Source organism: Pseudomonas sp. LBUM1673, assembly GCF_059695645.1.
In genome coordinates, this window is the sequence record NZ_CP166780.1 from 3,259,261 (window position 1) to 3,719,364 (window position 460,104).

Annotated in this window: 397 protein-coding genes, 2 tRNA genes and 13 pseudogenes (2 of these 412 cut by a window edge); 209 read left to right on the top strand and 203 right to left on the bottom strand. The window is 59.4% G+C overall.

Annotated features, from left to right (window positions below):
* The 13 genes from ACA044_RS14990 to ACA044_RS15050 form a co-directional block, all read left to right on the top strand.
* Window positions 1–1,197 carry the 3' portion of an aldehyde dehydrogenase family protein gene (locus ACA044_RS14990; RefSeq protein ID WP_497447042.1) on the top strand. 276 nt of this gene lie to the left of the window's left edge, so only the last 1,197 of its 1,473 coding nucleotides appear in the window; the start codon falls outside the window, past its left edge; the stop codon is at window positions 1,195–1,197.
* Between the two features lie 515 nt (window positions 1,198–1,712).
* On the top strand, window positions 1,713–2,381 hold the full coding sequence (locus ACA044_RS14995; protein ID WP_497447043.1) for a haloacid dehalogenase type II: 669 nt from the start codon (window positions 1,713–1,715) through the stop codon (window positions 2,379–2,381).
* A 54-nt stretch (window positions 2,382–2,435) separates the two neighbouring features.
* Window positions 2,436–3,710: an NAD(P)/FAD-dependent oxidoreductase gene (locus tag ACA044_RS15000; RefSeq protein ID WP_497447044.1), complete on the top strand. Its 1,275-nt coding sequence runs from the start codon at window positions 2,436–2,438 to the stop codon at window positions 3,708–3,710.
* Window positions 3,711–3,804: 94 nt separating this feature from the next.
* On the top strand, window positions 3,805–5,442 hold the full coding sequence (locus ACA044_RS15005) for an ABC transporter substrate-binding protein (protein ID WP_497447045.1): 1,638 nt from the start codon (window positions 3,805–3,807) through the stop codon (window positions 5,440–5,442).
* 47 nt (window positions 5,443–5,489) lie between these two features.
* A complete protein-coding gene (locus tag ACA044_RS15010) occupies window positions 5,490–6,446 on the top strand; it encodes an ABC transporter permease (RefSeq protein WP_123359465.1) in 957 nt (318 codons plus the stop codon).
* Window positions 6,443–7,318 (top strand): ABC transporter permease, encoded by an 876-nt coding sequence (locus ACA044_RS15015; RefSeq protein ID WP_497447046.1) that lies wholly within the window; start codon window positions 6,443–6,445, stop codon window positions 7,316–7,318. The genes ACA044_RS15010 and ACA044_RS15015 overlap by 4 nt, the downstream gene beginning before the upstream one ends.
* A gap of 1 nt (window position 7,319) precedes the next feature.
* The gene (locus ACA044_RS15020) at window positions 7,320–9,161 is read left to right on the top strand and encodes an ABC transporter ATP-binding protein (RefSeq protein WP_497447047.1); all 1,842 of its coding nucleotides are present in this window, start codon (window positions 7,320–7,322) and stop codon (window positions 9,159–9,161) included.
* A complete protein-coding gene (locus ACA044_RS15025; protein WP_018925981.1) occupies window positions 9,158–9,466 on the top strand; it encodes a (2Fe-2S)-binding protein in 309 nt (102 codons plus the stop codon). The genes ACA044_RS15020 and ACA044_RS15025 overlap by 4 nt, the downstream gene beginning before the upstream one ends.
* On the top strand, window positions 9,448–10,839 hold the full coding sequence (locus tag ACA044_RS15030) for an FAD/NAD(P)-dependent oxidoreductase (RefSeq protein WP_497447048.1): 1,392 nt from the start codon (window positions 9,448–9,450) through the stop codon (window positions 10,837–10,839). The genes ACA044_RS15025 and ACA044_RS15030 overlap by 19 nt, the downstream gene beginning before the upstream one ends.
* Window positions 10,836–12,005 carry an NAD(P)/FAD-dependent oxidoreductase gene (locus ACA044_RS15035; RefSeq protein ID WP_497447049.1) on the top strand — a complete coding sequence of 390 codons (1,170 nt, stop codon included), beginning with the start codon at window positions 10,836–10,838 and terminating at the stop codon, window positions 12,003–12,005. Before ACA044_RS15030 ends, ACA044_RS15035 begins: the two co-directional genes overlap by 4 nt.
* The gene (argE, locus tag ACA044_RS15040) at window positions 12,002–13,159 is read left to right on the top strand and encodes an acetylornithine deacetylase (protein WP_497447050.1); all 1,158 of its coding nucleotides are present in this window, start codon (window positions 12,002–12,004) and stop codon (window positions 13,157–13,159) included. Before ACA044_RS15035 ends, argE begins: the two co-directional genes overlap by 4 nt.
* A gap of 254 nt (window positions 13,160–13,413) precedes the next feature.
* Entirely contained in the window at window positions 13,414–14,871 is a 1,458-nt protein-coding gene (locus ACA044_RS15045) for an NAD-dependent succinate-semialdehyde dehydrogenase (RefSeq protein WP_497447051.1), read from the top strand.
* A 25-nt stretch (window positions 14,872–14,896) separates the two neighbouring features.
* Complete coding sequence (locus tag ACA044_RS15050) at window positions 14,897–15,976, top strand: tartrate dehydrogenase (RefSeq protein ID WP_497447052.1); 1,080 nt, start codon at window positions 14,897–14,899, stop codon at window positions 15,974–15,976.
* A gap of 124 nt (window positions 15,977–16,100) precedes the next feature.
* Here ACA044_RS15050 and ACA044_RS15055 read toward each other — a convergent pair whose 3' ends face one another.
* The gene (locus ACA044_RS15055; RefSeq protein WP_497447053.1) at window positions 16,101–16,325 is read right to left on the bottom strand and encodes a YgdI/YgdR family lipoprotein; all 225 of its coding nucleotides are present in this window, start codon (window positions 16,323–16,325) and stop codon (window positions 16,101–16,103) included.
* A 209-nt stretch (window positions 16,326–16,534) separates the two neighbouring features.
* On the opposite strand from ACA044_RS15055, the gene ACA044_RS15060 reads away from it, so the two are divergent.
* The 4 genes from ACA044_RS15060 (at window position 16,535) to ACA044_RS15075 (ending at window position 23,538) form a co-directional block, all read left to right on the top strand.
* Entirely contained in the window at window positions 16,535–18,202 is a 1,668-nt protein-coding gene (locus tag ACA044_RS15060; protein WP_497447054.1) for a VRR-NUC domain-containing protein, read from the top strand.
* On the top strand, window positions 18,199–20,478 hold the full coding sequence (locus ACA044_RS15065; protein WP_497447055.1) for an ATP-dependent DNA helicase: 2,280 nt from the start codon (window positions 18,199–18,201) through the stop codon (window positions 20,476–20,478). Before ACA044_RS15060 ends, ACA044_RS15065 begins: the two co-directional genes overlap by 4 nt.
* A 128-nt stretch (window positions 20,479–20,606) precedes the next feature.
* Window positions 20,607–21,515 (top strand): zeta toxin family protein, encoded by a 909-nt coding sequence (locus tag ACA044_RS15070; RefSeq protein ID WP_497447056.1) that lies wholly within the window; start codon window positions 20,607–20,609, stop codon window positions 21,513–21,515.
* A gap of 100 nt (window positions 21,516–21,615) precedes the next feature.
* Window positions 21,616–23,538, top strand: coding sequence for a hybrid sensor histidine kinase/response regulator (locus ACA044_RS15075; protein ID WP_497447057.1), 1,923 nt, complete (start codon window positions 21,616–21,618; stop codon window positions 23,536–23,538).
* Window positions 23,539–23,668: 130 nt separating this feature from the next.
* On the opposite strand, the gene ACA044_RS15080 is transcribed toward ACA044_RS15075, so the two are convergent.
* Both ACA044_RS15080 and ACA044_RS15085 read right to left on the bottom strand, forming a co-directional pair.
* Window positions 23,669–24,145, bottom strand: coding sequence for a PA2171 family ribosome-binding persister protein (locus ACA044_RS15080; protein WP_497447058.1), 477 nt, complete (start codon window positions 24,143–24,145; stop codon window positions 23,669–23,671).
* 225 nt (window positions 24,146–24,370) lie between these two features.
* A complete protein-coding gene (locus ACA044_RS15085; RefSeq protein ID WP_497447059.1) occupies window positions 24,371–25,717 on the bottom strand; it encodes a cation:proton antiporter in 1,347 nt (448 codons plus the stop codon).
* 183 nt (window positions 25,718–25,900) lie between these two features.
* Here ACA044_RS15085 and ACA044_RS15090 point away from each other — a divergent pair.
* Window positions 25,901–26,185: pseudogene (locus ACA044_RS15090) on the top strand (CinA family protein); the annotation flags it as partial.
* Window positions 26,186–26,284: 99 nt separating this feature from the next.
* On the opposite strand, the gene ACA044_RS15095 reads toward ACA044_RS15090, so the two are convergent.
* Both ACA044_RS15095 and ACA044_RS15100 read right to left on the bottom strand, forming a co-directional pair.
* Window positions 26,285–27,142 carry an SDR family oxidoreductase gene (locus ACA044_RS15095; protein ID WP_497447060.1) on the bottom strand — a complete coding sequence of 286 codons (858 nt, stop codon included), beginning with the start codon at window positions 27,140–27,142 and terminating at the stop codon, window positions 26,285–26,287.
* Between the two features lie 256 nt (window positions 27,143–27,398).
* On the bottom strand, window positions 27,399–28,553 hold the full coding sequence (locus ACA044_RS15100; protein ID WP_497447061.1) for a MalY/PatB family protein: 1,155 nt from the start codon (window positions 28,551–28,553) through the stop codon (window positions 27,399–27,401).
* A gap of 368 nt (window positions 28,554–28,921) precedes the next feature.
* Between ACA044_RS15100 and ACA044_RS15105 the strand changes: the two are divergent.
* The 5 genes and pseudogenes from ACA044_RS15105 to ACA044_RS15125 form a co-directional block, all read left to right on the top strand.
* Window positions 28,922–29,649 (top strand): annotated as a pseudogene (locus ACA044_RS15105) (molybdopterin-dependent oxidoreductase); the annotation flags it as partial.
* Window positions 29,630–29,821: pseudogene (locus tag ACA044_RS15110) on the top strand (selenocysteine-specific translation elongation factor); the annotation flags it as partial. The pseudogenes ACA044_RS15105 and ACA044_RS15110, both read left to right, overlap by 20 nt.
* Before the next feature lie 270 nt (window positions 29,822–30,091).
* Window positions 30,092–31,057, top strand: coding sequence for a tripartite tricarboxylate transporter substrate binding protein (locus ACA044_RS15115; RefSeq protein WP_497447062.1), 966 nt, complete (start codon window positions 30,092–30,094; stop codon window positions 31,055–31,057).
* 1 nt (window position 31,058) lies between these two features.
* On the top strand, window positions 31,059–31,550 hold the full coding sequence (locus ACA044_RS15120) for a tripartite tricarboxylate transporter TctB family protein (RefSeq protein WP_497447063.1): 492 nt from the start codon (window positions 31,059–31,061) through the stop codon (window positions 31,548–31,550).
* Window positions 31,551–31,574: 24 nt separating this feature from the next.
* Window positions 31,575–33,083 carry a tripartite tricarboxylate transporter permease gene (locus ACA044_RS15125; protein ID WP_497447064.1) on the top strand — a complete coding sequence of 503 codons (1,509 nt, stop codon included), beginning with the start codon at window positions 31,575–31,577 and terminating at the stop codon, window positions 33,081–33,083.
* 366 nt (window positions 33,084–33,449) lie between these two features.
* On the opposite strand, the pseudogene ACA044_RS15130 reads toward ACA044_RS15125, so the two are convergent.
* A pseudogene (locus tag ACA044_RS15130) lies at window positions 33,450–33,880 on the bottom strand (nuclear transport factor 2 family protein).
* Window positions 33,881–34,095: 215 nt separating this feature from the next.
* Here ACA044_RS15130 and ACA044_RS15135 point away from each other — a divergent pair.
* The gene (locus tag ACA044_RS15135) at window positions 34,096–35,598 is read left to right on the top strand and encodes a sensor domain-containing diguanylate cyclase (RefSeq protein WP_497447065.1); all 1,503 of its coding nucleotides are present in this window, start codon (window positions 34,096–34,098) and stop codon (window positions 35,596–35,598) included.
* Between the two features lie 122 nt (window positions 35,599–35,720).
* A complete protein-coding gene (locus ACA044_RS15140) occupies window positions 35,721–36,287 on the top strand; it encodes a hypothetical protein (protein WP_497447066.1) in 567 nt (188 codons plus the stop codon).
* Between the two features lie 91 nt (window positions 36,288–36,378).
* Here the strand turns inward: ACA044_RS15140 and ACA044_RS15145 are convergent, their stop codons facing one another.
* Window positions 36,379–37,038: an MliC family protein gene (locus tag ACA044_RS15145; RefSeq protein ID WP_497447067.1), complete on the bottom strand. Its 660-nt coding sequence runs from the start codon at window positions 37,036–37,038 to the stop codon at window positions 36,379–36,381.
* Between the two features lie 291 nt (window positions 37,039–37,329).
* On the opposite strand from ACA044_RS15145, the gene ACA044_RS15150 reads away from it, so the two are divergent.
* Window positions 37,330–38,730, top strand: a complete 1,401-nt coding sequence (locus ACA044_RS15150) for an XAC2610-related protein (RefSeq protein WP_497447068.1) — start codon at window positions 37,330–37,332, stop codon at window positions 38,728–38,730.
* An 18-nt stretch (window positions 38,731–38,748) separates the two neighbouring features.
* On the opposite strand, the pseudogene ACA044_RS15155 reads toward ACA044_RS15150, so the two are convergent.
* Window positions 38,749–38,850: pseudogene (locus tag ACA044_RS15155) on the bottom strand (DUF7693 family protein); the annotation flags it as partial.
* Window positions 38,843–39,298: pseudogene (locus ACA044_RS15160) on the bottom strand (MFS transporter); the annotation flags it as partial. The pseudogenes ACA044_RS15155 and ACA044_RS15160, both read right to left, overlap by 8 nt.
* A 678-nt stretch (window positions 39,299–39,976) precedes the next feature.
* Between ACA044_RS15160 and ACA044_RS15165 the strand changes: the two are divergent.
* Window positions 39,977–40,600, top strand: coding sequence for a dTMP kinase (locus ACA044_RS15165; protein ID WP_497447069.1), 624 nt, complete (start codon window positions 39,977–39,979; stop codon window positions 40,598–40,600).
* 310 nt (window positions 40,601–40,910) lie between these two features.
* The gene (locus ACA044_RS15170; protein ID WP_497447070.1) at window positions 40,911–41,309 is read left to right on the top strand and encodes a hypothetical protein; all 399 of its coding nucleotides are present in this window, start codon (window positions 40,911–40,913) and stop codon (window positions 41,307–41,309) included.
* 260 nt (window positions 41,310–41,569) lie between these two features.
* On the opposite strand, the gene ACA044_RS15175 is transcribed toward ACA044_RS15170, so the two are convergent.
* From ACA044_RS15175 to ACA044_RS15190, 4 genes are all read right to left on the bottom strand, one after another.
* On the bottom strand, window positions 41,570–41,752 hold the full coding sequence (locus ACA044_RS15175; protein WP_497447071.1) for a helix-turn-helix domain-containing protein: 183 nt from the start codon (window positions 41,750–41,752) through the stop codon (window positions 41,570–41,572).
* Complete coding sequence (locus ACA044_RS15180; RefSeq protein WP_497447072.1) at window positions 41,749–42,138, bottom strand: hypothetical protein; 390 nt, start codon at window positions 42,136–42,138, stop codon at window positions 41,749–41,751. Before ACA044_RS15180 ends, ACA044_RS15175 begins: the two co-directional genes overlap by 4 nt.
* Before the next feature lie 327 nt (window positions 42,139–42,465).
* Complete coding sequence (locus tag ACA044_RS15185) at window positions 42,466–43,686, bottom strand: type II secretion system protein GspD (protein WP_497447073.1); 1,221 nt, start codon at window positions 43,684–43,686, stop codon at window positions 42,466–42,468.
* 207 nt (window positions 43,687–43,893) lie between these two features.
* Entirely contained in the window at window positions 43,894–44,295 is a 402-nt protein-coding gene (locus ACA044_RS15190) for a zonular occludens toxin domain-containing protein (protein WP_497447074.1), read from the bottom strand.
* A 69-nt stretch (window positions 44,296–44,364) separates the two neighbouring features.
* On the opposite strand from ACA044_RS15190, the pseudogene ACA044_RS15195 reads away from it, so the two are divergent.
* Window positions 44,365–44,619 (top strand): annotated as a pseudogene (locus ACA044_RS15195) (ATP-binding cassette domain-containing protein); the annotation flags it as partial.
* Here ACA044_RS15195 and ACA044_RS15200 read toward each other — a convergent pair.
* From ACA044_RS15200 to ACA044_RS15280, 17 genes and pseudogenes are all read right to left on the bottom strand, one after another.
* Window positions 44,582–45,259: pseudogene (locus ACA044_RS15200) on the bottom strand (IS630 family transposase); the annotation flags it as partial. The pseudogenes ACA044_RS15195 and ACA044_RS15200 sit on opposite strands and share 38 nt — an antisense overlap.
* 238 nt (window positions 45,260–45,497) lie before the next feature.
* Window positions 45,498–46,373, bottom strand: coding sequence for a DUF6282 family protein (locus tag ACA044_RS15205; RefSeq protein WP_497447075.1), 876 nt, complete (start codon window positions 46,371–46,373; stop codon window positions 45,498–45,500).
* Entirely contained in the window at window positions 46,370–47,146 is a 777-nt protein-coding gene (locus tag ACA044_RS15210) for an alpha/beta fold hydrolase (RefSeq protein ID WP_497447076.1), read from the bottom strand. Before ACA044_RS15210 ends, ACA044_RS15205 begins: the two co-directional genes overlap by 4 nt.
* Window positions 47,147–47,182: 36 nt before the next feature.
* The gene (locus ACA044_RS15215; RefSeq protein ID WP_497447077.1) at window positions 47,183–48,157 is read right to left on the bottom strand and encodes an NAD(P)H-dependent flavin oxidoreductase; all 975 of its coding nucleotides are present in this window, start codon (window positions 48,155–48,157) and stop codon (window positions 47,183–47,185) included.
* A gap of 83 nt (window positions 48,158–48,240) precedes the next feature.
* Window positions 48,241–48,612, bottom strand: a complete 372-nt coding sequence (locus ACA044_RS15220) for an antibiotic biosynthesis monooxygenase (protein WP_109633036.1) — start codon at window positions 48,610–48,612, stop codon at window positions 48,241–48,243.
* Between the two features lie 41 nt (window positions 48,613–48,653).
* Complete coding sequence (locus ACA044_RS15225) at window positions 48,654–49,193, bottom strand: flavin reductase family protein (RefSeq protein ID WP_497447078.1); 540 nt, start codon at window positions 49,191–49,193, stop codon at window positions 48,654–48,656.
* Window positions 49,190–50,359, bottom strand: a complete 1,170-nt coding sequence (locus ACA044_RS15230) for an LLM class flavin-dependent oxidoreductase (RefSeq protein WP_497447079.1) — start codon at window positions 50,357–50,359, stop codon at window positions 49,190–49,192. Before ACA044_RS15230 ends, ACA044_RS15225 begins: the two co-directional genes overlap by 4 nt.
* A 71-nt stretch (window positions 50,360–50,430) precedes the next feature.
* Window positions 50,431–51,135, bottom strand: coding sequence for an RraA family protein (locus ACA044_RS15235; RefSeq protein ID WP_497447080.1), 705 nt, complete (start codon window positions 51,133–51,135; stop codon window positions 50,431–50,433).
* Window positions 51,132–52,337 carry an isocitrate/isopropylmalate dehydrogenase family protein gene (locus ACA044_RS15240; RefSeq protein WP_497447081.1) on the bottom strand — a complete coding sequence of 402 codons (1,206 nt, stop codon included), beginning with the start codon at window positions 52,335–52,337 and terminating at the stop codon, window positions 51,132–51,134. Before ACA044_RS15240 ends, ACA044_RS15235 begins: the two co-directional genes overlap by 4 nt.
* The gene (locus ACA044_RS15245; RefSeq protein ID WP_497447082.1) at window positions 52,337–53,365 is read right to left on the bottom strand and encodes a hydroxymethylglutaryl-CoA lyase-like TIM-barrel protein; all 1,029 of its coding nucleotides are present in this window, start codon (window positions 53,363–53,365) and stop codon (window positions 52,337–52,339) included. The genes ACA044_RS15240 and ACA044_RS15245 overlap by 1 nt, the downstream gene beginning before the upstream one ends.
* A 459-nt stretch (window positions 53,366–53,824) precedes the next feature.
* The gene (locus tag ACA044_RS15250) at window positions 53,825–54,691 is read right to left on the bottom strand and encodes a LysR family transcriptional regulator (protein ID WP_497447083.1); all 867 of its coding nucleotides are present in this window, start codon (window positions 54,689–54,691) and stop codon (window positions 53,825–53,827) included.
* A 218-nt stretch (window positions 54,692–54,909) separates the two neighbouring features.
* Window positions 54,910–56,094 (bottom strand): MFS transporter, encoded by a 1,185-nt coding sequence (locus ACA044_RS15255; protein WP_497447084.1) that lies wholly within the window; start codon window positions 56,092–56,094, stop codon window positions 54,910–54,912.
* Entirely contained in the window at window positions 56,091–57,092 is a 1,002-nt protein-coding gene (locus ACA044_RS15260; protein ID WP_497447085.1) for a zinc-dependent alcohol dehydrogenase family protein, read from the bottom strand. Before ACA044_RS15260 ends, ACA044_RS15255 begins: the two co-directional genes overlap by 4 nt.
* Before the next feature lie 79 nt (window positions 57,093–57,171).
* The gene (locus tag ACA044_RS15265; protein ID WP_497447086.1) at window positions 57,172–60,357 is read right to left on the bottom strand and encodes an efflux RND transporter permease subunit; all 3,186 of its coding nucleotides are present in this window, start codon (window positions 60,355–60,357) and stop codon (window positions 57,172–57,174) included.
* Complete coding sequence (locus tag ACA044_RS15270) at window positions 60,354–61,532, bottom strand: efflux RND transporter periplasmic adaptor subunit (RefSeq protein WP_497447087.1); 1,179 nt, start codon at window positions 61,530–61,532, stop codon at window positions 60,354–60,356. Before ACA044_RS15270 ends, ACA044_RS15265 begins: the two co-directional genes overlap by 4 nt.
* 56 nt (window positions 61,533–61,588) lie before the next feature.
* The gene (locus ACA044_RS15275) at window positions 61,589–62,752 is read right to left on the bottom strand and encodes an acyltransferase family protein (protein ID WP_497447088.1); all 1,164 of its coding nucleotides are present in this window, start codon (window positions 62,750–62,752) and stop codon (window positions 61,589–61,591) included.
* 237 nt (window positions 62,753–62,989) lie between these two features.
* Complete coding sequence (locus ACA044_RS15280; protein WP_497447089.1) at window positions 62,990–64,180, bottom strand: serine hydrolase domain-containing protein; 1,191 nt, start codon at window positions 64,178–64,180, stop codon at window positions 62,990–62,992.
* Between the two features lie 125 nt (window positions 64,181–64,305).
* Here ACA044_RS15280 and ACA044_RS15285 point away from each other — a divergent pair, with 125 nt between their 5' ends.
* Window positions 64,306–65,199: a LysR family transcriptional regulator gene (locus ACA044_RS15285; RefSeq protein ID WP_497447090.1), complete on the top strand. Its 894-nt coding sequence runs from the start codon at window positions 64,306–64,308 to the stop codon at window positions 65,197–65,199.
* Window positions 65,200–65,507: 308 nt separating this feature from the next.
* Here the strand turns inward: ACA044_RS15285 and ACA044_RS15290 are convergent, their stop codons facing one another.
* From ACA044_RS15290 to ACA044_RS15310, 5 genes are all read right to left on the bottom strand, one after another.
* Window positions 65,508–65,900, bottom strand: a complete 393-nt coding sequence (locus tag ACA044_RS15290) for a hypothetical protein (RefSeq protein ID WP_497447091.1) — start codon at window positions 65,898–65,900, stop codon at window positions 65,508–65,510.
* A gap of 369 nt (window positions 65,901–66,269) precedes the next feature.
* The gene (locus ACA044_RS15295; RefSeq protein WP_497447228.1) at window positions 66,270–67,019 is read right to left on the bottom strand and encodes a hydroxypyruvate isomerase family protein; all 750 of its coding nucleotides are present in this window, start codon (window positions 67,017–67,019) and stop codon (window positions 66,270–66,272) included.
* A gap of 274 nt (window positions 67,020–67,293) precedes the next feature.
* Window positions 67,294–68,580, bottom strand: coding sequence for a salicylate 1-monooxygenase (gene salA / locus ACA044_RS15300; protein ID WP_497447092.1), 1,287 nt, complete (start codon window positions 68,578–68,580; stop codon window positions 67,294–67,296).
* A 241-nt stretch (window positions 68,581–68,821) separates the two neighbouring features.
* Window positions 68,822–69,400, bottom strand: coding sequence for an S-(hydroxymethyl)glutathione synthase (gene gfa / locus ACA044_RS15305; protein ID WP_497447093.1), 579 nt, complete (start codon window positions 69,398–69,400; stop codon window positions 68,822–68,824).
* Between the two features lie 115 nt (window positions 69,401–69,515).
* Window positions 69,516–70,856, bottom strand: a complete 1,341-nt coding sequence (locus ACA044_RS15310; protein WP_497447094.1) for an MFS transporter — start codon at window positions 70,854–70,856, stop codon at window positions 69,516–69,518.
* A gap of 352 nt (window positions 70,857–71,208) precedes the next feature.
* Here ACA044_RS15310 and ACA044_RS15315 point away from each other — a divergent pair, with 352 nt between their 5' ends.
* The gene (locus tag ACA044_RS15315) at window positions 71,209–72,111 is read left to right on the top strand and encodes a LysR family transcriptional regulator (protein ID WP_497447095.1); all 903 of its coding nucleotides are present in this window, start codon (window positions 71,209–71,211) and stop codon (window positions 72,109–72,111) included.
* Between the two features lie 107 nt (window positions 72,112–72,218).
* Window positions 72,219–72,494 (top strand): annotated as a pseudogene (locus ACA044_RS15320) (hypothetical protein); the annotation flags it as partial.
* 62 nt (window positions 72,495–72,556) lie between these two features.
* On the opposite strand, the gene ACA044_RS15325 reads toward ACA044_RS15320, so the two are convergent.
* Entirely contained in the window at window positions 72,557–72,754 is a 198-nt protein-coding gene (locus tag ACA044_RS15325) for a YbdD/YjiX family protein (RefSeq protein ID WP_497447096.1), read from the bottom strand.
* A 14-nt stretch (window positions 72,755–72,768) separates the two neighbouring features.
* Entirely contained in the window at window positions 72,769–74,826 is a 2,058-nt protein-coding gene (locus ACA044_RS15330) for a carbon starvation CstA family protein (protein WP_497447097.1), read from the bottom strand.
* A 374-nt stretch (window positions 74,827–75,200) separates the two neighbouring features.
* Between ACA044_RS15330 and ACA044_RS15335 the strand changes: the two genes are divergently transcribed.
* Together ACA044_RS15335 and ACA044_RS15340 are read left to right on the top strand one after the other, a co-directional pair.
* Window positions 75,201–76,562 (top strand): cache domain-containing protein, encoded by a 1,362-nt coding sequence (locus tag ACA044_RS15335; protein ID WP_497447098.1) that lies wholly within the window; start codon window positions 75,201–75,203, stop codon window positions 76,560–76,562.
* Between the two features lie 33 nt (window positions 76,563–76,595).
* Window positions 76,596–77,228 carry a response regulator gene (locus tag ACA044_RS15340; protein WP_018925859.1) on the top strand — a complete coding sequence of 211 codons (633 nt, stop codon included), beginning with the start codon at window positions 76,596–76,598 and terminating at the stop codon, window positions 77,226–77,228.
* 7 nt (window positions 77,229–77,235) lie between these two features.
* On the opposite strand, the gene ACA044_RS15345 is transcribed toward ACA044_RS15340, so the two are convergent.
* A complete protein-coding gene (locus ACA044_RS15345) occupies window positions 77,236–77,760 on the bottom strand; it encodes a transporter suffix domain-containing protein (protein WP_497447099.1) in 525 nt (174 codons plus the stop codon).
* A 193-nt stretch (window positions 77,761–77,953) separates the two neighbouring features.
* On the opposite strand from ACA044_RS15345, the gene ACA044_RS15350 reads away from it, so the two are divergent.
* Genes ACA044_RS15350 through ACA044_RS15360 form a run of 3 tightly spaced genes read left to right on the top strand, consistent with a single transcriptional unit; the run spans window position 77,954 to window position 81,658 of the window.
* A complete protein-coding gene (locus ACA044_RS15350; protein ID WP_497447100.1) occupies window positions 77,954–79,486 on the top strand; it encodes an efflux transporter outer membrane subunit in 1,533 nt (510 codons plus the stop codon).
* Window positions 79,483–80,622, top strand: a complete 1,140-nt coding sequence (locus tag ACA044_RS15355) for an HlyD family secretion protein (protein WP_497447101.1) — start codon at window positions 79,483–79,485, stop codon at window positions 80,620–80,622. Before ACA044_RS15350 ends, ACA044_RS15355 begins: the two co-directional genes overlap by 4 nt.
* On the top strand, window positions 80,612–81,658 hold the full coding sequence (locus tag ACA044_RS15360) for a DUF2955 domain-containing protein (protein ID WP_497447102.1): 1,047 nt from the start codon (window positions 80,612–80,614) through the stop codon (window positions 81,656–81,658). Before ACA044_RS15355 ends, ACA044_RS15360 begins: the two co-directional genes overlap by 11 nt.
* A gap of 3 nt (window positions 81,659–81,661) precedes the next feature.
* Here the strand turns inward: ACA044_RS15360 and ACA044_RS15365 are convergent, their stop codons facing one another.
* Both ACA044_RS15365 and ACA044_RS15370 read right to left on the bottom strand, forming a co-directional pair.
* Window positions 81,662–82,114: a hypothetical protein gene (locus ACA044_RS15365; RefSeq protein WP_497447103.1), complete on the bottom strand. Its 453-nt coding sequence runs from the start codon at window positions 82,112–82,114 to the stop codon at window positions 81,662–81,664.
* The gene (locus tag ACA044_RS15370) at window positions 82,092–83,027 is read right to left on the bottom strand and encodes a helix-turn-helix domain-containing protein (RefSeq protein ID WP_497447104.1); all 936 of its coding nucleotides are present in this window, start codon (window positions 83,025–83,027) and stop codon (window positions 82,092–82,094) included. Before ACA044_RS15370 ends, ACA044_RS15365 begins: the two co-directional genes overlap by 23 nt.
* Before the next feature lie 162 nt (window positions 83,028–83,189).
* Between ACA044_RS15370 and ACA044_RS15375 the strand changes: the two genes are divergently transcribed.
* The 17 genes from ACA044_RS15375 (at window position 83,190) to ACA044_RS15455 (ending at window position 102,696) form a co-directional block, all read left to right on the top strand.
* Entirely contained in the window at window positions 83,190–84,548 is a 1,359-nt protein-coding gene (locus ACA044_RS15375; protein ID WP_497447105.1) for a glutamine synthetase family protein, read from the top strand.
* Window positions 84,549–84,689: 141 nt separating this feature from the next.
* On the top strand, window positions 84,690–85,778 hold the full coding sequence (locus ACA044_RS15380) for a polyamine ABC transporter substrate-binding protein (protein WP_497447106.1): 1,089 nt from the start codon (window positions 84,690–84,692) through the stop codon (window positions 85,776–85,778).
* Window positions 85,775–87,076 (top strand): NAD(P)/FAD-dependent oxidoreductase, encoded by a 1,302-nt coding sequence (locus ACA044_RS15385; RefSeq protein ID WP_497447107.1) that lies wholly within the window; start codon window positions 85,775–85,777, stop codon window positions 87,074–87,076. The genes ACA044_RS15380 and ACA044_RS15385 overlap by 4 nt, the downstream gene beginning before the upstream one ends.
* Window positions 87,077–87,392: 316 nt before the next feature.
* The gene (locus ACA044_RS15390) at window positions 87,393–87,986 is read left to right on the top strand and encodes a paraquat-inducible protein A (protein WP_497447108.1); all 594 of its coding nucleotides are present in this window, start codon (window positions 87,393–87,395) and stop codon (window positions 87,984–87,986) included.
* Entirely contained in the window at window positions 87,986–88,636 is a 651-nt protein-coding gene (locus ACA044_RS15395) for a paraquat-inducible protein A (RefSeq protein ID WP_497447109.1), read from the top strand. Before ACA044_RS15390 ends, ACA044_RS15395 begins: the two co-directional genes overlap by 1 nt.
* Entirely contained in the window at window positions 88,633–90,288 is a 1,656-nt protein-coding gene (locus tag ACA044_RS15400; protein WP_497447110.1) for a PqiB family protein, read from the top strand. The genes ACA044_RS15395 and ACA044_RS15400 overlap by 4 nt, the downstream gene beginning before the upstream one ends.
* Before the next feature lie 16 nt (window positions 90,289–90,304).
* Window positions 90,305–90,859 carry a PqiC family protein gene (locus ACA044_RS15405; protein WP_497447111.1) on the top strand — a complete coding sequence of 185 codons (555 nt, stop codon included), beginning with the start codon at window positions 90,305–90,307 and terminating at the stop codon, window positions 90,857–90,859.
* Between the two features lie 309 nt (window positions 90,860–91,168).
* Entirely contained in the window at window positions 91,169–92,317 is a 1,149-nt protein-coding gene (arnB, locus tag ACA044_RS15410; RefSeq protein ID WP_497447112.1) for a UDP-4-amino-4-deoxy-L-arabinose aminotransferase, read from the top strand.
* Window positions 92,314–93,333 (top strand): undecaprenyl-phosphate 4-deoxy-4-formamido-L-arabinose transferase, encoded by a 1,020-nt coding sequence (gene arnC, locus ACA044_RS15415; protein WP_497447113.1) that lies wholly within the window; start codon window positions 92,314–92,316, stop codon window positions 93,331–93,333. The genes arnB and arnC overlap by 4 nt, the downstream gene beginning before the upstream one ends.
* On the top strand, window positions 93,330–95,348 hold the full coding sequence (gene arnA / locus ACA044_RS15420) for a bifunctional UDP-4-amino-4-deoxy-L-arabinose formyltransferase/UDP-glucuronic acid oxidase ArnA (RefSeq protein ID WP_497447114.1): 2,019 nt from the start codon (window positions 93,330–93,332) through the stop codon (window positions 95,346–95,348). The genes arnC and arnA overlap by 4 nt, the downstream gene beginning before the upstream one ends.
* Window positions 95,348–96,232: a 4-deoxy-4-formamido-L-arabinose-phosphoundecaprenol deformylase gene (gene arnD / locus ACA044_RS15425; RefSeq protein WP_497447115.1), complete on the top strand. Its 885-nt coding sequence runs from the start codon at window positions 95,348–95,350 to the stop codon at window positions 96,230–96,232. Before arnA ends, arnD begins: the two co-directional genes overlap by 1 nt.
* Window positions 96,229–97,878, top strand: coding sequence for a lipid IV(A) 4-amino-4-deoxy-L-arabinosyltransferase (arnT, locus tag ACA044_RS15430; protein WP_497447116.1), 1,650 nt, complete (start codon window positions 96,229–96,231; stop codon window positions 97,876–97,878). The genes arnD and arnT overlap by 4 nt, the downstream gene beginning before the upstream one ends.
* Window positions 97,875–98,219 (top strand): 4-amino-4-deoxy-L-arabinose-phosphoundecaprenol flippase subunit ArnE, encoded by a 345-nt coding sequence (arnE, locus tag ACA044_RS15435; protein WP_497447117.1) that lies wholly within the window; start codon window positions 97,875–97,877, stop codon window positions 98,217–98,219. The genes arnT and arnE overlap by 4 nt, the downstream gene beginning before the upstream one ends.
* Window positions 98,216–98,629, top strand: coding sequence for a 4-amino-4-deoxy-L-arabinose-phosphoundecaprenol flippase subunit ArnF (arnF, locus tag ACA044_RS15440; RefSeq protein ID WP_497447118.1), 414 nt, complete (start codon window positions 98,216–98,218; stop codon window positions 98,627–98,629). Before arnE ends, arnF begins: the two co-directional genes overlap by 4 nt.
* The gene (locus ACA044_RS15445) at window positions 98,626–100,005 is read left to right on the top strand and encodes a UDP-glucose dehydrogenase family protein (protein ID WP_497447119.1); all 1,380 of its coding nucleotides are present in this window, start codon (window positions 98,626–98,628) and stop codon (window positions 100,003–100,005) included. Before arnF ends, ACA044_RS15445 begins: the two co-directional genes overlap by 4 nt.
* Entirely contained in the window at window positions 99,978–101,606 is a 1,629-nt protein-coding gene (locus ACA044_RS15450) for an ArnT family glycosyltransferase (protein ID WP_497447120.1), read from the top strand. Before ACA044_RS15445 ends, ACA044_RS15450 begins: the two co-directional genes overlap by 28 nt.
* Window positions 101,607–102,000: 394 nt before the next feature.
* Window positions 102,001–102,696, top strand: a complete 696-nt coding sequence (locus tag ACA044_RS15455; protein WP_497447121.1) for an HPP family protein — start codon at window positions 102,001–102,003, stop codon at window positions 102,694–102,696.
* Between the two features lie 165 nt (window positions 102,697–102,861).
* On the opposite strand, the gene astA (ACA044_RS15460) is transcribed toward ACA044_RS15455, so the two are convergent.
* The 7 genes from astA (ACA044_RS15460) to ACA044_RS15490 all read right to left on the bottom strand — a co-directional run bounded on the left by astA (ACA044_RS15460) (window position 102,862) and on the right by ACA044_RS15490 (window position 108,586).
* Complete coding sequence (gene astA, locus ACA044_RS15460) at window positions 102,862–103,896, bottom strand: arginine N-succinyltransferase (protein WP_497447122.1); 1,035 nt, start codon at window positions 103,894–103,896, stop codon at window positions 102,862–102,864.
* Window positions 103,893–104,855 carry a citrulline utilization hydrolase CtlX gene (gene ctlX / locus ACA044_RS15465; RefSeq protein WP_497447123.1) on the bottom strand — a complete coding sequence of 321 codons (963 nt, stop codon included), beginning with the start codon at window positions 104,853–104,855 and terminating at the stop codon, window positions 103,893–103,895. The genes astA (ACA044_RS15460) and ctlX overlap by 4 nt, the downstream gene beginning before the upstream one ends.
* A gap of 132 nt (window positions 104,856–104,987) precedes the next feature.
* Entirely contained in the window at window positions 104,988–105,467 is a 480-nt protein-coding gene (locus ACA044_RS15470; protein ID WP_007900194.1) for an Lrp/AsnC family transcriptional regulator, read from the bottom strand.
* Between the two features lie 12 nt (window positions 105,468–105,479).
* On the bottom strand, window positions 105,480–106,241 hold the full coding sequence (locus ACA044_RS15475) for an ABC transporter ATP-binding protein (RefSeq protein WP_497447124.1): 762 nt from the start codon (window positions 106,239–106,241) through the stop codon (window positions 105,480–105,482).
* Window positions 106,242–106,297: 56 nt separating this feature from the next.
* A complete protein-coding gene (locus ACA044_RS15480; RefSeq protein ID WP_497447125.1) occupies window positions 106,298–107,008 on the bottom strand; it encodes an ABC transporter permease in 711 nt (236 codons plus the stop codon).
* Window positions 107,005–107,730 (bottom strand): ABC transporter permease, encoded by a 726-nt coding sequence (locus ACA044_RS15485; protein WP_497447126.1) that lies wholly within the window; start codon window positions 107,728–107,730, stop codon window positions 107,005–107,007. Before ACA044_RS15485 ends, ACA044_RS15480 begins: the two co-directional genes overlap by 4 nt.
* Before the next feature lie 76 nt (window positions 107,731–107,806).
* On the bottom strand, window positions 107,807–108,586 hold the full coding sequence (locus tag ACA044_RS15490) for a transporter substrate-binding domain-containing protein (protein WP_497447127.1): 780 nt from the start codon (window positions 108,584–108,586) through the stop codon (window positions 107,807–107,809).
* 471 nt (window positions 108,587–109,057) lie between these two features.
* Between ACA044_RS15490 and ACA044_RS15495 the strand changes: the two genes are divergently transcribed.
* Together ACA044_RS15495 and ACA044_RS15500 are read left to right on the top strand one after the other, a co-directional pair.
* Window positions 109,058–110,164: an enoyl-CoA hydratase/isomerase family protein gene (locus ACA044_RS15495; protein WP_497447128.1), complete on the top strand. Its 1,107-nt coding sequence runs from the start codon at window positions 109,058–109,060 to the stop codon at window positions 110,162–110,164.
* A 3-nt stretch (window positions 110,165–110,167) separates the two neighbouring features.
* A complete protein-coding gene (locus tag ACA044_RS15500; RefSeq protein WP_497447129.1) occupies window positions 110,168–111,319 on the top strand; it encodes an acyl-CoA dehydrogenase family protein in 1,152 nt (383 codons plus the stop codon).
* 111 nt (window positions 111,320–111,430) lie between these two features.
* On the opposite strand, the gene ACA044_RS15505 is transcribed toward ACA044_RS15500, so the two are convergent.
* The 7 genes from ACA044_RS15505 to pssA form a co-directional block, all read right to left on the bottom strand.
* On the bottom strand, window positions 111,431–112,204 hold the full coding sequence (locus ACA044_RS15505; protein ID WP_497447130.1) for an enoyl-CoA hydratase: 774 nt from the start codon (window positions 112,202–112,204) through the stop codon (window positions 111,431–111,433).
* Between the two features lie 14 nt (window positions 112,205–112,218).
* A complete protein-coding gene (locus ACA044_RS15510) occupies window positions 112,219–113,346 on the bottom strand; it encodes an acyl-CoA dehydrogenase (RefSeq protein WP_448724205.1) in 1,128 nt (375 codons plus the stop codon).
* A gap of 214 nt (window positions 113,347–113,560) precedes the next feature.
* Window positions 113,561–114,754 (bottom strand): acetyl-CoA C-acyltransferase, encoded by a 1,194-nt coding sequence (locus ACA044_RS15515; RefSeq protein WP_497447131.1) that lies wholly within the window; start codon window positions 114,752–114,754, stop codon window positions 113,561–113,563.
* A gap of 12 nt (window positions 114,755–114,766) precedes the next feature.
* On the bottom strand, window positions 114,767–115,528 hold the full coding sequence (locus ACA044_RS15520; protein ID WP_497447229.1) for an SDR family NAD(P)-dependent oxidoreductase: 762 nt from the start codon (window positions 115,526–115,528) through the stop codon (window positions 114,767–114,769).
* A 23-nt stretch (window positions 115,529–115,551) separates the two neighbouring features.
* Complete coding sequence (locus ACA044_RS15525) at window positions 115,552–117,210, bottom strand: AMP-binding protein (protein WP_497447132.1); 1,659 nt, start codon at window positions 117,208–117,210, stop codon at window positions 115,552–115,554.
* Window positions 117,211–117,486: 276 nt separating this feature from the next.
* A complete protein-coding gene (locus ACA044_RS15530; RefSeq protein WP_497447230.1) occupies window positions 117,487–118,503 on the bottom strand; it encodes an AraC family transcriptional regulator in 1,017 nt (338 codons plus the stop codon).
* A gap of 255 nt (window positions 118,504–118,758) precedes the next feature.
* Entirely contained in the window at window positions 118,759–120,102 is a 1,344-nt protein-coding gene (gene pssA / locus ACA044_RS15535; RefSeq protein WP_497447133.1) for a CDP-diacylglycerol--serine O-phosphatidyltransferase, read from the bottom strand.
* A 216-nt stretch (window positions 120,103–120,318) separates the two neighbouring features.
* Between pssA and ACA044_RS15540 the strand changes: the two genes are divergently transcribed.
* Together ACA044_RS15540 and ACA044_RS15545 are read left to right on the top strand one after the other, a co-directional pair.
* The gene (locus tag ACA044_RS15540; RefSeq protein ID WP_497447134.1) at window positions 120,319–120,882 is read left to right on the top strand and encodes a TetR/AcrR family transcriptional regulator; all 564 of its coding nucleotides are present in this window, start codon (window positions 120,319–120,321) and stop codon (window positions 120,880–120,882) included.
* A gap of 56 nt (window positions 120,883–120,938) precedes the next feature.
* The gene (locus ACA044_RS15545; RefSeq protein WP_497447135.1) at window positions 120,939–121,415 is read left to right on the top strand and encodes a nuclear transport factor 2 family protein; all 477 of its coding nucleotides are present in this window, start codon (window positions 120,939–120,941) and stop codon (window positions 121,413–121,415) included.
* Window positions 121,416–121,473: 58 nt separating this feature from the next.
* On the opposite strand, the gene sfnG is transcribed toward ACA044_RS15545, so the two are convergent.
* Entirely contained in the window at window positions 121,474–122,568 is a 1,095-nt protein-coding gene (gene sfnG / locus ACA044_RS15550) for a dimethylsulfone monooxygenase SfnG (protein ID WP_497447136.1), read from the bottom strand.
* A gap of 381 nt (window positions 122,569–122,949) precedes the next feature.
* Here sfnG and ACA044_RS15555 point away from each other — a divergent pair, with 381 nt between their 5' ends.
* Both ACA044_RS15555 and ACA044_RS15560 read left to right on the top strand, forming a co-directional pair.
* On the top strand, window positions 122,950–124,188 hold the full coding sequence (locus tag ACA044_RS15555) for an acyl-CoA dehydrogenase family protein (protein WP_497447137.1): 1,239 nt from the start codon (window positions 122,950–122,952) through the stop codon (window positions 124,186–124,188).
* Between the two features lie 181 nt (window positions 124,189–124,369).
* Window positions 124,370–125,149, top strand: coding sequence for a TSUP family transporter (locus ACA044_RS15560; RefSeq protein ID WP_497447138.1), 780 nt, complete (start codon window positions 124,370–124,372; stop codon window positions 125,147–125,149).
* Here ACA044_RS15560 and nudC read toward each other — a convergent pair.
* Window positions 125,117–125,947: an NAD(+) diphosphatase gene (gene nudC / locus ACA044_RS15565; RefSeq protein WP_497447139.1), complete on the bottom strand. Its 831-nt coding sequence runs from the start codon at window positions 125,945–125,947 to the stop codon at window positions 125,117–125,119. The two genes, ACA044_RS15560 and nudC, sit on opposite strands and share 33 nt — an antisense overlap.
* 6 nt (window positions 125,948–125,953) lie before the next feature.
* Entirely contained in the window at window positions 125,954–126,766 is an 813-nt protein-coding gene (locus ACA044_RS15570; RefSeq protein ID WP_497447140.1) for a crotonase/enoyl-CoA hydratase family protein, read from the bottom strand.
* A gap of 329 nt (window positions 126,767–127,095) precedes the next feature.
* On the opposite strand from ACA044_RS15570, the gene pncA reads away from it, so the two are divergent.
* Complete coding sequence (pncA, locus tag ACA044_RS15575; protein ID WP_497447141.1) at window positions 127,096–127,725, top strand: bifunctional nicotinamidase/pyrazinamidase; 630 nt, start codon at window positions 127,096–127,098, stop codon at window positions 127,723–127,725.
* A 196-nt stretch (window positions 127,726–127,921) separates the two neighbouring features.
* Here pncA and ACA044_RS15580 read toward each other — a convergent pair whose 3' ends face one another.
* Together ACA044_RS15580 and ACA044_RS15585 are read right to left on the bottom strand one after the other, a co-directional pair.
* Window positions 127,922–129,223 carry an ATP-binding protein gene (locus ACA044_RS15580; protein ID WP_497447142.1) on the bottom strand — a complete coding sequence of 434 codons (1,302 nt, stop codon included), beginning with the start codon at window positions 129,221–129,223 and terminating at the stop codon, window positions 127,922–127,924.
* Window positions 129,224–129,227: 4 nt separating this feature from the next.
* Entirely contained in the window at window positions 129,228–129,929 is a 702-nt protein-coding gene (locus ACA044_RS15585) for a response regulator (protein ID WP_497447143.1), read from the bottom strand.
* A 270-nt stretch (window positions 129,930–130,199) separates the two neighbouring features.
* Here ACA044_RS15585 and ACA044_RS15590 point away from each other — a divergent pair, with 270 nt between their 5' ends.
* From ACA044_RS15590 to ACA044_RS15600, 3 genes are all read left to right on the top strand, one after another.
* The gene (locus tag ACA044_RS15590) at window positions 130,200–131,357 is read left to right on the top strand and encodes an efflux RND transporter periplasmic adaptor subunit (RefSeq protein ID WP_497442219.1); all 1,158 of its coding nucleotides are present in this window, start codon (window positions 130,200–130,202) and stop codon (window positions 131,355–131,357) included.
* 14 nt (window positions 131,358–131,371) lie between these two features.
* The gene (locus tag ACA044_RS15595) at window positions 131,372–134,470 is read left to right on the top strand and encodes a multidrug efflux RND transporter permease subunit (protein ID WP_497442220.1); all 3,099 of its coding nucleotides are present in this window, start codon (window positions 131,372–131,374) and stop codon (window positions 134,468–134,470) included.
* Window positions 134,471–134,657: 187 nt separating this feature from the next.
* Window positions 134,658–135,299, top strand: coding sequence for a DUF1345 domain-containing protein (locus ACA044_RS15600; protein ID WP_497442221.1), 642 nt, complete (start codon window positions 134,658–134,660; stop codon window positions 135,297–135,299).
* Window positions 135,300–135,398: 99 nt separating this feature from the next.
* On the opposite strand, the gene ACA044_RS15605 is transcribed toward ACA044_RS15600, so the two are convergent.
* Both ACA044_RS15605 and ACA044_RS15610 read right to left on the bottom strand, forming a co-directional pair.
* Entirely contained in the window at window positions 135,399–137,936 is a 2,538-nt protein-coding gene (locus ACA044_RS15605; RefSeq protein WP_497447231.1) for an autotransporter outer membrane beta-barrel domain-containing protein, read from the bottom strand.
* Between the two features lie 240 nt (window positions 137,937–138,176).
* Window positions 138,177–141,020 (bottom strand): hypothetical protein, encoded by a 2,844-nt coding sequence (locus tag ACA044_RS15610; RefSeq protein ID WP_497442222.1) that lies wholly within the window; start codon window positions 141,018–141,020, stop codon window positions 138,177–138,179.
* Between the two features lie 187 nt (window positions 141,021–141,207).
* On the opposite strand from ACA044_RS15610, the pseudogene ACA044_RS15615 reads away from it, so the two are divergent.
* Window positions 141,208–141,497 (top strand): annotated as a pseudogene (locus ACA044_RS15615) (substrate-binding domain-containing protein); the annotation flags it as partial.
* Window positions 141,498–141,682: 185 nt separating this feature from the next.
* Here the strand turns inward: ACA044_RS15615 and ACA044_RS15620 are convergent.
* The 5 genes from ACA044_RS15620 to ACA044_RS15640 form a co-directional block, all read right to left on the bottom strand.
* Entirely contained in the window at window positions 141,683–143,836 is a 2,154-nt protein-coding gene (locus ACA044_RS15620; RefSeq protein ID WP_497447232.1) for a WG repeat-containing protein, read from the bottom strand.
* A gap of 251 nt (window positions 143,837–144,087) precedes the next feature.
* On the bottom strand, window positions 144,088–145,275 hold the full coding sequence (locus ACA044_RS15625) for a pyridoxal phosphate-dependent aminotransferase (RefSeq protein ID WP_497442223.1): 1,188 nt from the start codon (window positions 145,273–145,275) through the stop codon (window positions 144,088–144,090).
* 40 nt (window positions 145,276–145,315) lie between these two features.
* Window positions 145,316–146,941, bottom strand: coding sequence for a methyl-accepting chemotaxis protein (locus ACA044_RS15630; protein ID WP_497442224.1), 1,626 nt, complete (start codon window positions 146,939–146,941; stop codon window positions 145,316–145,318).
* 392 nt (window positions 146,942–147,333) lie between these two features.
* The gene (locus tag ACA044_RS15635) at window positions 147,334–148,476 is read right to left on the bottom strand and encodes a glycerate kinase (RefSeq protein ID WP_497442225.1); all 1,143 of its coding nucleotides are present in this window, start codon (window positions 148,474–148,476) and stop codon (window positions 147,334–147,336) included.
* A 248-nt stretch (window positions 148,477–148,724) separates the two neighbouring features.
* Window positions 148,725–149,855 (bottom strand): sugar diacid recognition domain-containing protein, encoded by a 1,131-nt coding sequence (locus tag ACA044_RS15640; RefSeq protein WP_497442226.1) that lies wholly within the window; start codon window positions 149,853–149,855, stop codon window positions 148,725–148,727.
* Window positions 149,856–150,024: 169 nt separating this feature from the next.
* On the opposite strand from ACA044_RS15640, the gene ACA044_RS15645 reads away from it, so the two are divergent.
* Entirely contained in the window at window positions 150,025–151,335 is a 1,311-nt protein-coding gene (locus ACA044_RS15645; RefSeq protein ID WP_497442227.1) for an MFS transporter, read from the top strand.
* Window positions 151,336–151,552: 217 nt separating this feature from the next.
* On the opposite strand, the gene ACA044_RS15650 is transcribed toward ACA044_RS15645, so the two are convergent.
* Window positions 151,553–151,912 carry a DUF6124 family protein gene (locus tag ACA044_RS15650; RefSeq protein WP_497442228.1) on the bottom strand — a complete coding sequence of 120 codons (360 nt, stop codon included), beginning with the start codon at window positions 151,910–151,912 and terminating at the stop codon, window positions 151,553–151,555.
* Between the two features lie 605 nt (window positions 151,913–152,517).
* Between ACA044_RS15650 and ACA044_RS15655 the strand changes: the two genes are divergently transcribed.
* Window positions 152,518–153,531, top strand: coding sequence for an aldo/keto reductase (locus ACA044_RS15655; RefSeq protein WP_497442229.1), 1,014 nt, complete (start codon window positions 152,518–152,520; stop codon window positions 153,529–153,531).
* 211 nt (window positions 153,532–153,742) lie between these two features.
* Entirely contained in the window at window positions 153,743–154,630 is an 888-nt protein-coding gene (gene rarD, locus ACA044_RS15660) for an EamA family transporter RarD (protein ID WP_497442230.1), read from the top strand.
* Between the two features lie 189 nt (window positions 154,631–154,819).
* Here the strand turns inward: rarD and hppD are convergent, their stop codons facing one another.
* On the bottom strand, window positions 154,820–155,896 hold the full coding sequence (hppD, locus tag ACA044_RS15665; protein ID WP_497442231.1) for a 4-hydroxyphenylpyruvate dioxygenase: 1,077 nt from the start codon (window positions 155,894–155,896) through the stop codon (window positions 154,820–154,822).
* 244 nt (window positions 155,897–156,140) lie between these two features.
* Window positions 156,141–157,088, bottom strand: coding sequence for a DMT family transporter (locus tag ACA044_RS15670; protein ID WP_497442232.1), 948 nt, complete (start codon window positions 157,086–157,088; stop codon window positions 156,141–156,143).
* 268 nt (window positions 157,089–157,356) lie between these two features.
* Here ACA044_RS15670 and ACA044_RS15675 point away from each other — a divergent pair, with 268 nt between their 5' ends.
* Both ACA044_RS15675 and ACA044_RS15680 read left to right on the top strand, forming a co-directional pair.
* Window positions 157,357–158,241, top strand: a complete 885-nt coding sequence (locus tag ACA044_RS15675; protein WP_497442233.1) for a LysR family transcriptional regulator — start codon at window positions 157,357–157,359, stop codon at window positions 158,239–158,241.
* A gap of 245 nt (window positions 158,242–158,486) precedes the next feature.
* Window positions 158,487–158,852: a histone-like nucleoid-structuring protein, MvaT/MvaU family gene (locus ACA044_RS15680; RefSeq protein ID WP_497442234.1), complete on the top strand. Its 366-nt coding sequence runs from the start codon at window positions 158,487–158,489 to the stop codon at window positions 158,850–158,852.
* 174 nt (window positions 158,853–159,026) lie between these two features.
* On the opposite strand, the gene ACA044_RS15685 is transcribed toward ACA044_RS15680, so the two are convergent.
* A complete protein-coding gene (locus ACA044_RS15685; RefSeq protein ID WP_497442235.1) occupies window positions 159,027–159,551 on the bottom strand; it encodes a DUF4946 domain-containing protein in 525 nt (174 codons plus the stop codon).
* A gap of 197 nt (window positions 159,552–159,748) precedes the next feature.
* Here ACA044_RS15685 and gloA point away from each other — a divergent pair, with 197 nt between their 5' ends.
* Complete coding sequence (gene gloA, locus ACA044_RS15690) at window positions 159,749–160,270, top strand: lactoylglutathione lyase (RefSeq protein WP_497442236.1); 522 nt, start codon at window positions 159,749–159,751, stop codon at window positions 160,268–160,270.
* A gap of 177 nt (window positions 160,271–160,447) precedes the next feature.
* On the opposite strand, the gene ahpF is transcribed toward gloA, so the two are convergent.
* The 3 genes from ahpF to ACA044_RS15705 form a co-directional block, all read right to left on the bottom strand.
* Window positions 160,448–162,010 (bottom strand): alkyl hydroperoxide reductase subunit F, encoded by a 1,563-nt coding sequence (ahpF, locus tag ACA044_RS15695; protein ID WP_497442237.1) that lies wholly within the window; start codon window positions 162,008–162,010, stop codon window positions 160,448–160,450.
* A 130-nt stretch (window positions 162,011–162,140) separates the two neighbouring features.
* Complete coding sequence (ahpC, locus tag ACA044_RS15700; RefSeq protein ID WP_095079203.1) at window positions 162,141–162,704, bottom strand: alkyl hydroperoxide reductase subunit C; 564 nt, start codon at window positions 162,702–162,704, stop codon at window positions 162,141–162,143.
* Window positions 162,705–162,842: 138 nt separating this feature from the next.
* The gene (locus ACA044_RS15705) at window positions 162,843–163,781 is read right to left on the bottom strand and encodes a site-specific integrase (RefSeq protein WP_497442238.1); all 939 of its coding nucleotides are present in this window, start codon (window positions 163,779–163,781) and stop codon (window positions 162,843–162,845) included.
* A 178-nt stretch (window positions 163,782–163,959) separates the two neighbouring features.
* Between ACA044_RS15705 and ACA044_RS15710 the strand changes: the two genes are divergently transcribed.
* On the top strand, window positions 163,960–164,979 hold the full coding sequence (locus ACA044_RS15710; RefSeq protein ID WP_497442239.1) for a DNA-binding protein: 1,020 nt from the start codon (window positions 163,960–163,962) through the stop codon (window positions 164,977–164,979).
* Here the strand turns inward: ACA044_RS15710 and gorA are convergent.
* From gorA to galU, 4 genes are all read right to left on the bottom strand, one after another.
* Complete coding sequence (gorA, locus tag ACA044_RS15715; protein WP_497442240.1) at window positions 164,976–166,334, bottom strand: glutathione-disulfide reductase; 1,359 nt, start codon at window positions 166,332–166,334, stop codon at window positions 164,976–164,978. The two genes, ACA044_RS15710 and gorA, sit on opposite strands and share 4 nt — an antisense overlap.
* 106 nt (window positions 166,335–166,440) lie before the next feature.
* Window positions 166,441–167,307 (bottom strand): MFS transporter, encoded by an 867-nt coding sequence (locus ACA044_RS15720; RefSeq protein ID WP_497442241.1) that lies wholly within the window; start codon window positions 167,305–167,307, stop codon window positions 166,441–166,443.
* Window positions 167,297–167,959 carry an MFS transporter gene (locus ACA044_RS15725; protein ID WP_497442242.1) on the bottom strand — a complete coding sequence of 221 codons (663 nt, stop codon included), beginning with the start codon at window positions 167,957–167,959 and terminating at the stop codon, window positions 167,297–167,299. The genes ACA044_RS15720 and ACA044_RS15725 overlap by 11 nt, the downstream gene beginning before the upstream one ends.
* A gap of 373 nt (window positions 167,960–168,332) precedes the next feature.
* Window positions 168,333–169,172 (bottom strand): UTP--glucose-1-phosphate uridylyltransferase GalU, encoded by an 840-nt coding sequence (galU, locus tag ACA044_RS15730; RefSeq protein ID WP_007900040.1) that lies wholly within the window; start codon window positions 169,170–169,172, stop codon window positions 168,333–168,335.
* 281 nt (window positions 169,173–169,453) lie between these two features.
* Here galU and ACA044_RS15735 point away from each other — a divergent pair, with 281 nt between their 5' ends.
* Window positions 169,454–169,642 carry a hypothetical protein gene (locus ACA044_RS15735; protein WP_008012859.1) on the top strand — a complete coding sequence of 63 codons (189 nt, stop codon included), beginning with the start codon at window positions 169,454–169,456 and terminating at the stop codon, window positions 169,640–169,642.
* Between the two features lie 140 nt (window positions 169,643–169,782).
* Window positions 169,783–170,064, top strand: coding sequence for a hypothetical protein (locus tag ACA044_RS15740; RefSeq protein WP_497442243.1), 282 nt, complete (start codon window positions 169,783–169,785; stop codon window positions 170,062–170,064).
* A 177-nt stretch (window positions 170,065–170,241) separates the two neighbouring features.
* On the opposite strand, the gene ACA044_RS15745 is transcribed toward ACA044_RS15740, so the two are convergent.
* Both ACA044_RS15745 and ACA044_RS15750 read right to left on the bottom strand, forming a co-directional pair.
* The gene (locus tag ACA044_RS15745; RefSeq protein WP_027922990.1) at window positions 170,242–170,472 is read right to left on the bottom strand and encodes a hypothetical protein; all 231 of its coding nucleotides are present in this window, start codon (window positions 170,470–170,472) and stop codon (window positions 170,242–170,244) included.
* Between the two features lie 72 nt (window positions 170,473–170,544).
* Window positions 170,545–170,901, bottom strand: coding sequence for a hypothetical protein (locus ACA044_RS15750; RefSeq protein ID WP_497442244.1), 357 nt, complete (start codon window positions 170,899–170,901; stop codon window positions 170,545–170,547).
* Window positions 170,902–171,113: 212 nt separating this feature from the next.
* Here ACA044_RS15750 and ACA044_RS15755 point away from each other — a divergent pair, with 212 nt between their 5' ends.
* From ACA044_RS15755 to ada, 5 genes are all read left to right on the top strand, one after another.
* The gene (locus ACA044_RS15755; protein ID WP_007900033.1) at window positions 171,114–171,416 is read left to right on the top strand and encodes a DUF1883 domain-containing protein; all 303 of its coding nucleotides are present in this window, start codon (window positions 171,114–171,116) and stop codon (window positions 171,414–171,416) included.
* 22 nt (window positions 171,417–171,438) lie between these two features.
* Entirely contained in the window at window positions 171,439–171,615 is a 177-nt protein-coding gene (locus ACA044_RS15760; protein ID WP_497442245.1) for a hypothetical protein, read from the top strand.
* 130 nt (window positions 171,616–171,745) lie between these two features.
* Complete coding sequence (locus tag ACA044_RS15765; RefSeq protein WP_497442246.1) at window positions 171,746–172,456, top strand: 2OG-Fe(II) oxygenase; 711 nt, start codon at window positions 171,746–171,748, stop codon at window positions 172,454–172,456.
* Entirely contained in the window at window positions 172,446–173,126 is a 681-nt protein-coding gene (gene alkB, locus ACA044_RS15770; RefSeq protein WP_497442247.1) for a DNA oxidative demethylase AlkB, read from the top strand. The genes ACA044_RS15765 and alkB overlap by 11 nt, the downstream gene beginning before the upstream one ends.
* A gap of 87 nt (window positions 173,127–173,213) precedes the next feature.
* Window positions 173,214–174,287 carry a bifunctional DNA-binding transcriptional regulator/O6-methylguanine-DNA methyltransferase Ada gene (gene ada, locus ACA044_RS15775; RefSeq protein ID WP_497442248.1) on the top strand — a complete coding sequence of 358 codons (1,074 nt, stop codon included), beginning with the start codon at window positions 173,214–173,216 and terminating at the stop codon, window positions 174,285–174,287.
* On the opposite strand, the gene ACA044_RS15780 is transcribed toward ada, so the two are convergent.
* Together ACA044_RS15780 and acuI are read right to left on the bottom strand one after the other, a co-directional pair.
* Entirely contained in the window at window positions 174,251–174,739 is a 489-nt protein-coding gene (locus tag ACA044_RS15780) for a GyrI-like domain-containing protein (protein WP_497442249.1), read from the bottom strand. The two genes, ada and ACA044_RS15780, sit on opposite strands and share 37 nt — an antisense overlap.
* 53 nt (window positions 174,740–174,792) lie before the next feature.
* Window positions 174,793–175,776, bottom strand: coding sequence for an acrylyl-CoA reductase (NADPH) (acuI, locus tag ACA044_RS15785; RefSeq protein WP_497442250.1), 984 nt, complete (start codon window positions 175,774–175,776; stop codon window positions 174,793–174,795).
* Window positions 175,777–175,998: 222 nt separating this feature from the next.
* Here acuI and ACA044_RS15790 point away from each other — a divergent pair, with 222 nt between their 5' ends.
* The 9 genes from ACA044_RS15790 to ACA044_RS15830 all read left to right on the top strand — a co-directional run bounded on the left by ACA044_RS15790 (window position 175,999) and on the right by ACA044_RS15830 (window position 182,715).
* Complete coding sequence (locus ACA044_RS15790; protein WP_497442251.1) at window positions 175,999–177,063, top strand: NAD(P)H-dependent flavin oxidoreductase; 1,065 nt, start codon at window positions 175,999–176,001, stop codon at window positions 177,061–177,063.
* Window positions 177,064–177,314: 251 nt separating this feature from the next.
* On the top strand, window positions 177,315–178,073 hold the full coding sequence (modA, locus tag ACA044_RS15795) for a molybdate ABC transporter substrate-binding protein (protein ID WP_497442252.1): 759 nt from the start codon (window positions 177,315–177,317) through the stop codon (window positions 178,071–178,073).
* The gene (gene modB / locus ACA044_RS15800) at window positions 178,074–178,754 is read left to right on the top strand and encodes a molybdate ABC transporter permease subunit (RefSeq protein WP_497442253.1); all 681 of its coding nucleotides are present in this window, start codon (window positions 178,074–178,076) and stop codon (window positions 178,752–178,754) included.
* 3 nt (window positions 178,755–178,757) lie between these two features.
* Window positions 178,758–179,837: a molybdenum ABC transporter ATP-binding protein gene (gene modC / locus ACA044_RS15805; RefSeq protein WP_497442254.1), complete on the top strand. Its 1,080-nt coding sequence runs from the start codon at window positions 178,758–178,760 to the stop codon at window positions 179,835–179,837.
* Between the two features lie 75 nt (window positions 179,838–179,912).
* Window positions 179,913–180,950 carry a DNA topoisomerase IB gene (locus ACA044_RS15810; protein WP_497442255.1) on the top strand — a complete coding sequence of 346 codons (1,038 nt, stop codon included), beginning with the start codon at window positions 179,913–179,915 and terminating at the stop codon, window positions 180,948–180,950.
* A 70-nt stretch (window positions 180,951–181,020) separates the two neighbouring features.
* Window positions 181,021–181,281 carry a hypothetical protein gene (locus ACA044_RS15815; RefSeq protein ID WP_497442256.1) on the top strand — a complete coding sequence of 87 codons (261 nt, stop codon included), beginning with the start codon at window positions 181,021–181,023 and terminating at the stop codon, window positions 181,279–181,281.
* Window positions 181,282–181,412: 131 nt separating this feature from the next.
* Entirely contained in the window at window positions 181,413–181,643 is a 231-nt protein-coding gene (locus ACA044_RS15820; protein ID WP_008012835.1) for a hypothetical protein, read from the top strand.
* Between the two features lie 312 nt (window positions 181,644–181,955).
* A complete protein-coding gene (locus ACA044_RS15825; protein WP_497442257.1) occupies window positions 181,956–182,240 on the top strand; it encodes a hypothetical protein in 285 nt (94 codons plus the stop codon).
* A gap of 46 nt (window positions 182,241–182,286) precedes the next feature.
* Complete coding sequence (locus ACA044_RS15830) at window positions 182,287–182,715, top strand: hypothetical protein (RefSeq protein WP_497442258.1); 429 nt, start codon at window positions 182,287–182,289, stop codon at window positions 182,713–182,715.
* A 28-nt stretch (window positions 182,716–182,743) separates the two neighbouring features.
* On the opposite strand, the pseudogene ACA044_RS15835 reads toward ACA044_RS15830, so the two are convergent.
* Window positions 182,744–183,061: pseudogene (locus ACA044_RS15835) on the bottom strand (TetR/AcrR family transcriptional regulator); the annotation flags it as partial.
* Window positions 183,062–184,068: 1,007 nt separating this feature from the next.
* Here ACA044_RS15835 and ACA044_RS15840 point away from each other — a divergent pair.
* From ACA044_RS15840 to ACA044_RS15855, 4 genes are all read left to right on the top strand, one after another.
* Window positions 184,069–185,343 carry a metallophosphoesterase family protein gene (locus ACA044_RS15840; protein ID WP_497442259.1) on the top strand — a complete coding sequence of 425 codons (1,275 nt, stop codon included), beginning with the start codon at window positions 184,069–184,071 and terminating at the stop codon, window positions 185,341–185,343.
* Entirely contained in the window at window positions 185,340–188,840 is a 3,501-nt protein-coding gene (locus tag ACA044_RS15845; RefSeq protein WP_497442260.1) for an ATP-binding protein, read from the top strand. The genes ACA044_RS15840 and ACA044_RS15845 overlap by 4 nt, the downstream gene beginning before the upstream one ends.
* Before the next feature lie 358 nt (window positions 188,841–189,198).
* Window positions 189,199–189,738, top strand: coding sequence for a hypothetical protein (locus ACA044_RS15850; RefSeq protein ID WP_497442261.1), 540 nt, complete (start codon window positions 189,199–189,201; stop codon window positions 189,736–189,738).
* Between the two features lie 124 nt (window positions 189,739–189,862).
* Window positions 189,863–190,216: a hypothetical protein gene (locus ACA044_RS15855; protein WP_493176541.1), complete on the top strand. Its 354-nt coding sequence runs from the start codon at window positions 189,863–189,865 to the stop codon at window positions 190,214–190,216.
* A gap of 73 nt (window positions 190,217–190,289) precedes the next feature.
* Here ACA044_RS15855 and ACA044_RS15860 read toward each other — a convergent pair whose 3' ends face one another.
* The 13 genes from ACA044_RS15860 to ACA044_RS15920 form a co-directional block, all read right to left on the bottom strand.
* Window positions 190,290–190,658, bottom strand: coding sequence for a hypothetical protein (locus ACA044_RS15860; protein ID WP_497442262.1), 369 nt, complete (start codon window positions 190,656–190,658; stop codon window positions 190,290–190,292).
* 310 nt (window positions 190,659–190,968) lie between these two features.
* Window positions 190,969–192,771, bottom strand: a complete 1,803-nt coding sequence (locus tag ACA044_RS15865; RefSeq protein WP_497442263.1) for a hypothetical protein — start codon at window positions 192,769–192,771, stop codon at window positions 190,969–190,971.
* Window positions 192,772–193,252: 481 nt separating this feature from the next.
* Window positions 193,253–194,113, bottom strand: a complete 861-nt coding sequence (locus tag ACA044_RS15870) for an OST-HTH/LOTUS domain-containing protein (RefSeq protein WP_497442264.1) — start codon at window positions 194,111–194,113, stop codon at window positions 193,253–193,255.
* A gap of 361 nt (window positions 194,114–194,474) precedes the next feature.
* Window positions 194,475–196,670 carry an SEC-C metal-binding domain-containing protein gene (locus ACA044_RS15875; RefSeq protein WP_497442265.1) on the bottom strand — a complete coding sequence of 732 codons (2,196 nt, stop codon included), beginning with the start codon at window positions 196,668–196,670 and terminating at the stop codon, window positions 194,475–194,477.
* A gap of 356 nt (window positions 196,671–197,026) precedes the next feature.
* Window positions 197,027–198,139: an AAA family ATPase gene (locus ACA044_RS15880; RefSeq protein ID WP_497442266.1), complete on the bottom strand. Its 1,113-nt coding sequence runs from the start codon at window positions 198,137–198,139 to the stop codon at window positions 197,027–197,029.
* A complete protein-coding gene (locus tag ACA044_RS15885) occupies window positions 198,136–198,528 on the bottom strand; it encodes a virulence-associated protein E (protein ID WP_052963759.1) in 393 nt (130 codons plus the stop codon). Before ACA044_RS15885 ends, ACA044_RS15880 begins: the two co-directional genes overlap by 4 nt.
* An 81-nt stretch (window positions 198,529–198,609) precedes the next feature.
* Window positions 198,610–198,831, bottom strand: coding sequence for a hypothetical protein (locus tag ACA044_RS15890; RefSeq protein WP_497447339.1), 222 nt, complete (start codon window positions 198,829–198,831; stop codon window positions 198,610–198,612).
* Window positions 198,792–199,013, bottom strand: a complete 222-nt coding sequence (locus ACA044_RS15895; RefSeq protein ID WP_497442267.1) for a helix-turn-helix transcriptional regulator — start codon at window positions 199,011–199,013, stop codon at window positions 198,792–198,794. The genes ACA044_RS15890 and ACA044_RS15895 overlap by 40 nt, the downstream gene beginning before the upstream one ends.
* Window positions 199,014–199,072: 59 nt before the next feature.
* The gene (locus ACA044_RS15900) at window positions 199,073–199,786 is read right to left on the bottom strand and encodes a hypothetical protein (RefSeq protein ID WP_497442268.1); all 714 of its coding nucleotides are present in this window, start codon (window positions 199,784–199,786) and stop codon (window positions 199,073–199,075) included.
* Entirely contained in the window at window positions 199,783–201,099 is a 1,317-nt protein-coding gene (locus ACA044_RS15905; protein ID WP_497442269.1) for a tyrosine-type recombinase/integrase, read from the bottom strand. The genes ACA044_RS15900 and ACA044_RS15905 overlap by 4 nt, the downstream gene beginning before the upstream one ends.
* A gap of 160 nt (window positions 201,100–201,259) precedes the next feature.
* Window positions 201,260–201,346: transfer RNA gene (locus tag ACA044_RS15910), tRNA-Leu, on the bottom strand.
* A gap of 195 nt (window positions 201,347–201,541) precedes the next feature.
* Window positions 201,542–201,615, bottom strand: a tRNA-Cys gene (locus ACA044_RS15915).
* 299 nt (window positions 201,616–201,914) lie between these two features.
* Complete coding sequence (locus tag ACA044_RS15920) at window positions 201,915–202,820, bottom strand: helix-turn-helix domain-containing protein (protein WP_497442270.1); 906 nt, start codon at window positions 202,818–202,820, stop codon at window positions 201,915–201,917.
* Between the two features lie 312 nt (window positions 202,821–203,132).
* On the opposite strand from ACA044_RS15920, the gene ACA044_RS15925 reads away from it, so the two are divergent.
* Window positions 203,133–204,443 (top strand): ABC transporter substrate-binding protein, encoded by a 1,311-nt coding sequence (locus tag ACA044_RS15925; protein ID WP_497442271.1) that lies wholly within the window; start codon window positions 203,133–203,135, stop codon window positions 204,441–204,443.
* Between the two features lie 190 nt (window positions 204,444–204,633).
* The gene (locus ACA044_RS15930) at window positions 204,634–205,407 is read left to right on the top strand and encodes an L-iditol 2-dehydrogenase (RefSeq protein WP_497442272.1); all 774 of its coding nucleotides are present in this window, start codon (window positions 204,634–204,636) and stop codon (window positions 205,405–205,407) included.
* Between the two features lie 30 nt (window positions 205,408–205,437).
* On the opposite strand, the gene ACA044_RS15935 is transcribed toward ACA044_RS15930, so the two are convergent.
* From ACA044_RS15935 to nirB, 5 genes and pseudogenes are all read right to left on the bottom strand, one after another.
* Window positions 205,438–206,301: a methyl-accepting chemotaxis protein gene (locus ACA044_RS15935; protein ID WP_497447233.1), complete on the bottom strand. Its 864-nt coding sequence runs from the start codon at window positions 206,299–206,301 to the stop codon at window positions 205,438–205,440.
* Window positions 206,296–207,072 (bottom strand): annotated as a pseudogene (locus tag ACA044_RS15940) (MCP four helix bundle domain-containing protein); the annotation flags it as partial. The pseudogene ACA044_RS15940 and the gene ACA044_RS15935, both read right to left, overlap by 6 nt.
* A gap of 144 nt (window positions 207,073–207,216) precedes the next feature.
* Complete coding sequence (locus ACA044_RS15945; RefSeq protein WP_497442273.1) at window positions 207,217–207,657, bottom strand: CBS domain-containing protein; 441 nt, start codon at window positions 207,655–207,657, stop codon at window positions 207,217–207,219.
* 31 nt (window positions 207,658–207,688) lie between these two features.
* Window positions 207,689–208,075: a nitrite reductase small subunit NirD gene (gene nirD / locus ACA044_RS15950; protein ID WP_497442274.1), complete on the bottom strand. Its 387-nt coding sequence runs from the start codon at window positions 208,073–208,075 to the stop codon at window positions 207,689–207,691.
* A complete protein-coding gene (gene nirB, locus ACA044_RS15955; RefSeq protein ID WP_497442275.1) occupies window positions 208,075–210,636 on the bottom strand; it encodes a nitrite reductase large subunit NirB in 2,562 nt (853 codons plus the stop codon). Before nirB ends, nirD begins: the two co-directional genes overlap by 1 nt.
* Before the next feature lie 870 nt (window positions 210,637–211,506).
* Here nirB and ACA044_RS15960 point away from each other — a divergent pair.
* The 3 genes from ACA044_RS15960 (at window position 211,507) to ACA044_RS15970 (ending at window position 214,286) form a co-directional block, all read left to right on the top strand.
* Window positions 211,507–211,866 carry a DUF6124 family protein gene (locus tag ACA044_RS15960; RefSeq protein WP_497447234.1) on the top strand — a complete coding sequence of 120 codons (360 nt, stop codon included), beginning with the start codon at window positions 211,507–211,509 and terminating at the stop codon, window positions 211,864–211,866.
* A 447-nt stretch (window positions 211,867–212,313) separates the two neighbouring features.
* Entirely contained in the window at window positions 212,314–213,255 is a 942-nt protein-coding gene (locus tag ACA044_RS15965) for a TerC family protein (RefSeq protein WP_497442276.1), read from the top strand.
* Between the two features lie 104 nt (window positions 213,256–213,359).
* Window positions 213,360–214,286, top strand: coding sequence for a bifunctional 5,10-methylenetetrahydrofolate dehydrogenase/5,10-methenyltetrahydrofolate cyclohydrolase (locus ACA044_RS15970; RefSeq protein WP_497442277.1), 927 nt, complete (start codon window positions 213,360–213,362; stop codon window positions 214,284–214,286).
* Window positions 214,287–214,377: 91 nt separating this feature from the next.
* Here the strand turns inward: ACA044_RS15970 and ACA044_RS15975 are convergent, their stop codons facing one another.
* Together ACA044_RS15975 and ACA044_RS15980 are read right to left on the bottom strand one after the other, a co-directional pair.
* Window positions 214,378–215,325: an IS110 family RNA-guided transposase gene (locus ACA044_RS15975; RefSeq protein ID WP_497442278.1), complete on the bottom strand. Its 948-nt coding sequence runs from the start codon at window positions 215,323–215,325 to the stop codon at window positions 214,378–214,380.
* A gap of 379 nt (window positions 215,326–215,704) precedes the next feature.
* A complete protein-coding gene (locus ACA044_RS15980) occupies window positions 215,705–216,223 on the bottom strand; it encodes an SgcJ/EcaC family oxidoreductase (protein ID WP_497442279.1) in 519 nt (172 codons plus the stop codon).
* A gap of 170 nt (window positions 216,224–216,393) precedes the next feature.
* Here ACA044_RS15980 and ACA044_RS15985 point away from each other — a divergent pair, with 170 nt between their 5' ends.
* The 4 genes from ACA044_RS15985 to ACA044_RS16000 are packed head-to-tail and all read left to right on the top strand — an operon-like array spanning window position 216,394 to window position 221,013.
* On the top strand, window positions 216,394–217,578 hold the full coding sequence (locus ACA044_RS15985) for a sensor histidine kinase (protein WP_497442280.1): 1,185 nt from the start codon (window positions 216,394–216,396) through the stop codon (window positions 217,576–217,578).
* Complete coding sequence (locus ACA044_RS15990; RefSeq protein ID WP_497442281.1) at window positions 217,575–218,228, top strand: response regulator; 654 nt, start codon at window positions 217,575–217,577, stop codon at window positions 218,226–218,228. The genes ACA044_RS15985 and ACA044_RS15990 overlap by 4 nt, the downstream gene beginning before the upstream one ends.
* On the top strand, window positions 218,225–220,552 hold the full coding sequence (locus ACA044_RS15995; protein ID WP_497442282.1) for an ATP-binding protein: 2,328 nt from the start codon (window positions 218,225–218,227) through the stop codon (window positions 220,550–220,552). The genes ACA044_RS15990 and ACA044_RS15995 overlap by 4 nt, the downstream gene beginning before the upstream one ends.
* A complete protein-coding gene (locus ACA044_RS16000; protein WP_497442283.1) occupies window positions 220,549–221,013 on the top strand; it encodes a response regulator in 465 nt (154 codons plus the stop codon). Before ACA044_RS15995 ends, ACA044_RS16000 begins: the two co-directional genes overlap by 4 nt.
* Here the strand turns inward: ACA044_RS16000 and ACA044_RS16005 are convergent.
* The gene (locus ACA044_RS16005) at window positions 220,990–221,907 is read right to left on the bottom strand and encodes an alpha/beta fold hydrolase (protein ID WP_497442284.1); all 918 of its coding nucleotides are present in this window, start codon (window positions 221,905–221,907) and stop codon (window positions 220,990–220,992) included. The genes ACA044_RS16000 and ACA044_RS16005 overlap by 24 nt on opposite strands.
* A 320-nt stretch (window positions 221,908–222,227) precedes the next feature.
* On the opposite strand from ACA044_RS16005, the gene ACA044_RS16010 reads away from it, so the two are divergent.
* Window positions 222,228–222,908 carry a glutathione S-transferase family protein gene (locus tag ACA044_RS16010; RefSeq protein ID WP_497442285.1) on the top strand — a complete coding sequence of 227 codons (681 nt, stop codon included), beginning with the start codon at window positions 222,228–222,230 and terminating at the stop codon, window positions 222,906–222,908.
* Window positions 222,909–223,660: 752 nt separating this feature from the next.
* Here the strand turns inward: ACA044_RS16010 and ACA044_RS16015 are convergent.
* The 3 genes from ACA044_RS16015 to ACA044_RS16025 all read right to left on the bottom strand — a co-directional run bounded on the left by ACA044_RS16015 (window position 223,661) and on the right by ACA044_RS16025 (window position 225,823).
* Window positions 223,661–223,990: a hypothetical protein gene (locus ACA044_RS16015; protein ID WP_497442286.1), complete on the bottom strand. Its 330-nt coding sequence runs from the start codon at window positions 223,988–223,990 to the stop codon at window positions 223,661–223,663.
* Window positions 223,991–224,149: 159 nt separating this feature from the next.
* Complete coding sequence (locus ACA044_RS16020; protein ID WP_497442287.1) at window positions 224,150–224,854, bottom strand: phosphoribosyltransferase; 705 nt, start codon at window positions 224,852–224,854, stop codon at window positions 224,150–224,152.
* An 81-nt stretch (window positions 224,855–224,935) separates the two neighbouring features.
* Window positions 224,936–225,823: a universal stress protein gene (locus ACA044_RS16025; protein WP_497442288.1), complete on the bottom strand. Its 888-nt coding sequence runs from the start codon at window positions 225,821–225,823 to the stop codon at window positions 224,936–224,938.
* A gap of 338 nt (window positions 225,824–226,161) precedes the next feature.
* Here ACA044_RS16025 and ACA044_RS16030 point away from each other — a divergent pair, with 338 nt between their 5' ends.
* Complete coding sequence (locus tag ACA044_RS16030; RefSeq protein ID WP_497442289.1) at window positions 226,162–227,385, top strand: DUF3422 domain-containing protein; 1,224 nt, start codon at window positions 226,162–226,164, stop codon at window positions 227,383–227,385.
* Window position 227,386: 1 nt separating this feature from the next.
* Here ACA044_RS16030 and cobF read toward each other — a convergent pair whose 3' ends face one another.
* The gene (cobF, locus tag ACA044_RS16035; protein WP_497442290.1) at window positions 227,387–228,142 is read right to left on the bottom strand and encodes a precorrin-6A synthase (deacetylating); all 756 of its coding nucleotides are present in this window, start codon (window positions 228,140–228,142) and stop codon (window positions 227,387–227,389) included.
* Window positions 228,142–228,714 carry a histidine phosphatase family protein gene (locus tag ACA044_RS16040; protein WP_497442291.1) on the bottom strand — a complete coding sequence of 191 codons (573 nt, stop codon included), beginning with the start codon at window positions 228,712–228,714 and terminating at the stop codon, window positions 228,142–228,144. The genes cobF and ACA044_RS16040 overlap by 1 nt, the downstream gene beginning before the upstream one ends.
* Before the next feature lie 504 nt (window positions 228,715–229,218).
* Between ACA044_RS16040 and ACA044_RS16045 the strand changes: the two genes are divergently transcribed.
* The 8 genes from ACA044_RS16045 (at window position 229,219) to ACA044_RS16080 (ending at window position 237,603) form a co-directional block, all read left to right on the top strand.
* Window positions 229,219–230,073 carry a MurR/RpiR family transcriptional regulator gene (locus ACA044_RS16045; RefSeq protein WP_497442292.1) on the top strand — a complete coding sequence of 285 codons (855 nt, stop codon included), beginning with the start codon at window positions 229,219–229,221 and terminating at the stop codon, window positions 230,071–230,073.
* 2 nt (window positions 230,074–230,075) lie between these two features.
* A complete protein-coding gene (locus ACA044_RS16050) occupies window positions 230,076–230,720 on the top strand; it encodes a cysteine hydrolase family protein (protein ID WP_497442293.1) in 645 nt (214 codons plus the stop codon).
* Window positions 230,717–232,048 (top strand): type I glutamate--ammonia ligase, encoded by a 1,332-nt coding sequence (locus ACA044_RS16055; RefSeq protein ID WP_497442294.1) that lies wholly within the window; start codon window positions 230,717–230,719, stop codon window positions 232,046–232,048. Before ACA044_RS16050 ends, ACA044_RS16055 begins: the two co-directional genes overlap by 4 nt.
* Entirely contained in the window at window positions 232,032–232,784 is a 753-nt protein-coding gene (locus tag ACA044_RS16060; protein WP_497442295.1) for an N-formylglutamate amidohydrolase, read from the top strand. The genes ACA044_RS16055 and ACA044_RS16060 overlap by 17 nt, the downstream gene beginning before the upstream one ends.
* 57 nt (window positions 232,785–232,841) lie before the next feature.
* Complete coding sequence (locus ACA044_RS16065) at window positions 232,842–234,191, top strand: APC family permease (protein WP_497442296.1); 1,350 nt, start codon at window positions 232,842–232,844, stop codon at window positions 234,189–234,191.
* 119 nt (window positions 234,192–234,310) lie between these two features.
* Entirely contained in the window at window positions 234,311–235,327 is a 1,017-nt protein-coding gene (locus tag ACA044_RS16070; protein WP_497442297.1) for an arginine N-succinyltransferase, read from the top strand.
* A gap of 61 nt (window positions 235,328–235,388) precedes the next feature.
* Window positions 235,389–236,423 carry an arginine N-succinyltransferase gene (gene astA / locus ACA044_RS16075; protein ID WP_497442298.1) on the top strand — a complete coding sequence of 345 codons (1,035 nt, stop codon included), beginning with the start codon at window positions 235,389–235,391 and terminating at the stop codon, window positions 236,421–236,423.
* Window positions 236,424–236,733: 310 nt separating this feature from the next.
* Window positions 236,734–237,603, top strand: a complete 870-nt coding sequence (locus ACA044_RS16080; protein WP_497442299.1) for an isocitrate lyase/PEP mutase family protein — start codon at window positions 236,734–236,736, stop codon at window positions 237,601–237,603.
* Between the two features lie 59 nt (window positions 237,604–237,662).
* On the opposite strand, the gene ACA044_RS16085 is transcribed toward ACA044_RS16080, so the two are convergent.
* The 3 genes from ACA044_RS16085 to ACA044_RS16095 form a co-directional block, all read right to left on the bottom strand.
* A complete protein-coding gene (locus ACA044_RS16085) occupies window positions 237,663–238,202 on the bottom strand; it encodes a hypothetical protein (RefSeq protein WP_497442300.1) in 540 nt (179 codons plus the stop codon).
* 359 nt (window positions 238,203–238,561) lie between these two features.
* A complete protein-coding gene (locus ACA044_RS16090; RefSeq protein ID WP_497442301.1) occupies window positions 238,562–239,500 on the bottom strand; it encodes a hypothetical protein in 939 nt (312 codons plus the stop codon).
* Window positions 239,501–239,693: 193 nt separating this feature from the next.
* Window positions 239,694–240,017, bottom strand: coding sequence for a YdcA family protein (locus tag ACA044_RS16095; protein ID WP_497447235.1), 324 nt, complete (start codon window positions 240,015–240,017; stop codon window positions 239,694–239,696).
* 161 nt (window positions 240,018–240,178) lie between these two features.
* Between ACA044_RS16095 and ACA044_RS16100 the strand changes: the two genes are divergently transcribed.
* Together ACA044_RS16100 and ACA044_RS16105 are read left to right on the top strand one after the other, a co-directional pair.
* Entirely contained in the window at window positions 240,179–240,862 is a 684-nt protein-coding gene (locus tag ACA044_RS16100) for a response regulator transcription factor (protein WP_052966859.1), read from the top strand.
* Window positions 240,840–242,234, top strand: coding sequence for a sensor histidine kinase (locus ACA044_RS16105; RefSeq protein WP_497442302.1), 1,395 nt, complete (start codon window positions 240,840–240,842; stop codon window positions 242,232–242,234). Before ACA044_RS16100 ends, ACA044_RS16105 begins: the two co-directional genes overlap by 23 nt.
* A gap of 147 nt (window positions 242,235–242,381) precedes the next feature.
* Here the strand turns inward: ACA044_RS16105 and ACA044_RS16110 are convergent, their stop codons facing one another.
* Both ACA044_RS16110 and ACA044_RS16115 read right to left on the bottom strand, forming a co-directional pair.
* Entirely contained in the window at window positions 242,382–242,888 is a 507-nt protein-coding gene (locus ACA044_RS16110) for a DinB family protein (protein ID WP_497442303.1), read from the bottom strand.
* A 277-nt stretch (window positions 242,889–243,165) separates the two neighbouring features.
* Complete coding sequence (locus tag ACA044_RS16115; RefSeq protein ID WP_497442304.1) at window positions 243,166–244,275, bottom strand: NAD(P)/FAD-dependent oxidoreductase; 1,110 nt, start codon at window positions 244,273–244,275, stop codon at window positions 243,166–243,168.
* A gap of 237 nt (window positions 244,276–244,512) precedes the next feature.
* Here ACA044_RS16115 and ACA044_RS16120 point away from each other — a divergent pair, with 237 nt between their 5' ends.
* Entirely contained in the window at window positions 244,513–244,932 is a 420-nt protein-coding gene (locus ACA044_RS16120) for a cupin domain-containing protein (RefSeq protein ID WP_497442305.1), read from the top strand.
* Between the two features lie 203 nt (window positions 244,933–245,135).
* Here ACA044_RS16120 and ACA044_RS16125 read toward each other — a convergent pair whose 3' ends face one another.
* Window positions 245,136–250,055, bottom strand: coding sequence for an NAD-glutamate dehydrogenase (locus ACA044_RS16125; RefSeq protein ID WP_497442306.1), 4,920 nt, complete (start codon window positions 250,053–250,055; stop codon window positions 245,136–245,138).
* 555 nt (window positions 250,056–250,610) lie between these two features.
* Between ACA044_RS16125 and ACA044_RS16130 the strand changes: the two genes are divergently transcribed.
* The 10 genes from ACA044_RS16130 to ACA044_RS16175 all read left to right on the top strand — a co-directional run bounded on the left by ACA044_RS16130 (window position 250,611) and on the right by ACA044_RS16175 (window position 263,897).
* A complete protein-coding gene (locus tag ACA044_RS16130; protein WP_497442307.1) occupies window positions 250,611–250,964 on the top strand; it encodes a hypothetical protein in 354 nt (117 codons plus the stop codon).
* 316 nt (window positions 250,965–251,280) lie between these two features.
* Window positions 251,281–252,240: an AAA family ATPase gene (locus tag ACA044_RS16135; protein ID WP_007901181.1), complete on the top strand. Its 960-nt coding sequence runs from the start codon at window positions 251,281–251,283 to the stop codon at window positions 252,238–252,240.
* 5 nt (window positions 252,241–252,245) lie between these two features.
* Entirely contained in the window at window positions 252,246–253,190 is a 945-nt protein-coding gene (locus tag ACA044_RS16140; RefSeq protein ID WP_497442308.1) for a DUF58 domain-containing protein, read from the top strand.
* On the top strand, window positions 253,187–253,681 hold the full coding sequence (locus ACA044_RS16145; RefSeq protein WP_497442309.1) for a DUF4381 domain-containing protein: 495 nt from the start codon (window positions 253,187–253,189) through the stop codon (window positions 253,679–253,681). Before ACA044_RS16140 ends, ACA044_RS16145 begins: the two co-directional genes overlap by 4 nt.
* On the top strand, window positions 253,674–254,768 hold the full coding sequence (locus ACA044_RS16150; RefSeq protein ID WP_497442310.1) for a vWA domain-containing protein: 1,095 nt from the start codon (window positions 253,674–253,676) through the stop codon (window positions 254,766–254,768). Before ACA044_RS16145 ends, ACA044_RS16150 begins: the two co-directional genes overlap by 8 nt.
* On the top strand, window positions 254,765–256,498 hold the full coding sequence (locus ACA044_RS16155; protein WP_497442311.1) for a tetratricopeptide repeat protein: 1,734 nt from the start codon (window positions 254,765–254,767) through the stop codon (window positions 256,496–256,498). The genes ACA044_RS16150 and ACA044_RS16155 overlap by 4 nt, the downstream gene beginning before the upstream one ends.
* Window positions 256,495–258,147, top strand: coding sequence for a BatD family protein (locus ACA044_RS16160; RefSeq protein WP_497442312.1), 1,653 nt, complete (start codon window positions 256,495–256,497; stop codon window positions 258,145–258,147). The genes ACA044_RS16155 and ACA044_RS16160 overlap by 4 nt, the downstream gene beginning before the upstream one ends.
* Before the next feature lie 274 nt (window positions 258,148–258,421).
* Window positions 258,422–259,666 carry an exonuclease SbcCD subunit D C-terminal domain-containing protein gene (locus ACA044_RS16165; RefSeq protein ID WP_497442313.1) on the top strand — a complete coding sequence of 415 codons (1,245 nt, stop codon included), beginning with the start codon at window positions 258,422–258,424 and terminating at the stop codon, window positions 259,664–259,666.
* Window positions 259,663–263,304: an AAA family ATPase gene (locus ACA044_RS16170; RefSeq protein WP_497442314.1), complete on the top strand. Its 3,642-nt coding sequence runs from the start codon at window positions 259,663–259,665 to the stop codon at window positions 263,302–263,304. Before ACA044_RS16165 ends, ACA044_RS16170 begins: the two co-directional genes overlap by 4 nt.
* The gene (locus ACA044_RS16175; RefSeq protein ID WP_497442315.1) at window positions 263,301–263,897 is read left to right on the top strand and encodes a glutathione S-transferase; all 597 of its coding nucleotides are present in this window, start codon (window positions 263,301–263,303) and stop codon (window positions 263,895–263,897) included. Before ACA044_RS16170 ends, ACA044_RS16175 begins: the two co-directional genes overlap by 4 nt.
* 156 nt (window positions 263,898–264,053) lie before the next feature.
* On the opposite strand, the gene ACA044_RS16180 is transcribed toward ACA044_RS16175, so the two are convergent.
* The 9 genes from ACA044_RS16180 to ACA044_RS16220 all read right to left on the bottom strand — a co-directional run bounded on the left by ACA044_RS16180 (window position 264,054) and on the right by ACA044_RS16220 (window position 271,025).
* Window positions 264,054–264,311: a hypothetical protein gene (locus ACA044_RS16180; protein WP_497442316.1), complete on the bottom strand. Its 258-nt coding sequence runs from the start codon at window positions 264,309–264,311 to the stop codon at window positions 264,054–264,056.
* Window positions 264,308–264,520, bottom strand: a complete 213-nt coding sequence (locus tag ACA044_RS16185; protein ID WP_497442317.1) for a hypothetical protein — start codon at window positions 264,518–264,520, stop codon at window positions 264,308–264,310. Before ACA044_RS16185 ends, ACA044_RS16180 begins: the two co-directional genes overlap by 4 nt.
* 115 nt (window positions 264,521–264,635) lie before the next feature.
* Complete coding sequence (locus ACA044_RS16190) at window positions 264,636–264,761, bottom strand: hypothetical protein (RefSeq protein WP_497442318.1); 126 nt, start codon at window positions 264,759–264,761, stop codon at window positions 264,636–264,638.
* A 207-nt stretch (window positions 264,762–264,968) separates the two neighbouring features.
* Window positions 264,969–265,148: a hypothetical protein gene (locus tag ACA044_RS16195; protein ID WP_019650041.1), complete on the bottom strand. Its 180-nt coding sequence runs from the start codon at window positions 265,146–265,148 to the stop codon at window positions 264,969–264,971.
* A gap of 156 nt (window positions 265,149–265,304) precedes the next feature.
* A complete protein-coding gene (locus tag ACA044_RS16200; protein WP_497447236.1) occupies window positions 265,305–266,474 on the bottom strand; it encodes a lactonase family protein in 1,170 nt (389 codons plus the stop codon).
* Window positions 266,467–266,763: a DUF5629 family protein gene (locus ACA044_RS16205; protein WP_497442319.1), complete on the bottom strand. Its 297-nt coding sequence runs from the start codon at window positions 266,761–266,763 to the stop codon at window positions 266,467–266,469. The genes ACA044_RS16200 and ACA044_RS16205 overlap by 8 nt, the downstream gene beginning before the upstream one ends.
* A gap of 199 nt (window positions 266,764–266,962) precedes the next feature.
* Window positions 266,963–268,543 carry an aldehyde dehydrogenase (NADP(+)) gene (locus tag ACA044_RS16210; RefSeq protein WP_497442320.1) on the bottom strand — a complete coding sequence of 527 codons (1,581 nt, stop codon included), beginning with the start codon at window positions 268,541–268,543 and terminating at the stop codon, window positions 266,963–266,965.
* Window positions 268,544–268,553: 10 nt separating this feature from the next.
* On the bottom strand, window positions 268,554–269,546 hold the full coding sequence (araD1, locus tag ACA044_RS16215) for an AraD1 family protein (protein WP_497442321.1): 993 nt from the start codon (window positions 269,544–269,546) through the stop codon (window positions 268,554–268,556).
* A gap of 156 nt (window positions 269,547–269,702) precedes the next feature.
* Complete coding sequence (locus tag ACA044_RS16220; protein ID WP_497442322.1) at window positions 269,703–271,025, bottom strand: MFS transporter; 1,323 nt, start codon at window positions 271,023–271,025, stop codon at window positions 269,703–269,705.
* A gap of 195 nt (window positions 271,026–271,220) precedes the next feature.
* On the opposite strand from ACA044_RS16220, the gene ACA044_RS16225 reads away from it, so the two are divergent.
* Window positions 271,221–272,957 carry an IlvD/Edd family dehydratase gene (locus tag ACA044_RS16225; protein ID WP_497442323.1) on the top strand — a complete coding sequence of 579 codons (1,737 nt, stop codon included), beginning with the start codon at window positions 271,221–271,223 and terminating at the stop codon, window positions 272,955–272,957.
* 208 nt (window positions 272,958–273,165) lie between these two features.
* Entirely contained in the window at window positions 273,166–273,885 is a 720-nt protein-coding gene (locus ACA044_RS16230; protein ID WP_032835696.1) for a FadR/GntR family transcriptional regulator, read from the top strand.
* A gap of 177 nt (window positions 273,886–274,062) precedes the next feature.
* On the opposite strand, the gene ACA044_RS16235 is transcribed toward ACA044_RS16230, so the two are convergent.
* The 8 genes from ACA044_RS16235 to ACA044_RS16270 form a co-directional block, all read right to left on the bottom strand.
* Window positions 274,063–276,447 carry an efflux RND transporter permease subunit gene (locus tag ACA044_RS16235; protein ID WP_497442324.1) on the bottom strand — a complete coding sequence of 795 codons (2,385 nt, stop codon included), beginning with the start codon at window positions 276,445–276,447 and terminating at the stop codon, window positions 274,063–274,065.
* Window positions 276,448–276,475: 28 nt separating this feature from the next.
* Window positions 276,476–277,543, bottom strand: a complete 1,068-nt coding sequence (locus ACA044_RS16240) for a WD40/YVTN/BNR-like repeat-containing protein (RefSeq protein ID WP_497442325.1) — start codon at window positions 277,541–277,543, stop codon at window positions 276,476–276,478.
* A 1,076-nt stretch (window positions 277,544–278,619) separates the two neighbouring features.
* Window positions 278,620–281,277, bottom strand: coding sequence for an aminopeptidase N (pepN, locus tag ACA044_RS16245; RefSeq protein ID WP_497442326.1), 2,658 nt, complete (start codon window positions 281,275–281,277; stop codon window positions 278,620–278,622).
* Window positions 281,278–281,287: 10 nt separating this feature from the next.
* On the bottom strand, window positions 281,288–282,118 hold the full coding sequence (locus ACA044_RS16250) for a DUF2797 domain-containing protein (protein ID WP_497442327.1): 831 nt from the start codon (window positions 282,116–282,118) through the stop codon (window positions 281,288–281,290).
* Entirely contained in the window at window positions 282,115–282,375 is a 261-nt protein-coding gene (locus ACA044_RS16255; RefSeq protein WP_497442328.1) for a YeaC family protein, read from the bottom strand. Before ACA044_RS16255 ends, ACA044_RS16250 begins: the two co-directional genes overlap by 4 nt.
* A 32-nt stretch (window positions 282,376–282,407) precedes the next feature.
* Window positions 282,408–283,277 (bottom strand): rhomboid family intramembrane serine protease, encoded by an 870-nt coding sequence (locus ACA044_RS16260; protein ID WP_497442329.1) that lies wholly within the window; start codon window positions 283,275–283,277, stop codon window positions 282,408–282,410.
* Entirely contained in the window at window positions 283,274–284,248 is a 975-nt protein-coding gene (locus ACA044_RS16265) for a metallophosphoesterase (protein ID WP_497447237.1), read from the bottom strand. Before ACA044_RS16265 ends, ACA044_RS16260 begins: the two co-directional genes overlap by 4 nt.
* Window positions 284,245–285,135: an NAD(+) kinase gene (locus ACA044_RS16270; protein WP_007906781.1), complete on the bottom strand. Its 891-nt coding sequence runs from the start codon at window positions 285,133–285,135 to the stop codon at window positions 284,245–284,247. The genes ACA044_RS16265 and ACA044_RS16270 overlap by 4 nt, the downstream gene beginning before the upstream one ends.
* A gap of 123 nt (window positions 285,136–285,258) precedes the next feature.
* On the opposite strand from ACA044_RS16270, the gene ACA044_RS16275 reads away from it, so the two are divergent.
* On the top strand, window positions 285,259–286,209 hold the full coding sequence (locus ACA044_RS16275) for a DUF1853 family protein (RefSeq protein WP_497442330.1): 951 nt from the start codon (window positions 285,259–285,261) through the stop codon (window positions 286,207–286,209).
* Window positions 286,210–286,418: 209 nt separating this feature from the next.
* On the opposite strand, the gene ACA044_RS16280 is transcribed toward ACA044_RS16275, so the two are convergent.
* A complete protein-coding gene (locus ACA044_RS16280) occupies window positions 286,419–286,979 on the bottom strand; it encodes an NADPH-dependent FMN reductase (RefSeq protein ID WP_497442331.1) in 561 nt (186 codons plus the stop codon).
* Between the two features lie 184 nt (window positions 286,980–287,163).
* On the opposite strand from ACA044_RS16280, the gene ACA044_RS16285 reads away from it, so the two are divergent.
* Window positions 287,164–287,400, top strand: coding sequence for a hypothetical protein (locus ACA044_RS16285; protein ID WP_497442332.1), 237 nt, complete (start codon window positions 287,164–287,166; stop codon window positions 287,398–287,400).
* An 88-nt stretch (window positions 287,401–287,488) separates the two neighbouring features.
* The gene (locus ACA044_RS16290) at window positions 287,489–288,382 is read left to right on the top strand and encodes a LysR family transcriptional regulator (protein WP_497442333.1); all 894 of its coding nucleotides are present in this window, start codon (window positions 287,489–287,491) and stop codon (window positions 288,380–288,382) included.
* Here ACA044_RS16290 and ACA044_RS16295 read toward each other — a convergent pair.
* The 5 genes from ACA044_RS16295 to ACA044_RS16315 all read right to left on the bottom strand — a co-directional run bounded on the left by ACA044_RS16295 (window position 288,348) and on the right by ACA044_RS16315 (window position 293,841).
* Window positions 288,348–288,962 carry a GNAT family N-acetyltransferase gene (locus tag ACA044_RS16295; RefSeq protein ID WP_497442334.1) on the bottom strand — a complete coding sequence of 205 codons (615 nt, stop codon included), beginning with the start codon at window positions 288,960–288,962 and terminating at the stop codon, window positions 288,348–288,350. The two genes, ACA044_RS16290 and ACA044_RS16295, sit on opposite strands and share 35 nt — an antisense overlap.
* Before the next feature lie 14 nt (window positions 288,963–288,976).
* The gene (locus tag ACA044_RS16300; RefSeq protein WP_497442335.1) at window positions 288,977–291,232 is read right to left on the bottom strand and encodes an Orn/Lys/Arg family decarboxylase; all 2,256 of its coding nucleotides are present in this window, start codon (window positions 291,230–291,232) and stop codon (window positions 288,977–288,979) included.
* Between the two features lie 328 nt (window positions 291,233–291,560).
* Complete coding sequence (gene dnaQ, locus ACA044_RS16305) at window positions 291,561–292,319, bottom strand: DNA polymerase III subunit epsilon (RefSeq protein WP_497442336.1); 759 nt, start codon at window positions 292,317–292,319, stop codon at window positions 291,561–291,563.
* Between the two features lie 217 nt (window positions 292,320–292,536).
* Window positions 292,537–292,989, bottom strand: coding sequence for a ribonuclease HI (gene rnhA, locus ACA044_RS16310; RefSeq protein WP_003180633.1), 453 nt, complete (start codon window positions 292,987–292,989; stop codon window positions 292,537–292,539).
* 93 nt (window positions 292,990–293,082) lie between these two features.
* Window positions 293,083–293,841, bottom strand: a complete 759-nt coding sequence (locus ACA044_RS16315) for a methyltransferase domain-containing protein (RefSeq protein ID WP_497442337.1) — start codon at window positions 293,839–293,841, stop codon at window positions 293,083–293,085.
* Between the two features lie 65 nt (window positions 293,842–293,906).
* Here ACA044_RS16315 and gloB point away from each other — a divergent pair, with 65 nt between their 5' ends.
* From gloB to fabI, 8 genes are all read left to right on the top strand, one after another.
* Window positions 293,907–294,674, top strand: a complete 768-nt coding sequence (gene gloB / locus ACA044_RS16320; protein WP_497447238.1) for a hydroxyacylglutathione hydrolase — start codon at window positions 293,907–293,909, stop codon at window positions 294,672–294,674.
* A 99-nt stretch (window positions 294,675–294,773) separates the two neighbouring features.
* On the top strand, window positions 294,774–296,228 hold the full coding sequence (locus tag ACA044_RS16325; protein ID WP_497442338.1) for a transglycosylase SLT domain-containing protein: 1,455 nt from the start codon (window positions 294,774–294,776) through the stop codon (window positions 296,226–296,228).
* 293 nt (window positions 296,229–296,521) lie between these two features.
* Window positions 296,522–298,336 carry an extracellular solute-binding protein gene (locus ACA044_RS16330; protein ID WP_497447239.1) on the top strand — a complete coding sequence of 605 codons (1,815 nt, stop codon included), beginning with the start codon at window positions 296,522–296,524 and terminating at the stop codon, window positions 298,334–298,336.
* Window positions 298,333–300,174: an extracellular solute-binding protein gene (locus tag ACA044_RS16335; protein WP_497442339.1), complete on the top strand. Its 1,842-nt coding sequence runs from the start codon at window positions 298,333–298,335 to the stop codon at window positions 300,172–300,174. The genes ACA044_RS16330 and ACA044_RS16335 overlap by 4 nt, the downstream gene beginning before the upstream one ends.
* Before the next feature lie 4 nt (window positions 300,175–300,178).
* A complete protein-coding gene (locus ACA044_RS16340; RefSeq protein WP_497442340.1) occupies window positions 300,179–301,252 on the top strand; it encodes a microcin C ABC transporter permease YejB in 1,074 nt (357 codons plus the stop codon).
* A 1-nt stretch (window position 301,253) separates the two neighbouring features.
* Window positions 301,254–302,273, top strand: coding sequence for an ABC transporter permease (locus tag ACA044_RS16345; protein ID WP_497442341.1), 1,020 nt, complete (start codon window positions 301,254–301,256; stop codon window positions 302,271–302,273).
* 1 nt (window position 302,274) lies between these two features.
* Window positions 302,275–303,885 (top strand): ABC transporter ATP-binding protein, encoded by a 1,611-nt coding sequence (locus ACA044_RS16350; protein WP_497442342.1) that lies wholly within the window; start codon window positions 302,275–302,277, stop codon window positions 303,883–303,885.
* 22 nt (window positions 303,886–303,907) lie between these two features.
* Window positions 303,908–304,702: an enoyl-ACP reductase FabI gene (gene fabI / locus ACA044_RS16355; protein WP_003202751.1), complete on the top strand. Its 795-nt coding sequence runs from the start codon at window positions 303,908–303,910 to the stop codon at window positions 304,700–304,702.
* A gap of 221 nt (window positions 304,703–304,923) precedes the next feature.
* On the opposite strand, the gene ACA044_RS16360 is transcribed toward fabI, so the two are convergent.
* A complete protein-coding gene (locus tag ACA044_RS16360) occupies window positions 304,924–305,790 on the bottom strand; it encodes a LysR family transcriptional regulator (RefSeq protein ID WP_497442343.1) in 867 nt (288 codons plus the stop codon).
* A 113-nt stretch (window positions 305,791–305,903) separates the two neighbouring features.
* Here ACA044_RS16360 and ACA044_RS16365 point away from each other — a divergent pair, with 113 nt between their 5' ends.
* Window positions 305,904–306,329, top strand: a complete 426-nt coding sequence (locus ACA044_RS16365; protein WP_497442344.1) for a VOC family protein — start codon at window positions 305,904–305,906, stop codon at window positions 306,327–306,329.
* On the top strand, window positions 306,326–307,615 hold the full coding sequence (locus ACA044_RS16370) for an amidase (RefSeq protein ID WP_497442345.1): 1,290 nt from the start codon (window positions 306,326–306,328) through the stop codon (window positions 307,613–307,615). The genes ACA044_RS16365 and ACA044_RS16370 overlap by 4 nt, the downstream gene beginning before the upstream one ends.
* Here ACA044_RS16370 and ACA044_RS16375 read toward each other — a convergent pair.
* From ACA044_RS16375 to ACA044_RS16390, 4 genes are all read right to left on the bottom strand, one after another.
* Window positions 307,594–308,208 carry a GGDEF domain-containing protein gene (locus ACA044_RS16375; protein ID WP_497442346.1) on the bottom strand — a complete coding sequence of 205 codons (615 nt, stop codon included), beginning with the start codon at window positions 308,206–308,208 and terminating at the stop codon, window positions 307,594–307,596. The genes ACA044_RS16370 and ACA044_RS16375 overlap by 22 nt on opposite strands.
* Before the next feature lie 73 nt (window positions 308,209–308,281).
* Window positions 308,282–308,860, bottom strand: coding sequence for a hypothetical protein (locus ACA044_RS16380; protein ID WP_497442347.1), 579 nt, complete (start codon window positions 308,858–308,860; stop codon window positions 308,282–308,284).
* A 1-nt stretch (window position 308,861) separates the two neighbouring features.
* A complete protein-coding gene (locus tag ACA044_RS16385) occupies window positions 308,862–311,030 on the bottom strand; it encodes a xanthine dehydrogenase family protein molybdopterin-binding subunit (RefSeq protein ID WP_497442348.1) in 2,169 nt (722 codons plus the stop codon).
* A gap of 24 nt (window positions 311,031–311,054) precedes the next feature.
* The gene (locus ACA044_RS16390) at window positions 311,055–311,510 is read right to left on the bottom strand and encodes a (2Fe-2S)-binding protein (protein ID WP_497442349.1); all 456 of its coding nucleotides are present in this window, start codon (window positions 311,508–311,510) and stop codon (window positions 311,055–311,057) included.
* A gap of 578 nt (window positions 311,511–312,088) precedes the next feature.
* Between ACA044_RS16390 and ACA044_RS16395 the strand changes: the two genes are divergently transcribed.
* From ACA044_RS16395 to ACA044_RS16420, 6 genes are all read left to right on the top strand, one after another.
* Window positions 312,089–312,613, top strand: coding sequence for a sigma-70 family RNA polymerase sigma factor (locus ACA044_RS16395; RefSeq protein ID WP_497442350.1), 525 nt, complete (start codon window positions 312,089–312,091; stop codon window positions 312,611–312,613).
* Window positions 312,606–313,604, top strand: a complete 999-nt coding sequence (locus ACA044_RS16400) for a FecR domain-containing protein (protein ID WP_497442351.1) — start codon at window positions 312,606–312,608, stop codon at window positions 313,602–313,604. The genes ACA044_RS16395 and ACA044_RS16400 overlap by 8 nt, the downstream gene beginning before the upstream one ends.
* Window positions 313,605–313,708: 104 nt before the next feature.
* The gene (locus ACA044_RS16405) at window positions 313,709–316,198 is read left to right on the top strand and encodes a TonB-dependent siderophore receptor (RefSeq protein ID WP_497442352.1); all 2,490 of its coding nucleotides are present in this window, start codon (window positions 313,709–313,711) and stop codon (window positions 316,196–316,198) included.
* 131 nt (window positions 316,199–316,329) lie between these two features.
* Complete coding sequence (locus tag ACA044_RS16410; protein ID WP_497442353.1) at window positions 316,330–316,833, top strand: VOC family protein; 504 nt, start codon at window positions 316,330–316,332, stop codon at window positions 316,831–316,833.
* Between the two features lie 34 nt (window positions 316,834–316,867).
* Entirely contained in the window at window positions 316,868–317,701 is an 834-nt protein-coding gene (locus ACA044_RS16415; RefSeq protein WP_497442354.1) for an AraC family ligand binding domain-containing protein, read from the top strand.
* Window positions 317,702–318,201: 500 nt separating this feature from the next.
* Window positions 318,202–321,864, top strand: coding sequence for a hypothetical protein (locus tag ACA044_RS16420; RefSeq protein ID WP_497442355.1), 3,663 nt, complete (start codon window positions 318,202–318,204; stop codon window positions 321,862–321,864).
* A gap of 108 nt (window positions 321,865–321,972) precedes the next feature.
* On the opposite strand, the gene ACA044_RS16425 is transcribed toward ACA044_RS16420, so the two are convergent.
* Window positions 321,973–322,560 (bottom strand): LysE family translocator, encoded by a 588-nt coding sequence (locus tag ACA044_RS16425; RefSeq protein ID WP_497442356.1) that lies wholly within the window; start codon window positions 322,558–322,560, stop codon window positions 321,973–321,975.
* A 240-nt stretch (window positions 322,561–322,800) separates the two neighbouring features.
* On the opposite strand from ACA044_RS16425, the gene ACA044_RS16430 reads away from it, so the two are divergent.
* On the top strand, window positions 322,801–323,013 hold the full coding sequence (locus ACA044_RS16430; protein ID WP_008074349.1) for a DUF1059 domain-containing protein: 213 nt from the start codon (window positions 322,801–322,803) through the stop codon (window positions 323,011–323,013).
* A 92-nt stretch (window positions 323,014–323,105) separates the two neighbouring features.
* On the opposite strand, the gene ACA044_RS16435 is transcribed toward ACA044_RS16430, so the two are convergent.
* The 10 genes from ACA044_RS16435 to ACA044_RS16480 form a co-directional block, all read right to left on the bottom strand.
* Complete coding sequence (locus ACA044_RS16435) at window positions 323,106–323,603, bottom strand: hypothetical protein (RefSeq protein WP_497442357.1); 498 nt, start codon at window positions 323,601–323,603, stop codon at window positions 323,106–323,108.
* An 83-nt stretch (window positions 323,604–323,686) separates the two neighbouring features.
* On the bottom strand, window positions 323,687–324,457 hold the full coding sequence (locus ACA044_RS16440) for a DUF2092 domain-containing protein (RefSeq protein WP_497442358.1): 771 nt from the start codon (window positions 324,455–324,457) through the stop codon (window positions 323,687–323,689).
* Window positions 324,458–324,559: 102 nt separating this feature from the next.
* Window positions 324,560–325,507, bottom strand: coding sequence for a Csu type fimbrial protein (locus ACA044_RS16445; RefSeq protein WP_497447240.1), 948 nt, complete (start codon window positions 325,505–325,507; stop codon window positions 324,560–324,562).
* A gap of 74 nt (window positions 325,508–325,581) precedes the next feature.
* Window positions 325,582–327,939, bottom strand: a complete 2,358-nt coding sequence (locus ACA044_RS16450; RefSeq protein ID WP_497447241.1) for a fimbria/pilus outer membrane usher protein — start codon at window positions 327,937–327,939, stop codon at window positions 325,582–325,584.
* 121 nt (window positions 327,940–328,060) lie between these two features.
* The gene (locus tag ACA044_RS16455) at window positions 328,061–328,849 is read right to left on the bottom strand and encodes a fimbrial biogenesis chaperone (protein ID WP_497442359.1); all 789 of its coding nucleotides are present in this window, start codon (window positions 328,847–328,849) and stop codon (window positions 328,061–328,063) included.
* A 30-nt stretch (window positions 328,850–328,879) separates the two neighbouring features.
* Window positions 328,880–329,380 carry a Csu type fimbrial protein gene (locus ACA044_RS16460; protein WP_497442360.1) on the bottom strand — a complete coding sequence of 167 codons (501 nt, stop codon included), beginning with the start codon at window positions 329,378–329,380 and terminating at the stop codon, window positions 328,880–328,882.
* Window positions 329,381–329,384: 4 nt separating this feature from the next.
* On the bottom strand, window positions 329,385–329,921 hold the full coding sequence (locus ACA044_RS16465) for a Csu type fimbrial protein (protein WP_497442361.1): 537 nt from the start codon (window positions 329,919–329,921) through the stop codon (window positions 329,385–329,387).
* Window positions 329,922–329,940: 19 nt separating this feature from the next.
* A complete protein-coding gene (locus ACA044_RS16470) occupies window positions 329,941–330,474 on the bottom strand; it encodes a Csu type fimbrial protein (protein ID WP_497442362.1) in 534 nt (177 codons plus the stop codon).
* A gap of 111 nt (window positions 330,475–330,585) precedes the next feature.
* The gene (locus ACA044_RS16475; protein WP_497442363.1) at window positions 330,586–331,086 is read right to left on the bottom strand and encodes a Csu type fimbrial protein; all 501 of its coding nucleotides are present in this window, start codon (window positions 331,084–331,086) and stop codon (window positions 330,586–330,588) included.
* A 191-nt stretch (window positions 331,087–331,277) separates the two neighbouring features.
* A complete protein-coding gene (locus tag ACA044_RS16480) occupies window positions 331,278–331,775 on the bottom strand; it encodes a Csu type fimbrial protein (protein ID WP_497442364.1) in 498 nt (165 codons plus the stop codon).
* Between the two features lie 405 nt (window positions 331,776–332,180).
* On the opposite strand from ACA044_RS16480, the gene ACA044_RS16485 reads away from it, so the two are divergent.
* Window positions 332,181–332,471, top strand: a complete 291-nt coding sequence (locus ACA044_RS16485; RefSeq protein WP_497442365.1) for a hypothetical protein — start codon at window positions 332,181–332,183, stop codon at window positions 332,469–332,471.
* Window positions 332,472–332,573: 102 nt separating this feature from the next.
* Here the strand turns inward: ACA044_RS16485 and arsN2 are convergent, their stop codons facing one another.
* Window positions 332,574–333,020, bottom strand: a complete 447-nt coding sequence (gene arsN2 / locus ACA044_RS16490) for an arsenic resistance N-acetyltransferase ArsN2 (protein WP_497442366.1) — start codon at window positions 333,018–333,020, stop codon at window positions 332,574–332,576.
* Between the two features lie 432 nt (window positions 333,021–333,452).
* Between arsN2 and ACA044_RS16495 the strand changes: the two genes are divergently transcribed.
* A complete protein-coding gene (locus ACA044_RS16495) occupies window positions 333,453–334,073 on the top strand; it encodes a LysE family translocator (protein ID WP_497442367.1) in 621 nt (206 codons plus the stop codon).
* Window positions 334,074–334,222: 149 nt separating this feature from the next.
* On the opposite strand, the gene ACA044_RS16500 is transcribed toward ACA044_RS16495, so the two are convergent.
* Entirely contained in the window at window positions 334,223–334,636 is a 414-nt protein-coding gene (locus tag ACA044_RS16500) for a VOC family protein (RefSeq protein WP_497442368.1), read from the bottom strand.
* A gap of 126 nt (window positions 334,637–334,762) precedes the next feature.
* Between ACA044_RS16500 and ACA044_RS16505 the strand changes: the two genes are divergently transcribed.
* From ACA044_RS16505 to ACA044_RS16525, 5 genes are all read left to right on the top strand, one after another.
* Window positions 334,763–335,845 carry a bifunctional transcriptional activator/DNA repair enzyme AdaA gene (locus ACA044_RS16505; protein ID WP_497442369.1) on the top strand — a complete coding sequence of 361 codons (1,083 nt, stop codon included), beginning with the start codon at window positions 334,763–334,765 and terminating at the stop codon, window positions 335,843–335,845.
* 45 nt (window positions 335,846–335,890) lie between these two features.
* Entirely contained in the window at window positions 335,891–336,703 is an 813-nt protein-coding gene (locus ACA044_RS16510; protein ID WP_497442370.1) for an isocitrate lyase/PEP mutase family protein, read from the top strand.
* Between the two features lie 74 nt (window positions 336,704–336,777).
* Window positions 336,778–337,395 (top strand): DNA-3-methyladenine glycosylase family protein, encoded by a 618-nt coding sequence (locus ACA044_RS16515; RefSeq protein WP_497442371.1) that lies wholly within the window; start codon window positions 336,778–336,780, stop codon window positions 337,393–337,395.
* Window positions 337,396–337,594: 199 nt separating this feature from the next.
* Window positions 337,595–338,083, top strand: a complete 489-nt coding sequence (locus ACA044_RS16520) for a GFA family protein (protein ID WP_497442372.1) — start codon at window positions 337,595–337,597, stop codon at window positions 338,081–338,083.
* A 101-nt stretch (window positions 338,084–338,184) separates the two neighbouring features.
* Window positions 338,185–338,973: a MipA/OmpV family protein gene (locus tag ACA044_RS16525; RefSeq protein WP_497442373.1), complete on the top strand. Its 789-nt coding sequence runs from the start codon at window positions 338,185–338,187 to the stop codon at window positions 338,971–338,973.
* 122 nt (window positions 338,974–339,095) lie between these two features.
* Here the strand turns inward: ACA044_RS16525 and ACA044_RS16530 are convergent, their stop codons facing one another.
* The 3 genes from ACA044_RS16530 to ACA044_RS16540 all read right to left on the bottom strand — a co-directional run bounded on the left by ACA044_RS16530 (window position 339,096) and on the right by ACA044_RS16540 (window position 341,946).
* Window positions 339,096–340,382, bottom strand: coding sequence for an ATP-binding protein (locus ACA044_RS16530; protein ID WP_497442374.1), 1,287 nt, complete (start codon window positions 340,380–340,382; stop codon window positions 339,096–339,098).
* Entirely contained in the window at window positions 340,383–341,090 is a 708-nt protein-coding gene (locus tag ACA044_RS16535) for a winged helix-turn-helix domain-containing protein (RefSeq protein WP_497447242.1), read from the bottom strand.
* Window positions 341,091–341,337: 247 nt separating this feature from the next.
* Window positions 341,338–341,946 carry a MiaE family protein gene (locus ACA044_RS16540; RefSeq protein WP_007906324.1) on the bottom strand — a complete coding sequence of 203 codons (609 nt, stop codon included), beginning with the start codon at window positions 341,944–341,946 and terminating at the stop codon, window positions 341,338–341,340.
* A gap of 163 nt (window positions 341,947–342,109) precedes the next feature.
* On the opposite strand from ACA044_RS16540, the gene uspL reads away from it, so the two are divergent.
* Entirely contained in the window at window positions 342,110–342,973 is an 864-nt protein-coding gene (gene uspL, locus ACA044_RS16545; protein ID WP_497442375.1) for a universal stress protein UspL, read from the top strand.
* A 104-nt stretch (window positions 342,974–343,077) separates the two neighbouring features.
* On the opposite strand, the gene ACA044_RS16550 is transcribed toward uspL, so the two are convergent.
* Window positions 343,078–343,548 carry a DUF1289 domain-containing protein gene (locus tag ACA044_RS16550; protein WP_497442376.1) on the bottom strand — a complete coding sequence of 157 codons (471 nt, stop codon included), beginning with the start codon at window positions 343,546–343,548 and terminating at the stop codon, window positions 343,078–343,080.
* 409 nt (window positions 343,549–343,957) lie between these two features.
* Here ACA044_RS16550 and acnB point away from each other — a divergent pair, with 409 nt between their 5' ends.
* Window positions 343,958–346,567 (top strand): bifunctional aconitate hydratase 2/2-methylisocitrate dehydratase, encoded by a 2,610-nt coding sequence (gene acnB, locus ACA044_RS16555; protein WP_497447243.1) that lies wholly within the window; start codon window positions 343,958–343,960, stop codon window positions 346,565–346,567.
* 186 nt (window positions 346,568–346,753) lie between these two features.
* On the opposite strand, the gene ACA044_RS16560 is transcribed toward acnB, so the two are convergent.
* Window positions 346,754–348,034 carry a serine/threonine transporter gene (locus tag ACA044_RS16560; protein ID WP_497442377.1) on the bottom strand — a complete coding sequence of 427 codons (1,281 nt, stop codon included), beginning with the start codon at window positions 348,032–348,034 and terminating at the stop codon, window positions 346,754–346,756.
* A gap of 529 nt (window positions 348,035–348,563) precedes the next feature.
* On the opposite strand from ACA044_RS16560, the gene ACA044_RS16565 reads away from it, so the two are divergent.
* The gene (locus ACA044_RS16565) at window positions 348,564–349,535 is read left to right on the top strand and encodes a 2-hydroxyacid dehydrogenase (RefSeq protein WP_497442378.1); all 972 of its coding nucleotides are present in this window, start codon (window positions 348,564–348,566) and stop codon (window positions 349,533–349,535) included.
* Here the strand turns inward: ACA044_RS16565 and tssA are convergent.
* The 5 genes from tssA to ACA044_RS16590 form a co-directional block, all read right to left on the bottom strand.
* On the bottom strand, window positions 349,532–350,617 hold the full coding sequence (gene tssA, locus ACA044_RS16570; protein ID WP_497442379.1) for a type VI secretion system protein TssA: 1,086 nt from the start codon (window positions 350,615–350,617) through the stop codon (window positions 349,532–349,534). The genes ACA044_RS16565 and tssA overlap by 4 nt on opposite strands.
* Window positions 350,614–354,444: a type VI secretion system protein gene (locus ACA044_RS16575; RefSeq protein WP_497442380.1), complete on the bottom strand. Its 3,831-nt coding sequence runs from the start codon at window positions 354,442–354,444 to the stop codon at window positions 350,614–350,616. The genes tssA and ACA044_RS16575 overlap by 4 nt, the downstream gene beginning before the upstream one ends.
* Window positions 354,441–355,208, bottom strand: a complete 768-nt coding sequence (locus tag ACA044_RS16580; RefSeq protein WP_497442381.1) for a DotU family type IV/VI secretion system protein — start codon at window positions 355,206–355,208, stop codon at window positions 354,441–354,443. Before ACA044_RS16580 ends, ACA044_RS16575 begins: the two co-directional genes overlap by 4 nt.
* 18 nt (window positions 355,209–355,226) lie before the next feature.
* Window positions 355,227–356,558: a type VI secretion system baseplate subunit TssK gene (gene tssK / locus ACA044_RS16585; protein ID WP_497442382.1), complete on the bottom strand. Its 1,332-nt coding sequence runs from the start codon at window positions 356,556–356,558 to the stop codon at window positions 355,227–355,229.
* Between the two features lie 239 nt (window positions 356,559–356,797).
* A complete protein-coding gene (locus ACA044_RS16590) occupies window positions 356,798–357,247 on the bottom strand; it encodes a type VI secretion protein (protein ID WP_497442383.1) in 450 nt (149 codons plus the stop codon).
* 228 nt (window positions 357,248–357,475) lie between these two features.
* On the opposite strand from ACA044_RS16590, the gene tssB reads away from it, so the two are divergent.
* The 12 genes from tssB (at window position 357,476) to ACA044_RS16650 (ending at window position 370,483) form a co-directional block, all read left to right on the top strand.
* A complete protein-coding gene (tssB, locus tag ACA044_RS16595; protein WP_007906307.1) occupies window positions 357,476–358,024 on the top strand; it encodes a type VI secretion system contractile sheath small subunit in 549 nt (182 codons plus the stop codon).
* Between the two features lie 28 nt (window positions 358,025–358,052).
* Window positions 358,053–359,540 carry a type VI secretion system contractile sheath large subunit gene (gene tssC / locus ACA044_RS16600; protein WP_497442384.1) on the top strand — a complete coding sequence of 496 codons (1,488 nt, stop codon included), beginning with the start codon at window positions 358,053–358,055 and terminating at the stop codon, window positions 359,538–359,540.
* A gap of 168 nt (window positions 359,541–359,708) precedes the next feature.
* Window positions 359,709–360,212 (top strand): Hcp family type VI secretion system effector, encoded by a 504-nt coding sequence (locus tag ACA044_RS16605; RefSeq protein ID WP_038984147.1) that lies wholly within the window; start codon window positions 359,709–359,711, stop codon window positions 360,210–360,212.
* 15 nt (window positions 360,213–360,227) lie between these two features.
* Window positions 360,228–360,671 (top strand): type VI secretion system baseplate subunit TssE, encoded by a 444-nt coding sequence (tssE, locus tag ACA044_RS16610; protein WP_497442385.1) that lies wholly within the window; start codon window positions 360,228–360,230, stop codon window positions 360,669–360,671.
* Window positions 360,655–362,448, top strand: a complete 1,794-nt coding sequence (tssF, locus tag ACA044_RS16615) for a type VI secretion system baseplate subunit TssF (RefSeq protein WP_497442386.1) — start codon at window positions 360,655–360,657, stop codon at window positions 362,446–362,448. Before tssE ends, tssF begins: the two co-directional genes overlap by 17 nt.
* Window positions 362,412–363,437 carry a type VI secretion system baseplate subunit TssG gene (gene tssG, locus ACA044_RS16620; RefSeq protein WP_497442387.1) on the top strand — a complete coding sequence of 342 codons (1,026 nt, stop codon included), beginning with the start codon at window positions 362,412–362,414 and terminating at the stop codon, window positions 363,435–363,437. The genes tssF and tssG overlap by 37 nt, the downstream gene beginning before the upstream one ends.
* A 2-nt stretch (window positions 363,438–363,439) precedes the next feature.
* Entirely contained in the window at window positions 363,440–365,983 is a 2,544-nt protein-coding gene (gene tssH / locus ACA044_RS16625) for a type VI secretion system ATPase TssH (protein WP_497442388.1), read from the top strand.
* A 66-nt stretch (window positions 365,984–366,049) separates the two neighbouring features.
* A complete protein-coding gene (locus tag ACA044_RS16630) occupies window positions 366,050–366,412 on the top strand; it encodes a hypothetical protein (RefSeq protein ID WP_497442389.1) in 363 nt (120 codons plus the stop codon).
* 165 nt (window positions 366,413–366,577) lie between these two features.
* Window positions 366,578–367,285, top strand: coding sequence for a YopT-type cysteine protease domain-containing protein (locus tag ACA044_RS16635; protein WP_497442390.1), 708 nt, complete (start codon window positions 366,578–366,580; stop codon window positions 367,283–367,285).
* Window positions 367,286–367,303: 18 nt separating this feature from the next.
* Window positions 367,304–367,885 (top strand): hypothetical protein, encoded by a 582-nt coding sequence (locus ACA044_RS16640; protein ID WP_497442391.1) that lies wholly within the window; start codon window positions 367,304–367,306, stop codon window positions 367,883–367,885.
* A gap of 33 nt (window positions 367,886–367,918) precedes the next feature.
* The gene (gene tssI / locus ACA044_RS16645) at window positions 367,919–369,928 is read left to right on the top strand and encodes a type VI secretion system tip protein TssI/VgrG (protein ID WP_497442392.1); all 2,010 of its coding nucleotides are present in this window, start codon (window positions 367,919–367,921) and stop codon (window positions 369,926–369,928) included.
* 12 nt (window positions 369,929–369,940) lie between these two features.
* Window positions 369,941–370,483 carry a toxin-antitoxin system YwqK family antitoxin gene (locus ACA044_RS16650; protein WP_497442393.1) on the top strand — a complete coding sequence of 181 codons (543 nt, stop codon included), beginning with the start codon at window positions 369,941–369,943 and terminating at the stop codon, window positions 370,481–370,483.
* A gap of 66 nt (window positions 370,484–370,549) precedes the next feature.
* On the opposite strand, the gene ACA044_RS16655 is transcribed toward ACA044_RS16650, so the two are convergent.
* On the bottom strand, window positions 370,550–370,945 hold the full coding sequence (locus tag ACA044_RS16655; RefSeq protein ID WP_497442394.1) for a DUF4280 domain-containing protein: 396 nt from the start codon (window positions 370,943–370,945) through the stop codon (window positions 370,550–370,552).
* A gap of 189 nt (window positions 370,946–371,134) precedes the next feature.
* On the opposite strand from ACA044_RS16655, the gene ACA044_RS16660 reads away from it, so the two are divergent.
* The 3 genes from ACA044_RS16660 (at window position 371,135) to ACA044_RS16670 (ending at window position 374,471) form a co-directional block, all read left to right on the top strand.
* The gene (locus ACA044_RS16660) at window positions 371,135–372,202 is read left to right on the top strand and encodes a phosphotransferase family protein (RefSeq protein ID WP_497442395.1); all 1,068 of its coding nucleotides are present in this window, start codon (window positions 371,135–371,137) and stop codon (window positions 372,200–372,202) included.
* A 38-nt stretch (window positions 372,203–372,240) separates the two neighbouring features.
* The gene (locus ACA044_RS16665) at window positions 372,241–373,008 is read left to right on the top strand and encodes an SDR family oxidoreductase (RefSeq protein WP_030130434.1); all 768 of its coding nucleotides are present in this window, start codon (window positions 372,241–372,243) and stop codon (window positions 373,006–373,008) included.
* A gap of 347 nt (window positions 373,009–373,355) precedes the next feature.
* A complete protein-coding gene (locus tag ACA044_RS16670; RefSeq protein WP_497442396.1) occupies window positions 373,356–374,471 on the top strand; it encodes a Gfo/Idh/MocA family protein in 1,116 nt (371 codons plus the stop codon).
* A gap of 73 nt (window positions 374,472–374,544) precedes the next feature.
* Here the strand turns inward: ACA044_RS16670 and ACA044_RS16675 are convergent, their stop codons facing one another.
* Together ACA044_RS16675 and ACA044_RS16680 are read right to left on the bottom strand one after the other, a co-directional pair.
* Window positions 374,545–374,766, bottom strand: coding sequence for a hypothetical protein (locus tag ACA044_RS16675; RefSeq protein ID WP_497442397.1), 222 nt, complete (start codon window positions 374,764–374,766; stop codon window positions 374,545–374,547).
* Window positions 374,767–375,091: 325 nt separating this feature from the next.
* Window positions 375,092–376,657 (bottom strand): carbohydrate porin, encoded by a 1,566-nt coding sequence (locus ACA044_RS16680; RefSeq protein WP_497442398.1) that lies wholly within the window; start codon window positions 376,655–376,657, stop codon window positions 375,092–375,094.
* A 168-nt stretch (window positions 376,658–376,825) separates the two neighbouring features.
* Between ACA044_RS16680 and ACA044_RS16685 the strand changes: the two genes are divergently transcribed.
* The 6 genes from ACA044_RS16685 (at window position 376,826) to ACA044_RS16710 (ending at window position 383,663) form a co-directional block, all read left to right on the top strand.
* Window positions 376,826–378,100 carry an ABC transporter substrate-binding protein gene (locus tag ACA044_RS16685; RefSeq protein ID WP_497447244.1) on the top strand — a complete coding sequence of 425 codons (1,275 nt, stop codon included), beginning with the start codon at window positions 376,826–376,828 and terminating at the stop codon, window positions 378,098–378,100.
* A 21-nt stretch (window positions 378,101–378,121) separates the two neighbouring features.
* Window positions 378,122–379,084, top strand: a complete 963-nt coding sequence (locus tag ACA044_RS16690; protein ID WP_497442399.1) for a carbohydrate ABC transporter permease — start codon at window positions 378,122–378,124, stop codon at window positions 379,082–379,084.
* Entirely contained in the window at window positions 379,081–379,923 is an 843-nt protein-coding gene (locus tag ACA044_RS16695) for a carbohydrate ABC transporter permease (RefSeq protein ID WP_497442400.1), read from the top strand. Before ACA044_RS16690 ends, ACA044_RS16695 begins: the two co-directional genes overlap by 4 nt.
* Window positions 379,924–379,952: 29 nt before the next feature.
* Window positions 379,953–381,095: an ABC transporter ATP-binding protein gene (locus ACA044_RS16700; protein ID WP_497442401.1), complete on the top strand. Its 1,143-nt coding sequence runs from the start codon at window positions 379,953–379,955 to the stop codon at window positions 381,093–381,095.
* Window positions 381,092–382,594: a glycoside hydrolase family 32 protein gene (locus ACA044_RS16705; RefSeq protein WP_497442402.1), complete on the top strand. Its 1,503-nt coding sequence runs from the start codon at window positions 381,092–381,094 to the stop codon at window positions 382,592–382,594. The genes ACA044_RS16700 and ACA044_RS16705 overlap by 4 nt, the downstream gene beginning before the upstream one ends.
* 76 nt (window positions 382,595–382,670) lie before the next feature.
* Window positions 382,671–383,663, top strand: coding sequence for a LacI family DNA-binding transcriptional regulator (locus ACA044_RS16710; protein WP_497442403.1), 993 nt, complete (start codon window positions 382,671–382,673; stop codon window positions 383,661–383,663).
* Window positions 383,664–383,693: 30 nt separating this feature from the next.
* On the opposite strand, the gene ACA044_RS16715 is transcribed toward ACA044_RS16710, so the two are convergent.
* The 13 genes from ACA044_RS16715 to ACA044_RS16775 form a co-directional block, all read right to left on the bottom strand.
* Window positions 383,694–384,773, bottom strand: a complete 1,080-nt coding sequence (locus ACA044_RS16715) for a glucuronyl hydrolase (protein WP_497442404.1) — start codon at window positions 384,771–384,773, stop codon at window positions 383,694–383,696.
* Window positions 384,770–385,978: an MFS transporter gene (locus ACA044_RS16720; protein WP_497442405.1), complete on the bottom strand. Its 1,209-nt coding sequence runs from the start codon at window positions 385,976–385,978 to the stop codon at window positions 384,770–384,772. Before ACA044_RS16720 ends, ACA044_RS16715 begins: the two co-directional genes overlap by 4 nt.
* Window positions 385,975–387,195, bottom strand: coding sequence for an acyl-CoA dehydrogenase family protein (locus ACA044_RS16725; protein WP_497442406.1), 1,221 nt, complete (start codon window positions 387,193–387,195; stop codon window positions 385,975–385,977). The genes ACA044_RS16720 and ACA044_RS16725 overlap by 4 nt, the downstream gene beginning before the upstream one ends.
* Window positions 387,189–388,838 carry a class I adenylate-forming enzyme family protein gene (locus tag ACA044_RS16730; RefSeq protein ID WP_497442407.1) on the bottom strand — a complete coding sequence of 550 codons (1,650 nt, stop codon included), beginning with the start codon at window positions 388,836–388,838 and terminating at the stop codon, window positions 387,189–387,191. Before ACA044_RS16730 ends, ACA044_RS16725 begins: the two co-directional genes overlap by 7 nt.
* Window positions 388,835–390,688 carry a CoA transferase gene (locus tag ACA044_RS16735; RefSeq protein ID WP_497442408.1) on the bottom strand — a complete coding sequence of 618 codons (1,854 nt, stop codon included), beginning with the start codon at window positions 390,686–390,688 and terminating at the stop codon, window positions 388,835–388,837. The genes ACA044_RS16730 and ACA044_RS16735 overlap by 4 nt, the downstream gene beginning before the upstream one ends.
* A gap of 87 nt (window positions 390,689–390,775) precedes the next feature.
* Complete coding sequence (locus tag ACA044_RS16740; protein WP_205888366.1) at window positions 390,776–391,048, bottom strand: MoaD family protein; 273 nt, start codon at window positions 391,046–391,048, stop codon at window positions 390,776–390,778.
* A gap of 79 nt (window positions 391,049–391,127) precedes the next feature.
* Entirely contained in the window at window positions 391,128–391,535 is a 408-nt protein-coding gene (locus ACA044_RS16745) for a M67 family metallopeptidase (RefSeq protein ID WP_497442409.1), read from the bottom strand.
* A gap of 16 nt (window positions 391,536–391,551) precedes the next feature.
* A complete protein-coding gene (gene moeB, locus ACA044_RS16750) occupies window positions 391,552–392,724 on the bottom strand; it encodes a molybdopterin-synthase adenylyltransferase MoeB (RefSeq protein WP_497442410.1) in 1,173 nt (390 codons plus the stop codon).
* Window positions 392,725–392,904: 180 nt separating this feature from the next.
* Window positions 392,905–395,415 carry a prodigiosin MAP biosynthesis aminotransferase PigE gene (pigE, locus tag ACA044_RS16755; protein ID WP_497442411.1) on the bottom strand — a complete coding sequence of 837 codons (2,511 nt, stop codon included), beginning with the start codon at window positions 395,413–395,415 and terminating at the stop codon, window positions 392,905–392,907.
* 23 nt (window positions 395,416–395,438) lie between these two features.
* Window positions 395,439–397,853 (bottom strand): decarboxylase, encoded by a 2,415-nt coding sequence (locus ACA044_RS16760; protein ID WP_497442412.1) that lies wholly within the window; start codon window positions 397,851–397,853, stop codon window positions 395,439–395,441.
* A 25-nt stretch (window positions 397,854–397,878) separates the two neighbouring features.
* Complete coding sequence (locus tag ACA044_RS16765; RefSeq protein WP_497442413.1) at window positions 397,879–399,189, bottom strand: MFS transporter; 1,311 nt, start codon at window positions 399,187–399,189, stop codon at window positions 397,879–397,881.
* A complete protein-coding gene (locus ACA044_RS16770; protein ID WP_497442414.1) occupies window positions 399,186–400,226 on the bottom strand; it encodes a methyltransferase in 1,041 nt (346 codons plus the stop codon). Before ACA044_RS16770 ends, ACA044_RS16765 begins: the two co-directional genes overlap by 4 nt.
* A 26-nt stretch (window positions 400,227–400,252) precedes the next feature.
* Window positions 400,253–402,244 (bottom strand): TonB-dependent receptor, encoded by a 1,992-nt coding sequence (locus ACA044_RS16775; RefSeq protein ID WP_497442415.1) that lies wholly within the window; start codon window positions 402,242–402,244, stop codon window positions 400,253–400,255.
* Between the two features lie 159 nt (window positions 402,245–402,403).
* Between ACA044_RS16775 and ACA044_RS16780 the strand changes: the two genes are divergently transcribed.
* Window positions 402,404–403,369 carry a helix-turn-helix domain-containing protein gene (locus tag ACA044_RS16780; protein WP_497442416.1) on the top strand — a complete coding sequence of 322 codons (966 nt, stop codon included), beginning with the start codon at window positions 402,404–402,406 and terminating at the stop codon, window positions 403,367–403,369.
* 50 nt (window positions 403,370–403,419) lie between these two features.
* Here ACA044_RS16780 and ACA044_RS16785 read toward each other — a convergent pair whose 3' ends face one another.
* Window positions 403,420–404,145 carry a transporter substrate-binding domain-containing protein gene (locus tag ACA044_RS16785; RefSeq protein WP_497447245.1) on the bottom strand — a complete coding sequence of 242 codons (726 nt, stop codon included), beginning with the start codon at window positions 404,143–404,145 and terminating at the stop codon, window positions 403,420–403,422.
* A 439-nt stretch (window positions 404,146–404,584) separates the two neighbouring features.
* Between ACA044_RS16785 and ACA044_RS16790 the strand changes: the two genes are divergently transcribed.
* Together ACA044_RS16790 and ACA044_RS16795 are read left to right on the top strand one after the other, a co-directional pair.
* Window positions 404,585–405,643 (top strand): Rieske 2Fe-2S domain-containing protein, encoded by a 1,059-nt coding sequence (locus ACA044_RS16790; RefSeq protein WP_497442417.1) that lies wholly within the window; start codon window positions 404,585–404,587, stop codon window positions 405,641–405,643.
* Window positions 405,644–405,758: 115 nt separating this feature from the next.
* Window positions 405,759–406,709, top strand: a complete 951-nt coding sequence (locus tag ACA044_RS16795) for a PDR/VanB family oxidoreductase (RefSeq protein ID WP_497442418.1) — start codon at window positions 405,759–405,761, stop codon at window positions 406,707–406,709.
* Between the two features lie 6 nt (window positions 406,710–406,715).
* On the opposite strand, the gene ACA044_RS16800 is transcribed toward ACA044_RS16795, so the two are convergent.
* From ACA044_RS16800 to ACA044_RS16820, 5 genes are all read right to left on the bottom strand, one after another.
* A complete protein-coding gene (locus ACA044_RS16800) occupies window positions 406,716–407,429 on the bottom strand; it encodes a GntR family transcriptional regulator (protein WP_497442419.1) in 714 nt (237 codons plus the stop codon).
* An 82-nt stretch (window positions 407,430–407,511) separates the two neighbouring features.
* A complete protein-coding gene (locus ACA044_RS16805) occupies window positions 407,512–408,753 on the bottom strand; it encodes a thiolase family protein (RefSeq protein WP_497442420.1) in 1,242 nt (413 codons plus the stop codon).
* Window positions 408,750–410,633 carry a feruloyl-CoA synthase gene (locus ACA044_RS16810; protein ID WP_497442421.1) on the bottom strand — a complete coding sequence of 628 codons (1,884 nt, stop codon included), beginning with the start codon at window positions 410,631–410,633 and terminating at the stop codon, window positions 408,750–408,752. Before ACA044_RS16810 ends, ACA044_RS16805 begins: the two co-directional genes overlap by 4 nt.
* A 156-nt stretch (window positions 410,634–410,789) precedes the next feature.
* The gene (locus ACA044_RS16815) at window positions 410,790–412,238 is read right to left on the bottom strand and encodes an aldehyde dehydrogenase (RefSeq protein ID WP_497442422.1); all 1,449 of its coding nucleotides are present in this window, start codon (window positions 412,236–412,238) and stop codon (window positions 410,790–410,792) included.
* A 129-nt stretch (window positions 412,239–412,367) separates the two neighbouring features.
* On the bottom strand, window positions 412,368–413,198 hold the full coding sequence (locus ACA044_RS16820) for a p-hydroxycinnamoyl CoA hydratase/lyase (protein WP_497442423.1): 831 nt from the start codon (window positions 413,196–413,198) through the stop codon (window positions 412,368–412,370).
* A 213-nt stretch (window positions 413,199–413,411) separates the two neighbouring features.
* On the opposite strand from ACA044_RS16820, the gene ACA044_RS16825 reads away from it, so the two are divergent.
* Complete coding sequence (locus ACA044_RS16825; protein ID WP_497442424.1) at window positions 413,412–413,900, top strand: MarR family winged helix-turn-helix transcriptional regulator; 489 nt, start codon at window positions 413,412–413,414, stop codon at window positions 413,898–413,900.
* A gap of 56 nt (window positions 413,901–413,956) precedes the next feature.
* Here the strand turns inward: ACA044_RS16825 and ACA044_RS16830 are convergent, their stop codons facing one another.
* Complete coding sequence (locus ACA044_RS16830; protein WP_497442425.1) at window positions 413,957–415,267, bottom strand: OprD family porin; 1,311 nt, start codon at window positions 415,265–415,267, stop codon at window positions 413,957–413,959.
* Window positions 415,268–415,602: 335 nt separating this feature from the next.
* On the opposite strand from ACA044_RS16830, the gene mhpT reads away from it, so the two are divergent.
* On the top strand, window positions 415,603–416,838 hold the full coding sequence (gene mhpT / locus ACA044_RS16835) for a 3-(3-hydroxy-phenyl)propionate transporter MhpT (RefSeq protein ID WP_497442426.1): 1,236 nt from the start codon (window positions 415,603–415,605) through the stop codon (window positions 416,836–416,838).
* A 51-nt stretch (window positions 416,839–416,889) separates the two neighbouring features.
* On the opposite strand, the pseudogene ACA044_RS16840 reads toward mhpT, so the two are convergent.
* The 3 genes and pseudogenes from ACA044_RS16840 to ACA044_RS16850 form a co-directional block, all read right to left on the bottom strand.
* Window positions 416,890–417,053 (bottom strand): annotated as a pseudogene (locus tag ACA044_RS16840) (amidase); the annotation flags it as partial.
* The gene (locus ACA044_RS16845; protein ID WP_497442427.1) at window positions 417,052–418,536 is read right to left on the bottom strand and encodes a hypothetical protein; all 1,485 of its coding nucleotides are present in this window, start codon (window positions 418,534–418,536) and stop codon (window positions 417,052–417,054) included. The gene ACA044_RS16845 and the pseudogene ACA044_RS16840, both read right to left, overlap by 2 nt.
* Before the next feature lie 206 nt (window positions 418,537–418,742).
* The gene (locus ACA044_RS16850; protein ID WP_497442428.1) at window positions 418,743–419,174 is read right to left on the bottom strand and encodes an Lrp/AsnC family transcriptional regulator; all 432 of its coding nucleotides are present in this window, start codon (window positions 419,172–419,174) and stop codon (window positions 418,743–418,745) included.
* A gap of 201 nt (window positions 419,175–419,375) precedes the next feature.
* On the opposite strand from ACA044_RS16850, the gene ACA044_RS16855 reads away from it, so the two are divergent.
* The 4 genes from ACA044_RS16855 (at window position 419,376) to ACA044_RS16870 (ending at window position 424,139) form a co-directional block, all read left to right on the top strand.
* A complete protein-coding gene (locus ACA044_RS16855) occupies window positions 419,376–420,095 on the top strand; it encodes a YczE/YyaS/YitT family protein (protein WP_497442429.1) in 720 nt (239 codons plus the stop codon).
* A 98-nt stretch (window positions 420,096–420,193) separates the two neighbouring features.
* Entirely contained in the window at window positions 420,194–421,678 is a 1,485-nt protein-coding gene (gene amrS / locus ACA044_RS16860) for an AmmeMemoRadiSam system radical SAM enzyme (protein WP_497442430.1), read from the top strand.
* Window positions 421,675–422,820 carry a trans-sulfuration enzyme family protein gene (locus ACA044_RS16865; RefSeq protein ID WP_497442431.1) on the top strand — a complete coding sequence of 382 codons (1,146 nt, stop codon included), beginning with the start codon at window positions 421,675–421,677 and terminating at the stop codon, window positions 422,818–422,820. The genes amrS and ACA044_RS16865 overlap by 4 nt, the downstream gene beginning before the upstream one ends.
* 62 nt (window positions 422,821–422,882) lie before the next feature.
* On the top strand, window positions 422,883–424,139 hold the full coding sequence (locus ACA044_RS16870) for an aminotransferase-like domain-containing protein (RefSeq protein WP_497442432.1): 1,257 nt from the start codon (window positions 422,883–422,885) through the stop codon (window positions 424,137–424,139).
* An 84-nt stretch (window positions 424,140–424,223) separates the two neighbouring features.
* On the opposite strand, the gene ACA044_RS16875 is transcribed toward ACA044_RS16870, so the two are convergent.
* The 3 genes from ACA044_RS16875 to ACA044_RS16885 all read right to left on the bottom strand — a co-directional run bounded on the left by ACA044_RS16875 (window position 424,224) and on the right by ACA044_RS16885 (window position 426,456).
* Complete coding sequence (locus tag ACA044_RS16875; protein ID WP_497442433.1) at window positions 424,224–424,856, bottom strand: LysE family translocator; 633 nt, start codon at window positions 424,854–424,856, stop codon at window positions 424,224–424,226.
* A 236-nt stretch (window positions 424,857–425,092) separates the two neighbouring features.
* Window positions 425,093–425,911: a helix-turn-helix transcriptional regulator gene (locus tag ACA044_RS16880; RefSeq protein WP_497442434.1), complete on the bottom strand. Its 819-nt coding sequence runs from the start codon at window positions 425,909–425,911 to the stop codon at window positions 425,093–425,095.
* A 5-nt stretch (window positions 425,912–425,916) separates the two neighbouring features.
* Window positions 425,917–426,456: a kinase inhibitor gene (locus ACA044_RS16885; RefSeq protein WP_497442435.1), complete on the bottom strand. Its 540-nt coding sequence runs from the start codon at window positions 426,454–426,456 to the stop codon at window positions 425,917–425,919.
* A 385-nt stretch (window positions 426,457–426,841) separates the two neighbouring features.
* Here ACA044_RS16885 and ACA044_RS16890 point away from each other — a divergent pair, with 385 nt between their 5' ends.
* The 8 genes from ACA044_RS16890 to ACA044_RS16925 all read left to right on the top strand — a co-directional run bounded on the left by ACA044_RS16890 (window position 426,842) and on the right by ACA044_RS16925 (window position 433,705).
* Window positions 426,842–427,432, top strand: a complete 591-nt coding sequence (locus ACA044_RS16890; RefSeq protein WP_497442436.1) for an amino acid synthesis family protein — start codon at window positions 426,842–426,844, stop codon at window positions 427,430–427,432.
* 43 nt (window positions 427,433–427,475) lie between these two features.
* Window positions 427,476–428,309 (top strand): alpha/beta fold hydrolase, encoded by an 834-nt coding sequence (locus tag ACA044_RS16895; RefSeq protein ID WP_018927717.1) that lies wholly within the window; start codon window positions 427,476–427,478, stop codon window positions 428,307–428,309.
* The gene (locus ACA044_RS16900) at window positions 428,306–429,787 is read left to right on the top strand and encodes an aldehyde dehydrogenase (protein ID WP_497442437.1); all 1,482 of its coding nucleotides are present in this window, start codon (window positions 428,306–428,308) and stop codon (window positions 429,785–429,787) included. The genes ACA044_RS16895 and ACA044_RS16900 overlap by 4 nt, the downstream gene beginning before the upstream one ends.
* Window positions 429,788–429,799: 12 nt before the next feature.
* Window positions 429,800–430,285, top strand: a complete 486-nt coding sequence (locus tag ACA044_RS16905; protein ID WP_095129273.1) for a flavin reductase family protein — start codon at window positions 429,800–429,802, stop codon at window positions 430,283–430,285.
* A gap of 71 nt (window positions 430,286–430,356) precedes the next feature.
* Complete coding sequence (locus ACA044_RS16910; protein ID WP_497442438.1) at window positions 430,357–431,808, top strand: NAD-dependent succinate-semialdehyde dehydrogenase; 1,452 nt, start codon at window positions 430,357–430,359, stop codon at window positions 431,806–431,808.
* A gap of 102 nt (window positions 431,809–431,910) precedes the next feature.
* The gene (locus tag ACA044_RS16915) at window positions 431,911–432,300 is read left to right on the top strand and encodes a carboxymuconolactone decarboxylase family protein (RefSeq protein ID WP_007991919.1); all 390 of its coding nucleotides are present in this window, start codon (window positions 431,911–431,913) and stop codon (window positions 432,298–432,300) included.
* Between the two features lie 86 nt (window positions 432,301–432,386).
* Window positions 432,387–433,139 carry a GntR family transcriptional regulator gene (locus tag ACA044_RS16920; RefSeq protein WP_497442439.1) on the top strand — a complete coding sequence of 251 codons (753 nt, stop codon included), beginning with the start codon at window positions 432,387–432,389 and terminating at the stop codon, window positions 433,137–433,139.
* A 2-nt stretch (window positions 433,140–433,141) separates the two neighbouring features.
* Window positions 433,142–433,705: an NUDIX hydrolase gene (locus ACA044_RS16925; protein ID WP_497442440.1), complete on the top strand. Its 564-nt coding sequence runs from the start codon at window positions 433,142–433,144 to the stop codon at window positions 433,703–433,705.
* Window positions 433,706–433,711: 6 nt separating this feature from the next.
* Here the strand turns inward: ACA044_RS16925 and ACA044_RS16930 are convergent, their stop codons facing one another.
* Window positions 433,712–434,005 (bottom strand): DUF1330 domain-containing protein, encoded by a 294-nt coding sequence (locus ACA044_RS16930; RefSeq protein ID WP_497442441.1) that lies wholly within the window; start codon window positions 434,003–434,005, stop codon window positions 433,712–433,714.
* Between the two features lie 71 nt (window positions 434,006–434,076).
* Between ACA044_RS16930 and ribBA the strand changes: the two genes are divergently transcribed.
* The 7 genes from ribBA (at window position 434,077) to ACA044_RS16965 (ending at window position 441,387) form a co-directional block, all read left to right on the top strand.
* Window positions 434,077–435,186: a bifunctional 3,4-dihydroxy-2-butanone-4-phosphate synthase/GTP cyclohydrolase II gene (gene ribBA, locus ACA044_RS16935; protein WP_497442442.1), complete on the top strand. Its 1,110-nt coding sequence runs from the start codon at window positions 434,077–434,079 to the stop codon at window positions 435,184–435,186.
* A gap of 281 nt (window positions 435,187–435,467) precedes the next feature.
* Window positions 435,468–436,493, top strand: coding sequence for an ABC transporter substrate-binding protein (locus ACA044_RS16940; RefSeq protein ID WP_497442443.1), 1,026 nt, complete (start codon window positions 435,468–435,470; stop codon window positions 436,491–436,493).
* Window positions 436,490–437,431, top strand: coding sequence for an ABC transporter permease (locus tag ACA044_RS16945; RefSeq protein ID WP_497447246.1), 942 nt, complete (start codon window positions 436,490–436,492; stop codon window positions 437,429–437,431). Before ACA044_RS16940 ends, ACA044_RS16945 begins: the two co-directional genes overlap by 4 nt.
* 6 nt (window positions 437,432–437,437) lie before the next feature.
* Entirely contained in the window at window positions 437,438–438,247 is an 810-nt protein-coding gene (locus ACA044_RS16950) for an ABC transporter permease (RefSeq protein WP_497442444.1), read from the top strand.
* Between the two features lie 17 nt (window positions 438,248–438,264).
* A complete protein-coding gene (locus tag ACA044_RS16955; protein WP_497442445.1) occupies window positions 438,265–439,419 on the top strand; it encodes an ABC transporter ATP-binding protein in 1,155 nt (384 codons plus the stop codon).
* 336 nt (window positions 439,420–439,755) lie between these two features.
* Window positions 439,756–440,241 (top strand): flavin reductase family protein, encoded by a 486-nt coding sequence (locus ACA044_RS16960; protein WP_497442446.1) that lies wholly within the window; start codon window positions 439,756–439,758, stop codon window positions 440,239–440,241.
* Between the two features lie 102 nt (window positions 440,242–440,343).
* Window positions 440,344–441,387 (top strand): LLM class flavin-dependent oxidoreductase, encoded by a 1,044-nt coding sequence (locus ACA044_RS16965; RefSeq protein WP_497442447.1) that lies wholly within the window; start codon window positions 440,344–440,346, stop codon window positions 441,385–441,387.
* Window positions 441,388–441,440: 53 nt separating this feature from the next.
* Here the strand turns inward: ACA044_RS16965 and ACA044_RS16970 are convergent, their stop codons facing one another.
* From ACA044_RS16970 to glnT, 5 genes are all read right to left on the bottom strand, one after another.
* Window positions 441,441–442,766, bottom strand: a complete 1,326-nt coding sequence (locus tag ACA044_RS16970; RefSeq protein WP_497442448.1) for an ammonium transporter — start codon at window positions 442,764–442,766, stop codon at window positions 441,441–441,443.
* A gap of 186 nt (window positions 442,767–442,952) precedes the next feature.
* On the bottom strand, window positions 442,953–444,293 hold the full coding sequence (locus ACA044_RS16975) for an FMN-binding glutamate synthase family protein (RefSeq protein WP_489078866.1): 1,341 nt from the start codon (window positions 444,291–444,293) through the stop codon (window positions 442,953–442,955).
* A gap of 20 nt (window positions 444,294–444,313) precedes the next feature.
* Complete coding sequence (locus tag ACA044_RS16980; protein WP_201180157.1) at window positions 444,314–444,997, bottom strand: GltB/FmdC/FwdC-like GXGXG domain-containing protein; 684 nt, start codon at window positions 444,995–444,997, stop codon at window positions 444,314–444,316.
* Between the two features lie 11 nt (window positions 444,998–445,008).
* Window positions 445,009–445,914, bottom strand: coding sequence for a class II glutamine amidotransferase (locus tag ACA044_RS16985; protein WP_497442449.1), 906 nt, complete (start codon window positions 445,912–445,914; stop codon window positions 445,009–445,011).
* 72 nt (window positions 445,915–445,986) lie between these two features.
* The gene (glnT, locus tag ACA044_RS16990) at window positions 445,987–447,321 is read right to left on the bottom strand and encodes a type III glutamate--ammonia ligase (RefSeq protein ID WP_497442450.1); all 1,335 of its coding nucleotides are present in this window, start codon (window positions 447,319–447,321) and stop codon (window positions 445,987–445,989) included.
* 282 nt (window positions 447,322–447,603) lie between these two features.
* Between glnT and ACA044_RS16995 the strand changes: the two genes are divergently transcribed.
* The 8 genes from ACA044_RS16995 to ACA044_RS17030 all read left to right on the top strand — a co-directional run bounded on the left by ACA044_RS16995 (window position 447,604) and on the right by ACA044_RS17030 (window position 456,332).
* Complete coding sequence (locus ACA044_RS16995; RefSeq protein ID WP_046052997.1) at window positions 447,604–448,203, top strand: helix-turn-helix domain-containing protein; 600 nt, start codon at window positions 447,604–447,606, stop codon at window positions 448,201–448,203.
* Window positions 448,204–448,442: 239 nt separating this feature from the next.
* Window positions 448,443–449,309: a formyltetrahydrofolate deformylase gene (gene purU, locus ACA044_RS17000; RefSeq protein ID WP_454247727.1), complete on the top strand. Its 867-nt coding sequence runs from the start codon at window positions 448,443–448,445 to the stop codon at window positions 449,307–449,309.
* On the top strand, window positions 449,306–450,211 hold the full coding sequence (gene folD, locus ACA044_RS17005) for a bifunctional methylenetetrahydrofolate dehydrogenase/methenyltetrahydrofolate cyclohydrolase FolD (protein ID WP_497442451.1): 906 nt from the start codon (window positions 449,306–449,308) through the stop codon (window positions 450,209–450,211). The genes purU and folD overlap by 4 nt, the downstream gene beginning before the upstream one ends.
* Entirely contained in the window at window positions 450,193–451,434 is a 1,242-nt protein-coding gene (locus ACA044_RS17010) for an FAD-dependent oxidoreductase (protein ID WP_429379101.1), read from the top strand. Before folD ends, ACA044_RS17010 begins: the two co-directional genes overlap by 19 nt.
* A 13-nt stretch (window positions 451,435–451,447) precedes the next feature.
* Entirely contained in the window at window positions 451,448–451,750 is a 303-nt protein-coding gene (locus ACA044_RS17015; RefSeq protein WP_497442452.1) for a sarcosine oxidase subunit delta, read from the top strand.
* Window positions 451,747–454,644 (top strand): 2Fe-2S iron-sulfur cluster-binding protein, encoded by a 2,898-nt coding sequence (locus ACA044_RS17020; protein ID WP_497442453.1) that lies wholly within the window; start codon window positions 451,747–451,749, stop codon window positions 454,642–454,644. Before ACA044_RS17015 ends, ACA044_RS17020 begins: the two co-directional genes overlap by 4 nt.
* Before the next feature lie 3 nt (window positions 454,645–454,647).
* The gene (locus tag ACA044_RS17025) at window positions 454,648–455,244 is read left to right on the top strand and encodes a sarcosine oxidase subunit gamma (RefSeq protein WP_497442454.1); all 597 of its coding nucleotides are present in this window, start codon (window positions 454,648–454,650) and stop codon (window positions 455,242–455,244) included.
* 353 nt (window positions 455,245–455,597) lie between these two features.
* Window positions 455,598–456,332 carry an EthD domain-containing protein gene (locus tag ACA044_RS17030; protein ID WP_497442455.1) on the top strand — a complete coding sequence of 245 codons (735 nt, stop codon included), beginning with the start codon at window positions 455,598–455,600 and terminating at the stop codon, window positions 456,330–456,332.
* 123 nt (window positions 456,333–456,455) lie between these two features.
* Here ACA044_RS17030 and ACA044_RS17035 read toward each other — a convergent pair whose 3' ends face one another.
* From ACA044_RS17035 to ACA044_RS17045, 3 genes are all read right to left on the bottom strand, one after another.
* Window positions 456,456–457,589: an FAD-dependent oxidoreductase gene (locus ACA044_RS17035; protein ID WP_497442456.1), complete on the bottom strand. Its 1,134-nt coding sequence runs from the start codon at window positions 457,587–457,589 to the stop codon at window positions 456,456–456,458.
* A gap of 357 nt (window positions 457,590–457,946) precedes the next feature.
* On the bottom strand, window positions 457,947–459,416 hold the full coding sequence (locus ACA044_RS17040) for an NAD-dependent succinate-semialdehyde dehydrogenase (protein ID WP_497442457.1): 1,470 nt from the start codon (window positions 459,414–459,416) through the stop codon (window positions 457,947–457,949).
* Between the two features lie 16 nt (window positions 459,417–459,432).
* Window positions 459,433–460,104, bottom strand: partial view of a dihydrodipicolinate synthase family protein gene (locus ACA044_RS17045; protein ID WP_497442458.1) — the 3' portion only. The gene runs 345 nt beyond the window's last position; only the last 672 of its 1,017 coding nucleotides appear in the window; its start codon lies off the right edge, out of view; the stop codon is at window positions 459,433–459,435.

Sequence of the window (460,104 nt, forward strand, 5' to 3'; positions counted from 1 at the left end):
GCGCCGCTGGAAGCGGTGGGTTCGACCCGTCCGCATAAAGATGTGATCGCCTGGGACATTCCTTATGTCGCCGAGGGCATTCGCTTCTTTGCCGAACTGGCGGACAAGCACGGCGGCCATGTCGCCGCGACCCAGACCGATCGGCTGGGTATGCAGATCGCCGAACCCTACGGCGTGATCGCGGCCATCGCGCCGTGGAATTTCCCGTTGAGCATGGCTTCGTGGAAAGTCGCCCCGGCGCTGGCCGCAGGCAATGCCGTGGTGCTCAAACCGTCGGAGCTGACGCCGTTCTCCAGCCTGCGTTTCGCCGAACTGGCGGTGCAGGCGGGTATCCCGGCGGGAATCTTCAACGTGGTTCAGGGCGATGGGCGTATCACTGGCGACGCCTTATGCCGTCATCCACGGGTGGGCAAGGTGACCTTCACCGGGTCCACGGCGACCGGGTCGAGCATCATGTCCACGTGCGCGCTGGTGGGGCCGAAACCGGTGACGCTGGAGCTGGGCGGCAAGAGCCCGCAACTGGTGTTTGCCGACGTGCCGGACATCGCGAAAACCGCTCGCACCGTGGCGCTGGCCATTACCGGCAACGCCGGGCAGGTGTGTGTGTCCGGTTCGCGGCTGTTGATTCAGCGCTCGATCATGGAACCGTTCATTGCGCACTTGCAGGCCTATTTCGAGGAACTGCGCCCGGGGCCGACCTGGTCGTCCGAGAGCACGCTGTCACCGATCATTTCCCGGTTGCAGGCCAGCCGCATCGACGGCATCGTCCAGCGTTCGCGCCAGGCCGGGGCCGAGGTGTTGGCCGGAGGTGGCTTGTTCGAAGGGCTGGGCGGGGCTTATTACCAACCGACTTTGTTGGTGGGTCTGGACAATCAGAACCCGGCAGTCTGCGAAGAGATCTTCGGCCCGGTATTGACGGTGCAAGCGTTCGATGACGAAGAGCAGGCCTTGAGCCTGGCCGCGCATGCCACCTACGGCCTGGCGGCAGGCGTGCACACCGCTGACATCAATCGTGCCTTGCGGCTGGTCCGGCGTCTGGAGGCAGGCACGGTGTGGGTCAACCGTTACGGGCGCAGCAACGACTACATCCTGCCGACCGGCGGCTACAAACGCTCCGGCATCGGCAAGGACCTGGGGCGCGAAGCCTTCGAAGCCAACCTGCGCTTCAAGAGTGTGCTGATTGATATCGTGCAATAACGCCTGACACATAACCCTGTGGTGAGGCGGCCTGTGGCGAGGGAGCTTGCTCCCGTTGGGCCGCGCAGCGGCCCCAAAACCATTCACCGCAATCCTTCAGGTAAAACGCGTCAGCCGGTTTTGCGACTGCTTCGCAGCCGAACGGGAGCAAGCTCCCTCGCCACAGGGATCCGCTGACCGCTGATCGTCGACAGGTTTCAAACCGCATCCAAACGGGCGCTTCCTCACCGAAGCGCCCGTTTTCGTTCGGCCCGGCGCAGGTTCTGCCGTGAATGGGGGCGTTTTTTAGCCTCGCTCGGCCATGAAGTTCCATAAAAGCGCACAAATACGGGGTTTGCCCAAGGCTGGAGCGAGCCGCAAAGTCTGCTGAGGGGGGTGGCTAAAACGGTGGTTTGTATCAAGCAGAGGTCGCTTTTAACGCCATCTGCTGGTTTCACGGTGTTGTAATGACGGTGTGCTGCAGCGTTGCATCGCCTGTCGCGCCATGACCTCAACGAACTTCAGGACCGCACTCAATGAGCTTTCTTCGCCCCAAATTCATTACGTTCGACTGCTACGGTACGCTGACCAATTTCCGCATGGGTACGATGACTCGCGAACTGTTCGCCGATCGCGTGGTGCCCGAGCAGATGGATCAGTTCGTCAAGGATTTCTCCGCCTATCGTCTGGATCAGGTGATGGGCGACTGGATGCCGTATGACGAAATCCTCAAGACCTCACTGGCGCGGGTCTGCAAGCGTTGGGGCATCGAATGCCGTGACGAAGGCCAGCTGTATTACGACGCCGTGCCGACTTGGGGCCCGCACCCGGACGTGCCGGCCGGTCTGTCGAAAATCGCCGACAAAATCCCGCTGGTGATTTTCTCCAACGCCAGCAACAGCCAGATCATGTCCAACGTCGACAAACTCGGCGCACCGTTTCACAAGGTCTTCACCGCCGAACAGGCCCAGGCCTACAAACCGCGCCTGGCGGCGTTCGAGTTCATGCTCGACAACCTCAACTGCGGCCCGGAAGACATCTTGCATGTGTCTTCCAGTTTCCGTTACGACCTGATGCCGGCCCACGACATGAAGATCAAGAACAAGGCCTTCGTCGCCCGTGGTCACGAGGTCCCGGCCAATGCCTTCTACGGCTACCAGCAGATCACCGACATCGGTGGGCTGGCGGCGCTGGTCGGCCTCTGAGTCGAACGGTAACGGCACGTTTGCACGCACTCTTTCGGTATAGGCGGGTTAGACATGGGCAGTGAATCCTACTGGCTCGACACCGCACCGGCCTTCACCGGTGCTCAGCTCGGCGGGTTGCCCGGGCAGGTCGACGTGGCCATCGTCGGTGGCGGTTTCACAGGCCTGGCGGCGGCTCGCGCGCTGGCGCTGAAGGGCGCCAGTGTGGTGGTGCTGGACGCCGGAAGGGTGATCGGCGAAGCCTCCGGGCGCAACGGCGGCCAATGCAACACCGGCGTTGCCCAGGACTACGCGGGGCTTAGCGCCAGCCTCGGCGCCGACAAGGCCCGGGCCTATTACCAGGCGTATGAAAGCGCGGTACAGAGCGTCGTGTCCCTGGTGGAGCAGGAGCAGATCGCCTGCGACCTCAAGCGCAACGGCAAGCTCAAACTGGCGGCCAAACCGCTGCACTACGAAGGCCTGGCGCGTACCTGCGAATTGATTCGCAAGGAAGTCGATGCCGAGGTCGAGCTGCTGTCTGCCGAACAGACCCGTGCGGAAGTGAATTCGGCCCAGTTCCATGGCGGTTTGCTGCAGCGCAACGGAGTGCAGATGCACGTCGGACGCTTCGGCGTCGGTTTGGCCGAGGCCGCGGCACGTCACGGCGCGTTGATCTATCAAGGCACGCCGGTGACGGACTGGAAGGCCCAGGCCGGCGGCTACCGGGTCAACACCGCCAAGGGGTCGTTGCACGCCGGGCAAGTGTTGCTGGCGACCGGCGCCTGTCAGCACGGCGGCTTGGGTTGGTATCGGCGGCGGATCGTACCGGTCGGCAGTTTCGTGATCGCCACCGAGGTGCTGCCGCAGTTTCTGATCGATCAGTTGCTACCCGGTCGGCGTGCCTATGTCACCAGCCGCATGATCGGTAACTACTTTCGCCTGACCCCGGACAACCGCTTGCTGTTCGGCGGGCGTGCGCGGTTTGCGATGTCCGACAGCGTGTCCGACGCCAAGAGCGGCAAGGTGCTGCAAGCGGCGATGGTGCAGATGTTCCCGCAGTTGGCCAACGTGAAGATCGACTATTGCTGGGGCGGGCTGGTGGACATGACCTCCGATCGCTTGCCCCGCGCCGGTCAGCATGGCGGGGTTTATCACTCCATGGGCTACAGCGGCCATGGGGTGCAGATGTCGGTGCACATGGGCCAGGTCATGGCTGAGGTGATGGCCGGCAAGGTCGAGGCCAACCCCTGGCGCGAACTCGACTGGCCGGCGATTCCCGGGCATTTCGGCAAACCGTGGTTCTTGCCGTTCGTAGGCGCTTATTACCGCCTCCAGGACTATTTGCATTGAGTTGATGTTGTGGCGTCACCGTCGTTTGCGTTTCCAGGACGCCCCGGATATCCGAGGGCACTCGAGCCTCATTTTTTCGACAGGTACAACTGATATGACTGACAACAAGATCGACTCCCAACTGATCTCCGGCCAGGAAAGCCTGCGGGTATTCGAAGGCCTCAATCGCGGCATGTCGCGCCGCAATGCCTTGCAGATGCTCGGCGTGGCAGGCGTTGCCGCAGCGGGTGCCGGTAGCCTGTTCGGTACCGCCGGCAAGCTCTTTGCCGAAGAAGCCGCGACCCCGGGTAAAGGCAAACCGGGTGGGCGGATTCGCGTCGCTGGCATGTCCAGCTCCACCGCCGACACCCTTGACCCGGCCAAGGGCGCGTTGTCTACCGACTACGTGCGCCACTTCATGTTCTACAACGGCCTGACCCGTTTCGACAGCCACCTGGTGCCGCAACTGGAACTGGCCGAGCGCATCGACAACACCGACGCGACGCTGTGGATCATCACCCTGCGCAAGGACGTGACCTTCCACAATGGCAAGACCCTGAGCGCCGCCGACGTGGTGTACTCGCTGTCGCGCCACAAGGACCCACTGACCGGTTCCAAGGTCATGCCGCTGATGGCGCAGTTCGAAGAGATCAAGGCCACCGGCACCCACGAAGTGCAGATCCGCCTGAGCGCGCCGAACGCCGAGTTGCCGTCGATCCTCGCCGTGTCGCACCTGATGATCGTTCCCGAAGGCACCACCGACTTCAATCAGGGCATCGGCACCGGGCCGTTCAAGGTCAAGGAATTCAAACCGGGCGTGCGCTCGATTGCCGCGCGCAACACCGGCTACTGGAAACCGGGCCTGCCGTACCTGGACGAGATCGAGTTCATCGCGATTGCCGACGAACCATCACGGATCAATGCGTTGCTGTCGGGCGACGTACACATCATCAACGAGGTCAACCCGCGCTCGACCACGCGGATCAAGGCCAGCACCACCCACCGCGTCGTCGATGCGCCGTCGGGCAACTACACGGACCTGATCATCCGTCAGGATCAGATGCCGGGTAAAAGTGCCGAATTCACTCAGGCCATGAAGTACCTGCTGGACCGTGAACAGGTCAAATCCGCGGTGTTCCGTGGCTTTGCCGTGGTCGGTAACGACCATCCGATTTCCCCAGGTTCGCGTTACTACAACGCCGACCTGCCGCAGCGGGTCTACGACCCGGAAAAGGCCAAATTCCTGCTGAAGAAGGCCGGCATGGAAAGTATCAGCATGCCGCTGATGTGCTCACCGGCCGCGACCGGTTCGGTGGACATCGCCGTGCTGTTGCAGCAATCGGCGAAACAGGCCGGGCTCAAGCTCGACGTCAACCGCCTGCCCAGCGATGGCTATTGGTCCAACCACTGGATGAAGCACCCGCTGAGCTTCGGCAACATCAACCCGCGGCCGAACGCCGACGTGATGTTCTCGCAGTTCTTCCAGTCCAGCGCGCCCTGGAACGAATCGGGCTGGAAGAACGATCAGTTCGACCAGTTGCTGATGCTTGCCCGCGGTGAAACCGATGACGCCAAGCGCAGCAAGATGTACGCCGACATGCAGGCCCTGGTGCACGACCACAGCGGCATCGGTGTGCCGGTGTTCATCAGCAACATCGATGGCGTCGACCAGCGCATCAAAGGCTACGGCAGCAACCCGCTGGGCGGCTTCATGGGCTACATGTTTGCCGAGCAGATCTGGCTGGATGCTTGATCGGCCGCACACGCGTGTAAGCGGGGATATTGCATGAGGGTAGGGCGATGAATAGCAACACACTGTGGTTGATCGGTCGGCGCCTGGGCGCGGCGGTCGTGACCTTGTTGATCGTGTCCATGGTGGTGTTCGCCATCACGGCGGTATTGCCAGGGGACGCGGCGCAACAGGCTCTGGGGCAGTTCGCCACGCCGGAACAGGTGGCGGCCTTGCGCCTGAAACTGGGGTTGGATCAACCCGGTGTGGTGCGTTACCTGCATTGGTTGATGAACCTGCTCAGCGGTGACATGGGGCAGTCGGTATCCAATGCCATGCCGGTCAGCGACCTGATGGCCGGGCGGGTGCCCAACACCTTGATGCTGGCGGCCGTCACGGCGCTGGTGTCGGTACCGGTGGCGCTGATCCTCGGCATCGGTTCGGCCATGGGCCGGGGCGGGCGCATCGACAGTTTCCTCAGCTTTGTCACCCTGGCCCTGGTCGCGGTGCCGGAGTTTCTGGTGGCGACCCTGGCGGTACTGATCTTTGCGGTAAACCTGGGCTGGCTGTCGGCGTTGTCCTATGCCAGCGACATCACCTCACCCCTGCAATTTCTGCGCACCTACGCCTTGCCGGTGATGACGCTGTGCTGCGTGATTGTCGCGCAAATGGCGCGCATGACCCGGGCGGCGGTGATCGATCAACTCGACAGCGCCTACGTGGAAATGGCCCGCCTCAAAGGTGTGAGCCCAATGCGGATCGTCCTGCGCCATGCCTTGCCCAACGCCATCGGGCCGATTGCCAATGCCATCGCCCTGAGCCTGTCCTACCTGCTGGGCGGGGTGGTGATCGTCGAGACGATCTTCAACTACCCCGGCATCGCCAGCCTGATGGTCGATGCGGTGACCAACCGTGACATGGCGCTGGTTCAGGCCTGCACCATGCTGTTTTGCACGGCGTACCTGGGGTTGGTGCTGATTGCCGACCTGTGCGCGATTCTTTCCAATCCGAGGCTGAGAAACCAATGAACGATCTCATTGCGAAATCGGCGCCTGCCGGACCCGAGCTGGCGCTGGGCAAGGTCTCCCATGGGCCGTCGTGGCTCGGCCTGGTCGGGGCGGCGATGTGTGTGATCTGGTTGCTGGTGGCCATCTTCGGTCCGTGGCTGGCGCCGCACCCGGTGGGTGAAGTGATCTCCGACAATGTCTTCGACAGCCTCAGCGCGGCCTACCCGTTGGGCACCGATTACCTGGGGCGTGACATGCTCAGCCGGATCCTGGTCGGCGCGCGGTTCACCGTTGGCCTGGCGCTGATTTCGGCGATATTGGCCAGCACGCTGGGCACCGGTTGTGCGCTGCTGTCGGTGGTGTCGCCGAAGTGGCTGGACGAGGTGATCAGCCGTTTGATGGATGCCTTTATTTCCATCCCGAGCAAGATGCTGGCGCTGATCATGGTCTCGGCTTTCGGTTCGTCGGTGTTGTTGCTGATCTGCACCGCGGTGCTGAGTTTCACCCCCGGTGCATTCCGTATCGCCCGCAGCATGGCGGTGAACATCGAAGCGCTGGAATATGTGCAAGTGGCCCGCACCCGTGGCGAGCGCCGGCTGTACATCGCGTGTGTGGAAATCCTGCCGAACATGCTCAACCCGGTGCTGACGGATCTGGGTCTGCGCTTCGGTTTCATCGTGCTGCTGCTCAGTGGCATGAGCTTCCTTGGCCTGGGCGTGCAACCGCCGGACGCCGACCTTGGTTCGCTGGTGCGGGAAAACATCGGTGGCCTCAATCAGGGCGCGCCGGCCATCGTGATTCCGGCGCTGGCCATCGGCACCCTGACCATCGGCGTGAATCTGTTCATCGACCGACTGTCGTCACGGCGTAGTCGACGTGCGGGAGGTCATTGAAATGAGTGAATTGATTCGAGTCGAAGACCTGCGCGTGGTCGCCTGTGGTGAGCGCGGCGAGGTAGAAATCGTCAAGGGCGTGAGCTTTTCCCTGGCCAAAGGGGAAGTGCTGGCGCTGATCGGTGAGTCCGGCTCCGGCAAGACCACCATCGCCCTGGCGCTGCTCGGCTATGCCCGGCGCGGCTGCCGGTTGGCGGGTGGGGTGGTGCAGGTCGGCGAACACGACATGCTGGCGTTGAGCGAAAACCAACTGCAAGGCCTGCGCGGCAACCGTGTTTCGTACATCGCCCAGAGTGCCGCCGCCGCGTTCAACCCGGCGAAAAAACTGATCGACCAAGTGGTGGAGGGCGCATTGATTCACGGCCTGGGCAGCCGGGCGGTGCTGGAAGCCAAGGCCATCGAGTTGTTCCGCGATTTGGCCCTGCCGGACCCTGATCACATCGGTCAACGTTATCCGCATCAGGTGTCGGGCGGCCAACTGCAACGGGTGATGGCGGCCATGGCGCTGATCAGCGATCCATTGCTGGTGGTGCTCGACGAGCCGACCACCGCCCTCGACGTAACCACCCAGATCGATGTGCTGCGCGCCTTCAAACGCGTGGTTCGCGAGCGTGGCGCGACGGCGGTCTATGTGTCCCACGACTTGGCGGTGGTGGCGCAAATGGCCGATCAAATCGTCGTGCTCAACGGCGGACAGATCTTCGAACAGAGCGCCACCGCGCCGCTGCTCAAAGCCCCGACCCATGAATACACCCGCAGCCTGCTGCTGGCGGCCCGCCCAGACACGACAATCCGCCCGCCCTGCGGCATCGCCGAAGAGACACCGCTGCTGACCATCCAAGGGCTGACCGCCGGTTACGGCAACAAAAACCTGCAAGGCATGCCGTCGATTCGGGTGTTGGAAGACATCGACCTGACCGTGCGCCGGGGCCAGGCCATCGGCGTGATCGGTGAGTCGGGCTCGGGCAAGTCGACCCTGGCGCGGGTGGTGGCCGGGTTGCTGACACCGGCATTGGGCGGCCTGACCTTCGATGGCCAGCCACTGGGCGGCAGCCTGTCCGAGCGCACTGACGAACAGTTCCGGCGGATTCAGATGGTGTTCCAGAATGCCGACACCGCGCTCAACCCGATGCACAGCGTCGGTACCATTCTGAGCCGTCCGCTGAAAATGTACTTCGGCCTCAAGGGCGCCGCACTGCGCGAGCGTATTGGCGAACTGCTGGACCTGGTGCGCCTGCCGCGAGACATGGCCGAACGCCGCCCGAATGAGCTCTCCGGTGGGCAAAAGCAGCGGGTCAACCTGGCGCGGGCCCTGGCGGCCAAACCGGACTTGATCCTTTGCGATGAAGTGACCTCGGCGCTGGACACCGTGGTCGGCGCGGCGATTCTTGAATTGCTGCGCGACCTGCGTCAGCAACTGGGGGTGTCGTATCTGTTCATCAGCCATGACATCTCCACCGTGCGGGCGCTGTGCGACGACATTGTGGTGATGTACAGCGGCCACAAGGTTCAGGCCGGCAGTCGACAGTCGTTCGCCCAGGCACCGTTCCATCCCTACACCGACCTGTTGATCCATTCAGTGCCGGAGATGCGTCAGGGCTGGCTGGAAACCTGCGGCACCACCTGCGGCACGCTGCCGCCAATCGGCGCCAAGGCCAATGTGCCAGAGCTGTGCACCTTCCTCAGTCGCTGCCCGGTGCGGGTCGACGGCCTGTGCAATCGCACTGCGCCGAACCGTCGGATCATCGACGGCGGCAGTGAAATCCTTTGCCATCACGACAGTGCCGAGTTGCTCAAGACTCAACAGGATTTGGAAAACATGACCGCGGGAGCCTATGCATGAAGGGGCGTTTTGTGAGGCTGGCCGAGCAGGGCCGGCCGACCGTCAAACTGACGGTGGACGGTTCGCCCATCGAGGCCTTGCAGGGCGATACCCTGATGGTCGCGTTACTGACCCAGGGCAGCGCGTTGCGCCAATCGGAATTCGACTCGGGCCGCCGCGCCGGTTTCTGCCTGATGGGTGCCTGCCAGGATTGCTGGGTCTGGACCCGTAGCGGCGAACGCCTGCGTGCCTGTTCCAATGAAGTCCGCGAAGGGCTGGACATCGTCACCACACAACCGGAGGCGATATGGCCATTGCACGGCTGAGCGCTCATCGAGTCGTCATCGTCGGCGCCGGGCCAGCCGGCATTCGCTGTGCCGAAACGTTGTTGGCGGCGGGCTTGAAACCGATCCTGATCGACGAGAATCGCCGGGATGGCGGGCAGATCTACCGTCGCCAGCCCGAAGGCTTTACCCGGGATTACGTCACCTTGTACGGCACCGAAGCGGCCAAGGCCAAAGACCTGCACCAGAGCTTCGACCGTTTGCGTGGGCAGATCGACTACCGCCCGGACACGCTGGTGTGGAACCTGACGCCTGGGCAATTGTGCTGCGTCAGCCAGGGCAAGCACTCGACGGTGGATTATGACGCACTGATCCTCTGCACTGGCGCCACCGACCGCTTGATGCCGCTCGAAGGCTGGCAATTGGCGGGCACCTACAGCCTGGGCGGGGCGCAGATCGCACTGAAATCCCAGGCGGTTTCCATCGGCCACCGCGTGGTGTTCATGGGCAGCGGGCCGTTGCTGTATCTGGTTGCCAGCCAATACGTCAAAGCCGGGGCCAAGGTCGCGGCGGTGCTCGACACTTCACCCATCAGCAAGCGTATCGCGGCACTGCCCAAGCTGATGGCGCGTCCGGGGTTGCTGTTCACCGGGATGAAACTGCTGGCGCAGCTATACCGGGCGAAGATCCCGGTGCACTTGGGGATCAAACCCCTGCAAGTGCTGGGTGACGCCGCCAGTGGGGTCAGTGGTGTGCGGATCAGCACGGCGAAAGGTGAACCTCTTACGATCGATTGCGATGCCGTGGCCCTGGGGTATCACTTGCGTCCGGAAACTCAATTGGCCGACCTGGCCGGTTGCCGCATGGGCTTTGACGAGGCCTCCAGCCAATGGTGGCTGGCCGTCGATGAAGCGGGCCGCACCTCGGTCAGCGGTGTGTATGCCGCCGGGGACGGTTCGAAGATTCGCGGCGCCGATGCCGCCGAGCACGCCGGGCGACTGGTGGCAATGGCGTTGCTGGAAGATTTGCAGCAACCGGTGAACATCGGGTTGCGCGACGAACAACGGCACGCGCTGGCGGTGATGGATCAGTTTCGCCTCGGCCTGGCCCAGGCGTTCCCCTGGCCTGCGGCACAAGCCAAAGCCTTGCCGGATTCAGCCATCGTCTGCCGCTGCGAGATGATCAGCGCCGGCGAGTTACGCCGCACCGTGAGTGAGAAGGGTGCCTGTGAGGTCAATCGAGCCAAGGCCTTCAGTCGGGTCGGCATGGGCCGCTGTCAGGGGCGTTATTGCTCTCAGGCGGGCGCCGAAGTGATTGCTGCCGCTGCGGGCGTCGGTGTGCAGCAGGTCGGCCGGCAGCGCGGTCAGGCGCCGGTCAAACCCCTTTCGATGCTCACCGAGGAGGTATCGCCATGACGCTACACAAAGCCGATGTGGTGATTGTCGGCGGCGGCCTGATGGGCTCGGCGGCGGCGTTTTTCCTGCGTCAGCGCGGGCAGTCGGTGATTCTGCTGGAGCGCGATCAGATTGGTCAGTACGCCAGCGGGGTGAACTTCGGCAATGTCCGGCGTCAGGGGCGCTTCCTCGGGCAACTGGAGTTGGCCAACCGTTCCTGGGCGCTGTGGAAGCGCTTACCGGAATTGATCGACGACGACCTCGAGTTCATCGCCAGCGGGCACATGCGCGTGTGTTACCGCGATGACGAAATCCCTGAGCTGGAAGCCTACGCAGCGGCGCCCGAGGCGGCGCAACTGGACTTGAAGATCTATCGCGGCGCCGAGCTGCACGAGCGCTTTCCATTCCTCGGGCCGGATGTGAAGGGCGGTTCTTATGCGCCCCACGATGGCCACGCCAACCCGCGCCTGGCGGCACCGGCGTTTGCCCGTGCGGCACGCCGCCTCGGGGCGCGGATCGAGGAACAGACCGAAGTCGCCGACGTGCAGAAAGTCGGCGGCGAATTCACGGTGACCAGCACCGACGGCCGCCAGTTCAGCGCCGAGCGTTTGCTGATCACTGCCGGAGCCTGGGGCCAGAAACTCTCGGCGCAGTTCGGCGAACCGGTGCCGCTGGACACCCATGGCCCGCAAATGGCCGTGACCGAACCGGTGCCCTACGCCTTGCCGACGGTGATTGGTGTGTACACCAAAATTCCCGAGGAAGTGATCTACTTCCGCCAGATCCCCCGTGGCAACATCATCATCGGCGGCGGTTACCGGAGCAAACCGGACATGCTCAACCGCCGCGCCTATGTCGAGCCGCGCAGTATTCTCAATCAGATGGACCAGATGCGTCGCCTGCTGCCGGGTGTCGGCAATCTGAACATCATCCGCGTGTGGAGTGGCATCGAAGGCTATCTGCCCGATTCCCTGCCGGTGATGGGGCCGAGCGGCAACGTTGACGGCTTGTACTACGCGTTCGGCTTCTGCGGTCACGGCTTCCAGCTCGGCCCCGGCGTCGGTGACGTGATGGCTGAACTGATCAGCACCGGCAGCACTAGCACCTCGATTGAGCCGTTCTCCATCCGCCGGTTCGCCCCTTCAGCCGAGCAACGGACAACTGAGCAACGGAGCAGGGCCTCATGAAACCCCGTGTACTGGACATTCTCAAACGCCTGATGGCCTTCGACACCGTATCGTCGGAGTCGAACATGGCCCTGATCGAGTACGTGCGTGATCTGCTGCTGAGCAAAGGCATCGAGTCGCTGATCGTCAAGGACGAAACAGGCAAAAAGGCCAACCTGTTCGCCAGCACCGGCCCCAAGGAATTGCCGGGGGTTTTGCTGTCCGGGCACACGGACGTGGTGCCGGCAGCGGGGCAGGCCTGGACCTTTCCGGCGTTTCAGGCGACGGTGCAGGACGGGCGGATTTACGGTCGTGGCAGTTGCGACATGAAGGGGTTTATCGCGTTGGCGATCGACGCCATGCTCGATGCTGCCGACCATTCATTGAACCGACCGCTGCAAATCGCCCTGTCCCATGACGAAGAAATCGGCTGCGTGGGGGTACGACGTTTGCTCGACGTGTTGCATCTGGCGCCGGTGCGGCCGTTTTTGTGCCTGATCGGTGAGCCGACCAACATGCAGTTCGTGCTGGGGCACAAGGGCAAGGGTTCCTACCGCACCTACTGTCGTGGCCTGGAAGCACACTCGTCGCTGGCACCGCGTTCGGTCAATGCGATTCACGTGGCCTGCGATTTCATCGCGGCACTGCGCCAGAGCCAGCAGCAACTGCAAGCGCAGGGCGCCCAGGATGCCGACTACGACGTGCCTTATAGCACCGTGCATGTCGGGCAGATTGTCGGCGGCAAGGCACTGAACATCGTGCCCAACCTGTGCACCCTGGATTTCGAAGTGCGCAACTTGCCGGCGGATGATCTGGATCAGTTCCTGGAACAGATGCGCGAACGTGCCGAAGTGATTGTGCGCGAGGCCAAAAAACTGTCCAGCGTGGCGGACATCGAGATCGAAACCCTCAACGTCTATCCGGGTCTCGATACCCATCCGAGCGTCGAAGCCGTGCGCTTCCTGAAAAACTTCGCCGCCCCGGACACCGGGACCGCCAAGGTGTCGTTCGGCACCGAGGGCGGGCTGTTCAAGCAGCGTCTGGACGTACCGGTGGTGGTCTGCGGCCCGGGCTCGATCGAACAGGCGCACAAGCCGGACGAGTTCATCGAGATCAGCCAGATGCAGGCTGGGGCGCGGTTTCTGGAAGGGTTGCTCGGTTCTCTGAAGTTGTAAAAAATCAAATGTGGGAGCGAGCCTGCTCGCGATTGCAATTTATCAATCAACATCAATGTTGCCTGATCCACCGCTATCGCGAGCAGGCTCGCTCCCACAGGGTTTTGTGTTTGTCTGACGAACCCTGAATCCCCTCGGTAGAGCCTGCCGTCCCACCGCAAATTTCAGCATCCAACACTGCCCATCAGACGCTTTCAGCATCCTCATCCGCGGCATCTCCCTAGACTGGAAATGTCTCGGATCAGGACTCGACCATGCTCAAGAATCGTTTGAAAGACCCCGGCCTTTTGGCAGAACTCGCTTATGTGGACGGGCAGTGGATCGGCGCCGATAACGCCGCGACCCTGGACGTCATTGACCCGGCCACCGGCCAATTGCTCGCCCGAGTCCCGGCCATGCAAGGCGCGCAAACCCGGCGTGCCATCGAAGCCGCCGAACGTGCCTGGCCCGCATGGCGCGCACGCCCGGCGGCGGAACGTGCGGCGTTGCTGGAGCGCTGGTATCAGGCGATGATCGACAACCTCGACGATCTCGCCTTGATCATGACCTGCGAGCAGGGCAAACCGTTGAACGAGGCCAAGGGCGAAATCCGCTACGGCGCCGGTTTCGTCAAATGGTTCGCCGAAGAGGCCCGCCGGGTCTACGGCGAAACCATGCCGGCCCCCAGTGGCGACCGCCGCCTGCTGACCCTCAAACAACCGGTGGGCGTGTGCGCCGCGATCACCCCGTGGAATTTCCCCAACGCGATGATCACCCGCAAGTGCGCGCCGGCCTTGGCCGCCGGGTGCCCGATCATCGTCAAGCCTTCGGACCTGACCCCGCTGTCGGCCCTGGCCCTGGCGGTACTCGCTGAGCGCGTGGGCATTCCGGCCGGGGTGTTCAACGTGTTGACCGGAATGCCCACCGGCATTGGCGAAGAGCTGACCGGCAACCCGGCGGTACGCAAAATCTCCTTCACCGGCTCCACCGCTGTCGGCCGGCTGCTGATGCGTCAGAGCGCCGAACACATCAAACGCTTGAGCCTGGAACTGGGCGGCAACGCGCCGTTCATCGTATTCGACGACGCCGACCTGGAGCAGGCCGTGGCCGGCATCATGCTCAGCAAGTTCCGCAACGCCGGCCAGACCTGCGTCTGCGCCAACCGCATTCTGGTGCAGGACGGTATCTACGAGCGGTTCGCCCAACGCCTGGTGGAGGAGGTGGGCAAACTCAAAGTCGGCAATGGCCTGGACGCCGACGTCACCATCGGCCCGCTGATCAACCCGGCGGCGGTGAGCAAGGTCGCCCGGCACATCGACGATGCCTTGAGTCAGGGGGCGCGTTTGCTCTGCGGCGGTATTCCCGAGGGCGACAGCCAGTTCGTTCAGCCGACAGTCCTGGGCGACACCCACGCCGGCATGCTGCTGGCCAATGAAGAAACCTTCGGCCCGGTGGCGCCGTTGATGCGTTTTACCTTTGAGGCCGAAGCGCTTGCGTTGGCCAATGCCACGCCTTATGGGCTGGGTGCCTACTATTTCACTCAGGACTTGCGCCGTTCCTGGCGGTTCGGCGAGGCGCTGGAGTTCGGCATGGTCGGCCTCAACACCGGGATCATTTCCATGGAAGTCGCGCCGTTCGGCGGCATCAAGCAGTCGGGTCTGGGCCGTGAGGGCAGCAAGTACGGCCTGGACGAATACCTTGAAGTCAAAGCCTTCCATATCGGTGGGCTGTAATTCACAGATACGGGGGCCACGATTGATGAGCAAGACATTCAGAATCGCCGCGATTGCCGGCGATGGCATCGGCAAGGAAGTCCTGCCGGAAGGGTTGCGGGTACTGGAGCAAGCGGCGAAGAAGTGGCAATTGGCGTTGAGCATCGAAGTGCTCGACTGGGCTCATTGCGATTATTACCTGGAACACGGGCAGATGATGCCCGACGACTGGTTCGAGCAGCTCAAGGGCTTCGACGCGATCTATTTCGGCGCCGTGGGCTGGCCAGACAAGGTGCCGGATCACATTTCCCTGTGGGGCTCGCTGCTGAAGTTTCGCCGGGATTTCGACCAGTACGTGAACATTCGCCCGGTGCGCTTGTTTCCCGGCGTGCCGTGCCCGCTGGCCGGGCGTAAACCGGGAGACATCGATTTCGTGGTGATCCGCGAGAACACCGAGGGCGAGTATTCCTCGGTCGGCGGCAAGATGTTCGAAGGCACCGAGCATGAGTTCGTGCTGCAAGAGTCGGTATTCACCCGGCGTGGCGTAGACCGGATTCTCAAGTTCGCCTTCGACCTGGCCCAGACCCGACCGCGCAAACGCCTGACGGCGGCGACCAAGTCCAACGGGATTTCCATCAGCATGCCGTACTGGGACGAGCGCACGGCGTTGATGGCCGCGCAGTACCCGGACATCACCTGGGACAAGCAGCACATCGATATCCTGTGCGCGCGTTTTGTGTTGCAACCGGACCGGTTCGACGTGGTGGTGGCGTCGAACCTGTTCGGCGACATTCTGTCCGACCTGGGACCTGCCTGCGCCGGCACCATCGGCATCGCGCCATCGGCCAACCTTGATCCCGAGCGGCGTTTTCCGTCGCTGTTCGAACCGGTGCATGGTTCGGCCCCGGACATCTACGGGCGCAACATCGCCAACCCGATCGCAATGATCTGGTCCGGTGCGTTGATGCTGGATTTTCTGGGGGCCGGTGATGAGCGTTATCGCGCCGCCCACGACGGGATTGTGCAAGCGATCGAACGGGTGATTGCCGAGGGGCCGATTACGCCGGACCTGGGTGGGCAGGGCTCGACCCAGGAGGTCGGCAAGGCGATTGCACAGGCGCTTTAAAGCACTGTAGGAGCGAGGCTTGCCCGCGAAGAACGATGACGCGTAATACCTGAAAAACCGCGGTGCATTCTTCGCGGGCAAGCCTCGCTCCTACAGGATCTTCGTCGCTTTCCCGTTCAGGGGCTCAGTCTTCCTTGCGAACCGTGGCCACGTCGTCGGCCCGGACTTTCACCTTGGCCCCGGAAATATCTTCGAACTCGTAGAAGCCATCCTTGGTTTTGGTGTTCGGCACGTCCTTGGTCAAATACTGGGTGCCGTTCTGCAGGGTCACGACCGTTGGCGTCGAGCAACCGGCCAGGGCCAACAAGGCCGCTACCGCCAGGCGCAGGCCCAGAGTCTTGATATTCATAAACACCTCACATCACTCAATAAAAACAGCGCGAACACCTCGCTCGAGATCAATCGTCACTGTGTCTCTACCGCGGTTGGTGCGATGGAATGGCAGAAAGTTCGACGGTCACCCGAAAATTTCCGAATAGCGTCGCCACTGATCTTTTTCCATTTGCACCGGGCGGGGCATAGCTGGTATCTGTACGCATAACCAGTATTTACTTGCCAATGGCCCTTTTGCCCGTGACTGTAAACCCTCTCGATGACCCGTTCTATTACTTGAAAAACTTCATGCAAGTGATTGATTGGCTTGAGCATCGCTATGCCGATGTACTCAGTATCGAAGAACAGGACTTCATCCGCGATTTCAATCGACTGCCCCGCGAGTCCCAGGCCCTGCTGGTCAGAATGGTGATGCGCAAGGGCGTGCATTTCAGGGCTGGCAAACTGAGTTACATCGAGATCGGCGACATCGCCAGCGCTGCGGCGCCGCTATTGGCATCGGGCTGGATCGACGAGCAGGCGCCATTGCACATCGAGGACGTGTTCGAGGTGTTGCTCAAGGCCGAGATTCTCCAGTGTTTTGGCGGCGCCATCGATCAGCCGAAAGGTAAAAAGAGCGATTGGCTGCCGGCCCTGAGCGAGCAATTTCCCGAAGCGCAAAGTTTTGCCCAGTGGTGTCCGTCACTCAATGACCGGTTGTTCAGCCTGACCGTCATGGGCCTGTGCGACCGGCTGCGGTTGATGTTCTTCGGCAACCTTTACCAGGACTGGTCGGAATTCGTGCTGGCTGACCTGGGTATCTTTACCTACGAAAAAGTCGAGTTCTGCGCCGAGTCCCGAGGCTTGCGCAGGCGCGAGGACGTCGACGCCTGCCTGTTCCTGTACACCTGCCAGCAGCGTTTCGAGGCCGGTGAAGACGTGGCGGCGATTGTGGAGCAGATCAACGGGCTGGAACTCGACAATCCCTGGCTGCAAAGACGCCGGGGCAAGTTGCTGTTCCAGATCGCTCAGCATTGCGAGCGCCTCGCGGATTTTTCCACCGCCCTGAGCCTCTACCGCGCTTGCGCCTACCCTGGTGCGCGTCTGCGGTTGATTCGCGTGCTGGAGCGCTGTGGTGAATACCCACTGGCCATGGACCTGGCCGCCCACGCCGAGCAGGCCCCTGAAAGCGCCACCGAGCATCAGCATTTGTTGCGTGTGCTGCCCAGACTGCGGCGCAAACTGGGCGGGCCGCCGATCAAGCGGCCAGCCCCTCGGGCCATGCAGCGCCTGGACCTGCAACTGCCCAGGCACGATCCGGCGTTATCAGTGGAGTATTACGTTCAGGCTCACCTGACGGACGACTCGGCACCGGTGCATTACGTCGAGAACAGCCTGATCAACTCACTGTTCGGGTTGCTGTGCTGGCCGGCGATCTTCGCGCCGTTGCCGGGGGCGTTTTTTCACCCGTTCCAGCGCGGGCCGGTAGACCTGCTCAACGAAGATTTTCATGCGCGGCGCGCGGAACTGTTCCAGGCCTGCCTCGCTGAACTCGATGACGGGCGTTATGTGCAAACAGTCCGCGAGCGTTACATCGCCAAGTGGGGCGTGCAGTCGCCGTTCGTATTCTGGGGGGCGCTGAGCGAGGAGCTGCTGGAGCAGGCGCTCGCCTGCCTGCCCGCCGAACACCTCAAACACTGGTTCAATCGACTGTTGCTCGACATCAAGGCCAATCGCGCCGGCATGCCGGACTTGATCCAGTTCTGGCCGCAACACAAAACCTACCGGATGATCGAAGTCAAAGGCCCCGGCGATCGCCTGCAAGACAATCAGGTGCGCTGGCTGGAGTTCTGTCACGAGCACCAGATGCCGATCGCCGTCTGCTACGTGCAATGGGCGGAGCAGGGCGCGTGAGCTACAGCATTGCGGTGCGGGCGCTGTGTGAATTCACCGCCAAGGTCGGTGATCTCGACCTGCGTTTCACGCCGTCGCCGACCGCACTGGAAGGCATCGTCGGCCATCGTACCGTAGCGTCACGGCGTAGCGAGGGTTACCAGAATGAAGTCGCGCTTGAGGGCCAGTATCGAACCTTGACCGTTAAAGGTCGGGCGGATGGCTACGATCCGGCGCAAAACTGCCTCGAAGAAGTCAAAACCTACCGTGGCGACCTGAGCAAACAACCGGCCAACCACCGGCAGCTGCATTGGGCTCAGGCGAAGATCTACGGCGGGTTGATGTGCCAGAAATTGCAGCTGGAACGCATCAATCTGGCGCTGGTGTACTTCGACATCGTCAGCGAAAAGGAAACCTGTCTGGTCGAGGCCTTCAGCGCCGCCGAATTACAGCTGTTTTTCGAACACCATTGCGGGTTGTTCCTGCACTGGGCCGAGCAGGAAATGGCCCATCGCGAAGGGCGCAATCTGGCGGCACAACAGCTGGCATTTCCCCATGCCGATTTTCGCCCGGGGCAACGGTATCTGGCCGAATCGGTGTTCAAGGCTGTGAGCACCGGTCGCTGCCTGATGGCCCAGGCGCCGACGGGTATCGGCAAGACCGTTGGCACACTGTTCCCGATGCTCAAGGCCCTGGCGCCGCAGCAACTGGACAAGGTGTTTTTCCTCACGGCGAAAACCCCGGGGCGAAAGTTGGCGCTGGACGCGGCTCAGGTCATCCTCGACAGCGCCGATGCTCCACCCCTGCGAATCCTCGAGATGATCGCCCGGGACAAGGCTTGCGAGCACCCGGACAAGGCCTGTCATGGCGAGTCTTGTCCGTTGGCCCAGGGGTTTTATGATCGTCTGCCGGCCGCGCGTCAGGCCGCCAGCGAACTGAATCTGCTGAACCAGAGTGCATTGCGCGAGGTTGCCCTGCAGCATGAGGTTTGTCCCTATTACCTGAGCCAGGAAATGGCCCGTTGGGCGGACGTGGTGGTTGCCGACTACAACTACTATTTCGACTTCAGTGCGTTGCTGTTCGGGCTGGCTCAGGCCAACAACTGGAAAGTCGCGGTGCTGGTGGACGAAGCCCACAATCTGGTGGAGCGTGGCCGGCAGATGTACAGCGCCAGCCTTGACCAGGTGACATTGAACAGCGTGCGAAAAACCGCGCCTGAGGCGTTGAAGAAATCCTTGCAGCGGGTCAATCGTGAATGGAATGCCCTGCATGATCAGCAATCCGCCCCGTATCAAGCCTACGACAAAGCCCCGGAAAAACTGCTTCAGGCGCTGTCCTTATGCTGCGCGAGCATCGGCGACTATCTGAACGATCATCCCCAAGGCCTGGACAGCGGGTTGCAGAATTTTTACTTCGACATGCTGCAATTCGGCCGCGTGGCTGAACTGTTCGATGAGCACTTCCTGTTCGATATCAGCAAACGCGACCTCGAGCGCAAGCGCAACTTGTCGCAGCTGTGCCTGCGTAACGTGGTGCCCGCCGGTTTCATTCGCCCGCGCCTGACTGCTGCGCGCAGCACCGTGCTGTTTTCCGCTACCTTGAGCCCTCGGCATTACTACACCGATTTGCTGGGAACGCCGGCGAACACGGTGTGGATAGATGTGGAATCGCCGTTTCACGCCAATCAGTTGCAAGTGCACATCGTTAGCCAGATCTCGACCCGCTATGTCCACCGTCAGGCCTCCCTTGAGCCCATCGTCGAGTTGATCGCCAAACAGTTCACCCAGCGCCCCGGCAACTACCTGGCGTTTTTCAGCAGCTTCGACTATTTGCAGCAAGTGGCGCAGTTGCTGGCCGAGCGGCATCCGACTATCACGCTGTGGTCGCAGTCCCGGGGAATGGGAGAAGCGCAGCGTCAGGATTTTCTCGATCAATTCACCGCCGACAGTCAGGGCATCGGGTTTGCGGTGCTGGGTGGAGCATTTGGCGAAGGAATCGATTTGCCCGGCGCACGGCTCATTGGCGCATTTATTGCCACTTTAGGGCTGGCGCAACTCAATCCGGTCAACGAACAGCTGAAACAGCGCATGGCGGCGATTTTCGGGGCTGGTTATGACTACACCTATCTGTTTCCGGGTGTGCAGAAAGTGGTGCAAGCGGCAGGGCGGGTGATTCGTACCCGGCAGGATCAAGGGGTGGTGATGCTGATCGATGACCGGTTTGGCGAGAGCAAGGTCAAGCAATTGCTGCCGCGCTGGTGGTCAGTTGAGTCGACGCATTTTCCCTCTGTTGTGTAGGAGTTTTTACCTTATAAAACAGCAACATATCTTGAAATACACGCCCGTTTGAACAAACAACGAAACACCGCTTTATTCAAAGGGCAGCAATCAACTTCCAAGCAAATCTTTGATAAGGAAATCAAGGTATGTCACAAGCGCCGAATTACGCTTACACCCCAGAGCAGGTCACTGCAGCATTCACTGGAATCACTGCGACGCTGTTCACCAACATCACCGCCGAGACAACCCCAAAAATGCTCATCGTTGCCGGACTGCAAGGGTCCGGTAAAACTTATCTGCTGGAAAAAAACTTTCTGCCCTCCAAACGCTACGACAATTATGTTCGTCTGTACCTGCCCGACTACCGAAAAAAGCACCCTCAATACGCAGAGATGATCAAACTCGGTGTCTTGCACGCTTATGAGCATACGGAGGCTTTTGTCCGGGATGTCTGCACGAAAATCTTCGTCGAGGCGTTTAAATGCAAATACAACATCATCATGGAGTGTGCCTTCGACAGCATCGACTTCGCTGCTTTTCCACCGACGGCGACGGCAGCCGGGTACCAGTTCGAGACCCATATCGTCGCCTGCAATCAAGAGTTCGCTCATGCATCGAGCATCAAAAGGGCACTCCAGAGCCTGGGAAAACAGGAAATGGAAAGGTTTGTCACTGTGTCGATGCTGGATGCCAGCATGAGTAACGCGCAGGCGATCATTCTGGCGTGCGAGACAGCTGCCAAAGCGGTCAGCGGCTCGCAAATTACTTTGTATGAACGCGGGCTCGGGGCATTGAAGGAGCGGACCTTGCGCGCTCAAAGCACTTATACCAAAGCCGCCGATGGGACATTGACCATCACAGGAACAACGGCGCTTTATACATACAGTGCTTATGGGACCATCACCAACAATCACATCTACACCATGAGTGATCGTGACGAAATGATAAAAGAGTGTCACCTGGCACTGCTCAAGACCCAAACCGACGCTGAACATGTCCCTGACTTTGTCTACAACGATCTGTACGCCTATATCGTCAAATACGTGTATCGATAATCCGTCGCGCCATGCGGCACACCAACGTATTGGTTTTTTGAATTTCCAGGCGTGCGGTTTGTCGCATATTCCAGAAGAACGACAATAAGGACAGGGATCCATGAGCGATGACCGGACCAAGGACAATGCCATTGAAGAGATGCGCTTTCGTCTGCTGATTGATGCGGTGGTCGACTACGCGATCTACATGATTGACCCCGACGGCATCATCACCAGTTGGAACTCTGGCGCCAAGCGTTTCAAAGGGTATGAGGAGGCAGAAATTCTCGGCCAGCATTTCTCGCGGTTCTATACCGAAGAGGATCGCAAGGCCGGTCTGCCCCGGCGAGCCCTTGACACCGCCATTCGCGAAGGGCGTTTCGAGGGCGAAGGCTGGCGGGTTCGCAAGGATGGCACGCATTTCTGGTCCCACGTCATCATCGACCCCATTATGGATCCATCGGGAAACTTGCTGGGTTTTGCCAAGATCACCCGGGATTTGACCGACCGCAAAATGGCCGAAGAAACCCTCAAACAAAGCGAGCAGCAGTTTCGGCTGTTGGTGCAAAGCGTCACCGACTATGCCATTTACATGCTCGCCCCGGATGGATGCCTGACCAACTGGAATCTGGGGGCTCAGCGGATCAAGGGCTACCGGCCCGAAGAAGTCATCGGCCAACATTTCTCGATGTTTTACACCCCCGAAGATCGTGAAGCCGGTGAACCCCAGCGTGCGCTGGAGATCGCTACACGCGAGGGGCGATTCGAAAACAAGGCCTGGCGTGTGCGCAAGGACGGTACGCGGTTTCTGGCACATGTCGTGGTCGACCCGATTTGGGGAGAAACCGGCACGTTGCTGGGATTTGCCAAGATCACCCGGGACATCACCGAAGTAACACAAGCCCAGCAGGCCCTTGAGAAAACCCGCGAAGCGTTGTTTCAAGCGCAGAAAATACAGGCCATCGGCCAGCTCAGCGGGGGGATTGCCCACGACTTCAATAATCTGCTGACCGTTATCCTCGGCAATCTGGAAATCATTCGCAAACGTGCGGCGGACGACCCAAGAATTACCCGCTTGCTCGACAACGCCACTCAAGGTGCCTTGCGAGGCGTCTCCCTGACCCAACGCATGCTGGCATTTGCCAGGCGTCAGGAGCTAAAGACCGAATCGGTCGAAATACCAACGCTGGTGCAGGGGATTGCCGGATTGTTACGCAGTGCCCTTGGGCCTTCGGTGAGCATAGAAACCCGCTTTGCGCCCGAACTCGAACCTGTCATGGCCGACGTCAATCAGCTCGAGCTTGCGGTACTGAATCTGGCAACCAACGCCCGCGACGCAATGCCCAACGGCGGAAAACTCGTCATCAGCGCCCACACAGAGGAGGTCCAGGATCAGACGAGGTTATCCCTGGCGTCAGGCCGTTATGTCTGCCTGAGTGTCACGGATACGGGGGAGGGCATGGATGACGCTACCCTGGCATCGGCAATGGACCCTTTCTTCACCACAAAAGGCGTCGGCAAAGGCACTGGGCTGGGGTTGTCGATGGTCCATGGGTTTATTGAGCAACTGGGTGGGCGCTTCATTCTGAAAAGCCGTAAGGATGCCGGTACCACGGCCGAGCTCTGGATACCCGTCGCAGTCGCCGGCTCGACCACCGAAATCGCTATCGAGGAGATGGCTGTGTCGCGGGTGCCTCGTCTGTGTGTGTTGGTCGTGGACGACGACAGCCTGGTATTGACCAGCACCAGCCTGTTGCTCGAGGACCTCGGCCATCGGGTGATCAGTGCGGCGTCCGGTGCGCAGGCGCTGGAGCTGTTCGACAGCGAGCGCGGCATTGACCTGGTGATTACGGATATGGTCATGCCCAAAATGAGTGGTGCGCAACTGGCGCAGGCTATCCGAGCCATAAAACCACACCTGCCAATCATCCTCGCCACCGGTTACGCCGAGCGTCTGGAAGGCTTTGAGGCCAGACTCCCGCGTCTGTCCAAGCCCTTTACCCAACTCAATCTGGTGGAGATCATTGCCCTGGCGATGAAGTGACAGTCGCCCAAATCGGACATGTAGGAGCCAGGCTTGCCGGCGAAGGCGTCCTTATGAGCGCTTTCGCCGGCAAGCCTGGCTCCTACGAAAAGCGGTTTGCTCGCTTAACTGACTGGCATTAACCCCCCCATCAAGCAGCGAGGTTGGGCGCACCCAACTCTTTTTTGTATCGGGCTTTCAGGCTTTCCATTTCTGCACCCAACTCGTCGAGCGTCGCTTTGCCCAGCAGCTTTTTGGCCTGAGGAAACATTTCCTTTTCCTCTTCTTCAATGTGATGTTCCAGCAGCTCCTTGAGCACTTTCACTCGGCCGGAAAATTCGAGGGTAGCGGGATCGGTGGTTTTCAGGTCAGGAAGCACCAGCGTATCGACGGTGCGATGTTCTTCCTTGGCTTCGTAATACATCACGCCCTGTTCCTTGCCTCCGGCCTTTTTATACGCCGGATACAAGACTTCTTCTTCCAGTCGGGTATGGATCGATATCTCCATTTCCAGCTTGGCAAGCAGCTCGGTGCGCTTTTTCGCACCACGTTCGGTAGATTCACTCAACTGGGCCAGGATGCCTTTTACGCGTTCATGGTCGGTTTTCAACAGGTCAATGGCGTTCATGGTCGAACCTCTTGTTTAGTCACGGATCAGGCTCAAACGGTCTTCCTGCCGTTGTCGCTCACACTGCTGGAGCATTTCTCGTGCCTGTTTCAAGGTTCAAGAAAAATCAATTAAAAACAGCCGGTTACTATTGGTATGAGGCAGCGCTCATCGTGCAGCTTGCATGAATCTGGGTGGCTGCTCAGTGCAGGTTGAGCGAAGGAATGGCTTCGCCGAGGGGGCAGGTCAGACGTCTTGCCGATTGCGCTGCTCATAACGGGCAAGCATCGGTTGAGTACTGACGCCATGCGCCAGAATGCTGAGCGCCACCACCGACAACGTCAGGTCGGTGCACAGCGTTGCCGCCGACGGAGCGAGGTCATGGTTCAAGGCATAGAACAGGTAATAAAAGCTGCCGATGCCGCGAATCCCGAACCAACCGATCAACAGCCGCTGCCGGCCATCCAGCAAGCGTCCCCACGGCATGAGGCATACACTCAAGGGACGAATGGCACAGAACAGCACCAGTGCAATCACCAACGCTCGCCAGTCCCAGTGCCCCACCAGCACTACGCCTAGCAGGGTTACCAGAAACACTTCCATGGCGCGTTCCACCAGGCTACCGAAGGCGAGCATGTCGCCCATCATGATGCCGGCCGCCACTTGGGTTTCCTGCAGATTCGCCACGTCGCCGTGAACAGCGGCCTCAGGTTCGACGTTCTGGTGACCGACCACCGGTTGCACCAGTTGCTCGGCAGGCATTGGCGCATCTCCGGTGGATTTGACTTCGGCCTGCCGCAACCCGAGGCCGGCGGCGAATACCGACAGAAAGCCATAGCCATGAATCTCCTCGGCCACGACGTAAGCCAGCGCGATCAGGGCCAGGGTCAGATAGTCATTGGGGGAGACGGTGCTGTCGGCATTCCTGATACGCATCAATAAGGTCAACCGACCGATGCCATGGCCCATCCAGTAACCGGTGAGCAAACCGACAGGCACAGCCCACAGCACACTTTTCAATGCCCACTCACCGAGCCAGGCGTCGGTCCCGCCGCTCTGTTGCACAAACAACAAGCCGAGAATCACGAAGGGGAAGGCGATGCCATCGTTGAGGCCCGCCTCGCCGGAGAGCCCGAAGCGCACCGAATCGTAATCCCTGGCGTCGTTGACCTGCACCAGCGAGGCCAGTACCGGATCGGTGGGTGCCAGAATCGCCCCGATCAGCAGAGACGGCCCCCAGGCCAGGGCAAAACCATAATGCAGCAGCAGGCAGACGCCAATGATGGTCAAGACCATCACCGGTCCTGCCAGGCCGAACGCCACCCGCCATTGTCGATCCTTGAGGGGCAGGCGCAATTTGAGTCCGCAGACAAACAGTGAAAAGAGCACCGCGACTTCCGTCAGGTGCTCCATCCAGAACGCCGCGTCCTTGATGTCCAGTTTCAGCAAGCCCAGGCCTGCCGGACCGATTGCCACGCCCAATACCAGACACACCGCCGACGTGGTCACCGGCATCCAGCGCAGATAAGACGAGGTCAGTGCCAGGGTCAACAGCACCGCACCCAGCACCGCCATCCATACGATGAAACTCATACCCGGTTCTCGGAGGTGTGCCAGATAGCGAGCGGCCCGGCATAGGAGCCCCTGAAAGTATTGAGGTGCATCCATGGCCAGGGGTTCATTTTTTATCGGGTGCGCCGAGGGCGGTCTGCCGGAGGGAATGTTTGCAAGCGGCGAAGGTCAACCGAGCAGTTCCCCTTGCCTGGATGCCTTGTCATGAATGTCAGCCAAAGCGTCGTCGAATATTTGCGGCAGCACGACTTGCGACTGACGACTGCCGAGTCCTGTACCGCCGGAAAGATTGTGACCTTGCTGGCCGAAGTGCCGGGCAGTGGAGACCTGATCGAGAGCGGCTACGTGGTTTATTCCCCCGAAGCGAAGCAACGGTTGCTCAAGGTCAGCCCCGATACGATCAAAACCTTCAACCTGACCAGTTGCGAAGTCGCTCGCGAAATGGCCTTGGGGGCATTGCTCGATAGCCCCGCCAACCCATCCGCCGCGGTGTTTGAGCAAAAACCGTGCATTCAGGATTTACGACTGCTGCGCAGCCTCGCAGGCTCGGCAGCTGCTACAGACCGCACGCAGGCCACGCCAGCTGCATCAGAGCATCGGCTTGCCGCCCGTAACGCCATACCGTTGCCCGGTGATGTAACTGGCTTCATCCGAGGCCAGCAGCACATAGATCGGTGCGACTTCCCCCGGCTGACCGGGACGGCCGAGCGGGGTTTGCGCCCTGAAGTTTTGCACGTCTTCCTCGGGCATGGTCGAGACGATCAGCGGCGTCCAGATCGGCCCCGGCGCCACGCTGTTCACCCGAATGTTCTTCGGCCCAAGCAACTGCGCCAGGCCGGCGGTAAAGTTGGCAATCGCGCCCTTGGTGGTCGCGTAGGCCAGCAATGTCGGCTTGGGCATGTCGGAGTTGATCGAAGTGGTGTTGATGATCGAACTACCGGGCTTCATGTGCTTCAACGCGGCCTGACACAGCCTGAACATGGCCGTGACGTTCACATCGAAGGTCATCACCCATTCTTCGTCCGGGATGTCCTCGAGGTTTTCGTGGGTCATCTGGAACGCGGCGTTGTTGACCAGAATATCGATCCGGCCAAAGCGTTCGACCGTCTTGTCCACCAGCGCCTGACAGTGCGCTTTGTGCGCTAGATCGCCGGGCAGCAGCAGGCATTGACGACCGGCCTGTTCGATCCAGCGCGCAGTTTCCTGTGCATCTTCAGTTTCATTCAGGTAGGCAACCACGACATCCGCGCCTTCCCGGGCGAAAGCAATCGCCACCGCACGGCCGATGCCGCTGTCGGCTCCGGTGATCAGGGCAATCTTGCCCTCCAGCCGCCCCGAACCTTTGTAGCTCTGCTCGCCACAATCAGGGTAAGGGTCCATTTTCGTTTGGGACCCGGGGACTGGCTGGCTTTGTTTCAGGAAGGGTGGTTTTGGATAGTCAGTCATCGGGAAATTTCCTCTGTTCAAAAGCAAAAGACCCAAACGCCACGAGCGCTCGTTGAGGGTTGACCCCGGTCTTTTGCCTTGAGTTAGGTTGGATTTCCGCTGGCTACTAAAACTTTCAAATCGCCTGAATCCCTTGTGGGAGCGGGCTTGCCCGCGATGGCGGAGTGTCAGGCGACATCAATTTTCCTGACGGATCGCCATCGCGGGCAAGCCCGCTCCCACAGGGTATGTGTTGTGTCATTGAGTCTGTGTGGAATCAGGCCTGACGATTCCGCAAACTACGCTCCATCCGTGCGATCCCTTCCTCCAGCAGCGCCCGTGGGCAGCCGAAGTTCAAGCGCACGAATTGCCGGGCGTTATCGCCGAAATCCAGCCCGGCGCTCAGCCCGACCTTGGCCTGTTCAAGGAAGAATTGCTGCGGGTTGTCCAGCCCCAGCGCCGTGCAATCGAGCCACGCCAGATAAGTGCCCTGGGGTACGTTCATGGTCACACCCGGCAACCGCGTGCGAACCGCCTCCACCAGATAATCCCGATTGCTTTGCAGGTAGGCCATGAGCTCGGTCAGCCATGGGCCGCCTTCGCTGTAGGCGACGCGGGTGGCTTCCAGGCCCAGCGGGTTGACGCTGTCGACCATGCCGCAGCGGGCGCTGTTGACCCGATGGCGTAGCGCCGGGTCCTGAATGATCATGAACGAAGTCTTCAAGCCAGCGATGTTGTAGGCCTTGCTCGCCGACATCAGGGTGATGGTGCGCTGGGCGATCTGCGGGCTGAGCGAGGCAGTCGGAATGTGTACGCGGCCGTCGAAGCACAGCTCGGCGTGGATCTCGTCGGAGATGATCCAGGCGTCCTGCTCCAGGCAAATGTCGGCGACCGCTTGCAGTTCTTCCCGGGGGAAGACTTTGCCCAACGGGTTATGCGGGTTGCTCAGTAGCAACGCGCCGCCCCCTTGCAGGGCCTGGCGCAAGGCATCGAGTGGCGTGGCATACGTACCATCGGCCAACGCGTCGAAGTCCAGCTCGACCTTGTTCAACTGCCAGTGGCCCGGCGCATGGCGCAGCGGCGGGTAGTTCGGCGTCTGCACGACCACGCTCTGCTGCGGCTGAACCAGCGCATGCAGGGCCATGTTGAACCCCGACTCGATACCCGGCAGGAAGACCAGCTCCTGGGGTTGCACGCGCCAGGCGTACTTGTTCCACAGGTCGGCGACGATGGCGTCACGCAAGTCATCCTGAGCCACGCTGTAACCGAGCATCGGGTGTTCCAGGCGTTTTTGCAGCGCCTGAATGATCGCTGGTGGCGCGGCGAAGTCCATGTCGGCCACCCACATCGGCAACACGTCGGCCGGGTAGCGGCTCCATTTGGTACTGCCGGTGCCATGGCGGTCGAACACCTGATCAAAATCGAATGTCATGCTCAGTCTCATAAAGGCAGGGGTTAATCCGGCGGCCATGATAAGCGCCAACCTCTGTGGAAGCGACCTGTGGCGAGGGGGCTTGCCCCCGTTGGGGTGCGAAGCGCCCCCGGCATTTCAAAGTTAAACCGCATGTACAGGTTTACGACTGCTTCGCAGCCGTACGGGGGCAAGCCCCCTCGCCACAGGTCGCTCCCACATTAATGGTGTGTCCGACTGGCTTGCGGCATTACCCGACGGTCGGTTTTTCCACAACACAAAACAGCATTGTCTACAGTTTAAAGTGGCGGTAGTTCCGTTGCCGTCACCGTGATCGTCCAGAAAAATCCGGCCAACGCACCGGGTTTCCACCTGATCAGGAGTGCACGATGGACCTCAACCGTCGTCAGTTCTTCAAGGTCGCTGGTCTCGGCCTTGCGGGCTCAAGCCTCGGCGCGCTGGGCATGGCCCCGACGCCAGCCTTCGCCGAACAAGTGCGTCATTTTCAAGCTCGCCCATACCCATGAAACCCGCAACACCTGCCCGTACTGCTCGGTCGGTTGCGGCTTGATCATGTACAGCCAGGGTGACAACGCAAAGAATGTCGCCCAGAGCATCGATCCACATCGAAGGCGATGCCGACCACTCGGTCAATCGCGGCACCCTCTGCCCCAAAGGCGCAGGCCTGCTCGATTTCATTCACAGCCCCAGCCGTCTTCAATACCCGCAGGTGCGCAAGCCCGGCACCACCGAGTGGACGCGGATCTCCTGGGATGAAGCGCTGGATCGCATCGCCGACCTGATGAAGGCCGACCGCGACGCCAACTTCATCGAGAAGAACACCCAAGGGCAAACGGTGAACCGCTGGCTGACCACCGGTTTCCTCGCGGCATCGGCGTCTTCCAACGAAGCCGGTTACATCACCCACAAGGTGATTCGCAGTCTGGGCATGCTGGGGTTCGATAACCAGGCACGTGTCTGACATGGCCCGACGGTGGCAAGTCTTGCCCCGACGTATGGCCGTGGTGCCATGACCAACCACTGGACCGATATCGCCAACGCGAATCTGGTTCTGGTGATGGGGGGCAATGCCGCCGAAGCGCACCCTTGGCGGTGGCCGGGTACTTGACCCGTTCGCCCCGGCCCGACACCGCCGCAGCCCCGAACGATTGGCACAGCTACAGACGCTGGCCACCACGAACAGCCTGGAAGAGGCACTGCCGGCGCTGCTGGCCAACAGCGACACCGGGCTCGATCCGCAACGTCTGGAGCGCCAGTTCAACCGTCCGCCATTTCGTAGAACACGTAATCCCTGTGGGAGCGGGCGTGCTCGCGAAGACGGCGGCACAGTCAACATTGATGTCGCCTGATACACCGCTTTCGCGAGCAAGCCCGCTCCCACAGGTTCCGCGTCTCAACTGACTGGCATTAGGCAGCCCCCCATTGAAAGCACGCCAACAATCACAACTATGACCTACGCTTATTCCCAGACGCATGCTCAACCAACAGGGACTCCTCCCTGATCGAAAACAACAAGAACAGTTATCCGGAGACGACTCATGTTTGCATTGGCCCGTCGATTCAGCAGCAACCTCGCCGTTTTCATTACCGCCGCCGCGCTCGCATCACCGGTTTTTGCGCTGGACACCGTCAAGTTCATGGCCCCGGGTTCGGTCGGTGGTGGTTATGACCAGACCGCACGCGTCCTGGGCAAAGCCATGGTCGAGGCCAAAACGGCAAAAGCCGTCACCTTCGAGAACAAGGGTGGCGCCGGTGGCACCCTGGGGTTGGCGCAATTTGCCAACGGCACCAAGGGCGACGCCAATGCCCTGATCGTGGTCGGCGCGATCATGGTCGCGGCCATCGAGCAGAACAAACCGCAAATCACCTTGAAGGACGTGACACCGATCACCCGGCTGTTTACCGAATACAACGTGATTGCCGTGCGTGACGACTCCCCGTACAAAACCCTGGACGACTTGCTCAAAGACTTCAAAGCCAACCCGTCCAGCATCAAATGGGGCGGTGGCTCCAAGGGGTCAATCGACCACATTGGCATCGCCGAACTGGCGAGCAAAATGGACGTCCCCGTCAACAAGGTGAATTACGTTGCCTTCGCAGGTGGCGGCGAAGTCGTCGCCGCGGTGCTAGGCGGCCACATCACGGTGATCACCGGCGGCTACGCCGAACTTGCCAAATACGTCCAGTCCAAGCAGTTCCGCTTACTCGCCATCGGTGCGCCCAACCGTGTTGAAGGTATCGATGCGCCGACCCTCAAAGAAAGCGGCTATGACGTGACGATCGGCAATTGGCGTGGCGTTTACGGCGCAGCGGGCCTGACGCCTGAACAGCGCAAAGAACTGACGGAAGCCGTCCTGACCGCTACCAAAAGCACTGTCTGGCAAGAAAACGTAAAAACCAATGCTTGGTCACCGAGCATTCTGACCGGGGATGACTTCGGCAAATTCGTCGAAGAAGAACATGGGCGCCTGCGCGCGATGCTGGTCAAGGTCGGGCTGCTTTGAGATGGCCGGGCGCTGGAGAGTCATGCCGGCCCAACTGGCGATTGGCGTCAGTATTGTCGTCATCAGCGCGGTATTGGCTTTCGGCGCCTCGCGGTTTCCTGCCGAGATGGGGTTCGTCATCATGCCGGCCTACATCTACCCCTACGCCGTCGCGGCATTTCTGGGCGTCGTCGGTCTGTTGATGTGCTATCAGGCGCTCACCGGTGGTTTTCGCAACCTACCCGACGACCACGAGACCACCCTGGCTCAGCCCGGCGGCAAGCTCGGCGCAACCTGGGTCACGGCGGGGCTGGTGGGCGTTGCCTTGCTCATTACCTACATCGGCTTCGTATTGGCCGCTGCACTGCTGTTTGCCAGTTCTGCACGGGGCTTTGGCAGTCGCAGCCCGGTGCGGGACCTGGCCATCGGCATCGCCCTGACCTTGCCGATTTACTGGCTTTTCACCGCCGGGCTAGGGGTTTCCCTTCCGCCCTTGATCAACGCCTGGATCTGATCCGGGCCGAAGGAGGTCGACAAGGTGGACATTCTCGCGAGTCTGGCAACCGGCTTCGGTGCCGCGTTGGCACCAATCAATCTGATGTGGGGTTTTATTGGCTGCCTGCTGGGCACCGCGATCGGTGTTTTGCCGGGAATCGGACCGGCGCTGACCGTCGCCTTGCTGCTGCCAATTACCGCCAAGGTCGATCCTACCGGGGCGCTGATCATGTTCGCCGGTATCTATTACGGCGCTCAGTTTGGCGGCTCCACCACCTCGATCCTGCTCAATACCCCGGGGGAGTCGTCCTCCATGGTCACGGCCCTGGAAGGCAACCTCATGGCCCGCAACGGACGGGCAGGCCCGGCTTTGGCGACGGCCGCGATAGGTTCATTTGTGGCCGGCACCATTGCGACGATTTTGCTGACGCTGTTCGCCCCCCTCGTTGCCACGCTGGCGCTGAAGTTCGGGCCGGCGGAGTATTTCGCGATCCTGGTGCTGGCCTTCACCACGGTGTCGGCGGTGCTCGGTGCGTCGATGCTGCGCGGCTTCGTTTCGTTGGGGATCGGACTGACCATCGGCTTGATCGGCCTGGACTCGACCTCCGGCATTGCCCGCTACACCCTGGCGGTGCCCGAGTTGGTCGATGGCATCGAAGTGGTGCTCGTCGCGGTGGGGTTGTTTGCCGTCGGTGAGGCCTTGTACGGCGTGCTCTACCAAAAGGAAGAAACGGCCGGCCGACATCGTTTGACCTCGTTGTGGATGACCCGCGCTGACTGGAAACGATCGATCCCCGCGTGGCTAAGGGGAACCCTGATTGGTTTCCCCTTTGGCTCCATTCCGGCCGGCGGCGCGGAGATTCCGACGTTCCTGTCCTATTCGACCGAACGCAAACTCAGCAAGTACCCGCAAGAGTTCGCCGCCAGCAAAGGCGAGGGCGCCATCGAGGGCGTCGCCGGGCCGGAGGCAGCCAACAACGCGAGCGCTACCGGTTCACTGGTTCCGTTACTGACGCTGGGCATACCGACTTCCGCCACGGCGGCGATTCTGTTGGCCGCGTTCCAGAACTACAACCTGCAACCGGGGCCGCTGCTGTTCCAGACCTCGGGCGAACTGGTCTGGACGCTGGTGGCCTCTTTGTACATCGGCAACGCCATTCTGCTGGTGCTGAATCTTCCGTTGGTGGGGCTGTGGGTCAAACTCTTGCAGATTCCCCGGCCATACCTGAACGCCGGCATTCTGGTGTTTGCCACCATCGGCGTATACGGCATGCGCCACTCATCCTTCGACTTGTTTCTGATGCTGGGCATCGGCTGGGCGGGGGTATTGATGCGGCGTTTCGATTTCCCCGTCGCCCCGGTGATCGTCGGCATGCTGTTGGGGCCGATGGCGGAAAAACAACTGCGCAATGCCTTGTCCATCAGCCAGGGCGACTGGATGATATTTGTGACGCAACCGATTGCGGCGTCGGTCCTGGTGCTGACGCTGTTGGTGCTGCTGGTTCCGTACCTGCTGCATAAACGCGGTATCAAGTTGCATGAGGACGACTGAGTGCTGATCGTTCCCACGCGAGCGTAGGAACGATCAACTTAGCAGCGGGAGGAGGGGTTCAAGGCCACCATTTAGCGGTGTAGCGACAGACGCCTTCGCGAGCAAGCCCGCTCCCACACTGGATCTTCAGTGTTCACAAATAATGTGCTCACAGAAAATCCAGTGTGGGAGCGGGCTTGCTCGCGAAGAGGCCGGCACATCCTGCATTGCAATCGCCTGACACTCCCTCATCTTGCACACAACCCTTGTGGCGAGGGGGCTTGCCCCCGTTCGACTGCGTAGCAGTCGTAAACCCTTTACATGCGGTTTAACTTTGAAATGCCGGGGCTGCTGCGCACCCCAACGGGGGCAAGCCCCCTCGCCACGTCAGAAGCGGAACGCTTGTCGTCCTACCAGTAGCCATTTGCCTTTCTGTTTCTGCCAGATCTGGAAGTTCCGATTTCCGTGGGGACGAGCTCAGTCCCCTTGATGGCTTGCGCCGAAAAGTGATGGCGGACCAACGCTACATCACCCGAGACAGTGATTTTCTGGTTCTGCATCTCCAGCGTCTTGAAAGCGCTTTTGCCGGTTTCGATGTCGGCGATGAAGTCTTTCTTGTCCTGGATTTTGCCGCTGGAATGGCCGTAGGTGAGGTTTTCAGCGGTGAGCGCATTCAGCTGCGCAATGTTTTTGTTCAGCATGGCTTGAGTCAGATGGTCTACCGCTGCGGCAACATCCTTCTCTCCCGATGCAGGGGCTGCCGCTACATAGCCACTGAAGATGCACAAAAAACCGATCAACAGTTTCATTTTTTTCATGGGTATTTCCTTGTTGTTATGAGTACAGGGACGACAGATGTACTGCGCACACTCATCTGTCATCGTACAACTTAGCAGGTTTTTATTTAAGGATGCACTCCGACGTAAGGCACATTCGGCAGATTTGACTTTTGCATGCATCAACAGTCCTGTTCGAAAGCCCTCTATAATGCGCAAGCCTTTAACGCACCCGTATTCAACTGCCCGGTATTTCCTTGAAACGCGATCTTCGACTTGCCACTTTGCTGATTTTTCTGGTGTGTGTATCCGTGGCGCTACTGACGGCCTGGCAGATATGGACAGCCCGACAGAACACTTTGAGTGATATCAAAACCGACACATTGAATCTGACCCATGCACTCAACACGTATACCGAGGGCACGTTCAAGCAAAGTGAAGTGCTACTGCTGGGCCTGACTGAAAGGATCGAGAAAGACGGCAGCGGCCCGGAGCAGCTCGAACGGCTGAGCAAGGTGATCGCACAGGAGATGGGGGCACTCCCGCAATTGAATAGCGTGGTGCTGTATGACGCTCAGGGGGACTGGCTATTCTCGACCAACACACCGTTTTCAGCCAATAACAACAACGCCGATCGTGCGTTCTTCCAGCATCATCGCGACAGTCCGGATCGCGGCATATTTATCGGCCCGGCGATTCTCAGCCGGACCACTTGTGCCTGGGTGATTTCGGTCAGTCGACGGATCGATCACCCCGATGGAAGTTTTGCCGGGGTGATCGCCGCGACCATCAGCCTTGAACACTTTCTCAAACTGTATCGAAGCATTCACGTGGGGCAATTTGGCGCGATCAGCCTGACCTCAGCCGAAGGGCGCCTGCTGGTGCGCTATCCCTTTCAGGTGGACGACATCGGTCGAGATCTGTCTCGCGCGCCAATATTTGCCGAGTACTTGCGCAACACTTCATCAGGCACCGTGGACTTTGCTTCGAAAGTCGATGGCATTCATCGCCTCTATGCGTTCAAGAGAAGCGACCAATATCCCTTCGTGACGACGGTAGCGGTGGGGCAGGCCGAGGCGACGCAAGCGTGGTTGAGTCAGACAAAACAATCTGTCGCGGTAGTGTTATTGCTACTGGGACTCTTGGTCGCGTTGGGGCGCAGGTTGATTTCCCACATCAGCCGACGGATTCGGGCAGAGAACACATTGCTCGCCACCCAAACCGCGTTGATCGAGCTTAACCAGACACTGGAAGTTCTCGCCAGCGAGGACAAACTCACCGGCCTCGCCAACCGCCGCCATTTCGATCAGTTTCTGGATATCGAATTCAAACGCGCCAAGCGAATGGGAAGCCCTCTGTCACTGATCTTGATCGATGTGGATTTCTTCAAACGCTACAACGATCACTACGGGCATCTCGCCGGAGACGAATGCCTGCGCATTATCTGCCAGACGATCAAGCACTGCGTACGTCGCCCAAGTGACATGACTGCTCGCTATGGCGGAGAAGAAATCGCCGTTGTGATGCCCAATACGGACGAATCAGGAGCGCGCACGGTTGCCGAGGCGATCCTGTCGGGTATCGCTGCCGAGCGACTTGCGCACCTGTCGAGTCCGTTCGGTATTGTGACCGTCAGCCTGGGGGTGGCGACGTGTATTGCCAACGACAGCGACCCTGATGAAAAGGCGCTGATCGATCGTGCAGACCGCGCACTTTACGCGGCAAAGTCGCAGGGTAGAAATCGCTTGAGTATCGCGTGATCAATACGCTGGTTTGAGTCTGGACATCTGGGCAAATCAGAAGCCAGTGCTATGCTCATCGCAACCGGTTGAATCCGGACGTGTGGTACCTCAGGGAAGATCAATCGAGGGAGGGAACCCAGATGCCATTGGATTCAGGCAAGCAAAAACAGCTCGCAGAACACTACGGTCCTTATCCTGGGCCCGATGCCGAACTTTTCGAGCTCGGCGAGTTAATCTCGTCGTTTCTGAGTGAGAACGGGGTGACCGAGGAGGGGGTCATTGCGGTGGCACTCTCGACCTTACCCTACTATTACTTGAGCTTTTCTCCCGGCTTGCACCGAGACGTGAAGGGCAAGATCGGTGAGCGACTTCGCGACCGCGGCAAGGCGTTGAAAGAAGCGACTGGCAAGACGTTTATACTCCGTGTCGACGTGCCTGGCGGTGGCGAGGTTCATCCAGACATTATCCGGCAAGCCAATCAACATAACCCGGGCTGCGCGGAGAAAAAGATCATTACCGCCCTGGAGCGTTATGGAGAACAGATGAAAGCTTTCGCTCTCGTTGCTCATCCGGCGCAAAACTACCTGAACAAGACATCCTCGTCACATGTGGTATTCGGAGGCGTATCACAAACCTATATCGGTCCTTGCGACAGTTGCCTTCTGGTCGGAAACATCCACAAGGCCACGCTTGGGCATTCCGAGTAGGGCCGCTGCCATTGGAGAAGGGGACGGCTAGCGATCGACAACGTCCCAGTGGCTTATAACGACTGCGCATCTCGTTCTTGCGCCAGAGCAATCAGCCGACCGGCTCGGCGGTACAACTCATTGCCCCTGAGCCTGGCTGCTGGAAAAGGATCTCGTTGCCGTTTTGCCAGAAGCTGTAGTTCCCCTGGTAATCCTTGCCAGTGTATTGGGTTCCCGAATCATTCTGCACCTGGCTCAGGGTGATCGAGGTGTTCGCCCATTTCAGGTACACGACACCCGGCTGCGTGCTGAAGAAGGTGGCGGCAATCAGCGTGTTAAAGCCTGTACAACGAAAAGCCAGGGGGCCTTCGGTGAGCCTGTCTGGATCCTTGGTTCTCACAATTGCCGAGCCTTGGCGCAGCTGGTGCGCACGCTCGGCATAACTTCGGATCGTGCACGCCTTGGGCTGCGGGTCGGAGGCACACTGATTGCGGGCCTCGATCCAGAACTTCTGGTCGATCATGACTTTGTCTGGACGCGGTACTGAATGGTCATCCGTGAGCGCCAGGCGATAAAGACGTGTCAGTTCGATATCCATCTGCGCCAGTTGCGGATCGCGACAGATAAGCTTTTCAACGGATGCCCTTGCCTCGGCGCAGTCAAAGCTGGTCTGGAAGATTGGCGAAGGGCGCGCAGCATTTGCACAGGTGCTCGCCGCCGCGCACACGCTGGCAGCGAGCAGACAGGTGAAAAGGGCCGTGACCGTTTTCATGTTGGCTTCACCCAGATCATTACGTGGTGCCCGGATTGCCGTGGGACCTATCGATCCGTTGAACAGTCATTCGTTCGCATTGGGTGTATCGCAGTGTAAGTCAGTGCTCAAAACTTGCCAAAAAAAGCCGTCACCCTGTGGGAGCGGGCTTGCTCGCGAAGACGGTAGCACAGTCAACATTGATGTCGCCTGACACACCGCTTTCGCGAGCAAGCCCGCTCCCACAGGTTCCACTCCTTAACTGGCTTTGCAGTTACACTGCGGCCCCGAATTTCAGCAAGGAAGCGTTGGATGCGTTCGCTCGTCAGTGGTGTGCTCCTCTCTATGGCCCTGGCGGCCCCCGTCGTTGCCGAACCACGGTCGTTTGCGGTCAATGACCCCAGCGGCAAATACCTGGTGGAGGTGCTGTTCCCGGAGCCGCCGGAAGATCCACACCAACTGGCGCAAGCGTTCATCACTCTGCGCGACAAAACCACCCTCGAAACCCTGCAGCAATTGCAGACCCCGGCCGGCAATGTACCTGTGGATCGCAACGGCAAAGTCGACGCCTGGCTGCTTGGCCCCTCCGGCTTGTTGTACTTCGCCGACTTCAACTTCGATGGCCATCAGGATCTGGCGATTCGTAACGGCACCGATCCCGAAGCGCAGTACAAGTCGAATTTCGACGTCTATCTGCAAGATCCGCAGAAAACCCAATGGATCCTCAACCCTGCCTTAACGGATCTGGCGAAGGAGAGCAGTATCGGGATGTTCTCGGTCAGCCCGCTGGACGGCATTCTGCTTTCGCAAACTGACCGCGACTACTGGACTCGCTCCACTCAATGGAAAATGCGTGGCGACGAGTTGGTCCGGCTGCACTCATATACCCAAGAGGAAATCCAGCCGACCGAGTTTGGCGAAAATTCCAGCATGCCTCGCGGCTACATGCTACGCACTATCGGCGATTGGAAAGACGGCCAGTGGCGCGAACAACCGAGCCTGGAAGGCCCGGTCAACGAAGATCCACAGATGCTCGCCGGTACTCTCAACGCAAAGATCCCGGTAGAAATCTGGTACCAGGAACAGGGGGCAGTCATCATTGGTGAGGTGCACTACACCAAGGGTGGCAACGGTGAACCGATCAAACTGGTGGGTTCTCGGGAAGACTACGGCGACGACAATTTCGTCAACCTTCACGAATATTCAGACGATGGTCGTCAAACGGGTATCTGGCGGATCACCCGGGAAAAAGTCGAACCCTACAATTACACCGGCACGTGGGTCAGCGGCGCCAAGGGGGACGGCCGCGAATTGGCGATCCTGCTGTACAACAAAGAGCGTGAACCGGACTACGACAAACTCGACGACGTCGACCGTGACCAACGCAGCGGCCATTACCAGATGCGCCAGGACTTTCTGGGGCGCGACGGAGATCTGGACTTGAAAATCCTGCCTGATCGCAATGCTCAGGGGCAAGAAGTGGCGGAGCTCACCGTGACATTGAAAGACGTCGAAACCTCGAAAGACATCGTGAGCGAGCATCACATCGTGCCGATGGAAACTGAAAACCTGATCATCGTGCGTGAGCCGCAAGCGTCGAAGAAAAATGGCCCGTATCACATACAACTGGTGAAAAACTTCGCGGTCATCAACTACAACTCCGCGCCGGATTCCCAGGACATGTTGACGGGGATGTACCTGAAACAGCCTTGAGGGAGGGCGCTCAAGCTGCTCACGCTCCCACCCACTCAAAAGCTCCACAGGATCCGTGCCATAGCGTTGCCAGTCTTCAACAGTCCCGCTCGCGACCGGTAATGAGTCACTCTCAGTCAGTCTCCATACCCGTTGTAGTGCTTAAGTTGGAAGCGCCCAGGAAGTAAAACAATCCACCCGCAATAATGAAGAGCGTGAGCATGTAGAAAATGTAATGGGGAGGCTGGGTCGCCAGTACGACTCCGCAAAGCACCGGGCCTAGTGCCGCCCCGAGGTTGGACATGTTTTGCGCTCCGTAATACATGCCACGCAGATTGTCCGGAGCGATTTTGTCGATGAACATGTACTCGGCGGGGAATACGATGATTTCGCCGACCGTGAAAATGGCCATGGAGATCACCCAGAGCAGAATAGAGGTCGACAGGGCAAAACCCGCCGACCCCATAATGAACATACTCAGTCCCGTCGCCAGCCACAGATTAAGATGTCTGTGAGAGATCTTCCTGCCTATGGAGTATTGCAAGCTGATCACCATCAGCGCGTTGATCGCCACAACGGTACTGATGACCTCCGCTGAAACCCAGTATTAGCCGATTTGGCTAAAGAGCCGTCAGGCGCTTCCTAAGGTCAGTGCATTGTTGGAGGTACTTGCGCCAATTTGAAGCCGTCTGGCGGCCAACCGAGTAGTTCCGTGAAGGCGTGATGCGTTGTGATGACCTTGCCTTCTGTTTCGCGGCAGCCCGTTCAATCATCCCATGGCAAGGTATGTGAGGCATTGAGATTTGCAGTGCGCCCGCAACTGATCGCATTTCGCATGTCTCCCAGCCGGCTTACAGACAGGCTTGAGTGAGGTTCCGAGTTACTGCCAGTAAACGATTTGAGAATCGGCCTTGGTCTCGGCCGCGATCGTCGCTTCGGGTGATGTTAAGTAGCTGCCGAGGAAGGTAGGGTGCGTATGCTGTTGATTTCTGGGGAGTCTGGTGATTAGCGGCAAAGTCCGGTTTTTAGGTACCGGTGACACTTGGGCGGAAGTTCCGCTCTGACACATCATTTCACTTATGGGCGATGACCGATGTTCATAAGCAGCTGTAACCCTGGATTTTGAGACCCGTCAGCCAGAAACCGGGTTAGAGTGTTCATCAATGTCTGTTCATAAGGGCCCTCCACTCGATTCGCGTAGTCGCGCCAAGCGGTTGCAGCGAACGAACCGGGCAAAAAAAACCGTATATCAATCGTTGTTTGAAGAATGAATCGTCCGCTGTTTGTTTCTCTAGATGGGCCCAAGGGAACCGGCAAAACCACACTGTTGGAGGCCGTTACAAAAGTACTGAGGGCAGACAACAAAAAGGTGATCCGACTTTGCGAGAAAAAAAGCGATCCCTATAGGGGGGAAACAATGGCCCTCGTTAACAAGCTCATCAGAAATCCCACCCGGGATTTGGAGCTGGGGGTTTGTGAGCGCTTTGCTGATAGCCGTACCTGGATTTCCCAGCACGTGCTGGCTAAACAGCCACCAGGCAGCATCATCTTGATCGATCGCTGGTACCCGTCTGATGCCGCGTTTCGCCGGCTAGTCCCGTTTGCAGAGATTCTACAGTTGAACATTGATCGAAACGTGCGAGTGCCAGACCTGCATGTCGGGGTTGTCACCGCCGCTGATATTTCATGGGCGAGGGCAGCGGCACGACGGCGTGGGCTGAGCAGTACTGTGATCCATAAGCTGGAAGAACATGTTGCTTGTACCCAGGCGTTCGAGCGAGCGATTGCAGATCACGGCTGGGTTTTATGCCGTAATGAAGGAACGATCGAAGACGCAACGATGCAGGTGATTTCTGAGATCTATAGAGTCCTTCGATGCCCCGTAGGCTAAGTTCGCTGCGCCGGCCTTGATGCGGTTGAGATAGCCGTAGATATAGATCGTTAGCAGGATCGAAGGGGTGATTTGTCGCCGCAGCGGTAGCCGGCTGATGCTTTGATCTGGGTGCCTGTCATCGAACTCTGAGCCGAAGCTGCCTACATGATCAGACAGTTCGAGCGTCGATTGCTGGAGATATACCAAGAGGAAAGCGGTGCTTTTTGATTGGTTAACCACAGAGGAGTCTTTCTCCACAGTGGCAGCTGCACTATCGCCTCACGCAACCGTTAGCTACGGAGCGGTAATAAATGGACGCTTAGCTCCTATGGGCATGACCTTCATAATTTCGTTACTTCCCGACGCTACCTTCGCTGACAAATGGAAAGATAGCGTACCGTACCCTCTGATAATCGATGCAGACTTAAGGCTCTACGATGAGGCGTGGGAGGCCATCGGTGCTATGTCGGCAGCTTGCGCAGAATCAGGACGCGAGATGAATGCCAAAGAGCTTGAGTTTGTAACCAACATGATCGAGCGATGCAGACGCAGCATGGAGTGCATAGCGACGAAGCTAGAAGGTTCTGCAGATGATGTACTTATCGACGTGGCAAGTTCTCTCAGTCGTGGATTCAGTCGCTTCCAAAAAGAATTAGAAAGAGAGCGAAACAGTGGCGTCCGATTTGGCAGCCAGCCTGCGTGGGACGATGTCAGATCTGACGTATGAAATTCTAGGAATTCGTTTAGCGCTTATGGAGCGTGCTGCATTTCAATTGGATAACATTGATGTTCAACGCATTCGTTAGGGGCGGTGGTGAGTGCAGGCGGAGTTTTTGTAAAAGTTCCGTCCTGACACATCATTTAACATAATATACATTATGCGAAGCAAAGGGTTCTCCTTGTGGGGCTCTGCTTGATGCTTTTCACCTGGTGACCAGGCGGGTCAGACCGAATTTCTCGCATGCGAGAAAAACACTGTGACGAACATTACGATGGCCGCTGTGCTTCTGCCGCTGCATCGATACGGATTTTCGCGCGTGCAACAACGGCCATCGCTTCGGCAATGTAAGCCGCGTCACCGGTGTCGTAAGCATCAGCCCAAAAGACAGCCACGGCTTCTGAATCAACCAGCGAGTCCGCAGGATCATAATCGTGAATTGGCTCTGTCATTTGGTCACCTCGGGAGACATTCGCTCAAGTCGCCATGCTTCCTGAAACATGGCTTTTAACGCTATCTGATGCTGTTTGGTGAAGCTGGAGGTTCCTTTGCGCAGATAGGGATTTCGCCAATGCTCGTTGCGTAACAACTGATGGTATGAAACCTCCTGAGCGGTGATCGTGGGCCGATCCGTACCATAAATGAAGCCCGTTTTGAGTCCGAGGTTGTAACTGTTGGAAATGATCCAAGATGAGTCTGTAATCGCCTCGACCGCTTCTGCCAAGGCGGCACAGGCTTCAAAGAACTGGGGAGCTGAGAGCCCCGAAGCAGCAATTGACTGAACAGCTTCAGCCCTAATCAAGGTGGCCAACGCCTTCTGCTTATCAGATCCCTGCATATTCACACTTTTATATTCCACATTATTATAACTAAACTAAATAGTCCTTTGGTTTAGTTACATGCTGATATGCCTGGCTTAATCAACTACATCAATGATGCTGAGGAAATATATGCAACTCGACGTCGCAGCCTCGTCCTCGCGCTGACGCGCTGCGGGCGTGTCAGCTCCTTACGAGCCCTAACTGATAGCTTAATTACGGATTGCTTTCAAGGAACTGACGCGCTGCGCTTGTCGGGTCGAGCAAAACAGCGCAGCAAGCCGCCCTGCCCTGCACGACCAAAATGTAACACCGATGGTAAAGACTGATTTTTCGCAAATGGAAAATCACATCTTCATCATCTGGATAACCAGCAAGATTTCAGACTTGCTCGACTCAGTAATTTTGGATCGAAAAATCGACGGTAAAAAAGACAAGCCAGTTTGCGTTTCTGAGGTCTTTTCCTCAGTCAGCCCGCCCAAAATGACAACTTCAGAACTGCGCATTTGCACGTTCGTGGTCAATTGCCGCTTGGTAAAAGTCGGACTTCCATTAACGCCGGTTGTGGTCTGAACGAAGTTAGAAAGCTGCTGATCCACGGTCAATTCAACCACCGCTTCACGCACTTGGGGAGTGATGGTGAAAATCACGCCGGAGTTGCGATACTCGACTGACTGGACAGCTTGGCCAGCACCTTGCGGATACGACAACGCTCCAAGCACCGGGACTTCTGCACCGACGTTAATCGTTGCTTCTTTGCCGGAGCGAACACGCAAGCTCGGCTGACTGACCACCTTGAAACGCGAATCGGACGACAAGGCGGACAGGACAGCATTGAAATCGCCAGTGCTGATGCTGACGGAGTTATCTAGCGGGTTTCCCGCCAAATTAATCGACACCTTGCCCTTGAGCAACGACGCAGCCAGCGAGAAAGCTGACCCGTCGCGATCGCCGGTCTGAACCTCATAAACCGCACTACGCAACATAACTTCGCCCATCTCAACATCGACCTGAGGCAGCAGCGACCGCAGGTTAGAAATCTCAGATTTGGTGCCGACAAAAACGAGCTGGTCGGCATCGCGGCTTAGCAAACTAGCAGCAGAACCACGCGGAGCAGATCCGCTCATAGGAGTTTGTCCAGGGACAGAAATCCCCCGATCAACGCTGAACTTACCTTGGAACAAAGGCGCGAGCGTTTCGGACAAATAGGCCACGTCGCGGTACTTAGGTCGGTACAGGAAATATTCACCTGGAGGCGGTGCCGGCTCTTTCTTCAGCATCACGTGATCGACGCCATTGCGCTGGATTACCGAGTAGCCAAAAGCGTCAAGAAGGCGGATGAAATCGGTACGCACCTGAGTCGCTGAACCCTGCACACGCAACGAGACAGGCCGACCATCCTCGAGGACTTCAGGCGCAAGGATGTACGGCTTGCGAAACGCATCTGCGTAGAAAATTTGAGCCACCTGCCCTATCGGCAAACCCGTCAAATCAAACTGATACGGCGCCTGTTTATCGGCGGCCATCACGGAAAATGACAACAGGCACAGCAACAGGAACCGGATCATGGATTTTTACCTGGGAGAGGAACGGAAGACGTGGCCGGAGGCTTGCCACCGCTAAAAGTGCTGACGCGCTGGCCGTCGAGTTGACCAGTCATGACGCGCCCTGAATTCTGGAAGTTGCTCGGATGCTCATAACGAATCACGCCGTCAGTGTTCACCAAGACAACTTGGCGAAGACCATCAACAACAATTTCCCCAGCAATACGCCATTCAGTCGAAAGCGCCGGAGAAGCAGTAGGAGTAGCCCCACGACTGAAAAAAATGCAGGACACCCCAGATCGATCCAGTACCGCCGAAAACGATCATGAACAGAAACAACCAGACCTTCGGATTTTTTAGGATGTTCTGCCGATCATCTACCTGGACTTCCTTGCCATGACCGCCCGAATACGAGGAATAGAGCGGGAAAATTTCCGGGTCGTACTTCTTGTTCATCACGTCGACGCGGGCTTTTGCCGTCTGTTTCCAGCCTTCCCACATCTCTACCCGGTAGATTTTGTTCAAACCCAGCGACTTGATTTTTGTGGTACGAAACGACAGCTCGACCACCGTTTTTAAGATGCGGTGAAGGTCGGAAATGTCCTGAACCATCAGTACCAAATCACAGGTCACACCGGTTTCAGCGTGGGCTACCCTCGACCGTATCTGCAAGCAACGTGAAACCATGAAAAGAGGTGACGTATGAGCATCATCCGTTTTGTAGATGTCGACGTCATCTTTTCCGCGCGTCCGAAGCCCGCCCTGGATTTGCTCGACGAAGGCTTTTCGCGCCCAGATATTCTCCAGAAGACCGGTTTGATCGTGGGTGTGGAGAAAGCAAACCTGGAATTCAACAAAGGTGAGATCTGCGTGCTCATGGGCCTTTCCGGCTCTGGCAAATCCAGCCTGCTGCGCTGCATCAATGGCCTGAACACCGTGAGTCGCGGCAAGTTGTACGGGCTCGCTGTATCTTGTTCAAAATATCTTCCCATTTGGCGTTCCAGACGTAGTGAGTCGGCTGCGCATTTCGCAGTGCCAGGAACGTGGTGATCGAGCTTTCCAGTTCGCGAACCGAACTGAAACTGCCATCACGCAGGTACGCCGTGATATCGCGAAAGAAGCGTTCAATCATGTTTATCCACGAACTGGAGGCCGGGGGCGAAATGCATGTGGAAGCGTTTGTGCTTCTCAAGCATCGCCTTCACTTTGAGATGCTTGTGCGAGGCGTAGTTGTCGACGATCAAATGCAGCTGAAGATGCTTGGGCGTTTCGCGATTTATCTTCTTGAGAAACTCCAGCCATTCCTGATGCCGGTGTTGGCGCTTGATGGAACTGATCAAGCGTCCCTGAAGATAATCCAGCGCAGTGAACAAGGTGACGGTGCCATGACGGACATAATTGTGCGATTGCGTGCGGATATGCCCGATTCCCAAGGCAGTCCTGGCTGGGTGCGCTCAAGGGCCTGAACTTGGCTTTTTTCATCGCAACAGAGCACCAATGCCTTATCCGGTGGATCCAGATACAGCCCAATGACGTCCCAAAATTTCTCTTCGAAGTCTGGATCGTTGGTCAGTTTGAAGGAGCGTGTCAGGTGCGGCAACAATCAGGAACCAGCCCTCGATCGAACTGCACGTCGCCTGAACCAAGTCGGTGTATACCAAATTCTTGAGCCGGTGAATGATGGCGGTTTTGGTCGATGCCAATTTTGGCTGACTGGCAGAGTCCGCCAAGATCGGCACCACTATAAAAGCAGCCACCCCAGGGCCTGGGCGAGAGCCTGACCCTGACCCTGATCAGGTTTTCAGCATGACTTCAACAATCCCCCTCCCCGACCATCAATGACTGAGCATCTCCAACGGGCAGCCACGGGTGATCGACTCAACTCGCTCGGCACTCAGCTCAAACTCCTTGAACCATTGCCCGCTCATCTCCAACCACGGACGAATGTCTGGCTGGCTGGTCTGGCCCAGGTCCGAGCTGTAGATCACACGGGGTACATCGCGCAGCACTTTGCAAAAGTCTTCCTTGCTCTGATAGCCGAGCAGGTAGGTCAATGCAGTCTGCTCGATGTACAGCGAAGGCAGGCTGCCCAAGTCCAGAAGGTCTTGCGCGTTCAGGCCAGTCAGTGGGTTTGCGGGCTGGTTGAGCATCAAGCGTGGCACTTGCAGTCTATCGGCCGCTTCCACCAGGCGCAGAACCTCTTCGCGGTTGGCGTGCCCGGTGGAGATCACCACCGGGTAGTCACGGCTCATGCGCAGCAGGTCCAGAGTGGCGAGGTTCAGCTGACCGCGGCTGTCGCTGACGGTCAGCGGTTTGATCGGTCGCTCAGTCAGGATTGAGTGACTGAGTGAGCGGGCCAGCCGACTGGTATGCGAACGTCCGGTCACCGTGGGCAGGTGCACGACAAAACGCAGGTCGACGGTACCGTGTTGGCACAGTGAACGTTCGACCACCCGCCAATCAAGGCCGCCGGCGATTTCATTGAGCACGATAGAACCGGACACCGGCAGTCCTTGTTCGCGGGCCTCCCAGGCTTGGGCGGCGGTACAGCCCAGGTGATTTTTGAGCACCACCCAACCGTCCAGCGCCTGGTAATGGTGACCGGCCTGCAGCGCGCTATGGCGACGCAAATAAGCATCAGGGCCGGCGTGGTAGTGAACATCAATAAAGCGTGCACGGGTGGCCGGGGTGGCGGTGGTCGAAGCACTCATGCATGAGCTTCCAGATCGATTCCCAGATGTGCTCGCATACTGGCGCGCACTCGCGCGAGGTCATCGAGCAGCGGGCGCATCCCGGCACCGGGAACGCTTACGGCCAGGTGTTGCGCGGAGTTCTTGAAGCTGACATTGCTGGCCCTGACCAACTGCGACTCCGCGCCGAAGATGCTCAACAGGCGCCCCGGCCAGGCCGCCACTTGAGACTCCACGTTGAGCTCGCTCAACAAACGAAAGCCTTGATCCAGACGTCGCCCGGCTTGTTCGTCGACGCTCGCCGGCGCATCGGGTTGACGCACCGGCGGCTTCACATGAGCCGGCAGCACCCATTGATCGAGCAGCATCAGCGCGGTGTCGACATCACCGGCGCTGGCCAGCTCGGCCATCGTCCCCAGTCGGCGATCCAGGACTTTGTCGGCCTTGGTCGGTGAAGAGATCAATAACGCCCGGGCCACTTGCTGGCCCACGGTGGTGGCAAGCAATCCCTGAACCACTGCCCCGCCCAGCGCCGAACCGGCGATCAGGGCAATTGGCCCAAGCGGCTCGATCACCGCGGCCCAGCGCTGGGTGAAGCTGACAAAAACCTCGTGGTCTTCGGCCAGTAACGAGAGCGTGTCAAAGATGATGACCCGATAGCCTTTGTCGACCAGCGACTCGGTCAATGGAGCGAAAAACTGTCCCTGGTCCCAGGCGGGCATGACCGGCGACATCACCACAACCAGTTCCGGGCCCAGGCCAAACTGCACATGTACGGGGGCATTGCTGTTCATATCGATTCCTTTCCAGAAGAACACGCGCTGATCGCGTCAATCAAACAGTTTGCGAGCACCACGCAGGGCCTGTTCCGCACCGCGCAACGTCTGCTCGACGATGGTGGCAGCGGGCAAGACATCGTTGATCAGGTCGGCAACTTCACCCGCCCAGATCGCGCGAACGTCGGTGTTGTCTTCGCGCAGCGCCTGGGCGTAGTCCTCGCCGACACTGGCCGGGGCCTTCACCAGTTCGTGCTCGAAACCCAGCCAGCGGGCAGTGAAGTCATTGGCCAGCGCTCGACCGCTGTACTGCTCTGGCCACTCGATACCCCGCACCAGGTCAAACGCGCGCGTGCGCACGGTATCGCCAGCGATGGCCCGGACCAGGCGTTGCTTGAGTTTGTTGGACGGCAGCGCCTCTTCACTGGCCAGAAACCGCGTGCCCATCATCACCCCATCGGCGCCCAACAACAGAGCAGCGGCCAGACCCCGGCCATCGGCAATACCGCCGGCGGCGATCAGTACCACGTCGTCGCCCACCGCATCGCGCACGGCCGGGATCAATGGAAACGACGCCCGCCGCAGACTGTGCCCGCCGGCTTCGGCGCCTTGCACGATCAGCGCATCGGCACCAGCCTCCAGGGCCGCCAGCGCCTGATCGACGTCATGCACCTGAACGATGGCCAGCGCCCCGCTCTGCTTGATCGGAGCGATAAAAGGCCGGGCATCGCCAAACGACAAGGCGACCACGCTGGGCCGATAAGACAGGGCCAGCTCCAGCAGTTCGAAGCGCTTGGCCACGGTGAACATCACCAGGCCAACGCCCCAAGGTTCCTTGACGTCTTTCATCAGCTCCAGTTCGGTTTTCATCCAGTCCGGATCGCCATAGCTGGCGCCCACCAGACCGAGCCCGCCGGCCCGTGAAACCGCAGCGGCCAGTCGTCCGCCGGCAGCACCGCCCATGGGCGCCAGGACCACCGGGTTGGCGGTTTTAAGCAGTCGAGTCAGTGCAGAGTCGAAATTGCTCACGGTGTATCTCCTTGATGTACCGATAAAAGAATTCGCCGAGCGGCAAGCCCGCGACGCGCAACATGCGCGGGCCTGCACCTCGCTTAAACGAGCGCCGCGGCTACCGGGGCGTAGGCTGCCGGGATGTAATCGTTGACCTTGTACAAGTGGAACTCCCAGGTACCGGTCTCTTTCAATCGGTTGTAGCGGCTCAGGAATTGCTCATCGGAAAACAGCGAGTCGAACTCTTCTTTGCTGCTCCATTGCGCCTGGTTGATCACCGTCTTGCCGTCGATGCTTTTGAACAGGCGGCTCCACTGGAACGACGGATAAGCCTGCGCCACGTAGCTCACTGCCGAGCGCAGTACATCGAGGGCGGCGTCCTGTTGGCCTTCGAAGACATGCACGACGTTAACCAGAAAAATCGCATCGCTCTCGTCGGGTGTCGGTGCTTCGAATTTAGTCAGGTTGTTCATGGTTGCCTCCTGGCAAACGTAGGTTAAAAAGTTGTCGCGACTCAGTGAATCAGCGCGCAAGACTGTGCCGGTTTACCGTCCTGCCAGAGCAGCGGTGAAATGCGTTCGGTGACCAGCGAGCGCTCGACCCGACCGACAATCACCTCGTGGGTGGCGTAGGTCAGTCGGGCATCCACGCTGCAAAACAGCGTGGCTTGGGCGTCAGGCAGATACGGCAAGTCGTCGAACGCTGCCCAGTCACCATGTTCGAAACGCGCATGTCCCTTAAGCTGGCCGGCAAATACGCCGACCAGTTGGCTTTGCGCCGCATCGAGCAGATTCACGCTGAACCGTTGATTGGTCAGCAACGGCTCACACAGACTGGCCGAGCGGTTGATGCAGATCAGCAGCGAAGGCGGATCGGTACACAATGAGCTGACCGCCGTGGCGACCATGCCGCTGCGTGCATCGCCAACGCCGGTGGCGATGATCGAAACCGTGCTGGTCAGGCGCCGCATGGCCCGCTTGAAGTCCTCGGCCGGCTCCGGATTCAACGGTTCGACGGCCAGCGCCAAAGCGCTTCGGGCGCTTCGGGCGCTCATGCCACCGCTCCAATGATCCGCCGAGCGCTGTTGTGGGGCTGGCGCAGACCGGCGTCTTCCATGCGTGGCAAGACGTCTTCGAGAAACTCGTCGAGGCCACTTTTGTAGTCGAGCCAAGTCAGGCAGATACCGTCAATGCCCAAGTCGCTGTAACGCTGGAACTGCTCGGCGATCATTTCGGCGGTGCCCACCAATGGCACCCCGGCGAAACCGGCCTTGAAGTGGAAGCGGAAGCGCTCGGCGTCTTCGGTGCTGGCGAACATCCCGCTCTGGATACCAATCTCCGAGGTGACGTTATCCAGTGCGACTTCATCGCCATGCTGATTGACGTAGTAGTCGAGGTACTTCTCGGCTTCCTCCAGCGTGTCTTTCTGCACGACATAGGAGTAGACCCAGATCTGGATCTCGCGGCCGTACTCCAGGCGCGCCAGGTCGCGGTAGGCCTTGATCTGCGCGCGAATGGTGTCGTCGTCATCTTCGTGCTTGAGGATCAGGAACGCGGCGTCGCAATGCTCGGCACAAAACCGGCGACCGCGCTCGGAACCACCGGCATTCATCAGGAACGGCTGGTTGAGCGGTTTGGGTTGGGCGAAACCTTGGGCAATGTTGAAGAAGTCGCCCTTGAAGTCGAAATTGGCCGGCTCGTTCCAGGCCATCCGGGCGACGTTCAGCCACTCATCGGCATGGTCGTAGCGCCGGTCATGTTCCAGCTGCACGCCGCCGTTGAACATGCCCATTTCTTTACCGTACCACCCGCAGATCATGTTCAGACCGAAGCGGCCACCGCTGATATGGTCGATGGTCGCGGCCTGCTTGGCCGCGAACAACGGGTGCACGGTCGATAGGTGCGAGGTGGTAAACAGGGCGATCTGTTCGGTCACCGACGCCAGCCCCGCGGCCCAGGTGTAGGTTTCGAAAGACACGCCCATCGGGTCGCTGGCGCCACCCCAGCCACGCCAGCGCCCTACCGGCAGCAGCAACTCGAGGCCTGCCTTGTCGGCTTTTTTGGCGATTTCCAGATTGCCGTTCCAGTCGCTGGCATTCAAGCGCTCCGGGACGGTGGTCAGGGTGCACCCCCCTTCGATATTGAGCGCGAACACCCCCAGCTTGATTTTGTTGGTGCTGCTGCGCATCGGATTGGTTTTTACCAAATGGTTCGAAGTCATCTCTCTTCTCCTTTAGTGAGCGTCATGTGCCGTTTCGCCTGACGCCTATTCATCGCACGCAGGTATGCCGCTCAGGCGGCGCTCGGGGTCTTGGCCTCAGCTGCAAGCCACGGTTGGTCATAACGGTGCAGGCGTCGCGCCTCGGCCAGCGACAGGCCTTGCGCCACCGACTCGATAATGTCGCGCTCGGTCTTTTCCACCGACTGGGCGCGCTTGATGACTTCCTCGACCTTGTCGATGGGGATCACCAGGCAGCCGCTGGCATCGCTGACAATCAAATCCCCCGGATTGACCGTCACCGCACCGATCTGCACCGGCACCTGGGTGGCCTTGAGTTGCACGCGGTTCTTTCCCGATTGCATGAACCGCCCACGGCTGAACAGCGGGTAACCGAGCCGGGTCACGGTGTCGATGTCGCGGGCAGCACCGTCGATCACCGTGCCGCGAATGTTCCGGCTCAAGGCCACGTGGGTGAGGATGTCGCCCCAAACGGTAGCGTCCAGGCGCCCGGCATTGCTGGATACCACCACGGAGCCCGGGGGGACGTCGTCAATGTAGTTGGCGGCGTTCTTGAACCCGTCGTTCTGGTTGACCGGCTCGTAGAGCACGGTGAAGGCAAAGCCTGAACAACGGGTGCCCGGGACTTGTTGGGCGATACCTTGCAACCCGGCATCAATGCCGAGGCTGTCGAGGGCATCACTCAGTGACGCCGTATCCAGAGCAGCGCATTGCTCCAACAGGGCGCGTTGTTGCACCGAGAGTGAAAGGTGGCTCATGCATGGCTCCTTGCGGGCAAAGCCCGGCCGTTTTCGGTTTGCGGGTTGAGTGGAGATAGGTTGAGCACGCTTCTTTCGATGATGGCCGCGGCGCATTGCCGGGTGGTTGCCTGACCACCGCTGTCGTAGGTCTGGCAGTCATGCTTGACCACCTGCGCCACCGCCTGCTCGATGGCCAGTGCCTGGGCGTGGTAGCCCAGGTGTTCGAGCAGCAATGCCAGAGACAGAAACATCGCGCTGGGGTTGGCCTTGTTCTGGCCGACATGCGCCGGGGCGCTGCCGTGTACCGGTTCGAAGTAGGCCCCGGCATCACCAATGTTCGCGCTGGGTGCGAAACCGAGGCCGCCCATCACCCCGGCACCGAGATCAGAAAGGATGTCGCCGAACATGTTCTCCGCGACGATCACGCCAAAGCGCTCCGGACGACGAATCATCCAAAGGGCGACGGCGTCCACGTTGTCGATGTTGTAGGCGATGTCCGGGTAGTCCGTGGCAACGCTTTCGAGGATGCCCTTGGCAAACGCGCCGCTGTAACGCAACACGTTGGGCTTGTCCGCCAGGGTCACACGCGGGTAGCCGTGCTTGCGGGCGTAGTCGAAGGCGTAGCGAAACAGTCGGGTCAAACCGGCCCGGGTCTGCAATCGCACCGTCATCGTTGCATCCTCAGGCGAGTCGCGGTGCCAGGGCGCCCCGGCCAGTTCCCGCGCCTTGAGCATCGGTTCGAACTCGGCGGGTATCGCGGCAAAGTCCAGCCCGGCGTAGAGCCCTTCGGTGTTTTCGCGGATCACAGTGAAGCGAAACCGGCCTTTACCCAGGACATCGGTGACTGGCCGCACATTGGCGTACAGACTCAGACGCTGACGCAGCTGAATCACCGGCGAGACGTAAACCCGCGAGGTGTTGCGCAAGTGCTCCGGCAGCTCGGCCTCGGCTTCCTGCAAAGCTTTGCTGGTGATGGCGCCGAGCAACGTGGCGTCGGCGGCGGCGATTTTTGCCCAGGTCTCGGCCGGCACCGGGTCACCGCCGGTTCGCCAGCACTCCCAGCCGATCTGGCCGAAATCCAGGTCGATGGGCAACGCCAGTGCCTCGAAAATCGGCAGGATTGCCTCGACCACTTCCACCCCGACGCCATCGCCGGGCAGCACACAAACTCGATGACGCGCCGGCTGGCCCGGCAACGCCGATGAATGAAGTGCCGTCATCACATTTTTCCTTCCGCGGAAAGGCGAGCAGGGAAACTGGCTCGGGAAATCACCGTCGGCCGTGCAGCGTGCCGCGCAAACAGGTCCTGTTCGTGCATCGCTCTGAGCGCCTGGAATGTCGAGTTGATCTGCAACCGGGACATGGTGTCCTCCAGCCGTTGCGACACATCGAACGGCAGGTTGTAAGCGCCCAGCATCACGTCCATGAGCGGGGCTGGAAGACTGCTCAGAGGCACACTTTCAGCGGTGTATTCGGACAATTGCAGGGCCTTGACCAGGTCATAGCCATTGGCACTGCCAATGCGTTCCAGATAGGCGATGAACATGCCCAGGTGCAAGTTGCCCGCCCCTTTGCCCATGCCGCAAATCGAGGTATCGATGTATTCGGCGCCGGCATCGATGGCGGCGATGGAGTTGGAAAGTGCCAGGGAAAGATTGTTGTGCGCATGAAAGCCCAATGGCGCATGCACTCTTCTGGAGATCCGGCTGATCAGCAGTTCGACATCATCGGGAATCATGTTGCCGTTGGAGTCGGCAAAATAAATGATATCGGCCCCGGCCCCCTCCGCACGCAACGCAATGTCGGTTACAGCACCCGGTGTTTGCGTGGTGATATGGGTGATGTTGGCGCTGGCCAGGAAGTTGAATGACTTGGCCAACTTGATGGTGTCCAGCCCTTGTTCAAGTTGATCGGCACGCAGGCATACCCGAATCATTCCGACGCCATGTTCGGCCAGCATTTCAAAGTCTTCGCTGACCACATTACGCGGGTGAACCATGACACACAGCCCTAGTTGGCCGTGTGCGGCGCGGCGTAATGAATCCAGATATTCAGGGCTGACCGAACTGCTCAGGCCATGTTCTTTTTTGCGAATGAAAGAACCATTGCAATAGCCCACTTCAGCGTGAACTACGCCTACATCAGTCAAGTGCCCGACTGCATTGGCGGCATAGTCGGCAGTGAACTCAAAATTATTACGATAACCACCATCACGGAGCGTTACATCAATAATTTTTACTTTGCTCATGATCCAATTCCTTCTGTGGGTTCTCTTAAAACTCTGGACACGCACGCAAGTACGCTCCGGTTTTATCCAGTAGTAACGAGGCCGTAATACAGGATTATTCCTGACAGGTTTTTACGAGGCATGAGTCGAGGGCCGAGAAGGCCGAATACAAAGTAAAACATGTTTTTTTTCAGCGTCAGATGTCGCCATCGCACACGTTCAATGGGCAAATGGAATCATGGCTGTTTTTTTATTATGGGGGTGTCCGCAATCGGAGAGGCGCGCGCTGTGTCCGGTGAGATGGACTCTTGAAAACCCTGGCACAGGTTTTCAATCGTCGAAGGAAGCGTGTTTCTTATTCTTGGACTGATACTGGAATCTGCCCGCTTGTTTGTAAACTCCCCGTATTCACCCTAGGGGGTTAAAAAATTCACCTTGTGTTAATTCAATAGTGAACTACCCCCCTCTCAAAAAAACGTCTCAGAAATAATGCTCAGTCGGAAAACAACTGACCAGGAAGTCCATTAACGAACGAATAGGGGCTTCCTTGCGTAAATCTTCATGCACCACCAGCCAGATATCGATCATCAGATCCGAATTATGGAACTGGGCCTTTTCCAGCGCCGGGTCTTTCAGGCCATAAAAATTGGGCAACAGCGCGATACCGACACCGGCACGTGCTGCCGAGGCCTGGACTTCAAGGCTCCTGGCGCGCAATACCACAGGGCGCTCCGCAGCCACCTCGCGCAGCCACACCTGTTGTCGGGAGTGTTCCATGCTGTCGTCATAGACGATGTACTCGTACTGTTCGCTGGTGTGCTCTGTCAGATAATGCTCGCTGCCGTAAAGCCCAAACGACACGGTGCCGATCTTGCGCGCCACCAGGTCCATCTGGGTCGGACGGCACAAACGAATCATCAGGTCCGGTTCGGGGTTGCACAGGGTGCCGATATCGTCCTGCATCAGCAGGCTGACATTGATCGAGGGGTGTTCACGACGCAAGCGTCCCAGGTGCGGGGCAATGAACTCGGATGTCAGCAGGGGCGGCGCACTGACCGAGAGGTCGGCGACCATTTCCGTTTGCACCGAAAGCGCCACCTTGGAAATCGCCTTGGCGTCTTTCTGCATTCGCCCGGCAATTTCGGCGATGCGATGACCAAACGGCGTCATTTCATAGTTGCGTTTGCGTCGGTCGACAAGTTTGAGGTTCAGTGATGATTCCAGCGCCGCGATCCGCCGCGCGACGGTGGCATGTTCCACGCCCAGCTCCCTCGCCGCGCTGCTGAGCGACTGCGTGCGGGCGAAGGTGACGTAATGGCGCAAGTTCTCCCAGTCGAACTTGCTCATGTCGCGCGATTCCAGACCCACGGGCCAGTTGCAAGAAGCATTGTGCACAGGTAACGAGTTCATGTGGCCTCGATCGATTCTCAATGGAATGACAATCCAGGCGGTCGACCCAAAGGCTTCCTACCTGGAGATCCTTGTTTGGGAAAAACATTCGATGGCGGCCACGCACTGACGAAAATACAACCCCCATCCGTGCGGGCTACGATGCATCGTTCAACTCAGTCTGCGGCGATCTGCGCTCCTCCCTTGCGCGGCTCGGCACTGAAAAACAGGACTTTGACCACGATGACCAATACGGCCAACGCGGCAAATAGAAAACCACTGTAAAGGGTGCCCTGCAAGCCCATGCGTGCCAGGAACCATCCGCCAGTTGTCGACCCGATGGTCACGCCCAGATTGATGAACGAGATGTAAATGCCCGTGGCGAACTCCGGTGCTTCCGGCGCTTCGGAGGTCAGCCATATTTGCGTGACGATCAGCCCACTGGTATGGGTCGCGCCCCAGATCACCACGATTACCAGCATGGTCATCAGTGACGGGCCGGCGAACAGGTACAACAGCCCATAGGCACCGGCCAGCAGGATCGGGTGCAGGATGGTTGTCCGAACCATGTTCTGCCCGATCAGTTTGCCGGCATACAGATTGCCCGCGACGCCGCCAATACCGAAGATCACCAGCAGGATGCTGATCATCTGCGCGCTCATGCCCGCTTCCTTGGCCAGGTACTCGGCGGAGTAGCTGTACACGGAAAACATCGCGGCAAAAATCAAAGTCGAGGCGGTAATGTTCAGCCAGAGCGGGAACTTGCGCAGAATGGCCAGCTGCTCTTTATAGGAAATGCGGGTTTTGTCGGGCGCGTCCGGCAGCCGGGCAATGATCCCGAGGCCAGCAATGCAGTTGACCACGGCGCAGAACAGAAACGAGGTTTCATAGGAAAACTGCGCCGCGATCAGCGTCGTCAACGGCACCCCCAGCACCATGCCCATGCTGGTGCCGACAAAGGCTTTGGCGGCGGCGCGGGTAGACTCCTGCGGTGGGTACAGTGAAACAGCCGCGACAAAGGCCAGGGAAAAGTACACGGGGTGAAACAGCGCCGGGATGATGCGCAGCACCATCAGCGATTCAAAGTTGGGTGCGTAGGCCGACAGCACGCTGGTGCCAGCAAAAATGAACAACGCAATCGTCAGGATCTTCTTGCGATTGAAGCGCGACAATAGCAACACCATGATCGGGCCGAAGACCGCAATGATCAGCGCGAACAGCCCCACCAACAGACCGGCCTGGGACGCACTGATCGCGAAACGCTCGATAATTACCGGAAGAATCCCGACTACGCCAAACTCAATGGTGTAAACGCCAAACAGGCCTAGTGCGAGAAAGTAGATCGGATGGAGCATTTTCATGAGTCGGACTCCAGCGTGACCACGACTTTGCCGAACTGCTCGCCCGCTTCCAGATACTGATGGGCGGCAACGATCTGTTCAAAGTCGAAGGTTTTGGCTATGACCGGACGCAACGTCCCCTCCTCCAGACCGGCGATGACATACGCCTTGGCGGCCTCGAGCAAGGCTGGCCGGGAGGTGATTTCGTGCAGCAGATAGCCGCGCAACGCCAGGCTTTTGCCCAGCACCTTGAACAGCGGGAAAGGCGCGGGCTCGGGGCTCAGAGCGCCATACACGAGAACGATCCCGCCAGTAGCGGCAACGTCGACCAAATGCTCCAGAAACGGCCCACCCACCGGATCGAAGATCACCCGGGCGCCCTTGCCTGCAGTGAACCGTTCAATCTGTTGATTGAAATCCGCCGACTCGCTGGCCACCACGTGCGCGGCGCCGGCAGACAACAACTGCTCGCGCTTGGCCAGCGTGCGGCTGACGGCGATCGGGATGGCGCCAACCTGATTGGCAATCTGAATCGCCGCCAGGCCGACACTGCTTGAGGCAGCCGTAATCAGAACGAATTCGCCGGGCTGCAATGCTGCGACATGAATCAACGCGCCCCACGCCGTGATGTACTGCATCCATACCGCCGAGGCTTCAGCGAATGACAGGTTGGCGGGATGCTTGACCAGCATCGCCGCCGGCACGACGGCCAGTTCGGCATAGGTTCCCCACTGCGCAATTGAGGCCGGAGGAATCAGGCTGACGATGTCACCGACGGCAAACTGGCCGGCGCTTGCGCCGACGGCCTCGACGATACCCGCTGCCTCGTAGCCCAAGCGGGAAGGAAACTGTGCCGCTTCCAGATACTGGCCGGAGCGGAACATCGATTCTGCCCGGTTCAGGCCAATCGCCTTGACGGTAATCCGTACTTCATCAGGCCCCGGTTCAGGCACGTCGATGTCATCGATCCTGAGTACTTCCGGGCCACCATATTGGCTAAACCGCACGACGCGCGTCATTGACTGTCCCTTTATTTCGTTGATTGGCGGTAACTGTAAAGTGAGTGCGAATACTGAAAAACAAGCTGCTGTTCCATTCTTAGCGGACAGTTATGTCCGCAACCGACGGCGCAAAGTCATCCACCACCGGGGGTGATCGACGTGTTGCGATCAGCCGCAGTGCGACGTAGAACACTGGCGTGAATAAAAGGCCGAACAGGGTCACCCCGAGCATGCCGAAGAACACCGCGACGCCCATGGCGTGACGCATTTCGGCACCGGCGCCGGTAGAAAGCACCAGGGGCACGACCCCCATGATGAAAGCGATCGAGGTCATCAGAATCGGGCGCAAACGCAACTGACTGGCTTCGATGGCGGCACGCACGATGCTGTGGCCCTGCTGTTCAAGCTCACGGGCGAACTCGACAATCAGAATCGCGTTCTTGCTGGCCAGCCCCACCAGCACCATCAGGCCGATCTGGGTGAAGATGTTGTTATCACCCTGGGTCAGCCAGACCCCCAGCAGCGCCGACATGATGCTCATGGGCACGATGAGCAAGATGACCACCGGCAGCAGCAGGCTTTCATAGAGAGCGGCCAGCACCAGATACACCAGCAGCATGCAGATCAGCAGGATCCACAACGTGGAGTCGCCGGAAATGATTTGCTGGTAAGTCAACTCGGTCCATTCGAACTTGATGCCCTTGGGCAGCGTTTCGGCCGCGATTCGCTCCACCGCGGCCTGAGCCTGACCGGATGAATAACCCGGCGCGGGACCGCCGTTCAGATCCGCAGCGGTGTAGCCGTTGTAGCGCACGACCATTTCCGGCCCATAGGTGGGGTGAACCTCCACCAGGCTGGCCAGCGGAACCATGTTGCCTTCGGCATTGCGGGTCTTCAGTTGCCCGATGTCATCGGCGTGGGCGCGGAACGGCGCATCGGCTTGCACCCGGACCTGATAGACCCGGCCCAGCAAGTTGAAGTCGTTGACATACAAGGAGCCCAGATAGATCTGTAACGTATCGAATACGTCGGTCATGGCAACCTGCGACTGCTTGGCCTTGACCCGGTCAAGATCGACCTTCAATTGCGGCACATCGATCTGGTAGCTGGAAAAGCTTGGCCCCAGCTCAGGTGCCAGCGCGGCTTGCTTGAGGAACGCGCGAACCGCTTCATCGAGTTTTTCAAACCCCAGCGAGCCACGGTCTTCGAACTGCAACTTGAACCCGCCCAAGGTGCCCAGCCCCAACACGGGAGGCGGCGGGAACACCCCGGTGAAGGCTTCCTTGATCGCGGAAAACTGCTGGTTCAGCGCCGCGGCGATGGCCCCGGCACTCATGTCCGAACCATGCCGGTTGGCGAACGGCTCAAGGATCACGAAGATGATGCCAGCGCTCGACGAGTTCATCAGGCCGTTGACCGACATGCCGGGAAATTCCAGGGTGTGGGCCACGCCAGGTTGCTTGAGGGCGATGTCGTTCATGCGCTGGATGACTTGCTCGGTGCGCTCCAGTGAGGCGCCGTTGGGCAGTTGCGCCAGGCCGACCAGAAACTCTTTGTCCTGGGCCGGCACAAAACCACCGGGCAACGAATAACCAAGCCAGGCCGTGAGCCCGAGCAACACCGCGTAAAAACCCAGGGTTATGCCTTTGCGCTGAATCACCCGGCCCAGATTGCTGCCGTAGGACTGCTCGCCCCGCGCCGAGAGCCGATTGAAACGGCTAAACAATGGCCCCAGGAACCGATCGATAGCACGACTGAGGCGATCTCGCGGTGCGCCGTGGGACTTGAGCAACAGCGCGCAAAGCGCCGGTGACAAGGTCAGGGAGTTGAACGCCGAAATAATGGTGGAGATGGCGATGGTCAACGCGAACTGCTGATAAAACTGTCCGGTCAGCCCGGGCATGAATGCCAGGGGTACAAACACACTCGCCAGCGTCAGGGTGATGGCGATGATCGGCTTGCTGACTTCCTCCATCGCCTTGTAGGAGGCGTCCTTGGGACTCAGGCCGCGAGCAATGTTGCGCTCGACGTTCTCGACCACCACGATCGCATCGTCGACGACGATACCAATGGCCAGAACCATGCCGAACAACGACAGGGCATTGATCGAAAAACCACACGCGAGCATCAGTGAGAGCGTGCCGATGATCGACACCGGCATCGCCAGCAGCGGAATGATCGAGGCCCGCCAGGTTTGCAGGAACAGGATGACCACCAGCACGACCAACAGCGTCGATTCGAGCAGGGTTTGGATCACCGCCAGAATGCTCGAGCGGACAAACTGGGTCGGGTCGAACACAATCGTGTAGTCGACGCCGGCCGGCATGTCTTGCTTGGCCTGGCGCATGATGTCGCGCGCCTGATCGGAAATCGCCAGGGCATTGCCGCCGGCCATCTGGAACACGCCGAAACCCACGGCAGGCTTGCCGTCGACCAGTGAGCGCAAACCGTAGTCCGACGCCGCCAGTTCGACACGGGCGACGTCGCGCAGAAAAGTCACCGCCCCGCCCGGCGAACTCTTGAGGATGATGTCGCCGAATTCCTTTTCCGTTTTCAGCCGGCCCTGAGTGTTGACCGACAGCTGTTGAGCCACGTCCGTACGCATGGGTTGACCACCGATGACACCGGCCGCGACCTGCACGTTTTGCTCACGGATCGCCGCTACCACATCGTTGGCGCTCAAACCGCGCTGGGCTACTTTTTGCGGGTCGAGCCAAATGCGCATCGCATAATCGCCGCCACCCCAGATCCGGACTTCACCGACGCCCGGGATGCGCTCCAACTGGTTCTTGATATTGAGAATGCCGTAGTTGCGCAGGTAGGTAGCGTTGTACTGGTCATCTGGCGAGATCAGGTGAATCGCCAGCGTTTGGGTCGACGATGACTTCATCGTTACCACCCCCAGCCGTCGCACGTCTTCCGGCAGGCGTGGCAAGGCTTGCGAGACACGGTTTTGCACCAGTTGCTGGGCCTTGTCCGGATCGGTACCGACCTTGAACGTGACACTGAGCGTGAGGTTGCCGTCGCTGTTGGCCTGGGACTGCATGTACAGCATGTCCTCGACGCCGTTGATCTGCTCTTCCAGCGGCGCCGCCACAGTCTGCGCCACCACCGCCGGGTTGGCGCCGGGGTACTGGGCGTTGACCACGATCAGCGGCGGGACCACATCGGGGTATTCCGAGACCGGCAAGCGAAACAGCGAGATAATCCCGGCCAGCAAAATCAGGGTCGAAAGGGCTCCGGCAAAAATGGGGCGGTCAATGAAGAAGCGCGAAAAGTTCATTGACCTTCCCTCGCATCGACGCGTTGGGCGAGCAAGGGTCTGACGGTATCGCCCGGCCGCGCCCGGTGCAGGCCATTGATCACCACCCGCTCGCCGGCTTGCAGGCCGGAATCGATGATTCGCAAGTCGCCCACTAGGTTGCCGGGGCTGATGCGCCGATACTCAACCTGATCATTAGCGGTCACCACCAACACAAACTTCTTGTCCTGGTCCGTGCCGATTGCGCTGTCGTCGATCAGCACGGCCTGACGCGGCGGGCCGCCGCCGAGTTTGATCCGGGCCAGCATGCCGGGCCTGAGCAGGCCGTCGGCATTGTCGAAACTGGCGCGCACCCGCAGCGTAGCCGACTGCACGTCGAGCTGATTGTCCATCGATGCCAGTTTGCCCCCGCGCGAATAGTCCGTTTCATTGGACAGCCCGAGCATGACCGGCACTTCATTGCCCTTCGCACTGCCGTGATTGAGGTAGCGCAGGAACGTTTGCTCGTCGACGTCGAAAGCGGCATAGATCGGCGAGAGCGATACCAGGGTGCTCAACGGCGCGGCATTTTCACCGGCGCTGACGATATTGCCCGCGGTCACCAGGGCACGGGACATGCGTCCGCTGACCGGCGCCGTGATGCGAGTGTGGGCCAGATCCAACCGGGAACTGTCGAGTATCGCCTGGGCCTGCCGGACATTGGCTTGTGCTTCGCTGGCGGCGTTCTGTTTCTCGTCCAGATCGCGCATGGCGATGGCATTGGAGTTGATCAACCGTTGGGCCCGGCCAAGATCGGTGGCGGTGTACAGACTTCGCGACTTCGCCGCCGCCAGACTGGCCTGGGCCTGTTCGACCTGCGCGGCATACGGTCTGGCGTCGATTTCGAAGAGCAAGTCGCCTTCCTTGACGATCGCGCCATCCTTGAAATGCACGGCAACGATCGTCCCGGACACCAGCGGCCGGATGACCACTTTTTCGACCGCCTCCAGCCGCCCGGAATAGCTCTGCCAGTCGGTCACTGGCCTGGATAACGCCATGGCCACGTCGACTTCGGCGGCCGCTGGCGCGACGCTGGCCTTGGCGATAGTGGACGGTTCCCCGCGCAGCACGACCACCAGGGCGACGACGATAGCGCAAGCAAGACTGGCGCGGAGCATGAGCGCACTGCCCGAGCGTTTGGGTCGGATCGAGTCCATAAAACAACTTCCCTGTTATTAAGCGACGTGTGTCGAAGCAATCTGTCGAGGGTGGATCAAGGTGCGGTTTCGGGGCTGCCCAGGCTGCTGCCCGGCACCTTGGCTTTGCCGGCCCGCCCCCAGCGCTGCATGACCGGTCGCTCGATAAAGTTGAACAACAGCCAGCCGCCGAAGATGGAGAACGCAAAGGTGGCCGCGACGATCAACGTGGCCGTCCCGCTATCGAACAGTCGGCCGCCGAGCAGTTGTGTCGCGCAGGTCATGATCAGCAGATGGATCATGTAGAAACCAAAGGAGATTTCCCCCAGCCAGACCATCCAGCGACTGTTGAGCAACCCCTTGCGGTCCTGCAGGTCACTGGCGGCAATCGCCGTGATCAGTACGGCAATCGGCACCAGCGTCACCAGGTTGAGGCTGTACTGGAACGGCACCCACATGGCCGCCATGTAACCGCCGACCATCAGCGCGAAAGCCCAAGGCACACTCAACTCGATCCAGCGCCCGGCCATGAGAATGCGCGCCATGAGCATGCCCAGCACGAACTCGAACATCCGCACAGGCGGGAAGAAGTAGGACCACCACCATTGGTTCAGGGAAATCGGGTATTCATTGATCAACGGCGTGGCAGGTGCCAGCAGGCGTATCGCCACTTGCGTCAGGGCCAGGCCGGCGACCATCGCCCAGGCCCAGTGCCACAGGCGTTCCTCGGAAATTTTCCAGATCAGCTTGAGTGCCAGCGGAAACAGCAAATAGAAGAACAACTCGCAGCACAGCGACCAGGACGGCCCGTTGACGCTGAGGAAGGTGTCCATCCGTGGAATCCAGGAATGCACCAGCAACAGGTTGGGCAACCAGATCGCCACGCTGGCGGCAGGCACCGCAAACAGCGCCATCGCCAACACCCAGGTGGCGATATGGTTAGGGTAGATTTTCAACAAACGGCGTTTCCAGAAGCCTGTCACGCTGTCGCCTTTGCGAGCCGACCAAGTGATCACGAAGCCACTGAGCACAAAAAAGAACGACACCCCGAGCCAGCCACCACCGCTGAAGATCCGTTGAAAGGCATCGATCACATTGGTGTCGGCATAGGGGTTGAAACCGATGATCCGGGTCAGCGAGGCGTGAAACATGAACACCATCGCCGCCGCCAGAAAACGGATCCCAGTGAGCGAGTCGAGCTTGCTGTGGATATGCGAATGATAGAACTCTGCGTTTTTCATTTCCGATCCCCAAATAGTCATGGCACGCCCCAAAACACCTGCGTGTGCAGGCGTGCTCCCTGTAAAAAAATCACACGACAATCTCAGCGGCGTTGCGAGCATTGCAGGCAATGTTGCGAGGGTCCGTTGACCCCAGGGGTACGGCTAAATGCAGACATTTTTAGCGGCGGAACGCGGGGCGAACCGCTGCTTTTTTTGTGCTTACGGCCGGTCCCCGGGCAGGGACCGGCGCGAAGGTCATTCCCCGTAAACGGCGTTGCACAGGTCGACGGTAAATTGCCCGAACATGCCTTCGAAGGCGGTATTGGTGAAGGCGACGACCGTCAATTGCTCGGCCGGGTCGACGAACCAGGAGTGTCCATAGGCACCACCCAATCGCCAACTACCGACCGACTCGACCGTCTGGGCGGCGGTCGGGTCCTTGAGCACGGTAAAGCCCAGGCCGAAGCCGCGACCGGGCCAGTTTTCCAGTTCGAGCTCGCCGGTCTGGTTTGTGGTCATTTCATCGGCCAGCGCTTTAGGCAACAACGGCGCGCCGCCTTTGCGCAGGGTTTCGAGCAGCTGGAGAAACTCACCAGCGCTGCCGATCAAGCCCGAACCACCAGAGTTGAAAGCCTGTGGGTCCAGGGCCCGGCTCGGCTCCAGCTTGATGCCGGCGGTGCCTTCGAAAACCGGCACCACTTCCAGCTCTTTCATGCGCCGCGGCTGTGGTTGATCGTTCAGGTACGCCGGGGTCAGGCGGCTGGCGTCGGACACACCGAAACCGACATCGCGCAAGCCCAGTGGCTTGGCGATCAGTGCCTCGATTGCAGCGGCCAGCGAGGTGCCGGTGACTGCAGCAATCACGCCGCCCAGGACATCGGTCGCAATGGAGTAGCCCCACGAACTACCAGGTTTGTACAGCAAGGGCGCGTGACTGAGGCGGCGCAGGTTTTCTTCCAGTGTCACGTTGCTGCGCTCCATGCCATCGGACACACCGGCATCACGATAAGGACCACCCTGATCGCTTTCCAGAAAACCATAAGTGAGGCCGGCGGTATGGCTCAGCAACTGACGCACCGTGATCGTCGCTGGCTGGCCGTCGCTCAGGGTCGGCTTGAAGTAAGGCAGCCAGCGGGTAATGTCGTCATCCAGGTTGAGTTTGCCTTGGCCGATCAGCGCCAGTGCCGCCACCGAAACGATCGGCTTGGATACCGAAGACAGCCGAAACAAGGCATCCTCGCGCATCGGCAACTGCGTCTCGCGGTCGGCCAACCCGGCCGCGCGCTGGTAAATGAGCTTGCCGCGGTGAGCCACCAGCACCACTGCACCTACCAGGCGCTGATCGTGCAAGGTCTGCTCCAGCACCGCGTCGATGCGCGAAGCCAGCTCGACAGGTTCAAACGAGCGTAGAGACTGTAATGAGCGAAGCGGTTCGTTGACTGACATTGGCGGACCTGAATAGTTGGATGAATAAGTCGATGTCTCGATGGTAGAGGGGGCCGTTGTCGGGAAACAGAGGTTACAATTCCGAGGTCCACGGACCTTTTTGTCCGCAATCAAAGGAGTGAGTGTTGGATAAGCTCAATGGCATCACGGTGTTTGTGCAGGTTGCCGAAAGCCGCAGTTTTGTTGGGGCCGGCCGTTTGTTGGGGATCTCCGCCTCGGCGGTGGGTAAGAGCATCGCGCGCATGGAAGAGAAACTCGGCGCACGCCTGTTCCATCGCAATACCCGCAGCATCAACCTGACCAGCGAAGGCTCGTTGTTTCTGGAGCGCTGCCGCCGGGTGCTCAACGAACTGGAAGCCGCCGAGCAGGAACTCTCCAGCTCCAGCGAGACACCACGAGGTAAACTGCGCATCAGCCTGCCGCTGCTGGGAAACGTCCTGTTCATGCAGCTCTCACGATTCATGCAGCACTATCCAGAAATCCAGCTGGAACTGGACTTCACCGATCGGCTGGTGGATGTGGTCGAGGAAGGTTTCGACGCCGTGGTGCGCACTGGCCAGTTGCACGACTCCCGATTAATGGCCAGGAAACTCGACAGCTTCGGTTTCTACCTCGTCGGCGCCCCCAGTTACTTTGCGAGCCACGGTTACCCGCAGAATGTCGAGCAACTGCAGGAACACCACTGCCTGCATTACAAACTGCCCTCTACGGGCAAACTGGAAAAATGGCCACTGTCAGGGCTTGCCGAAGGCACCGAATTGAAAGTACCGGCGACGATGGTCTGCAATAATCTAGAAATGCTGATCCACATGGCCCGCCAGGGACTGGGCATCGCCTGCGTCCCCGAGTTTGCGGTGCGCGAGGCACTGGCGGCCGGAGAGCTGGTGTCGATACTGGACGACAAAGTGCTGCGCACGCTGAACATCCAGGTGGTATGGCCGTCGAGCCGCTACCTGACGCCGAAGTTGAGAGCGTTTATTGATTTTGTTTGTGATGGGGTGTTCGAGACTACTCGTTGATTTTGACATGCACTTGATAGTGACTAAGATTTAAGAGAAGTCTAGGAAGAGCTAACAAGAATGAACGGCGATAGAGGTGATAAATCAAGCTCTGAACAGACCTTCATAAACGAGGTCTTTCTTGATGAGCGCCAAGGGCCTAGGAGCAAACCTTCTCACTCGGCATATTCCAGCCTCAATACGGTCAGATCCTACAAAAATGCCGTAGATCACTATCGCTTCACCTATGGGAAGCAGCTGCCTACCTCCGCAGCAGCACTTATAGAATACTTGTCGGCATCCAGAGATTCGTTCTCGCCTGGCACGCTTCAGATCCACTTGTCTGCTCTCTCTGACTGGCATTGTCCCTCCTCCTCGTTATAATTTTGTACGAGTACATACACACGAGACTCGCTCAACGATAGAGTTGCTTGCAGTTTCGCGAATGCTTCATGCTCTTCAGCATGCTGCAAATATTCTTTAATCGCACGATACCGAAACTCAGCCAATTCCCACTCGGCCCATGACGCACCCGACAAATCCTTTGTTGGCTCCTCAATTGATGAAGAACTTAAAGAAATCAGCTCAATCTTCGAGAGGTCAGCCTCAGCAAAAAGATGTTCCGCCTCGCAGTGCAGCTGAACTGAGGTTTCCGTAAGGGACGCTACGTAGCTCCATACCTTCCCCTCATAGATAAACCTGTTGCTTTGTTGAATTTTCATGGCTAATTCGAATATTATCTAAATACAATAATTCAATCAGAATGCCATTTAAATGCAAAAAAAAGATCATTTTTCAGATAGATATCACATGGGCGCGAAAAGATAATTCTAAAAATCAACGAGATACAGATTCTTGACATTAAGTGTTTACGACACCAATCTCATGCGGCATTCACTATCAACCGAGTAAGAGCTTATCAAGAGCTCACGACGAGCTTGGCATGATTGTCGAGCGACACTAACCAAGGACATTACCTTGATGATGCTGTGCTCCCGATTCCCTCAGGAGCCAGCATCGTCATAATGCGACCCAATGCCAAAGTCGAAAAATCTCTAGCTATTCAAAACATCGTTCGCGCGTCGCAAGTGCTAAGCACTTAGCTGCTTAATCCAGTCAAGGCTCGCAACGGTAGAACCGGAAGGACGGTATTCACAACCGATCCATCCTGGGTAGCCACGCTGCTCCAGCGCCGCGAACAAGGCAGCAAAGTCGATGCTCCCCGTTCCCGGTTCGTGACGACCCGGACAGTCGGCAATTTGCACATGGACGGTTCTGTCATAAAACCGACCCAGAACATCTGCTGCGTCTGCGGTCAGACGCTGGGCATGGTAAAGATCGAGAATCAGCCCAACACTCGGGAAGGTTTCCAGCACCTGTTGCGCCTTGCTGAAGTCAGACATGTAATAGCCCGGCATCTCCTGCGAACTGATTACTTCGATAAGCGGCCGCAAACCCTGATCTTCGAAGTACTTGACTGCATACTCCAGGTTGCTCCCGAAGATATGCGCTGCCTCATCCTGCGTTGTAACGCCAGACATGATGTGGACATTCGAACACCCCAGTGCCTTTGCATAGCTGGCGGCCTGGAGCAACCCGTTGCGAAACTCTTCTTCCTTGCCCTGCAAGGCAGCGATGCCTTTGGTAACGCCAGCCGGTGCGGCGAACTGAATCAACGGCAGACTGTATTGAGCCAGGTGGTCGGCCAGGAGACTCGCGTCGAATTCATAGGGCGACGGGAACTCTACCGCCCGAAAGCCAGCGGCGGCGGCTGCTTCGATGCGTTGTAGAAAAGGCAATTCATTGAATTGGAAACCGAGATGAGCATTGAACTTGAGCATTGGGTAAACATCCATCCTGGAAAGAAACGAAATCATCAGCCTGGAGCATCCTTCGCGGCTCCAGCGCTCGCAGCATCACTGCCAATGCTCGCACAATTTAACCAGCTCATCGACCTGCTCTGGTTGTGGCCCTGGGTGATTTCGCTGCCAAGACCACAACGAAGGTGTAATAGCAGCGTTAAAAAATGTGTCGGCACATGAGGAGATTATCCAAGTCGCCGGCACATTCTTTTTCAGTAGCATCTTCGCCCCACCCCGGGCATGCCGATACAAGTCACTGGGCGAGTGCTTGCCAGCCCAATTGCTCACGAGCCTCTTGCAGGTCGGACTGCAGATCGTGATCCCACAGCCAGTCGAAACGCTCTGCCAGGGTTTTACCCAGCAGCTGCGCGTTATCAGCGACTGCTGAATCACGCAATTCGTAAAGCTCGCCGGCTTCCCAGGACGTGCGTTGCACACGACACGCGCGCGGACGACGGATCGCGTCATAGACCTCGAGCACCGCCTGTGGCCGACTCGCCAGAACCTGGGGATCGGCCAGCAGTCGGGCCAAAAGCCAGGCATCTTCCAACCCCTGCCCTGCTCCGGCCCCCTGGTGCGGTAACATGGCGTGGGCCGCATCGCCGATCAGCCCTACGCGGCCGTGCACGTAGCCCGGCAGCTCTTCAAGTTCATGCAGAGCCCAAAGGGTCGGTGCCGGAATGCACTCGAGCAGCACCCGTGCGGCATCGCCCCAGTCGGCGAAGGCGGCAAGCATTTCTTCCTGGCTGGCATTACGTACCCATGGGGAATCGCTCGGCCAGGATGGATCCGGCTGACTGCGGTCGGAAATGAACGCCACCACGTTGATCAGCCGGCCTTGTTTAACCGGAAAGGTGAGGATGTGCGCATCGAGCCCCAGATACATCTGCGGAACGTCGACAAGGTGCTCATCGACACCCCGAGCACGGTAAGCAGCGCGCAACTGTTGGCTGTCGATCATCCCGCGGTAAGCGCAGGTACCGCTGAAGCGCGGCGCAGCAAGGGGCTGGCCGAGACCTTGAAGAACATGATCACGAATCGAAGACTTGATACCGTCAGCGGCGATCAACAGGTCGCAGCGGTGCTCGTTGCCATCGGTGAACAGCACGCGGGCCTGTTCGGCATCCTGCTCCACGCTAACCGCGCGCTTGCCGAATTGGGCGATTCCCTCTGGCAACTGGCTGGCCAGTGCGTCGAGAAAATCCGCACGGTGCACCGAAGACTGCCCTACCCCTTCGGCCAGGCTCGCGCCCAGGTAGCTGGCATCCTCGCCGCGGCGCCATTCGAACCAAATATCCTGCCAGGGATCAAGCGTGCGGTCGGCGATCTGCCGATAGGGTTCGGCAATACCCAGACCGGCGATGGCACGAACGGCATTGGCGCCGAAGGAGACACCGGCACCGACCTCGCCAAAGGCCGCTGCCGCTTCGAACAACTGAACGCTAAGATGGGAATGGCGGCACAGATCCAGCGCCAATGCCACGCCGGCGATACCACCGCCGACAATACCGATGTGCAAAGTAGATTGAGAGGGTTGCATAGCAAGGTACCCATGAGGCTGATTGTTATTGGAGTAACCAAATCATCGCCATCTGGGCGCTATTGATAAATACCGCAACTCCCATAGTCAGCATTACGAATGTGAATATTGTTCGGCCAAGAAATGGAAATGCTGGGCCGAGCGCAACGTCCTTCACCTGAAACGGATATAGGTGAAGGACGTTGCACCAATGGTTCAGTCAAGGCGGGTCGTGCCGAATAATACATTCGGCACATGGGGTTTAACGGGATGGGAGAACGCCATTCAACTTCGCTACTTGTGTAGCCAATGCGTCCATCAGATCTGGCGATAAGCAATCATAAGGTTCCAGACCGAGCGCGCGCAGTTTTTCGCGAATTTCCTTCATGTCCTCCGGCGGGGTGCCGGTTTCGATGATCGACGAAACGAAGGCTGCAAAGCCCGGTGCAGCCCACCCTTTTTGCGGAGATAGCTCGGTATGCACGAAGTCCAGGCCATAGAACGCATGGTCTTTATTTTCGATGCGGCCGAACATATGTGCATGGCACTCTTTGCAGGCATGTCGTTGAATAACCGCGCGCTCGTCGACGATGACCAGCTTCTCGGCGTTCGCGGTGACGCTGGCTTTATCGCGGGGAACGACAGCAACGACCGCGAATTTCGCACCAGCGGGTTTCCAGCACTTGCTGCAGCCACAGGCATGATTGTGCAGGGTCTGGGCGTCAATCCTGATTTCAACCTTATCGGTCGGACACAGGCATTGCAGGGTTCCGCCAGAGAAGTTTGCAATGCTGGGCTCTATTGCGTTGTCCAGCGAAGGATGAAGCTTCAAGTTGCTCACGATAAACCTCCAGTATCAGGGACTATTCGAACTGGATCTGGAGCCTGAGCTCCAGGGTGCGGATCAGTATTTGATAGTGCCTTCATGCATCAGATCGAAGGCCTCATTAATACGTTCAAGTAGTATGGTATGAGTGACGAAGGGAGCCAGATCGATTTCGCGCGTTCTGTATCAGGAAGACCAGAATGGCTATTGCCCCTACCAGCCCCGGTATTGCGAAGATGAGAAAACTCGCCTGCAGCGGCAACGATGAGGCATGCAGTGCGCCGCCCAGTAGAGGGCCAATGATGGCACCGGTGCGACCCACGCCCATCGCCCAACCGAGGCCTGTGGCCCGTATCTGCGGCGGGTAATATTGCACGGTGCAAGCGTTGGCGAGGATTTGCGTGCCGATGGTGCACGCCCCGGCAATGGCGATGAGCAAATAGAGCACAGGTAACGGGGCTTTGAGTGCGAGCAGGCTCAGGGCCAAAGCCCCGCAGCTGAAGAAGACGAACAAGACCTTGGCGATGCCTATTCGATCACCCAACCACCCACCGGCTACCGCGCCGATAATCGCACCTAGGTTCAGCGCCACCAGAAACGCCAGGCTCGAGTTCAAGCCGTAACCGGCGGCGCTCATGAGTTTGGGCAGCCAGGAGCTCAATGCATAGACCATTAGCAGGCAACAGAAAAACGCCAGCCACAGCATGAAGGTGCTCAACTTGCGCCCCTTTTGGAACAACTGCGCAATCGACACATTCGTGCCTTTAGCAACCATGTGATTCAACTGATCGGTTGCACTGGGCACATAACTCGGTACGGCCTGCCTCAGTAACATCTGGGCTCTGACCGTCTGCCCGGTGCGCAGAAGGAAGTCCAGCGACTCGGGCAACTGCCGTATCAAAAATGGCAATGCCAACAGTGGAATCAAGGCCACATAGAACACAGCTTGCCATCCCCACTGCGGAATCAGCACCATGCCCAAACCTGCAGACAGCATCCCTCCTAGCGAGTAGCCACTGAACATGAGGGCGACCAAGGTGCTGCGGGATTTCTTGGGTGCGTACTCGTTCATCAACGCAACAACATTCGGCATTACCCCGCCAATCCCCAGACCGGCAATAAATCGGCACAACGCAAAAGCCTCTGGGCTCTGCGCCAAGCCGTTGATCGCGGTGACACCGCTGAAAAGAGTTACGCACATCATGATGGTTTTACGTCTGCCTATCCGGTCCGACAATGACCCGAAAAACAGCGCGCCCAACATCATGCCTACCAACGCACAACTACCCAGCGCTCCCGCTTGTAATGAGCTCAGCCCCCACTCGGCCATCAGTGAGGGCAACACGACCCCATAGATGACCAGGTCATAGCCGTCGAAGATGATGATGAGTGCGCACCAGAACAGCACGCGCGCATGGAAGGCGTTGAAATGTGCCCCGTCAATCAGGGCTGATACATCGATCGTACGCATGGCATCGCTCTTTTTGTGATTGTTATAGAGCCGGAGGTCCCGATGCCTCCGGGAGTTGCGCGATGCCCAACTAGCTGACCGATAGGCGTGACGTAAACCGTTCAGAATTTGGGCATTGCAGCGATCATGGCCAAGGCGTCAACCGTGATAAATGCAGTGATCCAAATACCTGGTATTTCCAACGTGAATAAAGATCAGGGATAAGCAAAAGCCACGCACCCCCTGGTGATGGACGCGACGGCGTAGCCCTTGATAGGCTTGCGGTTCTTGCAGCGGCCATTTCAGAGCGGTGCAGACCCAACGAAGGGCAACGGTTTATTGCCCTGGTATGAGCCAACCTGCACGAGGCGTTATGGAATTACGTGAGCTGGATCTCAATCTTCTTTTGGTGTTCAACCAACTACTCATCGACCGTAGAGTTTCGACCGCGGCAGATAATCTTGAGCTGACCCAACCCGCGGTCAGCAACGCACTAAAGCGGTTGCGTACCGCCTTGAACGACGAACTTTTCGTGCGCACCTACCAGGGAATGGAGCCCACGCCTTATGCCCGGCAGCTGGCTGAGCCGGTTGCGCAAGCCATTCAAACGTTACGCGATGCACTTGGCCGACAGGACACGTTTGACCCACTCAATAGCAATCGCAGATTCACCATGGCAATGACCGATATTGGTGAAATCTACTTCATGCCGCGGCTGATGGATGCGCTGGCTGAACGCGCTCCGGGTTGCTCGATCAGTACGCTGCGCAACAACACCGATACCCTGGCCGAAGGGCTGCAGAACGGTGCGATCGACCTTGCCGTCGGGTTACTGCCCCACCTTCAGGCCGGTTTTTTCAAACAGCGCTTGTTCCACCATCGTTACGTCTGCATGTGCCGCAAAGGCCATCCAGCCACCAAGGAGCCATTGACGCTGGAGCGTTTTTGCAGCTATGACCACGTTCGTGTGGTGGCGGCGAACACAGGACACGGCGAAGTTGATACCTTTCTCTCACGCGCTGGCATCGAGCGGAATATACGTTTGGAGGTTCCGCATTTCGTCGCGATAGGCCACATACTTCAACGCACGGACTTGCTGGCAACAGTGCCTGAACGATTTGCCACCAGTTGCGAAGCACCCTTCGGACTCGCCATTCTACCGCCGCCTCTGGAGCTGCCGAAAATCGAGATCAATCTGTTTTGGCATGCTCGATACAACAAGGATCCGGCCAATCGTTGGTTACGCCAGCTCATGTTCGAGCTGTTCTCCGATTAAGATTGGATTGAATGAAGAAGCCAGGCGGGTTTTTCTGCGACAAGCCAAACACCACTTTGATGTTTACCCGTCTTCTCGTAAATCCAACCTCCCCCTCAATTGAAGGCGGCCTGCCCCTGCGCCCAGGCCCGTCCGGACGACAGGTCACTTCGATCATCGCGCTGGTGCCCCGGTGCACACAGACACTGGTGAAAAAAGCCGTGACCTACCGGCCGTTGGCAGACCCCGAAGCCTGTGCGCAACTGCTGATACTCACGCGAACCCGGGGGCGTAGCCTGTTGGTCGAGGCCTTCATGGGGGTGATTGACGAACTGTTGCAGGCCCCATGTGGGAGCGGGCTTGCTCGCGAAGGCGGCGACACAGGCAACATTGATGTCGCCTGATACACCGCTTTCGCGAGCAAGCCCGCTCCCACACAGACCTGCTCCCACATCACATCAGCGGGTCAACAGCACTTCGGTCCGGCCTTGCCACCGTAACGAGCCTCTTGGCGTTCCCGGAAGAACGCCTCGTAACTCATCACCGGTTTGTCCGGGTGTTCGGTTTGCATATGCTCGACGTAGTTGTCGTAGTCAGGCATGCCGACCATCAGGCGTGCGGCCTGACCCAGGTATTTACCGAGGCGACTCAGTTCATTGAACATGCTGCACTCCTCGATCAAGCGTCCGGCAGAGCCTGGAATGGCGCTTCTTTATCCGTACGCTCTTTGGTGCCCCAGGCGGCGATGCCGACTTTGAGTGCAAAGAACAGGATGCTGAACACCACGAACAGGAACAGTACAGTCAGCGTCGCATTGGTGTAGGCGTTGTAGATCACGTGCTGCATCTGCTCGATGCTCTTGGCCGGGGCCAGGATCTGCCCGTTGGCCAAGGCATCGCTGTATTTCCTGGCCAGCGCCAGGAAGCCAATCGCCGGGTTGGCGTCGAACAGCTTGATGAAGCCGGCGGTGGTGGTGCAGATCAGCAGCCACACCGCTGGCAGCATGGTCACCCAGACGTAGCGCTGGCGTTTCATTTTGATCAGCACGACGGTTGCCAGCATCAGCGCGATACCCGCCAGCATCTGGTTGGAGATACCGAACAGTGGCCACAAGGTGTTGATGCCACCCAGTGGGTCGATCACGCCTTGGTATAGCAAGTAACCCCACATCGCCACACAACCGGCGGTGGCAATCAGGTTGGCAGTCCAGGATTCGGTGCGTTTCAGGGCTGGCACGAAGGAACCGAGCAAGTCCTGCAGCATGAACCGTCCGGCACGGGTACCGGCGTCGACGGCAGTCAGGATGAACAGCGCTTCGAACAGGATCGCGAAGTGGTACCAGAACGCCATGGTGTTTTCACCCGGCAGAACGTGGTGCAGGATCTGCGCGATACCGACTGCCAGGGTCGGTGCACCGCCGGCGCGCGCCAGGATGGTGGTTTCACCGATGTCCTTGGCCACCGCTTGCAGGGCTTCCGGGGTAATCGCGAAACCCCAACTGCTGACCGTCTGAGCAACCGAAACAGCATCAGTGCCAACAATGGCTGCCGGGCTGTTCATGGCGAAGTAGACACCCGGTTCGATCACCGAAGCGGCAACCATTGCCATGATGGCCACAAAGGATTCCATCAACATGCCGCCATAACCGATGTAACGGGCATGGCCTTCACTGGCGAGCAGCTTCGGCGTGGTGCCGGAAGCAATCAGCGAATGGAAACCCGACACCGCGCCACAGGCGATGGTGATGAACAGGAACGGAAACAGACCACCCTTCCACACCGGCCCGGTGCCGTCGATGAACTGGGTCAATGCCGGCATTTTCAGCTCGGGCATGGTGATCAGAATGCCGATCGCCAGCGCGACGATGGTGCCGATTTTGAGGAAAGTAGACAGGTAGTCACGCGGCGCCAGAATCAGCCACACCGGCAACACCGCGGCCACGAAACCGTAGCCGATCAGCATCCAGGTAATCTGGATGCCGGTGAAGGTAAAGGCTTTGGCCCACACCGGGTCAGCGGCAATCTGCCCGCCCAGCCAGATCGAACCCAGCAGCAACGCCACGCCGATCACCGAGATTTCACCGATGCGGCCCGGGCGGATGTAGCGCATGTAAATGCCCATGAACATCGCGATCGGGATGGTCGCCATCACCGTGAACATGCCCCACGGGCTTTCGGCCAAGGCCTTGACCACGATCAGCGCCAGCACCGCGAGGATGATGATCATGATCAGGAAGCAGCCAAATAGCGCGATGGTCCCGGGGATGCGGCCCATTTCTTCACGGACCATGTCGCCCAGGGAACGGCCGTTGCGGCGGGTGGACATGAACAGGACCATGAAGTCCTGAACCGCACCGGCCAGCACCACCCCGGCAATCAGCCAGAGCGTACCAGGCAGGTAGCCCATCTGTGCCGCCAATACCGGACCGACCAGCGGCCCCGCGCCGGCGATGGCTGCGAAGTGGTGGCCGAAGAGGACGTGTTTGTTGGTCGGTACGTAGTCCAGACCATCATTGTTGAGTACGGCGGGAGTGGCTCGATTGGGGTCGAGCTGCATCACCTTGGTGGCGATGAACAGGCTGTAATAGCGGTATGCGACAAGGTAGATAGCGACTGCTGCGACTACGATCCAGAGGGCGTTGATGGCTTCGCCGCGGCGCAGGGCCACGACACTCAGCGCAAACGCTCCCAGGACAGCCACGGCAAACCAGGCGAGGTGTTTAGCCAGACGGGGCATAGCGTGTCTCCTGCCGACAGCCAGTAGCTGCGGCGGTAATTATTATAATTGTGTCCGCAGTGCGGAGCGGGCCCAATATCCGCCCATGCTGTCGACAAATAAATCCGCGTTACTACGTACGTGGTATCTACGTAGTTCTACGTAGATACCGATGATCTGTCAGTTGAAAATGCAAAAACCTGTGGGAGCGGGCTTGCTCGCGAAGTCGGTATATCAGACGACATCGATGTTGAATGACAGATTGCATTCGCGAGCAAGCCCGCTCCCACAGGTTTTGCATTTCATCCATTGTGTCTCGCACCACTACTGGAGGCGCGTATCTTTGGCATATGATGCCGGGCCTTCGCCTTCCCTCGGTCTGGCCAGGAGTAGAGATGCAGCTCAAACACAAAATCGTCGCGCTCGGGATTCTGCCGCTGGTGTTGGCGATCGCGGTCATCTGCGCGCTGGTGATTTCCCTGAACCGTCAACTGGGTGATCAACAGGCGCAACTGATCGAAGACAGCATTCTGGCCAGCAAGCGCGCAGAACTGAAAAACTACGTCGAAATGGCGCAAAGCCTGATCGCGCCGCTTTACGACAACGGCCGGGGTGACGAGCGCGCACAGCAACAAGTGCTGGAAGACCTGCGCAAGCTCAGCTTTGGCATCAATGGCTACTTCTTCGTCTACGACCGCGAGGGCCGCAGTCTGATGCACGCGCGCCAGTCAGAGCTGGTGGGTAAATACCTGTGGGACATGACCGACCCCCACGGTTTGCCGGTGATCCAGGCATTGCTCAAAAGTGCGCAATCGGGCGAAGGCTTTCAACGTTACGCCTGGAACAAACCCTCCTCCGGCCAAGTGACCGACAAGCTGGCCTACGTGGTGATGCTGGACCGTTGGGGCTGGATGCTCGGCACCGGCATCTACCTTGAGGACGTTGAACGCGCCACCCAGCAGGCGCGTGACGAAGTGGCCCAAGGCATCCGCAAAACCATGCTGGCGATCGCCGCCGTGGCCCTCGTGGCGGTGCTGTTTGTCTTTGCCAGCGGCATGACGCTGAACGTCAGCGAACATCGCCTGGCCGACAAAAAACTGCAGCGCCTGACCCAGCGTATCGTCAGCCTGCAGGAGGAAGAGCGAACCCGGGTGTCCCGTGAACTGCACGATGGCATCAGCCAGGTACTGGTCTCGATCAAGTTCCAGTTCGAACTGGCCAGCCATGTGCTGGAGAGTGGACAAGACAAAGGGCTGGGCATTTTGCGCGAGGCTACGGAGCGTCTGGGAGAGGCGATTGGCGAAGTGCGCAGCCTGTCTCACGACCTGCGCTCATCCTTGCTCGACACCTTGGGCCTGTCAGCGGCCATCGGCCAACTCGCCGCAGAATTCGAGCAGCGTAGCGGGCTCACGGTGACCTATAACGATAATGAATTCGACTGTCATTTGGTCGATGGGGCAGCGGTCTCCTTATTCCGCATCGTGCAAGAAGGCCTGACCAATATCGAACGACACGCGCAGGCAAAAAACGTTTCCATTACCCTGCACGGCTCTGAAGAATCCATCCGGCTGACGGTGATTGATGACGGAATCGGTTTCAACGTCGGCCAGGTCGAACGTCGTCACGCTGGCATTGGCCTGCGCAATATCCGTGAACGTGTCGAGCATTTTGGCGGTCGATTCGACCTGACATCGATGCCGGGAAGAAGTGAGCTGGACGTGTTGTTGCCAATGAAACTGCCCGGTACAGAACGCTGACTCACCCCATAACAATTAGAGTGAATACCCGCGATGAACCTGCCCTACCCGATCCGCGTCGCCCTGGTCGACGATCACTCTCTGGTCCGTGATGGGATCAAATCGCTGCTGGCGGTCATGGCACCGCTGGAAGTAGTGGGAGAAGCCGAGAATGGCGCGGATGCCATTGAGATGGTCGGGCGCTGCCAGCCGGATCTGTTGCTGGTCGACATCAGCCTGAAGGACATCAACGGGCTTGAGCTGACCCGGCTGTTACGCAGCCAGTACCCGTCGCTCAAGGTGCTCGTGCTGAGCATGTACGACAACTATGAATACGTAAGTGAGTCCGTTCGCTCAGGTGCCAGCGGCTATGTACTGAAGAACGCGCCTTCGCGGGAAATCATTGCGGCGATCGAAGCCATTGTCAGCGGCGGGACGTTCTACAGTGCCGAAATCGCGCAGCGGCTCATCGCCGATAAAAGTACCGATAACGAGCTGACTCCGCGCGAAAGCCAAGTGCTGTACAAAATGGCTCAGGGGTTGAACAACAAGGAAATGGCTCGCGAACTGGACATCAGTGTCCGGACTGTAGAAACCCATCGCCTGAGCATCCGCCGCAAGCTCAACATCGATAAACCCGCCGCCCTCGTAAAGTACGCGATCGATCACGGGATCATTTCGCGCTAGAGGTGATTCAAACCGCACTCGTATTAACGACGCGTGCAGTGCGAATAAACAAGGCGCGTACCTTGTCCCAAAAATTCCCGCCCAGCACGAAAAAGCTGCCGATCAACATGGCATCGCCCAGTAACTGGAGCTGCCAGATATTGGGTCTTAACCCCGGCCAGAGAGTGTCTATGTAAGGTTCCAGGAATGACGAGATCAGCGGCAGGCAAAACATGAAGATGCCCACTCTATGGCGAACCGGGCCTACTTCCAGGTCGGCGGCCGGTGCAAGTGTAGTGACGTAACCAAACATGCTGCGCTTGAGTTGCTGAAAGCCGGATTTGCCCATGACGGCAATGACGAGGATCAACAGAATCTTGTTACTGATAAACAAAATGCCTGTCAGCGCCGCGACCTTTGAGCCTGGCACACCCGCGGCGGCAGCAAGAGGCACCATCAGCCAGGATCCCAGCATCAAACAAATAATCGCGATACCCAGTTTGAAACGCCAACCGGCGGAGCTGGATGCAATGTCGTCCTTGGGGCTGCTCATGGTTTTTGTACCCTTCTTTTATGGCCGCAATTAACAGCATTTCAGAAGCCTAGCAGTTGGTCGCTCTGATGATCGTCCAACATGACGTTGTATTTGTCCGGCCTGTACTAACCTAAGCGAACCACAAGCCAAGGCATTCACGACCAAGGGACGCTCGGATGACGTTTTCGCCTGATTTACTTGTAGTGCAGCGATGCTGAGGCGCTTGGGTTGGCTGCTTTTGCTGGGCGCCCTTGGCCTTGGCGGCTGTGTCCGTCTGGGGCCGGATTTTCAGGCCCCAGGCGAAGCATGGACAAAACTCTGGAGCAGCCCTGCGCTTGAGCAGGCGAGCCAGAGACGTTTGAATCCCGATATTCGCCAGTGGTGGCAAGTGTTCGCCGATCCGGTCCTCGACGCTCTTATTGCCGAATCGGACACGCACAATTCAAACCTGAAAATTGCCGGCCTTCGCGTCATGGAAGCCCGTGCCCTGTTGGGCATCGCGCAAAGCGGACGCTATCCGCAACTGCAACAGGCGAGCGCCGAAAGCCTGTACTTCAACCGCCAGCAATCCGGCGGCAGCAACCCGCAAGACAGCCACTTCTGGCAACACAGCGCAGGCTTTGACATCGGTTGGGAACTGGACTTCTGGGGGCGCTTCAGTCGAGCCATCGAATCGTCCGATGCCAGTTACTTCGCCGCTCAAGCCAATTATGAAGACGCACTCGTGCTGCTGCGCGCTCAAGTGGCTGACACTTACTTCTCGTTGCGCACCACCGAAGCGCGTTTACGCGTCGCCCGTGAAAATGCCGAACAACAAAAGCGCAACTTTGAGATCACCGAGAAACTGTTCAACAGTGGCCAGAGCGCCGAGCTCGACTTGCAACAAGCCAAGACCCAGTACCTGGGCACCTTGAGCAGCATTCCGGACCTTGAGGGGCAAGTACTGCGCACCCGCAACGCGTTGGCCGTGCTGATCGGACAGCCCCCCAGCGCCCTGCCCCAATTACTCGAAAACGAGGGGCTGATCCCGCTGGTGGACCGCGCCGTGCTGCAAGACGTGCCAGCCAGCCTGCTGTTGCGTCGACCGGACGTGCGCGCTGCCGAGCTCAATGTCGCTGCCCAGTCGGCGCTGATCGGGGTGGCTGAAACCGACTTTTATCCGTCGCTGACCTTGCTCGGCAGCATCGTCTGGTCGACCGATTCGTTGAGCGGCACCTCCAACAGCCTGGACCTGATCGGCGGCCCCAGTTTGCGCTGGAACCTGTTTGACCACGGTCAGATCAGCAACAACGTGCGTGTACAGGATGCGCGGTTGCAACAGCTGATCGAGGTTTACCGCGACAAAGTCCGCCAGGCCGCACGGGAGGCCGATGATGCCGCCAGCGGCCTGACCAAATCACTGGAACGCGAGCGCATCCTGCGTGAAGCGCAGGTCTCTGCCAAGCGTTCGCTGAGCCTGGCCAACACCCAATACCGCGAAGGCTACTCGGACTTCCAGCGTGTGCTGGATGCGCAACGCGCACTGCTCGAACAACAGGATAATTACCTGCTCAGCCGCAGCAATGCCGTGAGCAACCTGATCGCCCTGTACAAAGCCCTTGGCGGCGGCTGGTACAGCGCCCGGCCTACCGTCGATCAACGCACTCGCCAGCAAATGGAACAACGCACCGACTGGGGCAACCTGCTGCATGAGCCGGCCCCTTCGCAAGCATCCTATCCCGAGCCAGGAGGTCAAAGCCGATGAGTGAACCCTTGCCGCCCACCACAGAGGCACCCTCCCCCAAGGCGCCCGAGCCTGCTGCCGATCCTGCGAAAAAAGGCATCAAATGGGTGATGCTGCTGATCGTCCTGAGCCTGGCCTGGTACGTGTTGGCTGACCGTTTCACGCCGTATACGCAACAGGCTCGGGTGGGTGCTTTTGTCATTCCGGTGGCATCCGAAGTGGCCGGTCGGGTGATCCGTGTCAATGTGCGCAACAATCAGGACGTCAAGGCGGGCGATGTGCTGTTTGAAGTGGATCAGCAGCCCTATCAAATAGCCGTCGACCGCGCACGCGCAGACCTGGAATCCACACGCCGCCAGATCGGCGCCAGCACCGCCGGCATTGCCTCCGCGCAAGCTTCGTTGCGGGCGGCCCAGGCCAACGAACTCAAGGCCCGGCAGGATAACGAACGCCTTGAAGGCTTGTACCGCGAAGACCGGGGAACTATTTCCGTGCGCTTGCTTGAAGTCTCTCGGGCCAACCGTGAACAGGCTGTCAGTCAGGTCGCCGCGGCCCGCGCTGAAGTCCAGCGGGCACGGGAACAGGAAGGCGGCAGCGAGGAAGACAACGCGCTGTTGCGTAGCGCCGCCACTGCATTGTCAAAAGCCGAACTGGATGCGGCCAACACGCAGGTCCGCGCACGCTCGGCGGGTCTGATTACCGACCTGCGGACCGACGTCGGGCAGTTTGCGGCGGCCGGTAGCCCGGTCATGACCTTGATTGCCATTCACGATGTGTGGGTCAGCGCGGACATGACCGAGAACAACCTGGGGCTGGTCAAGCCCGGGACCCCGGTGGCTATCGTTATGGACGCACTGCCGGGCGAGGTCTTCGAAGGACGGGTGCGCAGTGTCGGCTACGGCGTCAGCGTGGGCCAGGCGCCAGCGCCGGGCACCTTGCCCAGCGTGCAAAACAGTCGTGACTGGCTGCGTCCGGCCCAACGCTTCCCGGTGATTATCGAGTTTTCTGCCGAGACCATGAATGTGTTACGTGACAGTCGCGCCGTGCGGGCCGGGGGCCAGGCCGAAGTCATGGCCTTCCCATCGCAAAACAATCCACTCAATCTCCTGGGACGCGTGTTTGTGCGGCTGATGAGCTGGCTGAGCTATGCCTATTAAGGGCGTGCCTGCTAAACGCATGCCTCGTGTTCAACGGGCATTGCGTCTGGCCACAGGCACGGCGCTGTGCCTGGCTTTCAGCTTCGGCCTGGGGCTGCCGATCCCTTTTATGGCGCCGGTGCTTGCCGTGTTGCTATTGGCCACGCTCAATCGGCCTCTGCCCTTCAAGGCCGGGCTGGTGCTTGCGGTGGTCGCGATGCTGACCACCGGCATCGGCTTGTTACTGATCCCAGTCTTGCGTTATTACCCCTTCAGCGGCGTGCTGCTGATCGGAGCCAGTCTGTTCCTGGCCTTTGGTTTTGGGCTGCGCGGTGGCAACAACTTGATCATGACCTTTCTGATCATTGGCCTGACCATGATTTCCTCGGCCGGCGTCGCCGAGTTCGATCTGGCGATCATGGTCATCGGCGCCTTGGTCAAGGGCCTGATCCTTGCCGTCATTGTCGTGGCGGTCAGTCACTGGCTGTTTCCCGACCCGGCCAATGCGCCCTCCCCACCCGCCGCCAACGCAGTGCCGGCGCAGGAAGTGGGCAGGGTTGCGCTACGTGCCACTCTGATCGTTTTGCCGACGTTCCTGCTGGCGCTGACCGACCCGGCCAGCTATCTGCCGATCATTTTGAAAGCGGTCGGTCTTGGCCAGCAGAGCACGACAACGGCGCGTAACGCCGGTCGTGAACTGCTCGGTTCGACCTTGCTGGGAGGGCTGTTGGCCATTGTGTTCTGGTGCGCGCTCAGCCTGTTTGTGCACCTGTGGATGTTCTTTCTGTGGATGCTGCTGTTTGGCCTGCTGCTGGCGCGCAAGCTGTATGCCTTGAGTCCCACGCGATTGAGCCCCGGGTTCTGGCTGAACAGCCTGATCACGATGATTATTCTATTGGGTCAGTCCGTTCAAGACAGTGCTGCGGGCAAGGACGTGTACACAGCCTTTGCCGTGCGCATGGGGCTATTCATTGTCGTAACGCTCTATGCCTGCCTGATGGTTTATCTACTCGATCAGCGGCAGCGAAACCCAGGCGTCAGCCAACCCGATCAGTGACACTCATGGGGTCACCTGATAACCCCGCCCTTGCAGGCATCCGGTATACGCCGATGAACTGGTCGCCGTGGCGGTGTTCTGCTGCGCCCGGCGCTCCTGGCGCTGGTGTGCACCACCGACCACCGCGCCCGCCGCCGCGGTTTGCCCCGCACGGTTCTGGCGATAGTCCTGTTTCACATCGTCGTCGACCCGGTCGTAAAACTCGTCATGCTGACGTCCTCGTACCTCAGCGCCCGCCGCCCCTGCGGCGGCACCCACCGCAGCACCGCGCAGTCGCCCGCCCGAAGGTGGCGCAGTTGTGGCGCTCTGACTGGCCGCGACGTTGCGGCAATCGTTGATATCCAGCTGGATTTGTTGCGAGTTCTGCCCTTTCAAGGGCACGACCGTTTCGGCCCGAACCTGCGTATAGGTCATCGACATGACGACACACAGGCTAAAAGACGATAACCGACTCATGATGACCTCCGCTGTATTTGCGGGCGAGCGTTTGGCTGGGAAGCTCCTGGAACAACGCTCGATAACTGCTGGAAAACCGCCCCAGATGCCAGAACGACCAATGCATCGCCACGTGTGCGACCGTCGTGTCCCCGGCCGTTCTGCTGAGCAGTTCACGGCGCGCGCTGTTGAGCCGCCGCAAGCGCAACCAATGCGTGGGGGTCATTGCGGTATACGCCTTGAACGCATGCTGCAACTGACGCAGCGAAACCCCGGCCACCTGGGACAGCTCCAGTAAATTGAGGGTTTCTTCTGGTGTATCGGCGGCCCATTCAGCAACGCGTTTCATGATCGTCCGCTCTTCCGTCCGGCGCTGCAAGCCTGCGCGATCAAGGCAAACACAGGCGTTATCGAGGATGTACAAACAGTCCTCCAGCAGCTGCTGGGTCAATGCCTCTTTGCTCGGTGGGTCCAGCGTCTGCGCCAGCCGCGTCAGCGTTGCGCTCAGCCAGCGGCTGAACAGCGCGTTCTGCCCCGAATTGAGCGGCGACATGAACAGGCCTTCGAGTCGCGCCACGTCCAGGCCATGCCGTTGAACGAATTCCGGGCCGAACACCACGGCGATTTCCTGATAGTTCTCCGGGGTGATCCAGATGTTGCGGCTCTCACCGTTCAGCACGTACAGCGAGTTGTCGCTGCGATCGAAACAGAACGCCAGCGAGCCTTCCGGGGCACTGAAATTCTGTTCGACCCGCGTGTTCATCTGTTCCTCGTAAATCTCTACGCCTTGCAAGTCCAGATAGCGCACCCGCCCGGCGAAATGCCCCGGCGACATCTGCTGGTAGTGCTGCACCCAGCCTGGTGTGGCGCGGATCTGCTCGGCCACGTCGGCGGTGTTGAACGCTTGAACCTGTAACGAATTGCACGCTGTCATGGGGTGACCTTGCGCACTCTTTTGGTGCGCTTTGGTGCTGCTTAAAGTGGATAGATGGAATGCCAAGGCTCACCCAAGATAGTCGCCAACGCGTCCCGGGGGAAGTGTTCGGTGCATGAAACCGCCCTCCCCGGCGTCAATAAAACCAACGACGAGGTCTTTATGAATGTCCCTTTCGATCAGCTGTTCACGTGGCTGAAAGATCACAAGATTACCGAGGTCGAGTGTGTGGTCAGTGACTTGACCGGCATCGCTCGCGGCAAAATTGCACCCACCAACAAGTTCCTGCATGAGCGAGGCATGCGCCTGCCGGAAAGTGTGCTGTTGCAAACGGTAACCGGGGACTTTGTCGACGACGACATCTACTACGACCTGCTTGACCCGGCCGACATCGACATGGTCTGCAAGCCCGTCGCCGACGCGGTTTACGTGATTCCATGGGCCATCGAGCCGACCGCCATCGTGATCCACGACACCTTCGACAAGTTCGGTAATCCCATCGAGCTGTCGCCACGCAACGTGCTGAAGAAAGTCCTGCAGCTCTACACCGATAAAGGCTGGAAGCCGATTGTCGCGCCGGAAATGGAGTTCTACCTGACCCAGCGCTGCGAAGACCCGGACTTGCCGCTCAAGGCGCCACTGGGTCGTTCGGGCCGTGCGGAAAGTGGTCGCCAGTCGTTTTCCATCGACGCCGCCAACGAATTCGATCCACTGTTTGAAGACGTCTACGACTGGTGCGAACTCCAGGGCCTGGACCTCGACACGCTGATCCACGAAGACGGCCCGGCGCAGATGGAAATCAACTTCCGTCACGGCGACGCCCTCGATCTCGCGGACCAGATCACCGTGTTCAAACGCACCCTGCGCGAAGCGGCACTCAAGCACAACGTTACCGCGACCTTCATGGCCAAACCCATCGGTGACGAGCCCGGCAGTGCCATGCACATCCACCAGAGCGTGGTGGACATCGCCACCGGCCAGCCGATCTTCGCCGATGCCGACGGGCAGATGAGCGAGCTGTTCCTGCACCACATTGGCGGCCTGCAAAAGTACATTCCCAAAGTGCTGCCGATGTTCGCGCCCAACGTCAATTCGTTCCGCCGCTTCCTGCCCGACACCTCGGCACCGGTCAACGTCGAATGGGGCGAAGAAAACCGCACCGTCGGCCTGCGCGTGCCGACCTCAAGCCCCGACGCCATGCGCGTGGAAAACCGCTTGCCGGGCGCCGACGCCAACCCCTATCTGGCGATCGCCGCGAGCCTGTTGTGCGGCTATCTGGGCATGGTCGAACAGGTCGAGCCGAGCGCCGCGGTGCAGGGCCGCGCCTACGAGCGACGCAACCTGCGCCTGCCTATCACCATCGAGGACGCCCTGACGCGCATGGAGGAATGCGCAACCATCGAGCGTTATCTGGGGAGCAAATTCGTCCGGGGTTACGTCGCGGTCAAGCGCGCCGAACATGAAAACTTCAAGCGCGTGATCAGCTCCTGGGAGCGCGAGTTCCTGCTGCTCAGCGTTTAGTCAGTAACGGCCCCATCGCGAGCAGGTTCGCTCCCACATCTGAAATGCATTCCCCTGTGGGAGCGAGCCTGCTCGCGAAGACGGTCGCCAGAACACCAAAGAAACGCCTGAAGAAATTCAATAACTCAAAGAGGTGTCGATATGCGTCTATTGAAATCCGTGGTTCCGGTCGCACTCGCGGTGCTGTTCAGCGCCGGGGCGCAGGCTCAGCCGAGCGTCAGCGTCTACAACTGGACCGATTACATCGGCGAGACCACCCTCGCCGACTTCCAGGCGAAAACCGGAACCAAGGTGATCTACGACGTATTCGATTCCAACGAAACCCTGGAGGGCAAACTGCTCGCCGGCCGCACGGGTTATGACGTGGTGGTGCCCTCCAACCATTTCCTCGCGCGCCAGGTGAAGGCCGGCGCGTTCCTCAAACTGGATCGCTCGCAGCTGCCCAACTGGAAAAACCTCGACCCGAAACTGCTGGCTTTGCTGGAAAAAAACGATCCGGGTAATGAACATTCGGTGCCGTACCTGTGGGGCACCAACGGTATTGGCTACAACGTCGACAAGGTCAAGCAGGTGCTGGGCATCGATCGCATCGATTCCTGGGTCGTGTTTTTCGAACCAGAGAACCTGAAGAAACTCAGTCAGTGCGGCGTGTCGATGATGGATTCGGCGGATGAAGTGTTCCCGGCGGTCCTGAACTACATGGGCATGGACCCACGCAGCGAAAATCCCGAGGACTTTAAAAAGGCCGAAGCCAAACTGCTGACCATCCGGCCTTACATCACCTATTTCCATTCGTCCAAGTACGTGTCGGACCTGGCCAACGGCGACATTTGTGTCGCTTTCGGTTACTCGGGCGATGTGTTCCAGGCAGCGAACCGGGCCAAGGAAGCGAAAAACGGCGTGAATATCGCCTATTCGATTCCCAAGGAAGGCAGCAACCTGTGGTTCGACTTGCTGGCGATCCCTGCCGACGCCAGCCATCCGAAAGAAGCTCACGCCTTCATCAATGACCTGCTCGAACCGCAAGTGATCGCCAAGGTCAGCGCCTCGGTGGGTTATGCCAATCCGAATCCGGCGGCCAAGCAGTACATGGACGCTGAATTGGTCAATAATCCTGAGGTCTATCCACCCCAGGAAGTCCTCGACAAACTCTACATCTCGACCACCCCGCCCCAGGCGATCATGCGTCTGATGACCCGTTCCTGGAGCAAAGTGAAGTCCAACAAATGAATCAGTACGACAACGAACACGCACATTCCTATTACGCTGCGTCGGCCAAGGGCATGACGCCCTACCCCACGCTGGACTCGGATCTTGAGGCCGATGTCTGCGTGATTGGCGGCGGCTTTACCGGGGTCAACACCGCCATTGAACTGGCACAGCGCGGGCTCTCGGTGATTCTGCTGGAAGGCCGGCGGATCGGCTGGGGCGCCAGCGGTCGTAACGGCGGGCAGTTGATTCGCGGCATCGGTCATGACGTCGACGGTTTTGCCCGTTATGTCGGTCAGGAAGGCGTGCGCTATCTGGAGCGTGCGGGTATCGAGTCCGTGGAACTGGTGGGCAATCGTATCCGCGAGCATGGGATCGATTGCGACCTGCGCTGGGGCTTCTGCGAGCTGGCCAACACCCCGGCGCAGTTCTCGGCGTTCAAGGCTGAACTGCAGAGCCTCGCCGAGCTGGGTTACGCCCATGAAACCCGACTTGTCGGCCCCGAGCAGATCCGCCAGCAAGTGGTGGGCTCCGATGTTTATGCCGGTGGCCTGATCGACATGGGTTCGGGTCACTTGCATCCGCTGAACCTGGTGCTCGGCGAAGCGCGCGTTGCCGAATCCCTCGGGGTGCGAATATTCGAGCAATGCCCGGTGCTGGAGTTGGTCCATGGCAGCACCGTGCAGGTTCGCTGCGCGGGCGGCACGGTGCGCGCCGGCACTCTGGTGCTGGCCTGCAACGCGCATCTGGAAGAGCTCGAACCACGCCTTTGCGCCAAGGTGCTGCCGGCGGGCAGTTACATCATCGCCACCGAACCGTTGGCGCCGGAGGTTGCCGCGCAATTGATCCCGCAGAACCTGGCGCTGTGCGACCAGAAAGTCGGCCTCGATTACTACCGGCTCTCGGCAGATCGACGTTTGCTGTTCGGCGGTGCCTGCCATTATTCCGGGCGCGATCCGGCAGACATCGGCGCCTATATGCGGCCGAAAATGCTCAAGGTCTTCCCGCAGCTGGCGGATGTGCGGATCGACTATCAATGGGGTGGCAAGATCGGCATCACCGCTAACCGTTTCCCCCAGGCCGGACGCTTGAGCCAGTACCCGAACGTGTTCTACGCCCAGGGCTATTCCGGTCATGGCCTGAACGTGACCCATTGGTGCGCACGGCTGCTGGCCGAAGCGATTCATGCCGGGCACAGCCGGGGGCTGGACGTTTTCAGCGCCGTGCCGCACATGACCTTTCCCGGCGGACGCGTCCTGCGCTCGCCGCTGCTGGCTCTCGGGATGTTCTGGTATCGCCTGCGCGAATTGCTTGGCTGAAGTTCGTGACAATAATCTTGCACAAATCTGTGGCGAGGGGGCTTGCCCCCGTTGGGTCGCGAAGCGGCCCCAAATTTTGCCATCGCATTCCGTCAGGCATACCGCATGCAGCGTGTTGACGACTGCTGCGCAGCCGAACGGGGGCAAGCCCCCTCGCCACAAATGCCCGTCTGGTCCTGATGTCGCGTCCAGTGCATACGATCGTTCCCATGCAGCGTGGGAATGATCGGGATCAGCCTTTTAATTTGCTCAATCGCAAGTCACTTCTATATTGAGGGAGTGCTCTGACTTTCCTGTCTCCTGGCGAGTGCGGCCTATGGCTACGACTGACCAACTGATCATCTGCGAGCACTGCGACCGCGTGTATGAAAAAGTCACGCTCGGCAAACATCAAAAAGCCCTGTGCACCTGCTGCGGCGGCGTGCTCCAGCGTTATAACGGACTGTCGGTGGAGCAGCGTCTGGCCTTGGCCTTCACGGCAACGGTGCTGTGGATTTTCGCCAATTTTTATCCAGTCATGAGCATCAGCCTGAAGGGCCTGAAAAACAGTGCGACGCTGTGGGATTCGGTATTGGCGTTGAGCCAGGGGCCGATCACGTTTATTGCGCTGGTGGCGGCGATATCCATCATCATCGCGCCGCTTTTTCAACTGGTGTTGCTGATCTGGGTTCTGAGCTTCGCCCTCGGACATCGGCGCTCGCCCGGTTTCAAAGTGTGCATGCGCTGGCTGGAAACCCTCAGGCCGTGGAGCATGCTTGAGGTCTGTTTGCTGGGCGCAATGGTCGCGGTGTTCAAACTCGCAGGATTGCTGGATGTCGTACCCGGCCTCGGCCTGTTTGCACTGGCTGTTCTCAGCCTGCTGTTGATCCGCATTGCCGGGCGCGATGTCCGTGAACTGTGGGACCTTTAATGAACAGGCCACCGCTCGCCAGCGAACTCAACCTGTGCCTGTGCCATAGCTGCGGCATGGCCTGCGACATGACCGACAACCCTCATGAATGCGAACGCTGTGGCGCGCCACTGCATGCCCGCAAAACCAACTCACTGACCCGCACATGGGCCTATCTGCTCGCCTCACTGGTGTTTTATATTCCGGCCAATTTGCTGCCGGTGATGAACACCAGTCTGTTCGGCAGCGGTTCCGACAGCACCATCATGAGCGGAGTGCTGGAGTTCTGGGCTCACGGTGCATGGGACATTGCCCTGATCATTTTCATCGCCAGCATCGCGGTGCCGGGCATCAAGTTCGTAGCCCTCTCCCTGCTGCTGATCACGGTGCAACGCGGCAGTCTTTGGGCCCGCAAGGAACGTTCGAAGCTTTACCGTTTCGTCGAGCTGATCGGCTACTGGTCGATGCTCGACGTGATTGTTGTCGCGCTGGTCGCAGCACTGGTGAAGTTCCAGGCCCTGGGCGATATCGAACCGCGCCTGGGCATTCTGTTCTTTGGTCTGGTGGTGGTATTCACCATGCTGTCGGCGATGAGTTTCGATCCGCGGCTGATCTGGGATAAAGAGCGGGATAGAGAGCGAAATAACCCACAACGAGGAGGTCATGGATGAAGTCGCAAGCCACTGATGGGCCGCAAAGCCCCGGCCAGGCCAGTATCAAGACCCGTCGTTTCAGCGTTTCGCTGGTGTGGATCGTGCCGATCGTTGCAGTGCTGGTGGGGATTTCCCTGGTGGTGCACAACGTGATGCAGGAAGGCCCGACCATCACCGTCACGTTCAAAACCGGCAGTGGCCTCACGGCCAACAAGACCGAGGTCAAATACCGCAACGTGGTCATCGGCCATGTCTCGGAAGTGAAGCTGAGCAACGACCAGAAAAGCGTCAACGCCACGGTCAAGCTCGACAAACAGGCTGAAAGCTTCACCCGCGAAGATTCGCAATTCTGGGTCGTGCGGCCGCGCATCGGTGCCGGCGGCGTCTCGGGCATCGATACGCTGCTGTCAGGCGATTACATAGGCGCCGACATCGGCGAGGCCAATGCCCGTTCCAAACACTTCACAGGGCTGGAAAACCCGCCGCCCATTACCTATGGCGAACCGGGCAAGCGCTTCATGCTGCACACCCAGGACCTAGGCTCACTGGATATCGGCTCTCCCCTCTACTACCGCAAGATTCAGGTGGGGCAAGTGGTGGCGTATGCGCTGGATGCCGACGGCAAAGGGGTGAACATCGAAGTCTTCGTGCATTCGCCCAATGACGTTTACGTCACTGAGAACACCCGGTTCTGGAACGCCAGTGGTATCGATGTGAGCGTCGGTGCCAATGGTTTTGCGGTGAAGACCGAATCCCTGTCGTCGTTGTTGGTGGGTGGTATCGCTTTTCGCGCGCCGGATTACAGCCCCAACGATCAGCCCGCCAGCGAGAATAAAGCCTTCGACCTGTTCGCGGATCAGCAAACCGCTCTCGCCCCGCCCAACGGTAAGGGGCAGTACTTGAGCCTGCGTTTCGATCAGGCCTTGCGCGGACTCAAGATCGATGCGCCGGTGGAGTTTCTCGGCGTGGAATTCGGCAAAGTCGTGTCGATCAATCTGGATTTCGACGCAAAAAAACGCAGTTTTCCGGTCAATGTCGGCATCATGATCTACCCGCAACGACTCGGCCAGGCCCACGTCAAGATGCTTAAGGCCTTGAATCATGATCCCAATGACGAAGCCGCTAGCATAAGGCTGATGGGCTCCTTCATCGACAACGGCCTGCGGGCCCAGGCCCGTAGCGGCAATCTGTTGACCGGTCAGCTTTACATCGCGCTCGACTTCTACCCCAAAGCGGAGAAAGTCGTGTTCGATCCGACCGCTCGTCCCGTCACTATCCCCACCATTCCTGGCAGCCTCGAGCAGTTGCAGGAAAAACTGGAGGGCATGGTCAACAAGATCAACCAGCTGCCAATCGAACGCATTGCGGGCAACCTCGACAGCAACCTCGTCGAACTGCGCAAGGGCCTCGTACAGTTCAACGCCAGGACCCTGCCTGGCGTGCAGACCACTCTGGCGGACGTCAGCAAGACCTTGCAATCGGCCAGCTCGACCCTCGCCGAGGATTCGCCGCAACGGGAGCAGTTGACTCAAACCCTGGACGAACTCGGGCGCATGTCGCGCTCACTGCGTGAGCTCTCGGATTACCTGGGCCGGCATCCGGAATCGCTGATTCGCGGTCGTCCCGACAATGCCGCGCCAATGGACTTGCAGCCGCCACCGCGCAACTGACGACAGGAGCAACACCATGGCTTTTTCGAAAATCACACTGGTCACTGCGTTGTTGTTGCTCACCGCCTGCCGCAGCGACCCGATTCAGTTCCACACCCTGACCCCGGCCCAACTGAGCGGCGCAAGCGGCAGTGCCGCAGAAATCCAGATTGAGGGCATTACGGTGCCGCCCCAGGTCGACCGCCCGCAGATTGTCATTCGCCAAGGCAACAGTGGCGTGGCAATTCTCGAAACCGAATGGTGGGCGGCGACGCTGGTGGATGAATTACGCAGCGCCCTGGTCGATCAACTGGTCAACAGTAACCCGCAACGCAGAGTGTCGTTGCGCCTGGATGTGCAACGCTTTGATTCGATTCCCGGGCAATACGCGTTGATCGACGTCAAATGGCGCCTGCGCAGTCTCGGCAACGGCGATACCGCACAGCTCATCTGTCGCAGCACGTTGCAGACCCCTTCCGGCGCGAGCATTGATGACCTGGTGGCGGCCCATCAGAACAATGTGAAACGGTTAGCCGCGCTGATCAGTCAGGCGGCCGGTTCGCAAAGAGGGTGTGTTCAACAAAACAACTAAGGAATGCAATACAAGTCCTATAACGCGGACTCTTCTGTAAGTCTTCGCTTATAAAAAGCGCGATGAACGGCAGAAATCTGAACAGTGGCTGTATGAGTTTCAGATAAGCGATTCGCCTACCGGTTTTTCATGTTCCTTTGACAAAATCGGGTCTAACCTTCCCTTCATTCGACGAGCCCGAGGGGCCGTCACGCTGCCGGTCATGGCCGGGAAAGTCAATTGACGGCTTCTCGGCTTATCAGCTAAGCCTTTGAAAATGCGCTTCTTTCGGCGATTTCGCTGAAGGGCCTCGTTCGCCCGGAGATTACTATGAGTCAGGCGTTTCTCCCCTTCTCTCGCCCCAGTATTGGCGATGAAGAAATAGCTGCGGTAGAGCAAGTACTGCGCTCCGGCTGGATCACTACCGGACCAAAAAACCAACAACTGGAAGAGCACTTCGTCCACTCGGTCGGTTGTCGCCATGCCGTCGCATTGTCTTCAGCCACCGGCGGGATGCACATCACATTACTGGCATTGGGAATCGGTCCCGGCGACGAAGTCATTACACCGTCCCAGACTTGGGTGTCGACCGCCAACATGATCTGCCTGCTCGGCGCAACGCCGGTTTTCGTCGACGTTGATCGCGACACGTTGATGAGCGACCTGGCGAGCATCGAAGCAGCAATCACGCCTCGCACCAAGGCCATCATTCCGGTGCATTACGCCGGCGCGGCGTTCGACCTCGATCCGCTCTACGCGCTGGCCGACAAACATGGCATCGCGGTCATCGAAGACGCAGCTCATGCGGCGGGCACGTTCTACAAAGGTCGGCACGTCGGCGCCCAGGGCACGGCAATCTTCTCGTTCCACGCCATCAAGAACATGACCTGCGCCGAGGGCGCGATGTTCGTCAGCGACGATGAAGCCCTGGCCACTCGAGTGCGCATGCTCAAGTTTCATGGCTTGGGCGTGGATGCCTACGACCGCCTGACCCACGGCCGCAAACCCCAGGCCCAAGTGATCGAACCCGGCTTCAAGTACAACCTGGCCGACATCAATGCCGCCATCGCCCTGGTGCAGCTGGAGCGTCTGGACGCAATCAACGCCAAGCGCACGGAGCTGGCCCAGGCTTATCTGCAACGCCTGGAAGGCTTGCCGGTACAACCGCTGGCCGTTCCGGTCTATGCGCAGCAGCACGCCTGGCACCTGTTCATTCTGCGTATCGACACCGAACGTTGCGGGCTGGACCGCGAGGCGTTCATGAAAGCTTTGCAGGAACAGAACATCGGTACCGGCATTCACTTCATCGCCACGCACCTGCACACCTACTACCGCCAGCGTTTCCCCAACATCTACCTGCCCAACACCGAATGGAATTCGGCACGGCTGTGTTCGATCCCGTTGTTCCCCGACATGACCACCGATGACGTCGATCGTGTTGTCGGCGCCATTGAAAACACACTGGACACAAGCCTGTGAAACCTTATCCGATCCGTTGCGTGTCAATCGTCATTCCGATCTATAACGAGCAAGACAGCCTGCCGGAGTTGCTCCAGCGCACCGAAACGGCGTGCCAGCAACTGCACCAGGACTACGAAATCGTGTTGGTCGATGACGGCAGCCGCGACAACTCGGCGCAAATCCTCGAGGACGCTGCCAATCGCGAGTGCAGCCCGGTGGTGGCGGTCATTCTCAACCGTAACTACGGCCAGCACGCGGCGATCATGGCCGGTTTCGAACAGTGCAAGGGCGATGTGGTCATCACCCTCGACGCCGACCTGCAAAACCCGCCGGAAGAAATCCCGCGGCTGGTGGCTCAGGCCGAACGGGGTTACGACGTGGTCGCCACGGTGCGCGACAACCGTCAGGACTCGGCCCTGCGTCGCTGGCCATCGAAGCTGATCAACCTCGCCGTGCAGCGCTCCACCGGCGTTGCCATGACTGACTACGGCTGCATGCTGCGCGCCTATCGCCGGACCATCGTCGACGCCATGCTCGCCTGCCGCGAACGCAGCACCTTCATCCCGATCCTGGCCAACAGCTTCGCCCGGCACACCACGGAAATTCTGGTGCCCCACGCCGAGCGCGAACACGGCGAATCCAAATACAGCCCGATGCGCCTGATCAACCTGATGTTCGACCTGATCACCTGCATGACCACCACACCACTGCGACTGCTGAGCATTGTCGGCTTCGGCATGGCCGGCCTCGGCGTGCTGTTCGCCTTCTTGCTGATCGTCCTGCGCCTGGTCTTCGGCGCCGAATGGGCCGGCGATGGTCTGTTTGTGCTGTTTGCGGTGCTGTTCGTTTTTACCGGCGGGCAATTTATCGGCATGGGCCTGTTGGGCGAGTACCTGGGGCGCATGTACAGCGACGTCCGGGCGCGTCCACGGTTCTTCATCGAAAAAGTCCTGCGTAGCCATCCCTCATCGAAGGCTCCCGTTGTCACTGTCGACGGCCTCACTTCCACTTCTTCCGATCAGGTTCTCTCATGAGTGCAAAAGCTGTTGTCTTCGCCTATCACGATATCGGTTGTGCCGGCATCGAAACCCTGCTCGACAGCGGTTACGAGATTGCCGCGGTGTTCACCCATTCCGACGATCCGAAGGAAAACACTTTCTACGGCTCGGTTGCGCAACTGTGTGCGCGCAAAGTCATCCCGGTGCACGCCCCGGAAGACGCCAACCATCCACTGTGGATCGAACACATCAGCCAGCTCAAGGCGGATTACCTGTTCTCGTTCTACTACCGCAATCTGTTGAGCGAACCACTGCTGGCCACAGCGCGTAAAGGTGCGTTCAACCTGCACGGCTCGTTGCTGCCGCGCTACCGTGGCCGGGCACCGGCCAACTGGGTGTTGGTCAACGGTGAAACCGAAACCGGCGTGACCCTGCACCGCATGGTCAAACGTGCCGATGCCGGCGCAATCATCGCCCAGCAACGGGTGGCGATCGAGCGCACCGACACCGCGCTGACCCTGCACGGCAAATTGCGCCGGGCCGCCACCGATCTGCTGCGCGACACCTTGCCCACGCTGCTTCAGGGCACCGTCAGCGAAACCCCACAGGACGAATCCCAAGCCACGGTGTTTGGTCGTCGTACCCCGGCGGACGGCAAACTGATCTGGAACAAACCGGCTGAAGAGCTGTTCAATCTGGTCCGCGCCGTGACCCAACCTTACCCCGGCGCTTTCTGCGCCGTGGGCGAGCACAAACTGATTGTCTGGAACGTGGACGTCGTCAAGGGCAACGAAGGCCTGGCACCGGGCCGGGTCATCAGCGTCGATCCGTTGCGTATCGCCTGTGGCGAAAACTCGCTGGTGATCAACGCCGGCCAGCGTAACGACAACGGTCTGTACCTGAGCGGCCCGCAACTGGCCAACGAACTGGGGCTGGTCGATGGCTCGGTGCTGCGTGGCACCGAATCTGGCCGTGCACCGCGTCGCACACGGGTGCTGATCCTGGGCGTCAACGGCTTCATCGGCAATCACCTGTCCGAGCGCTTGCTGCGTGACGACCGGTATGAAGTGTACGGCCTGGACATCGGCTCGGACGCCATCGAACGCCTGCGCAGCCATCCGAACTTCCACTTCGTCGAAGGCGATATCAGCATCCACTCGGAGTGGATCGAGTACCACATCAAGAAATGCGACGTGGTGCTGCCGTTGGTGGCGATTGCCACGCCGATCGAATACACCCGCAATCCGCTGCGGGTGTTCGAACTGGACTTCGAAGAGAACCTGAAGCTGGTTCGCTACTGCGTCAAATACAACAAGCGCGTGATCTTCCCGTCGACGTCTGAGGTCTATGGCATGTGCCAGGACGCCAACTTCGACGAAGACAGCTCCAACCTGGTGGTCGGGCCGATCAACAAGCAACGCTGGATCTACTCGATTTCCAAGCAGTTACTCGACCGGGTGATCTGGGCCTACGGCCAGAAAGGCCTGAATTTCACCCTGTTCCGCCCTTTCAACTGGATGGGCCCACGCCTGGACCGCCTGGACTCGGCGCGCATCGGCAGTTCCCGGGCCATCACCCAACTGATCCTGAACCTGGTGGAAGGCACACCGATTCGCCTGTTCGACGGCGGCGAGCAAAAACGCTGCTTCACCGACATCGCCGATGGCGTCGAAGCCCTCGCGCGGATCATCGACAACCCAAACGACGCCTGCAACGGCCAGATCATCAACATCGGCAACCCCGACAACGAAGCCAGCATTCGTCAGTTGGGTGAAGAACTGCTGCGTCAGTTCGAGGCTCACCCGCTGCGCGACAACTTCCCGCCGTTCGCCGGGTTCCGCGATGTCGAAAGCCAATCCTTTTATGGCACTGGCTATCAGGACGTGTCTCACCGCAAACCGAGCATCGCCAATGCCAAACGTCTGCTTGACTGGATACCAACGGTTGCGATGAGCGAGACCATCGGCAACACGCTGGATTTCTTCTTGCGCGAGGCCATGCTCGAAATCGCGGAGCGATTTACAGAAGAATCTACAGAAGAATCACGCTGATGCAGGCAGGCCTACGAATCGATGTCGACACCTACCGAGGCACCCGTGAGGGGGTGCCGAGGCTGCTGGACATGCTCGATGAGGCTCAGGTCAAGGCGACGTTTTTCTTCAGTGTCGGGCCGGACAACATGGGGCGCCATCTGTGGCGCCTGATTCGCCCGCAGTTCTTCTGGAAAATGCTCCGCTCCAACGCCGCCGGCCTGTATGGCTGGGACATTTTGCTGGCCGGCACCGCGTGGCCGGGCAAACCGATCGGCCGCGACCTCGGGCACCTGATGCGTCAGACCCTGGCGGCCGGGCATGAGGTCGGCCTGCACGCCTGGGATCACCACGGCTGGCAGGCCAATGCCAGGCGCTGGAGCGAGGCGCAGCTGATCGAGCAGATTCGCCGTGGCGTCGACAGCCTCAGTGACATCCTCGGGCAGAAAGTCGAGTGCTCGGCGTCTGCCGGTTGGCGGGCGGATGAGCGTGTGATCGAGGCCAAGCAGGGTTTCGGCTTTCGCTACAACAGCGATTGTCGGGGCCAGCGCCTGTTCCGGCCGACATTGGCCGATGGCAGTCCGGGGACACCGCAGATTCCGGTGGACTTGCCGACCTTCGATGAGGTGGTTGGCCCGGCTGTCGCGGCCAAGGACTTCAACGCGTTCATTCTTGAGCGGTTCACCCCGCAAACACTCAACGTCTACACGATCCATGCCGAAGTAGAAGGGATTCTGATGGCCAACGATTTCCGTAAACTGCTGGCCGATGCGCGCCGGCAGGACATTCATTTCCACCCCCTGGGCGATCTGCTGCCCGAGGCAGTCGCCACCTTGCCGGCCGGCCGGGTCGTGCGCGGCACCCTCGAGGGTCGTGAAGGCTGGCTGGGGGTGCAAGGCGCATGAGCAAACGCTGGGCACTGCCGTTTTTGCTGGTCGTTTTGGCGCTGGCGTACTTGTTGCCGCTGGGCACCCATGGCTTATGGATTCCCGACGAAACCCGCTATGCCCAGATCAGCCAGGACATGCTCCTGAGCGGTAACTGGGTGTCGCCACATTTCATGAGCTTGCGTTATTTCGAAAAGCCAGTGGCCGGGTACTGGATGATCGCCATCGGCCAAGCGTTGTTTGGTGACAACCTGTTTGGCGTGCGCATTGCCTCGGCGATAAGCACCGGGCTGAGCGTGTTGCTGTGTTACCTGATCGCCCGGCGGCTGTGGAACGAACCGCGCAAGAGCTTCGCCTGCGCGCTGCTGTACATGAGTTTTACCATCGTCGCCGGGCAAGCCGGCTACGCCAACCTCGATCCGCAATTTACCTTCTGGGTCAATCTGAGCCTGGTGGCTTTGTGGTTTGCGCTGGACAGCGTCAGCCGGGGCCCGCGTCTGCTCGGTTGGGCGGTGCTGGGGCTGGCCTGCGGCATGGGCTTCATGACCAAGGGTTTCCTCGCCTGGCTGCTGCCGGTGCTGATCGCCCTGCCCTGGATGCTCTGGCAAAAACGCTGGCGGGAGCTGCTGACTTACGGCCCGGTGGCGATTGTCGTGGCGATCGCGGTGAGCCTGCCGTGGGTCCTGGCAGTGCATGCACAGGAGCCTGATTACTGGCGGTTCTTTTTCTGGCACGAACACATTCGTCGCTTCGCCGGGGATGACGCCCAACATGACGCGCCGTGGTGGTTCTATTTGCCGCTGCTGGTGGCGTTCAGTCTGCCGTGGGCGGCATTGCTGCCATCAGCGCTGAAGCAAGCCTGGCAGACCCGGCATCAGGCCAATATCGCTTTCCTGTTGCTGTGGCTGCTGATGCCGTTGGCGTTTTTCAGCCTGAGTAACGGTAAATTGCCGACCTACATCATGCCCTGCCTGCTGCCCTTAGCGTTGTTGCTGGGTCATGCCCTGGCGGATCGACTGAAGCTGGAACAGGGCTGGGCACTGGGGATCAATGGTCTGCTGAACCTGACGCTGGGTGCGGTCACCCTGATTGCGCTGGTCTGGCTGCAACTGAAAAAGCCGCTGTACGACCATGAGCTGCACAACCTGATATTGGTGTTCATCGGGTTGATCGGCTGGATCATGGCCAACCTGCTGCAAGTCTTTCGCCCGTTGCAATGCTGGGCTGCCCCGGCGTTCGGCAGTTTGCTGCTGATCGGCGTGCTGCCGGCCGGGCTGCCCGACTCGGTGGTGGCGAACAAGATGCCCGACCAGTTCATCCTCGAACACGTCGAGGAACTGGCGCAGACCGGCAAGCTGTTGAGCAATGACCTGGGCGCCGCTTCGGCCCTGGCCTGGCGCCTGAAACGCCCCGACGTGGCGTTGTACAACACGATAGGCGAATTGAAATATGGCCTCGCCTATCCTGACTCAGCGAAGCAGCGAGTCGCCCCGGACAACGTGCAACAGTGGATGCGCGAAGCCCGACAGAGCGGCTCGGTCGGCGTGGTGATGCGGGTCAAGGGCGATGGCGAGCTGCAAGAAATCGAACGGCTGCCCAAGGATGGCAAACGTTATGAACAAGGCAACCTGGTGATTCTGATCTTTCCTCAGGGGGCGTCATGAGCCTGCTGCTCGTATTGGCTGCCTGCCTGCTGACCTGCCTGGGCCAGATCGCCCAGAAGTATGCCGTGGAAAGTTGGCGCGGCAAGACCTCGGGCTGGGACGAGAAACTGCGTTCGCCATGGTTATGGCTGGCGCTCGCCTCTCTGGGGTTGGGCTTGCTGGTCTGGCTGCTGGTGTTGCAGCGCCTCGAAGTGGGCGTCGCCTACCCCATGCTCAGCCTGAATTTCGTGCTGATCACACTGGTCGCCCGTTTTGTCTTCCACGAAACCATCGACCGTCGTCACTGGTTGGGCGTGGCGCTGGTGATCGCTGGCGTGGCGCTGCTGGGGCAACACGCATGAGCCTGCGCCGCGGACTCGCCTTCGCCCTGATCAGCGTGCTGCTGGGCAGTGCCGCGCAGTTGGGCATGCGCTGGAGCATGACCCGCCTGCCGCATCCCGAACAATGGTTACCCGCCTTAAGTACCGGCAGCGTCGACGTGTCCGCCGTGGCCGTCGTGCTGGCCGCCATCCTCGCCTATGCCGTGTCGATGCTCACTTGGCTCGCCGCCCTGCGGGATTTACCTCTGGGCCGGGCCTATTCGCTGCTTAGCATCAGCTATGCGCTGGTGTACGTGCTGGCCGCCAGCCTGCCGCTGTTCAACGAAACCTTCAGCCTTTCGAAAACCCTGGGGGTGGCGCTGGTCATCCTCGGTGTCATCACCATCAACTCTCGACCTGCTCACGCGCCCACTATCAGGAGAGCTCCATGAAAATCAGTGTATTTGGTAGCGGTTACGTTGGCCTGGTGCAGGCCGCCGTGCTGGCTGAAGTCGGCCACGACGTGGTGTGCATGGACGTTGACGAGAAAAAGGTCGCATTACTGCAACAAGGCCACGTCAGCATCTTCGAGCCGGGGCTGGCCAGCCTGGTGCGCGAAAGCCTGGAAGCCAAACGGCTGCAGTTCACCACGGACGAAAAGTTCGCGGTGCGCCATGGCCAGGTGCTGTTCATCGCCGTCGGCACGCCGTCCCGGGACGATGGTTCGGCAGATCTGAAATACGTGCTGTCAGTGGGTGAAGCGGTGGCGCGCCATCGTGAGCAACCGGTGATTCTGGTGGAGAAATCCACGGTGCCGGTGGGCACGGGCGATACGCTGCGCGCGCATATCGAAAAGTGCCTGCTCAAGGTTGGTCGGCTGTTGCAGTTCGATATCGTCTCCAACCCCGAATTTCTCAAGGAAGGTTCGGCCGTGGCCGATTGCCGGCGCCCGGACCGCATCGTCATCGGCTGTGAGCGCGATGACGTGCGCGACGTGATGCGCGACCTCTACGCCCCATTCAACCGCAACCATGACCGCATCATGTTCATGGACCTGCGCAGCGCCGAACTGACCAAATATGCCGCCAACTGCATGCTGGCGACCAAGATCAGTTTCATCAACCAAATCGCCGAGCTGGCCGAACACTTGGGCGCCGACATCGAATCGGTGCGCCTGGGCATCGGTGCCGATTCGCGCATCGGTTACCACTTTATCTATCCCGGCTGCGGTTACGGCGGCTCGTGTTTCCCCAAGGACATGCGCGCGCTGATTCACAGTGCCGAACAGGCCCACTGCTCCAGCGACTTGCTGCAAGCGGTGGAAGCCATCAACCAGCGGCAGAAACACAAACTGTTCGAACGCATCAACGCCTTTTACCAGGGCGAATTGCGCGGCAAGACCTTCGCCGTTTGGGGCCTGGCATTCAAACCCAATACCGACGACATGCGCGATGCGCCGAGCCGGGTGCTGCTGGAATCGCTGTGGGCCGCTGGGGCTCATGTGCGGGCGTTCGACCCGGAAGCCATGCAAGAAACCCAACACCTTTACCCGGACGAATCTAAGCTGATGCTCATGGGCACACCAGAATCGGTTCTTACCGGGGCCGACGCTTTGATCATCTGCACCGAATGGCAGCAATTCAAGGCGCCGGACTTCAACCTGATCCAGCAACGGCTTAACGCACCGGTGATCTTCGACGGGCGCAACCTGTACGACGCCGAACGCCTGGCCCGCAGCGGCTTCCTGTACTTTCCGATGGGCCGGGGTGAATCGCGCAAGTTGCCGATTCCCCATCAGCAATGGCCAGCGGCCTCGGTCGTGGCGTGAACACCGTATCGCCCGGTATTCGCCGGCAGTCCCTGGGGCTTGGGCTGCTGGCGCTGATGCTGTTCATCGCCGGGGTTTATCAGCAAGCGGCGATCGGTTTCGACTCGCGGTTCGTGCTGTTCGCCCAAGAGATGCTACGTCACGGGCCGACGATTTCCCCGACCACCTACGGCCAGCCCTATGCCGATTACTCAGCGGTTTCGACGCTATTCATCTGGTTGTTGTCCCTGCCGTTCGGGCAGGTCAACAGCCTCAGCGCCTGGTTGCCGAGCGCCATTGCCGCCGCGATAGTCGTCACGTTGATGTACCGCTTGCTCGCGCCGTACTCCAGACGCTGGGCGCTGCTGAGCATCGCCCTGATGTTGCTGACCAGTACGTTTGTCACTGAAACCCGTGCCGTGTCCCAGGACCTGATGCTCGCGGCGGTTGCCTTTTCGGTGTTCTACCTGGGCTATGCCACCGATCATTTCGCCATGCCCCGTCGTTTGCCACTGATTCTTGCCTTGTTGCTGCTGGGCTTCGGGATTCGCGGGCCGATCGGGCTGGTGATTCCCACCGGCATGTTGTGCAGCTATTACCTGCTCAATCGCCAATGGTCGCGGTTATTCGGTTTCGGCTTGCTGGCGGCCGTGTTGTTGGCGGTGTGTGCCGGCGTGCTGCTGTGGCTGGCCGAAACCAGTGGCGGACCGGCCTTCATGCAGAACGTGGTGCGCATGCAATTCATGGGGCGCATGGACGGCAGTGAAGGCGCCAGCGGTTCGCTGTATTACTTCACCCGTTCGCTGGGCAACTATGCGCTCGCCTATCCGCTGGCGCTGCTGGTGTTGGCGGCGGTCTGGCTGACGAATCCACGGCAGGCAGGTCCGGCATTGCGCTTGTTGCAGTACAGCACGGCGGCCGGGTTGATCGTGATGATTGGCTTATCGATTCCCCAGGCGAAAAAGGCCCGCTACCTGCTGCCGATGTTGCCCATGGCGGCAATCATTGCGGCGTACCCGTTTCAGGTGGCGCAGGGTCGGGTGTTCGGCTGGCTGCGGGGTTTGATGCAAGGGCTGTGGTTACTGATTCCGGGGCTGTTGATCGCTGGATTGCTGGTTGCTCAGCGGCGTCTGCCAGCGCAACCGGCTGCCTTTGTGCCGGTCCTGTTTGAGCTTGGGGCCCTGCAAGTCATCGCGCTGGCGGTGTGGTTCCGCTCTCGCTGGCGAGCCGAGGTATTGGCCTGTTGCGCAGTCCTGGCGCTGTGGTCGGTTTACATTCTGGTGTTTGAACCGGTCGAACGTCAGCTTTACGACACGCAAACCTTCAGCCGTGCGGCATTCGCACAGGTTCAGAAAGACCCGGCGCCGCTGGTGCTGCACGGCATGGGCAAGGACGCCAAGGCGATCAAGTTCATGGTCAATATCGAGCAGGACTTGCAGCCGGTGTTCACTGAATCGATTCAGGAACTGGAAGCCCTGCCGGGGCCGGCCTGGCTGATGATGGATCAAAGCGACTATAAAGCCTTACAAGGAACTTCACTGGGTGCCTTGCAACCGGTATTGAGCGGGCGTTTTGATAAAAACGATTACGTGTTGCTGCACATCTCCCCCCTTGCAGGGTAATGCTGTTCACTTAAGCCGTGATGCGATCTGTAGCAGCTGGCGAAGCCTGCGTTCGGCTGCGAAGCAGTCGTATGATCAGTCATTGCGGTGCGTCAGGTACACCACGGCAGCCGGACTCACGACTGCTGCGCAGCCGAACGCAGCCTTCGGCAGCGGCTACAAAAAATGCGTCGCGGTTGAAATTGCTTAAGTGAACAGTATTGCCCTCTTGCAGAGGGCTACACTGCAAAAATAATGCACTGAAACTGCATTAATATGAATTTGTCAGCATCAGCAATGACCGGCACACTGTGCGCCGTTCCTCCCCCAATAGTTGGAACCACTTCAAGGGCTTTCCGGGTATCCGGATAGCCTTTTTTTTGCCCCGGTTTTATTCAAAGGATCAGTTTTCATCATGCTCGCTCGCTGGTTGCCCGCCGCCGTCAACACCCGCCCCAGCGAATGGAGCCGCGCCGCCATCGGCATGGCCCTGGGGACGATGTTCAGCGTCTGGCTCTGCGGCCAGGTGTTCGGCATCGACGTGGCGCTGCATCTGATCGGTCCGCTGGGCGCTTCGGCGGTATTGCTGTTCGCCGTGTCCTCGGGGGCGCTGGCCCAGCCGTGGTCAATTCTTGGCGGTTATCTCTGCGCGGGGGTGATCTCGCTGTTGGTCGCTCACGTACTCGGACGCACCCTCGGCAGCGCCTGCCTGGCGGCGGGCATGGCGTTGATTCTGATGTGCTGGCTGCGTTGCCTGCACCCACCCGCCGGGGCGTTGGCATTGCTGTTGGTGTTGGCAGACCCGGCGACCATCGCCCTGGACTGGAAAGCCCTCGGCCCGGTGATGCTCAGTGGCTCGACGATGCTGCTCAGCGCCCTGGTGTACAACAATCTGACGCGCATTCGTTACCCCAAACGCCCCGCTGAACCCGTGGCGATGATGCCCGCCACCGACAGCCAGGCGATCACCGCCGAAGATCTGAAACTGGCCCTTGCCGACATGGAGGCCTTCTACGACGTCACCCCCGAAGACCTCGAACAACTGATCCATGCCAGTGAGTTGCATGCCAGGCGGCGCAGTATCGGTGAAGTGCTGAGCAGCAGAATCTGACAGGAAAAGTGCTTTTCTTGCCCTGATGCCAGTCAGTCAAGCGCAACCCCTGTGGGAGCGGGTTTGCTCGCGAAAGCGGTGTGTCAGGCGAGATCAATATTGATTGTGCCGCCGTCTTCGCGAGCAAGCCCGCTCCCACAGGTTTCTCACTTGCTGCGGGATTCACTACGCCGCCGCCTGCTGCCGCGCCGGCACCGCCAGGCTCACCGCACGTACCGATGCGCCAGCACTCAAGCCCAATGTTTTCGCGGTCTGCGCATCGACAATCAATGTCCCGGCGGCGACTCGCGCCGGTGCTGCGGTAATCCGGCATTCGGCAAACTGGCGGTTGTGAATCAGGTACGTCGCCGCCAGCTCTCCAGGTGTGCCGATGCTCAGCTGCAACACCTGACTGTCGTGCACCGCACGGATGTCGCCAGTCGCGCATTCGATCAGCGGCCCGCCATCAAAGATATCGATGTAATCCCGGTGCTCGAACCCTTCAGCCTTGAGCATGCCCAGTGCCGGTTCGGTGTTGGGGTGGACGCGACCGATGACCGCTCGCGCCGCCTCAGGCAACAGGCAGGTCGGCAGTGGGAACTTGGGCATCAGTTCGGCGATGAAGGTTTTGTTGCCAAGGCCCGTGAGGTAGTCGGCGTCAGCGAAATTCATCTTGAAGAAGTGTCTTCCCAAGCCTTCCCAGAACGGTGAAACGCCCTCTTCGTCCGAATAGCCGCGCATCTCCGCGATCACCTTGTCACCGAAGTGCTGACGAAACTCCGCCAGAAACAAGAAGCGCGCCTTCGACAACAAACGACCATTCAGACCGCTGCGGTGGTCGGCATGCAAAAACAGCGAACACAGTTCCGAGTGACCGGTCATGTCGTTGCCGAGGAACAACGTCGGCAGTTGCTGATTGATCCCAAGGTTTTTCGACGCGGCGACAAACAGGCCCAGTCGATAGTTGTACCAGGGCTCGCGCAAGCCGACAGCACCCGCCAATGCACAAATACCGATCGCTTGCTGCCGGTCGTTCTCCAGCACAAACAGGTAATCGGCATCGCCACGCTCGGCCTCGCCTGCAAAGGTTTTCGCTGCCCATTCCAGGCGCTGACTCAAACGCGCCGCATCGGCCGGCAAGGTAGTCAGACCGGTTCCGGCGCTATGGGCCAGGGCTAACAGTGCCGGCAAATCTGCCGGTGTTGCAGGACGGACGATCATCGCACTTGCTCCTGGGCAGTCAGAGGTTGTGGTGGATGCTTGGACTGATGTTTAGGTAGAAAGACTTCGGCCAACATGCAGCGCGCGCTGCCGCCACCGATGCGTTCGATGGTGTCGATGTTGACCGGCAGAGGCGTGGTGTGGCTTTCGATCAAACGACGCTGATCGGCATCCAGCGATTGCCAGGCGGTGCGCGACATCACCAGCAAGGGTTCGCCCGCGGCGTTGTGGACTTCCAGCATGTTGCCGGCGAACGACTCCAGCTGCGCCCAGTCCAGGGCGATCACCTGTTTACCGCTGTCTTCCAGACGTTTACGCAGGGCCAGGCGTTCCCCCGGGCGAGTGACGGACGCCAGGCACGCAATGGCCAGCTGCGTACCGACACTCATCATCACGTTGGTGTGATAAATCGCCACGCCCTGGCGGTCCACCGTATTGAAGGCGCACAACTCGTAACCCAAATGGTCGACCAGCTTATCCAGCGCCCGAGCATGGGTACGCGTGGAATAGCCGGCGTAACAAATCCGCTGTTTTCGATCCAGCACCATGCTGCCGGTGCCTTCGAGGAACACTTCCTGCTGTTCCAGACTGGAAAGATCCAGCACCTGTTCGACCCGGTATTCGTCCCGCAGCCAGTCGAGCACGCCTTTGTCCCGTTCCAGGCGCCGGTTGTGGCCCTGCATCGGGTACAACACCAACGTGCCGTCGGGGTGGCTGCTCCACCAATTGTTGGGGAAGATCGAATCGGGGGTATGCGGGGCTTCGCGGTCGTTATGCACCAGCACTTCGACGCCGTGGCTGCGCAGCGCGGCCACGTAGCCATCGAACTCTTGCAAGGCCTTGAGCTGCACGTTCTCGGACACATCGGCCGGGCGCTGGAAACGGTTGTTCGCCGCCGTGTCCTGATTGAACGAGAAACGTGTCGGGCGAATCATCAAAACGGTATTGGTGGTTTGCATGGGCACAGATTCAATGAGGGTTGAGAGGTGCTCATTGTCTGTTTCGGCGGCGGAAAAACCCGGCTGATAAGGAGATGGGGGGTGATGGAAACGGCTGAAAATCCAGAAGCGTTCAGCCGATTCGGCCACGGGTTATTCCATCGTGGTCTTGACCATCGCCAGCTCCGGGTGGCTGACCAGTTTGTCGATGTGCAACTCCGGGTCATCGAACCAGACTTCGGTCAGCACCCGATAATGCTCCATGTCCCGGCAGCGCATGCGCAGGCTGTAGTCGAACGCACCGCTGATCAAGCGACATTCCAGCACCTGTGGGCAACCGCGGACCTTGGCCTCAAAGGCCTTTTGCGCCGCCCGCCCGCTTTGATTCGACAGCGCAACCAACACTAGCAGCGACAGGCCTGGCGTCAGTTTTTTTTCATCGAGAATCGCCCCGTAACCACGGATAACCCCGAGCTGTTCGAGCTTGCGCACCCGCTCCAGGCACGGCCTGGGCGTCAGGTGCACGCGCTCGGAAAGCTTTTGATAAGTGATACGCCCTTCGTGGCGCAGCACTTCGATGATGGCTTGATCAATACGATCAAGCACAATCGACAGATCGCGGATATCCGCCATGTACGTCTTGCCTCACTTCAAACGACCCGATAGGAATTGCTGTAAACGTTCACTCTCTGGCTGGTCGAGGATGGTTGCATCACCTTGCTCTTCGACCCGCCCCTGATGCAAGAACAACACTTGGCTGGACACTTGCCGGGCAAAGCCCATTTCGTGGGTCACCATCAACATGGTCCGGCCTTCTTCGGCCAGCGCCTGAATCACCTTTAGCACCTCGCCCACCAGTTCCGGATCGAGGGCCGAGGTCGGCTCGTCGAACAACAGAATCTCCGGCTCCACGGCCAACGCGCGGGCAATCGCCACGCGCTGTTGTTGCCCGCCGGACAGAAACGCCGGGTATTGATCGGCCACCCGTTGCGGCAAACCGACCTTGTCCAGGTACGCCCGCGCGCTCTCTTCGGCAGCCTTGCGGCTGACGCCCAGCACCCGATACGGCGCCAGTATGATGTTTTCCAGCACGGTCAGATGGCTCCACAGATTGAAATGCTGGAACACCATCGCCAGGCGTGTGCGCAAACGCTGCAACTGCGCCGGGTTAGCGACTCGCATACCCCCTGCGCCCGGGCGAGTGATGACGCGCTCACCGTCCAGTTCGATGGCACCCTCGTCCGCCCGCTCCAGAAAATTGATGCAACGTAGCATGGTGCTTTTACCCGAACCGCTGGCACCGATCATGCTCACCACATCGCCGGCCCGTGCGTTCAACGAGACGCCTTTGAGCACTTCATTGTCACCAAACCGTTTGTATAGATTTTCAACCGTGAGTTTGTACATGCATAAGTCTCCTGCAGCAGCGCCTGCTTCGACGCTGCTCTGGATGAAAAGAGGAATTAGTGCGCCGGCCCGAGGAAGCTCAACCAGCGCTTCTCCGCCAGACGAAACGCGCCGACCAGGCCGAACGACAGCGCGAGGTACAGCAGGCCGGCGATGCCAAAGGCCTGAAAGGTCATGAAGGTCGCGGCATTGGCGTCCCGGGCGACTTTGAGAATGTCGGGGATGGTCGCGGTGAACGCCACCGACGTGGCGTGCAACATCAGGATCACTTCGTTGCTGTAATACGGCAGTGCCCGGCGCAACGCCGAAGGCAAGATCAGCCGCAGGTACAGGCGCCAGCCGCTCAAGCCATAAGCATGGGCCGCCTCGATCTCACCGTAAGGAATGCTGCGAATCGCCCCGGCGAAGATTTCCACGGTGTAGGCGCAGGTGTTGAGCGTGAACGCCAGCAAGGTGCAGTTCATCGCATCGCGAAAGAACGCTTCGAGCAGCGGTTGCGAGCGGACCACGGCGATGCCGTAGATCCCGCTGTAGCAAATCAGCAACTGGATATACAGCGGCGAGCCACGAAACACATAGGTGAACAGCTGAACCGGCCAGCGCAGCAGGCTCCAGCGCGAAGTGCGCATGATCGCCAATGGCAACGACAGGAAGAATCCCATCACAATACTCGCCACCAGCAGCCACAAGGTCATCGCCAAACCGGTGAGGCTGTAGCCGTCGCTGAACAGAAAGGGTTTCCAGTATTCGGCAATCAACTCGATCATCGCGCCATCCCCCGTACGCCCTGGTTATAACGCCGTTCCAGCACTCGCAACAGGTAGTTCGACGCGCTGGTGATCAACAGATACAGCGCCCCCGCCAGCAGCAGGAAATCGAGCATGTTGAAGGTGCTTTTGCCGGCTTCCTGGGCCACTTTGACCAGATCTGACAAACCAATGATCGACACCAGCGCCGTGGCCTTGAGCAGCACCAGCCAGTTGTTGCCCAGGCTCGGCAAGGCGAAGCGCATCATTTGCGGAAACACTACGAAGCGAAAACGCTGCCAGCGGTTCAAGCCAAAGCTGGCAGCGGCTTCCTGCTGGCCGCGCGGCACGCTCAGGATCGCCCCGCGAAAGGTCTCGGTGAAATACGCACCGTAGATAAAACCGAGGGTGACGACGCCGGCCACAAATGGATCGATCTCCATGTAAGGCCAGTCCATCGCCTCGGTCAGGCTGCTCAGCCAGCCTTGCAGGCTGTAGAAAATCAATAGCATCAGCACCAGGTCCGGCACACCGCGAATCAGCGTCGTGTAGAAGGTGGCGGGCAGGTTCAACAGTTTCAGCGGCGACAGCTTGGCCGCCGCGCCGAGCAGCCCCAGCACCATGCTCACCAGCAGCGACAGCGCCGATAATTTGAGGGTGACCCAGGTGCCATGCAGCAACAAAGGGCCATAGCCTTGCAGGGCCGAAAGGTCGACCCCGATCAGATTCAGGAAGGAATTCACGCCAGTCACCTGTCTTGAGGCGCCCGCTTGCAAGCGCTGCGCCTGTTACCAGGACGCAGCGTTCGGGGCGCGAGGATCAGTTGTTGTAGAGGTCCAGATCGCCGAAGTGCTTCTGCTGGATCTGTGCGTAGATGCCCTTTTCATGCAGGGCCTTGATGGCGGCATTGAGCATGCCTTTGAGCTCTTCGTTGTCCTTGCGGATGCCGATGGCGATTTCCGACGGCACCAATGGGTCGCTGATGCCTTCGCTGTTCTGGAAGTCCGCGCCTTGGGGCGACGTCAGAAAGCTCATCTGTGCTTGCAGCTTGTCCTGGATCGACGCATCGAGACGCCCGTAAACCAGGTCGGCGTAAACCTGGTCCTGGTTCTGATAAGCGCGCAACTTCACGCCACCCGGCGCCAGTTTGGCCTTGGCGTAGGTTTCCTGAATCGTGCCCTGCATATAACCGATGGTTTTGCCCTGCAGCGACTCGGCGGTGGGCAACAGGCCGGAATCCTTGCGGGTGACGATGGCGGTCGGCCCGGCGTACAGGCGATCGGTGAAGTCGATCTGTTTTTTACGCGCCTCGGTGACGGTCATCGACGATTCGATGGCGTCGAACTTGCCCGCCTTGAGCGCCGGGATCAATCCGTCGAAGTCATTGCTGACCCACACGCACTTCAACTTCAGCTCGGCGCAGATCGCATTGCCCAGATCCACGCCGAACCCTTGCACACCGCCATCGGCGGTGGTGGACTCAAAAGGCGGGTAGCTGGGGTTGACGCCGAATCGCAGTTCTTTCCATTCTTTGGCGCTGGCACCGGTGGAGCAGCACAGCAAAGCCAATGCCGGCAAGGTCAGCCATTTGATGTTCATCTTCTAGAGTCCCGGATTATTTGGATTTATCGCGGCTTGGCGCCTGCGCCGCACCACACTTTTTGACAGGGGCAGAGAGTCGATGCGGCATTCACCGCAGCCGTATTTGTTGTTGTTTTCGACTGGGTCTAATCAGTCGTCGGGGTGCAGTCCGTTCCAGGCGCATCAAAGCAAGCGCTGAAATGGACCGTCAGAATGCCAATTGCCCGGAAGACACAGGTGTCGTAAGTCCCTGTTCAAACAGCTCAACTGCGCTGAACGAAGGCCTTTCACAGCCGATTCTGTCGTTGGGTGTTGGACGGGGTTAAAGATCGAAAAAAAGATCAAAGGATTTTGACGTTGTCTTAAGGCAAAAATGCAGACAGGACCTGCACACATCCCGGTTGTACAGGGTAAATTTGCACTGATACGATCCAGCATCGCTCGCGCGCGAGCTTCTCTATAAAGAACAATAAAAGCAGGGAGTTAGTGATGACCGCTCAGGTTTCATCCCCGGAAACACAACCCATGGATGCCACGCAAAACGAAGTGTTGGCCGAGGTTCGCAATCACATCGGTCACCTGACCCTCAATCGCCCCGCCGGCCTCAATGCCATAACCCTGGACATGGTCCGCAGCCTGCAACAGCAGCTCGATGCCTGGGCACAGGATCCGCAGGTGCGCGCGGTGGTCTTGCGCGGCGCTGGTGAGAAGGCTTTCTGTGCCGGCGGCGATATCCGCTCGCTGTACGACAGTTTCAAAAGCGGCGACACCCTGCACGAAGACTTCTTCGTCGAGGAATACGCCCTCGACCTCGCCATCCATCACTATCGCAAACCGGTCCTGGCCTTGATGGACGGCTTTGTGCTGGGCGGTGGCATGGGGCTGGTGCAAGGCGCCGATTTGCGGGTGGTCACCGAGCGTAGCCGTCTGGCGATGCCGGAAGTGGCGATCGGTTATTTCCCGGATGTCGGTGGCAGCCATTTTCTGCCGCGCGTTCCCGGTGAACTGGGTATTTACCTCGGTGTCAGCGGCGTGCAGATCCGCGCGGCCGATGCACTCTATTGCGGCCTGGCCGACTGGTACCTGGAAAGCAACAAGCTGGGCACTCTGGACGAGCAACTCGATCAGCTCCAATGGCACGAAACTCCGTTGAAGGACCTTCAAGGTCTGCTGGCAAAACTCGCCGTGCAACAACTGCCCGCTGCACCATTGGCGGCATTGCGGCCGGCCATCGATCACTTCTTCGCCCTGCCCGATGTGCCGAGTATGGTGGAACAATTGCGTGAAGTGACCGTCGCCGACAGCCATGAGTGGGCCACGGCCACCGCCGACTTGCTGGAAAGCCGTTCACCGCTGGCCATGGGCGTGACCCTGGAAATGCTGCGGCGCGGTCGGCACCTGAGCCTGGAACAGTGCTTCGCCCTCGAACTGCACCTGGATCGCCAGTGGTTCGAGCGCGGCGACCTGATCGAAGGCGTGCGCGCCTTGCTGATCGACAAAGACAAGAACCCGCGCTGGAATCCGCCGACCCTGCAGGCGCTGGACGCCGAGCATGTGACGAGTTTCTTTACCGGGTTCGACCAGAGCGGGAGCTGAGCCATGCACGATATCGAATTGAGCGAAGAGCAAGTGATGATCCGCGACATGGCCCGGGATTTTGCCCGCGGCGAAATCGCGCCCCACGCACAAGCCTGGGAAAAGGCTGGCTGGATCGATGACGGTCTGGTGGCGAAGATGGGTGAACTGGGTCTGCTGGGCATGGTGGTGCCCGAGGAATGGGGCGGCACTTATGTCGACTACGTTGCCTACGCCTTGGCGGTGGAAGAGATTTCCGCCGGTGACGGCGCCACCGGCGCGCTGATGAGCATTCACAACTCCGTGGGCTGCGGGCCGGTGCTCAACTACGGCACCGAAGAGCAGAAACAGCAATGGCTGCCGGACCTCGCCAGCGGCCAGGCCATCGGCTGCTTTTGCCTCACCGAACCCCAGGCCGGTTCCGAGGCCCACAACTTGCGCACCCGCGCCGAACTGCGCGACGGCCAGTGGGTGATCAACGGCGCCAAGCAATTCGTCAGTAATGGCAAGCGGGCGAAGCTGGCGATCGTGTTTGCCGTGACCGATCCGGAGCTGGGCAAGCGCGGCATTTCGGCGTTCCTGGTGCCGACCGAAACCGCGGGGTTCATTGTCGACCGCAGTGAACACAAGATGGGTATCCGGGCTTCCGATACCTGCGCCGTTACCCTGAACAATTGCACGATCCCCGAGGCCAATCTGCTCGGCGAACGCGGCAAAGGCCTGGCCATCGCCCTATCCAATCTCGAAGGCGGCCGCATCGGCATCGCCGCGCAAGCCTTGGGCATCGCCCGTGCGGCGTTCGACGCGGCGCTGGCTTACGCGCGGGATCGGGTGCAGTTCGACAAGCCGATCATCGAACACCAAAGCATCGCCAACATGCTGGCCGACATGCACACCCGTCTGAACGCCGCACGCTTGCTGATCCTGCATGCCGCAAGGTTGCGCAGTGCCGGCAAGCCGTGTCTGTCTGAGGCTTCACAGGCCAAGCTGTTTGCCTCGGAGATGGCCGAGAAGGTCTGCTCGTCGGCGATACAGATTCATGGCGGGTATGGGTATCTGGAGGATTACCCGGTGGAGCGCTACTACCGGGATGCGCGGATCACGCAGATTTATGAAGGGTCGAGCGAGATACAGCGGATGGTGATTGCCCGGGAGTTGAAGCACTATTTGGTGTGATGCCTAAAAGCTTCGCGGGCAAGCCTCGCTCCTACAGGGGAATGCATATCCTTGTAGGAGCGAGGCTTGCCCGCGAAAGCGTCCGTGAGAACGCTACATCACTTAGCTACATCACTTGCCCTGGAATTCGGCCTCACGCTTGGCAATAAACGCCGCCATCCCTTCCTTCTGATCCTGCGTGGCAAACGCCGCATGGAACACCCGACGTTCAAAACGCACGCCTTCCGACAGGCTGACTTCAAAGGCGCGGTTAACACTTTCCTTGACCATCATCGCAATCGGCAGCGACTTCTTCGCAATCAGAGCCGCAACTTTCAGCGCTTCTTCCAATAGCTCATCCGCCGGCACGATGCGCGCAACAATCCCGCAACGCTCCGCTTCCACCGCATCGATCAAACGCCCGCTCAGGCACATGTCCATCGCCTTGGCCTTGCCCACGGCGCGGGTCAGGCGCTGGGTGCCGCCCATGCCCGGCAGTACGCCGAGGTTGATTTCCGGCTGACCGAATTTGGCGTTATCGCCGGCCAGGATGAAATCGCACATCAACGCCAGTTCACAGCCACCGCCCAAGGCGAAACCGCTAACAGCGGCGATGATCGGCTTGCGGCGGTTGGCCACGCGATCACTGTCGCTGAACAGATCATCGAGGTAGATCTGCGGATAGGTCAGCTCGGCCATTTCCTTGATGTCGGCACCGGCGGCGAAGGCTTTTTTCGAGCCGGTCAGCACGATGCAACCGATGTTCGAGTCGGCTTCCAGACCATCGAGGGCGTGGTTCAATTCGCTGACAATTTGCGCATTCAACGCGTTCAAGGCTTGCGGACGGTTGAGGGTGATCAGGCCGACGCGGCCGTGGGTTTCCAGCAAAATCGTTTCGTAGTTCATAGGTGGATTCCTTCTCAAAGATTGCGCGAAATGACCATGCGCTGAATATCGCTGGTGCCTTCGTAGATCTGGCACACCCGCACGTCGCGGTAAATCCGCTCCAGCGGGAAATCGTTCAGGTAACCGTAACCGCCAAGGGTTTGCAACGCCGAGGAGCAGACCTTCTCGGCCATTTCCGAAGCGAACAGCTTGGCCATGGATGCTTCGACCAGCGCCGGTTTGCCGCTGTCGCGCAACGCCGCCGCGTAATGCACCATCTGCCGGGCGACGGCGATCTGGGTTGCCATGTCTGCCAAGCGAAACGCTACCGCCTGGTGTTCGATGATCGGCTTGCCGAAGCTTTCGCGTTCACGGGCGTAGTCACGGGCCGCTTCGAACGCGGCGCGGGCCATGCCCACTGATTGCGAGGCGATCCCGACACGGCCGCCTTCGAGGTTGGCCAAGGCGATCTTGTAGCCTTCGCCCTCCTCACCCAATCGATTGGCCACCGGCACTTTCACGTCTTCGAACAGAATCTGGCAGGTATCGGAGGCGTGCTGACCGAGTTTGTCTTCGACTCGCGCGACTTTATAACCCGGCGAATCGGTGGGCACGATCAGCGCCGTGATCCCACGCTTGCCGGCACTCGGGTCAGTCACTGCAAACACAATCACCACCCCGGCGTTCTGCCCGGAGGTGATGAACTGCTTGCAGCCGTTGAGTACGTAGTGATCGCCGTCGAGCCGGGCGCGGGTTTTCAGGCTGCTGGCGTCGGAGCCGGCTTGCGGTTCGGTCAGGGCAAACGCACCGAGCATCGCGCCGCTGGCCAGCGGCTTGAGGAAGCGTTCTTTCTGATCGTCGTTGCCGAACTTGAGGATCGGCACGCAACCCACCGAGTTGTGCACGCTCATGATGGTCGAGCAGGCGCCGTCGCCAGCGGCGATTTCTTCCAGGGCCATGGCGTAGGCCAGGTAACCGGTGTCGCAACCGCCCCACTGCTCCGGCACCAGCATGCCGAAAAAGCCCAGGTCGGCCATCTCGCCGATGGCCTCCTTGGGGAAGCGATGTTCGCGGTCCCATTCGGCGGCGAACGGTTTCAGCCGCTCTTGGGCAAACTGCCGGGCTGCTTCGCTGATCTGAAGTTGTTCGTCATTGGGGATCATGCCAAGTCCTTAAAATTCAAGTTGAAACGCAAGACCTGTGGGAGCGGGCTTATGTGGCGAGGGGGCTTGCCCCCGTTGGGGGGCGAAGCACCCCTAAAAACAGTCACCACGATCTTGAATTTAGAAAGTGGTGGCTGGTTTTACGACTGCTTCGCAGTCGAACGGGGGCAAGCCCCCTCGCCACAGCCCGCTCCCACAGGGATTGGTGTCAGCCTCAGTACAGGCATTCCACAGCCATGGCCGTGGCTTCACCGCCGCCAATACAGATCGCTGCAACGCCGCGTTTCAGGCCTTTTTGGCGCAGGGCCGAGAGCAGGGTCACGAGGATCCGCGCGCCAGACGCACCGATCGGGTGGCCCAGGGCACAGGCACCGCCGTGGACGTTGATCTTCTCGTGGGGGATTTCCAGTTTGGTCATGGTCACCAGACTCACCACCGCAAAGGCTTCGTTGACTTCGAACAACTCGACTTCGTCCAGGGACCAGCCGGTTTTCTTCATCAGCTTCTTGATCGCGCCCACCGGTGCCACCGGAAACAGCCCCGGAGTATCGGCAAACGCGGCATGGCCGTGAATCACTGCCAACGGTTTCAAACCTTGTTTCTCTGCTTCGGAACGGCGCATCAACACCAGTGCCGCTGCGCCATCGGAGATCGAGCTGGAGTTCGCCGCTGTCACGGTGCCGCCATCGCGGAACGCCGGTTTCAGCGAGGCGATCTTGTCCAGTTTGGCTTTCGGCGGTTGTTCGTCATGACTGATCAGCACTTGCTCTTTGCCGACGGTCACAGTGAGCGGCACGATCTCGGCGTTGAAGCTGCCGTCCGTGATCGCCTGTTGGGCGCGGGTGGTCGAAGCAATGGCAAAGGCGTCCTGAGCTTCGCGACTGAAACCGTTGGTTTCGGCGCAATCCTCGGCAAAGGTGCCCATCAGGCGGCCCTTGTCGTAAGCGTCTTCGAGGCCGTCGAGGAACATGTGATCGAGCACCCGGCCATGGCCCATGCGGTAGCCACTGCGGGCGCGGTCCAGCAGGTACGGCGCGTTGGACATGCTTTCCATGCCACCGGCGACCACCACATCGGCACTGCCGGCGATCAGCATGTCGTGGGCCAGGATCGTGGCTTCCATGCCTGAGCCGCACATCTTGTTCAGCGTTGTGCAACGGGTCGATTTATCCAGCCCGGCACCCAGTGCCGCTTGCCGCGCCGGGGCCTGGCCGAGGCCGGCGGAGAGTACGCAGCCGAACAGCACTTCTTCTACGGATTCAGGGGTGATACCGGCGCGCTCGACGGCAGCACGAATCGCTGCGGCGCCCAGTTGCGGCGCGGTCAGGCTTTTCAGCTCGCCCTGGAAACCGCCCATTGGGGTGCGGACGGCGCTGACAATAACAATCGGATCGTTGGAAAGTGTCATGTCTAATCCTCCTTATTTCGCGGCCATGCGCAGGGCACCGTCGAGACGGATCACCTCGCCGTTGAGCATGCTGTTTTCTATGATATGCCTGACCAGCGCGGCGTACTCGCTCGGCTTGCCCAGACGCGGCGGAAACGGCACGCCTGCAGCCAAAGACTCACGAACTTCCGGGGTCATGCCGGCCATCATCGGCGTTTCGAAAATGCCCGGGGCGATGGTCATAACACGGATGCCGAAACGCGCCAGTTCACGGGCAGCGGGCAAGGTCAGGCTGGCAATCGCGCCTTTCGAGGCCGAATACGCGGCCTGGCCGATCTGGCCGTCGAAGACCGCGACCGAGGCGGTGTTGATGATCACGCCGCGCTCGCCATCTTCATTGGCTTCGGTTTCGGTAATGGCCGCCGCGGCCAGGCGCAGCATGTTGAAACTGCCGATCAGGTTGACGTTGATCACCTGGCTGAAGCTGGCCAGTGCATGGGGGCCGTTCTTGCCGAGGATTTTCTCGCCACGGACGATGCCGGCGCAGTTCACCAGCCCATTGAGACTGCCAAACGCTTTGACCGTCGCCTGCACCGCCGCTTCGGCCGCTGCTTCATTACTGATGTCGGCCACCACGCTTTGCGCACCGAGACGTGCAGCCTGCGCCGCGACGGCTTCGGCGTTCATGTCCACCAGCATCACCTTGGCACCGGCGGCGACCAGCATTTCAGCGGTGGCGGCACCGAGGCCGGATGCGCCGCCGGTGACGAGAAAAACCTTGTTTTCGATCTGCATCATTTGTTTCCTTGGATTCAAGCTTAAACGTTCTTCGCCGCGGCCTCTTGAGCTTTGGCGATTTCTTGGTTGCGCAAGATAAAGCGCTGCAATTTGCCGCTTGGGGTTTTCGGCAATTCGCTGACAAATTCGATTTCACGGGGGTACGCGTGCGCCGCCAGACGCTTGCGCACGTGTTGGCGCAGTTCTTCGGCCAACTCGGGCGCGGCACGGTATTGCGCGCTGAGCACGACGAAGGCTTTGACCAGCTCGGTGCGTTCCGGGTCGGGTTTGCCGACCACCGCCGCTTCGACCACCGCAGGGTGTTCGATCAGCGCGCTTTCCACGTCGAACGGGCCGACGCGATAGCCAGAGGTGGTGATCACATCGTCACTGCGGCCGACGAAGCTGATGCTGCCGTCCGGGTTCCACTCGACGGTGTCGCCGCTCAAGTAATAGTTGCCGACGAAGGCCTTGGTCGGTGCGCCTTCGTAACCGCCGAACCAGCACATCGGCGACTGGGTACGGTCGATGGCCAGAATGCCCGGCTGGCCGACGCCCAGTTCTTTGTATTCGTTGTCGAGTACCACGATGCGGTGGCCCGGCGAGGCAAAACCGGCAGCGCCGACATGCACCGGATGATCGAGACCGTGGTGATTGCACAAAACCATGCCCAGCTCGGTCTGGCCGTAATGGTCGTGAATCACCACGCCGAGGTTGTCGGCGAACCAGCGGATCACCTCCGGGTTCAGCGGCTCGCCGGCGCTGCTGACGATGCGCAGCTTGCCCTTGATCGAACGGGCGAATTCGTCGCCACCGGCAATCAGCAAGCGATAGGCCGTCGGCGACCCGGTGAGGTTGGTGATCCCGTATTTGTTGATTACCCGGCAGGTGCTTTCGAGGGTGAACGGGCCATCGTAAAAGGTGATCGGATGCCCCATGGCCATCGGCCCGGTGACACCGAAATAGATGCCGTAGGCCCAGCCCGGATCGGCGACGTTCCAGAATGCGTCTTCCGGGCGCAGGTCTACGGCGTCACGGGTGTAACTCTGGAACGCGACGATTGCCTTGAGCGGCACCGACAGCGCTTTCGACGGGCCGGTGGTGCCCGAGGTGAACATCAGCAGGAACGGGTCTTCGCCGGTCAGCAGTACCGGTTCGCAGACGCTGGAGTAGTTGGCCAGTTCGGCCCAGAAACTGAAATCACCCCGAACAATACCTTGGCCCTTGGGGCCGCCGACGGTGACGATGGTCGGGCAGTCGGCCACTTCAGCGAGTTTCGGGCGGTTGACGGCGTCGGTGACCACCAGTTTGGCGCCGGAACTGCTCAGGCGGTGTTCGATGGCTTTGGGGCCGAAGGCCGTAAACAGCGGCTGATAGACCGCGCCAATGCGCCAAGTGGCAAATACCGTGATCAGCAATTCGATGTTACGTGGCAAGAGACCGGCGACTTTATCGCCCTTCTTCACGCCTTGCGCGAGGAGGAAATTGGCGAAGCGTGCAGCTTTGTCCTGCAAATCGCTGAAGGTGTAGGTCGCGCTGGCGCCGTCGTGGCCTTCCCAGAACAGCGCGATGCGCCCCGGCAAGGCATGCCGGTCGCAACACTCGACGCAGGCGTTGAGCGCGCTCAACGACCCTGTGAGCGCGGCCTCGACGGTGTGCTGATAATTGAACTGTGACGTGGCAGACAAGTAATCGCGCATTGCCAGAATCCCTGTGTATTTTTATTAGGTTGGGGAACCGTAAATAACAGGGAAATACTCGCTCTGCGCGGGGAGCGGGACAATGGTCAAAGCTATCAAGTTGTGTGACTGGTTTGGCCAAGGTTCAAGGAATGCGTCGCCTGGGCTGACGCCTTCGCGAGCAAGCCCGCTCCCACATAAGTTTTGTGTGGGTTGCAAATAGGTGGGCAGACACAATTTCACTGTGGGAGCGGGCTTGCCCGCGATGGCGCCAGATCAGGCACCACACAATCCGGATCAGCTCGCCTCGTTAAGAATCAAACTCCGATAATGCCCCGGATTAGACCCCGACCACTTACGAAACGCCTTGTAGAACGAGCTGGTATCGGCAAACCCTAAACGGGTGGCGATTTCGGCGAAGCTGATGGCCGGTTCGGCCAGCCAGACGATGGCCAATTCCTTGCGCACACTGTCCTTGAGCCCCTGATAGGTCTGGCCCTCTTCAGCCAGGCGGCGGCGCAGGGTCGAGGCTGACATGCACAGTTGCTGCGCCAGCGCCTCGGTTTCCGGCCAATGCTCGGCGGGCAGTTGCCGCAAATCGTGTTTGATACGACTGGCCAGGCTCTCAGGATCGCGATACTTGACCAGAATATTCGCCGGCGCATGGGCGAGGAATCGCTTGAGTTCTTCAGGGCTGCGCTTGATCGGCAAGTCCAGGCAGTCAGCGGAAAAAATCATCCGCGTGCGCGGCCGGTCGAATCGCAGGTTCTCGGAGAACATCACCTGATAGTCATCGCAAAAATCCGGCGCCGGGCAACGCAACTCAATGGCCAGGATCGGAATACGCCGCCCCGCCAGCCAGCAGGCAACGCCGTGGACGATCATCCAGTAAGTGAAATAGGTGAAGGCGCGGCGCGGGTCTTCGTCGTCCTCCAGCAGGACGATTTCTGCCAGGCTTTGCTGGCGAACCAACTGCGCAGGCATGCGCTCAAGCATCAACGACAGAAAGCTCAGGCCCGACGTCAGCCCGGCGGCCAGGGTCGGCTGAACCATGGAGCAACGACACAGAAACTCGAGGCTGCCGGACTTGAGCTTGCGCGGGTCCATGCCAAAAAACTCATCGTCCCGGCGCTGGGCCAGCAAGCGCCACAGCCGCGCGTACGCGGTGGCCGGAACCCGGGCATCGGTGGTTTCCAGCAGCGCCGGATCGATGCCAACCTTGTTCAACACCTCTTCGGTGGCGACCCCCGGGGCGCAACTTTGCAACAGTGCTTCACGCACCAGTTGAATGGCGATGGTGTCTTTTTCCGACATTGCGTGTTGCAAGCCCTGTTCTTGTTTGAGTGGTGGGCATATTAGCGCAGCCTCAGCCCGGCGCAGATCCCTGTAGCAGCGGGATAACAGTCAACATTGATGTCGCCTGACACTCCGCTTTCGCGAGCAAGCCCGCTCCCACAGTGGGTTATGTGTCGGTCACACAATTGTGCATCGACTCAAATCCACTGTGGGAGCAGGCTTGCTCGCGAAGGCGTACTCACCGGCAACACCCCCGCCCCGCCGTGTTAACTCTCACAAAATCCGATACAACAACCGCTCGATCCGCACCCGACTCACGCGCTTGAGAAACTTGGCCACCCCCGCCGGGTAATCCGGCAGCGTTTCCAGATCCTGATAGCGCTCAATACGCCGGGTGTGCCGGAAAATCTCCGCCAGTTCATTGCCACGCGGCTCCAGCAGCTCCCCTTTCGGATCATCGATCAGCAACGCGTTTTCCAGGTCGAGACGAAACGCCCGCGGGTTGAGGTTGTTGCCGGTCAGCAAGGTGTAGCGCTGATCGATCCACATGCCCTTGAGGTGATAGGTGTTGTCGCCATCCTTCCACAAATGCAGGTTCAACTTGCCACTGTCGATGCTGCGCTGATGACGCTTGGCGAAGCGCCGCAGGCTGATCTCGTAGAGGTACGGCAGCGCCGCGATCACCTTGAACGGCTCGCTGGGCGGAATGTAGAAGTCGTTGGCGGTTTTGTCGCCGACGACGATATCGATCTTCACGCCGCGAGCCAAGGCCCGGTTGATTTCCCGGGTCACTGCCAGCGGCAGGTTGAAGTACGGCGTGCAGATGGTCAGCTGATGTTGCGTGCTGGCGATCAGCTCGCAGATCACCCGGCTCAACGGGTTGTTCTTGCCCACACCGAGCAAAGGACTGACCGATAAGCCGCCCTTCGCCATGCTGCCCTGCGTAGTGTCGTACGCCGCGTGCTTGAGACGGCTGCGCAGGTCACCGATGTCGTTGCGCAGGCTGCGGGTGGTCGGCAGGTTCGGCAGGTCGAGGCGATGCACCGCTTTGGAGGCGATCAGACCGTGCTGAATCAGGTGCTGCATCGAATCGGCCAGCGCGTGGTTCTGCAGCAGGTGATAGCGGTCGAAACGGTACTTGTCGAATTTATGCAGGTAAACGTTGTTCAGGCTCGCGCCGCTGTAGATCACGCAATCGTCGATCACGAAACCCTTCAAATGCAGCACGCCGAACAGCTCGCGGGTCTGCACCGGCACGCCGTACACCGGCACTTCGCTTTCGTGGGTGCGGGTCGTCTCCTGATACCAGGCCGAGTTGCCCGGCTGCTTGCCGGCACCGATCAAACCACGCTGGGCGCGCAGCCAGTCCACCACAACCACGACGTCCAGTTCCGGACGGGCCAGTTTGGCGGCGTGCAGGGCATCGAGGATTTCCTGGCCGGCTTCGTCCTGTTGCAGGTACAGCGCGACGATATAGATACGCCGGGTTGCCTGAGCGATCTGCTCCAGCAGGCAACGTCGGAACTCGGCAGCGCCAGAGAGGATGGTGACGGCATCGGCGGTCAGCGGAAAACTGCGCAGTTTAGGCAGCAGAGAGCGTTTGAAAAGCGACGGCATAGGGCTCGCAAAGGGTCGAATCCGAAGAACCCGAGAGCTTACACCATGGATTGCCTTGGGTCTTGTTAGTGTCTGTAAAGACCCCTTCGCGAGCAAGCCCGCTCCCACATTTGAAATGCGTTCCCCTGTGGGAGCGGGCTTGCTCGCGAAGGCAATCTCATAGGCACCAAAAATAACCGCTTGACCATGAAGAACGATCATTCTACTGTCCGCCACATGAACGAAATCACTAGCAGCGACACACGCGACATCATTCTGGATGTCACCGAAAAGTTGATCTACAAAAGTGGCATCGCTGCCACCGGCATGGATCTTCTGGTGAAAACCGCCGGCGTCTCCAGAAAAAGTATTTACCGCTACTTCGCCAACAAGGAGGAGCTTGTCGTCGCGGCCCTGCAACGCCGCGATGTGCGCTGGATGCACTGGTATCGAAGCGAAGTCGGCAAGGCACAAACCCCGGCCGGCCGGCTACTCAACCTGTTTACCGTGCTCAAGGCCTGGTTCGCCTCCGAAGGCTTCCGTGGCTGCGCATTCATCAACACCAGCGGCGAAACCGGCGATGCGCAAGACCCGGTTCGCCTGGTCGCCAAAGACCACAAACAAAAACTGCTCGACTACGTGCGCGAGCTCTGTACCGAACATGGCGCAAAAGACCCGCAGATGCTGGCCAGACAGCTGCTGATCCTGATCGACGGTGCCATTACCGTAGCGCTTGTAATGGGTGATCACAGTGCCGCCGATCATGCGCAATGCATGGCGCGAAAGTTATTGGACCTGTAACACTTTCAATAAGCCCGACAACTTGCCTGAACGTTAATTTGATAGGAAGACCTTATATGTCTACTGGCGAAATTCGTCCGCCATTGCCGCCGTTTTCCCGTGAGTCAGCCATCGAAAAAGTTCGCCTGGCCGAAGACGGCTGGAACTCCCGCGACCCGGAACGGGTGTCCCTGGCCTACACCCTGGACACCCAGTGGCGTAACCGCGCCGAGTTCGTCCACAACCGCGAACAAGCCAAAGGTTTTCTGACCCGTAAATGGGCCAAGGAACTGGACTACCGACTGATCAAGGAACTCTGGGCCCATGGCGACAACCGCATCGCCGTGCGTTACGCCTACGAATGGCACGACGACTCGGGCAACTGGTTCCGCTCCTACGGCAACGAGAACTGGGAGTTCGACGAGAACGGCCTGATGTTCAACCGCTACGCCTGTATCAACGACATGCCGATCAAGGAAAGCGACCGCAAGTTCCACTGGCCGCTGGGCCGCCGGCCGGATGATCACCCGGGATTGTCTGACTTGGGCCTGTAACTTCACCGAGATCCATGTGGGAGCGGGCAAGCCCGGCTCCCACAGGGTTTTATGGTGTTCAGGCTACCGCGGTCTGATGCTTGATGGCCGCCTTGGCCTCCAGCTCCCGCACCAACGGCAACACCCGTTTGCCGAAGTATTCCACCTCTTCCTGAAAGTGCAGAAACCCTGCCAGCACCAGATCCACGCCCACGGTTTTCAACGCGACAATCCGCTCGGCAATTTGCTGCGGTGTGCCGATCAGGTTGGTCTTGAAGCCGTCGTTGTATTGCACCAGATCTTCAAACGTCGATTTGGCCCAGTTGCCCTCGCCCTCCGGCGACGCCCTGCCCGCCTGCTTGGCCGCATCGCCAAAGGCGTTCACGGCCTCCGGGTCGGCCTGATCGATGATCTGCGCCAGCACCGCCCGCGCCTCTTCTTCGGTGTCGCGGGCGATGACGAACGCATTCACCCCAACCTTCACCGAATGATTGTTCGCGGCCGCTTTCGTGCGGATGTCGTCAACCTGAGCCTTGATGCCTTCGGGGGTGTTGCCGTTGGTGAAGTACCAGTCTGAAACCCGCGCCGCCATATCCCGGGCCGCACGGGAACTGCCGCCCTGGAAGACTTCCGGCTGGCCCAGCGGCTTGGGTTTCAGGCTGTAGTTGTCGAAGCGGTAGAAATCACCGCGAAAGGTGAAGTTGTCCTGGGTCCAGATGCCCTTGAGTGCGCGGATAAATTCTTCGGAACGGCGATAACGCTCGTCGTGCTCCAGCCAGTGTTCGCCGATGGCCTGAAACTCGCCCTTGAACCAACCGCTGACAATATTCACTGCCACCCGGCCATTGGTGAGTTGATCAATGGTTGCCAGTTGTTTGGCCGCCAGCGCCGGCTGCCATGGCCCCGGCAGGATCGCCGCGATCACTTTCAGTTTGCTGGTCGCCGCCAACAGCGCGTGGCTGAAGGCAACGGATTCATGCTGGAACTCGGCACCATAACCGGCGGTGAAACGAATCTGGGTCAGGGCATATTCGAACCCCGCCTCTTCGGCCAGTTGCGCCAGTGTGCGGTTGTAGTCGATGCCCCAGTGGGTGCGCTGCTCGATCTTGCTGACCACCAGCCCGCCACTGACATTCGGTACCCAGTAGGCAAATTTGACGGCTTGCTGACTCATTGGCGTGTCCTCGGGTTTTCAGGGAAGTCCTGAGGTCAGAGCAGCAACCGTGCCAGCGCTTGAATCGCGGTTTGTGACACGACCGTCTTGAGTGGAGCGAGGTACCTGTGGGAGCGGGCTTGCTCGCGAAGTCGGTTCAACATTCAACATCTTAATTGGCTGACATACCGCTTTCGCGAGCAAGCCCGCTCCCACAGGGATCTGGGTGTGCCTAAGGCAATTTGCTGATGCACTGTTGGCACAGCAACAATTCAGGCCACGCCGAAATCCACGACATCCAATAAACCATGGCCTGCGAGCTTCGGCATGGACCGTGCAATCGCCCCTGGCATGCAACGCCTTTTACTGCCGAGCTTTTTTACCAAGCCAAGGAGCTGTCCCATGACCGAACATCAAGTCATCAACCCGCTGTCCACCGGTACTGACTATGAAACACTAGCCGAACGTTTTCGGCCGATTTTCCAACGCATCGCCGCCGGTGCCGTTGAGCGCGAACAAAGCCGCAGCCTGCCGTACGAGCCGATTCAATGGCTCAAGGAATCTGGCTTCGGCGCGGTGCGGGTTCCGGTGGAATATGGCGGTGGCGGCGCGTCCTTGCCACAGTTGTTCGAGCTGCTGATCGAACTGGCCGAAGCCGATTCCAACGTGCCGCAAGCCCTGCGCGGGCATTTCGCCTTTGCCGAGGATCGTTTGAACTCACCACCGGGGCCAGACCGGGATCTGTGGTTCAAACGCTTTGTCGACGGTGACCTCGTCGGCAATGCCTGGACCGAAATCGGCGCCGTGGCGATCGGCGATGTGATCACCAAAGTCTCGCCCCACGGCGATCAGTGGCAGCTCAACGGTGAGAAGTTCTACAGCACCGGCAGCATTTTCTCTGACTGGATCGACGTGTACGCCCAGCGCAGCGATACCGGCGGCGATGTGATTGCCGCCGTCCGCACACACCAACCCGGGATCGTGCAGAGTGATGACTGGGACGGTTTCGGTCAGCGCACCACCGGCAGCGGCACCTCGCGGTTTACCGAGGCCGAGGTGGACGCCGAGAACATCATCGACTTCGCCACCCGCTTCAAATACCAGACGGCGTTTTATCAGTTGGTGCTGCTGGCGACCCTGGCCGGGATTGGCCGCGCTGCGTTGCGCGATGTGGCGCATCAGGTGCGCGAGCGAAAACGCATCTACAGCCACGGCAATGCACAGCGGGTCAGCGAGGATTCGCAAGTGCAGCAGGTTGTCGGTGAGGTGGCGGCGTGGGTGTATGCGGCCGAGGCCAGCGCCTTGAAGGCTGCGCAACCGGCGCAGCGGGCTTATCTGGCGCGTTTCTCGGGGGATGAAGCGCTGGAGCGCGCGGCGAATGTGGCGGCGGAAATCGAATCGGCCAGGGCTCAGGTGGTGGTCTCGGAGTTGATCCAGAGGGCCACCACGACGCTGTTCAATGCCCTTGGGGCATCCGATGTTCGCGAAGGCAAATCGCTGGATCGGCACTGGCGTAATGCCCGGACCGTGTCTTCGCACAATCCGGTGATCTACAAGGCGCGGATTGTCGGGGACTGGGCGATTAACGGGACTGAGCCGCCGTTTGTGTGGCAGATCGGTAATGGGCCGCAGCACAAATAATGTGTCGTCTGGGCTAACGTCTTCGTGGGCAAGCCTCGCTCCTACAAGGGCACATGCATCACCTGTAGGAGCGAGGCTTGCCCGCGAATGAGCCAGACGGGTCGCCGCAGAGTTTGGATGTGGGTAAGATACCAGCCCTTCCCGCAGCCCTTTCCTGCGCCCTGCCAAATAAGCCCATTTCATGCCTTTCGAACTCAGTGTTGACCTCACCACCCTGGCCGTTCTGGCCCTTGTCGCTTTCATTGCCGGTTTCATCGACGCCATCGCTGGCGGTGGCGGTCTGTTGACCACCCCGGCGCTGCTGACCGCTGGCCTGCCGCCGCACCTGGTGCTGGGCACCAACAAACTCAGTTCGACCTTCGGCTCGGCCATTGCCAGCTTCACCTTCTACCGGCGCAAACTGTTCCATCCACGCCAATGGATGCACGCCATCGTCGGCACGCTGGTGGGTGCACTCACCGGCGCCATCGTCGCTCATTACTTGCCGGCGGAATGGCTGAACAAGATGCTGCCGGTAATCGTTTTCGCCTGCGGCCTGTACCTGTTGTTCGGCGGCACGCCGAAGGCGCCGCTGGACAGCGACGCACCGATCAAGAAAAAGTGGCAATCGACCCAAGGCTTCAGCCTCGGCTTCTACGACGGCGTGGCCGGCCCTGGAACAGGTGCGTTCTGGACCGTCAGCAGCCTGTTGCTCTACCCCATCGACCTGGTCAAGGCCAGCGGCGTGGCGCGCAGCATGAACTTCGTCAGCAACATCGCGGCGCTGTCGGTGTTCATATTTTCCGGGCAGGTGGACTGGATCATCGGCCTGAGCATGGGCTTGTCGGTGATGATCGGCGCCTTCTTCGGCGCGCGCACCGCCATCAACGGCGGTGCGAAATTCATTCGCCCGGTGTTCATCACCGTGGTGCTCGGCTTGACCGTCCGGTTAGCCTGGCAGCACTGGTTCAGCGTGGCCTAAGCGCCGCGCCACGTAAACGTCGATCAGGTAACGGGCAATCGAGCGCGACGCCGGCAACGGCGGCAGCTCGTGCACGTTGAACCACTGGGCATCTTCGATCTCGTCTTCCTGGCAGACAATCTCCCCTGCGGCGTACTCGGCGTGAAAACCGAGCATCATCGAATGGGGAAACGGCCAGCACTGACTGCCCATGTACTGGATATTCTTGACCTCGATCTGCACCTCTTCGCGGACCTCGCGAATCAGGCAGTCCTCGGCCGACTCACCCGGCTCGGCAAACCCCGCCAACGTGCTATAGACCCCAGTGACAAACCGTGGCGAACGGGCCAGCAAAACCTCGTCACCACGGGTCACCAGCACGATCATGCTCGGTGAAATGCGCGGATAGTGGCGTAAATCGCACGGTTCGCAGTACATCGCCCGCTCACGCGGCAGCTGGATCATCACCTGCCCACAGTTGCCGCAAAAACGGTGCTCACGGGCCCAGGTGCCGATTTGTGCGGCATAGCCAAGCACCTTGTAGACGGTGTGATCGCTGTCGAGCATGAACGCCCGCAGACCTTTCCAGTTACAGCCCGATACTTCGCTGTGGCTGCGCAGCTCCAGCAGGTAGACCGGCTCGCCATCCAGGTGCCCTATGCCATGCTCGGCAAGAATCGACAGCTCCTGACGCTTGAGCCATTCCCGTGGAAACAGCGCGCCATTGTCATCGAACAAAAAACCTTCGGGGCTGCGCGCCACGGCCCAACCGCCGGGTTGATCGGTGTCCAGTACTGCAGTGGTCCAGCGTGAAGTCATGGTTAATCAATCCAGAAATTCGGGTTTCTGTTTGCTCATATGGGCGGCCATGGCCACGCGCAGATCGGTGGATTGCAGCATGGCGGCGTTCCAGGTGGCGACGTATTCGAGACCGTCGTCGATGCGATGATCGCGCATATAGCTGATCATCTCTTTGGTACCGGTGACGGCAATCGGCGACTTGCCGGCGATCTCACGGGCAATGCCCATCACGCCTTCAAGCAGGCCGGCGGTGTCGCTGTAGACGCGATTGACCAGGCCAATGTTGCGCGCATCAAAGGCGCCAAAGGTGCGACCAGTGTAAGCCAATTCACGCAGCATGCCGTCACCGATGATCCGCGGCAAGCGTTGCAAAGTGCCCACATCGGCCGCCATGCCGATGTCGATTTCCTTGATGGAAAATTGCGCATCCTCGGCCGCGTAACGCATGTCGCAGGCCGAAATCAGATCAATGGCGCCGCCCAGGCAATACCCCTGAATCGCCGCCAGCACTGGTTTGCGGCAGTTATCGACGGCATTGAACGAGGCTTGCAGCGCGAGGATCTTGCGCCGCAGCAGACGCGCATTGCGACCGACATCCTTGCCCAGTTGATTGGCCACACCGGCCAGCATCATCAGGTCTATACCGGAGGAAAAATGCTTGCCGGCGCCACTGAGCACCACCACCCGGACTTCATCGGTATCGTCGATCCACTGGAAAATCTCGATGATCTCGCTCCAGAACGCAGCGTTCATCGAATTGATCTTTTCCGGGCGGTTGATCTGCACATGGGCGATGTTATCGGCCAGTTCGACGCTGAAGGCGGTGTATTGAGACATGGCAGGAATCCTTTACCGGGCAGAATATGAGGCCCGAACTATAACAAGGCATCAGTGCCGGCAGTAAGGCAGCGGTTCGGCCAAATGCGGGACTACTCCGGGTTCTGTGGTGTCTGGACTGGCCTCTTCGCGGGCAAGCCTCGCTCCTACAGGGGAAAAATGAACGTGCGACCGACACATAACCTGTAGGAGCGAGGCTTGCCCGCGAAGGCCACACCGACGATCCAACGGCCTCACTTACACAAACGCAGCCATTTCATGAACCGACTTAGCGCGCGAGCGAAGTTGTCACTATGCTTGCGTCTGACATTCCAAGGAGGAACCTACCCATGCCGATTTCTTCACGCTCAGCCTTGCTGGTTATCGACGTACAGAGCGACTTCATTCCCGGCGGTCAACTACCGGTGCCGGAGGGTGACCTGATCGTGCCCTTGATAAACCGCCTGGGCCGCCAGTTCAAACAGGTCATCATTGCCCAGGACTGGCACCCACCCGGCCATGCCTCATTCGCTTCCAGCCACCCGGGCCGCAAGCCTTACGATGTGATTCAATTGCCTTACGGCGAGCAGACGCTCTGGCCTGAGCATTGCGTGCGAGCCACACCCGGGGCCGAGTTCCACCCGGAACTGGACCTGCCCCACGCTCAACTGATCATCCGCAAGGGCTGCAACCCGGACATCGACAGTTATTCGGCGTTTCTGGAGGCGGATCGAACGACGACCACAGGGTTGGCCGGGTATCTGAAGGAGCGCGGCATCGACACGGTTTACATGGTCGGACTGGCGCTGGATTTTTGCGTGATGTTCTCCGCGTTGGACGCACGGTCGGCGGGGTTCAATGCGTTTGTGGTGATGGATGCGTGCCGGGCGATTGATCTGGACGGTTCGCTGGCGGCAGCGATTGAGCGGATGCAGGTGGCGGGAGTTGGGTTGATTGAGTCTGCCGAATTACTCGACTGAATTGCAGATCGTTCCCTCGGTCCCGCATGCTTTGTAGCAGCTGCCGAGCCCGCGAGGCTGTGCAGCAGTCGTAAAATCAGGCAATCGGTTTCTTCAGGAAGACCGTGTTCGCCGGATTTGCGAGGACTTCGTCCTCGAACGCAGCCTCGCGGGCTCGGCAGCTGCTACGGTCGAGTTTCGGCTTGGCTGAGCAGCATCAGGCCGGAGTCGGCAACCACAACCGAAACCGCGCCCCACCCAGCGGCGAAACTTGCGCGGTGAGTGTACCGCCCTGCGCCTCCAGCGCCCGGCGGCTGATCGCCAACCCCAGCCCAAACCCGCCAGTGGCTCGATCCCGACTGCGGTCCAGCCGATAAAACGGCTCGAAAATTCGCCCCCGCTCCTCCTCCGGAATGCCGATGCCATCGTCGTCCACCCAAATCTCACAACCCCTGGGGCACACCTGCACACCGATCTGAATCCGTTTTTCGCAATAGCGCATGGCATTGCGCAGCAGGTTCTGGATCGCCCGGGCGGTCAATCGCGGGTCCAGCGAGAAGCGTTCGAGCTGGCCGTGAAGCAGCACATCGATGACGATTTGCGGTGAGTCGAGCTCTTCATCGACGCTGCCCAGAATGCTGTCGATGAATTCATCCAGCGACACCTCGACCTGTTCCGGCAAGCTCGCCGGGTTTTGCAATCGGCTGTAAGACAGCAGTTCCAGCACCAACTCATCCAGTTCACGAATGTGTGCGACCAGACCTTGCAGACGTTCGAGGCTGGTGGCTGGCAAGTCATCGGACAGCGCCAGGGCCAAGCCGAAATCCAGCCGCGTCAGTGGCGTGCGCAGTTCGTGGGATACGGCGTTGAGCAGATCGCGCTGCTGGTTGAGCAGGTTTTCGATATCGCCGGCCATGGTGTCGAAGACGTTGGCGAGGCTGCCGATGTTGGAACTGGAGGAAATCTGCGTGCGCTCGCTCAAGTGGCCCTTGCCGAAGCGTTCGGCGGTGCCTTTGAGGCGCTCCAGGTCGCGCCAGTGCGGGCGCAGCCACAGCAACAGACAGGCGAGCATGGTCGCGCCGATCAGCACGTTGATGCTCCAGTACAGCCAACTGACGTCCGTCGGGTCCGGCGGCACGACCATTTCAACCACCATCTGCTCGTTCAATGGCGCCACAGCCAGGGTGCGCCAGCCCCAGTTGCCGATGCGCACAACATTCTCACCGCGCTGCAAGCGTTCACGTTCATCCAGGGTGAACTCGGCGTCGTCGTTGCGGGCCAGCACGATGTGCAGCGGCTGGAACTCTTCGTCCATCTCCGCTGCCAGTGCCGGCCACTGCTCGACAGGCACCGCCCGAAACTGCTTGACGATCAGCGTTTGCAAGCCTCGGGAGTAATCGAGGTTGTAGGTGACAAAGCGCTCATGGAAGGCCTTGATCACCACATCAGGTACCAGATAGATCGCTGCGCTATAGGAGACGATGGTCACCAGGTAGAGGCGAAACAGAATTCTGAACATCGACTCAGCATTCCCACTCGGAGCGGCTGAACAGGTAACCCTTGCCCCACACGGTCTTGATCTTGCGCGCCTCGCCGGCGTGGTCGTCGAACTTGCGCCGCAGCTTGGAAATGGCCACGTCCACCGAGCGGTCGGTGCCGTTGAATTCAATACCACGCAGGCGCTGCAGAATCTGGTCGCGGCTCAGCACTTCGCCGGCATGCCGGGCCAGTACCACCAGCAAGTTGTATTCGCCGCTGGACAGTTCCACCGGTTGCTCGCGCCAGGTCACGGTGCGTTCAGACAGGTCGATGCACAGATTGCCCATGAGGATGCGGTCGTTGGCGGTCATTGGTTCGCTGAGGCTGCTGCGCCGCAGCAAGGTTCGCACTCGGGCCAGCAACACCCGTGGCTCGCAGGGTTTGGTGACGTAGTCGTCTGCGCCCATTTCCAGGCCCAGCACCTGATCGTGGCTGTCGTCCCGGGCGGTGAGCATCAGGATCGGCAAGGTCGCCGAATCGGTCCGCAGCAATCGGCAGACTTGCAAGCCATCGAGCCCCGGCAGCATCAGGTCGAGGATCACCAGGTCCGGCGGATTAATCCGCGCACGTTCGCGCACATGGTCGCCACGGCTGATCACACTGACCGAATAGCCGTTGCGCTCCAGGTAGCTGGAAATCAGTTCGGAAAGCGCGGTGTCGTCTTCGACCAGGAGGATGTTGGGCATGGGTGTTTCCAGAATAGTGCTGTGGTGACCTTGAGGGCCTCTTCGCGGGCAAGCCTCGCTCCTACAGGAGTTCGCGATACCTCTGTAGGAGCGAGGCTTGCCCGCGAAGGCGGCATTACAGTCGCAAAAAGTTTCAAGCTACGAAGGATATACGCCCTCACGCGCACGCGAGCAAAACCCTTACACAATTTCACACTGCACCTACAAAGCTTCACCGCTACCCTCGTCGGCTCCCCGTAGGATGCGGGAGGTCATTATTGGGGTATTTACATGTCAAAGAATCTGCTTGTCACGCTCAGCCTGATTGCACTGACGTTGACGCTGGGCGCTTGTGACCAGTCCTCGACCGCCGAAGAGCAGGCCCCGCTTGCCACTGTGCGTATCGAAACCATCGAAGTCCGCCCCACGTCGATCAGCAGTGAGCTGAGCGGGCGGATTGCCGCGCCGCGCATCGCCGAAGTGCGCGCCCGTGTCGCCGGCGTGGTGTTGCAACGAACCTTCCGTGAAGGCAGCGACGTCAAAAAAGGCGACGTTCTATTCCGTATCGACCCGGCGCCGTTCAAGGCCGACCTGGATAGCGCCGAAGCAGCGCTGCGCAAGGCCGAGGCCAATGCGTTCCAGGCGAAACTGCAAGAGCAGCGTTACGCGCAGTTGATCGAAGGCAACGCCATCAGCGGTCAGGATTACGACAATGCCCGCGCCAATGCCCGGCAAACCGCTGCCGACGTGGCCGCCAACAAAGCCGCCGTGGAGCGGGCGAAACTGAACCTGGGTTACGCCACCGTCACCGCGCCGATTTCCGGGCGCATCGGCCGAGCGCTGGTGACCGAAGGCGCGCTGGTCGGGCAGAACGAAACCACCCCGCTGACATTGATTCAGCAGTTGAACCCGATCCACGCTGACCTGACGCAATCGACCCGTGAACTCAATGACCTGCGCCGGGCCTTCCGTTCCGGCCAGTTGCAGCAGGTCGGCCAGGACCAGGCCAAAGCCACGCTGATTCAGGACGACGGCAGCCTCTATCCATTGCCGGGCAAATTGCTGTTCACCGACATCACTGTCGACCCGGGCACCGGTCAGATCATTCTGCGCAGCGAGTTCCCCAACCCGGACCTCGACTTGCTGCCGGGCAGCTTCGTTCGCGTGCGCCTGGAGCAAGCGTTCAATCAGCAGGGTATCAGTGTGCCGCAACGGGCCATCCAGCGTGACAGCGCCGGTATTGCTCAAGTGCTGTTGCTCGACGCCGAACAGCGGATCGGCCAGCAACCGGTAGAGCTGGGCGCGGTGCAGAACGATCGCTGGATTGTCACCAACGGCCTCAAACCCGGCGACCGCATCGTCACTGAAGGCCTGCAACACGCGCGCCCCGGTGAAAAAGTCCAGATCGACAACACCCCTCTTCCACTTGCCCAGGTTTCTGGTCAGTAAGCAGGACGCTTTTTATGCCGCAGTTCTTTATCGATCGCCCGGTATTCGCCTGGGTGATCGCCCTGTTCATCCTGCTGGCCGGTGCCTTGGCCATTGTGCAGTTGCCGGTGGCGCAGTACCCCAACGTTGCGCCGCCGAAAGTCGAAATCTACGCCACCTACCCGGGTGCTTCGGCGCAGACCGTGGACGAAAGCGTGGTCAGCCTGATCGAAGAAGAACTCAATGGCGCCGACCATCTGCTGTATTTCGAATCCCAGAGCAGCCTCGGCAGCGCCACCATCACCGCGACGTTCCAGCCGGGTACTGATCCGGAAATGGCACAGGTCGACGTGCAAAACCGTCTCAAAGCCGTGGAGTCACGTTTGCCCCAAGCGGTCACTCAGCAGGGCTTGCAGGTGGAGAAGGTCTCTGCCGGGTTCCTGCTGCTGATCACCCTCACCTCCAGCGACGGCAAGCTCGGCGACGTGGCGCTCAGCGATTACCTGGCGCGCAACGTGATGAACGAGATCAAGCGTCTGGACGGCGTTGGCAAGGCTCAGTTGTACGGTGCCGAACGGGCGATGCGGATCTGGATCGACCCGCAGAAGCTGATCGGCTTCAACCTGACCCCGGCCGATGTCAACGCCGCCATCGTCGCGCAGAATGCTCAGGTTTCCGCCGGCAGCATCGGCGATTTGCCGACCCGCACCACCCAGGAAATCACCGCGACCATTCTGGTAAAAGGTCAGCTGTCGACCCCTGAAGAATTCGCCGACATGGTGCTCAAGGCCAACCCTGATGGCTCCACCGTGCGCATCGGCGATGTGGCGCGGGTCGAGATCGGCAGTCAGGAATACCAGTTCTCCACACGCCTGAACGGCAAACCGTCCACCGCCGTCAGCGTGCAACTGTCGCCGGGCGCCAATGCCCTGAGCACCGCGACGCGGGTGCGGGCGAAGATGGATGAACTGGCGCGCTACTTCCCGGCCGGTGTCGAATACAAAATCCCGTACGACACCTCGCCGTTCGTCAAAGTATCGATCACCAAAGTGGTCTACACCCTAGTCGAGGCGATGGTGCTGGTGTTTGCAGTGATGTTTCTGTTCCTGCAGAACATCCGCTACACGCTGATTCCAACGCTGGTGGTGCCGGTGGCATTGATGGGGACTTTCGCGACCATGCTGGCGCTGGGTTTCTCGATCAACGTGCTGACCATGTTCGGCATGGTGCTGGCCATCGGCATTCTGGTGGATGACGCCATCGTGGTGGTGGAGAACGTCGAACGGATCATGGCCACCGAAGGTCTGTCGCCCAAGGACGCGACGCGCAAGGCGATGAAGCAGATCACCGGGGCGATCATCGGCATCACCCTGGTGCTGGTGGCGGTGTTCATTCCGATGGCGTTCATGCAGGGGTCGGTCGGGGTGATTTACCGGCAGTTCTCGCTGTCCATGGCCACGTCGATCCTGTTCTCGGCGTTCCTCGCCCTGACCTTGACCCCGGCGCTGTGTGCGACGCTGCTCAAACCGATTGCCAAGGGCGAGCATCACGCCAAGGGCGGCTTCTTCGGCTGGTTCAACCGACGCTTCGAACAACTGACCGAGCGTTATCAGGGCTGGGTCGCGTATGCATTGAAGCGCAGCGGTCGTTACCTGTTGATCTACGGCGTGCTGCTGGTCGGTCTGGGATTGTGTTTCAGTCGCCTGCCCTCCTCGTTCCTCCCGGTGGAAGACCAGGGTTACACCATCACCGACATTCAACTTCCGCCGGGTGCGAGCAAGAACCGCACGGTGCAGGTGGTCGAGCAGATCGAAGCCCATAACGCGACTGAGCCGGGCGTCGGTGACAGCACGGTGATTCTCGGTTTCAGTTTTTCCGGTAGCGGGCAGAACGCTGCGCTGGCGTTCACTACGCTCAAGGATTGGTCGGATCGGGGCAGCGACGACTCGGCGAGTTCGATTGCCGACCGGGCTAACATAGCCCTCAGTCAGATCAAGGACGCCATGGCCTTTGCGGTGTTGCCACCACCGGTCGATGGCCTGGGGACTTCCAGCGGTTTCGAGTTCCGCCTGCAGGACCGTGGCGGCCTCGGCCATGCCACGCTGATGCAAGCACGCAGCCAATTGCTGGCCGCCGCCGAGAAGAGTCCGATCCTGAGGAACGTGCGCGAAAGCGCCTTGGCCGAAGCGCCGCAGGTGCAATTGGAAGTCGACCGCAAGCAAGCCAACGCCTTGGGCATTTCGTTTGCCGACATCGGTAGCGTGCTGTCCACCGCCGTCGGCTCGGCCTACATCAACGACTTCCCCAACCAGGGGCGGATGCAACGGGTGGTGGTCCAGGCCGAAGGTGATCAACGCAGTCAGGTCGCCGATCTGCTGAAGATTAATGTGCGCAACAACACCGGGAAAATGGTGCCGTTGTCGGCCTTCGTCCGGGCCAACTGGACCCAGGGCCCGGCGCAGTTGACCCGTTACAACGGCTACCCGGCCATCAGCATTTCCGGCGAACCGGCGCCCGGTTACAGCACCGGCGAAGCCATGGCGGAAATCGAGCGGCTGGTAGCGCAAGGCCCGGCGGGGTTGGGTCAGGAATGGACCGGGTTGTCGTTGCAGGAACGCTTGTCCGGCAGCCAGGCACCGATTCTGCTCGGGCTGTCGCTGCTGATCGTATTCCTGTGCCTGGCGGCGCTGTACGAGAGTTGGTCGATTCCGACGTCTGTGTTGCTGGTAGTGCCGCTGGGTGTGCTCGGTGCAATACTGGCGGTGATCCTGCGCGGGATGCCCAACGATGTGTTCTTCAAGGTCGGGCTGATTACCATCATTGGCTTGTCGGCGAAAAACGCGATCCTGATCATCGAGTTCGCCAAAAGCCTGTACGACGAAGGCCATGACCTGATCGACGCCACCCTGCAAGCCGCGCGCCTGCGGTTGCGGCCGATTGTCATGACGTCGCTGGCGTTCATCCTCGGCGTGGTGCCACTGGCGATTGCCACCGGGGCCAGTTCGGCGAGCCAGCAAGCCATCGGCACCGGGGTGATTGGCGGGATGATCACCGCGACCCTGGCGGTGGTGTTTGTGCCGGTGTTTTTTGTGGTGGTGATGAAGCTGGTGCACAAGCGCCACAAGGGCATCTGACCAAACACCCATCAACTGTGGGAGCAGGCTTGCTCGCGAAGGGGCCGTCACATTCAACATTGACGTTGACTGACACGCCGCCTTCGCGAGCAAGCCCCACACATTCGATCTCATTGGCTTGGCTTTGTGGTCACAATGGACAACGCTGGGCTATGGTGTTTGCAAAGCCCAGACGCATCGAGCCTCCATGCCCCTACTCGCCCGCACCCACCCTCGCCTGTCTGCTGCTGCCGCACTCGGCGTCGCGGTAGGCATTCTGGCTCCGGCCGATTCGATCCTCGGCAAAATCCTCATCGGCTGGAACGCCGGGGTCTGGACGTATCTGGCCCTGATCATCTGGCTGACGATGCGCTCCAAAGCCGACGACGTGAAACGCATTGCCGAAGTCGAGGACGAAAACGCCGGGCTGGTGCTGTTCACCGTGTCCATGGCCGCGCTGGCCAGCCTCGCCGCCATTACCCTCGAGCTGGTGGGCAGCAAGGATCTGGAGACTTATCACCGTCTGTTGCACTACGGCTTCACCGGGTTGACCGTGTTCGGCTCATGGTTGTTGATCGGAGTGATTTTCAGCCTGCATTACGCACGGCTGTTTTACACCTGGGAAGGCAAGGAGCCTGCGCTGCGGTTTGCCGAGGGGCAGGTGCAGCCCGATTATTGGGACTTTTTGTACTTCTCGTTCACCATCGGCGTGGCCGTGCAAACGGCAGACGTGGGCGTGGCCACCGGCGATTTGCGCAAAATTGTATTGGCGCAGTCGTTGATCGGTTTCTTGTTCAACACGGCGATTCTCGGGTTTTCGATCAATATTGCGGCGGGTTTGTTTGGCTGATGGCTGCCGCTGGTGTGATTTCGATTGAATCAGAAAGCAAAAAAATGCCCCGATATTGTCGGGGCATTTTTATAGATCACTTCATTGAAACAACTTTCATCAGAAGAAATAGCTCACTCTCAAACTACCGCTCCAATCTTGACTGACAGTGGTGCCTTTACTGCCACCGACTTGGCCGGATACCTGCCAGTTGCGTTGCGCCGGCGTCCATTTCAAACCCGCTCCATACTCGATCGAACTACTGGCGCGGTCATCATCAAAGCGGTCGTCATTGATCTTCACCTCATTGGTTTTCACAAACTCGTGATTAACCCCCGCCGACAGGCTGGGCTCCAGCAGGCTGCCGTTGTCGAGGGGGATGACACGCCCGCCTCTGACACCCACCTTGCCCTGCAATGAACGCATGGTATCGGCTTGGACTTCCAGACCATTGTCGAGACGGTAGCTGTCGCTTTGAGTGACACCGGCTGAAACCTGGACTTGCGGCTCGACAAAGTAGTTGTCCTCCAGGCGAATATGCTTGCCCACGGCTACCGAACCGCTGGCGCCCAATGCCTTGTAGTCACCCTTGGCCCGCGTGCCGTCACTCATGGTGACTTTTGCCTTGTTGTCGAACTGGTTGATCTTGGCCATGACGTTGACGAACACGCCGCTTTCAACATCAAACGTGCTGCCGTAAACACCGGCATTGAGGCTGTCGACGGTGGCGCTGGATCCGTATTTGAGATCCATATTGGTACGGCTGGTCCCGACAAACCCGCCCACTACCCACGAGCGGCCGCCCAGATCCACCAATGTATCGGCACCGCCGGTGATACCGGTCTGCTTTTGGGTATAGCCATCGCCATAGGCGTTATCGACGTTGTACTGATTGCCGTAAGTGCGAACCCAGACACTGTTGCTCAGCGCAGCGGTATTGCTGTCGCTGGCCGCGCGAAGTGATGCATCAGGTCGGGCACTGAGCCCTCGATCACCGATCTGATCATTGAGCATGGTCATTTCAGCATTCAACACACTGCGCGCACTGCCCGCCAGAGCCAGTGCAGTATTACTTGAAGTACTCACCGTTTCCTTGTCCGGATTCAGGTACAACCCCTGACCTTCCTTTGCCAGCCGGTATACAAATGTGCCCGCGTCCACGGTTTCACGCGTGCCCAACGAAAAACTTGCATCGCCAGCAGCGATATTGCCGACTTTCACCGGTTCGGCAGTGACCGGGGTGGTGCCAGTCGCAGAAATCTGCAATTGATGTTGCCCGCTTGCATTGCCCGTCACGTTCAGGAAGTCGGTGTTGCCGTTACCCAAATCGGTGCCCATCACAAAGGTACCGTTACCGGAAAGGTCGCCCACGTTCAGTTGCTGGAACTGTTCGTGGGTGCCCATGCGAACCAGGCCATTGTTCAGGGCAAGACGTTGTACGGTACTGTCGGCGGTCATCACCCATTGCGCCGCGTTGTTGATAGTCAGGTTGCCCGAGTTATTGATTTGCCCCGTCAGCACCGAGGCATTGTCCAGCACTACGCTGCCATTGGTGTCTGTGAGTACGTCACCGGTCATGCTGCTGCCGTTGTTCAGAGAAAGGCTGAAGCTATTTTCGACATTGCCGTTGATTGCAGAACCATTGTCCAGGTTGACCGTTGCTGCCGTTCCCGCAACCGCCTGCACATTACCGTTCAAGGTACTGCGGGTATCGAGATTGACTTGGGTGACGTTCTGCAAATTGCCATCAAGGGAAGCCGCATTTTGCATCAGCAGCGCAACAGTGCTGCCGGTATCGGCGATGACATTGCCGCTCAATGCACTTGCGTCGACGTTAAGGTTGGCCGTGGAGCGATTGGTCGCCTGCAACAGCGTGCCGTTGCCGCCGATTAACTCCGAACCCGCAAGGACGTTGAGGGTGGCAACCGTGCCAGCTCTGCCGGATGAACCCAGCACGATCGCCGCACCTGTTCCTCCCGTTACGCGGGTGCTGTTGAGCGTAACAGTGCTGGCATTGACACCCGTGTTGTCAGTGATGATTTGCAGGCCATCCAGCCCGCCAGAAATGGTGCTGCCCGTCGCCAAGAGTGTTGCGCCGCCCAGTTGGACGCCGTAGCTGGTTGCACGGGTGCCACGAACAGTTGAATTTTCGAGGTTCAACACCGCAAAACCCACGGCATTCGCGCCCCCAGCAGCGCCGGTGATTACACTATTGCCCGTAACCGTTGCGCTGGACGATGTCGGAGTATTGATGTTACGTCCCAGAAGAAGTCCAAAACTGTTGGTACTGGTGATGGTGCTGTTATCGATAGTGGCGGAGCTGTCACTAAGCGCAATGGCTCCTCTGCCCGATGCGCTGTTCACTGTCGCACCTGTCAGTGCGAGCCTGGAACCCTCACGGCCCTCGATCCGCGCACTTTGACCGCCGTTGAAAATGACAGAGGCATTTTGCGAACTGATCGACAGAGCACTGGCACCGTTTATCGTCAGTGTCCCACCTTGAGATACCGCCCATGCCTCTGGCGCAGGTGGATTGGTAACAGTCGCGCTTTCACCAGGAAGAAGTGTTCTGGCGTGAGCCGCGGGTGTGCCGAGGACTATTGCGGTAAACAGGTATCCTGTTGTTCTGCAATGTTTGAAACTTGATAGTAGGGGCATGAGAACTCCGCACTGCAAACAAATCCGAAAGCGATTTTTCTGACGGAACGGAAAAATCGCCCCAAAAAACGTCTGACAGACTAATCAGCAATCTGAAAGTTAGATGTAGGAATATTCCTCGGCCCAGTAGGAATTATCTGCAAATCGATGGGATTTATGGCTTGCTACTTCACCGAAATATATCGATATCGCGAGAGAGATTAATCTCCCTCGCGATAGACCTCTTTCAATATCGGATAATCAAGGCGTGGCTGGAGGAACAGCCAGCCGGTCACAGTACTCACCACTAGAAGTAATCGTATCCAGCGGCTTGATGATCGGCACCGAAGTTTGCAAACCGCCGATGTCGGCCGTGTACCAATACTTGCCAAATGCCCTTGTACCCAGACGCGGTTGAGCTGCCTTGAATACGGCTGCACTGGCAACACTTGCAACATCAACGGTCCCGGAGGCCTGGATGGTATAAGGTTGGGAATCCTCTGTGCCGGGAATCAGATTAGTGCCAGCAGCATCACTGTAGGCTGCAAAATGCACCATAATGATTTTCCCTTGCGGCAAATTGACCGAATCTTTGGGAATGGTCACTGCAAGTCGCCAGTCGATAGTGGCATTGTTCATTGCATAACAATCGATTTGATCCCTCAGCGGGTTGCGGATCCTGATGGTCGGCGACAATAAATCAATTTTTTTGCCATTGACCTTCACGGCCTGGGGCTTGGACTTAATTACGTTCTTGTCAATGCCCGTTTTCTGAATCGTCCAGTAGGCTTCAACCGTCGGAGTAGGTAGTTTGGATATCATGTCAGCGCTGATGGGAAGACTAAACTCTACCGCGTTAACAAAAGGTGAAAACTCACCCACAAATTTACCATCCAAATAGCCCTTGGCTGTTTCCGCTGGCGTAATAGCTGGATCCGTAAGTTTTAGAATCACTTTGAATTCGCCCGGTTGGTCGCGATCGCCGGGGAGTAGTTCGTTTGGCGTTTTGGAAGCCCCGGTGACGACGGGCAACACGGCGTCGGGGTTCGTCAAGTCAGGTAAAGCCGGATTGACTCCCCCTGCGTGATCAAATGCCAGCCAGATGTAGGTATCTGGCGAAGGAAACATTTCCCCTCCCCGGGTGAGTTCGAACCAGAGTTTGATTTCCTTGGTCTCGGTCGAGGAATCAAAGATTTTTTCAAGTTTATCTTTGTAAGTGAGCTGGAAACTCAAATCCACACTGGCAAGTGGTTGAGTACCAAAGTCCACGAAATTCGTCACATCATTCGGATCCTCGGCATAGACAGTAATTTCATCGCCCGGCTCCGCATTATCGATGGACGCGCGCTCGACAATCGCAAACACATCGTTGGCCACCATGTCGTCCAGATAGATCGGCGTGGTTCGATTCGGATCGGTTTTCGGAACCAAAGGTCCTTTGTTCAGCTCAGGATCCAACGCGAGTCCGAGAGTCAAAACAGCAGCCGCAGCAGAACTTGCACTCTCGTTTCCCGGAAGGTCTGTCCAATCATAAGAGATCATGACCCGCCCATTCGGGAGATCGCGCAATACAGTGTTGGGTACCGTGAATTCGCCAGCAGCGTTAACGGCACCTTTGAACACCTCTAGCTTCACACTGCCCGACGTCAGAGAAACACGAAGTTCATCATCAAGACGACGCAATGGATAACCGACAAACACGGTGAATTTTAAATCCGCATTCGCAGGATCTTTCATCCAGTTTTCGTTAACAAGCCTTTGAGCATCCACCGGGGCATTGACAAAGGTGGGAGCAGGCGTCGGAGGATTCTTTCTGCGTGACGGATACTTGACCTCGAACGGTGCAGTACGGTCGATGTTGAACGTTACAATGTTCGAAGGGTCGTCGGTACCGGCGCCACCTTTGTAAACGACCAACTGCACCTGATAACCCGTGGGGTCGGCCGGCTGAGGATTCTCTTTGAATTCATCTGTCGGAACCTTAATCTCCATCGCAATCGGATCACGGCCAAGGATAGGCCCAAGCGGAATGAAACCTTTCAGCAGCTTCAGAGTGCCGTTCGCTTCTGCAAAGTAAACATCCACTTCGTCGCGATCATCCTCTTCGGTGAAGCGAGCCAGCTTGATAGTTATTTCTCCCGAATCAAGAACACTGATCGGTATAGACTCATCAGCCAGCTTGTCGACACTAACGGATGTCGCCTGTACACCAATCCATTCCTCACCGATCCTCGGTGGGTTGGCCCTTACTTTCCCTGCAAACTTCTCTTGTGCTGTCATTTCCCTATCTCCTTCATTAAGCCCGGATGGGCCACTTTCACCAGGTGTTGCTCTGTCAATTTTCACCAAGCCTTTTTTTGACTCCGCAATATGCCGTCCACTCCTGAACAAATCGCACGTAACAACTGCCGAGTCATCATCAAATGACACTCTTATGTGCGGCTCAAACGGTACAACTAGCGTATATCCGTTATTTATATCCTGTTCGGACAACCGCCGATCCCACACTCCATAAGCTTCCGGCACCGGCACACCACTGCCATTCAGACTCGGATACCCCCGCCAATGAACCTTTGCCAAATCCCCAGGCAAGGCGACATTAGTCGAAGCGGGCATGGCAACTGTGGCGCCGCTTGTCAATGGCGGTACCGTGTTGTTATTCAGATAACCCCAACGTGTGGCGTGGGGAAATGTCGGCTCATCCAACGTTAATAGTGGCGTGTGATCTATCGTTAGTTGTCTTTCGGGCGAGGGATCATCAGTACCACCTGATCCCTTCCAGACTTTGTAATACACCCACGCTATGCCATCGGCTGCCAAGTGTTGTGGCGTCAAATCGAAATATAAAAACGGAACACTCAGTGGATTTTTATAAAAGACTGTGTAGAGCCGGTTTTCCACACCGTTCTGACGCAACGTCACCCAGAGTTCATCGTTGTCTTGCGGTTCACTCCAGTAAGGAATGACGATACGAGTACCGTTACGCAGAATCTCGCGGGAGACATGTCCTTCCAGGTCATTATCGTCGACGCCCTCCACGGAAAGCGGCTTCGCCAGTGGACCTATTACATTGTCGCGGGACTGTTTCAACGGCAACGGGGGCATCGTTTTCTCACCGATTGATGTGGATTGCTCGGGTATTCGGTTCGTTTTTTTTGCTGTTTCGTGGGCAAATTAGGCACTTATTAATTGAAGTTTCCAACTGTCAGTTCTGACAGGTAGGACTACCGTTTGTCTGTTTTTATCCGGTTTTAATCATTGTCGGGTTCCAAGTCTTGACGATTCCCAGTCCCCGAAAGCGTTGTTTGACGCCAACGGTATCGCTGCGCTGGCCAGCACCCATTCATTGCGTGAGTTGAAGTGCAATCTGTTCGAGGATGTCGGGCTGATTGCCCTGGATGATCTGGATTGGTATCCGTTGGTGGGCAGCGGGATCACCGCCCTCGCCCAGCCGACGACAGAGATTGGCGCGAATGCGTTGAGTGTTCGCTCAAGCGACTGCGTGGCGATGATGGGTCGGTGCGGACGTTGGATTTTTCGGCGAAGTTGATGGTGCGGGGGTCGATAACATTGAGTGCTTGAACGTGAGGACGCCTTCGCGGGCAAGCCTCGCTCCTACAGGATTCGGGTTGTACGCGATATTAGCGACCACACACATCCGTAGGCGCGAGGCTTGCCCGCGAAGAGGCTCTGTGGCGGATACCCCCCCCCGTACGGAACTGATCGTCTCGTTCAGGCCCCATGTGCTTTTTTTTGGAAGGCAGTCCTTATTCTTCTTTCTCCACGAGATTGCCATCGGCGTCATAGACCAGATACTCGTCAGGATTGCTCGGATTCTCCACGTAGTAACGGGCTTCGTTGCCGTTATCAGGGGCTTTCAGGCTGGTGTAGGAACCGAGTTTCTTGAGCTGCTGGTTGTTTTGACTGATCAACACCAGTCCACTACCACCGCCGACCGGGACGGCGGCTGCGTAGCGGGTTTGAAAAGAGTTGATCTGATTGTACTCCAGCGGAATCTGCAACCTGCCGGCCAGGTCGATGGCACCATAGCTGTGATCACGCCCGACCACCGCCATACCGTTGGAAAACGGCTCCACCTCGTCATACGGTAACTTGATGGGTAGCAGCGTCCCTTGGCGGTTGATAAAAGCAAATTTCCTGCTTTTAGCGTCCTGCACCAGCAGCGGCTGCTCGCCAAAAAACCGACCTATCACGTTGTAACCCTGGAGGTTGATCCGTTTACCTTCCAGGTCGAAAACGTCCTGACGACTCCGATCGGCTGAGTTGGTGTAGAGGTAACCACCGCTTTGCTCGATCTCGGAGAACTGCGGTGGTAGAACCTCCTTGCCGGCCAGGGTATAGGCGCCGTAGTGGCCCTCCATGGCATACGTTTTATTGCCGAGACGGGCGATGAACAGGTTGCCGGTCACGGTGGGGTTGACGAACTTCATCGGCAGCGTGAAACGGTGATTCCTGGAGTCGTAGACCCCGTAGGGTCCGTTGGTTTCACGCTCCACCAGCAGCAGGCCATCGTCCATGGTCTGCGTTATGTATTCGAACGGCAGGTCTATGAGTTTATTGCTGCCAGCGGGGAAATAGGCAAGTTGGTCCCGCAATTCCTGCATGTCTGATTGAGGATCGCCGGACTTTTTCAGCGTAAACAACGTGTAGATATCCGCCACCACGCTATCTTGCACCTGTACCCAACGTGGTTTGATCAACCACTGTCCGGCCTGATTAATGAAGCCGTAGCGATCGGAGTTGCGGTCAAGGGCGACGTAACGCGTTTGCTCCGCAAGGACGTTGCGTACCTCGGTGATAATGGCGGTGTTGTCTTCCATCGGATCAAGCACATGAATGACGATACGTTGCGGGGTAGCCTCGAAGCGGTAGTCGGCCTCGGTGTTTTTCAGCAGCCCCCCCTGAGTGGCAAGATCCTTGGTCAAATGCTCCAGCTGTTGCTGTACAGCCTGACTGGTCTTGAACTGGTCGAGATCATCTTTGGTCTGCAGCAGGGCTTTGTGAAAGTCACGCAACGCTGCAATATCGCCATCCGAGGGGAAGGAACGGGTGTTGTGACCGTTGCTGTAAAGCGCCTTGCCCGTATCGGTCAAACCCTGCACCACGAAGGTCGACATTTTGGGCGTACTCAGCCGCAGTGAGGCGCTTGAGTCACCTAGGGCCGTGAGCTGAAAGTACTGGCCGTCGTCCAGGGTCACCTTCGGGTGGTCCTTGTCCAGGACCACTTTTTTGAACGCCGGATAGCTGCGGTAAGCGATCGTCAGGCCGAGACTCGCCAAGGGTTTGTTGACCGATAGTGCGATGGGTTCACCGGACGACACAATATCGTCCGACTCAATCTTGGGCTGCACCTTGATATCGGCGAAGTTTTTCTCGCTGCCATCTCGAAAATGCAAGCGCTCCGGATGGTACTGTTCGGCCACCGGCTCATCCGGCGTGGCGGCGCGCTTCCAGAGAGGATCAAGGCTACTGGTGTCAAACCTCACTTCGGAACCATCAGCAAACAGCTTCTGAGCAAAACGCAGGCCTTGGATCGACGCCAGCGCAGTTTTCACCTGCGCACTGGTGAAGGGGACGAACAGCTCCTCGTATTGCAGTTCCTGCTCGCTGGCAGGCGTGGTTCCGTCAACTGTCAGGCTAAATTCCGAGTCAATGACCAGCTCCAAAGCGCTGAGGGTTTCACCGGTGTCATGGATCAAGTAATTCAGACGCTTTTCCACGTCAGGCAATGCCAGCGTGCCGATGTCCTCTACGCCGCCTTCGTTCATGTCCTCGGCGGTGAAGCTATCACTTACCGGCGTACTGCTCTGGCGAAACAGGTAGTAGGACGTACAGCCCACCACTAACAGGGTCACGGTCAGTATCGACAGCAATCTCAAACGAGGCTGGGTAAAGTTCATCATGGCTTCGGTAGTTAAAGGGCTGGGAAGTGCCGGCAGCTAACCACACAGCATTGCGGACTGCAAACCGCTTGGACGGCTCTATGCCGGGGCATGGAAGGGCTAAGGACGTTCGGCGTCTGTGAGTCAGTCTTCGCGGGCGAGCCTCGCTCCTACGGGTTGGGTGTCGATCACGTGCCTCGTGTGCGACACCAATACCTGTAGGAGCGAGGCTTGCCCGCGAAGAGGCCATCAAATTCAGCACAAATCGATCAGGCCCGCCGCACCTGCAGCAAATCCGCCGCACACGACGCAATCCGCTGGCACGCATCCGTCAGCTTCCTCTGATCCACCACCAACCCGATGCGAATATGCCCCGCTGCGCTCGGGCCGAAGGCTTCACCGGCCAGCACCGACACGCCATACACTTCAAGCAGCCGCTCGGCAAAATCTTGAGCACCGAGCCCGGTCTGGCGCACATCGACCATCACGAACATCCCGCCATCGGGCTTGATCGGCCGGATGCCCGGGCAACCGCTCAAACTTGCGCACACCAGGTCGCGCCGCTGGCGATATTCCTCGCGCATCAGTGCCACTTCCGGCAAGTCTTTATCGAGCGCCACTTGCGCGGCTTTCTGGACGAAGTCCGGAAGGCCGAACAACATGCACAACGACAGGTGCATCAAGTGTTCAGCCAACGGTTTCGGGCCGATCATCCAGCCCACTCGCCAGCCACTCATGGCATGGGACTTGGACAAACTGTTGAGGGTCGCGGTGCGCTCGGCCATGCCCGGCAGACTGGCCGGGCTGATGTGCTCGCCCTCATACAACAGATCGCTGTACACCTCGTCGCTGATCAGCCAGAGGTCATGCCGCACACACAGCGCCGCCAGCTCTTGCCAGAGCGTCAAGGACAAGCTGGCGCCGGAAGGGTTGTTCGGACTGTTGAGCAGAATGACCCGGGTTTTAGGGGAGATCAGAGCCGCGACATCCGCCGGCTCGATCCGAAAGCCGTTCTCCGGACGCACCGCCACCGGCACCACGCTGGCTCCGCAGGCGCCGAATACACCTTCATAGGTCACGTACATCGGCTCGGCGACGATCACTTCATCACCCGGATCGAGCAGGCATTGGGCAACCGAATACACCGCACACTGCGCGCCGGGCAGCACGATCACATGGTCGGCGTCCACCTCCTGGCCGCTGCGCCGCTGATGACGGCTGGCGATGCTGCTGCGCAACGTGCGGGTGCCGCGTACATCCGAATAGTGGGTGTCACCGGCCAAAAGGCTGTCGATCGCCGCGTGGACGATCGGCAGCGGCGTGTCGAAATCCGGATCGCCGACTGACAGCAGCAGCACGTCGACGCCCTGCTCTCGCAGCTCCAGCGCTCGATCATGAATCTTCCAGGCTGCGGCTCCGTCACCGGCGATTCGTTGGGTCAAGGCTGAATAGCGCATGTACTTCTCCTAACGCGCGAGCTCCAGTTTCAACCCTATCTCAAATCACGAAACGCGCCACCATCGCGTTCAAATCAACCGCCAGTCGCGACAGTTCATGGGTGGCGGCGCTGGTCTGGTTGGCACCGGCAGTGGACTGAGTGGCCAGGTCGCGAATGTTTACCAGGTTGCGGTCGACCTCACGGGACACCTGAGCCTGTTCTTCCGAGGCACTGGCGATCACCAGGTTGCGTTCATTGATCAGCTGAATCGATTGAGTGATCTGCTCCAGGGCGATACCCGCGGCCCGGGCCATTTCCAGAGTGCTTTGGGTGCGCTGGTTGCTTTGTTGCATCGACGAGACCGCTTCACCGGTGCCGTTCTGGATGCCGGCCACCATTTTCTCGATTTCCTGGGTCGATTGCGCGGTGCGATGGGCCAGTGCCCGGACTTCGTCCGCCACCACCGCAAAGCCACGCCCGGCTTCACCGGCACGGGCGGCTTCGATTGCGGCGTTGAGGGCCAGCAGGTTCGTCTGTTCGGCAATGGCGCGGATCACGTCCAGCACTTTTCCGATGTCACGGCCCTGAGCGGCCAGGCCTTCGATCATCAGCGAGGTGTTTTGTACGTCGTGGGTCATGGTCTGGATCGCGTCGACGGTTTCCACGACCCGATCACGACCTAAGCGGGCCGCCTGGGTCGACTGGTTCGAGGCTTCGGACGTCGATACCGCATTGCGCGCCACTTCTTCCACGGCGGCAGTCATTTCGTTGACCGCGGTGGCCGCCTGTTCGATTTCGTTGTTTTGCTGTTGCAGGCCACGGGTCGCTTCTTGGCTCACAGTGCTGAGTTCTTCCGCAGCGGCGCCCAGCTGCGTCGCGGAGCCGGCGATCTGTTCGATGGTTTTGCGCAGGTTGGTCTGCATGGCAGCCAAGGCGCCGAGCAAACGGGCCGGTTCGTCGTTGCCGTCGACTTCGATGACCTTGCTCAGGTTGCCGCCGGCAATGGTTTCGGCCGCGAGCACCGCACGGTTCAGTGGCGCGAGGATGCTGCGGGTCAGCAGCCAGGCCAGCAGCACGGTCAGCAACGAAGCCATCACCGCCACCGTCACGATGCCGATAAAGGCTTCGCTGTAGCGCTCGCCCGCTGTAGCCGACGCGGCTTTGGCATCGGCTGCATTGAGCGCCACCAGTTTGTTCAGTTGCTCACCCATCTGATCGGTGCCCTCCTTGATCCGCGTGTTGATCAGGGTGCGCATCTCATCGAGCTTGTTCTGCCGCGACAGGTCCAGCATCTGACTCTGGGCTTGCATGTAATTATCGAGGGTTGTCACGAAGGTTTTGTACAGCGCCGCTTCTTCAGGGCTGGCCGGCAAGGCGGCATAACCGGCTTGGGCGCTGCGCACCTTATCGACGAGGACACCGATGCGGGTCTGGGCTTCCTGCAACGCCGCCGGGTCACGGTTGACCAATACCCGGAACGAGAGAATCCGCAGGCGCAGGACGTTTTCCGTCATGTTGCCCAGAAACCCGATGCTGGGTAACTGTGTTGCTTCCATGTCAACTGAGGCCTGGCGGATGATTGTCATACGGTTCACGGCAAACACACCCAGCACGATGACGAGCAAGGCAATGAAGGCGAAACCCAGGAAAGCTCGAGGCGCGATTTTCAGATTACGCAGTGACATAGGATGATCTCGATAATTGAGGCGGCGGCGAGCATCCTTGCCGTGATCACTGTCGGGCGGGCGATAGCGCGCACCTTTCAGTTTGGCGCCACTGTTGTAATAGGTGTGTGTACGCCTATTCGCTGTATCGGCCGGGGTTGAGGTTTTTTGCAGGGGTTGGAGAAATATTTTTCAAGGGAGGCAGGAGTGTTTCAGCGGTGAAACACTCAAGCGATTTTGTGGCAGACACACATTTGTGGTGAGGGGGCTTGCCCCCGTTCGGCTGCGCAGCAGCCGCAAAAACGGATACATGATTCTGTCAGGCATATCTCGTTTGCATGTTTTGGGACTGCTTCGCAGTCCAACGGGGGCAAGCCCCCTCGCCACAGTAATCTCTCGACCACAGATATTGGTTAATCTTTGCGGGCGGCCACTCGCCACACCCGCGCAATATCACTGGCACGATCACGCAACAATCGCGGCGCTTCGGCGCAGGCCTGCTCCAATGTCATCGGCCCGCTTGCCAACGCAAAGGCGGCATCGATGCCATGTTCGTACAGGGCCTGATACCCCTCGCCCAAGGTGCCGGCGATGACGATGACCGGCACGCCGTGCTGCCGGGCAATGCGTGCCACGCCAAACGGTGTTTTGCCGCGCAACGTCTGGGCATCGAAACGTCCTTCGCCCGTGATCACCAGGTCAGCGCCTTTGACCGCCTCGGCCAGGCCCACCAGTTCGGCGACCACTTCCACACCCGCCAGGAATTGCGCGCCAAGAAACGCCTTCGCAGCAAACCCCAGCCCTCCCGCCGCCCCACTGCCCGGTTCGTCGCGCACGTCGTTGTCCAGGGCTTGCGCGCAATGTTCGGCGAAATGCCCGAGGGCATCGTCCAGTTGCTCGACTTGCTCCGGCGACGCGCCTTTCTGCGGGCCGAAAATCGCTGAGGCGCCATGAGGGCCGCACAGTGGATTATTGACGTCGGCAGCGATGTCGAAGCGCACCTCGGCCAGACGTGGATCAATATCGCTCAGATCGAGACGGGCCAATTGCGCCAGGGCCAGACCGCCCGCTGCCAAATGTTGGCCCTGAGCGTCCAGCAGCTTCACACCCAAGGCCTGCATCGCCCCGGCGCCGCCGTCGTTGGTGGCGCTGCCGCCAATCGCCAGAATCATCCGTTGCGCCCCGGCGTCCAGCGCGGCGCGGATCAATTCACCGGTGCCAAAGGTGCTGCTGGTGCACGCATCGCGCAGGTTAGGCGGGACCAGTTGCAGGCCACTGGCCTCGGCCATTTCGATGATCGCGGTGTGGCTCTGCGGCAACCATCCCCAAGCCGCATCGACCGTTGCGCCCAACGGCCCGCGAACGCGGGTGCGGCGCAGTTCTCCGTCGCACGCGGCCAGAATCGACTCAACCGTGCCTTCCCCACCGTCAGCCATCGGGCACTTGACCAGGTGCGCGTCCGGCCAGATTTGGGCCAACCCCAGCGCAATGGCCTCGGCCACACCTTGGGCACTGAGACTGTCCTTGAACGAATCGGGGGCGATCACGATTTTCATGCGAATTCTCCAGTTCCAATGCGTCCATGCTGCCAGCCGCCATGAACAATAACGCCGGTCCGCTGCACAAGCGGCCATGAGGATTATTGTTCATTTCAACAAAACCCTTGGCCCGTACTGTTCGTTGTAGCAGCTGCCGAGCCTGCGAGGCTGCGTTCGGCGGCGAAGCCGTCGTGAAATCATGCGGCGCGGTGTGTCAGGGAAACCTTGCTAGCAGGATCTACGACTGCTGCGCAGCCGAACAGCTGCTACGGGATGGCGGTCGGTAGTTCGGTTTGGGGCAGGAGCTGGACGCCGAGGTAGAGCGCGAGCATTCCGTCCAGTTTTAGCGGGTCGACGCCGCTGAGTTCGGCAATCCGCTCCATGCGATAACGCAAACTGTTGCGATGTATGCCCAAGGCATCGGCACAGGCCTGGCTCTGGCCGTCGTGTTCGCACCAACTGCGCAGGGTCGCCAGCAGTTGGCCGTTGCCATCCTTGGCAATGACTTTGCGCAGCGGCCTAAGCAGTTCACCCAGCGCATCGTCGTTGCGGTGTCGCCAGAGCATCACCGGCAGCCGATAGCGGTTCAGAGTCAGCAAGCGCGAATGCGGCAACACATCGCGTCCATAGGCCAGCAAATCACCGACGCGCCGATAGCAGCGGCGCAACCCCGACAATCCATCGGCCTGCCCACCCACCGCAATGCGCAAAATATTCCAGCCCAGGCCATCAAGTTTCTCCAGCAGCCGCTCGTTCTCGATCGCCGGCAGAGCCGGTCGACACCAGAGCAACGAAGACTTGGTCGAGCTCACGCACCAACTGTCCGGGTAGCGCGACATCAGCCAGGCGCTGAGCGCTTCGACGGTCTGCCCCGGACCGTGTTCCATGCCCAATTCGAACAGGTACGGCACCCGCGTCAATTGCGGTTTGAGCCCCAGTTGCTGAGCTTCGTCGAGCAACCGCGGCGAATCTCCCGCCTCGCTGAGCAGCAGCGCCAGCAGATCATCGCAACGCTGGCGCCGCCATTGTTGCTCGGCCTGCTGATTGCGCTGGCCCACCAGCATCTCGGCCGTCATGCGCACCAGTTCGGCGTAGGTGCGCAATTGCTCGGGTTCGCCAGTGATACCCAGCACCCCAATCAAACGCTGATCGAGCAACAGCGGCAGATTGATGCCCGGCTGCACACCTTTGAGATGAATCGCCGTCTGCGCATCGATCTCCACCACGCGCCCGTTGGCCAGCACCAGTTGCGCCCCTTCGTGACGGGTATTGATGCGCTCCGGCTCGCCGCTGCCGAGAATCAGCCCCTGACTGTCCATGACATTGACGTTATAGGGCAGGATGGCCATCGCCCGGTCGACGATGTCCTGGGCCAGGTCGTGATCAAGTTCGAACATAGCGCGGGTCCTTGAAAACATGATGGGGCGGGTTGTTCACCCGCACAGGCCTTGGTCGTAAACCCTGTGCTCAGGCACAAAGACAACCACCCAAGGGGTGACCGAGACTCACTGGGCGATCAACGTTACCCTTGCGTCGCAAAAAATCATAATAAAGAGAGAGCCCGCCATGTCACAGAGCGCCGCAGCTACCCTGGCCACCGCTGACGACAAAAACGCCGTCTACAAACGCATTACCCTGCGCTTGATCCCCTTCATCTTCATCTGCTACCTGTTCAATTACCTCGACCGGGTGAACGTCGGGTTTGCCAAACTGCAGATGCTCGACGCGCTGAAATTCAGCGAAACCGTATACGGCCTCGGCGCCGGGATCTTCTTCATCGGCTACGTACTGTGCGGCGTACCGAGCAACCTGGCCCTGAGCAAATTCGGCCCGCGACGTTGGATCGCGCTGATGATGATCACTTGGGGCACGCTGTCGACCTGCCTGCTGTTCGTCACCACGCCCACCGAGTTCTACACCCTGCGTCTGTTTACCGGTGCCGCCGAAGCCGGGTTCTTCCCGGGCGTGGTGCTCTACCTCTCGCAGTGGTTTCCGACGTTCCGCCGTGGTCGCATCATGGCGTTGTTCATGTCGGCGATCCCGGTGTCCGGTCTGCTCGGCAGCCCGTTTTCCGGCTGGATTCTCAATCACTTCGGCGCAGGGCAAGCTGGTTTGGCCGGCTGGCAGTGGATGTTCCTGCTGCAAGGCATTCCGACCGTTATCCTCGGCGCCCTCGCCTACTTCCTGCTCAGCGACAGTTACGCCAACGCCAAGTGGCTGACGCCTTACGAACGATCGGTGCTTGAAGCCGATCACGCAGAAGACCTGGCCAGCAAACCTAAAACCGCCACCGATTCCCTGCTGGCGGTGTTCAAGAACCCGGCGATCTGGGCCTTCGGCCTGATTTATTTCTGCATCCAGAGCGGTGTCTACGCGATCAACTTCTGGCTGCCGTCGATCATCAAGAACCTCGGTTTCAGCGACAACCTGGTGATCGGTTGGCTCAGTGCGATTCCGTATCTGCTGGCGGCGGTGTTCATGTTGATGGTCGGTCGCTCGGCGGACCTGCGCAAAGAACGCCGCTGGCACTTGGTGGTGCCGATGTTGATGGGTGCGGTGGGTCTGTTGATCGCGGTGAACTTCGCCGCCAACCCGGCCATCGCCATCCTCGGCCTGACCATTGCCACCATGGGCGCCCTCACCGGCCTGCCGATGTTCTGGCCGGTGCCGACGGCGATGCTCAGCGCCGGTGCGGCGGCGGGTGGTTTGGCGTTGATCAACTCCATGGGGCAGATGGCGGGTTTCCTTAGCCCGTACCTGGTGGGTTGGGTCAAGGACAGCACCGGGTCGACCGATGCGGCGCTTTACCTGCTGGCGGGTGTGATTGTTTGTGGGAGTTTGTTGGCGTTGCGCATGACGCGGACGTTGCGGGTTTAAGGTTCAGTGAAAACAAAAAACGGCCCTTTCGGGCCGTTTTTCATTTCGGGTAGGTGCGGATGCTTTTGTGGCGAGGGAGCTTGCTCCCGCTGGGTTGCGAAGCGACCCCAACCTGCAACCGCGTATTTTCAGGCACACCGCATAAACCGGTTTTGCGACTGCTTCGCAGCCGAGCGGGAGCAAGCTCCCTCGCCACAGATGTTCTATCGCCTCAGGTTCAGCCCTGCGGGTCGAGGTTATCCAGCACTCGATTGACCGCCAGCTCACCGATCATCACGACCTGTTGTATCCCGAGCATCGTGTTGCGATGCGGCGCGCCCACCAACGCGGCGAAATCACTGAGCATCACACTTGCCGATGCCAGGGATTCACAGGCGTGAGCCAGCAAACTTTCCGTGTCGACATCAGGCGCAACCATAAACATCTTGCTTGGCTTGCGGGCGGCATCAGGTTCTTTCGGGGGTTTGAGGTAATGATCGAGCGCGCGATCTGCAGCTTCGTGGAGTTTTTTGGAATTGGGGGATTCGTAGGGGGAAACGTCGTCGGTTTCCGGAGGATTTGGCGTTGGTTTGAACATAGGTGGAGCTCCAGGCAAGACGTAAAAGGAGCCATCACCCTCGCTACCAAACGAAGGGTGGCGGCCATACGCAGGTTGGTAGACCGGTTACCTGGTGCAAAACCCGGCGCATCCGAGGACGCCCTACGCATGACTGCCATAAAACAGAAGACGAAAAAGGTCTCTGCATTACGTTGCGTTATGCGACAGGTAACCGGGCTACCAAACCCGATCGCTGTTGTTCAGCGACAGGGCAAACGATACAACCCGGGCTCATGGCGCACTAGCCGGCGGATTCTGGCGTAGTCGTAGGCAACGGCGCAAGGATGTGTAGCCCCTGAGCGCATCCGTCAATGCGATTTAAACATTGCTGTTTATTGCCACTTATCCAGTGTGGGAGCGGGCCTGTGGCGAGGGGGCTTGCCCCCGTTGGGTCGCGAAGCGGCCCCGGCATTTCAAAGTTAAACCGCATGCAACGGGTTTACGACTGCTTCGCAGCCGAACGGGGGCAAGCCCCCTCGCCACAGGTCGCTCCCACAGGGGGGGCTGAGTCGATAATTCCGATTGCTCCCAGTCACGGTTCTGGTATTTGATTAGGGCTTTCTGACCGGTAAAAGGATTTCGTCATGAGCTATCGCACGCTGGGTCATTCGGGTTTACAGGTGTCGACCCTCACATTGGGCACCATGATGTTCGGCGAACAGACCAGCACCGAAGATTCCTTGCGAATCATCGACAAGGCCTGGGACCAGGGCATCAACTTCATCGACACCGCGGACGTGTACACCAACGGCCGCTCTGAAGAGATCGTCGGTGAAGCGATCGCCAGTCGTCGCCATGAATGGGTGCTCGCCACCAAGGTCGGCTACGGCCCGGTGGACGGTGTGCCGAACCGCACCGGTCTGAGCCGCAAGCACCTGTTCAACGGCATCGACGCCAGCCTGACGCGGTTGGGCACCGATTATCTGGACATCTATTACCTGCACCGCGAAGACCACGACACGCCACTGGAAGTCACGGTGTCGGCCATTGGCGATTTGATCCGTCAGGGCAAGATTCGCTACTGGGGCCTGTCAAACTACCGTGGCTGGCGCATCGCCGAGGTGATTCGTGTGGCCGACAAACTCGGTGTCGACAGGCCGGTTATCAGTCAGCCGCTGTACAACATCGTCAACCGTCAGGCGGAAACCGAGCAAATCACTGCCGCGCAAAATTATGGCCTGGGCGTGGTGCCTTACAGTCCTTTGGCGCGCGGTGTGCTCAGCGGCAAGTACGCACCGGATGTGACCCCGGACGCCAACAGCCGCGCCGGGCGCCAGGACAAACGTATTCTGGAAACCGAATGGCGGGTCGAGTCGCTGCGCATTGCCCAACAGATCCAGGAATACACTCAGGGCCGTGGCGTAGGCATCGTCGAGTTCGCCATCGCCTGGGTACTGAACAACGGCGCCGTGACCTCGGCCATCGTCGGCCCGCGCACCGAAGAACAGTGGGACGCGTACACCAAGGCGCAGGTGGTGAAGATCACGGCTGAAGACGAGGTGTTTATTGATTCGTTAGTGACGCCGGGGCACGCATCGACGCCGGGGTTCAATGACGTGAGCCATTTTGTGTCGGGGCGTAGACCGCGCATGGCTTGAGATTTATCGCTCCCGTCGATCACAAGATCTATTGGCGCTCACGGCCTACTGTGGGAGCGGGCTTGCTCGCGAAAGCGGTGGGTCATTCAACATCGATGTCGACTGGCACGGCCTCTTCGCGAGCACGCCCGCTCCCACATTAGGTTTGTGTTGATCAACCACGTATCCTCTGCGCCCGCTTCAGGCTCAATCAATATCACACGAGGGCAGTTTGTCTAAAGGTATCGCTTTATCGGTCGCAGCCTCGATGCTGTTTGCCATCATGTACTACTACACTTCGCTGCTCTCACCCTTGAACGGAGTGGAGATCTTCGGTTGGCGAATGCTGCTGACCGCGCCGTGCATGACCGTGTTCATGGTGGTGTCCGGCGAATGGAAGCGCGTGATCGAGATTGTTCGGCGGCTGGCCGGCAAGCCGAAGTTACTGGTCGGGGTGGTCGGCTCTTCCGTGTTGCTGGGCCTGCAACTCTGGTTGTTCATGTGGGCACCGCTCAACGGTTATAGCCTTGACGTGTCGCTGGGGTATTTCCTGTTGCCGCTGTCCATGGTCCTGACCGGGAGGGTCGCCTATGGCGAGCGTCTTTCCTACCTGCAGAAAATAGCCGTGTTCTTCGCCACCCTCGGCGTGCTCAACGAGCTGTATCAGGTCGGCGGTTTTTCCTGGGCGACCTTGCTGGTGGTGGTCGGTTATCCGATCTACTTCATCCTGCGCAAACGTCTGGCGACAGACAACCTTGGCGGGCTCTGGCTGGACATGGCCGTGATGCTGCCGGTGGCGTTCTGGTTCGTGCAGGGCGGTGAACAAGGTTTCGGCGTCTTCGACCAACATCCGTGGCTGACACTGCTGATTCCGCTGCTCGGCGTGATCAGCGCTTCGGCGCTGGTGGTCTACATCATTGCCAGCCGGCTGCTGCCGTTCAGCCTGTTCGGGCTATTGAGTTATGTCGAGCCGGTGCTGTTGCTCGGCGTTGCGTTGCTGTTGGGGGAAAGCATCAAGGCCGGCGAATGGCTGACCTACATTCCAATCTGGCTGGCGGTGGTGGTGTTGGTGTTTGAAGGGTTCAAGCACCTGGTCCGGCAACGACGCCGGCCGATGTAATTGTAGGAGCGAGGCTTGCCCGCGAAGCCTTTAGCGTCTTCAAGGTCCCCTTCGCGGGCAAGCCTCGCTCCTACAATGGTTTTGCGTGATCCGAAAATGGTTTGCATGATCCCCAAATGGTTTTGCGTCAGCCAAAAAAAAGCCCGGCCAGCATTACTGCTGACCGGGCTTTCTTGCATCTGAAACGGTTTAATCGGTGGAGAGTACACCCCGACGAACCTGGTCACGTTCGATGGATTCGAACAACGCCTTGAAGTTGCCTTCGCCGAAACCATCGTCGCCTTTACGCTGAATGAACTCGAAAAACACCGGGCCCATCAGGGTTTCCGAGAAGATCTGCAGCAGCAGACGCTTGTCGCCCGATTCGGATGAACCGTCGAGCAAAATGCCCCGCGCTTGCAGTTGATCGACCGGCTCACCGTGGTTCGGCAAACGGCCTTCGAGCATTTCGTAGTAAGTGTCTGGCGGCGGCGTCATGAAGCGCATACCGATGCTTTTCAAGTGATCCCAGGTCTTGATCAGGTCATCGCTGAGGAACGCCACATGCTGGATGCCCTCGCCGTTGAACTGCATCAGGAACTCTTCGATCTGCCCGGCCCCCTTGGACGACTCTTCGTTCAGCGGGATGCGGATCATGCCATCCGGCGCGGTCATGGCCTTGGAGGTCAGGCCGGTATATTCGCCCTTGATGTCGAAGTAACGGATTTCGCGGAAGTTGAACAGCTTCTCATAGAAGTTGGCCCAGTAGGCCATGCGACCGCGATACACGTTGTGGGTCAGGTGGTCGATGATCTTCAGGCCGGCCCCGACCGGATTGCGGTCAACGCCTTCGATGAACACGAAGTCGATGTCGTAGATCGAACTGCCTTCACCGAAACGGTCGATCAGGTACAGCGGCGCACCGCCGATGCCTTTGATCGCCGGCAGGTTCAGCTCCATCGGACCGGTCTCGATGTGGATCGGCTGGGCGCCGAGTTCCAGGGCACGCTTGTAGGCCTGTTGCGAATCCTTGACCCGAAACGCCATGCCGCACACTGACGGGCCGTGTTCGGCCGCGAAGTACGACGCTACGCTGTGGGGTTCGTTGTTGAGGATCAGGTTGATCGCGCCCTGGCGATACAGGTGCACGTCTTTGGAACGGTGGGTCGCGACCTTGGTGAAGCCCATGATCTCGAAGATCGGCTCCAGGGTGTTGGGAGTCGGCGATGCGAGCTCGATGAACTCAAAGCCCATCAGGCCCATTGGGTTTTCGTATAAATCTGCCATTTTGGCGCCTCATCATTTTTATCAATTAACGAATGTTAGTTGCTAGCAATGCTGAGACCGGTGGGTGGCGCGCAGGAGATGCCCCGCACGCTGCGGGCGAGGAAGTCACCGTAGATCAATTGAAACCCAAATATCTTCATTGTCGACCCAAGGCTCTTGCGGGCGAGGCTTCTGCTGCCAGAAGACGATTATTCTTATATGCGTAACCCGATTCTACACAGCGTAAATAAGTTTGTCCGCCTTCTTATAAAATCCCCCTTTTCGTGGCTTGCGCAAGCGGTTTGTTGCACAGAAAAATCCCGGCCAGGATCAGTCCGCCGCCCAGGCACATCGCCAGTGTCAATTGCTCGCCCAGCAACAACGCGCCGAGGAGAACGGCGGTCAGCGGATTCAAGGCGATGAACACGCCCGAGCGCGTCGCGCCGATTTTGCGGATACCGTCGTAATAACCGATGTAGGCCAGCGCCGAACCCAGCACGCCCAGGTACATCAAGCTAAACCATTGTTGCGGACCGAGGCTGATGAGTGCGCTGGCGTTCACTTCACCACGCATGACAGTGGTCACCCACAGCATCAGCGTGCCCAGCAAAATCGAGTAGGTCACCGTCTGCACCGGCCCCAGCGTCTGATTCAGGCCTTTGGAGAACAGCGAGTAAATGCCCCAGCCGAGCACGCAGCCCAAGATCAACAGATCGCCGATCCAGGCATCGGCGTTGCCGGCCAGTAACTGCGGATTGCGGCTGACGATGACCAGACTGGCTCCGGCAATGCAGATCGCGATACCGGCCACTTTCGCCCGGCTCAGTCGCTCCTTGAACAGCAGCCACGACGCCAGCCCGATCACGGCCGGGTTCAACGCCACGATCAATGACGCCCGTGACGCGTTGATGTAATGCAGCCCGTAAAAGAAACACAGGTTGTAGAAAAAGATCCCGAAAAACCCCAATAACACCAGTCGCAACCATTGCCGAGGGTTGGGCCGCACCAAGGGCACTCGCGCCAACAACAGAAACAGCAGCAATGCCGCGCTCGCCAGCAAGAACCGCAGGCTCGCGGCCAATAACGGACTGAGGCTGTCGGCCAGAAACCGCCCGGCGACAAACGTCCCGCCCCAGATCATGGTGACTGCCGCCAGTTTCAGATAAACCGGCACATCCGAAGAATTCGCAAGGGTCTGTTCACACGTAGTCATAAGTCTCCACCATCAGAAATCGGGCACATTGGGTAATTTCCGCCGAGACGCGCTCCTTGTAGCAGCTGGCGAAGCCTGCGTTCGGCAGCGCAGCAGTCGTAAAATCAGGCAACCGGCTCTTTCAGGAGACCCGTGTACGCCGGATTGCGAGGACTTCGTCCTCGAACGCAGCCTCGCGGGCTCGGCAGCTGCTACAGATTGCGACTGGCATCGACACATGGCGTATCCTTGGACTAATGCCTAATCATCGTAAAATGAGTAAATACTCATGACCCTGACTCAACTCGAAATTTTCTCGCTGGTGGCCGAGCTGCGCGGCTTCACGGCGGCGGCCCATCGTTTGGGAATTTCCCAATCTGCGGTTTCTCACGCGTTCAAGTCGCTGGAACAGGAGTTGGGGGTTGAACTGCTGCGCCGACATCAGTCCCAGGTTGAGCTGAGTGACATCGGCCAACAGTTACTACTGCGCGCTCGGGCGATGCTCGGGTTGGCCAACACCTTGCGCCAGGAAGCGGCCGATGCTCGCGGAATGAAGCGCGGTACCCTGCGCATCGGCTCGTTCGGCCCAACGTCATCGATCAAACTGCTGCCGAGGATCTTGCAGCATTACCGCGCCGCACACCCGGGCATCGAGGTGCACATCGACGAAGGTCCGGACCGCCAGGTGATCCAGTGGCTGGAAGAGCGGCGTATCGATATCGGATTTGTGGTGCTACCCCAAGAGCGTTTCGACACGGTTGTACTGATCGAGGACCAGATGGTCGCGCTGCTGCCTGCCGATCATGTGCTGGCCCGTCGCGACAGCTTGAGCTTGAGTGACTTGTGTCACGACCCTTTTGTGCTGACTGAGGCCGGGTCGTCGGAACTGGTGTCGCGCTTATTCAATGCCGCGCGGTTGACTCCGAACATTCGCTATCGCTGCTCACAGCTGCTCAGCACGCTGGACACCGTGGGCCGTGGCGATGCCCTGAGCGTCGTCGCCGAAGGTTCCCTGCCGGACGACAACGACAGCCGTTACGTGAAAAAACCGCTGTCACCACCGATCAGCCGGCAGGTCGGTCTGGCGGTGCTCGATCAGCGTCAGTCATCACCTGCAACCTTGGCCTTCATCAAACTGGCCTCAAACCTGACGCAGACTTCATTAGTGCATTAAGTGATCATTAACTAACCACTTTAAGCGGCGAGATTCACGATTATGCGCACCAAATTGAATCAAAAGACTATTCTCGTTACATGAAGAAAAAGTCAGGATTTACTCTTGGCCGATTAACTACTACAATTTTTCATACCTGTGCAGAACTGGCAGGTGAGCCATTATCACCGAGTCGCTTCAAGGCTCTTGGCTTATAGCTTTGTTTGCGGTTGGTATCAGCCAAACACACTATTGGAGTAAAGATATTGTCCAGACTCGCTGAATTCCGTGCAGCTGAAAAAGCCCTTCAAGTACAGCTCAAGCAGTTGGAATCGCTGAAGAACGATGCCGGGCTCAAAAAAGAAATCGAATTCGAAGAAAAGCTCCAGGGGCTGATGAAAACCTACGGCAAGAGCTTGCGTGACATCATCGCCATCCTCGATCCGAACCCGGCGAAATCCGGCCTGCAGCAGGCAACAGCGCCTAAAACCCGCCGCGCTCGCGTGGTCAAGGTTTATCAGAACCCGCACACCGGTGAACTGATTGAAACCAAGGGTGGCAACCACCGCGGCCTGAAAGCCTGGAAGGAACAATACGGTGCAGCCACCGTTGATTCCTGGCTGCGTGGCTAAGCACGCGCGGTCATGAAAAAGCCCTGCCAATGCAGGGCTTTTTCATGGTTAGCGTCTAAATGCAACGATAGTCGCCGATCAACTCGTTACATGCCGATCAACTTTATGCTTAATCCCTTTGGCTATCTAAAGAATGCCGAGCACGCTGAAATCTACTGATACGCAAACCTTAAACTAAAGTTTCAAGCTGTTTCGAGCAGCCTCTATGTCGCCCTGACTTGCCTTATAAACCTCAGCCTGCCCCGCATAGGAAAGAACATAGGCCTTATCGGCGTCCACCGCAGCGACCAATGTTTGAGACAGCACATGTCTACCGTTCTGCGTAATCGTACAGGTAGTTTCCAGCGCCGATAGTCGGCTCAAGGTAGTCGGGTGAATTTTGCTGCAAACACTCTGATACCCACTCTGAAAAAAGTCCTTCTGCACTGACTTGCGCATCTCCAGCAACACACCCTCCAGATTCACCTGATGACCGCTTTCCACTTGAGTCATGGTCAACTCCATCACCATCACCGGTGTACCGTCCTGGTCGTTTTTGACCGCGCGCTGCCGGGAAACCTGTGGCTTGGTCTCGTCTTGCGGAACGGCCTCAACGGTCCATCCGTTTGGCCAAGTCACGACCGGAGCTTCTGCATGAGCGCTGGTAACACCTGAAAGCAGACACATCAGGACGAAAGTCGATTGAAAGAATCGGATCATTACAATGAACACTCACGGATTGAGCCGCAAAGTCTGAGGCTCACCCGGCTGTCAGGCAAGCCTGCGGTTTTGGTTTGGCGATGCCAGGCCCCTTGCGTATCATTGTGATCATTAGGGGGCGTTCTCAATCAGTTTCCCCGCCGCGCCGGAAACTGATTGAGAACGCCCCCTAGCCCCACTTATTTTCCGGAGGGCCCATGAGCCTGCACGAACTCAATACATTTCCCGGTGTGACTGCTCAACCCGACACCGCCACCCAGAATTTCGTCTTCAACCACACCATGCTGCGGGTCAAGGACATCACTCAGTCGCTGGATTTCTACACCCGCGTCCTGGGTTTTACGCTGGTGGAGAAACGCGATTTCCCGGAAGCCGAGTTCAGTCTGTATTTCCTGGCGCTGGTCGATAAAAACCAGATCCCGGCCGATGCCGCTGCTCGCACCGAGTGGATGAAATCGATCCCCGGCATTCTCGAACTGACCCACAACCACGGCACCGAGAACGACGCGGCTTTCGCCTACCACAACGGCAACACCGACCCGCGCGGTTTCGGCCATATCTGCATTTCGGTGCCGGACATTCGCGCCGCGTGCGAACGCTTCGAGGCGCTGGGCTGCGACTTCCAGAAACGCCTGAACGACGGCCGCATGAAGAGCCTGGCCTTCATCAAGGACCCGGATGGTTACTGGGTCGAGATCATTCAACCGGCCCCGCTGTAAGCCCCATCACCCATCCCCTGTGGGAGCGGGCTTGCTCGCGAAAGCGGTGTGTCATTCACCAATGATGCTGGCTGAAAGTCCGCCTTCGCGAGCAAGCCCGCTCTCACAATTTGGAATGTACAAGGCATAAAAAACCCCACGATCGCTCATGGGGTTTTGTATTTTTCAGCGTTGGTGTTATGCCGGTGCCGAAGTGCGGATCAAGTGATCAAATGCGCTCAGGGAAGCCTTGGCGCCCTCGCCCACCGCAATCACGATCTGCTTGTAAGGCACGGTAGTCACGTCACCGGCCGCGAACACGCCGGGTACCGACGTTTCACCGCGGGCATCGACGATGATCTCACCGCGTGGCGACAGCTCGATGGTGCCTTTGAGCCAATCGGTGTTTGGCAACAGACCAATCTGCACGAAGATCCCTTCCAGCTCGACAGTGCGCAACTCGTCCGACTGACGATCCTTGTAGCGCAGGCCATTGACCTTCTGGCCGTCGCCGGTCACTTCAGTGGTTTGCGCACTGGTGATCACGGTCACGTTCGGCAGGCTGTGCAACTTGCGCTGCAATACCGCATCGGCGCGCAGTTGTACGTCGAACTCCAGCAGGGTCACATGGGCCACGATACCCGCCAGGTCGATGGCCGCTTCGACACCGGAGTTACCGCCGCCAATCACCGCCACACGCTTGCCTTTGAACAGCGGACCGTCACAGTGCGGGCAGTACGCCACGCCCTTGTTGCGGTATTGCTGCTCACCCGGAACGTTCATTTCACGCCACCTTGCACCGGTCGCCAAAATCACGGTCTTGGCTTTCAAGGAAGCGCCGCTGGCGAAATGGATCTCGTGCAGTTCGCCATTTTTGCCCGGCACCAGCTTGTCGGCGCGTTGCAGGTTCATGATGTCCACGTCGTACTGCTTGACGTGTTCTTCCAGTGCCACAGCCAGTTTCGGCCCTTCGGTTTCCTGCACGGAGATGAAGTTCTCGATGGCCATGGTGTCGAGCACCTGACCGCCAAAACGTTCGGCCGCCACACCGGTGCGAATGCCTTTACGAGCAGCGTAGATCGCCGCCGAAGCACCGGCCGGGCCGCCGCCGACGACGAGCACGTCAAAGGCTTCTTTGGCGCTGATCTTCTCTGCCTGACGCTCGATGCCGCTGGTGTCGATCTTGGCGAGGATTTCCTCCAGGCCCATGCGGCCCTGGCCGAAGTTCACACCATTCAGGTAAACGCTTGGCACGGCCATGATCTGACGCTCGTCAACTTCAGCCTGAAACAGCGCGCCATCGATAGCGACGTGGCGGATGTTCGGGTTCAGCACGGCCATCAGGTTCAACGCCTGGACCACATCCGGGCAGTTCTGGCAGGACAGCGAGAAGTAAGTCTCGAAGTTGAACTCGCCTTTGAGCGAGCGGATCTGTTCGATCACTTCGATACTGGCCTTCGAGGGGTGGCCGCCAACTTGCAGCAGGGCCAGCACCAAGGAGGTGAATTCGTGGCCCATGGGGATGCCGGCGAAACGCAGGCTGATATCGGCTCCCGGGCGGTTGATCGAGAACGATGGTTTACGCGCATCGTTACCGTTGTCGAGCAAGGTAATCTGGGTGGAAAGACTGGCAACGTCTTTGAGTAACGCGAGCATTTCCTGGGATTTCGCACCGTCGTCGAGGGATGCAACGATCTCGATCGGCTGGGTGACCCGTTCCAGGTACGATTTCAACTGGGCTTTAAGATTGGCGTCCAACATACGGGCGATTTCCTATTCTTTTGATCAGACATAAAAAAACGCCCGAGCGAATCTCGCCCGGGCGTTTTTGAGGGCGGTGCAGCTTACTTAGGAGGTGCGGAATTCCGCCCTGGTGAAGCGCGTCACAGACTTAGATCTTGCCGACCAGGTCCAGGGACGGAGCCAGAGTGGCCTCGCCTTCTTTCCACTTGGCTGGGCAAACCTGGCCTGGGTGAGCAGCAACGTACTGGGCAGCCTTGATTTTGCGCAGCAGCTCGGAAGCGTCACGGCCTACACCGCCGTCGTTGAGCTCAACGATTTTGATCTGGCCTTCCGGGTTGATCACGAAGGTGCCACGGTCAGCCAGACCAGCTTCTTCGATCAGCACGTCGAAGTTGCGGGAGATGACATGAGTCGGGTCGCCGATCATGGTGTACTGGATTTTGCCGATGGCTGGCGAAGTGTTGTGCCAGGCAGCGTGGGCAAAGTGGGTATCGGTGGAAACGCTGTAGATTTCGACGCCCAGTTTTTGGAACTCGGCGTAGTTGTCAGCCAGGTCTTCCAGTTCGGTCGGGCAAACGAAGGTGAAGTCAGCCGGGTAGAAGAACACGACAGACCACTTGCCTTTCAGGTCGGCGTCCGACACTTGTACGAAGTCGCCATTTTTGTAGGCGGTAGCTTTGAACGGTTTAACTTGGCTGTTGATGATAGGCATCGTTGACTCTCCGTCAGGGGTTAAGAAGTTGATGGAGTGAACTTTACCCACTCGACGGACGGATGGCTCATTGGCAAACCTGATGCTGCTGATTGGTTTTCGCTATTAGCAGAGCGTATTAATAGAAGAAAACGTGATCTACGGCGCCAACGGCTTTTCAGCGATTCGGGTCATCCCGAGGAACGGGCGGGCTTCAACATAGCGCATGGCGGACTTCATATCCTTCCAGCCCACGTAACTCATCAACGACTTCAAATCCCAACCGCTCTGATGGGCCCAAGTCGCAAAGCCACGTCGCAAGGAGTGACTGGTGTAGTGCTCGGCAGGAATGCCGGCGCGCTCCAGTGCCTGGCGCAACAACGGGACCACGCTATTGGCGTGCAAGCCCTCCTCGCTCAAATGCCCCCAGCGGTCGATACCCCGAAACACCGGCCCGCGAACCAACGCCGCTTCAGTGATCCATTGGATATAGGCCTGCACCGGACACAAGCGCTGCAAGGCTGGCGTCTGGTAAGTCTGGCCGAGGTTCTCGCGGTCGCTCTTGCTGCGTGGCAGGTAGAGGGTGATGCCCGAACCCGCGCTGGCCTGCACATGTTCAATCTGCACACGGCACAACTCATCGCTACGGAAACCGCGCCAGAAGCCCAGCAGGATCAGCGCCGTGTCGCGCCGAGCCCTTAATAAACCCGGTTGATCGCCCTGCGCCTTGGCGGTTTGCGCCTCCTGCTCCAACCAGGTAACCACTTGCTCCAAATGCCGAAGCTGCAACGGCTCGGCCTGTTTCTCCTGGGCTGGGTGCAGCGCGCGAATGCCCTTGAACACTTTGCGCACCACGGGTGCCTTGGTGGGATCGGCAAACCCCTGGCTGTTGTGCCACTGCGCCAGCGCGGACAAGCGCAACTTCAAGGTATTGATCGACAGCACGCCCGCGTGGGCCACGAGATAGCGCGCCACGCTGTCACTGGTCGCCGGCAGGAAACCGCCCCAACTGACTTCGAAATGCTCGATGGCCGCGCGATAGCTGCGACGGGTGTTGTCGCGTGTGGCGGCTTGCAGGTAGCGATCCAGTTCAGTCATGGGCTCAGTTCTCGAAAACGTACCGCGTTGGCGATAGAAAACCCGGATTACGGCGTATCACACGGGGTAATACCAGTATATCCCGCATGATGGATTTCATAACTTTAACTTTATTCTCAGCATGGTACATTGCGTATATTAGTGGTATGTACCACAGTATGAAATCGTAGGAGAACACATGGCACGTGGCGGCGTAAACAAGGCACTGGTGCAGGCGGCACGCTCAGCAATCCTCGCAAGGGGCGAGCACCCAAGCATCGACGCGGTACGGATCGAGATGGGCAATACCGGCTCAAAAACCACGATCCATCGCTATCTGAAGGAGCTCGATGACGGCGCCGAGCCCGCGCAAACACCTTCCGAGCCTATCGATGACGAGCTGGCAGGGCTGGTGTCGCGGCTGGCACAACGCCTGAAAGAGCAGGCGCAAGAGCCCATCGACCAGGCACGCGCGCAGTTCGAGCAACAACGAAAAGAACTGGAAACCCGGCTGCACGAGGCCCGTACGGCCAATACCGAATTGCAACAGCAATACGAAATTCAAAGCCTGGCACTGACCCAGGAATCAGCGGAACTGCAAGACACCCGCTCCATGCTGCAAACCGAGCAAACCCGCAACGCCGGACTGAACCAGGCGCTGGCGGATTTCGAACTGCGCTTGCAGGACAAGGACGAGCAGATCCGCTCACTGGAAGAAAAGCACCAGCACGCCCGCGAAGCGCTGGAACACTACCGCAACGCCGTCAAGGACCAGCGCGAGCAGGAACAGCGACGCCACGAAGGCCAAGTGCAGCAGATTCAAATGGAATTGCGTCAGGCGCAGCAAAGCGCATTGGTACGCCAGGATGAAATCACCCAACTGCATCGCGACAACGAGCGTTTACTGACGGAAAACCGCGGAACGCTGCGGGAGTTGAGCCTGTCGCAAGAGCAACTCAAACACACCAACAGTCGACAGGATCAGCTGCTGGAACAGGTCAACCGTATCGACAGCGAACGCACCCTCCTCCAGGAACGCTTGCGCATCGCCTTGCTGGAAAGCCAGTCACTCAAGCAGAACATCGATGAACAGTTGCACATCAACAAAGCGCTGGAAGTCGAACTGATCAAGTTGCAGGCAAGCCTGGATGAAAGCGTGCGCCTGGCGGCTGTCGTTGCGACAGGGCCAGACGCATCAGCCTCGCGTAAGGACGATTAACCCGCGACCGGCGTACGCATGGTGACGAACTCTTCGGCGGCCGTCGGATGCACGCCGATGGTTTCATCGAAATCGCGCTTGGTCGCGCCCGCCTTCAGGGCAATCGCCAGCCCCTGAACGATCTCGCCAGCCTCGGGGCCGACCATGTGGCAGCCCAAGACCTTGTCGGTCTTGGCGTCCACCACCAGCTTCATCAAGGTGCGCTCCTGGCATTCGGTCAGGGTCAACTTCATCGGCCGGAAACGGCTTTCGAAGATCACCACATCGTGCCCGGCCTCTCGCGCCTCTTCTTCGGTCAGGCCGACAGTGCCGATGTTCGGCAAGCTGAACACGGCGGTCGGGATCATCTTGTAATCCACCGGACGATATTGCTCGGGCTTGAACAAACGTCGCGCCACAGCCATGCCTTCGGCCAGAGCGACCGGCGTCAATTGCACTCGACCAATCACATCGCCCAGAGCCAAAATCGATGGCTCTGCGGTTTGATACTGCTCATCAACCTCGACAAAACCTTTCTTGTCGAGCTTGACGCCGGTGTTTTCCAGCCCTAGGTTGTCGAGCATCGGACGCCGACCGGTGGCGTAGAACACACAGTCCGCCTCCAACTCACGACCATCCTTGAGGGTGGCTTTCAGGCTGCCGTCGGCTTGCTTGTCGATGCGCTCGATATCAGCATTGAACTGCAGGTCCATGCCGCGCCTGGTCAACTCTTCCTGCAAATGTTTGCGCACCGCACCGTCGAAACCACGCAGGAACAGATCACCGCGATACAGCAGCGTGGTCTCGGCACCCAGCCCCTGGAAAATCCCGGCAAACTCCACCGCAATGTAACCACCACCGACCACCAGAACACGCTTGGGCAGCTCTTTAAGGAAGAATGCCTGATTGGAACTGATCGCGTGCTCGTGCCCCGGAATCTCCGGAATTTGGGGCCAGCCACCGGTAGCGATCAGGATGTTTTTGGCGGTGTAGCGCTTGCCATCGAACTCGACGGTATGCGGATCGACGATTTTCGCGTGACCTTCATGCAAGGTCACGCCGCTGTTGACCAGCAGATTGCGGTAGATGCCGTTCAGGCGATTGATCTCGCGATCCTTGTTGGCAATCAACGTCGCCCAGTCGAACTCGGCCTCACCCGGGGTCCAGCCGAAGCCTTGCGACTGCTCGAAGTCTTCGGCGAAGTGCGCGCCATAGACCAGCAATTTTTTCGGCACGCAGCCGACGTTCACACACGTGCCGCCCAGATAGCGGCTCTCGGCCACGGCGACTTTCGCCCCGAAACCGGCCGAAAACCGTGCAGCCCGCACACCGCCGGAACCGGCACCAATCACATAAAGGTCAAAATCGTAGGCCATTTCTATCTCCTCGGCAGGCCACCAGCATACCTGCGGGCGGCTGTTGAGCAAGCATTGCGCTGAAATGCTCGGGCCGTGCGATGCGCGGCCCAACCTTCGTTTTCGATCAATGCCCCTCTGCAGATTGCGCTTTCGGTGCCCGCAGAGTGCGCCAAGCAATCAAAATCGCCATGAGTGCCAGACCGAACGTCACCCATGAAACCAAACCGATTCCACCTTCGAAGGCCCTTCCCGCCTGCGTCATCAATTCCCTTGCTTGATCACCCGACAAGTCTGCCGCCACATGATGGGCGCCAGATAGCGTCTCACTTGCCAGCATCATCTGCACTTCGCTCAGAAACCCCGGAAGCTGCAATGCACCGCGATAGTAGGCGGTGACGACACCGCCGAGCACTGTCGTCCCCACACCCACACCCACCTCATAGGCCGTTTCGCTAATGGCCGACGCGGTGCCCGCCTTTGCCGGCGGTGCGGCTGACAAAATCACATCATTGGACACCGTCGCGATCGCGCCCACGCCAATGTTCAGCAAGGCAAAAGCCACCACTAGAACGGTCAGGCTACTGCCCATGCTGGCGACCAGCAAAAACGCCGCTCCAGCAAACGCCATCAAAATCGGTATCAGCACATGCACCGGTAATCGCTGTGCGACAGGCACGACCGCCATCCCTACTACGATCGCCATGATCTGACCAGGGACCAGCGCGAGGCTAGCACTCAAGGGCGACATCTGAAGAACGATCTGCAGGAACTGAGTAGTAAAGAATACGAAGCCGACGAGAAACGCGAGACTCATCAAATTGATCGCGACAGAGCCGCTAAAGGTGCCACTGCGAAACAGACTCAGGTCCATCAGCGGCACTGGCAGACGTAACTGCCGACGCACAAACAGCCAGCCCGCAACTGCACCTACTGCAAATGCTGTCAGCGCCATCCAGTCGATACCATTACTGGCGCTGTGTTTAATTGGCACCAAGGGCTGCCATCGATTGCAGGATGCTTATCGGATCCAACGGTCCTGAAGCATCTCGCTCGGATTCGGGCAACAACAATGGCCCCAATACCAGCAGCGGCACCAACACGGGCACCGCCAACAGGAAAATCGACCCCCAACTGAAGAACTCCAGCAACACCCCGCCCACCAAAGGACCGAGTGCCAAGCCGACCGTCAACGTCGTTGCCCAGATCGCGACTGCTAGCCTACGTTCTTCTCGATCCTCGAACACCGAACGTATCAACGCCAACGTTGAGGGCATCAGCATCGCACCGAAAACGCCCATACAAGCTCGCCTGGCAATCAGTTGCGTGGCGGTATCGGAATACGCGGTTAACACCGACACAATGGCAAAACCCAAAGACCCGACCAGCAACAACTTACGATGACCGATTCGATCCCCCAGACTACCCATCGACACCAGCAATCCCGCCAACACCAGCGAATAAGCATCGATCATCCACAACTGCTGGCTAGCGGTCGGACGCAGGGCCTCGGCAATCTTTGGTAACGCGAATCCAAGCACCGTATTGTCAACTGTCACCAGCAATACAGGCAGCATTAGCACGCTTAGCCCTAACCAACGTTTTGATCTTGCTCCGCGGTGTGTCGCCTCACTTGTTAATGCCATGGGTAAAACTCCTTTTTGCACACAAAAAAAATCACGGGACATTTCTCAATGCGCCCGTGAAACGTTTCCTACGCGCTTCCTTGGCGAGGATTTAATCAGTTCAGTAGTGAAAAAACGTGCTGACAATCGACAGCTCCGGAATTCAAACGGCTGCCCAATGTATCTGAAACGCCCTGTAGGTCACTTCTGAACTCGTCGTAACCCTGATCTGTAGGATCAGGCTGAAGTGTTGATGGGCTGAAAAGCCTTTTTTTGCCTGTCGCCCGCACAAAAGCAAACGCCCCGAACAAGTCGGGGCGTTTGCTTGGGCCTTCACCAGTGTGTTTTCACACAGTTTGAAGGAGGCTTTTCAGTACAAGCAGCTCAGGCGCTATCAGTAAGCCTTGCCAGTCTTGTAGAAGTTCTCGAAGCAGAAGTTGGTCGCGTCGATGTAGCCTTCGGCGCCACCGCAGTCGAAACGCTTGCCTTTGAACTTGTAGGCCATGACGCAACCGTTTTGCGCCTGCTTCATCAGGGCGTCGGTGATCTGGATTTCGCCGCCCTTGCCTGGCTCGGTCTGTTCGATCAGGTCGAAGATGTCCGGGGTCAGGATGTAACGACCGATGATCGCCAGGTTCGACGGCGCATCTTCAGGCTTTGGTTTTTCAACCATGCTGTGAACGCGGTAGATGTCGTCGCGGATCATTTCACCGGCAATCACGCCGTACTTGTGAGTTTCTTGCGGATCGACTTCCTGAATGGCAACGATCGAGCAGCGGAACTGCTTGTACAGCTTGACCATCTGGGTCAGTACGCCGTCGCCTTCCAGGTTTACGCACAAGTCATCAGCCAGTACCACGGCGAACGGTTCGTCGCCGATCAGCGGACGGCCAGTCAGAATCGCGTGGCCCAGGCCTTTCATTTCGGTCTGGCGAGTGTAGGAGAACGAGCACTCGTCGAGCAGTTTACGGATGCCGACCAGGTATTTTTCCTTGTCGGTGCCCTTGATCTGATTTTCCAGCTCGTAGCTGATGTCGAAGTGGTCTTCCAGGGCGCGCTTGCCGCGACCGGTGACGATGGAGATTTCGGTCAACCCGGCATCCAGTGCTTCTTCGACGCCGTACTGGATCAGTGGCTTGTTTACCACCGGCAGCATTTCTTTGGGCATGGCTTTAGTCGCTGGCAGGAAGCGAGTACCGTAACCGGCTGCTGGGAACAAGCATTTCTTGATCATATAAGTCCTTGAAAGGGCTGTGTGTACGAGTTTCGGCGCAGTCTAATCAGGCGGCGTGCACCTTACAATGCCCCGCACTGGCTAACCGATGCCATCATAGAGAAATATTCTGATGGATAGTTCCGCAGATTAGCTGCATAACCTCTTATAGATAGCAGAGATCGACAGAACTGCACGACTATCAGCCGACAGAAAATCTCCCCCACACTACACCCATTGGCACCCGTTGAGGGCATTTGGCGCTATCATTGCCCGATTGAACCAGCCAACGAGGCAGATAGATGTCGGCAGCAAAAAGCGTCAACGGGTACCTGATCAATCAAGCGAAAGACGGCCAGTGGTGGGTGGACAGTGTCGGCGGCGAGAATATTGCCGGGCCGTTCCCTACAGAAGCGTTGGCGATTGAAGTGGCATCCGTGTTGCAGGATCAACCGGCAGCCCCAAAGCGGCGCGGCAAGGACAAGCCTTGAGCTGAACCTGACATGACCGCAGCCCTGCCTTTGCGCAGGGCTTTTTTGTGATTGCCTGTAACGAAGTGGCCATTCGCTATAATCTTTCGATGCAGCCGCTGTCATAGCGTTTAGCCCTCATCATCGACGACGACCACGACATGAATAAATTTTTGCCACTGATTGCGGTACTGGCCTTGAGCGGCTGTGCCACGTCCGAAACCACGTACCTGAAGAATGGTGAGCAAGGCCTGAGCATCGATTGCTCCGGGGAAGCCAACGATTGGGCCAGTTGCTACGAAAAAGCCGATGCCTCTTGCGCCGGCACCGGCTATCGGATTGTCGGTACCGACGGCACACCGTCGACCGAGGAAAGCGACAAGACCCTGGGCGTCGACGTCGGCAATTACAAGAACCGCAGTGTGGTAGTGGTCTGCAAGTAGGGTTCCCAATGCCGATAAGTTAAGAAACTTGAGCGACGCAAATCCTGTGGGAGCGTGGCTTGCCCGCGAAGAACGATGACGCGTAATACCTGAAAAACCGCGGCGCATTCTTCGCGGGCAACCCACGCTCCCACAGGTTCGGTATCTTAATTTACCGGCATTAGGGCTCCCCCTGCCCTACATATGGATTTCGGCGAACTTGATCCCGAGCCCGCGCACGGTCTCGATCAAATCGTCGAGGCGGCTGAAGGACTCCACTTCATCGTTGTCATCCACCAGAAAATAACTGCGCCCGGCGCTTTTCTTGAAAAACACGATCCATTCTCCCGGATTCGCCGGGTTCTGAATCACATGGGTGGCAGAGATATGACCCTCTGCATGGCGCTCCCGTACCTGCTCTCGCTTCATGCTTGACTCCAGAAATGACAATGCCGTCAAAGCACGACTTTGACGGCATCGATGCTGACTGGCGGTAGTTTATCAGCCGGATATGCACGCGGTGGCGGCATTGCGCACATCCCATGGGCGCAATGGCACGTTGGAGATGCGCTCATGCAGCTTGATGCTGCTGCCGCCGGAGCGGTCTTCAATTTCAAATACCGCTGCCGGCCCCGAGGAGAACTTCTGCGGCACGATAACCCGCACACCTTCCTTTTGCGGCTCGACTTGCAGGGCTCCACGGCTATCGGCCAACTTCTCGGCCAGGCATTGCGCGTACTCGTGGGGTTTCTTGCCTGAAATCACGCTCATGGTGGGCAGCGACTCATTGATGTCCGAGACAGTCGCACATCCACCCACTGCCAATGCCAACGGCACGACCAGAACACCCCTATTCATATAAAATCTCCGGTAAAGACCCTCCGACAGCACAAATACTGTTTTTCTCCGAGGCTCACTGCTTTTATCGCTCATAGAATTCCGAATAACTGTTTTTAATTGTCAAAGCGGACCTCCAGGGCCGGATAATAACCTGTTCGGGCTGATAAACTGCGCCAATCTCCCATGCTATCGTTTTGATTTTGTAGAAAAAGCCCTACTGGAGGCGCCTCATGAAATTTATCCACCAGCGCGAGCACCTCAACGAAGACGACATCGTCGTCATCCAGTGCTCCCAAATGTGCAACATCCGCTTGATGAACGACGCCAACTTCCGCAGCTTCAAGAATGGCGGCCGTCACACTTACCACGGCGGCGCATTCGACACCTTCCCGGCCCGGATCACTGCACCGAGCACCGGTTTCTGGAACATCACCATCGACACGGTCAATCGCCGGCCGATCAGCGTGACGCGCAAACCGACCCTGACGCACTCGATCAAGATCATCCGCCGCTCCAGCTCGAAACTGAGCTGAGCCCACACGATAACAAGCAGGTATGACCGTGGCCCAAACGACCAAGTACGTCATCAAATACAAACTCAACGGCGAGCGCCGCTTCGAATTTGCCCAACTTGAACACGGCACCGCAGAAGAAGCCAAGGCTGCACTGGACGTCATTCATGGCCAGACTGAAGACGTCATCAGCGAGATCAGTGTGAGCAAAGCGCTGTAATGCCCTGCGGAGCGAACAACATGGACGTCTGCTCCCGGCATTGAAATTCGACCGCAAGCGCCGGAGTGCCCACTCTGGCACCGCTCACTAAACTGGCCGCCTCGACCTTTTGGTCAAGGAGTCAGAGCCCTTGTTTACCGATACGATTCACAACCATACCCTCGACTGGGCCAGGCTGGAGCAGCATCTCGATCAGGATGGCTGCGCGATCATCAGGTCGCTTTTAAGCCATGAGACCTGCGATGAAATCAGCGCCCTGTACGACCGGCCCGAGGCCTTTCGCTCGAAAGTGGTGATGGCTCGCCACGGTTTTGGCCGTGGCGAGTACAAATACTTCAGGTACCCGCTGCCGGATCCGGTGGCCCGGTTGCGCAGCGCGCTTTACCCTCGACTGGTGCCAATTGCCAATCGCTGGTACGAAAGCATGGACCTGCCGACCCGCTTTCCCGAGTCGCATGAAGCGTTTCTGCAACGCTGTCATGCCGCCGGTCAGGAACGCCCGACGCCCTTGTTGCTGCAATACGGGCCACAGGACTACAACTGTCTGCATCAGGATCTGTACGGCGAACACGTCTTCCCGCTGCAAGTGGCGATTCTTCTGTCAGAACCAGGGGAAGATTTCACCGGCGGCGAGTTTGTGCTGACCGAACAACGCCCGCGAATGCAATCGCGCCCGCAAGTCATCGGCCTGAAGAAAGGCGACGCGTTGATTTTTGCCGTGAATCAGCGCCCGGTAAAAGGCGTTCGCGGCTATTACCGAGTGACCATGCGCCACGGCGTGAGTCGCCTGCACAGTGGAAAACGGCATACCCTTGGAATCATCTTTCACGATGCGTTATGACCCCATGAGCCCGATCACCTTCGATCTGTTTGCCGACGCCGAACCCGAACGGGAACCCAGGCGCGAGCAGATTGGTGAACAATCCTTCGTTCTTAGAGGCTTTGCCCTGCCCTGGCTCGACCGGTTGCTGCCGGCACTGGAGGCGGTTCTGGCAGCGGCGCCCTTTCGGCAGATGGTCACGCCCGGCGGTTTTACCATGTCGGTGGCCTTGAGCAGTTGCGGCACCTGGGGCTGGACGACTGACCGCAGCGGCTACCAATACACCCGCAACGATCCGCAGACCGGCGCGCCCTGGCCTGAAATGCCCGAGGTGTTTTTCGAACTGGCCCAAGCGGCGGCGCGAGAGGCAGGGTTTATGGCGTTCGTACCGGATTCCTGCCTGATCAACCGCTATGTTCCCGGTGCCAGAATGTCGTTGCATCAGGACAAAAACGAAGGTTCCTACGCGGCCCCCATTGTGTCGGTGTCCTTGGGGTTGTCGGCGACGTTCCTGTTCGGTGGCTTTGAACGAAGCGCCAAAAGCCAACGCGTGCCACTGCTCCATGGCGATATCGTGGTCTGGGGCGGCGCGGACCGTTTGCGTTATCACGGCGTATTGCCGATCAAGGAGGGGTATCACCCTCGCTTGGGCGAACAGCGGATCAACTTCACCTTTCGTGCCGCGGGATGAAACAGTCGAATTCGACCGCAAGACCCGGAGTGTGGCGTCTCTGCCGGCTGGTTAATCTGCATGAAACAGGTCAACGGACATGAAGCCATGACAACTCATTCGAAAAATATCGCCACCGAGAACGATCCTCGCTGGGCCGCCGTGATCGCGCGCGATTCCCGCGCCGATGGGCAGTTTGTGTATGCAGTGAAAACCACCGGCATCTACTGCCGCCCCAGCAGCCTGGCACGACTGCCGAAACCGCAGAACGTCGAATTCTTCGATACGGCCGAACAAGCTCAGGCGGCGGGTTATCGCCCCAGCAAACGGGCCGCGAAAGATCAAAGCGACGTCGCCGCACAACACGCCGCGACCGTAGCCGCCGCGTGCCGTCATATCGAATCCGCCGAGACATTACCGGCGTTGGATGAACTGGCGGACGCGGCCGGCCTGAGCAGTTTCCACTTCCATCGCGTGTTCAAGGCCATCACCGGCCTGACTCCCAAGGGCTATGCCACCGCCCATCGTTCACGCAGGGTTCGCGAGCGCCTGACAGATGGCGGCACGGTCACCGACGCGCTGTATGACGCCGGATTCAACTCCAACAGCCGTTTCTATGAGGCGGCGGATCAACTGCTGGGCATGAAACCCGGTGACTACCGTGCGGCCGGGCAGAACAACGACATTCGTTTTGCCGTCGGCCAGTGTTCCCTCGGGGCTATTCTGGTGGCACAAAGTGAACGCGGTGTCTGCGCGATTCTACTGGGGGACGACCCGCATCAATTGGTCTGTGATCTACAGGACAAGTTTCGGCGCGCCAATCTGATTGGCGCCGATCATGAGTTCGAGCAGCTGATCGCCAAAGTGGTGGGTTTTATCGAAGCACCAGCCCTCGGCCTGGACCTGCCGCTGGACGTACGCGGCACGGCGTTTCAGGAGCGGGTGTGGCAAGCCCTGCGAGAGATTCCCGTCGGCAGCACCGCCAGTTATGCCGATATCGCTCAGCGCATCGGCGCACCGAAAGCCGTGCGCGCCGTGGCCCAGGCCTGTGGCGCGAACAGCTTGGCGGTGGCAATCCCTTGCCATCGCGTAGTGCGCAGCGACGGCAACCTGTCGGGCTATCGCTGGGGCGTGGAGCGCAAGCGTCAGTTGCTGGAGCGTGAAAACGCGGCTGAGTCCTGAATGCCGATATAGACCGCCACGGACTCCGGACCGGTGTAGACCTCGAAGTCCGTGGCGAACTTGCGGCGAACCTGCGGGTTATCCTCGAAGTAGGCCCAGATCAGGCCCCAAGTCTGAATGACGCTGTCCGGCATCGGCCCTTTGGCGCTGAACACCAAGTAATCGCCGCCCTCAATCTGAACCTGCGCAAAATCCTCGGAGGGCGCGGTAACCGCCACACCCGCGGTCACATCGAAGTGGCCCGACGCGTCGGACTCGTAGTTGGAATAGACGCCATACATAAAGGAGTCCGGCTGTTTGTGGGCGATCTTGTCGAACATCTCCTCAACGAAAAATTGTTCCCACATAGGGCCGATACGCGCGGTATCTGGCTGCTGCTCTGCGGCATTGAGGGTGCGCACCTGCAAACCCGAGACGCTAAAGGGCAGCACTTCACGCAGTTTTACATCCATGGTCGATATTTCCTTGTCTCTACAGTTTGTCTGTTGGATTTGCGGTGCAGCGGTCAACGATTGACGTCGACCACCACCCGACCGCGCAACTGGCCGGCGAGCAAGCGCGGTGCGGCGTCGATGGCTTCGCCCAAACCGATTTCGTGGCTGATCAACGGCAGCAAGGCGAAGTCCAGATCCTTGGCCAGGCGATTCCAGGCAAGTATCCGCCTGGCTTTGGGTTGGGTCACGCTGTTGATGCCGGCCAGGGTCACACCGCGCAAAATGAACGGTGCCACGGAGGCGGGAAAGTCCATGCCTTGCGCCAGACCGCAGGCGGCGACGGTGCCGTTGGCTCGGGTGCTGGCGCAGGCATTGGCCAGCGTGTGGCTGCCGACAGAGTCGATCACCGCAGCCCAACGCTCTTTGGCCAGCGGTTTGCCCGGCTCGGACAATGCGGCGCGATCGATGATCTCACTGGCACCCAATTGCTTGAGGTAGACGTGTTCGGCGGTACGGCCGGTGGAGGCCACCACGCGATAGCCGAGTTTGCTCAGCAGCGCGATGGCGAAACTGCCTACGCCGCCGTTGGCGCCCGTCACCAGCACGTCGCCTTGCTCGGGATTCACGCCGTTATGCTCCAGCGCCAGGATGCTCAGCATCGCTGTGTAGCCGGCCGTGCCGATGGCCATCGCTTGCGCGGCGGTGAATGCTTCGGGCAACGGGATCAGCCAGTCGCCATTCAGGCGAGCTTTCTGTGCCAATCCGCCCCAGTGTCCTTCGCCCACGCCCCAGCCGTTGAGCAGGACTTGATCGCAGACCTTGTAGTCCGGATGACCGCTGACTTCGACAGTGCCCGCCAGATCTATCCCCGGCACCATCGGGAATTTGCGCACCACCGGGCTGCTGCCAGTGATCGCCAGGCCATCCTTGAAGTTCAGCGTGCTGTACGCCACGCGCACCGTTACATCACCCTCGGGTAATTGATCGTCACTGATCTCTTGTAGCGTGGCCCGGTAACCGCTGTCGCCTTTGTCGATCAAAATGCCTTTGAACATCGCAGCCTCCCAATGAAATCACTCAGTTGTCGTGCCATTGAACTATCACATGGAACCCCATCGCCGTACCCGACTTTAAGCCAATCCCCATCGGCAAGCCCGGTGAATCAACTATTGACGGGCATAACCCATTAAAAACTCGACTGGCCTTGTGTCAGTCATTGCTGATACAAATTCGCTTCTATCGTCCCTGCCCTGTTTCGACGCCGGAGAACACTGCACATGAGCCAATGGCCAGACACCCGCATTCTTGACCTGCTCGGGATCGAACTGCCGATCATCCAGGCTCCCCTGGCTGGCGCGACGACTTCGGCCATGGTGATTGCGGCAAGCAACGCTGGCGGCCTGGGTTCGATGCCCGCCGCCATGCTGAGCATCGAGCAGTTGCGCGAGGAACTGAAGACGATTCGCCAACACACCCAGCGCCCGTTCAACGTCAATTTCTTCTGCCATCAACCGCCGTCGCCCGATGATCAACGTGCCCGGGAATGGAAGAATCTGCTGGAACCGTACTACCGGGAATTGGCTGTCGACTTCGATGCACCGACGCCAGTCTCCAATCGCGCACCGTTCGATAACGCGGCCTGCGAGGTGATCGAAGAATTTCGTCCCGAAGTGGTGAGTTTTCACTTTGGCCTGCCGGAAAAGTCCCTGCTGGATCGGGTAAAAGCCACCGGGGCGAAAATTCTCTCCTCGGCCACTACGGTCGAAGAAGCCGTCTGGCTGGAGCAGCATGGTTGCGACGCGATCATCGCCATGGGTTACGAGGCTGGCGGTCATCGCGGAATGTTCCTCAGCGATGACCTGAGCAGCCAAGTGGGCACTTTCGCGCTGGTGCCACAGATCGTCGATGCGGTGAACATGCCGGTGATTGCGGCGGGCGGGATTGGAGATGCGCGGGGTGTCGCGGCAGCTTTTCTGCTGGGCGCCTCGGCGGTTCAGGTGGGAACGGCTTATTTGTTCACACCGGAGGCCAAGGTCAGCACTTCTCACCACAAGGCGTTGCGCACGGCCAAGGAAAGCGAGACGGCGGTCACCAACATTTTCACCGGACGCCCGGCACGCGGGATTCTCAATCGGGTGATGCGTGAACTGGGGCCGATGTGCGCTAAAGCACCGGCCTTCCCTTTGGCGGGCGGTGCACTGATGCCACTGCGGGCAAAAGGGGAGGCGGATTTCAGCAACCTGTGGGCGGGGCAGGCGTTTACGTTGGGCGTTGAAATGACTTCGGCGCAGCTGACCCGGCGGTTGGCTGATGAAGGACTGGCGAAGTTGGTTCGTCAGTAGGACGGAGCCCTGTAGCAGCTGGCGTAGCCTGCGTTCGGCTGCGCAGCAGTCGTAAATTCAGCGACCACGATTGGCCTGAAAGACCGAGGTGCCTGGTTTCACGACTGCTGCGCAGCCGAACGCAGGCTACGCCAGCTGCTACAGGGGGCGCGCATCATTCAACGGGGGGCATCCCCATTTGTTCCGTTTACAGGCATTTCGCTATATATTCCGCTATATAGCGTTTCACACGCCTACCACGGAGCCGTTTCATGACCATTCGTGCCGCACGTTTTGCCCCCGCGTGCCTGTTCACCTTGTTCGCTTTCGGGACCGCCCAGGCGGACGAAGTCCTGGTCGCCGTCGCCGCCAACTTCACCGCGCCGATCCAGGCCATTGCAGCCGATTTCGAAAAAGACACCGGGCACAAACTGGTCAGCTCCTTTGGTGTAACCGGCCAGTTCTACACCCAGATCAAGAACGGCGCGCCGTTCGAAGTGTTCCTCTCGGCAGACGACACCACCCCGCAGAAACTCGAGACCGAAGGCGACACCGTCAAGGGGTCGCGCTTCACCTACGCCTTCGGCACTCTGGCGCTGTGGTCGGCCAAGGACGGTTACGTCGACGCCAAGGGCAAGGTACTGAGCGACAATCAGTATCAACACCTGTCCATCGCCAATCCGAAAACGGCGCCTTACGGCCTGGCCGCCACTCAGGTGCTGGCCAAGCAGGACCTGACCGACAAGGTCAAAGACAAGCTCGTTGAAGGCCAGAACATCACCCAGGCCTACCAGTTCGTCTCCACTGGTAATGCCGAACTCGGTTTTGTGGCCTTGTCGCAGATCTACAAAGACGGCAAAGTCACCAGCGGCTCGGCCTGGATCGTTCCGGCCAACCTGCATGACCCGATCAAACAAGACGCGGTGATCCTCAATAAGGGCAAGGACAACCCGGCCGCCAAGGCACTGGTTGACTACCTAAAAGGTCCGAAAGCCGCCGCTGTCATCAAATCCTACGGTTACCAACTCTAAATGACGCTATCGAGTGCCGATTATTCCGCCATCTGGCTGACCCTGAAACTGGCGTCCCTGACGACCGTCATCCTGTTGGTCATCGGCACTCCGATTGCGTTATGGCTGTCGCGCACCCGTTCCTGGCTGCGCGGCCCGGTCGGGGCGATCGTCGCCCTGCCTCTGGTGCTGCCGCCCACGGTGATTGGCTTTTACTTGTTGCTGGCGCTCGGTCCTAACGGATTTGTCGGCCACTTCAGCCAATCGCTGGGGCTGGGCACCCTCACCTTCAGTTTTACGGGGCTGGTGATTGGCTCAGTGCTGTACTCGATGCCGTTCGTGGTCCAACCGCTGCAAAATGCCTTTTCCGCCATTGGCACTCGCCCACTGGAAGTCGCCGCAACCTTGCGCGCCAATCCCTGGGACACGTTCTTCAGCGTGGTTCTGCCGCTGGCCCGCCCCGGTTTCATCACGGCGGCCATTCTCGGTTTCGCCCACACCGTCGGCGAATTCGGCGTGGTGCTGATGATTGGCGGCAACATTCCCGACAAGACCCGCGTGGTTTCGGTGCAGATCTACGATCACGTCGAAGCCATGGAATACGCCCAGGCTCATTGGCTGGCCGGGGCGATGCTGGTGTTCTCCTTTGCGGTGTTGCTGGCGCTCTACTCCAGCCGTAAGACCAAGACGGTCTGGAGCTGATCGATGATTCATACGCGCTTGAAATTGAATTATTCGGGGTTCGCCCTGGATGTAGACCTGCAACTGCCCGGCCGAGGAGTGACTGCGCTTTACGGGCATTCCGGCTCGGGCAAAACCACCTGCCTGCGCTGTATCGCTGGTCTGGAACAGCCCGAGCAGGGTTTTATTCAGGTCAACGATGAGGTCTGGCAGGACAGTGACAAGCGGATTTTCGTCCCGCCGCATCAACGCGCCCTGGGTTACGTCTTCCAGGAAGCCAGCCTGTTTCCCCATCTGTCGGTGCGGGCCAATCTTGAGTTCGGCCTCAAGCGCATCCCTCGCCAACAGCGTCAGGTCGACATGGCCCATGCCACTGAACTACTGGGAATCAGCCATCTGCTGGAGCGTGATCCGCAGAACCTTTCGGGCGGTGAACGCCAACGGGTAGGCATTGCTCGCGCCCTGCTCACCAGCCCGAAACTGTTGCTGATGGACGAACCGCTGGCGGCACTCGATACCCAGCGTAAAAACGAAATCCTGCCGTACCTGCAACGGCTGCACGATGAGCTGGACGTCCCCGTGCTGTACGTCAGCCATTCCCAGGATGAAGTCGCGCGGCTCGCTGACCACCTAGTCCTGCTCAGCGATGGCAAAGCCCTGGCCAGTGGCCCCATCGGCGAAACCCTGGCCCGGCTCGATCTGCCGCTGGCGCTGGGCGACGACGCCGGTGTGGTGATCGAAGGGCACGTCAGCGCCTATGACGCCGACTATCAGTTGTTGACCTTGCAACTGCCCCACACCGACCTGAGCATTCGGGTGGCCCATTCGCCGATGGCCGAGGGTCAGGCACTGCGCTGCAAGGTCCAGGCACGAGATGTCAGCCTGAGCCTGCAAGGCCTCGAGCAAAGCAGCATCCTCAATCGCCTGCCGGTCACGGTGGTCAGTGAAATCGGCGCCGATAACGCTGCCCACGTACTGATACGCCTGAACGCGGGCGGCACGCCACTGTTGGCGCGGATTACCCGTTACTCCCGGGATCAATTGGGCGTGCACCCCGGACAGCCACTCTGGGCACAAATCAAAGCGGTGGCAGTGCTGGCCTGAATTTCTCGGCACGCCGGCAACGGGGCGCGGTCAATGGCTTAACGCCCCATGATTCGTCGCCCAGGATTGCCCGCCATGCCAGATACCGCGTTACCCGATGTTCTGCCGCCCGACCTGCATTACGTCGATGACAGCCAGCCCGGCATCACTCGTAAGTTCCTGCGTGGCACGTTCTGTTATTTCGACCCGACGGGTCAGCGCATTACCGATCCGGATGAAGTCAAACGCATCCATGCCCTCGCGGTGCCGCCCGCCTACACCGACGTGTGGATTTGCCCCGACCCGCGCGGTCATCTGCAAGCCACCGGTCGTGACGCTCGTGGCCGCAAGCAATACCGTTATCACCCGCGCTGGCGGGAAGTGCGCGACGCCGACAAATATTCGCGACTGCGGGACTTCGGCCTGGCCCTGCCGAAACTGCGCAAACAACTGGAGGCGCTGCTGGCCGCACCCGGCTTCAGCCGCAACAAGGTCATGGCCACGGTGATTACCTTGCTCGATGCGACGCTGATCCGGGTGGGCAACACTCAATATGCCCGGGACAATCGCTCCTATGGCCTGACGACCCTGCGCAGCCGTCACGTCGAGATCAACGGCAGCGCAATCGTGTTTCAGTTTCGCGGCAAGAGCGGCATCCAGCACCAGATCACCGTCAAAGACCGGCGCCTGGCGCGGATCATCAAGCGTTGCCTGGAAATCCCCGGGCAAAACCTCTTTCAGTATCTGGATGAAAACGGCGACCGGCACACCGTCAGCTCCTCCGACGTCAACACCTACTTGCAGACACTGACCGGCGCCGACTTCACCGCCAAGGACTACCGCACCTGGGCCGGCAGTGCGCTGGCGTTGGCAGTGTTGCGCAAGTTGCACTGGGAATCGGAAGCCGATGCGAGGCGACATGTAGTAGAAATGGTCAAGAACGTCGCCCGGCAGTTGGGCAATACCCCGGCGGTTTGCCGCAAATGCTACATCCACCCGGCGGTTGTCGATGGATTCATGCAGGGCACATTGGCCGAGCTGCCTCGATCGAGGGGGCGCAAACGGCTCAGGGCAGAAGAAGTCGCGCTGGCGGTGTTTCTGGAGCAGATCATCGAGGCCACTGAAACACCGTGAGACGTATTCGAAGGTGTTGCGAGCCGACGAACTGACCTGCTTGTTTTTTGCATGATCGCAAAGGGCTTCTATGCTTGATCTGAATACGAATAGCTTCGGTGACGCCATGGAAGACATTTTCGTTGTGAAACGCTGCCACAAGATCATCGTGCATGGCCGCCGGGCCGGAGAACCCGATCACCCACCACCCGACGACGCCGTCTGGTATCGCATCACCGATACCCGCACTCGCGGCTTCATCGGTGACGGCTTCGATCTTGAAGAGGACGCCGAACGCGAATGTCGGCGGCTTAACGCGGTCAGCTCGCCGGTAGCGTCCCCGCTGGTTTGAAGCTGACCTCTTTTATTTTCCGGGTCTATACTCAAAGGAGCTGAAGGATCAGCGACCCATCGGCAGAAAGCTCGCTCCCCGCGGGCTTTTTGTTGCCCTTTACCCGATTTCTTTGAACGGAGGTGTATGTCATGTCCGAGAAAGAGTCCATCACCACCCTGCTCACCCTGCTTGACTCCCGTCAGGCGCGCCTTGCCGCTGCGTGTAAGGAAATCGCCGATTGGGTTGATAATCAAGGGGGGCATCCGACAGCCCTCAGGATTCGCGATCGTCTGAACGACATCGAGAAAGACACGCCGCAGATTCGCAGCGCACTGTCTTCACTCAAACCTGTCGAGCCGCCGCTGCCTCGATTCAGATGAGTCGACCAAGGTACTCAAACCAGGGGCAGAGCCCGATTCAGGGCACCTGAACGGTGACATCATCGTCACCAGGCTTATGCCTGCCTGCCAGACATGCGCTACACCCCAACCCGGCCAGGTTTGCCGGTTTTTTTTCGTGCCCTTCTGCCATTTCACATCGCCTTCACAACTTCCCCTCTACAGTGCACCCACTCCTTTGAAGAAATCCCCTGGCCCGCCCGCATGCGGGCCTTTTTTTTGCCTGCTGAACCGCGAACGAACGCCCCCGTCCGCCGGATGTCGAACGATTACACATCACGAAGGAGATACCCCATGGTCACTCACTTCAAAGTCGGCGGGCACCTGGCCTGCGGGCATAAAGGCAGCAACCTGACCTCAAGCAGCATACTGACCCGCGTGAAATGCAGAAGCTGTCGCAATACCGATGCGTTCAAAGACGCGCGCAAAACCGAACGCAATGCTGCACGTCGGGCCGCACGCAAGGCCAAAGCAGTCCACACCGCCAATGACTGGCGCGCAGCCTGGACCCAACGGCTGATCGAAATGCCCGGATTGCAAAGGCTGCCCCGTGGTTTTGCAGGCCAGCCATTCGTATAGCTGACTCCTTGAACCCCACAGGGGCGATGCAGGAGAGGAAACGCCGATGAACAGTAGACTGCTTCTGCTTTTGATCGTCAGCCTGGGCCCCGCGCTCGCGATGGCCCAAGGGTGCGACGTGAAAACCCGATCCCAAAGCCCTTCGGTTCCCGTGATCGAAACGCACAGCTGCTATGAATACGAAGGCATGCCAGTGGATGCCATCGATTGGTCCTGCAGCAACGAGAGCAAGGAAATGCTGACCAACACCAAGAAAAAAGTCGAACATTGCGGCGATCGCTATCGGGCCACCTGCCTGGGCACATTGACTCCAGAAGCGCTGGCCAACCCTCAGTCCATCAGCAAGGACAAGAACAGCAATCCACTGAACATCCCGGACAATGCCCAAGTAATCACTTATTACTACAGCATCGAGAACATGCCGCAGGCCAAGATCGATTGCGAAACCGGTGGTGGAAAATGGACGGAGAAGTAGCTGCCTTATGAGCTGAAGGTACCCATGGTCACGGGGCCATGATTTCACCCAGCGACATGCGTTTGAACGCCTCGACAAGGCGCCGGCCCTCGTCGGGCGCGCAAGAGATGGCCAATCGCATCGTCGCCTCACCCAGATGCCAGATCAAAAAGGCCGCATCGGTCACTTGCTGCGCATCGCTGCCGGGAAACACCCGAAGCATCGCCTCGGCCAATAACCCGCCAGCGACACGACTCTCCTTCAGCTCCAGCGCCAGAAGCTGTTTGTCCGCCTGCATGCCAGACCAGATATCACGCATCGCAGGCGTAGCGAAAACGATCTCGTAATACTGATCGAGCAAGTCCGTACGGGTGTCTGGGGTAGCGAAGGTTGAGATCGCAGAGGGTGGAGTTCAGAAATTGCGAAGCAGAAACGACAAAGGCCTGCATGAGAAACCTCATGCAGGCCTTTGATAAATATGGTGCCGAAGCCGGGGTCGAACATACCGTCTAGAGACCGCTTAATTGCTGTATTTTTCTAGTTATAAGTTCGTAATGTATACCTATACGTATACCTAAAACAGAAAGTACCCCTCCGCCTTCTCCGCATCCAGCCGGTCGCCTGTCGTGCCGGCGCCCTCCTCCCCGTTTCGCCGTCGCCGGGTGGCGCTTGTGATCATCATCGCTCTCCCCGTTTCAGGATGAGGGTTAGGAATACGAATTCTGCAGAGATGGAAAAATAGTTTGACGCAGGGGCCGATACTAGAACGCGCAGACTTTTGACGCAGCACCTCCCGGCACTTCCTCATGCTCGCCCAAGATGGCGATTTACCAAAAAAACTACGAATTTGTGGTTGAAACGGACAGGGACCGGTCTTTGAGGCGAAGGCTCCAGACTTTTGATCTCCCCCTCCCTAATAGCTTTATAGAGCAGCATCAACTGTCCAGGTTACGTTGCCCTGTGACGAGTTACAGATCAACAACCAATCCGCCACGCCCTGCGTGATCAGAGTCAGTTTTGGTGATTGGCCGAGAGCAATCATATCTGCCAGTCGTGCCGGGCAGTAAGCGGCTAAAAGCGGACGATGGACGAACTGGCGGCAGATTAGTGGCTATGCTTGCTCTGCTGGCGAACTGATTGCGCCGCTTGCCGCCGATGTCGTGTTTCTCCTCGACGCTGGGAGGCGGGATGTACGTCGTCAAATCGTGTCCCTTGGCTCGGGAGGATGGCTCTCAGTGATGTCGCAATACGAGCAGCTTAATATCGCCCCTGCTATGGGGCGGATATATAAACCTACTATCTGGCCAATCGCCAAACCGACTACCGCATTGCTTGGGCGTTTTTTTATAAAACACCAACAGAAGGAGCTGTCTGATGCGTTTCATCCATGCTGCTGATTTGCATATCGATAGCCCGCTACGCGGCTTGAGCCGTTACGAAGGCGCTCCCCTCGAGCGCTTGCGCAACGCTACCCGTCAGGCTCTGGAGCGGCTGGTGGACTTGGCGCTGGAGGAGCAGGTCGATTTCGTCTTGCTGGCCGGCGATCTGTATGACCGCGACTGGCAGGATTTTCACACTGGACTTTTTTTCCGCGAGCAAATGGTGCGGTTGAATCGGAAAAATATCCCGGTGTTCATTGTGCAGGGTAACCACGATGCGCAGGGAGTAATCAGCCGGCAGCTGCCCTTGCCGCTGAACGTGAAGGTCTTCTCCAGTCGTACCGCAGAAACGGTACAGCTTGATGAATTAACTGTAGCTGTTCATGGTTACAGCTTTCCGGATCGCGCTATGCCGGAAGATCTGGTGCCTTCCTACCCAGCCCCCGTTAACGACTACTTCAATATTGGCATGCTGCATACCAGCCTCACCGGGGCAGCCGGCCACGACACATATGCACCGACCAGCGTGAGTGCGCTCACGGCCAAGGGTTACGACTATTGGGCTCTGGGGCATATACACAAACGCCAAGTTGTCGCTGAAAGTCCTCGTATTGTCTTCCCCGGCAACTTGCAAGGGCGACACGCCAAAGAAACCGGCGCCAAGGGCTGCGAGCTGGTGACGGTGGATGCCGGTAAGATAATAGAAGCTCGCTTTGTTGCCTTGGATGTTGTGCGCTGGAGTCAGGTAACGGTCGAGTTGGATGGAGTGGAGCGGCTCGAGATCATCCCTGAGCGCGTGCGTGCAGCGCTGACAGCGCTCGTACAAGAAGCAAGCGATCGTCTGCATGCTGTACGGATCATACTCTCAGGTGTCACGATTTTGCATGGCCTTGAAGCAAACCAACCCGGCACTCTGGCCGCTGCAGTGCAGGCCGCCGCGCAGGATATAAGCGGCAGCGAGGTTTGGATTGAGCAGGTGCATGTTGAAGTCTGCTCACCAATTGATCGAGGTCAAGCCGCAGGGGGCCAGGATGCCATCGCGGAGTTAATCCGCCTGGTGGACAGCTTGGCTTCTGATGAGGATGCTCTGGCGAATTGGACCAGGGAAGCGCTGGAGAGTGTACTGGGCGCCTTGCCGGCAGAGGTCATGCCGGAGTTCACCACACATGATGTGCCGCGACTGGATGATCGTGATGCCATGCGCAATCTCTTAATGGATGCGGAGGCGACGGTGTTGGCGCGCCTCGCGCAGGCAGGAGCCAGCGTATGAAAATCAAAAGCCTTATTTTCAAAGCCTTTGGGCCATTTACAGATAAACACCTACAACTTGACTCCACGTCAGCCAATCTGCACGTGATCTATGGACCCAATGAGGCAGGCAAGTCCTCGGCGCTGCGGGCGATGGGTGATTTGCGCTTTGGCATTCCGCAACAGAGCAAAGACAACTTTGTGCATGCCCATAATCGGATGGCAATTGTCGGGGTATTTGTGGATGCCGAAGGTCAGGAGGTCGCGGTGGCCCGTCATAAGGGCCGCGGTCAAACACTGACGCAGGCAAATCCGCTGACGGGTGAAGGTGAATCTGGAGTAGCGCTGCCTAACGGCATTGAGCAAGCGCTCAGCGGCGGCCTGGATCGTGCGCAGTTCGAGTCCATGTTTGGCCTGAATCACCAGCGTTTACGCGAAGGCGGCAAGTCTCTGCTCAAAGGGGATAATGAGGTCGGTTCGGCCTTGTTTGAGGCCAGTTCAGGTACCGCCAGTATCAAAACCCTTCTGGCTACCCTTGAAGAAGATGCCAAAAAATACTTCAGCTCACGAAGCCATAGCGCAACGATCAATAAGGCACGCAGAGAACTGGAAGAACAGAAAAGGCTTTATCGCGATGCGCTGACGAAGCCGTCGGAATGGAAAGCGCTGGAGCGCAGCCACGAAGTAGCCAAATCAGAAGTTGAAGAAACTGAGCAAGCTCTTCAGGCACTGAGACGCCGTGTTAACGAACTGACCGAGTTGCGCACAGTACAGCCTTTACTGAAGCAACATGACGATGTTTTGGCGGAGCTCGAGGCACTGGAGAGCCAGCCATTACTGCCCGTTAATTCCCGTGAAACACGTTTGGCCGCGGAGCAGGCAATGCGCCATGCGTCTGACGTCATGCTTGAAGCTTCAGCGGAGTTGGATGAGTGCAACCAAGAGCGGGCTGAACTTACTATTGAGCCCAAACTGCTTGAACACGAAGTAGCCATTAATCGGCTGGTGGTGGAGCGGGACAACGTCATCCGTAGTCGTGAAGAACAACTAAACACGCAGGATGAAATTGAGTCGCATGGTGCGCAACTCACCGCCGTGGCCGGGAATATTTCAGCCGATCAGCCGTTAACTGCACTCGTGGCTGCCCTACCTTCTGCCGCTGAACGGGTTTCCCTGGTAGAGAGTCTGGATCAATTCAGCTTGCTGGACAGTGGCTTGGCCCTTAAGAAGCTGCATCTGGATACCCTGCAAAAGAGGTTAAAGGTACAACAAGCTGCGCGGAGCGATGCAATTTGCGATCCCGTCCTACTCAAGGCTGTTGCCAGCGCACTGCGAAATGCCCAAACACTCGGTGACTTCTCTAAGCGGCAATCTGATCTGCTGCGTGATATGGACAGCCTTGCGAGGTCGTTGAAACAAGCGTTGTCCGATAGTGGTGTGGATTCGGTTGAGAACCTGCAAAAAAGCAGACCCTTGCAGCCTTCAGAGCTTAGCATTGCAGAGCAGGAGTTAGGCCGCCTTGAGACTGAACTCACTGCGCTAAGCAATGAAGAGATGGGGATTTCGCGCGACCTGAAAGTGCAGCTACGCCGCCAGCAAACCTTGATGACCACTGGCGAAGTGGTGACGGCTCTAACGTTGAAGACGGCCAGAGAGCACCGCGATGATGGCTGGCGACGGGTGCGTAAGGCTTATGTGCTGCGTAGCGATGACCCAGCAATACTTGCCCAGGATTTCGACCCAGACCGAGCGCTGCCAGAAGCCTTTGAGGTCTCGCTCAGTGAGGCCGATCGTCAGGCCGATGTACTGCGGGACAATGCCGAAAGAGCCGCCACCGCAGCCGAATGCGAGTCCAGAGTCGGCGAAATGAATGAGCAGTTATTGGAAATTAACAGGCTTAAAGAAGCCAATACTGTTGAGCGTGAGGAGTTTCAAGGCGAGTGGTCTGAAAGGCTGGCAGCGGCAAATTTGCCAAAGCTTCAGCCAGCGGCATTGCGTGAGTGGTTGAGCCAGCGAGCTGCTGCGCTGGATTTGCATGAGCGGCACATTTCTGCGTGCCGAGCGCCAGCAGAAATAAACGCTGAGGTAGAACAGGCTGCTGCGACGCTTACCAGCGCATTGACCAGTGCAAGTGCGCTATCTCGTGATGACGCGAGCGATCTGAACTCGCTGATGGAGCAGGCGGATTCATGGCATCAGACCATGATCAAGACATCAGCCACACGAGAGTCACTTGAAGAAGCAATAAAAGCGCAACAAGAAGAAGTTCAAGAAGAAAGTCAGGCCATCAGTGAAGACTCCGAACGCTTGCAGTCATGTCAAAGCGCATTGATGAAGTGGCATGAGCGCCTTTTCCTTATGCCGGAGAGTTCTCCCTCGGTCGTCAAGGCCAGGCTTAATGAGCTAACAACGCTTGCCAGGGAGGTGTCGGAGCAGAGTGCCCGCGAAGAACGTATCCGTAAGTTCACGATCGCTGAGGGTGCATTTCACGAGAACGCCTTGAACCTTGCCGCCTTGCTGTCAGAGCCTGAGTTCGCCCACGTACATGACTTTGTTGATCGTCTGCAAGCCAGATTGCTCAAGTCAAAAACCAATAACTCCAAACTGCTTGAGCTCAATCGTCGGGAATCTGCGGCCAAGGGTAAGCATCAGGCTGCCAGTGAAAGACATGACGTTGGTCAGGCCAGCATAAAAGCGCTGTGTGTGGCTGCAGGCGTAGAGGCCGCTGATGGCTTGGAGGAGATAGAGGCATTATCGGAGAAAAAGCGAAAGCAGCAGGAGCAGTCGGATGGCTTGGCGGCTCAGCTGCGCCAAGCCTCGACTCGATCTGTGCCAGAGCTACGGCAGCGCTTGGAGGGGCTGGATATTGTCTCGGCCGAAGCCGAGCGCGATCGTTGCCAAGCCCATATTACTGAGCAGGAGACCCTTCTTCGGCAAAAAGAAGAAGCTGAGCGACTTGCACGCCAGTTGCTCGCAGAAGTCGATGGTTCAGATGATGCAGCGGTAGCACGTGAAGCCATGGAGTCGGCGGTTGCTAGCTATCGCGCAGCCATAAGGCCATGGGCGCAACTGAAACTTGCTGAATCACTGCTAGATGAGGCACTTAAACGCTTTCGCGAGCGGGCACAGGCCCCCATGCTGCGTTTGGCTTCAAATTATTTCCGGCTAGTCACCGGTGGAAGCTACACCCGCCTGATTGTCGATGATTCTGCTGATCAGCCTGTCCTGCAGGCTGAACGAAGTGATGGAAGTCATATTGGTATCGATGCCATGAGTGAAGGAACTGCCGATCAGCTTTACCTCGCGCTTCGTTTAGCGGCCTTGGAACTGCAGCGTGACCCAAATCACCCAATGCCGCTGATTTTGGACGATGTCCTTATCACCTCTGATGATGCGCGGACCGAGAATATTCTTCGTGCGTTGGCGCAGTTTTCTGAAGGTGGTCAAGTATTGCTTTTTACTCATCACCAACACTTGCTTGATTTGGCTGATGCTGTGCTGGCTACACACAGCTTATGAGTTTCAACTGATTACTAATGCAGGTTATCTCTAGAGCATCGAAGGGGGTCGCGGCAAGCTTGGCCGAGGTGCAGCGTGATCTTCAGGAACAATTGAGAAAAAATAAAAATGGTTTTTTCCCTATACACAATGCGCCTACTCCACTCGCCGAACGCAGTGCGTCCAATCAGGGCTTCCACGACGCCGGAAACTATTGACTTCTGTGAGTTGCAGCAACTACTAACTCAGAAGCACCTACGTAACCAGGAGCGATCAAGACTATGTATCATATATATCCTAGGGTAACATAAGAAAATATTAAAGGCCGCCGCGTTATACAAGCGGCCTTAACCCGATAATTTCGCGCGAGGTCTCTGTTATGCAAAATTTTTCCAGTTGGCTTGGCCAACTATTCCAGCAGAGTGAGTTAGAGGTACAACACCTATTGAAAGACCCCACGGCAATGCACTTCTTGCTAGCGTGGTCTCTTTTCGAGTCCAAGTGTTTTCAAAACGACCTAAACCCGAACAAACTTCCAGATTTCGCAAATGAAGTCGTTAACAGCAGTAAGATTGCGCTTGACTCGCTAAACATCCCTGCACATCACTTTCATGCTCGCTACCAAGACCCCAAAAAACTTGCCAACCTCATCCCTGACAAAAAGACCTCGACGCGGATGGTTGACGCACTCAAAAGGATTCTTGCTATTCCCTTTGAGAAACTCACGAAGAAGCAAGTCATTGAGCTACTTACCTATGTTGTTTATCGCTTCAGGAACAACATGTTCCACGGCGCGAAGGGAGTCCAGTCGTGGTTACAGTATCGCGAACAGATAAGATTTTGCGTGGATGCCCTCCAAGTATTTGTATCTTATGCAGAGGCAAAACTACCGACAATGAATGATCAAGGGGCTGCTTAAAATAGCCCTTACCTAGTTTAGCTATCACGTTGCTTGCTTCGCTCGCGGGGATGTCCGAGTCCAGAAATATTCTTTTCACCACCTGATTTATATTTGCATCTAGACTGTTACTTAGGAGATAATCATGGCATTCCTCAATAAAATGATCACACCACCTACCGCAAACTCCCGTGACATGCGTGCTTACATGCAGGCCATCTTGGAAGTGACCGGTCTGATGGCTGGTGAGCGCTTCGATATTTCTCGTTTCATGGGTAACTACCGCACCCATCTGGAGTCGGGGCGATTAGAGATGCACAGCGACGGCCAGTACTCTATTAGCAACGAGGGGCGACAGTACTTCATCAGCCGCCTTACAACCAATCCGGCAGTAAAGGGGCAAGTTGTCAGTCGTGAAGAGGTTATCTCAATGCTGCGCCAGATTACTGCAGAGAATGCGGCGCCCGGATGGCAGAAGTTTGAGGTCTTCCTACAGTAAAAGGTGACAGATCTATTTATTTATATAAATCTACCACCTTTTGCCTTGAGCACATTGTCAGGCAACACAACCCTCACTTTGCCCAAATTTCAAAAACCCGCTTAACTTCTTGAATCCAAAACTTCTCAATGTCAGTGAATTGATAACCAAGATTCCGAGCCAGCTCAAAGAAACCTGGCCCAGGCTGAAAGTCTCCTGTTTTATGTACTACTAACGCCGTGAGCATACCTCGCTCGGCGGCACTTTCTTCGGATGTAATCTCTTCCAAAAAATGCGCAAGACGAGGATCATGCGCCTCTATGGTGATTGCTGAAAGCCGTTGAACGAAATTGGAATAAGTGATCATTTGTCGTGCGCGCGCGCATGCTTGCAATACAACTTTACCTTCTTGCTTCGCGACACCCCATGCTACCGAATCAAAACCGTAAGTATTTATCGCCATAAACAAGCCTCTTATGTAACATCTAACGATCAAACTAAGGGACGGGTTTTCGGACTAAAAGGTGGCAGATCTATATCTCAAAATAAATTTGTCTACTTTTGCCTTTTTACCTTGTCACCTTTTACCTTCTCTCGGGCAAAGGTGTAACACGAAAATATTGAACGCTTTCAGCGTTTCCATCGACTTCCTAGCGTCTTCCTCATCACCCCTCCTCCGTTCTGATCCAATCGCTGCATTGCCTATACTTTCGAGACCATGCCATATATGCACAATCCCTTCCAGCCCGATAGCGCAGAACGGTGAAGTCGATTTAGCCCTCTCCCTTTAAGGCGCGCAACTCGACTTTCAGAGCTTCAATATCAGCGAGTAATTTTTTATTCTCCTCTTCAAGAAATCGCTTCGACGGGCTCTCGGGATTATGATAAGGCCTTATAGAGTATAATAAATCCAACTCGTCCTTATAAGGCATCAGTGGTTGATAAAGCTGATAAAAGGCGCGACCAACTGCGCCTCTAAACAGTTCCAGCTTTGGCTTTATTGCACCAACAGAAAGTATATGATCTGTAGCAATCCCTGGGTACGGGTCAATATAAATTACTTTAACAATACCTAACTGATAAGCTTTTTTCGCACAAAGCTCACATGGGCTCGCAGTAGTAAATAAAATACCACCAAGAAGTTTCTGCCCTCCATTTTTTGCTATCTGTAAAAAAGCATTCTCTTCTGCGTGCAACGCCCTAGTATGAACTTGATTCTTCTCGCCTTCTATTTCATTTTGAACACTTTTAAAGCAAAATGGGACATTTCTCCTTTGGGTAGCACCGGATTGAATCAATCCAAAATACTTGTCACTCAATGCCTTTCGAAAAACGTTGTCATTTCGTTCATAGTCGCTGTAATCCAAACTATTATTTCCACGCAGCAAGTCCTCTGCGCTTCTCAAAAGGCACGGGGTTTGCCCTTGGGGTGTACTATTCCATCCTACACACTTCACGCTATAACTGTCATCTGTTACCACGGCGCCAACCTGCCTGGATATACAGCCAGAACTTTGCTTAACCGTATAAGCAACCTGCATACAATTTTCAACAGACGTCGGCATTACCAAACCAGGGTGCATCATAAGAGCCAAATACCAAGCCAGCTGCCCCACTAAATCATTCTGATTAAACTCGTTAGTTTTTGAATTATGAATATGGATATCAGAGATTTCTATGCAGGCCTGAATGTTTTGCGCAATGAATTTATTTTCACCGGAAATCTTCCCTGGATATTCCTTACTATCAAGCTCAGAAATTTCCTTGCTAGAAAGTTTTCTGTAATCGCGCAAGCTGCTCAAACGCTGAAAATCAGGAGTATTTATTGAGACGAGATAAAAATTCGCATACCTTCTTTTTAAATAAAATGCCTCATACGGATTCCTTATTGCATCTATCACAATCCTACAAGGGACATCCTTTGCTTTAGTAGATCTACGTACCAGCTTAATTAAAAAATTCAGGTGCTTTGGGAAATTAAATAACTCATCAACATTAAAAACCCTACTATTCGCAGCACCAGAAGACCTGACGTTGTCTCCCGCGCTTTGATACAGCTTAGTAAAATTGGCCGTCCCTAAAGACGCCTTAATTACCTCCGTGGCTACAGGTAGCTTCTCAAAATATAAATCCATCCACGGTTCAATCGCACCCAAATCACCACTCTTCCTAAACACATGAAGCCGCTGAAGCTCTTCGCGTACAGAAATTAGATCATCATACATTCGCTCTGCCTTCCCCACAGGAATGCCAGCGCCAACAATCTCAACCAAATACTTAACAAAAAGTTCCTGCGTCAAAAGTAGCAGATGATATGTAATTATCGATCTTGCCTCGATTTTATAAAATGCTGTCCAACCCTCACCACTCAAATATTTATGTATGATTTTGTGCTTCTTCAGTTCATTTTCCGTCAGCCCGTCGTAACCATCAAAAGGCACATCCAAAGACATTGAACACAGCTTATTGGCAGCAGTTGAACAACCTGACCCTGTTCGCCCGGTAAGCCCGATAATAAGAAAATTCTTCGCTTCATCATAAACACTATCAATTGCTTGAGCAGATTTCGAAGACATACTTAAATTCCGTTTTAACCTCTTGCACTAGAGAAAGAGCAAATCACTCATACAAGCAAAATCGCCCGAAACCAGCATCTGTAGGCACGCTACTATTTGGCCATCAACCAGTCAATGTATACCTAATACATTAAACAGAAGATGTGCTCATATCTATTTTCGGCGCCCGACTATAAGCCACTGAAATTATTCGATTTTGTATTATTCTTGTCCGTAATGGCTCGTTTTCTGCCTGCCGTGACTGGCAGGAATCGGCCGATACTGTTGAAAACAGTCGGCTTCGATTTCCACGGCAGAAAAGTACGCGTCTGAGATTGAAATCCGTGTGTTTAGCAGAAGGTTCAGGGCTCAGAAACATGCAAAAACGGCGTTTTCACCGCTTAATGTTTGGCTGGCCAAGCCGGATCGACTTTTTCAACACAATCGGCCAGAAGCAGTCAGTCAGCGCGCTTACAAAAGGAAGGACGATTCAGTTTCCCATTCAGCTGACCTTGCTGCGATACCAGACGGCAGTAGGTTCATTATCAGCTTGGGATTTTCGTATTTCGAACTGCCGTGATTCGTGCAGGGTATGCCTCCAGCTGCTGCAACCGTAGCGCTTGGGCGTCTGCTCTGGATAGGTACTACCGATCCAGCGGACGGCTGCTTCCAGTCGAGTCCAGCCATCTTCGGCAAACTTGGTTTCTGCTTCCCGTAAATAGCAACATATTCCACTGCCAGGCCAATTGACTGAGCCATCCACCCGGATACCATCGAACACATCTTCAAATGCTTGGCTCTGCATAACCGAAGCCACTTTAGCTGCCACCACATCAATGGTTTTGGCCCAACATTGCAGATTCAGACAATGCCGATTGATGGTTTCGTAGCTTTCCTCCAGAAAACCGTCCGCCGACTGGCAGCCTGACTCAGTCCAGAGATCGAAACGCTCAATGAAGCGGTGAACCAGTTCATTGCGCAGGTCGACCAGCTCCTTGAGGGCGGCCTTCGTTGCCTCATAGTGCTCAGCTGGCATTTCCAACTGATGTCGATAGCTGAACCAGATCTGGTCACCGGCATCGGCTTCCGTCTGTGATTCTTCATTTTGGGGCGACTGGGTCAGAAAGCTTTCGGTCAGCATTCCGACCAACGTGCCCATGGTCTTTTTCTGGGCACATGCGATCTTTTGCTCACGGATGGTATGCAGCCGATGCGCAGGGCCGCTCAACTCGCCATGCGCGACTATGACTTTCAGCACCCGTTCGTATTGTTGCAAGCGCAACAGGCAGCGCCCGAGCTTGCGCTGCACTATACGTTGACGGTCAGGTACATCATCCGAGGGCATGGTAGTGACTTCATCCATGATTAACGACTCAGGCATAAGTGGTAGGGCTGGAGCGATTCACTGCAATACGCTTGCCCTGCCAGGAGGGCTTGCAATGCGTAAATCGGACGCTTTTCAAGCTCAGTGTAGGCTGAGTCAATCCGCTCGGACTTTTTCAACAGAATCGGTCGACTGCTTCGGGTCGACTGCTGCCCCTAGCCAGAGGCAGAAAACGGCCAAAAGCGGTCGAAAGCTGACGCTTGTCCAAGGTTAACTCTCGCCCCATTGCGGAAGTTTTCCCTTCGACACGGACGACCGTTGAGTGACGTACTCGATCAGTACTGCCTCTGCCTATTCTGTTTCTCGATCTATGGTGGCACTTCATGTAGATGCCAGCGAATCATGATAGGCAGCAGTTCTTAAACTTATTCCCGCTGCCGCATGGGCAAGGGGCGTTGCGCCCAACCTTTGGGCCATTCGAGCGCGGCCTTGATGTAATAGCGTGCAGTCTGGTCGCCTTGCCCATGCCTTGGGTCAGGACATCCATTTCGTCGCTCTGTTGCCACAAAAAATCCAAATTGATCCCAAAGCGTAGAGCTTGATCATTCGGACGAAGGCACACGCCAAACCAAGTTCTCGCTCGCTGGGTATACTTTCGGGCGCGACAGTGCCTTTGCAGGCTCGGCCCCGCAATTTCAATCGGGTCGTTATTGCAGTGGATAGTAAGACCGGTATCTCCTTGACCTAAGCCAGCAGTGAAGTCGTGGCTCTTGCCATCGGCCACGCCAAGTTGAGCTATGTGATCAATGGCCTTACTAGCTGCAATGACGGTATCCTCGTCAAGCGTCAACAACGTGAAGCCAAGGTCAATGGTGGCGGGCTCTGGCGAGGCCTCAATGGCCTTTGTAATGCGACCCAGCGCCGTCGCGGCAAACCGTGTAAGTATGCCATCCGGCGTACTCTTGCCGGGAATGCCCTCGCGTCGAACAAGCATTGCCAAGTCCAAGTCTGCCGAAATATCGTCATCCAGCAAGAGCATGTTGTGCTCATCACTCAGCCACAGGTTCTTCTTGAGGTGATACGACAGGATCGTTAGTTCGTGCGACGCCATTAACTTCTCGGAATATCCCGTCCTACGGTCGATGTAGCTGAGTAGCTGGAGCGGTGACCCCAGCATTTCCGTCATCGCATCGAGCGCGAAAACGTCCATTATAAATGGCGGCGAGATCGTCGCAGTCGGAGCGCACTTCAGGAATTGCCGTGCCTGGAAGCTTAGTGCCGGATAGTGATCGGCGATGAGGCACAGGACGTATATGCGCTTGAGCTTGTCCGGCAGTGGCACAACATTGCCAGCTGCATCCCGGAACGCGCATTTGCCTTCCTCCAGCAGTTGGGCACACAGGTATGCCTGATCACTCGAATCTTGAATACCCTTCTTGAAGTCATCCTTGATTTGGAGGTCGTTACCACGTCGGGCTTCCAACGTCAGCCGCTTCGACTTTGCTTGCAGGACCAGGGCGCGATCGCCGAACAGGACAAGGACATCAATTTCTCCAAGTTTGTTGCCCTTCGATCCGAATATGTCGATGTTGGAGAGGACGTTGTCCGCACCAAAGATCTGTGTCAGTCGCTCGACGGCGAACTGCTCTGTGAATAGGCCGCGGTGCTTCATCGCAGTGCTGACATAGGCCTTGTCAGCGCCCATCCAATAGAACGGCGCTTCATACAGTGCTTCGACCAAGCTATAGATATGAAAAAGGGCGTAACGGCCATCCGGCATAGGGATTAGAGGGCTGGCGTTGATGATGTTGAAGTCGTTTAGCGCCGTGAACTGCTCATTGCACGCGCCTGCCGGCGCTGCAAAGGCCTTCAAGACGCGCTCTACGACTGCTGGGACCATGCGTGCACAGCCGGCCACTTCCTGGATCGCAAATGTAATGCATGGCAGGAACGTCCAATCCTTCGGGGCGGCCGTGCGCATCGATTGGAGCGTATCGCCCGCCTTTTCGTCCAGCAGACGCGAGATCGCATAAACGACGTTGCGGGCATCTTGGATGGAGAACTGCTTGTTCGCAACGAGCCAATCGTCATCGCGTCCATATTTGGTCGGCGAAAAGTCGCGGTACTGGAAGCTGTAGGCGGATTCCCCCCCGTAGAAGATAGGCTCTCGCAGGACAGCACCGCTGGTGAACGGATTGAAATCATTGTCAGCGATGTTGGCCGGATCAATATCATTAAAGAACGCAGCCGACATGGTGTGGTGAATCTCTTCGAGTAATGCCTCTGTCTTATTGACGTAGCCTTCGAGCGTCTTCGGCGCGGGCAAGGTGCAGTCGATGTCGTTCTTCAGCATCAGGCCGATGACGGTAGATGTTTCTGTGCGGATTAGTCGCCCCTTTGAGAAGAGCTGCTGCATGTCATCAGCCTTCATCTCACCTGAATAAAGGATGATGTTGTCCCGGAAGCAAAGGTAGGAGATGGCATGCACGTAACCTGGCGAGACACACAGTTCTGCCAACTCGTCAAAGATCGCTTGTTCGCACCGCATCGGCTTGGCCACCTTCTTCATGATTTTCACTCCCTTGATATTACGCATCGCCAGCGGATCGAGCTGATCTCACAACATACGCTGCTACTCAAAGGTGCAGCGCCTACAGCGAAAGCACAAACCACGAGCGTCGGGATTCAGTATCGATCGGACACTTTCATGAGGAGGTGAGCTTCCGTTTCGGGCTAATCGCTGCCGGTTATGATTGGTAGTTTTTGGCCGAGCAGATGTGCTCGACGTGGCGCCAACGCACATTTTCGCCACTGGCTTCGACCGGCAGGAGGGCCCGACGCAAATAGTCCAAGGTGGTCATAGTCAAAACTCCTCGAGGTCGGGTAATTCATCGGCCTGTCCGATATGCCCGAAAGGCACAGGCCTGTAAGCGTCCGAATAGTCCGAAGTCCCTAAGGGTTTCGTTTTCTTCGGACAGACTCAGTTACCAGGACATGCGGTCCGTCCCGTTCAACTACTCCACGCTTCTGCAAGCCTTCACACGCCTCTTTGGCGCGGTTGCGATCCAGCCCGACAACCTCGCAGCGCGCCTTCCAGTCATCGAACAGGATGTTGATCGGATGATCTTCTCGGCCCTGCTTGGCAAGCCGCGTAGCGACCTCCCCCCACATCTGGTTCAGGACGTCCAAGGCCTTCTGCTGGTTCTTCCCCTGCGGCTTCGTCGCAGGAACAGGTGCGGTGTACTCAGTCAACTTCAACGCCGCGCCGCCAACCAAACTTCCGCTATCGTCGCGCACCGACACCCCCACTAGCTCGAAGGCGAGCGGCGGCGGCTCCTCTGCGTCCTTCATCTTGCGCGGGGTCAGTCGGATCAGTTTGTCTACGTCGCTCCGACTGACTTCGTACTCGGCATCAGCAGCCCCCTTCAGGGCGGACGACCCACGCGCGCCCTTTTCCCCATCCTTACCGCTGTGGTGGACGATCAGCACAGTAGCCTTCCAGTGTCGGCGTAGCACGTCGGCATTGCGCACAAACTGCCCAACTTCCGTTGCGCTGTTTTCGTCACCGCCGAAGTTGCGGGCCATCGTGTCGATAACGATCAGAGCCGGGGCTTCGCCGGTTGCGTCTGCGAGTTGTTGAACCGACTCGGCTACCTTCGCCACGTTGGTAGCGCTGGATAGGTCGGTAGAAGCATCGGACACGAATAACAGTGCCGGCATGTCGGTGCCATTGTGCTGAGCCCATGCTCGCAAACGTCGCGCCAGCCCGTTGTGGCCCTCGCCCGCAATGTAGAACACTGTTCCCCGCTTCACATCATGCCCGTGGAACGGGATACCCATAGCGATGCAGCACGACAAATCCAGGGCCAAGAAGGATTTGCCCTTGCCGGGTGGGCCATACACTACAGCAAGCGCATCTTCCTCGATGTATTCGCGAACTAGCCACGCGACTGGCTTCACCGGCATGTCGCAGGCGGCGATGAACCGGAAGGGCCTTGTGCTGGACAGACGCTGGTCAACCTCGGCCCACTGGTCGCCATAACGGTCTTGTGCCTTTGCATTCATACACGCTCCTCCCATTGAGCCAGACGGCGACGTGCCAACTCCAAGCGGTCTAAATCTGACTTCGGCAGCTTCTCGCCTCGAGCTTGCAGGGACAGGCCAATCGCGACGATGTGACGCTCGTGCTCAACTGCCGCACGACTGGGCCCTCTTGGGGAGGAGCGCTGGCCGCCATCAGGAAACAGGTCGCGCATATCCAGGCCGATAGCCGCGACGATTTGCGCCGCCGAGCAGCCAGCCCAGCATTTCAGCAGTAGCGTGCCGTCCCCTGCTTCCGTGATCTTCAGGCTCGGATTGCGGTCATCATGAGCTGGGCAGCAGGCGACCCATTGGCTTGGTTTAAGGGGGCGCACCTTATTTAGACGCGGCAACAGCTTGTCGGCGGGCATCATAGTTGTACCTCGCAAAACCAGCACAGAGAGATCAGGACCAAGTAGGGCTGCAGGTCGACGGCGTACTCGTTGCGGTGCAAGTCAGTGGCGCGATTGTGGAGTGCGGACGAGCTGCACGTAGCATCGTGCTTCAAGGGCGATGCTCCGAATGGAGATTTGAAGAAATCTGCGCGACGGTTTACCAACCGGGCACTCGAGCGCATTTCGGTTTGACTGAACCTGCATCAGTTCGAGGCCATTTTTCTTCGCAAAGGCGGCCATTTTCATGCTGCGTCCCTCGCTTTGATCTTGGCGCGCAGCCATGCATCCACCTCAGCCACGACGTAATACGCAGCAGCCTGGCGGGTGTCGCCGTCTTTGATCGGCTTCGGGAAGGTCGGGTCTTTCTTGCGGAGCTTGTCCAAGCCCGAGCGGGATAGGTCCAACCAGCGACACAGCGCTGGCTGGCGGATTAGAGCTTTTGCGGGAGTCGTTGCAGGGTGCATTTGAGCGCCTCCGTATGGGTGACGCTCACAAGATAGTTATCGAAACAACGGCCAAATAATTACCCCGTCGTTTGTTTACGCCGCCACTCTCGATAGGTTGATTTCGGGATTTTTAAACGCCGCTCGATGATATTTGCGAACTCGCGCCGCGACTTGCCGGTAGCCAACAACTCCGCTTCCAGCTTGGCGACTGCCGCCCAATCGTGAAGGGCGGTTCGTCCGGCGCGGGCCGTCTCCATCTTCTGCCTGTACTTTTGGGCAATCTCAGACCTGACTGCCTGCTCAGCTTCAACGGTGGAGTGCAGGTCCTTTTGCAAAAAATGGCGCTCCGCTACTGCCATTTCAAGTGACTCCAACCGTTTGATCAGCTCTCGAACCTCCTCAACAGCGCACTCGGCATGGCTGTCTGGATCAAACTGCCGAGCTTCTTTGATATGGCCCAGCACCAATAGACAAGATGATCGGACATCCAGCAGCGAGCAGACATATTTGGGCAAATGAAAGCCGAAGCTGTAAAACTTCATGTGTTGGCAATCGCTCAATGATTCGAACCAGTCAGGACTGTAGCCGGTGGTCTTTACCAAGCAGTCAAGGGCTCGCCCGGCCAGCTCCTGACAAGGCATCTCAAATGCGAGGTCAATATCAATTGGCGCCCGTTCAATCTCAGCACGAAGGATGACCCCGGCCAGAAAGTCCCGCGTGTACTCACTTTCCCCGCAATCCCATTGCGTAAGGTGCGCTTCAATGATCGGCAGCATGTCAGGTTTTATCATGCTCCCACCGCCCCTAGAGCTCTGGGCTCGTCAACACTGACTTTATGCGCGAACTCGTAGGGCGTGATGTGCTTTTCCCGGTTGGCGTCCAGATAATCGGCCCACCAGGTCATCATCAGTCGACGCTCTTCCAAGTGCTCAGCCTTGTGGATATAGGCCGCGCGCACGCCATTGCGCTCTTGGTGGCTCATTTGCCGTTCAACCGCGTCACGCGACCAGAGGCCGGACTCGACCAACGCGGAACAGGCCATAGTGCGGAAACCGTGCCCGCAAACCTCAATCTTCGTGTCGTACCCCATGCGGCGCAGTGACTTGTTTACGGTGTTCTCCGACATTGGCCGCCAGTGGTAGTGATCGCCCGGCAACACCAGATCAAAAAGCCCGCTAAGCCGGCGTATCTGCTCTAGTACTTCAAGCGTCTGGCGTGACAACGGGACCAGGTGCGGAGTCCCCATCTTTGCTCCTCGGTGCGACCTCTTGACGCCCTCGATTGGTGCCCGTTCGCCGGGAATCGTCCACATGCTCCGGGTAAAATCGAACTCAGACCAGCGAGCAAAGCGCAGCTCACTAGAACGAATGAACACCAGTAAAGCGAGGCTTACAGCAAGACAGGTAAGCGGTCGTCCGGTGTCAGCCTCGCAGCGTTGCAACAACTCCGGCAACCGCTCAAGGGGCAAGGCCGGGCGGTGTTTGGTCTTGCGGGTGGCAGTCCCCCCCACCAGATCAAGCGCCGGGTTGTATACGATGAAGTTGCGCTGAACGGCGATTCGCATGATTCCGGCGATGCGCTGACGCAGTCGCCCAACCACATCAAGCGCGCCGCGCTTCTCTACCGTCTTCAGACAGGCCAGCAGGTCGCGGGTTTTCAGGTCGGATACGGGGCGTTTGCCCAGCATGGGGAAAAGATCAACCTCAATCTCTTTCAGCACCCTGGCCGCGTGATCCTTCGACCATTTGCCGGCCATGCTGGCGTGCCATTCCAGGGCCAGCGCCTCAAAGGTGTTCCCCGCCTCATTGGCCGCCTCGATCTTTGCTTGCTTAGCGCTCTCGATGGGGTCTTGGCCATGCGCCAGCAACTCGAGTGCATCGGCTCGACGCGCGCGGGCGGCTTTCAGACCGAGAGCCGGGTAGTTGCCGAACGTTGCCAGACCAGGCTTACCGCTTGGCTTTTTATACTTGAAGCGCCAGACCTTGGTGCCGGTAGCCTTTACAAGCAAAAAAAGCCCTTGCCCGTCGAACAGGGTGTAGTCCTTTGAGCGGGGCTTGGCGGCCTCGCATTTGGGGTCGGTAAGGGGGGTTACGGTGCGCGCCATAGGTATACGCCTCGATATCGAACCGATATATACCTAAACGTATACCTAAATCTTGGGGCTGTACAGGAACATACGGGGATATTCAGACACAAAAAAACCGGCTATAAGGCCGGTTTCTCTAGGTTTCAGGTGTTTACGGGAACATCTGAAATCATACTATTGGTGCCCGAAGCCGGAATCGAACCGGCACGTCCTTACGAACGGGGGATTTTAAGTCCCATGCGTCTACCAGTTTCGCCATTCGGGCGGTAGCGCGGTAAAGCAGTCTGACGGCTGACCAATAACGATCTGGCCGTTCTGACGCTTGTGCAACAGAGGGGGAAATATATACATCCCGCCCCGGTGAAGCAAGTTCGCAAAGATCCTTTTCAAGACTAAATCTTGCAGGACTGCGAAAATAAAAAAGCTCCGTAGATCATGGATCTACGGAGCTCGTTTAAAGTGGAGGCCGAAGTCGGAATCGAACCGGCGTAGGTGGATTTGCAATCCACTGCATAACCATTTTGCTATTCGGCCTCAAACATCTGATGTCAGTAACACGACATCAAACGGATAAACTTGTATCTGGAAACGAGATTCTAATCTAGCTTCCAACCCTTTGAAATCTAAGGGGTTTTCGTCTTCCTGAATCAGGAATGGACGCAATTCTGGACTGGATCGGAAGGCATGTCAAGAACTGGAGGAAAATAATTCGAGATCGCCAAATCAGGTCTGACGCGACAAAGCAAAAGATCGCAGCCTTCGGCAGCTCCTACAGATGTACGCGGATCCATGTAGGAGCTGCCGAAGGCTGCGATCTTTTGATCTTGTGCCCTTTAATGACTGACCGCCACCGCCCGTTGCAACCGTTGCCGATACTGGCTGGGCGTCTCGTGCATTTCGTGACGGAAGTGCCGATTGAAATTCGATAAGTTGGCGTAACCCACTTCAAAGCAGATATCTGCAACGCTGAAACTGCTTTGCGCCAACAAACGGCAGGCGCGCTGGACTCGCAGTTTGCGCGTCAGGTCGACGAAGGTATGTCCGGTGGCACGCTTAAAGAATTTGGAGAAGGCCGGTTCATTCATGTCCAGACGCTGGGCGATGACGGACATCCGCAACTCATCAGCGAGGTCGTTCAGGATGTAGTCGAACACAATGCTCATGCGCTGGGCCGTCAACGCGTCGAGCATGGGCGCATATTGCAGGCTGGCTAGCGTCTGTTTCTCGCTGTCCGGGGCCGACGCCAACAACTGTAGCAACGACAGGAACAGGCAAAGTCGCTGCAATCCGTGGCACTGGCCGATGTCTTCCAGCAATCGGGCCGCTTTTTTGCGAGTAACGCCGTGAAATTCGATGCCCTGCGCCGCTTGGCGAAACAGGCTTTGCAACTCGCTGAGTTCAGGGACCTTCTCGCGCAACTGCATCAGCAGCTGACCATCGAATTGCAACACGACGTCACGATCGGCAATCACCTCTCCTTTGCCCAGGTCGCTGATCCAGTCGTGAGGCAGGCCGGGGCCGATCAGAGCGACATGGCCGGCCTCGAACACGCCGATATAGTCACCGGCTAACAGCCGTCCGCTGCCTTCGCGGATCAGGTGGATCTCGAATTCCGGATGATGATTCCAGCGAGCAAGGTCGAAGGGATAGTCATGCTCATACCAACGAAAGCTGTGCTGGGGCTCGTTCAGAATGACTTCAAGCGCTGGTGGCTTGTCTGCGGTTACATGATGGTTCATCACCCTGGCGATTCCATTTTTGTTGGTTTTATCAAGGTACCGCGAAGCCTGGGACGAGTCGAAGCTGATTCGAAGCCTCAGGGCGCAGGCATGAGATTTACACTAAGGGTGCCCGGCGCCTAGTGCACTACATGGCGGCCACTGATACTTTTTTTCCACGGTTAAAAAAGTATCAGTGGCGTGTATGCCGTTCATTTGTTCACCGCTTGGGTTGCTGTAATCCTGTGGTCATCCCGTTGCGGGTATGACTCGCAGCGTGGATTACAACAACAATAAAGCATCTGCCGCCCAAGGCGCAGAGCGGAGAACACGATGAAGATCATTCCAAGCGCGTTTTTTCTGTCGGCTGGCTTGTCCTGCGCCCTGCTCTGCCAGGCTGGCGAAACGGTGACCATCGCCACCGTGAACAACAGCGACATGATCCGCATGCAGCGGCTGTCCAAAACATTCGAACAACTGCACCCTGATGTGAAGCTCAACTGGGTGGTGCTCGAAGAGAACGTGTTGCGTCAGCGCCTGACCACCGACATTGCTACCCAGGGCGGCCAGTTCGACGTGCTCACCATCGGCACTTACGAAACGCCACTGTGGGGGGCCAAGCATTGGCTGGAGCCGATGAAGGACCTGCCCGCCAGCTATCAACTCGATGACATCTTTCCCTCGGTTCGTCAGGGACTGTCAGTCAACGACACGCTCTATGCCCTGCCGTTCTATGGCGAAAGCACCATCACCTATTACCGGACCGACTTGTTCAAGGACGCCGGCCTGACGATGCCCGAGCACCCGACCTGGACCCAGCTCGGTGAGTTCGCCGGCAAGCTGCACCAGCCGGATAAAGAGCAGTATGGAATGTGCCTGCGCGGCAAGGCCGGTTGGGGTGAAAACATGGCCCTGCTGACCACCATGTCCAACGCTTTTGGCGCGCGCTGGTTCAACGAACAATGGAAGCCGCAACTCACCGGGCCGGAATGGACCGCCGCCGCCAACTTCTACGTCAACACCCTCAAGCAGTACGGCCCGCCCGGTGTTTCGAGCAATGGCTTCAACGAAACGCTGGCCCTGTTCAACAGCGGCAAATGCGCGATCTGGGTGGATGCCAGCGTCGCCGGCTCCTTCATCACGGACAAAACGCAAAGCAAAGTGGCTGATAACGTTGGCTTCGTCGCCGCGCCCACGCAAGTCACCGACAAGGGCTCGTCCTGGCTCTATGCCTGGTCGCTGGCTATCCCGGCAACGTCCAAACACAAGGAGGCCGCCAAAGCCTTTGTGACCTGGGCGACCTCCAAGGAGTACATCCAACTGGTCGCCGAGAAGGATGGCATCAGCAACGTACCGCCGGGCACACGGATGTCCACCTACAGCGAGGCCTACTTGCAGGCCGCGCCCTTCGCCAGTGTCACGCTGAAAATGATGCAGCACGCCGACCCTGCGCACCCGTCTGCCCAACCCGTGCCCTACGTCGGCATCCAGTACGTGACCATTCCCGAGTTCCAGGCCATCGGCACGTCGGTCGGCAAGCTAGTGTCCGCGGCGCTCACCGGGCAGATGCCGGTGGAGCAGGCCCTGGCCGCCGCTCAGCAAACCACCGAACGCGAGATGAAGCGCGCCGGGTATCCCAAATAGCAACGGCTTGGCGCAGAACCTGTAGGAGCGAGGCTTGCCCGCGAAGAACGATGACGCGTAATACCTGAAAAACGGCGGTGCATTCTTCGCGGGCAAGCCTCGCTCCTACAGGGGGTCTTCACAGACTGACGACCACTTTTCACGCCCTCAACGGGGGCGTCTCTATAGCTCTTACGAATGGATGGGAAAAATGAAACGTTTGGAAGGAAAAAGCGCCCTCATTACCGGTTCCGCCAGAGGGATAGGGAGAACGTTTGCGCAAGCCTATATCCACGAAGGCGCTACGGTTGCGATCGCAGACATCAACCTGGAACGTGCGCAAGCCACGGCGGCTGAGTTGGGGCCCAATGCCTATGCGGTCGAGATGAACGTGACCGATCAGCAATCAATCGACAGTGCCGTCGCCAAGGTCATCGCCACCGCAGGCAAGCTCGATATCCTGATCAACAACGCGGCACTGTTTGATCTCGCGCCGATTACCGAGATCTCACGCGACAGCTACGAACGGCTGTTCTCGATCAACGTTTCCGGCACTCTGTTCACGCTGCAGGCCGCGGCTAAACAGATGATCAGCCAGGGCCACGGCGGCAAGATCATCAACATGGCCAGTCAGGCCGGTCGACGGGGTGAAGCGCTCGTTGCGGTGTATTGCGCGACCAAAGCGGCGGTGATCAGCCTCACGCAATCGGCCGGTCTCAATCTCATCCCCCATAAAATCAACGTGAACGCCATCGCCCCGGGTGTGGTGGACGGCGAGCATTGGGATGGCGTCGATGCGCTGTTCGCCCGTTATGAAAACCGGCCGATCGGGGAAAAGAAAAGGATGGCGGGTCAGGAAGTACCCTACGGACGCATGGGCACGGCAGAAGACCTTGTCGGTATGGCGATCTTCCTGGCATCGGCCGAGAGCGAGTACATCGTGGCGCAGACTTATAACGTCGATGGCGGCAACTGGATGAGCTGACTGGCCCCCGGAACAGGCCCAGCCAATACCTCAAAGACGAAACCGATCCACCGATTGCGAAAGCTGGCCCGCCAGAGTGGACAGCTCATCGGTGGTCGAGGCGGTCTGGTTGATAACCTTGCTGTTGCCTTCGGACATGCCGGCAATCATTTCCACCTGGTGCGCGATTTCGTTACTGGCCAGGCTCTGCTCACCGATCGTGCGGCTGATGTCATTGACCAGCTCAGTGGTATTGAGCGTGGCCTGGAGGATTTCGCGGATGGCGCGCTCGACGTCGGCGGTCACCGCCATGCCTTTGTCGACCTGAGCGACGCCCGCTTCCATGCTAGTGACCGCCTCACGGGTACTTTGCTGGATGCGTGCGACCATGGCGGCGATTTCCTGGGTGGAGGCGCTGGTGCGGCCCGCCAGGCTGCGCACCTCATCGGCCACCACAGCAAAACCACGCCCCTGCTCACCGGCGCGAGCAGCCTCGATGGCGGCGTTAAGCGCCAACAGGTTGGTTTGATCGGCGATGCCCTTGATCACCTGAATGATGCTGAAAATCCCTTCGGATTCCTTGTCCAGGGTGCGAATCACCTGGGCCGACTGCTGCGCCGAACGCGCAATACCGTCCATGTCGCTGACCACTTGATGGATCACGCGACCGCCGTCCTTGGCCAGTTCCTCGGCCTGGTTGGCCATGTTTAGTGCACGTTCGGCATGCCGGGTGATTTCCTCGATGCTCGCGGTCATCTCGCTGGCGGCCGCGGCCATGGTGCTGGCGGCGACGCTTTGCTGCTGGCTGCTGCCCGCGACCTGATGGCAGCCGCTGCTCAATTGCTGGCTCATGCCGCTCACGCCATGGGCGTTGCTGCGAACCACCTCGATCATGCCGCGCAGGTCGCGCTGCATAGTCGCCAGGCTGCGAACCAAAGTGCTGGCTTCGTCCTTGCCGGTGGGCTCTACGATAGGTTCGCTCAGGTTGCCATGGGCGATGCTGTCGGCGATGTGACTGGCGGTCTGCAACGGCCCCATGATGCTCAGGATGACCCAGCGTCCCTGGACGAGCAGCAGTAACAAACTGGCAATGAGTACTACGCCGAGGGTGAAGTTGGCACTGCTGATGGCTTGCTGAGTGCCCGCGCCGGTCTGTTGGGTGTCGGTTTCGATGAGCTCGCTGAGGGCGCCCATCTGGTCTTCCAGTTGGCTGAACGCGTTATTGAACGTGCCCAGTTGCTGCTGTGCGGTATCCGGATTTTCCAGCGCCAGCCCGACAATGCGTTCGGCGGCACTGATGTACGTATCAAGGCTGGGCTTGATCTTGTCCAGCGCTGCCTTGAGGGTGGCGTTCACCGGCAGCTTGAGGTTGTCACCAAGCACCTCACGAAAACGCGCCGCATGTTCATCGATGGAGCTGCGCACCTCGGTTTTGCTGCTGTCGCTTTTACCCAGCCCGACCAACATCGCCGACAGCACATCCGCGCGCAGCGCATCGTGCATCATGTCGGCTTCGAGGTGGTTGCGCAGCGCGGTCATGCTGACCTCGTTGTCACTCACCGCTTCAGCCATCCGGGTATTTCCCAGATAGCTGACCAGGCTCACGATCAGGGCGGTGAGCAAACTGGTGCCGATCAGCAAAATCAAACGTAACTTTATGGACACTCGGTGTTCCCCTGTCGGCATGTGCGTGGTCGGCAAAGTTGCCGCGCTTACGGGGTTATCGACTGTTCCAACCGGTTACTTAGGGTAATTTCCACTCGAGTCGGTATTTACGACCTGCGGTATGCCCTGTCGCGTTTGACCTTGTGATTCAGCTACCCAGCGTCCTCAGTGCCCGCGAATGTAGTGCTCCAGTTGCCGGATCAAACCCGCCTGCTCGACGATGGCTTCCTTGACCAGGTCGCCAATCGACAGCAGCCCGATCAATTCACCCCCCTCCAGCACGGGCAGATGGCGCAAATGACTGTCGGTCATGACCGCCATGCAGCGCTCGATGCTCTGCAGGCTGTCGGCGGTCACCACCGGCGCGCTCATGATCTCGCGCACCGGCGTACCGACCGAAGAGCGACCCTGTAGAACCACCTTGCGCGCATAGTCGCGCTCACTGATGACGCCAACCACCTGCCCTTCTTCGATGACGGGCAACGCGCCGACGTTCTTCTCGGCCATCATTTTCAGGGCGTCGAGGACCATTTGATCCGGAGCGATGCTGTGCACCTGCTGGTTTTGCACGACTTTCAGTTTCAACAACTGTGCGGCTGTCTTCATCAACGTTCTCCGATACGGTTCAGGGCGGCAGTCAAGCCGCCGCGACTTCCACGATGCCGGCGTTCAAGCGCACCGGCCAGACCCGCAGGCGCTGCTCCGGGTACTCCAGGCAACTGCCGTCCTCAAGACGGAAGTGCTGTTTGTAGATCGGCGACGCCACCACCAGATCGCCCTTGAGGCTGCCGATCAATCCGCGGCCGATGACGTTCGCACCGGATTGCGGATCATGGTTGTCGATGGCGTAGAGGGTGCGGCCTTCAGCCTGCGGCAGGTAGAACAGCGCCACCTGGGCGCCGTCGAGCCAGACGACGACACCGGAGTTGCTGACCAGATCCTGCTGGCTGCACACCGCCTGCCAGGCTTGAGCATTGGCCGCCGTGGCAAGGGCGTTGACACGCTGGGTATTGGACTGACTCATCAGGCATTCTCCTCGGTGACAGGGATAAGGTTGAGTTCGGCGGCCATGATCGGCCGGCGTTGACCGCGTTCCTGAACAAAATGGATGTCCGGGTCCGGGCGTTGATCGTTGACGAAGGTGCGGAAGCGCTTGAGTTTTTCCGGGTCTTTGAGGGCGTTGGCCCATTCGCATTCGTAGCGGTTGACCACCAGTTGCATCTGCGATTCGAGTTCCGCGCCGAGGCCCAGGCTGTCGTTGATGATCACGTCCTTGAGGTAATCCAGGCCGCCCTCCAGGCTTTCGCGCCAGACCGAGGTGCGCTGCAATTTGTCGGCGGTGCGGATGTAGAACATCAGGAACCGGTCGATGTAACGGATCAGGGTTTCATCATCCAGGTCAGTGGCGAACAGCTCGGCATGACGCGGACGCATGCCGCCGTTACCGGCCACATAGAGGTTCCAGCCGTTCTCGGTGGCGATCACGCCCACGTCTTTGCTCTGCGCCTCGGCACATTCACGGGTGCAACCGGAGACCGCGAACTTGAGCTTGTGCGGCGAGCGCAGACCTTTGTAGCGATCCTCGAGGGTCAGGGCCATTTTCACGCTGTCTTGCACGCCGTAACGGCACCAGGTGCTGCCGACGCAAGACTTCACCGTGCGGGTAGATTTGCCGTAGGCATGCCCGGTTTCGAAACCGGCCTCAATCAGCTCGGACCAGATGTCTGGCAACTGATGCAACTGCGCGCCGAACAAGTCGATCCGCTGGCCGCCGGTGATTTTGGTGTAGAGGTCGTATTTCTTCGCCACCACACCAATCGCGATCAGCTTGTCGGCTGTGATCTCGCCCCCGGCGATGCGCGGCACCACCGAATAGGTGCCGTTTTTCTGCATGTTGGCCATGAAGGTGTCGTTGGTGTCCTGCAACGGCACCAACGAGGTGTCCATGATCGGCTGGTTCCAGCACGAGGCGAGGATCGAGCCCACCGCCGGTTTGCACACGTCGCAACCGGTGTGGCCGCGACCGTGTTTGGCCAGCAGTTCTTCGAAGGTGATCACCCCTTCTACCCGCACCAGCGCGTAAAGCTCCTGACGGGTGTAGGCGAAGTGTTCGCACAGGCTCTTGTCGACACTGACGCCGCGAGCAATCAATTCATGCTCGAACACTTGCTTGAGCAGCCCGGCACAACCGCCGCAACCGGTGCAGGCCTTGGTCTGCGACTTGAGCAGGCCCAAGTCGGTGCAGCCACCGTCGATAGCCGAGCAGATCGAGCCCTTGGTGACGTTATGGCACGAACACACCGTCGCTGCCTCAGGCAACGCGCCCGGGCCCAGGGTTGGCGCACCGGTGGACGATGGCAGAATCAGGCTGGCAGGTTCCGACGGCAAGGCAATGCCGTTCTGCATGTATTGCAGCAAGGTGTCGTAGTAGCTGTTGTCGCCGACCAGCACCGCGCCGAGCACGCGTTTGCTGTCAGCATCCACCACCAGGCGACGGTAGCTGGCCGTGGCTTCATCGATGAACTGATAACTGCGCGCACCCGGCGTCTGGGCGTGAGCATCACCGATGGAGCCGACATCGACGCCGAGCAGTTTGAGCTTGGTCGACATGTCGGCGCCCTGGAACGGCTCCGCCACTTGATTGCACAGCAGCGACGCGACGCCACGGGCCATCTGATAACCGGGGGCGACCAGACCGAAGAGGCTGCCATTCCAGGCGGCGCACTCGCCGATGGCATAGATGTTCGGATCGCTGGTCAGGCACTGATCGTCAATCACCACGCCGCCACGCGGACCAATGTCCAGCGCGCATTGGCGGGCCAGCGCGTCTTGCGCGCGGATGCCGGCGGAGAACACGATCAGGTCGGCTTCGAGAAATTCGTCATTGGCAAAATTCATCCGGTAGCGGTACTGCTCGCCGGCACTGATCGACTGCGTGCCACGGGACAGATGCACACCCACGCCGAGTCGCTCGATTTGCGCTTTCAACGCCAAGCCACCCTGCTCGTCCAGTTGCACCGGCATCAGGCGTGGGGCAAATTCCACCACATGCGCTTCCAGGCCCAGGCTTTTCAGGGCGTTGGCGGCTTCCAGGCCGAGCAGGCCACCGCCGACCACCACGCCACGCCGGGCATTGGCCGCCGCGGCACGAATGGCGTCGAGGTCTTCCAGGGTGCGATACACCAGGCGCGAGTCGCCTTCTGCACCTTCAATAGGTGGCACAAATGGATAAGAGCCGGTGGCCAGAACCAGTTTGTCGTACGAGACGCAACCTTGTGCGGTGATCACCTGACGTCGCGCCCGGTCGATTTCCAACACGGGCACGCCAAGATGCAGGGTGACGCCCGGCGTCTGGTACAGAGAGGCTTCGCCCAGAGCCAGCGACTCGGCATCGCGACCACCGAAATACTCGGACAGATGCACACGGTCGTAGGCACGCATCGGCTCTTCGCTGAAGACATGCAGGCGATAGTGGTCGAGGGCGCCGCGCTCGATGAGCTGCTCGACACAATGATGTCCGACCATGCCATTGCCGATCACGATCAGTGTTTGCAGTTTGTTCAACGCGGCAACATTGGAATTCATAGTAAGCACCCAGCCAAAGCCAATCACGGTTAAAAAAGCAAAAAAAAACGCCTGAAACCTCTCGGTTTCAGGCGTCTTTGCCTGTTCTTCGCGGTGTTCGACCTGGCGCCTTCGCCTGATCCACCGATGTTGCCCACGACCTGCTCGGCCGGTCGATCTTCGTTGATCGAGTGGGCTGCCCATCTGTTTTCGATGGACCTGAGGGGATCAATGCAGCCTTTGTGCCAGCCGGCCGCTTGATACTTCACTCGCGCTGAAAACCTCACGGCTGAACAATCGGCGAATAGGCTTGGCGACCGTGGAATAGGCGTGTTCTGGCGGGAGAGGACGGTCTTTCAGAAGTGGTTGCGTGGATCGTTTGCAACAGCGGATGTGGGCACTGGCAGAGGAGAAAACTCGGTGCAGCGCTCGCGGTGGGTGCACGTTTTTATGGCATCGCGCTTTATAAAAGTGCATGTAGCGGTTTTTTCGAGGTTTTCACCGCTTGTAGGAAGTGCGTGCCAGATCATTCAACATCGTTTAAAGGAGCCTGTTTAAGCGCCATCAAGGTTACTTCCTGCAAGCTACAAGATCTTGCGCCGTTGCCTACGCTTACGCCAGAATCCGCCGGCTTGTGCGCCTTGGGGCCGCTCGGTAACTTGGTTCCTGTCACTGCCCATCAGTGATCGGGTTTAGCAGCCCGGGGTTACAAGCAAGCTGCACAGCTCTTGTCAGTCAGGCATACCCATGCCTGCACTTGATGGTGGTTGTGCGCAGGGCGCCTTCGGGCGCGCCGGCTTTGCTAGCTTCCCCGGTCTGCTAACCTGCGTACAGCTGCCTCCCTCTCGTTTAGCAGCAGGAGGGTTGGCACCCAATCAGAGAAGCCAGCTTATGTTCAAAGTTACGCCCAACCCACCGGACACCGATCCGATATCCCCATACGAACCCAATTCAAAAAAACTCAACGAGGCCGCCGAGCGGGCCCTCGATTATCACCTCAACTCGATCGCCGACATCAAAGCCACCGCGCGTAAACCCAGCAAGCTGTTTGCCGTGGACCCAGAGGCCACGACCGAAACCCTGGCGGTTTTTTTGGTCGAGACGCTGGCCTCGGTCGATGTGATGGTCCATCAGTTGGTAGATCATCTGGAGGGTGAGTCGCGTCACGCGCTGCTGGGCATTTCCAACAGCATAATGGTGGCGGAGATCACCGCGAACCGGGTGCTGGATCAAATGAATCCGCCTGAGTAGGTGCGGTCTGCTGTGGTGCAAGGGGTTACTTGCGTTGGGCTGTGCAGCGGTCCCTTTTTTGGGGCCGCTTCGCGCCCCAGCGGGAGCAAGTTCCCTCGCCACAGATTTCTCGGTGCTTGTTGTATCTGCCAACTGGCTGGCAGGGCTTTGTGTCGGGCCTGGGGTAGCGCGTTATCGTTCACGCGAGCAGGATGAAAGAACGCCTTTTGTCGAATGCCAGTTTTCTATTACGGGAGCCGGCATGACCCCAGCAGCCTCGCAACTTTTCCGCCAGCAGAGCTGCATCGCGCTGAGCATTATCAGCGACACTTCGTAAATAACGAATTATTGGTAAAGAATATTCGATTTTTCTTCGCTGCAATCTCCCCGCTAGCATGACTCCGTCGGCTCCAGAACAAGTCCAGACAGGGAGAACGACATGCCCCCCTGAACATCGGTGAACTCTGGATGTGGGTCACCTTCATTGTCTTCGTCATCGCCATGCTGGCTGTGGATCTGTTTGTTTTCGGCGGACGCAAGGCGCATCGGGTATCGGTGCGCGAGGCGTCGTGCTGGGTGATTGCGTGGTGCGCGCTAACACTGACCTTCGCGGGATTGCTCTGGTGGTACTTGAATGGCGAGTTCGGACCCGAGATCGCCCAGCGCAAAATCCTCGAATTCCTCACGGGCTATCTGATCGAGCAGTCGCTGTCGATCGACAACATGTTCGTCTTCGTGATGATTTTCGGCTACTTCGCCGTGCCGCCGGAGTTGCAGCGCCGGATGCTGCTATACGGTGTGCTCGGGGCAATCGTGATGCGGGGGGCGATGATTTTCGCCGGCGTGTGGCTGGTGTCGCAGTTCGCGTGGTTGCTGTATGTGTTCGGTGTGTTCCTGATCATCACCGGGATCAAGATGCTGGCATTCTCCGGTCAGCGGCCTGACCTCGATAAAAACCCTTTATTACGCTGGATACGCGGCCATCTGCACGTCACCAATGAGTTTCATGGCGAACGTTTTTTTGTGGTGCAAGACGGTCGGCACTGGGCGACGCCGATGTTTCTGGTGCTGGTGCTGATCGAGGCCAGCGACCTGATGTTTGCGGTCGACAGCATCCCGGCGATCTTTGCCATCACCACCGATCCGTTCATTGTGTTCACGTCGAACATCTTCGCGATCATGGGCCTGCGTGCCCTGTACTTCCTGCTGGCCGACATGGCTTACCGCTTCCACCTGCTCAAATACGGTTTGGCGATCGTGCTGGTGTTCATTGGCGCCAAGATGATGTTGATGCCGTGGCTTCACATGCCGGTTGAATGGTCGCTGGCCGTTGTTGGCGGGATCATTCTGACTTCGGTGCTGTTGAGTCTGATCTTGACCCGCAAGGAGGATCAAATGCGATCCCTGTAGCTGCCGAATGCGATCTTTTGTCGTATTCGCCTGCCCTCACCTGATAATCTGAGCACCCTTGCCTGCATGTCTCTGATGGATCATCGGCGCGAGAAGACGCCTTGATGATCACTTCATCCCTTTCAATCAAGACAACGGTGACTCTTTTGACCAGCAGCACTCCTGCACTGGCCCGCGATATCGACGGCAAAGCCATTTCTGCCCAGGTTCTCGACGAGGTCCGGGAGGAGGTTCTGGCCTTGGCCGGCCAGCAGATCTATCCCGCTCTGGCGGTTCTGTTGGTCGGCGACGACCCGGCCAGCCACGTTTATGTGCGCAATAAATTGTTGCGGGCCAAGGAAGTCGGCATCCGCTCCCTTGAATACCGCCTGCCGGAAACCGCCAGCCAGGCCCAGGTGCTGGAACTGATAGCCCAACTCAATGCCGATCCCACGGTGAACGGCATCCTGGTGCAACTGCCCTTGCCGGCCTCTATCAATGAACAAGCAGTGATTCAGGCCATCGACCCGATCAAGGACGTGGACGGTTTTCATCGGGAAAACGTCGGCGGGCTGGTGCAAGGCATTGAGGTCCTGACCCCGTGCACGCCCAGCGGCTGCATGCGCCTGTTGTACGAAACCTGCGGTGACTTGAGCGGCTTGCACGCGGTGGTCATCGGGCGTTCGAACATTGTCGGCAAACCGATGGCGACCTTGTTGTTGCAGGCTAACTGTTCGGTCAGCGTGGTGCACTCGCGCAGCGTCGATGCCCCGGCGTTGTGCCGGTTGGCGGATATCGTGGTCGCGGCGGTGGGCCAGCCAGAGTTGATCGACGCCAGTTGGCTCAAGCCCGGCGCGGTGGTGATCGATGTTGGCATCAACCGCATCGCCAGCGAGTCCGGCAACCGTCTGGTGGGCGATGTCGACTACGCCAGCGCCCGCACCGTCGCCCGTGCGATCACCCCGGTACCCGGCGGCGTCGGGCCGATGACCATTGCCTATCTGCTGAAAAACACCCTGATCGCCAGCCAGTTGCAGCGCGCACTGACATGAACGCACACGGCCCACTTGAAAGTGGGCCGTGTCAGTTAATGGCAGTCAGGCGCGGAACCTGTGGGAGATTCTATGGTTGAGGGGAAGCCCCTCAACCGGCTTTGGGTTGGTATTCGCTCTGTCCTTTCAGTAGAGCGAATACGATCCGAGCAAGCTTGCGAGCCAGTATCACCAGCGCCTGAGTGGTGCTGAAGCCTCGAGCTCTTTGCTCTTCGTAAAAGCCTTTCCAGGCTGGCGTACGACTGGCCGACATGGCCGCGTTGTGCAGAAGCCGGCGAGCTTCCGGGTCACCTCGCTTGGTCAAGCTCCGGCGACCGTCTTTTTGTCCCGACTTCGACACCCGTAAATCCATTCCCAGAAAGGCAATAAAGGCATCTGCGTTTCTGAAGTCGCCCCGCTGAAACGCCGTGAGCAAGCGAGCCCCGGTCAGAAATCCGATGCCTTCAACTTTCAGGCAACGCTTCAACTGGCCGAGCAAACCGGCTTCTTTCAGATGATCGTTAATCGTCTTCTCGACCAGCGTCTCAAGCTGCTGCATCGATTTCACTTGCTCGGCAAAAGCCGCCTTCAGCAGCGGCTCATTCGCCCAGCTTTGCACCAGGCCGACTCGAACCTGAACCAAGGCTGCGCGACGACGAAAAAGGCTCAAGAGCTGGCGGTACAGCGGTGATGGCGGGGTCCAAGGATGAAGATCATCACCCTCGTTCTTCAGATAGCGAGCGAGTAGCCTGGCATCCAGCGCGTCGGTTTTGGCGCGGACATTCACCCCTTTGCGGTAATGGCTGAGTTCGTAGCCACCCACCATGTAAATCACGCAGCCGGCCTCATAGGCCAGATCGGCGAACTCCAGGTGATAGATATTGGTCGATTCAATGGCAATAGCGACAGTCCCCGACAAGGCCTTCAACCACTTCTTGATGGCTGCCTTGTTGTTGGGAATCGTTTCAAGCAGGTCAAGTTCGGCGTGATAGATCACCAGTTCATTCTTGGCAACATCCACGCCTACGATCGGCTTTGAGACAGAAACCAGCATTGCCATTAAATTTCCTCCGGGATATGGTTTTGAGCACTTGAAGGGCTCACCCAGAGGCGCAGGCTTGTTCCTATCGTCGGTCTAGCCAGATGCATTCTTTATCGGCGCTTGGGTGAAAGGAGGAGGGGCGAAATCTCCCACGGATCTGTACTGCGTCAACAGTCAGAATCGGGCTTTGTCCCTCCTCCTCCCTTCAAGTCCTACCATACAAGCGGGCTTCTGTGGTGAGGGGGCTTGCCCCCGTTCGGCTGCGAAGCAGTCGCAAAGCTTTTGGGGCCGCTTCGCGACCCAACGGGGGCAAGCCCCCTCACCACAGAAGCCCGCTCCCACATGGATTGTGCTCAATGACTGGCGTTGGGCCCTGTCAGTTGAGCACATCCTCTTTTTATTTCCCGGCGTGCAGCACTTGCGCTTCTGGCATCGCCGAAGAGTGGTGGTTGAGGATCTTCCACTGACCACCAATCTTCTCGTAGACGAAGGTGTAACGCGCCTGCACCTGACGGGTCTTGCCATCGGCCTCAGGCATCGTGAAGGTGTAGACACCACTGTCCATGGCCGAGTTGGTGCCCAGTTGGCGGATCTCACGGTAGTTGATCTGGCCCGCTGGCTTGAGCGCCATGAAGTGATCGAAGTAGTCCTTGATCTGTGCCGGCGTGGTGCGCACCTTATTGGAAACCGTAGGTTGCAGCACGGCATTCGGCGCGTACAGGTCGACCACGCTCTGAACATTGCCGCTCTTCAACGCGCTGTTCCAACGGTCAAACAGCCCGGCAATTTCGCGATCCTTCACGTCGGCTGGCTGTTTGGCCACAGCGCTGTAAACGTACGGGGTCGTTTCTGCTGCTTGAACCAAGGGGGCAGTCAGGGCGAACAGCAGGACGATGGCCGAGGTCTTGAATTTCATTGCGATGCTCCAGTGGGGGTCGATAGGCACACTGTGCCGCTCTGAACGCGGCCCGCCATCGGCCAACCGGAGCCATTTGCCTATGCCATTCGGCAGATAGCGCCCTGCCCCGTTAACAAGGTTTAATGACGCCCCTGCCCGAACGGGCGTGCCCGCGCCGGAACCCGCCCATGCAAAACCCTGATCAAGACCCCGGTAGCGCCCTGGCCATTCGCACCCAGTATCGGCAGTCGCAAAGTCGCGCCGCGCGGCTGAGACTGCTGGTGGATACCGGCCAGGAGCTGACGCAACTGGCCCCCGAGGCCATGCGTCAACGCGTGCTGCAACGAGCCTGTGCCTTCCTCGCGATGGACCATGCGCTACTACTGGAATGGGACCTGGATGCGCAAGTCAGGACTACCGCCAGCCACGGCAGCCGTGATCGTTTACACAGCCTCGAGCGCCTCGCCGATACCGCGATGCGCACCCCGCAATGGCAGGAGCAATCGAACGCCGTCCTGCCCAATGTACTGCGGGTACCTTTGCGCGGGGGCGATGGCGCGGCCTTCGGTGCGTTGGTGCTGGCCAACAGCGTCAGCATCAGTGCACCGGACACCGAAGACATCGAATCCCTGCAATTGCTCGCCACCCTGCTGGCCGCGCACCTGGAAAACCAACGTCTGCTGGATGCATTGGTCGCGCGGGAGCGCACCATGTCCGATCTGGTCCACAGGCTGTTCAAGGCACAGGAAGACGAACGCAAACGCATGGCCTACGACCTGCACGACGGTCTGGCGCAAACCCTCGCCGGCCTGCATCAACGCTTGCAAGGTTTTGCCGGACGCTGCCCGCCACTGCCCGACGAACTCGGTGCGGACTTACAGACAATTCTTGCACTGGCCCAGCATTGCGTGGGTGAAGGCCGGCAATTGATCAGCGGCCTGCGCCCGACGGTGCTCGACGATTTTGGTTTGCTGAAGGCGGTGGACAAAGAGGCGGATCGCCTGCGCGACGCCGGGATCAAAGTGAACTGGAGTGCCCGTTGCGAAGCACGCTTGCCCAGCCAGGTGGAGATCGCCCTGTTCAGGATTGCCCAGGAAGGCATCAACAATATTCTCAAACATGCGCAGGCCAGCCACGTCGTCCTGGCGCTGGAACTGCACGAAGGACAGGCCTCGTTGCGGGTGGACGATAACGGCAAAGGTTTTGCCATGGAACAACCGCTCGACACCTGCGGCGCCCGTCACTTGGGGCTGGCCGCGATGCAGGAACGCGCGAACCTGCTGGGCGGTGATTTCACTTACGCAAGCCATGCGCACGGCGGAACGCAACTGCACGCCACCGTCCCTTCCGACCTCAATGGAACAGCTCAATGACTGAAGTTTTACGCCTGGTTCTGGCGGACGATCATGAGGTCACTCGAACCGGCTTCGTCGCGCTGCTGGCGGGCCATCCGCAATTCGAAGTGGTCGGCCAGGCCCGCGATGGCCAGGAAGCGGTGGACGCATGCGAACGCTTGCTGCCGGACATCGTCATCCTCGACATTCGCATGCCCGTGCTCAACGGGTTGGGCGCGGCGCGGATTCTTCAGCAGCGCCTGCCGGCCCTGAAAGTGGTGATCTTCACCATGGACGACAGCCCGGATCACCTGGAAGCGGCGATGAATGCCGGCGCCGTGGGCTACCTGCTCAAAGACGCCAGCCGTGATGAAGTGATCAACGCCCTGCAACGCGTTGCCGCGGGTGAGGAAGCCCTCAATAGCGCGGTCAGCGCACGCCTGCTGCGGCGCATGACCGAGCGCAACGCCAGTGGCGCCGCGCCTGCCGAAACCTTGACCGCCCGTGAACGCCAGGTCCTCGGGTTGGTGGCCGGCGGTTGCAGCAATCGTGAAATCGGCGAACAACTCGGCATCACCACGGGCACGGCCAAAGCCCACGTGGAACGGGTCATCGGCAAACTCGGTGCCGCCGATCGAACCCAGGCGGCTGTGCGCGGCATCGCTTTGGGTCTGGTGAGTCAGTCATGAATGTTTCAAACGCCCGCCGCTGGGCCGATCTGCCATTACGCGGCAAAGCGCTCGTAGTGATATCCCTGCCGCTGGTGATTCTGTTGCTCTCGCTGGTGCTGATCTACAACACCGAGCGGCAAACGGCACGCGCGGAAGAGGACGTGCGCCGTGTGCTGCTGGTGCAAGGTGACATTCAGGCCGTGCATACGCTGCTCGCCGAGGCCGCCGCCAGCGTGCGCGGCTATCTGCTGACCCGTCGGGAGGATTTCCTGCCGGGTTATCGGCAAGCCAAACCCTTGATCGAAGCGGCCCTGCAGCGACTCGACAGCAATGTTCGCGATGAACGTGTGCGCAAGCATCTGGAAGCGATCACGCCGCTGATCGACACCAAAGTCGAGGGTCTGGTTGAACTGCTCGATGATCGCGACGCCACACCCGAGTCGATCACCACCATCCTGATCAACAACAAGCACATCCTCGACGAATTACGCGAACGCATCAGCGCCATGCGCACCCTGGAGGATACTTTGCTGGCCGAACGCACCGCGGCGGCGGCCTCCACTCGGCAGCGGTTGTTGTTCTCCACCCTGCTGGCCGCTGCCTGCGGACTGTTTGGCGCCATTGTGGCGGTGCTGTTCCTGTCCAAAGGCATCGTCGCCCGGGTGAAACAAGTCCAGGGCAACGCACAACGGCTGGCACTCGGTCAGCCGTTACTGCCGCAACCGCCGGAGAACGATGAGATAGGTCAGTTGGGCACGCGTCTGGTGGAGGCCGGGATACTGCTGGCCGAACGTGAACGGGCTCTGCGCGACAACGAAGAACGCTTGCGGCTGATTATCGATGGGGTGAAGGACTACGGTATTTTCGCCCTCGATACTCAAGGCTTCGTTACCAGTTGGAATGCGGGCGCACAACGGATCAAGGGCTACACGGAACAGGAAATCGTCGGCCAGCATTTCTCGTTGTTTTATCTGCCGCAAGAGTGTCCACAGCATCCCGACATGGCGCTGCACGAGGCCACTCGCGATGGTCATTACATGGAAGAGGCCTGGCGTTGCCGCAAGGATGGCAGCCGCTTCTGGGCCAGTGTGGTGATTACCGCGCAATACGACAGCAGTGGTGCCCTGCGCGGATTTTCCAAGATCACCCGCGACATCACCGATCGCCGTGCCGCCGAGATTGCGCTGAGCACCGCACGGGAAGAAGCGGAGCGCGCCAGCCGCGCCAAAAGCGAGTTCCTGTCGCGCATGAGCCACGAACTGCGTACCCCGCTCAACTCCATTCTCGGTTTCGCACAACTGCTGGACATGGACTCGCCCAAGGGGCAGCGGGCGCAGATCGGTCACATCCTGCGGGCCGGGCAACACCTGCTGACCCTGATCAACGAAGTGTTGGACATCGCCAAGATCGAAGCCGGGCGCCTGCCACTCAACGTTGAAACCGTGCCCTTGGCGGTGGTGCTGCAAGAAGCCCTGACGCTGGTTTCCCCCATGGCTTGTGACGCCGGCATCCAACTGGTCGAACTGCCGATGCTGGCCGCCGACAGCGCAATCGTCGCCGATCGGCAGCGTCTGGTTCAGGTGCTGCTGAACTTGTTGTCCAATGCCATCAAATACAACCGGCCCGAAGGCCAGGTGCACATTGAGGTCAGGGTTCATCAGCAGCGAATTGCCGTGTCAGTCTGCGATACCGGCAAGGGCATTGCAGCCGAACGACTGGATCAGCTGTTCAAGCCGTTCGAGCGCCTGGAAACCGATCTGAATGTGGAAGGCACCGGCCTGGGCCTGGCCTTGAGCAAGAGTCTGCTGGAAATGATGAACGGCAGCCTGACCGTCAAAAGCCAGCCCGGCGAAGGCTCCAGTTTCACCCTGGAGCTGCCCTTCGTGCGCCTGCAGCCAGCCACCGAGCCAGCGGCTGCGCGCATCAGCCACCCAACGGTCACACCCGCCCTCGCCGCCCCCGATTACCAGGGCAAAGTGCTGTGCATCGAAGACAATCTCTCCAGTCTGGCCCTGATCGAAACCCTGCTGCAACGGCGACCGCACATACAATTGCTCTCAAGCATGCAGGGACAAATGGGCCTGGACCTGGCCCGGCAACATGCACCCGAGCTGATTTTGCTGGACGTTGTGCTCCCCGATCTTGATGGTTTCAATGTTCTGCAACGCTTGCGTCAGTCTTCCATTACTCGCGCCACGCCTGTGCTGATGATCACCGCTGATGCCAGCGACCTCACTCATCAGGCTTTGCTGAAGGCGGGCGCGACAGCGGTGCTGACCAAGCCGATTCACATTCCTTCATTCCTCGCCCATCTTGACCAGCACCTACCGGAGCCCGTGTGAACACCGACCTGCGTATTCTGATCATCGACGACCAACGACCCAACCTCGACTTGATGGAGCAGTTGCTCGTCCGCGAAGGACTGACCAATGTCCTGAGCAGTACCCAGCCGCTGCGAACCCTGGACCTGTTCAACAGCTTCGAGCCTGACCTGGTCATTCTCGACCTGCACATGCCGGAGTTCGACGGCTTTGCGGTCCTGGAACAGCTCAACCGGCGCATCCCGGCGGGCGAATACCTGCCGATCCTCGTGCTTACCGCCGACGCCACCCGAGATACCCGGCTGCGCGCGCTGGCCCTGGGCGCCAAAGACTTCATCAGCAAGCCACTGGACGCCCTGGAAACCATGCTGCGTGTCTGGAACCTGCTTGAAACCCGCGCGCTTTATAAAGCCCTGCGCACCCTGGTCCCGGCGGATCAGATCGAACTGCTGCGTCAGCTAAAGCCGCAGCCAGTGAGCTGATTGAAGGGGCGGGATCACTGATGATTTGCTACTGAAAGCCAGGTCACGGGGTTGGCTCGGTATCTTGGCGACCGGCTGCAGAAAGCCCAGCAAGGCCTGCTGGGTGTCATGCCAGGCCGTCGGGTGTTCCATATCGAGGAAGTGCCCGGCGTTCTTGATGGTATGAAACTGAGCCTGACGGGTATGAGCCGAAAAAAGACGGGCGTCTTCCACCGAGGTGTACTCATCCCGTTCGCCGTTGATAAACAGCAGCGGGACTTCGATGGCATCGGCACAGGAAACGTAGCAATGAGTGTCCTGGGTCAACACCTCATTGACGTGAAAATGCATCTGCCGATATTCGTGTTCGTCCAGGCTGCTGACATGGCGTTCATTGAAACGCTTGAACAGCGACGGCAGGTGCTTGCCGATCGTGCTGTTGATCAAACGCCCGACATTGCGCCGATCGCACGCCTGGAGAAAGTCCCGGCCGCTCTCCAGATAATCGCGCATTGGCGTGTTGATCCGCGCGGCGAATGAACTGATCACTGCCTTCTCGATTCGTCGCGGCCGCTGGGCCAGTGCCACCAGGGTCGCCGCCCCGCCCCAGGAAAAGGACAGCACATGGTGTGCGCAAAAGTGCTCGATCAACTCCAGCAGTATTTCGGCCTCGTCTTCCTTGCGGATCGGCTGGTCATGCAGGTTGTGTTGTTTCGATTGACCGGCGTAGGGCTGATCATAGAGGACCACATTGAAGCGTGGCCGCAGGTAGCGCACCGTTTGGGCGAAGGATGCGGTCGTTGCCAGCGAACCGTTGACCAGGATGATGGTCTTGTCAGCGGCTGCGTTGAGATAGTGCTCGGTATAAACCTTGTACTTCTTACCAATCTCGACGATGGCAGTCTTCAGCATCATTTCATTCTATTCCTTGAATAAATTGGACCAGGCAAACAGCGTGATCGGCTATCCGGCTTCCTCCGGTAAAGCCTGACAGCACGAACCAGCGACAACGGTACAAGGGCGCTGAGATGAACGCCATGACCAATAAGTCACCAACCGACCAGCGGTTCAAAGTTAAGCAGGGATTTTTCCGTATGCAAGCCCGCAAGCCTGAAAGTAGCGGCCCTGACGCTTCGCCGACATCCGCCTATGATTGTTCATTGCCCCCGCCCTTTTCATCTCAGGGCGTATAGCCTTGCGCTGCCCGCCCCTCATGCCAAACGAGGAGTTGAAAAATGTCACTGACGCTTTACTACCATCCGCTGGCGTCGTTCTGCCATAAAGTACTTATCGCGCTCTACGAAAACGGGATCGAATTCGAAAGAAGGATCATCGATCTCGCGGACGCTGCCGACAGCGCAGAACTTCAGGCACTGTGGCCCATCGGAAAGTTTCCAATACTTCGCGACCATGTTCACCAGCGCAATCTGCCGGAATCGAGCATCATCATCGAGTACCTGGATCGACTGTATCCAGGCAAGCAAAGGCTGATTCCGGACGATTGGGATACCGCGCTGGAAGTCCGGTTATGGGATCGATTTTTCGACCATTATCTACAAGCGCCGATGCAACTGATTGTCAGTGATCGCCTACACGCGACCAACGGTGATTTGACCCGAGAACGGTCCACGCTGAAGACGGCGTACGGCATGCTCGAGCGCCGGATGGCGTCCAGAATCTGGGTGGCCAGCCCAGCGTTCAGCATGGCCGATTGCGCCGCGGCCCCGGCGCTTTTCTATGCCTGCACGCTCCTGCCGTTCCCCGACGACTACCACCACTTGAGCGCCTATTTCGACAGGTTGATACAGCGACCGTCATTCCAGCAGGTGATCGACGAAGCCAGGCCCTGGTTTTCGTTCTACCCGTTTGCCGATGCCATCGAGCAACGGTTTCGCCAGGCGCCGGACAACACATGACGAGCCGCAATGCGATCTGTAGCAGCTGGCGGAGCCTGCGTTCGGCTGCGAAGCAGTCGTGATTGCGGCTTACGCAGTCTGCCTGACGCAACGCAAGTTCTGGTTTTACGACTGCTTCGCAGCCGAACGCAGGCTTCGCCAGCTGCTACAAGGAGTGCGTCGCGGCTGAAATGACTACCGTTGCTGGAAGGCATTCGCAAGGCTGTGAAGCAATGAACATCCAATGTGGGAGCGGGCTTGCTCGCGAAGAGGTCATCACATTCAACATTGATGTCGCCTGACACTCCCTCTTCGCGCAAGCCCGCTCCCACAGGGGGCTGCGGTGTCTGCCGGAATGAAAAAGCCCCCGTGACCGTAAGGTTACGGGGGCTTTTTTTGTGTCGTCAGGGATCAGCAGGTGCAGCACATCATCGGCATTGGCATCTGCATGGCGTTCATCATGGTGTAACTCCCTAAGCGATTCGATAGTTGGACGAAGCTGATGGAGGCGGATTCCAAGGACTGGCGAAGGGAAGACAAGATGATGGCCGAACAGCAGGATTTGATGTTGAAACGGCTTAAGTGCCGTGCTCGGGACGCAGATGTCTGCTGTAGCGCCCCTATGGATTTGATTGCATACAGAATCAATACGAAGACATCGTTTTATCGATTACGGATATTCGACTGAGCGCTATATAAATAACCGAAAGAAATAATCGATCTAACAGGGCCGAACTTTTGTCAGAAGTCATTTCAGTTGAAGAACTCAACCCCTACCGCCGCGCCAGCTCATGCCGGATGCATTGCTCGTAATAGGTTTGCTTGATGCCCGAAGGCTTGAGACGCGAAGCGCTGTTATAGGTTTGTTCGGTAATGCCCATGGCCGTCATGCGCATCCACGGCCGGGGAAATTTGCGCGATTGCAGTTTCTTGCGTGCCCCGTAAAGCGTGAGCCCGGAAAGCTTCGCTGCTTGCGCACCCGCCGCTATTTCCGAGCCCCAGCCGCAGACATAACGACTGTTCTTGTTCAGATCCTTTGCCTGAGCCCCAAGCGAGATAGCTGCCAGGACAATCGTTGCAGTAATCCATGCCAAAGTCCGCATATCGCCAATGCCTAACCTTTTGAAAAGAAAGCGAGTTTGACAACGAAGCGGAGATCGGGGGGCCAGCAGTTTGCCTCATTTCATCGGTATTTTTTCTGAGCGCGAAGGAGTGACGCCAGGCCTGGCAACCGAGTATGACGCTACCTGCGGCCCCTTGACTCAAGTGCCGGAACTCTCCTGAGTGGAACCGCCCTTGCCAGATTCTCTTTGCCAGGCCCGGTGCAGAAGCTCGGTAACCTCTTCATCCGACGTCTGAGAAAAGTCCGTGTACCAATGGCCGATCGATATCAGCCAATCGGGGATGAGCGGGCAAATCAACTCGTCCACTTCGTCGCGCAGCGCCTCTGCCGTCTCAAGGGGGGCCACCGGCACGGCAACCACGATGCGAGACGGTGCTTGCAGGCGCACGGCCTGTATCGCGGCCATCATCGTAGCCCCTGTCGCCAGGCCGTCATCGATCAGAATCACCACCTGATCCTTGAGTACCACAGGCGCACGCGAGGCCCGGTATACAAGCTCGCGACGCAACAATTCCCGGGTTTCCCGTGCAACCACGCCATCGAGCGTGCGTTGATCAATACCGTTAGCCCGCAGCGCATCGTCATTGACGATTTGTATACCGCCGCTGGCAATGGCGCCCATGGCGAACTCCTGATGGGACGGCACCCCCAGCTTGCGCACCAGCATCAGGTCCAGGCGAACCTCCAGGGCCGTGGCCACTTCATAGGCGACCGGAACGCCGCCACGGGGTAAGGCGAGGACGATGACATCGGCTCTTTTAGCGTATTTAAGCAACGGCTCCACCAGGCTTGTACCGGCACCAACCCGGTCACGCAAGATGGTTTGCAATGAAGGACTAGTCATTTGAAAACCTCCCTGGGGCGGGAGCCCCAAAAACGGGCATTCGTGTGACGGCAGCCATCTTTCCGGTAAGGGCCCCCGCCCCTAAACCGCCAGAATGCTGCAAGGCACCTGATACAGAATATGTTCCGTCGTGCTGCCCAAAAACCTCTCCAGGCCACGGTACTGAGCTCTGCCCATCACGATCACATCCACTTGATGCTCGCGGGCGAACTCACTGAGCACCGAGACCGGTTGCCCCATGATGAAATGCCGACAGTCAGAGGGCACACCGAACCGAGCGGCCACCTTGAGAAAGGACTTTTCCAGGTCGCTGCGCAGCTCCCTGGTGAGCTCCGCGAGCGTCAGGCCGCCACCTATGTCCGCCAGAAAAGCTGCCGAAATGTCACAGGCGTACAGCAGATGCAACTCGGCATTGCACTGCAGTGCAAGGCTGGATGCCTGCAGGATGATCCGGTCATTGAGCTCGCTGTTCGAAGGCTCGGTATCTGAAACGTCAACCGCCGCCACGACCTTCTGCGGCAAGGCATGGCCTTCGGCACCCACCAGGTAAACCGGCACCGGACAATGGCGCAACAAACGCCAATCCAGCGGTGTGAAAAACGCGCGCTTGAGCACTGGCTCATGCTGCACTTGCTTGATCAACAGATCGGCCTGCATTTGCGTGACGTGATCCAGGATGTCCTGGCGCATGTTGTCGGCCCAGGCGACTTCGGTTGTCACCTCGATCCCCCGGCCCTGCATCTTTTTCGCCTGGTCCTCGAGCCAGTCGCGGTGCTCCTGCAGGTAACTCGCCCGAGCCTTTTTCCGGTCGCCTTCTTCGAGCAGCGACAGAATGTCCAACGAGGGGATCAGGGCGGCAATATGCAAGCTCGCCCCGCTGGCCTTGGCCACGGCAGCACCATGGTTTATCGCAGGAGATTGGCGCAGGAGCGGGTTGATGATCAGTAATAACCGTTGATACTGGCTCATGATCTGACTCCAGACAGGTTGATCCTCGACGCCGGTCACTGCCAATCGGCAATCGTCAGCGATGGAAAGATGTCACTTGAAAAAGAATAGTTCACAACGGTGCTGTGCATCCCGTGCCTTAAACCTGTGGGAGCGGGCGTGCTCGCGAAGGCGGTGGCACAGTCAACATTGATCTCACCTGACACACCGCTTTCGCGAGCAAGTCGAATCGTCGCACCGCCGCTCCCACAGGTATTGCGCTTGGCTGACCGGCACGGGTCGATCGCAGGTGTTGTTTGTGACTAAAGAATTCGGCACCCAGTCCCAAGAACAAACAACTCCAACATGGCCCCAATAGCATGCACCCGCAAAGATTGCCCCTGCACAACGAGTTGCATGCGCGCCCTTCTCTGTATTTCGACGAGCCGGCTCATGTGTTTCATCTGGCGTTTCTGGCTAATGACGGGCAATGCGACACTCTGCTGAATCGCTGCAGCCCCGGCCCCGTCGACCCGGATGCGGCCCAGGGCATCACCGAGCTGGAGGGCCATGCCTTGAAGTGGGAGCGACACGCGGAGTTCCTGACGCTGACGCTGGTAGTGCCCTCCTCCAGTCACGAGACTCGCTGGAGCCCGCCACCCAAGGCCTTGATGGACCGGGTCGAACCCTTCATGCAACACGTGATCAATGCGGTGCAGGTTGTGGTATGCACCGACGCATCCTTTTCCGGCGATCTGTCTGTTTATGGATTCAAAGACCCTTGCGGCTCTTGCATCGGCGGAGGCGATGCGACGGTCTGGAGCGATTTTCGCCTGAGCGCGGACGGCACCAACCGTTTCCTGTTCGTGAACAAGCGTCTTAATGCGTATCGCCAGGGACGGATGATCCGCCGCCTGCTGGAAATCGAAACCTACCGGATGATGGCTTCGCTTTCTCTCACCACCGCAAAAGCCTTGAGCACTCAGCTCAACGTCTTCGACAAGACATTGGTCAACCTCTCGGAGCGTAACGCAGGCCCCGATACCGGAAATGCGAAAGAATTGCTGACCGACATTGCCAACCTGTCGGCGCAAGTGGTCAGCAGCGCAGCGAAAACCCGACATCGCTTCAGCGCCACCCGAGCGTATGCTCAGCTGGTCTTCGAACGCTTGGGCGAACTCAGGGAAAGCCACGTGGGCGATTGCCAGCGACTGGGAATCTTCATCGAAAGACGCTTTAAACCCACCGTCAGGTACTGTGACGTCACCGAACAACGGCTGGAGCAACTGGCCAAAAGCGTGGCCAACCTTGGGGATCTGTTGCAGGCGCGCGTACAGGTCGAAATGGAAGAGCAGAACTCGGAAATCCTGAAGAGTCTGAATGCTCGCGCCGATACCCAAATCAAAATTCAGCGCGCCGTGGAAGGCTTGTCGATTATTGCCATCACCTACTACCTGTTAAGCCTGTTCAAGCTGTTTTACTCGGGATTGCATCTGATGGGCGCGGACATTTCCGCGAGGGACGCCATGCTGGCCATGACCCCGCTCGCGCTCTGCATCCTGCTGTTTATCTTGATCAGAATCAGAAAAGCCAAAGAACACTGATTCAAGGCTTGCGCAACAGATAGGTGTCCATGATCCAGCCGTTCGCCAGCCGCGCGGCCTTGCGTACTCGCTCAATCTCATCCGCTACATCCTTGAGCTTGCCACTGACAAGGATTTCATCCGGCGTCCCCAGATAGGCTCCCCAGTAAATCTCCGTCTCCTGATCGGCCACGTGATGGTAGGCATCTTGCGCATCCAGCATCACCACCACACTGTCGGCATCGCTCACCTGCCCTGCCGCCAGCCGTCGGCCGGTGGTGATTTCAATCGAACGACCGATGCCATTGAGTGGCACCTTATGTTGCGCCGCCAGCGCCTGCACGCTGGTAATACCGGGGATCACCTCGAACTCGAACACACAACGACCTGAAGCCAGAATCGCTTGCAGGATTCGAATGGTGCTGTCGTACAACGCCGGATCGCCCCACACCAGAAAACCGGCGCACTGGTCGTCGGTCATTTGCTCATTGATCAGCTGCTCGAAAGTCTGCTGCTTGGCGTGGTTCAGGTCTTCGACACTGGCCTTGTAGTCCACATCCCCGCGCTCGCGCTCAGGACTATGGGCTTGGACGAAGCGGTAGTCGCGATCGGTGATGTAACGCTCACAGATCTCGCGGCGCAGGTCGATCAGCTTGTCTTTGCTCTGGCCCTTGTCCATCAGGAAAAACACGTCGACCCGGTTCAGCGCCTTCACCGCCTGCATCGTTATATAGTCGGGATTGCCGGCGCCAACACCGATGACCAGAAGTTTTTTCATCAAAGCGCTCCCTCAGGGTCCGTGCCCGTCAAGCGTAGCCGCCAGCGGCCATTGAAGCGCAATTCGATGGCCGATAACGGCTCGACGTCGATCTGGTTGAATCCCGCGCCCTGCAACACCTGCATCAGCGCGGCGCGAATGACAGAAGGATGGGTGATGGCAACGATATGCCCCGGCGTGGCCTCAAGGGTATGCAACCACGCCGCCACCCGCTCACCGAGTTGCGCCACCGACTCTCCACCGTGGGGCGCCGAGGCCGGGTCATCGAGCCAGGCCTGGAGCATCGCAGGGTCGGATTTTTGCAGGTCGTCGATCGACGTGCCTTTCCAGCGTCCGAAATCGCAATCCCCCAGCGCCGCGACAATGTCCACGTCGTCGCCAAACAAGGAAGCCGTTTGCCGGGTTCGCTGTTCCGGGCCACACAGCAGGCGGGGGGCGCGCTTGAACTGACTGCAACGCGACCCCTTCGCCGATTGCCAATCCATTTCCAATGGCTCATCCGTAGGAAAACGCGCCAGTTTCTGTGCGACGGTTCGAGCGTGGCAAATCAGGGTCAAGCGGGTCGCCTGCACGGAGAGTCTCTTTGTCGATGGGATGGAAAACGGCACGATGCCGCGAACAATCGGCTCATTGTGCCGCAAGAAGTGCACTCTGAACGCTGTCCTCGTAGCAGCTGCCGAGCTCGCGAGGCTGCGTTCGGCCGCGTAGCGGTCGTAAACCCTGAATGCACAGTATGCCTGGCGGACCGCAGCGCCTGATTTTACGACTGCTTCGCAGCCGAACGCAGCCAAGCGAGCTCGGCAGCTGCTACGGACCGCGTGACGGCTTAACTGACTGGCATTGGGCTCGCAGCGTCCATTTTACCCCTGAGTAGTCGCGATATCTCACATCACTATGGCCGATGTCCTACAACGTCAGTCGACATCCATGTAGCCCAGCGCGCACGGGGCTTTCGCCCTATTGTGGTGTTTTGAAAATCCACGCAAAAATTCGCTAGACATGTAGCGCACGTTACATAAATACTGTTTTAGCGATTTATGAAATGAAACCGACATATTCATCCAGCAGGAGCCCGGATGCCCTCTCTCAGAGACCTGATCACCGATCCCGGCGTGGACTTTACGCCCTCGGAACGCAAAGTCATACGTGCCTTGCTGGACCAATACCCGCGTAACGGACTGGGCCCGATGTCACGTTTGGCCGAACATGCCGGTGTCAGCGATCCGACCATCGTGCGGTTGGTAAAGAAGCTTGGTTTCAGCGGTTACGCCGATTTTCAGGAAGCCTTGCTCAGTGACATGGACCACCGCCTGCGCTCTCCCAGTACTTTGCTGCAACCCCGCGCCCATCTCAAGAAAGATGACCCCTGGAGCCATTATCTGGCAGACAGCCATCGGGCACTGGTAGAAACCCAGGCACTGACCCAGCCCGAAGATGTACGAATCATGGTGGAGTGGCTGCTCGATACCCGCCATCAAGTCCACTGTTTTGGCGGTCGCTTCAGCAGTTTCCTCTCCGGCTATTTGCTCAACCACCTGCGCCTGCTGCGGCCCGGCTGTTTCGCCCTGGAAGACACCGCGCAATTACCGGATCGGTTGTTCGACGTGCAGCGTCAGGACGTGGTGCTGGTGTTCGACTACCGCCGCTACCAGTCCCAGGCCTTGCGGGTCGCCAATGCTGCGAAGTGCCGACATGCGCGGGTCGTGCTGTTCACCGACATCTATGCATCACCGCTGCGGGAAATGGCCGATTTGATCATCAGTGCACCGGTGGAATCGGCGTCTGCCTTCGACTCGATACTCCCGGCGCTGGCCCAGGTTGAGGCACTGGTTGCCTGCCTGTCCCTGCGCAGCCCCGATCTGGCCGATCGCCTGGAAGGCATCGACGCGCTGCGGGCCGATTTCGACACCCACCTGCTGGAGGACAAATAAGGATGTTCACGCTCCCCCATCACTCACCCCGGGACTTGCCGTTTGCCATCGACCACACCGCGCTGTTGCTGGTGGACATGCAGCGCGCCTGGCTCGAACCGCAGTTCGACCCGCACCTCAACGGGCCAGACGCCAAATACTTCCTGACCCGCACCCACATGCAGGTGGTACCCAATCAACGCCGGCTGCTCAGTGCCTTTCGCAGCGCCCGGCAAAACGTGTTGCACACGCTCATCGAAAGCCTCACCGCCGATGGTCGCGATCGTTCGCTGGACCACAAACTCTCGGACATGCACCTGCCCAAGGGCAGCCTGCAAGCGCGGATCATCGATGATCTGACACCAGTCGAAAACGAAATCGTGCTGCCCAAGACCTCTTCCGGGGTCTTCAACTCCACCAACATCGATTACGTGTTGCACAACCTTGAAACCCGCCACCTGATCATCGCCGGTATCGTCACCGACCAGTGTGTCGACATGGCCGTGCGCGACGCCGCCGACCGTGGCTACCTGGTGACGCTGGTCGAAGATGCCTGCGCGACTTACACCCCGCAGCGGCATCAAGCCTGCCTGAACGCCATCAAGGGCTACTGCTGGATCACCGACACGCAGACCGTGCTCGGCCGGTTGCAGGAGATGCAGTCATGAGCGAACGCCTGTCGCCGCTGCCCATGACCACGATCGTCACCACTGACCTGATCGGCGTGACGCGCGGTCGCTCCTTTCCCACCGACGAACTCGAGGCTTATCACGTGGCGGGTTGCGGCTGGGTGCCGGCCAACAGCGCCCTGACCCCGCAAGACATCATTGCCTCCAGCAATCCATGGGGCGCTTATGGAGATTTGCGGCTGATCCCCGACTTGAGCAGCCGCGTGACCGTCAACAACGGCCCGGACACCCATGCCCCGGCGCTGGACTTCATTCACAGCGACATTCGTGAAACCGATGGCCGCCCGTGGGGCGCGTGCCCGCGCACGCTGCTGCGCAACGAAGTGGAGCGTTATCGCGACGAGTTGGGCTTGCAGATCAACGCGGCGTTCGAACATGAATTCAACCTCGGCAGCGGCGCGGCAGACCCTCTGGCCTTCTCCCTGGAAGCCCAGCGCCAGGGCGCGGAGTTCGGCGGCTGGCTGCTCAGTGCACTGCGTGCCGGTGGCGTCGAACCGGAAATGTTCCTGCCGGAATACGGCAAGCACCAATACGAAATCACCTGCCGCCCGGCCCTCGGCGTCGCCGCCGCCGACCGCGCGGTGAACGTGCGTGAAATCACCCGTGAGATCGCCCGGCAAATGGGCCTGGACCTCAGTTTCGCCCCCAAGACCTCCGAGCATGCAGTGTGCAATGGCGTGCATTTGCATGTGAGCCTGCAGGACCTGACCGGCCAACCAGTGATGTATGACGGTGGCACCACCAACGGCCTGTCGACCCTCGGCCAGCATTGGGCCGCCGGCGTTCTGCACTACTTGCCTGCACTCTGCGCCTTTACCGCGCCGACGCCGGTTTCCTACGAACGCTTGCAGCCCCATCACTGGAGCGCTTCCTACGCCTGCCTCGGCCAACGCAACCGCGAAGCGGCGCTGCGGATTTGCCCGACGGTGAGCTTGGGCGGCAAATCCGTGGCCACGCAATACAACCTGGAATTTCGCGCCATGGACGCCACGGCCTCGCCGCACGTGGCCATGGCGGCGTTGCTGATCGCCGGGCGCCTGGGCATCGAGCAGCGCCTGCCCTTGAACGCGATCACCGATGAAATCCCTGATTCCCTTAACGAGGAACAACGCCAGGCCCGGGGCATCGTCGCCCTGCCTGCGTCCCTGTCCCAGGCCCTGGATTGCCTGCGCAATAGCGAGGCGTTGAGCGAAGCCCTGCCGCGCGCCTTGCTGGACACCTACTTCGCCCTTAAAACCGAGGAACTGACGCTGACGGAACAGCTCTCGCCCGCTGACCTCTGTGAGCACTATGCGCGCTTGTACTGAATCCGCTGAATGGGGTCTTTATACCCGGCCTGCGTACACCCTGAGCCGGGAAGCCTCCGAGCACCCGCTGATTCTGGTGTGTGAACACGCCAGTCGTTTTATCCCGGCCGGGTTAAATGACCTGGGCCTGAGCGATGAGGCCGCCCGCGAACACATCGCCTGGGACATCGGCGCCCTGGCGTTGGCCCAGGGGTTGTCCGAAGCGCTGGGCGCGACTCTGTTGGCGGCCAATTATTCACGGCTGCTGATCGATCTCAACCGGCCGCGCCATGCTCCGGACAGCATTGCGTTGCAGAGCGAGATTTATCAGGTACCGGGCAACCGGGATCTGGACGAGGCCACCCGCGAGTACCGCCGGCACTGCCTGTTCAAGCCGTTTCATGCACGCCTGCAAACCCTGATCGACGCCCGTGTTGCTCAGGGTCGGGCGGTACGCGTGGTGGGCATTCACAGTTTCACGCCGATTTATTACGGCCAGCCACGACCGATGGAAGTCGGCGTGTTGTACGGGCAGGCCATCGACTACGCCCAGCGAATGATCGAAGGGCTGAGCCGGCATCCCTTGAAAGTCGTCGGCAATCAGCCGTACAAAATCGATCCGCTGGGTGACATGACCGTGCCGGTTCACGGCGACGCACGAGGCCTTGCGTCGGTGCTGGTCGAGGTGCGCAACGATCTGCTGCGCACACCTGAGGACGTCGGTCGCTGGACCGATTACCTGGCGCCACTGCTGTAGAGGCGCCGCATCAAACTCGCAGCGTGCAGCTGCTTTCATATCAAGGAGAAGGGCTTCATGGAAATTGAAGAATTCGGCTACAAGCAAGAGTTGAAACGTAGCCTGTCACTGACGGACCTGGTGGTGTACGGGATGATCTTCATGATCCCCATCGCCCCGTTCGGCGTTTATGGGTACGTCAACGCCGAAGCGCCGGGGATGGTGCCGCTGGCCTACATCATCGGCATGGTGGCCATGCTGTTCACCGCCCTCAGTTACGGCAGCATGGCGCGGGCCTTTCCGATTGCGGGCTCTGTGTATTCCTACGCACAACGCGGCCTCAACCCGCATGTCGGGTTTATCGCCGGTTGGTTGATGCTGCTCGACTACCTGCTGATTCCGCCGCTGCTCTACGTGTACGCGGCGATGGCGCTAAATCATTTGTACCCGGACATCCCGAAGGTCGGCTTCATCCTGGCCTTTCTGGTCAGCGCCACCTTCGTCAACCTGCGGGGCATCACCTTCACCGCGCGGATGAACATCGTCTTTCTCCTGGCGCAACTGGTGGTGCTGGGGATCTTCCTGTTCTATGCCTGGAATGCCCTGCACAGCGGCGGCGGTAACGGTCAACTGACCCTGGGGCCGCTGTACAACCCCGAGACATTCAACTTCGCTCTGCTGATGCAAGCGGTATCGATTGCAGTGCTGTCGTTCCTCGGTTTCGATGCCATTTCCACCCTCGCCGAAGAGATCAAGGGCGACCCGGGCCGCAGCGTCGGCAAAGCGGCGCTGATCACGCTGCTGGTGATGGGGGTGATCTTCGTCGTACAGACCTGGATTGCCAGCGACCTGGCCGCCGGCCTGGGCTTCAAGTCCGCCGACACCGCGTTCTATGAAATCGCCGAAATCGCCGCCGGCAGCTGGCTCGCAACCCTGACCGCCGTGGCCACCGCGCTGGCCTGGGGCGTCGCGGTCGCCATCACCTCACAAGCGGCGGTTTCGCGTCTGCTGTTCGGTATGGCCCGCGACGGCAAACTGCCGAAAGTACTGGCCAAGGTGCACCCGAAACACAACACCCCGTACTTGAGCATTTATCTGGTGGCGGTGCTGTCGCTGGTGATCTGCTACCTGTTCATCAATTCAGTGGACACCCTCACCTCCCTGGTGAACTTCGGCGCCCTGAGCGGCTTCATGCTGCTGCACCTGACCGTGATCAACTACTACTGGCGTCGGCAGAAGTCCGGCCAGGTGATCCGTCACCTGATTTGCCCGGTGATCGGCTTCATCATCGTCGCGGCCATCATGTACAACATGGGCGTCGATGCACAGAAACTCGGCCTGATCTGGATTGCCCTGGGCCTGGTCTATCTGTTCTTCCTCAACAAACTGGGTGCCAGCACGGTACTGCCCGACCCAAGCAATGGCTGACAAGAAAAAGAGCAGCGTCTGACACGAATTCAGGCGACAGCCGATTTAACGCGTGGAAACCGACAGTGATAGTCAGGTTCGGTGCGAACCACCGAACCCATTGATACAGGAGTATGTCCATGCTGGTCTTACGTCCAGTCGAGTTAACCGACCTGCCCCAGTTGCAGCAGCTGGCGCGCGACAGTCTGGTGGGGGTCACGTCCTTGCCGGACAATACCGAACGCCTGCGCGAGAAGATTCTCGACTCCTGCGCTTCGTTCGAAAAAGACGTCCAGGGTCATGGCCCGGAGAACTATTTCTTCGTGCTGGAAAATCTGACGACCCAGCGTCTGGCGGGCTGCTCGGAAATCCTCGCCACTGCCGGGTTCAGCGAGCCGTTCTACAACTTGCGCAACCGCCATTTCACCAGCGCCTCACGGGAGCTGAACATCGAGCACGGGGTGCCGGCGTTGTCGTTGTGCCACGACCTCAGTGGTCATACTTTGCTGTGCAGTTTCCATATCGACGCGGCGCTGGAACGCACGCGGTTTTGCGAATTGCTGTCCCGGGCGCGGCTACTGTTCATCGCCGCACATAAAGCACGCTTTGCCGAAGCGGTGATCACCGAGATCGTCGGTTACAGCGACGAGCAAGAGCAGTCGCCGTTCTGGGATGCACTGGGCAAGCATTTCTTCGACCTGCCTTACGTCGAAGCCGAGCGGCTTTGTGGTTTGCAGAGCCGGACGTTTCTCGCCGAATTGATGCCGCAATACCCGATCTACGTGCCGATGCTGCCGCCGGCCGCACAGGAATGTATCGGCCGGATTCATCCTGACGGTCAGGAGGCCTTCGACATTCTTGAACGCGAAGGCTTCGATACCAGCAGCTACATCGACCTGTTCAACGGCGGCCCGACGCTGTACGCGCGCACCTCGAACATTCGCTCCATCGCCTGGAGCCAGACCGGCACGGTGCACCCTGAGTCAGCCATCGATGCCCGTGGCAGTTACCTGGTGAGCAACGATTCGTTGAAGGGCTACCGCGCCATCGTCGCCGAGCTGGATTACCGCGCCGGGCAACCTGTGGCCTTGAGCGCCGAGATGTGCGCGGCCCTGAACGTGACCGACGCCAGTCCGGTCCGGTTGATCGCCCTGTGAGCCGCCACCGGCCCCGTGCCCAACGACAGCGCCCGAGCAGGCGCGAAGAAGGAGCTGCATCATGATTGTCCGCCCGGTTCAAATCACCGACCTGCCCGCCTTGCTGGATTTGGTACAAAGGGCCGGTCCGGGGTTCACCACCCTGCCGTTCAACGAGGAACGCCTGGCCCACCGAGTGCGCTGGGCCCAGCGCACCTTTGCCGAACAGGTCGAGCGCGCAGACGCCGATTACCTGTTCGTGCTTGAAGACGACGATCGGCAAGTGGTCGGCGTCAGTGCCCTTGTGGGGGCCGTCGGCCTGCGGGAGCCCTGGTACAACTACCGGGTCGGCCTCACGGTCAGCTCGTCGCCGGACCTGGGTATTCAGCGCCAGATTCCCACGTTGTTCCTGAGCAACGAAATGACCGGCCAATCGGAAATCTGCTCGCTCTTTCTCAGGCACGATCAACGCCACGGTTGCAATGGTCGACTGCTGTCGTTGGGGCGTCTGTTATTCGTCGCCGAATTCCCCCATCTGTTCGGTGACAAGCTCATTGCCGAACTGCGCGGCAGCGCCGACGAGCAGGGCTGCTCACCGTTCTGGGACAGCCTGGGCCGGCACTTCTTCAAAATGGATTTCAGCCACGCCGATCACTTGTCGGGATTGGGCAGTAAAGCGTTCATCGCCGAACTGATGCCGCGCCAGCCGCTCTACACCTGCCTGCTCACCGAACAGGCCCAAGCGGTGATTGGCAAGCCTCACCCGAACACGGAGCCGGCGCTAAGGATCCTCACCGCCGAGGGTTTTGCCCATAAGGGTTACATCGACATCTTCGACGCCGGCCCGGTGATCGAAGCCCCGATATCGAGAATTCGCACAGTGCGCGACAGTCAACCGCTGTTGCTGGCCATCGGTACACCCGATGACCAGGCTCCGGTGTGGCTGATCCACAACCGTCGTCTCGAAAACTGTCGTATCACCACCGCCCGAGCCCGGCAAGTGGGCAACAGCCTGATTGTCGACCGGCTCACCGCCAAACGCCTGCAACTGCAACCCGGCAACTCGGTGCGCGCCTTACCGCTGCTTAACCAACAGCAGCAGGCGGTGGCGGCGTGATCTGTAGCAGCTGGCCAAGCTTGCGTTCGGCTGCGTAGCAGTCGTAAAACCTGTCAGTAGGGCCTTTCAGACTGATCACCGACTGGATCTCTTCTGCATGACTTGCGATCCGTGATGGCGAGCGCTTCGCTCTCGAACGCAGCCTTCGGCAGCGGCTACAGGGGATCGCGTCAAGGCATCAATCCACATGACCTGCTCTTGGCCTGCAAATTCGTCATCATTCTTTACCCGCCCGCGTGATAGCCTTTTGTTCCTTCGGCGTTGACACTTTTGCTCAAGCCTTCCATTCCTTTGTATTGGTGGAACTCGTATGCCCAAGCTTTCTCATCAAGATTTGCGCCGTAATTTTCGCGAGTTGTTTGCTTCCGACACCTGCTATCACACGGCGTCGGTCTTCGACCCCATGTCGGCACGCATCGCCGCCGATCTGGGTTTTGAAGTGGGGATCCTGGGCGGTTCGGTTGCGTCGTTGCAGGTGCTGGGCGCCCCCGACTTTGCGTTGATTACCCTCAGTGAGTTCGCCGAACAGGCCACCCGCATCGGCCGTGTGGCCCAATTGCCGGTCATCGCCGATGCGGACCACGGCTACGGCAACGCGCTCAACGTCATGCGCACCATCGTCGAACTCGAACGCGCCGGCGTGGCCGCCCTGACCATCGAAGACACCCTGCTGCCGGCACAATTCGGCCGCAAGTCCACCGACCTGATCACGGTTGCCGAAGGTGTCGGCAAGATTCGCGCGGCGCTGGAAGCCCGGGTCGATTCGGAAATGGCGATCATCGCCCGCACCAACGCGGGGATCCTGCCGATCCAGGAAATCATCAGCCGCACCCAGCATTACCAGCAGGCCGGTGCGGACGGGATTTGTATGGTGGGCGTGCAGGATTTCGACCAATTGGAACAGATCGCCGAGCACCTGAGCGTGCCGCTGATGCTGGTCACTTACGGCAACCCGCTGCTGCGCAACGACAAACGCCTCGCCGAATTGGGTGTGCGCGTCACCATCGACGGCCATGGCGCCTATTTCGCCGCGATCAAGGCCACTTACGACAGCCTGCGCGAACAACGCCAGATCTTCACCCAGGCCTCCGACCTGAACGCTACCGAACTGACTCATACCTATACGCAGCCGGAGGACTACATTCTTTGGGCCAAGGAGTTCATGAGCGTGAAAGAGTGACTGCGCCAACTCAGCTCCATGCCGCGGGCCAGTGAAAACGCCGGCGCCTCTCCCCGCTATCAATCGGAGAAAATGTATTGCCCTTTCACCTTTTTCGGGCCGATGAACGCGAAGTCCGGAAACAGCAAAGAACGCAGATACGCGACAAAAAACACCATGCCCAAGGTAATGGCTGCGCCGAATGAGGTTATCAGCGGGTCTTCGGTAAAACCCTCGAAGAGCCGCGGGAACTGGCTCAGGGAAAGAATGATGTAGATGTTGTAGGCCTGGGCCGAGTTCTTGTAGAAGCCGTAAGCGAACAACAACGGCACCAGGGCAGCGAACAGGGTGAAAAACACCGTCGCCTTCGGGCCGATCATCGAGCCCAGGAAATACCCCGCCAGCGCGCCCAGCAAGGCCTGTGCGAAAGTGAGCGTCAGCAGCGTGTTGATCTTGCGGTAGTGTTGCTCGTAGCGGGCAGGATCCGGATGTGCTGCGATCCAGTAAGCCAGTACGCGATCCTTGATCGACCCACCGGAGAAGGCCTTGAACGTCTCGGTCTTGGAGCGCCCGCCCTCGAGCATGGCCACCAGTTGCCGTTTGCTTTCCTTTTTATCCAACTTGTTTCTCCTCTAAGCATCATTGGTGGCTGGCAGACCGCTTTCGCGAGCAAGCCCGCTCCCACAGGGTTATGGGTTGCGCACAAAACATCTGAACACCCCCGGATTAATGTGGGAGCGGGCTTGCTCGCGAAGACGGCGTGTCGGACAACATCATCGTTGGCTAAAAGGCCCGCTCCCGCAGAGGATGATTCTCGCTGCATCAGGGCCCTAAAAGCAAAACGCCGCTTCTACCAGAGGAGGAAGCGGCGCAGGCAAGTGCCTCAAAGGGGTCACGTGAGCAAGGCAATCAGAATGATGATCGGGATCGGTACCCCGAGAAAGAACAGCAGTAATGAGCGCATGGTAGTTCTCCTGGGTTAGCGAACAGGTGGCAACGTCGTGGTTGTGGTGGTGGTCACGTAGGCATCAGTTTCCAGATACTCCACGGCGTCCCGGCGACGACCGCCGAAAGTCGCGGCGAGGCTGGCGAAAAACGCACCGGCCAGCAGCGCGACGAACATCCACAACGCTGTCCAGGCAGCGATTTTGGCCGCGGTGTCAGCCGCCAGTTTGGCGTCGGCTACGGCTTTTTGGGTGCGGCCATAGACTTCATCGACACGACGCTCGGCATCCGCTTGGGTCAGGTTGGTCCGCTGCGCGACCAATTGCGCCAGGTAGGCCCGATCCTCGGGCGCCAATTGACCGTCGTTGCGCAGGCTGCGCACGAAGATGCGGGTGACGGTGCCATTGACGGCGTCCTCGCTGACGGCGACTGGCCGATCATCGCGAAACAGGCTGTCGACGAAGTAACCGTAAGGGTCACTGTCGGTATTACCAACCGCTCTGCCGGCAGCCTGGGTCATGGCATTGGCGGCACCGCCGGCGACCGTCGCCCCTGCCTGCACGCCACCGCTGACGATGTTGCTGACCGAGCCGACCACCAGGGTCGCGGTCACCAATGTCGCCACACACCAGGCCAGGAAGCCATGGGCCGTGTCACGGAAATAAACCTCATCGCCGTGCATGTAGGCCCACTTCACCCGCAAGCGACCGGCGATGTAACCACCGAGCCCAGACGCCACGATTTGGGTAAAGGCCAGCCAGACAATCGTCGAGATGCCCATCCCCTTGGCGCTGACGCCTTCATGGGCCCACGGCGAAACCATCGAAAAACCCAGACCAAAACCGAGCAGCACAAGGATCAGCGACAACGCCGCCGCAGCCGCGGCCCCGGCGAATATCGCGCCCCAGGACACACCCGATAGCGTGCTGGACTCATCTGCGGCAGGATAAAAACCATCAGAGGATCTGTTCATTGTTGTAGTGCTCCAGGCAGGTGTTACAACTCGTCAAACGAGCAAATGCAGTCAGCGTGCCAGTCGCGCTACTTAAATAAATCGTTCTATTTCAATGCGTTGAAAACAATGAACTTCTCAGGGTCATGCAGTTTGCAAGGAGCCGGCCATTTCGGCGGGTTTTATGCATTGCGTGCTTTGTTGACTGCATGAATTACTTGCGTTTGTAACTCTTGTTGCCACTGGGCGTCAGGCAATACACCCCGCCTCTGGGCCCGGTGCAGAACGTACTGGTGCCGCAGGCGCAGCCATCGGAATCCTGCAACAGCGTTTGCGGACGCGCCTGGTCTTTACCGCCAAACATCGCCGAGCAACTTTTCTTCGAGCCGCTGATGGAGCCGTCATTGCACAGGAACAGCTCGCCGTCGCAACGATCGATACCGCCCTTCTTCCCCGAACACGGCGTGTTGGCAGCCCAGGCGGATGAGCCGAACATGCACAGCAACAGCAGAAACATCGGCATCCAGCCACGAACCATTAAAGTGCGCACAGTGCAGCTTCCCTTTAGAGTTATGGCCGGATGATATCAACGTTCCGGCCGAGCTCACGAGGCAACATGAAAGTTAATTTAAAAAGCCGTGCGTAATTCTTGGCAAAATGAACCCCACTTCGTATTGAACCGATAATCAGGCAAGCCCTATGACCCGCATCTTGACCATCGAAGACGACGCTGTGACCGCCCGGGAGATCGTCGCCGAACTGAGCAGCCACGGCCTTGACGTGGATTGGGTCGACAATGGCCGCGAAGGCCTGGAGCGCGCGGTCAGCGGCGACTACGACTTGATTACCCTCGACCGAATGTTGCCGGAGCTCGATGGTCTGGCGATTGTCACCACCCTGCGCACCATGGGCGTGGCCACGCCGATCCTGATGATCAGCGCTCTTTCCGATGTCGATGAACGGGTGCGCGGCTTGCGCGCCGGCGGCGACGATTACCTGACCAAGCCGTTCGCCACCGATGAAATGGCGGCCCGGGTCGAAGTCTTGCTGCGCCGGCAGAACACCGTGACCGCCCAGGCCACCACATTGCGCGTGGCCGATCTGGAGCTGAACCTGATCAGCCACGAGGCCAGCCGCGACAGCCAGTTGCTGACGCTGTTGCCCACCGAGTACAAGTTGCTGGAGTTTCTGATGCGCAACACCGGGCAGATTCTGTCACGGATGATGATTTTCGAAGAGGTCTGGGGTTATCACTTCGACCCCGGCACCAACCTGATCGACGTGCACATCGGCCGTCTGCGCAAGAAAATCGACCCGCCAGGCAAAGTCCCACTGATTCGGACCGTGCGAGGCTCGGGTTATGTCATTGCTGAACCCCTCTAAAGGCTGGCGCTCCTCCAGCAGCCGCTTGCTGGCACTCTACAGTTCGCTGTTCGTGGCCTGGAGCGGGATTCTCATGGGGGTCATGTACTACGAGGTGTCCAGCTACCTGGACACCCTGGCCAAGCATTCGTTGATGCAACGTCAGCATCTGTTTTCGCGCTTCCAGGGCGAACAACTGGTGGATGCCCTCGCCGCCAGCATGACCTTCGACATTCGCGGCATCGATGCTTATGGCCTGTTCGATGACCAGCAACGCTACCTCAGCGGTGCCTTGCGTCAAATCCCCCAGGGCCTGCCGCTGGATGGCAAGATTCACATGCTCAGCGACTGCGCCGACTCCAGCGACCCAACCCTGCCCGCCGACAGCTGCGACGCCGTGGCGACCCGCACCCTGGACGGGCGCTGGCTGGTGCTGGTGCGGGACAACGGTTCGTTGTTTGCCGTCACCCGGATCATTCTGCACGCGCTGCTGTGGGGCGTGTCGCTGACCATTCTGCCCGGCATCGCCGGCTGGCATTTATTGAGGCGGCGTCCGCTGCAGCGGATTCGGGCGATCCAGGCCAGCGCCGAAGCCATCGTCGCCGGCGACCTGACCCGGCGCCTGCCGCTGTCCAACCGCCGTGATGAGCTGGACATGCTCGCCGCCATCGTCAACGCCATGCTCGAACGCATCGAGCGCTTGATGAACGAGGTCAAGGGTGTGTGCGACAACATTGCCCATGACCTGCGCACGCCGCTGACGCGCCTGCGGGCGCAGCTGTACCGGATTAAGCAGCAGGCCGATGACGGTTCGACGCTGGCCGTGCAACTGGATTCCGTGCTCGGCGAGGCCGATACCCTAATGGCGCGTTTCCGTGGCCTGCTGCGGATTTCCGAGCTGGAAGATCGCCAGCGCCGCTCCGGTTTCGTGCAACTGGACCCGGTGCCGTTGCTGCAAGAGCTGCATGACTTTTACCTGCCACTGGCGGAAGAAGGCGAACTGACGTTTCAACTGCAACTACCCGAGTCCCTGCCACAGTTGAACGGCGATCGGGCGCTGCTGTTCGAAGCCGTGGCGAATTTGTTGAGCAACTCGATCAAATTCACGCCACCGGGTGGCGAGGTGATTTTGCGTGGAGTGAATGACGCTGGGCATGCACGGATTGAAGTATTCGACTCCGGCCCCGGCATTGCGCTGGCCGAGCGCGAAGCAGTATTTCAGCGTTTCTACCGCACCGAGGGGGGGCATCCGCAAAGCGGTTTCGGCCTGGGCCTGTCAATCGTCGCGGCCATTGTCAGCCTGCACGGGTTTACGCTGGAAGTGGGCAGCAGCGAGTTGGGTGGCGCGCATCTGGTACTCGATTGCCGGCAGAGCCTGATTCCCCAGGCTTGACACAATCCCCATCACAAAGAAGATCCCATGTGGGAGCGGGCTTGCTCGCGAAAGCGGTGTGCCAGACAACATCATTGTCGACTAGCAGTCCGCATTCGCGAGCAAGCCCGCTCCCACATTAGATTTGCTTGGGCCGGGAAACTCGATTCAATACCCAGGGACTTCGCGCAGAAACACCGGCAGGTCGGTGATCGGTGGTAAGGCCGGAATCTCGACGTACATCTGGACCACCCAACCCCGGTGATAACTGGCGTGGTTGACCACATGCAACAGCATGGCGCCGGCGCTCATGACCCCGTATTCCCCCGACACCGAGGTGAATTCGATGGGTTTATCCAGCGATTCGTCAGTCTGGGCCGAGCTCCACCCACAGAACCATTGATCGATCTCCTGTTGCGCCATTCGCAGCTCATTGAGTTCGGTATGGAGCAGGTCATGGGACGTTTTGAAGTCGTGCCCTCGGCCCTCCAGATGGGCTTGCCAGATGCAGTCCACCACGTAGATGTGGTTCAAGGTGCCGATCATGTTGTTGAACACCGACACCCGTTTGCGATTGAGCTCCTCCGGTGGCAGCGCCATCAGGCTGTCGAAGAGTCGCTGATCGGCCCAACGCCTGTAATCGGCGAGCATGCGGGCAGTGCGTACGTTGATCATCAGAGGTCTCCCATAGCGATGGGCGCATTGCCAAGAATAGCCTCCACGGTGAATGGCATCGCAGACACTGATAACCGGCACCTTCGCGCAACGAGCCGCTGGCCCAATGTGGGAGCGGGCCTGTGGCGAGGGGGCTTGCCCCCGTTTGAGTGCGTAGCACTCACAAAATCTTTGGTACTTCAGCGATTTTGGGGCTGCTTCGCAGCCCAACGGGGGCAAGCCCCCTCGCCACAGGCCCGCTCCCACATCGGGTCAGCGGCTACAGGATTTTCGCGAATTAAATCAGGATCAGACGCTGCACCACCCGTTCGGCCAGCGCCAGGCAACTGGTCAGCCCTGGAGATTCGATGCCGAACAGGTTGACCAGCCCCGGCACACTATGGGCGTCCGGGCCACTGATGACGAAGTCGGCGGCCGGCTCGGTCGGCCCGCTGATTTTCGGGCGAATGCCGCTGTAGGCCGGTTGCAGGCTGTCATCGGGCAACGCCGGCCAGTAACGCCGGATCGCCTGATAGAAACCGGCGCTACGACGGGGATCGACGCGGTAATCAATCTGATCGACCCATTCGACATCCGGCCCGAAACGCGCCTGACCGCCCAGGTCCAGGGTCATGTGCACGCCCAGCCCGGCGCTTTCCGGTGCCGGGTAAACCAGATGCCGGAACGGCGCCGTACCGCTGAAACTGAAATAGCTGCCCTTGCACAGCCAGGCCTTGGGAACGTGCCGCGCTGGCAAGCCTTCGATCCGACTCGCCACTTCAGGCGCGGACAGTCCCGCACAGTTGATCAACTGACGACAGCTCAACGTCATCGGCTGAGCCCCACCCATGTGCAGTTCGAAACCGTGCTCGGTGCAACGGGCCGATTCCAATGGCGTGTGAAAGGCCATCGAAGTACCGCACGCTTCGGCGTCTGCCTGAAGCGCCAGCATCAGGGCATGGGAATCGACGATGCCGGTGGACGGCGACCAGAGCGCGGCAACGCAGGACAAGGCCGGTTCCAGCGCCCGCGCCTGTCCGGCATCCAGCCATTGCAGATCATCGACGCCGTTGCGCCGGCCCTGCTCAAGCAATGCCTGCAAGGCATGGCGCTGCTGGTCATCAGTGGCCACGATCAGCTTGCCGAGACGCTGGTAGTCGACGCCGCGCTCATCGCAGAAGGCGTATAGCCGTTGGTTGCCCTCCACGCACAATTGCGCCTTGAGACTACCGCTCGGGTAATAGATCCCGGCGTGGATCACTTGCGAGTTGCGCGAACTGATGCCCACGCCAATCCCCTCACCCGCCTCGACCAGAATCACTCCTCGCCCGGTCCGGGCCAGGGCTCTGGCCACCGCCAGCCCGACCACGCCTGCCCCGATCACCACGCATTCAATATCGACGCTCACCTGCCCTCCATACATTCCAGCCAGCCCTCGCTCCCGATAATCGACGAGGCTGGAAAAAATCGCCAGGCCTGCAAGCCACAACGCACCCTTTGTAGCAGCTGCCGAGCCCGCGAGGCTGCTACCGGTAATGTGGCGTCGGTGAATGGTCCCTCCACCTTCCCGAAAATTGGCTGTTTGATGACCCGATAGCGCGGCTTACTGTGGTCCCTGACGACTCACCACCTCAGGTAATCACCCATGAATGCGCTTCGTTTTTTTACAGCCCCTCTCGCCGCCCTGACACTGAGCGTTTCAGCCTCGGCATTCGCCCACGAAACCGCCGCGCCTTCAGAAAAGGTCACCGTCCTGCAGGACCAGATGCTGAAAAACGCACCAGGCAAAAAAGCCTTGATGATCGAAGTCGATTACCAACCGGGCCAATCGTCCATCGCTCACAAGCACGAGGGCACCGCCATGGCCTATGTGCTTTCGGGGGAGATCATCTCCCAGGTCAAAGGTGAAAAAGCGATCACCTACAAGACAGGCGAGTTCTGGTACGAGCCGGCCGGGTCGGAACATCTGGTCTCGAAAAATGCCAGCGCCACCCAACCCGCCAAGCTGCTGGTGTTCATGGTGTTGGCCCCGGATGAGAACGTGTTGATTCCTTTGGAAAACTGATCGCTGTACATAAAAAGGCCTCGGTGCGGCTGATGGCCTCTTCGCGGGCAAGCCTCGCTCCTACATGGTAGGTGTCGTTCATTCGCCGCTCACCTTGTAGGAGCGAGGCTTGCCCGCGAAGAGGCCCGCCCAGCCGCTGCAAATCTCAGACAAAAAAAAAGCCCCATCTCTTTCGAGACAGGGCTTTTTCATTCAACGCCTGATCAGGCAGCCGGTTCCAACTCGGCGCTGACAGTGGCAGTGGTAGTGGTAGTGGTAGTGGCAGGCACTACCGCTTGACCGCTCAACGCCAGGTCCAGCAGTTCGCGGTTGGCCACCGCGTACATGGCGTAGTCGGTGCCGCTGGCGGCACGGATTTCCACCAGCATGGCGCGCCAGCGTTCGATCATGCCTTCGTGCTCTTCCATCCACAGCGCCAAGCGTGTTTCCACGTCCTGGGTGCCGTCGCCCTGTTGCAGGACGGAGATGGTAATCGCACGTTGTTGCCAATCGACGTCATCACGGAACGCTTCGCGGGCCAGGGCTTGCCAGTTGTTTTCAACCGGCAGAGCACTGATCTGTTGCAGGTACCAGGTGATGTCCAGCGCGCTGCCCACGGCGAAGTAGGCCTTGGCCACGTCCGCTGCGTTCTGGCCGGTCACATCCGAAGCTTCGATGATCGGCAGCAAGGTGTACAGGTGAGTGGTGCCTGCAACCATGCGCGCCAGCAACTCAGGCACGCCAGCAGCGACGTAGGCCTGGTAGCGGGTCTGCCAGCCTTCGCGAGTCGGGCCTTCCAGCAGTTCGTCGAGCTTGAGGCCCAACGCCGCCAGGTGCGGACCGAAGTGGGCGACGTCACGGGCAGCGTTCTGCTCGTTGCGACGGCTGCGCAGGAACCAGCGCGTAGCGCGGCGGCCCAGACGCATCAGCTCGTCCATCAGCTCCAGTTGTACGTCGGCCGAAACCTGGTAGTCCAGGGCTTCGATCTGACGGAACCAGTGCGGGAGATGGAAAATGTCACGCACGATCACGTAAGCACCGGCCACGTTCGCCGGGCTCATGCCGGTCGACTCTTTGAGTCGTTGAACGAAGGTGATGCCCATGTGGTTCACCAGATCGTTGGCGATCTGGGTGCTGACGATTTCGCGCTTCAGACGGTGACGGCGCATGGCGTCGGAGAACTTGCTCACCAGCGTCGGCGGGAAAGCGGTTTCCATGTCGCGGGTCAGGTAGTCGTCGTCCGGCACCAGGGAGTTGAGCAGCGCTTCCTTGAGGTCGATCTTGCTGTAGGAGATCAGCACCGACAGCTCGGCACGGGTCAGGCCATGGCCCGCCGCGACGCGCTCGTTGATCGCTTCTTCAGCCGGCAGGAACTCGATGGCGCGATCCAGCTTGCCGCGGCCTTCCAGGTCGTTCATCAGACGCTTGTATTCAGCAATCCGCGGCAAGGCACGGCGTGCCGCCAGGGACAGGGCCTGAGTCTGCTTGTAGTTGTTGCCGAGCACCAGGTTGCCGACTTCGTCGGTCATGCTCGCCAGCAACTGGTTACGTTGCTTGTCGGTCATGTCACCGGCGTGTACCACTTCGTTCAGCAGGATCTTGATGTTCACTTCGTGGTCGGAGCAATCCACGCCGCCGGCGTTGTCGATGAAGTCGGTGTTGGAACCGCCGCCATTGAGGCCGAATTCGACACGACCCAACTGGGTCATACCGAGGTTACCGCCCTCGCCCACGACTTTGCAGCGCAGTTCGTTGCCGTTCACACGCAGTGCATCGTTGGCCTTGTCGCCGACATCGGCGTGGCTTTCGCTGCTGGCTTTGACGTAAGTACCGATGCCGCCGTTCCACAACAGATCTACCGGCGCCTTGAGCAAGGCATTGAGCAGTTCGGTCGGGGTCAGCTTGTCAGCCTGAATGTCGAAGCGCTCTTTCATCTGCGGGGAAATCGCGATGCTTTTTGCGCTGCGCGAGAAGATCCCGCCGCCTTCGGACATGATGCTGGTGTCGTAGTCCGACCAGGCCGAACGCGGCAGATCGAACAGACGCTGACGCTCGGCGAAGCTGTTGGCAGGCTCCGGGTTCGGGTCGATGAAGATGTGCAGGTGGTTGAATGCAGCGACCAGTTGCAGCTTTTCGGACATCAGCAAGCCGTTGCCGAATACGTCACCGGCCATGTCGCCGACGCCTACCACAGTGATGCTGTCTTCCTGAACATTGATGCCACGCTCGCGGAAGTGGCGTTGTACGCCGACCCACGCGCCCTTGGCGGTGATGCCCATCTTCTTGTGGTCGTAACCGGCCGAGCCGCCGGACGCAAAGGCGTCACCGAGCCAGAAGCCGTAGTCGATGGCAATACCGTTGGCGATGTCGGAGAAGGTCGCAGTGCCCTTGTCCGCCGCCACCACCAGGTACGGGTCATCGTCGTCATGACGCACGACGTTGGCCGGCGGTACCAGCGCGCCGTCTTTCAGGTTGTCGGTGATGTCCAACAGGCCCGAGATGAAGATGCGGTAGCAGGCGATGCCCTCGGCCGCGATCTCGTCACGGCTGCCGCCCAGTGGCAGGCGACGCGGCAGGAAGCCGCCCTTCGCACCCACCGGTACGATGACCGAGTTCTTCACTTGCTGGGCTTTTACCAGGCCCAGGACTTCGGTGCGGAAGTCTTCTTCACGGTCGGACCAGCGCAGACCACCACGAGCAACGTTGCCGAAGCGCAGGTGCACGCCTTCGACGCGAGGCGAGTAAACGAAGATTTCGAACTTCGGTACTGGCTTGGGCAGCTCTGGAATCTGGTGCGGGTTGAACTTGAAACTGAAATAGGACTTGTTCTGACCGTTGGCGTCGGTCTGGTAGAAGTTGGTCCGCAGGGTCGCTTTGATCAGGTCCAGGTAACGACGCAGGATACGGTCTTCGTTCAGCACCTGAACATCGTCCAGTGCCGCCAGAATCGCGTGTTCCAGGCGTTGCTGCTTGTCTTCCAGATCGTCGCCGGTGAGCTTGCGCGCCAGGTAGAAACGGGTCTTGAACAACCGGGTCAACTCGCGAGCGATGTCGGTGTGGTTGTTCAGGGTGCTGGCGATGTAACCCAGGTCGAAGCCCAGGCGGATCTGCTTCATGTAACGCGCGTAGGCACGCAGCAGCGCCACATCGCGCCATGGCAGGCCGGCGGTCAGCACCAGGCGGTTGAACGCATCGTTTTCGGCATCGCCACGCACGATGTGGACGAAAGCGTCCTGCAAGGTGTCGTTGAGTTGCTGGATGTCGAGTTCCAGGCCTTCGGCGGCGGTGAACGCGAAGTCGTGAATCCAGAACTCGCGGCTGCTGCTGTGACGCAGGCGATACGGGAACTCACCCAGCACGCGCAGGCCAAGGTTTTCCAGGATCGGCAACACGTCGGACAACGCCAGCGGGGTATCGGCGTGATACAGCTTGCAGTGCAGCATGCGCTGACCGGAGACCTGAGCCAGCGGCTGATAGAAGCTCATGACCAGCGGATTCTTTTCGTTCAGGCTCAACAGGTGCTGCATGTCGACCACAGCCGAGTGGGCTGCGAAACGCTCGCGGTAACCCGCCGGGAAGCCTTTCGGGAAGTCCGCCAACACGTTGGTGCCCTGGGCTTCGCCGAAGCTCTCGACCACCAGGCTCGCGTAATCGTCCTGCCAGCTGCGGCAGGCCTGCACCACTTCTTTTTCCAGCAGAACCGGGTCGATGTCCAGACGGTTCTTCGGATCGACCCGCAGAATCAGTTGCACACGGGCCAGCACGGACTCGGAGAAAAAGGTCCAGAACTCGCAGTCCGAGGCTTTCAGACGATCCATCAGCACTTGCTGGATCTTCTGGCGCACTTCGGTGGAGTAGATGTCGCGCGGCACGTAGGCCAGGCAGTAGCAGAAGCGGCCGTACGGGTCTTTACGCAGGAACACGCGGATCTTGTTACGTTCCTGGATCTGCACGATCGACATCACAGTGGTGAACAGCTCGTCCACTGGAGTCTGGAACAAGTCGTCGCGCGGCAACACTTCAAGCACCTGGGCCAGTTCCTTGCCCAAGTGAGCCTTGGCCTGGAAGCCCGAACGCTGTTCGATGATTTCGACCTTGCGACGGATGTAAGGAATGACCCGCACGCTTTCGCCATACACCGACGAGGTGTACAGGCCCATGAAGCGGCATTCCTTGATGACCTTGCCATTGGCATCGATCTGGCGGATCGACACGTAATCCGGGTACGCCGGACGGTGTACACGGCTAGGGTGTGCAGCCTTGGCGAACGACAGCGGCGTCGGCTCGCGCAGGTAGTTGACGGCGTAGTCTTCGATGCGCAGATCATCGACGGTCAGGCCGGCGCGCAGCAGTTTGGTCAGGCCGAGGAACGAGTTCTGGTCATATTCGATGTGACCGCCGTTCTGATCTTCGCCGACCACGAATTCTTCGTAGCCCAGGAAGGTGAAGTGGTTGCCCACCAGCCATTCCAGGAAGCTCTTGATTTCGGATTTTTCGTCGGCGTCGACGACAAACTGGCTGTTGTCGATGCCCTCGATCAGCTCCTGGACCTTGGTTTTCATCGGTTCGAAATCGGCGACCGCGACGCGGACTTCACCGAGAACCTGCTCCAGCTCCTTGGTCAGGACATTGAGTTCGGCCGTGTTGGCACAACGGTCGATTTCCAGGTACATCAGCGACTCTTGCAGAATGCCTTCGCCCTGGGTGCCCTTGGGCAGGATTTCCAGCAGCTCGCCCTTGCTGCCGCGACGCACGCTCAGCACAGTGGTTTGCAGGGTATGAATGCTGTAGCCGCGACGGTTCAGCTCGGTACGCACCGAGTCCACCAGAAACGGCAGATCGTGGTGCAGCACTTCGACCGCGGTGTGGGTCGACTGCCAGCCATGGCGTTCGTAATCGGGGTTATAGACGCGCACTTGCGGATGCGCGTGATCGAAGCGCTCAAGCAGGCGCCACGCAGAAAGGGTGCAGCCGGCGAGGTCGGAAAGCCGACGCTGGGTCAGTTCGTCCAGGGAAATAATGCCGAAGAATTGTTCAGCGAACAGCGCCACTTGTGGCAGTGCCTGTTCACTGATGTGCTGCGCCAGTGCCGCTTGCAGTTGGTGCTGGAAGTCGGCTTTGCTGGCTGCGGTGAAGAACGCCATCTGTGGTACTCCGCTTGGGCTTGTTATTGATGGAAGCGTCGCGTGCAAACCCCTTTCGGGGCAATCCGTCACCCTGTTCCTGATTCTCGGGCAGAGGAAACAGGATGACAGGTGGGTGAAGCTGGACGAGACACTCAGGTCACATTCACCTTCCATTGAATGGGCATCTGCAAAAACGACTGCCGGGATAACGTTCCAAAGCTACCGTTTCAAAGCTACCATTTCGAAGCTGCTATCGGCGCCATCGGCAATACCTTTACGGGTGCTCATCCGTTGCGCAGCTTAACGAGTGCAGCAAGGGCCATGCTTGCAGCGCTGCGACATATTCGGTCATCGACACGTAAACGGCGATCCATGCCTCGAATAACACTAGCAGTCGTGTAGGAAAATGGGCACTTTATGCCCGGTTTTACGGCACCTTCGTGCCAGAAATGACCAGTAACACAGAGGATGTTCACGACGCATACACTGGCACTCAGCCGAGCAGAAATTCTCCAGGGCTGGCAGAATCGCCTTTTGTAGCGTTCACCACATTCGCCGAGCCAGGATTTTCCCATGCAAATGACAACCGACCTCTTGATCGTCAACCCGTGCGACGAAGAAGAAGACAACTTGGCCATGCTCTGCTGCACCAGCGTCGACGGCGAAATGTTCCTGATGAGCCGCTTTCCGGACGAGGATGAGCTGGAGATCATCTTCCACGACAAGCCTTCGGCCCTGGACGGCGTGAAAGTCACCTTCAGCCCTGACCGCCTGCTGATCGAAATCGCCGCCGCGGACGCCGATGCGCTCGATGGCAATGATTCGCTGGAAATCCTGCACCGCACCGATGCGCAGGATCTGGCTGAAGTGGAAGAAACGCTGCAGAACATTCTCAAGGGGACTGGTACTTACATCAGCGAACTCTGATGGTGGCTGAACCGGCGCCTTCGCGGGCAAGCCTCGCTCCTACAGGTTTTGAGTCGGACACCAAATCGCGGCAGCCTTTGTTCGGACACCCTATCGCGGCAGCCTTTGTACTGTAGGAGCGAGGCTTGCCCGCGAAGGCGTCCAAAAGAACACCGCAATACCCACCCCCTACAAATTTCCAACAATTTCGCCCATCAATTCCCGCATTTTGCACAAAATGCCGTTAGTCGCCGCCCCCCGCGATGGATTAAAGTAACGCCCCCAGCCCTAGCGTTATTCGAACGTCTTCGGTCACCCTTTCCAGGAACAGTCATCGATGGAACATCGTGAAGCGCTGCTCGCGCTGCGAACCTTTCTTTCAACGCAGATTCTCGGCCAGGAAAAACTCATCGAGCGTTTGCTCATCGCCTTGCTTGCCGACGGCCACATGCTGGTCGAGGGCGCCCCGGGGCTGGCCAAGACCAAGGCCATCAAAGAGCTTGCCGAAGGCATCGAAGCACAGTTTCATCGCATCCAGTTCACCCCCGACCTGCTGCCGGCCGACATCACCGGCACGGAAATCTATCGTCCGGAAACCGGCAGCTTCGTGTTCCAGCAAGGCCCGATCTTCCACAACCTGGTGCTGGCGGACGAAATCAACCGTGCCCCGGCCAAGGTCCAGTCGGCCCTGCTTGAAGCCATGGGCGAACGCCAGGTCAGTGTCGGGCGCAGCACCTACGACCTGTCGCCGCTGTTTTTGGTCATGGCCACACAAAACCCCATCGAGCAGGAAGGCACCTACCCGCTGCCCGAAGCCCAGCTCGACCGTTTCCTGATGCACGTAAAAATCGGCTTCCCTGACGCCGCCGTCGAGCGCCGGATTCTGCAACAGGCCCGCGGCGAAGCACTGCATGGCGAAACCAAACCCGAACGCCGGGTCAGCCAGCAGGCGATCTTCGCCGCGCGCAAGGAAATCCTCGGGTTGTACATGGCCGACGCCGTGGAGGAATACCTGGTGCAGCTGGTCATGGCCACACGCACCCCGGCCAAGTTCGACCCGGAAATGGCCGAATGGATCGCCTACGGCGCCAGCCCGCGTGGCTCCATTGCCCTGGACCGTTGCGCCCGGGCCCATGCCTGGCTCGCCGGTCGCGACTTCGTCAGCCCGGAAGACATTCAGGCGGTGCTGTTCGATGTGTTGCGCCACCGCATCATTCTTTCCTTTGAAGCCGAAGCCGCTGGCATCGACCAGGACCGGGTGGTCCAGCGGATTCTCGACGTCGTAGCCGTCGCTTGACCCCGATGAACGCCCTCCTGCCGCCCGAGCCGGGCATCCGTGTCAGCCTCGCCGAGCTGATCGAGATGCGCCATCGCGTGCGCGAAGTGCAGCTGTTTTCCACGCCGAGCCAGCGCAGCCCGCTGATCGGCCTGCACCACTCCAAACTGCGCGGGCGCGGGGTGGACTTCGATCAGGTGCGGGTCTATCAGGCCGGTGATGATGTGCGAAGCATCGACTGGCGCGTCACCGCCCGGACCCAGGAACCCCACACCAAGCTGTTCCACGAAGAACGCGAGCGACCGATCTTCATCATGGTCGAACAGAGCTGTCGGCTGTTTTTCGGCTCAGGGCTGATGTTCAAGTCAGTGCTTGCGGCCCAAGCGGCGAGCCTGATTGGCTGGGCCGCGCTGGGCCACAACGACCGGGTCGGCGGGTTGGTGTTTGGCGACAACGAGCACTACGAGATCAAGCCGCGACGCAGCAAACAGAGCCTGCTGCAATTGCTCAACCGACTGGTGCGGGTCAATCAGTCGCTGCACACCGAACGCGAGCCGGATCGCGACGCCTTCGGCATTGCCCTGCGCCGCGCCCGAGAAGTATTGCGCCCCGGCAGCCTGGTGATCGTGATCTGCGACGAACGCGCCTTGTCCGACAGCGCCGAACAGCAACTGAGCCTGTTGTCACGCCATTGCGACCTGTTGCTGCTACCCGTGTCCGATCCGCTGGATCATGCCCTGCCCGCCGCCGGGCTTTTACGCTTCGCGGAACGGGGTGCGCAGCTGGAGCTCGACACGTTGAATTTCGACTTGCGCCAGGCCTATCGCGCACAAGCGGAAGCGCGCATCGCCCGCTGGGAATTACTGGCGCAGAAGCTGCGGGTGTTGCTGATGCCATTGAGCACCCAAAGCGAAATGGTCGAGCAACTGCGCGAATACCTGAACCCTCAACGTCCGGGGAAAGGTCGATGAGCAGTATCGATCAACTGCAACCGCTGATTTCCCCACCACCGATCGGCTTCTGGCCGCCGGCGCCGGGCTGGTGGCTCTTGCTGTTATTACTGCCGTTGATCGGTTTGGGCCTGTGGCAGTTGCGCCGTTTCATTCCGAACAAGCGCCCCATCGTGCGCGCCGAACAACCGCTGGACCCGGTGCGTCTCGCCGCCCTGGCCGAACTCGCCCTGATGCCCAAACCCTACGACGGTGCCCCGGCCGGTGCCTGGCTGCAGCAACTCAATGGCTTGCTCAAACGCCTGTGCCGCAACCATTACCCCTACAGCCAAAGCCACACCCTTAACGGGCGCAAATGGCTGGCGTTCCTCGATAACCGCTGCCCGGCCGCCGGCCTCACGCGCTGGATGGTACTGGTGGAAGGCGCCTACAAACCCGAATGCAAACTCGACGACAAGGCCATCGCTGGCCTGACTCAAGCCGTCGACACCTGGATTCGCAAACATGTTTGAGTTCGCCTGGCCGTGGATCTTCGCCCTGCTGCCATTGCCTTGGCTGATGCGGGTGCTGCTGCCGGTGGCCGACAGTGGCGAACCGGCGCTCAAAGTCAGCTTCCTCAGCGACCTCGAAGGCCTGGCCCGCCGCCGTGCCCGGGCGAATCTGCCGGCCTGGCGTCAGCAAGCGCCGTTCATTTTGCTGTGGCTGTTGCTGCTGATCGCCGCCGCGCGCCCGCAATGGCTGGGCGAACCCCTGCCGATTGCCGCCAGTGGCCGCGACTTGCTGGTCGCGGTGGACGTGTCCGGCTCGATGGATTTCCCCGACATGCAATGGCAGGACGAAGACGTCAGCCGACTGTCATTGGTGCAGCATTTGCTCGGTGATTTTCTCGAAAGTCGCGACGGCGATCGGGTCGGGTTGATCCTGTTCGGCAGCCAGGCCTATCTGCAAGCACCGCTGACCTTCGACCGGCACACCGTGCGGGTGTGGCTCGACGAAGCGCGGATCGGCATCGCCGGCAAGAACACTGCCATTGGCGACGCCATCGGCCTGGCCCTCAAACGCCTGCGTCAACGTCCGGCACAAAGCCGCGTACTGATTCTGGTCACCGACGGCGCCAACAACGGCGGCGAAATCGATCCGCTGACCGCCGCACGCCTGGCGGCCAAGGAAGGCGTGAAGATCTACCCGATCGGCATCGGCGCCGATCCGGAACAAAGCGGCACCCTGGGTTTCCTCGGCATCAACCCGAGCCTGGACCTCGACGAACCGGCCTTGAAAGCCATCGCCGAAGCCACCGGCGGCCAATACTTCCGGGCCCACGACGGTCAGGAATTGCAGGCAATCAAGAGCACGCTCGACAAAATGGAGCCGGTAACCCAGCAACCCACCCAGGCCCGCCCGGCCCAAGCGTTGTATCACTGGCCTTTGGCGATGGCACTGCTGTTGAGCATGCTGTTGGTGATCCGCGTGCGCTGGCCGGATAACCCGTTGCAACGGCTGTTTACCAAGGAGTTGTTTACCAAAGAGCGGTTTCTACAAACGCAACGGCCCGACTGGCGTCAGCGGCTCAAACGCCTGCGTCTGCGGAGGCGCCGATGATTGCGCTCTGGCCGCACTGGTTCCGCCCCTGGTGGCTGCTGTTGTTGCCGTTGCTGGGCTGGTTGCTCTGGCAACTCTGGCACCGGCAGAAGCGCGCTGGCCGCTGGCAAATGATTCTGCCACCGGCCTTCCATGCCGCACTGTTCAGTGGTGGCAGCGGTCGCGAGAGCAAACTGCCGTGGGTCGCCCTCGGCCTGGCCTGGGTGCTGACCGTGCTGGCCCTGCTGGGGCCGAGTTGGCAGCGCGTCGAACAAAACAGCCAGAAACCCGCCGACCCGCTGGTGGTATTGCTTGAGCTGACCCCGGAAATGCTCGCCACCGACGTTGTGCCGAACAGGCTGGAACAGGCTCGGCGCAAACTGTTCGACCTGTTGCAAAACCGCAGCGATGCGCAGACCGCAATCGTCGTCTACGCCGGCAGTGCTCACACCTTGGTGCCGCTGTCGGATGACCTGTCGACCAGCCGCAACCTGCTGGATGCACTCAAACCGTCGCTGATGCCCCAGGCGGGTCATCGTGCCGATCTGGCGGTGGCCAAGGCCCTGGCGCTGCTGGATCAGGGCGCCCTCGGCCAGGGCCGGATCCTGCTGATCGGTTCGTCGCTGACGGAACAGGAACGCCAAGGGATTCGTCAGGCACTGGACGACAAGTCCACGCAATTTCTGATGCTCGGTATCGGCACCGCCGAAGGTGCGCCGGTCGCGCAGGACGACGGCAGTTTCCTCAAGGATGACCTGGGCGCAATTCTGGTGCCCCGTCTGGACGGCCCCAGCCTGAAAGCCTTTGCCAACGGCCTGGGCGGACGTTATCGCCAGGCGCGTCTGGACGATGCCGACCTGCGCGGCCTTGGCCTGCTCGATGGCCCACGGGATCTGCGCAACGACGGCCAGACATTGCGCCTCGACACCTGGGCCGATCAGGGCTACTGGCTGTTGCTGCCACTGTTATTACTGGCAGCCTGTGCCGGGCGCCGGGGTTGGCTGTTCTGCCTGCCGCTGCTGTTCATGCTGCCGCAACCGAGTTACGCCTTCGATTTCGAAGACTTGTGGCTGCGTCCCGATCAGCAAGGCCTGCACTTGCTCAAACAAAAGCGCCCGGCCGAGGCCGCGCAGCATTTCGAAGATCCGCAGTGGCAAGGTGTGGCGCTCTATAACGCCGGCGACTACAGTGGCGCCGCCCAGCGGTTTGCCCAAGGCACCGATGCCCACGCCCACTACAATCGGGGTAATGCCCTGGCCAAAAGCGGTGAGCTGGAAGCGGCGCTGGATGCTTACGATCAAGCGCTGGAACGTCAACCGGATCTGCGCCCGGCCCTGACCAACAAGGCACTGGTGGAAAGCCTGCTCAAGCAGAAAACCACAACGCCACCCGTTGAGCCAAACAAAACCGCCGATGGTAAAACCGAAACCATCACCCAGGAACCGCCGCCGGGCAGCGCCACCCAACCAAGCAATGGCGAGCCGAAAGCCGACGCCGAGCAAACCACGCCGGACGCCGAGCAGCCGCCCACGACGCCACCGCAACCGGGCGCCAATGAAGTCCCGGGCAGCGTGGGCGATGAGCAAAGCACCACGCCACCGCGACGCCCGGCCAGCGACATGATCGAAGGCGAACAGCGCCAGGCGCTGGAGCAATGGCTGCGCAAGATCCCGGATGACCCCGGCGAACTGCTCAAGCGCAAATTCTGGTACGAACAGCAACAACATCAGGATCAGGGAAAAACTCGATGAACCGCTTCACCGCCTTCTTGCTCGCATTGCTGCCCACCCTGTTGCTCTGCACCGTTCAGGCCCAGGCTGCGGGGTTGGTCGCCAGTGTCGACCGCAGCCGCCTGAATTCCGGCGAGACGGTCGAGCTGACCCTGGAATCCAGCGACGTGACCCAGTTCGGCAAACCCGACCTGACCCCGCTGGAGCCGCTGTTCGAAGTGCGCGGCACCCGTCAGGTCAACCAACTGAACACCCTCAACGGCGACACTCAAGCGACCACCCGCTGGATCATCACCCTGCTGCCCCGGCAAAACGGCAGCGTGGTGATTCCGTCGCTGCAACTGGGCGACGTCCAGAGCCAGCCGATTACCGTGCAGGTGATCGAGAGCGAAACCCAGGACAGCAGCAACGCACTGGCGCCGGTGTTCATCGAGGCGAGCCTCGACCAGAACAGCGTCTATGTGCAGGCTCAGGCGATCCTGACCTTGCGCATTTACCATTCGGTGTCGCTGTACGACGACAGCAGCCTGACCCCGTTACAAATTCCCGATGCGCGCATCGAACAGCTGGGCGAGTCGCGCACCTACGAAAAAGTCATCAACGGATTGCGCCATGGCGTGATCGAAATACGCTACGCGATCTACCCGCAACACAGCGGTGAATTAACCATTCCGGCGCAGATGTTCAGTGCCACGCCAGTCGATACCCGGCCCTCCCAGGACGCGACACCCCAAGGGCCGAAACCGGGCAAGCAAATGCGCGTCAAATCTGCCGAGATCCCGCTGACGGTCAAGGCCAAACCCGGCACGTATCCGGCCGATGTTCCCTGGCTGCCGGCCCGCAGCCTGAGCCTGAGCGAAAGCTGGAGCCCGGAACCGGATAATGCGCAGGTCGGCTACTCGCTGACCCGCAGCCTGACCTTGAACGCCGAAGGCCTCGCCAGCTCCCAACTGCCCCCCTTGCCCGCCACAGAGATCAACGGCCTGCGGCGTTACCCGGATCAACCGGTGCTGGTCAACCAGGACAGCGAACGCGGTTTGATCGGCAGTCGTGAGGACCGTGAAGCTCTGGTGCCGACCCGCACCGGCGCCATTGAATTGCCAAGCGTTGAAGTGGTCTGGTGGAACACCTTCGAGGATCACCTGGAACACAGCAGCCTGCCGGCCCGCACGCTGCAAGTGTCGAGCAATCCGAGCTTGATCGTCGACACCCCGACAGGCAGCCCACAGGTGATGCCTGGGGCCAACAACGAAGCCCTCTGGTGGTGGAAACTCAGCACCGTGACCCTGGCCTGCACCACCCTGCTGGGCTTCGGCCTCTGGTGGCGCGCCCGCTCGCAACCGGCAATCCTGCGAGCGGCGCAGACTGGCCCGAGCCCACGCACCCTGCTCGACGACCTCAAACGCGCCTGTCAGGCCAACGACTCCCATGCCACCCGCCAGGCCCTCGACGCCTGGGCCCGGCAACAACCGGAAACCCTGGCCGACATGGCGGCGCGCTTCGTACCCTTGTCCGACGCCCTCGACGGCTTGAACGGCGCGCTCTACAGCGAGACCGGCCAGTACTGGCAAGGCGAAGAACTCTGGCGCGCAATTCGTGCGATCCCGACGGCCGAGGGGATTCAAGACCTGGTCGGTGACACCGGGTTGCCGCCGCTTTATCCCAAATAATCCCGCTCAATGGAATGAATGAGCTGTTGTGGCGAGGGGGCTTGCCCCCGTTCGGCTGCGAAGCAGTCGTGAATCCAGGCAACTCGGTGAGCCTGAAGAGTTGTAGGGGGGCGCTTCGCGCCCCAACGGGGGCAAGCCCCCTCGCCACAGGAAGCCCCACTCGCCACAAAATCAGTGTCTGACCACATCCCCTGTGTTTGCCAGTAAACTCTCCCCTCTTTAGCCGCCACCCTTTTCCTCGCGGCCATCACCTTATTTTGTTGCGGAGTACGCCTTGCGTCTGTTTCACACCTCCGACTGGCACCTTGGGCAGAACCTGCACGGCCAGGATCGCGATTTCGAACACGCCTGCTTTATTGACTGGCTGCTGAGCCAGCTGAAGCTGGACCAGCCTGATGTGCTGCTGATCGCCGGCGATATCTTCGACACGGTCAACCCGCCGGTCAAAGCCCAGGAACGCCTCTACGATTTCATCGTCAGCGCCCACGAACAACAACCCTTGCTGACCATCGTAATGATCGCCGGCAACCACGATTCCGGTTCGCGGATCGAACTGCCCGCGCCGTTGATGCGCCGTTTGCGCACTCACGCCCTCGGTCGCGTGCTGTGGCTCGATGACGGCCAACTGGATGCCGAACGGCTGTTATTGCCGTTGCCTGACGCCAGCGGCGAAATCGCCGCCTGGTGCCTGGCGCTGCCATTCTTGCGCCCCGCCGAAGTGACCGGTGCGCATTTAGGTGATAACTACTTGCGCGGCATCGGCCAGGTCCATGAATGGCTGATCGAAGCCGCGAACGCCAAGCGCAAACCGGGCCAGGCGCTGATCGCCATCAGCCACGCGCACATGGCCGGCGGTTCGGTCTCGGAAGATTCCGAACGCAGCCTGATCATCGGTAACGCCGAAGCCCTGCCCGCCAGCCTGTTCGGGCCGAGCATCAGCTATGTCGCCCTCGGACATTTGCACAAACCGCAGAAGGTCAACGGTGAAGAACGCATCCGCTACAGCGGCTCGCCGATTCCGTTGTCGTTCTCCGAGATCGGTTATCAGCATCAGATTCTCGACATCAAACTGGATGGCGAAACCCTGGTCAGCGTCGAATCAAAACTGATCCCCCGACCAGTGAACCTGCAACGCCTCGGCCCGGCACCGCTGGCGGAAATCCTGCTGCAACTGGCCGACCTGCCCAATATCGACCTGCTCGCTGATACCCAGCGCCAGCCGTGGCTGGAAGTGCGGGTCCGTCTCGATGAACCGCAACCGGACCTGCGCCATCAAGTGGAAACCGCCCTGCAAGGCAAAGCCGTGCGGCTGGTGCGGATTGCCGCCGAGTACGCCGGCAATGGCAGCCGCGACGGCGTCGATGACGGCACAACCTTGATCGAACTGGATCAGCTTTCGCCCCAGGAACTGTTCAGCCGCGCGTGGCAGGACAACTACGGCAGCGAGGTCGACGAGCAAACGCTCAAGGACTTCGCCGAGCTGTTGCAAGACGTGCAGATGGAGAGCGAACAGCCATGAAAATCCTCGCGATCCGCCTGAAAAACCTCGCCTCCCTGGCCGGGCCGTTTGAAATCGACTTCACTGCTGAACCCTTGGCCAGCGCCGGACTGTTCGCGATTACCGGGCCGACCGGCGCCGGCAAAAGCACCCTGCTCGACGCCCTGTGCCTGGCGCTGTTTGGCGCCGTGCCGCGCCTGAACAATACCGGCCGCGACGCCAAGGTTCCGGACGCCGATGGCGAAATCGGCACCGGCGATCCTCGCACGCTGCTACGTCGTGGCACCGGCGAAGGTTATGCCGAAGTGGATTTCGTCGGCATCGACGGTCGCCGCTATCGCGCTCGCTGGGAGGCCAATCGCGCCCGGGAAAAGGCCGGTGGCAAGCTGCAAGCCAGTCGCCAGAGCCTGCGCGACATCGATCAGGATCAACTGCTGGCCAGCCAGAAAGGCGAATACAAAGCTCAGCTCGAAGCCGCGTTGGGCCTGAACTTCGAACAGTTCACCCGCGCTGTAATGCTGGCCCAGAGCGAGTTCAGCGCCTTCCTCAAGGCTGACGACAACGACCGCAGCGAACTGCTGGAAAAGCTCACCGACACCGCGCTTTACACCCGTCTGGGTCGCCGCGCCTTCGACAAGACCAAAGAAGCTCGCGAAGCCCACAAGCTGTTGCAGGACCAGGCCACCGGGGTCACGCCACTGTCGCCCGAAGCCCGGGCCGAACTCGATGAGCGCTTCAACGACGCTCAGCAGCAACTCAAGACCCAGCAGGCGCAGCTCAAACAGTTGGAGTTGCAACACACCTGGCTCAAGGACCTGCGCCAGTTGCAGGACGCGCAACAAAGCGCCACCGAGCAAGTGCACTCCGCCCAGCAACACTGGAACAGCCTGGCCGGCGAGCGCTTGAAGCTGACTCGCCTGGAGCAACTGGCCCCGCAACGGCATCAGTTCGCGCGCAAGACCGAACTTACCGTCCAGCTCACGCCGCTGGCAGCGCAGATTCAGCAGCACACGCAACAGCAAAGCGAGCTGACCGAGCGACAGACTCAACTCGAACAGAGCCTGAGCGCTGCGCAAACGGCGCTGACCGAAGCGCAAAGCCAACACAGCAACAGCGCACCGTTGCTGCGGCAGGCCTTTGAAGAACAAAGTACCCTCGCCCGCCTGGTCAAGGATGCAAGCCTCAGTGCCGACCATAAGCAGCAGGCGGAACAGGCCTGCACTCAGGGTCAGGGGACGATTCAGGCTTTGCTCGACCAACAGAAACAGGTCGCCGAACGGTTACAGCGGATTGCCGGTGAGCTTGAGCAAAGCACCCATCTGGCGCCATTGAGCGATGCCTGGAACGCCTACCGCAATCGTCTGCAGCAACTGATGCTGATCGGTAATCGCCTGAACAAGGGTCAGGCCGAATTGGCCGCCCTGGAGCAAGGCGCCACCCGCGCCGCCGAGGAATTGGCCACTCAGCGCCAAAGCCTTGAGGTGCTGTACAAAGAGGCCGGCGCCGAGCCTGAAGCGGTGGCCGAGCAGATTCAGATTCTCGGCAGTCTGCTGCAGGACAACCGCAAGCAACTGCGGGCGCTTGAAGAGCTGACACGACTGTGGGCCAGCCAGCAGGAACTGGACAAACGTGGCGCCGAGCTGCAGCAGCGCCAGCTCGCTGCTCAGCAAGACCGCGATCGTCTGACCCAGGACGGCGTGAAGACCAAGGCCGAGCTGACCGTCGCCGAACAGACCCTGACCGTCACCCGCGAACTGCTGGAACGTCAGCGTCTGGCGCGCAGTGCCAGCGTTGAAGAACTGCGTGCGCAGTTGCAGGACGATCAGCCGTGCCCGGTTTGTGGCAGCCCCGACCATCCTTATCATCAGCCCGAAGCCTTGTTGCAAAGCCTCGGCCGGCATGATGAAAGCGAACAAGCCAACGCCCAGAAAGCGGTGGACCTGCTCAAGGAAAAACTCACCGATTTGCGCGCCGAAGTCGGCGGTTTGATTGCCCAGCAAAAGGAATTGCTGCAACAGCAAGAACAGCTCGCGACTCAGCAACAAGGCCTGACGCCGACCCTGGAAGCGCACCCACTGTCCGCTCAACTGCTGGCCCAGGACGCAAGCAAACGCGATGCCTGGCTGACCCAACAAAGCAGCCAGTTGAACCAGAGCATCACGCAGGATGAACAACGGCAAACCGCCCTGCTCACCCTGCAACAGGATGCCGCGCGCCTTGCGCAGCAACTGCGCAGTGCCGAAACGGCGAATCAACAGGCGACACAACACCTGATTAACCAGCAACGGGAATTGAGCAACGATCGTCAACGCCTCGACGAAGAGCTGGCGGCGTTCAGCACCTTGCTGCCAGCCGAGACGCTGGAAGCCTTGCGCAATGAGCCTGCGGCAACCTTCATGCAACTCGACCAGCAGATCGCCCAGCGCCTGGAACAACTCGACCAGCAACGCGATGAACTCGGCGAACAGCAACAACGTCAGCAGACACTGGAAAAAGAGCAGGATCGTCAACAGACCCGTATCCAGCAACTGGAGGCCACACAGCAGCAGTTCACGGTGCTGGCCGGGCAGCAACAGGCTTGCCAGCAAAAACTGACTCAACTGCTGGGCGAACACGCCAGCGCCGAACAGTGGCAGCAGCAACTGGATCAGGCCGTCGAGCAGGCGCGCAATGCCGAAGCGATGGCCAATCAGGAACTGCAAACCGTGCGCACGCGGTTGGTGCAACTGGCCGCCGAGCTCAAGGCACAGCAGGAACGCTCGCAGGCGCTCGAAACCGAAGACCGCGAGTTGAGCGGCAAGATCGCCGACTGGCGCGCGCAACATCCAGAGCTGGACGACGGCGGGCTGGAAGATCTATTGAGCGTCGACGATCAACAGGTCAGCGAACTGCGTCAGCGATTGCAGCAGAGCGAAAAAGCCATCGAGCAGGCCAAGGTGCTGTTGCAGGAGCGTGATCAACGCCTGCTCGATCATCAGGCGCAGCACAACGGCAATCTGGAGGCCGAACAACTGGCCACGGCGCTCGACGAGCTGCAAAACCTGTTCGCCGCCAGCGAGCACCGCTGCGCCGAATTGCGCGCCGAACAGGCCGAGGATCAGCGTCGACAGAATGCCAATCAGGCACTGGCGCAACAGATCGCCGACGCCTACACCGAGTATCAGCGCTGGGCACGCTTGAATGCGCTGATCGGTTCGGCCACCGGCGACACCTTCCGCAAAATCGCCCAGGCCTACAACCTCGACCTGCTGGTGCATCACGCCAACGTTCAGTTGCGGCAACTGGTGCGGCGCTATCGGTTGAAACGTGGCGGAAGCATGCTCGGGTTATTGGTGATGGACACCGAGATGGGCGATGAACTGCGCTCGGTGCATTCGCTGTCCGGCGGCGAGACGTTCCTGGTATCGCTGGCCCTGGCGCTCGGCTTGGCGTCGATGGCTTCGAGCACGCTGAAAATCGAATCGCTGTTCATTGACGAAGGCTTCGGCAGTCTCGATCCGGAATCCCTGCAACTGGCCATGGACGCCCTCGACGGCCTGCAAGCGCAGGGACGCAAGGTCGCGGTGATTTCCCATGTGCAGGAAATGCATGAGCGGATTCCGGTGCAGATTCAGGTCCACCGCCAAGGCAACGGCCTGAGTACGCTGGAGGTGAAATGAATACGCTGTATTCGTTCCGCCGCTGCCCCTACGCCATGCGCGCACGCATGGCCCTGCGCTATTCGGGGGTTGAGGTGAATATCGTCGAGGTCAGCCTCAAGGCCAAGCCGGCCGAAATGCTCGCACTGTCGAGCAAAGGCACGGTGCCGGTGCTGAGTGTGGACGGCCGGGTGATCGATGAAAGCCTGGAGATCATGCGCTGGGCGCTGGCGCAGAACGATCCGCAGGACTGGTTGCTCAAGGATGATCCGCAAGGACAGCAACGCAGCGCTACATTGATCGAAGAGAACGATCAAGTGTTCAAGGTGCACCTGAATCGCTACAAGTACGCCGAACGTTATCCCGAGCAGCCGATGGTGTTTTACCGCTCAGAGGGCGAGGTGTTCTTGCGCAAGCTGGATGAATTACTGGAGGGGCGCGACTACTTGCTGGCCAAGCACCCGAGCCTGGCGGATGTCGTCTTGATGCCGTTCGTACGGCAATTCGCCCATGTAGATCGCGAGTGGTTCGGGCAGACGCCTTATGTGCGATTGCAGGCCTGGTTGCAACGGTTTCTGGAGTCAGACCTGTTTACCGGCGTGATGCAGAAATAACACCGCGCACTTGTGGCGAGGGAGCTTGCTCCCGCTCGGCTGCGGAGCAGTCGTAGATGGGCTAATGAAGGCTGTCTGAAACAATGAGGTGGCAGGTTTTGGAGCTGCTGCGCAGCCCAGCGGGAGCAAGCTCCCTCGCCACATTAGACTGGGGGTTCATGCCAATACCGCGCACATCCCCAACGCCGAACAATCCACCTGGAACGGCCCGAAGAACCCGCCATCGGGCTTGATCGGAGGATTGCCCACCAGCACGCCCAAGGCCTTGGCAGTCTGAATGTTGTGGGCGATGTTGTGGTTGCATTCGATGGCCCGTGCCACCGACCCCGCCGAGCCCTGCCCGATCCCCAACAAGGAAGCGCCATTGGTCATGAATGCCAGAAAGCCGACGACCCAGAGTTTGCGTCCTTTCATGCCCTCACCACTCCCGCCACGTCGGTGTGATCGACCCCTGCGTTTTGAGCGCGGTGTTCGAACTGGATGGCGGGATAAGCGACCTGAATCGGTGCTTGAACGCTTTGTTGCGATTGAGCCGAAAGGCTGACGACCAACACCATGGCCACGTACAGACCAATGGCCAGGTAGGCACCGTGTTTGGCAGAAGTGAGGATTGCGCTGGCCATGGGGTTCTCCGTGGGCATGTTTCAGTGCCCACAGAGTCGATCAAAAAACAGAAGATCACTAACGACCTTTATGCATAGTCGATATCAGTTTTATTGATCATGAACCCAGCGTGTTTCAGCCCTCGATAAAACTCATCAAGCGCTCGCGGGCCGCCTCCGGCTCGTTGGAAACGGGCTGGGCAGCCGACAGAATCGGGGTGGAATAGAGAAACAGTAGAACCACTGCCAGACGCATTGCCATGCTGTCGATCCTTATTGGGGAAGGAGTCAAAAAATCAGCGTCAAATTTAAACTCATGGCCTTGTGATATTAAGCAATACATTGATAGCAATATGATGCTGTCGTAAACGCGTTATGCAGGAGCGACATCACTTCGGGGCTTTTCGACGCCGTACAGGTCGATCAGCAAGTGACTTCGCTCCTGCATAAAGGGGACAGGGCTTACATTTCAATGTTGGGTTTTGTGATCCAGCGCGGCGTAGAAGTTGGCGCTCTGTTGCAGGTATTTCTGGGTGTAGCTTTGGGTGTGGGATTTTTTGTCGCTGATTTCAACGTTGGCGCTGGCAGGCAGTGCAACGGTCGCGGAGATAGCGGAAGCGGCGATCACGGAGAAGAGATTGAAGTTCATGGCGGTATTCCTCGGATTCAGTTGGCTTGCTTGCCCGGTTGGGCCGTGAAGCAAACTTAACTCCCGAGGGTCCGCGCCTTGAAATGCTTTGTAGCATTAGCCGATATCAGTCTCGTTAATAGAAGGTTGCAGGCCCCATCAACCGGGGCCTGCGATCTATTGATGCACCAGGAACTTGAGATCGCTCGGGGCATCCATTGGCAGTTTCTGTACGGTTTTACCCAGCAGACCGGTCTTGGCATCGCGCTCGACGACGACAATCTGATTGCTCTTCTGGTTGGCAATCAGCACGAACTTGCCACTCGGGTCGAGGCTGAACTCGCGCGGGTGATCGCCCTCCACGGAGCGGCGCTGAAGCTCCTTGAGGTGCCCGGTCGCCGGGTCGATGGCAAACACCAGCAACTGATTGGCGGTGCCACGGTTGCTGACGTAAAGGAACTTGCCATCGGCCGAGGCGTGAAGCGCAGCCGCGGCCTTGCTCGATGTGGGTAGACCCGCCGCCAGATCGATCATCTGCGTTTGCTCAAGTTTGCCGTCCCGGTAATCGAACACCGCCACCTGCGCGCTCATTTCCATGGTTAGCCAGGCGTGTTTGCCATCGGCGCTGAACAGCAGGTGTCGCGGCCCGCTGCCGGGTGGCAACTGGACGGACGCCGGTTTGGCGGCGATCAGCGGCCGTTCCGGATTGGCCTTGGGATCGAAGCGATAGACGAAGATCTTGTCCGCGCCCAGGTCGTTGGAAAACACGTATTGGCCATCCGGCGATGAAACCACCGAATGCACGTGCGCCGACATCTGCCGCTCGGGGTTGACCCGGCTGGCCGGATGACTGCTCATCTGCACCACCGGTTTGAACGTGCCATCGGCGCCCACCGGCAATACCGCCAGGGTGCCGCCCGGGTCTTCGGCCACCGAATAGTTGCTGACGAACAGGTGGCTGGTACCACCGCTGACGCTTGAATGCGTCGGTTCGTTGCCCAGAGTTTGCACCTGACTGATCAGGCTCAGCTCATGGGTCTTGGGATCAATCGCGTAGCTACTGACACGCCCTACCGGATCGGCCTGACCCGGGCCGTTTTCATTGACCACGAACAGGCGATGTTGATCCTTGGACACGGTCAGCCAGGACGGGTTGGCGCTCTTCACCACTTGCAGGGGTTTGGCCTCGATCTGCCCGGTGCGGCTGTCGAAGTTCAGGCGATAAATCCCCTGGCTCTGGCCGGCGGTGTACGACCCCACCAGCAAATCGTAATTGGCGGCCGGGGCCGCCTGCACGCCCATCGCGCCGACGCTACCGGCCATCAACAGTGGCCAGAGGTTACGCATCCTCATTCGTTTCGTCCTCGTCGTCACCACCGCCGAATGCTTCCATAGGCACCAGCCGGTGCTCGCCGGAATCACCGGTAATGATCCAGCTCTTCAAGCCAGGATCGAACGTCGCCGCCGCGATCTGGGCCATGCTGAACTCCCAACGCTTGAGCGCCCGACCGTCCATGCATTCGATGTGCAGGTTATCGTCTTCATCGAGGGAGAAATCGAAAGCGTGCAGCCCGTCGATCTCCAACATGTCGCAGTGTTCGAGGGCATTGATCAAGGTGTCGTTTACGGCAGTCATGGCAGTCAATCTTTGAATAGGAAAGACGCAATGATAGCTCAATGTGGGAGCAAACCTGTGGCGAGGGGGATTGCCCCCGTTGGGCTGCGAAGCAGCCCAAAAATCCCTGATGCACCAAAGATTTTGTGAGTGCTACGCACTCAAACGGGGGCAAGCCCCCTCGCCACAGGCCCGCTCCCACAGGGATTGTGATCAGCCGTCAGAGAGCTTCGCGCGATGGCTTGCCATCGACCAGGCGCTGAATGCGCAACGGATTGCCATTTTTCAGCGCCTCCGGCAGCAGGCTGTCGGGGTAGTTCTGGAAGCACACCGGGCGCAGGAAACGGTCGATGGCCAGGGTGCCCACCGATGTGCCGCGGGCATCGGAAGTCGCGGGATACGGCCCGCCATGGACCATCGCGTCGCAGACTTCCACGCCGGTCGGATAGCCGTTGAGCAGGATCCTTCCGACCTTCTGCTCCAGCAATGCCGTCAGCTCACCGAAGCGTTCGAAGTCCGCCGGCTCACCAATAATCGTTGCCGTCAGTTGCCCATGCAGACCGTTCAGCGCGGCACTTAGTTGCGCCTGATCCGCCACTTCGACGAACACCGTGGTCGGGCCGAACACTTCCTCTTGCAGCACTTCATCGCCCTCGAGCAACAGGCTCACATCCGCCTTGAACAGTTGCGGCTGGGCCTGATTGCCTTGTTGCGGGCTGCCGGCCAAGTGTTCGATCTTCGGATGAGCAAGGAGCTTCCGCAGGCCTTTGCCATAGCTGCTCAAGGTGCCGGCGTTGAGCATGGTTTGCGCCGGTTGATCGCCAATCAGTCCTGCCACTTGCTGCACGAACGCACTGAACTGCGGTGAACGAATGCCGATCACCAGCCCCGGATTGGTACAGAACTGCCCACAGCCCTGCACCACCGAAGCCGTGAGGTCACGGGCGACGCTTTCAGCGCGAGTTTCCAGCGCCTGCGGCAACACGATTACCGGGTTGATGCTCGACATCTCGGCGAACACCGGAATCGGCTGCACACGTGCCGCGGCCATGTCGCACAGCGCCCGCCCCCCTTTCAGTGAACCGGTAAAACCGACCGCCTGAATCGCCGGGTGCTTGACCAGCGCTTCGCCCACCCCGCCGCCGTAGATCATGTTGAACACACCGGCTGGCATCGAAGTCATCTCCGCGGCGCGGATCAGCGCGTCGGCCACCCATTCAGCGGTTGCCATGTGGCCGCTGTGCGCCTTGAACACCACCGGGCAGCCGGCGGCCAAGGCAGAAGCGGTATCGCCACCCGCCGTTGAGAACGCCAACGGAAAGTTACTCGCGCCAAACACCGCAACCGGCCCGAGGCCGATGCGGTACTGACGCAGGTCTGGACGCGGCAATGGCGTACGTTCAGGCAGCGCGCGATCAATCCGCGCCCCATAGAAATCACCGCGCCGCAGCACCTTGGCGAACAGACGCATCTGGCCGCTGGTGCGACCACGCTCACCCTGAATACGGCCGGCCGGCAATGCGGTTTCGCGGCAGACCACGGCGACAAAGTCATCGCCCAACGCGTCCAGCTCATCGGCTATCGCATCGAGGAATTGCGCACGTCGTTCGGCGCTCAGGCTGCGATAGGCCGGGTAAGCAGCGGCGGCGGCCTTCGCGGCGGAGTCGACTTCTTCAAGGGTGGCCTGATAGAAATCGTGGGGCAAAGCCTCGCCAGTGCTGGCGTCGACGCTCTGGAGTTTGACGGTGCCGGTAGCGCTGCGCTGACCGCCAATGTAGTTGTGACCAAAAGTCCGGGTCATGGGTGTCTCCTTAAAGTGTGCCGACGGTGCCGGGCTCGAACGCCGCTTCGACCGGTGCAATGCCGTTGATCAAGGGCGCGCCGAACTCAGCCTGGCTGATCTCGAACACGTCACCCGGTTGGGTACGAACGCCGTCGGCGAAAGACAGCGTCGCGGTGCCGAAGAAGTGGATGTGCACATCACCAGGGCGAAGGAACTGGCTGTACTTGAAATGGTGATACTCGAGGTTTTCCAGGCTGTGGCACATGTTCGCCTCGCCACTGAGGAACTCGTTCTGCCACAGCACTTCACCATCGCGCAGGATGCGGCTGGTGCCTGCCAGATGCTGGGGCAGTTCGCCGACCCGAAGCTCCGGGCCATAGCTGCAACTGCGCAGTTTCGAGTGAGCCAGGTAAAGGTAGTTCTTGCGCTCCATCACATGATCGGAGAACTCATTACCCACGGCGTAACCGAGGCGATACGGTTTGCCGTCGTGGCCGATCACATAGAGGCCGCTGAGTTCAGGTTCCTCGCCAGCGTCTTCGGCAAACGGCGGTAGTGGGAACGGTTTGCCCGGTCGCACGACGATGCTGCCGTCGCCCTTGTAGAACCACTCCGGTTGCACGCCGGCCTGACCGGCCACAGGTTTACCGCCCTCCACGCCCCACTTGAAGATGCGCATGGTGTCGGTCATGGCGGCTTCGTCGCCGACTTGTTGATGCATTTTGTCCCGGGCCGAAGCGCTGCCCAGATGGGTCAGGCCGGTGCCGCTGACCAGCATGTGCGCCGGGTCCGGGTGATCCAGCGGCGGCAGGATTTGCAGATTGGCCAGCAGCGCTGAATAGTCGTGACTGATGCCCAGGCCCAGGGTTCGAACCTGCTGCTCAAGGTAGACGCCCGCCTCGATCGCCGCCAGCGCCAGATCCCGCACCGTGCGCGCATCTTGCACTTCGCGCACCTGGCCGTTTTCGACCACGCCGACGCGGCGTTCGCCGTTACTCAATTCGAACTGAACTAAACGCATGATTTTCTCCTTTAAACAAACTCGAAAACGCCACAAAACCAATGTGGGAGCGAGCCTGCTCGCGATGAGGCCATTCAGTCCGACATCAATGTTGAATATCAGGCCGTCATCGCGAGCAGGCTCGCTCCCACAGTTGATTGGTGTTAATCCCCAGATTCAGGTACGGGTAGCCCCACGCGCACTGGCTGCAAATTCATCGGCCGGCAGCACGTGCTTACGCTCCAGCAGCCGATAAACCACACCCGTCAGCACCAGGCCGAACACCATCACGCAAGACAAGAAGTACAACCCCGACGCCAGATTGCCGGTGTATTCCTTCAACGCGCCGATCACGAACGGACCAATGTAGCCGCCGAGGTTGCCCACCGAGTTGATCAATGCGATCCCCGCTGCCGCGCTGGCGCCGGCAAAGAAGCGACCCGGCAAGGTCCAGAACACCGCGGTGCAGGAAAACAGTGCAAACGCCACCAGGCACAGCGCCGCCAATTGCAGCACCGGCACCGACAGCCAGGCGCTGAGGAACAGCCCGATGGCGCCCAACACATACAACACCGCCAAATGACCGTAGCGATCATTCAAGCGGTCGGAACTGCGCGGAATGATCAGCAAACCGATGATCCCGAAGATGTACGGCACCGATGACACGAACCCGGTCACCAGATCAGTGCCACCGAACTGCTTGATCAGCGTCGGCAACCACAGACCGAGACCGTAGATGCTCAGGGTCACCGGCAGATAGAACAGCGCCAGCAGCAACACGCGTTTGTCCTTGAGGGCATGCAGCGGATTACCGTGGCGGGTCTGGCCGTATGCTTCCAGGTCCTTTTTCAGTTCACCGGTCAGCCAGTCCTTCTCGGCCTGATCCATCCATTTCACCTGTTGCGGGCCGTCCGGCAGGTAACGCAGCACCGGCCAGGTCAGCAGGATTGCCGGCATACCGATGACAATGAACAGCCACTGCCAACCGTGCAGGCCAAGCATGCCGTCCATGCCGAGCAAACCGCCGGACACCGGGCCGGTGATCATCATCGCGATGGGTTGGGAAAGGATGAACAGCCCGAGGATCTTGCCGCGATGGCGAATCGGGAACCATTGGGTGATGTAGTACAGAACGCCCGGGAAGAACCCAGCTTCGGCCGCACCGAGCAAAAAGCGCATCACATAGAAGCTGTTCGGTCCCTGGACGAACGCCATGCCGATGGTGATGGCGCCCCAGGTGACCATGATCCGTGCGAACCAGCGCCGGGCGCCGAAGCGATCGAGCATTAGGTTGCTGGGGATTTCCAGCAGGAAGTAGCCAATGAAGAACAACCCGGCGCCAAGGCCGTAAGCCGCGTCACCCAGGCCGATGTCGGCGCCCATGTGCAACTTGGCGAAACCTACCGCGGAGCGATCCACATAGGCGATCAAGTACAGCAGGATCAGGAAAGGAATCAGTTTCAGCGTGATGCGACGAATAAGCCGCAGTTCCTGGCTCATGAGTTCGGTCTCCGATTGTTGTTGTTATAGAACCTCGGGGGACGCCTCTCGCGGAAAAAGCCGCCAGGGCCATCCCTCCGTTGAAATCGACTATATAGTAATACTATTTAACCAACAACACTTCCAAACGGCCGAAATTGCGCTTATGTTACGCCGTAGCCCGAACAATATAGTCATACAATAAGAGAACCGATCATGTCTGATAAGAAACCCACCCTGCGCTCCGCCCAATGGTTTGGCACCGCCGACAAAAACGGCTTCATGTACCGCAGCTGGATGAAGAATCAGGGCATCGCCGACCACCAGTTCCACGGCAAGCCGATCATCGGCATCTGCAATACCTGGTCGGAACTGACTCCGTGCAACGCGCATTTCCGCCAGATTGCGGAGCACGTCAAACGCGGGGTGATCGAAGCCGGCGGTTTTCCAGTGGAATTCCCGGTGTTCTCCAACGGCGAATCGAACCTGCGCCCTACCGCTATGCTCACCCGTAACCTGGCGAGCATGGACGTCGAGGAAGCGATTCGCGGTAACCCGATCGATGGCGTAGTGCTGCTGACCGGTTGCGACAAAACCACCCCGGCGCTGCTGATGGGCGCGGCCAGTTGCGACGTGCCGGCGATCGTCGTCACCGGCGGGCCGATGCTCAACGGCAAGCACAAGGGCCAGGACATCGGCTCGGGCACGGTGGTGTGGCAGCTCAGCGAACAGGTCAAGGCTGGCACCATCACGATTGACGATTTCCTTGCGGCCGAGGGCGGCATGTCGCGTTCGGCCGGCACCTGCAACACCATGGGCACGGCCTCGACCATGGCCTGCATGGCCGAAGCACTCGGCACTTCCCTGCCCCATAACGCGGCTATTCCGGCGGTTGATGCGCGCCGTTATGTGCTCGCTCACATGTCCGGCATGCGGGCGGTGGAGATGGTTCGCGAAGATTTGAAACTGTCGAAGATCCTCACCAAGGAAGCCTTCGAAAACGCCATCCGGGTGAACGCCGCCATCGGTGGTTCGACCAACGCGGTGATCCACTTGAAAGCCATCGCCGGGCGCATCGGTGTCGAGTTGGACCTGGATGACTGGACCCGCATCGGTCGTGGTATGCCGACCATTGTCGATCTGCAACCGTCCGGGCGCTACCTGATGGAAGAGTTCTACTACGCCGGTGGCTTGCCCGCGGTGCTGCGTCGCCTCGGCGAAGCGAACCTGATTCCGAACCCGAACGCCCTCACCGTCAATGGCAAAACCATCGGCGAGAACACCAAGGACGCGCCGATCTACGGCCAGGATGAAGTGATCCGTACCCTCGACAACCCGATCCGCGCCGACGGCGGCATCTGTGTGTTGCGCGGCAACCTGGCCCCACTCGGTGCGGTGCTCAAGCCCTCCGCCGCGAGTGCCGAATTGATGCAACACCGTGGCCGTGCAGTGGTGTTCGAGAACTTCGATATGTACAAGGCGCGAATCAACGATCCGGAACTGGACGTGGATGCCAACTCGATTCTGGTCATGAAGAACTGCGGGCCGAAGGGTTATCCGGGCATGGCCGAAGTCGGCAACATGGGGTTGCCCGCCAAACTGCTGGCCCAGGGCGTGACCGATATGGTGCGGATTTCCGACGCACGCATGAGCGGCACCGCCTACGGCACTGTTGTTCTGCACGTTGCGCCGGAAGCTGCGGCCGGCGGGCCTTTGGCAACGGTGAAGGAAGGTGACTGGATCGAACTCGACTGCGCCAGCGGCCGTTTACACCTGGACATTCCCGACGCCGAACTGGCAGCGCGGATGGCCGATCTGCAACCACCGCAACAGTTGCTGGTGGGCGGCTATCGTCAGCTGTACATCGACCATGTGCTGCAGGCGGATCAGGGCTGCGACTTTGATTTCCTCGTCGGATGCCGAGGGGCCGAAGTACCGCGCCACTCTCACTAACACCACCAATCTAATGTGGGAGCGGGCTTGCTCGCGAAGAGGCCGTGTCAGTCGACATCAATGTTGCCTGACACACCGCTTTCGCGAGCAAGCCCGCTCCCACATTTAATCCCCGTATGCTTCAGGACCGTGCTTGCTCTAGCGACCATCACTCGCCGCGCCTGCTATCATGTGCGGCACCCCATCGCACAGGATCGCGCCGTTCCCCATGGATTACCGCAAACCCTCCGACCGCAAAAGCATGCACTCGCGCATCGTCCAGGAACTGGGCATGCAGATCGTCTCGGGACGGTTCAAACCGGACGACAAACTGCCCGCCGAAGCCCTGCTGTGCGAGGAATACGCGGTCAGCCGGCCGGTGCTGCGCGAAGCCACTCGCGTATTGGTCGCCAAGGGCCTGGTGTATTCCCGTCCGCGGGTCGGCACGGTGGTCAAGCAGCGCAAGGAATGGCACATGCTCGACCCGGACGTGCTGCACTGGCTGATGCAAAGCAGCCCGCAAAATGAATTCTTTGATCTGCTGACCAGCGTGCGCAGCATCATCGAACCGGCCGCTGCCGCGTTGGCCGCGCAGTTCGCCACCGACGAAGACATCGCTTCCATCGGTGAAGCCTACCAACGCATGGAAGCGGCACCGACCCCGGAAGCCTTGCTGCAGCCGGACCTGGATTTCCACAGCCGCATCGCCGACGCGACTCATAACGACTTGCTGGCGAACCTGTGCAACATGTTGTCGGTGGCAATTGCCGAAGCCTTGAAGCATTCAAACCAACGACCGAATCTGCATGAATTGGCGATGCCACGGCACAAGGCAATCCTCACCGCGATCGAGAATCGTGATGCGTTGGGCGCGCGGCATGCGACGCTGGTGCAGCTGGATGATGCGCGTAGTGCGTTGAACGTCGTGCTGGGAACCGATCCCTCATAACCGCCACAAATCCAATGTGGGAGTGGGCTTGCTCGCGAAGGCGGAGTGTCAGTCAACATCAACATTGAATGTACCGCCGCCTTCGCGAGCAAGCCCGCTCCCACAAGGGTTTAGTGTGAAGTTTTAGATGTAAAAAAGCCGCAACCTTGGTTGCGGCTTTGTTGTTTCAGCGACCGATCAGTGAGCAAACAACGAATTGCCCTTCTGCCCTGCCAGTTTTTCCGGCTTGATCAGGAACCGCGCCAGCGCTGGCAGCAGCCACAATGCGCCGAACATGTTCCAGAGCAGCATGAAGGTCAGCATCAGGCCCATGTCAGCCTGGAACTTGATGGCCGAGAAGATCCAGGTGCATACGCCGATCGCCAGGCACAGACCGGTGAACAGCACGGCTTTACCGGTGGACTTCAGTGTCTGGTAGTACGCCTCTTGCAACGGCAGACCGGCACGCAGGAAGCTTTCCAGACGGCTGTAGATATAGATCCCGTAGTCCACGCCAATCCCCACCCCGAGCGCCACCACTGGCAAGGTCGCCACTTTCACACCGATGCCCATGAACGCCATCAACGCGTTGCCGAGGACCGAGGTCAGTACCAGCGGCAGCACGATGCACAAGGTCGCCGCCCAGGAGCGGAAGGTGATCATGCACATGGTCGCGACACAGATGTACACCAAGACCAGAATCGTCAGCTCGGAGCGCTTGATCACCTCGTTGGTGGCCGCTTCGATCCCGGCGTTACCGGCGGCGAGGATGAACTCCAGGCCTTCCTTGTTGTTGTCCTTGGCAAAGTCCTGCACCGCATGCACGGCGCGGTCCAGGGTTTCGGCCTTGTGATCGTTGAGGAACACCAGCACCGGCGCCAGGGAGCAATTGTTGTTATACAGGCCATCGGCACGGGCGATGGAGTTGTTCAGCACGTCCGGGTTACGCGACAGGGTTTCCCATTTCAGGTTGCCCTCGTTCATGCCCTTGATCATCTGCTTGGACACCGTCACCAGCGAGATCGCTGACTGCACGCCCTCGGTGTTCTGCATTTTCCACATCAGCTCGTCGATCGGCGCCATGGCTTCATAACGCGAGCAACCTTCGGACTTGGTCTTGACCATCACCACCAATACGTCGGAACTGGTGGAGTAGTTGTTGATGATGAAGCTGTTGTCCTTGTTGTAACGCGAGTCCGGACGCAGTTCCGGCGCGCCCTGGTCGAGGTCGCCGATTTTCAGGTTCTGGCTGTACCAGAGGCCACCACCGAAAGCGATCAGCGCCAGGGCAATGGAAATCGGGGCGACTTTCGGGCTGGCAAAGTTCGACAGCAGGCGCCAGAACGGATGTTCGCGGTGCGCGTCTTTCTTGCTGCGTTCGACGGCGCGTTTACTGATACCGACGTAGGAAATCGCCACCGGCAGCAGGATCAGGTTGGTGAACACGATCACCGCCACGCCGATGGACGCGCCGATGGCCAGCTCACGAATCACGCCAATGTCGATGATCAGCAGCGTGATGAAGCCCACCGCATCCGCGAGGATCGCGATCATCCCCGGCAGAAACAGCTGACGGAATGTGCGGCGAGCAGCGGTCAGCGCGTTCTCCGCCTCGCTGGACTGCAAGGCGATACCGTTGATTTTCTGCACGCCGTGGGAAATCCCGATGGCGAAGATCAGAAACGGCACCAGCATCGAATACGGATCAAGCCCGAAGCCGAAGAAGTGCATCAAGCCGAGCTGCCAGACCACCGCCACCAGCGTCGTGCTCAACACCGCAACGGTGCTGCGCATGCAGTTAGTGAACCAGTACAACAGGATCAGGGTAATGACGAAGGCGACGCCGAAGAACATCACCACCATGACCAGCCCATCGATCAGGTCGCCGACTTTCTTGGCGAACCCGACAATGTGGATCTTTACGTTGGGGTTCTGGGCTTCGAACTTGTTGCGGATCTTGTCTTCGAGTTCGTGAGAGAACTTGCGGTAGTCCAGCGCCAGCAACTTGCCCTGGTCTTGCGGGTCCGGGTAGGACTCCAGCAACGGGATGTCGACGATGCTCGACTTGAAGTCGTTGGCCACCAGGCGCCCGACTTGCCCGGACTTGAGCACGTTGTTGCGCAGCAGGTCGAGGCTTTGCTGGGAGCCGTTATAACTCTGGGGAATCACTTCACCACCGGCGAAGCCCTCCTCCGTCACCTCGGTCCAGCGCACGCTCGGGCTCCACAGCGACTTGAGGCCGGAACGGTCGACGCCGGAGATGTAGAACACCTCGTCGTTGATCTGACGCAGGGTCTCCATGTATTCCTTGGAGAAGATGTCGCCGTCGGTGGCTTCCACGGAAATCCGCACCGTGTTGCCCAGGTTCGCCAGATCGTTGCGGTGCTCCATCATTTTTTCAATGAACGGATGCTCAAGCGGAATCATTTTTTCGAAACTGGTGGACGGCCGGATCAGCGTCGCCTGCCAAAACAGGAAAATACTGACCAGCAGGCAGATGACAATGACTGCCGGGCGGTTATTGAAGATCAGGCGTTCAAGAAACGTCGCCTTGTCCTGATGAGGAGTGCTTAAGGATGTCATAGACCCGCCTTCTTATTATTTGCCCGGCTCATTTGGACGACCCGTTTTTTCCATTCTCTGCGCCGGTGGGCGAAGTGACGCGAACGCCGCCCTGTCCTGCCAGAATCAGATTGCCATTGCCCGCCGCCGTGACCGCCGAGACGGAGATGCGATCCGGGCGGTTGAACACGCTGAAGGTTTCGCCGTCGTCGCTGCTGCGAATGATGCTACCGCCGTTGCCGACGATCACGATGGAACCGTCGTCGAGCAGCGTGGCGCCGGACAGGCCGAATTCCAGCGCACCGCGTGCAGCCTTGAGCTCGACCTGTTCCCAGGTGCTGCCGAAATCCGTGGAGCGGTAGAGATTGCCCCGCAAGCCGTAGACCAGCAGCGTGGCCGGTTGCGCGGTACCGATCACGCCGAACAGCGAGCCTTCGTAGGGGCCTTCAAGCCTTTCCCAGGTTTGCCCCTCATCGGCGGAGCGGAACATGCTGCCCTGTTCGCCGACGATGAAAATGCCGGAGTCCTTGACCGCGGCAATGGCGTTGAGGTGGTACTGGTCTTCGTTGTCCAGGCGATCGCTGACGTCTTCCCAGTTTTTTCCGCCGTCGGTGGTTTCCAGCAACGCACCGTAAGCGCCCACGGCAAAGCCGCTGTCAACGTCCTTGAACCAGACGTCGAGCAGCGGCGATTCGCGTCTCAGGTCTTCGAATTGTTTGGTCCAGGTAACGCCGCCGTCTTCACTGGTGAGGATCTGTGCGTCATGGCCGACAGCCCAGCCGTGTCTGTCATCGACAAAAAACACCGCCGTCAGCAGTTGCCGGGTCGGCACCTTGGCCTGGGCCCAGGTTGCGCCCTGGTCATCGGAATACAGAATGTGCCCGCGATCGCCGACCGCCACCAGGCGCTTTCCAGCATGCACGACATCGAGCATCAGGCCTTTGCTGGCCTTGGCGGATTCAACGGAATAAACCACGTCGGTGGCCGGCGCGGCAGCGGCCAGCACAGGCGCTGACAGCACGGCACAGCCCAACAGCGAGAGCGCTGTAGCCAGCAACGCGAACCTGCGTAACGCCGGCGGGCGGCAAATACTCACACCCATGACAGGCTCACTCATAGACCTTCCCCCATTATTATTGTTGGGTCGTTCAACCCTTCAGGGCGCCGTAAGGGGTATTCATCGGGATTGACCTATTCAGGAGCATAGTCCTGAAACCCGCAATCCAGAGCCCCTTCGGAAGCTGGCTTATCCTATCGGGGTTTGGAAAGGTCTGACAATCGACGCCACGTTATGTTTTGTTAACTGGGGGGATATGGGTTGTGGGTGAATGAGGAGGTATTCGGAGGGGTGATTGGGGTTTGGGGTTTGGTGTACATATCCGTTTCTGCGGTCACGGCGGCTATTGGTTCCGTTTTTACAGCGGGTCACTTTCGAAAAGCGCGAAAGTAACCAAAGTGCTTTTTGCCCCGCCATTCGGTGCCTCGCTTAGGCTCGGCATGCCGTAACGAAGGCATTGCTCCGGGGGCCCGCCGCCATCGGCCATCCATGGCCGGGGGCGGCTACCGCGGCATCCTTGCCGCGGTGCCCCCTGCGCAACGCCTGCGTTCGGCCTCTGGGAAAGGGGCGGCAGATCCAAAGCAACGGCAACGGCAACGGCAAGATCAACAGCTTCGCGAGCAGGCTCGCTCCCACAGTTGGACTGGGTACATCCGGGGAAGATTGGTCGGCTGTCAGGCCGCCATCGCAGGCAAGCCAGCTCCCACAATGGAACGGCGTATCACTGCGCTTTTCACCACTCAACAGGCCGAGCGTTAGCTCGCCTGCGGCTTTTGATCTTGACGCACCGCCCCCTCGAGAGGCCGAGTGGAGGTTCTGCGTAGTGGGCAACCCGGCATGGATGCCGGGTTAGCCGCCCCCGGCCATGGATGGCCGATGGCGGCGGGCCCACGGAGCAGGACCGGAGCGAGGGCATGCCGAGCCTAGGCGAGGCACCGAACGAAAGGGGCAAAAGCGCTTTGGTTACTTTGGCGCTTTTCCAAAGTGACCCGCTGTAAAAGCGGAACCAATAGCCGCCGTGACCGCAGAAACGGATATGTACACCATCAAAAATCCCGGTCGGCTATCAGGCCGCCTTCGCGAGCAAGCGCGCTCCCACAGGGGGCCGCGTGAACCCTGAGGGAGCAAGGCCAAACTCAGGCCAGGCTTTTGCTGACCACTTCAAACACATCGCTGGACAGCTGCCCCGAAGCACGAATCCGCTCCAGCTCACCTTTCATCAACGCCTGACGGGCGCTGTCGTACTTGCGCCAGCGTGTCAGCGGCGCCAGTTGGCGAGAGGCGATCTGCGGGTTAAATCCGTTCAACTCGATCACCAGATCCGCCAGGAAACGATACCCGGAACCGTCGGCCGCATGGAAGTTGATCAGGTTCTGCCCGGCAAACGCGCCGACCAGTGCGCGCACCTTGTTCGGGTTCTTGATGGTGAACGCCGGGTGTTGCATCAAGGCTTTGACCCGCGCCAGACCGCCCGGCAATGTGCTACCGGCCTGAACGCTGAACCACTGATCCATGACCAGAGGATTGTCCTTGAAGTGCTCGGCGAAGCTGGCCAACGCTGTGGCTTTCTGCTCTTCGAACGGCGAATTCACCACCACCGCCAACGCCGTCAGACGCTCGGTCATGTTGTCGCTGGTGTCGAACTGCTCAAGGGTCGCCGCCAACACTTGCGGCTTGCCGCTGAGCATCAGGTACGACAACGCAATGTTTTGCAGCGCGCGGCGGGCGAAATGCTCGGCCTCGGCCACATACGGTGTTTTCTTCGAGAGGTCGCGATTGGCCTGATAACGCAGCCACAATGCCTCGAACAAACCTTCAGCCAATTGCTTACGGGCAAACTCGCGAGCCGTGTGAATGGCGTCTACGTCAGCCACTTCACTGATCTCGGTCAGATACGCCTCGCCCGGCAGCGAAAGCATTTCGGCGACCATCGCCTGATCCAGCGTCTCATCGGACAGCACGGTACGCAGTGCTGAAACCAAACGCTGATCCAGCACCAGCGTTTCACCCTTCTGTTGCTGTTCGATCAACTCTTGCAGCACCTGCACCGACAATTGCTGACCGGCATCCCAGCGGTTGAAACCGTCGCTGTCGTGCTGCATCAGGAACATCAGCTGATCGCGATCGTACGGGAAGCTCAGCTTCACCGGCGCCGAGAAGCCGCGCAGCAACGAAGGCAGCGGCTTTTCAGCAATGTCGACGAAGATGAAGGTCTGCTCGGCTTCAGTCACCGAAATAACCCGCGATGTGCCTTGAGCACTGGCTTCACCGGAAAGCCGCAGGGCAATTTCGCCGCCCTTGCTGTCCAGCAGGCCCAATTCAACCGGAATCACGAACGGCAGCTTCTCAACCTTGTCCGGGGTTTCCGGGCAGCTCTGGCGGAAGGTCAGGCTGTAGGTTTTCGCCGCCGCGTCGTAGGACTCGCTCACCGCCAAACGCGGTGTGCCAGCTTGGCTGTACCAGCGTTTGAACTGGGTCAGGTCAACGCCATTGGCGTCTTCCATGGCCTTGATGAAGTCGTCGCAGGTCACGGCCTGGCCGTCATGGCGCTCGAAGTACAGGTCGCTGCCTTTGCGGAAACCGTCAGCGCCGAGCAAGGTGTGGATCATGCCGACCACTTCCGAACCCTTTTCGTACACGGTCAGGGTATAGAAGTTGGAAATCTCGATGAAGCTGTCCGGGCGCACGGCGTGGGCCATGGGGCCGGCATCTTCGGCAAACTGATGGGTGCGCAGATAGGCCACGTCCTGAATACGCTTGACCGTGGCCGAGTTCATGTCGGCGGAGAAGCCGGAATCGCGGAACACGGTGAAGCCTTCCTTGAGCGACAACTGGAACCAGTCGCGGCAGGTCACGCGGTTGCCCGACCAGTTGTGGAAGTATTCGTGGGCAACGATCGCTTCCACACGCTGGTGCGCGGCGTCGGTAGCGGTTTCGGCGCGGGCCAGCACGGCGCTGGAGTTGAAGATGTTGAGGCCCTTGTTCTCCATGGCGCCCATGTTGAAGTCGTTGACCGCGACGATCATGAAGATGTCCAGGTCGTACTCGCGACCGTAAACCTCTTCGTCCCAACGCATCGACTTCTTCAGGCTGTTCATGGCGTGCTGGCACTTGTCGATGTTTTCCGGCTCGACGTAGATGCGCAGCGCCACGGAGCGCTCGGTCATGGTGGTGAAGGTGTCTTCGACGCACCACAGGTCACCGGCCACCAGCGCGAACAGGTAGGCCGGTTTCTTGAACGGGTCTTCCCAGGTCGCCCAGTGCCGGCCGTCTTCGCCGGGACCGGAGGCAATCGGGTTGCCATTGGACAGCAGCACCGGATAGCTGTGCTGCTCGGCGACCACCGTGGTGGTGAACGTGCTCATCACGTCCGGGCGGTCGAGGTAATAGGTGATCTTGCGGAAACCTTCGGCCTCACACTGGGTGCAGAACATGGTGCCGGATTTGTACAGGCCTTCCAGGGCGGTGTTGGTCTCCGGGTGGATCCTGACGCTGGTGTCGACCGTGAAGCTTGTGTCGGTCGGTTGCAGGGTGAGATGGTTCTCGGTCAATTGGTAGTCGACGGCGCTCAGCTCACGGTCGGCCAGTGTCACCGACAGCAGCTCGAGTTGCTGGCCGTCCAGCACCAGCGGCGGCAAGCCCGGGCCACGTTCAGGATTGCGGCGCATCACCAGTTGCGCATGGACCAGGCTGTGGTCCTCGAACAACTCGAAGGTCAGGTGCGTCTCGTCGATCAGATACTCAGGTGCCTGATAGTCCTTCAGGTAGATCATCTTCGGTTGTTCGGTGCGCATACTGGAATCCTTACTGATGCACGGCGAGCTGGTAGGCCGTGTATTTACGAATATTGATCACGCCGGTGTCGAAAATCAGGTACTGGCCCTTGATCCCCAGCAGCGTGCCTTCGGCAATCGGGTTTTTGTCCAGGTTGAAGCTGACAATCTTGGCCGGATATTGCTCGACCGGATAGCGGATCTCGAGCGGTTCGACATCGGTAATGGTCTGGATTGCCTGTAGGCCAAATCGTTCCTGCAAACCTTGCAAACCTTGCGCGCAACTTTCAAACAGTTGATCGCGAACCTGCGCCAGGTCAACCGACACCGCATCGCCCTTGAGTAAAGCACGCCAGTTGGTCTTGTCGGCGACCTGGCTACGGAACAGGTCTTCGACGAAGCCCGACTGCTGACGGGTCGCGACGCGCACGATCGGCAAAGCCTGGCTGGCGCCCTGATCGAGCCAGCGGGTTGGCAGCTGCGTGGCGCGGGTAATGCCGACCTTGATCCCCGACGAGTTGGCCAGATACACCACATGGTCGGTCATGCAGAATTTTTCGCCCCACGCAGGCTCACGGCAAGTGCCGGCATCGTAGTGGCAACGCTCCGGGCTCATGATGCAGAGGTCGCACTGGGCCAGTTTGGTCATGCACGGGTAGCAGTAACCCTGGCTGAAACTGGTTTTGGTCTTGCGTCCGCAATGGGTGCAGTGGATCGCCCCCAGGTATTCCAGGCGCACCGTAGTGCCGATCAACGGGTTGACCGGCACCTCGACGTCGCCCAGACGAAAAGCGTACTGCACGTTCGGCCCGTCAAGGCGCGCCGACATTTTGCTGATTGCACCGCGGCCAATCTCGATCAATGGATGGCATCCGATTTGAACAAAATGTTCGGCACTTCGATCGACTTCGACGCGCACTCCTGCGGGCCCATGTAGCCGGTGCGCTCGTCCTCGGGCAGGTTCTGGATTTCCCAGGCGATCATCGCTTGCAGGGACAGTTCGCGCTGCTCGGCGGTGAGTTTGCCACCGTCGGACCATTTGCCGATTTCCACCGCCAGTTTCAGGCTTTGGTAGATATCCGGGGTGATGTTTTTGATCATTTCGTTAAAAGAGGACATCAAGGGCTCCGCGCTCTTTATTCATAACTGTTTTAGACGGCCAGTTTACGGCGGTTGTACAAACCGCCCAACAAACCGGTGAAGCATCCGATGAGTAACCCGCTGACGTGGGCCGCGTTGGCGATCTCGCCGAAACCGATCATCGAGACCAGCCCCGACAGGCACAGCAGCAGCCACACCAGCATCATGACCAGCACGCCGCGCGGCAGGCGATACGCCGGGTTCGGCGACAGAACCTGGAAGATCCAGCAATGCCCGAGCAGGCCGTACAGCACGCCGGACAACCCGCCAAACAGGCTCGGGCCGCTGAAAAGAAACTGGGCATAATTGGACACCAGGCTGAACAGCAGCGTCAGGCCGATCAAATTGATGCTGCCCTGACCCGACTCGATGCGCCGCCCCAGTTCCCAGTACCACATACCGTTCATGGCCAGGTGCAGGATGCCGAAGTGGATCAGCATCGGCGTCACCAGACGCCACCACTGCCCCGCCGCCAGGCTGTCGGCCAGTGGCGTGAAATGGATGTATTCACCCACCACGCGGAAATCGAGGAAGGTCAGCCAGCGTATCGTCTCGAGGTTTTCGCCCAGCAGCGTCACCATGCCGACGATCAGGCTCAGCAACAGCACCAACGCCGTGGCCTTGCTGTGGCGCAACTGCTCGATGAAACCCGGACGCTGCATGGCCTGCGTCATCGGGATATCCAGTTGCTGATCGGGGTCGCCCGCCGGAAAGCGTTCGTACAATGAGCGCACGTCTTCGCTGATGTTGGCCGGTACCCACAGCACCTGCTCGCCCGCCTCTTCGCTGACCCGATGGGGCACTTGCATGCGCTGCAGCAGTTTGACGAACCCGCTCAAATCCACCGCCAGAGGCAGACGCAATACCGCCACCGCCGTCATTGCAGCACCTCCGGCCGTTCCACATCGACCCAGACAAACTTATGCGGGTCGAGATGGGTTTCCTGATCCAGACGATAAGCGACCAGTTTGCCGTAGAGCACTGCGCTGTAATCCAGGCACGCCAGGTTCGGGCGGATCGGCGCCGGTTTGCCACTGCGCCAGTAATGGCCGACGAACAACAGCGGCTCATCGATACCGTAGCGCAGCAAGGTGTCTTTTTCGGTGGACGACAGCGGCGTGCGGGCCACCGGCTCGGGCAAGGCGTCGGGCTGGAACACGATGTCTCCGTAGGTTTGCGGGTCGTCTTCCCAGAATTTTGTGCGGAAGAACGAGCGCGTCAGGCCGTCGCCGCTGGTCATGGTCAACCCGTGGGGCAAGCGCATGTCGGTGCCGCGCAACAGGCGATCGAACACGGTGCAGGCAAAACTGCCCGGCACCGCGGAGGCCTGGAGGAAGTGCTCATCGATGCAGCCATCGGGGAACAACCCGCGCAACGGCTCGATCAGGCCGGCGTCCCAGCAGGCATGCACCACGCGGAAACGCCCGGCATCGACGAACAATGGCAGCTTATAGAACCATTGCAGGAAGTCATGCCATTCCGCGGGATGGTCTTCGAACTGGGTCAGGGTTTCCTTGAGCAGGCGCCCGTGGCGCGGCGTATGTTCACGCACGAACTGCTGGCCGCTACCCGGCAGCGCCGGCGTGCTCCAGCCGAGGGCGTTGAATTCATGGTTGCCCATGATGCATAGCGCCTGGCCGGCCTCGACCATGTCGTGGACGATGTGCAGCGCCTCGCGAATCCGTGGGCCGCGATCGATGATGTCGCCGAGGAACACCGCCATGCGCGACGGATGCCGCCAGACACCCGCCTGTTTGTGGTAACCGAGCCGGTCAAGCAAGTGCTCAAGGGTCAGAGCGCAACCGTGCACGTCACCGATCAGGTCGTAGCTACGCGCGGGATCGAGCATCAGTCGCCTCCACCACCCAACTTGCTGCCCCAGCCGAGCTTGGTCCGGCAGACTTCATAGTAGTTGTGGTCCAGCGGATGAATCAGCCGGAGTTTCTGCGCTTTCTTGCTGATAGTGATGGTGTCACCGGGCGCGCAGGTGAAGTGATTCTGCCCGTCACAGGAGACTTGCGGGTAAATCTGCATATCTTTGGACACGACGATTTTCAGCTCACTGTTGCCATCGACCACGATCGGCCTGCCTGACAAGGTATGGGGGTACATCGGCACAATCACAATAGCGTCGAGCTTGGGGTGCATGATCGGGCCGCCCGCCGACAGCGCGTAGGCGGTCGAACCGGTCGGCGTGGCGACGATCAGGCCGTCGGCCTTCTGGCTGCAGACGAACTGGCCGTCGATGTACAACTCGAACTCGATCATCCGCGTCGATTTGCCGGGGTGCAGCACCACGTCGTTCAGCGCATCGCCCTGGCCGATGGCCTCGGCGTGGCGCCGGACTTCGGCTTGCAGCAGGAAGCGGTTTTCCACCAGATAGTGGCCGTCGAGCACTTCGGCGACTTTGACTTCCAGCTCATCGGGGCGAATATCGGTCAGGAACCCCAGGCTGCCACGGTTGATGCCGAGCACCGGAATATTGTGCCGGGCCAGCGCCCGGGCGGCGCCCAGCAGGCTGCCGTCACCGCCGACCACAATCACCATGTCACAGACTTCACCAAGCATCTTGCGCGACGAAGTTTGCAGGCCATGGCCCGGCAGGACTTCGGCGATGGTGTCTTCAAGGATCACGTGCAAGTGACGATCGAGCAGAAACCGTTTCAGTCGGCGGACGGTATCCAGCACCTGAGAACTGCCCAGGCGACCGATGATGCCGATATTACGAAATTGCTCCATGGGGCTCCTATTGGGACGCGGGGGCCTGCGACGGCGAAAAACACGATTATGGGCGAAAGCGCGGCGTAGACAAAACCCTTTCAGCCACAACGGTGTGCTCGCGTTTCGGGCTATGCTCGCAAGATGATCCTATTTCCAGATTTGCTCCAGTTACCTCACCAGTTGCGCCACCCCGAAGTGCGCGACCTGGCCTGGGTCATCCTCGCACCGCCGATGCTCAGCGTCACCCCGTGGCCGCAGCGTCATCCGCTGGCCGGCAGCGATTGGGTGCAGGCACCGGAGCGGCTGGAACACTGGCTCAGGCAACTGGATCGTGACAGTTACGACCTGCTGCACTGGTTGGCCCAGGCCAGGACCCGGCGGCTGGGCTTGTACTACGAACGGCTGTGGCAGTACGCCGTGAGGCACGCGCCGGGCATCGAGCTGATTGCCGCCAACATGCCGATCCGCCGCGAAGGCCATACCTTGGGTGAGTTGGACATGCTGCTGCGTGATCGCGATGGCGTGCATCACCTGGAACTGGCGATCAAGCTCTATCTTGGGCCACAGAACGGCGACGGCCATGACACCGCGCAATGGCTCGGACCGGGTTGTCATGATCGGCTGGACCGTAAACTGAAGCACCTGAGCCAGCATCAATTACCGATTTCCGCGCGGGCGGAAAGCCGTGAAGTGCTGGCGTCGCTGGATATCCGGCAGTTCAGTGCGCACCTGTGGCTGGGCGGCTATCTGCTCTATCCATGGCCGGGGCAGGCCGAACCACCGAGCGGCGCGCACCCTCAACATTTGCGCGGTAGCTGGCTGCATCAAAAGGACTGGGCGGACTTTGTCGAGCAGCGTCCATTCGGTCGCTGGCAACCCCTGCCCCGCCATGCCTGGCTGGCACCGGCGCACTATCCCGAGGAGCAGACCTGGAATGCTGAACAGCTGAAGGCGTGGCTGAGTGATCTGGACCCGCTGGCACCGGCGCAATTGATGGTGCGGCTGACAGAACATGCGAACGGGGATTGGGAAGAAGCCGAGCGGCTGTTTCTGGTGTCCGATCTTTGGCCGAATGTGCCGGGCAGTGGCTGAGTTTTGTGGTGAATGGACGGGCCTCTTCGCGGGCAAACCTCGCTCCTACGGGTTTTGTGTTGATTACAAAATTTGTGAACGACGCTTAATTGTAGGAGCGAGGCTTGCCCGCGAATGGGCCAACGCGGTCTAAATGGACAAGCACAACACCAAGTGCACCCTATGTAGCAGCTGCCGAGCCTGCGAGGCTGCTGCTACATAGGGAAAGGTCATTGCTTTTTATGCTGCTCAACCCACTGCGCATACGCATCGATGAATTTCTGCAAGAACGGCTTGACCGATTCCGACAACTTACCCGCCTCGTCGAACGCTGAACCGGCGCCGCCCAGGTAGGCTTCCGGCTGCTGCATGCACGGCACATTGAGAAACACCATGGACTGGCGCACGTTATGGTTGGCTCCAAACCCACCGACGGCCCCCGGTGAAACGCTGATCACCGCACCCGGCTTGCCGTTCCAGGCGCTCTTGCCATAGGGGCGCGAACCCACGTCGATCGCATTCTTCAACGGCGCCGGCACCGAACGGTTGTATTCCGGGGTCACGAACAGCACTGCGTCGGATGAGCTCACTTGTTGCCGGAAAGTGCTGTAGGCTGCCGGTGGTGACTCACCATCGATGTCTTCGTTGTAGAGTGGCAAATCGCCGATCTCGACGATATTCAACTTCAAATTGGCAGGCGCCAGCTCGGCCAGCGCCAGCGCAACCTTGCGGTTGATCGACGCTTTTCTCAGGCTGCCGACCAAAACGGCAATCTCGTAGACGTTGCTCATGGAAGGTTCTCGACTGTCCGATGGGAAGAGCTTCTAGTTATAGATGATCAAATGACGATTCAACCAGCGGGCGACGGAAAATCGCCACCCCTGACTATTTTTTTCCTGTAGGAAAACTTACCTCGCCCAACCACGGTCTACAGAACCGCAAATTGAGTGATTTATCTCCAGAGGTTCTAAGCAGATGGCAGCAGTACTCGTCGGTCAGTTCCATGCAAGAGACGCGGAAGGCCGCGTTTATTCCGTGCATGAGTTCCAGGAATCCACCCCGTCGCACGACGGCCTCGCCGGCTCTGCGCCTGTCACCACCTATAAACTGGCCATTGGCGACCGGGTCAACAAACTCGACGACAACGAATTTGTACTGGTGCAATCGGGCGTCACCCTCACTCGCGAACCTGAAACGAACGTGGCCTCATAACCCGCTGTTATGAGCAGAAGTCATATGCGCGCACTTGAGTTAGGATTCAGTGACTGACTCCCTCACCTGCTGAACATGGACTTCACGCATGCGTTTACGTCATATCGAAGTGATCCAGGCGCTCCTGCAGACCGGTCACCTGGGCACCGCCGCCGAATGGCTGCAGCTGCCGGTGGCCGAGGTCGAACGCACGCTGCGTGACGCCGAGGATCAGTTGGGTTTCATGCTGTTTGCCAGCGTGCGTGGCCGCCTGCAAGCCACGCGCGAGGCGCGGGAGCTGCAGGTCGAAATCGCCCACGTCTACGAAGCCCTTGAACCGGTCCAGCGACTGGCCAGCAGCCTCAAGCAATATTTGGCCCCGCCCCTGCGAATCATCTGCACCCCGCCTTTGGCACAACAACTGTTGCCACACAGCATCGCGGCCCTGCGCCGACGCCTCCCCGACGCACCTTGCACCCTCCTGAGCCAGCCGACCCGCGAGATTGTCAGAAGCCTGCTGCTGCGTGAAAGCGATCTGGGCCTGAGCCTGCATGACCCGGACCACGCCGATATCCATTGCCAGGTCATCGCCCAGGGCAAGCTCCAGTTGCTGGCGCCCCATGGCTGGCTGCAACCGAAACAGAAGTACATCTCGCTGCAGGACCTGGCCGGCCAGTCGATGGTCGGCCTGGAAGGTCACGATCCGTTAAGCCCGGCTCTGGACAACAAGCTGCATGCGCTGCGCCCTGCCCCGGTCATCCAGACCCGGGTCCAGACTCATCAGATGATGCGCAGCATGGTCGAGGCCGGCGAAGGCCTGGCGATCGTCGACCCGTTTACCGCCCTCGGCGCCAAATCGGCCGGGCTCGATGCCTGCCCGCTGGCGCCTGCCGTGCCGATCAGCGTGTATGCCTTGAGCCTCAAGACCGCCGAGCCCTCTTCGGCCGTTCAGGCGCTGCTGGACATCATCACGGAACAAGCCGTGGCGATGCTGGCGAGCTGAGCGGGTTTTCCAGCGGGTTATCGAACAGTCGATACCAGAACAACGCTACTTCGGCGGTGTTCGGGTCGATCCCGCGATAGCGCAGATGATCGATCCCGCCGACCATATAGCCACAGCGTTCATAAAGCCGACAGGCCCCCAGGTTGTTGTTCTGGGTTTCCAGCATGATGCCCGGCAGTTTCTTCTTGCGACTCCAGAACTGCGCCACGTCCAGCAGCGCCTTGGCCACGCCATGACGGCGTGCCGGTGCATGCACCGCCAATTCATCGATATGGGCGAAGCCGTTCCAGTTGGTGCTGACTACCAGATGGCCCACCGGCTCGTCATCCAGATAGGCCATGAAAATCTCACTGTCGGCGGCATCGCGAAAACTGCTGAACTCCTCAGGATCGATGCCGTAGCACTTGCGATACGGGGTAATCGGCGTCACTGGCCACTGCGCCACCGGTTTACCGATTTCGGCGGCGCCGTAGGCGGCGACTTCAAAACTGAAATCACTGCCCCAGATATAAGCCGCAAAGCCCTCATCGGCGACACGCACCGAGAGGCCTGGGTATTTGGGATTCATGACTGGTTGCATACTCGGAAAGGTCCTCATTCCTTGATGCAATCGACGGTGTAGTGCCGTCCATTGCCCTCGTCTTCGTGTTGCAAGCCATGCACATCGGCGACAAACCCGGGGAAGCTGCTGTCGAACGTACGGGCAAACTTCAGGTAATCGATGATCGAACGAGTCGACTCGGTGAAACGCTCGCCGGGCATAATCAACGGAATCCCCGGCGGGTATGGCACCAGCATCACCGCCGCGATCCGCCCGTCCAGAGCATCGATCGAAACAGCCTCCACTTCCCCGCGCACCAATTGATCATAGGCGTCCGCCGGCTTCATGACGACTTCCGGCAGCACCGTGTACATGCGTTTGAGGTGTTTGGCCGTGGCATTGCTGCGATAACAGGCGTGCAATTGATCACACAGATCGCGCAGGCCCATGCCTTGATAACGGGCAATGTTCTGTTGCGCCACGCACGGCAGGCAGGTGGCCAGACTGACGTTGGCATCGTAACTGCGCTTGAACTCCAGCAACTCGGTCAGCAGCGTGCTCCATTTGCCCTTGGTGATGCCCATGGAGAACAGCACCAGAAACGAGTACAGCCCAGTCTTTTCCACGACCAGCCCACGCTCCCAGAGGAATTTGCTGACAACCGCCGCCGGAATCCCTCGCGCGCTCAGCGCTCCGCCCGCCGTCAAACCCGGCATCACCAATGTGACCTTGATCGGATCGAGCAGCACGTAGTCGTCGGTCACGCCGCCAAAGCCGTGCCAATCGGCGTTGGGCTGCAGCAGCCAATCTTCGGTGACCACTTGCTCGATACCCTCGGCCGAGGGCGGTTGCCAGATGGAAAACCACCAGTCATCGACGGCGATGTGCTGGCGCAGATTGGCCAGGGCCCGGCGAAAGCTCAGGGCCTCGTCGAACATCTCCTGCAACAGCGAACGACCGGCCGGCCCTTCCATCATCGCCGAGGCCACGTCCAGCGAAGCAATGATGCTGTACTGCGGCGAGGTCGAGATGTGCATCATGAACGCTTCGTTGAAACGATCACGATCCAGCTGCCGCGCACCACCGTCCTGAACGTGAATCATCGACGCCTGACTGAACGCCGCCAGCAGTTTGTGCGTGGAGTGCGTAGTGAACACCAACGGGCTGTCTTCGCTGCGGGAAGTGCCCATGCCATAGCGGCCGGCAAAGAACTCATGGAACGCCGCATAGGCATACCAGGCTTCGTCGAAATGCAGCACCTCGACGCTGTTGCCCAGGCTCTGCTTGATCAGCTCGGCGTTGTAACAGAGGCCGTCGTAAGTCGAGTTGGTCACCACCGCCAGCTTGACCTTGGGTTCACGGCCCTGGGTCAGCGGGCTGGCGTCGATCTTGGCCTGGATCGATTCGCGACTGAATTCACTCAACGGAATCGGGCCAATAATCCCCAACTCATTGCGCTCCGGGCACAGGTACAGCGGAATCGCGCCGGTCATGATGATTGAGTGCAGTACTGACTTGTGGCAGTTGCGATCCACCAGCACCAGATCATCGCGGGCCACCATGGAATGCCAGACGATTTTGTTAGCGGTCGAGGTGCCATTGATTACGAAAAAAGTGTGATCGGCGCCGAAATTGCGGGCCGCTCTCGCTTCTGCCTCGGCTAGCGGGCCCGTGTGATCGAGCAGCGAACCGAGCTCCGGTACCGACACCGACAAATCCGAACGCAGAGTGTTTTCCCCGAAAAACTGGTGAAACGCCTGCCCCACCGGGCTCTTGTGATAGGCCACGCCGCCACCATGGCCGGGGGTGTGCCAGGAATAATTGGAATCGGCGGTGTGCTGCACCAGCGCCTTGAAGAACGGCGGCAACAGACCGTCCAGATACTTGCGCGCCGCGCGGGCGACCTGACGCGCCAGGAATGGCACGGTGTCTTCGAACAAATAGAGAATGCCGCGCAGCTGATTGAGCTCGGCCATCGCATCGGCCGGGGCATTTTCCAGGGTCACCTGCTCGCCCAGGGCGAAGATCGGCAGGTCCGGTGCCCGAACCCGTGCCCGGCGGATCAGCTCGGCCATGTTCTGTAGAAGATGAGCATTGGTACTGGCGTCTTCGGCGGCAATCAACATGCAGGCGAGGCCGTGATGGGTCGAGGCGACCATGCGTCCCTCGGTGTAATCGACCGCCGAGACAATGCTGAAGCCCTCCTGCTCCAGCTCCCGGGCGATGCCACGCACACGATCACCGGCAACGGTGTCGGCCTTGATGTCACGGTGGACGATCAGGACCGGGAATTTCAAATCTTTATACATGAGGCTCGGTGTCCTGAGGCGGCAGACCGTGGCCTGCCAATAACCTCAGGGTAGAGGGTTGGAGCGCATGTGGCGAGCGGGATGCCCTGAAGTGGGTCGGCTGCAGCACCAATCTGAAGCCTCAAAGCCCGGATGAGGAATGAGTTTTTTGGAGGGGCAGTTTTTTTGTGGCGAGGGGGCTTGCCCCCGTTCGGCTGCGCAGCAGTCGTAAATCCTGCCAGTGCGGTGAGTCTGACGAAATGCCGGGGCCGCTTCGCGACCCAACGGGGGCAAGCCCCCTCGCCACAGGCAAGCTCCCTCGCCACAAAAGCTCTTCGCTCGAAGGGAGTCAGGCCTGAGCCTTGGCCTCGGCCAGTTGCTGCCACAGCGACGGGGCGCCGGCGGATTTGGCGATGGCTTCGAGGCGCGCGATGTGCTGGGCCAGATCCTCTTCACTGGCGCGGATGATTCGGGCCGGCAGACGATCGGCCGGCAGGCGACGGATTTCCGTGGCGGAGTTGTCCGCGCCTTCGCCGGAACCATTGCCATCGGACGCGTTACCGGCCAGCGACAAGCTGGTCTGGCCACCGGTCATGGTCAGGTAAACGTCGGCGAGAATCTCGGAGTCGAGCAAGGCGCCGTGCAGCTCACGGCCAGAGTTGTCAACGCCATAGCGTTTGCACAAGGCGTCGAGGCTGTTGCGCTGCCCCGGGTGACGTTCCCTGGCCATCATCAGGGTGTCGAGGATCGAGCAGTGTTGTGTGATGTCTGCGCGATCGTGCTGGCCCATCAGGGCAAATTCGTTGTTGATGAAGCCAACGTCGAACGCCGCGTTATGGATGATCAGCTGCGCGCCCTTGATGAATTCGAAAAACTCATCGGCCACTTCAGTGAAACGCGGTTTGCCCACCAGAAACTCGTTAGTGATGCCGTGGACGCCGATGGCGCCTTCGTCACTCTCGCGATCCGGTTGCAGGTAAACGTGGAAATGCCGGCCGGTCAGGCGCCGACCAATCAACTCGACACAACCGATTTCGATAATCCGGTGGCCGTCGGTCACCGGCATGCCGGTGGTTTCGGTATCGAGTACAACGGATCTGGTGGCCATCAGTGCTCAGCTCTCAACGGGTCAATCGTGCAAAAGCGGCGATGTTAACACGCTCGCGGAATCGAGCGCGCGCCGCCACGTGATCGGCGCTCATGCAGTTTTTAACAATCATTGGCAACGCTCATAAAGCCTGTTGGGGCGGGTTTGCCTGCGATGCGCCCTGCAAGGTACACCGCGTCGCGAAGAACGATGACACGGCGCACCGGTAGAACCGGACTCAAGCCTGCTTGTACCCACGCACTTCATCCACGCCACGGTTGGCCAGTTGGTCGGCCCGTTCGTTGCCATGATGACCAATGTGCCCGCGCACCCATTTCCAGGTGACGTTGTGACGGTTGACCTGCTCGTCGAGCAGCTTCCACAAATCGGCGTTTTTTACCGGTTCCTTCGCCGCGGTTTTCCAGCCGCGTTTCTTCCAGTTGGCCATCCACTCGTTGATGCCTTTCATCACGTACTGGGAGTCGGTCACCAGCAATACATCGCAGGAACGCTTGAGCTCTTCCAGGCCACGGATCGCGCCCATCAACTCCATGCGGTTGTTGGTGGTGTTGGCTTCGCCGCCCCAGAGTTCTTTTTCCACGCCCTTGCACACCAACAACGCCCCCCAGCCGCCGGGGCCAGGGTTGCCCTTGCAGGCGCCATCGGTGAAGAGTTCTACGCTATCGCTCATGCCAATCTATCCAGAAAGTGCGGTGGCTCGCCGATCAGTGACCGACGATGCCCGAGGCCGGGGCACACCCGGCCGGGAATATAAAAAAGTGTATTACGGTTCGAGGTGACGACGGTTGACCTTGGCCATCGGCAACGGAATCAGCTTGCCCATCGGTTCGCGCCGTTCCTGGCGCACCGGCCGCAGGCCTACCACAATCTTGCGCGCGACCAATAAATAGAAGCCGCCACCCGACAATTGCCAGTCACCGGCTTTACGCTCCCAACCGGCCAGACGAGACTGCCAGGCAGGCGATGCAAGCGGCGGACGATAGCACCCGAAGCGGCGTTTCTCCAGCGCGAAACCCAGCAAGTTCAGCCAGTCGGCGACCCGCGACGGCGAAATGCAGCGGGCCTTGCGCAAGGCGTCATGGGCGAACACATGACGCAAGCCCCAACTGCTCCAAGGGTTGATCCCGACAATCAGCAGATGCCCGCCAGGCCGCACACTGCTCGCCGCTTCGCGCAGCAAACCGTGGGGCGACAAGCAAAAATCCAGCCCGTGCTGCAACACCACCACATCGGCGGCATGCTCGCTCAAGGGCCAGGCCTGCTCTTCGCAGACAATCTCCACCCCCGGCAACGGCGCACCGAGCCGCACATTGCGCTGGACCTGCGGCGCAGACGGCGGCGTCTGCGCCGAGGGACCGTAATGCACCAAATAGCCGCCGAAGAAGCGCGCCAACTCGTCTTCGAGCATGCGTCGTTCTTCGTCCAGCAGAAATTGCCCGATGGGGCCGGACAGCCATTCACGGGCTGCGCTGATCAATGCCAGCCAGTCAGGATCAGCCTGAGCGAACGCTTTATCGGTCATTGCATTCTCCAACGCGCCAGGAAGCTCTAAGATGCGCCAATGTTTTCCGCTTGGCGAATCCGACGATGATACAGATCAGTGCCCTGCCCGCCTTCACCGACAACTACATCTGGTTATTACAAGACCACAGCACCCAGCGCTGCGCCGTGGTCGATCCGGGCGATGCAGCGCCAGTACAAACCTGGCTCGCGGCGCACCCGGGTTGGGTATTAAGCGATATTCTGATCACTCATCACCATCATGACCATGTCGGCGGCGTCGAGCGACTGAAAAAAGCGACAGACGCGACAGTCTATGGCCCGGCCAGCGAAACCATCCCGGCGCGGGACGTGGCCCTCAAGGACAATGACCGTATCAGCGTGCTGGACTGGGACTTCGAGGTCATTCATGTCCCGGGCCATACCCTTGGGCACATCGCCTTTTATCACCACGGCCATTTGTTTTGCGGCGACACTCTGTTCGCCGCCGGTTGCGGACGGTTATTCGAAGGCACGCCCGAGCAAATGCATCATTCGCTGAGCCGCCTCGCAGCGCTGCCCGAAGACACGCTGGTCTACTGCACCCACGAATACACCCTGAGCAACCTGAAGTTTGCTGCAGCGGTCGAACCGGGTAACCCCGATACCCTCGAACGACTGGCCAAAGTCACCCGGCAACGGGAAGCCGGAATCATGACGCTGCCCTCTACGCTGGCACTTGAGAAGCTCACCAATCCGTTTTTGCGTACTGGTGAAACATCCGTTAAAGAAAAAGTGGACGAACGGAATGGAACTGAAAACCGGGCGTCAAGCGCGGTCTTTGCGGCCCTTCGGGCTTGGAAAGATAAGTTCTAAGTAGACGGGCGGTTGGTACAAAAATTCTGAATGGTTGACCGCAGGGGGTACGCTTTCTAGAATCGCCCGACATTTTTGCCCGGAACTTACTTCCAGCCAATGTCGTCATCTACTCGTAAAGCCATCAATTCAGACGCATTGACCCGCTTGGCTCAAGCCATCGCGGTGGCTGTGTCCGCCACTCTGGCGGGCTGTTCCAGCCATGTGCCGCAGACCGAAGCGACACACACTCCGAATATCGCCGCGCGAGCCAAGCAAAAACCGATCTGGCTCAGCGAAAAACCAACACCGCAAATACCACAGGACGTCTGGGAGCGCATGCGCCAGGGCTTCCAGCTGCAGGACAACCTGGGCGTCAACCCGCGCATCGAGCAACAGCGCCTGTGGTTCGCCAGTAACCCGTCCTTCCTCGAAAACGCCGGCGAACGCGGCAGCCTCTACATTCACTACATCGTCGAACGCCTTGAAGAACGCAACATGCCGCTGGAACTGGCGCTGTTGCCGGTGATTGAAAGCGCCTACAACCCGATGGCCTATTCCCGGGCCGACGCGGTGGGTCTTTGGCAATTCATTCCTTCCACGGGGCGTTACTTCAACCTGCGTCAGACCCGTTTCTATGATGGCCGTCGCGATATCACCGCTTCGACCACTGCGGCCATGGATTACCTGACCCGCCTGCACGACATGTTCAACGGCGACTGGCTGCTGGCCCTGGCGGCCTATAACGCTGGTGAAGGCACGGTCAGCCGGGCCATCGAGCGCAACGAGCGACTCGGCTTGCCGACCGATTACTGGAACTTGCCGCTACCGGCGGAAACCCAGGCCTATGTGCCAAAGCTGCTGGCCCTGTCGCAAGTGGTATTGGCCCCCGAAGCCTATGGCGTGAACCTCAATCCGATCGCTAACGAACCGTACTTTCAGGTCGTCGAAATCAATCAGCGCATGGACCTGTCCAAGGTTGCTGCGGTGGCCAACATCGACGAAGACGAACTGTTCCAGCTCAACCCGGCCTTCAAGCAGCGCACTACCATCGACGGCCCCCAGCATCTGCTGGTGCCGACGTCCAAGGCGCAGCTGCTGACCGCCAGCCTGTCGACCATGCGCCCTGAGGAGCTGATCAGCCAGCGATCGCTCAAACCGGTATTCGAAGGTACAGACGACCGCGAAATCGCCAGCCTCAAGCGCGCCTACCGGGTCAAACGCGGCGACAATCTGGGCACCATTGCCAAGGCCAACAAGGTCGACGTCAAAGACCTGCAACGCTGGAACAAGCTAAACGGCAAGAACCTCAAGGTCGGCCAGACCTTGGTGATGCAGGACACCACCAAGCGCAGTTCCGGGCGCGTCAACACCGTGGTCGCGGCGAACAGCAAGGCGAACGGCAAGGTCACCAACAAGACGCAACAGACCCAGTACAAGGTCAAGCAAGGCGATTCGCTGTACATGGTCGCCAAGCGCTTCAACGTTGAAATGCAGCACCTCAAGCGCTGGAACCCCCGGGTTGGCCAGGCGCTGAAGCCAGGGCAGATGCTGACGGTTGCTTCGCCGCGTTAAGCTGGTTCAGGCAATAGGGCTTTTTTGTGGCGAGGGAGCTTGCTCCCGTTCGGCTGCGCAGCAGTCGTAAATCCCGCTGATGCGGTGGATCGGCAATAAATGCCGGGGCCGCTTCGCGCCCCAACGGGGGCAAGCCCCCTCGCCACAGGTTCTGCGATCCGCCGGACTTTCACCTGCACAATTAACAGCGCATTAACCCCCCGTCTTTTTCCTGTCGATACAAGCTGTTACTGTACGAACCACAAAGCCCAAGCCGCCTGGATCGGATCTCTGACTTGAAGCGTCCCCTCCTCCTGCTCCTGATCAGCCTGGCCTTGAGCACCTGCGCAAGCGCGACGATCAGCGAAAGCCACGGTTATGCGCAGTTCGGCACGCTCAAGTACCCGGCCAGATTTACCCACTTCGACTGGGTCAACCCGCAAGCGCCCAAGGGCGGTACGTTGCGGGTGATGGCGTTTGGCACTTTCGATACGCTCAACCCTTACACCTTCAAAGGCTCGAGCCCGGTTTCCACCGCCAACTTCCTGCAATACGGCATCAACGAACTCAACGAACCGCTGATGGTCGGCACCGGCCAGTACGCGCCGTCCGGCGATGAGCCGACTTCCAGTTATGGCCTGATCGCCCAATCGGTGGAATACAGCGAGGACCGCAGCTGGGTGGTGTTCAACCTGCGCCCCGAAGCGCGTTTCCACGATGGCACGCCGATCACCGCTTACGACGTGGCGTTCTCTTACCGTTTGCTGCTCAAGGAAGGTCATCCGCAATACCGCACCAACCTTCAGGAAGTGTCGCGGGTCGACATCCTCAACCCGCAGCGCATCCGTTTCGTCTTCAAGCGCGCCGGCAATCCCTTGCTGATCCTGCGCCTGGGCGAGTTGCCGGTGCTGCCCCAGCATTACTGGGAAGGTCGCGATTTCAAGGCCACCACCTTCGAACCGCCATTGGGCAGCGGGCCATATCGCATCACTTCGGTAACGCCCGGGCGACAGATCGTCTTCGAACGGGTCAAGGATTACTGGGGCAAGGACCTGCCGGTCAATCGCGGCAAGTACAACGTCGATCGCATGGAAGTCGAGTTCTACCGTGACAGCGATGTGGCTTTCGAAGCGTTCAAGGCCGGTGAGTTCGACATTTACATCGAACACCAGGCGAAGAACTGGGCCAACGGTTACAACTTCCCGGCCGTGCGCCGTGGCGATGTGATCAAGGCGCAAATCCCGCACCAGATCCCGACCCAGAGCCAGGGCCTGTTCATGAACACCCGGCGGTCAACTTTCGCCGAGGCCAAGGTCCGCGAAGCGCTGGGGCTGATGTTCGACTTCGAGTGGACCAACCGCACGCTGTTCAGCGGCGCTTACAAGCGCGCCATGAGTTATTACCCCAACAGCGAGTTCTCCGCCACCGGGCTACCGGTCGGTCACGAATGGCTGTTGCTCAAGCCCTACCGCGATCAGTTGCCCCCCAAGCTGCTCACCGAGCCGTTCAGCCTGCCGCAAACCGAAGGTCGCGGCATTCCAAGGGAAACCATGCGCAAGGCTCTGAGCCTGCTCGCTGAGGCCGGCTGGAAGCTCAACAATCAGCGGCTGCAGAACACCATCGGCCAACCGTTTCGCTTCGAGATCCTGCTGGTCAACCCGAACCTGGAACGCATCCTTCAGCCCTACGTCGAGAACCTCGCCAGCATCGGCATCGACGCACGGCTGCGCACGGTCGATCGCGCCCAGTACAAACAGCGCCTCGATCAGTTCGATTTCGACATGATCCTGATGACCCTCAACCAGACCCTCAGCCCGGGCCTGGAGCAATGGCAGTACTTCCACTCCAGCCAGGTCGGGGTCAAGGGCAGCAAGAACTACGCGGGTATCGCCAACCCGATGGTCGACCACTTACTCGAACAACTGCTCGCCGCCCAGACCCGCGATGAACAAGTCGCCGCCGGCAAGGCGCTGGACCGGGTGCTGCTGTGGCAGCACTACATCATTCCCAACTGGTACCTCAATTATCACCGCCTGGCCTACCGCAACCGGTTCGCTTTCGTCACTACGCCGCCCTACACCCTGGGCCTGAGCGCGTGGTGGCTGAAATCTTCGGAGAAAGATCAATGAAACCCGTACGCGCCCTGCTCTTGCAGGCCAGCGGTCTGTTGTTCGCCGGGCTGGCCTGCGCCGCCCCGCAGCATGCCTTGACCCTGTACAACGAGACGCCGAAATACCCGGCCGATTTCAAACACTTCGATTACGTGAACCCCGACGCGCCCAAGGGCGGAATCTTCCGCCAGGCCGGGTTCGGTGGCTTCGACAGCCTCAACCCGTTCATCAGCAAAGGTGTGCCGGCCGACGACATCGGCATGATCTACGACACCCTGGCCAAACAGGGTCTGGATGAACCGTTCACCGAATACGGCCTGATCGCCGGCAAGATCGAAAAAGCCCCGGACAACAGTTGGGTGCGCTTCTACCTGCGTCCCGAAGCACGCTTCCACGATGGCCACCCGGTGCGTGCCGAAGACGTGGTGTTCAGCTTCCAGACCTTGACCAAGGACGGCGCCCCGCTCTACCGCGGTTATTACAGCGACGTGGAAGAAGTGGTCGCCGAAGACCCGCTCAAAGTGCTGTTCAAGTTCAAACACAACAACAATCGCGAACTGCCGCTGATTCTCGGGCAACTGCCGGTATTGCCCAAACATTGGTGGGCCACCCGCGACTTCAACAAGGGCAACCTGGAACTGCCGCTGGGCAGCGGCCCGTACAAAGTCAGCGAAGTGAAGGCCGGCCGTTCGGTACGCTATGAGCGGGTCAAGGATTACTGGGGCAAAGACCTGCCGGTCAATCGCGGCTTCTACAATTTCGACGTGATGACCACTGACTATTACCGCGACAACACCGTCGCGCTGGAAGCGCTCAAGGCCGGGCAGTTCGACTACTGGCTGGAGATGGCTGCGAAAAACTGGGCCAACGCCTACAACATCCCGGCGGTGACCGAGGGTCGGTTGATCAAGGAACAGATCCCCAACGGCAACCCTACCGGCATGCAGGGTTTTGTATTCAACCTGCGCCGCCCGGTGTTTCAGGATGTGCGTGTGCGTCAGGCACTGACCTTGTTGCTGGACTTCGAATGGACCAACAAGCAACTGTTCAACGGTGCTTACGCGCGCACCCGCAGTTACTTCGAAAACTCGGAAATGGCCGCCACTGGCCTGCCGGACGCCGATCAACTGGCGATCCTCGACCCGTTCCGCGGCAAGATTCCCGAGCAAGTCTTCAGCGAAGCGTTCCAGAACCCGCTGACCGACGCCAGCGGCATGATCCGCACCCAACAGCGCAAGGCCTATCAACTGCTGCAAGAGGCCGGCTGGCGGATCGTCGACGACAAGATGGTCGACGCCACCGGCAAACCGGTGACCATCGAGTTCCTGCTGGCCCAGACTGAGTTCGAACGGGTGCTGCTGCCGTTCAAGCGCAACCTCAGCGACCTGGGTATCGACCTGGTGATCCGCCGCGTCGACGTCTCGCAATACGTGAATCGCGTGCGCTCCCGGGATTTCGACATGATCGTCGGCAGCTTCCCGCAATCCAACTCGCCCGGTAACGAACAACGTGAGTTCTGGATGACCGCCGCGGCTGACAAACCCGGCAGCCGCAACTCCATGGGCCTGAAAGACCCGGTGGTGGACCAACTGGTCGAGCAGCTGATCAATGCCGATTCGCGCAAAAGCCTGGTGGCCCACGCCCGAGTGCTGGACCGGGTACTGCAATGGGGCTATTACGTGATCCCCAACTGGCACATCAAGACCTGGCGCGTGGCGTACTGGAACCACATCGGCCACCCGAAGGTTTCGCCCAAATATGACATCGGCATCAATACCTGGTGGGTCAAGCCCGACGCGACATTGCCGATAGAAGTCGAAACCAAACTGCAAGCCGACCCTGCGGGCACGGAGTAATCAGATGCTGGCGTATATTTTTCGGCGACTGCTGCTGATCATTCCGACCCTGCTCGGCATTCTGCTGATCAACTTCGTGATCATCCAGGCGGCCCCCGGTGGGCCGGTGGAACAGATGATCGCCAAGCTCGAAGGCTTCGAAGGCGCCACCAGCCGCATTGCCGGCGGCGGTGCCGAAGTGTCGGTGGCAGGCTCGGCCTATCGCGGCGCCCAAGGCCTGGACCCGGCGCTGGTCAAGGAAATCGAGCACATGTACGGCTTCGACAAATCGGCGCCGGAACGCTTGTGGATCATGATCAAGAACTACGCCACCCTGGATTTCGGCGACAGCTTCTTCCGCGACGCCAAGGTCATCGACCTGATCAAGGAAAAGATGCCGGTGTCGATCTCCCTGGGGCTGTGGAGCACGCTGATCATGTACCTGGTGTCGATCCCCCTGGGCATCGCCAAGGCGACGCGACACGGCAGCCACTTCGACGTCTGGACCAGTTCGGCGATCATCGTCGGCTATGCGATCCCGGCGTTCCTGTTCGCCATCCTGCTGATTGTGGTGTTCGCCGGCGGCAGCTATTTCGACTGGTTCCCGCTAAGGGGCCTGACCTCGAACAACTTCAATGAGCTCAGCACCAGCGGCAAGATCCTCGATTATTTCTGGCACCTGGCACTGCCGGTGACCGCACTGGTGATCGGCAACTTCGCGACCATGACGCTGCTGACCAAGAACAGCTTCCTCGATGAAATCAACAAGCAGTACGTGGTCACCGCCAAGGCCAAAGGCCTGACCCGTCACCGCGTGCTGTACGGCCATGTGTTTCGCAACGCCATGCTGTTGGTGATTGCCGGTTTCCCTTCGGCGTTCATCGGGATCTTTTTCACCGGCTCATTGCTGGTGGAAGTGATTTTCTCCCTCGACGGCCTCGGGCTGATGAGTTTTGAAGCAGCGATCAACCGCGACTACCCGGTGGTCTTCGGCACGCTGTTCATCTTCACGCTGCTGGGGTTGGTGGTGAAGTTGATCGGCGACCTCACTTACACCTTTGTCGATCCGCGCATCGACTTCGAAAGCCGGGAGCATTGAGATGAACCTGTCCCCTCTCAATCGCCGACGCTTCGAACTGTTCAAGGCCAACAAGCGTGGCTGGTGGTCATTGTGGTTGTTTCTGGTGCTGTTCGGCGCAAGCCTCGGCGCCGAGTTGATCGCCAACGACAAACCGTTGGTGGTGCACTACGACAACGCCTGGTACTTCCCGGCCCTCAAACGCTACCCGGAAACCGCATTCGGTGGCGAATTCCCGCTGGAAGCCAACTACAAGAGCCCGTATATCCGCGAACTGCTCAAGGCCAAGGATGCCTGGGTGGTGTGGGCACCGATTCCCTACAGCTACCAAAGCATCAACTACGACCTGAAAGTCCCGGCCCCCGCGCCGCCGTCCGCGGACAATCTGCTGGGCACCGACGATCAGGGCCGCGATGTGTTGGCCCGGGTGATTTACGGCTTCCGGATTTCGGTGCTGTTTGCTTTGACGCTGACCATCCTCAGCTCGATCATTGGTGTAATCGCCGGGGCCTTGCAGGGTTTTTATGGTGGCTGGGTCGATCTGGCCGGGCAGCGCGTTCTGGAGATCTGGTCCGGTCTGCCGGTGCTGTACCTGCTGATCATCCTCGCCAGCTTCGTGCAGCCGAACTTCTGGTGGCTGCTGGGGATCATGCTGCTGTTCTCGTGGATGAGTCTGGTGGATGTGGTGCGCGCCGAGTTTCTGCGCGGCCGTAACCTGGAATACGTGCGCGCAGCCCGGGCGCTGGGCATGCGCAATGGTGCGATCATGTTCCGCCACATTCTGCCCAACGCCATGGTCTCGACCATGACCTTCATGCCGTTCATCCTGACCGGCGCCATCGGCACCCTGACCGCCCTGGACTTCCTCGGCTTCGGCCTGCCGCCGGGCGCGCCGTCCCTGGGGGAACTGGTGGCCCAGGGCAAATCCAACCTGCAAGCGCCTTGGCTCGGCATGAGTGCGTTTGCGGTGCTGGCGCTGATGTTGAGCCTGCTGGTATTCATCGGCGAGTCCGCTCGCGATGCCTTCGACCCGAGGAAGTGAAATGAATCAGGAAAATCTGATCGAAGTGCGCGACCTTGCCGTCGAATTTGTCGTCGGCGACCGCGTTCAGCGGGTGGTCGAGGGTGTGAGCTTCGACATCAAGCGCGGCGAAACCCTGGCCCTGGTCGGCGAAAGCGGCTCCGGCAAATCAGTGACCGCCCACTCGATCCTGCGACTGCTGCCCTACCCGCTCGCCCGGCATCCGTCCGGCACCATCGAGTATTCCGGACGGGACCTGTTAAGCCTGAAAGAGAAAACCATCCGCCACATCCGCGGCAACCGGATCGCGATGATCTTCCAGGAGCCGATGACCTCGCTCAATCCACTGCATTCGATCGAGAAACAGATCAACGAAGTGCTGGGCATCCACAAAGGCCTGAGCGGCAAAGTCGCGACCAAACGCACGCTGGAACTGCTGGAAATGGTCGGCATTCCCGAGCCCGAGAAGCGTCTCAAGGCCCTACCCCACGAATTGTCCGGCGGCCAGCGCCAGCGGGTGATGATCGCCATGGCCTTGGCCAACGAGCCGGAACTGCTGATCGCCGACGAACCGACCACCGCGCTGGACGTGACCGTTCAGCTGAAAATCCTAGAATTGCTCAAGGACTTGCAGGCCCGTTTGGGTATGGCGTTGTTACTGATCAGTCACGATTTGAACCTTGTACGAAGAATTGCGCATCGCGTATGTGTCATGCAGCGCGGTTGCATCGTCGAACAGGCATCGTGCGAAGAGTTGTTCCGCGCGCCGCAGCATCCGTACACGCGGGAACTGCTGGCGGCGGAGCCCAGCGGGACACCCGCAACCAATGTAATCGGCCCGCCGCTGTTGCAAGTCGAGGACCTGAAAGTCTGGTTCCCGATCAAGAAAGGCTTTTTCAAAAGCACGGTGGATTACATCAAGGCGGTGGACGGCATCAATTTCAGCCTGCCACAGGGCCAGACCCTGGGGATTGTGGGAGAAAGCGGTTCCGGCAAGTCGACGCTCGGCCTGGCGATTTTGCGGTTGATCGGCAGCAAAGGCACCATCCGTTTTGAAGGCAAGCAGCTAGACTGCCTGACGCAGCAACAGGTTCGTCCGCTACGGCGAGAAATGCAGGTGGTGTTCCAGGACCCCTTCGGCAGCCTGAGCCCGCGGATGTGCGTGAGCCAGATCGTCGGCGAAGGCTTGCGGATCCACAAGATGGGCACCGAGGCAGAACAGGAACAAGCGATCATTGCGGCACTCAAGGAAGTAGGTCTGGACCCGGAAACCCGGCACCGCTACCCCCACGAATTTTCCGGTGGGCAACGGCAGAGAATCGCCATTGCCCGGGCATTGGTGCTAAAACCGGCGTTGATTCTTCTGGACGAGCCGACGTCGGCCCTCGACCGGACAGTGCAACGCCAAGTGGTGGAGCTGCTGCGTTCACTGCAAACCAAGTACAACCTGACGTATCTGTTCATCAGCCATGACCTGGCTGTCGTCAAAGCGCTGAGCCACCAGCTGATGGTGGTCAAGCATGGCCAAGTGGTCGAACAGGGAGACGCGCAAAGTATCTTTGCCGCCCCCCGACATCCGTATACACAGCAGTTGCTGGAAGCCGCTTTTCTGGCGCCAGCCACTGCGCAATAAACCTGAAAGAGAGGAGCAACACATGGGTTTTCTCGCCGGTAAGCGCGTACTGATCGTCGGTGTCGCCAGCAAGCTGTCCATCGCATCCGGCATCGCTGCTGCCATGCATCGCGAGGGCGCTGAGCTTGCCTTCACTTATCAGAACGACAAACTCAAGGGTCGTGTCGAAGAGTTCGCACAAGGCTGGGGCTCGAGCCCTGAGCTGTGCTTTCCATGCGACGTGGCCAGCGATGAAGAAATCGCCAAGGTCTTCGAAGAGTTGAGCAAAAAGTGGGACGGCCTGGACTGCATCGTGCACTCCGTCGGCTTCGCCCCGGGCGACCAACTGGACGGCGACTTCACCGAAGCCACCACCCGTGAAGGTTTCCGCATCGCTCACGACATCAGCGCCTACAGCTTCGTGGCCCTGGCCAAGGCGGGTCGCGAAATGATGAAAGGCCGCAATGGCAGCCTGCTGACCCTGTCGTACCTGGGCGCCGAGCGCACCATGCCGAACTACAACGTGATGGGCATGGCCAAGGCTTCGCTGGAAGCTGGCGTGCGTTACCTGGCCGGTTCCCTGGGCCCGGATGGCACCCGCGTCAACTGTGTATCGGCTGGCCCGATCCGCACCCTCGCCGCTTCCGGCATCAAGAACTTCCGCAAAATGCTGGCTGCCAACGAAGCGCAAACCCCGCTGCGTCGTAACGTCACCATCGAAGAAGTCGGCAACGCCGGCGCCTTCCTGTGCTCGGACCTGGCGTCCGGCATCAGCGGCGAAATCATGTACGTAGACGGCGGCTTCAACACCACCGCCATGGGCAACATCGAAGAGTGATCTTCGGTCAGCCATGAAGAAACCCGCCGATTGGCGGGTTTTTTTATGCCTGCAATCTTGCAGCGCACTCGATCAACTGTGGGAGCGGGCTTGCCCGCGATTGTGGAGTGTCAGGCAACATCAATGTTGGATGTGATGACCTCATCGCGGGCAAGCCCACTCCCACAGTAGTCCGCGCCGGACACAGATTTTGTGCTCACTACTCCCACAGGGGTTAGCGTTCAGTCGTCGATCTGTGTCAAACACCGGGCAAACAACTGCTGGATCGGTTGTGTACGCTGGCTATAACGCTGCAACAGCACGATCTCCCGGTAGAACGTCAGCTCACCCAACGGGATGATCCGGACCTTGGCCCCATGCTCAAGCCACAGCCCCGCCTCGGGCAAGAGTGAAACACCCAATCCGCATTCGACCATTTTGACGATGGCTTCCAGCTCATCCAGCTCCAGAGCCACCTGCACATCAATCTGCTGCTCGCGCAAAAAGCGAGTCACCAATCGTCCACCGAAGGAATTGCGGTCGTAGCGTACGTGGGGGTGATTGGCGAGTAACAGCAGCGGGTCGTCGCCCTCAAGGTCTGCCGGCACGATCAGCACAAACGGCTCCCGGCGAATGACTTGCACCGACAATTCCTTGGGTAATTCGAACGGTGGCTTGATCAGAATCGCCAGGTCCACTTCGCCGGTGTCCACCTGACTCAACAGGCTCAGGGATACCCCCGGTACCAGTTTCGCCTCCAGCAATGGCGCCTGCTGCCTGAGTCGCAACAGCGCCCGGGGCAACAACCCGGTCTGGACGGTGGCCACCGCGCCGATCTTCAATTCACCACGAAACTCGCCGACGCCATCACTGACGGCCATGCGGCTGAAAGTCTCAAGCATTTCCCGAGCCATCGGCAACGCCCGCTGCCCCGCCGCATTGAGAATTGCCTGACGTCCGGTGCGATCGAACAGGCGTATGCCCAACGCCTGTTCGAGGTTGCGGATCTGCGCGCTGACCGCCGACTGGGTCAGGCCGATGTGCATGCCTGCCGCTGCGAATGTGCCATGACGCGTCACAGCAATGAAGGTTTTCAGCTCCCGCAGCATGTGGCCCCCAATTGATCGAAATAATTTGAGCTCGCTGCAAAAACTATCGTCTTTCAATCAAAAAGCACAGGACTAAACTCAGCCTCAACTCCCAACCCGTCGAGGCACGTCCGATGCAACTGTCCCCTTTTCACTTGGCTATCCCGGTTTACGATTTGGCCGCGGCCCGGCGCTTCTATGGCGAAGTGTTCGGCCTGGAAGAAGGTCGATCCAGCGATCACTGGGTCGATTTCAACTTTTTCGGGCATCAACTGGTGATTCATCTGGCACCGAAAAACGCTTCTCAGGAAGCCGCCCATACCAACGCCGTGGATGGTCACGACGTACCGGTGCCGCATTTCGGTGTGGTATTGGGGATGGAGGAATGGGAAACCCTGGCAGAGCGCTTGAAAGCCCTTGGTACGCACTTCGTGATCGAGCCGGGTATTCGCTTTCAGGGATCGGTGGGCGAACAAGCCACGATGTTTCTCTTCGACCCCTGCGGCAACGCTCTGGAATTCAAGGCGTTCAAGAACATCGACCAGTTGTTCGCCAAATGATCGGCCCTACCCTTGATGCCACCGCCCTCAGCGAGGCAGTCACCCATGGCGAGACGAGCGTTGCGGCCATCGCCGAGTACTTTCTTGAGTGCATTCAGGCGCTCGAGCCGGACATCCAGGCCTTCGTCTCGTTCGATGCCCGGCAGGTTCGCGCCGATGTGGCGCAAAACAATGGCCGAGGCCTGTTGGCCGGCGTACCCGTGGGCATCAAGGACATCTTCGACACCGCTGCCTATCCGACGCAATTCTATTCGCCCATTTACGCCGGCCATCAACCCTCCCGGGACGCCCACGTCGTGACACTGCTACGCCAGGCCGGCGCGCTGATCATGGGCAAGACCCACACCACCGAGTTTGCGTACATGCACACCGGCCCGACCCGCAACCCCTACGACCTCGCCCGCACGCCGGGCAGTTCCAGCGCGGGTTCGGCAGCCGGGATGGCGGCGGGTTTCTTTGCCTTGGCGCTGGGCACCCAGACCGCTGGCTCGTTGCTCAAGCCGGCGTCTTACTGCGGCCTCTTCGCCTTCAAACCGTCGTTGGGCCTGGTATCGCTGGAAGGTGTGAAACCGCTGGCGCCGAGCTTCGACACCGTGGGCTGGTACGGTCGATCGGTGCGCGATCTACACCTCGTGGCGCGAGTGTTGATTCCTGGCTTCGTAGTACCTGACGTCGAGCGGCGTGCGCTGCAATTGGGTTTCTGCCGCACGTCGCGCTGGGATCAGGTGGATCCCGAGGTGGCCCGCGCTCTGGAGCAGGCAGTGGATCAGTTGCGCAGCGCCGGCCATCACGTCAGCGAAGTGCGGCTGCCGGATGAGTTTGCCGGTGTGTTCGACGATCATCAGTTGATCAACGATTGCGAAGGTGCCCGCTCGCTGGCGAAGGAATGCCAACAACACCGGGCACAATTGAGCCCTTCGACACTGGCCATGTTCGAGCGAGCGGCGGCCACAACATGGGAGCAGGAGTCCGCTGCCAAGGCACGCCTGGCCAATCTTGCCCCACGCTTGAATGAGCTTTGCCAACCCTTCGACGCCATGCTCGGCGCCTCTTGCGGGATAGTCGCGCCGATGGGCCTGGAAAGCACCGGACCGTCGGACTTCATCAAGTTCTGGGGAGCGTTCGGCTGGCCGCAGGTGAATATCCCTCTGCCCCGCGACGAAGCGCAACTACCGATCGGACTGCAGATGATCGGGCGGTTCAGGCACGACGGTTGGTTACTGCGAACAGCATCCCGGGTTGCAGCGGACTTGCAGGGCAGCCCTCAAAACTCAACCGGGCCTTGATGGCGAACCTCATCGAGCGCCCGCATCAGGCCATCGACTGTTTTGTGATGGGCGGGATCGAATTCGATTTGCGCGACACTGAAACGAATGTCGTACCCACGATGCACCGTGGCATTGCGCTCATCGAGTATTTCTTCGAGTCGCGCTCTGACCGCGCCAACCTCCACCGCGTTGGAGCCGGTCAATAAGGCGGCAAACTCATCGCTGCCCAGCCGGCCGATCACATCGCTTTCACGAAAGGCGATGCGCAGCACATCGGCAAAGGTTTTCAGGGCATTGTCGCCCTCGGCGCGACCGTACAGCTGGTTGATGCGCTTGAAGTCATCAAGGTCGAAAAACAGCAAGGTCGCGGGTTTTCCCAACTGCTGACAGGCCTCCAGCCCCAACCGGGCCAAGGCCTCGAAGCCATGACGATTGGAGAGCAGCGTCAACTCATCCATGCTCGCCATCTGCACCGCCATCAACTCTTGCTCGGCCTTGCGCGCCAGGTCGCGCAGTACATCGCGATCCTGCACTGCACTGTCGAGGACGTTCGGCGTGCGCAAGGTGTCTGCGACAGCGCCGTGTTTGACCAGTTTGCCTGGGGTTAGCATCACTCACTCCTTGATGGATATGAACGTTAGAGTCGCTCACACCCGGTATGACTCCCTATAAACGCGCCGCTGGTCAGCTACCTGCCACCGGACACGGCCCTCCAGCATCTGCCCAGCGCTTGAACTGGGTGACGAAGATGTCGTGGGGCACCGGCACCGGCGCCCGTCCCTCACCCGGATGCCAGCCCCAAAGCACCAGTTTGTCCTCGCTGACATGCTTGATCAGTGCCGCAAAATCACGATCGCCATTACTGGAACGGTCTTTGATCATCGCGCACAACTTGTCGGGCGGCAGACCGATCCAGGCCATTTTGTGCGCGGCCGGCGGCAGGCTCCAATGCGGCGCCCCGGGCGGCGCGTGAGCCCCATAACTGGCTGGCGGATTGCTTTGGGCATGACAGCTGGCACACGGCAAACCAGCCGCTCCCTTACCGTCCATCCCACGCACCACATTCATTGCATGAGGTATACCGGCGTCGAACTGCAACGGCGAATCGCCGGGGATATGACAGTTCTGACAACGCGGACTCTGGAACACCCTTTGCACCGTCTCGAACGCCTTCACGGCCTCTTTATCGTCAGCGAACAGGTCCGGGGCATAGCCACTCAGCCCGATCAACACCACCGCACCAAGAAACACATGTCGCCTCATCTCACACCCCCGACAGTTGCAGCGGCAGTTCCCGCAGGCGCTGCCCGGTCAGGGCAAACACCGCGTTCGCCACTGCCGGCGCCACGGGCGGTACACCGACCTCGCCGATGCCGCCGGGTTTGTCGCTGCTGGGGACGATATGCACCTCGACCACCGGCATCTCGTTCAGGCGCAGTACCTGATAGTCGTGATAATTGGACTGCTCCACCTGACCGTCCTTGAACGTCAGTTTGCTGTGCAAGGTAAATCCCAGACCAAAGGTGATGCCTGACTCCATCTGCGCGGCGATGCCCTGCGGGTTGACCGCAATGCCGCAGTCCACCGCACACACCACCCGGTGCACGCGAATCGCCAGGTTGTCCTGCGACACCTCGGCCACCTGGGCGACGTAACTGCCAAAGGACTCATGCACCGCCACGCCCAACGCGTGACCGTCCGGCAATGGCGCCTTCCAGTTGGCTTTCTCGACAGCCAGGTTCAGCACACCCAAATGCCGCGGATGGGCCTTGAGCAAGGCCCGTCGGTATTCCACCGGATCTTTGCCGGCCGCGTCTGCCAGTTCATCGATCAACGATTCCATGACGAATGCGGTGTGGGTGTGCCCTACCGACCGCAGCCACAGCACGCTGATACCGGTTTGCGGTGAATGCAGATCGACCTGGTGATTGGCCAGCCCTTCAAGATAAGGGCTGTCGGCCACGCCTTCGACGGAGGTTTTGTCGACGCCATTCTTGACCATGGTCGCCTCGAACGACGTGCCGACCAGAATCGACTGCCCGACCAGCACATGCTTCCAGGCCATCGGCATGCCGTCGGCACCCAGCCCGATGCGTGCCTGATGCAGGAACGCCGAGCGGTAGTAACCGCCGCGAATGTCATCTTCCCGAGACCAGACGGTTTTCACCGGCCCACCCGCAGCCTTGGCGACGTACACGGCTTCGCTGACAAAATCCGAGGTCGGGTTGGCTCGGCGCCCGAAGCCGCCACCGAGAAACTGGGTGTGGATCTCGACCTGTTCGGGTTTGAGCCCGGTGATTTTCCCCGCGATCATCTGATCCAGCGTCTGAAACTGTGTGCCGGTCCAGATTTCGCATTTGTCCTTGGAGATTTTCACCGTGCAATTGAGCGGTTCCATCGGTGCGTGGGCCAGGTACGGCACGCTGTATTCAGCCTCAATCGTCTTCGCCGCTTTGCCTAGCGCCGCTGCCGTATCGCCGGCCTGACTGGCCGAGATGCCGGGGGTGGCGGCAAGTTTACGGAAGCTCTCCAGCAACTTCTGACTGTCGAGCCCGCTATTGGGGCCCAGGTCCCATTCGACCTTCAGCGCATCGCGCCCCAACTTCGCCGCCCAATAATGATCGGCAATCACCGCGACACCCGTGGGCACCTGCACCACTTTGTGCACGCCTGGTACCGCCAGCGCCTCGGCACCTTCGAAGGATCTGACGCTGCCACCGAACACCGGCGGGCGAGCGACCATCGCCGTCATGAGCCCGTCGAATTGCACGTCCATGCCGAACTTGGCGCGCCCGGTGATTTTCTCCGGGGTATCGAGGCGCTTGGTGGGTTTGCCGATGACTTTCCAGTCCTTGGCTTCCTTGAACTTGATCGAGGCCGGATCCGGCACCGGCAACTTACCGGCGTCATCCGCCAATTCGCCGTAAGTCGCGCGCTTGTCACCAGCAATGACCACCCCCGACTCGGTGAGAATCTGCGAAGGTGCGACGTTGAATCGCTTGGCCGCCGCCTCGATCAGCATCAAGCGCGCCGCCGCCCCGGCCTGGCGATAGCGGTCGAACTCCATCCAGGTCGAGGTCGAACCGCCGGTGATCTGCATCCCGCCAAACGCCGGCAGGCCATAATCGGCGGCCGAAGCTGGCGCATGTTCGACGCGGATTTTCGACCAGTCGGCGTCCAGCTCTTCGGCGATCAACATGGTCAGGCCAGTCCAGATGCCCTGGCCCATTTCCGAATGGCCCAGCAGCACGATGATGCTGTTGTCGTTGCCAATCCGTAAAAAGGCATTAGGCGCGAAGACGTCCCCTTGATTCTCGGCACCGTGGGCAAAGCGATGGGCGCCAGGGATGACAAACGCCACCACCAGACCACCGCCAAGCAATGCACTGCCCTTGAGAAAACCACGACGCGACACAGGGTTGATACTGTTCATTGCTCAGCTCCCTTCGATGTAGCATCAACCGATCTCGGCGGCGCGTTTGACCGCGGCGCGGATTCTTGGGTAGGTGCCGCAGCGGCAAATGTTGCCGGACAGCGCCTGGTCGATGTCGCTGTCGGTGGGCTGGGGGATCTTCGCCAGCAACGCTGCCGCCGACATGATCTGCCCGGATTGGCAATAACCGCACTGGACCACGTCGAGCTCGGCCCAGGCCTGTTGCACCGGGTGCGAGCCGTCGCTGGACAGGCCTTCGATGGTGAGAATTTTCTGCCCGTGGGCCACCGCCGTGGCGGGCGTAATGCAGGAGCGCAGCGGCGCGCCGTCGACGTGTACGGTGCAGGCGCCACACTGGGCCATGCCGCAACCGAATTTGGTGCCCGTCAGGTGCGCGACATCGCGCAGCACCCAGAGCAACGGCATGTCCGCCGGGACATCCAGTTCCTGGTCCTTGCCATTGATGTTAAGGGTCAGCATTGCGGGTTTCCTCAGACTCACGGTGTTCTGAAGGGGCGCCTCGTGGCGAGGGGGCTTGCCCCCGTTCGGCTGCGAAGCAGTCGCAAATCCAGTGCGTGCCGGTGTGCTTGGCAGTACGAGATTGCAGGTTTTAGGACAGCTTCGCAGTCCAACGGGGGCAAGCCCCCTCGCCACAAGCTTCGCTCCTACAAGGTCGGCGATTACGCGCGCCTTGGGTTATCCCTACAGCTAAGCGCAATTTGACCCACAAGCCATGTTCATCGACCACCGGTCGCTGCCGCCGCGCTCGTAGCAGCTGCCGAGCTTGCGAGGCTGCGTTCGGCGGCGCAGCCGTCGTAAACCCTGTATGCGAGGTTTTCCTGATGCTCCGCGATATCTGATTCACGACTGCTTCGCAGCCTCGCAGGCTCGGCAGCTGCTACGCGGATACCCGGCTACGCGGGTGATCGGAAGCGGGCCCGGGCCAGCTAAAAGCAAACCAATATCATTTGCGTGACTTCCGGTCATTTGCTTTAATCGCGACCAATTCTTATTTGCACCCGCGACGCCACTCCGGTCGCCATGGACATGTGCGCTCAATGACAGTCGTCGATTCCTCTTTGGTTCAAAACCTCTATACCTGCCACCACCGATGGCTGTACGAGTTGTTGCGTCGACGCCTCAGCAATGCAATGGATGCCGCGGACCTGGCTCATGACACCTTCATGCGAGTGCTCAAGCGGCCGCAGGCGTTCGACTGCGAGGTTCGCGAGCGCTCCTATCTGGCGACCATTGCTCGCGGTTTGTGCATTGATCACTGGCGTCGTCGGCAGTTGGAGCAAGCCTGGCTGCAGACCTTGGCCACACGGCCTCCCGCCTTGCAACCTTCGCCGGAACAACGGGCGATCATCGTCGAGACCCTGCACGAAGTGGACGCCCTGCTGCAACGTCTGCCCAAGCGGGTCAGCGATGCATTTATCCTGGCTCAGCTGCACGGCATGCCCTACAAACTGATTGCCAGCGAGATCGGCGTCAGCGAGCGCATGGTCAAGAAATACCTGGCCCAGGCCATGATGCATTGCGCGATCCTCGAGGCCGAACTCGATGGGCTGTTGATTGAATAATCCCGCGCCCGCTGCCTCCTTGAAAAAACTCAGCCATGCCAGCCTCGAGCAAGCGGCCCAGTGGTATGTGCAACTCCACGACCCACAAGTGGCCGATCACGAATGCCTGCGCTGGCAGGCCTGGCTGGCCCAAAGTGCCGATCATCAGGACGCCTGGCGCTACATCGAACGGGTCGGCCAGCGCTTCACGCCGCTGCAAAACCACAGCGAGCAACAGGCTGTCAGCCAGGTCTTGCGCAGCACCGGACGCTCGCCAATCAGTCGCCGCCAGACCCTCAAAAGCCTGCTGATCCTCACCGCCGGCAGCCTGACGGGATGGGCCGCCTGGCGCGGCACACCGCTGCCGGAAACCCTCGGACGGCTTACGGCCGACCTCTCCACCGGCACCGGGGAAACCCGCGAAACCGTGCTCAACGACGGCAGCCGAATCTGGCTGAATGCACTCAGTGCGCTGAATGTCCGCTTCGATGCCACACAACGCTTGCTGCAGTTGCAGTGCGGCGAAGTGTTGATCGACACCGCCAAGGACCCCGGCCGACCGTTTTTGGTGGAAACCGCCCAAGGGCGACTGCGGGCGCTGGGTACCCGCTTCAGTGTTCGCCAGGAGGAGCGACAGACATTGCTGAACGTCTATGAAGGCGCGGTCGAAGTCCGCACCCGCCAGGGCGCGTTGCAGGTCGTCGAGGCCGGTCGACAACTGGCCTTCACCAACAACGCAATGGCGCTGACCACTGCCGCCAGTCCCTCGCGGGAAGCCTGGCGTCAAGGCCTGCTGCTGGCAGACAACCTGCCACTGGGCCAGTTGATCGACGAATTGAATCGCTACCGTCCGGGGCATTTGCACTGCGATCCGGAAGTCGCCGAGCTGCCGGTCATGGGCTCGTTCCCGCTCAAGGACACCGATCAGGCATTGCGCCTGCTGGAAGCGGCATTGCCGATCCGGGTGCAAAAGACCTTCCCCTGGTGGGTCAGCGTCGGCCCGAAAGTCTGAGCAGCAAACTCTTTTTCGGCAATCGGTTCCCTTTTGCCTTTTTCGTTCGGTTAACCCCTCAGAAGCACCTCACATTGCCGATCGAACTGATTCCAGGGAACGCCATGTCACGCAACGCCTTCACCCGCACTCGTTTTGCCCTGCGCCCCTTGGCGCTGGCTCTCCCGGCCGCATTTCTGAGTTTTTCAGCGACGCTCGCTCAAGCAGACACCACGGGTGCCAGTGAACAGTCCAGCCCCCGGACACGCCACTACTCGATAGCCGCGGGACCATTGGCCAGCGTACTCAATCGCTTCGCCGAGCAGAGCGGCGTCTTCCTCGCCGGCCACAACGACCTCGCCGCCGGCAAGAGCAGCCCCGGCCTTGATGGCGACTACACCGACTCGCAAGCGTTGCAGCGTCTGTTGCAAGGCAGCGGCCTGCAAGCCAGCCCCCAAGGCAACGGCGGCTATGTATTGCAAGCAGCGCCTGCCTCGCAAGGTGCGCTGGAACTGGACGCCACGAACATTTCCGGTCAGGGGCTCGGCGCCACCACTGAAGACACCCATTCCTATACCACCGGTTCGACGTCTTCGGCCACCGGCCTGCCGCTGTCCCTGCGCGAAACACCGCAGTCAGTGACCGTCATCACCCGTCAGCAAATGGACGACCAGGGCTCCACCAGCATCGCCGACACCCTGCGCCGAGCCCCCGGCGTCAGCGTGCAGAACTACGACAGCGAACGCTGGGAGTTTTCCAGTCGCGGCCTGCCGATCACCAACTTCCAGTACGACGGCGTCAATACCGACTATGACGGTGTCTACGATTACGGCACCACCAGCACCGACATGGCGACCTTCGACCGCGTTGAAATCATCAAAGGCGCCACGGGCCTGATGACCGGCTCGGGCGATCCCTCGGCCACCGTCAACCTGATCCGCAAGCGCCCCACCAAAGAATTCAAGGCGTCGATCGCCGGCACGGTCGGCTCCTGGGACAACTATCGCAGCGAAGGCGACATTTCCGGCCCGCTGACCGAAAGCGGCAACGTGCGCGGGCGGTTCGTCGGGGTCTATCAGGATCGCAGCGCCTACATGGATCACTACCAGAACACCAAGGACATCGCCTACGGCATCCTCGAAGCGGACCTGACCCCGGACACCCTGCTGACCTTCGGCATGGACCAGCAAAATACCCGTTCGCGCGGCGCCAGCTGGACCGGTTTCCCGATGTACTCCAGCGACGGCTCGCGCACGAACTTCTCCCGCTCCTTCAACCCGGCCACCGACTGGAGCCGTCGCGACTTCACCAACCAGACGATATTCGCCTCCGTGGAACAACGACTGGCCCACGACTGGACACTGAAAGTCAGCTACGACCGCAAACACCGCCAGCACGACACCCTGCTCGGCTCCGCCAGCGGCGGCAATCCGGACCCGGTCACCGGTAACGGCATGTTCATGTACATGGGCAAGTTCAAGGGCGATCAGGTTCAGGACAACATCGACATCAACCTCACCGGCCCCTTCAGTCTGTTCGGCCGCGAGCATGAATTGATCGCCGGTTTCATGTCGATGAACGCCCGCCAGGACATCCCGGTGCACGGCTCGGTCTATCCAGCCCTGGACAGCAGTATCTTCGACTGGCGCGGCGACTTCGCCAAACCGGACATCCCGCGCATCGGCGATAACGATATCGTCCAGCGCCAGACCGGTGCCTACCTGGCGACCCGGCTCAAGCCCACCGATGATCTGTCGGTGATCCTCGGCGGCCGGGTCAGCGATTTCAAGGGCAGCGACCACCTCGACTACAGCGACCCGAACACGCCCGACGTGCGCGACAGCTACCGCCAGACGGGCGTGGTCACCCCTTACGCCGGGCTGATCTACGACCTCAACGACACCTATTCGCTGTACACCAGCTACACCAGTATTTATCAGCCGCAAATGAGCAAGGACGCCACGCGCCAACTGCTCGACCCGGTGGAAGGCGACAGCTACGAAGCCGGCATCAAGGCCGAATACTTTGGTGGGCGCCTGAACGCCAGCTTCGCGGTATTCCGCATTGAACAGGACAACATCGCCCAGTACGTCAGCGGCTTCGAGACCGAGTCGGTGTACAGCGCCGCCCAGGGCGCGACCACCAAAGGTTTCGAGTTCGAGCTGGCCGGTGAAGTGATGGACGGCTGGAACCTGTCGGCCGGTTACACCTACAACCACACCCGCGATGCCAAAGGCGATTACGTCTACGGCTCGGTGCTGCAAACCACCGCCCCGGAACAAGTGGTGCGCGTATTCAGCACCTATCGACTGCCCGGCGCATGGGAAAACCTGACCGTTGGCGGCGGTGTGAACTGGCAAAGCGAGTTTTTCGGCAACGTGTTCCAGCCCAACCCCACCGACACCGTCAACTTCGGCCAGTACTCACGCATCACCCAGGACAGCTACTACCTGGTGGACCTGATGGCACGCTATCGCTTCAACGATCACCTGAGCGCGACCGTCAACGTAAAGAACCTGTTCGACAAGACCTACTACACCGGACTCGGCAATTTCGGCACCGGTTTCTACGGCGAACCGCGCAGCCTGCAACTGACGACCAAGTGGGATTTTTGATAGCGATTCCAAGCGCTGCCGAAGGATCGGCAGCCGTTTTCTTGCGAGTTGTCGATCTACGGCGCCACCCGTCCACGGCGGACTGACTACGCTGATAATCCAGCGTGTTCAACCTGCCGAGGACAACCGCCATGCAACGCTTTCCAAAACTCACACCCTGCCTGTGGTTCGACGATCAGGCCGAAGCGGCGGCGAAGTTTTATTGCTCGATCTTCGATCACTCAAGACTCACCGCCATCACCCATTACGGCAAGGCTGGTCAGGAAATCCATGGCCGTGCGGAAGGTTCGGTGATGACCGTCAGTTTCGAGCTCGATGGCCATGCCTTCACCGGACTCAATGGCGGACCGGTATTCACCTTCAACGAAGCGGTGTCGTTCCAGGTCAACTGCCAGAACCAGGAAGAAGTCGACCACTTCTGGGGCAACCTGTCTGCCGGTGGCCCTGTACAGGCGCAGCAATGCGGCTGGCTGAAGGACAAATTCGGCGTGTCGTGGCAGATCGTGCCCGTGGCGCTGATGCACATGATGCAAGACGCCGACACGGCAAAATCCCAGCGTGCCATGCAAGCGATGTTGCAGATGAAAAAGCTCGACATCGCCGAACTGGAGCGAGCCTTTGCCGGCCAGAGCTAATACACTCAGGCGCTGGCCTGCCGAGGACACCGAGATGAAGCACACCGTCGCCAAAGATGCAGACAAAGCCCCACGCTTCTGGCGCGACGACGCCCTGCCCTTCATCGAAGCCCGTTCCATCGCCGACGGTCGCGAGGTCTGCTACAGCTTGCATTCCCACGCGCACTTTTCCATTGGCGCGATCACCGCCGGGCGCAGCACCTACCTCCACGAGCAATCGGAGTGTCAGGTCAGCGCTGGCACCGTGGTGTTGATGAACCCCGGCGATGTGCATGCCTGCAATCCGATCGACGACCAGCCCTGGTCGTACCTGATGCTCTATGTCGAAACGCCCTGGCTGACCGATTTACAGCATCAGCTCGGCTTCAGCCAGGACTCGGCGTTTCGCCGATTTTCCGTCACCCACAATCGCGACGTGGAGCTGTTCGCCGGCCTGAAGAACTTGTACGAGGTGTTGGTCGATCAGCAGCAAGACGTGCTGCGCAAACACAGTGCGGCGGTGGAGTTTTTCACCGAGGTGCAACAGCGGCTCAATCCCATCGATCAACCGCTGCGCGAACCCAATTTCAAACTGGAACGGGCCGCCAACTATATTCGTGACAACTGCACGCACCTGCTCAAACTCGAAGACATTTGCGAGGCGGCGCAACTGTCGCCGTCCTACCTGATCCGCGCCTTCAAGCAGCATTACGGCATGACGCCTCATGCGTTCCTGGTCAACCAGCGCATCCAGTTCGCCCGGGACCGACTGCGCAGCGGCAGGTTGATCGCCGATGTGGCGCTGGAAGCCGGGTTTGCCGACCAGGCGCATTTTCAGCGCGCGTTTAAACAACATCTGGCGGCGACACCGGGGCAGTATCGCGGTTGAAGGACAAGTTGGCCTGGCAAGCGTCAGGCCCTGTGACGCGCTATTACGCACATACACTTCCCGGCCTCACACTTAGTAAGCCAGGCGAAAGCCGCAATGCTGTTCACTTAAAGCGCGCTCATCAGTCATGCCTACCTTTGTGGCGAGCGAGCTTGCTCGCGCTGGGCTGCGCAGCGGCCCCAAAAAATCTCCAACCCTGCCGATTTTTGTGAGTGCTACGCACTCAAGCGGGAGCAAGCTCCCTCGCCACAGTTTTTTTTGACTCAAAACGCTCTTAAGTGAAGAGCATTGGGCGAAAGCCGAGCTTTAATAAGCCGCTGCCATTCGACTTCATAAAATATGAAACTCACAGATACATAAGCATTGGGACTTATTACCTTCTCACCCTTTACTCTCTCGAGTTCAATATAGTCCAGCGTCTAACGCCCGCTCGCACAACCGAAACATTCAGAACACTACAACTTAAAATCTTGCAACATTACGAAGATGGATCTTCAACTATGCAACCTCCATACGATATGTACATCAGTTCTATAAACGCGCGTCAAAAACAGGCGATAACCGAAGCCATCACCCATTTCATCAGCAACAAAAATGCCCAGCAGGCATTAGGATGGGCATGGGATCGCATCGCAGCTGACTGCGTAACAGGTTCCAACTTCGACCAACTACACCGACCTGCCAATGTGTGTTTGTCGAGACTGACCCGACACCCCGAGTTTCAGAAAATCCGTGCCGCACTCTCCATACCCCGGAATGCCGCTTTCCTCGTGGATAAAACAGGCCGCCTCTATTACAGCTATGTGAATGTGAACAGCCTTGACCACGTCAGCACGGTCTATTTTTCTCCCCGAGACATTACGGCCAATGTGGTCGGCATTGCCCATTTGGATAAAGAGCTGGGCCTGTTGGCCGACATGACCAAGTTGACCGGTGGATGGATTACGTCCGGGGACAAAATGACCGTCGGTCAATGGCTGCGCTTCCATGGATTGTCGCTGCCAGACGATGAAGAAGCTGCCCGAGCGCTGCTTGACCTGTTCAACTTTGCGTCCCTGCCTGACGGCACCAAGTATGGAAACTACTGGCAATTGCTGGACGCTCCCGACAACTCCCCGTTCAAACTGACCGAGCACAATCGCGCCATCATTCGTCAGGTGACCGAGGATTTGACTGGTGGTGAAACCAGCCTGGTGGCCAGTTTTGGCATTCACCTGATCCTCGAAAGCACCTCGGCGGATCAATTGCCCACCAGCCAGAGTTACCGCTTGCAAAGACTGATCGAAATTGCGGTCTGGGCCTCGGCGCAGGGGCAAGCGTACCTCGAGGCCCTGGGCTGGTTCACCGATGAGAGCGGGCCGAAACCGCCCCCGGGGTTTGTCGAGCAGTTGCTGATTGCGGCGATGCTGCTTGACCTCGATCCCGGTGCCGACAGTGCCAACACAACATTCGCCGGTTTCGACCTCTATTCGGCTCACTACCTGACCCGGCATCCTTCCTATGTTCGCACTCGCCTGGAAACGCATCTGGTCGAGCGTCTCAACCTCGATAGCCTGCTCGCACCCCTGGTCGCGGAGTGGGTACTGGGAGGAATGGCGCCGGAGTACCTGTTTGCTGACTGGCCATCGGAACTGCAACCGGGAACCCCAGGATGGGTGGTCGGCACGCAGGCTGTACATTTTGCCGAAGCGCTCATTCCCGGTGTCACCCGCAAGTTGACCTATCAACATCTGCTCGGTTTCAGCCAGTCATCGAAGGCGACACCACAATTGGCGGCGTTGCAGGCCACTATTACGGTTGATCCGGTAGTGACGTGGGCATTGATGAACGAAATCATCACTCGGGACACCAAGGGAAACTTGAGCCAGCAAGCGGTCACCCTGGCGACGGAGGAGTACGACAAGTACATCGAGAAGATAGTGAGCGCCGCCGCCAAACTCGGCCAACCGATACCTCACCGCAAGCCCCTCGCGCTAAAAGAGCTGACGTCCGCGGTACCGGACTGTGACCCTGACGAATGGCTGGTCAAACACATCGATAGCGGCGGCGGAGCCAAGCGGAAAGTATCGGTACTCGATCTTTATATGGGCGATGAACTTCATGACAAGAAGTGGGATCGCCTCAGAGGCCCCAGTATCTACCAATCGTTCCCCCGGTTGACCGAGCTGTATCCCGTTACCCACTTATATGAAGAGGCCATTGACCGGCATTACCGTGGATTGACAGAAGCGCTGGCCAATAATATCGAAGTTGCACTGTCGCAATTGCCTCCGGGCGATGCCCCCTTCATTGAATACGGCGCCCTGGGTATTTATTGCATTCAGAAATACACAACAACCCGCTTTCCAACATTGCCTACACCCGGCGGAATTGTCAGGCCTCTGACTGCACTCCCCGGGGAAACGGGTCGATTCGGCATCCTCATCTGCGCCCAGATGTATTCACAGATTCGCTGTTATGAACTGTTCCCCATCAGACTGAAATGCAGGTCCAATCCAAAACTCGAACCCCTTTTCCGTCCACTGATGACCATAGACCCGAAAAGCTTCGAGACAGAATTTGTCGAGCGTCAAAAGTTCGAGAGCATCCCGATCGATGTACAGGCTTACCTGCAAAACAGCACGCCACGGGATAACGCCCGTTCCAGGTTGTTCATCCGCAAGATCGGTGAGTTCAAGGCATCATCGGATGACGCAGATTCCAGTTATCCGAACCCCTACTTCCGCTCGCCCCGCAAAGAAGCACTCAGCAAGCTTATTGCGCAGGAAAACCCGTATTTCACCGTGGATGAGCTGAAGCAGATCGGTTTGGATCAGACCCAACGAGAACGGGCGATTGCAAAGACCGATGCCATCTTCAACACCCTTATCAACCTGATCATTCCGTTCAAGGAGTGCATAGAGGAGCTTTCCTCGGGTGTTGACTCAAGGCAGAGGAACGCTATCTTCGGCTGCGTCATGGACGTGGCCGCTGTGGCGCTGGCTTTTGCTGTCATACCCGGGAAGATTGCCGTCATCAGCTCCAAAGCCGCGACCGTACTCACCCGGCTGCTGTCTTCATCCAGAGTGTTGATCGGTACAACCCTCAGTCTGTTCAACCCGCTGGACGGGCTACCCCAATTGCTCAAGGGTGGGGGAAAACTGTTGGGGCGAAGCGCGACAAAACTGAGCAACCACGCCTTCTCCGCCACCCACCTGGCCAGGGAACAACTGCGTCATCTGACAGGCGCGTACAGCTATGACCTGCTAAAGGCCGTGGAGCATACCGGCTCGGCTACCCAAATTCGCATGTCGCTGGACACAGTGGCCCACGCCAGAGCGATTTTCAGAAGTGATGGCATTGAAAGCGCAGAGCAGATACTCAAGCACCTGTACACCAATGACGCCAAGCTGCTGAAGCATATCCCCGAACAGGAGCTGGCGCGCCTGCTGGAAAACTCCCTTGTCGATATAGCGCTCAAGTCCGACCCGGTAAAGTCGCTCAAGGAAGTGATGAATCCGCAAGTGGTCGACAGCCTCGTAAGGCAGCAAGCAAAAAAGTACAACCTGGCTCAGCTGCACCATTTCGAGGATCACACGGTGTTGCCGGAGATCTTCGATACCACCTTGCAACTGGAGTACAAGAACCTGACCGCCATGCACACCCATCAAAATGCAATTGTCACCAAAGACCTGGGCCAGGCACCGTTCAACAGCATTGCCGATGAGCTGACATTCAATCCTGGTGGCCTTACCGACAACACGGATCGAGCCACCGCCTGGATCCTCAACGCGTCGAGTTCCCGAAACGAGCTGGATACCGTAAAGAATCTGCTCCTCGAATACAGTGCCAACAGCAAGCCGCTGAACGACCCGACGGTCTACGCCGAACTGCATCGACGCATTGCGCCCGCCGATCCTGGCGGTTTGCGCAGCCCTCACGGGGAGGCTCGTTATCCATCCAATGTCTCCGGGGCGGCACTGCTGGAAAAACACGTGGCGACACTTGATCCGGCCAACGAGCATTTCGCCAGGCAAATGCTGGGAGCAATGCTCGGCTACCACAGTTTCGTCGATGGCAATGGACGTACAGCCCGTGCGATCTATGCCATCGCAGAGCTGAGAAAAGGCCGATTCAATGCGATTAGCCACACATCCGAAAATGCATTGAGCGGGCTGGCCTGACCGGTCTGTTCAACGTCAATGAACCCGTGTCTCGCTTGACGGGGCACGGATCATTTCAGCACGCTGATCCATCGCCAGACGTTGACCTTTCTTCGCCAAACCCGGCCGTCAGGGATACAGCAGATACGCCGCACACAATGCCAACATCAACGCCATGGTTCGATTGAACAGGCGCATCCCCGCAGGATTGCTCAAGTAGCTGCGCAAAAACGTCCCGGCATACGCCCAGCAACCGACGGACAGGTAACAGATCACCAGGTACACCGCCGCAAACTGCCACACCAGCCGCGTTTCGCCATCGGCGACAAACGCGCCCATTCCCGCCACGCAAGCCAACCAGGCTTTCGGGTTGAACCATTGCATCACCGCGCCATACAGCATCGACGGCGCCCGGCCCGATTCCCTGGCATCGAGCTGACCGTTATCAGTGGCCAATTTGAAAGCCATGAACAACAGAAACGCCACCCCCGCCCATTGCACCACCCGGGTCAGCGCCGGCCATCGTTGCAATACCTCGTGCAATCCCAGTCCCATCAACACCAATAGCAGCACGAACCCCAGCGTCGCCCCGGCCACATGCCGCTGACTGGCACGAAAACCGAATTGCGCCCCTGAACTCAACGCCACGATGTTCACCGGACCCGGTGTAATGGAAGCGGCCAGGGCAAACGCGGCCATGGAAAGAATCAGACTCATTGCATACCTTCTTCAATTCAGTTGAACCAGGCCTCAAGGTAATGAGGCGCCTGAACGCCGTATTGAAGAAAACACCCCTTTGCGTCGCTGAAAGCCTGTCACGATGAGCCTTGTGGCAGGCCTATACTTCAAGAGTCGGCACACTCGGTGCGACGTGCAATTGTGTTGATGCAGGGGGGCCGCGTCGAGTGATCGTTCACGCAGGCCACGGCCTGCCTTCATCGTAGGGAGGAGGACATCATGGCGCGTAAATACATCGACTGCCGCGAGTTTCCAAGCGATTCCAAATGCTCGGTCGCGCTGTCCGCAGACTCTGAAAACGAACTGCTCGAGGCCGCCGCACAGCATGCGGTCAGTGTTCACAAGCACACCGACTCACCGGAACTGCGTGCTCAACTGAAGACGATGTTTCACGACGGCACCCCGCCTGTTGAAGCACCGCGTCCCGCGTAGGAGCTGTCGAAGGCTGCGATCTTTTGATCTTGATCTTCATCACGACCGCCGAAGGTCAAGATCAAAAGATCGCAGCCTTCGGCTGTCCCGACTCAAGGCGCATTAACCACGATATAAGTCACATCGCTGCCCTGATACTGCGGTTGATACCAGGTTGAACCGCACTGCATGTAAGCCGTGTTGTACTGGATGACTTGCACACAACTGGGAGGCAGTTGCGCAGGCGTGAAAATGGACCCGACCACCGCCGCGGTCACCGCGACCGTTGCGGTGACGGCCGCCGCCGTGGCGATCGGATGGTAGTGATTGTCGTAGCCGTAGCGGCCACGCCCGTCTACGTCGATGTCCACGTCGCGACTGTTGTCGATGTTGACGTTACGGGTGCTGTTGTTGATGTTGGTTCGGTTGCCAGTGGTGTTTCCGGCATTGGCCCGATTACCAGAATTGACTCTGTTGCCGGCATTGGCCCTATTGCCCGCGTTGACGTTGGCAGGGCGTTGCGCGGTATTGCCGGTGTTGATGCGCTGAGCCCTTTGGGCAGTGGTTGACCGATGCCCTGGCGTGCCCTTGGGCGCGCTGGGGTCGGGCATCCACATAAGTGACCAGGCTCAGCGTCAGTACCGAGGTGGTTGCGAGCGATAACAACAAGCCCCACGACATCGTCCTGTTCATGTCATTCCCCTTTCTGATCACTGGCTTTCTTCAAAGGAATCGCCACATCGCCTTTACCCGATGCGAAGGTGAAGATCGAGTCCTTGATGTTCGGCTTCAGGTTCCAGTGATACACCGCGCTGTACTCCGGAAAACCCGGCTCATCGGTGGTGGTGATCACCAGTTTGCACGGCAGTGGCTTCTCGGATCGGGTGATCCACAACTGCCAGTCAACGCCCTCCTGCCGAAAGGCCAGGTGATCACACAGTTGCCCCTTGATCGTCGATGGGCCAACGTACAGCGCCTCTTTCAGCGCATCGATCTGTGACTGATCGCTACCAAACAGAAACAGGTCTTCCATGGGTATCTGAACACCATAATGGTCTTCGATCATGTGCAACGTATCGGACAATTTCGGCGGCGCATCCACCGTCGTGTAGTACTTCAGAAAAGGCGAATACTGGGTCAATTTCTTGCCGTTGTAGAAGAACTCTCGCGTTCGAATATCGCCTTCTGTCTTGGCGTACATCCGATCACGACCCGTCACTTTCAAGACATTGAAGGATTCGGTCTTGATCTTCTGGCCGGACTCCAGAACAGTATCCCGGGACACCTCGGCGTCTACCTGAAACGTCGGCAGGCCGCGCAAGTAGTCGCCCATATCGATGAGTTTATCCACCACTTGCGGGTTGACTGTCGGGGTGGCGTCCGGTGTTGGCAGATCGGCGGCACGAGCGCCGGGGGCAAGCGCCAGGGTGAACAACAGGCAGAAAACACTCGCGTTGGCTTTCATTGATCCCGCTCCTGGCCTGTGCACGACTCTTAAGCCTAGACCTGGCGTGTTCCATTCGTCAGAAGGTCGCGCCTGCGTCGCAATCCTATATTCAGGTTTTTTCTAAAACCCCACATCCAGCACCACACTGTCCAGATACGTGCCCGGTGGCGGCGTGCTCTGGTCGGTGTAGATTCTGGCGTTGTAGTTGAAGATCTGGCTGCCGGTGCCCAGGCCGTTGCCGGGGTTGACCTCGGCATCGGAGCTGGCGCGGCGGGCCGTGCTGACGCTACCCCAACGGGTGGTTCCGGCGCTCTTGAAGATGTCGTAAGCCAGGTAATTGCTGCCCGAGATCATCCGCCTGCGCCCGCCCACGCCGACAGCATGCTGACCATCGTCCAGCCCCACCGTGTAGGCACTGCCCTTGGTGCAGGCCAGGTTGATCGTCTGGCCAGTGACAGTGGCGAAGGAACTGATTACCGAAGCGCTGCCAAAGCTGAGGTTCGGCGCAGTGATCGTGCAGTCGTTTTCCACGGTCATATTCACAGTCAGACTCGTGGAACCGCTGTTGATGTCTCGCCCCTGACAACTGCCACCTCCACCATAGTCATGGCAATAATCCCAGCTCCAGAAAATGTTCAGGGTTTCAGAGTAAACCCCGGCAGCCACGTTGCTGCCGATAATCGTATGCAGGTAGATCGGGATGGTCTTGGCAACCACTGGATTGGAAAGCAGGCCGAGGTCATCAATTATCGAGTGTCGGGCGAAGTCGAACGCCACGCCGCGAGTGATCGGATAGCTGGTACTGTTGTTGGCAAACAGCGTGTAACCAATCACATCACTGGTTGGCCCGACCACCCCTGCGGTTGCCGACGTAATGGTGGCGTAAAAATGATCATCGCTGGCCAACGACGATGCCAACGAACCGGTGCAACTCAAACCGGCATGGGTGGTGGAACTGGTTTGCAAAGTGGTACGCACCGCGATCGAACTCATCGAGCCAAAGCCGGCCGGTGAAGTACTGGCCACCTCGCACAAGGCATAGGCATGACACGGCAGAAAAATCGCCATCAGCCCGATCACTTTACCCGGCCATCGATCAGAACGTTGCACACCCCATCTCCCTGTTCCATTCATTGGCGTTTTCATTGACACAGCAGCGGTCCGATCAACGGCACCTGGTCCTGCTTCATGTCCAGCGTGAACTGCGCCTGGCAGGTCCGGCCATCGGCCAAAGTCACGTGCAAACTATTGTGTTCTTCGAGGTTTTCCAGATAAACCAGTCCGTCCCAACCGACCACCGCATACGCCCCGCTCTGCTCGTGCCGCACGCGGCTGCCCAAGGGCAATTCATGCTGCTGCGCATCCACCAGCACCACACTCGCGGCAATGATCCGGCTCAGGGGAAACTCCAGCAGGTAGCCACTGCCACGGCGCACCGAGACCCGTTGCTCAACATTCGAGCTCTGCACATTGGTCGGCAGGTTCAGTGGATCGATTTCATATTTGCCGCGATAGTAGGCGCTGCTCCACGGCACCAACAGATGGCCATTTTTATCCGTCTGGCCCACCCGTTGATTCTCGTAACGCACCGGAATATCGGCAAATCCACCGGTGCTGACCACGACAAAGGCATCATCGATACGATTGGCGACGAACACTTGGTGATCCATCCACACCAGCGAACCGCTGGCATCGGCCCAACGGGTCTGGGCATCACTGCTGCCGTAAACCCCAGCCTGCAATTGCACCGATTGCAGGCGCCAGGTCAGGTCGGCCTGACGATAATCCGGGCCTTCGTCGTGGGCATAACCGAGGTTGAAGCCCACGCCACCTGCGCTGGGCACAGCGCGACTGTAATTGACGCGCTGGCGGCTTACGCCGGTCTTGCTGCGCTCGCCACTCACACTCAAGGTGCCACGCAGGTCGAAGGGGATGACCAGTTGAGCCTGCATCGCCCAGTCGCTATCGCCGATCTCGCGATTGGCCGACAGGTAAAAACTGGTATTGCGCCACAGTGGCTTGCTCCAGGTCAGATTGAGTAACCGGGTGCGCGAATCATCCGCCGCCCGCACATCGAAATAGCCCGCACCGAGGCTGCCCCAGCCGTTGAGACTGACGCTCAGGGTCAGCTGCTCGCTACGCTGGCTGAGGCTGATATAGGGGCTGTCTATAACGGTCAGGTCAGCGTACTGGTCGCGGCGCTGCATACGCTGATAAGCAACGCTGTAGTGCTGGCTGCTGTATTGATAACCGAGGCTGACTTGCTGACCGCTATTGCCGTCGAACCGGCTTTGGCTGACCGCCGTGTTGAGCACGCCGAAATTGCCCAGGCGCAGGTTGCCGCCAACGCCGCCAAGGGACAACGCGTCCGAGGCCTCGGCATGGCTTTCAAGGGTCAGGCTGTCGTTCAGACCGTAACGCAGGCTGCCGGAGGTCACGCCCGGACCGTAACCGAAATCGCGAATCCCGAAGTCACGGCGCAGGGTACCGGCGGCCACCGAGAAGTCCATCAGGCCTTTTTGCAGCAGGTTGCTGGTGACATAGAACGGCACGGTGGTCGAGACCTGTCGACCGAGAGCATCGGTAGTGACCACCACTGCTTCGCCGGCACCATTGATGAACGGAATGTTGGTCAGTGTGTAGGGACCGGGCTGCAGCTCGGCGCTGCTGGATTTGTAGCCGTTGATGAACAGGTCGACCGAGGACGGTACCGCCGCTTCCCCGGCGAACTGCGGCAAAGGGTAGGTCACCAGGTCCGGGCGCACGCCGAAATCACGCGACACTTGCACACCGCCCAGGCGCACCGAACTGCTCCAGGGCAAGGCGCCGCTGACCAGATCGCCCGCCTCGTAAGTCAGCAGACGCTCGTCATCGGAGTAACGCCAGGTGGTGTCGTAACGCCGATAACCATTGTTCAGTGTGCCGCTGCTGATTCCGGAAATCGTGCGCCGGTATTGCCCGGTGTTGGACAGCGTGCCCCAACTGTCGAATAGCCGCACCTCGTTCCAGGCCGCGAGGTAGGTGCCGCTGTCGTCAGTGTCGTTGAGGTACAGGTCGTAGTTGAGCAAGGCGCCGAAACTGCTCAATGCCGGGGTGCGCGGATACGCCTCACGGCTGCCGACAAACTGCTCCGGCAACCAGTCCGGCGGGACGTTCAACAACAGCCGCTGACCCTGACTGTCGTAATCGCTATGCAAGCCTTGCAGACTGTCGAGGGCGACCTCGGCGTTGAGCTCTTGCGGCAGCTTCATACCGATTTCGCGTAATACCGCGACCGGTACAAAGAAGCGCCCGCCGCGCTGCGCCACCGCCACCACACGCCCGGTATCCATTTGGTTGACGACCAGTTCCAGAAACAACTGCGCGTCGACAATCGCCTCCATGCCACTGGGGGCTGGCGGCAGGTCTCCCGCCAGGCCGTGGTGGGCGAATACCAGACAGCACAGGCCAATCGCGGCCCACAGCGGACGCTTAATACTGCGAGCCCGATCCTGGCTCATCACCGCTTTACGTCCGTCAATGGACATTTCCTTACTGTGGCTAGCGAATGCCTGAGTGCCTCTCAGTCAAGGAACTTTTTGCCAGGGGCTTGTCCCCCTCGCCAAAGGTTCAACGTTAAGCTCAACGTCCCGGCGCAATACTCTGAACCTGCGGCGCACCATTGACCCGTACTTGCAGTGCCTGATCCGCACTGATCGGTTCCGGTGCCGGCCAACGCATGATCGCCCCCGGCAGCACATAGCCTAGCAATCCCTCAACCAGCGGCCGTGTCTGACCGCCCTGTTTGAACGCGACATCGGTCAGCCGGGCATGCACCGCGCCCTGATTGCGCACTTCCACGTAGGAACGGCCATCGACCGCCACTTTACGCCAGCTCAGATCAGGCACGCCGGCGCCTTTGGGGTCGCGTTTACGGGTCATGTCTTCCTTGCTCCACAGACCGGAGCCATAGGCAAACAGTGGCACCGAGTAACGCATCTGAAACCGAATGGCGGCAGCGGTTTTGCCGTCTTCAGCCGTCACGGGCCTGGCCGCGGGGATTTCATCGATAATGATGCGATAGGCCAACTCCTGCCCCGGCGGTATATCGCGGGTACGGGTCAGGCGCACGAGTTGCTTCTGCCCGGGTTCGATTTTCGCTACCGGTGGGCTGCCAATGACATCGCGCTGGTTCTGATACTGATCGCTGAAACCACTCTGGCTCCAGGCAAACACCCGGATCTGCAGATTGGCCGTCTCGTTGCCGCGATTTTCCAGCCACAGCGCACTCGCCTGCTGATCAGCCTCCAGCACCGGATCGATCGGCCAGATCAGCACCGAACTGGCCGCCTGCACCTTGACCCCGCCCAGCAATACCATCGCCAGCACAGCGCAACGCGCGGCCGGTAACCTGCGCAGAGGTGAATACATATGCCTACTCCTTATGCTCGAACTACCGAGCTACCACGACAGCTGCACCTGCAGCACGTCGCTATAAATCCCTCCGGGCTGATCACCCGGTAACTGCACTTGTCCGTAAATAGGCAATCGGATGTTGTTCGCATCGCTATAGGCCACGGCCACGCTCTGACCGATGCCCAGGTTCTCACTGAAGGCCGCGTCACTGAACAATTGATAGGCCACACGGGCACTGCCGCCATCGAGCTGAAGGTGCCGCCCATTGCTGTTGTACTGGCCGCCATCGACACTCATGTTCAGGGTCACGCCTGGCGTGCATTGCACCTGCACGCCGGCGCTCAATTGCACCTGCACGGTGTTGGTCGCCAGCGCCGATTGAGTTCCGAAATCGAGGTTGCCGTAATTGGAGACCCCGCCCATTACCAGACATGCCGCCGTCACTGTCGCGCTGACCTGAAAACTCTGACTGGTCACCGCCGCCAGCGGCAGCGGCAAGCCGGTCGCGCAGAGCAGGATCAGGGCGGCACAACCATGATTGGCCATCGCACTAGAAGGTCAATACAACGGCGACAGAGTCTGAGTAGGTGCCTGCGGGCAAGCCTGCCTTGCCCACGGCCTTGCCGTAGATATTCACCGTCTGCGCCACGCCGGTACTTTCTGCGAGTGTGATCACCCCATCGATCGCCAGGACCTGCGTACGACCGGTGTCGGTGTACAAGTCGTAAGGCACGAAGTTGCCGCTGCCATCGGCCAGCGCCCGGGTGCCGCCGACAGATCCGCCGTCATTGGTGCCAGCCCCCACGGTGACTGTCGGCAAGGTGCCGCTGGAGCAGAGAATCGACAATGCGCCGCCCCCGCCAGCGAGCACCGCCCCGTTCGCTGTGGTGAACAGACTGCCGGTGGTGCCGAAGTCCAGCGTACCGAAGTCCACCCCGGTAGCCCCGCCGGGGGCACCGTTGATTTCACAACTGCTGCTGAGCGTCATGCTGGTGGTGATCTGGCCGGCAGATGTAGCCGCCTGAGCATTGCTGGCCAACGCCAGAACGAGCGCTGATAAACCAATCCTTGATACAAGCTTTTGCATGATGTCCTTCCTCTGGGGTTTACCAATCCAGCGTGACCGTCAGGGTGTCGGTATAGACGCCCGCCGGGACCGCGCTGGTATTCGCCACCACGGAGCCAAATACCGGGATTGGTATCTCGGCTCCATTGGTAACAGCGAAATAGCGTTGTTGACCGATGCTGTAGCTGTCGCCACCGGAAGCATCGAAGAACAATCGATAAGGGATGGTTTGGGTACCATTGCTCAGGCGCCGAGTGGTGCCGTCGCCATGGGCGCCGCCATCGATGGTCACGGTGAAACCGGTGACCGAAGGGTTGCAGGAGACTTCCAGCTTGCCGTTGCCGGCATCACTCAGGTTGGCGTTGATCGGGTTGGTCCAGGTCGGACCTTGCGAGCCGAAATCCAACAGCCCGAAATCACTGACCGGGCTGCCGGTGGGGCTGGTGACGCCATTGATCACTTCACAACTGGCGATGATTGTCAGCCGCGCATCAATCTGCCCGCTGATCGCCGCTTGCACCTCCTCAGCCAGCAGTAGAACTGTGCCAAGGGTCGTCACCACCCAACTCTTCATCGTCTTGCACCGATCCTAATTCCATCAGGATTCAAACATTGGCCGTCCGCTTGCGAACGACGTTTCCCTGTGCTGCCCGAATCCATCGGACAGATGGCACTCAATGCCTTGCTACCAGCTCACGGTCACTTTCAAAAGGTCGGAATAACGGCTGACACGGGGGATCTCGGACAGCCGTTCAATACGTGCATACAGGGGCAAATCCACCGTACCTGAATCCGGCACCTGTCCACTCAAGAGCACATTCACCGGCAGCGGAATCTGCCGTGCAGCGTCTTGATAGAGGCGATAAGGAATGGGTTTGCTGCGCTCTGCGCTGCCCGCCAGATAGCGGACCTCGCCTACGCCGCCATGCAGGCCGCCGTCGACTTGTAATTGGTAAGGGGTATCGGGATTGCATTCCAGGCGTGGCACACGTGCGTCGAGCAGTGCTGCACTCAATGGCCCGGCCGGATCGTCCAGACGGGCGGCGGTACCGAAGTCGAGGACGCCCAATTGCTCGATACCCGCCTCACGCTGTTGGCCAACCAACTGGCAACCGCGCTGCACATTGACCCGGACCTCAACCTGAAGCTGCGCCGCCAACACTGTCGCACTGAGCATCGTGCTCATGACCGCCAAAACCCCGAGCCCATTCAAATTCCCATTCCCTTTAAGGGGTTATTCGCAGGCTGAGGTTAGCATCCAAGGGGGAAACAACACGTCAAATCCGCATATTTGCGACGAAGGGGCACATTTCGTGTGTATCAGGGTATCGATAGGATTTCTGAAGGAAAAACCGTGCTTGACCACGGTCTTCAAGGTCAAAAGGTGACGGTGGCCGTCATTGTGTCGGCATAGGTGCCTGGCGGACTAAGCTGCCCCGCCGCCACCCGACCATAGACCGGGATTACCTGAGCGGAGCCACTGCCGGTTCCAGTGATGAGACCAGTGCCGCCGGTGTCGCCCCAATTGATCGCCCGCGTGGCGTCCGAGTACAGCGCATAGAACAGGATCCCTGCGGGAGTGCCGGACATCTGCCGGGCTGTCGCGGTCCCGCCGCTCGTCCCGGCACCGAGGCCCACACTATAGGCCGTCGTGTTGGTGCAGTTGACCGAGAGGCTGGATTCGGCATCGGCTTGCACGCCTGTATAGGCGCCGAAAGCCAAGGGAGAGGCCGTGATCCCACAACCGGCTACGATGCTCGCGGAGACGGCAAACGTTGCGGTGGCGGTGGCTGAAATGGCCTGAGTGGGCAGTAGACTGAGCGCGAAAGCCCCCAGGATCCCGACACCGGCGAGAACGCCCCTATTGCGCCGCATCCGAGTCTCTTGGCCTACCAGAGTATCGCTACGATCCCAACGGGGATATGAGGAGGATTGCGTGCTATGCAAGAACGTCATGGCGATAACTCCCTGTAGTACTTAGGGAACGGAAAGGTTTTTTCAGTACCCTGAAAGAACCTGACCTTCCAGCCTGGAATCCAAAGCGTAGTCCACATCCGAACCTCACACGTGCGTTTTCGGGCAATATCTGCGGAGATAGACCCATGTTGAACGGGCGAACACAGATTCGCTTTCGGCCAAAAGTGGCCGATGGTCGTTGCATTTCGCTTGTCGCCGGCGTTTGGCTAAGCTGAATAAATCGGGACTAACTGAAACCTGAGTGATAGCGGCCATTAGCGGATCCGGATTGGCATCAACGCGGTACTCCCAAAGGAGACGACCATGTATGCGGTGATAAGAACCTACCTGGGTGCTGGAGCAAAGCAGCTTTTCGATCTTTTAGAACAGCGCAAGGCCGACGTCGAAGCGACCCTGCGCACAGTGCCTGGCCTTGTAAGCTACACGCTGCTGAATACGGGTGATGGCGGTACGTCGGTGACTGTTTGCACGGACAAGGCCGGCAGCGATGCGAGCTTGAAAGTTGCACGCGACTGGATTCAGAAAAACGCCTCGAATATCCACGCAAACCCGCCAATCGTGACGGAAGGTCCGGTCATTGTGCAGATCCAATAGCGCGCCCTTGCGATTGATCTCACGACACTATCGCTGTCGCAAGTTTTGTATGTTTGCTTCGCACAGAGATGATCGTGCGCAAACCATCAGATTGAGCTTGCTTCAGTACAATGGGCGAATCTTTAACGTTTTTCGTAGATAGCTCGCTGACGCAGGGCACAGATGCTTGAACTGAGCTGTGTGGTTGATAACGACAGGCGCCTCATCCCTATCGAGCAGTTCATAGCCATTGGCCGCGAAAAAACCAACAGCGCTTTGGGTCAGCAAGTGAAGTCGGACTGCGCCTTGGGAGACGGCATACTGTTCCAGTTCAGACAACACGGCTTTTCCCAACCCCTCACCACGACACGCCTCATTAACGACCATTGAACGAAGCAACAGATCAGGGCCAGAACCCTCCAGCCCTCCATAAGCAATCCATTTCCCATCCACGTCGAAGCGGTAAAACTGCAGCCCAGGTTCGCCTACATCTTCGCAGGGCAATCCTGCTTGACTCAAAGATTCACGGAGCTGATCCAAACCACTCGCCCCTACTTTAATCATCTGCATCGTCAGCCCTCTTCTTGATTCCCTGATACTCAATGCTAGCAGGCACAATTCTTATCAATCGCCCATCAACAGCCATTCTTGAAGCGGGATTTGGGGTGTTCGGGAGAGCGTGTTTAATGTGGCTGCGGGTTACTTCCTGAACGCTACATCGTCTTACGCGTCGCTTCGCCTGTTGAAAAACGGCCTTAACCAAGCAATGCCAGTCCGTTAAGGCGCGGAACCTGTGGGAGCGGGCTTGCTCGCGAAGGCGTCAGATCAGCCAGCATTAATGTTGAATGACACACCGCTTTCGCGAGCAAGCCCGCTCCCACATGGGTTGCGCTAACTGACTGGCATAACGCAAGTGTACGGCGATTTGCGCTCACCGCTGTATGGGCCAGGCCACTCGTCACTCATGATAAAAATAAGGCTCTCGTTACTGGAGCCGCCGTCATGGACCTCGCCACCCTCACCCTGTTTCTCCCGGCCTGCTTCGCTCTGAACATGGCCCCAGGCCCGAACAATCTACTGTCGGTCAGCAACGCCACCCGTTACGGTTATCGTCGCGCCTGTGTGGCCGGTGTCGGTCGCTTGCTGGCGTTTGCCGGGATGATCGGCCTGGCCGCCGCCGGGTTGTCGGTGGTGCTGCAAACCTCGCAATGGCTGTTCTATGCGATCAAGATCGTCGGCGCCGCTTACTTGTTGTACCTGGCCTGGCAACTGTGGCGTGCCAATCCCGAGGCCGAGCAACACATCACCGGCAAGTCGATGGGGATCCTGGCCCTGGCGCGGCAAGAGTTTCTGGTGGCGGCGGGTAATCCCAAGGCCATTTTACTGTTCACCGCATTCCTGCCGCAGTTCGTCGACCCGACCCAACCGGTGGCCGCGCAATTCACCGTGCTCGGCGCGTTGTTCCTGATGCTGGAATGGATTGCCATCAGCGCCTACGCCTACATGGGCCTGCACATGCGCCGCTGGTTCGCCGAACCACGAGGCAAACGGATTTTCAACCGTTGCTGCGCGGGTTTGTTGTCGGCGGCGGCTTCGGTGCTGTTGATGGCGAAACGGGCGTGACCCTTACCCTTGTGGCGAGCGAGCTTGCTCGCGTTGGGCTGCGTAGCGGCCCCAAATTCTGATAACAATCGCCGTTTTTTTGTGAGTGCTACGCACTCAAGCGGGAGCAAGCTCCCTCGCCACGGGTTTCTCACTGACTCAAGAGTCTCTTACCCTTGGGACGGCCCTTTCAGTTCGACCTGATTGCCGTCCGGATCGAAGCAATAGATCGACAGCCCGTGGCCTTCGGCGCCGAAACGCACGGCGGCTTTCTCGGGTGTCAGGCCGAAGGACTGCAAGTGACTGACCAGCGCTTGCTCGTCGAACGGTTCGATGCGCAGGCAGAAGTGATCGACGTTGCGCCGTTCGTGACCAGCGCCAGCACCGCCCTTGCGGCCGAGTTCGCCCTGGATGTCGACGAGGTCGATCATCGAGGTGCCCGCACGTAAATGCACCAGGCCCAGATCGTCACGGCGCTTGACCAGTTTGGCGCCGAATACTTCGCCGTAAAAAGTGATGCTTCGCTCCAGATCCTTGACGCGCAGGACGATGTGATCGATGTGTTTGATCGTGAACGCTTGCATTAGGATGATTCCTGAAAATATCGTTTACAGGATTACCGGTGACCCGATGACTGTAGCTCAGGGCCACAAAAATTCACTGTCGATTTTCCGGTGGAGGCGCCGGGCGACGCGGCCTATGCTCAGCCCATGAACCTACAAAACGCTGTGCTTCCGCCCCACGCCGAGATGGTTCGCGCCATGCTCGAACGCGACACCGCCTACGAGGGGGTGTTCTTTACCGCGGTCAAAACCACTGGCATTTTCTGCCGCCCCGGCTGTACGGCGCGTAAACCGAAGCCGGAAAACGTCGAATTCTTCGCCCATGCCGATGAGGCGATGTCGGCGGGTTATCGGGCGTGCCTGCGTTGCAAGCCGCTGGATGCCGCGGCCATCGCGCCGGACTGGGTGCAGCGGCTGCTCAAATCCGTCAACGCCGATCCCGACCTGCGCTGGACTGATGCCCAGTTGCTCGCCGAGGGCATCGAGCCGCTGAAACTGCGCCGCTGGTTCAAGCAGCATTTCGGCATGACCTTCCACGCCTGGCTGCGCAGCCGGCGCCTGGGCATCGCCCTCGGTGGCATCAAACAGGGTGAATCCATTGACAACGCCGCGTTCGACTCCGGCTACGAATCCCTGAGCGGCTTTCGCGATGCGTTTCAAAAGTCGTTCCACATCACGCCCGGCCGCACCGCCCATAGCGAGCCACTGCTGTTCACCCGGCTGACCACACCGCTGGGGCCGATGATCGCCATGGCCGAACAGCGTGGGCTGGTGTTGTTGGAGTTTCTCGATCGACCGGCATTGACCAAGGAAATCGAAGAACTGCAGAAACGTTACGGCTACGCCGTGGCACCCGGTCACAACGGGCATTTGCAGCAGATCGAATTAGAACTGGCGCAATACTTCGCTGGCAAACGGAGCGAATTCAACGTGCCACTGCACCTGCCCGGCAGCGCTTTCGCCCGTCAGGTGTGGGCTGAACTGATGAAGATCCCGTACGGCCAGACGACTACCTACGGCGCCATCGCCGCGCAACTGGGCAAGCCCGGCGCCAGCCGCGCCGTGGGCCTGGCCAACGGACAAAACCGCCTGGCGATTATCCTGCCCTGTCACCGGGTGATCGGTGCAGATGGCTCGCTGACCGGCTATGGTGGTGGACAACCGCGCAAGGCGTTTCTGCTCAGGCTGGAAAGCGCCGCGGTGCACATCACCCAACAACTCGCATTCTGATCAATCCGCCGTTTCTTTTCAGAAAGTCATAAGGAAGGACATTCGATGGACACACTCGACAACCCATTCCACCAACTGCATCAGAGCGACCTGCTGATTCTGACCAACGTCGCCGACGCAACCGGGGCGCGACTGGTAGAGCAACTGGGCAGCAAGGCCGTCGCCACCAGCAGCGCGGCGGTGGCTTGGGTTCACGGTTATCCGGATGGCAACACGTTGCCGCTTGAACGGCTGATTTCCACCGTCGAATCCATTGCCCGAGTCATCACGGTGCCGTTGACCGTGGACATTGAGGCCGGTTATTCCGATGACCTGGGGCGGGTTGCGGAAGTGATCGACGCCGTCATCGCCGCCGGTGCCGTGGGGATCAATATCGAGGACGGTGCTGCACCGCCCGAACTGCTGGCCCGCAAGATCGAAATCGCTCGCCAGGTCGCCAATCGTCGGGATGTGAAGCTGTTCATCAATGCCCGCACCGACGTCTACCTCAAGGGCCTGGTGCCGGCCGAAGACCGCGTCGCAGAAACGCTCAAGCGGGCCGCGTTGTATCAGGCGGCCGGTGCCGACGGGCTGTTTGCAGCTGGCGTCACGGCAACGTATGAGATCGACGCCCTGTGCCGTGGTACGACGCTGCCGGTGAACGTGCTCGGCTTCCCGGGCCTGCCTTCGCCTGAAGAACTGCAAGCCCTCGGTGTGCGCCGTTTGAGCGCCGGTTCGAGCATCGCCGAATTCCTCTATGGCGCCATGGCTGGCCTGGCCAAGAGTTTCCTGGAAACCGGCAAACTCGACAGTAGCCACCTCAAGGCCTTCACGTATGGCCAGGTGAACGCCCTGTTGGCGCCGTCCGGCAAAATTTGACCGCAAGCAATGGAGTGCGACGCTGCGGAGCGACGACTAATCTTCCCGCAGTCACCCGCACTTCAGGATGTTCCATGCCCGACACCTATCAACTGGCGAGTGAATTTCTCTCGGCCCTTGATGCCGACTGGCAACGCCATATCAGCGCCATCGGCCCCTGCCTGCATCAACCCCATGCGGCTCGCGATCCTTATGAATCGCTGGTGCGGGCGATTGCCTATCAGCAACTGCATGCAAAAGCTGGCGATGCGATTGTCGGCCGGCTGCTGGCGTTGTTTCCTTCAAGCACCTTCCCAAGACCCGAGCAAATTCTGGCGACCGACTTCGAGCAGATGCGCGGTTGCGGGTTTTCCGCCAGCAAGATCGCGACTATTCAGGGCATCGCTCAGGCGGCTCTGGACGGGGTGGTGCCGGATTACGCCACAGCGTTAGCCATGGACGATGAAGCATTGATCGAGCGCTTGATTACCTTGCGCGGGGTGGGTCGCTGGACGGTGGAAATGCTGTTGATCTACAGCCTGGAACGGCCGGATATCTTGCCTGCCGATGATTTTGGCGTGCGCGAGGGTTATCGGCGGCTGAAGGGGCTGGAGGTACAACCGACTCGTAAGCAGATGATTGAAATCGGGCTGGCGTGGCGGCCCTATCGGACGGTGGCGGCGTGGTACTTGTGGCGGGTGCCCAACCGGTAGACCGCGCTATCGTTCTTCGCGAGCAAGCCCGCTCCCACATTAGATCTTCAGCGAACACGGATTTTGTGTACGACAACGATCAAGTGGGGGAGCGGGCTTGCTCGCGAAGGCGCCCGCACATCCAGCATAAATTCAACTGCCCAGAAACGCTGACGGTCTAGGCTGTCTTGAGTCATCCCAGCCCCCGTCGGAGGTCCCCATGCAGCTTGAAGGCTCTTGCCATTGCGGCGCGGTGTCGTTCAGCCTGACCAGCGCCCACCCCTACCCTTATCAACGCTGCTATTGCTCGATCTGTCGCAAGACCCAAGGCGGTGGCGGTTATGCGATCAACATCGCTGGCGATGCCGCCAGCCTCAAGGTGCGCGGTCGCAAGCACATCGCTATCTACCGTGCGCTCCTCAAGGATGATGATGACAAACGCGCCCACCGCAGCACCGCCGAGCGACATTTCTGTTCCCTTTGCGGCTCGGGATTATGGCTGTTCAGTCCTGAATGGCCGGACCTTGTTCACCCATTCGCCTCGGCCATCGACACGGCGTTGCCGGTGCCATCCGAGCACACGCATCTGATGCTCGGCTCCAAAGCACCGTGGGTGGAAGTCCAAACGCAGCCCGGTGATCGACAGTGCGATGTCTGGCCCGAAGAGTCCATCGCCCAATGGCATGAGCGCCTGGGTTTGAGCTGCTAAGCCCGTTTACAGTCTATGACAGTTTCCCGACAAAGCTGTCAAAGATTGCTCGCCGTCACCCGCCTAGCATGGGCGCATCCAACCTCCCTTCGGGTGCTCCCATGTTCCGTTCGTTGTGTCTGTCGTTGACTTCATGCTGCCTGCTCCTCCCCGCCGACTCCTTGCACGCCGAAGACTGGCGCTACAGCCTTCGCACCGGTGCCGCCAGCGTGCCGCGTTACAGCGGCAGTGACGAGCGGGTCGTGGCGCCATTGCTGGGGGCAAAAATCATCAGCCCTTATGGCGTTTTTCTCGATACCGACAAGGGCGTGGGTTGGGCATTCGATGAAGACGACTTCGGTTTGAGCGTGTACATCGGCGCCAGTGATGTGCGCAAGGATCGCAAGAGTGGGTTCAAAGGCTCGGATGAGCTCGACGGCATGGGCTCGATCAAGTCGCGCCCGGCGCTGGGGCTGGACGGGACCTATCACATGGGGCCGTTCATCCTCGGCGCGACCTTCGAGCATGCGCTGGAAAAAGATGAGGGCGATCACGACACCGGCTCGGCCTGGAACCGGCTGAAGCTGAGCATCAGCGCACCGCTTTATGAGGGTGACTATGGCAAGCTCGTGGGCAGACTCAACAGTCAGTTCGGCGACAGCAACTACGTGCGCACCTGGTATGGCGTCAGCGCGGCTCAGGCATCGCGCAGTCAGTTCCGGGCTCATGACACCCACGGCGGGCTGGTGAGTCGCGGGGCGGATTTGACCTGGTCATTGCCGATCAATGAACAGTGGCGTTTTTCGACAGTGCTGGCCGTTCAGTACCTGGCCAATGATGCGGCGGACAGCCCGATTGTGGAGCGGCGGATGCAGACGTCATTGGTTGGGCAGGTGGTGTACACCTTTTGAAGGCGGCGTTGCTGATGGCCTCTTCGCGGGCAAGCCTCGCTCCTACAGGATTTGTGGCGTTCGCGAATACAGACCTGTAGGAGCGAGGCTTGCCCGCGAAGGCGTCCGCAAGAACGCCACAGCTAATCAACATGCGCCCAGGTCATCCGAAATGACGCCCCGCCCCAAGGCGAGTCCGTCACTTCCACTTGCCCGCCATGGGATTGCGCCACCCGTCGCACCAGCGCCAGCCCCAGGCCAAAACCACCGGTGCGGCGGTCGCGGCTGGCGTCCAGGCGCGAGAACGGCTCGAAGATTTTCTCCCGCCCGTCCAGCGGCACGCCCGGCCCGTCGTCGTTGACCCGCACTTCGTAATGATCACCGGTGCGCACCAATGACACGTCCACCCGCTGGTCGGCATAGCGAATGGCATTGCGCAGCAAATTGATCATCGCGCGGGCCATGAAGCGCGGCTCGATGCGAACCTCGTCGACCTTACATTCGACAATCAACAGCTGCACCCCGGCGGCTTCAGCCTCCAGCACCACACTGCCAACCACGCTGTCGAGCCAGTTGCTGGCCTGAATGTTTTCCCGCGTAATCACCGTGGCGCCGCGCTCAAGGCTGGCGTACGTCAGCAGCTCGGAAACCATTTCTTCCAGCTCGCCGAGGTCCGCGTACATGTCGGTGATCAATTCGCGGCTCTGGGTCGGATCGGGTTGTTGCTTGAGTTGATCGAGTTCGAACGACAACCGAGCAATCGGCGTGCGCAGTTCATGGGACACCGCGTTGGTCAGCTCGCGCTGATTGGCGATCAGGCCCTCGATGCGCGCCGCCATCAAGTTGAAGTGTTCGGCCAGATCGCGGATGTTCGAACGCTTGGACGGCTGAATGCGCGCCGACAGGTCGTTGTCGCCAAAGCGTTCGGCGGCCAGGCGCAGTTTCTCCAGATCGCGCCAGTGCGGGCGCACCCAGAAAAACAACACGAAACCGATCATCACCGCAATCATCAGATAGGCCGCTGCAATGTAGAACGGCATCAGACTCGGCTCGGCCGGCAGCTTGATGCTGAGCAGCTGCGAACCGTCGTCAATGCGCGAGATGAACTGCATGTACTTGTCACGAATCACTAGCAGGCCTTGGGCCAACTCGGCTTTCTCCTGATCGGTCAGGGACAGTTGATCGGTCTCGACCAGGGTCAGGCCCAAGCCGTAGTGGGGGCGCACGGCTTCCAGTTGTCGCTCCCGGGCCAAACCGTCCAGGCCGCGCATCTGCTCGGCCAGCGACCAGGCCTGGCCACGCACCGCCTCTCGGTTGTAGCTCTGCATCTGACCGTCGAGAAGTGCATTGAACGTGCGCTCGACGGTTTGCAGCGCCAGTACCAGGCCAACCGTCATCACCAGAAACAGCCCGAGAAATAACCGCAGCATTTACAGCTCCCACGCAAACGGATTGAACAGGTAACCCTTGCCCCACACGGTCTTGATGCACACCGGCTCGCGCGGGTTGTCCTTGAGCTTGCCGCGCAATTTGCTGATATAGACGTCGACGCTGCGGTTGAGGCCGTCGAAGGCGATTCCGCGCATGCGGTTGAGGATGTCGTCACGAGACAGAATTTTGCCGGCGGCGCTGGCCAGCAACCACAACAGTTCGAATTCCATGGTGGTGAGTTCAATACCCTCGCCCGCCAACCGCACTTCGCGGCAACTGCGGTCGATGCTCAGCTGGCCGAACTCCAGCGAGTTGCACACGCTGGTGTCTGGCATCTGACGGCGTTGCAGGGCGCGCAAACGGGCCAGCAGCACGGGTGGCTTGATCGGTTTGATCACATAATCGTCGGCGCCGGACTCAAGACCCAGGATGTGATCGAGGTCGTCCTCCTTGGCGGTGAGGATGACGATCGGCGTGTCCGATACGCTGCGGATCTCGCGGCACACGTGCAGGCCGCTCTGGCCCGGCAACATAAGGTCGAGCACGACGACTTTCGGTTTGAAATCGAGGAAAGTAGCCAACGCGAGGTCACCGCGGTGCACCTCGCGGACCTCGAAGCCGTGTTGGGACAGAAAATGCGCGATCAGCCCGGCGAGCTTTTCGTCGTCTTCCACCAACAGTACTTTGCCAAAACCCAGGTTTTCCATAACGACCGTTTGCCAACCCTTGAGTGAAGTGGGCGGCATTATGGCGCCAATCGCGGGCGGCACGGTTATGGCAGGCAGCAAAAACCGGCCGCAAGGGCCGGTTTTTGGCGATGTTTCATACTCTTAAAAGTTTTTAACAATTCAGACGCAAAAGATCGCAACGTGCGGATGGCATTTGTAGGAGCACGGCTTGCCGGCGAAAGCGTCCTTGAGATCGCCTTCGCGGGCAAGCCTCGCGCCTACAAGGTTATGCGGCGGCTGGCACACCACTGTGAAAACGAAACTCCACATCCGGCGACTCGATCAGCGCCTGCTCGGCGTCACGAACCTTGTCGATCACCTGGGCGATGTCCTTGGCGTCTCCGTACTGATAGGCCAGTTTCAGGTAACCCTGGAAATGCCGGGCCTCGCTTTTCAGCAGACCGAAGTAGAACTTGCCCAGTTCTTCATCCAGATGTGGCACCAGCGCCTCGAAACGCTCGCAGCTGCGCGCTTCGATGAAGGCGCCGACGACCAGGGTGTCCACCAGCTTCACCGGTTCATGGCTGCGCACCACTTTGCGCAGTCCCGAGGCGTAACGCCCGGCGGACAGCTGACGCAGCTCGATCTTGCGCTTTTTCATCAGGCGCATGACCTGTTCGTGGTGCACCAGCTCTTCCCGGGCCAGACGCGACATCAGGTTGATCAGATCGACGTGGGAGTGATATTTGGCAATCAGGCTCAACGCCGTGCTGGCCGCCTTGAATTCGCAGTTTTTGTGGTCGATCAGCAGGGTTTCCTGATCGGCCAACGCGGCCTGGACCCAGCCATCGGGCGTGCGGCAGCCAAGGAATTCGTGAATTTCGGGAAGGATCATGGGGCTCACGGATAAAAGGTACAGAACGAAGGGCGCCGATTATACCGGCCTGCCGACAGACCACCAGCCGCCAACCGTTGATATGCATCAAGTCGCCGAATGCCGACCAGCAACTATAGTTGTCCAACGCAGTGTTTTTTTACCTTCCAGGGAGATTCCGATCATGCAAGCCATTCGCAGCATTCTGGTGGTCATCGAACCCGAACACTCGGAGAGCCTGGCGCTCAAACGGGCCAAACTGATCGCTGGCGTGACCCAGGCCCATCTGCACCTGCTGGTCTGCGATAAAAAGCATGACCACGCCGGCATGCTGGGCGTGCTCAAGGCAGCGCTGTTGGAGGACGGCTATAGCGTCACCACCGAACAGGCCTGGAACGAAAGCCTGCACGAAACCATCGTCGATGTGCAGCAGGCCGAAGGTTGCGGGCTGGTGGTCAAGCAGCATTTCCCCGACAGCCCGCTGAAAAAAGCCCTGCTGACCCCGGCGGACTGGAAACTGCTGCGCTACTGCCCTACCCCGGTGCTGCTGGTGAAAACCGCCAAGCCCTGGACCGGCGGCGTGATCCTGGCGGCCATCGATGTCGGCAATATCGACGGCGAACACCGTACCTTGCACGCCAGCATCATCGATCATGGCTACGACATCTCCAGCCTGGCCAAAGCCCACTTGCACGTGATCAGCGCCCATCCGTCGCCGATGCTGTCGGCGGCCGACCCGACGTTCCAGCTCAGCGAAACCATTGAGGCCCGCTATCGCGAGCAATGCAAAGCCTTTCAGGCCGAGTTCGACATCGATGACGACCACCTGCATATCGCGGAAGGACCGGCGGATGTGTTGATTCCGTACATGGCCCATAAGCTGGGGGCTTCTGTGACGGTGATCGGCACCGTAGCCCGGACCGGGTTGTCGGGGGCGTTGATCGGGAATACGGCGGAAGTGGTGCTGGATTCGCTGGAGAGCGATGTGCTGGTGCTCAAGCCGGAAACGGTCATGGATCATCTGGAAGAGATCGTGACCCAGCATTGAAATCTGCGGTGCCTGGCAGGACGCCATCGCGAGCAGGCTCGCTCCCACATTGGATCTGTGGCGCTCACAAATCCCCTGTGGGAGCGAGCCTGCTCGCGATGCTCTTAACCGCCAAACGCATCCTTGAGAAACCCCGGCGCAATGTAGCGCTGGTAATGCGCCTCAGACAGCAGGAAAAATTCCCGATCAATGGCATCGCGCAATTCCGGCAGGCTCCAGTCGCGGAACTCCGGCAGCAACACCATCCCGTAGGCTTCCAGATTGTTGATGACCCGCGCACCCCGGGCGATCAACTGGTATGCCCAGCAATACTCCGACTGATGCGGCACAAAGCGGATCTTGCGCTGCTCCAGCTGCAGACGCAGCAACGCGGGATCGAAAATTTCCAGCTTGCTGGCCATCACCTGCGACAACAATTGCTCAAGACGCAGCCACACCGCGCGTTTTTCTTCCTCGTTGTAACCATTCCAGTGAATCACTTCATGGTGGAAACGCTTGCAGCCACGGCACACCAGGTCACCGTAAACAGTGGAGCAGAGGCCGACGCAGGGGGTCTTGATGGTCTGATTGGGCATAGGTAGGCAAAACACGGGAAAGCAGAACAGATCGGCATGTTAGCCCTTTGTCTAACATTCATCACCCCTCAAAGTTTTGGGGGCTAACTTACCTTTAGAATTTTTTTGCCGTAGAATCAGCCAGCCTTTTAAGGCGCCAATGTCCGTTAGAAGCTGTTTTCAAAGCGTCACGAGCACAGTCGTTCCTTCAGAGCGGTGTTGGCGAAGGGTTTTTCCAGCGGGGAAAAGCCTGACGCCAACCCTCATCAGCTCCCCGTTCTGCAGGCGTAAAACTTTGAAAGCAGCTTCTGTAAGGAATTGCCGTTAATTCTGGCTAAGCGGCCCACAACGCCACGCAGCGCATGAGTACGGCAATTTCGGGATGAGCGTCCCGGACACCCATTTGGGACCACTGATGAGGGTAATAACTGTGCTTGAAGCCTACCGCAAACATATCGAAGAGCGTGCAGCACTGGGTATCGTTCCCCAGCCGCTTAACGCCGAACAAACTGCAGGCCTGGTCGAGCTGCTGAAGAATCCCCCGGCTGGCGAAGAAGCTTTCCTCGTTGACCTGATCACCAATCGCATTCCGCCAGGTGTGGACGAAGCAGCCTATGTAAAGGCCGGCTTCCTGTCTGCCCTCGCTAAAGGCGAAGCAAAATCCCCTCTGATCGACAAGAAACGCGCTGTTGAACTGCTCGGCACCATGCAGGGCGGCTACAACATCGTGACGCTGGTTAACCTGCTGGACGACGCCGAACTGGCGCCAGTCGCCGCCGAAGAACTCAAGCACACCCTGCTGATGTTCGACGCCTTCCACGACGTTGCTGAAAAAGCCAAGAACGGCAATGTTCACGCTAAAGGCGTGCTGCAATCCTGGGCTGACGGCGAGTGGTTCAAGAACCGCCCTGTGCTGGCCGACAAGATCAGCCTGCGTGTGTTCAAGGTCACCGGCGAAACCAACACCGACGACCTGTCCCCTGCTCCTGATGCCTGGTCCCGTCCGGACATCCCGCTGCACGCCCTCGCCATGCTGAAAATGGCCCGTGAAGGCATCGTGCCTGACGTCCAGGGCGTCACCGGCCCGATGAAGCAGATCGAAGAAATGCGCAATGCCGGCTTCCCGATCGCCTACGTTGGCGACGTGGTCGGTACCGGTTCTTCGCGTAAATCCGCGACCAACTCGGTGCTGTGGTTCTTCGGCGACGACGTGCCTAACGTGCCGAACAAGCGTGCCGGTGGTTTCTGCTTCGGCAGCAAAATCGCTCCGATCTTCTACAACACCATGGAAGATGCTGGCGCACTGCCAATCGAATTCGACGTCACCAACATGCACATGGGCGACGTGATCGACCTGTACCCGCATGCTGGCAAAGTCTGCAAACACGGCACTGACGAAGTCCTGACCACCTTCGAAATGAAGACCCCGGTGCTGTTGGACGAAGTTCGTGCTGGCGGCCGTATCCCGCTGATCATCGGCCGCGGCCTGACCGACAAGGCCCGTGCCGAATTGGGCCTGGGCCCTACCGATCTGTTCAAACTGCCTGAAGCACCTGTCGACACCGGCAAGGGCTTCACCCTGGCACAGAAAATGGTCGGCAAGGCTTGCGGCCTGCCAGAAGGCAAAGGCGTTCGCCCTGGTACTTACTGCGAACCGAAAATGACCACCGTCGGTTCCCAGGACACCACCGGTCCTATGACCCGTGACGAACTGAAAGACCTGGCGTGCCTGGGCTTCTCGACCGATCTGGTGATGCAGTCCTTCTGCCACACCGCGGCTTACCCCAAGCCGATCGACGTGACCACCCACCACACCCTGCCTGACTTCATCATGACCCGCGGCGGCGTTTCCCTGCGTCCGGGCGACGGCATCATCCACAGCTGGCTGAACCGCATGCTGCTGCCGGACACCGTCGGTACCGGTGGTGACTCGCACACCCGTTTCCCGATGGGCATCTCGTTCCCGGCCGGTTCCGGTCTGGTCGCGTTCGCTGCAGCCACCGGCGTTATGCCGCTGGACATGCCGGAATCGATCCTGGTTCGCTTCAAAGGCAAAATGCAACCGGGCGTCACCCTACGCGACCTGGTTCACGCCATTCCTTACTTCGCGATTCAGGCTGGCCTGCTGACCGTCGAGAAGAAAGGCAAGAAGAACGCCTTCTCCGGCCGCATTCTGGAAATCGAAGGCCTGGACAACCTGAGCATCGAGCAAGCGTTCGAGCTGTCCGACGCCTCGGCCGAACGTTCGGCTGCCGGTTGCACCATCAAGCTGTCGAAAGAGTCGATCACCGAGTACCTGAGCTCCAACGTCACCCTGCTGCGCTGGATGATCGGCGAAGGCTACGGCGATGCACGTACTCTGGAACGTCGTGCTCAAGCGATGGAAGCCTGGATCGCCAACCCTGAGCTGATGGTTGCCGATGCTGACGCCGAATACGCTGAAGTCATCGAAATCGACCTGGCCGACATCAAAGAGCCTGTGCTCTGCGCACCAAACGACCCGGACGACGCCCGTCTGCTGTCCAGCGTTGCTGGCGAGAAGATCGACGAAGTGTTCATCGGTTCGTGCATGACCAACATCGGTCACTTCCGCGCTGCCGGTAAACTTCTGGATCAGGTCAAGGGTCAGCTGCCAACCCGTCTGTGGCTGTCGCCGCCGACCAAAATGGACGCTCACCAGCTGACTGAAGAAGGCTACTACGGCATCTACGGCAAGGCCGGCGCACGCATGGAAATGCCAGGCTGCTCGCTGTGCATGGGTAACCAGGCACGTGTAGAGCCGAACTCGACTGTTGTGTCGACGTCGACCCGTAACTTCCCGAACCGTCTGGGCGATGGCGCGAACGTTTACCTGGCTTCGGCCGAGTTGGCGTCCGTTGCTTCGATCCTGGGTCGCCTGCCGACCGTCGAGGAGTACATGGAATACGCTGGCAAGATCGACAGCATGGCGGCCGATGTTTACCGCTACCTGTCCTTCGACCAGATCGCCGAGTTCCGTGAAGCTGCTGCGAACGCCAACATCCCGGTCGTTCAAGCCTAACGCTGCAACGCAATAAAAAACGCCGCCCATCGTGAGATGAGCGGCGTTTTTTTACGCCTTACAAAGAGCAAATGTGGGAGCGGGCTTGCTCGCGAAGACGGCGGCACATCCAGTATTGATGTGACTGATACACCGCTTTCGCGAGCAAGCCCGCTCCCACAGGTTTTTCAGGGTGTCAGTTCCAAATCAGGCACTCAGCGAATAGATCAACGCCGAAATCGCCACCAGGCCTACCGCCGTCACGAAGACATTGGAGGCCTGGTCGCGATAACGGGCCATCGCCGGCACTTTGCGGATCGCGTACATCGGCATCAGGAACAGGATCGCGGCGATGATCGGGCCACCGAGGGTTTCGATCATGCCGAGAATGCTCGGGTTCAGGGTCGCGACGATCCAGCAGACCACCAGCATGAACGCGGCGGTCATACGGTCCAGGGTCTTCGGCGCCGGGCGCTTTCCGCTCTTGACGATCAGGCCCTTCAAGCCTTCGCTGGCGCCGATGTAGTGGCCCAGGAACGACTTGGAGATGGCCACGAAAGCGATCAACGGCGCGGCGAGGGCGATGGTCGGGTTGCTGAAGTGGTTGGCCAGGTATGACAGGATCGACAGGTTCTGCGCCTTGGCCTCCGCCAGTTGCGCCGGCGACAGAGTCAGTACGCAACTGAACACGAAGAACAGCACCATCACCACCATCAAGGCGTGGGCGCGGGACAGGATCTGCGAGCTGCGCTCTTCGGCATGCACGCCGTAGCGACGTTTCTGGTCCACCGCGAACGCCGAAATGATCGGCGAATGGTTGAACGAGAACACCATCACCGGAATCGCCAGCCACAGGGTGTGCAGCAACGCCGACGACTCAGGCGGCGTGGTCGCGGTGCTGAGGATGCCGCCATTCCAGTGAGGAATCAGGAACACCGCCAGGAACAGCAGCGCGACGATGAACGGATACACCATCAGGCTCATGGCCTTGACGATCACTTGCTCACCGCAACGCACCACCGCCAGCAGGCCGAGAATCAGTACGAACGACAGCACGGCGCGCGGTGGCGGCATGATGTGCAGTTGATGTTCGAGGAAACTGCCCACGGTGTTGGTCAGGGCCACGCTGTAGATCAGCAGGATCGGGAAGATCGCGAAGAAATACAGCAACGTGATCAGCGCACCGGCCTTGATGCCAAAGTGTTCTTCCACCACTTCGGTGATGTCCGCGCCTTCGCGGCCGGACAACACAAAGCGGGTCAGGCCACGGTGTGCGTAAAAGGTCATAGGGAACGCCAACACCGCCAGGACCAGCAACGGCCAGAAGCCGCCCAACCCCGCGTTGATCGGTAAAAACAGGGTACCGGCCCCGATGGCTGTGCCAAACAGGCCCAGCATCCAGGTGGTGTCATGGCGATTCCAGCTCGCGAGGCTCGCTGGTGTCGCCGCTACATAGCGTTCGTCGACGCTATTGGCCTGATCATTCATCCGGTCGAATCTCCATTTTCCGGTCACTCGTCACTCGGTCAGGACGAGTCGGAAAAATCCGACAGGCAGCGCCCTGGCCAAAACAGGGGCGCGATTGTCCGGGATTAATGAGCAGAAGCAAAGACTTAGCTGAGGAACGGTTGTGCGGATCAGATGCAGCGACCGCCAGGTGTGATAGACGCAATGAATTTAGTCCTAATGCCAGCCACTAAAGCCATTTCAGCCACGACGCACTCCCTGTAGCAGCTGCTACAGCCGAACGCAGGCTTCGCCAGCTGCTACAGATTGCATTACGGCTTAATTGACTGACATCCGTGGTGATGCTCTTAGACTGCGCGTGACTTTCTCATCGCGGACAATTCCTCTCCATCTGCCTCACTCTGATCTAGTGTTGTCAGTAGAAGGATCGCAGGCTCCTGCACGGGGAGCCAAAAGCCCATGATCGTTGGCCATTGCCAAACCGCTCTGGAGCCAGCAACCTGAAGCGACGTTCGAGCCCCGACATTGTCGCTGCCCGCAGGAGCCCAGCATGACCGCAACTGTTCTGGTACTGGTTGAAACCATCAATGAATACCTGCCGATTCTCGAACATCAGGGGTTTCATTTGATCCTGGCTCCGACCCCGGCCGAGCGCGCCGCCGCCATTGCCCGACAGGGCAGTCAGATCGATGCGGTGCTGACGCGCGGCCCATTGGGCTTGTATGCCGATGAAATCGCCGACCTGCCCAACCTCAAGATCATCTGTGTGATCGGCGCCGGTTACGAACACGTCGACCTGCAAGCCGCCGCCGACCGCGGCATCACGGTGACCAACGGTGCCGGCGTCAATGCCTCTTCCGTCGCCGATCACGCCATGGCGTTGCTGCTGGCGCTGGTCCGTGACATCCCTCGAGCCGATGCTGCCGTACGTCGGGGCGAGTGGCCGAAAATCATGCGCCCTTCCCTGGCCGGGAAACACTTGGGCATCCTTGGCCTCGGCGCCGTCGGCATGGCGATTGCCAAACGTGCCGCCAACGGCTTTGACATGACGGTGAGTTACCACAACCGCCAGCATCGCAGTGACGTGCCCTACAGCTTCTGCTCGACCCCTGCCGAACTGGCACGCCTTTCGGATTTTCTGATAGTCGCCGCACCCGGCGGGCTCGGTACCCACCACCTGATCAACAGACAGGTGCTGGACGCCTTGGGCCCCAACGGGTTCATCGTCAACATCGCCCGGGCCAGCGTGATCGTCACGGCGGACCTGATCAGCGCGCTCGAACAGCGACGAATCGCCGGTGCCGCACTGGATGTCTTCGACCACGAGCCAATGGTGCCTGAGGCCCTCAAGGGGTTGGCCAACGTGATTCTGACCCCCCATGTCGCCGGATTGTCCCCGGAGGCCACCCAAGGCACTGTGGAATTGGCCGGTAAAAACCTGACAGCGTTTTTTTCCGGTCAACCGGTACTGACCCCCATTGCGTTACCGCCGCCGTCGCCAACCGCCCGACACAATCACTAAAGGACGCCCAGCAGTGTCCAGAGTCGCCGGGATTCGGCATCGGCGCTGATCAGTTCTCCAAGCAGCTCGCTCAGGGGCTTGTTGCCCCACTCCACGCCCCGCTTGATCAAATAGGGAACCGGGCTGTGGGGTTCGGTGCGCGCCAGGTACTCGGCGATCAACAGCAATTGCCGGTACGCCTCTTCACGATTCGCCGGCTCGCTGAACACCTGGGGTGCCGGGACGATGTCCGGCACAGCGGCCGGGCTCGGTGCCACCACCGGTTTGTCGACAGGCGCCGGGGTTGGTTTTCGTGGATGCATGGCGATGAACTCCTGAACCAGCGTCAACAACGCTTCGATCACGTCCTGCAAAGCTTTGAAGCCTGGGGCTTGGTTGCCAAGATAGGTATCACTCCAGTTTTCCAGGCGTTGCAAGTGCTGCTGGCTGAGTAGCAGCGTGCCCTGGCTACGCAACCAGAATGACAACGGTGTGGCGCGAATCTGTTCGGTGAGTTTTTTCTGTTCGTTGCGCGCGTTCTCGGCCAAGGCCTTGGCCGCTTGACTGTCGCTGGCCAGCACCTGTTGCAACTGCAACCGGCGCCAGGCATCCAGACAGAAGCCATCGAATTCGTTGTTGTGCGGCTCGAACAGCGGCACTCGGGTCAGCAATACTTCAGCGTAGCGTCGAGCCAGCCATTCGAGCGGTATCACCCGCCATGATTGATCGCCGTCCTCAGCCTGCGGGTGCAGGTGTTCGGGATAGCGCTCGCATAACCCGGCGACCAGCGCCAGGCTCCCCGGCAACCCTTCGAGCCCATCCTGATGCAGCCACGCCTCACCCAGCCAGGCGCTGAGCATCAAATCCTTGCTGCGTTCGAGCAATAGACTGGTGGTCAGTTTTTCCAGTTCTGCCCATTGGGCGCGCTTGATCGACGACTGCCATACCCCCGTGGGCAAACTGGTGTCGTCCTCACGGCGCAGTTCGCGCAACCGGTCGAACTCAGGTTCATAACGCAGATCCTGGCCACAGGGAGCCTCCCCGCTGATCGGTTCGAGCAGTTGGGCAATCAGTTCCGGCAACGGCGTTGAAGGTTGATTCACAGGCCTTCCTTATCAGGTTCTATGTCTCGGGCTTCGATGGCCACGGTCGACCCCGTCACCATGAACGGTGAACGCGGTGCCCGGGTCGGCAAGGGCGCAACGGACAGGGGCAATTTCGAGCCCTGGGTCATCAACGACAGGCGCACATACATCAGGGTTTGCTCCGCGGTGCTGGACTGCGTCGTTACGGGCAGGCGCAAGGTCAACGGAAAATCCGTGTAGTCCATGTTCGGCTGGCGCTGCACCGACACGTGTGAGCGCATCAAACGCAATAGCGACCACGGACCGCTGTACTCCCAGCCCGCCTCCAGATCCCGCACCACCAGGCTCGGCTGTAACGGATCGTTGGCCGGGCGCTGGTAGCCATTCCGGGCCCAACGCAAGGTCAGCCGGATCGGTTGGCCGACCATCCAGCGCAGGTTCTGCTGGGGCTCGCCGGGGTAGCTGATCTGTTGATTGCCGGCATTCAAGCCCCAGGCAATCACCTGATCGGCACCGCGTTCTTCCTCTCGATCGGTGCGCCAGCGCACGTCCATCTCCACCCCCAGCACGCCGCTCTTGTCGCGCACGAACATTGGGCCCAGCCAGGTGCTGGCTTGCTTCAGACGATTGAGGAAGTCCTCGGCGGCCAACCGTTCCGGGGTCTGGTTCAGCAGCAATCCGGCCTGCGCCACCGGCAAACGCTTGTCGATCAATTCCAGCAAATGCTGAACCCGAGCCGGGTCGGCGTCGGTGGCCTGAAGGCCATTGGCAAACGGAAAACGCTCCGCCAGGTACTGGTTGAAGTAGTTGGCCAGGTCGTTCCACGCTGCCGCAGCCTGTCGCTGTTGCAGGAACTGGCAGCGTTGCATGGCGGTTTGTTGCAGATCCACGGCCCGCAACGCCAAGGTTCCGCGCCCGCCAGACAGGTTGGCGGTTTGCAGGATCTGGCCACAGGACGCGACGTCCATTTCGATGAAGTCGCGGCTCACCAATTGCTCGATCTGCGCCGGCGAACTGGCGGGGTTCTGCTCTTTGTATTTGAGCAGTTCGTCGTTGAGCGCACTGAACTGCGTCACGCGTTCATAATCCAGCGCCGAGAGGTTCTGTTGCTGGACTTTGAGCCATTCCAGCGCCGAGGTGCGTCGCTCGGTGATGCCGAGCATGGTGTTGAATTGCTGCTTGAGGCTCAGTTTCAAATCCTGCACGTCGTTGGCGCCATACAGTTGCAGGCCGAGATTTTTCGAGCCGTCCCACTGGCTGATTTCGGTGCGCCCGCTGAACAGCGGCTGGGCGACGATTTCATCGAGGCCGCTGACGACGTCGGCCAGGGCGCGACGGTTCAAGGCACTTTGCAAGCGCGTGGCCAGATCGCTGCGGCGCACCTCGATAAAGGCTTTCTGCAAGGCAATCGCCTGTGCGGCCTGCACATTGAACACGCCGCTGTGGACCTGCGCATTGTGCTCGCGCAGGCTCGACAACATGGCCTTGACCACCGCGCCTTCGGCCGCTTGCAGCAAGGCACCACGATACGCCGGCGGAATGCGTGGCAGCTCTTCGGCGGCATAACTCTTGTAACTGGCGAAATAGTTCAGCGCACTGTCGAGGTCGTCGCCATCAACGCCCTGCCCCTGCCCATTCGGGGCTTCGGACCGATCCGCCTGTAAGGCGATGGCCACAAAGTCACGCTTGAACAGCGCCTGCACCGCGTTGTTGAGCTGCACCACATGTTCCTGCAAGACCAGTTGCCCGCTGCCTTGTTGAATCAATAAATTATCCCGGGAGCCGGCCTGGACGATCCATTGATCGCGAAAGCTCTGCTGCAGCTTGGCCGCCTGCATTTCCAACTGTTGTTCCAGTTGCGGTCCGAGCAAGGCGCTTTTGCGCACGTTGTCCAGCATCTCCCGATAGCCAGGCACCAGGTCCTGACCCTTGCCACGGCCCCACGCCGAATTCGTCAAGCCGATCACGGCTTGCAGGTCATCGATCAGTGCTCGCAAATCTTCGAGTTCGGTGAGGGAGTTGCCACTGCCGGCTTCCAGCCGTTCCAGGTGCAGCTTGAGATAACCGGCCTGGCGCACGAAGTTGTCCGCCAGGAAATACTGGTCCAGCCAGCGCTCCATGAGCCCGAGGAAATTCTCCTCGATCACCGGGCGCTCGACGGTCAGATCCAGTGGTCGCAAGTCGCTGCCATCGGCATCGAACAACGCCCGGTTGTAAAAACCGGCGCGGTGCAAAGTGCCGACGTTGAGGTTCAGCGACAAGGCGTTGTTGCTCAGCAACACCAAGTCTTCCAGGGGCGCCTTGGGGTTGTTCAGCGCCTGACTGAACCACTGGTTCTGCTGCTCCAGACTCACCGCACGCTCCACCAGATCCTTGGCCTTGACGTAGTTTTGCCATTGGGCCGGATCTTCGCTTTCGACGTTGCCCCGTCGCTCGGTGTTGCGAATAGTCTTGAGTTGCGCCAGATCCGCGCTCAACAGGTCGCGCAACGGCAGCAACAAATGGCTCTGGGCAGTCAGGCGCAACTCATTCTCCAATTGCGCATCCAGCGAAGAGAACCAGGAGGTGGGAAACACCACCGAAGTGAAGCTCCAGAGCGGCGCCTTTTCCAGCACCCGCCACAAACTCTGGACGTTGCGGCGGGTCGATTCCAGCCGATGAGATTCATCCGTGACCGCCGCGTAATTTTTCTGCGCCCCTTGCAGCAGGCGCGACAGTTCATGGGCGTCTTTCACCGAATCCTGCCAGACCCAGAGCATGCCGGCGCCCCAGAGCACCGCGACCACCAACGCCACCCCACCGGTCACGCGCTGCCAGCGCTGACGCAGGCGTAACAGACGCGGCACCACTTGGGCCAGACCGCGCTCGGCGACCACCCGCCGCTGCCACAACTGCCGGGCGAAGGCACTCTGCTGCAACCCTGTGTCGTAGGCCGAAAACCCGTCGGCGCTGTCGTCAGAAGGCTGGTTGGCGGTGAAATAAACACCGCGAAAGCGCGGGGCCTCGCCTTGGGCATTGCCCTGGAAAACCGGCTCCAGCAGGCTTTGCAGATGACGCCGCAGGGCTTCGAAACGTTCCGGCAAGCCATACAGCTCACTGCTCAACTGCCCGGACAAGGTGCCGATTTCGATGATCGATTCCGCCAAGGCCCGATTGACCTGATCCAGCGCCTGATCGCTCCATTGCGCCTGCCAGACCGCATCGGGCCCGTGGGGCGAGGACCAGCCCAGTGTGCGTTCGCGGGCCTCGACCGGCAGCGCGGTAATCAATTCCTGAAAGCCCGGCAACTCTTCCATGCCGGTAATGACCACGTACACCGGGAGGCTCAGCCCGAACCGTTGCAACAGATCGATGAAGCGTCGACGCGCCGCCAACCCGAGGGTCGCGGCTTGCTCGACGTTGCCCAGTCGACTGACCGGTACCGTCCAGATCACTCCGTCCAGCGGACGTTGACTGCGCAAACGCAGGATCAATCCCAGCAAGCGCCACCAGCCACCCCGTTGCAGGTTCATGCCTTCATCCGGCAAAAACAGCGCCTGGGGCACCACCAGCACTGCACCTTCGGGGTCCGACCACCAGCGGCCGAACCAGGCCGGTTTGTCGGTGGGCTGCAAACGCCACTGAGTACACAGCTGCGTGCCCTGGGTTTCGTTGCCGAGCATCAGCAACCACGGAATCTGATAACGGTCCTGGGCACCCTGCTCCTGCTCCATGTGCCGCACCGCCAGGTAAAAACTGCGAATCGCCGCACCGCTTTGCGTGCGCAGCCACCAGACCGCCACCCCGACAATCGCCAGCACCAACAGCACGGCGATGATGAGGCCGATAATCCCCAGCGTGCTCATGAGTCTTGCTCCGAGGTGGCCACGGAATCGGTCATCTGCAAGACCGGTTCGAGTTCCAGACGAATGTCACGCCAGAACAACTGGCCCAACCCGGTCAGCAGCAGGATCATGGCGAGAATCCCCAGGCCCAGGCGAAAACCGTCGGGCAACGAAAGGCGCACCGGCAATTGCATCGGTGGCACGGCCGAAGGCTGTTCGAGGCGGGCACTGACGTCGGCATAATCCGGCTCGTGCTGCCAGGCAAAAGTAAACAGCGCCAGGCGCCATTTTTCATGTTGGGCCTGATTCTGTTCGCCCCGCAGACGCCCCTGAAACCCCAGCACCAGGCACTGCAAATAGACATTGGCCAGATCGCGGGTGGTAGGGATTTGCTCGTCCAGCAGTTCCTTGATGGCCAGCGGTATCCGTTCACCGGCCTGACGGCTAGCGTATATCCGCGACTCCAGGGGTTTTTCCTGCCAGGCCGACTGGCCCGGCCACGGCGTGAACAGCAAGGTTTCATCAACCAGCGCGACAAAGGCATAGACCAGCGCTTTGACTTGCTCGGTGGCGGCGTCACCGACTTTGGCGAATGCCGTTCGCCAGAGGCGTTGGGAGATCTGCGTGGAGAGTTCGACCACCGCTTCCACCAGCGCTTCGTCTTCGCTGTCCTTGGGCAACTGGCTCCAGTCCTGGGACCATTGCTGCCAGGCCTGGCGAAAAGCACTGCTCAGCGGCGCTTCGTGGAGGCCTCGTGTACCCGCCCCGGCATTCCCCTCAGACATATGACGTTCCTTCCTTGATCAAGCACTCTCACTCGCCTGGGCCACAAACAACACCACTTGCCACGGACTGCTGACCGGTTTCGAAGCCGGTGCAGCAATCAGCAACGGCAACTGCCCGTCGAACCATTGGCCTTCGGCCGTCACCACGAACAACCGCGTATCGTCACCCACGCTGTAGGCCACTTGCTCATTGCGACTCATGGCCTGATGGGACAAACCGCTCATGCGCTGACGGCTGAGCAACGCGATGTGCGGCTGCGAGGCAATGATCGCCCCGCGCAGCCATTCGCTGGCGGCCTGTTCGCTGGCACCGTTGGGCATGCGTAAACCGATGACCAGCCGTTGGCTCGGCTGGTCGTCGGGCAATTGAATCGAGAAGGTCTGATCACTGCGTTCGAAGGCCAGGCTGCGGTAACCGGCGCGGATCAGTTCGAGGGTCTTTTCAAGCCAGTCGAGCACTGCCTCATAGCCGCGCTGCAGTTCAAGAAAGTCCAACGGAGCGAACGCCGGAACGCCGGCCAATGGATCGAGCGCCGACCAGGCGCCGGCCAGCCCGAGCAGCAAGCCATACAACGCCTGCGGCGTGGCCACTCGACTGTTCAGCAGGCCTTCGACTTCCGGCAGTCGCGCCCAGAGCGCCGTCAACTGGCGTCGAATTTCCAGCGCGTCGTCCTGATTGCCGGCCTGCTGCGCCTGACGCAAACGACCGGCGAGGAACATGCATTTCTCCCGCGCCCTGGCGCACAGCCCCGCCACGCGGCGGCCCACCACCGACTCGGGCAACAGGCATGGCGTCGGCGGCGTGTAGGGCAACTGAAGAAAGCCGCCGCCCTCCTTGCGAATCCTCAGCAGCGGCAGGCAGACGGAATCCGCCTTGTTCAGCTGCGTACACAAACGCGGGTTCGGACGCCAGACCGTGATCGATTCCGGGTACTCGCCGCTCGTGAGGTCCGGCAACGCATCGCCGACCACCGATTGCAATCGGCCCTTGAGCGGCAGCAACTGCCCGGCGCGCCACAGGGGACTGATCGCCAGGTACACCGTGACGGTGGCGTTGTCCGTGGCGTCGATCGCTTCACTGACATCGAGTTCCAGCATCGGCCCCACACCGGCCTGCAGATTGACCGGCAAACCGTCCGGCAACGTCGCCTGCAAATTGATCAGGCGCACGAGCCCGGCGCTCAGCGCCGAGGGGTCGAATTCAACGCGGGTCACGCCCCAGAACCACGGATTACAGGCCTGGGCAAAATGCGCCACCAGCGCCTCGGCGCGCAGCCCTTGCAACTGAAAATGCTGGGGCAGCAACTGCATGCCCTCATGCCAGCAAACCGCGTCAGGTAGCAGACTCATACGATTCCCTTCGACCTCTCGTGGCGCCGCGCAAAAAATGGCGGCCTGGCCCTACTTGAGCACCGCAGCCCCTGTGGGAGCGAGCCTTGTGGCGAGGGGGCTTGCCCCCGTTGGGCTGCGAAGCAGCCCCAAAATCTCTGATGCACCAAAAATCTTGTGAGTGCTACGCACTCAAACGGGGGCAAGCCCCCTCGCCACAGGGTTCGCTCCCACAAGTTTGCGCACCTTAACCTCTGTGTTCAGTTCGGGTGGTCGCTGACCAGCGTCATCTCGCGACTGTCGAACTTGAGCCAGGCGTTGCTCTGATCGTCCAGCCGTAACCGGTGCGCTCCGGGAGTGTTATAGCTGGCGAAGACTAAAAGTCCAGCCGCCCGCTTGCCCCCCAGCGGGAAGGGTTGTTTGTCGATGAATTGACCGGGCACCAGTTCCAGTCCCCAGACCGTCATCAGCTGTCGGTAGTCGCGCTGGAACTGCTCGCGTTCGGCGAACCACTGCCGGGCGGTGATGCCCGACAACTGCTTGAGCAGGTCCGCGTCGTTCACCGCAATAAAGTCCACCGCAATCGGCGTGTCATCGTTGGCGCGAGGTGCGACGTCCAGCGTCAGGTTATCGAGGTCGATGCGAGGTCCGAACAACGAGCACCCGGCGAGGGACAGGAGCAGAACCAAAGAAAAAAAACGCGCACACAAAATGAATTTTCCTTTTCTCATGACAGTCCAAAAATGTTTTTTGTTTGCTTTTTTATAGACCTGTTCTAGCGTCTTGGGTAGTTCGGTCGGCACGACGAATGTGGAAGGTTCGTCAAAGGAATGACAGGTCCTCTGCCCTCCCTTTCTAACCTACGGTCCAGTAAGGGAATGCGATGAAACGGGCCTCCCGATGCATTGCGCCCGCCTCATGCATCGGAGTCAGCCACCATGGCAGAAAGTACTCAGCACAAGCTCGACAGGGTCCGCCCGCCCCGGGTGCAAATCACCTACGACGTCGAAATCGGCAACGCGATCGAGAAGAAAGAATTGCCGTTGGTTGTCGGCATCCTTGCCGATCTCTCCGGCAAGCCTCTCGAGCCACTCCCAAAATTGAATGAACGGCGCTTCACCGAAATCGACCGCGACAACTTCAACGAAGTGCTCGCCTCGATCGGTCCGCGCGCCACCTTGCAGGTCACCAACACCCTTAGCGGCGACGACAGCAAGCTCAACATCGAGCTCAACTTCAAGCACATCGACGACTTCGACCCGGTCAAAGTGGTCGAGCAGGTCACTCCGCTGCGGCGCCTGTTCGAGGCCCGCCAGCGTCTGCGCGATCTGCTGACCAAGCTCGACGGCAACGATGATCTGGACAAGCTGTTGCGCGACGTCATCGCCAACACCGAGGGACTGCAAGAGATCAAGTCGGCCCGCCCGGAAACCGCCGCTCCCGCCCCCGCAGGCGATGCAGAAGTACCGGCCGAACCGCAAGCTTGATCACCTATCCACTTAGGGAGAAATTGCCATGCCAGCTTCATCCGCCGCCCAGAGCCAAGCCAGCGACAGTACGACCCAGACCTTGTCTCTGCTCGATGAAATAATCGCCAAAGGCCGCATGGCCCATGACGACAGCCAGCAGGATTACGCCCGCGACATGCTCGCGGAATTCGCCACCCAGGTACTTGACGAAGGCATGGCCATCGACAAGGACACCGTGGCAATGATCAACGACCGCATCAGCCAGATCGACGAACTGATCAGCGCTCAGCTCAACGAAGTGCTGCACCACCCGGATTTGCAGAAACTCGAAGCCTCCTGGCGCGGCCTGCACATGCTGGTGCAGAACACCGAAACCAGTACGCGGCTCAAATTGCGCCTGCTCAACGTGACCCAGAAAGAGCTGCAGAACGATCTGGAAAAAGCCGTCGAGTTCGACCAGAGCGCACTGTTCAAGAAGATCTACGAAGAAGAATACGGCACCTTCGGCGGCCACCCGTTCAGCCTGCTGGTGGGTGACTACACCTTCGGCCGACACCCACAGGACATCGGCCTGCTGGAGAAACTCTCGAACGTCGCCGCGGCCGCTCACGCGCCGTTCATTGCCGCCGCCAGCCCACGGCTGTTCGACATGAACAGCTTCACCGAACTGGCCGTGCCACGGGACCTGTCAAAAGTCTTCGAGAGCCAGGAGCTGATCAAGTGGCGCTCGTTCCGTGAAAGCGAAGATTCGCGCTACGTGTCGCTGGTACTGCCGCACTTTCTGCTGCGCCTGCCCTACGGCCCAGACACTTCGCCGGTAGAAGGCATCAACTACGTCGAAGACGTCAACGGCAGCGACCACGGCAAATACCTGTGGGGCAATGCCGCGTGGGCCTTGTCGCAACGAATCACCGAAGCCTTCGCCAAGTACGGCTGGTGCGCGGCGATTCGCGGTGCCGAAGGCGGCGGTGCAGTAGAAGGATTGCCGGCCCATACCTTCCGTACCACCTCTGGCGATCTGTCGCTCAAATGCCCGACCGAAGTGGCGATCACCGACCGTCGTGAGAAAGAGCTCAATGACCTCGGTTTCATCGCCCTGTGCCACAAGAAAAACAGTGACGTGGCAGTGTTCTTCGGCGGCCAGACCACCAACAAGTCCAAGCTCTACAACACCAACGAGGCGAATGCCAACGCGCGGATTTCGGCGATGCTGCCGTACGTGCTCGCGGCCTCGCGTTTCGCGCACTACCTGAAGGTGATCATGCGCGACAAAGTCGGCAGTTTCATGACCCGCGACAACGTGCAGACCTACCTCAACAACTGGATCGCCGACTACGTGCTGATCAACGACAACGCGCCGCAAGAGATCAAGGCGCAGTACCCGTTGCGTGAAGCCAGGGTGGATGTGACCGAGGTCGCCGGCAAGCCGGGTGCCTACAAGGCCACGGTGTTCCTGCGGCCGCACTTCCAGCTTGAAGAGCTGACCGCATCGATCCGCCTGGTCGCGACCCTGCCGCCACCGGTAGCCGCCTAAAGTCGGTGAAACCTCTGTGGCGAGGGGGCTTGCCCCCGTTGGGCTGCGCAGCAGACCTAAAAACAAGGGCCGCTGCGCGCCCCAACGGGGGCAAGCCCCCTCGCCACGGGTTAAGGGTTCGGCAACCGTTCACGTGTCTAAATTGAATTTCTTCAGGAGTTTCATGCGATGGATGCAATCATTCTCGACCTCGGTGGCGACATCAAAGGCGATAGCCTGCTCGAGGGTTACAAGGACAAGATCGAAGTCATGTCCTACAGCCACAACGTGGCCATGCAGGTGACCAACGACGTCAGCAACTCGGAGCGTACCTCCGGCAAGCCACACATCGGCGAGTTCACCCTGACCAAATTCGTCGACAGCTCGACGCCGTCCCTCAACGAGTATTGCTGCGCCGGCAAACCGATCCCGGAAGCCAAGATCACCATCGGTCGTAACGCCGCCGAAGGCAGTGGCCAGCTGATGCCGTTCATCATCTACACCCTGACCAATGTCGTACTGTCCAACGTCAGCGTCAGTGGCGGTACGGGTGGTAAACCGGTGGAAACCTTGTCGCTGAACTTCACCAAAATCAAATGGGAACTCACCGCGCAGAAAGACGACGGCACCAAGGAAGGCACGGCCGCCTCGACCTGGGACATGGCCGCCAACAAACTCATCAAAGCCAAGTAAGCGGGCGCGTCGTCCATGGCAGGCACCGGCATGCTCCCACCGTTGTTCGAGCGCCTCGCCGCAAGCGAGGTCGACACCCTGCAGGTGTTCGATCGCCAGGGGCTGCTCGACTCGGTGCACACGGAGCTGCTGCGCCTGTTCAATACCCGACGCGGCCAACGTCCACTGACCTCCCCGCCGAGCATTCTCGACTACGGCATCGCTGACTGGACCGCCTTGCAACAGCAGCGCAGCGATGACCGTCGTCAGTTGGCGCGGGAAGTCCGCGAGGCCATCACTCATTTCGAACCGCGCCTGCGACTGGGCGAGGTCCAGGTCAATCCGGTCCCCGGCCATCCGCAGCAATTGAGCATTCGGCTACTGGGCGAGTTGCGTAGCGGCCAACAGCACTGGCCCGTGGCATTTGTCATCGAGAAGGCCAGCAATGGCCTTGAGGTGCGTCATGAGCGACTCGATTGACCCGCAACTGCTCGATTACTACCAGCGCGAACTGACCTGGCTGCGGCACGCCGGCAGCGTATTTGCCGAGCGTTATCCCAAAGTCGCCAGACGTCTGGAACTGTCCCCCGGTGAATGTCCCGACCCGCATGTCGAACGGCTGCTCGAGGGTTTCGCCTTGCTCGCAGCGCGCCTGCAACGGCGGCTCGATGACGACTACGCCGAATTCAGCGACGCCTTGCTCGAACAACTTTACCCGCTGGCCATGCGACCGTTGCCGTCCTGCGCAATCGTGCAGTTCGAGCCGGACCCGAGCAAGGGCAACCTGGCCGGTGGTTACCCGCTACCAAGGGACACGCCGCTGTTCGTTACCACCAGCAAAGGCGAAAGCATCCACTTTCGCACCAGCGCCGCCGTTCGATTGTGGCCGGTGGAAATCAATGAAGCGCTGTTGCTGGGCAGCGACGAAGCCCAGGCCCTGACCGGTGTTGCGCAAGCGCGCTCGGCCCTGCGCCTGAGCCTGCGTTGCCTCGGCGAAAGCCAGTGGTCGGAGTTGACGATCAAACAGTTGCGCGTGCACCTGGCCGCCTCCCCGGTGATCAACGCCTGCCTGTATGACCTGCTCGGCGCCCACGCCGTGAAGGTGCTGGCCGGTGCGGTCGGCAGCGTGCCGAAAGTGCTGGTGGGGTTGCCCGACATCGTCGGTTTCGCCAGCGACGAAGTGTTGTTGCCAGACGAGGACGGAGTGCATCCAGGCATGCGTCTGCTCGCCGAGTACTTTGCGTTCCCGGACAAATTCAGTTTCTTCGATATCCCCTTGGCTGGCGCCACCAGCGACAGCCAGACGCTGTACCTGTACATCGTCTTCGACCGCGCCCCGGCCAACCGTCTGCACCTTCAGGCCAGTGACTTCGCCTTGGGCTGTGCGCCGGTGATCAACCTGTTTCCACGAACCTCGGAGCCCCTGCGCCCGGACGGCACCCGCAGCGAGTATCGCCTGGTGGCCGACAGTCATCGGGAAAACAGCGTCGAGATCCACAGCATCCGGGCGATGCGCGCCAGCTCCAGCCAAGGTGTGCAACGGGTGCCGGCTTATTACGGCAGCCAGCATGGCGGCACCGACAAACAATGCTATTGGCACGCTCGACGGGTCAGCGGCATGACCCCGAATCGCCTGGGCACCGACCTGATGGTGAGCCTGGTGGATACCCGGCTCGACCCGCTGTCCGAGGCCACCGAATACAGCCTCACCGCCGAACTGCTGTGCACCAACCGGCACTTGGCCCAGAGCCTGCCGGCCGGCACGTCACTGGGTTTCGAACGACCGGGGCCGGTGGCCTGGGCCCGCCTGCGCAACCCACCCAGCCCGCAAAGTTTGCCGCGTCTGGACGGCGAATCCCGTTGGCGACTGGTGTCGCAACTAACCCTCAATCATTTGTCACTGGTCGAGGGGCCGCAGGCGCTGGATGCCCTCAAGGAAATCCTTCAATTGCACAACCTGCGTGACGAGGCCAGTGCCCTGCGGCAGATCGAAGGCTTGCTCGGCCTTGGCTGTGAACGGGTGATCGCCCATGTCGGCGAAGACGCCTGGCGCGGCTGGCGCAATGGGCTGGAAGTTCAGCTGCAACTCGATCCGCAGCATTTCGTTGGCAGCAGCGCGGTGTTGTTCTCAGCGGTGCTCGCGCAGTTCTTTTCACTCTATGCCACGGCCAATCGCTTCGTGCGCACGGTACTGGTCCAGGCAGACAAGGAGGTCAAGACATGGCAACCCCAAGCCGGCATGCCGCTGTCCCTCTGAACCTGAGCCAGAAGCTGCGGCGCGATCCGCAGGCGTTCGAGTTGTTGCAGGCCTTGCTGCTGCTGGAACGCGAACACCCGCAAGCCGAATCCCTGGGCAGCGGCACCGCGCCCCAGGCGGAAGCCCTGCGCTTGCGCGGCCCGTTAACCCCGCTTTTTTCCGCCAGCGAAATTGAAAGCCTGACCCAGGACGCGGGCCAGCAACCGACCCTCACGACCCCGGTGTTTGGCCTCGGCGGGCCCGACGGCCCCCTGCCCTACGCCTATCAGGAATGGCTGCAACAACGGGCTCGCGCCAAGGATTATGCGCCCGCCGAATTCCTCGACCTGTTCCAGCATCGCTTGCTCAGCCTGCTGTACAAGGTGATGCGCAAACACCGGATTGCCATCGGCTTCACGGCCCCCGGCGCGTCCCCGGTGCAGGCGCAACTTCGGGCGCTGACCGGGCTGTTGCCCAAAGCCTTGCAGGAACGTCAAGCCGTGCCCGATTCCGCCGTACTGGCGTGCAGCGCGCTGTTTGCCGACGGTCGCCGCTCCCTGGCCGGCTTCGCCGCAATCGTGCGCGAGCACTTCGAACTGCCGGTGGCACTCAGCGCCTATGAAGGGGCCTGGCGTGACATTCCGCCCGCCAGTCGCAGCCGCCTGCAACCGGGTGGGCGCAATCTGCAACTGGGCCGCAGCGCCGTGGCCGGCACCCGGGTCTGGGATGAACACGCCGGCATCCGCCTGACCCTCGGCCCGTTGACCTCGGCGCAGGCGGCGCGGTTTCTGCCGGACGGTGAATCCCATCCGGCGCTGGCCAGTCTCAGCGCGTTGTATTTCGGCCCCGACCTGGATTGCACGCTGGTGTTGCTGGTACGTGGCGCCAGCCCGATAAAACTCGGTCGCCAGGCCCCGCCCTTGCTCAGTTGGAACGGCGGCCTGCAACGCCAGACCAGCCTCGCCGTGCAACGGATCGAAACCCGCCTTCGTCAGCTGGAGATTACCTGAACATGGAACTGGCCAGCCTGATCGGACGCCTCAACCCGGACAACCGCCGCGCCCTCGAACGGGCCGCGCAACGTTGTCTGCAACGGGGTCATCATTACGTCGAAATCGAGCACCTGCTGCTTGAGCTGCTGGACATCGAGGGCGGCGACTTCGCCTGGCTGCTGCCGCGTTTCGGCCTGGAGCGCGATGCCCTGACGGCGGAAATCAACAAGGCCCTGGAACTGTTCAAATCCGGCAGCACCCGCACCCCGGCGCTCTCGGCGCAAACCATCGGCCTGCTCGAAGACGCGGTGGTTCAGGCCAGCGTGCTTGGCCTCGAGAGCATCCGTTCCGGCTTGCTGCTACTGGCCCTGCTCGACCGCGATGAACGCCGCAGTCTGTTGCTCAATAGCGCCTCGTCGCTGTTGAAAATTCCGCGGGAAGCCTTGCGCAGCAACCTGCTGGAGTGGACCGAAAGCTCGCGCGAACACGTCGGCGGCACGCGGGCTGTCAGTGCCAGCAATCCGCAGCCAAAACAGGATTCAGTCCTCGATCAGTTCACCCAGGACCTGACCGCCGACGCCCATGCCGGGCGCATCGATCCCATCGTCGGCCGCGACGGCGAGATTCGTCAGTGCATCGACATCCTGCTCAGGCGTCGACAGAACAACCCGATTTTGGTCGGCGCACCGGGAGTGGGCAAGACGGCGGTGGTCGAAGGCCTGGCCTTGCGCATTGCAGCCGGCGATGTACCGCCGTCGTTGCAGGAAGTCAGCCTGCGGGTACTCGACCTCGGCCTGTTGCAGGCCGGCGCCGGGGTCAAGGGCGAGTTCGAGCAACGGCTAAAAGGCGTGATCGACGCGGTGCGCAGTGCCGACAAACCGATCATTTTGTTCATCGACGAAGCCCACACCCTGATTGGCGCCGGCGGCGCGGAAGGCGGCAGCGACGCGGCCAATCTGCTCAAACCGGCGCTGGCTCGAGGGGAACTGCGAACACTCGCGGCCACCACCTGGCTTGAGTACAAAAAATACTTCGAGAAAGACCCGGCCCTCGCCCGGCGTTTTCAACTGGTACAAGTCGAGGAGCCGGACGAAATTACCGCAGTGGAAATGCTTCGCGGGGTCGCTGCCAAACTCGAACAGCACCACGGCGTGCAGGTGCTGGACGCGGCGATTCACGAAGCGGTGAAACTGTCCCACCGCTACATCTCCGGACGCCAGTTGCCGGACAAAGCCATTAGTGTGCTCGACACCGCCTGCGCCAGGGTCGCCCTCGGCCAGCACGACGTGCCGCCGCCGCTGGAAAGTCTGCGTCATCGTCAACAGAGCCTCAAAGACGAAGTCGAACGCCTGCGTCGTGAACAAGCCACCGGCCTCGATCACCGGGAACGCATCACCCTGTTGGAAACCGAATCCGTTGGTAACGTGCAGGCCATTCGCGACCTGGAAATCCGCTGGAACGAAGAACGGATCGCCGTACGCGAACTGCTGGAAACCCGCCGCGAGTTACTGACCTTGAGCGAACGCGCCGACAACGACAAACCGGACGAGGCCACCGACAGCCGCATCGATCATCTGGCCGCCGAACTGGTACGGCTCGAGGCCGGTCTGGACGCCATTCGCCAAGACGATCCGCTGGTGCCGGAGCAAGTCGACGCAAAAACCGTAGCCGCTGTGATCGCCGGTTGGACCGGCATCCCGGTGGGCAAGATGCTCGCCGACGAAGCCCACGCCGTACGCACCCTCGGCCAGCGCATGGGCCAGCGAGTCATGGGCCAAAGCACCGCGCTGAACACCATCGCCCAGCGCCTGCAAGCCTACCGCGCCGGTCTCACCGACCCACAAAAACCGGTAGGGGTGTTTCTGCTGGTCGGCCCCACCGGCGTCGGTAAAACCGAAACCGCTTATGCATTGGCGGACGCTCTATACGGCGGTGAACGCAACCTGATCAGCATCAACCTCTCCGAATACCAGGAAGCCCACACCGTCAGCCAACTCAAAGGCGCCCCGCCCGGCTACGTCGGCTACGGCAGCGGCGGTGTACTCACCGAAGCGGTGCGACGCAAACCCTATTCGGTGGTGTTGCTGGACGAAATAGAAAAGGCCCACCCGGATGTGCTCGAAGCCTTTTACAACGTCTTCGACAAAGGCGTGATGGAAGACGGCACCGGCCTGGTGGTGGATTTCAAAAACACCGTGATGCTCGCCACCAGTAACGTAGGGGCTGAGTTGCTGCTCGATACACCAGTCGCGCAACTGGGCACCGATGCCTTCAACGAAGCGTTGCACAAAGTGCTGCTGAAAGCGTTTCGGCCAGCGTTTCTGGCACGCATGACGGTGGTGGCGTATCGGCCGCTGGATGAGGCGACGCTGGAAGGGATTGTGCTGGCAAAACTGGAGAAATTGCGCGGGCGCTACAAGGCCGCGACCGGGAAACAGTTTGAATTTGATGCCGGGATTGTGCAGGCGGTGTTGGCCAAGTGCAGCGCGGCGGGCGCAAGGGATGTAGAGAACGTATTGATGACCCAGGTGACTGGGAAACTGGCGGAGTGGGTGTTGGAGTGAAAACAGGATGCCCGCCCCGCTCTTAGGGCAATGCAAACCAATGCAGTGAAAACAAGGAGTGTTTATATGGCATTTACAACCGCACAACTGGCTGCGCAGATCAATAACAGCCGCAATGACCTGCAGGTATGGGCGAATTCAACCCTGCAAAATCAGGGCCCCATGGTGCCGGCCTTTACTGACTACTTTAACAACCTCCAGGCCTGGATCACCCAAAACGGAGGTGCAAACCCTTTTGGCTGGGATAACGTCACCGGCCTTACTTACGCCAATGGCGTTCAGGTTGTGCTGAAGGGGCCTCAACAGACGGCACCGTTCAATGATGCATTCAATGACGTAAGGGCTCATTTGGATAAGCCGGACTTTCGGTTATTCCAGGCGGCTCAAGCGAGTCTGACGCTGATTAATGTGCTTGGGCAAATGGGTTGATTGAAACAGGACAGGAGACAGGTTTATTGACCAAGCGCCGTGGGTGACCCAGGCGTGCAGAAAATAAATCTGTCCCCTTTTTTGGCAGGTGACGGGGAAGTTGGCGGCGTGGGTGGTGGAGTGAACGCTTGCCACGCTCTCAACCTTTAAAAGTGGAGCTTCCGTATGGTCTGGCAACTGTTTCACTATGATCAGGCAAATACCATAGCCAATAGCGCAGCACTGGCTGACTTTGGTGAGGGCGCCTGTCTGGCCCTCTCGATGAAGTGGTGTGCTCGACGCAAAGCAAAGGATAAAGCGCTGGAGTTCAACCAGTCCGTTCTTAGTGAAGATCAAAAGCTTGAAATCGCGGACTGGATGAATGTCACGCAGAATAGCGTCATTGAGGACCTTGGGAATAATCCCGGACACGTCAACCCTCTGCTTAATACGGGCTATAAATACAAGGACGCTGACGGTGAGGCCATATCAACAGTCGCCAATGTTCATGGCCAGATTAACAATATGCGTGCCTACGCCAACCGCCTGGAAAAGATGAGTCAATGGGCAAGAAGCAATGCGATGGTACTTCTGGATGACAAGGTAGGTTTTTCCAACAACCGGACTACGCCCCAGTGGGTCTCTCAGTTGACAGACGCAGCGTTCAGACTCAGTGCTCCGCCCATCATCGGAATCATCGCCTTAACGGGCCCAGATGATGGTCATGCCCTTGCCTATGAACTCACTAATCGCGGTCATATCAGTTTTTTCGACCCGAACTTTGGTGAGTTTCGCAGTAACGGACAAGATGATTTTTTACCCTGGCTCTTGAATCACATCATCCAAAACTATCCTGATCTGAACCAGCACTGGTGGGTCGTGCAATTCAGATGACACGCGGAGATTGGCGGCATGACGGAAGTACATAAGGTCGGCCGTTACTCAGGCGGCAATGTGGCAATGACAGGGGCAAACCCCTTGTACGCTACTTGGTTGGCGGCCAACCAGGCCACGAATGGCGGGACCATTCCCGACTTGGCCAGTATTTGCCATGAATCCTCTTCAAATCGCCGTGCCGTGGCCGGGTCGGGAGCGTCTCATGGAACCTGTTTCGCCCTGGTCGAACATTTCGATGCCGCACGGGGCGTACTGATGTACAAATTCGGCGACAGTGCGCTGAAGCTGGACCTGCTCGGAAACTACACCACCACGACCAAGAAAGTCGTCACGACCCTGCGCGGACATGCGGAAATCAGTGCGTTGGTTCAAGCGATCAATAGCGTCGCACTTCCGGACGGTGATTACAGCAACTTCGTCACCCGCATATATATCGAACTAAGCCCCTGTCAACTTTGCGGACCGCAACTCGCTCCCTATATCGAAAACTCGGTTTTGATGTACAGCTACGACTATGGACAAGACAGCCAGATGGATGCGTGGGTCAGTGACAACCAGGCTGCAATCCATGAAAAAGGCGGCACGTTCAAGTGGTAAGCCGTCCCCTTATCCACCACCTGAGGCCGTTCAATGCCCCGCACCACCGACAGCAACACTAGCCTTTCCCTCACCGCCGCCTCGCTGTCGGCGCTTTACCCTGAGTCGCTGTCCGGCGATGAGGCCCTGAATACCCTCGGCTCCCAAACCCTCAATGGTCTCAACGACGGAGCCTCACTGACCCTGACCACCGCCGTAGCCACCCACCTCACCACCACCCTGCACAACGACGCCCTGACCCGCCCGATGGATGCATTGGTCGCCGAAATCCGCCAGCTCCCGGCCGACGCCACCGCCGAACGTTATCAACTTGTTTTAAGACCATGGCTCTGGTGGCTGACCCTGGCCAGCAACAACCGCGTGTTCCAGAACCTCAGCACTTCGGACATCGTCACCACGATTTTCAAGGCCCACGGCTTCAGCGATTTCAAGCTTTCGTTGAGCGGTAGTTACACCCCGCGCGAGTACTGCGTGCAGTACAGCGAAACCGATTTCGCCTTCGTCTCGCGGCTGTTGGAAGAGGAAGGGATTTTCTGGTTTTTCACTCATGAAAGCGGTAAGCACACGCTGGTGTTGGGTGACAGTAACGATGCGTTTGTGCAGATCCCCAATGGACCCAAGGTGAGCTATCTCGGCCAGCAGTTGGGCGAACGTGAACTGCACGGTATTCGCTCCGGGCAGGTCTGCGTGCAGGCGGTGGCCGGTGTCTATCGGGCGACGGATTACGAGTTCACCACCCCCACTACGTCGCTGTACGGCCAGGCCGAAGCTGTGGCTGGGCCGCGTTCGATGTATGAACATCCGGGCGGCTATAACGCCAAGGCCCGGGGCGATGCGTTGACCAAGCAACGGGTGGACGGTTTGCGCAGTCAGGAGAAGCGTTTCGTGGGTGAGAGCGATTGCCGCTGGCTGGTGCCGGGGCACTGGTTCACCCTCGCCGGGCACGATGATTCGACGTTGAATATCGATTGGGTGGTAACGGCGGTGACGCATGAAGCCAGCCATGACAGTTATCGCAACCGTTTCGAAGCGATCCCCAAGGCCACGCTGTTCCGCCCGCAACGAACCACGCCGAAGCCGCGAATGCACACCCAGACAGCCATCGTCGTCGGCAAGTCCGGTGAAGAAATCTGGACCGACGAATACGGCCGGATCAAGTTGCAGTTCCCATGGGATCGCGACGGCAAGAACGACGAAGCCAGTTCCTGCTGGGTCCGGGTGGTATTGCCCTGGAGCGGCAAGGGTTTTGGTATGCAATTCGTGCCGCGCATCGGCCAGGAAGTCATCGTGACCTTCATCGACGGCGACCCCGATCGGCCGCTGGTGACCGGTTGCGTCTACAACGGTGACAACGCCCTGCCCTATGCGCTGCCGGCGAATCAGACCCAGTCCGGCATCAAGACCCAATCGTCCAAGGGTGGCGGTGGTTTCAACGAGTTGCGCTTCGAGGACAAGAAGGACGCCGAGGAGGTGTTTCTGCAGGCGCAGAAGGATCTGAAGATCAACGTGCTCAACGACACCACCGCCACTGTCGGCCATGACGAAACCCTGACTGTGCAGAACGCCCGCACGCGCACGGTGAAAGAAGGCGACGAGACCGTGACCCTGGAGAAAGGCAAACGCAGCGTGACGATTCAGACAGGCAGCGACAATCTCGATGTGAAGGACAGTCGCACGGTGACCGTGGGCGCTGACCAGACCCACAGCACCGGAGGCAATTACACGCACAAGGTCACCGGTGATTACAGCCTGACGGTGGACGGCAACCTGACCATCAAGGTAACCGGCACCCTCACCCTGCAAAGTGGCGGCAGTTTCACGATCAAGAGTGGTGCGGATCTGGCAGCCCAGGCCAGCACCTCGATCAGCCAGAAGGCCGGTACGTCCCTGAGCAATCAGGCCGGCACCTCACTGGAGAACAAGGCCGGCACGACAATGACCAACGATGCCGGGATCAGCCTGACCAACAAGGGTGCCGCTTCGCAGACCGTGGATGGCGGCGGCATGCTGACCATCAAGGGCGGTCTGGTGCAGGTCAACTGACAAGGAGAGCCCATGGCCATCACACCGCTGGACTTGCAGCAAAACGATAAACAGCTCAAGGGACGCTTGCTCGATGGCCAGCTCGACGGTGCGTTGCACATCAAGGATGACGGGCGCGCGCAGGCCGATTTGCAGTACAGCCAGGGCGAGCTGCAAGGCACCACCCGGCTCTACCATCCCAATGGCAAGCTCTCGGCGCAGCTACCGTTTGTCCGTGACAAGTTGCAGGGGATCGCCAGTTTCCATGCCCCCGAAGGTTGGCTGCAGCGCAAGGCGACTTACCGCCGAGGGCTGCTGCATGGCGAGGCGTTCAATTACTTTCCCGACGGGCAACTGGCTGAGGCCGAGTTCTACCGCGATGGCGTGCGCGACGGGCGTTATCAGCGTTTTCATCCCAACGGCAAAGCCGCCGTCGAGGCCCGTTATCTCAACGGTCAATTGCTGGAACCTGAACAGAGCTTCGCCGCCGACGGGCGACCGCTGGATGCCGACGGCAAGCCGATCTCGAGGGTTCGCTGGTGGTTCAGGCGGTGGATGGATCCTGCTGAGGTCTGAGCCTATTGCGGTGAATGATCCACCGCCTTCGCGAGCAAGCCCGCTCCCACAATTTGATCGTGTGAGTCAGGGAATGAGCATTTGCATCTGCCCCGGCATCACGATTTTGATGACTCCGGCCCAATTGCACATCAGGGTGCTGTTGGCGTCGATGGCTGGCATGCCGCCCAGCAGCAGGGTCGGCGCACCGCCGGGTATCCACGGCGTAGCGGTGGCCGGGATGCAGGGCATCGGTGTGAGCACGCCAAGCGCTGCGGCGGTGGCGGCTGCGACCATCGGGTTGGCCATGCTCATGCACATGCCGAACGGCATGACGTTCACCAGCGGAATGTGGTCCATGATGTTCGCCGCCGGCATGCCCCCGGTCATCGTTCGATTCACCGGCAGCACGTTGAGTACCGCGGGCGCCGCACCGAAACTGCATTGCAGGGTCGCGGTGGCGCAAACTTGCGGACAGCCCATGTCGAATCTCCTTCCTGGAAGCGGTGCTCCCCTGAACCATAGTCCGCCGAGCCTGTTCGTGCACATCAAGAACGCTGATTATCCGGCAACACGCTAACCTATAAGACCGTACTGCGCTTGTGGCCACCCCGGCGCACCATTAGATTAGCCAATGATGTCTGGCCTCCAAAATAAGCAGAAGGGATAAGCATGGCGCTTACTGACCAGTCCACCCGTATCCGCTCCGGCGAAGAACTCGATGCCAGCCTGATCGATCCGTACCTCAAGGCGCACATTCCGGGCCTGAGCGGCTTACCGAAAATCAGCCAGTTTCCGGGCGGTGCGTCGAACCTGACCTACCTGCTGGAATACCCCGAACAGGAATTCGTCCTGCGGCGGCCACCGTTCGGCCACAAGGCCAAGTCCGCCCATGACATGGGCCGCGAATTTCGTATCCTCAATCAGCTGCGGGACGGTTTTCCCTATTGCCCCAAAGCCTACGTGCACTGCACTGACGAATCGGTGATTGGCGCCGAGTTCTATGTGATGGAACGGGTCAAGGGCATTATCCTGCGCTCCGAGCTGCCGCCGGAACTGGGCCTTGATTCAGCGAAGACCGAAACCCTGTGCAAAAGCTTCATCGACAAGTTCGTGGAACTGCACCAGGTCGACTACAAGGCCTATGGCCTGGGCGACCTCGGTAAACCCGAAGGTTATGTAGCGCGGCAAATCAAAGGCTGGAGCGAGCGCTACGAAAAGGCCCTGACCCCGGATGCGCCGAAGTGGGAAGCGGTGAAGGCCTGGCTCAACGACAAGATGCCGACCGATCATCCGACGTCGAGCATCGTCCATAACGATTACCGCTTCGACAATGTGATCCTCGACCCCGAGAACCCGATGCAGATCATCGGCGTGCTGGATTGGGAGCTGACCACCCTCGGCGACCCGCTGATGGACCTGGGCAACACCCTCGCCTACTGGATCGAAGCCGACGACCCGGCGCCGGTGCAATTGATGCGCCGCCAGCCAAGCCACGCCCCCGGCATGCTGACCCGCCGTGAGTTCGTCGATTACTACGCCGAACGCGCCGGCATTCAGATCGACAACTTCGACTTCTACTACACCTACGGCCTGTTCCGTCTGGCCGGCATCGTGCAGCAGATCTACTACCGCTTCTTCCATGGTCAGACCCAGGACAAACGCTTCGCGCAGTTCATTCACATGAACAAACTGCTGGAGCAGATGAGCCTGCAAGTCATCTCGAAATCCAGCCTCTGATCACGGCCGCTGATCGGGCCCAAAAACAAGGAAAAATCATGTCCAAGACTCAGTTGTTCGACCTCGACGGCAAGATCGCTTTCGTCTCCGGCGCCAGCCGCGGCATCGGTGAAGCCATCGCCAAACTGCTGGCGCAGCAAGGTGCCCACGTGATCGTTTCGAGCCGCAAGCTCGACGGTTGCCAGCACGTGGCCGACGCAATCATCGCCGCCGGCGGCAAGGCCACCGCCATCGCCTGCCACATTGGTGAAATGGAGCAGATCACCCAAGTCTTCGCCGGAATCCGCGAACAGTTCGGGCGCCTGGATATTCTGGTCAACAACGCGGCGACCAACCCGCAGTTCTGCAACGTACTGGACACCGACCTCAGCGCCTTCCAGAAAACCGTCGACGTGAACATTCGCGGCTATTTCTTCATGTCGGTGGAAGCCGGCAAGCTGATGCGCGAGCACGGCGGCGGCAGCATCATCAACGTCGCCTCGATCAACGGCATCTCGCCGGGAATCTTCCAGGGCATCTACTCGGTGACCAAAGCCGCCGTGATCAACATGACCAAAGTCTTCGCCAAGGAATGCGCGCAGTTCGGCATCCGTTGCAACGCTTTGCTGCCGGGGTTGACCGACACCAAGTTTGCGTCGGCACTGGTGAAGAACGACGCCATTCTGAAAACCGCGCTGCAGCAGATTCCACTCAAGCGCGTGGCGGACCCGAGTGAAATGGCCGGTGCGGTGTTGTATCTGGCGAGTGATGCGTCGAGCTACACGACCGGGGTTTCATTGAATGTGGATGGCGGGTTCCTGTCCTGATTCGATTCTGCGAATGAACCAAAGGCAGCCAAAAGGCTAACGCCAGTCAGTTAAGGAACAAAACCTGTGGGAGCGGCGGTGCGGCGATCCGACTTGCTCGCGAACGCGGTGTGTCATTCAACATTGATGTTGGCTGACCCGACGCCTTCGCGAGCAAGCCCGTTCCCACATGGATTGCGTTTAACTGACAGGCATTAGCCAACGGGCTGCCTTTTTTGTTTCCCACGTGTACGTTTCCACAGAAAGTATCGGATCCAATTCAAAATATTTATTCCAGTATTTGCATATCGGGAATATTTATTCCATAAATAGCCCTCCTGAAAATAAAAATACAAAGGAACCCGGCTATGCGCGAACTCGGTATCGGACTCATCGGCACAGGTTTCATGGGCCGCGCCCACGCCTTGGCCTTTCGCAACGTCAGCGCCGTTTTTGAATTGCCACTGAAGCTCAAACTCGCGGCCCTCGCCGACGCCGATCCGCAGCGCGCCCGCCACTGCGCCGACGCTTGGGGCTTCGATGCCGCTCACAGCGACTGGCAACAGCTGATCAATGACCCCAAGGTCAACCTGATCGCCATCACCACCCCCAATCATCTGCACTACCCCATGGCCATGGCCGCCCTCGCCGCCGGTAAACCGGTGTACTGCGAAAAACCACTGGCCGTGAATCTCGAACAGGCCAGCGCCATGCGCCTTGCCGCCAAAGCCGCGGGCGTGGTGACGCGGGTCGGTTACAACTACCAGCACAACCCGATCATCCGCCTGGCTCGCGATTTGATTCAAAACGGAGCATTGGGGCAAATCATCAGTTTCCAGGGCGAATTCAGCGAAGACTTCATGGCCGATCCCGTCTCACCCTGGTCCTGGCGCTGCGACGCCGATTACGCCGGCGGCGCCTTGGCGGACTTGGGCAGTCACTTGCTGGCCATGGCCCGTCATCTATTGGGCGATGTCCAGGCTGTATGCGCGGACACCCAGACCGTGCACGCGCAACGCCCCGTTACGTTAGGCGGTCAGGAACGACGCGAGGTGGCGGTCGACGATCAGGTCCACGCTTTGCTGCGGTTCGCCAACGGTGCCCGAGGGACGTTCAGCAGCAGTTGGCTCAAGCACGGTTACAAGAATCACCTGAGTTTTGAAATCAGCGGCACCCGCGGCACCCTGGCGTTCGATCAGGAGCGCTTGAATGAACTACGGATGTATCGCGCCGGCCAAGGCGGTTTCCAACGGCTGCTGGCGGGGCCGGACTTGCCGGGTTATGCCGCTTTCAGCCCGGCACCGGGGCACCAGTTGGGTTACAACGAACTCAAGACCCTTGAAGTGCATGAGCTGGTGATGGCGCTGGCTGGCCTCGGCCAGGACGGGACGGACTTCGAGCAGGCATGGGAAGTCGAACGCCTGGCGACAGCGATTCGTTTGGCGGCACGCGAGTCGCGGTGGGTCAGGATCGAGGAAGTCTGAACCGCCACTCAGGCCATACCCGCCAGTCGCGCAGAAGGCCACTGGCGGCACACGCTATTACACCGGAGCAGGCTTACTGAGTGACGCAACGGGTCAAGGTGGTGGTCCGGGTCACTTGCCCTTCAACCCTCATATCACCTTGCACATCGGTGTTTTCGGAGGTCTGACAGGTACGAACCGGTGGCGGTGGCGGCGCAGCAGGTGGTGGAGGCGGCGGACTGGCACAACCACCCAGGATCGCCGCGCAGAGTGCGAGCGACAGTGGCGAAAAAGCACGTTTGCGAAGACTGTTCATAGGCTGACCCGCGGTAAGTAATCGACATTTTCCGCGACACGAAAACCACACCGCGCACCCGCGGCCCCGTCACAGAAAAGAAATACCTCGCATTCCTTATAGTCCAGCCACCCGCCAATGCCAGAAAAACACTGGGCAGACTGGAGGCTGCCATGGGTTGGATAGCGACGGTCTGAGCCAGACCATCGCTTCGTTTTTCTATCCTCCGTCTGTTCGGTCATCTGCAGCGCATCATCAACTTCAATACCTGAATATCTGACGGTGCTTCAAATTTTGTAGACCCTGGCAGTAACAGAACTGCCCGGATCTTCAGATGACGCAGAGATTAGAACCAGGTTTCCATCTGGATGCCGTACTGCCATACACCGCCGGCGTTGAAGTCCGACTTGCCGAAGTTGTCTGTGGAACTGTATCGGTCCAGGTCCGAAGACCAGTTCATGACGCTGGCGAACACGCGCAATTCGGGACGTGTGAGAAGGTCTCCAAAGTCAGGTTTGAATGTCGGGGCAACCGTGAATTTCCAGAAATTACCGTCGACCGCATTACGTTGCATGTAGCCCTTGGGGTCGAGGTCCATGGTCTGCCAGCTCATTTCGTAAGCCATCTCGAAATTGCTGTTGATTTCATTGGCCAACCGCACGTTCAGGGTCATCCAGCGGTAATCGTCACCCTTGACGTATCGATCCTTGCTTTGTTCAGCCAGCAAGCTGGGGCCGATGCGCCAGCCCGGTGCAATGGGCGTTTCGCCGTAAAGCGCCAGACGCAGAGCGCGGGCGTCGTCGATCAATTCGCCATCCGAACCGATGTTCTTGACCTCTGCCCCCAGACCTTGCCCATAGAGCAGCGCCGTTTTGAAGAAGCCTTCCCTGCCGAAAAAGTTTTTCTGATGATTGGCCAGCATGCTGTGCAAGCCGGAATCCGCAGGCGTCAGACCCGCTTCATTGGTGCGAGTGCCTACGTCGTTTTTCTTCGAGCCAATGCCATTGAACATCCACTGCCACTGACCGTTATCGAAGTACTGGTTGGAGGTCAGGATGTAGCTTTCCACATCGGCATTGATACTGCCCTCACTGAAATCCCCATAGTTACGCCCGATCAAGGAGTAGTTCGAGCGCCAATCCTTGTTCATCTGCACATCGTAGATGCCACCCCCCGTACCCGCCAGGAAGACGATGTCCGAGTCCAACCAGTGGATATCGAAATTATCCCTGTCGAATCGCTTGCCTGCCCACAGGGTGGCGTTCTCGAACACTGAATTGCCCTTGAATGCAGCGAGATGGTCGAGTTCGGTAAAGACCTGACGCACGTTCAGGTTGCTTTCTTCGGCCGTCCAGTCATTGGAACTTTCCACGCCATCGGCGATGGACACCGTGAATTTGGAATGGGTGCCGTTTTGCGCATAGGCTTCTTTCGAGAGGTCGATGCGCATATAGGTGTCATCTTCGTTACCCAGTCGCCCTACCGCACCACCGACTGAACCGGCCGGGGTTGTATAAGGGCCACCACGACCGCCACCCAGCCCATCGTTGATCAGCAATCCGGAGCGGGCGTAGCCTTTGAAACTGAAGCCGTCAGTGAGGTGTCCGGTACTGCTCTCTTTCTCCATGCTTTGCTGACGGGCTTCAAGTTTTGCCAGTCGGGTATCCAAACCAGGCGCCGGAATTGCTGCCGCAGTAGACGCCGCGGGCTGTAAGGTGGGAGTGGCGAGTTTGATCTGCTGCAATTCCCTGGCGAGCGCCTGGGTTTGCTGTTCGGCTGCGGCCGCACGCTTTTCCGCGGCGCTGGCACGGGCTTCAAATGCAGCCATGCGTTCTTCCAGAGTCGCGGCCTGAGAGGTCGCCGCCGAGGTGCCGAGCACACCTGCGAGTAGCCAGCTTGATGCTTTCTGCATGGGGATTTCCTGTTTTGTTTTTATTGTTTTGTCCTTGCGAGCGACCTTTTTTCCGTGAGTTGTGAATTGTGCAAATCGACGAAAAAAAGGATGCCTAACGGCAAATACGCTGCTACATTTGACGATGTTAACGTTAACTTTTATAAAAACAAAAATAAAGAGGGCTTTATGAAACAACTGAAATCTCTCCTTCCAGCAGCACTGCTCACCCTTTGTGCCGGGCTTCCATCCCTCTCGAGCGCAGCCGATTTGACGATCTCATGCGGTGCGGTAGGTGCGGAGCTACAGCTCTGCAAGGAGGCTGTCGAGGCGTGGTCGAAACAGACCGGCAACAACGTCGAGGTGGTTTCCACGCCTAACTCGGCGACCGAGAGGTTGTCGTTCTACCAACAGATCCTCAGCGCGCAGTCCAGCGACATCGACATCATTCAGATCGATATGGTGTGGCCGGGGATGCTGGCCAAACACCTGATGGATCTGCGCGAGTTGCTTCCAGCCAACGCGACCCAAGGCTACTTCCAGGCACAGGTGGATAACGCCACGGTGAACGGACGGATGGTGACGATGCCGTGGTTCACCGACTCGGGTCTGCTGTATTACCGCAAGGACTTACTCGAGAAGTACAACCAGCAGGTTCCGCAGACCTGGGAGGAAATGACCGCTACCGCCAGGAATATTCAACAGGCCGAGCGCACTGCCGGGAACCCCAATGCCTGGGGTTACATCTTTCAGGGGCGCGCCTACGAGGGCCTGACGTGCAATGCGCTGGAGTGGATCAGCAGCCAACCGGAAGGCGGACTGGTCAATCCACAAGGTGACATCGTGGTCAACAGTCAGGCTTCAAGAACGGCTTTGACCCTGGCGAAAAGCTGGGTGGGAGACATTTCCCCGCGGGGCGTACTCAATTACACAGAGGAGGAAGGACGTGGCGTATTCCAGTCGGGAAATGCGCTGTTCATGCGTAACTGGCCTTATGTCTGGGCCCTGGTACAAAGTCAGGACAGCGCCGTAAAAGACAAGGTCGGAGTCGCTCCCCTGCCCCGTGGCGGCGAGGCCGGCAGCCATGCATCGACCCTCGGCGGGTGGGGCCTGGCGGTATCGCGTTACAGCGCCCACCCAAAACTTGCCGCCGAGCTGGTGAGCTACCTGACCAGTGCCCAAGAGCAAAAACGTCGTTCCCTGATAGGCGCCTATAACCCGGTTATCGAGTCGCTCTATCAAGATCCCGAATTGCTTGCGGCAATGCCTTATTACGCTCAGCTCCACAACATTCTCAACGATGGGGTCATGCGCCCCGCCTCAATAACTGCCGATCGCTATCCTCGGGTCTCCAATGCGTTCTTCGATCGAGTGCATGGCGTGCTGGCGGGCGAGTTGCCCGTCGATCAGGCGCTGGCCGAACTGGAAAGCGAACTCACGCGCATCAAACGCCGGAACTGGTAAGCCACAAGGAAGGAAATCACCATGTCTGTCTCTTCTACCCATGCCCCCTGTGACGAGCTCCTGCTCGCCCGGGAAACGCCTGTACAGCGTCGCCGCGTACGCGCCGCCTGGCTGTTTCTGACACCGATGTTGCTGTGTCTGGCCCTGGTAGCCGCCTGGCCGCTGCTGCGGACATTCTGGTTCAGCCTGACCGACGCCAACCTGGCGGACACCAGCGGTGGGTCCTTCGTAGGCTTGAGCAATTATCTGTTCCATGACGGCACCACCTGGTCGGGCATCCTGGTCGATCCACAATGGTGGAACGCGGTGCGCAACACCTTGCATTTCACCGTGGTATCGGTGGGGCTGGAAATCGTTCTGGGACTGTTGGTGGCATTGTTATTGAACGTCAGGTTCACCGGTCGTTCTCTGGTGCGGGCGTTGATTCTGATTCCGTGGGCGATCCCTACCATTGTCTCGGCGAAGATCTGGTCATGGATGCTTAACGACCAGTTCGGCATCATCAATCACCTGATGCTGAGCCTCGGTCTGATTGATGCACCCCTGGCCTGGACGGCAGATGCGGACCTGTCGATGTGGGCGGTGATTATCGTCGACGTCTGGAAAACTGTCCCTTTTGTCACGCTGCTGATGCTGGCGGCCTTGCAGATGTTGCCGAGCGATTGCTACGAAGCCGCCAGAGTCGATGGCATTCACCCGCTGAGGGTGTTCTGGCGTGTCACGCTTCCTCTGCTGATGCCCGCACTGCTGGTGGCGGCGATCTTCCGCATCCTCGACTCCCTGCGGGTATTCGACGTTATCTATGTGCTGACCTCGAATTCGTCGAGCACCATGAGTATGTCGGTCTATGCCCGCCAGCACCTGGTGGAGTTCCAGGACGTTGGCTACGGCAGCGCGGCCTCGACCTTGCTGTTTCTGGTCGTTGCGGTGATCGCCATGCTTTATCTCTACCTCGGACGCCGTCAACTGGAGGTCCGGTCATGAGCCAGCGCCTACTGAAAAAAGCCCTGTTGCGCTTCGGTTTCTGGTGTCTGATCGGGGTGTTGCTGCTGTATGCGGTCTTCCCTTTCTACTACGCCATCGTGACTTCGCTGAAGCCGTCCAGCACGTTGTTCGAGGTGAGCTACTGGATCGAAAACCCCGACTTCTCCAATTACGCGGCGGTACTCCACCAATCCTCATTCCTGCGAGCTATCGGTAATTCGCTGGTGGTTGCGCTGTGCGTGGTGACGCTGGCGCTGTTCCTCAGCCTGACCGCCGCCTATGCCTTGGGCCGGGTGAAGTTCCGTGGGCGTGGCACGGTCTTGATGATGGTCCTTGGCGTGTCGATGTTTCCTCAAGTTGCGGTGCTGTCGGGGCTGTTCGAAGTGATCCGCGCCCTGGGCCTGTACAACACATCCTGGGCGTTGATCCTGAGCTACACGATTTTCACCCTGCCCTTCACCGTCTGGGTGCTGACCACGTTCATGGGGCAACTGCCCCATGAACTGGAAGAAGCAGCAATCATGGATGGCGCTTCACCCTGGGTCACGCTGACCCGAGTGCTGTTGCCGCTGCTCTGGCCCGCACTGGTCACCACTGGCCTATTGGCCTTCATCGCGGCGTGGAACGAGTTCCTGTTTGCCCTGACCTTCACCCTCACCGACACGCAACGCACGGTGCCGGTAGCCATCGCCCTGATTTCCGGCGGCAGCCCCCATGAGCTGCCCTGGGGGTTGTTGATGGCCGCCTCGGTGCTGGTCACCGTCCCACTGGTGATTCTGGTGCTGATCTTCCAGCGCCGAATCGTTTCCGGCCTCACTGCCGGCGCGTTAAAGGGTTGATGCCCGACAACTACAAGGAACAGAGCATCGTGATCAAGTTGAAGCTAGATAACGTGAACAAACAATTGGGCGGCGCGCGGATTCTGCGCGACGTCAGCCTGGAGATCGCGGCGGGTGAGTTCGTGGTGTTCGTTGGCCCTTCGGGCTGCGGAAAATCGACCCTGCTGCGACTGATCGCCGGACTGGATTCGATCTGCGCCGGCGACCTGCTGATCGACGGGCGTCGGGTCAACGACCTGGAACCGCGCGAACGTGGCGTCGGCATGGTGTTTCAGTCTTATGCGCTGTACCCGCACATGAGCGTCTACGACAACATCAGCTTTGGTCTCAAACTGGCCAAGACCGAAAAGAGCAGCCTGCGCGAGCGCGTGCTGAAAACCGCGCAAATCCTGCAATTGGACAAACTGCTGCAACGCAAGCCAAAGGAACTGTCCGGCGGGCAGCGTCAGCGTGTGGCCATGGGCAGAGCCATGGCGCGGGAACCGGACATTTTGTTGTTCGATGAGCCGCTCTCCAACCTGGATGCATCCTTGCGGGTGCAGATGCGCAACGAAATCGCCCGGCTGCATGCCCGACTGGGCACGACCATGATCTACGTCACCCACGATCAAGTGGAAGCGATGACCCTGGCCGACAAAATTGTCGTGCTCAATGGCGGTCGCGTTGAGCAGATTGGCTCACCGCGCGAACTCTATGAGCGCCCCGCCAGCCGCTTTGTCGCCGGTTTTCTGGGTTCGCCCAGAATGAACTTTCTGCTGGCGCGCCTGCAGACGCCAGGCGAAACCAGCCTGGTCGATAGCCTCGTATTGGGTATGACGTCCCTGCCCTTCGACAGCTCGAACCTGGCGGCGGGCACGCTGCTGAGCCTGGGGATTCGCCCGGAGCACGTGTCGCTCAAGGTGGCAGAGGGAGCCGGCATCGTCGTGACCGGGGTTGAGTACCTGGGCAGCGAAACCTATGTGCACCTTGAAACTGGCCAGGAGGAGCCACTGATTTGTCGTTGTGAAGTCAACGCCGGATGGCAGGCAGGCGATCGGGTCGAGCTGCAGCTGGACATCGACAACCTGCACCTGTTCGACGCCGATGGCACAGCCTTGAGGCGCCACTCGCACGCCATTGAAACCCTGCCAGATGACGCCTCTCTGCGCCCGGCCCGAGTACGCGCCGTATGACCTTGCCTTTCAATTCCATGAGCGATCCAATGTTCTCCTCCCTTGACCTCGCGCAGCATGCGCTGAGTGATGGCCTGTCTCGTGTCATCCATGATTATCGACCCGGTTATCACCTTGCCCCCCCAGCGGGCTGGATGAACGACCCTAACGGGGTGGTGTACTTTCGTGGCGAATATCACGTTTTCTATCAACACCACCCCTTCGAAGCGAAATGGGGACCGATGTATTGGGGGCATGCCAAGAGCGCCGATCTGGTCCATTGGCAGCACCTGCCCATTGCGCTGGCGCCCGGCGATGACTTCGACCGTGACGGCTGTTTCTCCGGTAGCGCGGTGGTGTGTGGAGATACCCTGGCACTGATCTACACCGGGCACACCTGGCTGGGGGACGTGGGTGACGAGCGCTCGATCCGTCAAGTCCAGTGCCTGGCCACCAGTACCGACGGCATCCGGTTCGTCAAGCATGGCGCCGTCATCGCGAGCGCGCCGCAAGACACGATCATGCACTTCCGTGACCCCAAGGTATGGAAGGAGGATGACTGCTGGTACCTGATTGCCGGCGCACGTCTGGGTGATGTGCCATTACTGCCGCTGTACCGTTCCACGGATCTGCACACCTGGGCGTTCCTCGACTATGTGTCCAGCGGCAGCGAGGGCGATGGCTATATGTGGGAGTGCCCGGATCTGTTCCGACTGAACGGACGCGATGTGCTGCTGTACTCCCCTCAGGGTATGCAACCCCAGGGTTACGAACGGCTCAACAAGTACCAGACCGGTTATCGAGTAGGCCTACTCGACAGTGAATGGCATTTCACGGGCGGGCCTTTTATCGAACTGGATAACGGCCACGATTTCTATGCCGCGCAAACACTACTGGCCGCCGATGGTCGGCGCCTTGTCTGGGCGTGGCTCGACATGTGGGAAAGCCCGATGCCGAGCCAGGCCCATCACTGGTGCGGCATGCTCGGATTGCCACGTGAACTTGAACTGCACGAAGATCGCCTTTGCGTGTATCCGGCACGGGAACTCACCGCACTACGCAAGGCGCCATTGCCGAGCACACCCTGGTGGGATGAGTCGGGTGCCTGGCGGGTGCCGCAAGTGAAGGGCGATATGCTCGAAATCCATGTGCATCTGGACTTGCTCGACTACGTCGACGGGCATCTGGGAATCGCCTTGCGCTGCAGCGACGATGACCAAGAAGAAACCCTGCTTTACTACGATGCGTCGCTGCAGCGTCTGGTGCTTGATCGCAGCCGCTCGGGTGCGCAAGTCACCGGTCAGCGCAGCGTGCCGATAGACCCGACACTGGAGCGACTGGAACTGCGTGTGTTTCTCGATCGCTCGTCCATCGAGGTGTTCGACGAATACGGGCACTTCAGCCTCAGCAGTCGCCTCTATCCCCGGCCAGACAGCCTGGGGGTGAAGCTTCTTGCGTGCGGGAGTGGCGGGCGTGTCTCCATTCCCAGGGCCTGGCCTCTCGCCTCGGGATGGCTGTGAGCTGCGCGCATTCGAGTCGCGAGAAACCCGGGGCATGTGTCATGATTCTACGTCAACCTGACCGGCCTCACCTCGCATGACTTCAGTGAAAGACGTTGCACAGCTGGCCGGCGTGTCCCTGATGACGGTTTCGCGCGCGCTCAACAATCCGGAAAAACTGAGCCCCGAAACCCTTCAGCGGGTGCGTCGCGCCATTGACGAACTGCAATTCGTACCAAGCCTGTCGGCGCGCCGGATGCGCGGCGACAACCTCCAGTCGCGCACCATCGGTGTGTTCGCTCTGGACACCGCGACCACGCCGTTCGCCGTTGAGCTGCTGCTGTCCATCGAACAGACCGCACAGCAAGCCGGGTGGAATGTCTTTATCCTCAACCTGTTGAGCAACCCGCCTACCGACCAGAACATCGACCTGATGTTGTCGCACCGTCCCGACGGGTTGATCTTCAGCGCCATGGGGTTGCGCCAGGTGTGCATTTCCGAGCGTTTGAAGAGCAAGCCCCTGGTGCTCGCCAACTGCCTGGCGGATGACAGTCACCTGGTCAGTTATGTGCCAGACGACGAACTGGGGCAGTATCGAGCCGTGCATCACGCGTTGAGCCAAGGCTATCGGCGCCCTCTGTGTATCAATCTGCCAAAACAGAGTCTGGCCTGGGGGCTGCGACAGCAAGGCCTGCAACGTGCCTGTCAGGCATTCGGCCTGGCGCCTGACGCTCTCTTGCAATATGACCTGTCCGATCATGACGCCTATGGTGAAACCGCAGCCATCCTCGACCGGCACATCATCGAGGGCCGTCCCCAATTCGACATTTTGATCTGTGGCAACGACCGCATCGCTTTTTGTGCCTATCAGCTGTTGCTGGGCCGTGGCCTGAAAATTCCCGACGATGTTGCGGTGCTTGGCTATGACAACATGATCGGCATCGCCGAACTGTTCGTCCCGCCGCTGACCACGGTGCAACTGCCGTACTACGAGATCGGTCGCCAGGCTGCCCGGCACCTGATCGAAGCCCTCGAGGTATCGGGAGCCCAGCCCGTTGATTGTCCATTGGTGGTCAGGGCGTCGCTATGAGGGATTGACGACAACGCGCACGCCCTGTTCTCAGATCCAGCGCGGATCGATCTCCCCGGTCCAGGCCAGCAGCGCCGCCAATAGAAAGAAGCTGCCGCAGGCCGATTCGACCTTCTGCTCCACCGCCGTGGTGCGATAGCAATGGCCGATAAAGCGTCCATCCTCGAAGTCGGCGCTGCGCACGATCGTCGCCAGTAACTGGCCCGCCTGTTGCCACAGCACCTCAGCCTCGACGGCACCCGCCGCCTGCCCCAGCAAGGCCAATGCCGTCATTGCCGCGGCGCACGGGTCGCTCAGTCCCTGGGGCTGATCAAGGCGATTGACCGGGACGGACAAGCCCCGACTGCCCAACCAATACTGGCTTGTCCTTTCGGCGTCACTGCTGAAAGGCGCACCGTACAAGCGGGCGCCCGTTCCCAGACCGAGCATGGCCCAGGCCTGTCCCCGAGACCAATTGCCCGGGTCATCGCCAGCCTGCCATTGCCCCTGATCAAAACGTGCGTGACTGCTCCAGGTACCGCCCGCGCCGGCGCAGGCACGGAAGGAGGTTTGCAACTGTTGCCGGCCCAATCCCAGCCGTCGGGGTTCGGCATTCAGGGCAAACAGCTGCAGGGTCGCGGCCAGCGGATCGATACTCAAACAGCTGTCACCGTGCTCACCGCCGCCCATCTCGCGGCCGAGGGGGATGCAGCCCAGCACCGGATCAAAAGCCCGGGTCAGGCGCTGCACCGCCTGCTCCGCCAGTTCCTCGGCCTGGGGATCGGCCAACAGGCGTGCGCCCAACCCAGCGCCGTACCAGAAAATCAGGCTGCGATGATGAGTATCGCTGTCGAGTTTGTCCCGCAACCGCTCGGCGATGCGCTGCGCCTGTTGCAGATCTGCCTGGCGCCGACTGCAATGGGCTCGCAGCCACCATAACCCGGCCCAGAACCCGCCCAGCCAGGAGCCGCTGGCAGAGACCTTCCATGTCCCGCTGTCCTGCGTGCAATACAGGGGAAAGGCCTGGCCACAAGCGGCGTCGATCTGCTCCAGTCGCGTGAAGATGGCGTTGATGGCGCGCTGGCTTTCAGCGATCTCAAGGGGATGATCCAGGACGTCGACGTCACTCATTTGACCACCCTCAAGAACGACTCGACTGCGCTGCCTCTGTGGCGTTGCCGAACCCGCGACAACAACACGCTCAGCAGGCAGCCCACCAGCAACACCCCGATCAGTGCCAGCCAGGCATAGGCAAACCCCCATGGCCCGTTCTGCACCAGCCCGAATAACGGTGGGCCCAGAGCAAAACCACCAAAGAAACCCACCGACAGTAAACCCGCGGCCGGTGCCGGGCTGCCGAAGCCCGGGTCGCGCAGGACCATGCTCATGGCAATGGCATTGGTCGCGACTGCGGTCAGCCCCATGCCCAGGGCCCCGGCCCACAACGGCCAATGACTGCCCGGTGTGGCCAGGGAGGTCAGCCACAAGGCCAGGCTCGACAGCAGCAACAACACCAGCAGCAACCAGGACTCATCGGCCATGCGCGCGCCCAAAGGCGTAAGGAAAACCCGCGCAACAATGCCCATGACGCCGAAGCCGGCGATCAGCCCGCCAATCAACGTCGCTGGCATCCCCTGCCCCGCGGCGAACACCCCGAGAAAGGTCACGAATGACGAGAGCACGATGCCCACGCACAGCTGCACGCTCATCAACAGCGCCAACCGGCCGTTGGGTCGGGCAACGGCAAAGCTCAGCGGTTTACCCTGATGCGCCCGGGGGGCCACTCGCGGCCCCAGAAACGCCAGCAACAAGGCCGGCACCAGCAAACTCGCCAAGGCCATACGCCAGCCGAATGTCACCGCCAGGGTCGGCAGCAACAAGCCTGCAAACAGCGCGGAGACCTGCACCCCGGATTGTTTCAAGCCGACCACCGCCGCCTTGTGCCGGGGTTCGACGCGCTCGGCGATCAACAGATTGGTCACCGGGTTGGCCAGCGCCTGGGCAATCCCGCACGCTGCCAGAGCCAACACCACGCCGACGAATCCCGGCAGGCTGGCCAGCAATCCATAGGCGCCCACCGTGCTCCAGAACAGCATCGCCATGGCCCGCCGGGTGCCCAGCCAGTTGACCAGCGGCCCGGCCCACAACGACAACAACGCGGCAAAACCGAAGGCACTCGTGATCAGCCAGCCCAGCCAATGGGTCGGCACGCGAAGGTCAGCGACGATTAACGGGCCGAGGGTGCCGACGGCGTAGAAGATCAGCATCGGCAAAGCCATGGCCGCGGTCAGTACCACCCGCAACCACCAGCCCCGTGGCGCTTTATGTTCAGTCATCGGCCCGCTCCGTGTACCCGCGACGGCCAGTCGAAATCCAGCCCGGCGTCGCCGCAACTGTCCAGCAGTTGCCGCCCCACGGCGCTGATCAAGGCATCGTCGGTGCCGTCGAGAATGTGGGTGGTGCGGGCGGTGCGGTAAATGCCCGACAGTGGTGACAGCTCGCTCAGTCCCTCGGCGCCCATGATCTGAATCGCCGAATCCACCGCCTCGCTCAACGCTTGAGACGCGGCGACCTTGGCGATGTTGACCTCGATGCTGTTGGGCACTCCGGCATCGTGTTTACCGGCAGCGTCCTGCAGCAGCGCGCGGGCACCGGCAATGACCTGATAGACCTTGAATACCCGCTGGCGCACCAGCTGTTTATCCGCCAGCCGCGCCTGCTGGCCACGGGCCGAGTGGATACGCGCGCACATCATATCGAAACAGCGCTGGGCCAGGCCCAGCCAGTGCACCGAGCGCAATATCCGCCCCAGCCCCAAGCGTTCCTGCATCAGCGCCAACCCCTGCCCCGGTTGCCCCAACACATGGTTGGGCGGGACCCGCACCTGCTCGAAGGACAGCTCGCCCTGACCGGAGAACCGGCCGAGGATCGACAACGGCCGCTCGACCCGAAAGCCCGGCGTATCACTGGGCACCAGCAACATCGACAGGGCGTTTTCCAGAGGGCCGGAGCCGGTGCGGGCAATCACCGTGACCAAACTCGCACGCTCAGCGCGGCAGATGAACCACTTGCGCCCGTTCAGCACCCACTGGCCGTCGACGAACTCGGCGTGGCTGCTCAGTGTCGCCGGGATCGAGCCGATGCTGTCGGGCTCGGACATCCCGTAACTGGAGACCAGCGTTCCCGCTGCCAAAGGTGCGAGAAAGCGCTGGCGAATGTCCGCGCTGGCATGCCGGGTGAGCATGTACAGATCCAGGGTGGCATCGTCACCGAAGATGGCCGGGGCGTACTCGGAACGCCCCTCCTGCTCGGCCACCGCCAGGTAGTCGCGCAGGCTGGCGATACGCCCGCCGAGGGCCTGAGGATAAAAACTGCCCCAGAGCCCGGCGGCCCGCGCCTCGGCGCTGAGTTCGGCCATACGCCGGGCGGCTTGTCGGGGCTCCGCCGCCAGTTCGGCCTCCAGCGGGATGATGCGCTCGTCGACAAAACGTCGCACCGCTCGGGCCAGCTCCGCGCTGTCCCGGGTGGCGGTCACTGGCTGTGCACTCAACATGCGATACCCGCCCCGCACTCGAGAAACGCCACCTCGGCGGCCAGGGATTTCTTGTCGATCTTGCCTGCCGGGGTCAGCGGCAGCTGTCGGTAGAAGCGCAGGTACTCCGGCAGTTTGTTGACCTCCAGGCCCTGCTCGCGCAGGTAGTCGGTCAGCTCGCTCAGGGAGAAGCGCGGCGCGCCGTCGCGTAGGGTCACGCAGATGCACACCCGCTGGCCGAGGTCCGGGTCCGGCACCGCCACACAAGCGACGCTGACCACGTCCGGGTGGCCGGTGGCCAGGGTTTCGATCTGCACCGGGCTGATATTGGCACCACCACGAATGATGATGTCCTTCTTGCGCCCGGCCAGAATCAGGTAGCCGTCGGCGTCGATGTAGCCCAGGTCACCGGTATTGACCCAGCCTTCAGCATCGCGGTACTGCGCGTCGAGTTCCGGGGCGTTGACGTATTGCATCGGGCTCAGCGGGCCGCGGGCCTTGATTTCGCCGACGCTGCCCTGGGGCAATTCGTTGCCCTGCTCGTCGGCAATCTTGATCGCACACACCGCCGGGTTCGGCCGGCCGACGCTGTAGAACACCACGTCCTGGGCATCGTCCAGGGTGTTGTGACAGTTCACCCCGTCCGCCGAACCATAGAGGCTGATAAAGCCGCAACCGAACGCTTCGACACAGCGGCGCACGGTCACTTCATCAATCAGCGAACCGCCGCAGATCAGCCCCTGCAGGCTGGACTTGTCGACCTGTTGCAGGCGGGCGTCGGCGGCGATGCGCTGGAGCATGGTCGGTACTCCGAGAATGTGGGTCGGGCGCAGCTGCTCGATGGCCTCGATCGCCGCCCCCACGTCGAACTGCGGTAGCACCGCAATCGAACCGCCGAGCCAGGACAGACTGCCAAACGTGGCAGTGGAACCGAAGGACGACCCCAGCGGCACCAGATACAACCCGCGGAAGCTCTCGCCTTCGGGGTGAATGCGCTGCAGGAAACGCCCGCGCCCGCCCACCAGGGCGTTGTGGGAATAGGCCACCAGTTTGGGTTCGGATTCGGTGCCGGAAGACACCAGCAAGCGCACTGGTGAGTTGGGGCAAACCTTGGGCAATTGCGCTTGCGTCAACGGCTCGGCCTGGAGCATGTCGTGCAGACTCAGCCAGCCGTCCCGGGCACACCCTTCAACGACCAGCACCCGTAGCGACAACAGACTCGGTCGAAGGGCCTCGATGACCTGGCACAGATCGATGCCGGCGTACTCCGCGGGAACGATCACCGCCCGCGCATCGCAACGGCGCACCAGGGCCTGGATGTCCAGGCTGCCGCGTCCCGGTGGAAACGGCGCGACCACCGCGCCCAGCGCCGCGGCGGCGAGGTCAATGGCGCAACTGCGCCAACTGTTGGTCAGTTGATAAGCCACCACATCGCCGGCGACGATGCCAGCGGCACGCAGGCTCGCGGCCATGCGCAGCGCGGCGTCATGCAACTCGCCATAGCTGAGCGTGCCTTCGGGTGAGAGCACCGCCGGTTTCTGTGGAGTACGCTGCGCGTGCTCGCGGAACAGTTGGTAGACCGAACGGTTGGGGTAGGTGCCATCGCGTTCCCAAACACTGCGAACATCGGCGGGGACCAAATCGATAATGCCTGCGTTATTCATCGAAAACTCCAGTGAGCGTTGACCGAGGTATAGGCATTCACGCTTAAACACGTCTTCAATCGCCTGTCTTGAGCCAGCTGTGACAGGTCTTCTACGGCCACGGAGGCCGGTATGTCGGCGTCGCCCAGCACCTGTTGCCAGGTAGCGGCGGACTGCGACGCCAAGGCACTGCGAATCAGCCCATCACGCCCCTCGGGGTCGCTGTGCAAATCGCAGGCGAGGATATTTTCCAATTGCTGAAGTTGGGCCAGGCTCTGGCAGTCGATGGCCAGCAGCCCGGCCAAGGTTGGATACACGCCCTTGAGCAAACTGCTGTCGGCGGTGCTCGCCCCTTGCAGTGGCTGCACGCACAGCAGGTTGGCGGCGCCGAGCAGCGAGCTGTCGACCCGTACCGCCTGCCCGCTGAGCCCACGATGCAGCAAGGCGGCGCTGACCCCTTGAGCCGCTATCACCCCGCCCAGCACATCCAGCACGGTGAACAGCGAGCCGCCCGGCGTCGCCGAGGCCAGGCCGATCTGTTCGCCGACGCCGGACCAGGCCTGGACCACGAAGTCGGTGCCCGGTAACGGTTCGCCCGGACGGTCATGGCCCCAGCCGCCGGCATAGGCGTACACCAGCCCCGGATTGACCCGCATCAGGTCGGCGCGATCCAGGGCCAGTTCGGCGGCCTTGCCCGGCGCCCAGTTGTGCAGGAACACGTCAGCGTCCCTGACTCGCTCGTACAGCTCTTCGCGGCCGGCGGCGGATTTGATGTCCAGCTCACGGACCTGTTTGTGCCGATTGAGGGCGTCAAAGCGCACCGACACCCCATCGACGCAAGGCGGCATGCCGCGCAGCGGGTCGCCACCGGGTAACTCGATGCGGATCACCTTGGCACCCAGCAGCGCCAACAGGTGCCCGGCCAACGGGCCCTGGATCCGGCGGCACGACTCGATCACCGTCAGGCCGCTCAAGGGCAGTACTTGCCCATCCAGGCCAGGCAACGCTTTGCCGCCCGCACTCACCGCGTCGAAGGCCCAGGGCCCCTGTTCCAGCTGGCCGGGCAGATCGGGGTCAGCCCGGCGTTCGGCGAGGCTGCGCACCGGGCACAGCGCAACGCCGCTCAAGTCGCATAGCGCTTTGATTCGGGCCATGGACAAGCGCGCCAGCGCCTGACGGAACACCGCCGGCATCGGCGCCACGGCCTTGGCGTAGCGCAGCAGAAAGGCCTTCCAGCCCTGCCCGGCCAGTTCGCCGTCGATGCCCACCGCCGCCCAAAAGCGCCGCCAGGGATCGGCATCCAGGGTTTCCAGTTCGAAGTGCACGCCGTCGGCCGATACAAAGGGCGGACGATTCTTCGCGCACGTGGCCCCCGGCAACAGGTGTTCGGCTTCGGCACCGGCGGTCGCACCCGCCAAATACTGGGCAATGCCCAGCACCCCGGCTGCGGCCATGGAGGTGGTCACGGTGCTGAAATCGCCACCGCGCAACTGCCCAAGCGCTGCGGCAAACACACCTTGCAAGGCCAGGCTGGCACTCAGGGTCGAGACATAATCCACCCCCAGCCCTTGGGCCTTGCCGCTGGCCCGGCCATGTACCGACATCAGCCCGCAGGCCGCCTGCACGGTGTGCTCGGTGACACCGGCGCAGCTGCCGTCGGGCCAGCCATGAATCAGACCGGTGAGTGGTTTCAGATCGGGGTGGCGCAGGGTAAAACCCAAACCCTCGCGTACCGGATCATCAGTCAGGGTCTGCGGGTTCAGGCCCAGCGTCGTCGCTTGGTAGCGCAGTGACGCGGCCAGTGATGCGAACCCGGCAGTTGAAGAGGCAAAGGAGCCGCTGAGGCTACATCCATGTAAAAGACGAGACATAAAACCTACGCCAGAGTGGTTGCATAACGCTGCGCGGACGGCCTCGGGTGAGGTACGTCGCGCAGGCCCGGAACGATCAGTCAGCAATCAACCACCCGCAACCGCCGGCAGGATGGTGATGGCATCGCCGGCCTTGAGGGGAGTGGCCAGGTTGTCGGCAAAACGAATGTCGTCATCGTTGACGTAGATGTTCACGAAACGATGCACCTGACCGTCGCCAATCAGCCGTTCCTTAACGCCGGGATACTCCCGTTCCATCTGTTCGATCACTTCAAGAACCGTACTTCCCTGAACTTCGACGCGCTTTTGGTCTTGAGTAAAAGTGCGCAACAAAGTTGGCACAATGACGGAAATCGACATGCAGAACTCCCTGGGCCTGAATAAGGCTCTCTTTATTAATTAATTGATCTTTTGTTTAATGCCGCGCCGGCATCAAGTGTCAGCGAACTACATGAATACTTTCTTCGGTCACTTTACGATTAACGATTCGAAAGCTGCGCACCGCCACATCAATATCCGGCAGGGTTGAAATAATCACGTAGTGCACCGAAGCATCACCGGCGTACTGCACATCTTCAGCACTGGGATAGGCCGCGCTGGCGGTATGGGAGTGATAAATCACCCGGCACTCCTCATCCCGTTCATCCAGTTCACGCCAGACCGCCAGTTGCTGTTTCGGCGCAAAGCTGAAGAAGGTCGGTGAGCGCGCCGCGTTGTCCATGGCGATCAGCCGTTCGGCGGTCCTGACACCAGCGGGCGCGGCGATGATGCCGCAGGTTTCCAGCGGATGATCCCGCCGCGCCTGCTCCAGCATGGCCTCCAGCAGGCCGGCACGAATCCTCAACATGCTCGCCCCGCCTGCGTTAATAACTCGGCAACGTCGGCTCGACGTCCCGCACCCAGGCCAGTACGCCGCCGTCGAGGTTGCGCACATTGCTAAAGCCCAATTGCTGCAATTGCAGCAACACAGCCCTGGAGCGCGCCCCGGACTTGCAGTGCAGGACCAGATTGGCGTGCTTGCCAAAACGGGTCTCGATCAGCGCGGCGGTATTCGGACCCTTGGGGATGTGCTGGGCGCCCTGGATACGCACAATGTCCCACTCGGTACGCTCGCGCACATCGATCAGTAGCACATCCTGGCCGCGTTCGCGCAGGGCTTGCAGCTCCCGGGCACTGATGGACGGAATGTCCGAAGGCTGCACGCCCTTGGGCGCGGTCAGGCCGCAGAACGCCTGATAATCGCTGAGGGCGGTGATCGGCTGACGCCCGGGTGAACGGCGCAGCGGCATCTGTCGGTAGGACATTTCCAGAGCGTCGTAGACCATCAGGCGCCCCAACAGGCTTTCGCCGATGCCGGTGATGAGCTTGATGGCCTCGGTGGCCATGATCGCGCCGATGGAGGCGCAGAGAATGCCCAGCACTCCACCCTCCGAGCAGGATGGCGCCAGTTCCGGGGGTGGCGGCTCCGGGTACAGGTCGCGGTAATTGAGGCCGACACCACCGGGGGCGTTTTCCCAGAACACCGAGGCCTGGCCCTCGAAGCGGAAGATCGAACCCCAGACATAGGGCTTGTTGGCCAGCACGCACGCATCGTTGACCAGGTAGCGGGTGGCGAAGTTGTCGGTGCCGTCGAGGATCAGGTCGTACTGGCTGAACAACTGCACCGCGGTTTCCGGTTCCAGGTGCTGATCGTAGAGATTGACCTGCACATGGGGGTTCAGATCCTTGATCGCCGCGGCGGCGCTTTCAACCTTCAATTGACCGACCGTGGCCACCCGGTGAATGACCTGGCGCTGCAGATTGGACTCGTCCACCCGATCGAAATCGATGATGCCCAGGGTGCCGATGCCAGCCGCCGCCAGATACAACAAGGCCGGTGAACCCAGGCCGCCCGCACCGATGACCAACACTTTACTGCTCTTCAAACGACGCTGGCCTTCAAGGCCGACATCGGGAATTAACAAGTGCCGGCTGTAGCGGGTTATTTCTTCATTACTTAGGCTTGCAAGTGGTTCTACAAGAGCGGGAAGTTTCATAACTAACACCTGTTACTGAATGCAACCGATTCTCAGGCAGCAACTTCAATTAATCAATTCAACGGGGCTGGATTTTCATATTCAGAAGCCACGTTTTTGTATGCATTTAAACAATCGCCGGCAACTTATGACGAATAGATGAAAGCCCTGTTTCGAGGGCTTTCATGGTCGTCAATAGCGTCAGGCGAGGAAGGTCGACATGTCCTTGCACACGGCGCTGAACGCCTCGACAAAATGCCGCGCCTCGGCGTCGCTGAGCACCAGCGGCGGCTGGATGCGCATCACCCGGTTGTTGTTGGCGGTGACGAACGTCAGTACCCCATGCTCCCTCGACAGCTTGCTGACGAAGCGCAGCACGAACATCTCCTCGAAGTTTTTCTCCACCTCGCTGATAGCCTCCTCGATATGCCGCTTGGCCTTGCCCGACAGCATGCGATAAGTGCCCGCCGCATTCCCCGGAATGCGGCTGGCGAACTCACGCACGAACGCCTCGACCCCACCGTGGAAGCTGTACTCGAACTCGATGGCGATCATCAGCCCGATGCCTCGCACCTCGCGGATGAACGGGTAACCGCTGACCGCCTCGCGCAGGGCCTCCTTGAGTTGCCCGCCGACCCGCGCGGCATTGCCGGCCAGGTCTTCATCGGCGATCACGTCCAGGGTTGCCAGGGCCGAGGCCGAGGCGAAATTGCCACCGCCGAAGGTCGAGGTATGCAGGGCGAAGGTATCGATGCTGCCGTAAGCGCGGTCCCACAACGCCGCGCTGGAGAGGGTCGCGCCGATGGGCACGGCACCGCCGGAAAGGGACTTGGACAGCACCAGGATATCCGGCACCACCGCCTCCCACTCACAGGCGAAGAGCTTTCCGGTGCGCCCGAGACCGGTCTGGATCTCGTCGAGAATCAACAGGCAGTCATGGGCACTGCACAGCTCCCGGACCTGTTTCAGGTAGCCCGCGGGCGGCAGTATCACCCCGCCCTCGCCCTGGATTGGTTCGAGGATAAAGGCACCGATATCGCCCTGACTCAAGGCCGCCTCCAGCGCCGCCAGATCGCCGAAGGGGATCGAATCGCAGCGCGACAACAGCGGCTTGAACGGGTCGCGATGTTTGTCGCGACCGGTCACCGACAGCGCGCCCAGCGTCTTGCCGTGATAACCATTGTCGCAATACAGCACCCGTGGACGCTGCATGGCGGCCATGGCCAGTTTCAACGCGGCCTCGATTGCCTCGGTGCCGGAGTTGCTGAAAAACACTCGCTCCAGGTTGCCCGGCGCCAGCTCGCTGAGACGCTGCGCCAACAGGCTGGTTTGCAGCGGCACCGAGACGTACTGGACGAAAGTCGGGTGCTGCTGTTGCAAGTACGCCTGCAGCGCCTGGTTGACCCGCGGGTGGTTGTGCCCGGTATTCAGGCAGCCATAACCGGCGACGAAATCCAGGTAGCGGCCCCCGTCCAGGTCGGTCAGCCAGCAGCCGCTGCCGTGGGTGAACACCCGCTCGATATGGTTGAACTGATAGAACTCGCGCAGCACCGGATTGATGTGCTCGCCAAAACAACGCAAGACTTCGGCGCGCAACGCGGCCGGCTGGTCGACGGTCGGGGTTGCCGTGGGTCGTCGATGGAAACGGCGCAAGGCCTGGAAGTCTTCTTCGCGCAGACGCTCGCCATAGGACGCCATGGGTGATGGAGAAAAACCGTGCAACTCGGCGATTCGGCCGATCTCCAGCACACGTTCTTCGGGCAACTCGCGGCCAATGGAAAACGCCTCGGCACGCCCCTCCAGGGCCAGCACCAGGGTTTCCGCCAGGCAGCCGTTGAGGAATTTCTTCGGTGCCAGCCCTAGGGTTTCGGTGCCGAATCGCAGGGCCTCACTGGCCGATACCAGACCGCCGTCGATGATCAGGATGTCTTTGCGATCATGCTGAAACGGCAGCACATCACGCGGCAACGCGGCGTCCACTACCACCGAGCCCGGTGCCAGCCGATAGGGATCAATCACCCCGCCGCTGGACGTCGCGGCGACGTAGAAGCGCACTTCGTCGTAACAGCTGTCGATGTCCGCCGTCATGCGCACCTGACCGTGCATGTAAGCCGGCAGGTACGCCAGGCTTTCGCGGCCCTGCTCGGCGCTGCCGCGGTGCACCAGGCGCAGGCGGCAACCGTCCCGGGCCAGCAGCTTGGCGATGACCATGGCAATCGAACCCGGGTAACCGACCACTGCCACTTCGCTGTCCACGGGCGACACCTCGAGGCGGGCCATGGCTTCCAGCACATTCTTATAAGCCGCGTAGGCCGTGAGCGAGTTGCCGGTGGTCACCGGCACGCCGCTGCGGTCCAGGGTCTGCAAACCGCGATTGCCGACGATGGCGGTAAAACCGCCCAGGCCGACCAGTTGCGCGCCCTGCTCTTTCAGGCTTTGCACACCTTCGAGCACGCGCCCGGCTATGGTTCGCGGCTGGCTGAGCATCTGCTCGGCGGTCAACGGCAGGTAATGCAGGATGCCTTCGCAGGTCGCGCCGCTGGCACTGACGATGCGCCCGAAGTCGGCGAACGGCACCAGGTTGCGCGGCTGCCAGAGTTGGGCCTGATAGCCACGGTCCTGCTCGGCGAGGGTGCGGTCCAACAGGTCGATGATCTTCACCTGACGTTGCAGGGCGATGGAGGTCGGGTGGGCGATAAAACCGAATTTCATGGGGGTATGTCCTGGGTTCTGGCTCATTGACGGTTCCAAGCGGTTTCGGAGACCAGGCTCAAGCCGTCGCCTTCCGAGTTATGGGCCAGCAACACGTCGAAAATATTCAATTGTCCGGGGCGCGTCAGGGCGCTGCGCAGGCTCGCTTCATCGAAGGTCACCAGTCGTTCGCGGTGCAGGCTGATGGGCCCGACTCGCTCCAGCGGTGCCGCCAAGGGTGCGGCACTGGTCACCGCGACCTGTTGCGCGCCATTGTGGGCGTAGCGTTTGTCGAGGTAGGTCTGAATCAACGACAACAGGCCGTTGGTGAGGTAGAACAGGGTGACGTTACGCTTTGCCACCCCGGGGTCCTCGGCCAGCCCCTGGGCCAGCCGCGCCTCGATATCCGGCACCAGCGCCCGGGCGCCGTCGCCGATAAAAGCCAGGACATTGCCAGTGCCAGTGATGGCGATATAGGGCAAGGCCATCAGCGCATCGCCCATCAAGGCGCGCCCGTACCAGCCGGAAAAACCCGGATCGGTGCGTGGCACATTGCGCACCGCCGAGATGCCACAGCGGCCAACGTCATAGACGCCAATATAACGATAGTCCTGCTGCTCGATCAGTTCGCGCACCAGGTTGCCCAGGCGGCGAAAGAAGTAGTTGGAGGTCATCGGCAGAGTTTCGATGTGGTCCGCCGCCACGCTCTCGCTGGTTGCGCGCAGCACCTCGAGCTTGGCCCGGCGCAAGGCGAGAATCTGCGGCTCGACCTGCAAGCCCCGCTCGATGTGATCGAGGAACACATCCAGCGGCACATCCAGGGCCAGGTCGGTAAAGGGCGAAAGATGCCGCGGCTCATGGTTGACCTGCACCACCCGCAACTGACGCTTGAGCTTGCCTTCGGAAAACGGCGTGGCGGCCTGGTCGACCTTGCCCTTGAGGAAGAACACGCAATGGCTTTGCGGCCCATTCACTTCGTGGTCGGTGTGCACGAACTGATAGACCCGTCGGCTGAAGCCGTACAACGACAACGGCCCCAGATAATGCGGCACCGGCCGCCCCTCGTGGTAAGGGCCGACACTGCCGGGCTGAGTAATGCTATCGGCCAGGCCGATAGCACCACGTTCGGCCAGGGCATGCACCCGTTGCCGCTGCTGATCACTGAGCTTGCCGCACTGCCAGAGCAGGTGCAGCGGCTGGTGGTTGATCAGATCCAGAGCCTGATCCAGGGCCTCGATCTGGGTGCTGCTGAGGAGGATTGCCGGGGTCACTGGCAGCTCGGGCAGGCGCACATCCAGCGGCACCTGAGGCCGGGATTCCAGCACTCCCTGGGTGGCCAGAATGAACACCGGTTCGGCCCGTTCGGCGAGCATGGCGAAGGCTTGCTCCAGACAGGCACCGATCTCCTCGACCTTGCGGATGAACACCTGGCGCAGGCCTTTGGCTTCGATCACCCGTCGCCCGTCGTTGTCACCGTCATGGGTGCCCTGGAAGGCGTACCAGACGCTTTCCGGGCTGTCGGCGCAGATGATCAACCCCGGTGCGCCGAGGCGCTTGAGGTTGGCCAGGGTGCCGCGGAATTCATCGATCATGCCCGAGGTCACGGTGATCACATAGGCCCGGCCAAACAGCTGCCAACCGGCCATGGCGCTCACCGCCAGGCTGTGTTCGTTGCAACCGCTGAGGCAACGCACGCCCGTGCCGGCGACGTTTTGCTGCATGGACTGGATCAACCCGGCCACCATGGAACCGGTGTAGGAATGAAAGTCCCAACGCTCCTGCCAGCGACTGCGCATAAAGCGCGTCACTTCGGTGGCCAGGCTCACCGACAGCAGCGGGCCACTGATGGAGCGGGCCAGCAGGCGATTGAAGTGGGCATGTTCCAGGTGATCCAGGACGATCCGCAACAAGTCCGCGCGCCGCGCTGCGCGGTCTTCCCCCGCCACCCGCAGATGGCGATTGCCACCGATGCGGTTCATCCACCCCGGCAAGGCCGACAACGCGCAATACAGCAGCGCCGAATGGGGCGACAGGCGTGCATTGGGCGCGGCGGCGATCAGCTCGTCGAAAGGGTCTTCGACGCCGGCCTGCGCTTGCTCGCCCAGGTCGAGAATGAACAGCTCGTTCGACAGACGCGGGTCGAGGTGGCGTAACCGCGATTGCGCCGCCTCGACCGAATCGAAGGTCATCAACCACAGATCGGGCAGCGCTGCGGTATTCGCCGGGCGGCCTTGCAAATAGCTCTGGGCCTGGACCATCAGGGTTTCCAGAACCGCCTCGCTCCTTGGCCGTGGCCCCAGGGTCCGATGCATGTCTTCGCAGCCTCCAATCGTCAGTGGCCAGTCAGCGGCGGTGGCAGGTGGCTGCAAGCCGGCCTGCAACTGCTCGATGACAAAGCTCACATCCTCGATCAGAGGCTCAGCCTGGGTAACCAGACAGATACCTAAGGTTGCCTTCATGGATTCATCCTTACTCAAGTCAGACTTACGATTGAATGGCTCGCCGCTGTGGACCATGGCCCTCAGCTCGAACCGTACGGGGCGCCAACTGCCTTGTTGGCATCCCCTTGTGAAGACCGGCCGTGGCCACCGCGATCGAACGCCGGGCAGCCAAGGCCAGCGCACAGACCACGAACATCGCCAGGGACAGACCGGTCAGCATTCCCACATAGCCGCCGCGATCGAGGAGCACCCCGGCGGCAATCGGCACCAGCATGCGCGTCAGTACAAACAGGCTGGCTTGCAGCCCGTAGTCCGCGGCTTGCCGATGCTCGCGGGAGAAAAACATCATCAGGGCGAAGACCAGTGTCGACACCGCGCCCATGGCCGTGGCCAGCAGGAAAGCCGCGGCCACCAGCCAGCTCATCCCGGCCTGCAACCCCACCGCTGCTGTCAGCGCCAGCAGGGCGAACAACGCCCAAACCATAAACAGCGCAATCGCCCGCCCCGGCCCCAGACGCTGAAGCAGACGACCACCCAGCAGGCTGGCCAGGGCTCCCACCACGCCGCCGCCAACGCCGGCAATCAAGGCCACTTGCTGCGCTGCCATACCCTGGTCCAGCAACAAGGGTTTGAGGTACAGCCAAGCGGCACCGACAAAGGGAAAGCTGCTTAGCAGCACCCAGGTCCACAGGCGCGCACCGGGCTGGCGGAAATAGCCCGACCAGTCGGCCAGGGGCGGTCTGGCCAGCGCCGCAGTTGCAGCCTCAACGCAGCCTTCGCGCAGCCAGGCCAGGGGCAACAACGCCAGCAGCAGGCCCGCGGCCATCAGCAGAAACGGCGCCTGCCAGCCCCAGCGGTTGTGCACCAGCAACATCACGCCGGCGCCGACAATGGCACCGAGAAACAGCGCCGCCGACCGGATGCTGCCGGCACGAATCCGCTGGGACTGCGGCAGCAATTTGATCGCCAGGGCATTGACCGGGATGTCCGCCCAGGTCGCCAGCACCCCGGCGGCGAACGCGAGGCCGAACAGGTACCCGCGATGGGCCGTGATCGCCTGCTGGCTGACTACCACCAGCAACAGCGCCAGCAACAGGCACAGCACCAGGGCCCAGGCTCGGTAATGTCCGCGTGCGAAGCGATAGCGCTGCACGGGCAAGGCCAGCAGGAACTTGAACACCGCCGGCAAGCCAGCCAGTTGAAACAGGCCGATATCCGTGCCGGACCAGCCGTGCTCGCGCATCACCAGCGGCAACCCGAGCAGCAGGTAGATGCTCGGCACCGCCAGCACGAAACTCAGCCAGCCAAAGAGCAGTTGCAAACGCCAGGCGCCGGCGTCGCCCTGGCGGTTCATGAGGCACTCCGTCGCGCCACCAGCACCGACACCGGCGCCACGGCGAAAGCCACTTCGGGGTAACTGTCGATATTGATGAAACCGGCCTGTTGCAAGGCTTCGCTCAAGCCGCCGGCATGGGTCACCTGGCGTCCGAGCATCTGCATCGACAGGTAATAAGGCATGACCCGCCGAGCGTGCTCCGGGTCTGCGGGGATTTCCGCATGGGCGCTGACCAGCACCCCGCCCGGGCGCAGCGCAGCATGAATCTTGGCCAGGGCTGCAGCCATGTCCGGGACGAAATGCAGCACCGAGGAACACCAGATCAGGTCGTAGCCTTCACCGATCGAATCGCTCGCCAGATCACCGCCGCGTACATCCAGGCGTTGCTCCAGGCCGGCCCGGCGAATGTTGTCCGCCGCCACGGTCACGGTCTGGGCAAAGTCGAACACCTCGCCGGTGAGCAGCGGGTTGTCCCGGGCCAGGGCAATGGCCACCAACCCCGGGCCACCGCCCAGGTCGAGCATGCGCCGCGCGGTGGAGAACTCCGGCACCTGGGCCATCAGGCGCAACGCCACATCCACGGTAACCGCCCGTTGTTCCTGGTCGATTTGCAAGCGCGCCGCCGTGGTCCAGTTGTCGATGGTGGTCGCCACATTCGGCACCTGGCCACTGAGCTGGCCGGTGCGCACTTGATCGCCAAGCTGGCTGCCGAAATGCCGCAAGCCGCGCAGGCGAAAGGTCCAGGCGTCGCCGCAATAGTCCGGCGCATCCGCTCGCAGGTAATCACTGGCCACCGCGGTGTTGCAGTAATGGGGCGGCTGGCGGTCGTCGCGCTCCAGCAGCTCCATGCTCCACAGCGCCTCCAACCAATAGCCGGTATTGGCCGGGTTGAGCTGTAACTGCCGGGCAATCGCCAGAGCCGTGGCCGGCACTTGCAGCAGGTTGAACAGTTGCCAGTCCAGGGCGATGCGCAGCGCATCGGCGCGTACCGCCGCCAGGGTCAGGTCCCAGTAAGGTTGCAGGGGATGGGGGGATGCCAGGTTGATTCCGTTCATAGTTCGCAGCTCATTATGGTCATCGTTCACAGTTCGTAGCTGACCCGCAGGCCGATCTCCCGCGGTGGGCTGTAGACCCGGGCGGTGCCATTGAGGTAGCCGACGGCGTCGTAGCGCTTGTCTGCGGCGTTTTTCACGTAGGCGGAAATGCCGTAGTGGCTGAAGTCGTAACCGACATTCAGGTCGATCAGGCCGTAGCCGCCACGGCTGAACTGGTTGGCCGAATCCAGGTAGGTCTTGCCGACGGCACTCACGCCGCCCTGGGCGTACCAGCCGGCGGGCGCGTCATAGCGCAGGCTGAGGTGGCCGGTGAGGTCTGGCGCAAAGGGGTTGCGGTTGCCCTGGTAGTCGTTGTTGCCTTCCCTGAAGCGCTCGAAACGGGTGCGGTTCAGGCCCACGGCGCTGACCACCCGCCAGTTGTCGGCGAACAGGTATTCAGCTTCCAGTTCAAGCCCGGTAGAGCGCGCCGCGGCGGCGTTGGTGATGTACACCACTCCGGGCTGGATGATCTGCTGCACCTGCATGTCACGAACGTCCATCCAGTACAGCGCCGCCGAGTAACGCAGGCGTTTGTCGTCGAGCCAGCCCTTGGCGCCGACCTCGTAGGTTTTGACTTTTTCCGGGTCATAGCCGGGGTAATTGGCAGCGCTGGAGAAGGCGTTGAAACCGCCGGCGCGAAAGCCTTCGGCGTAACTGCCATACAGATAAGAGTCGGGCTGCCACTGGTATTGCAGCGCCGCTTTGGGGGTGAAGCGTTGCCATTTATCGCTCTGGCGGCTGCCGACCGCCGGGTCGAGATGCACCTTGTCCTGCTCGGCCCGGGCGCCGAGCGTCAGCGTCCAGCGCTCGGCCAGGGGCATCACCCATTGGCCGAACAGCGCCGTGGTGTTGCCACCCGATTTCACGTCGGTGCGGGTCAGGCGCAGGGGCAACTTCTGTTCATAGGACAGGTCGTGATCGTCGCGGTCGGCATAGGCACCGAGCAGCCATTGATGATCGCGCCACTGGCCTTCCAGGCGAAACTCCTGGGACAGGGTGTTCATGTGGTAATCGCGGCCCAGGTGGAACAAGTCCGCCGGCATGAAATCGGTGTCCTGCCGGACCCGGTCGTAGAAGTCATTGCGCGCGGTGATCGAGCGCACCTTCAGGCCGGAATCGAATTCATGCAGCACGTCCAGGGACAGGCTGCGGCCGCTGGAGTGGTTCCAGCTCGAAGTCCCGGAGCGCACCTCGCGCCGCGAGGCATTCACCGCGCCCCACTGCGAACCGCCGTCGCGATAATCCTGGCGGCTGTAGCGCACGTTAACGTCAGTGGCCAAACCCGGGGTCCAGCGCAGGACCATCCGTGCGCTGTGCCGTTCGCGGTCATCGGCCTGGCCGCCGCGGTAGGCGTTGTCGATAAAGCCGTCCTGCTCCAGCCATTGCCCGGACACCCCGGCATAGAGGGTGTCCGGCACCAGAGCGGTGCTGGCATCGGCGCTCAGGGTGCGCTGGTCGCGGCTGCCGCCACCGGCTTCAATACGTGCGTAAGGCTCGGCATCGGGCTGGCGGGTGTGGATGCTCAGCACCCCGGCTTCGGCGTTACGGCCGTAGAGGGTCGATTGTGGCCCACGTAGGATCTCGATGCGCTCCACACCCAACAGGTTGTGGTCGAAGCCCTGCCCCATCAGGGTCGGTACGCCGTCCACCAGCATCAGCATCGAAGACGAAAACGCCGTGGGACTGGAGGTCAGGCCGCGCACCACCGGCAGGTTGGTACCGGACTGGCCGAAGGGTTGAAAGGTGAAGCCGGGGGTGGCCCGGGCCAGGCGTTCCAGATCATCGATGGTACCCTTGCGCAGGTCTTCGCCATTGAGCACCGACAGGCTGGCCGGGACTTTCTCTTGTTCCTGCTCGATCTTGTTCGCCGTGACTATGACCGACGGCAGCTCAGTCTGCGCAACTACGGTCGTCGCACCACCCACCCAGCAGCCAACAAACAGCGTATAACCGCTGGCTTTCAACACATGCTTGCTCATTGCTTTCCCCATCAATGAATCAGCGCACTGCCACGTCCGGAGATGGCAGTTGACTTGGAAACATGTTATTCATTAATGCGAATGCTTATCATGTGTGTACGTATGGATTCTGGATTAATCCATATGCGAGCCGCAACCCAATCAAGGAGGACAGTAAAAGTGGCGGTCTTACAGAGGATTTCTCAGTCGTATCGAGTCGCGTCAACGCACTCGCGGCTGGTCAGCAACGACACCTGCGGCTGGATGCGCCAGCAATTGCCGGAAGAGTTGGGTGAGTGTTACTCAGAACGTTTGTGCCTGGATGACGACCTGATGGTGGTGCGTTCGCGCTACCGCCCCACGCGAAACCTGATCGAGGAAACCGTCAGCCCGCACAATCGCCATATGCTGGTGATCACCTTCGGCATGCAGGGCGACTCCGGGTACAAGGGCGCAGATGGTTCGGCAGTATCGTTTCGCGCCGGCTACACCACCATCACCTCGTTCCAGCTGAGCCTGGGCGAACGCTGTTACGAAGCCGGGGCAACGGTGTCCCAGTTGCGGTTGCTGATCGGCGAAAGCATGCTCAACAAGTACATTGGCGAGCAGCGCACCCGCCAGTTGCTGGGCAACGGCAACGTGCGCCAGTTGGCGTTCCAGAAGACCTCGGCGGCCAGCGCCAGCCACGCCAGCGCCCTGACCCACTACCTCAATCAAGGGGTGACCGGCACCCTGGACATGCACATTCACACCCTGAGTCTGCTCTCCGAACAGCTGAAACTGCTGAGCCCTGCGGCCTGTTCAGAAAGCCTGCAGTTCAGTGTGGTGGACATCGAGAAACTCGACCGCGCCCGGGACATCATGATCGAACAAATGGACCAGCAACTGACCATCCCCTACCTGTGCGCCGCGGTCGGGCTTAATGAATTCAAACTCAAGGAAGGCCTGCACTACCGCTTCAACTCCACTCCACACCGCATGCTTCACGAGATCCGCATGCGCAAGGCATATACCCTGCTCGAGAGCGGTTGCCAGGTGGCCCAGGCGGCCTATCAGGTGGGCTATAAGTTCCCCAACAACTTCAGCGCGGCCTTTACCCGGTTTTTCGGCAAGCCACCCAAATCGGTATTCGGCAAGCGCCGCTGAGCAATCGCAAGGAGCACATCCGACGATGTGCTCCTCAATACAACATAAATCTACGAAGCAACCGTTACATCAGCTTGGCCGCTCGCGGACAGGGCTGCGTGAACGAATCCTTCTGCCTTCTTCCTCTCTACGAAGGCCCTTACATACGCCGCACCCGCTTCACGACTGCGCGGTACTGCCATCGCCTGGCGGATTGAAGTGAAGGCGCTTTCAAGCACCCGGTAACGCGGGTCAGCATCGACCACCTGTTGCAGGGGTTGTCGCACGCCCGCGGCTGCATCCAGACCCTGGTCAAAAAACAGGTCCACCGCTGCGGCAGAGGTCTGCGCCCGCTCCAGCTGCGCGTGTTGCAAGGTCCGAGTCAGGAACAGGTCATACGCCGCGCCCTTGCCTACCGCGAGCCTCAACCCGGGCTGATCGAGATCACCGACGTCGACATACGGCGAGTCCGTCGCTACGAGATAGGTGCCCTCAATAATCACGTAGGGTTCACTGAAAGCGATCTGTTCTTCACGCACCGGTTCGATGGCAAGGAACGCGATGTTCCAAGCCCCCTCCTCCAGCGCCGCAAACACCTTGCCCGCCGCATCGAATGTCACCATTTCCAACTGCACACCCAGCTCTTCGGCCAAAGCCTTTGCCAACGCCACGGATACACCTTGTGGAGATCCATCCTGGCCCTTCTGAGCCAGTACCGGATTGCCGAAATTGATCGCTGCACTCAGGACTCCCCGAGGGGCCAGATCTTCAAGAACTTCAGGTGTGATAGCACTCATCATTTTGCTCCAGGGTGGACTTGGCGGCTGACGACCGGCATGGCTTGCGGGACTTCTTTGTAATCGCGGAAAACTCACGTCAGATTGAAATAGTTAAGGATGAACTGCAACTCCTGACCCAGCCGCGTCAGGTCACTGCTTGCAGTTCTGAGTTGTTGGCTGCATGTCGCCTCGACTATTCCGTGATCCCCAGGCCCCGCGCCTGATGCCAGTCAGTTCAACCATTTCAGCCGCGACGCACTCTTGTAGCAGCTGCCGAAGGCTGCGTTCGGCTGCGAAGCAGTGGTGAGTCCGACTGACGCGGTGGGCATGACGGAGGGCTCTCGACGCACCTATGGATCCATTGAATCATTAACAAGCAGAATCAATTTGACAAACCCCACACAAATCAACATTAATGGATCCACTAAATAACAACAAACCGCCTTGGAGAATCTCCATGTACCCCAAGAACACCTGGTACGTCGCCTGTACACCCGATGAAATCGCCGACAAGCCACTGGGCCGTCAAATTTGCGGTGAAAAGATGGTTTTTTACCGCGGGCACGAAGGCAAAGTGGCGGCTGTCGAGAACTTCTGCCCCCATCGCGGCGCACCGTTGTCCCTGGGCTATGTGGAAAACGGCAATCTGGTGTGCGGTTATCACGGCCTGGTGATGGGCTGCGACGGCAAGACGGTGGAAATGCCCGGACAACGGGTTCGCGGCTTCCCGTGCAACAAGACGTTCGCCGTGGTCGAGCGCTACGGATTTATCTGGGTCTGGCCCGGCGATCAGGCATTGGCTGACCCGGCGCTGATCCATCATCTGGAATGGGCGATCAGCGACGAGTGGGCCTATGGTGGCGGCCTGTTCCACATCCAGTGCGACTACCGCCTGATGATCGACAACCTGATGGACCTGACTCACGAAACCTACGTTCACGCCTCCAGCATCGGTCAGAAGGAAATCGACGAAGTACCTCCGGTGACCACGGTCGAAGCCGATGAGGTAGTCACCGCCCGACACATGGAAAACATCATGGCGCCGCCCTTCTGGCGCATGGCGCTGCGCGGCAACAACCTGGCCGACGATGTGCCGGTGGATCGCTGGCAGATCTGCCGCTTCACCCCACCCAGCCATGTGCTGATCGAAGTCGGTGTGGCCCATGCCGGCAAAGGCGGCTATCACGCCGCCCCGCAGTTCAAGGCGTCGAGCATCGTCGTCGACTTCATCACCCCGGAAACCGACACCTCGATCTGGTACTTCTGGGGCATGGCACGCAACTTCAACCCGCAGGATGAAGCCCTGACCGCGAGCATTCGCGAGGGTCAGGGCAAGATTTTCAGCGAGGACCTGGAGATGCTCGAACGCCAGCAACAGAACCTGCTCAGCCACCCCCAGCGCAACCTGCTCAAGCTCAACATCGACGCTGGCGGTGTGCAGTCACGCCGCATTTTGGAGCGTCTGATCGCCCAGGAGCAGGTCCCGCAAGAGTCGCTGATCGCCTCGGCCAGCTAGAACGCTGCAAGCACGCAATCCTCCTCCGCAAAAATGCCGTGCCCTGTCACGGCATGAACCCCGCAAACAATAACCGGAAGTGACCACTTCGCTGGCGACACTCCGAGGATCGAACATGATCGAAGTGCTGGTGGTATCCCGCAATAACGAAGCCCAGGACATCTGCAGCTACGAGCTGGCCAGTGTCGATGATCGACCGCTACCGACCTTCAGCGCCGGAGCCCATATCGATGTGCATCTGCCTGGTGGCCTGATCCGGCAATACTCCCTGTGCAACCACCCCGAAGAACGCCATCGCTACCTGATTGGCGTGCTCAAGGATCCGGCCTCCCGGGGCGGTTCGCTGACCATGCACGAGCAGATCCACCCTGGCACGCGCCTGTCTATCAGCGAGCCGCGCAACCTGTTTCCGTTGGCCCATGAAGCCAGGCGCAGCCTGCTCTTTGCCGGCGGTATCGGCATTACCCCCATTCTCTGCATGGCCGAACGCCTGGCCCACAGCGGTGCGGATTTCGAGCTGCATTACTGCGCCCGTTCTCGGGAGCGCGCAGCCTTTGTCGAACGCCTACAACACTCGCCTTTTGCCGACCGGGTGTTTCTGCATTTCGATCAGGAACCCGACACGGCGCTGGACGCGGCCAAGGTCTTGGCCACGCCTCAGAGCGACGTTCATTTATATGTGTGTGGCCCCGGCGGTTTTATGCAGCATGTGCTGGATACGGCCAAGGCCGAGGGCTGGCAGGAGCAATGCCTGCATCGCGAGTACTTCGCCGCCGCACCCATCGACACTGGCGCCGATGGCAGTTTCTCGATCAAGGTCGCCAGCAGCGGTCAGGTCTTCGAGGTGCCGGCCGACAAAAGTGTGGTGCAAGTGCTGCAAAACCAGGGCATCGAGATCGCCATTTCCTGCGAACAGGGTATTTGTGGCACCTGCCTGACGCGGGTTCTGGAGGGCGTGCCGGAGCATCGTGACCTGTTCCTGACCGAGGATGAACAGGCCTGCAACGACCAGTTCACCCCTTGCTGTTCACGCTCGAAAACGCCACTGCTGGTGTTGGATATCTGAAGGGCATCACTCCGAGCGGAGAATGACCTTCATCCGCTCGTCGGCTGCCGCCGAACCGAAGATCTCGGCATAGCGCAACGTAGCGTTGGCGTGCTCGCGCATGATGGCTTCGGCACGCGCGCCCTGGCGGTTGACCAGGGCATCGAACACCGAATGGTGTTGCATGTGGGCATAGTTGAAGCGTCGGTATTCCCGGACCATGTCGTTGCGGTCCACTGCCAGGGCTGTCACCGACGCGAAGGGTAAGTGGTCATTGCGCGCCAGGGCGTCGGCGATGGCCGGGTTGTGGCTGCCTTCGACGATCACCTCATGAAAACGCATGTTGAGGTCGTGATAGACCTCCAGGTCTTCTATGGTCACATACCCCTTGTCGAACAGCTGATCCCCCTGCAACAGGCACCGCTCAAGGGTCGCCCGGGCTTCGTCCGATAGCCCGCGCTCGGCGGTCTGACGCGCCGCAAGGCCTTCAAGGACACCCCGCACTTCGACTGCACCGGCAATGTCATCGGGGCTGACCGAACGCACCTGAAACCCGCGCCCGCCAAAGCGCACCAGCAAGCCTTCCTGCTCCAGCGTGCGGAACGCCATGCGCACCGGCATCCGCGAAACCCCGAACAACTGCGCCGTGGGAATTTCCATCAACCGCTCGCCAGCCGCCAGCTCGCCCGAGGCGATCATCTTGCGCAACGCGACCAGCACCGTTTGACCGGGCTTACTCATCCAGGCAACTTCCAGAAAGGTGGGGGCTGCATAGTAACGCAAGTGTGACGCCAGGTTTAGGCAGAGGCCGCGGTGTCCTGCCTCAGCCTTGATAGGCCGGATTCTCGATCAGCAGTGCCATGCCCTGCCCGCCGCCGACACAGGCGGCAGCAATGCCATAACGCAGATTACCCTCGCGCAGTTGCCTGGCCAGGGTCAGCACCAGGCGCAAACCACTGGCGGCCAAGGGATGCCCCAAAGCGATGGAGCCACCCCGTCGGTTGAGCCGGTCACCGTCCAGTTCAAGCTCCTGAGCCACGGCCAGCACCTGAGCCGCCTGGGCTTCGTTGATTTCCAGCAAGCCGATTTCACCAAGGGCCAGCCCGCTGCGTTGCAGCAACAACCGGATGGCCGGCGCCGGCCCGATACCCATGAATTCCGGTGCCACGCCCACCACGGCACTGGCCAGCAAATGGGCCAACACCGGACGCCGGGCCGCAGACGCTCGCCCTACCAGCGCGGCCGCCGCGCCATCGACAACCGCACAACTGTTGCCAGCCGTTTGCACACCGCCGTCATGCACCGCCCGCAACCGGCCCAAGGCGTCCAGATCGGTGGGGCGCGGGTGACTATCGTGAGTCACGCGATCTACGCCCCGTGGCAACTGGATACTCCGTGGTTGATAGCCGGCCAGTTCAAAGCGCTCATTGCCGAGCGCCACCAGCTCCGGCTCAAACCAGCCTTCGGTCTGAGCCTGCAGCGCCAGTTGATGACTGCCGAGGGCAAAGCGATCCACCTCTTCGCGGCTCAGACCATGCCGCCGGGCCAGATTGTCAGCGGTGGTGATCATGTCCACGCCCGGGGCCGGGTCGTATAGGGCCTCCCAGAGAAAGTCCTTGAACGCCACCTGCGCACCGAGCCGGAAACCGCCGCGGTGGGTGTAGGCGGCAATCGGGTTGCGCGACATGGATTCAGCCGCCACGCACAGGGCCAGCTGCACGCCATCATCCAGTTGCCTGGCGGCCTGCCGCAAGAGTTCAAAGCCGGTGGCGCAGATGCGCTGCACCCCCAGCGCCGGTATCCCTTGCGGCACGCCACTATAAAGGCCGATATGCCGAGGCAGCAGGTAGGCATCGAAACTGGCCTGAGCCATGGAGCCGGCGAGCACGCTGTCTACCGAGGATGGATCGATAGCGGCGCGGGCCAGTACCTCGCGCCCAACCTTGATCCCCAGGTCAATCGGTGAAACCTCGGCCAAGGCCCCGCCGAGATCGACCCAAGGCGTGCGCAGGGCTTCGAAAATGGCCGCATCGCAAAAGCTCGAATACTGCCCCGCGCCGCTCACGGCAGAGGTCCGGCACGCAGGATCGAAGGCTCCTCGCCGCGATACAGCGCCTCGACCTTGTCGGCGCGCCACTGCAGCACCGCGCGCTGGTTGATCGACCCCTTGTCAGTGATTTCACCACGGTCAATGGACGCGGGTTCGTCGAGTAGCGCGATCCATTCCAGGCGACTGGCATTCCCGGTGGCATCGCGGTTGAGCCGTTGCAGCCAATCGCCGAACCACTGTCGCACCGGCGCACTGGCCAGGACCTCGGCATCGCTGGCGTCAGGCCTCAAACCGGCCAGACGTCGGCATTCGTACAGCCGGGGAAAGACCAGCGCACCCAGACACTCGCGGTCCGGCGCGGCCACCACCAGATCCTGAACATAGGGCGAACCTTCGAGCACCGCACGATTGCGCAACGGGCCGACACTGACAAACACGCCGGAGCTCAGCTTGAAGTCCTCGGCGATGCGTCCGTCGAACATCAACCCCAGTTGCGGATCACGGGCATCGGCCAGTTTCAGCGCATCGCCGGAACAATAGAAACCCTGTTCGTCGAACACCTCGGCGGTCTGCTGCGGCGCGCGCCAGTAACCCGGCATGATGTGCGGTCCGCGAAAGCGCCCCTCCAGCTTGCCGTCCACCGGCACCAGCCGCACTTCGCAACCGGGAGCCGGCAGGCCGATATAGCCGGCCATGGACAGTGGCCCGGTGGTGAACGTGCAGGACGGTGCCGCCTCGGTCATGCCGAGCCCGGCCATCATGCGAATGCGTTCGCCACAATGCTGTTCAGCGACCCGGTCCAGGCGATCCCAAACCCTCTGGGACAAACCGGCGGCGGCGAAAAAGAACAGCTTCATGCGCGAGAAGAAACGTTCGCGCAATTCGCCGTCCTGCTCCAGGGCGTTGACCAGCTCTTCCCAGCCCTTGGGTACGGTCAGGTAGGCGGTGGGCGATACCTCTTTGAGGTTGCGCAGTGTTTCAGCAAAACCCTGGATGGTGGGCTTGCCGTCGTCCAGGTAAAAGGTGCCGCCGTTGTACAACACGATGCCAACGTTGTGACTGCCGCCGAAGGTGTGATTCCACGGCAGCCAGTCCACCAGCACCGGTGGTTCTTCGCCGAATACCGGGAAGGTCTGCAACAGCATCTGTTGGTTGGCGCAGAGCATGCGTTGTGTGGTGACCACCGCCTTGGGCAGCTTAGTGGAACCAGAAGTAAACAGGAACTTGGCGATGCTGTCCGGCCCGGTAGCCGTGAAGGCGCAATCGGCCTCGGCACCGCCGGGCTGCTCCAGCAGGCTGGCAAAGCTCACCTGACTCCGGCCCGGTATTTGGCCATGCACGGTGACCAGCGGCGTGTCAGCCGGCAGTACCGCATCGATCGCCCGCTGATAGGTCGCGGCGTCGCTGACGAACACCAGGCCCGGTTGCAGCAGATTGCAGACATGCCGCAACTTGGCAAAATCCTGGGACAACAACGAATAGGCAGGAGAAACCGGGCAATAAGGAATCCCGGCATACATCGCGCCCAGCGCAATCTGCAGATGCTCGATGTCGTTGCCCGAGAGGATCGCCAGCGGTCGCTCGGCCGAAAGACCATAACTCAGCAAGCGTTGGGCAATGGCGCGGACGCTGCTCAGCATCTCGGCGTAACTCACCCGGCGCCAGTCGCCGCCGTCCTGGCGAGCAGCGATAAAGGTCTGTTGCGGGCGCACCTGAGCCCAATGCACCAGGCGATCCAGTAAGCGTTCGGGCAGCTCGGCCAAGGGTTCCAGGGAGCGCATATGCACGATGCCCTGCTCTTCGCTGACCTCGATCGCAGGATGACCGATGGACACCTGGCGATAGCGCGGCGCGCTGGCTTCGGTCTGGGGGGGCGATCTGAATTCGGAACTCACGTGCTTGTCCTCCATCAAGGCACGCCACCGGCCCGCCGGGAAGCGGTCAACCGGGGCATGGCAGCCTATGGCTGCAGCCTTGTTATTGTTATGTCCGGTCTGCACGCGGGCGACGACCGCTCTCAAGCGTTCGTCGCCCGACGGTGCGACGGATGCTCAAATCGGGTAGTGCCGCGGCCCGTTCTGCAAGGTCACCCAGCGCAACTGGGTGAAATGCTCGATGGACGCTTTGCCGCCAAAACTGCCATAGCCGCTGGACTTGACCCCGCCGAAGGGCATCTGCGCTTCGTCGTGCACGGTCGGGCCGTTGATATGGCAGATGCCCGACTCGACCCGCTGGGCCAAGGCCAGAGCACGGCTGGTGTCGCGACTGAAGATCGCCGCCGCCAGGCCGAACTCGGAATCGTTGGCCAGGCGCAACAGTGCTTCATCGCCCTCGCCTCGTAGCACCACCGCCACCGGCCCGAAGGACTCTTCGCGGTACAGGCGCATGGCATCGGTGGTGCCGTCGAGCAAGGTCGGCTGCAAAATGCTGCCCTCCAGCTGGCCACCTGTGACCAGGGTGGCACCCTTGTCGAGGGCATCGTCGATCAACAACTTGATGCGTTCACCGGCGCTGCTGTCCACCAGAGAACCGAGCACCGAACCTTCGGCGTTGGGGTTACCGGCGGGCAAGGTGGCGATCTTCGCCGCGAGTTTGGCGACAAAGGCATCGGCCACTTTGGCATCGACGATCAGGCGCTCGGTAGACATGCAAATCTGCCCCTGGTTGAAGAAGGCACCGAAGGCCGCAGCCTCTACCGCCGCGTCCAGGTCGGCATCCTCCAGCACCAGGAACGGCGCCTTGCCTCCCAGCTCCAGCAACGCCGGTTTGAGATGACGCGCCGACAACTCACCGACGATGCGCCCGACATGGGTCGAGCCGGTGAAGTTGACCCGACGCACCGCCGGGTTGGCGATCAGTCGCTCGACAATGGCCGCGGCATCCTGGGGCGCGTTGCTGATGACATTGACCACGCCATCACCAAGGCCAGCGTCCTGCAACACCTGACCGATCAGCCGGTGCACCGCCGGGCTCAGTTCCGAGGCCTTGAGTACCACGGTGTTGCCGCAGGCCAATGGCATCGCGATGGCGCGGGTGGCGAGGATCACCGGGGCGTTCCAGGGCGCGATGCCCAGCACCACGCCGCACGGTTGGCGCAGGGCCATGGCGAAGCTACCGGGCACATCCGAGGGAATGACTTCGCCGGTGATCTGGGTCGTCATGGATGCGGCTTCACGCAGCATGTTGGACGCCAGATGCACATTGAAACCGTACCAATTGGCCATGGCGCCGGTCTCGCCGGCCGCCGCGATGAATTCCGCGCTGCGGGCCTGCAACTGCTCGGCCGCGCGCAGCAACCGGGTGCGTCGTTCATTGGGGGCCAGGGCCGCCCAGGCCGGGAATGCCGCTTTGGCCGCGGCCACGGCGGCGTCGGCATCTTCCAGGGTGGCGGCGGCAACGCGCGACACGACTTCACCGGTTACCGGATTACGTCGTTCGAAGGTTCGACCGTCTCGGGCGGGGCACGACTGGCCGCCGATCAGCAGGGGCACGTCCAGCATGGTGATTCCTCTTTATTGTCTTTATCGGGAATACGTTCGAGGGGCTCACAGTAGCGCCTGGGCGCCGGGGCGAACAGCTGGCGGACGCTCGATCGCCCGGCCAGCTCGCCTTGAAGTCAACGCCGGGGTTCAGCGTTTGTAGGCCTGCAAACCGGGCTTGATGCTCTTGTCGTCGAGGAACTGCTTCATGCCCTGCTCGCGGCCACCTTCGGTGTCCAGCAGGCGCGACTGATCGAGCTTGGCGTACAGGTAATCTTCGTTCTGCTCCCAGGTCAGTTCACGGCAACGCTTGAAGCCGTGCTTGGCCGCCCGCAGCACCACCGGGTTTTTCTCCAGCAGGTTACGCGCCAGCTCGATCGTCACTTCACGCAGTTGCGCCAGGGGTACGCTCTCGTTGACCAGACCCATCTCGGCGGCTTTCTGCCCGCCAAAGGTCTTGCCGGTCATGATGTAGTACAGCGACTGGCGATGACCCACGGTGTCAGCCATGGCCTTGCTCACCAGGTTGCCCGGCGGAATGCCCCAGTTGATTTCCGACAGACCGAAGGTCGCTTCATCGGCGCAGATTGCCAGATCGCAGGCCACCAGCGGGCTGAAACCACCACCGAAGCACCAGCCGTTGACCATGGCGATGGTCGGCTTGGCGTACATGCGCAGCAGTTTCCATTGCCACTGAGAGGCTTCGCGGCGGATTTTTTCCTGAAGGATTTCCGGGCCGGCGTCCACTTCGCGGAAGTATTCCTTGAGGTCCATGCCCGCGGTCCAGGCTTCGCCCGCACCGGTCAACACCAGCACGCCGGCGTCTGGATCCTGCTCCAGGGTTTCCAGAACGTCGATCATCTCGCGGTTCAGGGTCGGGCTCATGGCGTTGCGTTTTTCCGGGCGATTGAGGATGACCCAGGCGATGCCTTCCTCGATTTCCACTTTGACCGTTGTCCAGCGACCGTCGTAATTGCTCATGGCATTGCTCTCTTGTTCTTGGCTTGAAGATGAGCAAAAACTAAACCTCAAATATAGTTATGTCAATTAACTATTAATAAAATTAACCGTGCTTTTTTTCGCCCCTTGAACAGACACAGAGCCCGGAGATCTGAAAGAGATCATGGCTATCCCCGCTAAACCTCGGCAAACTAGATAGTCTTCTTAATCGCCAGCCCAAGGATTTACCCTGCAATGGCCAAGTCTTCCAAGATTGCCGCCGCCCCCGAGGCCCCTGCCGACAGCGCCGAAACCCAGGCACCACTGGACTCCGCCCTGGACGATCTGATCGGTTATGCCATGCGCCGGGCGCAGCTGAAACTGTTCCAGAACCTGATTGGTCGGCTCTCGGCCCACGACTTGCGACCGGCCCAGTTCTCGGCCCTGGCGATCATCGACCAAAACCCCGGGCTGATGCAGGCCGACCTGGCCAAGGCCTTGACCATCGAGCCGCCGCAAGTGGTGCCGCTGCTGAATAAACTGGAAAGCCGCGCGCTGGCGGTGCGGGTGCGCTGCAAACCGGACAAGCGCTCCTACGGGATTTTTCTCAGCAAGACCGGCGAGGCCCTGCTCAAGGAGCTGAAACTGATCGCTGCCGAGAGCGACAGGGATGCAACGTCCAACCTCGACAGCCAGGAACGCGAAGAACTGCTCAGGCTGTTGAAAAAGGTCTACCAGGCCTGAAATGCCAACGCCGGCGCGTTCCCAGGGAACGGCTGGCCTCATGGCAGGTAAACGGCTTACCAGATCGGCAAGGTGTAGTTCACCAGAAAGCGCGTCTGGTTTTCATCGCGAAACGCCGCGCCGGCGGGGAAGTCATTGCGATAGATCGACTTGCGCGCCATCAGCCCGACGTTCTTCAGCGGGCCACTCTGAATCACATACCCCAGCTCCATCTGGAACTCCCGCTCCTTGCGGTCGTCGGCATTCAACGCCGCCAGTTCGATATGGTCACCGCGTACATAACGCAGCCGGCTCTTCAGGCCGGGCACCCCGGCAGCGGCGAAGTCATAGTCGTAGATCGCCTGCCAGGTCCGCTCTTTGGCATTGAGAAAGTCCGAACTCATGGTCAACTCGCTCATGCCCATCAACTCGGTGCCCGACACATAGGGCGTCGCCGTTTCGCCACTGGCGTGCATATAACCCAGGCTCAGCCGATGGCCGCCGAAGCGATAGCCGAACAGCGCCGAGAGGTTGCGGTTGTCCACCTTGCCGGCCTTGGCGCTGCCGTCCTCGTCGCTGAAAAAACTGCGCAGGTCGGTGGTCAGTATGCCCTCGCCCACCTGCAAATTGTGCAGCAAGGCCAGGGTGTTCTGCTGGTACAGGTCCGCCACTTCGGCGTGATAGGCGCGCAGGCTGAGGTCCTTGTTCACCTGATAATCGCCGCCGACATAGGCCATGTGCGATGAGGTGGCCGCGCCGTTGAAACGCCGGTTCGGCGAGGCGATGCTCATTGGCTGGTAGTCGCTGGAATCACGCTTGTTGATGCGATCGATGTAGCCGGTGTTGAGGGTCAGTCCGTCGATGTCCTTCGAACTGAGCGTGGTGCCGCGAAAAGTTTGTGGCAGCAGCCGCGATGGGCTGGCAAAGGCGAACGGCAGGAAGATCAACACATCGCCGGTCTTCACTGTGGTTTGGGCAACGCGCATCTTGGCAGTCATGGCCAGGCGCGAATACTCGTCCGCCGCGCGCTTGTCGCTGCTGGACACCGGCAGCAACTCAGTGCCGCTACGGTCCGGCGACGAGTCCAGCTTCACCCCCATCAGCCCGCGGGCATCCAGGCCGAAGCCGACAGTCCCCGGGGTAAAGCCCGACTCCACATTCATGATGAAACCCTGAGCCCATTCCCTGGCCGCGGTTTTCGCCCCGTCATCCTTGTAGTCGCGATCCAGGTAGTAATTGCGCAAGGTCAAGGTGCCGTGGCTGTCGTCGATGAAGCCTTCGGCCAGCGCCGGGGTGGCAATCACACTCAAGCCCAACAGGACCAGGCAAGGTGCGCGAACAGGTAAGGCTGAAGTCGCCGCAAGGGCGTTCCAAGGGAGCGTTGGCATGTTCGATGTCCACTTATTGTTGTTGTTTTTTGAACGGGATCGCCAGGGTTGTTCCAGGGATCTCAGGCCAGAGAATGGAAACAGCCGAGGGGTGGCGTCAATCCACAATGACCGATAACCGAACATTAATATTATTATCTATTTTTTAGATCCATCTTACTCAATGCGTCATGACGTTGATTTTAATGAGATTAATGCCATTTTTTGGCCAACAACCTTGGTCGTTCATTTTTTAGTTATCTTTGTTAATCTTAATTCCAGCCTGTCATCGCTTGAGGCGAGCAGGCTCGCGCTCACCCGTCAGCACACCAACAAAAACAATAATGAGGTTCGCCATGGACACCCCATCACGTCGTACGACGCTAACCATCGCCCTGTGTTTTATCGTTGCACTGATTGAAGGCTTCGATCTGCAAGCTGCCGGCACTGCCGCCGCGGGCCTGCGCCAGACCTTTGCCCTGGACCCGAAAATGATGGGCTGGGTGTTCAGTGCCGGCATCATCGGCTTGCTGCCGGGCGCCTTCTTCGGCGGCTGGATTGCCGATCGCATCGGTCGCAAGAAAATCCTCATCGGCGCCGTGTTGCTGTTCGGTGTGTTCTCTCTCAGCACCGCCTACGTCGGCACTTTCTCCAGCCTGCTGCTGACGCGCTTCATGACTGGCCTCGGTCTGGGCGCCGCCCTGCCCAACCTGATTGCCCTGTGTGCCGAAGCCGTGGGTGAGCAACGTCGCGGTACCGCCATCAGCATCATGTATGCCGGCGTGCCGTTGGGTGGCGCACTGGCGGCGGTGGTCGCCATGCTGTTCACCGATCATTGGCAGGCGACCTTCATCATCGGCGGTCTCGCGCCGTTGCTGGTGGTGCCGCTGATGATCCTGCTGCTGCCCGAGTCCAGCGCCTTTCGCCAGCAACAAGGCACCGTCAACGTGGCGCGCGCTTCAACCGGCCAGGCGCTGTTCGGCGAAGGCCGGGCTCGCGTCACCCTGGCGTTGTGGCTGAGTTACTTCTTCACCCTGACCGTGATGTACATGCTGCTCAACTGGCTGCCATCGCTGTTGCTGGAACAGGGTTTCAGCAAACCCCAGGCTGGCCTGGTGCAGATGCTGTTCAATATCGGCGGCGCCCTCGGCTCCCTGCTTGGCGGACTGCTGCTGGATCGCTGCAACGGCATCAAGGTGGTGCTGTTTGTATACGCCGGGTTACTGGCGGCGCTGGCCGGGGTCGGCCTGTCGGTAGGCATCGTCCCTATGGCTATCGCCGGGTTTGCCGCGGGGTTGTTTGTGATGGCTGCGCAACTGGTGCTTTACGCCCTGGCACCGCCGTCGTACCCGACTTCGGTGCGTGCCACCGGCGTCGGCGCAGCGGTGGCCATCGGTCGCCTGGGGTCGGTGGCCGGGCCCTTGGCCGCGGGGCAGATTCTGGCGGCCGGGGCTGGCACCACCGGGGTATTACTGGCGACCTCACCCGGGTTGGTGATTGCAGCACTGACTATCATCAGTGTGATTGCCCGTTCGGCCCCGCTGACCGAACCCGAACTCAGGACGGCGAACCCGGTCGCGGGCAAACCCTGACCGCGACGCACTCTTTTTAGCAGCGTTCGGCTGTAGCAGCTGCCGAGGGTGTTACGGCTGGGTTCGCAGGCACGCGTTCAGCGACGGTACTTGGGCCTGTTCCAGTTGCGCGGCCAGCGCCAACAAGGTCATCTCCTCGCCGAAGCGACCGGCAAGTGCGCGCCCATGGGCAAGCCTTTCGCACTCCAGTAAGGCGGCACCGACCTCGCCGGCTCAGTGCAAACCGTAGGAATAAACCCCTGCATCATTGTTGCCGTACCCGCGGCCTTTGGCCCAGATCACGCGGTCCTGCGCCCCTTGAAAGCCGAGGATCCCCAGGTAACCATCGACGGCCAGCTGTTGCCAGGAGCGTCCCCAGTCCTTGGAGTAAAATACCCCGTCCGCGGAGATGCTGGCATCCGACCACCAGTAGAGCCAGCGCGGCGGTCGGTGTTCGCTTGAGGTGTTGATCAACAGGCTATTCTGGCCCATCCAGAAACTGCTCCCGCGCAACCTGCTGTCCGATGCCAACGGGGCGAACACGCTGGGTAGCTCGCTCAGGGGCTGCCAGGCCAGCTTGGCGGTATCCAGCTCGGCGACCACGTCCTGCCCGTGGTCGCCCTGATCGATAAGGCCCATCACTCGCCCGGTACCGTTTTCCACCAATTCATTGATAAACAGGCTGTCGTCGCGCTGCACGTCCCCGGCCTGCCACTGCCCCGCCTTGCGCTGCAGCTGGATCCGTGTCGTTACGTTGAAAGCAAGATTGTCGCTCTCACCGTCGGGATTGCGCGCCCAAAAGCGTTGGGAAACCCAGATAAACGCGCGTTGTGCATCCAGTTGGATGACATGGGTCAGGATTTCCCCATAGCCGCCTGCGTCTGTGCGCCATTCAACAATGTCTGGCCGTTTGCCCTGGAAATACTCGACAGGCACCAGCAACGACTCGGAAGCGAATATCGGGGTGCTGCTCGCGCCGCGATCGGCGGAGTAAAAGACTCCGGTGGAAATGGCGCCCGGAGCGTCTTCGCCGCTCTCGTTGTCGACTCCACTCGGGGTGCCCCAGGCCCAGATTTCATCCTGGCCATGGAAATAGGGTTTAAGGTTCCAGGCCAACTGATCGGCTTTGGGAAACAGGCCTTTGGCCAACCAGGTCCAGCGTTTGCCTTGATCGTCGCTGCGAAAGACCACAGTCTGGCGGATGGCATCGGGGGTCGCGGCCTCGGGTCGGGCAAGGCCCGTCAGCAGGAAAACACTGGCCCCATCCGGGCTGGCAACCAGGCAGGCAGCGTCGCTGACATGAGCCACCAGTTGAAATTGACCCTGAGCGTCCAAGCGGGAAATGAAGGAGGTTTGCTGGTCGCTGCGGGAAAGGAAACTGGCAAAGGCGCCAGAACCTTCCGGCTCCTGATCTTTGCCCTCAACCGGCTTGCCATGGACCACGGCATCCAGGTCCACCACGTCGGCAGAAGGTTGCAGCTGTTTGGCGCCCCCCTCCAGGCGCCCTACCAGCCAGGTGCCTTGCGGGGTCACGACCACGCCCGTGCAGTACTGGGTCATCGCCCGCTGCCGGGTGTCCTGCACAGCGCCCACCTGCTGCCGATCAGGACTGCCGCCGCCCCATTCCAGCTTGGCGCTGGTAATGACCCACATGTACCACAGCGCGGCGCCGACAATCAGCGCGACAAATAGAGTAGTGAACAGCTTTGATCGAGGCATGAGGGGTCCGTATCCATGGGAAATGCTGAGAAGCTTTTCTCATCTCTTTCGTCGGGAGTAAATTTTTATTGCACACGAACAACCGAACCCGGCCGCCTGATTGTCATCGCTGTGACGTCTTAAGGTAATGCGATCTGTAGCAGCTGGCGTAGCCTGCGTTCGGCTGCGAAGCAGTCGCAAAATCAGACACTGCGCAACGCACATGCTCAAGGGGCAAGCGTTCTTCTCTCGATAGGGACTGACAAAACAATGCTTGTACGTGTCTCACCGTACGCGTTGATCTTCGCAATGATATTTTCGATATCGGCCATTGACCTGGCATAGATCCTGATCAGGTAGGAGTCGTTACCCGTGATGTGTAGACACTCGACGACTTCGGGTATGTCGTTGAGCGTCGCTATCAATTTGGCTTTCGCAGGCTTAAGGGTGGTGATGCCGACGACAGCAGAGATGCCGAACCCTAGCTTGGTTGGATCTAACTGAGCGCAATAGCCCTTGATGACCCCAGAGTCTTCGAGCTTTCGCAGCCGATCAGTGGTGGCGGGAATAGAAAGACCAGCGTGCTTGGACAGCTCTGTGATGGAAATGCGACCGCAGTCCTGCACCTTTCCCAGGATTTTTATGTCTATACGATCCATGTACGTTCCCCCCAGTAAAAAGTATAAATTTTAATGAAAAACACCAGTTTTTCATTAAAAAAATAATGCACCAAAATAAAGCAGAGTGCTAGTCTATTTACAGCCCGACAAGCCTGAAAAGAATCCGCGCAATCAATAGCCCTTAGTCTTTAGCGTTACGCACTGCATAATAAAATATTTCTCTCCAGGGATGGTGTTCGTATGGAAGATGAAAAAACAAAGTGTGAAAAAAAGTTCTATCCATTATTCGCAAAGTATATTGGAACGCAAGTCCTAGGTTTTCGCAGCTTCAAGATGGATCAGATTTTTATGTACCTGGCTGGCGTCACCCTTTTCTCGGTGGGTGCCAAGTTTTTCATAGTCAGTCAACTGGGAACTGATCCTTTAGATGTCCTGATCATCTCAATAAATAAAACCCTCATGCTCGGAATGGGCGTTTGTTCGGGCATCGTTGCGGCATTCTTTCTGCTGTGGTGGATGCTCTGGAACAAAAAATATCCTCCGATAAGTCCATTTATTACAACCACGCTTACAGGTCTGCTGATTGACCTCTGGTCTGTGCTGGGGCTTGGAGAGTATTTGATTGTCAGAGTGAATGATTACACGATGTTGGCGATGGGGCTGATCTTGTGTGCTTATTCATCCGCACTGATCATCATGAGCGGTATTGGTATCAGAATCATGGACCTTGTGGTTCTTACCATGGTTTCCAAATGGGCCTGGTCATTCACCAAAGCCAAAATGATAATTGAAATTGGTATCTTTTCGACCGGGTGGCTTTTAGGTGGGCCGTTCGGCGTGGGAACCATTGCATTCTTGTTGGTCATAAGCCCTCTTATCCAGCCATTCATGAATATGAATGCCAAGCGCTTTTCACTTAAGAATTATGGATTGATCAGCGCTTCTTCCGTCTACCAATAACTACGAGGGAACGGCTGCCACTGTGGCGGCGGGATTGTTTCGCCTCGACTATTTTAACCGATGATGTTGACAGTAACTTCCGTGATGAGGAACGAGAGATGGACAATACAAATAATAAAAACTGGACCTTGGAAAGTAAGCCCGCAAAGCTGGAAGAAATACTCCCGGGTGGTATTGTAAAGTGTCATCTTTCCCCCCGAAACTGTGTCATACAGGAGGGTAAGGTAGGTTTTTGCAAGGTACGTGGAAACCGAGGGGGTCGGCTAGTTACATTGAATTATGGCAAAGGCGTTCACAGTACCGAAGAGACTATCGAAACCGAAGCTGTATTCCACTTTGCTCCCGGAGAGCGAATCCTTTCCCTGGGCAATATCGGCTGCATGCTTAACTGCGGCTACTGTCACAACTGGAAGACCTCTCAGGCCAAGTATGTGACAGACAAAGATGTTTACTACTATACACCTGAGCAGGTTGTGGAAACTGCGCTGAAGCATGGTATACGCGTCATCTCCTGGACGTATAACGATCCTGTTGTCTGGCATGAATTCATCCTCGACACGGCAAAACTGGCAAAGGAAGCGGGACTGATCAATTTATATAAATCAGCATTTTTTATCAGTGAAGAAGCCATTGATGAACTATTGCCGGTCATTGATATATTCTCAATTTCGCTAAAATCCATTTCCCCTGAATACTACCGAAAAGTCACAACAGGCTGGGTAGAGCCCGTTCTGGCCGGCATCAAGAAAGTATACGATGCTGGCAAATATGTTGAAGTCAGTACCTTGATGGTTACCGACATCAGTGACGATGAGGACACCGCCAGGAAGATTAGCCAGTGGGTACTGGATGAACTGGGCCCGAATGTACCGCTGCACTTTGTAAGGTTTCACCCCGATTATAAAATGAGCAATAGCATCAGAACTCCCGTGGATAGACTCCTGAAGGCCCGGGACATCGCACGGAGCATGGGGGTTGAGCATGTTTATCTGGGTAACGTGAATGATGTCGAGGGCACCAATACCAGTTGCAATCATTGCAACGCTCTACTCGTTACCCGCTACGGCTTGAATGCTGAAATAATCGGATTGGACAGCAACGGTTGCTGCACCCGGTGTGGGCACGATGCACATTTCAAATTACTTGGCGAACACAAGGCGAACGATCCTGTTGAACTGCGAGAGGATGCGCTGACGACTTACGAGAAGCGAAAGTTTGAGTGGCATGGGGATATCGTATCGCTGCACGCCCAAGTGCTGAATACTGAAGACTTTGAACAGACCGTCTACCTGCGGCGCAACTATACCGACGGACTCAACAGCGATTGGAAATCACTGACATTGCGGCCGTATGAAAGCTATCGGTTCATTATCGCCAAGGCGCGAATTGATGAATCAGGGCCTGAGGTCTGGCTTCCCAAGGGGGTGAATTCGAATCTTCATGAAGTATTCGACAGGGCTCACTTCCCAACCGAGTCGATTGAAGAGATTGGCATTTCGCAAAATGACATCACTCCGACTATTGGTTATGAAGGCAAGCAGAACATGTATGAGCAGGTTATCAAACTGGTCAGCAAGTCATGAACGTGTCTACTGAAATACTCCATATCAAGGTCGATGACCGAGAGGCCCATCCATCAGTGACGCCTATTTATCAGTGCAGCGCGTTTAGCGCTGACTCGGCGTTCTTCTACTCAAGAAAAGCCAATCCCAATGTGACTGAGCTGGAACAGGTTGTCGCTGCCCTGGAAGGAAGCGAATACGCCTTGGCCTACAGCACCGGAATGAGTGCCATCTACATGGTTTTGGAGCTGCTGAAACCTGGTGGGTCGCTGGTGATCAACAAATATATCTATGGCTGTTCTTATAAGCTGTTTCAAAGATATGCTGCCCGTATCGGTGCGGAACTGACCGTTCTGGACCTCACCACAGAACGTGGATTGAAAGAGCTGCCATTGAACGTGGACATGGTCATTTTCGAAACGCCGACCAATCCCTTCCTGAAAGATATTGATATTCATGCGGTCAGCAGGGCGGTTAAGCAAAACAACCCAGAGGCCTTGGTGGTCGTTGATAACACGTGGGCCACTCCGATATTTCAAAAGCCTCTAAACTTTGGCGCCGATATTTCTCTGTACAGTGCTACGAAGTATTTCTCCGGGCATAGCGACGTCATGGGCGGTCTGGTGCTTGTCAACAGTGAAATGATTTATAAACGCCTCCTCGAAGGCCGTTTTTATTCAGGCTCAATATTAACCCCTAATAGCGCATGGCTGCTTCGCAGAAGCATGCAGACATTTAACCTGCGCATGGAGAAACACAGCAACACAACCTCCAGCATGCTCAACTACCTGCGGGAACTGCCCTTTATTGAGCATGTTTATTATCCGCGAGTCGATGGCAAACAATTGACAGGCTATGGTGGCATTGTGTTTGTTGATATTCGGCCCGATCTGGTTCCCTTTTACAAAACCTTCACCAGCGCCCTCAAATGGTTTGGAACGGGCACGGGAATGGCCTGTGTCACGTCGATGGTTGCGCAACCCTTTAGTGGAAGCCATGCCTCGATGACTGAGCAGGAAAAGACAGACATGGGGATTGAAAAGGGTTTGGTTCGATTGTGTTTTGGCTTAGAGGACCTTGAGGATCTTAAAGAGGATCTGCTTCAAGCATTCGACGCCATGGAAAACATGGTTGATCGAAAAAGTGCACTTAAACCTGCGTAACTGATGTGAATCAGGAGCAACGAGCCTTCAACGGCTCGTTGCTTTTTTATGGAGAAGCGAGATTGTCCAGTGCATTCGAAAAAACGATATTCGAAGACCCTATCCTGAACGTTATCCATCTTCTAAACTCCATTTCCAATGAAAATCCAGAGGCTATTTCTCTGGCTTCCGGCCGACCTGATGATGAACAATGCGACCCCTCCCTCATCGATAAGGGGCTGGCCAGCTATACACGATACATCGCCGATACAGAACATTCACTGGCGACACTACTTTGCCAATATGGAAAAACCGCCGGGATTATCAATGAGATAATCGCCGAACACTTGCAGGTGGATGAAGGGATAAAGATTCTCAACTCTGAAAATATTGTCGTGTGCATGGGTTTTCAAGAAGCTGCCACCTTGACGCTGTTATCCATTTTTGAAGGAGGCGGTGTTTTATTAGTGCCTGATCCTGTGTTCTCCGGGATAACGGGTATTGCGAAACTGTTGAGAATAAAGATTGTACCCGTTCCCATGGACACCTTCCTTGATCCCTCTGCCCTGCGCAAGGTAGCTGAAGATCTTGAGTCCAGGGGGGAAAAGGTAAAAGCGTTGTACGCGATTTCAGATTTTAGTAACCCTACTGCTGACAGCCTTTCCTATGAAGACAGGAAGGCTATGCTCTCCTTGGCCAAGGAAATGAATTTTTTTATCCTGGAGGATAATGCCTACAGCTACTTCAGGTACGAGGGAGATAAAATTCCTTCGATGAAGTCGATCGACAGTAGTCGAGTGTTTCTTCTTGGCTCTTTTGCAAAGTCGATTTTTCCTGGATTGCGTATGGGCTATCTAGTCGCTCCGGAGGACGCTGGGGTGATGTCCTTTAGCACCCGATTATGCAAAGCCAAAAGCTTGATCACGGTCAATACACCTGCCCTGTGTCAAGCGGTTGTCGGAGGTTTGCTGCTAGAGAATAATTATTCTTTAAAAGGGCTGAACCAACCAAGGGTGTTGTCTTACACGAAAAAAAGAAACTGCTTGATTGAATGCCTTGAACGTGAATTCCCACTCAAGGCTGACGCTCGAAGAAGTGTCACCTGGAATCACCCGGCAGGAGGCTTTTTTATCAATGTACAGCTACCTTTCATCTTTGAATATTTTGAAATGTGCGAGTGCGCCAAGAATTTCAAGGTTATTGTATTTCCCACGTCCTTGTTTTCATTGACGAATGAGGCTGTTACTCAGGTCAGGTTGTCGTTTAGTAATGCGACAGAATCAGAAATCAAACAAGCGATAGGCCGTCTCAGGGCGTACATTGAATTCAAAATGCAGTAAAGCATCCTCCCATAGGGCCGTAGGGGATTGATGCCAAGGCCTATTCATCAGTCAATGAGAAATAGGCCTTGCATGACTTCCCGCTTAGGTTCCTGTGGCGAGTAAAACGCCAGTGGCTACTTGGTAGGCACCCAGAATGGTTATGGTTGACCCGGAAAAATAGTTGATCAACCTAAGCTTTGATTGAGAAACCCTGGTCTTGAATATGGAGGAAAATCCGCTCAACCCCAGCCACCAGACAGCCGAGCCTAGAAATATACCTGTCACCATAGGCAGTACTGAGTGCTGACTGCTTTGATCATTGACCATGCCGTCACTCATGGCGGCAAATATCGCGATAAACGATAAGATGGTCATTGGGTTCGACAGTGTCAAAAACAGTGTGGTCGAGTAGGCTTTGAACATGTTGGCTCGTTCACCCGCCAGGGCTGTTCTGCTCTCCTTCGATCTTATTGTTTGATAACCAATGTACGCGAGGAACATCCCCCCCAAAATACATAACCATGGCTTAAAGCTAATGAGTGTCGCGATGATGGCTGTGATCCCCAGTGCACCTACAAATCCATAGATCGAATCGGCTGTTGCCGCCCCCAATCCTGTCGCGAAACCTGCTCTCCATCCAAGCATTAGACTCCTCTGTATGCACAACAGCCCAATAGGCCCCACAGGCGCTGCAATACAAAGCCCAATGACCATTGATTTAATAAAAATTAACATGGACACACCTCCCCTAGTGATACTGAAAGGTTAAGGGAAGTGCATGTATTTATGAATTAATTATTAATTTATACACACGTTTTTCCGATAATTTTGTATGAAGTATTCTTATTTTCCCTTCATTATTAAGGTCTGGCAGCGTTCTGACCCTTGGACAAACCGGCCAACGCAAACTTGTTGGCGCCGGGCGATCATCCAGTGTGCAGACGATATCAATTTCGCAGGTTCGTAACCGCCTAAATCGTCGCCCGCAGTTCCCGGGGCGACAGGCCATAGTGTGAGCGAAAGCGCACTGCAAAACGCGAGGCCGAGGCGTAGCCGCTGGCACCGGCAATTTCACCGATGGGCCGAGAAGTGGTTTGCAACCATTGCAGTGCCGTTGCAAGTCGAACGCTTTCCAGAATATTCCTGAAACTGTCCCCCTCATTGGCCAGTTGGCGACGCAAAGTCGATTCACCAAGGTTCAGGTGTTGTGCGACGTGCGCAACAGTCCAGTCTCTCTCCGGGCTGCCCATTACCAACTGCTGCACACGTTCGCACAGTGGATCATTGCGATCCATCAGCAGCGGTCCGGCCTGGCCGCCAAGGCACAGGCTCAGAAGAACCGCTTCCCCATAGTGGGTGCGTAACGCATCCGGAGCGTTCGCGTTGATGGAGGCCAATAACTGATCCCATGCCTGCGTTGTATGCCTGTCCAGAGGGACACATAGATCTGTCTTCAGGGCACGGCAATGACTCATGATCTGCTGGCCATATCGGCTGCTGAAATTACGCAGTGTCGATCCGGGAAAGGTCACCACATCGGCGATGTAGTGACCATGAAGGCCGGGGAAGTTTGAGATGCCAAGCTCGCGCCCGGCCGGCATCAGAATCAGATGTTGCGGCCCTGCACGCATTTCCCGCTCATCCCATTGCAGCAGTTTTTCCCCCTGTCGCACTCTACACAAGGTGGTCACGAATATCGGCACCCGTTGCAATGTATGAGGCTGTCGCGCCCGTATGACACACGCATCGATAATATTTTCCCGGTGCTGTATGCCGACATAAGGGGGCATCGTTCTTAACGTCCGTAAGTTGAAGTAATGGTCGCTTTGGCCAGGGCGTTGGCATTGAGCATATAACCCACCAAGGCGCCGCTGGCCTGATTGTCGAGGGGTAGCTTATCGACTTTCAACGCCCATACGGTGAATTGATAGCGATGGGGCTTATCCCCTACAGGAGGGCAAGCGCCGCCAAATCCCGGTTGGCCATAATCGGTTCGCCCTTGTACTGCACCGGCAGGCAGGTTCGAACCGACCCCTCTTGGCAAACTGCTGGTTGAAGCGGGCAAATTGACCACCGTCCAATGCCACCAGCCGCTGCCGGTCGGCGCATCAGGATCGTAGACCGTGATCGCGTAACTTTTAGTACCCGTCGGGGCGTTGGCCCAGGAAAGTTCGGGGGACGTATTACCCCCTTCGCAACCGAAGCCCTGGAACACCTCGCGGCTGGTCAGCGGGCGGTTTTCAGCAATATCCTGGCTCGTCAGCGAGAAGTCGGCAGCGTGTCCGGTGAGGACGACCCCCATGGACAATGCGGATAGGATTGCTCTGATGTTCATCGTGACCTCATCTGTGTCTTGGCGTGAAGCACGAGTCTAGAGAGCGCACAGAGTGATTACTGTGCCGAAATGCTCGACCATTGTGCCAAAACGCTCTCTCGATTCAGATGCCAATTCAACCCAGCTCGAACCGGGCCGAAGACATTCTTCATCGCCGCTACTGGCATCGCAGAACGCCAGTAACGGTGTCAGCTCACAACTGAGGGATATCGGTCGATTGTGTTGAAAAAGTCGACGCTATCTGGCACTCCGAGCAGCCGCCGCTATAGCCCTGCCTTCCTTTTATCGCCTTCCAACCAGAAACTCATCGAGGGGACTTGCACAGCCAGTATTATGGTATACCATCATACGCACAGACACTCTTACCCTCACACCGGAGCAGCTCATGAGTTTCGAAATTCGCAAGATCGTCAGCTATGTCGAAGAAACCTTTATCGAAGGCGGCAAAGCTACCGATAAGCCAGTGACCATGGTCGGGCTGGCCGTGGTGATGAAAAACCCTTGGCTGGGCCGCGGCTTCGTCGAAGACCTGAAGCCGGAAATCCGTGCCAACTGCTCCGACCTCGGCGCGCTGATGGTAGAGCGTCTGGTGGGCATCATCGGCGGTGCCGAGAAGATCGAAGCCTACGGCAAGGCCGCTGTAGTCGGAGCCGATGGCGAAATCGAGCACGCCTCCGCCGTGATCCATACCCTGCGCTTCGGCAATCACTACCGTGAAGCGGTAAATGCCAAGAGCTACCTGAGCTTCACCAACAAGCGCGGCGGCCCGGGCACTTCGATTCAGATCCCGATGATGCACAAGGACGATGAAGGCCTGCGCTCACACTACATCACCCTGGAAATGCAGATCGAAGACGCGCCGCGCGCTGATGAAATCGTCGTGGTACTGGGTTGCGCCGATGGCGGCCGCCTGCACCCACGCATCGGCAACCGTTACATCGATCTGGAAGAACTGGCGGCCGAGAACGCCCAGTAATCCAGGTCAGTAACTACAACAAAAAGGCATGCAGGAGCGCTCCATGATTCGGCTCACCGCTGAACGCACCCCGGCTGGCACCAGTTACCTGGCGACCGGCCAAGGCCAGCCCGTGGTTTTGATCCACGGCGTGGGCCTGAACAAAGAAATGTGGGGCGGCCAGGTCGTTGGCCTGGCCACGAAGTACCGTGTGATTGCCTACGACATGCTCGGCCATGGTGCCAGCCCACGCCCGGAAAGCGGCACGCCTCTGCTGGGCTATGCCGACCAGTTGCTGGAACTGCTCGACCACCTGCAACTGCCCCAGGCAACGGTGATCGGCTTTTCCATGGGCGGGCTGGTGGCGCGGGCGTTTGCCTTGCATTACCCGCAACGCTTGCAAGGCCTGGTGGTGCTCAACAGCGTGTTCAACCGCAGCCCCGAGCAACGCGCCGGCGTCATCGCCCGCACCGCTCAGGCGGCCGAGCATGGCCCGGATGCCAACGCCGAAGCCGCGCTGTCGCGCTGGTTCAGCCGTGAATACCAGGCGGCCAATCCGGCGCAGATCGCCGCGCTGCGCCAGACCTTGGCGGGTAACGATCCGCAAGGTTACCTGACCACTTATGAGCTGTTCGCGACCCAAGACATGTACCGCGCGGAGGATCTGGGGAGCATTCAGGTGCCGACACTGGTCGCCACCGGCGAGCTTGATCCAGGCTCGACACCGGAAATGGCCCAGCAACTGGCTGAGCGAATTCCCGGCGCGACCGTTGCCGTGCTCGCCGAGCAGCGGCATATGATGCCCGTAGAATCTCCGCGTCTGGTCAACCAGCTGCTGCTGGAATTTCTCGACACGGCAAACGCCCGACAAAACCAAATAAAGGGGATCGTTGCATGACACTCGCACGCTTCCAGATGTGCATCGGCGGTGAATGGGTCGATGCCCTCTCCGGCAAGACCTTTGAAAGCCTGAACCCGGCCCTGGCTCAAGCCTGGGCTGAATTGCCCGATGCCGACGAAGCCGATGTCGAGCGCGCCGTGCAGGCTGCGCAGTCGGCTTTCGACAGCCCGGCCTGGCGCGGTTTGACCGCCACCGCTCGCGGCAAACTGCTGCGCCGCCTCGGTGACCTGATCGCTGAAAACAAAGAACAACTGGCGCAGCTGGAAAGCCGCGACAACGGCAAGCTGATTCGCGAAACCCGCGGTCAGGTCGGCTACCTGCCGGAGTTCTTTCACTACACCGCAGGCCTGGCCGACAAGCTTGAAGGCGGCACCCTGCCCCTCGATAAGCCCGACCTGTTTGCCTACACCGTGCATGAAGCCATGGGCGTGGTCGCGGCGATCATTCCCTGGAACAGCCCGCTGTACCTGACGGCAATCAAACTGGCGCCAGCCCTCGCGGCAGGCAACACCATTGTGATCAAACCGTCCGAGCACGCCTCGGCAACCATTCTGGAGCTGGCTCGTCTAGCGCTGGAAGCCGGTATTCCGCCGGGCGTGGTCAACGTCGTCACCGGTTACGGCCCGAGTACCGGTGCAGCCCTCACCCGCCATCCACTGGTGCGCAAGATCGCCTTCACCGGCGGCGCTGCCACGGCTCGGCATGTGGTGCGCAGCAGCGCTGAAAACTTCGCCAAGCTGTCGCTGGAACTGGGCGGTAAATCACCGAACATTATCTTTGCCGATGCCGACCTCGACAGCGCCATCAATGGTGCAATTGCCGGGATCTATGCGGCATCAGGCCAGAGCTGCGTTTCCGGCTCGCGGTTGTTGGTGCAGGACGAAATCTACGATGAGTTCGTCGATCGTCTGGTCGAACGCGCCAAGCGCATCCGCATCGGCAACCCGCAGGAAGACAGCAGCGAAATGGGCCCGATGGCCACTGCGCAACAACTGGCGGTGGTCGAAGGCTTGGTAGCCGATGCCGTGGCCGAGGGTGCTCGTCTGCGTCTGGGCGGCAAGCGTCCGGATAATCTGGGCGACGGCTGGTTCTACGAACCGACCCTGTTCGAATGCGACCGCAACTCGATGAAGATCATGCAGGAAGAGGTCTTCGGCCCGGTGGCCTCGGTGATTCGTTTCAAAGATGAAGCCGAAGCCCTGGCGATTGCCAACGACTCGCAGTTCGGCCTCGCCGCCGGCATCTGGACCCGCGATCTGGGCCGTGCCCATCGCCTGGCCCGGGACGTGCGTTCGGGGATTATCTGGGTCAACACCTACCGTGCGGTATCGGCCATGGCGCCGATCGGCGGCTTCAAGAACAGCGGCTATGGACGCGAAAGCGGCATCGATTCGGTGCTGGCCTACACCGAGCTGAAAACGGTGTGGATCAACCTCTCTCAGGCACCGATGCCTGATCCTTTCGTGATGCGCTAGGAGACCGCCGACATGATCGAACCCGGCATTTATAAAGACGTCATGAGCTCGTTCCCTTCCGGGGTCACGGTGGTCACCACCCTGGACCCGGACGGCGGCATCGTCGGCATCACCGCCAGCGCCTTCAGTGCGCTGTCGATTGATCCGGCACTGGTGCTGTTCTGCCCCAACTATGCCTCGGACACATACCCGATTCTGCGTGACAGCAAGCAGTTCGCGATTCATCTGCTGTCGGCCGACCAGACTGCCGAAGCCTATGCGTTTGCGGGCAAAGGCAAGGACAAGGCCAAAGGCATCGACTGGCACCTCAGCGAGCTGGGCAACCCGCTGCTGGGCAAAGCCACGGCGATCATCGAGTGCGAACTGTGGCGCGAATACGACGGCGGCGATCACGCGATCATCGTCGGCGCGGTGAAGAACCTGATTCTGCCCGAGCAACCGGTGACACCGATGATTTATCACAAAGGCAAGCTGGGCCCGTTGCCCACCCTGGCCTGACGTCTACGTTTGGGCTGCGTCTAACCACCCCCCGGTGCGGCCCTTTTTTAATTTCTATTACGGGAGCCGGCATGAGCCCAGCAGCCTTGCAACTGTTCCGCCAGCAGGCCTATATCGACGGGCAATGGCTGGATGCACCCAACGGCGCCTGTCAGGACATTTTCAACCCGGCCACCGGCGAAAAGATCGGCCAGGTGCCTAACCTCAGCGCCGCAGAAGCCCGCCAGGCCATCGCCGCCGCCAACAAAGCCTGGCCGGCCTGGCGTGCACTGACCGCCAAGGAACGCAGCCAGACGCTCAAACGCTGGCACGGGCTGATGCTGGAGCACGCCGACGCCCTGGCCGAAATCCTCACCCTGGAACAAGGCAAGCCCCTGGCCGAAGCCAAGGGTGAAATCCTCTATGCCGCAAGCTTCATAGAGTGGTTCGCCGAAGAAGCCAAGCGCATCTACGGCGACACCATTCCCAGCCACAAAGGCGATGCGCGCATTGTGGTCAGCAAGGAGCCGATCGGTGTCGTCGCGGCCATCACCCCGTGGAATTTCCCGGCGGCTATGATCACCCGCAAGGCCGGTCCTGCGCTGGCGGCCGGCTGCCCGTGCATCGTCAAACCGGCACCGGAGACGCCGTTCTCGGCGCTGGCCATGGCCGCGTTGGCGGAACAGGCCGGGATTCCACCGGGCATTTTCAACGTAATCACCGGCGACGCCGTGGCCATCGGCGGTGAGCTGACCGCCAGCCCGCTGGTGCGCAAACTGTCGTTCACCGGTTCCACCGCCATTGGCAAGTTGCTCATGGCGCAGTGCGCGCCAACGCTGAAAAAAGTCTCACTGGAACTGGGGGGCAACGCGCCCTTCATCGTGTTCGACGATGCTGATCTGGAGCGCGCCGTAGAAGGTGCGCTGATCGCCAAGTTCCGCAATGCCGGGCAAACCTGCGTCTGTGCCAATCGCTTCCTGGTGCAGAGCGGCATCCATGAAGCCTTTGTTGCGCGGCTGGCCGAACGAGTGGCTCAACTGAACGTTGGCAATGGTTTCGAGGCAGGCGTCACCCAAGGCCCGCTGATCAACGAACGCGCCGTGGCCAAAGTCGAAGACCACGTTCAGGATGCGCTCGCCCAAGGCGCCCGACTGCTTTGCGGGGGCGAACGTCATGCGCTGGGACATGGCTTCTTCCAGCCAACCGTGCTGGCCGGCGTGACCGGTGACATGAAAGTCGCTCAAGAGGAAACCTTTGGCCCGCTGGCGGCTGTGTTCCGCTTCGAGAGTGAGGCCGAGGCGGTGCACCTGGCCAACGACACCGAGTTCGGCCTCGCGGCTTACTGCTACACCCGCGATCTCGGCCGGGCCTGGCGCATGAGCGAAGCGCTGGAGTACGGCATGGTCGGGATCAACGAAGGGCTGATTTCCACCGAAGTCGCGCCCTTTGGCGGCATCAAATCCTCGGGGCTGGGCCGCGAAGGTTCCAAGTACGGCATCGAGGATTATCTGGAACTCAAATACACCCTGATGGGCGGGCTCTGAGCCTTGATGGGTAGGAGCCAGGCTTGCCAGCGAAGGGGGCCTCAGGAACGCTTTCGCCGGCAAGCCTGGCTCCTACAGACTAGTTCCACGGAGAGAATCGGAATGAACAACGAAAAGTATGAAAAAGGCCTGAAAATCCGCACCCAGGTGCTGGGCGAAGCCTACGTGAACCGCTCTATCGAGAATGCCGATGACTTCACCCGGCCACTGCAGGAGATGGTCACCGAGTACTGCTGGGGCCACGTCTGGGGCCGTGAGGGTTTGTCGCTTAAAGAGCGCAGCATGATAAACTTGGCGATGATTTCGGCCCTCAACCGGCCTCACGAACTCAAGCTGCATGTACGCGGCGCCTTGCGTAACGGGCTGAGTCGTGAACAAATACGCGAAATTCTGCTTCAGGTCGGTATTTATTGCGGTGTTCCCGCTGCCGTAGACAGTTTCCGGCTCGCCCGTGAAGCCTTCGCCGAAGCCGATGCCGAGGCCTCCAGTTAACCCTTGGCTGTTGTGATGACCTGAGCACGATGATCCTGAGTCGTAGTGCTCTTTTTGCATGGACAGCCACACTCAGAGCGGACCCCATGAAACGCCTGCCACTCGACGACAGCTTCAAGGTCAATCGCAACCCCGTTACCCTGCGCGAAATCGTGCTGGATAAATTGCGAAGCGCCATCATGAACTTCCAGCTCCTGCCGGGAGATCGTCTGGTCGAACGCGATCTGTGCGATCGCCTGGGCGTCAGCCGCACTTCCGTACGCGAAGCCTTGCGTCACCTGGAGTCCGAAGGCCTGGTGGAATTCGCCGACGCCAAGGGCCCACGTGTCGCGATCATCACCCTGGCCGATGCAGGCGACATTTATGAGCTGCGTTGCGTGCTCGAGGGCCTGATCGTTCAGCTGTTCACCCTGCGCGCCAAGGCCAAGGACATCAAGGCCCTGGAAAAAGCCCTCGAGGAAAACCGCAAGGCCCTCAAGGAAGGTGAACTGCAACAGGTGATCGATTCGGTTCAAGGTTTCTACGACGTCCTGCTCGAAGGTTCCGGCAATCATGTCGCGGCCACTCAGCTGCGTCAGTTGCAGGCACGGATCAGTTACCTGCGGGCGACTTCGGTGTCCCAGGAAAATCGCCGGGGCGTGAGCAATCAGGAAATGGAACGCATGGTCGAAGCGATCAAGAGCGGCGATCCCCTGGCCGCCCACCAGGCTTGTGTCGACCACGTGCGCGCCGCCGCCAAGGTCGCCCTGGAGTACCTCAAGCGCAAGCAGGAAGAGACCGGTGAAATCCCCGAGATCACCGTGCCCATCGCGCTCAAAGAACCCCGCATAGGTCGCTGAAAATGTTCAGCCCTAGCTTTTGTCCAAAGTGCGGCGGCAATGACCTCGGTCAGCAACTGCCGCCGGGCGATACGCACGAGCGCCTGATGTGCCGTGGTTGCGGCTACATCCATTACATCAATCCGAAAATTATCGCCGGCTGCATCATCGAGCAGAACGGCAAGTATTTGCTGTGCCAGCGCGCGATCCCGCCGCGTCCCGGCACCTGGACGCTGCCGGCGGGCTTCATGGAAGGCGGCGAGACCACCGAGCAAGCGGCGCTGCGCGAAGTCTGGGAAGAGAGCGGCGTGCGCGCGGAAATTCTCTCGCCCTACTCGATCTTCAGCGTGCCGAAGATCAGCGAGGTGTACATCATCTTCCGCGCCATCGCGTTGGAGATCACCGGCCAATACGGCCCGGAAACCCTGGACTACAAATTCTTCGCACCCGAGGACATTCCCTGGGACAGCATCTATTACCCGGCAATCCGGCAGATCCTCGAACGCTATATCGAGGAACGCCAGGCCGGGGTCTACGGCATCTACATCGGCAACGACGATACCGGCAAGATCCACTTCATTCGCTGACATCTCCTAAGGCGTCACACCCTCGACAATGATCACCTCGGCCCGGGCCACGCCCTCACGGTGCCGTTTCGCCTCCTGATAGTGCTCGCTGTGGTAACAGGCCAGCGCCTGCTCGTAAGAATCGAACTCGATGACCACGCTGCGTTGCGGCGTGGGCCGGCCTTCCATCGCTTCGCTGCGCCCGCCTCGGGCCAACATCCGCCCGCCATATAAAGCGAACGCCGCCGGGGCGCGCTGGGTGTATTGGCTGTATTGATCGGGGTCGGTGACATCCACGTGAGCAATCCAGTACGCCTTCATAGTGACCTCTTGGTTTATTTTGTATTATGGTATACCAATGAATATACCCACCAAACACTGAGAGTTCCAGCATGGCCTTCAACAGCATCGAAGAAATCATCGAAGATTACCGACAAGGCAAGATGGTGCTTCTGGTCGACGACGAGGACCGGGAAAACGAAGGCGACCTGCTGCTCGCCGCCGACCGCTGCACCGCCGAGGCCATCAGCTTCATGGCTCGTGAAGCGCGCGGATTGATTTGCCTGACCCTGACCGACGAGCACTGTCAGCGCCTGGGTCTGGAGCAGATGGTGCCGAGCAATGGCAGTGTGTTCAGCACCGCGTTCACGGTATCCATCGAGGCCGCTGTGGGCGTGACCACCGGTATTTCCGCCGCCGATCGGGCGTGTACCATTGCCGCCGCCGTAGCCGCCAATGCAGGTCCCACGGACATTGTGCAGCCTGGCCATATCTTCCCGCTACGCGCCAAGGAAGGCGGCGTGCTGACCCGTGCCGGCCACACCGAAGCCGGTTGTGACCTCGCACGCCTGGCCGGTTTAACCCCGGCCTCGGTGATTGTCGAAGTGATGAACGATGACGGCACCATGGCCCGCCGCCCGGACCTGGAAATCTTCGCGCAGAAACACGGGATCAAGATCGGCACCATCGCCGATCTGATCCACTACCGCCTCAGCACCGAACACACGGTGATGCGTATCGGCGAACGTGAATTGCCGACCGTGCATGGCACTTTCCGCCTGATCACCTTCGAGGACCGTATCGAAGGTGGCGTGCACATGGCGATGGTCATGGGTGACATTCGTCGGGAAGAGCCAACTCTGGTGCGGGTGCATGTGATCGATCCGCTGCGCGATCTGGTTGGCGCGGATTACAGCGGCCCGTCCAACTGGACGTTGTGGGCCGCGCTGCAACGGGTGGCTGAAGAAGGTCGCGGCGTGGTGGTCGTGCTGGCCAATCATGAGTCGTCACAAGCGCTGCTCGAACGCGTGCCCCAACTCACTCAGCCGCCACGGCAGTTCAGCCGTTCTCAGTCGCGCATCTATTCTGAAGTAGGGACCGGGGCGCAAATTCTTCAGGATCTCGGCGTGGGCAAGCTGCGTCATCTCGGCCCACCGCTGAAATACGCAGGCTTGACCGGTTACGACCTGGAAGTGGTCGATAGCATCCCTTTCACCGAATGAGTCCGGGGCTGCCCCCTTTACCCGCGCAGGCCACCATTAGGTGGCCTGACGGCAAAAAAAACCGCTTTTGGCTGATAGCCGGTAAGGCAAAGTGCTTGCACAAATCTTGGAATACCATAATATGATATTCCATAGACCGAACGCTTTAGCCAAGTGCCCCCGGCAGGGAAAGCACAAACAATAGCCCTTGGCACGGTCGCCTTTAAGGCCAGATGGACCTACTGCTCCCGATAGGCGGGCGACAAAAGCCCGCTCAAAAACACAACAATGAGGGCGTGAAAATGGTGTTGAAGAAAAGTGCAACCGCAGTACTGTTCGCGGGCTTACTGGCCACGGTCAGCCATGTGGCAATGGCGGCGGAAAGCATCAATTTCGTCAGCTGGGGCGGCAGCACCCAGGATGCGCAGAAGCAGGCCTGGGCCGATCCGTTCAGCAAGGCCAGCGGCATCACCGTGGTCCAGGATGGTCCTACCGACTACGGCAAACTCAAGGCCATGGTCGAAAGCGGCAACGTGCAATGGGACGTGGTCGACGTCGAGGCGGACTTCGCCTTGCGCGCGGCGGCTGAAGGCTTGCTCGAACCCCTCGATTTCTCGGTGATCCAGCGCGACAAAATCGACCCGCGCTTCGTTTCCGACCATGGCGTCGGCTCGTTCTACTTCTCCTTCGTCCTCGGCTACAACGAAGGCAAGCTCGGCGCCGGCAAACCTCAGGATTGGACCGCGCTGTTCGACACCAAGACTTACCCCGGCAAACGCGCCCTCTACAAATGGCCAAGCCCCGGCGTGCTCGAACTGGCTCTGCTGGCCGACGGTGTAGCCGCCGACAAGCTCTATCCGCTGGACCTGGATCGCGCCTTCAAGAAACTCGACACCATCAAGAAAGACATTGTCTGGTGGGGCGGCGGCGCGCAGTCGCAACAGTTGCTGGCTTCTGGTGAAGCGAGCCTCGGGCAGTTCTGGAACGGTCGCATCTACGCCCTGCAACAGGATGGTGCACCGGTGGGCGTGAGCTGGAAACAGAACCTGGTCATGGCCGACATTCTGGTCATTCCAAAAGGTTCGAAAAACAAGGCCGCGGCCATGAAATTCCTGGCCAACGCCAGCAGCGCCAAAGGACAAGCTGACTTCTCCAACCTGACCGCCTATGCGCCGGTCAACGTCGACAGCGTGGCGCGCCTGGATTCGGTGCTGGCCCCTAACCTGCCGACTGCCTACGCCAAGGATCAGATCACTCTTGATTTCGCGTACTGGGCCAAGAATGGTCCGGCCATCGCTACACGGTGGAACGAATGGCTGGTCAAATGAAAATGACGGCAACAACGTCGCAACCCACACCGACCGGGAGCGCCGCTGGCGCTGCCGGGGCGGTTCCCGGCAAGGCGGCTGCGATGAACCAATCCCCTTCACTGGCACAGCGCTGGCGTGGCGCAAGCAACCTGATCCCCGCCCTGCTGTTCCTTGGCCTGTTCTTTCTGGCGCCGTTGATTGGGTTGCTACTGCGCGGCGTACTGGAACCGGTACCGGGGCTGGGCAACTACGAGCAGCTGTTCGCCAACTCGGCGTATGCCCGGGTCTTGCTCAATACCTTTTCGGTGGCCGGCCTGGTGACGCTGTTCAGCCTGCTGCTGGGTTTTCCACTGGCCTGGGCAATCACCCTGGTGCCGCGTGGCTGGGGTCGCTGGATCCTCAACATCGTGCTGCTGTCGATGTGGACCAGCCTCCTGGCCCGGACTTATTCCTGGCTGGTGCTGCTGCAAGCGTCCGGCGTGATCAACAAGGCGCTGATGGCGATGGGCATCATTGATCAGCCGCTGGAGATGGTGCACAACCTCACCGGCGTGGTGATCGGCATGAGCTACATCATGATCCCGTTCGTCGTGCTGCCGCTGCAGGCGACCATGCAGGCCATCGACCCGATGATTCTGCAGGCCGGTTCGATCTGCGGCGCGAGTCCCTGGACCAACTTCTTCCGGGTATTTCTACCGCTGTGCCGGCCGGGGCTGTTCTCCGGTGGCTTGATGGTGTTCGTGATGTCGCTCGGTTACTACGTCACCCCGGCGTTGCTGGGCGGTGCGCAGAACATGATGCTGCCCGAGTTCATCATTCAGCAGGTGCAGTCGTTCCTCAACTGGGGCCTGGCCAGCGCCGGTGCCGCGTTGTTGATCGTCATTACGCTGGTGTTGTTCTACTTCTACCTGAAGCTTCAGCCGGAATCCCCGGTTGGCGCCAGCAACGCGAGGTAAGCCGTCATGCTCCTGACCCCCAATGCCATGAGCCGGCGCATGCGCTTCGGCCTGTACTTCACGACGGGATTGATCGCGCTGTTCCTGTTGCTGCCGATCGTGTTCATCGTGCTGCTGTCCTTCGGCTCCTCCCAGTGGTTGGTGTTCCCGCCGCCGGGCTGGACACTGAAATGGTATGGGCAGTTCTTCTCCAACCCCGACTGGATGAACGCGGCGATGGCCAGCCTCAAGGTCGCGGTGCTGACCACCTTCTTCGCCGTGGCCCTGGGCCTGCCCACTGCTTTTGCCTTGGTGCGCGGTCGCTTCCCCGGCCGGGAAATGCTCTACGGCCTGTTCACTCTGCCGATGATCGTGCCACTGGTGATCATTGCGGTGGCGGTGTACGCGCTGTTTCTCAAACTGGGCTACACCGGGACGATGTTCGCCTTCGTGGTCAGCCACGTGATTGTTGCGTTGCCGTTCACCATCATCTCGATCATCAACTCGCTAAAACTGTTCGATCAGTCCATTGAAGATGCCGCGGTGATTTGTGGCGCTTCACGCCTGCAGGCGGTGTTCAAGGTGACCTTTCCGGCGATTCGTCCGGGCATGGTGGCCGGCGCCCTGTTTGCGTTCCTGGTGTCCTGGGATGAAGTGGTGCTGAGCGTGATGATGGCCAGCCCGACCCTGCAAACCCTTCCCGTGAAAATGTGGACCACCCTGCGTCAGGACCTGACCCCCGTGATCGCCGTCGCCTCGACACTGCTGATCGGTCTCTCGGTATTGGTCATGGTCATCGCCGCCGTCGTTCGCCGGCGCAATCAAATCAGCGCCTGAGCGCCCAGGAGTACGACATGAGTGCCGTCATCAAAGATTCCGCCCAGCAGAACGACAAACCGCTGGTCAGCCTGCGCAACCTGAACAAGTACTACGGCGACTTTGCCGCCGTGGACAACATCTCGCTGGACATCAAGGACGGTGAATTTCTGACCTTCCTCGGTTCCAGCGGCTCCGGCAAAAGCACGACCCTGTCGATGCTCGCCGGCTTCGAAACCCCGAGCAGCGGCGAGATCCTGGTCAATGGCCAGTCGCTGGTCAACGTACCGCCTCACAAACGCGACATCGGCATGGTGTTCCAGCGTTATTCACTGTTCCCGCACCTGTCGGTGCGCGACAACATCGCGTTCCCGTTGGCCATTCGTAAACTGGCCCCCGCTGAACGCGAGCGTCGGGTCAACGCCATGCTCAAACTGGTGCAACTGGAGCAGTTCGCCCATCGCCGCCCTTCACAACTGTCCGGCGGCCAGCAGCAACGGGTCGCCATCGCTAGAGCACTGGTCTACGAGCCACGCATCCTGCTGATGGACGAACCCCTTGGCGCCCTGGATAAAAAGCTGCGTGAAGACTTGCAGGACGAACTGCGCCAGCTGCATCGGCGCTTGGGCATCACCATTGTCTACGTAACCCACGACCAGGAAGAAGCCATGCGTCTGTCCCAGCGCATCGCGATTTTCAGTCACGGCAAGATCGTCGGTTTGGGCAGCGGTTACGACCTGTACCAGAACCCGCCGAATGCGTTTGTCGCTTCATTTCTCGGCAACTCCAACTTCCTCAAGCTCAAGGCTCAGGGCAACGCGGTCGCTACGTTTGAAGGGCAATCGTTGTCGATTCGCCTGACCGCAGGATTGCAAACCGATCAGGATGTGCTGCTGATGGTGCGTCCGGAAAAAGCCTTGGCATTGAGCGTTGAGCAAGCCGCCCAGGAACCGCTGGCGGCAGGCTGGAATGAAGTCTCGGCGATTGTTGGAGAAGTGCTGTTCCTGGGTGAAAGCCAGACCTGCACCGTGATGACTTCCGGCGGTACCTCGATGACCGTCAAGGCGCTCTCCGCCGCTGGCATGCCGCTGAAGACTGGCGATCCGGTGCGCGTACGTTGGGCCACTGCGGATGCTTGCGTTTATACCGAATGGGCTGAAAGTGATTTGAACAAGGCTGCTGGCGCTCATTGATCCCCGCCGGCCCATGCCAGTGGGCCGTGATTCATCTATCACCCTCGGGTCGCCGCAACGTCGGGTTGTGGCGACCTTTTTTTTGATCTCATTATCCCCACCGCCTGACACATCGCTTTTGCGAGCAAAGCCCCGGATCGCCGGCCATCTGCGCCGCAAACTCGACACCTCGACGCCCCCCCAAGAATGGCTAGAAGCCCCGTAAACATTGACGAAAAGACCAAAACCGTACGTTTATCGGTCAGAAAAAAAAGCTCTTGCAAACATTGTATTACGGTATACCATCAGACCTACATTCACATAAAACTCCACAGCACACCGCCAGAGGACCGTCCCATGATCGATGCCGCCATTTACAAACAAGTGATGGGTTCGTTTCCTTCCGGGGTGACTGTGATTACCACGCTGGATGACGACGGCCAAATCGTCGGCCTGACCGCCAGCGCCTTCAGCTCGCTGTCCATGGACCCGGCCCTAGTACTGTTCTGCCCCAACTACAGTTCCGACTCCTATCCTGTTCTGATCAAGAACAAACGCTTTGCCATTCACTTCCTGTCCGGCGGCCAGCAGAGCGAGGCCTATGCCTTCGCACGCAAGGGCAAAGACAAGACGCAAGGCATCGAATGGACCTTGAGCGAACTAGGCAACCCGATTCTGGCCAACGCCACGGCGGTCATCGAATGCGAGTTGTGGCGAGAATATGAAGGGGGCGACCACGCGATCATGGTCGGCGCGGTGAAAAACCTGATCGTGCCCCAGCAGAACGCCGGTCCACTGGTGTATTGCCACGGCAAGATGGGCGCCCTGCCCGTGCTCGCCTGATCCAGAAAATATTGTGCATACATTGCGAATTTCGATACTCCAATAATCAGCCAGCCGACTCCCGATCGACTGGCCAACAACAAAAGATCCGAGGTAAGCGTCATGAAGTTTTCCCTGTTCGTGCACATGGAACGTTGGGACGAAAGTGTCAGCCACCGTCAGCTGTTCGAAGATTTGACCGAACTGACCCTGATGGCCGAGGCCGGCGGTTTCAGCACCGTCTGGATCGGCGAACATCACGCCATGGAATACACCATCTCGCCAAGTCCGATGCCGCTGCTGGCCTACCTGGCGGCCAAAACCACCACCATTCACCTCGGCGCCGGCACCATCATCGCGCCGTTCTGGCACCCGTTGCGGGTCGCCGGCGAATGCGCACTGCTGGACGTCATCAGTAACGGCCGCATGGAAGTCGGTCTGGCCCGTGGCGCCTATCAGGTGGAGTTCGACCGCATGGCCGGCGGCATGCCCGCCTCCTCCGGCGGTCAAGCCCTGCGTGAGATGGTTCCGGTGGTGCGCGCCCTGTGGCAAGGCGATTACGCCCACGACGGTGACATCTGGAAATTCCCGACCTCCACCAGCGTGCCGAAGCCGATCCAGAAGCCTAATCCACCGATGTGGATCGCCGCTCGCGACCCGGACTCGCACAACTTCGCGGTGGCCAACGGCTGCAATGTCATGGTCACGCCGCTGATGAAGGGCGACGAAGAAGTCCTCGACCTGAAGAACAAATTCCAGACCGCCCTGGACAACAACCCGGACGTGCCACGCCCACAACTGATGGTGCTGCGCCACACCCACGTTCACGCGCTCGACGATCCCGAGGGCTGGAAAGTCGGGGCCAAGGCGATCTCGAAGTTCTACCGCACGTTCGATGCCTGGTTCGGCAACAAGGAAGTGCCGGTCAATGGTTTCCTGGCGCCAAGCCCGGAAGAGAAATTCGCCGCGCGCCCGGAGTTTGAACTGGAGAGCCTGCACAAGACTGCCATGATCGGCACCGCGGAAGAAATCATCCCGCGCATCAAGTATTACCAGGAACTGGGAGTCGATGAGTTCAGCTTCTGGTGCGACAACAGCCTGCCCCATGCCGAGAAGAAAAAATCCCTGGAGCTGTTTATCAAACACGTGGTGCCAGCATTTCGCTGATCCCTGCAAAAACGCCGGGCTGATGCCCGGCGTTTTATGGAGTCACAAACACCTCAATGGTTGTAGGCACTCTCGTTGTGCTCCGCCAGGTCCAGACCCATCTCCTCCACCGACTCATCGGCGCGCAAGCCGATCACGGCGTTGATCACCTTGAGAATGATCCAGCTGATGGCAAAGCAGTAAACCGTCGTCAACAGCACGCCTTTGATTTGCGCCACGACCTGAGCGCCCATCGTCACGCCTTCAACAAATCCGCCCATCGACGGTACGCAGAACACCCCGGTCAATACCGCACCGATCATCCCGCCGATGCCGTGCAAGCCAAACACGTCGAGACTGTCGTCATAACCGAAGCGGCGTTTCAGTACAGTGACGCTCAAGTAGCAGAACACCCCGCACAGCAGACCGATGGCCAACGCGCCACCGACGCCGACATAGGCGCACGCCGGAGTGATGCCGACCAGACCGGCCAAAGCGCCGCTGGCCAGACCCAGAGCGCTGGGTTTGCCGACCTTGAACCACTCGGTGAACATCCAGCCGAGTATCCCGGCGCAGGCGCCCAGTTGCGTGTTGAGCATGACGATCCCGGAGGTACCATTCAGGCCGCCACCGGAGCCGATATTGAAGCCGAACCAACCGACCCAGAGCATCGCCGCGCCGGCCATGGTCAGGCTCAGGTTGTGGGCCGGCATCGGGGCATTTTGATAGCCCTTGCGCTTGCCGAGAATCAGGCACGCCGCCAGCGCGGCGACACCGGCATTGATATGCACGGCAGTGCCACCGGCAAAATCCAGCACGCCCCAGTTATGCATCAAGGCCCCCGAGCCGCCCCAGACCATATGCGCCACCGGTGCGTAAACCAGAGTGAACCACAACGCCATGAACAGCAGCGCCGCCGAGAACTTCATGCGCTCGGCAAAGGCCCCGGCAATGAGCGCCGGGGTGATGATGGCGAAGGTCATCTGGAAGGTCACGAACACACCTTCCGGAATATCCCCCACCAGGCTCTCGGGAGTCATGCCCGCCAGAAAGGCCCGGTTCAGACCGCCGACAAAGCTGTTGAAGGTCACTTGCCCATCAACCATGCCGGTGCTGTCGACCACCATGCTGTAGCCATAAACCACCCACAACACACCCACCAGACCGGCTACGCCGAAGCACTGGGTAAACAGCGACAACATGTTTTTCGCCCGCACCAGGCCGCCGTAGAACAGCGCGAGGCCCGGCAGGCACATGAACAACACCAACACCGCCGCAGTAATCATCCAGGCGGTGCTGCCGGTGTTCAATGTCGGCGCATCGGCAGCCTGTACCATGGGTGCGAGTGCGCTGGTCGCCAATAAGACAAGAAGGGATTTGCCGAGAAGACGATTGACCATGTTCAAAGCTCCTGCAAAGGAATGGAAAGTGTCGGGCCGTGAGCAATTGTTACTTCATAGGCCTCTTTGCGGGCCCCTTGATCCGTGGCGAGCGAGCTTGCTCGTGCTGGGCTGCGAAGCGGCCCCAAAAATCTTTGCGAGTGCTGCGCACTCGAGCGGGAGCAAGCTCCCTCGCCACAGGGTTTGTCAGTAACCGGTACCGGATCCCGGTATCCAGTTGGTCCCCGCCAGTGGCACCCGCGCCATGGCAGCCGACTCCACCGTCAGCGCTACCAGATCCTCGGGATCGAGGTTGTGCAGGTGCGACTTGCCGCAAGCCCGGGCCATGGTCTGGGCTTCCAGCACCAGCACGCGCAGGTAATTGGCCAGACGCCGACCACCTTCCACCGGGTCCAGACGCTTGGACAGCTCCGGGTCCTGCGTGGTGATCCCGGCCGGGTCGCGGCCGTTCTGCCAGTCATCGTAGAAACCGGCGGCCGAGCCGATCTTCTTCAGTTCCTCATCCAGTCGCGGGTGGTTATCGCCCAGGGCTATCAGCGCCGCCGTCCCGATGGCCACCGCATCCGCACCCAGCGCCATCGCCTTGGCGACGTCGGCACCGTTGCGAATCCCTCCGGATACGATCAGCTGAACCTTGCGATGCATACCCATCTCTTGCAAAGCCTGTACCGCTTGCGGAATGGCCGACAAAATCGGGATCCCGACGTGTTCGATGAACACTTCCTGAGTCGCTGCAGTTCCGCCTTGCATGCCGTCGAGCACAATCACGTCAGCCCCGGCTTTTACTGCCAACTTGACGTCGTAGTATGGTCGGCTCGCGCCGATTTTCACGTAGATGGGTTTTTCCCAGTCAGTAATTTCCCGCAGTTCGGCAATCTTGATCGCCAAGTCATCCGGGCCGGTCCAGTCCGGGTGACGGCAGGCGCTGCGCTGGTCGACACCGATCGGCAAGGTACGCATGCCGGCCACCCGCTCGGTGACTTTCATACCCAGCAACATACCGCCACCGCCGGGTTTGGCGCCCTGCCCCAGGACGATCTCGATGGCATCTGCCTTGCGCAGATCGTCCGGGTTCATGCCATACCGGGATGGCAAATACTGATAAACCAAATGCTGCGACTGGCCCCGTTCTTCCGGGGTCATACCGCCGTCACCCGTCGTGGTGCTGGTGCCGGCGATGGTCGCGCCACGGCCCAGGGCTTCCTTGGCATTGGCCGACAAAGCACCGAAGCTCATGCCGGCGATGGTCACCGGAATTTTCAGGTGAATCGGCTTCTTGGCGAAGCGGTTGCCGAGGATTACATCGGTGCCACACTTCTCCCGATAGCCTTCCAGCGGGTAGCGCGAAACGCTGGCGCCGAGCAGCAGCAAGTCATCGAAATGTGGCAGTTTGCGCTTGGTGCCACCGCCGCGAATATCGTAGATGCCGGTTTCCGCGGCACGCTGAATTTCTTGGATGGTCAGGCGGTCGAAGGTGGCTGACTCGCGCAGTACGGGAGGCGCTTTTTGGCTGATTGGGTCGCTCATATCTATTCTCCTCGCGCGGATCAGTACGCGGACGCGTTATCGACTTTGAAGTTGTACAACTGACGGGCCGAACCGTAGCGCTTGAAGTCAGCCGCCTTGTGCTCGAAACCGGCGCGGTTGAGCAGACCTTGCAGCTCTTCCAGGTGCTCGGCGCGCATCTCTTTCTCAATGCAGTCCGAGCCCAGGGACTCGACGGTCCCTTTCACGTAGATGTGGGTTTCATACAACGAATCGCCCAGCGCATCGCCGGCGTCGCCGCAGACCACCAGACGTCCGGCCTGCCCCATGAAACAGCTCATGTGGCCGATGCTGCCGCCGACAACGATGTCGATGCCCTTCATGGAAATCCCGCAACGCGCCCCGGCGTCGCCTTCAATCACCAGCAACCCGCCATGGGCCGTGGCACCGGCCGCCTGCGAGGCGCTGCCTTTGACCCGGACGTAGCCGGACATCATGTTCTCGGCGCAACCGACACCGACGTTGCCGTGGACGGTGATCGAGGCCTTTTGATTCATCCCCGCGCAGTAGTAACCGGCGTGACCCTGGATATCGATGGACACCGCTTCATTCACCCCGACCGCGAGGTTGTGTTTGCCATCGGAGTGAGTCACCACCCACTCGTGATCGGTCACGTTATTGACCTGATCGTGCAGCGCCTGATTAAGGTCACGCACGGTGGCAGTGGAAAGATCGATGGTTTTCATGTGTGCGCTCCTTAAGCTGACTCGCGTTCCCAGATGTACAAGGTGGCCGGTGCCGGCTCCCAGATCCTGGCGTGTTCGATTCCCGGCAGGCTCGACAAGGCCTGATACTCGGAGGCCATGGCGACGTAGTCGTCCGTCTCGGCGAGGATCGCTGGCTTGCAGGCGACCGGGTCGCGGATCACCGCAAAACCGTTGCGGGTACCGATGGCGAAGGTGAAGAAACCGTCGAGATCCTCCAGCGAGTGATCCAGCGCTTCCTTCAATGAGTCGCCCTGCTGCAGGCGCCAGGTCAGGTAGCCGGCCGCCACTTCGGTGTCGTTGTCGGTCTCGAAGTGAATGCCTTCGCGCTTGAGTTCCTGACGCAGGCGGAAGTGGTTCGACAACGAGCCGTTGTGCACCAGGCACAGGTCGGCGCCAGTGGAAAACGGGTGGCTGCCTTCCATGGTCACCGCGCTTTCGGTGGCCATGCGGGTGTGGCCAATAATGTGGCTTCCCTTCATGCCGGCCAGGCCGAAGCGTTGGGAAATCTCCTGGGGCAAGCCCATGCCCTTGAGGATTTCAATGCTTTGCCCAGCGCTCATAATGCGCAGGCTCGGTGCCAGTTCGGTGAGGGCCAGACGCACCGGCGCCTCTTCGGCATGGATCTTCAGCACCGCGGCACTGGCGTTCTGGAACCAGTCCAGCGAACAGCCAAGGCGCCCTTCCAGGTCGCCCATCAGGGTTTTCCAGTCGAAGCCTTCGGTGGTCGCCTGCAAGGTCAGCTTGACCCAGCCGTCCGCCACTTCATCGCCGTAAATGGCGAAGCCAGCACTGTCCGGGCCACGATCGGTCATGGCCTGCAACATCGGTTCGAAGAGCTTGCCGAGCTGGGATTCCAGCTGCGGATTTTTCAGGTAAAGACCTACGATTCCACACATATCAAGTCTCCTTCGGAGGCAGTGAACGCCCGGCGCCGTGCCGGGTGCCCGAATGGTTGTCAAAATGGAAAATCAGAAAAATTCGGTGTAGCGCTGGATCTCCCAGTCGGAGACGTGGCGGCTGTATTCCACCCATTCCATGCGCTTGAGCTTGATGAACTCGCCAACGATCTGCGGGCCAAGCACCTCGGCGAACAATGGGTCGGCTTCGAGCGCGTCGCAGGCTTCCTTGAGCGATTGCGGCAGGGTCTTGATGCCCCGCGCGGCGATCTGCTCGAGGCTCAGGCTGTAGAGGTTTTCATTGCAGACGTGGTCGATTTCCAACTGGCGGTCGATGCCGTCCAGGCCCGCAGCGATGATCGCGGCACTGACCAGATAGGGGTTGCAACCGGCGTCCGGCAGACGGAATTCGAGGCGCCCGTAAGGCACCCGCACCATGGCTGACCGGTTGTTGGCACCAAAGGCGATAAAGGCTGGTGCCCAAGTCGCACCGGACAACGAATTGCCCACCACCAGACGCTTGTAGGAGTTGACCGTCGGCGCGGCGAAGGCACACAGCGCCGGACCGTGGGCAAGCAGGCCCGCGGCGAAGTGATAGGCCATTTTCGACAGCCCCATGCCGCTCGGATCACTGGCGTCATGGAACAGGTTCTTGTTGTCGGCGCTGCTGATCGACAGGTGAAAGTGCATGCCATTACCGGCGCGCTTCGGGTCGGGCTTGGGCATGAACGAGCAGATCATGCCCAGGTCATTGGCGATTTCGCCGGCGGCCATGCGGAAAAAGGTGAAGCGATCCGCCGAGGTCATGGCGTCGCTGTAGGTGTAGTTGATCTCGAACTGGCCATTGGCGTCTTCGTGGTCGATTTGATAGACCTCGAAATCCACTGCCTGCAGGGCTTCGGTCAGCCGCTCAAGGAAAACGCGGGAGCGCGACAAGCCTTTATAGTCGTAGCAAGGCTTGTCGAGGTTGTCGCTGGGGTCGACCAATTGCAGCTTGCCCTGCTCGTCGCGCCGCATCAGGTTGAACTCGGGTTCCAGGCCGGTGTTGAGGGTCCAGCCCTTTTCTTCCAGGCGTTGCACTTGTTGCTGCAGCACATAACGGCTGTCATACGGATGCGGCTTACCGTCGACGTGGCCGACGCACACCACCCGCCCGTAACCCGGTTGCCAGGGCACCGGGGTCAGGGTGGACAAGTCGCCGCGAGCCATGAAGTCCGGACCGTGGGGTTCCATGCCCATGCCACTGATCGCGAACCCGGCAAAACCCGCCCCCTCTTCGGCGACGGTCTTGAGCCCACAGATCGGCACCGACTTGGTCTTGGCCGCACCGTGAATATCCACAAATTGCGCAAGCACGTACTTGATCTCGTGCTTGTCGATAATGCGCTGGGTTTCTGCTGGCAACATTGCTCGTCACTCCTCGCGAAAGGCAAAACATTCTGGATGGGCCTTGACCGTCTTTTTATTCCTAAAAAGAAAGTTATTTTCCCAATAGGAATGCAAAGCCCTTGCCAGATTCGCGAGTGAAACGTCGAAACGCCGTGACAGGCGCTTTTGTGCTGTATATATGGGAATATTCTTTTCTCTGTGGGAATACTGCCCGCAGGGCATGCGCCAAGCGTCGCCATTTGCACTTTCTCAGTGCGAAACTAATATTACTGAACGGAAAGTGTGCAGGATCTGATGACTATGTCGACCGAAACCGCCCCGCGTCTCAAGCTTGAGCAATATCTGGGATTGCAGATCAAGCGCCAGCGCCAGGCTCAGGATTTGAAATTGTCTGACGTGGCCAAGATTGCCGATATCAGTCAGGGCATGTTGAGCAAGATCGAAAATGCCCAGGTGTCCACCAGCCTCGATACCCTGAGCCGTCTGTGCGACGTGCTTGGCCTGCCACTGTCCAAGTTGTTCAGCGAATATGACCAGCAGGACGGCAGCGCGCTGTTGGTCAAGGCCGATCAGGGCATGGAAGTGGTACGCCGCGGCACCGAGAAAGGCCATACGTACCATCTGCTCAACCACACTCGCGGGCCTAAGAAGAGCTTCGAGGCCTACATGGTCAGCATGGATGACGCGAGTGAGGAGTTTCCGACCTTCTCCCACCCCGGCACCGAATTCCTCCACCTGCTGGAAGGTGAACTGATCTATCGCCACGGCAATCAGCTGTACCGCATGGAGGCTGGCGACAGCTTGACGTTTGAAGGCGAAATTCCTCACGGTCCGGAGCAGTTGGTGCACGTGCCGATCCGCCTGCTGTCGATCATGAATTACGGCAGCGACAAAGAGTAACGCCCCCTCTTCCCCCGCTTTGCCCCGCCTTGAGGCCGACCTACGTCGGCCTCATGCATTTTCCTGTCAGTTAAAAAACTTTCTTAAAAGCTCTGGACGCGGCGCGACCATTCCCCTATAAAGCCACCAACAGGAATATATTATTCCCCACAAGAAAATGCGCTCATGGATGAGCCTGCTGTCCGCTGACACCTTTTTCGCTATGCGATGAGCTGCCGCCATCATCCCGAGGACGTGTCATGCAACACGAAAAAAACCATTTCATCATCAAGATCACCTGTCCCGCGGTGTCCGGCATCGTCGCTGCCGTCACCACCTACCTGGCGGACAACAGTTGCTACATCGGGGAGATGGCGCAATTCGACGACGACTTCAGCGGCCGTTTTTTCATGCGTGCAGTATTCCGTTTCAACGACGGCCATCAGGGCGATATTCAACAGATCAAGGACGGTTTCGCCGACGTCGCCAAGGCGTTCGAGATGACCTGGGAATTGCATGACACCCGCGAGCCGATGCGCGTGCTGCTGATGGTCAGCAAGTTCGACCACTGCCTGACCGACCTGCTCTACCGCTACCACAAGGGCGAGATGGACATGACCATCACCGCCATCGTCTCCAACCACCTCGACTTGCGGCCAATGGCCGAACGCGAGGGCATTCGCTTCATCTACCTGCCTGTCACCAAAGACACCAAAGCCCGGCAGGAAGCCGAGCTGATGAAGATCGTCGACGACACCGGCACCGAACTTGTGGTGTTGGCGCGCTACATGCAGATCCTCTCCGATGACCTGTGCAAGCAACTCTCGGGCCGAGCGATCAACATTCACCATTCGTTCTTGCCCGGCTTCAAAGGAGCCAAGCCTTATCACCAGGCCTACCAGCGTGGCGTGAAACTCATTGGCGCCACCGCTCATTACGTCACCAGCGACCTCGATGAGGGACCGATCATTGAGCAGGAAGTCCAGCGTGTCGATCACGTCTACCTGCCCGACGATCTCGTGGCCACCGGCCGTGACACCGAAACCGTGGCCCTGTCCAAGGCGGTCAAGTACCACCTGGAGCACCGGGTTTTCCTCAATCAGGACAGAACGGTGATCTTCCGGTGAACACGCATAAACTGATCGACGGCAAAGCCACCGCCGCCCGCGTGCTGGAGCAGGTCCGCAAGGACGTGGACAACCTGCGCGGGCGAGACATTCAACCGGCACTGGCGGTGATTCTGGTGGGCAGCGACCCGGCCAGCCAAGTCTATGTGCGCAACAAGATCCTGCGCGCCGAAGAGGTGGGTATCCGCTCGCTGGAACATCGGCTGTCCACGGACACCAGCACTGAACAGTTACTCATTCTGATCGCCCGATTGAATGCCGATCGCTCGATCCACGGCATTCTTCTGCAGCTGCCGCTGCCTTCGCATATCGATGAATTACGCGCACTGGAGGCTATCGCTCCGGACAAGGATGTAGACGGGTTCCACAGTCAGAACGTCGGCGGTCTCAGCCAGGGTCGCACCGTACTCGCGCCCTGCACCCCCAGTGGTTGTTTGTATTTGCTGGAGCAAACCTGCGGCGATCTGCGCGGCAAGCATGCGGTGGTGATCGGCCGCTCGAACATCGTCGGCAAACCCATGGCAGCGTTGTTGCTGCAGGCCGACTGCTCGGTGACCGTCCTGCATTCGCGCAGCCCGGATCCGCAGGCTCTGTGCCGGCAGGCAGACATCGTCATCGCCGCCGTGGGGCGCCCAAGGCTGATCGACGCCAGTTGGCTCAAGCCAGGCGCAGTGGTGATTGACGTCGGCATCAACCGTATCGAAGACGATGGCCGCAGCCGTCTGGTGGGCGACGTCGACTTCGACAGCGCCCTGCCCCACGTCGCGGCGATCACCCCGGTACCTGGTGGTGTCGGGCCGATGACCATCGCCTTTCTGATGAAGAACACCGTGACCGCAGCCCTTGCGCAACACCAGGCTCAACGCAGCCAATCGGAGGCCCTATGCCATTCAATCTATTGAAATACGGGCTGAGTTCGGAGTACCCGGTGGAAGTGGATTTGCCGCCACCGAAGGAACTCAAGTCGAGCTATGACGTGGTGATCATCGGTGCCGGCGGCCACGGTCTGGCCATCGCTTATTACCTGGCCAAGTACCACGGCATCACCAACATCGCGGTGCTGGAAAAGTCTTACCTGGGTGGCGGCAATACTGCGCGCAACACCGCGGTGATCCGCTCCAACTATCTGACCAGCGAGGGCGTGCGCTTTTATGCCGAGTCGGTGCGGATGTTCCAGTCGCTGTCCAACGAATTCGACTTCAACATCATGTACTCCGAGCGCGGCCAACTGACCCTGGCCCACACCGATGCCACGGTGCGTTCGTTCCGTCAGCGCGCCGAGGTCAACAAACACTTTGGCGGCCGTACCGAGATGATCGACCGGCAGCAGATCCGCGAACTGGTGCCCAGCCTCAACCTCGATCCCGGTCACTTGCCGGTGATCGCCGGGCTCTGGCACATCGACGGCGCCACCGCGCGCCACGACGCCGTGGCCTGGGGTTACGCCAAACAAGCGGCCAAGCGCGGCGTAGAAATCCATCAGCTCACCGAAGTCCAGGACCTGATCATCGAGAACGGCGCCATCACTGCCGTGAAAACCAATCGCGGCACCATCAAATGTGGGTGCGCGGTGCAAGCGATTGCCGGGCACAGTTCCTTGCTGATGGCCAAGGCTGGTATTCGGTCGCCGATTCAAACCTTCCCCCTGCAAGCGATGGTCACACAGCCGTTCAAGCCGTTTCTCGATCCGCTGGTGAGTTCATCTGCACTGCATTGCTATGTGCAACAGACCAGCCGTGGCGAGGTAGTGTTTGGCGGCGGTTCCGATCCCTATCCGCTGTTCAACACCCGCTCGACCCTGGACCTCAAGGAAAGCCTGCTCGCCCATGCGATCGAAATGTTCCCGTTCCTGGCCAACGCCAAGCTGATGCGCCAATGGGCCGGCATCACCGACATGACCCCGGATTACAGCCCGATCATGGGCCTGTCGCCGGTGAAGAATTACTACCTCGACGCTGGTTGGGGCACTTGGGGCTTCAAGGCCACACCGATCTGCGGCAAGACCATGGCCGAGTTGGTGGCCAGCGGCGGCAAGGTACCGGAGCTGATCAAACCCTTCGGCCTCGAACGTTTCTCGACCTTCCAGCAAGTCAACGAAATGGGCGCCACCGCGGCCAGCCACTAACGGAGAGCAGACAGTGAAAATCATGATTTGCCCGCTCAATGGGCCGCGCAACATCAGCGAATTCACCTACGGCGGCGAATTCAAGCCGATGCCTGACCCGGTCAGCTGCAGCGATGCCGAATGGGCCGACTACGTGTTCAACACCGACAACCACGCCGGCGTGGTGCGCGAGTGGTGGATGCACACCCCGTCAAGCTACTGGTTTCTGGCAGAGCGCCACACCGTCAGCGATGAAATCTTGCGTACCTTCGACCCCAAAGAACTGTTCACCACCCGTGTCGAATTCAGCGCAGCCGCCAAGGAGATAGCAGGATGAATCGCCTACCCGCCCCCATGGGCTTGCTGATCGACCGTGATCAGCCGCTGGATTTCAGTTTCGACGGCCACCGCTACCTAGGCTTGCAGGGCGACAGCATCGCCAGCGCCTTGCTGGCCAACGGGCGTTTCCTGATCTCCCGTTCGTTCAAATACCATCGCCCGCGTGGCCCGCTGACCATGGCCGGCCAGGATGCCAACAGCCTGGTGCAACTACCCGAAGAGCCTAACGTACTAGCCGATGCACACGCCTTGTCCGCCGGTTTGCAGGTGCGCCCGCAGAACGTCAACGGCTCGCTGGACAACGACAAGGACGCCTACTTGGGTAAGTTCTCCAAATTCATGCCGGTGGGCTTCTACTATCGTTCGTTCTACAAACCCAAGGGCATGTGGAAAGTCTGGGAACCGATCATTCGCAAGAAGGCCGGCCTCGGTGTGCTCGACCTGAAGTTCCAGCCCGAGTACTACGACAAGGCCTACTTGTTCACCGATGTCGCGGTAATCGGTGCCGGTCCCGCCGGGCTCCATGCGGCGCTGACAGCAGCCAACGCGGGGGCCAAGGTGTTGCTCATCGAGCAACAGCCGGTTCTAGGCGGTTCGCTGACCTATGCCCGCTTCGATATCGAAGGCAATAGGGCTGAAAATCTACGCCGCGAACTGCTCGCTGCGGTAGAGCAACACGCCAATATCCAGATCCTGACCGAAGCCACTTGCAACGCCTGGTTCACCGACAACTACCTGCCGGTGATTCAGGGCAAACGCATGTACAAGGTCCGCGCCCGCCAGTGCCTGGTGTGCAGCGGCTCCTTCGATCAGCCGGTGATCTTTCGCAACAACGACCTGCCGGGTGTGATGCTGACTAGTGCTGCGCAACGGCTGATGAAGCTGTACGCGGTCAAACCGGGTAAACGCGCCGTGGTACTGACCGGCAACGATGACGGTTACCTCTCCGCGCTGGACCTGCATGACCAGGGCGTGGAGGTCGTCGCGGTGGTGGACTTGCGCCAGGGTCCTTCAGACGAATCCCTGCTGCGCGCACTGGCACAACGCAAGATCGACTGTCAGATCAACAGCACCGTATATGAAGCCCACCACGAGAAAGGCATGCGCCATATCAACGGCGTCGACGTGCGCAAGATCACCGCACAAGGCCAGGTCGCCGAGAGCGGGCAACGCCTGGAGTGCGATTTACTGTGCATGTCCGCCGGCTACATGCCGGTCTATCAACTGCTGTGCCAGGCCGGCGGCAAACTGGCCTACGACGATCAGCGTGCCGAGTTCACTCTCAGCGGCCTGCCAAAGAATCTGAATGTCGCCGGCTCGGTCAACGGTCGTCACCAGCTGGATAACGTGATTGCCGATGGCGTGAATGCCGGTGCGGAAGCCGCCCTCGCGCTGGGTCTGACATTCGGCACGCAACGCGAGCCATTGAGCGGCGAGGCACGGGTCAACTTTAATTGGCCAATCTTCCCGCACCCCAAAGGCAAGGACTTCGTCGACTTCGACGAGGATCTGCAAGTAGCCGACATCGTCAACGCCACCCGGATCGGCTATCGCGACGTGCAACTGGTCAAGCGCTACTCCACCGTCGGCATGGGACCGTCTCAGGGTCGTCACTCTGCGCTGCCGACCGCGCGGTTGGTGGCCTGGGCCACTCAACGCAACATCAGTGAAACCGGCGTGACCACGGCGCGACCGCCGTTTGTTGCGGAAAAGCTGGCGCATGTCGCCGGTCGCGCGTTCGCCCCGTACCGGCAAACGCCGATGCACGCTCGTCACCTGCAAGCTGGCGCGAAGATGATGCCTGCGGGCATCTGGCAACGCCCGGCCTACTATGGCAACGCGAAGGATCGCGAAGCCTGCATGCAGGCCGAAGCCCTGCACGTGCGCAACAAGGTCGGCATCATCGATGTCTCGACCCTCGGTGGCCTGGATGTGCGCGGCCCGGACGCGGCCGAACTGCTCAATCGGATGTACACGTTCGCCTTTCTCAAGCAGCCGATCGGTCGCTCCCGTTATGCGCTGATGACCAATGAGCACGGCGTGGTGATCGACGACGGTGTCTGTGCGCGGTTTTCCGAGAACCATTTCTACGTCACCGCCACCACCAGCGGTGTCGACCGGATCTATCAGCAAATGCTTAAGTGGAACGCGCAATGGCGCCTGGACGTGGACGTCGCCAACGTCACTGCGGCCATTTGCGCGGTGAACCTTGCCGGGCCGGACTCGCGCAAGGTGCTGGAACAAGTCTGCACCGACCTAGACCTGCGCGCCGATGCCTTCCCTTATCTGGGCGTTCGCCAGGGCACCGTGGCCGGCATCAAGGCCCGGTTGTTGCGAGTCGGTTTTGTCGGCGAACTGGGCTATGAAATCCACGTACCCGCGCGTCATGGGCTCAAGCTCTGGGACGCACTGATTGAGGCCGGCAAAGCACATGACATCCGCCCCTTCGGCGTCGAAACCCAGCGCCTGCTGCGTCTGGAAAAAGGCCACGTGATCATCAGTCAGGACACCGATGGAATGACTCACCCGGCGGAAATCGACATGGGCTGGGCGATCAGTCGCACCAAGCCGTTCTTCGTCGGCCGCCGCTCGGTAGACATCCTCGAAGCCCAGCCACTGAAACGCAAACTGGTGGGTTTCAGCCTGCCCAAAGGCAACCTGCAACCGTTGGAAGGCCATCTGGTGCTTAACGGCCCGGACATCAGCGGCAACGTCACATCCTGCGAGTATTCCGCCTCCCTGGGCAAGATCATCGGCCTGGCCTACGCCGGCATCGACCAGAGCACGCCTGGGCAACGGATTCCGATCCGCGTCGAAGGCGGCATCGTGGTCCAGGCCGAGGTGGTGCAGTTGCCCTTCTTCGATCCCGACAACCAACGCCAGGAGCTTTGAGTCATGACCAGTCTGAGAGAACAACACAGCATCACCCGGCAATCCCTAACGCCGTTACCGGGGTGCTGCCTGGCGGACCTGACCGACCTGCCGCGGGTCGGTTTCCGCGGCGCCCACAGTGCCGAATACCTGTGCAGCCGCGGCTTCGTCCTGCCGGATGCGCCCAACCGCACCGTGATTCAAGCCGATGGCAGTCAGGTGGCGCGGCTGTCGCAGACCGAATACCTGCTGCTGGGCAGCCCAGAGGATCAGGGCCAACGAACGGCGGTTGAAGAGGCCCGCTGGGAACTCGATCATCAAGCCAACTATCTGTTGCCTCGTCAGGACAGCCATGCCTGTTTTCAGCTGACGGGGGATCATCTGAGCGAAGTGTTGGCCAAGCTCTGCGGGGTTGATCTGAGCCCGCAGGCGTTCGGCCCGGGAGCGGTGGCCCAGACGTCGGCGGCACGCATCAATGTGATCGTGATCAATTCCGGCACCGCGCAGCAGGCGAGCTTGCACATCCTTTGTGACCGGGCGTCGCAGGAGTATTTTCGGGGGGCCTTGGAGGATGCAATGCAGGAGTATTCAGGTCTGGCTACGGCTGTGACAACGCGCTGACTCTGCCGCCCTACTGGTCATGCATGCTGAGACGAACTCCGTTCTAAGCATGCATGGGCATATGCCGGCAGTGATGACTATGCCGCTTGTACACGCGGCGCTGGCGATGGTGCTGCATACGAGGGCCAACTCGTTACGAGATAGTCCTCATTGAGTTCAATGTGGGTAAGACTCGTCAAGCATGTTTTTACGTGATACCTGCTAGCAAAAACACTGATTGGTTTGGAGGGCAACTTTGGTCTTATCTTCATTTCTAAAAACGCATTATGGTGAATGCCGCCTGAAAAAAACGCATTCGATGTTTAGAAAGATAAAATCAATTTAATCAAACCCTACCAGACGCGAGAGCCCTCATGATTAAAATTCTAGCCGCTGTACGCCGAAAACCCGGAATGACTCATGCTGAATTTTTGGAATATATAGAGCACCAGCATGGAAAAATCGCCCTGGATAAACCTTTAGGTGTCAAACGATACGTGCAAAATCATGTCATCGACTCTGCTTTCGGAGTTGACTCCGATATTTCTTACACACAAACATTTCACAGAGACTCCATCACGGAATTATTTTTTGACAATATGTCAGATTTAATTCACACCTTCAGCGATCCATATACCCAACAAATCACCGGACCTGATGCAAAAAATTTCGCTGACCTGTCTAACCAGGCAGCTCAGTTGATGGATGACGTAGAGATAACCAATGCCGGCGCAGCCCCCCTCAAATGGAAGGCGATCATCTTCATAAAAAAGAATCCAACTGTGAAACTTGATGCCTTTTTCACAGCCTGGGATTTAGCTCACGATGTGACTGCCAGCAAATACCCAAACTTCCAAAATGCGCTACGTAGGCATGTTCGTTCCAGATATATTCCCGAAGGTGACAGAGTGACATCCTATTTCGGGCCAAACATAGCAGTATACGAAGGCGCTTCTAGTATGTGGTTTGAAAATGAAGCAGATCTTTCTATTTTCCGTCAGTATCAGAGATCAATGCTCCAACAGCTTTCTGACGAAGGGGTCGCGTTATCGTCAGAATCTTTTTTCGTGTATGTCAAAGAGGTTGTCATTCTAGATCTGTGCCAGTAAAAACTTAATAAATGGGATGGCTGTTCTACATCACTTCAATGCGGGTTAGTGTACTCACGTTCGGTGGCTCGCACTATAAACATGGGTACCGGACACCGGATGTAGAACAGCGACGCATTTAACTCAGATAGGCTCAGCTAACGTAGCAGTGGACTCTCGCATGATCTGAGCATGCTCTTCCTTGTCACCGCCACTTTTTTCTATTTCGCACAAACGTGCAGAGTTCTCGACCACCAGTTGGCAACGCTCCCAACGCCGCGCTTCGAACCGGCCCAGGGCAACCTGTAGGTCGCTATCAGCGAGCAGTTCTTCGGCGAGCACGATGGCGCTCTCAATTCCAATTCCAGCCCCGGAGGCCAGATGTGGCGTGGTGGCATGCACCGTATCCCCAATCATCACTATGCGGCCTTTATGCCATGGCAACGGTACCAACAGATTGGCCAGCGGACGATAGTCGATATTGGCGTCCGGCTCGTACAGTTGCGGCACAAGCGTTTGCAGGATCGGGGCTGGGAACTCACCCAGAAGACGCGCCATTTCGCTTGCCCAATTGGCCGGTTCAATCCACTCGGAAAACTCGCGGCTTTCCATGAGGAACATATACATATGCGTTTCGGAAATCGGATTAACGCCAACCTTGGTGCGTCCCAGCCAATGACTGGGACGTACGATTTCCTGCGGACGCTTCAGCACCGCACGCCAGACACTCTGGTGAATGGGTTTTGGCGATGGTGCTTCTGGAAACAACTCCTTTCGCATCCGCGAATGCACGCCATCGGCGGCAACGACCAGGTCGTAGCGCCCAGAGGTCCCGTCGGTGAAAGACACTTCAACGCCATCCGCATGCTCGATGATGCTGTCGAACGTAATGCCGAGGCGCACGTTAGTGCCCACTTCCCGCGTTTTATCGGCAAAAATTCGAGCCAGCACTGGACGCAGGATGCCGCCACCACAGGGAATCTGTTTATTGCTGACTGGAGGTCGGAGCGCCAACTGCACGATCAGGTCGCCTGCGGGTGAAAACACATCGAAATCGGTCGACAGATACCCTTCGTTGGCCACCCGTTCAAGGATTCCGACCGTATCAAGCGCTCTCAACGTCGGCCCACTGAGCGTAATACCAGCCCCCAGAGGACACCACAAAGGATCTATTTCAACCAGATCTACTTCCACTCCCTGACGGGCAAGCTGGATAGCTGCTGTCATACCGGAAAACCCTCCTCCGATAACCAGGACTTTATTGACTGCTGCAATCATCACGCTCTCCTAATTATTCTTATTTCAATCGGGCTGACATTGCATTGCGCACCGACGAGCTCTGCAGCGCTATCGACTCAATGCCGCAGACTCATGAAATTCCGACTGACAATGCCGGATCAACGACGAGACTATCGAATCGGATATCAGCGCTGAAATCGCTTTCCACAATCCGAGGTATCGCTGCAGGTGATGGGTGTCGGAGGGTAAGCCTGTCCGATTGCTCGGGGTGCCTGCCTTTGCGGCAGAACCAGGCTTTGTCAGCCTGCGCGAGAAGCGGCCTCGCGCCTATAAATGCAGGAGACCGACGAAATGCGGCTCATATAAACCGCAATCCATCGGCCTGCGTCCGTGCTTTCAAACGCTTTCCAGGCCATCCCAGCAGAGGTATTTCACCTCAAGGAATTCGTCGATCCCAAGGTGAGATCCTTCTCGCCCAAGACCGCTCTGTTTCACGCCACCGAAGGGTGCGACCTCATTCGATATCAAACCGCAGTTGATCCCGACCATGCCTGATTCAATGCGTGCAGCGTTACGCCAGATGCGCGCCGCATCACGACTGAACAGATAGGCGGCAAGGCCATACTCGCTGTCGTTGGCCATCGTGATCGCCTCATCATCACTCTCGAAACGCAGCAGTGGCATGACCGGGCCGAAGATCTCCTCCTGCGCAACCCTCATCGTATGTGTCACATCCGCAAGCACCGTGGGCTGGAAGAAGCCCCCCCCCATTGCATGACGGGCACCGCCGGCCAACAGTCGGGCACCGTGCGCCAACGCATCATCGACCAGCGCTTGGGATTTCTGCACCGCGGCTTCGTCTATCAACGGCCCCACCTGCACACCGGGCTCCAGACCGTTGCCTACTTTAAGCCGTGCCACGCGCTCGACAATGCGCTCGGCCAGTGCGTCATAAACACCAGACTGCACCAACACCCGATTCGCGCCGATACATGACTGGCCGCCGTTGCGAAACTTGGCCAACATCACCCCGTCGGCGGCCGCATCAAGGTCAGCATCGTCAAAGACAATGAAGGGTGCATTGCCGCCCAACTCCATCGAGCATTTCTTGACGGTCTGCGCCGCTTGCGCCAACAGCAGCCGGCCAACTTCAGTGGAACCGGTAAACGTGAGCTTGCGCACCAACGGGTTGGCCGTGAGTTCGCCCGCGATGTCTCGGGTGTCATTACCGGTGATCACGCTGAAGACACCGGCCGGTATTCCGGCGCGCTGGGCAAGTTCGGCGAGCGCGAGCGCCGTCATGGGTGTCTGGCTTGCCGGTTTCACCACCATCGTGCAACCCGCCGCGAGTGCCGGAGCCGCCTTGCGGGTGATCATGGCCGCCGGGAAGTTCCACGGTGTTATCGCGGCACAAACTCCAATGGGCTCGCGCAATGCGACGATACGCTGGGTGTCTTTCACACCGGGGATCATGTCACCGCGCACCCGCGTGGCCTCTTCCGAAAACCAGCGGACGAAGGAGGCAGCGTAATCGACTTCACCACGTGCCTCCTCCAGTGGCTTACCCTCCTCCAGGGTAATCAGCGTGGCAATGTCCTCACGATGTTCGACCATCAACTCATACCAACGGCGCAACACCTCGCCACGGCGTTTAGCCGTCAAGCGTCGCCATGGACCAAAGGCCTCATGCGCCGCATCGATTGCCCGGCGCACTTCGGACACCCGGCACCGCGGCAGCTCGATGAGCACCGCTTGATCCACCGGATTGCGCAGCGTGTACTGACCGTGCGGCGTCTCGTTCAGCCACTCTCCACCGATGTAGGCTCCGGTACGCCACAGCGTAGGATCTTTTAGTAAATGCTTCACTTTGCAATCCTCGTAATCAGCAAGGGTGACGCCCGATCATGAAGGCGCTATCCGGATCCGAAGTCACCGGCAGACCCGCCGCAACCAGCCCTTGACGCAGAGATTTCATGAGGCGATCCGGCACGCGCATCGCAGGGGCACGCAGTGGGCCGCCGTTGAATCCGGCCAGCCAGTCCTGGTATTTCCACATCGTGCGATTGAGCACCCCGGTACCGCCGGCATAGGTTTGAGCGGCGGCGCCGTTGGCGCTGCGTGCCGGATTGACCTTCCAATACAACTCCATCGCCTCCTCGAACCGGCCCGTGCGTGCCAGTTCGAAAGCTTTCGGGTAGTAGTCGCTCATCCAGGCGGTGTTGCTGGTGCCGGAAAACTGCAGCTTCATCAGGCTCATCAACGGAATGGCATCACCTTCGATCGGGCAACTGATCACGACCTGATCACGGAAGTGGTAGTACATCTCGCAAATGCCCGCCGGCAGCGGAAACCCTTGCTCCGACTTGATGGCCGCGATATTCGGACAATCGGCCAGCAGACGACGGACCAACTCCAGCGACATACCCGCCGGATGCACGCGTTCAAAGCCCCATAGCGGAATCGGGAACAGCATGACTGCAAGGTCCGTCGCGTCGCAGAATGACTTGGTGTAGTCGTAGATTTCCTGCTCGCTGGTCGGCCAGAACTGCGGTGG

What these genes read in the sequence shown, in the direction of transcription:
- ACA044_RS16205 (WP_497442319.1), bottom strand. Translation starts at nt 266,763, where the DNA reads ATGACTGCCGTAAACGACACCTTGATCAATGCCCTCGAACACTGCGAC.
- ACA044_RS16120 (WP_497442305.1), top strand. Translation starts at nt 244,513, where the DNA reads ATGAATGCGCTTCGTTTTTTTACAGCCCCTCTCGCCGCCCTGACACTG.
- ACA044_RS16820 (WP_497442423.1), bottom strand. Translation starts at nt 413,198, where the DNA reads ATGAGCAATTACGACGGTCGCTGGACAACGGTCAAAGTGGAAATCGAG.
- ACA044_RS16475 (WP_497442363.1), bottom strand. Translation starts at nt 331,086, where the DNA reads ATGAGCACGATGCTCAGTGCGACAGTGTTGGCGGCGCAGCTTCAGGTT.
- ACA044_RS15180 (WP_497447072.1), bottom strand. Translation starts at nt 42,138, where the DNA reads ATGCAGGGATCTGATAAGCAGAAGGCGTTGGCCACCTTGATTAGGGCT.
- ACA044_RS15020 (WP_497447047.1), top strand. Translation starts at nt 7,320, where the DNA reads ATGAGTGAATTGATTCGAGTCGAAGACCTGCGCGTGGTCGCCTGTGGT.
- astA (WP_497442298.1), top strand. Translation starts at nt 235,389, where the DNA reads ATGATTGTCCGCCCGGTTCAAATCACCGACCTGCCCGCCTTGCTGGAT.
- ACA044_RS16230 (WP_032835696.1), top strand. Translation starts at nt 273,166, where the DNA reads ATGGATTACCGCAAACCCTCCGACCGCAAAAGCATGCACTCGCGCATC.
- ACA044_RS15150 (WP_497447068.1), top strand. Translation starts at nt 37,330, where the DNA reads ATGCGTTCGCTCGTCAGTGGTGTGCTCCTCTCTATGGCCCTGGCGGCC.
- cobF (WP_497442290.1), bottom strand. Translation starts at nt 228,142, where the DNA reads ATGAAAAAACTTCTGGTCATCGGTGTTGGCGCCGGCAATCCCGACTAT.
- ACA044_RS16900 (WP_497442437.1), top strand. Translation starts at nt 428,306, where the DNA reads ATGACACTCGCACGCTTCCAGATGTGCATCGGCGGTGAATGGGTCGAT.
- ACA044_RS15050 (WP_497447052.1), top strand. Translation starts at nt 14,897, where the DNA reads ATGAGCAAGACATTCAGAATCGCCGCGATTGCCGGCGATGGCATCGGC.
- ACA044_RS15235 (WP_497447080.1), bottom strand. Translation starts at nt 51,135, where the DNA reads ATGAGCCACCTTTCACTCTCGGTGCAACAACGCGCCCTGTTGGAGCAA.
- ACA044_RS15745 (WP_027922990.1), bottom strand. Translation starts at nt 170,472, where the DNA reads ATGAAGCGAGAGCAGGTACGGGAGCGCCATGCAGAGGGTCATATCTCT.
- ACA044_RS15230 (WP_497447079.1), bottom strand. Translation starts at nt 50,359, where the DNA reads ATGACTTCGAACCATTTGGTAAAAACCAATCCGATGCGCAGCAGCACC.
- ACA044_RS16515 (WP_497442371.1), top strand. Translation starts at nt 336,778, where the DNA reads ATGCCCGACACCTATCAACTGGCGAGTGAATTTCTCTCGGCCCTTGAT.
- ACA044_RS16940 (WP_497442443.1), top strand. Translation starts at nt 435,468, where the DNA reads ATGGTGTTGAAGAAAAGTGCAACCGCAGTACTGTTCGCGGGCTTACTG.
- tssH (WP_497442388.1), top strand. Translation starts at nt 363,440, where the DNA reads ATGGAACTGGCCAGCCTGATCGGACGCCTCAACCCGGACAACCGCCGC.
- ACA044_RS16340 (WP_497442340.1), top strand. Translation starts at nt 300,179, where the DNA reads ATGCTGGCGTATATTTTTCGGCGACTGCTGCTGATCATTCCGACCCTG.
- ACA044_RS15370 (WP_497447104.1), bottom strand. Translation starts at nt 83,027, where the DNA reads ATGACAGCGTGCAATTCGTTACAGGTTCAAGCGTTCAACACCGCCGAC.
- ACA044_RS15145 (WP_497447067.1), bottom strand. Translation starts at nt 37,038, where the DNA reads ATGAAAACGGTCACGGCCCTTTTCACCTGTCTGCTCGCTGCCAGCGTG.
- ACA044_RS16735 (WP_497442408.1), bottom strand. Translation starts at nt 390,688, where the DNA reads ATGTCTCGTCTTTTACATGGATGTAGCCTCAGCGGCTCCTTTGCCTCT.
- ACA044_RS15645 (WP_497442227.1), top strand. Translation starts at nt 150,025, where the DNA reads ATGTCACAGAGCGCCGCAGCTACCCTGGCCACCGCTGACGACAAAAAC.
- ACA044_RS16695 (WP_497442400.1), top strand. Translation starts at nt 379,081, where the DNA reads ATGAGCCAGCGCCTACTGAAAAAAGCCCTGTTGCGCTTCGGTTTCTGG.
- ACA044_RS16150 (WP_497442310.1), top strand. Translation starts at nt 253,674, where the DNA reads ATGTTTGAGTTCGCCTGGCCGTGGATCTTCGCCCTGCTGCCATTGCCT.
- ACA044_RS15580 (WP_497447142.1), bottom strand. Translation starts at nt 129,223, where the DNA reads ATGTTCAGAATTCTGTTTCGCCTCTACCTGGTGACCATCGTCTCCTAT.
- pssA (WP_497447133.1), bottom strand. Translation starts at nt 120,102, where the DNA reads ATGCCGTCGCTTTTCAAACGCTCTCTGCTGCCTAAACTGCGCAGTTTT.
- moeB (WP_497442410.1), bottom strand. Translation starts at nt 392,724, where the DNA reads ATGAAACTTCCCGCTCTTGTAGAACCACTTGCAAGCCTAAGTAATGAA.
- ACA044_RS16745 (WP_497442409.1), bottom strand. Translation starts at nt 391,535, where the DNA reads ATGTTGAGGATTCGTGCCGGCCTGCTGGAGGCCATGCTGGAGCAGGCG.
- ACA044_RS16240 (WP_497442325.1), bottom strand. Translation starts at nt 277,543, where the DNA reads ATGAGTGAGCCTGTCATGGGTGTGAGTATTTGCCGCCCGCCGGCGTTA.
- ACA044_RS16210 (WP_497442320.1), bottom strand. Translation starts at nt 268,543, where the DNA reads ATGACCCGGACTTTTGGTCACAACTACATTGGCGGTCAGCGCAGCGCT.
- ACA044_RS15620 (WP_497447232.1), bottom strand. Translation starts at nt 143,836, where the DNA reads ATGAACTTTACCCAGCCTCGTTTGAGATTGCTGTCGATACTGACCGTG.
- ACA044_RS16760 (WP_497442412.1), bottom strand. Translation starts at nt 397,853, where the DNA reads ATGAAGGCAACCTTAGGTATCTGTCTGGTTACCCAGGCTGAGCCTCTG.
- ACA044_RS15140 (WP_497447066.1), top strand. Translation starts at nt 35,721, where the DNA reads ATGCCATTGGATTCAGGCAAGCAAAAACAGCTCGCAGAACACTACGGT.
- acuI (WP_497442250.1), bottom strand. Translation starts at nt 175,776, where the DNA reads ATGTTCAAAGGCATTTTGATCGACAAAGGCGACAGCGGTTACCGGGCC.
- ACA044_RS15075 (WP_497447057.1), top strand. Translation starts at nt 21,616, where the DNA reads ATGAGCGATGACCGGACCAAGGACAATGCCATTGAAGAGATGCGCTTT.
- ACA044_RS16050 (WP_497442293.1), top strand. Translation starts at nt 230,076, where the DNA reads ATGTTCACGCTCCCCCATCACTCACCCCGGGACTTGCCGTTTGCCATC.
- pncA (WP_497447141.1), top strand. Translation starts at nt 127,096, where the DNA reads ATGCCGATTTCTTCACGCTCAGCCTTGCTGGTTATCGACGTACAGAGC.
- fabI (WP_003202751.1), top strand. Translation starts at nt 303,908, where the DNA reads ATGGGTTTTCTCGCCGGTAAGCGCGTACTGATCGTCGGTGTCGCCAGC.
- ACA044_RS16335 (WP_497442339.1), top strand. Translation starts at nt 298,333, where the DNA reads ATGAAACCCGTACGCGCCCTGCTCTTGCAGGCCAGCGGTCTGTTGTTC.
- ACA044_RS16390 (WP_497442349.1), bottom strand. Translation starts at nt 311,510, where the DNA reads ATGCTGACCCTTAACATCAATGGCAAGGACCAGGAACTGGATGTCCCG.
- ACA044_RS16910 (WP_497442438.1), top strand. Translation starts at nt 430,357, where the DNA reads ATGAGCCCAGCAGCCTTGCAACTGTTCCGCCAGCAGGCCTATATCGAC.
- ribBA (WP_497442442.1), top strand. Translation starts at nt 434,077, where the DNA reads ATGGCCTTCAACAGCATCGAAGAAATCATCGAAGATTACCGACAAGGC.
- ACA044_RS16480 (WP_497442364.1), bottom strand. Translation starts at nt 331,775, where the DNA reads ATGCGGCGCAATAGGGGCGTTCTCGCCGGTGTCGGGATCCTGGGGGCT.
- ctlX (WP_497447123.1), bottom strand. Translation starts at nt 104,855, where the DNA reads ATGCAAACCACCAATACCGTTTTGATGATTCGCCCGACACGTTTCTCG.
- ACA044_RS16110 (WP_497442303.1), bottom strand. Translation starts at nt 242,888, where the DNA reads ATGATCAACGTACGCACTGCCCGCATGCTCGCCGATTACAGGCGTTGG.
- ACA044_RS16580 (WP_497442381.1), bottom strand. Translation starts at nt 355,208, where the DNA reads ATGTCTGAGGGGAATGCCGGGGCGGGTACACGAGGCCTCCACGAAGCG.
- ACA044_RS16405 (WP_497442352.1), top strand. Translation starts at nt 313,709, where the DNA reads ATGTCACGCAACGCCTTCACCCGCACTCGTTTTGCCCTGCGCCCCTTG.
- ACA044_RS16630 (WP_497442389.1), top strand. Translation starts at nt 366,050, where the DNA reads ATGGCATTTACAACCGCACAACTGGCTGCGCAGATCAATAACAGCCGC.
- ACA044_RS15755 (WP_007900033.1), top strand. Translation starts at nt 171,114, where the DNA reads ATGAAATTTATCCACCAGCGCGAGCACCTCAACGAAGACGACATCGTC.
- ACA044_RS16410 (WP_497442353.1), top strand. Translation starts at nt 316,330, where the DNA reads ATGCAACGCTTTCCAAAACTCACACCCTGCCTGTGGTTCGACGATCAG.
- ACA044_RS16660 (WP_497442395.1), top strand. Translation starts at nt 371,135, where the DNA reads ATGGCGCTTACTGACCAGTCCACCCGTATCCGCTCCGGCGAAGAACTC.
- ACA044_RS15080 (WP_497447058.1), bottom strand. Translation starts at nt 24,145, where the DNA reads ATGAACGCCATTGACCTGTTGAAAACCGACCATGAACGCGTAAAAGGC.
- ACA044_RS17010 (WP_429379101.1), top strand. Translation starts at nt 450,193, where the DNA reads ATGCCATTCAATCTATTGAAATACGGGCTGAGTTCGGAGTACCCGGTG.
- ACA044_RS16020 (WP_497442287.1), bottom strand. Translation starts at nt 224,854, where the DNA reads ATGACTAGTCCTTCATTGCAAACCATCTTGCGTGACCGGGTTGGTGCC.
- ACA044_RS15605 (WP_497447231.1), bottom strand. Translation starts at nt 137,936, where the DNA reads ATGCCCCTACTATCAAGTTTCAAACATTGCAGAACAACAGGATACCTG.
- modB (WP_497442253.1), top strand. Translation starts at nt 178,074, where the DNA reads ATGACGCTATCGAGTGCCGATTATTCCGCCATCTGGCTGACCCTGAAA.
- dnaQ (WP_497442336.1), bottom strand. Translation starts at nt 292,319, where the DNA reads ATGGCCACCAGATCCGTTGTACTCGATACCGAAACCACCGGCATGCCG.
- ACA044_RS16560 (WP_497442377.1), bottom strand. Translation starts at nt 348,034, where the DNA reads ATGAATGATCAGGCCAATAGCGTCGACGAACGCTATGTAGCGGCGACA.
- ACA044_RS15570 (WP_497447140.1), bottom strand. Translation starts at nt 126,766, where the DNA reads ATGTCTCAATACACCGCCTTCAGCGTCGAACTGGCCGATAACATCGCC.
- ACA044_RS16055 (WP_497442294.1), top strand. Translation starts at nt 230,717, where the DNA reads ATGAGCGAACGCCTGTCGCCGCTGCCCATGACCACGATCGTCACCACT.
- ACA044_RS15970 (WP_497442277.1), top strand. Translation starts at nt 213,360, where the DNA reads ATGATCACTTCATCCCTTTCAATCAAGACAACGGTGACTCTTTTGACC.
- ACA044_RS16865 (WP_497442431.1), top strand. Translation starts at nt 421,675, where the DNA reads ATGAACGTGTCTACTGAAATACTCCATATCAAGGTCGATGACCGAGAG.
- ACA044_RS15640 (WP_497442226.1), bottom strand. Translation starts at nt 149,855, where the DNA reads ATGTTCGAACTTGATCACGACCTGGCCCAGGACATCGTCGACCGGGCG.
- ACA044_RS15255 (WP_497447084.1), bottom strand. Translation starts at nt 56,094, where the DNA reads ATGAAAATGCTCCATCCGATCTACTTTCTCGCACTAGGCCTGTTTGGC.
- ACA044_RS16365 (WP_497442344.1), top strand. Translation starts at nt 305,904, where the DNA reads ATGCAACTGTCCCCTTTTCACTTGGCTATCCCGGTTTACGATTTGGCC.
- ACA044_RS15780 (WP_497442249.1), bottom strand. Translation starts at nt 174,739, where the DNA reads ATGGATGTAAAACTGCGTGAAGTGCTGCCCTTTAGCGTCTCGGGTTTG.
- ACA044_RS16705 (WP_497442402.1), top strand. Translation starts at nt 381,092, where the DNA reads ATGACCTTGCCTTTCAATTCCATGAGCGATCCAATGTTCTCCTCCCTT.
- ACA044_RS15265 (WP_497447086.1), bottom strand. Translation starts at nt 60,357, where the DNA reads ATGAACTTTTCGCGCTTCTTCATTGACCGCCCCATTTTTGCCGGAGCC.
- ACA044_RS15530 (WP_497447230.1), bottom strand. Translation starts at nt 118,503, where the DNA reads ATGTCGGAAAAAGACACCATCGCCATTCAACTGGTGCGTGAAGCACTG.
- ACA044_RS15010 (WP_123359465.1), top strand. Translation starts at nt 5,490, where the DNA reads ATGAATAGCAACACACTGTGGTTGATCGGTCGGCGCCTGGGCGCGGCG.
- ACA044_RS16980 (WP_201180157.1), bottom strand. Translation starts at nt 444,997, where the DNA reads ATGAAAACCATCGATCTTTCCACTGCCACCGTGCGTGACCTTAATCAG.
- ACA044_RS16025 (WP_497442288.1), bottom strand. Translation starts at nt 225,823, where the DNA reads ATGAGCCAGTATCAACGGTTATTACTGATCATCAACCCGCTCCTGCGC.
- ACA044_RS16905 (WP_095129273.1), top strand. Translation starts at nt 429,800, where the DNA reads ATGATCGAACCCGGCATTTATAAAGACGTCATGAGCTCGTTCCCTTCC.
- ACA044_RS16985 (WP_497442449.1), bottom strand. Translation starts at nt 445,914, where the DNA reads ATGTGTGGAATCGTAGGTCTTTACCTGAAAAATCCGCAGCTGGAATCC.
- ACA044_RS16765 (WP_497442413.1), bottom strand. Translation starts at nt 399,189, where the DNA reads ATGAACCGCCAGGGCGACGCCGGCGCCTGGCGTTTGCAACTGCTCTTT.
- argE (WP_497447050.1), top strand. Translation starts at nt 12,002, where the DNA reads ATGAAACCCCGTGTACTGGACATTCTCAAACGCCTGATGGCCTTCGAC.
- ACA044_RS16155 (WP_497442311.1), top strand. Translation starts at nt 254,765, where the DNA reads ATGATTGCGCTCTGGCCGCACTGGTTCCGCCCCTGGTGGCTGCTGTTG.
- ACA044_RS16170 (WP_497442314.1), top strand. Translation starts at nt 259,663, where the DNA reads ATGAAAATCCTCGCGATCCGCCTGAAAAACCTCGCCTCCCTGGCCGGG.
- ACA044_RS16740 (WP_205888366.1), bottom strand. Translation starts at nt 391,048, where the DNA reads ATGTCGATTTCCGTCATTGTGCCAACTTTGTTGCGCACTTTTACTCAA.
- ACA044_RS16425 (WP_497442356.1), bottom strand. Translation starts at nt 322,560, where the DNA reads ATGAGTCTGATTCTTTCCATGGCCGCGTTTGCCCTGGCCGCTTCCATT.
- ACA044_RS16955 (WP_497442445.1), top strand. Translation starts at nt 438,265, where the DNA reads ATGAGTGCCGTCATCAAAGATTCCGCCCAGCAGAACGACAAACCGCTG.
- ACA044_RS15120 (WP_497447063.1), top strand. Translation starts at nt 31,059, where the DNA reads ATGGCCGGGCGCTGGAGAGTCATGCCGGCCCAACTGGCGATTGGCGTC.
- ACA044_RS16450 (WP_497447241.1), bottom strand. Translation starts at nt 327,939, where the DNA reads ATGAGCCAGGATCGGGCTCGCAGTATTAAGCGTCCGCTGTGGGCCGCG.
- ACA044_RS15555 (WP_497447137.1), top strand. Translation starts at nt 122,950, where the DNA reads ATGACCGAACATCAAGTCATCAACCCGCTGTCCACCGGTACTGACTAT.
- ACA044_RS16635 (WP_497442390.1), top strand. Translation starts at nt 366,578, where the DNA reads ATGGTCTGGCAACTGTTTCACTATGATCAGGCAAATACCATAGCCAAT.
- rnhA (WP_003180633.1), bottom strand. Translation starts at nt 292,989, where the DNA reads ATGAGCGATAGCGTAGAACTCTTCACCGATGGCGCCTGCAAGGGCAAC.
- ACA044_RS15890 (WP_497447339.1), bottom strand. Translation starts at nt 198,831, where the DNA reads ATGGCTGCGCGCCAAGATCAAAGCGAGGGACGCAGCATGAAAATGGCC.
- ACA044_RS15380 (WP_497447106.1), top strand. Translation starts at nt 84,690, where the DNA reads ATGCGTCTATTGAAATCCGTGGTTCCGGTCGCACTCGCGGTGCTGTTC.
- ACA044_RS16725 (WP_497442406.1), bottom strand. Translation starts at nt 387,195, where the DNA reads ATGTTGAGTGCACAGCCAGTGACCGCCACCCGGGACAGCGCGGAGCTG.
- arnD (WP_497447115.1), top strand. Translation starts at nt 95,348, where the DNA reads ATGCAGGCAGGCCTACGAATCGATGTCGACACCTACCGAGGCACCCGT.
- ACA044_RS15025 (WP_018925981.1), top strand. Translation starts at nt 9,158, where the DNA reads ATGAAGGGGCGTTTTGTGAGGCTGGCCGAGCAGGGCCGGCCGACCGTC.
- ACA044_RS16315 (WP_497442337.1), bottom strand. Translation starts at nt 293,841, where the DNA reads ATGACCGATAAAGCGTTCGCTCAGGCTGATCCTGACTGGCTGGCATTG.
- ACA044_RS16500 (WP_497442368.1), bottom strand. Translation starts at nt 334,636, where the DNA reads ATGCAAGCGTTCACGATCAAACACATCGATCACATCGTCCTGCGCGTC.
- ACA044_RS15240 (WP_497447081.1), bottom strand. Translation starts at nt 52,337, where the DNA reads ATGACGGCACTTCATTCATCGGCGTTGCCGGGCCAGCCGGCGCGTCAT.
- ACA044_RS16795 (WP_497442418.1), top strand. Translation starts at nt 405,759, where the DNA reads ATGATCGAAGTGCTGGTGGTATCCCGCAATAACGAAGCCCAGGACATC.
- arnT (WP_497447116.1), top strand. Translation starts at nt 96,229, where the DNA reads ATGAGCAAACGCTGGGCACTGCCGTTTTTGCTGGTCGTTTTGGCGCTG.
- salA (WP_497447092.1), bottom strand. Translation starts at nt 68,580, where the DNA reads ATGCAACCCTCTCAATCTACTTTGCACATCGGTATTGTCGGCGGTGGT.
- ACA044_RS15260 (WP_497447085.1), bottom strand. Translation starts at nt 57,092, where the DNA reads ATGACGCGCGTCGTGCGGTTTAGCCAATATGGTGGCCCGGAAGTACTC.
- ACA044_RS16675 (WP_497442397.1), bottom strand. Translation starts at nt 374,766, where the DNA reads ATGAACAGTCTTCGCAAACGTGCTTTTTCGCCACTGTCGCTCGCACTC.
- ACA044_RS16895 (WP_018927717.1), top strand. Translation starts at nt 427,476, where the DNA reads ATGATTCGGCTCACCGCTGAACGCACCCCGGCTGGCACCAGTTACCTG.
- astA (WP_497447122.1), bottom strand. Translation starts at nt 103,896, where the DNA reads ATGATCGTCCGTCCTGCAACACCGGCAGATTTGCCGGCACTGTTAGCC.
- ACA044_RS16090 (WP_497442301.1), bottom strand. Translation starts at nt 239,500, where the DNA reads ATGAACAGATCCTCTGATGGTTTTTATCCTGCCGCAGATGAGTCCAGC.
- ACA044_RS15395 (WP_497447109.1), top strand. Translation starts at nt 87,986, where the DNA reads ATGAACAGGCCACCGCTCGCCAGCGAACTCAACCTGTGCCTGTGCCAT.
- ACA044_RS16125 (WP_497442306.1), bottom strand. Translation starts at nt 250,055, where the DNA reads ATGGCGTTCTTCACCGCAGCCAGCAAAGCCGACTTCCAGCACCAACTG.
- ACA044_RS16925 (WP_497442440.1), top strand. Translation starts at nt 433,142, where the DNA reads ATGTTCAGCCCTAGCTTTTGTCCAAAGTGCGGCGGCAATGACCTCGGT.
- ACA044_RS15250 (WP_497447083.1), bottom strand. Translation starts at nt 54,691, where the DNA reads ATGAGCAAGTTCGACTGGGAGAACTTGCGCCATTACGTCACCTTCGCC.
- ACA044_RS15220 (WP_109633036.1), bottom strand. Translation starts at nt 48,612, where the DNA reads ATGAACAACCTGACTAAATTCGAAGCACCGACACCCGACGAGAGCGAT.
- ACA044_RS15850 (WP_497442261.1), top strand. Translation starts at nt 189,199, where the DNA reads ATGCAAAATTTTTCCAGTTGGCTTGGCCAACTATTCCAGCAGAGTGAG.
- ACA044_RS15670 (WP_497442232.1), bottom strand. Translation starts at nt 157,088, where the DNA reads ATGACTACGTGTGAACAGACCCTTGCGAATTCTTCGGATGTGCCGGTT.
- ACA044_RS16650 (WP_497442393.1), top strand. Translation starts at nt 369,941, where the DNA reads ATGGCCATCACACCGCTGGACTTGCAGCAAAACGATAAACAGCTCAAG.
- ACA044_RS15100 (WP_497447061.1), bottom strand. Translation starts at nt 28,553, where the DNA reads ATGACATTCGATTTTGATCAGGTGTTCGACCGCCATGGCACCGGCAGT.
- ACA044_RS15035 (WP_497447049.1), top strand. Translation starts at nt 10,836, where the DNA reads ATGACGCTACACAAAGCCGATGTGGTGATTGTCGGCGGCGGCCTGATG.
- ACA044_RS15830 (WP_497442258.1), top strand. Translation starts at nt 182,287, where the DNA reads ATGAACAGTAGACTGCTTCTGCTTTTGATCGTCAGCCTGGGCCCCGCG.
- ACA044_RS15205 (WP_497447075.1), bottom strand. Translation starts at nt 46,373, where the DNA reads ATGAGTGCTTCGACCACCGCCACCCCGGCCACCCGTGCACGCTTTATT.
- ACA044_RS16060 (WP_497442295.1), top strand. Translation starts at nt 232,032, where the DNA reads ATGCGCGCTTGTACTGAATCCGCTGAATGGGGTCTTTATACCCGGCCT.
- ACA044_RS15455 (WP_497447121.1), top strand. Translation starts at nt 102,001, where the DNA reads ATGCTCGCTCGCTGGTTGCCCGCCGCCGTCAACACCCGCCCCAGCGAA.
- ACA044_RS15790 (WP_497442251.1), top strand. Translation starts at nt 175,999, where the DNA reads ATGAGCCAATGGCCAGACACCCGCATTCTTGACCTGCTCGGGATCGAA.
- ACA044_RS15360 (WP_497447102.1), top strand. Translation starts at nt 80,612, where the DNA reads ATGCCTATTAAGGGCGTGCCTGCTAAACGCATGCCTCGTGTTCAACGG.
- ACA044_RS16145 (WP_497442309.1), top strand. Translation starts at nt 253,187, where the DNA reads ATGAGCAGTATCGATCAACTGCAACCGCTGATTTCCCCACCACCGATC.
- ACA044_RS16875 (WP_497442433.1), bottom strand. Translation starts at nt 424,856, where the DNA reads ATGTTAATTTTTATTAAATCAATGGTCATTGGGCTTTGTATTGCAGCG.
- ACA044_RS15655 (WP_497442229.1), top strand. Translation starts at nt 152,518, where the DNA reads ATGAGCTATCGCACGCTGGGTCATTCGGGTTTACAGGTGTCGACCCTC.
- ACA044_RS15630 (WP_497442224.1), bottom strand. Translation starts at nt 146,941, where the DNA reads ATGTCACTGCGTAATCTGAAAATCGCGCCTCGAGCTTTCCTGGGTTTC.
- ACA044_RS16095 (WP_497447235.1), bottom strand. Translation starts at nt 240,017, where the DNA reads ATGGTTCGTGGCTGGATGCCGATGTTTCTGCTGTTGCTGTGCATGTTC.
- ACA044_RS15895 (WP_497442267.1), bottom strand. Translation starts at nt 199,013, where the DNA reads ATGCACCCTGCAACGACTCCCGCAAAAGCTCTAATCCGCCAGCCAGCG.
- ACA044_RS14995 (WP_497447043.1), top strand. Translation starts at nt 1,713, where the DNA reads ATGAGCTTTCTTCGCCCCAAATTCATTACGTTCGACTGCTACGGTACG.
- ACA044_RS15885 (WP_052963759.1), bottom strand. Translation starts at nt 198,528, where the DNA reads ATGATGCCCGCCGACAAGCTGTTGCCGCGTCTAAATAAGGTGCGCCCC.
- ACA044_RS16525 (WP_497442373.1), top strand. Translation starts at nt 338,185, where the DNA reads ATGTTCCGTTCGTTGTGTCTGTCGTTGACTTCATGCTGCCTGCTCCTC.
- ACA044_RS16190 (WP_497442318.1), bottom strand. Translation starts at nt 264,761, where the DNA reads ATGGCAATGCGTCTGGCAGTGGTTCTACTGTTTCTCTATTCCACCCCG.
- ACA044_RS16225 (WP_497442323.1), top strand. Translation starts at nt 271,221, where the DNA reads ATGTCTGATAAGAAACCCACCCTGCGCTCCGCCCAATGGTTTGGCACC.
- ACA044_RS16460 (WP_497442360.1), bottom strand. Translation starts at nt 329,380, where the DNA reads ATGGCCAATCATGGTTGTGCCGCCCTGATCCTGCTCTGCGCGACCGGC.
- ACA044_RS15310 (WP_497447094.1), bottom strand. Translation starts at nt 70,856, where the DNA reads ATGCGTACGATCGATGTATCAGCCCTGATTGACGGGGCACATTTCAAC.
- ACA044_RS15225 (WP_497447078.1), bottom strand. Translation starts at nt 49,193, where the DNA reads ATGAGCGCCCGAAGCGCCCGAAGCGCTTTGGCGCTGGCCGTCGAACCG.
- ACA044_RS15980 (WP_497442279.1), bottom strand. Translation starts at nt 216,223, where the DNA reads ATGAAATTCAAGACCTCGGCCATCGTCCTGCTGTTCGCCCTGACTGCC.
- ACA044_RS15095 (WP_497447060.1), bottom strand. Translation starts at nt 27,142, where the DNA reads ATGACTGACTATCCAAAACCACCCTTCCTGAAACAAAGCCAGCCAGTC.
- arsN2 (WP_497442366.1), bottom strand. Translation starts at nt 333,020, where the DNA reads ATGCAGATGATTAAAGTAGGGGCGAGTGGTTTGGATCAGCTCCGTGAA.
- ACA044_RS16605 (WP_038984147.1), top strand. Translation starts at nt 359,709, where the DNA reads ATGGATGCAATCATTCTCGACCTCGGTGGCGACATCAAAGGCGATAGC.
- ACA044_RS15610 (WP_497442222.1), bottom strand. Translation starts at nt 141,020, where the DNA reads ATGCCCCCGTTGCCGTTGAAACAGTCCCGCGACAATGTAATAGGTCCA.
- ACA044_RS15845 (WP_497442260.1), top strand. Translation starts at nt 185,340, where the DNA reads ATGAAAATCAAAAGCCTTATTTTCAAAGCCTTTGGGCCATTTACAGAT.
- ahpC (WP_095079203.1), bottom strand. Translation starts at nt 162,704, where the DNA reads ATGCCTATCATCAACAGCCAAGTTAAACCGTTCAAAGCTACCGCCTAC.
- ACA044_RS15475 (WP_497447124.1), bottom strand. Translation starts at nt 106,241, where the DNA reads ATGTACAAACTCACGGTTGAAAATCTATACAAACGGTTTGGTGACAAT.
- ACA044_RS16350 (WP_497442342.1), top strand. Translation starts at nt 302,275, where the DNA reads ATGAATCAGGAAAATCTGATCGAAGTGCGCGACCTTGCCGTCGAATTT.
- ACA044_RS16105 (WP_497442302.1), top strand. Translation starts at nt 240,840, where the DNA reads ATGTCATTGCTGAACCCCTCTAAAGGCTGGCGCTCCTCCAGCAGCCGC.
- glnT (WP_497442450.1), bottom strand. Translation starts at nt 447,321, where the DNA reads ATGTTGCCAGCAGAAACCCAGCGCATTATCGACAAGCACGAGATCAAG.
- ACA044_RS16715 (WP_497442404.1), bottom strand. Translation starts at nt 384,773, where the DNA reads ATGAGTGACGTCGACGTCCTGGATCATCCCCTTGAGATCGCTGAAAGC.
- ACA044_RS16960 (WP_497442446.1), top strand. Translation starts at nt 439,756, where the DNA reads ATGATCGATGCCGCCATTTACAAACAAGTGATGGGTTCGTTTCCTTCC.
- arnE (WP_497447117.1), top strand. Translation starts at nt 97,875, where the DNA reads ATGAGCCTGCTGCTCGTATTGGCTGCCTGCCTGCTGACCTGCCTGGGC.
- ACA044_RS15705 (WP_497442238.1), bottom strand. Translation starts at nt 163,781, where the DNA reads ATGACTGAACTGGATCGCTACCTGCAAGCCGCCACACGCGACAACACC.
- galU (WP_007900040.1), bottom strand. Translation starts at nt 169,172, where the DNA reads ATGATCAAGAAATGCTTGTTCCCAGCAGCCGGTTACGGTACTCGCTTC.
- ACA044_RS16975 (WP_489078866.1), bottom strand. Translation starts at nt 444,293, where the DNA reads ATGAGCGACCCAATCAGCCAAAAAGCGCCTCCCGTACTGCGCGAGTCA.
- purU (WP_454247727.1), top strand. Translation starts at nt 448,443, where the DNA reads ATGCAACACGAAAAAAACCATTTCATCATCAAGATCACCTGTCCCGCG.
- ACA044_RS15055 (WP_497447053.1), bottom strand. Translation starts at nt 16,325, where the DNA reads ATGAATATCAAGACTCTGGGCCTGCGCCTGGCGGTAGCGGCCTTGTTG.
- ACA044_RS17025 (WP_497442454.1), top strand. Translation starts at nt 454,648, where the DNA reads ATGACCAGTCTGAGAGAACAACACAGCATCACCCGGCAATCCCTAACG.
- ACA044_RS15030 (WP_497447048.1), top strand. Translation starts at nt 9,448, where the DNA reads ATGGCCATTGCACGGCTGAGCGCTCATCGAGTCGTCATCGTCGGCGCC.
- ACA044_RS16800 (WP_497442419.1), bottom strand. Translation starts at nt 407,429, where the DNA reads ATGAGTAAGCCCGGTCAAACGGTGCTGGTCGCGTTGCGCAAGATGATC.
- ACA044_RS16950 (WP_497442444.1), top strand. Translation starts at nt 437,438, where the DNA reads ATGCTCCTGACCCCCAATGCCATGAGCCGGCGCATGCGCTTCGGCCTG.
- tssC (WP_497442384.1), top strand. Translation starts at nt 358,053, where the DNA reads ATGCCAGCTTCATCCGCCGCCCAGAGCCAAGCCAGCGACAGTACGACC.
- ACA044_RS15975 (WP_497442278.1), bottom strand. Translation starts at nt 215,325, where the DNA reads ATGGCAATGCTGGTTTCTGTCTCAAAGCCGATCGTAGGCGTGGATGTT.
- pigE (WP_497442411.1), bottom strand. Translation starts at nt 395,415, where the DNA reads ATGAAATTCGGTTTTATCGCCCACCCGACCTCCATCGCCCTGCAACGT.
- ACA044_RS15985 (WP_497442280.1), top strand. Translation starts at nt 216,394, where the DNA reads ATGCAAAACCCTGATCAAGACCCCGGTAGCGCCCTGGCCATTCGCACC.
- ACA044_RS15505 (WP_497447130.1), bottom strand. Translation starts at nt 112,204, where the DNA reads ATGAACTACGAAACGATTTTGCTGGAAACCCACGGCCGCGTCGGCCTG.
- ACA044_RS16775 (WP_497442415.1), bottom strand. Translation starts at nt 402,244, where the DNA reads ATGAGCAAGCATGTGTTGAAAGCCAGCGGTTATACGCTGTTTGTTGGC.
- ACA044_RS15540 (WP_497447134.1), top strand. Translation starts at nt 120,319, where the DNA reads ATGAACGAAATCACTAGCAGCGACACACGCGACATCATTCTGGATGTC.
- ACA044_RS15175 (WP_497447071.1), bottom strand. Translation starts at nt 41,752, where the DNA reads ATGACAGAGCCAATTCACGATTATGATCCTGCGGACTCGCTGGTTGAT.
- ACA044_RS16885 (WP_497442435.1), bottom strand. Translation starts at nt 426,456, where the DNA reads ATGAACATCAGAGCAATCCTATCCGCATTGTCCATGGGGGTCGTCCTC.
- ACA044_RS15070 (WP_497447056.1), top strand. Translation starts at nt 20,607, where the DNA reads ATGTCACAAGCGCCGAATTACGCTTACACCCCAGAGCAGGTCACTGCA.
- tssE (WP_497442385.1), top strand. Translation starts at nt 360,228, where the DNA reads ATGGCAGGCACCGGCATGCTCCCACCGTTGTTCGAGCGCCTCGCCGCA.
- ACA044_RS15810 (WP_497442255.1), top strand. Translation starts at nt 179,913, where the DNA reads ATGCCAGATACCGCGTTACCCGATGTTCTGCCGCCCGACCTGCATTAC.
- tssK (WP_497442382.1), bottom strand. Translation starts at nt 356,558, where the DNA reads ATGAGTCTGCTACCTGACGCGGTTTGCTGGCATGAGGGCATGCAGTTG.
- ACA044_RS16825 (WP_497442424.1), top strand. Translation starts at nt 413,412, where the DNA reads ATGGCCAAGTCTTCCAAGATTGCCGCCGCCCCCGAGGCCCCTGCCGAC.
- ACA044_RS15635 (WP_497442225.1), bottom strand. Translation starts at nt 148,476, where the DNA reads ATGAAAATCGTGATCGCCCCCGATTCGTTCAAGGACAGTCTCAGTGCC.
- modA (WP_497442252.1), top strand. Translation starts at nt 177,315, where the DNA reads ATGACCATTCGTGCCGCACGTTTTGCCCCCGCGTGCCTGTTCACCTTG.
- ACA044_RS16160 (WP_497442312.1), top strand. Translation starts at nt 256,495, where the DNA reads ATGAACCGCTTCACCGCCTTCTTGCTCGCATTGCTGCCCACCCTGTTG.
- ACA044_RS16295 (WP_497442334.1), bottom strand. Translation starts at nt 288,962, where the DNA reads ATGCAACCAGTCATGAATCCCAAATACCCAGGCCTCTCGGTGCGTGTC.
- araD1 (WP_497442321.1), bottom strand. Translation starts at nt 269,546, where the DNA reads ATGCGTTTAGTTCAGTTCGAATTGAGTAACGGCGAACGCCGCGTCGGC.
- ACA044_RS16690 (WP_497442399.1), top strand. Translation starts at nt 378,122, where the DNA reads ATGTCTGTCTCTTCTACCCATGCCCCCTGTGACGAGCTCCTGCTCGCC.
- ACA044_RS16995 (WP_046052997.1), top strand. Translation starts at nt 447,604, where the DNA reads ATGTCGACCGAAACCGCCCCGCGTCTCAAGCTTGAGCAATATCTGGGA.
- ACA044_RS15170 (WP_497447070.1), top strand. Translation starts at nt 40,911, where the DNA reads ATGGGCATGACCTTCATAATTTCGTTACTTCCCGACGCTACCTTCGCT.
- ACA044_RS16505 (WP_497442369.1), top strand. Translation starts at nt 334,763, where the DNA reads ATGAACCTACAAAACGCTGTGCTTCCGCCCCACGCCGAGATGGTTCGC.
- ACA044_RS16785 (WP_497447245.1), bottom strand. Translation starts at nt 404,145, where the DNA reads ATGAGTGCTATCACACCTGAAGTTCTTGAAGATCTGGCCCCTCGGGGA.
- ACA044_RS16510 (WP_497442370.1), top strand. Translation starts at nt 335,891, where the DNA reads ATGGACACACTCGACAACCCATTCCACCAACTGCATCAGAGCGACCTG.
- arnB (WP_497447112.1), top strand. Translation starts at nt 91,169, where the DNA reads ATGAGTCAGGCGTTTCTCCCCTTCTCTCGCCCCAGTATTGGCGATGAA.
- ACA044_RS16130 (WP_497442307.1), top strand. Translation starts at nt 250,611, where the DNA reads ATGCAAATGACAACCGACCTCTTGATCGTCAACCCGTGCGACGAAGAA.
- ACA044_RS16455 (WP_497442359.1), bottom strand. Translation starts at nt 328,849, where the DNA reads ATGTATTCACCTCTGCGCAGGTTACCGGCCGCGCGTTGCGCTGTGCTG.
- ACA044_RS15965 (WP_497442276.1), top strand. Translation starts at nt 212,314, where the DNA reads ATGTGGGTCACCTTCATTGTCTTCGTCATCGCCATGCTGGCTGTGGAT.
- ACA044_RS16260 (WP_497442329.1), bottom strand. Translation starts at nt 283,277, where the DNA reads ATGACGGCGGTGGCGGTATTGCGTCTGCCTCTGGCGGTGGATTTGAGC.
- ACA044_RS15015 (WP_497447046.1), top strand. Translation starts at nt 6,443, where the DNA reads ATGAACGATCTCATTGCGAAATCGGCGCCTGCCGGACCCGAGCTGGCG.
- ACA044_RS15290 (WP_497447091.1), bottom strand. Translation starts at nt 65,900, where the DNA reads ATGAAAATTCAACAAAGCAACAGGTTTATCTATGAGGGGAAGGTATGG.
- ACA044_RS16520 (WP_497442372.1), top strand. Translation starts at nt 337,595, where the DNA reads ATGCAGCTTGAAGGCTCTTGCCATTGCGGCGCGGTGTCGTTCAGCCTG.
- ACA044_RS15525 (WP_497447132.1), bottom strand. Translation starts at nt 117,210, where the DNA reads ATGCGCGATTACTTGTCTGCCACGTCACAGTTCAATTATCAGCACACC.
- ACA044_RS15960 (WP_497447234.1), top strand. Translation starts at nt 211,507, where the DNA reads ATGTTCAAAGTTACGCCCAACCCACCGGACACCGATCCGATATCCCCA.
- ACA044_RS16100 (WP_052966859.1), top strand. Translation starts at nt 240,179, where the DNA reads ATGACCCGCATCTTGACCATCGAAGACGACGCTGTGACCGCCCGGGAG.
- ACA044_RS16495 (WP_497442367.1), top strand. Translation starts at nt 333,453, where the DNA reads ATGGACCTCGCCACCCTCACCCTGTTTCTCCCGGCCTGCTTCGCTCTG.
- tssG (WP_497442387.1), top strand. Translation starts at nt 362,412, where the DNA reads ATGGCAACCCCAAGCCGGCATGCCGCTGTCCCTCTGAACCTGAGCCAG.
- mhpT (WP_497442426.1), top strand. Translation starts at nt 415,603, where the DNA reads ATGGACACCCCATCACGTCGTACGACGCTAACCATCGCCCTGTGTTTT.
- ACA044_RS15945 (WP_497442273.1), bottom strand. Translation starts at nt 207,657, where the DNA reads ATGAAGACAGCCGCACAGTTGTTGAAACTGAAAGTCGTGCAAAACCAG.
- ACA044_RS15760 (WP_497442245.1), top strand. Translation starts at nt 171,439, where the DNA reads ATGACCGTGGCCCAAACGACCAAGTACGTCATCAAATACAAACTCAAC.
- ACA044_RS16920 (WP_497442439.1), top strand. Translation starts at nt 432,387, where the DNA reads ATGAAACGCCTGCCACTCGACGACAGCTTCAAGGTCAATCGCAACCCC.
- ACA044_RS16070 (WP_497442297.1), top strand. Translation starts at nt 234,311, where the DNA reads ATGCTGGTCTTACGTCCAGTCGAGTTAACCGACCTGCCCCAGTTGCAG.
- ACA044_RS17035 (WP_497442456.1), bottom strand. Translation starts at nt 457,589, where the DNA reads ATGATTGCAGCAGTCAATAAAGTCCTGGTTATCGGAGGAGGGTTTTCC.
- ACA044_RS16550 (WP_497442376.1), bottom strand. Translation starts at nt 343,548, where the DNA reads ATGCCCAATCAGACCATCAAGACCCCCTGCGTCGGCCTCTGCTCCACT.
- ACA044_RS16280 (WP_497442331.1), bottom strand. Translation starts at nt 286,979, where the DNA reads ATGAGCAACGTCTACGAGATTGCCGTTTTGGTCGGCAGCCTGAGAAAA.
- ACA044_RS15005 (WP_497447045.1), top strand. Translation starts at nt 3,805, where the DNA reads ATGACTGACAACAAGATCGACTCCCAACTGATCTCCGGCCAGGAAAGC.
- ACA044_RS16325 (WP_497442338.1), top strand. Translation starts at nt 294,774, where the DNA reads ATGTCGTCATCTACTCGTAAAGCCATCAATTCAGACGCATTGACCCGC.
- ACA044_RS16575 (WP_497442380.1), bottom strand. Translation starts at nt 354,444, where the DNA reads ATGAGCACGCTGGGGATTATCGGCCTCATCATCGCCGTGCTGTTGGTG.
- ACA044_RS16080 (WP_497442299.1), top strand. Translation starts at nt 236,734, where the DNA reads ATGCCCAAGCTTTCTCATCAAGATTTGCGCCGTAATTTTCGCGAGTTG.
- ACA044_RS15995 (WP_497442282.1), top strand. Translation starts at nt 218,225, where the DNA reads ATGAATGTTTCAAACGCCCGCCGCTGGGCCGATCTGCCATTACGCGGC.
- ACA044_RS16255 (WP_497442328.1), bottom strand. Translation starts at nt 282,375, where the DNA reads ATGTCCTCTTTTAACGAAATGATCAAAAACATCACCCCGGATATCTAC.
- ACA044_RS15270 (WP_497447087.1), bottom strand. Translation starts at nt 61,532, where the DNA reads ATGGACTCGATCCGACCCAAACGCTCGGGCAGTGCGCTCATGCTCCGC.
- ACA044_RS16790 (WP_497442417.1), top strand. Translation starts at nt 404,585, where the DNA reads ATGTACCCCAAGAACACCTGGTACGTCGCCTGTACACCCGATGAAATC.
- ACA044_RS16880 (WP_497442434.1), bottom strand. Translation starts at nt 425,911, where the DNA reads ATGCCCCCTTATGTCGGCATACAGCACCGGGAAAATATTATCGATGCG.
- ACA044_RS15165 (WP_497447069.1), top strand. Translation starts at nt 39,977, where the DNA reads ATGAATCGTCCGCTGTTTGTTTCTCTAGATGGGCCCAAGGGAACCGGC.
- ACA044_RS16270 (WP_007906781.1), bottom strand. Translation starts at nt 285,135, where the DNA reads ATGGAGCAATTTCGTAATATCGGCATCATCGGTCGCCTGGGCAGTTCT.
- ACA044_RS16015 (WP_497442286.1), bottom strand. Translation starts at nt 223,990, where the DNA reads ATGCGGACTTTGGCATGGATTACTGCAACGATTGTCCTGGCAGCTATC.
- ACA044_RS15685 (WP_497442235.1), bottom strand. Translation starts at nt 159,551, where the DNA reads ATGATCCGATTCTTTCAATCGACTTTCGTCCTGATGTGTCTGCTTTCA.
- ACA044_RS16220 (WP_497442322.1), bottom strand. Translation starts at nt 271,025, where the DNA reads ATGAGCCAGGAACTGCGGCTTATTCGTCGCATCACGCTGAAACTGATT.
- ACA044_RS16360 (WP_497442343.1), bottom strand. Translation starts at nt 305,790, where the DNA reads ATGCTGCGGGAGCTGAAAACCTTCATTGCTGTGACGCGTCATGGCACA.
- ACA044_RS15930 (WP_497442272.1), top strand. Translation starts at nt 204,634, where the DNA reads ATGAAACGTTTGGAAGGAAAAAGCGCCCTCATTACCGGTTCCGCCAGA.
- ACA044_RS15900 (WP_497442268.1), bottom strand. Translation starts at nt 199,786, where the DNA reads ATGATAAAACCTGACATGCTGCCGATCATTGAAGCGCACCTTACGCAA.
- ACA044_RS16185 (WP_497442317.1), bottom strand. Translation starts at nt 264,520, where the DNA reads ATGGCCAGCGCAATCCTCACTTCTGCCAAACACGGTGCCTACCTGGCC.
- ACA044_RS16465 (WP_497442361.1), bottom strand. Translation starts at nt 329,921, where the DNA reads ATGCAAAAGCTTGTATCAAGGATTGGTTTATCAGCGCTCGTTCTGGCG.
- ACA044_RS16375 (WP_497442346.1), bottom strand. Translation starts at nt 308,208, where the DNA reads ATGCTAACCCCAGGCAAACTGGTCAAACACGGCGCTGTCGCAGACACC.
- ACA044_RS15735 (WP_008012859.1), top strand. Translation starts at nt 169,454, where the DNA reads ATGTCGGCAGCAAAAAGCGTCAACGGGTACCTGATCAATCAAGCGAAA.
- arnA (WP_497447114.1), top strand. Translation starts at nt 93,330, where the DNA reads ATGAGTGCAAAAGCTGTTGTCTTCGCCTATCACGATATCGGTTGTGCC.
- ACA044_RS15185 (WP_497447073.1), bottom strand. Translation starts at nt 43,686, where the DNA reads ATGATCCGGTTCCTGTTGCTGTGCCTGTTGTCATTTTCCGTGATGGCC.
- ACA044_RS15825 (WP_497442257.1), top strand. Translation starts at nt 181,956, where the DNA reads ATGGTCACTCACTTCAAAGTCGGCGGGCACCTGGCCTGCGGGCATAAA.
- ACA044_RS15315 (WP_497447095.1), top strand. Translation starts at nt 71,209, where the DNA reads ATGGAATTACGTGAGCTGGATCTCAATCTTCTTTTGGTGTTCAACCAA.
- ACA044_RS16005 (WP_497442284.1), bottom strand. Translation starts at nt 221,907, where the DNA reads ATGATGCTGAAGACTGCCATCGTCGAGATTGGTAAGAAGTACAAGGTT.
- ACA044_RS16535 (WP_497447242.1), bottom strand. Translation starts at nt 341,090, where the DNA reads ATGGAAAACCTGGGTTTTGGCAAAGTACTGTTGGTGGAAGACGACGAA.
- ACA044_RS16540 (WP_007906324.1), bottom strand. Translation starts at nt 341,946, where the DNA reads ATGATCCTTCCCGAAATTCACGAATTCCTTGGCTGCCGCACGCCCGAT.
- ACA044_RS15345 (WP_497447099.1), bottom strand. Translation starts at nt 77,760, where the DNA reads ATGAGCAGCCCCAAGGACGACATTGCATCCAGCTCCGCCGGTTGGCGT.
- ACA044_RS16640 (WP_497442391.1), top strand. Translation starts at nt 367,304, where the DNA reads ATGACGGAAGTACATAAGGTCGGCCGTTACTCAGGCGGCAATGTGGCA.
- ACA044_RS16385 (WP_497442348.1), bottom strand. Translation starts at nt 311,030, where the DNA reads ATGAACAGTATCAACCCTGTGTCGCGTCGTGGTTTTCTCAAGGGCAGT.
- gloB (WP_497447238.1), top strand. Translation starts at nt 293,907, where the DNA reads ATGATACAGATCAGTGCCCTGCCCGCCTTCACCGACAACTACATCTGG.
- ACA044_RS16945 (WP_497447246.1), top strand. Translation starts at nt 436,490, where the DNA reads ATGAAAATGACGGCAACAACGTCGCAACCCACACCGACCGGGAGCGCC.
- ACA044_RS15280 (WP_497447089.1), bottom strand. Translation starts at nt 64,180, where the DNA reads ATGTCAGTCAACGAACCGCTTCGCTCATTACAGTCTCTACGCTCGTTT.
- ACA044_RS15990 (WP_497442281.1), top strand. Translation starts at nt 217,575, where the DNA reads ATGACTGAAGTTTTACGCCTGGTTCTGGCGGACGATCATGAGGTCACT.
- ACA044_RS15935 (WP_497447233.1), bottom strand. Translation starts at nt 206,301, where the DNA reads ATGCAGCGCGACCTGCGCGGCATGATCGAGGTGGTTCGCAGCAACGCC.
- ACA044_RS16275 (WP_497442330.1), top strand. Translation starts at nt 285,259, where the DNA reads ATGATCCTATTTCCAGATTTGCTCCAGTTACCTCACCAGTTGCGCCAC.
- ACA044_RS16045 (WP_497442292.1), top strand. Translation starts at nt 229,219, where the DNA reads ATGCCCTCTCTCAGAGACCTGATCACCGATCCCGGCGTGGACTTTACG.
- ACA044_RS16685 (WP_497447244.1), top strand. Translation starts at nt 376,826, where the DNA reads ATGAAACAACTGAAATCTCTCCTTCCAGCAGCACTGCTCACCCTTTGT.
- nirB (WP_497442275.1), bottom strand. Translation starts at nt 210,636, where the DNA reads ATGAATTCCAATGTTGCCGCGTTGAACAAACTGCAAACACTGATCGTG.
- ACA044_RS15450 (WP_497447120.1), top strand. Translation starts at nt 99,978, where the DNA reads ATGGCCAGCGGCCTCGGTCGTGGCGTGAACACCGTATCGCCCGGTATT.
- ACA044_RS16010 (WP_497442285.1), top strand. Translation starts at nt 222,228, where the DNA reads ATGTCACTGACGCTTTACTACCATCCGCTGGCGTCGTTCTGCCATAAA.
- tssI (WP_497442392.1), top strand. Translation starts at nt 367,919, where the DNA reads ATGCCCCGCACCACCGACAGCAACACTAGCCTTTCCCTCACCGCCGCC.
- ACA044_RS16430 (WP_008074349.1), top strand. Translation starts at nt 322,801, where the DNA reads ATGGCGCGTAAATACATCGACTGCCGCGAGTTTCCAAGCGATTCCAAA.
- ACA044_RS15060 (WP_497447054.1), top strand. Translation starts at nt 16,535, where the DNA reads ATGGCCCTTTTGCCCGTGACTGTAAACCCTCTCGATGACCCGTTCTAT.
- ACA044_RS15350 (WP_497447100.1), top strand. Translation starts at nt 77,954, where the DNA reads ATGCTGAGGCGCTTGGGTTGGCTGCTTTTGCTGGGCGCCCTTGGCCTT.
- ACA044_RS16770 (WP_497442414.1), bottom strand. Translation starts at nt 400,226, where the DNA reads ATGAACGGAATCAACCTGGCATCCCCCCATCCCCTGCAACCTTACTGG.
- ACA044_RS15085 (WP_497447059.1), bottom strand. Translation starts at nt 25,717, where the DNA reads ATGAGTTTCATCGTATGGATGGCGGTGCTGGGTGCGGTGCTGTTGACC.
- ACA044_RS15870 (WP_497442264.1), bottom strand. Translation starts at nt 194,113, where the DNA reads ATGGATGAAGTCACTACCATGCCCTCGGATGATGTACCTGACCGTCAA.
- ACA044_RS16830 (WP_497442425.1), bottom strand. Translation starts at nt 415,267, where the DNA reads ATGCCAACGCTCCCTTGGAACGCCCTTGCGGCGACTTCAGCCTTACCT.
- ACA044_RS17030 (WP_497442455.1), top strand. Translation starts at nt 455,598, where the DNA reads ATGATTAAAATTCTAGCCGCTGTACGCCGAAAACCCGGAATGACTCAT.
- ACA044_RS16440 (WP_497442358.1), bottom strand. Translation starts at nt 324,457, where the DNA reads ATGAAAGCCAACGCGAGTGTTTTCTGCCTGTTGTTCACCCTGGCGCTT.
- ACA044_RS16200 (WP_497447236.1), bottom strand. Translation starts at nt 266,474, where the DNA reads ATGCGTAACCTCTGGCCACTGTTGATGGCCGGTAGCGTCGGCGCGATG.
- ACA044_RS15860 (WP_497442262.1), bottom strand. Translation starts at nt 190,658, where the DNA reads ATGGCGATAAATACTTACGGTTTTGATTCGGTAGCATGGGGTGTCGCG.
- ACA044_RS16850 (WP_497442428.1), bottom strand. Translation starts at nt 419,174, where the DNA reads ATGGATCGTATAGACATAAAAATCCTGGGAAAGGTGCAGGACTGCGGT.
- ACA044_RS15470 (WP_007900194.1), bottom strand. Translation starts at nt 105,467, where the DNA reads ATGGCGGATATCCGCGATCTGTCGATTGTGCTTGATCGTATTGATCAA.
- ACA044_RS15840 (WP_497442259.1), top strand. Translation starts at nt 184,069, where the DNA reads ATGCGTTTCATCCATGCTGCTGATTTGCATATCGATAGCCCGCTACGC.
- ACA044_RS15335 (WP_497447098.1), top strand. Translation starts at nt 75,201, where the DNA reads ATGCAGCTCAAACACAAAATCGTCGCGCTCGGGATTCTGCCGCTGGTG.
- ACA044_RS16415 (WP_497442354.1), top strand. Translation starts at nt 316,868, where the DNA reads ATGAAGCACACCGTCGCCAAAGATGCAGACAAAGCCCCACGCTTCTGG.
- ACA044_RS15920 (WP_497442270.1), bottom strand. Translation starts at nt 202,820, where the DNA reads ATGAACCATCATGTAACCGCAGACAAGCCACCAGCGCTTGAAGTCATT.
- ACA044_RS15590 (WP_497442219.1), top strand. Translation starts at nt 130,200, where the DNA reads ATGTCAAAGAATCTGCTTGTCACGCTCAGCCTGATTGCACTGACGTTG.
- pepN (WP_497442326.1), bottom strand. Translation starts at nt 281,277, where the DNA reads ATGCGCACCGAACAACCGAAGATGATCTACCTGAAGGACTATCAGGCA.
- ACA044_RS16030 (WP_497442289.1), top strand. Translation starts at nt 226,162, where the DNA reads ATGCACCCGCAAAGATTGCCCCTGCACAACGAGTTGCATGCGCGCCCT.
- ACA044_RS16195 (WP_019650041.1), bottom strand. Translation starts at nt 265,148, where the DNA reads ATGAACTTCAATCTCTTCTCCGTGATCGCCGCTTCCGCTATCTCCGCG.
- ACA044_RS15500 (WP_497447129.1), top strand. Translation starts at nt 110,168, where the DNA reads ATGCACGATATCGAATTGAGCGAAGAGCAAGTGATGATCCGCGACATG.
- ACA044_RS15245 (WP_497447082.1), bottom strand. Translation starts at nt 53,365, where the DNA reads ATGAGCAAAGTAAAAATTATTGATGTAACGCTCCGTGATGGTGGTTAT.
- ACA044_RS16655 (WP_497442394.1), bottom strand. Translation starts at nt 370,945, where the DNA reads ATGGGCTGTCCGCAAGTTTGCGCCACCGCGACCCTGCAATGCAGTTTC.
- ACA044_RS15675 (WP_497442233.1), top strand. Translation starts at nt 157,357, where the DNA reads ATGACCCTGACTCAACTCGAAATTTTCTCGCTGGTGGCCGAGCTGCGC.
- ACA044_RS16670 (WP_497442396.1), top strand. Translation starts at nt 373,356, where the DNA reads ATGCGCGAACTCGGTATCGGACTCATCGGCACAGGTTTCATGGGCCGC.
- ACA044_RS16285 (WP_497442332.1), top strand. Translation starts at nt 287,164, where the DNA reads ATGGCAGCAGTACTCGTCGGTCAGTTCCATGCAAGAGACGCGGAAGGC.
- ACA044_RS17020 (WP_497442453.1), top strand. Translation starts at nt 451,747, where the DNA reads ATGAATCGCCTACCCGCCCCCATGGGCTTGCTGATCGACCGTGATCAG.
- ahpF (WP_497442237.1), bottom strand. Translation starts at nt 162,010, where the DNA reads ATGTTGGACGCCAATCTTAAAGCCCAGTTGAAATCGTACCTGGAACGG.
- ACA044_RS16815 (WP_497442422.1), bottom strand. Translation starts at nt 412,238, where the DNA reads ATGCTGGACGTGCCCCTGCTGATCGGCGGCCAGTCGTGCCCCGCCCGA.
- amrS (WP_497442430.1), top strand. Translation starts at nt 420,194, where the DNA reads ATGGACAATACAAATAATAAAAACTGGACCTTGGAAAGTAAGCCCGCA.
- ACA044_RS15390 (WP_497447108.1), top strand. Translation starts at nt 87,393, where the DNA reads ATGGCTACGACTGACCAACTGATCATCTGCGAGCACTGCGACCGCGTG.
- alkB (WP_497442247.1), top strand. Translation starts at nt 172,446, where the DNA reads ATGCGTTATGACCCCATGAGCCCGATCACCTTCGATCTGTTTGCCGAC.
- ACA044_RS15275 (WP_497447088.1), bottom strand. Translation starts at nt 62,752, where the DNA reads ATGAAAAACGCAGAGTTCTATCATTCGCATATCCACAGCAAGCTCGAC.
- ACA044_RS16680 (WP_497442398.1), bottom strand. Translation starts at nt 376,657, where the DNA reads ATGCAGAAAGCATCAAGCTGGCTACTCGCAGGTGTGCTCGGCACCTCG.
- ACA044_RS15750 (WP_497442244.1), bottom strand. Translation starts at nt 170,901, where the DNA reads ATGAATAGGGGTGTTCTGGTCGTGCCGTTGGCATTGGCAGTGGGTGGA.
- ACA044_RS16300 (WP_497442335.1), bottom strand. Translation starts at nt 291,232, where the DNA reads ATGTATAAAGATTTGAAATTCCCGGTCCTGATCGTCCACCGTGACATC.
- ACA044_RS16665 (WP_030130434.1), top strand. Translation starts at nt 372,241, where the DNA reads ATGTCCAAGACTCAGTTGTTCGACCTCGACGGCAAGATCGCTTTCGTC.
- ACA044_RS16485 (WP_497442365.1), top strand. Translation starts at nt 332,181, where the DNA reads ATGTATGCGGTGATAAGAACCTACCTGGGTGCTGGAGCAAAGCAGCTT.
- ACA044_RS15600 (WP_497442221.1), top strand. Translation starts at nt 134,658, where the DNA reads ATGCCCCTACTCGCCCGCACCCACCCTCGCCTGTCTGCTGCTGCCGCA.
- ACA044_RS16140 (WP_497442308.1), top strand. Translation starts at nt 252,246, where the DNA reads ATGAACGCCCTCCTGCCGCCCGAGCCGGGCATCCGTGTCAGCCTCGCC.
- ACA044_RS15520 (WP_497447229.1), bottom strand. Translation starts at nt 115,528, where the DNA reads ATGCAGATCGAAAACAAGGTTTTTCTCGTCACCGGCGGCGCATCCGGC.
- ACA044_RS15400 (WP_497447110.1), top strand. Translation starts at nt 88,633, where the DNA reads ATGAAGTCGCAAGCCACTGATGGGCCGCAAAGCCCCGGCCAGGCCAGT.
- ACA044_RS15330 (WP_497447097.1), bottom strand. Translation starts at nt 74,826, where the DNA reads ATGCCCCGTCTGGCTAAACACCTCGCCTGGTTTGCCGTGGCTGTCCTG.
- ACA044_RS15880 (WP_497442266.1), bottom strand. Translation starts at nt 198,139, where the DNA reads ATGAATGCAAAGGCACAAGACCGTTATGGCGACCAGTGGGCCGAGGTT.
- ACA044_RS15585 (WP_497447143.1), bottom strand. Translation starts at nt 129,929, where the DNA reads ATGCCCAACATCCTCCTGGTCGAAGACGACACCGCGCTTTCCGAACTG.
- ACA044_RS15445 (WP_497447119.1), top strand. Translation starts at nt 98,626, where the DNA reads ATGAAAATCAGTGTATTTGGTAGCGGTTACGTTGGCCTGGTGCAGGCC.
- ACA044_RS15210 (WP_497447076.1), bottom strand. Translation starts at nt 47,146, where the DNA reads ATGAACAGCAATGCCCCCGTACATGTGCAGTTTGGCCTGGGCCCGGAA.
- ACA044_RS15740 (WP_497442243.1), top strand. Translation starts at nt 169,783, where the DNA reads ATGAATAAATTTTTGCCACTGATTGCGGTACTGGCCTTGAGCGGCTGT.
- ACA044_RS15480 (WP_497447125.1), bottom strand. Translation starts at nt 107,008, where the DNA reads ATGATCGAGTTGATTGCCGAATACTGGAAACCCTTTCTGTTCAGCGAC.
- ACA044_RS16930 (WP_497442441.1), bottom strand. Translation starts at nt 434,005, where the DNA reads ATGAAGGCGTACTGGATTGCTCACGTGGATGTCACCGACCCCGATCAA.
- nudC (WP_497447139.1), bottom strand. Translation starts at nt 125,947, where the DNA reads ATGACTTCACGCTGGACCACTGCAGTACTGGACACCGATCAACCCGGC.
- ACA044_RS15510 (WP_448724205.1), bottom strand. Translation starts at nt 113,346, where the DNA reads ATGATCCCCAATGACGAACAACTTCAGATCAGCGAAGCAGCCCGGCAG.
- ACA044_RS16970 (WP_497442448.1), bottom strand. Translation starts at nt 442,766, where the DNA reads ATGGTCAATCGTCTTCTCGGCAAATCCCTTCTTGTCTTATTGGCGACC.
- ada (WP_497442248.1), top strand. Translation starts at nt 173,214, where the DNA reads ATGACAACTCATTCGAAAAATATCGCCACCGAGAACGATCCTCGCTGG.
- ACA044_RS15595 (WP_497442220.1), top strand. Translation starts at nt 131,372, where the DNA reads ATGCCGCAGTTCTTTATCGATCGCCCGGTATTCGCCTGGGTGATCGCC.
- ACA044_RS15855 (WP_493176541.1), top strand. Translation starts at nt 189,863, where the DNA reads ATGGCATTCCTCAATAAAATGATCACACCACCTACCGCAAACTCCCGT.
- ACA044_RS15355 (WP_497447101.1), top strand. Translation starts at nt 79,483, where the DNA reads ATGAGTGAACCCTTGCCGCCCACCACAGAGGCACCCTCCCCCAAGGCG.
- ACA044_RS16890 (WP_497442436.1), top strand. Translation starts at nt 426,842, where the DNA reads ATGAGTTTCGAAATTCGCAAGATCGTCAGCTATGTCGAAGAAACCTTT.
- hppD (WP_497442231.1), bottom strand. Translation starts at nt 155,896, where the DNA reads ATGGCAGATTTATACGAAAACCCAATGGGCCTGATGGGCTTTGAGTTC.
- ACA044_RS16370 (WP_497442345.1), top strand. Translation starts at nt 306,326, where the DNA reads ATGATCGGCCCTACCCTTGATGCCACCGCCCTCAGCGAGGCAGTCACC.
- ACA044_RS15925 (WP_497442271.1), top strand. Translation starts at nt 203,133, where the DNA reads ATGAAGATCATTCCAAGCGCGTTTTTTCTGTCGGCTGGCTTGTCCTGC.
- ACA044_RS16720 (WP_497442405.1), bottom strand. Translation starts at nt 385,978, where the DNA reads ATGACTGAACATAAAGCGCCACGGGGCTGGTGGTTGCGGGTGGTACTG.
- ACA044_RS15045 (WP_497447051.1), top strand. Translation starts at nt 13,414, where the DNA reads ATGCTCAAGAATCGTTTGAAAGACCCCGGCCTTTTGGCAGAACTCGCT.
- ACA044_RS16435 (WP_497442357.1), bottom strand. Translation starts at nt 323,603, where the DNA reads ATGCCCGACCCCAGCGCGCCCAAGGGCACGCCAGGGCATCGGTCAACC.
- ACA044_RS16180 (WP_497442316.1), bottom strand. Translation starts at nt 264,311, where the DNA reads ATGAAAGGACGCAAACTCTGGGTCGTCGGCTTTCTGGCATTCATGACC.
- ACA044_RS15815 (WP_497442256.1), top strand. Translation starts at nt 181,021, where the DNA reads ATGCTTGATCTGAATACGAATAGCTTCGGTGACGCCATGGAAGACATT.
- tssF (WP_497442386.1), top strand. Translation starts at nt 360,655, where the DNA reads ATGAGCGACTCGATTGACCCGCAACTGCTCGATTACTACCAGCGCGAA.
- modC (WP_497442254.1), top strand. Translation starts at nt 178,758, where the DNA reads ATGATTCATACGCGCTTGAAATTGAATTATTCGGGGTTCGCCCTGGAT.
- tssB (WP_007906307.1), top strand. Translation starts at nt 357,476, where the DNA reads ATGGCAGAAAGTACTCAGCACAAGCTCGACAGGGTCCGCCCGCCCCGG.
- ACA044_RS15375 (WP_497447105.1), top strand. Translation starts at nt 83,190, where the DNA reads ATGAATGTCCCTTTCGATCAGCTGTTCACGTGGCTGAAAGATCACAAG.
- ACA044_RS16235 (WP_497442324.1), bottom strand. Translation starts at nt 276,447, where the DNA reads ATGACATCCTTAAGCACTCCTCATCAGGACAAGGCGACGTTTCTTGAA.
- sfnG (WP_497447136.1), bottom strand. Translation starts at nt 122,568, where the DNA reads ATGAGTCAGCAAGCCGTCAAATTTGCCTACTGGGTACCGAATGTCAGT.
- ACA044_RS16345 (WP_497442341.1), top strand. Translation starts at nt 301,254, where the DNA reads ATGAACCTGTCCCCTCTCAATCGCCGACGCTTCGAACTGTTCAAGGCC.
- nirD (WP_497442274.1), bottom strand. Translation starts at nt 208,075, where the DNA reads ATGAGTCAGTCCAATACCCAGCGTGTCAACGCCCTTGCCACGGCGGCC.
- ACA044_RS16565 (WP_497442378.1), top strand. Translation starts at nt 348,564, where the DNA reads ATGACCGCAACTGTTCTGGTACTGGTTGAAACCATCAATGAATACCTG.
- ACA044_RS16845 (WP_497442427.1), bottom strand. Translation starts at nt 418,536, where the DNA reads ATGCCTCGATCAAAGCTGTTCACTACTCTATTTGTCGCGCTGATTGTC.
- ACA044_RS15905 (WP_497442269.1), bottom strand. Translation starts at nt 201,099, where the DNA reads ATGGCGCGCACCGTAACCCCCCTTACCGACCCCAAATGCGAGGCCGCC.
- ACA044_RS15340 (WP_018925859.1), top strand. Translation starts at nt 76,596, where the DNA reads ATGAACCTGCCCTACCCGATCCGCGTCGCCCTGGTCGACGATCACTCT.
- ACA044_RS16470 (WP_497442362.1), bottom strand. Translation starts at nt 330,474, where the DNA reads ATGAAGAGTTGGGTGGTGACGACCCTTGGCACAGTTCTACTGCTGGCT.
- ACA044_RS16380 (WP_497442347.1), bottom strand. Translation starts at nt 308,860, where the DNA reads ATGAGGCGACATGTGTTTCTTGGTGCGGTGGTGTTGATCGGGCTGAGT.
- ACA044_RS16915 (WP_007991919.1), top strand. Translation starts at nt 431,911, where the DNA reads ATGAACAACGAAAAGTATGAAAAAGGCCTGAAAATCCGCACCCAGGTG.
- ACA044_RS15710 (WP_497442239.1), top strand. Translation starts at nt 163,960, where the DNA reads ATGGCACGTGGCGGCGTAAACAAGGCACTGGTGCAGGCGGCACGCTCA.
- ACA044_RS16730 (WP_497442407.1), bottom strand. Translation starts at nt 388,838, where the DNA reads ATGAATAACGCAGGCATTATCGATTTGGTCCCCGCCGATGTTCGCAGT.
- ACA044_RS15385 (WP_497447107.1), top strand. Translation starts at nt 85,775, where the DNA reads ATGAATCAGTACGACAACGAACACGCACATTCCTATTACGCTGCGTCG.
- gloA (WP_497442236.1), top strand. Translation starts at nt 159,749, where the DNA reads ATGAGCCTGCACGAACTCAATACATTTCCCGGTGTGACTGCTCAACCC.
- ACA044_RS16395 (WP_497442350.1), top strand. Translation starts at nt 312,089, where the DNA reads ATGACAGTCGTCGATTCCTCTTTGGTTCAAAACCTCTATACCTGCCAC.
- ACA044_RS15115 (WP_497447062.1), top strand. Translation starts at nt 30,092, where the DNA reads ATGTTTGCATTGGCCCGTCGATTCAGCAGCAACCTCGCCGTTTTCATT.
- ACA044_RS15295 (WP_497447228.1), bottom strand. Translation starts at nt 67,019, where the DNA reads ATGCTCAAGTTCAATGCTCATCTCGGTTTCCAATTCAATGAATTGCCT.
- ACA044_RS15625 (WP_497442223.1), bottom strand. Translation starts at nt 145,275, where the DNA reads ATGCGCTATTCAGCCTTGACCCAACGAATCGCCGGTGACGGAGCCGCA.
- ACA044_RS16135 (WP_007901181.1), top strand. Translation starts at nt 251,281, where the DNA reads ATGGAACATCGTGAAGCGCTGCTCGCGCTGCGAACCTTTCTTTCAACG.
- arnF (WP_497447118.1), top strand. Translation starts at nt 98,216, where the DNA reads ATGAGCCTGCGCCGCGGACTCGCCTTCGCCCTGATCAGCGTGCTGCTG.
- ACA044_RS16175 (WP_497442315.1), top strand. Translation starts at nt 263,301, where the DNA reads ATGAATACGCTGTATTCGTTCCGCCGCTGCCCCTACGCCATGCGCGCA.
- ACA044_RS16065 (WP_497442296.1), top strand. Translation starts at nt 232,842, where the DNA reads ATGGAAATTGAAGAATTCGGCTACAAGCAAGAGTTGAAACGTAGCCTG.
- ACA044_RS15650 (WP_497442228.1), bottom strand. Translation starts at nt 151,912, where the DNA reads ATGTTCAAACCAACGCCAAATCCTCCGGAAACCGACGACGTTTCCCCC.
- ACA044_RS16445 (WP_497447240.1), bottom strand. Translation starts at nt 325,507, where the DNA reads ATGGCGATTTTTCTGCCGTGTCATGCCTATGCCTTGTGCGAGGTGGCC.
- ACA044_RS15875 (WP_497442265.1), bottom strand. Translation starts at nt 196,670, where the DNA reads ATGCGTAATATCAAGGGAGTGAAAATCATGAAGAAGGTGGCCAAGCCG.
- ACA044_RS15365 (WP_497447103.1), bottom strand. Translation starts at nt 82,114, where the DNA reads ATGAGTCGGTTATCGTCTTTTAGCCTGTGTGTCGTCATGTCGATGACC.
- ACA044_RS16290 (WP_497442333.1), top strand. Translation starts at nt 287,489, where the DNA reads ATGCGTTTACGTCATATCGAAGTGATCCAGGCGCTCCTGCAGACCGGT.
- ACA044_RS15560 (WP_497447138.1), top strand. Translation starts at nt 124,370, where the DNA reads ATGCCTTTCGAACTCAGTGTTGACCTCACCACCCTGGCCGTTCTGGCC.
- ACA044_RS15515 (WP_497447131.1), bottom strand. Translation starts at nt 114,754, where the DNA reads ATGACACTTTCCAACGATCCGATTGTTATTGTCAGCGCCGTCCGCACC.
- ACA044_RS15405 (WP_497447111.1), top strand. Translation starts at nt 90,305, where the DNA reads ATGGCTTTTTCGAAAATCACACTGGTCACTGCGTTGTTGTTGCTCACC.
- ACA044_RS15865 (WP_497442263.1), bottom strand. Translation starts at nt 192,771, where the DNA reads ATGTCTTCGAAATCTGCTCAAGCAATTGATAGTGTTTATGATGAAGCG.
- ACA044_RS16965 (WP_497442447.1), top strand. Translation starts at nt 440,344, where the DNA reads ATGAAGTTTTCCCTGTTCGTGCACATGGAACGTTGGGACGAAAGTGTC.
- ACA044_RS15325 (WP_497447096.1), bottom strand. Translation starts at nt 72,754, where the DNA reads ATGTTCAATGAACTGAGTCGCCTCGGTAAATACCTGGGTCAGGCCGCA.
- ACA044_RS15000 (WP_497447044.1), top strand. Translation starts at nt 2,436, where the DNA reads ATGGGCAGTGAATCCTACTGGCTCGACACCGCACCGGCCTTCACCGGT.
- ACA044_RS16420 (WP_497442355.1), top strand. Translation starts at nt 318,202, where the DNA reads ATGCAACCTCCATACGATATGTACATCAGTTCTATAAACGCGCGTCAA.
- ACA044_RS16710 (WP_497442403.1), top strand. Translation starts at nt 382,671, where the DNA reads ATGACTTCAGTGAAAGACGTTGCACAGCTGGCCGGCGTGTCCCTGATG.
- ACA044_RS15495 (WP_497447128.1), top strand. Translation starts at nt 109,058, where the DNA reads ATGACCGCTCAGGTTTCATCCCCGGAAACACAACCCATGGATGCCACG.
- ACA044_RS16530 (WP_497442374.1), bottom strand. Translation starts at nt 340,382, where the DNA reads ATGCTGCGGTTATTTCTCGGGCTGTTTCTGGTGATGACGGTTGGCCTG.
- ACA044_RS15820 (WP_008012835.1), top strand. Translation starts at nt 181,413, where the DNA reads ATGTCCGAGAAAGAGTCCATCACCACCCTGCTCACCCTGCTTGACTCC.
- gorA (WP_497442240.1), bottom strand. Translation starts at nt 166,334, where the DNA reads ATGGCCTACGATTTTGACCTTTATGTGATTGGTGCCGGTTCCGGCGGT.
- ACA044_RS15490 (WP_497447127.1), bottom strand. Translation starts at nt 108,586, where the DNA reads ATGAACATCAAATGGCTGACCTTGCCGGCATTGGCTTTGCTGTGCTGC.
- ACA044_RS16855 (WP_497442429.1), top strand. Translation starts at nt 419,376, where the DNA reads ATGGAAGATGAAAAAACAAAGTGTGAAAAAAAGTTCTATCCATTATTC.
- ACA044_RS15545 (WP_497447135.1), top strand. Translation starts at nt 120,939, where the DNA reads ATGTCTACTGGCGAAATTCGTCCGCCATTGCCGCCGTTTTCCCGTGAG.
- ACA044_RS15725 (WP_497442242.1), bottom strand. Translation starts at nt 167,959, where the DNA reads ATGGCATTAACAAGTGAGGCGACACACCGCGGAGCAAGATCAAAACGT.
- uspL (WP_497442375.1), top strand. Translation starts at nt 342,110, where the DNA reads ATGCAAGCCATTCGCAGCATTCTGGTGGTCATCGAACCCGAACACTCG.